Annotated in this window: 356 protein-coding genes, 3 tRNA genes, 1 rRNA gene, 1 other RNA gene and 1 pseudogene; 205 read left to right on the top strand and 157 right to left on the bottom strand. The window is 60.2% G+C overall.

From position 1 onward, the window contains the following. Positions 1–196 precede the first annotated feature (196 nt). From rrf to QLG12_RS21140, 7 genes are all read left to right on the top strand, one after another. Positions 197–312 (top strand): 5S ribosomal RNA (gene rrf, locus QLG12_RS21170). Positions 313–466: 154 nt separating this feature from the next. Beyond that, positions 467–3,919 carry an exodeoxyribonuclease V subunit gamma gene (gene recC, locus QLG12_RS21165; RefSeq protein WP_282475180.1) on the top strand — a complete coding sequence of 1,151 codons (3,453 nt, stop codon included), beginning with the start codon at positions 467–469 and terminating at the stop codon, positions 3,917–3,919. Continuing rightward, complete coding sequence (gene recB, locus QLG12_RS21160) at positions 3,916–7,605, top strand: exodeoxyribonuclease V subunit beta (protein WP_282475179.1); 3,690 nt, start codon at positions 3,916–3,918, stop codon at positions 7,603–7,605. The genes recC and recB overlap by 4 nt, the downstream gene beginning before the upstream one ends. Next, positions 7,602–9,710 carry an exodeoxyribonuclease V subunit alpha gene (gene recD / locus QLG12_RS21155; protein ID WP_282475178.1) on the top strand — a complete coding sequence of 703 codons (2,109 nt, stop codon included), beginning with the start codon at positions 7,602–7,604 and terminating at the stop codon, positions 9,708–9,710. Before recB ends, recD begins: the two co-directional genes overlap by 4 nt. Before the next feature lie 119 nt (positions 9,711–9,829). After that, the gene (locus tag QLG12_RS21150) at positions 9,830–10,405 is read left to right on the top strand and encodes a YfiR family protein (protein ID WP_197871463.1); all 576 of its coding nucleotides are present in this window, start codon (positions 9,830–9,832) and stop codon (positions 10,403–10,405) included. Continuing rightward, entirely contained in the window at positions 10,402–11,670 is a 1,269-nt protein-coding gene (locus tag QLG12_RS21145; protein ID WP_108559474.1) for a diguanylate cyclase, read from the top strand. Before QLG12_RS21150 ends, QLG12_RS21145 begins: the two co-directional genes overlap by 4 nt. Continuing rightward, on the top strand, positions 11,670–12,170 hold the full coding sequence (locus QLG12_RS21140) for an OmpA family protein (protein ID WP_197871461.1): 501 nt from the start codon (positions 11,670–11,672) through the stop codon (positions 12,168–12,170). The genes QLG12_RS21145 and QLG12_RS21140 overlap by 1 nt, the downstream gene beginning before the upstream one ends. Here the strand turns inward: QLG12_RS21140 and QLG12_RS21135 are convergent. Further along, on the bottom strand, positions 12,167–13,114 hold the full coding sequence (locus QLG12_RS21135; protein WP_197871459.1) for a LysR family transcriptional regulator: 948 nt from the start codon (positions 13,112–13,114) through the stop codon (positions 12,167–12,169). The two genes, QLG12_RS21140 and QLG12_RS21135, sit on opposite strands and share 4 nt — an antisense overlap. A gap of 149 nt (positions 13,115–13,263) precedes the next feature. Between QLG12_RS21135 and QLG12_RS21130 the strand changes: the two genes are divergently transcribed. Continuing rightward, positions 13,264–14,790, top strand: a complete 1,527-nt coding sequence (locus QLG12_RS21130; protein WP_230735262.1) for a CoA-acylating methylmalonate-semialdehyde dehydrogenase — start codon at positions 13,264–13,266, stop codon at positions 14,788–14,790. Between the two features lie 9 nt (positions 14,791–14,799). Next, a complete protein-coding gene (mmsB, locus tag QLG12_RS21125; protein WP_236193365.1) occupies positions 14,800–15,687 on the top strand; it encodes a 3-hydroxyisobutyrate dehydrogenase in 888 nt (295 codons plus the stop codon). Positions 15,688–15,781: 94 nt separating this feature from the next. On the opposite strand, the gene QLG12_RS21120 is transcribed toward mmsB, so the two are convergent. Continuing rightward, complete coding sequence (locus QLG12_RS21120) at positions 15,782–16,126, bottom strand: cupin domain-containing protein (RefSeq protein ID WP_039592382.1); 345 nt, start codon at positions 16,124–16,126, stop codon at positions 15,782–15,784. A gap of 522 nt (positions 16,127–16,648) precedes the next feature. Here QLG12_RS21120 and QLG12_RS21115 point away from each other — a divergent pair. The 11 genes from QLG12_RS21115 to QLG12_RS21065 all read left to right on the top strand — a co-directional run bounded on the left by QLG12_RS21115 (position 16,649) and on the right by QLG12_RS21065 (position 31,345). Next, the gene (locus tag QLG12_RS21115; protein ID WP_064382630.1) at positions 16,649–17,218 is read left to right on the top strand and encodes an acyl carrier protein; all 570 of its coding nucleotides are present in this window, start codon (positions 16,649–16,651) and stop codon (positions 17,216–17,218) included. Positions 17,219–17,226: 8 nt separating this feature from the next. Further along, positions 17,227–18,501 carry a beta-ketoacyl-[acyl-carrier-protein] synthase family protein gene (locus QLG12_RS21110; protein WP_197871455.1) on the top strand — a complete coding sequence of 425 codons (1,275 nt, stop codon included), beginning with the start codon at positions 17,227–17,229 and terminating at the stop codon, positions 18,499–18,501. 1 nt (position 18,502) lies between these two features. Next, positions 18,503–19,561 (top strand): beta-ketoacyl synthase, encoded by a 1,059-nt coding sequence (locus QLG12_RS21105; RefSeq protein WP_282475177.1) that lies wholly within the window; start codon positions 18,503–18,505, stop codon positions 19,559–19,561. Next, positions 19,558–20,853: a beta-ketoacyl-[acyl-carrier-protein] synthase family protein gene (locus tag QLG12_RS21100; protein ID WP_282475176.1), complete on the top strand. Its 1,296-nt coding sequence runs from the start codon at positions 19,558–19,560 to the stop codon at positions 20,851–20,853. Before QLG12_RS21105 ends, QLG12_RS21100 begins: the two co-directional genes overlap by 4 nt. Further along, positions 20,850–22,058 carry a beta-ketoacyl synthase N-terminal-like domain-containing protein gene (locus QLG12_RS21095; protein WP_282475175.1) on the top strand — a complete coding sequence of 403 codons (1,209 nt, stop codon included), beginning with the start codon at positions 20,850–20,852 and terminating at the stop codon, positions 22,056–22,058. The genes QLG12_RS21100 and QLG12_RS21095 overlap by 4 nt, the downstream gene beginning before the upstream one ends. A gap of 54 nt (positions 22,059–22,112) precedes the next feature. Next, positions 22,113–24,983: an aminotransferase class III-fold pyridoxal phosphate-dependent enzyme gene (locus QLG12_RS21090; RefSeq protein ID WP_236193355.1), complete on the top strand. Its 2,871-nt coding sequence runs from the start codon at positions 22,113–22,115 to the stop codon at positions 24,981–24,983. Between the two features lie 9 nt (positions 24,984–24,992). Continuing rightward, entirely contained in the window at positions 24,993–25,730 is a 738-nt protein-coding gene (locus tag QLG12_RS21085) for a 3-oxoacyl-ACP reductase family protein (RefSeq protein ID WP_282475174.1), read from the top strand. After that, complete coding sequence (locus QLG12_RS21080) at positions 25,727–26,491, top strand: SDR family NAD(P)-dependent oxidoreductase (RefSeq protein ID WP_197871445.1); 765 nt, start codon at positions 25,727–25,729, stop codon at positions 26,489–26,491. Before QLG12_RS21085 ends, QLG12_RS21080 begins: the two co-directional genes overlap by 4 nt. A gap of 35 nt (positions 26,492–26,526) precedes the next feature. Next, positions 26,527–27,789 carry a DUF1302 family protein gene (locus QLG12_RS21075; protein WP_282475181.1) on the top strand — a complete coding sequence of 421 codons (1,263 nt, stop codon included), beginning with the start codon at positions 26,527–26,529 and terminating at the stop codon, positions 27,787–27,789. A gap of 70 nt (positions 27,790–27,859) precedes the next feature. Next, positions 27,860–28,696 (top strand): outer membrane lipoprotein-sorting protein, encoded by an 837-nt coding sequence (locus QLG12_RS21070; protein WP_197871441.1) that lies wholly within the window; start codon positions 27,860–27,862, stop codon positions 28,694–28,696. A 33-nt stretch (positions 28,697–28,729) separates the two neighbouring features. Next, complete coding sequence (locus QLG12_RS21065; protein WP_282475173.1) at positions 28,730–31,345, top strand: MMPL family transporter; 2,616 nt, start codon at positions 28,730–28,732, stop codon at positions 31,343–31,345. A 66-nt stretch (positions 31,346–31,411) separates the two neighbouring features. Here the strand turns inward: QLG12_RS21065 and QLG12_RS21060 are convergent, their stop codons facing one another. From QLG12_RS21060 to QLG12_RS21050, 3 genes are all read right to left on the bottom strand, one after another. Continuing rightward, entirely contained in the window at positions 31,412–31,822 is a 411-nt protein-coding gene (locus QLG12_RS21060; RefSeq protein WP_197871437.1) for a MerR family transcriptional regulator, read from the bottom strand. A 199-nt stretch (positions 31,823–32,021) separates the two neighbouring features. Next, positions 32,022–32,597: an NAD(P)H-dependent oxidoreductase gene (locus QLG12_RS21055; RefSeq protein WP_064382618.1), complete on the bottom strand. Its 576-nt coding sequence runs from the start codon at positions 32,595–32,597 to the stop codon at positions 32,022–32,024. Between the two features lie 55 nt (positions 32,598–32,652). Continuing rightward, entirely contained in the window at positions 32,653–33,534 is an 882-nt protein-coding gene (locus tag QLG12_RS21050; RefSeq protein ID WP_282475172.1) for a LysR substrate-binding domain-containing protein, read from the bottom strand. Between the two features lie 82 nt (positions 33,535–33,616). Here QLG12_RS21050 and QLG12_RS21045 point away from each other — a divergent pair, with 82 nt between their 5' ends. Beyond that, positions 33,617–34,381: a sulfite exporter TauE/SafE family protein gene (locus QLG12_RS21045; RefSeq protein ID WP_282475171.1), complete on the top strand. Its 765-nt coding sequence runs from the start codon at positions 33,617–33,619 to the stop codon at positions 34,379–34,381. Here QLG12_RS21045 and QLG12_RS21040 read toward each other — a convergent pair. Next, positions 34,371–34,685, bottom strand: coding sequence for a putative quinol monooxygenase (locus tag QLG12_RS21040; RefSeq protein WP_129972410.1), 315 nt, complete (start codon positions 34,683–34,685; stop codon positions 34,371–34,373). The two genes, QLG12_RS21045 and QLG12_RS21040, sit on opposite strands and share 11 nt — an antisense overlap. Positions 34,686–34,888: 203 nt before the next feature. Between QLG12_RS21040 and QLG12_RS21035 the strand changes: the two genes are divergently transcribed. The 4 genes from QLG12_RS21035 to QLG12_RS21020 all read left to right on the top strand — a co-directional run bounded on the left by QLG12_RS21035 (position 34,889) and on the right by QLG12_RS21020 (position 38,207). Then, positions 34,889–35,479, top strand: a complete 591-nt coding sequence (locus QLG12_RS21035; RefSeq protein ID WP_108559494.1) for an NAD(P)H-dependent oxidoreductase — start codon at positions 34,889–34,891, stop codon at positions 35,477–35,479. Between the two features lie 60 nt (positions 35,480–35,539). Beyond that, positions 35,540–36,451 (top strand): LysR family transcriptional regulator, encoded by a 912-nt coding sequence (locus tag QLG12_RS21030; protein ID WP_282475170.1) that lies wholly within the window; start codon positions 35,540–35,542, stop codon positions 36,449–36,451. Between the two features lie 103 nt (positions 36,452–36,554). Continuing rightward, positions 36,555–37,448 carry an NAD-dependent epimerase/dehydratase family protein gene (locus QLG12_RS21025; protein WP_282475169.1) on the top strand — a complete coding sequence of 298 codons (894 nt, stop codon included), beginning with the start codon at positions 36,555–36,557 and terminating at the stop codon, positions 37,446–37,448. 141 nt (positions 37,449–37,589) lie between these two features. Then, entirely contained in the window at positions 37,590–38,207 is a 618-nt protein-coding gene (locus QLG12_RS21020; RefSeq protein ID WP_197871429.1) for a Fic family protein, read from the top strand. A 9-nt stretch (positions 38,208–38,216) separates the two neighbouring features. Here QLG12_RS21020 and QLG12_RS21015 read toward each other — a convergent pair whose 3' ends face one another. Next, positions 38,217–38,378, bottom strand: coding sequence for a hypothetical protein (locus QLG12_RS21015; RefSeq protein ID WP_170929807.1), 162 nt, complete (start codon positions 38,376–38,378; stop codon positions 38,217–38,219). 257 nt (positions 38,379–38,635) lie between these two features. Between QLG12_RS21015 and QLG12_RS21010 the strand changes: the two genes are divergently transcribed. The 4 genes from QLG12_RS21010 (at position 38,636) to QLG12_RS20995 (ending at position 42,806) form a co-directional block, all read left to right on the top strand. Then, entirely contained in the window at positions 38,636–39,985 is a 1,350-nt protein-coding gene (locus QLG12_RS21010) for a GntP family permease (RefSeq protein WP_282475168.1), read from the top strand. A 15-nt stretch (positions 39,986–40,000) separates the two neighbouring features. After that, positions 40,001–40,861, top strand: a complete 861-nt coding sequence (locus QLG12_RS21005) for a MurR/RpiR family transcriptional regulator (RefSeq protein ID WP_007953817.1) — start codon at positions 40,001–40,003, stop codon at positions 40,859–40,861. Position 40,862: 1 nt separating this feature from the next. Then, positions 40,863–42,320 carry a D-aminoacylase gene (locus QLG12_RS21000; RefSeq protein WP_282475167.1) on the top strand — a complete coding sequence of 486 codons (1,458 nt, stop codon included), beginning with the start codon at positions 40,863–40,865 and terminating at the stop codon, positions 42,318–42,320. A 117-nt stretch (positions 42,321–42,437) separates the two neighbouring features. Then, positions 42,438–42,806, top strand: coding sequence for a glyoxalase superfamily protein (locus QLG12_RS20995; RefSeq protein ID WP_007953815.1), 369 nt, complete (start codon positions 42,438–42,440; stop codon positions 42,804–42,806). Here the strand turns inward: QLG12_RS20995 and QLG12_RS20990 are convergent. Next, entirely contained in the window at positions 42,803–43,831 is a 1,029-nt protein-coding gene (locus QLG12_RS20990) for an AraC family transcriptional regulator (protein WP_282475166.1), read from the bottom strand. The two genes, QLG12_RS20995 and QLG12_RS20990, sit on opposite strands and share 4 nt — an antisense overlap. A 163-nt stretch (positions 43,832–43,994) precedes the next feature. Between QLG12_RS20990 and QLG12_RS20985 the strand changes: the two genes are divergently transcribed. Then, entirely contained in the window at positions 43,995–44,222 is a 228-nt protein-coding gene (locus QLG12_RS20985; RefSeq protein WP_236193328.1) for a plasmid stabilization protein, read from the top strand. Positions 44,223–44,317: 95 nt separating this feature from the next. On the opposite strand, the gene QLG12_RS20980 is transcribed toward QLG12_RS20985, so the two are convergent. Next, positions 44,318–46,237: a methyl-accepting chemotaxis protein gene (locus QLG12_RS20980; protein WP_282475165.1), complete on the bottom strand. Its 1,920-nt coding sequence runs from the start codon at positions 46,235–46,237 to the stop codon at positions 44,318–44,320. Positions 46,238–46,482: 245 nt separating this feature from the next. Here QLG12_RS20980 and QLG12_RS20975 point away from each other — a divergent pair, with 245 nt between their 5' ends. Then, on the top strand, positions 46,483–47,154 hold the full coding sequence (locus tag QLG12_RS20975) for a histidine phosphatase family protein (protein WP_282475164.1): 672 nt from the start codon (positions 46,483–46,485) through the stop codon (positions 47,152–47,154). Beyond that, positions 47,151–47,972 (top strand): phosphatase PAP2 family protein, encoded by an 822-nt coding sequence (locus QLG12_RS20970; RefSeq protein WP_282475163.1) that lies wholly within the window; start codon positions 47,151–47,153, stop codon positions 47,970–47,972. The genes QLG12_RS20975 and QLG12_RS20970 overlap by 4 nt, the downstream gene beginning before the upstream one ends. Positions 47,973–48,037: 65 nt before the next feature. On the opposite strand, the gene QLG12_RS20965 is transcribed toward QLG12_RS20970, so the two are convergent. The 4 genes from QLG12_RS20965 to QLG12_RS20950 form a co-directional block, all read right to left on the bottom strand. Further along, positions 48,038–49,471 (bottom strand): glycosyltransferase family 39 protein, encoded by a 1,434-nt coding sequence (locus QLG12_RS20965; RefSeq protein WP_282475162.1) that lies wholly within the window; start codon positions 49,469–49,471, stop codon positions 48,038–48,040. A 68-nt stretch (positions 49,472–49,539) separates the two neighbouring features. Then, positions 49,540–50,127, bottom strand: a complete 588-nt coding sequence (gene rimJ / locus QLG12_RS20960) for a ribosomal protein S5-alanine N-acetyltransferase (RefSeq protein WP_108559512.1) — start codon at positions 50,125–50,127, stop codon at positions 49,540–49,542. Between the two features lie 217 nt (positions 50,128–50,344). Beyond that, complete coding sequence (locus tag QLG12_RS20955) at positions 50,345–50,713, bottom strand: DUF6124 family protein (RefSeq protein WP_221615020.1); 369 nt, start codon at positions 50,711–50,713, stop codon at positions 50,345–50,347. A 342-nt stretch (positions 50,714–51,055) separates the two neighbouring features. Further along, entirely contained in the window at positions 51,056–51,847 is a 792-nt protein-coding gene (locus QLG12_RS20950; RefSeq protein ID WP_282475161.1) for a hypothetical protein, read from the bottom strand. Positions 51,848–52,196: 349 nt separating this feature from the next. Here QLG12_RS20950 and QLG12_RS20945 point away from each other — a divergent pair, with 349 nt between their 5' ends. From QLG12_RS20945 to QLG12_RS20930, 4 genes are read left to right on the top strand one after another with little or no spacing between them, the layout of a single operon-like run. Further along, positions 52,197–54,176 (top strand): class I SAM-dependent DNA methyltransferase, encoded by a 1,980-nt coding sequence (locus QLG12_RS20945; protein ID WP_282475160.1) that lies wholly within the window; start codon positions 52,197–52,199, stop codon positions 54,174–54,176. Further along, a complete protein-coding gene (locus tag QLG12_RS20940) occupies positions 54,173–55,558 on the top strand; it encodes a restriction endonuclease subunit S (protein WP_282475159.1) in 1,386 nt (461 codons plus the stop codon). The genes QLG12_RS20945 and QLG12_RS20940 overlap by 4 nt, the downstream gene beginning before the upstream one ends. Beyond that, the gene (locus tag QLG12_RS20935) at positions 55,558–58,758 is read left to right on the top strand and encodes a DEAD/DEAH box helicase family protein (protein WP_282475158.1); all 3,201 of its coding nucleotides are present in this window, start codon (positions 55,558–55,560) and stop codon (positions 58,756–58,758) included. The genes QLG12_RS20940 and QLG12_RS20935 overlap by 1 nt, the downstream gene beginning before the upstream one ends. A gap of 27 nt (positions 58,759–58,785) precedes the next feature. Beyond that, complete coding sequence (locus QLG12_RS20930) at positions 58,786–59,697, top strand: restriction endonuclease (RefSeq protein WP_282475157.1); 912 nt, start codon at positions 58,786–58,788, stop codon at positions 59,695–59,697. A gap of 298 nt (positions 59,698–59,995) precedes the next feature. Here the strand turns inward: QLG12_RS20930 and ssrA are convergent. The 7 genes from ssrA to QLG12_RS20895 all read right to left on the bottom strand — a co-directional run bounded on the left by ssrA (position 59,996) and on the right by QLG12_RS20895 (position 68,503). Continuing rightward, positions 59,996–60,385, bottom strand: a transfer-messenger RNA (tmRNA) gene (gene ssrA / locus QLG12_RS20925). Between the two features lie 98 nt (positions 60,386–60,483). After that, positions 60,484–60,762 (bottom strand): hypothetical protein, encoded by a 279-nt coding sequence (locus QLG12_RS20920; RefSeq protein WP_108559530.1) that lies wholly within the window; start codon positions 60,760–60,762, stop codon positions 60,484–60,486. 130 nt (positions 60,763–60,892) lie between these two features. Beyond that, positions 60,893–63,715, bottom strand: a complete 2,823-nt coding sequence (locus tag QLG12_RS20915; protein ID WP_282475156.1) for an FAD-binding and (Fe-S)-binding domain-containing protein — start codon at positions 63,713–63,715, stop codon at positions 60,893–60,895. After that, the gene (locus QLG12_RS20910) at positions 63,712–64,383 is read right to left on the bottom strand and encodes a lactate utilization protein C (RefSeq protein WP_011332385.1); all 672 of its coding nucleotides are present in this window, start codon (positions 64,381–64,383) and stop codon (positions 63,712–63,714) included. Before QLG12_RS20910 ends, QLG12_RS20915 begins: the two co-directional genes overlap by 4 nt. Next, positions 64,383–65,837, bottom strand: coding sequence for a LutB/LldF family L-lactate oxidation iron-sulfur protein (locus tag QLG12_RS20905; RefSeq protein ID WP_282475155.1), 1,455 nt, complete (start codon positions 65,835–65,837; stop codon positions 64,383–64,385). Before QLG12_RS20905 ends, QLG12_RS20910 begins: the two co-directional genes overlap by 1 nt. After that, positions 65,834–66,658, bottom strand: coding sequence for a (Fe-S)-binding protein (locus tag QLG12_RS20900; RefSeq protein ID WP_039769136.1), 825 nt, complete (start codon positions 66,656–66,658; stop codon positions 65,834–65,836). Before QLG12_RS20900 ends, QLG12_RS20905 begins: the two co-directional genes overlap by 4 nt. 150 nt (positions 66,659–66,808) lie before the next feature. Beyond that, positions 66,809–68,503: a lactate permease LctP family transporter gene (locus QLG12_RS20895; protein WP_282475154.1), complete on the bottom strand. Its 1,695-nt coding sequence runs from the start codon at positions 68,501–68,503 to the stop codon at positions 66,809–66,811. A 262-nt stretch (positions 68,504–68,765) separates the two neighbouring features. On the opposite strand from QLG12_RS20895, the gene QLG12_RS20890 reads away from it, so the two are divergent. Continuing rightward, a complete protein-coding gene (locus QLG12_RS20890) occupies positions 68,766–69,533 on the top strand; it encodes an FCD domain-containing protein (protein ID WP_039769141.1) in 768 nt (255 codons plus the stop codon). A gap of 50 nt (positions 69,534–69,583) precedes the next feature. Here QLG12_RS20890 and smpB read toward each other — a convergent pair whose 3' ends face one another. Beyond that, positions 69,584–70,066 carry an SsrA-binding protein SmpB gene (gene smpB, locus QLG12_RS20885; protein WP_282475153.1) on the bottom strand — a complete coding sequence of 161 codons (483 nt, stop codon included), beginning with the start codon at positions 70,064–70,066 and terminating at the stop codon, positions 69,584–69,586. A 119-nt stretch (positions 70,067–70,185) separates the two neighbouring features. On the opposite strand from smpB, the gene QLG12_RS20880 reads away from it, so the two are divergent. Genes QLG12_RS20880 through QLG12_RS20870 form a run of 3 tightly spaced genes read left to right on the top strand, consistent with a single transcriptional unit; the run spans position 70,186 to position 72,338 of the window. Then, a complete protein-coding gene (locus QLG12_RS20880; protein ID WP_282475152.1) occupies positions 70,186–71,589 on the top strand; it encodes a sodium-dependent transporter in 1,404 nt (467 codons plus the stop codon). Positions 71,590–71,596: 7 nt separating this feature from the next. After that, positions 71,597–72,031, top strand: coding sequence for a type II toxin-antitoxin system RatA family toxin (locus QLG12_RS20875; protein ID WP_003221509.1), 435 nt, complete (start codon positions 71,597–71,599; stop codon positions 72,029–72,031). After that, on the top strand, positions 72,024–72,338 hold the full coding sequence (locus tag QLG12_RS20870) for an RnfH family protein (protein ID WP_282475151.1): 315 nt from the start codon (positions 72,024–72,026) through the stop codon (positions 72,336–72,338). Before QLG12_RS20875 ends, QLG12_RS20870 begins: the two co-directional genes overlap by 8 nt. A 61-nt stretch (positions 72,339–72,399) precedes the next feature. Here QLG12_RS20870 and QLG12_RS20865 read toward each other — a convergent pair whose 3' ends face one another. Next, complete coding sequence (locus tag QLG12_RS20865) at positions 72,400–72,927, bottom strand: outer membrane protein assembly factor BamE (protein ID WP_064382594.1); 528 nt, start codon at positions 72,925–72,927, stop codon at positions 72,400–72,402. Positions 72,928–73,024: 97 nt separating this feature from the next. Between QLG12_RS20865 and fur the strand changes: the two genes are divergently transcribed. Beyond that, positions 73,025–73,429: a ferric iron uptake transcriptional regulator gene (gene fur, locus QLG12_RS20860; protein ID WP_064382593.1), complete on the top strand. Its 405-nt coding sequence runs from the start codon at positions 73,025–73,027 to the stop codon at positions 73,427–73,429. Between the two features lie 75 nt (positions 73,430–73,504). On the opposite strand, the gene recN is transcribed toward fur, so the two are convergent. After that, a complete protein-coding gene (gene recN, locus QLG12_RS20855) occupies positions 73,505–75,178 on the bottom strand; it encodes a DNA repair protein RecN (protein WP_197871329.1) in 1,674 nt (557 codons plus the stop codon). Positions 75,179–75,418: 240 nt separating this feature from the next. Here recN and grpE point away from each other — a divergent pair, with 240 nt between their 5' ends. From grpE to QLG12_RS20815, 8 genes are all read left to right on the top strand, one after another. Next, a complete protein-coding gene (grpE, locus tag QLG12_RS20850) occupies positions 75,419–75,988 on the top strand; it encodes a nucleotide exchange factor GrpE (protein ID WP_011332394.1) in 570 nt (189 codons plus the stop codon). Positions 75,989–76,090: 102 nt separating this feature from the next. Further along, complete coding sequence (gene dnaK, locus QLG12_RS20845) at positions 76,091–78,007, top strand: molecular chaperone DnaK (RefSeq protein WP_011332395.1); 1,917 nt, start codon at positions 76,091–76,093, stop codon at positions 78,005–78,007. 297 nt (positions 78,008–78,304) lie between these two features. Continuing rightward, on the top strand, positions 78,305–79,429 hold the full coding sequence (gene dnaJ, locus QLG12_RS20840) for a molecular chaperone DnaJ (protein WP_041475136.1): 1,125 nt from the start codon (positions 78,305–78,307) through the stop codon (positions 79,427–79,429). Between the two features lie 9 nt (positions 79,430–79,438). After that, complete coding sequence (dapB, locus tag QLG12_RS20835) at positions 79,439–80,245, top strand: 4-hydroxy-tetrahydrodipicolinate reductase (protein WP_064382591.1); 807 nt, start codon at positions 79,439–79,441, stop codon at positions 80,243–80,245. 256 nt (positions 80,246–80,501) lie between these two features. Next, positions 80,502–81,638: a glutamine-hydrolyzing carbamoyl-phosphate synthase small subunit gene (carA, locus tag QLG12_RS20830; protein WP_007953761.1), complete on the top strand. Its 1,137-nt coding sequence runs from the start codon at positions 80,502–80,504 to the stop codon at positions 81,636–81,638. A 125-nt stretch (positions 81,639–81,763) separates the two neighbouring features. Next, positions 81,764–84,985, top strand: coding sequence for a carbamoyl-phosphate synthase large subunit (gene carB / locus QLG12_RS20825; protein WP_039769162.1), 3,222 nt, complete (start codon positions 81,764–81,766; stop codon positions 84,983–84,985). Then, complete coding sequence (greA, locus tag QLG12_RS20820; RefSeq protein WP_007953757.1) at positions 84,982–85,458, top strand: transcription elongation factor GreA; 477 nt, start codon at positions 84,982–84,984, stop codon at positions 85,456–85,458. The genes carB and greA overlap by 4 nt, the downstream gene beginning before the upstream one ends. A 28-nt stretch (positions 85,459–85,486) precedes the next feature. After that, complete coding sequence (locus QLG12_RS20815) at positions 85,487–85,891, top strand: hypothetical protein (RefSeq protein ID WP_064382589.1); 405 nt, start codon at positions 85,487–85,489, stop codon at positions 85,889–85,891. Positions 85,892–85,900: 9 nt separating this feature from the next. On the opposite strand, the gene QLG12_RS20810 is transcribed toward QLG12_RS20815, so the two are convergent. Next, positions 85,901–86,209 carry a YhbY family RNA-binding protein gene (locus tag QLG12_RS20810; protein WP_011332401.1) on the bottom strand — a complete coding sequence of 103 codons (309 nt, stop codon included), beginning with the start codon at positions 86,207–86,209 and terminating at the stop codon, positions 85,901–85,903. Between the two features lie 101 nt (positions 86,210–86,310). Between QLG12_RS20810 and rlmE the strand changes: the two genes are divergently transcribed. The 17 genes from rlmE to QLG12_RS20725 all read left to right on the top strand — a co-directional run bounded on the left by rlmE (position 86,311) and on the right by QLG12_RS20725 (position 102,373). Next, complete coding sequence (gene rlmE / locus QLG12_RS20805) at positions 86,311–86,940, top strand: 23S rRNA (uridine(2552)-2'-O)-methyltransferase RlmE (RefSeq protein ID WP_064382587.1); 630 nt, start codon at positions 86,311–86,313, stop codon at positions 86,938–86,940. 202 nt (positions 86,941–87,142) lie between these two features. Then, on the top strand, positions 87,143–89,050 hold the full coding sequence (ftsH, locus tag QLG12_RS20800; RefSeq protein WP_011332403.1) for an ATP-dependent zinc metalloprotease FtsH: 1,908 nt from the start codon (positions 87,143–87,145) through the stop codon (positions 89,048–89,050). Between the two features lie 8 nt (positions 89,051–89,058). Beyond that, a complete protein-coding gene (folP, locus tag QLG12_RS20795; RefSeq protein ID WP_236193271.1) occupies positions 89,059–89,910 on the top strand; it encodes a dihydropteroate synthase in 852 nt (283 codons plus the stop codon). Positions 89,911–89,926: 16 nt separating this feature from the next. Beyond that, entirely contained in the window at positions 89,927–91,264 is a 1,338-nt protein-coding gene (glmM, locus tag QLG12_RS20790) for a phosphoglucosamine mutase (protein WP_236193270.1), read from the top strand. 65 nt (positions 91,265–91,329) lie between these two features. Beyond that, positions 91,330–92,085, top strand: a complete 756-nt coding sequence (gene tpiA / locus QLG12_RS20785; RefSeq protein WP_282475150.1) for a triose-phosphate isomerase — start codon at positions 91,330–91,332, stop codon at positions 92,083–92,085. Between the two features lie 4 nt (positions 92,086–92,089). After that, a complete protein-coding gene (gene secG / locus QLG12_RS20780; protein WP_011332406.1) occupies positions 92,090–92,473 on the top strand; it encodes a preprotein translocase subunit SecG in 384 nt (127 codons plus the stop codon). A 22-nt stretch (positions 92,474–92,495) separates the two neighbouring features. After that, a tRNA-Leu gene (locus tag QLG12_RS20775) sits at positions 92,496–92,581 on the top strand. A 97-nt stretch (positions 92,582–92,678) separates the two neighbouring features. Continuing rightward, a tRNA-Met gene (locus tag QLG12_RS20770) sits at positions 92,679–92,755 on the top strand. 138 nt (positions 92,756–92,893) lie between these two features. After that, complete coding sequence (gene rimP, locus QLG12_RS20765) at positions 92,894–93,352, top strand: ribosome maturation factor RimP (protein ID WP_064384139.1); 459 nt, start codon at positions 92,894–92,896, stop codon at positions 93,350–93,352. Positions 93,353–93,399: 47 nt separating this feature from the next. Beyond that, positions 93,400–94,881 carry a transcription termination factor NusA gene (gene nusA / locus QLG12_RS20760; RefSeq protein WP_039769175.1) on the top strand — a complete coding sequence of 494 codons (1,482 nt, stop codon included), beginning with the start codon at positions 93,400–93,402 and terminating at the stop codon, positions 94,879–94,881. 27 nt (positions 94,882–94,908) lie between these two features. Continuing rightward, positions 94,909–97,425, top strand: coding sequence for a translation initiation factor IF-2 (gene infB, locus QLG12_RS20755; RefSeq protein ID WP_007953742.1), 2,517 nt, complete (start codon positions 94,909–94,911; stop codon positions 97,423–97,425). Between the two features lie 159 nt (positions 97,426–97,584). Next, positions 97,585–97,986 carry a 30S ribosome-binding factor RbfA gene (gene rbfA, locus QLG12_RS20750; protein WP_007953741.1) on the top strand — a complete coding sequence of 134 codons (402 nt, stop codon included), beginning with the start codon at positions 97,585–97,587 and terminating at the stop codon, positions 97,984–97,986. Positions 97,987–97,990: 4 nt separating this feature from the next. Further along, positions 97,991–98,908 (top strand): tRNA pseudouridine(55) synthase TruB, encoded by a 918-nt coding sequence (truB, locus tag QLG12_RS20745; RefSeq protein WP_007953739.1) that lies wholly within the window; start codon positions 97,991–97,993, stop codon positions 98,906–98,908. A 141-nt stretch (positions 98,909–99,049) separates the two neighbouring features. Continuing rightward, positions 99,050–99,319, top strand: a complete 270-nt coding sequence (gene rpsO / locus QLG12_RS20740; RefSeq protein ID WP_011332409.1) for a 30S ribosomal protein S15 — start codon at positions 99,050–99,052, stop codon at positions 99,317–99,319. Positions 99,320–99,513: 194 nt separating this feature from the next. Continuing rightward, positions 99,514–101,619, top strand: a complete 2,106-nt coding sequence (gene pnp, locus QLG12_RS20735; RefSeq protein ID WP_011332410.1) for a polyribonucleotide nucleotidyltransferase — start codon at positions 99,514–99,516, stop codon at positions 101,617–101,619. Positions 101,620–101,749: 130 nt separating this feature from the next. Next, a tRNA-Thr gene (locus QLG12_RS20730) sits at positions 101,750–101,825 on the top strand. Between the two features lie 248 nt (positions 101,826–102,073). Then, the gene (locus QLG12_RS20725; protein WP_064384138.1) at positions 102,074–102,373 is read left to right on the top strand and encodes a DUF6388 family protein; all 300 of its coding nucleotides are present in this window, start codon (positions 102,074–102,076) and stop codon (positions 102,371–102,373) included. A gap of 95 nt (positions 102,374–102,468) precedes the next feature. On the opposite strand, the gene nadC is transcribed toward QLG12_RS20725, so the two are convergent. Continuing rightward, entirely contained in the window at positions 102,469–103,317 is an 849-nt protein-coding gene (gene nadC, locus QLG12_RS20720) for a carboxylating nicotinate-nucleotide diphosphorylase (RefSeq protein ID WP_011332412.1), read from the bottom strand. 254 nt (positions 103,318–103,571) lie between these two features. On the opposite strand from nadC, the gene QLG12_RS20715 reads away from it, so the two are divergent. From QLG12_RS20715 to QLG12_RS20695, 5 genes are all read left to right on the top strand, one after another. After that, positions 103,572–105,761, top strand: coding sequence for a DUF1631 domain-containing protein (locus QLG12_RS20715; RefSeq protein WP_282475149.1), 2,190 nt, complete (start codon positions 103,572–103,574; stop codon positions 105,759–105,761). A 64-nt stretch (positions 105,762–105,825) separates the two neighbouring features. After that, positions 105,826–106,386 carry a 1,6-anhydro-N-acetylmuramyl-L-alanine amidase AmpD gene (gene ampD, locus QLG12_RS20710; RefSeq protein ID WP_282475148.1) on the top strand — a complete coding sequence of 187 codons (561 nt, stop codon included), beginning with the start codon at positions 105,826–105,828 and terminating at the stop codon, positions 106,384–106,386. Then, positions 106,383–107,216: a regulatory signaling modulator protein AmpE gene (ampE, locus tag QLG12_RS20705; RefSeq protein ID WP_197871361.1), complete on the top strand. Its 834-nt coding sequence runs from the start codon at positions 106,383–106,385 to the stop codon at positions 107,214–107,216. Before ampD ends, ampE begins: the two co-directional genes overlap by 4 nt. Positions 107,217–107,376: 160 nt before the next feature. Beyond that, on the top strand, positions 107,377–109,407 hold the full coding sequence (locus tag QLG12_RS20700) for a methyl-accepting chemotaxis protein (protein ID WP_282475147.1): 2,031 nt from the start codon (positions 107,377–107,379) through the stop codon (positions 109,405–109,407). A 154-nt stretch (positions 109,408–109,561) separates the two neighbouring features. Then, on the top strand, positions 109,562–109,951 hold the full coding sequence (locus QLG12_RS20695; RefSeq protein ID WP_011332417.1) for a hypothetical protein: 390 nt from the start codon (positions 109,562–109,564) through the stop codon (positions 109,949–109,951). Here QLG12_RS20695 and QLG12_RS20690 read toward each other — a convergent pair whose 3' ends face one another. Together QLG12_RS20690 and cra are read right to left on the bottom strand one after the other, a co-directional pair. Beyond that, positions 109,952–110,728, bottom strand: a complete 777-nt coding sequence (locus QLG12_RS20690; protein WP_282475146.1) for a TatD family hydrolase — start codon at positions 110,726–110,728, stop codon at positions 109,952–109,954. It lies immediately after the preceding gene. Between the two features lie 3 nt (positions 110,729–110,731). Continuing rightward, a complete protein-coding gene (cra, locus tag QLG12_RS20685; RefSeq protein WP_197871367.1) occupies positions 110,732–111,727 on the bottom strand; it encodes a catabolite repressor/activator in 996 nt (331 codons plus the stop codon). A 306-nt stretch (positions 111,728–112,033) separates the two neighbouring features. Between cra and ptsP (QLG12_RS20680) the strand changes: the two genes are divergently transcribed. Genes ptsP (QLG12_RS20680) through QLG12_RS20665 form a run of 4 tightly spaced genes read left to right on the top strand, consistent with a single transcriptional unit; the run spans position 112,034 to position 119,182 of the window. Then, positions 112,034–114,895, top strand: a complete 2,862-nt coding sequence (ptsP, locus tag QLG12_RS20680; protein ID WP_282475145.1) for a phosphoenolpyruvate--protein phosphotransferase — start codon at positions 112,034–112,036, stop codon at positions 114,893–114,895. Continuing rightward, positions 114,895–115,836 carry a 1-phosphofructokinase gene (gene pfkB / locus QLG12_RS20675; protein WP_282475144.1) on the top strand — a complete coding sequence of 314 codons (942 nt, stop codon included), beginning with the start codon at positions 114,895–114,897 and terminating at the stop codon, positions 115,834–115,836. The genes ptsP (QLG12_RS20680) and pfkB overlap by 1 nt, the downstream gene beginning before the upstream one ends. An 11-nt stretch (positions 115,837–115,847) precedes the next feature. Next, positions 115,848–117,581, top strand: coding sequence for a PTS fructose-like transporter subunit IIB (locus QLG12_RS20670; RefSeq protein WP_282475143.1), 1,734 nt, complete (start codon positions 115,848–115,850; stop codon positions 117,579–117,581). 59 nt (positions 117,582–117,640) lie between these two features. Then, positions 117,641–119,182, top strand: coding sequence for an alkaline phosphatase D family protein (locus QLG12_RS20665; protein ID WP_197871375.1), 1,542 nt, complete (start codon positions 117,641–117,643; stop codon positions 119,180–119,182). 121 nt (positions 119,183–119,303) lie between these two features. Here QLG12_RS20665 and QLG12_RS20660 read toward each other — a convergent pair whose 3' ends face one another. Both QLG12_RS20660 and QLG12_RS20655 read right to left on the bottom strand, forming a co-directional pair. Next, complete coding sequence (locus QLG12_RS20660; RefSeq protein ID WP_282475142.1) at positions 119,304–121,832, bottom strand: sulfite reductase flavoprotein subunit alpha; 2,529 nt, start codon at positions 121,830–121,832, stop codon at positions 119,304–119,306. Between the two features lie 132 nt (positions 121,833–121,964). Further along, complete coding sequence (locus tag QLG12_RS20655; protein ID WP_236193254.1) at positions 121,965–124,286, bottom strand: TonB-dependent siderophore receptor; 2,322 nt, start codon at positions 124,284–124,286, stop codon at positions 121,965–121,967. 207 nt (positions 124,287–124,493) lie between these two features. Between QLG12_RS20655 and QLG12_RS20650 the strand changes: the two genes are divergently transcribed. The 4 genes from QLG12_RS20650 to QLG12_RS20635 all read left to right on the top strand — a co-directional run bounded on the left by QLG12_RS20650 (position 124,494) and on the right by QLG12_RS20635 (position 129,398). Further along, complete coding sequence (locus QLG12_RS20650; RefSeq protein WP_039769208.1) at positions 124,494–125,174, top strand: Fe2+-dependent dioxygenase; 681 nt, start codon at positions 124,494–124,496, stop codon at positions 125,172–125,174. 57 nt (positions 125,175–125,231) lie between these two features. Next, positions 125,232–125,930 (top strand): tetratricopeptide repeat protein, encoded by a 699-nt coding sequence (locus tag QLG12_RS20645; RefSeq protein WP_282475141.1) that lies wholly within the window; start codon positions 125,232–125,234, stop codon positions 125,928–125,930. A 192-nt stretch (positions 125,931–126,122) separates the two neighbouring features. Beyond that, the gene (locus tag QLG12_RS20640; protein WP_282475140.1) at positions 126,123–128,390 is read left to right on the top strand and encodes an alpha-xenorhabdolysin family binary toxin subunit A; all 2,268 of its coding nucleotides are present in this window, start codon (positions 126,123–126,125) and stop codon (positions 128,388–128,390) included. A 114-nt stretch (positions 128,391–128,504) separates the two neighbouring features. Beyond that, the gene (locus QLG12_RS20635; RefSeq protein ID WP_197871385.1) at positions 128,505–129,398 is read left to right on the top strand and encodes a hypothetical protein; all 894 of its coding nucleotides are present in this window, start codon (positions 128,505–128,507) and stop codon (positions 129,396–129,398) included. Positions 129,399–129,453: 55 nt separating this feature from the next. Here the strand turns inward: QLG12_RS20635 and QLG12_RS20630 are convergent, their stop codons facing one another. The 5 genes from QLG12_RS20630 to QLG12_RS20610 all read right to left on the bottom strand — a co-directional run bounded on the left by QLG12_RS20630 (position 129,454) and on the right by QLG12_RS20610 (position 134,622). Further along, positions 129,454–130,617, bottom strand: a complete 1,164-nt coding sequence (locus QLG12_RS20630; RefSeq protein WP_039769212.1) for a type III PLP-dependent enzyme — start codon at positions 130,615–130,617, stop codon at positions 129,454–129,456. Positions 130,618–131,200: 583 nt separating this feature from the next. Further along, the gene (locus QLG12_RS20625; RefSeq protein ID WP_039769215.1) at positions 131,201–132,355 is read right to left on the bottom strand and encodes an ABC transporter ATP-binding protein; all 1,155 of its coding nucleotides are present in this window, start codon (positions 132,353–132,355) and stop codon (positions 131,201–131,203) included. Continuing rightward, complete coding sequence (locus QLG12_RS20620) at positions 132,352–133,005, bottom strand: ABC transporter permease (RefSeq protein ID WP_064382567.1); 654 nt, start codon at positions 133,003–133,005, stop codon at positions 132,352–132,354. The genes QLG12_RS20625 and QLG12_RS20620 overlap by 4 nt, the downstream gene beginning before the upstream one ends. 13 nt (positions 133,006–133,018) lie before the next feature. Then, entirely contained in the window at positions 133,019–133,912 is an 894-nt protein-coding gene (locus QLG12_RS20615; protein ID WP_197871807.1) for a glycine betaine ABC transporter substrate-binding protein, read from the bottom strand. Between the two features lie 20 nt (positions 133,913–133,932). After that, a complete protein-coding gene (locus tag QLG12_RS20610; RefSeq protein WP_197871818.1) occupies positions 133,933–134,622 on the bottom strand; it encodes an ABC transporter permease in 690 nt (229 codons plus the stop codon). 356 nt (positions 134,623–134,978) lie between these two features. Between QLG12_RS20610 and QLG12_RS20605 the strand changes: the two genes are divergently transcribed. Then, positions 134,979–136,562, top strand: a complete 1,584-nt coding sequence (locus QLG12_RS20605) for a peptide chain release factor 3 (RefSeq protein WP_011332431.1) — start codon at positions 134,979–134,981, stop codon at positions 136,560–136,562. Positions 136,563–136,830: 268 nt separating this feature from the next. Beyond that, positions 136,831–137,091, top strand: a complete 261-nt coding sequence (locus QLG12_RS20600; protein WP_197871808.1) for a hypothetical protein — start codon at positions 136,831–136,833, stop codon at positions 137,089–137,091. Between the two features lie 96 nt (positions 137,092–137,187). On the opposite strand, the gene QLG12_RS20595 is transcribed toward QLG12_RS20600, so the two are convergent. From QLG12_RS20595 to QLG12_RS20550, 10 genes are all read right to left on the bottom strand, one after another. Next, complete coding sequence (locus tag QLG12_RS20595; RefSeq protein WP_197871809.1) at positions 137,188–138,267, bottom strand: F0F1 ATP synthase subunit beta; 1,080 nt, start codon at positions 138,265–138,267, stop codon at positions 137,188–137,190. Positions 138,268–138,614: 347 nt separating this feature from the next. Continuing rightward, the gene (locus QLG12_RS20590; RefSeq protein ID WP_007953682.1) at positions 138,615–139,595 is read right to left on the bottom strand and encodes a peptide ABC transporter ATP-binding protein; all 981 of its coding nucleotides are present in this window, start codon (positions 139,593–139,595) and stop codon (positions 138,615–138,617) included. After that, positions 139,595–140,563: an ABC transporter ATP-binding protein gene (locus tag QLG12_RS20585; protein ID WP_064382563.1), complete on the bottom strand. Its 969-nt coding sequence runs from the start codon at positions 140,561–140,563 to the stop codon at positions 139,595–139,597. The genes QLG12_RS20590 and QLG12_RS20585 overlap by 1 nt, the downstream gene beginning before the upstream one ends. 10 nt (positions 140,564–140,573) lie before the next feature. Then, a complete protein-coding gene (locus QLG12_RS20580) occupies positions 140,574–141,500 on the bottom strand; it encodes an ABC transporter permease subunit (protein WP_039769224.1) in 927 nt (308 codons plus the stop codon). A gap of 11 nt (positions 141,501–141,511) precedes the next feature. Beyond that, positions 141,512–142,522 (bottom strand): ABC transporter permease subunit, encoded by a 1,011-nt coding sequence (locus QLG12_RS20575; protein WP_007953665.1) that lies wholly within the window; start codon positions 142,520–142,522, stop codon positions 141,512–141,514. A 74-nt stretch (positions 142,523–142,596) separates the two neighbouring features. After that, positions 142,597–144,192: an ABC transporter substrate-binding protein gene (locus QLG12_RS20570; protein ID WP_085654606.1), complete on the bottom strand. Its 1,596-nt coding sequence runs from the start codon at positions 144,190–144,192 to the stop codon at positions 142,597–142,599. A gap of 78 nt (positions 144,193–144,270) precedes the next feature. After that, on the bottom strand, positions 144,271–145,686 hold the full coding sequence (locus QLG12_RS20565; protein WP_197871811.1) for an OprD family porin: 1,416 nt from the start codon (positions 145,684–145,686) through the stop codon (positions 144,271–144,273). A gap of 177 nt (positions 145,687–145,863) precedes the next feature. Beyond that, a complete protein-coding gene (locus QLG12_RS20560; protein ID WP_197871813.1) occupies positions 145,864–147,462 on the bottom strand; it encodes an ABC transporter substrate-binding protein in 1,599 nt (532 codons plus the stop codon). A gap of 292 nt (positions 147,463–147,754) precedes the next feature. Then, the gene (locus tag QLG12_RS20555; protein ID WP_197871814.1) at positions 147,755–149,380 is read right to left on the bottom strand and encodes an ABC transporter substrate-binding protein; all 1,626 of its coding nucleotides are present in this window, start codon (positions 149,378–149,380) and stop codon (positions 147,755–147,757) included. 260 nt (positions 149,381–149,640) lie between these two features. Next, positions 149,641–151,242, bottom strand: a complete 1,602-nt coding sequence (locus QLG12_RS20550) for an ABC transporter substrate-binding protein (RefSeq protein ID WP_282475139.1) — start codon at positions 151,240–151,242, stop codon at positions 149,641–149,643. Positions 151,243–152,204: 962 nt separating this feature from the next. Between QLG12_RS20550 and QLG12_RS20545 the strand changes: the two genes are divergently transcribed. After that, positions 152,205–152,564, top strand: a complete 360-nt coding sequence (locus tag QLG12_RS20545) for a DUF6124 family protein (protein ID WP_282475138.1) — start codon at positions 152,205–152,207, stop codon at positions 152,562–152,564. A 184-nt stretch (positions 152,565–152,748) separates the two neighbouring features. Here the strand turns inward: QLG12_RS20545 and QLG12_RS20540 are convergent, their stop codons facing one another. Further along, entirely contained in the window at positions 152,749–153,465 is a 717-nt protein-coding gene (locus tag QLG12_RS20540; protein WP_197869679.1) for an SIMPL domain-containing protein, read from the bottom strand. A 270-nt stretch (positions 153,466–153,735) separates the two neighbouring features. On the opposite strand from QLG12_RS20540, the gene QLG12_RS20535 reads away from it, so the two are divergent. From QLG12_RS20535 to QLG12_RS20520, 4 genes are all read left to right on the top strand, one after another. Continuing rightward, a complete protein-coding gene (locus QLG12_RS20535; RefSeq protein WP_007953651.1) occupies positions 153,736–154,998 on the top strand; it encodes an ATP-binding protein in 1,263 nt (420 codons plus the stop codon). Further along, complete coding sequence (locus QLG12_RS20530; protein ID WP_003221630.1) at positions 154,991–155,551, top strand: response regulator transcription factor; 561 nt, start codon at positions 154,991–154,993, stop codon at positions 155,549–155,551. The genes QLG12_RS20535 and QLG12_RS20530 overlap by 8 nt, the downstream gene beginning before the upstream one ends. Positions 155,552–155,647: 96 nt before the next feature. Further along, on the top strand, positions 155,648–157,375 hold the full coding sequence (locus QLG12_RS20525; RefSeq protein WP_282475137.1) for an ABC transporter ATP-binding protein/permease: 1,728 nt from the start codon (positions 155,648–155,650) through the stop codon (positions 157,373–157,375). Between the two features lie 131 nt (positions 157,376–157,506). Continuing rightward, positions 157,507–158,253: a FadR/GntR family transcriptional regulator gene (locus QLG12_RS20520; RefSeq protein ID WP_197869681.1), complete on the top strand. Its 747-nt coding sequence runs from the start codon at positions 157,507–157,509 to the stop codon at positions 158,251–158,253. 7 nt (positions 158,254–158,260) lie between these two features. Here the strand turns inward: QLG12_RS20520 and QLG12_RS20515 are convergent, their stop codons facing one another. The 4 genes from QLG12_RS20515 to QLG12_RS20500 form a co-directional block, all read right to left on the bottom strand. Next, positions 158,261–158,614 carry a hypothetical protein gene (locus tag QLG12_RS20515; protein ID WP_197869682.1) on the bottom strand — a complete coding sequence of 118 codons (354 nt, stop codon included), beginning with the start codon at positions 158,612–158,614 and terminating at the stop codon, positions 158,261–158,263. Between the two features lie 192 nt (positions 158,615–158,806). Beyond that, entirely contained in the window at positions 158,807–159,181 is a 375-nt protein-coding gene (locus tag QLG12_RS20510) for a hypothetical protein (protein ID WP_197869683.1), read from the bottom strand. A gap of 102 nt (positions 159,182–159,283) precedes the next feature. Beyond that, positions 159,284–159,475 (bottom strand): hypothetical protein, encoded by a 192-nt coding sequence (locus QLG12_RS20505; RefSeq protein WP_282475136.1) that lies wholly within the window; start codon positions 159,473–159,475, stop codon positions 159,284–159,286. Between the two features lie 11 nt (positions 159,476–159,486). Continuing rightward, a complete protein-coding gene (locus QLG12_RS20500) occupies positions 159,487–160,785 on the bottom strand; it encodes a phospholipase (protein WP_282475135.1) in 1,299 nt (432 codons plus the stop codon). A gap of 235 nt (positions 160,786–161,020) precedes the next feature. Between QLG12_RS20500 and kdgD the strand changes: the two genes are divergently transcribed. The 5 genes from kdgD (at position 161,021) to QLG12_RS20475 (ending at position 167,556) form a co-directional block, all read left to right on the top strand. Beyond that, entirely contained in the window at positions 161,021–161,932 is a 912-nt protein-coding gene (gene kdgD / locus QLG12_RS20495; protein ID WP_011332448.1) for a 5-dehydro-4-deoxyglucarate dehydratase, read from the top strand. A gap of 61 nt (positions 161,933–161,993) precedes the next feature. Further along, positions 161,994–163,433: an aldehyde dehydrogenase family protein gene (locus QLG12_RS20490; RefSeq protein ID WP_197869686.1), complete on the top strand. Its 1,440-nt coding sequence runs from the start codon at positions 161,994–161,996 to the stop codon at positions 163,431–163,433. A 154-nt stretch (positions 163,434–163,587) separates the two neighbouring features. After that, complete coding sequence (locus QLG12_RS20485; RefSeq protein ID WP_041475503.1) at positions 163,588–164,952, top strand: MFS transporter; 1,365 nt, start codon at positions 163,588–163,590, stop codon at positions 164,950–164,952. Positions 164,953–164,963: 11 nt separating this feature from the next. After that, positions 164,964–166,517, top strand: coding sequence for a galactarate dehydratase (gene garD, locus QLG12_RS20480; protein ID WP_064382551.1), 1,554 nt, complete (start codon positions 164,964–164,966; stop codon positions 166,515–166,517). A 97-nt stretch (positions 166,518–166,614) separates the two neighbouring features. Further along, the gene (locus QLG12_RS20475) at positions 166,615–167,556 is read left to right on the top strand and encodes an AEC family transporter (RefSeq protein WP_064382550.1); all 942 of its coding nucleotides are present in this window, start codon (positions 166,615–166,617) and stop codon (positions 167,554–167,556) included. A 9-nt stretch (positions 167,557–167,565) separates the two neighbouring features. Here the strand turns inward: QLG12_RS20475 and QLG12_RS20470 are convergent, their stop codons facing one another. From QLG12_RS20470 to gatC, 6 genes are all read right to left on the bottom strand, one after another. Next, positions 167,566–167,946, bottom strand: a complete 381-nt coding sequence (locus tag QLG12_RS20470; RefSeq protein WP_039769260.1) for a carboxymuconolactone decarboxylase family protein — start codon at positions 167,944–167,946, stop codon at positions 167,566–167,568. After that, positions 167,943–169,004, bottom strand: coding sequence for a calcium/sodium antiporter (locus QLG12_RS20465; RefSeq protein WP_282475134.1), 1,062 nt, complete (start codon positions 169,002–169,004; stop codon positions 167,943–167,945). The genes QLG12_RS20470 and QLG12_RS20465 overlap by 4 nt, the downstream gene beginning before the upstream one ends. 46 nt (positions 169,005–169,050) lie before the next feature. Beyond that, positions 169,051–169,425, bottom strand: a complete 375-nt coding sequence (locus QLG12_RS20460; protein WP_282475133.1) for a septal ring lytic transglycosylase RlpA family protein — start codon at positions 169,423–169,425, stop codon at positions 169,051–169,053. Between the two features lie 148 nt (positions 169,426–169,573). Continuing rightward, the gene (gene gatB / locus QLG12_RS20455; protein WP_064382547.1) at positions 169,574–171,019 is read right to left on the bottom strand and encodes an Asp-tRNA(Asn)/Glu-tRNA(Gln) amidotransferase subunit GatB; all 1,446 of its coding nucleotides are present in this window, start codon (positions 171,017–171,019) and stop codon (positions 169,574–169,576) included. A gap of 10 nt (positions 171,020–171,029) precedes the next feature. Further along, on the bottom strand, positions 171,030–172,481 hold the full coding sequence (gene gatA / locus QLG12_RS20450) for an Asp-tRNA(Asn)/Glu-tRNA(Gln) amidotransferase subunit GatA (protein WP_134334065.1): 1,452 nt from the start codon (positions 172,479–172,481) through the stop codon (positions 171,030–171,032). Positions 172,482–172,497: 16 nt separating this feature from the next. After that, entirely contained in the window at positions 172,498–172,785 is a 288-nt protein-coding gene (gene gatC, locus QLG12_RS20445) for an Asp-tRNA(Asn)/Glu-tRNA(Gln) amidotransferase subunit GatC (protein ID WP_007953612.1), read from the bottom strand. Between the two features lie 211 nt (positions 172,786–172,996). Between gatC and mreB the strand changes: the two genes are divergently transcribed. The 8 genes from mreB (at position 172,997) to tldD (ending at position 184,350) form a co-directional block, all read left to right on the top strand. Further along, positions 172,997–174,034: a rod shape-determining protein MreB gene (gene mreB, locus QLG12_RS20440; RefSeq protein WP_002555108.1), complete on the top strand. Its 1,038-nt coding sequence runs from the start codon at positions 172,997–172,999 to the stop codon at positions 174,032–174,034. A 140-nt stretch (positions 174,035–174,174) separates the two neighbouring features. Beyond that, positions 174,175–175,299, top strand: coding sequence for a rod shape-determining protein MreC (mreC, locus tag QLG12_RS20435; protein ID WP_197869812.1), 1,125 nt, complete (start codon positions 174,175–174,177; stop codon positions 175,297–175,299). Next, entirely contained in the window at positions 175,299–175,790 is a 492-nt protein-coding gene (gene mreD / locus QLG12_RS20430) for a rod shape-determining protein MreD (RefSeq protein ID WP_064382544.1), read from the top strand. The genes mreC and mreD overlap by 1 nt, the downstream gene beginning before the upstream one ends. Before the next feature lie 202 nt (positions 175,791–175,992). After that, entirely contained in the window at positions 175,993–176,589 is a 597-nt protein-coding gene (locus tag QLG12_RS20425; protein ID WP_197869689.1) for a Maf family protein, read from the top strand. A gap of 57 nt (positions 176,590–176,646) precedes the next feature. Beyond that, positions 176,647–178,104, top strand: a complete 1,458-nt coding sequence (gene rng / locus QLG12_RS20420) for a ribonuclease G (protein WP_064382542.1) — start codon at positions 176,647–176,649, stop codon at positions 178,102–178,104. Positions 178,105–178,179: 75 nt separating this feature from the next. Further along, on the top strand, positions 178,180–181,983 hold the full coding sequence (locus QLG12_RS20415) for a YhdP family protein (protein WP_282475132.1): 3,804 nt from the start codon (positions 178,180–178,182) through the stop codon (positions 181,981–181,983). 58 nt (positions 181,984–182,041) lie between these two features. Next, entirely contained in the window at positions 182,042–182,902 is an 861-nt protein-coding gene (locus tag QLG12_RS20410) for a carbon-nitrogen hydrolase family protein (RefSeq protein ID WP_197869691.1), read from the top strand. A gap of 5 nt (positions 182,903–182,907) precedes the next feature. After that, the gene (gene tldD / locus QLG12_RS20405; RefSeq protein WP_197869692.1) at positions 182,908–184,350 is read left to right on the top strand and encodes a metalloprotease TldD; all 1,443 of its coding nucleotides are present in this window, start codon (positions 182,908–182,910) and stop codon (positions 184,348–184,350) included. A gap of 51 nt (positions 184,351–184,401) precedes the next feature. On the opposite strand, the gene yjgA is transcribed toward tldD, so the two are convergent. Continuing rightward, positions 184,402–184,926 (bottom strand): ribosome biogenesis factor YjgA, encoded by a 525-nt coding sequence (gene yjgA, locus QLG12_RS20400; protein WP_007953598.1) that lies wholly within the window; start codon positions 184,924–184,926, stop codon positions 184,402–184,404. Positions 184,927–185,028: 102 nt separating this feature from the next. On the opposite strand from yjgA, the gene pmbA reads away from it, so the two are divergent. The 6 genes from pmbA to QLG12_RS20370 all read left to right on the top strand — a co-directional run bounded on the left by pmbA (position 185,029) and on the right by QLG12_RS20370 (position 190,312). After that, positions 185,029–186,381 (top strand): metalloprotease PmbA, encoded by a 1,353-nt coding sequence (gene pmbA / locus QLG12_RS20395; protein ID WP_282475131.1) that lies wholly within the window; start codon positions 185,029–185,031, stop codon positions 186,379–186,381. A 161-nt stretch (positions 186,382–186,542) separates the two neighbouring features. Next, positions 186,543–186,950 carry a FagA protein gene (locus tag QLG12_RS20390; protein WP_197869694.1) on the top strand — a complete coding sequence of 136 codons (408 nt, stop codon included), beginning with the start codon at positions 186,543–186,545 and terminating at the stop codon, positions 186,948–186,950. Next, complete coding sequence (locus QLG12_RS20385; protein WP_197869695.1) at positions 186,931–188,307, top strand: class II fumarate hydratase; 1,377 nt, start codon at positions 186,931–186,933, stop codon at positions 188,305–188,307. Before QLG12_RS20390 ends, QLG12_RS20385 begins: the two co-directional genes overlap by 20 nt. Positions 188,308–188,334: 27 nt before the next feature. Continuing rightward, positions 188,335–188,775: a hypothetical protein gene (locus QLG12_RS20380; protein ID WP_197869696.1), complete on the top strand. Its 441-nt coding sequence runs from the start codon at positions 188,335–188,337 to the stop codon at positions 188,773–188,775. 1 nt (position 188,776) lies between these two features. Then, the gene (locus QLG12_RS20375) at positions 188,777–189,388 is read left to right on the top strand and encodes a superoxide dismutase (protein ID WP_197869697.1); all 612 of its coding nucleotides are present in this window, start codon (positions 188,777–188,779) and stop codon (positions 189,386–189,388) included. Between the two features lie 30 nt (positions 189,389–189,418). Beyond that, positions 189,419–190,312, top strand: a complete 894-nt coding sequence (locus QLG12_RS20370; RefSeq protein ID WP_197869698.1) for a ZIP family metal transporter — start codon at positions 189,419–189,421, stop codon at positions 190,310–190,312. Positions 190,313–190,350: 38 nt separating this feature from the next. On the opposite strand, the gene QLG12_RS20365 is transcribed toward QLG12_RS20370, so the two are convergent. The 10 genes from QLG12_RS20365 to QLG12_RS20320 all read right to left on the bottom strand — a co-directional run bounded on the left by QLG12_RS20365 (position 190,351) and on the right by QLG12_RS20320 (position 197,377). After that, positions 190,351–190,626: an HPr family phosphocarrier protein gene (locus QLG12_RS20365; RefSeq protein ID WP_064382532.1), complete on the bottom strand. Its 276-nt coding sequence runs from the start codon at positions 190,624–190,626 to the stop codon at positions 190,351–190,353. 15 nt (positions 190,627–190,641) lie between these two features. Continuing rightward, positions 190,642–191,499, bottom strand: a complete 858-nt coding sequence (gene rapZ, locus QLG12_RS20360; RefSeq protein WP_064382531.1) for an RNase adapter RapZ — start codon at positions 191,497–191,499, stop codon at positions 190,642–190,644. 2 nt (positions 191,500–191,501) lie between these two features. Further along, the gene (gene ptsN / locus QLG12_RS20355; protein WP_064382530.1) at positions 191,502–191,966 is read right to left on the bottom strand and encodes a PTS IIA-like nitrogen regulatory protein PtsN; all 465 of its coding nucleotides are present in this window, start codon (positions 191,964–191,966) and stop codon (positions 191,502–191,504) included. 11 nt (positions 191,967–191,977) lie between these two features. After that, a complete protein-coding gene (gene raiA / locus QLG12_RS20350) occupies positions 191,978–192,286 on the bottom strand; it encodes a ribosome-associated translation inhibitor RaiA (RefSeq protein WP_011332471.1) in 309 nt (102 codons plus the stop codon). A gap of 73 nt (positions 192,287–192,359) precedes the next feature. After that, on the bottom strand, positions 192,360–193,853 hold the full coding sequence (locus QLG12_RS20345) for an RNA polymerase factor sigma-54 (protein ID WP_064382529.1): 1,494 nt from the start codon (positions 193,851–193,853) through the stop codon (positions 192,360–192,362). A gap of 186 nt (positions 193,854–194,039) precedes the next feature. After that, the gene (lptB, locus tag QLG12_RS20340) at positions 194,040–194,765 is read right to left on the bottom strand and encodes an LPS export ABC transporter ATP-binding protein (RefSeq protein ID WP_007953572.1); all 726 of its coding nucleotides are present in this window, start codon (positions 194,763–194,765) and stop codon (positions 194,040–194,042) included. Further along, on the bottom strand, positions 194,765–195,310 hold the full coding sequence (gene lptA, locus QLG12_RS20335; protein ID WP_197869699.1) for a lipopolysaccharide transport periplasmic protein LptA: 546 nt from the start codon (positions 195,308–195,310) through the stop codon (positions 194,765–194,767). The genes lptB and lptA overlap by 1 nt, the downstream gene beginning before the upstream one ends. Further along, positions 195,297–195,869, bottom strand: coding sequence for an LPS export ABC transporter periplasmic protein LptC (lptC, locus tag QLG12_RS20330; protein WP_007953568.1), 573 nt, complete (start codon positions 195,867–195,869; stop codon positions 195,297–195,299). Before lptC ends, lptA begins: the two co-directional genes overlap by 14 nt. Positions 195,870–195,877: 8 nt before the next feature. Further along, on the bottom strand, positions 195,878–196,402 hold the full coding sequence (locus QLG12_RS20325) for an HAD family hydrolase (RefSeq protein WP_039769294.1): 525 nt from the start codon (positions 196,400–196,402) through the stop codon (positions 195,878–195,880). Further along, positions 196,403–197,377, bottom strand: a complete 975-nt coding sequence (locus QLG12_RS20320; RefSeq protein WP_197869700.1) for a KpsF/GutQ family sugar-phosphate isomerase — start codon at positions 197,375–197,377, stop codon at positions 196,403–196,405. A gap of 275 nt (positions 197,378–197,652) precedes the next feature. Between QLG12_RS20320 and QLG12_RS20315 the strand changes: the two genes are divergently transcribed. The 10 genes from QLG12_RS20315 (at position 197,653) to hisC (ending at position 205,600) form a co-directional block, all read left to right on the top strand. Continuing rightward, positions 197,653–198,462: an ATP-binding cassette domain-containing protein gene (locus tag QLG12_RS20315; RefSeq protein ID WP_197869701.1), complete on the top strand. Its 810-nt coding sequence runs from the start codon at positions 197,653–197,655 to the stop codon at positions 198,460–198,462. Next, positions 198,462–199,259 (top strand): lipid asymmetry maintenance ABC transporter permease subunit MlaE, encoded by a 798-nt coding sequence (mlaE, locus tag QLG12_RS20310; protein WP_197869702.1) that lies wholly within the window; start codon positions 198,462–198,464, stop codon positions 199,257–199,259. The genes QLG12_RS20315 and mlaE overlap by 1 nt, the downstream gene beginning before the upstream one ends. Next, entirely contained in the window at positions 199,259–199,726 is a 468-nt protein-coding gene (gene mlaD, locus QLG12_RS20305) for an outer membrane lipid asymmetry maintenance protein MlaD (protein ID WP_007953559.1), read from the top strand. The genes mlaE and mlaD overlap by 1 nt, the downstream gene beginning before the upstream one ends. Before the next feature lie 11 nt (positions 199,727–199,737). After that, the gene (locus QLG12_RS20300) at positions 199,738–200,388 is read left to right on the top strand and encodes an ABC transporter substrate-binding protein (RefSeq protein ID WP_236193231.1); all 651 of its coding nucleotides are present in this window, start codon (positions 199,738–199,740) and stop codon (positions 200,386–200,388) included. Beyond that, positions 200,385–200,690 (top strand): STAS domain-containing protein, encoded by a 306-nt coding sequence (locus tag QLG12_RS20295; protein WP_064382524.1) that lies wholly within the window; start codon positions 200,385–200,387, stop codon positions 200,688–200,690. Before QLG12_RS20300 ends, QLG12_RS20295 begins: the two co-directional genes overlap by 4 nt. Positions 200,691–200,805: 115 nt before the next feature. Beyond that, complete coding sequence (locus QLG12_RS20290; RefSeq protein ID WP_007953556.1) at positions 200,806–201,045, top strand: BolA family protein; 240 nt, start codon at positions 200,806–200,808, stop codon at positions 201,043–201,045. Between the two features lie 22 nt (positions 201,046–201,067). After that, the gene (murA, locus tag QLG12_RS20285) at positions 201,068–202,333 is read left to right on the top strand and encodes a UDP-N-acetylglucosamine 1-carboxyvinyltransferase (RefSeq protein WP_064382523.1); all 1,266 of its coding nucleotides are present in this window, start codon (positions 201,068–201,070) and stop codon (positions 202,331–202,333) included. Positions 202,334–202,460: 127 nt separating this feature from the next. Next, on the top strand, positions 202,461–203,096 hold the full coding sequence (hisG, locus tag QLG12_RS20280) for an ATP phosphoribosyltransferase (protein WP_007953554.1): 636 nt from the start codon (positions 202,461–202,463) through the stop codon (positions 203,094–203,096). Positions 203,097–203,219: 123 nt separating this feature from the next. Next, complete coding sequence (hisD, locus tag QLG12_RS20275) at positions 203,220–204,545, top strand: histidinol dehydrogenase (RefSeq protein WP_236193230.1); 1,326 nt, start codon at positions 203,220–203,222, stop codon at positions 204,543–204,545. A 2-nt stretch (positions 204,546–204,547) separates the two neighbouring features. Next, entirely contained in the window at positions 204,548–205,600 is a 1,053-nt protein-coding gene (gene hisC, locus QLG12_RS20270; protein WP_197869705.1) for a histidinol-phosphate transaminase, read from the top strand. 48 nt (positions 205,601–205,648) lie between these two features. On the opposite strand, the gene QLG12_RS20265 is transcribed toward hisC, so the two are convergent. From QLG12_RS20265 to algW, 3 genes are all read right to left on the bottom strand, one after another. Then, positions 205,649–206,368, bottom strand: a complete 720-nt coding sequence (locus QLG12_RS20265) for a DUF4198 domain-containing protein (protein ID WP_085654632.1) — start codon at positions 206,366–206,368, stop codon at positions 205,649–205,651. A 12-nt stretch (positions 206,369–206,380) separates the two neighbouring features. Next, a complete protein-coding gene (locus QLG12_RS20260; protein ID WP_197869706.1) occupies positions 206,381–208,486 on the bottom strand; it encodes a TonB-dependent siderophore receptor in 2,106 nt (701 codons plus the stop codon). 87 nt (positions 208,487–208,573) lie between these two features. Next, the gene (gene algW, locus QLG12_RS20255; RefSeq protein WP_236193226.1) at positions 208,574–209,731 is read right to left on the bottom strand and encodes a Do family serine endopeptidase AlgW; all 1,158 of its coding nucleotides are present in this window, start codon (positions 209,729–209,731) and stop codon (positions 208,574–208,576) included. Positions 209,732–209,834: 103 nt separating this feature from the next. On the opposite strand from algW, the gene QLG12_RS20250 reads away from it, so the two are divergent. The 4 genes from QLG12_RS20250 to cysN all read left to right on the top strand — a co-directional run bounded on the left by QLG12_RS20250 (position 209,835) and on the right by cysN (position 214,044). Then, complete coding sequence (locus tag QLG12_RS20250) at positions 209,835–210,593, top strand: Nif3-like dinuclear metal center hexameric protein (protein ID WP_282475130.1); 759 nt, start codon at positions 209,835–209,837, stop codon at positions 210,591–210,593. A gap of 135 nt (positions 210,594–210,728) precedes the next feature. Then, positions 210,729–211,646 (top strand): sulfate adenylyltransferase subunit CysD, encoded by a 918-nt coding sequence (gene cysD, locus QLG12_RS20245; RefSeq protein ID WP_007912374.1) that lies wholly within the window; start codon positions 210,729–210,731, stop codon positions 211,644–211,646. A 104-nt stretch (positions 211,647–211,750) separates the two neighbouring features. After that, entirely contained in the window at positions 211,751–212,092 is a 342-nt protein-coding gene (locus QLG12_RS20240) for a four helix bundle protein (protein ID WP_039769318.1), read from the top strand. Between the two features lie 53 nt (positions 212,093–212,145). Continuing rightward, the gene (gene cysN / locus QLG12_RS20235) at positions 212,146–214,044 is read left to right on the top strand and encodes a sulfate adenylyltransferase subunit CysN (protein WP_236193224.1); all 1,899 of its coding nucleotides are present in this window, start codon (positions 212,146–212,148) and stop codon (positions 214,042–214,044) included. A gap of 89 nt (positions 214,045–214,133) precedes the next feature. Here cysN and QLG12_RS20230 read toward each other — a convergent pair whose 3' ends face one another. From QLG12_RS20230 to QLG12_RS20220, 3 genes are read right to left on the bottom strand one after another with little or no spacing between them, the layout of a single operon-like run. Beyond that, entirely contained in the window at positions 214,134–215,039 is a 906-nt protein-coding gene (locus QLG12_RS20230) for an acyltransferase (protein ID WP_282475129.1), read from the bottom strand. A 4-nt stretch (positions 215,040–215,043) separates the two neighbouring features. Next, entirely contained in the window at positions 215,044–217,143 is a 2,100-nt protein-coding gene (gene pta / locus QLG12_RS20225) for a phosphate acetyltransferase (protein ID WP_197869709.1), read from the bottom strand. A 60-nt stretch (positions 217,144–217,203) separates the two neighbouring features. Beyond that, positions 217,204–217,512, bottom strand: a complete 309-nt coding sequence (locus QLG12_RS20220) for a DUF3565 domain-containing protein (protein WP_197869813.1) — start codon at positions 217,510–217,512, stop codon at positions 217,204–217,206. On the opposite strand from QLG12_RS20220, the gene QLG12_RS20215 reads away from it, so the two are divergent. The 3 genes from QLG12_RS20215 (at position 217,511) to QLG12_RS20205 (ending at position 219,863) form a co-directional block, all read left to right on the top strand. Beyond that, positions 217,511–217,996, top strand: coding sequence for a peptidylprolyl isomerase (locus QLG12_RS20215; RefSeq protein WP_011332490.1), 486 nt, complete (start codon positions 217,511–217,513; stop codon positions 217,994–217,996). The genes QLG12_RS20220 and QLG12_RS20215 overlap by 2 nt on opposite strands. A gap of 123 nt (positions 217,997–218,119) precedes the next feature. Beyond that, a complete protein-coding gene (locus QLG12_RS20210) occupies positions 218,120–218,602 on the top strand; it encodes a glutathione peroxidase (RefSeq protein WP_007959082.1) in 483 nt (160 codons plus the stop codon). A gap of 157 nt (positions 218,603–218,759) precedes the next feature. Continuing rightward, positions 218,760–219,863: an NADH:flavin oxidoreductase gene (locus tag QLG12_RS20205; protein ID WP_197869710.1), complete on the top strand. Its 1,104-nt coding sequence runs from the start codon at positions 218,760–218,762 to the stop codon at positions 219,861–219,863. Here QLG12_RS20205 and QLG12_RS20200 read toward each other — a convergent pair. Further along, the gene (locus tag QLG12_RS20200; RefSeq protein WP_282475128.1) at positions 219,832–221,052 is read right to left on the bottom strand and encodes a glycosyltransferase family 1 protein; all 1,221 of its coding nucleotides are present in this window, start codon (positions 221,050–221,052) and stop codon (positions 219,832–219,834) included. The genes QLG12_RS20205 and QLG12_RS20200 overlap by 32 nt on opposite strands. Positions 221,053–221,094: 42 nt before the next feature. Next, positions 221,095–221,847 carry a sulfate transporter CysZ gene (gene cysZ / locus QLG12_RS20195; RefSeq protein ID WP_011332493.1) on the bottom strand — a complete coding sequence of 251 codons (753 nt, stop codon included), beginning with the start codon at positions 221,845–221,847 and terminating at the stop codon, positions 221,095–221,097. A gap of 310 nt (positions 221,848–222,157) precedes the next feature. On the opposite strand from cysZ, the gene trxB reads away from it, so the two are divergent. Continuing rightward, the gene (gene trxB / locus QLG12_RS20190; protein WP_039769336.1) at positions 222,158–223,120 is read left to right on the top strand and encodes a thioredoxin-disulfide reductase; all 963 of its coding nucleotides are present in this window, start codon (positions 222,158–222,160) and stop codon (positions 223,118–223,120) included. Between the two features lie 64 nt (positions 223,121–223,184). On the opposite strand, the gene QLG12_RS20185 is transcribed toward trxB, so the two are convergent. The 6 genes from QLG12_RS20185 to QLG12_RS20160 form a co-directional block, all read right to left on the bottom strand. Then, entirely contained in the window at positions 223,185–223,523 is a 339-nt protein-coding gene (locus QLG12_RS20185) for a HopJ type III effector protein (protein WP_011332495.1), read from the bottom strand. Further along, a complete protein-coding gene (locus tag QLG12_RS20180) occupies positions 223,516–223,812 on the bottom strand; it encodes a DUF1244 domain-containing protein (RefSeq protein ID WP_064593416.1) in 297 nt (98 codons plus the stop codon). Before QLG12_RS20180 ends, QLG12_RS20185 begins: the two co-directional genes overlap by 8 nt. Positions 223,813–223,880: 68 nt before the next feature. Continuing rightward, positions 223,881–224,252, bottom strand: coding sequence for a dihydroneopterin triphosphate 2'-epimerase (folX, locus tag QLG12_RS20175; RefSeq protein ID WP_007957207.1), 372 nt, complete (start codon positions 224,250–224,252; stop codon positions 223,881–223,883). Continuing rightward, entirely contained in the window at positions 224,253–224,813 is a 561-nt protein-coding gene (gene folE, locus QLG12_RS20170; protein ID WP_064382509.1) for a GTP cyclohydrolase I FolE, read from the bottom strand. A gap of 22 nt (positions 224,814–224,835) precedes the next feature. Then, positions 224,836–225,546, bottom strand: coding sequence for a dihydromonapterin reductase (folM, locus tag QLG12_RS20165; protein WP_236193213.1), 711 nt, complete (start codon positions 225,544–225,546; stop codon positions 224,836–224,838). Between the two features lie 56 nt (positions 225,547–225,602). Further along, on the bottom strand, positions 225,603–226,172 hold the full coding sequence (locus QLG12_RS20160) for an antibiotic biosynthesis monooxygenase (protein ID WP_011332499.1): 570 nt from the start codon (positions 226,170–226,172) through the stop codon (positions 225,603–225,605). A 211-nt stretch (positions 226,173–226,383) separates the two neighbouring features. Between QLG12_RS20160 and QLG12_RS20155 the strand changes: the two genes are divergently transcribed. Continuing rightward, a complete protein-coding gene (locus QLG12_RS20155; protein ID WP_197869714.1) occupies positions 226,384–227,343 on the top strand; it encodes a MerR family transcriptional regulator in 960 nt (319 codons plus the stop codon). A gap of 3 nt (positions 227,344–227,346) precedes the next feature. On the opposite strand, the gene QLG12_RS20150 is transcribed toward QLG12_RS20155, so the two are convergent. Both QLG12_RS20150 and QLG12_RS20145 read right to left on the bottom strand, forming a co-directional pair. Beyond that, entirely contained in the window at positions 227,347–227,952 is a 606-nt protein-coding gene (locus tag QLG12_RS20150) for a hypothetical protein (RefSeq protein ID WP_007957217.1), read from the bottom strand. Positions 227,953–228,006: 54 nt separating this feature from the next. Further along, complete coding sequence (locus QLG12_RS20145; RefSeq protein WP_197869715.1) at positions 228,007–228,483, bottom strand: PAS domain-containing protein; 477 nt, start codon at positions 228,481–228,483, stop codon at positions 228,007–228,009. Between the two features lie 153 nt (positions 228,484–228,636). Between QLG12_RS20145 and QLG12_RS20140 the strand changes: the two genes are divergently transcribed. Continuing rightward, positions 228,637–229,092, top strand: a complete 456-nt coding sequence (locus QLG12_RS20140) for a flavodoxin (protein WP_197869716.1) — start codon at positions 228,637–228,639, stop codon at positions 229,090–229,092. On the opposite strand, the gene QLG12_RS20135 is transcribed toward QLG12_RS20140, so the two are convergent. Further along, entirely contained in the window at positions 229,082–229,969 is an 888-nt protein-coding gene (locus QLG12_RS20135) for a LysR family transcriptional regulator (protein WP_197869717.1), read from the bottom strand. The two genes, QLG12_RS20140 and QLG12_RS20135, sit on opposite strands and share 11 nt — an antisense overlap. Before the next feature lie 95 nt (positions 229,970–230,064). On the opposite strand from QLG12_RS20135, the gene QLG12_RS20130 reads away from it, so the two are divergent. The 5 genes from QLG12_RS20130 to QLG12_RS20110 all read left to right on the top strand — a co-directional run bounded on the left by QLG12_RS20130 (position 230,065) and on the right by QLG12_RS20110 (position 234,007). Next, positions 230,065–230,451 (top strand): CidA/LrgA family protein, encoded by a 387-nt coding sequence (locus tag QLG12_RS20130; protein WP_197869718.1) that lies wholly within the window; start codon positions 230,065–230,067, stop codon positions 230,449–230,451. Further along, positions 230,441–231,127 (top strand): LrgB family protein, encoded by a 687-nt coding sequence (locus QLG12_RS20125; protein ID WP_282475127.1) that lies wholly within the window; start codon positions 230,441–230,443, stop codon positions 231,125–231,127. Before QLG12_RS20130 ends, QLG12_RS20125 begins: the two co-directional genes overlap by 11 nt. 132 nt (positions 231,128–231,259) lie before the next feature. Further along, positions 231,260–232,042: a class II aldolase/adducin family protein gene (locus QLG12_RS20120; RefSeq protein ID WP_039769359.1), complete on the top strand. Its 783-nt coding sequence runs from the start codon at positions 231,260–231,262 to the stop codon at positions 232,040–232,042. Further along, complete coding sequence (locus QLG12_RS20115) at positions 232,042–232,944, top strand: alpha/beta hydrolase (RefSeq protein WP_282475126.1); 903 nt, start codon at positions 232,042–232,044, stop codon at positions 232,942–232,944. Before QLG12_RS20120 ends, QLG12_RS20115 begins: the two co-directional genes overlap by 1 nt. Before the next feature lie 151 nt (positions 232,945–233,095). Further along, positions 233,096–234,007 (top strand): SDR family oxidoreductase, encoded by a 912-nt coding sequence (locus QLG12_RS20110; RefSeq protein WP_011332507.1) that lies wholly within the window; start codon positions 233,096–233,098, stop codon positions 234,005–234,007. A 44-nt stretch (positions 234,008–234,051) separates the two neighbouring features. On the opposite strand, the gene QLG12_RS20105 is transcribed toward QLG12_RS20110, so the two are convergent. Next, on the bottom strand, positions 234,052–234,309 hold the full coding sequence (locus QLG12_RS20105) for an immunity protein (protein WP_197869721.1): 258 nt from the start codon (positions 234,307–234,309) through the stop codon (positions 234,052–234,054). Continuing rightward, a complete protein-coding gene (locus QLG12_RS20100; protein ID WP_282475125.1) occupies positions 234,306–236,486 on the bottom strand; it encodes an S-type pyocin domain-containing protein in 2,181 nt (726 codons plus the stop codon). Before QLG12_RS20100 ends, QLG12_RS20105 begins: the two co-directional genes overlap by 4 nt. 715 nt (positions 236,487–237,201) lie before the next feature. Here QLG12_RS20100 and QLG12_RS20095 point away from each other — a divergent pair. From QLG12_RS20095 to QLG12_RS20085, 3 genes are all read left to right on the top strand, one after another. Continuing rightward, positions 237,202–238,995 carry a DUF1302 domain-containing protein gene (locus QLG12_RS20095; RefSeq protein WP_064382498.1) on the top strand — a complete coding sequence of 598 codons (1,794 nt, stop codon included), beginning with the start codon at positions 237,202–237,204 and terminating at the stop codon, positions 238,993–238,995. Between the two features lie 23 nt (positions 238,996–239,018). Then, a complete protein-coding gene (locus QLG12_RS20090) occupies positions 239,019–240,386 on the top strand; it encodes a DUF1329 domain-containing protein (protein ID WP_197869723.1) in 1,368 nt (455 codons plus the stop codon). A gap of 139 nt (positions 240,387–240,525) precedes the next feature. Further along, a complete protein-coding gene (locus QLG12_RS20085; protein WP_197869724.1) occupies positions 240,526–243,072 on the top strand; it encodes a LuxR C-terminal-related transcriptional regulator in 2,547 nt (848 codons plus the stop codon). A gap of 4 nt (positions 243,073–243,076) precedes the next feature. Here QLG12_RS20085 and QLG12_RS20080 read toward each other — a convergent pair whose 3' ends face one another. Further along, positions 243,077–243,859 carry an IclR family transcriptional regulator gene (locus QLG12_RS20080; protein WP_197869725.1) on the bottom strand — a complete coding sequence of 261 codons (783 nt, stop codon included), beginning with the start codon at positions 243,857–243,859 and terminating at the stop codon, positions 243,077–243,079. A 163-nt stretch (positions 243,860–244,022) separates the two neighbouring features. On the opposite strand from QLG12_RS20080, the gene hmgA reads away from it, so the two are divergent. The 4 genes from hmgA to QLG12_RS20060 all read left to right on the top strand — a co-directional run bounded on the left by hmgA (position 244,023) and on the right by QLG12_RS20060 (position 248,756). Further along, entirely contained in the window at positions 244,023–245,318 is a 1,296-nt protein-coding gene (hmgA, locus tag QLG12_RS20075) for a homogentisate 1,2-dioxygenase (RefSeq protein ID WP_282475124.1), read from the top strand. A gap of 3 nt (positions 245,319–245,321) precedes the next feature. Beyond that, complete coding sequence (gene fahA, locus QLG12_RS20070; RefSeq protein ID WP_282475123.1) at positions 245,322–246,626, top strand: fumarylacetoacetase; 1,305 nt, start codon at positions 245,322–245,324, stop codon at positions 246,624–246,626. Positions 246,627–246,638: 12 nt separating this feature from the next. After that, the gene (gene maiA, locus QLG12_RS20065; protein WP_282475122.1) at positions 246,639–247,277 is read left to right on the top strand and encodes a maleylacetoacetate isomerase; all 639 of its coding nucleotides are present in this window, start codon (positions 246,639–246,641) and stop codon (positions 247,275–247,277) included. A gap of 81 nt (positions 247,278–247,358) precedes the next feature. Further along, positions 247,359–248,756 carry an aromatic acid/H+ symport family MFS transporter gene (locus QLG12_RS20060; RefSeq protein WP_282475121.1) on the top strand — a complete coding sequence of 466 codons (1,398 nt, stop codon included), beginning with the start codon at positions 247,359–247,361 and terminating at the stop codon, positions 248,754–248,756. On the opposite strand, the gene QLG12_RS20055 is transcribed toward QLG12_RS20060, so the two are convergent. Beyond that, complete coding sequence (locus QLG12_RS20055; protein ID WP_236193203.1) at positions 248,680–249,483, bottom strand: transglutaminase family protein; 804 nt, start codon at positions 249,481–249,483, stop codon at positions 248,680–248,682. The genes QLG12_RS20060 and QLG12_RS20055 overlap by 77 nt on opposite strands. 184 nt (positions 249,484–249,667) lie before the next feature. Between QLG12_RS20055 and QLG12_RS20050 the strand changes: the two genes are divergently transcribed. Beyond that, on the top strand, positions 249,668–250,687 hold the full coding sequence (locus QLG12_RS20050) for a Glu/Leu/Phe/Val dehydrogenase dimerization domain-containing protein (protein ID WP_011332519.1): 1,020 nt from the start codon (positions 249,668–249,670) through the stop codon (positions 250,685–250,687). Positions 250,688–250,858: 171 nt separating this feature from the next. Here the strand turns inward: QLG12_RS20050 and QLG12_RS20045 are convergent. Further along, positions 250,859–251,098 (bottom strand): annotated as a pseudogene (locus tag QLG12_RS20045) (YebG family protein); the annotation flags it as partial. Positions 251,099–251,391: 293 nt separating this feature from the next. Between QLG12_RS20045 and QLG12_RS20040 the strand changes: the two are divergent. Then, positions 251,392–251,892, top strand: coding sequence for a phosphate-starvation-inducible PsiE family protein (locus QLG12_RS20040; protein WP_007957255.1), 501 nt, complete (start codon positions 251,392–251,394; stop codon positions 251,890–251,892). On the opposite strand, the gene QLG12_RS20035 is transcribed toward QLG12_RS20040, so the two are convergent. From QLG12_RS20035 to QLG12_RS20025, 3 genes are all read right to left on the bottom strand, one after another. Next, the gene (locus QLG12_RS20035) at positions 251,889–252,206 is read right to left on the bottom strand and encodes a DUF3509 domain-containing protein (RefSeq protein WP_197869732.1); all 318 of its coding nucleotides are present in this window, start codon (positions 252,204–252,206) and stop codon (positions 251,889–251,891) included. The two genes, QLG12_RS20040 and QLG12_RS20035, sit on opposite strands and share 4 nt — an antisense overlap. Before the next feature lie 199 nt (positions 252,207–252,405). Further along, positions 252,406–253,707 carry an HAAAP family serine/threonine permease gene (locus tag QLG12_RS20030; RefSeq protein WP_282475120.1) on the bottom strand — a complete coding sequence of 434 codons (1,302 nt, stop codon included), beginning with the start codon at positions 253,705–253,707 and terminating at the stop codon, positions 252,406–252,408. A gap of 63 nt (positions 253,708–253,770) precedes the next feature. Beyond that, positions 253,771–255,147, bottom strand: coding sequence for an L-serine ammonia-lyase (locus QLG12_RS20025; protein ID WP_236193200.1), 1,377 nt, complete (start codon positions 255,145–255,147; stop codon positions 253,771–253,773). A gap of 135 nt (positions 255,148–255,282) precedes the next feature. On the opposite strand from QLG12_RS20025, the gene QLG12_RS20020 reads away from it, so the two are divergent. Both QLG12_RS20020 and QLG12_RS20015 read left to right on the top strand, forming a co-directional pair. Beyond that, positions 255,283–256,230, top strand: a complete 948-nt coding sequence (locus QLG12_RS20020; RefSeq protein ID WP_011332523.1) for a LysR substrate-binding domain-containing protein — start codon at positions 255,283–255,285, stop codon at positions 256,228–256,230. A gap of 200 nt (positions 256,231–256,430) precedes the next feature. Continuing rightward, complete coding sequence (locus QLG12_RS20015; protein ID WP_011332524.1) at positions 256,431–256,838, top strand: HPF/RaiA family ribosome-associated protein; 408 nt, start codon at positions 256,431–256,433, stop codon at positions 256,836–256,838. A gap of 71 nt (positions 256,839–256,909) precedes the next feature. On the opposite strand, the gene fecA is transcribed toward QLG12_RS20015, so the two are convergent. The 3 genes from fecA to QLG12_RS20000 all read right to left on the bottom strand — a co-directional run bounded on the left by fecA (position 256,910) and on the right by QLG12_RS20000 (position 260,758). Further along, the gene (gene fecA, locus QLG12_RS20010; protein ID WP_197869735.1) at positions 256,910–259,243 is read right to left on the bottom strand and encodes a TonB-dependent Fe(3+) dicitrate receptor FecA; all 2,334 of its coding nucleotides are present in this window, start codon (positions 259,241–259,243) and stop codon (positions 256,910–256,912) included. Positions 259,244–259,343: 100 nt separating this feature from the next. After that, a complete protein-coding gene (locus QLG12_RS20005; protein ID WP_282475119.1) occupies positions 259,344–260,273 on the bottom strand; it encodes a DUF4880 domain-containing protein in 930 nt (309 codons plus the stop codon). Next, complete coding sequence (locus QLG12_RS20000; protein WP_236193396.1) at positions 260,270–260,758, bottom strand: sigma-70 family RNA polymerase sigma factor; 489 nt, start codon at positions 260,756–260,758, stop codon at positions 260,270–260,272. The genes QLG12_RS20005 and QLG12_RS20000 overlap by 4 nt, the downstream gene beginning before the upstream one ends. 175 nt (positions 260,759–260,933) lie before the next feature. On the opposite strand from QLG12_RS20000, the gene QLG12_RS19995 reads away from it, so the two are divergent. The 6 genes from QLG12_RS19995 to QLG12_RS19970 all read left to right on the top strand — a co-directional run bounded on the left by QLG12_RS19995 (position 260,934) and on the right by QLG12_RS19970 (position 267,240). Next, a complete protein-coding gene (locus QLG12_RS19995; RefSeq protein ID WP_039769401.1) occupies positions 260,934–261,239 on the top strand; it encodes a DUF3649 domain-containing protein in 306 nt (101 codons plus the stop codon). Beyond that, the gene (locus QLG12_RS19990) at positions 261,236–262,825 is read left to right on the top strand and encodes a PepSY-associated TM helix domain-containing protein (protein WP_197869737.1); all 1,590 of its coding nucleotides are present in this window, start codon (positions 261,236–261,238) and stop codon (positions 262,823–262,825) included. The genes QLG12_RS19995 and QLG12_RS19990 overlap by 4 nt, the downstream gene beginning before the upstream one ends. Further along, positions 262,826–263,152 (top strand): DUF3325 domain-containing protein, encoded by a 327-nt coding sequence (locus tag QLG12_RS19985; protein ID WP_197869738.1) that lies wholly within the window; start codon positions 262,826–262,828, stop codon positions 263,150–263,152. A 1-nt stretch (position 263,153) separates the two neighbouring features. After that, the gene (locus tag QLG12_RS19980; protein ID WP_197869739.1) at positions 263,154–263,720 is read left to right on the top strand and encodes an RNA polymerase sigma factor; all 567 of its coding nucleotides are present in this window, start codon (positions 263,154–263,156) and stop codon (positions 263,718–263,720) included. Beyond that, the gene (locus tag QLG12_RS19975) at positions 263,717–264,706 is read left to right on the top strand and encodes a FecR family protein (RefSeq protein ID WP_197869740.1); all 990 of its coding nucleotides are present in this window, start codon (positions 263,717–263,719) and stop codon (positions 264,704–264,706) included. The genes QLG12_RS19980 and QLG12_RS19975 overlap by 4 nt, the downstream gene beginning before the upstream one ends. A 104-nt stretch (positions 264,707–264,810) precedes the next feature. After that, positions 264,811–267,240 carry a TonB-dependent receptor gene (locus tag QLG12_RS19970; RefSeq protein WP_197869741.1) on the top strand — a complete coding sequence of 810 codons (2,430 nt, stop codon included), beginning with the start codon at positions 264,811–264,813 and terminating at the stop codon, positions 267,238–267,240. A 142-nt stretch (positions 267,241–267,382) separates the two neighbouring features. Here the strand turns inward: QLG12_RS19970 and QLG12_RS19965 are convergent, their stop codons facing one another. Next, positions 267,383–268,258, bottom strand: a complete 876-nt coding sequence (locus tag QLG12_RS19965) for an AraC family transcriptional regulator (RefSeq protein ID WP_064382478.1) — start codon at positions 268,256–268,258, stop codon at positions 267,383–267,385. Between the two features lie 139 nt (positions 268,259–268,397). On the opposite strand from QLG12_RS19965, the gene QLG12_RS19960 reads away from it, so the two are divergent. Next, a complete protein-coding gene (locus QLG12_RS19960) occupies positions 268,398–269,300 on the top strand; it encodes a DMT family transporter (RefSeq protein WP_236193194.1) in 903 nt (300 codons plus the stop codon). 28 nt (positions 269,301–269,328) lie between these two features. Here QLG12_RS19960 and QLG12_RS19955 read toward each other — a convergent pair whose 3' ends face one another. Then, positions 269,329–269,838, bottom strand: a complete 510-nt coding sequence (locus QLG12_RS19955; protein ID WP_197869743.1) for a DUF2165 domain-containing protein — start codon at positions 269,836–269,838, stop codon at positions 269,329–269,331. 149 nt (positions 269,839–269,987) lie between these two features. Continuing rightward, a complete protein-coding gene (locus tag QLG12_RS19950; protein WP_197869744.1) occupies positions 269,988–270,962 on the bottom strand; it encodes a D-glycerate dehydrogenase in 975 nt (324 codons plus the stop codon). Positions 270,963–271,301: 339 nt separating this feature from the next. On the opposite strand from QLG12_RS19950, the gene QLG12_RS19945 reads away from it, so the two are divergent. Beyond that, positions 271,302–271,763, top strand: a complete 462-nt coding sequence (locus QLG12_RS19945; RefSeq protein ID WP_197869745.1) for a hypothetical protein — start codon at positions 271,302–271,304, stop codon at positions 271,761–271,763. A gap of 281 nt (positions 271,764–272,044) precedes the next feature. Here QLG12_RS19945 and QLG12_RS19940 read toward each other — a convergent pair whose 3' ends face one another. Next, entirely contained in the window at positions 272,045–273,013 is a 969-nt protein-coding gene (locus QLG12_RS19940; protein WP_064382473.1) for a LysR family transcriptional regulator, read from the bottom strand. A 182-nt stretch (positions 273,014–273,195) separates the two neighbouring features. Between QLG12_RS19940 and QLG12_RS19935 the strand changes: the two genes are divergently transcribed. Genes QLG12_RS19935 through QLG12_RS19920 form a run of 4 tightly spaced genes read left to right on the top strand, consistent with a single transcriptional unit; the run spans position 273,196 to position 277,984 of the window. Continuing rightward, a complete protein-coding gene (locus tag QLG12_RS19935; RefSeq protein ID WP_282475118.1) occupies positions 273,196–274,707 on the top strand; it encodes an efflux transporter outer membrane subunit in 1,512 nt (503 codons plus the stop codon). Between the two features lie 10 nt (positions 274,708–274,717). Next, complete coding sequence (locus QLG12_RS19930) at positions 274,718–276,910, top strand: FUSC family protein (RefSeq protein ID WP_282475117.1); 2,193 nt, start codon at positions 274,718–274,720, stop codon at positions 276,908–276,910. Next, complete coding sequence (locus tag QLG12_RS19925) at positions 276,900–277,100, top strand: DUF1656 domain-containing protein (RefSeq protein ID WP_003221811.1); 201 nt, start codon at positions 276,900–276,902, stop codon at positions 277,098–277,100. Before QLG12_RS19930 ends, QLG12_RS19925 begins: the two co-directional genes overlap by 11 nt. A gap of 17 nt (positions 277,101–277,117) precedes the next feature. Next, positions 277,118–277,984 carry an HlyD family secretion protein gene (locus tag QLG12_RS19920; RefSeq protein ID WP_064382470.1) on the top strand — a complete coding sequence of 289 codons (867 nt, stop codon included), beginning with the start codon at positions 277,118–277,120 and terminating at the stop codon, positions 277,982–277,984. A gap of 123 nt (positions 277,985–278,107) precedes the next feature. On the opposite strand, the gene QLG12_RS19915 is transcribed toward QLG12_RS19920, so the two are convergent. Continuing rightward, complete coding sequence (locus QLG12_RS19915; RefSeq protein WP_197869747.1) at positions 278,108–278,932, bottom strand: SDR family oxidoreductase; 825 nt, start codon at positions 278,930–278,932, stop codon at positions 278,108–278,110. Between the two features lie 35 nt (positions 278,933–278,967). After that, positions 278,968–279,432 (bottom strand): hypothetical protein, encoded by a 465-nt coding sequence (locus QLG12_RS19910; RefSeq protein WP_064382468.1) that lies wholly within the window; start codon positions 279,430–279,432, stop codon positions 278,968–278,970. Positions 279,433–279,615: 183 nt separating this feature from the next. Here QLG12_RS19910 and QLG12_RS19905 point away from each other — a divergent pair, with 183 nt between their 5' ends. Then, entirely contained in the window at positions 279,616–282,333 is a 2,718-nt protein-coding gene (locus tag QLG12_RS19905; RefSeq protein ID WP_282475116.1) for an RHS repeat-associated core domain-containing protein, read from the top strand. A gap of 83 nt (positions 282,334–282,416) precedes the next feature. Here the strand turns inward: QLG12_RS19905 and QLG12_RS19900 are convergent, their stop codons facing one another. The 13 genes from QLG12_RS19900 to yaaA form a co-directional block, all read right to left on the bottom strand. Further along, complete coding sequence (locus QLG12_RS19900) at positions 282,417–283,868, bottom strand: mannose-1-phosphate guanylyltransferase/mannose-6-phosphate isomerase (RefSeq protein WP_064382465.1); 1,452 nt, start codon at positions 283,866–283,868, stop codon at positions 282,417–282,419. Positions 283,869–283,970: 102 nt separating this feature from the next. Next, entirely contained in the window at positions 283,971–284,627 is a 657-nt protein-coding gene (locus QLG12_RS19895) for an alginate O-acetyltransferase AlgF (protein ID WP_197869749.1), read from the bottom strand. Between the two features lie 15 nt (positions 284,628–284,642). Beyond that, a complete protein-coding gene (locus QLG12_RS19890; protein WP_197869750.1) occupies positions 284,643–285,815 on the bottom strand; it encodes an alginate O-acetyltransferase in 1,173 nt (390 codons plus the stop codon). A 10-nt stretch (positions 285,816–285,825) separates the two neighbouring features. Continuing rightward, positions 285,826–287,391, bottom strand: a complete 1,566-nt coding sequence (locus tag QLG12_RS19885) for an MBOAT family protein (RefSeq protein ID WP_282475115.1) — start codon at positions 287,389–287,391, stop codon at positions 285,826–285,828. A gap of 210 nt (positions 287,392–287,601) precedes the next feature. Next, positions 287,602–288,726 (bottom strand): mannuronate-specific alginate lyase, encoded by a 1,125-nt coding sequence (locus QLG12_RS19880; protein ID WP_282475114.1) that lies wholly within the window; start codon positions 288,724–288,726, stop codon positions 287,602–287,604. Positions 288,727–288,734: 8 nt separating this feature from the next. Beyond that, positions 288,735–290,186 (bottom strand): alginate O-acetyltransferase, encoded by a 1,452-nt coding sequence (locus tag QLG12_RS19875; protein WP_236193188.1) that lies wholly within the window; start codon positions 290,184–290,186, stop codon positions 288,735–288,737. Positions 290,187–290,196: 10 nt separating this feature from the next. Next, positions 290,197–291,768 (bottom strand): mannuronan 5-epimerase AlgG, encoded by a 1,572-nt coding sequence (algG, locus tag QLG12_RS19870; protein WP_282475113.1) that lies wholly within the window; start codon positions 291,766–291,768, stop codon positions 290,197–290,199. Positions 291,769–291,794: 26 nt separating this feature from the next. Next, positions 291,795–293,276 carry an alginate export family protein gene (locus QLG12_RS19865; protein ID WP_064382459.1) on the bottom strand — a complete coding sequence of 494 codons (1,482 nt, stop codon included), beginning with the start codon at positions 293,274–293,276 and terminating at the stop codon, positions 291,795–291,797. Next, entirely contained in the window at positions 293,273–294,679 is a 1,407-nt protein-coding gene (algK, locus tag QLG12_RS19860; protein ID WP_282475112.1) for an alginate biosynthesis TPR repeat lipoprotein AlgK, read from the bottom strand. Before algK ends, QLG12_RS19865 begins: the two co-directional genes overlap by 4 nt. A 9-nt stretch (positions 294,680–294,688) precedes the next feature. Continuing rightward, positions 294,689–295,858 (bottom strand): alginate biosynthesis protein Alg44, encoded by a 1,170-nt coding sequence (locus QLG12_RS19855; RefSeq protein ID WP_197869756.1) that lies wholly within the window; start codon positions 295,856–295,858, stop codon positions 294,689–294,691. Between the two features lie 35 nt (positions 295,859–295,893). Further along, positions 295,894–297,375, bottom strand: a complete 1,482-nt coding sequence (gene alg8, locus QLG12_RS19850; RefSeq protein ID WP_197869757.1) for a mannuronan synthase — start codon at positions 297,373–297,375, stop codon at positions 295,894–295,896. A gap of 106 nt (positions 297,376–297,481) precedes the next feature. Then, on the bottom strand, positions 297,482–298,798 hold the full coding sequence (locus QLG12_RS19845; protein ID WP_197869758.1) for a UDP-glucose/GDP-mannose dehydrogenase family protein: 1,317 nt from the start codon (positions 298,796–298,798) through the stop codon (positions 297,482–297,484). 810 nt (positions 298,799–299,608) lie between these two features. Next, on the bottom strand, positions 299,609–300,388 hold the full coding sequence (gene yaaA, locus QLG12_RS19840) for a peroxide stress protein YaaA (protein ID WP_236193186.1): 780 nt from the start codon (positions 300,386–300,388) through the stop codon (positions 299,609–299,611). 138 nt (positions 300,389–300,526) lie between these two features. Here yaaA and QLG12_RS19835 point away from each other — a divergent pair, with 138 nt between their 5' ends. The 6 genes from QLG12_RS19835 to QLG12_RS19810 all read left to right on the top strand — a co-directional run bounded on the left by QLG12_RS19835 (position 300,527) and on the right by QLG12_RS19810 (position 305,824). Further along, positions 300,527–301,651 (top strand): polysaccharide deacetylase family protein, encoded by a 1,125-nt coding sequence (locus QLG12_RS19835; RefSeq protein WP_282475111.1) that lies wholly within the window; start codon positions 300,527–300,529, stop codon positions 301,649–301,651. Between the two features lie 349 nt (positions 301,652–302,000). Continuing rightward, the gene (locus tag QLG12_RS19830; RefSeq protein WP_011332563.1) at positions 302,001–303,395 is read left to right on the top strand and encodes a PhoH family protein; all 1,395 of its coding nucleotides are present in this window, start codon (positions 302,001–302,003) and stop codon (positions 303,393–303,395) included. A gap of 185 nt (positions 303,396–303,580) precedes the next feature. Next, complete coding sequence (gene moaC / locus QLG12_RS19825) at positions 303,581–304,054, top strand: cyclic pyranopterin monophosphate synthase MoaC (protein WP_007957321.1); 474 nt, start codon at positions 303,581–303,583, stop codon at positions 304,052–304,054. Continuing rightward, positions 304,051–304,293: a molybdopterin converting factor subunit 1 gene (gene moaD / locus QLG12_RS19820; RefSeq protein WP_197869761.1), complete on the top strand. Its 243-nt coding sequence runs from the start codon at positions 304,051–304,053 to the stop codon at positions 304,291–304,293. The genes moaC and moaD overlap by 4 nt, the downstream gene beginning before the upstream one ends. Before the next feature lie 3 nt (positions 304,294–304,296). Beyond that, positions 304,297–304,749, top strand: a complete 453-nt coding sequence (gene moaE, locus QLG12_RS19815) for a molybdopterin synthase catalytic subunit MoaE (protein ID WP_064382452.1) — start codon at positions 304,297–304,299, stop codon at positions 304,747–304,749. Between the two features lie 298 nt (positions 304,750–305,047). After that, positions 305,048–305,824 carry an ABC transporter substrate-binding protein gene (locus tag QLG12_RS19810; protein WP_011332566.1) on the top strand — a complete coding sequence of 259 codons (777 nt, stop codon included), beginning with the start codon at positions 305,048–305,050 and terminating at the stop codon, positions 305,822–305,824. Between the two features lie 108 nt (positions 305,825–305,932). On the opposite strand, the gene QLG12_RS19805 is transcribed toward QLG12_RS19810, so the two are convergent. The 5 genes from QLG12_RS19805 to QLG12_RS19785 all read right to left on the bottom strand — a co-directional run bounded on the left by QLG12_RS19805 (position 305,933) and on the right by QLG12_RS19785 (position 311,110). Beyond that, positions 305,933–306,574 carry a PAS domain-containing protein gene (locus QLG12_RS19805; RefSeq protein WP_007957327.1) on the bottom strand — a complete coding sequence of 214 codons (642 nt, stop codon included), beginning with the start codon at positions 306,572–306,574 and terminating at the stop codon, positions 305,933–305,935. Between the two features lie 93 nt (positions 306,575–306,667). Then, entirely contained in the window at positions 306,668–307,795 is a 1,128-nt protein-coding gene (locus QLG12_RS19800; RefSeq protein WP_197869762.1) for an FAD-binding oxidoreductase, read from the bottom strand. A gap of 14 nt (positions 307,796–307,809) precedes the next feature. Next, positions 307,810–308,754, bottom strand: coding sequence for an ornithine cyclodeaminase family protein (locus tag QLG12_RS19795; RefSeq protein WP_282475110.1), 945 nt, complete (start codon positions 308,752–308,754; stop codon positions 307,810–307,812). Between the two features lie 124 nt (positions 308,755–308,878). Further along, positions 308,879–310,357, bottom strand: coding sequence for an ATP-dependent RNA helicase RhlB (rhlB, locus tag QLG12_RS19790; RefSeq protein WP_197869764.1), 1,479 nt, complete (start codon positions 310,355–310,357; stop codon positions 308,879–308,881). Positions 310,358–310,453: 96 nt separating this feature from the next. Next, positions 310,454–311,110 carry an alpha/beta fold hydrolase gene (locus QLG12_RS19785; RefSeq protein WP_197869765.1) on the bottom strand — a complete coding sequence of 219 codons (657 nt, stop codon included), beginning with the start codon at positions 311,108–311,110 and terminating at the stop codon, positions 310,454–310,456. Positions 311,111–311,577: 467 nt separating this feature from the next. Between QLG12_RS19785 and QLG12_RS19780 the strand changes: the two genes are divergently transcribed. The 4 genes from QLG12_RS19780 to QLG12_RS19765 all read left to right on the top strand — a co-directional run bounded on the left by QLG12_RS19780 (position 311,578) and on the right by QLG12_RS19765 (position 315,740). Beyond that, the gene (locus QLG12_RS19780) at positions 311,578–312,609 is read left to right on the top strand and encodes an amino acid ABC transporter substrate-binding protein (protein ID WP_064382445.1); all 1,032 of its coding nucleotides are present in this window, start codon (positions 311,578–311,580) and stop codon (positions 312,607–312,609) included. Positions 312,610–312,674: 65 nt separating this feature from the next. Further along, on the top strand, positions 312,675–313,856 hold the full coding sequence (locus QLG12_RS19775) for an amino acid ABC transporter permease (protein ID WP_236193180.1): 1,182 nt from the start codon (positions 312,675–312,677) through the stop codon (positions 313,854–313,856). Positions 313,857–313,866: 10 nt separating this feature from the next. Further along, on the top strand, positions 313,867–314,964 hold the full coding sequence (locus QLG12_RS19770) for an amino acid ABC transporter permease (RefSeq protein ID WP_011332573.1): 1,098 nt from the start codon (positions 313,867–313,869) through the stop codon (positions 314,962–314,964). An 11-nt stretch (positions 314,965–314,975) separates the two neighbouring features. Then, positions 314,976–315,740, top strand: a complete 765-nt coding sequence (locus tag QLG12_RS19765; protein WP_007957337.1) for an amino acid ABC transporter ATP-binding protein — start codon at positions 314,976–314,978, stop codon at positions 315,738–315,740. 52 nt (positions 315,741–315,792) lie between these two features. Here the strand turns inward: QLG12_RS19765 and QLG12_RS19760 are convergent, their stop codons facing one another. Both QLG12_RS19760 and QLG12_RS19755 read right to left on the bottom strand, forming a co-directional pair. Beyond that, positions 315,793–316,284: a type II TA system antitoxin MqsA family protein gene (locus QLG12_RS19760; RefSeq protein ID WP_197869766.1), complete on the bottom strand. Its 492-nt coding sequence runs from the start codon at positions 316,282–316,284 to the stop codon at positions 315,793–315,795. Continuing rightward, entirely contained in the window at positions 316,281–316,592 is a 312-nt protein-coding gene (locus tag QLG12_RS19755) for a type II toxin-antitoxin system MqsR family toxin (RefSeq protein WP_074691191.1), read from the bottom strand. Before QLG12_RS19755 ends, QLG12_RS19760 begins: the two co-directional genes overlap by 4 nt. Before the next feature lie 166 nt (positions 316,593–316,758). Between QLG12_RS19755 and QLG12_RS19750 the strand changes: the two genes are divergently transcribed. The 5 genes from QLG12_RS19750 to QLG12_RS19730 all read left to right on the top strand — a co-directional run bounded on the left by QLG12_RS19750 (position 316,759) and on the right by QLG12_RS19730 (position 321,290). Beyond that, entirely contained in the window at positions 316,759–317,418 is a 660-nt protein-coding gene (locus QLG12_RS19750) for a FadR/GntR family transcriptional regulator (RefSeq protein WP_197869767.1), read from the top strand. Next, positions 317,408–318,712 carry a CynX/NimT family MFS transporter gene (locus tag QLG12_RS19745; protein WP_282475109.1) on the top strand — a complete coding sequence of 435 codons (1,305 nt, stop codon included), beginning with the start codon at positions 317,408–317,410 and terminating at the stop codon, positions 318,710–318,712. The genes QLG12_RS19750 and QLG12_RS19745 overlap by 11 nt, the downstream gene beginning before the upstream one ends. Before the next feature lie 100 nt (positions 318,713–318,812). Beyond that, positions 318,813–319,286 (top strand): nuclear transport factor 2 family protein, encoded by a 474-nt coding sequence (locus tag QLG12_RS19740; RefSeq protein WP_064593559.1) that lies wholly within the window; start codon positions 318,813–318,815, stop codon positions 319,284–319,286. Positions 319,287–319,325: 39 nt separating this feature from the next. After that, a complete protein-coding gene (locus QLG12_RS19735) occupies positions 319,326–319,628 on the top strand; it encodes a GIY-YIG nuclease family protein (RefSeq protein ID WP_064382439.1) in 303 nt (100 codons plus the stop codon). Between the two features lie 726 nt (positions 319,629–320,354). Continuing rightward, positions 320,355–321,290 (top strand): glutathione S-transferase family protein, encoded by a 936-nt coding sequence (locus tag QLG12_RS19730; RefSeq protein ID WP_282475108.1) that lies wholly within the window; start codon positions 320,355–320,357, stop codon positions 321,288–321,290. 31 nt (positions 321,291–321,321) lie between these two features. Here the strand turns inward: QLG12_RS19730 and QLG12_RS19725 are convergent, their stop codons facing one another. Both QLG12_RS19725 and yejK read right to left on the bottom strand, forming a co-directional pair. Beyond that, complete coding sequence (locus QLG12_RS19725; RefSeq protein WP_236193177.1) at positions 321,322–321,672, bottom strand: glutaredoxin family protein; 351 nt, start codon at positions 321,670–321,672, stop codon at positions 321,322–321,324. After that, positions 321,672–322,676 (bottom strand): nucleoid-associated protein YejK, encoded by a 1,005-nt coding sequence (yejK, locus tag QLG12_RS19720; protein WP_039769496.1) that lies wholly within the window; start codon positions 322,674–322,676, stop codon positions 321,672–321,674. Before yejK ends, QLG12_RS19725 begins: the two co-directional genes overlap by 1 nt. Positions 322,677–323,072: 396 nt before the next feature. On the opposite strand from yejK, the gene QLG12_RS19715 reads away from it, so the two are divergent. Further along, positions 323,073–323,354, top strand: coding sequence for an HU family DNA-binding protein (locus QLG12_RS19715; RefSeq protein ID WP_064382436.1), 282 nt, complete (start codon positions 323,073–323,075; stop codon positions 323,352–323,354). Between the two features lie 122 nt (positions 323,355–323,476). Here the strand turns inward: QLG12_RS19715 and rlmF are convergent, their stop codons facing one another. The 5 genes from rlmF to QLG12_RS19690 all read right to left on the bottom strand — a co-directional run bounded on the left by rlmF (position 323,477) and on the right by QLG12_RS19690 (position 330,029). After that, positions 323,477–324,499, bottom strand: coding sequence for a 23S rRNA (adenine(1618)-N(6))-methyltransferase RlmF (gene rlmF, locus QLG12_RS19710; RefSeq protein ID WP_085747006.1), 1,023 nt, complete (start codon positions 324,497–324,499; stop codon positions 323,477–323,479). Positions 324,500–324,632: 133 nt separating this feature from the next. Then, positions 324,633–327,479, bottom strand: a complete 2,847-nt coding sequence (locus QLG12_RS19705; RefSeq protein ID WP_108559713.1) for a valine--tRNA ligase — start codon at positions 327,477–327,479, stop codon at positions 324,633–324,635. 151 nt (positions 327,480–327,630) lie between these two features. After that, the gene (locus tag QLG12_RS19700) at positions 327,631–328,041 is read right to left on the bottom strand and encodes a DNA polymerase III subunit chi (RefSeq protein WP_197869771.1); all 411 of its coding nucleotides are present in this window, start codon (positions 328,039–328,041) and stop codon (positions 327,631–327,633) included. 8 nt (positions 328,042–328,049) lie between these two features. Beyond that, a complete protein-coding gene (locus QLG12_RS19695; protein ID WP_282475107.1) occupies positions 328,050–328,478 on the bottom strand; it encodes a DNA polymerase III subunit chi in 429 nt (142 codons plus the stop codon). Positions 328,479–328,538: 60 nt separating this feature from the next. Next, on the bottom strand, positions 328,539–330,029 hold the full coding sequence (locus QLG12_RS19690; protein WP_007957362.1) for a leucyl aminopeptidase: 1,491 nt from the start codon (positions 330,027–330,029) through the stop codon (positions 328,539–328,541). 307 nt (positions 330,030–330,336) lie between these two features. Between QLG12_RS19690 and lptF the strand changes: the two genes are divergently transcribed. The 8 genes from lptF to pdxJ all read left to right on the top strand — a co-directional run bounded on the left by lptF (position 330,337) and on the right by pdxJ (position 338,751). Continuing rightward, on the top strand, positions 330,337–331,458 hold the full coding sequence (gene lptF, locus QLG12_RS19685; protein WP_197869773.1) for an LPS export ABC transporter permease LptF: 1,122 nt from the start codon (positions 330,337–330,339) through the stop codon (positions 331,456–331,458). Further along, on the top strand, positions 331,451–332,512 hold the full coding sequence (gene lptG, locus QLG12_RS19680) for an LPS export ABC transporter permease LptG (RefSeq protein ID WP_197869774.1): 1,062 nt from the start codon (positions 331,451–331,453) through the stop codon (positions 332,510–332,512). The genes lptF and lptG overlap by 8 nt, the downstream gene beginning before the upstream one ends. Positions 332,513–332,684: 172 nt before the next feature. Beyond that, positions 332,685–334,481 (top strand): translation elongation factor 4, encoded by a 1,797-nt coding sequence (lepA, locus tag QLG12_RS19675; protein ID WP_039769508.1) that lies wholly within the window; start codon positions 332,685–332,687, stop codon positions 334,479–334,481. Positions 334,482–334,490: 9 nt separating this feature from the next. Then, entirely contained in the window at positions 334,491–335,345 is an 855-nt protein-coding gene (gene lepB / locus QLG12_RS19670) for a signal peptidase I (RefSeq protein WP_064382430.1), read from the top strand. Positions 335,346–335,527: 182 nt separating this feature from the next. Beyond that, a complete protein-coding gene (gene rnc, locus QLG12_RS19665; RefSeq protein ID WP_011332589.1) occupies positions 335,528–336,217 on the top strand; it encodes a ribonuclease III in 690 nt (229 codons plus the stop codon). Continuing rightward, positions 336,210–337,112, top strand: coding sequence for a GTPase Era (era, locus tag QLG12_RS19660; RefSeq protein WP_197869775.1), 903 nt, complete (start codon positions 336,210–336,212; stop codon positions 337,110–337,112). The genes rnc and era overlap by 8 nt, the downstream gene beginning before the upstream one ends. 166 nt (positions 337,113–337,278) lie before the next feature. After that, a complete protein-coding gene (gene recO / locus QLG12_RS19655; RefSeq protein WP_085654693.1) occupies positions 337,279–337,968 on the top strand; it encodes a DNA repair protein RecO in 690 nt (229 codons plus the stop codon). A 39-nt stretch (positions 337,969–338,007) separates the two neighbouring features. Beyond that, the gene (gene pdxJ / locus QLG12_RS19650; RefSeq protein WP_197869776.1) at positions 338,008–338,751 is read left to right on the top strand and encodes a pyridoxine 5'-phosphate synthase; all 744 of its coding nucleotides are present in this window, start codon (positions 338,008–338,010) and stop codon (positions 338,749–338,751) included. Between the two features lie 53 nt (positions 338,752–338,804). Here the strand turns inward: pdxJ and mltF are convergent, their stop codons facing one another. Next, positions 338,805–340,265, bottom strand: coding sequence for a membrane-bound lytic murein transglycosylase MltF (gene mltF / locus QLG12_RS19645; protein ID WP_236193173.1), 1,461 nt, complete (start codon positions 340,263–340,265; stop codon positions 338,805–338,807). Between the two features lie 285 nt (positions 340,266–340,550). On the opposite strand from mltF, the gene purL reads away from it, so the two are divergent. Next, entirely contained in the window at positions 340,551–344,447 is a 3,897-nt protein-coding gene (purL, locus tag QLG12_RS19640; RefSeq protein WP_197869778.1) for a phosphoribosylformylglycinamidine synthase, read from the top strand. Between the two features lie 5 nt (positions 344,448–344,452). Then, on the top strand, positions 344,453–344,764 hold the full coding sequence (locus QLG12_RS19635; protein WP_197869779.1) for a YqfO family protein: 312 nt from the start codon (positions 344,453–344,455) through the stop codon (positions 344,762–344,764). Between the two features lie 68 nt (positions 344,765–344,832). On the opposite strand, the gene QLG12_RS19630 is transcribed toward QLG12_RS19635, so the two are convergent. The 8 genes from QLG12_RS19630 to QLG12_RS19595 form a co-directional block, all read right to left on the bottom strand. Then, positions 344,833–345,084 carry an EF-hand domain-containing protein gene (locus QLG12_RS19630; protein ID WP_197869780.1) on the bottom strand — a complete coding sequence of 84 codons (252 nt, stop codon included), beginning with the start codon at positions 345,082–345,084 and terminating at the stop codon, positions 344,833–344,835. Between the two features lie 166 nt (positions 345,085–345,250). Next, on the bottom strand, positions 345,251–346,966 hold the full coding sequence (gene nagE, locus QLG12_RS19625; protein WP_282475106.1) for an N-acetylglucosamine-specific PTS transporter subunit IIBC: 1,716 nt from the start codon (positions 346,964–346,966) through the stop codon (positions 345,251–345,253). A gap of 23 nt (positions 346,967–346,989) precedes the next feature. After that, positions 346,990–349,503: a phosphoenolpyruvate--protein phosphotransferase gene (gene ptsP / locus QLG12_RS19620; protein ID WP_282475105.1), complete on the bottom strand. Its 2,514-nt coding sequence runs from the start codon at positions 349,501–349,503 to the stop codon at positions 346,990–346,992. A gap of 35 nt (positions 349,504–349,538) precedes the next feature. Next, positions 349,539–350,561, bottom strand: coding sequence for an SIS domain-containing protein (locus QLG12_RS19615; RefSeq protein WP_282475104.1), 1,023 nt, complete (start codon positions 350,559–350,561; stop codon positions 349,539–349,541). After that, positions 350,542–351,648 (bottom strand): N-acetylglucosamine-6-phosphate deacetylase, encoded by a 1,107-nt coding sequence (gene nagA, locus QLG12_RS19610; protein WP_282475103.1) that lies wholly within the window; start codon positions 351,646–351,648, stop codon positions 350,542–350,544. The genes QLG12_RS19615 and nagA overlap by 20 nt, the downstream gene beginning before the upstream one ends. A 30-nt stretch (positions 351,649–351,678) precedes the next feature. Next, on the bottom strand, positions 351,679–352,410 hold the full coding sequence (locus QLG12_RS19605) for a GntR family transcriptional regulator (RefSeq protein WP_085654709.1): 732 nt from the start codon (positions 352,408–352,410) through the stop codon (positions 351,679–351,681). A 326-nt stretch (positions 352,411–352,736) separates the two neighbouring features. Next, entirely contained in the window at positions 352,737–353,252 is a 516-nt protein-coding gene (locus tag QLG12_RS19600; RefSeq protein WP_007954614.1) for a L,D-transpeptidase family protein, read from the bottom strand. A 102-nt stretch (positions 353,253–353,354) separates the two neighbouring features. Next, complete coding sequence (locus QLG12_RS19595) at positions 353,355–353,906, bottom strand: NUDIX hydrolase (RefSeq protein WP_197869785.1); 552 nt, start codon at positions 353,904–353,906, stop codon at positions 353,355–353,357. Between the two features lie 147 nt (positions 353,907–354,053). Between QLG12_RS19595 and QLG12_RS19590 the strand changes: the two genes are divergently transcribed. The 5 genes from QLG12_RS19590 (at position 354,054) to purT (ending at position 357,251) form a co-directional block, all read left to right on the top strand. After that, complete coding sequence (locus tag QLG12_RS19590; RefSeq protein ID WP_064382420.1) at positions 354,054–354,653, top strand: CoA pyrophosphatase; 600 nt, start codon at positions 354,054–354,056, stop codon at positions 354,651–354,653. A 47-nt stretch (positions 354,654–354,700) separates the two neighbouring features. Then, entirely contained in the window at positions 354,701–355,225 is a 525-nt protein-coding gene (locus tag QLG12_RS19585; RefSeq protein ID WP_236193166.1) for a gamma carbonic anhydrase family protein, read from the top strand. Further along, a complete protein-coding gene (locus tag QLG12_RS19580; RefSeq protein ID WP_197869786.1) occupies positions 355,222–355,437 on the top strand; it encodes a DUF1289 domain-containing protein in 216 nt (71 codons plus the stop codon). Before QLG12_RS19585 ends, QLG12_RS19580 begins: the two co-directional genes overlap by 4 nt. 64 nt (positions 355,438–355,501) lie before the next feature. Continuing rightward, a complete protein-coding gene (locus QLG12_RS19575; protein WP_011332607.1) occupies positions 355,502–355,969 on the top strand; it encodes a preQ0 transporter in 468 nt (155 codons plus the stop codon). Positions 355,970–356,069: 100 nt separating this feature from the next. After that, on the top strand, positions 356,070–357,251 hold the full coding sequence (purT, locus tag QLG12_RS19570; protein WP_064382418.1) for a formate-dependent phosphoribosylglycinamide formyltransferase: 1,182 nt from the start codon (positions 356,070–356,072) through the stop codon (positions 357,249–357,251). Positions 357,252–357,298: 47 nt separating this feature from the next. On the opposite strand, the gene QLG12_RS19565 is transcribed toward purT, so the two are convergent. The 3 genes from QLG12_RS19565 to ccsA all read right to left on the bottom strand — a co-directional run bounded on the left by QLG12_RS19565 (position 357,299) and on the right by ccsA (position 360,917). Beyond that, positions 357,299–358,615: an MFS transporter gene (locus QLG12_RS19565; protein WP_282475102.1), complete on the bottom strand. Its 1,317-nt coding sequence runs from the start codon at positions 358,613–358,615 to the stop codon at positions 357,299–357,301. 235 nt (positions 358,616–358,850) lie between these two features. Then, positions 358,851–360,092: a transporter associated domain-containing protein gene (locus QLG12_RS19560; protein WP_282475101.1), complete on the bottom strand. Its 1,242-nt coding sequence runs from the start codon at positions 360,090–360,092 to the stop codon at positions 358,851–358,853. A gap of 12 nt (positions 360,093–360,104) precedes the next feature. Further along, positions 360,105–360,917, bottom strand: coding sequence for a cytochrome c biogenesis protein CcsA (gene ccsA, locus QLG12_RS19555; RefSeq protein WP_039769548.1), 813 nt, complete (start codon positions 360,915–360,917; stop codon positions 360,105–360,107). 209 nt (positions 360,918–361,126) lie between these two features. Between ccsA and ffh the strand changes: the two genes are divergently transcribed. The 6 genes from ffh (at position 361,127) to QLG12_RS19525 (ending at position 365,363) form a co-directional block, all read left to right on the top strand. Beyond that, positions 361,127–362,503 (top strand): signal recognition particle protein, encoded by a 1,377-nt coding sequence (gene ffh / locus QLG12_RS19550; RefSeq protein WP_282475100.1) that lies wholly within the window; start codon positions 361,127–361,129, stop codon positions 362,501–362,503. A 410-nt stretch (positions 362,504–362,913) separates the two neighbouring features. Continuing rightward, positions 362,914–363,165: a 30S ribosomal protein S16 gene (rpsP, locus tag QLG12_RS19545; protein ID WP_003185073.1), complete on the top strand. Its 252-nt coding sequence runs from the start codon at positions 362,914–362,916 to the stop codon at positions 363,163–363,165. A 5-nt stretch (positions 363,166–363,170) separates the two neighbouring features. Next, a complete protein-coding gene (gene rimM / locus QLG12_RS19540; RefSeq protein WP_011332613.1) occupies positions 363,171–363,707 on the top strand; it encodes a ribosome maturation factor RimM in 537 nt (178 codons plus the stop codon). Positions 363,708–363,710: 3 nt separating this feature from the next. Next, positions 363,711–364,463, top strand: a complete 753-nt coding sequence (gene trmD / locus QLG12_RS19535; RefSeq protein ID WP_003221981.1) for a tRNA (guanosine(37)-N1)-methyltransferase TrmD — start codon at positions 363,711–363,713, stop codon at positions 364,461–364,463. A gap of 45 nt (positions 364,464–364,508) precedes the next feature. Further along, a complete protein-coding gene (rplS, locus tag QLG12_RS19530) occupies positions 364,509–364,859 on the top strand; it encodes a 50S ribosomal protein L19 (protein ID WP_003175895.1) in 351 nt (116 codons plus the stop codon). A gap of 90 nt (positions 364,860–364,949) precedes the next feature. Continuing rightward, the gene (locus QLG12_RS19525) at positions 364,950–365,363 is read left to right on the top strand and encodes an acyl-CoA thioesterase (protein ID WP_011332614.1); all 414 of its coding nucleotides are present in this window, start codon (positions 364,950–364,952) and stop codon (positions 365,361–365,363) included. Between the two features lie 117 nt (positions 365,364–365,480). On the opposite strand, the gene QLG12_RS19520 is transcribed toward QLG12_RS19525, so the two are convergent. After that, positions 365,481–367,289 carry a sodium:proton antiporter gene (locus QLG12_RS19520; RefSeq protein WP_282475099.1) on the bottom strand — a complete coding sequence of 603 codons (1,809 nt, stop codon included), beginning with the start codon at positions 367,287–367,289 and terminating at the stop codon, positions 365,481–365,483. A 107-nt stretch (positions 367,290–367,396) separates the two neighbouring features. Here QLG12_RS19520 and xerD point away from each other — a divergent pair, with 107 nt between their 5' ends. The 7 genes from xerD to QLG12_RS19485 all read left to right on the top strand — a co-directional run bounded on the left by xerD (position 367,397) and on the right by QLG12_RS19485 (position 374,587). Further along, positions 367,397–368,293 carry a site-specific tyrosine recombinase XerD gene (gene xerD, locus QLG12_RS19515; protein ID WP_282475098.1) on the top strand — a complete coding sequence of 299 codons (897 nt, stop codon included), beginning with the start codon at positions 367,397–367,399 and terminating at the stop codon, positions 368,291–368,293. A 143-nt stretch (positions 368,294–368,436) separates the two neighbouring features. Continuing rightward, entirely contained in the window at positions 368,437–369,168 is a 732-nt protein-coding gene (dsbC, locus tag QLG12_RS19510; protein WP_197869792.1) for a bifunctional protein-disulfide isomerase/oxidoreductase DsbC, read from the top strand. Between the two features lie 132 nt (positions 369,169–369,300). Continuing rightward, on the top strand, positions 369,301–370,605 hold the full coding sequence (locus QLG12_RS19505; protein ID WP_011332618.1) for a homoserine dehydrogenase: 1,305 nt from the start codon (positions 369,301–369,303) through the stop codon (positions 370,603–370,605). Between the two features lie 109 nt (positions 370,606–370,714). Further along, positions 370,715–372,124, top strand: a complete 1,410-nt coding sequence (thrC, locus tag QLG12_RS19500; protein ID WP_064382412.1) for a threonine synthase — start codon at positions 370,715–370,717, stop codon at positions 372,122–372,124. Between the two features lie 119 nt (positions 372,125–372,243). Continuing rightward, the gene (locus QLG12_RS19495; RefSeq protein WP_108559745.1) at positions 372,244–373,614 is read left to right on the top strand and encodes a transporter substrate-binding domain-containing protein; all 1,371 of its coding nucleotides are present in this window, start codon (positions 372,244–372,246) and stop codon (positions 373,612–373,614) included. A 118-nt stretch (positions 373,615–373,732) separates the two neighbouring features. Continuing rightward, positions 373,733–374,140: a DNA-binding protein gene (locus QLG12_RS19490; RefSeq protein WP_236193161.1), complete on the top strand. Its 408-nt coding sequence runs from the start codon at positions 373,733–373,735 to the stop codon at positions 374,138–374,140. A gap of 165 nt (positions 374,141–374,305) precedes the next feature. Further along, entirely contained in the window at positions 374,306–374,587 is a 282-nt protein-coding gene (locus QLG12_RS19485; RefSeq protein ID WP_197869794.1) for a DUF3509 domain-containing protein, read from the top strand. A gap of 174 nt (positions 374,588–374,761) precedes the next feature. Here the strand turns inward: QLG12_RS19485 and QLG12_RS19480 are convergent, their stop codons facing one another. Together QLG12_RS19480 and QLG12_RS19475 are read right to left on the bottom strand one after the other, a co-directional pair. After that, on the bottom strand, positions 374,762–375,655 hold the full coding sequence (locus tag QLG12_RS19480; protein ID WP_197869795.1) for a TIGR02285 family protein: 894 nt from the start codon (positions 375,653–375,655) through the stop codon (positions 374,762–374,764). Between the two features lie 13 nt (positions 375,656–375,668). Continuing rightward, a complete protein-coding gene (locus QLG12_RS19475) occupies positions 375,669–376,868 on the bottom strand; it encodes a CaiB/BaiF CoA-transferase family protein (protein WP_236193160.1) in 1,200 nt (399 codons plus the stop codon). Between the two features lie 146 nt (positions 376,869–377,014). Here QLG12_RS19475 and QLG12_RS19470 point away from each other — a divergent pair, with 146 nt between their 5' ends. The 4 genes from QLG12_RS19470 (at position 377,015) to QLG12_RS19455 (ending at position 381,284) form a co-directional block, all read left to right on the top strand. Continuing rightward, positions 377,015–377,557: a YaeQ family protein gene (locus tag QLG12_RS19470; RefSeq protein WP_197869797.1), complete on the top strand. Its 543-nt coding sequence runs from the start codon at positions 377,015–377,017 to the stop codon at positions 377,555–377,557. Positions 377,558–377,611: 54 nt separating this feature from the next. Next, positions 377,612–379,321: a single-stranded-DNA-specific exonuclease RecJ gene (gene recJ, locus QLG12_RS19465; protein WP_039769572.1), complete on the top strand. Its 1,710-nt coding sequence runs from the start codon at positions 377,612–377,614 to the stop codon at positions 379,319–379,321. A 231-nt stretch (positions 379,322–379,552) separates the two neighbouring features. Next, the gene (locus tag QLG12_RS19460; protein WP_197869798.1) at positions 379,553–380,659 is read left to right on the top strand and encodes an NADH:flavin oxidoreductase/NADH oxidase; all 1,107 of its coding nucleotides are present in this window, start codon (positions 379,553–379,555) and stop codon (positions 380,657–380,659) included. Positions 380,660–380,750: 91 nt separating this feature from the next. Continuing rightward, positions 380,751–381,284, top strand: a complete 534-nt coding sequence (locus QLG12_RS19455) for a GNAT family N-acetyltransferase (protein ID WP_197869799.1) — start codon at positions 380,751–380,753, stop codon at positions 381,282–381,284. Between the two features lie 121 nt (positions 381,285–381,405). Here QLG12_RS19455 and QLG12_RS19450 read toward each other — a convergent pair whose 3' ends face one another. After that, the gene (locus QLG12_RS19450; RefSeq protein ID WP_197869800.1) at positions 381,406–383,034 is read right to left on the bottom strand and encodes a glucan biosynthesis protein D; all 1,629 of its coding nucleotides are present in this window, start codon (positions 383,032–383,034) and stop codon (positions 381,406–381,408) included. A gap of 404 nt (positions 383,035–383,438) precedes the next feature. On the opposite strand from QLG12_RS19450, the gene QLG12_RS19445 reads away from it, so the two are divergent. Beyond that, complete coding sequence (locus QLG12_RS19445; RefSeq protein ID WP_007954656.1) at positions 383,439–383,624, top strand: hypothetical protein; 186 nt, start codon at positions 383,439–383,441, stop codon at positions 383,622–383,624. A gap of 10 nt (positions 383,625–383,634) precedes the next feature. On the opposite strand, the gene QLG12_RS19440 is transcribed toward QLG12_RS19445, so the two are convergent. The 10 genes from QLG12_RS19440 to QLG12_RS19395 all read right to left on the bottom strand — a co-directional run bounded on the left by QLG12_RS19440 (position 383,635) and on the right by QLG12_RS19395 (position 394,939). Continuing rightward, the gene (locus tag QLG12_RS19440) at positions 383,635–383,838 is read right to left on the bottom strand and encodes a hypothetical protein (protein WP_197869801.1); all 204 of its coding nucleotides are present in this window, start codon (positions 383,836–383,838) and stop codon (positions 383,635–383,637) included. 99 nt (positions 383,839–383,937) lie between these two features. Beyond that, complete coding sequence (locus QLG12_RS19435) at positions 383,938–384,444, bottom strand: Bro-N domain-containing protein (RefSeq protein WP_197869815.1); 507 nt, start codon at positions 384,442–384,444, stop codon at positions 383,938–383,940. Between the two features lie 409 nt (positions 384,445–384,853). Beyond that, positions 384,854–386,338: an amino acid permease gene (locus QLG12_RS19430; protein WP_197869802.1), complete on the bottom strand. Its 1,485-nt coding sequence runs from the start codon at positions 386,336–386,338 to the stop codon at positions 384,854–384,856. Between the two features lie 213 nt (positions 386,339–386,551). Then, positions 386,552–387,976, bottom strand: a complete 1,425-nt coding sequence (locus QLG12_RS19425) for a gamma-aminobutyraldehyde dehydrogenase (RefSeq protein WP_282475097.1) — start codon at positions 387,974–387,976, stop codon at positions 386,552–386,554. A gap of 164 nt (positions 387,977–388,140) precedes the next feature. Then, complete coding sequence (locus tag QLG12_RS19420; protein ID WP_007954663.1) at positions 388,141–388,950, bottom strand: ABC transporter permease; 810 nt, start codon at positions 388,948–388,950, stop codon at positions 388,141–388,143. Continuing rightward, the gene (locus QLG12_RS19415) at positions 388,940–389,875 is read right to left on the bottom strand and encodes an ABC transporter permease (RefSeq protein WP_282475096.1); all 936 of its coding nucleotides are present in this window, start codon (positions 389,873–389,875) and stop codon (positions 388,940–388,942) included. The genes QLG12_RS19420 and QLG12_RS19415 overlap by 11 nt, the downstream gene beginning before the upstream one ends. Before the next feature lies 1 nt (position 389,876). Beyond that, entirely contained in the window at positions 389,877–390,914 is a 1,038-nt protein-coding gene (locus QLG12_RS19410; RefSeq protein WP_282475095.1) for an ABC transporter ATP-binding protein, read from the bottom strand. Between the two features lie 289 nt (positions 390,915–391,203). After that, complete coding sequence (ydcS, locus tag QLG12_RS19405) at positions 391,204–392,355, bottom strand: putative ABC transporter substrate-binding protein YdcS (RefSeq protein ID WP_085609162.1); 1,152 nt, start codon at positions 392,353–392,355, stop codon at positions 391,204–391,206. A gap of 82 nt (positions 392,356–392,437) precedes the next feature. Further along, positions 392,438–393,925, bottom strand: a complete 1,488-nt coding sequence (locus QLG12_RS19400) for a gamma-aminobutyraldehyde dehydrogenase (protein ID WP_236193152.1) — start codon at positions 393,923–393,925, stop codon at positions 392,438–392,440. 99 nt (positions 393,926–394,024) lie between these two features. Next, positions 394,025–394,939: a LysR family transcriptional regulator gene (locus tag QLG12_RS19395; RefSeq protein WP_065259672.1), complete on the bottom strand. Its 915-nt coding sequence runs from the start codon at positions 394,937–394,939 to the stop codon at positions 394,025–394,027. 176 nt (positions 394,940–395,115) lie between these two features. Here QLG12_RS19395 and QLG12_RS19390 point away from each other — a divergent pair, with 176 nt between their 5' ends. After that, complete coding sequence (locus tag QLG12_RS19390; protein WP_282475094.1) at positions 395,116–395,838, top strand: tellurite resistance TerB family protein; 723 nt, start codon at positions 395,116–395,118, stop codon at positions 395,836–395,838. An 81-nt stretch (positions 395,839–395,919) separates the two neighbouring features. Continuing rightward, entirely contained in the window at positions 395,920–396,915 is a 996-nt protein-coding gene (locus QLG12_RS19385; protein WP_282475093.1) for an SUMF1/EgtB/PvdO family nonheme iron enzyme, read from the top strand. Positions 396,916–397,056: 141 nt separating this feature from the next. Here QLG12_RS19385 and QLG12_RS19380 read toward each other — a convergent pair whose 3' ends face one another. The 4 genes from QLG12_RS19380 to tssI all read right to left on the bottom strand — a co-directional run. Next, positions 397,057–398,154 carry a DUF6708 domain-containing protein gene (locus tag QLG12_RS19380; RefSeq protein WP_309295633.1) on the bottom strand — a complete coding sequence of 366 codons (1,098 nt, stop codon included), beginning with the start codon at positions 398,152–398,154 and terminating at the stop codon, positions 397,057–397,059. 4 nt (positions 398,155–398,158) lie between these two features. Next, complete coding sequence (locus QLG12_RS19375; protein WP_282475092.1) at positions 398,159–401,500, bottom strand: toxin VasX; 3,342 nt, start codon at positions 401,498–401,500, stop codon at positions 398,159–398,161. After that, complete coding sequence (locus QLG12_RS19370; protein WP_282475091.1) at positions 401,497–402,396, bottom strand: DUF4123 domain-containing protein; 900 nt, start codon at positions 402,394–402,396, stop codon at positions 401,497–401,499. The genes QLG12_RS19375 and QLG12_RS19370 overlap by 4 nt, the downstream gene beginning before the upstream one ends. Then, on the bottom strand, positions 402,389–404,010 hold a 1,622-nt coding region (gene tssI / locus QLG12_RS19365), incomplete at its 5' end, for a type VI secretion system tip protein TssI/VgrG (protein ID WP_282475090.1). The genes tssI and QLG12_RS19370, both read right to left, overlap by 8 nt.

Here is a 404,010-nt window from a genome sequence, read left to right as displayed (position 1 = left end):
TGAGCTAACCAATACTAATTGCCCGTGAGGCTTGACCATATAACACCCAAGCAATTTGAATACTCGAAAGAGCATCAGATTGCGGTGTGTGAAGACGCAATGAACCGAAAGTTCGATGCTCACAAGACACCGACAGCTGTCACATACCCAATTTGCTGAAGCGAGGCCATCCGGTCGCGAGTCAGTACCCGAATTTCTTGACGACCATAGAGCGTTGGAACCACCTGATCCCATCCCGAACTCAGAAGTGAAACGATGCATCGCCGATGGTAGTGTGGGGTTTCCCCATGTGAGAGTAGGTCATCGTCAAGATTAAATTCCGAAACCCCAATTGCGAAAGCAGTTGGGGTTTTGTTTTGCCCGCAGGAAAGTTCTTACAGCATTCTCAGCCGCCTTGCGGCTGTCCTCGCCGGCCGACAATGCTAAGGTTCAGCCCTAGCTTTTGTACTTTTCCAAGGAAGCCTTCATGCCGGACACCCAGTCCCTCAACGCTGCATTCATGGTCGTTCAGAGCAACAGCCTGGATGAACTGCGCAGCCTTGTGATCAGCATCATGCGGCGCTATCCGCTGGCACCCTTGGAGAATGAAATTGCGCTCGTGCAGAGTAACGGTATCGCTCAATGGCTCAAGCTGGCCCTGGCTGAAGATCCTCAAGCAGACGATTTAGGCGGTTGTGGCATCGCCGCTGCTATTGATGTGCAACTGCCGGGCAGTTTCATGTGGCAGCTTTACCGGATGGTGCTGGGTCGAGAGGAAATTCCGGCAAAGTCGTTGCTCGACAAGGCACCGTTGACATGGCGCCTGATGCGCCTGTTGCCACAGGTAATCAACCGTCCGCATTTCGAACCGCTACAACGCTTCCTCACCCATGACACCGATCTACGCAAACGCTACCAGTTATCCGAGCGTCTGGCAGACCTCTTCGACCAATACCAGGTTTACCGCGCTGATTGGCTTGAGGACTGGGCAGAGGGACATCATCAACTCCGCAATGTAAGAGGTGAAGCGAAGCCGCTCTCACCGACCAGTTGCTGGCAGGCAGAATTGTGGCGCGCTCTGCTGGACGATGTGGGCGAGCAAGGCATGGCCCAAAGCCGGGCAGGCGTGCACCAGCGATTCATGGAACGCATCAACAGTCTTGAAAGCGCACCGAACGGACTTCCCCAGCGAGTAATCGTTTTTGGAATTTCCTCGTTGCCCGCACAAGTACTTGAAGCGTTGGCCGGGCTTTCCCGTTTCAGCCAGGTTCTGCTGTGCGTCCATAACCCCTGTCGTTATCACTGGGCCGATATCGTTGCCGACAAGGATCTCTTGCGTCACCAGTACAAGCGGCAGTCCCGAAAAAGCGGCATGCCCGTGGTGCTGGATTCAGAATCGCTCCACCAACATGCTCACCCCCTTCTCGCTGCGTGGGGCAAGCAAGGTCGCGACTACATCAACCTTCTCGACAGCTATGACGAGCCCGATAGCTATCGCGCAGCATTTCGCAATGGACGTATCGATCTGTTCAGCGAAAACCAGCCGAAGAACATGCTCAATCAGTTACAGGACGACATTCTGGAACTGCGGCCGCTCAGCGAGACTCGAGCGCTCTGGCCGGCAGTCGATCTGACTCAAGACGATTCGATCCGCTTTCACATTGCCCATAGCGCCCAGCGCGAAGTGGAGATTCTCCACGACCAGCTCCTGGCCCGTTTCAGTGCCAACCCTCAATTACGTCCTCGCGATGTGATCGTGATGGTGCCTGACATCGATAGTTATGCGCCGCATATCCGCGCCGTATTTGGGCAACTGGATCGTCAGGACCCACGCTTCATTCCTTTCACCATGGCCGATCAGGGGCAGCGCGGACGGGATCCATTACTGATCGCTGTCGAGCATCTGCTCAAGCTGCCGGATAGTCGTTTCCCCGTCAGTGAAATCCTCGACTTGCTCGATGTTCCGGCGTTACGCGCCAGATTTGGTGTGCAGGAACGAGACTTGCCGACCCTGCATCGCTGGATTGAAGGTGCTGGCGTGCGTTGGGGAATCGATGCCGGGCAACGGGCCGAGCTGGGATTGCCCGACGAACTGGAGCAAAACAGTTGGCGCTTTGGCTTGCGCCGGATGCTGCTCGGTTATGCCGTCGGCAGTTCCGGGGCCTGTGGGGATATCGAGCCGTACGACGAAATCGGTGGTCTCGATGCCGCGCTGATCGGCCCGTTGGTAGCGTTGCTGGATGCACTGGAACTTTCGCATCAGCAACTGATGAAGCCCGCGCAACCATGGGAGTGGGGGGATCGGCTTCAGGCCCTGATGCTGCTGTTTTTCAAACCCGAAAATGAGCATGACGACTACTTGCTCGCTCAACTCGAAGAGCTACGGGAAACCTGGCTGGAAACCTGCGAAGCCGTCGGTCTGTTGGACGAGTTGCCACTGACCGTAGTCCGTGAGGCCTGGTTGGCGGGACTGGATCAGGGGCGCCTGTCGCAGCGTTTCCTGGCGGGAGCCGTGAACTTTTGCACGCTGATGCCGATGCGCGCGATCCCGTTCAGGCTGGTTTGCCTGCTGGGCATGAACGATGGCGATTATCCACGTGCTCAACCGCCACTGGACTTCGACCTCATGGGCAGCGACTACCGGCCGGGAGATCGCTCCCGTCGGGAGGATGATCGCTATCTTCTGCTTGAAGCGCTTTTGTCCGCCCGTCATCAGCTCTACATCAGCTGGGTCGGCCGCAGCATTCGCGACAACAGTGAGCGGCCCGCCTCTGTGTTGATCGGCCAGTTGCGCGATCATCTCGCCAATGGATGGCGATCGGTCGACGACAACGAAGATCTCCTGATTGCGATGACTCAGGAGCATCCGTTGCAGCCATTCAGTTCGCGCTACTTCCATGAGGAAGACAAGCTGTTCAGCTACGCCAGCGAATGGCAGGTGCTGCATCAACATCACGAACAGAACGACGCCGCAACAATGCTTGCCCCTCATGTCCAGGAGGAACCGTTGAGTCTGGAGCTGCTGCAAGACTTCCTGCGCAATCCGGTCCGACACTTTTTCACTCAGCGACTCAAGGTTTACTTCGAAGCGGCGCAGGTACCTCAGGCTGACGAGGAACCCTTTGTACTGGATGCGTTGCAGCGATACGTGCTCAGCGACAGCTTGCTCGGAGCAGCCTTGAGACACCCGGATAATGTTGATCAGGCACTCGAGTCTCAAGCCCGACGCCTGCAGAACAGCGGACTTTTGCCCATGGCCGGGTTCGGTGAATGCCTTCAACGAGAGCTGATCGAGCCTTTGCCAGACTTGTTGCAGCGATATCAACAGCTGCTGGCATTATGGCCGACACCCTTGACCAATGCCCTACCGATCAATTTCGAATGGCAGGAACTGCGCCTTGAAGGATGGTTGGGAGGTTTGCACCGGCGCGCCGATGGCGGCGTACTGTCGGTCACAACAATCCCCAACAGCATAGGCTCGATCAAGAGCCGCAAATGGCATCGCCTGACCAAGCCCTGGGTCAGCCATCTTGTCGCGTGCGCCAGTGGTCTTTCCCTGACGACAGCACTGGTGGCCAGTGATGACACGCTCCTGCTTGAACCTCTGGAACAGGCCCGGGCGGGCGGAATTCTCGAGGATCTGCTGATCGCCTGGCAGACGGGTATGCGCCAGCCACTTCCGGTCGCGGTAAAAACGGCTTTTGCATGGCTGGCTCAGACCGAACCGGTCAAGGCTGAAGCGGCCGCCCGCAAAGCCTATGAAGGCGATGGTCAGACCAGCGAAGGCGAGCGGCGCGAAAGCCCGGCTCTGTCCCGACAATTCGCCGACTTCGATGCACTGCAGGCGGATGAAACCTTCTCCGGTTGGTGTGATGCACTGTATCGCCCTTTGCTTGAAGCACCGTGGCGCTCATGGACCCACGAGGAGGCAGGCGCATGAGTAACCAGCCGCCACTCGCCCTGGCATTCCCGTTAAAGGGCAGCCAACTGATTGAAGCCAGTGCAGGCACTGGCAAGACGTTTACCATTTCGGCGTTGTATTTGCGGTTGATCCTTGGCCACGGAGGCGAGGCGAGTGGTTTCGGTCGTGAGCTGTTGCCCCCGCAAATTCTCGTGGTGACCTTCACCGACGCGGCCACCAAAGAGCTGCGCGAACGCATCCGTACGCGTTTGGCCGAAGCCGCCCGTTTCTTCCGCGACGAGACGCCTCCCCCTGATGCGTTGATCAATGAACTGCGTGCACAGTTCGATCCGCAACAATGGCCCGGTTGTGCCAACCGCCTGGACATCGCCGCGCAATGGATGGATGAAGCTGCGGTCTCGACGATCCACAGTTGGTGTCAGCGAATGCTGCGCGAGCATGCGTTCGACAGCGGCAGTCTGTTTACCCAGACCCTTGAAACCGATCACAGCGACTTGCTCGGCGAAGTGCTGCGCGATTATTGGCGGCTGTTCTGCTATCCGATGCAGGGCGATGCATTGAGCTGGGTTCGCAGTCACTGGGGAGGTCCGGCGGCTTTGTTGCCGCGTGTGCGTGGGCTGTTTGGCACCGAGCGCGAAGGGGACTCTGACAAGACCCCGTCTGAGCTGATCGAAGAGTGTCTGCAGGAGCGCCGTGCAGCGTTGATGGAGTTGAAGGAACCATGGCGGCAGTGGGCCGATGAGTTGCTCGCCATCTGCCATCAGGGCGTCGCCAACAAAACGGTGGACGGGCGCAAGATGCAGGCCCGCTATTTCGAACCCTGGTTCGAAAAGCTCAAGGCCTGGGCCGAGGACGAGACGCTCGAACATTTGGATATCGGCACCGGGTTCGCCCGGCTCACACCGGACGGCATGGCTGAAACCTGGAAAGGTGAGCCGCCGAGTCACCCGGGCCTGGATGCCATGCCTGTGCTCAAGTCGAGCCTCGACAATTTGCCGACGCCCGATGCGGCCGTGCTGCAGCATGCTGCTCAATGGGTCGGTGCCCGCTTTGAAGACGAGAAGCGCCGTCGAGCCGAAATGGGTTTCGACGACATGCTGTTGCGTCTTGATGCGGCCCTGCAATCCGACGGTGGGGAACGTCTCGCCACGCTCATCCGCGAGCAATTCCCGGTCGCCCTGATTGATGAGTTCCAGGACACGGATCCGGTGCAGTACCGGATCTTCGAAAGCATCTATCGCATTGAAGAGAATAACCCCGAGACCGGGTTGTTTCTGATCGGGGATCCAAAGCAGGCGATCTATGCCTTCCGTGGCGCGGACATCTACACCTATCTGCGAGCCCGGCAGGCCACAACCGGGCGCCTGCATACCCTTGGCACCAACTTCCGTTCCAGTCACGGGATGGTCTGTGCGGTCAACCATGTGTTCGAGCGTGCAGAGTCCCGTGAGCAAGGACGCGGAGCGTTTCTGTTCCGAGAGAAAAACGGCGATAACCCGGTGCCGTTCCAGCCAGTGGACGCTCAGGGGCGCAAAGAACATTTGCAGGTCTCCGGGCTGGATGTGCCGGCGCTGAACATCTGGCATTTATCCACCGACAATCCACTGTCCGGGGCGGTTTACCGCCAGCAGTTGGCGGCGGCCTGTGCCAGTCAGATCACCTCCCTGCTCAATGGCGGACAGACCGGTCGCGCCGGGTTTGCGCAGGAGGGCAAGGATTGGCGTGGGCTGCGGCCAGCGGACATTGCGATCCTGGTGCGCGATGGTAAAGAGGCGCAGGCGGTACGCGGTGAGCTCGCAGTGCGCGGAGTCCGCAGCGTTTATCTGTCGGACAAGGACTCGGTCTTTGCCGCTCAGGAAGCCCAGGATCTGCTGTCGTGGCTCAAGGCGTGCGCCGAGCCGGATGTCGAACGCTCCCTGAAAGCGGCGCTGGCGTGCATCACACTGAATCTGCCACTGGCTGAGCTGGAGCGTCTGAATCAGGACGAACTGGTCTGGGAAACCCGGGTCATGCAGTTCCGCGGTTATCGTGAGCTCTGGCGCAAGCAAGGGGTGCTGCCGATGTTGCGGCGCCTGCTGCACGACTTTCAACTGCCGCAGATGCTCATTGCCCGCAGCGATGGCGAGCGGGTGCTGACCAACCTGTTGCACCTGTCGGAGTTGTTGCAGCAGGCCGCGTCGGAGCTCGACGGCGAGCAGGCGCTGATCCGTCATCTGGCCGAGCATCTGGCGCTGTCCGGGCAGGCAGGCGAAGAGCAAATCCTGCGTCTTGAAAGCGACGAACAACTGGTCAAGGTCGTGACCATTCACAAGTCCAAGGGACTTGAATACCCGTTGGTGTTCCTGCCTTTCATCTGCTCGGCCAAACCCGTGGATGGCAGTCGATTGCCGCTGCATTACCACGATGAGTCCGGCAAGGCCCGCATCAGTCTGAAACCCGACGCCGAATTGATCGCCCTGGCGGACAACGAGCGCCTGGCGGAGGATCTGCGTTTGCTCTACGTCGCGCTGACCCGCGCACAACACGCGTGCTGGCTCGGAGTCACGGACCTCAAGCGCGGCAACCACAGCAGGTCGGTGCTGCATCTTTCTGCGCTGGGCTATCTGTTGGGCGGCGGCGCAACGTTGAATGAATCCAGCGGATTGGCTCGCTGGCTGGACGATCTGCAACAGGATTGCTCGGCGCTGAGCGTTGTTGAAATGCCGGAGGCTACCAGCGAGGTGTACCAGCCTCCGCGTAACGAGGCCAAGCTACGCGCCACACTATTGCCGAGCCGCAGGGCCAGCGAGAACTGGTGGATCGCTTCGTACAGTGCCTTGCGCATCAGTGACGTGCTGAGCGTCGGCAATGACGAAGCTCCCGATAGTCCGCAAGCGCAAAAACTGTTCGATGACGAACGCCTCGATCCCGAGGCTCAGCGCGAGATCATCACTGGCGGGGCAGACATTCACCGCTTTCCTCGCGGACCAAACCCTGGAACGTTTCTTCACGGTTTGCTGGAGTGGGCAGGTGAGGAGGGTTTCGCGGTCACCCGCGCTTCGTTGAATGATGCGATTGCCCGACGCTGCAACCGTCGGGGCTGGGAAGGCTGGATCACCACCCTCGGCGACTGGTTGCAACACTTGCTCAAACTGCCGCTGCCTGCAGGGCATGATCAACCGCCGGTCGTTCTCGAGCAATTGAAGCAGTATCGGGTCGAGATGGAGTTCTGGTTCGCAAGCCACAAAGTCGACGTCCTCAAGCTTGACGAACAGGTGCGTCAGTTCACCCACAACGGCGTTGCTCGGGTTGGCGCAGAAGCGGTGCAACTCAACGGCATGTTCAAAGGCTTTATCGACCTGACGTTCGAACACGAGGGTCGTTATTACGTGGCCGATTACAAATCCAACTGGCTGGGTGTCGATGACGCGGCGTACACCGAACGGGCCATGGAGCAATCGATCCTTGAGAACCGTTACGACCTGCAATACGTGCTGTACCTGTTGGCACTGCATCGTCAGCTCAAGGCGCGGCTCGCCGATTACGACTACGACCGGCATATCGGTGGCGCGTTGTATCTGTTCCTGCGCGGGACACGGTCCCCTGGAGGCGGCGTTTACTTCGCGAGGCCACCAAGGGAGCTGATCGAACGTCTGGATCTCATGTTCCAGGGCAAACCGCAACCCAAGGCCGAGCCCGCGTGGGAACAGGGAGAACTGCTATGAACCGGACATTCGCCGACCTGCTGCCAACGCCGCTGACCGCCGACAGCCTTGCTCAGCTGATACCTCTGACCCGTGCCGATGATCTGTTGCTGTTGCTGACCCAATGGGTCGAGCGTGGCTGGTTGCGGGCACTGGACAAGGCATTCGTGGCCTTTCTTCATGAGTTGGCACCCGATGTCGATCCGCTGGTGTTGCTAGCCGCCGCATTGACCAGTCACCAGCTTGGCCATGGTCATGTGTGCCTGGATCTGTTCGAAACCCTCAAGGCGCCGGATTTCGCTTTGTCCCTGCCGCCGGAGGGGGATGCACAACCCGGCGTGTTGCTGCTGCCATCGCAACTGCTTGAAACCCTCGACGGAGCACATTGGTGCAAGGTGCTGGCCGGCAGTTCGCTGGTGGCACTGGCCGCCGACGAAGGTGCGTCGGCTCGGGAGCGTCCGCTGGTGTTATCCGGTAAACGCTTGTACTTGCGGCGCTATTGGGCCTACGAGCGGCGTATCGACAGCGCATTGCATCAGCGACTCGCAGAGCAGGAAGCAACACCGTCCGATCTTGCTCGGCGGCTGGACGAGCTGTTCGATCCGGCGATGCGTGCGGATGTCATCGACTGGCAGAAACTGGCCTGCGCCCTGGCCACCCGAAGTGCCTTCAGCATCATCACGGGCGGCCCGGGCACTGGCAAAACGACAACGGTGGTTCGTTTGCTGGCATTGCTTCAGGCACCTGCGGTCGAGGCGCATCAGCCATTGCGCATTCGGCTCGCGGCGCCTACCGGTAAAGCGGCGGCGCGGCTGACCGAGTCCATCAGTCAGCAGGTGCAATCGCTGAGGGTCGCTGACAGCGTCCGGGAAAAAATCCCGACCGAGGTGACCACGGTGCATCGCCTGCTCGGCAGCCGTCCCGGTACCCGACACTTTCGCCACCATGCCGGTAACCGCTTGCGATTGGATGTATTGGTGGTCGATGAAGCCTCCATGATCGACCTGGAAATGATGGCCAATCTGCTCGATGCGTTGCCGCCTCATGCTCGACTGGTGTTGCTGGGCGACAAGGATCAACTGGCCTCCGTGGAGGCGGGCGCGGTGCTGGGGGATTTGTGCCGTGATGCCGAGGAGGGTTGGTACAGCCCGCAGACTCGCCAGTGGCTGGAAGCGGTGAGCGGCGAATCCCTGCGGGATAGTGGCTTGCGCGAAGGCACTGATGGGTCGCACCCGCTGGCCCAGCAGGTGGTGATGTTGCGTCACTCGCGGCGTTTCGGCGAGGGCAGCGGCATCGGTCAACTGGCGCGACGAGTGAATCGGCAGCTCCCTGATGAAGCTCGCCAGTTGCTGGACGGCAACACTCATGGCGATGTGTTTTCGTTGCCGCTTCAGAACGAGCACGACCGGAAACTTGAGCACCTGGTGCTGGATGGACACGGCGAAGGCCCACACGGTTATCGACATTATCTGACTGTCTTGCGCGATCGACGTCCGGCGAGCGGAACGCCGCTTGAGAACCCGGGTTGGGTCGATTGGGCGCGTGACGTCCTGCGGGCCTTCGATACCTTCCAGTTGTTGTGCGCAGTACGCAAAGGGCCGTGGGGTGTTGAGGGACTTAATCAACGCATCACCGATGCATTGCTCAAGGCGCGGCTGATCGAGAGCGACCAGCAGTGGTACGAAGGTCGGCCGGTGCTGATGACCCGAAACGACTATGGCCTCGGGCTGATGAACGGTGACATCGGTATCGCCCTGAGATTGCCCGAGCGCGATGGCCCGGATGCCGACAGGTCGGTGTTGCGGGTGGCGTTCCCACGTAACGACGGCCGCGGCGGGGTGCGCTTCGTGCTGCCGAGTCGACTCAACGATGTCGAAACCGTGTACGCGATGACTGTGCACAAGTCGCAGGGCTCGGAGTTTGCCCATACCGCGTTGATCCTGCCGGACGCCCTGAATCCCGTGTTGACCAAGGAGCTGATCTACACAGGAATTACTCGGGCCAAAGACTGGTTCACCTTGATCGAGCCTCGGGGGGGCGTGTTTGAGGAGGCGGTGCAGCGCAAGGTCAAGCGCTTGAGCGGACTGATGCTGGAGCTGGAGGAGGGGGCGCTGCCTCGAGGATGAAGGCGTGTTCGATTGACACCGTTAACTGACCAACCGGTCAGAGGTCGCTGTATCGCTGGCTTTCCAACGCTGTGCTATCGTTGCGGCATCATTTCGTAACGATCCAAGAGAATCCCTGCATGAAGGTGGCTGTCTGGGCGATAGAGCGCGTAGCTGGCTGCAAGCAGGCATTGCTTGCCGTTGTACTCTGTTTGCTCACGGGTGTGGCCGCTGCCCAGACTCCAGCCCCTGCGGGGATGGCCGAACAGCGGGCCAAATCCGTCACCCAGGTTGTTCTCGGTATCCTCAGTTACGCGCGCTGGCCGGTAGAGCCGGCGCAGTTACGCTTGTGCATCGTCGGCCCGACCGAATACACCGATGACCTGGTCAAGGGCACGACGCAGGCCACGGGCCGTCCGGTCATCGTGCGCCGACTGTTGGCCGACAATCCAGCCATCGTCAGCGAGTGCGACGCGGTCTATATCGGCAAACTCACCACAGACGAACGCAGCCGGCTGTTCGCGTCCCTGATCGGCCATCCGGTGCTGAGCATCAGCGAAGGCGGTGATCAATGCACGGTGGGCAGTCTGTTCTGCCTGCGGGTCGGCGATGAACAAGTGTCGTTCGAGGTCAATCTGGACTCCGTCGCCCGCAGCGGTGTGCGCATTCACCCCAGCGTGCTGCAGTTGTCGCGGCGCAAGCCGGCGGTGCCATGAGACGCGACAAATCCACAGGGCGCCCGACCCTGGGCTCGGTCATCGGCCGTGGCAACCTGATTGTGGCGCTGGTCGCCGTGGCAATGGCCAGTGTGTCGCTGACGCTGCTCGGGGTGCTGGCGCTGCGGGTCTATGCCGATCACAACCTGCACTTGATTGCCCGCTCGATCAGTTACACCGTGGAAGCCGCCGTGGTGTTCAATGACAAGGCTGCCGCGACCGAATCGCTGGCGTTGATCGCCTCAACCGAAGAAGTGGCCGATGCCCAGGTGTTGAACGCTCAGGGCCAGTTGCTCGCGCGCTGGCAGCGTCCGGAGAACGGCCTGTTTTCCGAACTGGAGATGCAGGTCGCGCGGGTCATTCTGGAAAAACCCATCAATCTGCCGATCCAGCATCAGGATCGCGAGATCGGGCGCATCTTGCTGATCGGCCACGGTGGCAGCCTGATGCGCTTTCTGTTGAGCGGTCTGGCGGGGATCATTCTCTGCACGGCGATCAGTGCCTGGGTCGCGCTGTACCTGGCGCAGCGTCAGTTGCGCAGGATCATAGGTCCGTTGCACAGCCTGGCGGCGGTGGCGCATGCGGCACGCAGCGAGCGGGCACTGGATCGACGGGTACCACGGGCGAAAATTGCCGAGCTGGACAACCTCGGCACCGACTTCAATGCCCTGCTCGATGAACTCGAATCCTGGCAAACCCATTTGCAAAGCGAGAACGAAACCCTCGCTCATCAGGCCAGCCATGACAGTCTCACCGGACTGCCGAACCGGGCCTTTTTCGAAGGCCGTCTGATTCGTGCTCTGCGCAATGCCCACAAGTTGAATGAGCAAGTGGCGGTGCTGTTTCTCGACAGCGACCGATTCAAGGACATCAACGACAGCTTCGGCCATGCCGCTGGCGATGCCGTGCTGGTAGCGGTGGCGAATCGGGTGCGGGCGCAGTTGCGTGAAGAAGATCTGGTGGCGCGTCTGGGCGGTGATGAGTTTGCCGTTCTGCTCACACCCTTGCACAAGACTGAAGACGCCGAGCGGATTGCCGAGAAGATCCTCGCCAGCATGGACACCCCGATTGCGCTGCCGGGCGACAGCAGTGTCGTGACGTCGCTCAGTATCGGCATCGCGGTTTACCCCGATCATGGCGTCACGCCCGGCACCTTGCTCGATGCGGCCGATGCCGCTATGTATCAAGCCAAGCGTTTGTCGCGCGGCGCCCAATTCACGGCCGGGACGGAGTACCCGGTCGATTCCGTTCAAACCAGGAGCTGATGCCCGTGTTCTCACTTTCCTTTCGACTGTTTTCCACCCTGTTGCTGACGGCCATGCTGGCCCTGACCGGTTGCCAGACCGCCCCGCAAAAAGGCCTGACGCCGGCCCAGGTCGCGGTCCTCAAGCAGCAAGGCTTCGAGCTCACCGATGACGGCTGGGAGTTCGGCCTGTCGGGCAAGGTATTGTTTGGCAGCGATGTCGAAAGCCTGAACCAGCAAAGTACCGAAATCGTCGAGCGTATCGGCAAGGCGTTGTTGGGTGTCGGCATCGAGCGCGTGCGCGTCGATGGCCACACCGACGCTTCGGGCAAGGAGGCCTACAACGAGCAGCTGTCACTGCGCCGCGCGAAAAGCGTCGGCAACGTGCTGACCTCGGTCGGCATGAAACAAGAGAACATTCAGCTGCAGGGCCTCGGCAGCCGCGAACCGGTCGCCTCCAACGACACCGCCGCCGGCCGTACCGAAAACCGCCGGGTGTCGATTGTGGTCAGCGCCGATTAATCGGCGAACTGCATGTCGCGGGTCTCGCCCATCAACAGACCCTGATTGCGCTCGGTCACTTCACGGATGTAATCCCACAACAGGGTGATCCGCTTGAGCTTGCGCAGGTCTTCGCGGCAGTACATCCAGAACTGCCGGGTGATATCGATTTCCTCCGGCAACACCGGCAACAGGCGCGGATCCTGGGCCGCGAGGAAGCACGGCAGAATTGCCAGCGAGCGTCCCTGCTGCGCCGCGACGAATTGCGCGATCACGCTGGTGCTGCGCAAATTGGCGCTGGCGCCGGGCAACACGTTCGCCAGATACAGCAACTCCGAGCTGAACGCCAAGTCATCCACGTAACTGATGAATTGATGCTTGCCCAGGTCGGCGGGGCGGCGGATCGGCGGGTGCTTGTCCAGGTATTCCTGGGTCGCGTAGAGCTGCAAGCGGTAGTCGCAGAGTTTGCAGCACACGTACGGGCCGTGTTCCGGGCGTTCGAGGGCGATGACGATGTCGGCCTCGCGTTTGGACAGGCTGATGAAGTGCGGCAGCGGCAGGATATCTACCGAAATCGCCGGGTAGGCGTCGACAAAGTGGCTCAGTTGCGGGGTGATGAAGAAGCTGCCGAAACCTTCGGTGCAGCCCATCCGGACATGCCCGGACAGCGCGACGCCGGAACCCGATACCTGCTCGCAAGCCATGTGCAGCGTGCTTTCGATCGACTCGGCATAACTCAGCAGGCGCTGGCCTTCGGCAGTCAGCACGAAACCGCTGGTGCGCGACTTTTCGAACAGCAAGGTGCCGAGCGCCGATTCCAGCGAACTGATCCGCCGCGACACGGTGGTGTAATCCACCGCCAGGCGTTTGGCCGCGGTGCTGGCCTTGCGGGTACGAGCGACTTCGAGGAAAAACTTGAGGTCGTCCCAGTTCAACGAGCCTAGAGAGGTGATGTTTTTTTGCATGATGGACGGGCTTATATGTGCGTTCTTATTAGAAGTTTGCACATCTATACTCCAAAAACAGTCCGACAACCAATTCGTGACACACGCCTCATCTCAAGGCGAACCTTTCGCCTTGGCTCCTACGATAAAAACAAGTTCTGGAGACCAGCATGAACGCATCGCTTACGCCCAACGAAACCACGATCCAGAAGGTCAAGCTGCTGATCGACGGCGAGTGGGTCGAGTCGCAGACCACCGAGTGGCACGACATCGTCAACCCGGCGACCCAGCAGGTTCTGGCCAAGGTTCCGTTCGCCACCGCCGCTGAAGTCGACGCCGCCGTCAGTGCCGCCCAGCGCGCCTTCCAGACCTGGAAGCTGACCCCGATCGGCGCGCGCATGCGCATCATGCTCAAGCTGCAGGCGTTGATCCGCGAACATTCCAAACGCATCGCCGTGGTACTGAGCGCCGAGCAGGGCAAGACCATTGCCGATGCCGAGGGCGATATTTTCCGGGGCCTGGAAGTGGTCGAGCACGCCTGCTCCATCGGCAGCCTGCAGATGGGCGAGTTCGCCGAAAACGTGGCCGGCGGCGTCGACACTTACACCCTGCGCCAGCCGATCGGCGTCTGCGCCGGCATCACCCCGTTCAACTTCCCGGCAATGATTCCGCTGTGGATGTTCCCGATGGCCATTGCCTGCGGCAATACCTTTGTACTCAAGCCGTCCGAACAGGATCCGCTGTCGACCATGCTGCTGGTGGAACTGGCCATCGAGGCCGGCATTCCGGCTGGCGTGCTCAACGTCGTCCATGGTGGCAAGGATGTGGTGGACGGCTTGTGCACCCACAAGGACATCAAGGCCGTTTCGTTCGTCGGTTCGACCGCCGTCGGCACCCACGTGTATGACCTGGCCGGTAAGCACGGCAAGCGCGTGCAATCGATGATGGGCGCGAAGAACCACGCGGTGGTGCTGCCGGATGCCAATCGTGAACAAGCGCTCAATGCGCTGGTCGGCGCCGGTTTCGGTGCGGCCGGTCAGCGTTGCATGGCCACCTCGGTGGTGGTGCTGGTGGGGGCGGCCAAACAGTGGCTGCCGGATCTGAAAGCGCTGGCGCAGAAACTCAAGGTCAACGCCGGCAACGAGCCGGGCACCGATGTCGGCCCGGTCATTTCGAAAAAGGCCAAGGCGCGGATTCTCGATCTGATCGAAAGCGGCATCAAGGAAGGCGCGAAACTCGAGCTGGACGGTCGCGACATCAGCGTGCCGGGCTACGAGAACGGCAACTTCGTCGGCCCGACGCTGTTCTCCGGGGTGACCACCGACATGCAGATCTACACCCAGGAAATCTTCGGCCCGGTGCTGGTGGTGCTGGAGGTCGACACCCTCGATCAGGCCATCGCGCTGGTCAACGCCAACCCGTTCGGCAACGGCACGGGCCTGTTCACCCAGAGCGGTGCGGCGGCGCGTAAGTTCCAGACTGAAATCGACGTCGGCCAGGTCGGCATCAACATTCCGATTCCGGTGCCGGTGCCGTTCTTCAGCTTCACCGGTTCGCGTGGTTCGAAACTCGGCGACCTCGGCCCGTACGGCAAGCAAGTGGTGCAGTTCTACACCCAGACCAAAACGGTCACGGCGCGCTGGTTCGATGACGACAGCGTCAACGACGGCGTGAATACCACCATCAACCTGCGCTGAGGAATGGCCATGAAAATCGCATTTATCGGTCTGGGCAACATGGGCGCGCCAATGGCGCGCAACCTGATCAAGGCCGGGCATTCGCTGAATCTGGTGGACCTGAACAAGACCGTGCTGGCGGAACTTGAGCAACTGGGCGGCACCATCCGCGCCTCGGCTCGCGAAGCCGCCGAAGATGCTGAACTGGTGATCACCATGCTGCCGGCGGCGGTGCATGTGCGCAGCGTCTGGCTCGGTAAAGACGGCGTACTGGCGGGGATCGGCAAAGGCGTGCCGGCGGTGGATTGCAGCACCATCGATCCGCAGACGGCGCGCGATGTGGCGGCGGCGGCCGCCAAGCAAGGCGTGGCCATGGCCGACGCACCGGTGTCCGGTGGTACCGGTGGTGCCACGGCCGGGACGCTGACCTTCATGGTCGGCGCCACTCCGGAACTGTTCGCCACCCTGCAACCGGTGCTGGCACAAATGGGCCGCAACATCGTGCATTGCGGTGAGGTCGGCACCGGGCAGATCGCCAAGATCTGCAACAACCTGTTGCTCGCCATTTCGATGGTCGGCGTCAGCGAGGCGATGGCGCTGGGCGATGCGCTGGGCATCGACACATCGGTGCTCGCCGGGATCATCAACAGCTCGACCGGGCGTTGCTGGAGTTCGGAAATGTACAACCCGTGGCCGGGCATCGTCGAAACGGCACCGGCCTCGCGCGGTTACACCGGTGGCTTCGGCGCGGAGCTGATGCTCAAGGATCTGGGGCTGGCCACCGAAGCAGCGCGTCAGGCCCATCAGCCCGTGGTGCTGGGCGCGGTGGCGCAGCAGTTGTATCAGGCGATGAGTCAGCGCGGGGAAGGGGGCAAGGACTTCTCGGCGATCATCAACAGCTATCGCAAGCCGCAGTAATCGTCGTCAGGCCTGTGCTCGTCACAGGTCTGCAATTCAGATGCAGTAGGTGTTGCCGGGAAATCACGTCGGGTGGTTTCCCGGCTTTTTTGTATCAGGCGAACACGAAATATTTGCGCACGGTCTCGACCACTTCCCAGGTGCCTTTCATGCCTGGCTCGACCACGAAGATGTCGCCGGCGCGCAGGTGGATCGGCTCCATGCCGTCCGGGGTAATCACGCAGTAGCCTTCCTGGAAATGGCAGTACTCCCACTTCACGTAGTCCACCCGCCACTTGCCCGGGGTGCAGATCCACGTGCCCATGATCTTGCTGCCGTCTTCGCTGGTGTAGGCGTTGAGATTGACGGTGTGCGGGTCGCCCTCGAGCTTTTCCCATTTGCAGGCGTCGAGTACGGGCAGGGGATGGGTGTCGCGCAAAACGGTGATAGGTGCGGTCATTGATGAGTTCCAGAATGGCTTCAAGCGGAAGCTGCACCCTATAGCGCCGGGTACTTTGCCAATTGTCTGGGCTCGACATTCAGTTGCTCATAAACGCAGCAGCCAATTGCACTGAACGGTTAGTCAATAACCCAGAAACTTTACTTGAAGGGATGTACTGATCTGGAACAAAGGTTATGAACTTATAACAAAATTACTTGATTTAATTTGTCAGGTGATACGTCGCGGTGTCATCGCTAAGTTGCTTTCAATACTTGACCCTGAGAGCGTCCGGCGCGCTCCAGCCTACGCAGACTTTGTTAAGTAAATATGTCGCTCCGACCAATCACTCGCACTAATCGAGTGCAGCATTTACGGGGCTTGTGCACGTCCGTCTCAGATCAATAAAAAACTTTGAATAGTTCGTTGACTCTCCCCTTAAGGGCAGAGTTTAGATTTCCGCCGCGTGAGAAGTTGCTGTAGGAAAAGTTACTTCTCGTATGCGGAAAATATGAGTCAGCCACGACATATAGGGAGATAGAAATGAACAATCCATTGGACTTGGAACAGGTCATAGGCAGCACCCGCGCCATTCTCGCGCAGTTATTGGTAATGAGCGCTGATGAAATCGATGAGCACAGCAGCATCGTCGAAGACCTGGGGGCGGATTCGCTGGACATCGTCGACCTCAGCTTCCAGCTGGGCCGTCAGTATGGCTGCACCTTGCCCAAGACCAGCGTGCTGGATCACGCGGTGGCTGTCTGCGGGGATGCCAGCGAGTTTCTGGCCAATGGCCGGATCACCGAAAACGGCAAGGCCCTGCTGGAGCAAAGCCTGAGCGCTTACGCACCGGACCAGCTCAAGGCCGGCATGCAGCCGGCGCAGGTGTTCGCGGCCACCACGGTTCTCAACTGGGCGCAGCAGTGCCGCAATCTGTTCAATTACCTGCCGTCGAGTTGCCCTGACTGCAACGCCCATCAAGCCGTGCTCAACGAACGTCAGCAAGTGGTCTGCGGTGCATGCAGCGCACGACTGGTGCCGGCCGATGGCGACGAAGTCTCCCGTCAACTGGTCGAGCAGTTTGTGGCCACTCACGTCAAAGAGACGGTGTAGGAGCTCACATGCGGGCACGAGAAGTCTATGTGAGCGGGTTCGGCCTGGTGGCGCCCATGGCGCTTGACGCTGCCACGTTGTTCGAGCGCATCTGCCGGAAACAATCCTGTGTCCGCGAACATCCCCGGTTCCAGGCACTGGGGTTTCGCAACAGTGCGGCCGGGTTTATCGATGACGCGCAGTGGCAGCGGATTGCCGCCGGATTCGGTGGTAATGCAGCGCTGCATCCGCGCCAGAGCGTGCTGGCGGAGTACGTCGCGCGTCAGGCATTGCAGCACGCCGGTCTGACACCGGCCGACTTTGCCCACAGCCGCAGCGGCCTGTTCCTGGGGGCCAATAAATACTGTGCCGACAGTCACGATTTGCAGCGGGTCAGTCGTTGCATGGATGACACGGGGCGAGTCGATCTGGATCGCCTGCTGGATCATCCGGCACCGTCGAGCGCTTCTTTCGCGCGTCGGGTCGATCAACAGACCCAACACCTGGCGGACTGGCTCGGTATACGCGACTGCATCTCGACCCACTCCGACGCCTGTGCCGCCGGCACCATGGCCATCGGCAGCGCTTACCGGGCGATCGAGCGCGGTGAAGTGGACCTGGCAATTTGCGGTGCCGTGGAACTGATGGCCAATGAGCTGCCGTATTACATGTTCAACAGCCTTGGCGCGCTATGCCAGGCCGACCTGCCGGCAGGCGAGCAGAGCCGCCCGTTCATGCCGGATCGCAGTGGTTTTGTGCTCAGCGAAGGCGCGGCGCTGGTGATTCTCGAATCCGCCGAGCATGCCCGGCGGCGCAAGGCCAGGCCACTGGGACGAGTGTTGGGCTACGCCAATGTCTGCGAAGCCCAGAAGATGACCTCCAGCAGCCGGGATGGCAGCAAGTACGAGGAATGCATGGACGCTGCAATCGAAGATGCCGGGCTGCTGCGCAGTGCCGTGCAACACGTCAATACCCACGGGACTTCCACCCAGGCCAACGACAGTTGCGAGGCCCTGGCCCTGCAACGGCTGTTTGGCGAATGCCAGGACTTCATGACCTTCACCGCCAACAAGTCGGCCATTGGGCACTCCCTGGCAGGCAGCGGCGCGATTGAAGCCGTGTTGTCGCTGATGACGTTGCGCGACGGTGTGCTGTTGCCGACCTTGAACTATGAGCCTGAGCGCGCCGAATACCCTTCATTGAAGTTCCTCAGCGAGCCTGTGCGCCAGCCGATCAGCGTGGTGATGTCCAACTCCTTCGGGTTCGGCGGCGTCAACAGCTCGCTGGTTCTGGGGAGGGCATGACATGAACAGAGCCCTCTACATCAATGCGGCTGCCGTGCTCAATGCGGCCGGCAGCGAATGCGCCGACCTGCTCGGCACACCGCCGGTGCCACAACCGCTGGCCTTCGACCCGCAACGCAAGGCCCTGGCTTTGCCCGCGCCGCGCCTGGCCAGCGATCTGTTTGATCGCAAGATCCAGCGCAGCGTCGAGCCCCAGGGGTTGCGTCTGCTGCATTGCGCCGCACGTCTGGCGCCCGCGCTCGCAGCGCTGCAACTGCCTGCTGCGCGCATTGCTCTGACCGCCGCCATTCCGGAGGTGGACGCGCCAAGCCCTTGCTGGGATGCAGTGCAAGCGATCCTCGAACAGCCGCAAAAACAATTGTCGCAACTGTTGGCCAACACCCCGCCATTGCATGCGTTGACGCTGCTCAACAGCAGTGTGATGGCTTACGTGGCCGAGGCGCTGAATTGCCATGGCCCGATGGGCGGCTTCTGCTCCCAGGACAATGCCGGGCTCGATGCGTTGATCGAGGCCTGTCAGCAAATTGCCGAACAACACGCCGATGCGGCGCTGGTGGTCAGCAGCAGTCCGAACCTGACACCGGCCCTGTACCTGCGCGAGCCTGCTCTGGCGGACGAGCCGGTTTACGGTGAAGGCGCCGCGGCGCTGTTGCTCAGTTCGACACCGCTGCAGGACGCCACGCAGATCTTGCGTGTGGCCGGGTTTGCCCGAGGCTACAGCGCCGATCCGCAGCGTACGCTGGTCGTCGGCAAACACGTGATCGAACGCGCCCTGAGCGAGGAAAAACTGTGTATGGGTGACGTTGCCAATGTGGTGGCCAATCCCGCCGACCGGCAACTGATGAGTCTGTTTGAATCGACGCCACAACACCTGCGCAATGCCAGTGCAATGACCGGCGAACTGGGCGCCAGCGGATTGCTGACCGAGGTCGCCATGGCTTTGCACCACAGCCGCGACGCAGGCGCCGTGCCCGGCTACACCTTGCTCGTCAGTCATGGTCGCGCCGGTCACTGGGGCGCATTGCTGTTGGCCAGTGAAACCCTGGAGAAGTACGCATGAGTGCGACACGGATTGTGATCACCGGAATGGGCGCGGTAACCGGATTCGGTTTCGAATGGCAGACCCTCTGGGAAAAAATGCTCGGCGCCGAACACTGCGTGCGCCCGTGGCAGCCGCAAGACCTGCAGGAAAATGAATTTCCGGTTCGCTACGCGGCGCCCGTGGACATGACGTTGTTACCCGGGCATTTGCAGAACCACCCGGCCTGGACGCGGCCCCTGGAAAAACGCAGTCGCTTTGGCTGGGTGGCTGTCACCCAGGCCGTCGCCGACAGCGGGTTGAACCCCGAGCAGTTGCGCGAGGCTGCCGTGCTGTGTGCCTCCGGGGCACCGCAACACATGCTCGCCGACATGCTCCTGACCCAGGCGCCGGACGGCAATGCACCGGATTGGCAACACCTGATGGCGCGGGCAACAGAAGTCAGCGCCGAGGGTTCCTTGCGTCAGGCCAACGACCGGCTGGCGCGAGTGATTGCCGACGACCTCGGTTGTGAGGGCCCGGTGATCAATATCAGCAGTGCCTGTGCCGGCGCATCCCAGGCGATCGGCAATGCGTTCCAGATGATTCGTCGCGGCGAAGTGAATGTTGCCGTGGCCGGTGGCGCCGACTCGGTGCTCAACCTCGACACCATGGCCGCTTTGTACCTGCTGGGCGCAGCCTCGGGCGAGCAGCGCTGGGGCGCCGATCTGTGCCGGCCGTTCGATCGTGACCGCAGCGGACTGATCGCCGGCGAGGGCGGCGGGTTTGTTGTATTGGAAAGTCTTGAGCATGCCCTGGCGCGGGGGGCGACCCCGTATGCCGAAGTGCTCGGTTACGGCAGCAGCCTGGATGCCTACAAGGTCACCGCACCGCAGCCAGAGGGCCGGGGCGCCGCGCTGGCAATGCAAGCGGCGCTGGACGATGCCGGGTTGCAGCCGCAGCAGATTGACCTGATCAATGCCCACGGCACCTCGACGCCCCTCAATGATGTTGCCGAGACCCTGGCCATCAAGCAGGTGTTCGCTCAGCACAAGCATTATCAGGCGCTGGCCGTCAGTGCCAACAAATCGCAATTCGGCCACCTGATCGCGGCGGCCGGGGCGCCGGAGTGCATTGTCACTGCGCTGGCCTGTCTGAACGATCTGGTCACACCCACCGTGAACCTGCACGAGGCCGATGAACGCTGCGATCTGGATTATTGCGCCGGTCAGGCCGTCAGCCGTCGTGTGGATTACGCCCTCAGCAACTCCTTTGGCTTCGGCGGCCTGAACACCTCGCTGGCCCTTGGCAAATATCGGGAGCACGGACAATGACTAGCGCCACTGCACGCATTGCCATCGCTGGCAGCGGTTGTGTGTTGCCCACGGGTTGGGGCGTCGAGGGTTTCTGGGCGGCGGCCCGGGAAGGTCGCAGTGCGATCGGACCGCTGCAAACGCCGCTGTTTCACAGTGAACGCATCGCCGCATTCGGACAGATCGATGACGCCACGCACCAGCGCAGTCGCCAGGACGTTGCGCAAAACCTGCAGCGTTACTGCCCGCCGGCGGTGATCTGGGGCGTCAGCGCGGTGCGTCAGGCGCTGGCCGAGGCCGGCGTCGAACCCGGTCAGGACGGTTTGCGTTATGGCCTCTATTGCTGTCAGGGCGGGTATACCCATCCGTCAGTGGCTTCCTATGGGGAACTGCTTCAGGAGTCCCGGACCGACGGCATAGCCGATATGAACCGCCTCGCCCGGCAAGTGTTGCAGGAGCGTGCGCTCGATCCGTTTCTGGTGCTCAAGAGTCTGAGCAACGGCTTGCTCGGTGTGGTGAGTCTGGCCTTGAAGCTGGAGTGCGAGTGCAACGCTTACATGCAGGGCGTGGCCGGCAATCTGGCGGCATTGCGTCAGGCGCACAGTGCCTTGCAGAGTGGACGCATCGACGTGGCCATCGTGGTCGGGGCCGGCAGTGAGCTCGACCCGCTGGCGCTGGCCGCGCTCGCCGAGGCAGGTGTGATCGGTACCGACGGTTCCCGGCAGATGCTCGCCTTTGACCGAAAGGGTTCGGGCGGCATTGCCGGCGAAGGCGCCGCTGCCCTGGTGCTGCGGCGGGCCGCGGATCTGCCGCCGGAACCGCAGACCTGCCTGACGGCGCTGTTCGCGCACCCGCATCTGGACGCTCTGAGCCTGCCGGACAAACAGGTCGATTTGCTGATCAGCAGTGCCACCGGCACTGCGCACAAGGACGCCGATCTGGCCCGCACGCTGGCCCGAACCGGCGCCGCACACATCACCAGCAGCACGGCGTTGACCGGCATCCTCAGCGGTGCGCCGAGTCTGGTCGACCTGGTCCTCGCCCGCCAGATGCTGCAGGCCCAAAGCATTGCGCCGATTGCCGGGCTGACGCAGCCGGTGGATACGCATCTGCCGTTTGTATCGGGCGAACCACGGGATGCCGTTCTGCACGATTGCCTGGTGATCAACCGCGACGACAACGGTTTCAGCGCCTGCTACCAACTCGACTTGCAGGCGGACGACTGACCGCTTCAAGGCAATACATCGCTTCTGAATTTTTACTCAAGGGATATGACTGTCATGGATTACCGCGATTACGTTCGACCAAAATTCGTTGAATTGATGCAGGCCCTGGGCCTGGAGTGCCAGTTCCATCGGGCGCAGGGCAGCAAACTGTTTTACCGCGACAAGCAGGGTGACGAAGTGACCGTCACTGATTTTCTCGGTGGCTACGGTGCCGCGCTGTACGGTCACAACGATCCGCAATTCGTCGATCAGCTGTGCGGCCTGCTGCGCGCCGATGTGCCGTTCAACGCGCAAATGTCGGTGCGTGGCGCGGCGGGGCAGTTGGGGCGCGAACTCAGCGAAGCGTTCAACCGTGAGCTGAACAACACCGAGCGCTACATTTCCACGTTCTCCAACAGTGGCGCCGAGTCGGTGGAAATCGCCGTCAAGCATGCCGAGTACCGTCGTCAGAAAAACCTGCAGAAGCAGTTCGACGAGCGTGATTTCGAACTGGCGAATCTGGTGGCCAGTGACAAGGCCTATGTCGAGCTGGAGATCGACGATCTCGACCTGCCTGCCGGCCTGTTGCCGCCGCACCTGACCTGCGTGACCGTGCGTCAGGTGGCCGAGGCGGTGCGTCAGCACAACCTTGCGCAACTGCATGTCGAGCCGGTCTTCCTCGCGGTGCGAGGCAGCTTCCATGGCAAACTGGTGAACACCGTTCAACTGACTTACGGCAAGCAATACCGCAAGCCATTTGCCCGTTTCGGGCTCAACGTCGAATTCATCGATCCGCATCAACCGCAGCAGTTGCAAGAGCTGCCGGCCCGCCACCAGCATCACTGGCTGAGCCTGGAGTGGAGCGGCGAAACCCTGCACGTGCGCCGTCAAGCGTTCAGCGCAATCACGGCCGTGCTGCTGGAGCCGATCCAGGGCGAGGGCGGGATCAACGAGTTTGCCAAAGAGTTCTATCTGGGCTTGCGTCGCCTGTGCAACGAGCAGCAATGCCCACTGGTCATCGACGAAGTGCAGTCGGGTTTCGGCCGCACCGGCACCTTGCTCGGCGCCACCCATTTCAACCTGCAGGGCGACTACTACTGCCTGTCCAAGGCGCTGGGCGGCGGCTTGATGAAAATCGCCGCTACCGTCATTCGCGCCAGTCATTACGAAAATGATTTCAGCTACATCCACAGCTCGACCTTCGCTGAAGACGATGCGTCGTGCCACATCGCGCTGTCGGCCCTGCGCCGGTTGTTCGAAAACGACAGCGCCATGCTCAAGGATGTGAACAAGAAGGGCGAGTACCTCAAGACTTCGCTGCTGGAACTCAAGGCGGCTTATCCGGACGTGATCGCCGATGTGCGCGGACGCGGCCTGCTGCTGGGGTTCGAACTGCATGACCTGACCGGCGCCAGTTCGCTGGTCCAGGCGTCGGCGCAGTACAACGATGCGCTGGGCTATATCATTGCCGGCTACCTGTTGCAGTTCGAGTCGTTGCGTGTGGCGCCGTCGGGCAGCAACGCCAATGTGATTCGCCTGGAACCACCGGTGTGCATCACTTTCCAGGAAATCGATGGCCTGATCGCTTCGCTGCAAAAAGTCTGCGACATGCTGCGTCGTCGCGACGCGTTCCCGCTGGCTGCCGGTGTGTGTGCCGACAGCATCCCCCAGGTGCCGGCACGCGATGTCAGCTTCACGGAGACCGAAAGCCTCCCAAAGCCTGACGAGAACGTGCGCGTGGTCGCACGCGTGGCGTTCATCAACCACCTGATCGATGCGGACATGCTCAGTGATGTCGACCCATCGCTGTCGACCCTGAGCCCGGAGCAGAAGCGCGAGTTCATCAAACGCATGGCCCCCGAGCGCCGCGCGGCGCCCATCGGGCCGGTGCAGATCCGCTCGAAACTCGGCACTGCGGTGGAGTTCACCCTCTATCCGCTATGCATGGATTCCGATGCGATGGCGGCTTACATCGCCAGCGGCGATCTGGAAACCATCCGCGAGGAAGTCGGCAATCGCATCAAGGATGCCCGCGCCGACGGCTATAGCGTGGCCGGCCTGGGCATGTACACCTCGATCGTCACCAACAACTGTCAGGCGCTGAAAATCCCTGATATGGCGCTGACCTCGGGCAACGCGCTGACCATCGGCATGGGGCTGGAAGCGATCGAGCAGGGCTGCAAACAGCAAGGTCTGGAACTGAGCCGGCAGACCGCTGCGGTGGTCGGTGCTGCCGGCAACATTGCTTCGACCTACGCTTCGCTGTTGTCGACCCGTGTCGAGCACCTGATCCTGATCGGCAGTGGTCGCGACGGCTCGCTGCGCCGCCTGGAGAAAACCGCTCACCAGATTTACGCCGAAGCCGCCCGGGCGATTCTCAAGGGTGTTGCCGAGCACGATCGTCTCGCCAGTCGCCTGCAGCAACTGCGGGGTATCGACGCCCTGCTGCAAGCCCATGGCAACAGTACCGATCTCGGGCTGCGAGTGGCGCAAATGGTCGACGAGCAACTGGGAAGCAACGCGTTCATCACCGTCAGCAACGACCTGGATGCCTTGAAGCAAGCGCGCATCGTGCTTTGTGCGGCGAATGCACCGCAGGCGTTTCTCGGTGCCGAACACTTTGCCGAGAACAGCGTGATCTGCGACATCGCCGTTCCGCTGAACGTGGACCAGAACCTCGCCGGTCAGCGCTCCGACGTGCTGTACATGCACGGCGGGATTGTCCAGACGCCGCTGGGCGATGGCCTGGCCCCCAACGTTCGCGCCTACCTCAAGCAAGGTCAGTTGTATGCCTGCATGGCGGAGTCGGTACTGATGGGGCTGTCGGGCATGAAACAGCACTACTCCTACGGCGACATCAGCCGTGAGCAAGTGCAGCAGATCCGCGCACTGGCGGCGACCCACGGGTTCAGCCTCGCGCAGTTCAAAACCGATAACTCGCTGTAAGGAACGGTCATGCCGAACAAAGTAGCAGTAGTGACCGGCGGCAGCCGTGGCATCGGCCGGGCCATCGTCCTGGCGCTGGCAGGTGCCGGTTATCAAGTGGCGTTCAGTTATGTGCGTGATGAAGTAGCGGCGATGGCCTTGCGTGATGAAGTGCAAGCGTCGGGCGTGGATTGCCTGGCACTGCAATGCGACATCAGCCGTGGCGGCAGCATCGAGTCATTCTTCAAGCGGGTCGAGGCGCATTTCCAGCGCGTCGATCTGCTGGTCAACAACGCCGGCATTACCCGTGACGGCTTGCTGGCGACGATGCCGGCCAGCGACATCCTGGAGGTGATCCAGACCAACCTGGTCGGCACCTTGCTCTGCTGTCAGCAGGTGCTGCCGGGCATGCTGCGCCAGCGCAGTGGCTGTATCGTCAATATCAGTTCGGTCGCCGCGCAAAAGCCCGGCAAGGGCCAGAGCAACTATGCCGCGGCCAAGGGCGGGGTCGAAGCCATGACCCGCGCGCTGGCGGTCGAGCTGGCGCCGCGCAATATCCGGGTCAATGCGGTGGCACCGGGGATCGTCAAGACCGAGATGAGCACCGCACTGATCGGCAGTCAGGAGGAGCAGATCCAGTCGCGGTTGCTGATCAAGCGTTACGCCGAGCCCGAGGAAATTGCCGAGGCGGTGCTGTACCTCGCCGACCGTGGCCTGTACCTGACCGGGGAGGTCCTGCCGGTGAACGGCGGGTTGAAAATGCCATGAGCCGCACCATTCTGATTACCGGTGCGGCCAAGGGCATCGGTCGCGCGGTGGCCGAGGACTTCGCGGCCAATGGCGACAATCACCTGATCCTGCTGGACCTGGACTTGCCGCAATTGCAGGGCTGGGTCGATGAGCAGCAGGAGCGGATCAACGCGCGGGTCGAGACCCACGCGGCGGACATCGCCGACCTGCCTGCCATGGAAGCGTTTTTCAAGCAGCTCGGCACCCGGATCAAGCAGGTCGACGTGCTGGTCAACAGTGCCGGTATCTGCAATGAAAACGAGCCCGAAGATCTGCACAACTGGCACAAGGTGATTTCGGTCAACCTCAACGGTACGTTTTACGTGACCTCGTTGTGCCTGGCGCTGATGCCGGATCGGGGACGCATCATCAACATGTCCTCGATCCTCGGGCGGGCCGGCAAGGTGCGCAACACCGCGTACTGCGCTTCCAAGCACGGCATCGTCGGCATGACCAAGGCTCTGGCACTGGACCTGGCGTCGCGGCAGATCACGGTCAACGCGATTCTGCCGGCCTGGATCGATACGCCGATGCTCCAGGGCGAACTGGCGACGCAAGCGGCGATCGCCGGTCTGACCCAGGAACAGATCGTGCGCAACGCGAAGAAAAAACTGCCGATGCGCCGCTTCATCCAGAGCGAAGAAGTGGCGGCGATGGTGCGTTACCTGGCCAGTCCTGAAGCCGGCGGGGTCACGGCCCAGAGCCTGGTGATCGATGGCGGCGTCGGGTTGGGAATGTAGCGATGCCAGGAACCAGCAACCGCATCGCCTGGGCGATGTGGGCCTGCGTGGCCGCTCCGGCGGCTGTCGCGGCCCTGGAAGTCGACGATCTGAAGCCCGATTACGCCGACGCTGAAATCGGCGTGGCCACGGCGCTGCGCCTGCACGGTGACGATCAGGTCACACAGAAGGCCGTGTATTTCAAAGCCAACCTGGAGGACAACTGGGACGGCGGCTATTACAAGGCCAAGGGCCGTGTGCGGTATGACGCCCGCTACGACGGCAACAACCCGTACAGCGAACGCGCCCGGGAAAAGTATCGCTTCGACGCTGATTGGCGGCATCTGTATGTCGGTCATTCGCTGGGCGACGGTGAAGTGACGGTCGGCTGGCAACAGGTGGTCTGGGGGCGTGCGGATGAGCTGCGTGTGCTGGACCAGATCAACCCGCTGGACTATCGCGATGGGCTGACCCCGTTGCTTGAAGACAGCCGCATCGCCGTACCGATGGTGCGTGTGACGCAGCCCGTAGGCGAGTGGGAACTGGAAGCGCTGTGGATCACCGACTTCGTCAAGAACCAGCCGCCGGTGGCGGGCAGCGAGTTCGCCGCGCCGCTGTTCGCGGCGCCCGATCCGGAGTATTTCCTGCTTGATTCCAAACCCGGCTATGACGGTGACAAGGGCTATGCCTATGGTCTGAGCGCCAATGGCCAGATCGGTGCGGTGGACACCAGTTTCGTGGCGCTGAGCGCACGTCAGCAGGACCCGGTGTATGCCGTCGAAGGTCTGGCCGATGACGGTCGTACGCGTCTTGAACGCCAGTTTCCCCGTTACACCATGGGCGGTGCAGGTCTGGCGATCGACGCCGGTCACAGCATCGTGGTGCGCAGCGAGATTGCCTGGTTCGACAACTGGCGCGTGACCAATCCGACCCGCGCCTACGGTGCCGACAGCACGTCGATGGTCAAGTCGCTGTTGGGTGTCGATTATCTGTGGCGCGACTGGCTGATTTCGGCGCAATGGCAGGAGCAGGTGCTGCTCGACTGGCAGTACGGGATGCTGCAGGACAAGCGCGAGCCGCTGTTCACGCTGTCGGCCGAAGGCACTCACTGGCAGGACCGGCTCAAGAGCCGACTGGTGGCCGCGGCCTCGCCGCCGCTCAAGGACAACGCTTTGTTGCAGGGCATCTTCACCTACAAACCGGTGGACTACATCAAGCTGGGACTGGAAGTGGACGTGTTCTTCGGCAAACCCGACAGGGCCTTCGGCGAGTACAGCAAGCGCGATCAAGTGCGGCTGTCCGCCGGCTATTTGTTTTAACCCCGTGACGCCTGCCTGCCGCCGGTGGCGCAGGCCCGCATGTACTCATCCGACGAAAAGGGAAATTCCGATGTTGCCGCTTTTGAAAAGTCTGACCGCCACCGCGTTGATCCTCAGTGGCGTCTGCGCCAGCGCTGCCGACGGCAGCAATGCCGATGAAATCATTCGCCAGGTGCGCGATCGCAATGACGGTAAAAGCTTCATGTCCCAGGTGTCGTTGATCCTCCACGACAAGAAGGGCAATACCCGGGTTCGTGAATTCACCTACCTGCAGAAGGACTACCCGGACAGCGACAAATTCAGCATGTATTTCTCGGCGCCGACCGATGTGCGCGACGTCGCGTTCCACATCGAAAACCCGCATGAGACTCTGGGGCTGGAAGACAGCCAGTGGATGTACCTGCCGGTCAGCCGCCAGACCCGCCGGATCTCCACCACCGACAAGCGCGGCTCGTTCATGGGCAGCGAATACTCCTATGCCGACCTGGACAAGATCCGGGTCAAGGATTACTCGCAGACATTGTTGGGAGAAGAGCAGATCAAGGGCCGCGACTGCTACGTGATCGAACGTGAACCGGCGTCCCCGGAAGTGCTGGCCAAGACCGGTTACAACAAACTCAAGGTGTGGATCGACAAGCAGAATTTCCTGGTCATGCGTCAGGACTTCTTCGACGTCAAAGGTGTGCTGATCAAGCAGATGCGCACCCAAAAGGTCGCGACCATCGACGGGATCGACAGCATCCTGCTCAGTGAAACCGAGCACTTCATCGACGGCACGCGCTCGGAAATGCGCTTCAACCAGTTGCAGTACAACGTTCCGCTGGAAGACCGACTGTTTACCCAGACCGCCATCAAGCGCGGGCTGAAAACCGGTGACCTGCCGGAATTTTCCGTGACTGCCCGCTAAGCGCCGCTCCCGACGACCCTGGAACACATGATCATGGAAAGATACCTGAACTTCGTCGAGCGCCATGCGCGGGCGATCGTTTTCCTGCTGGTGGCGATCACCGCGTATTTCACTTATACGCTGGGTGCGCTGATTTCGGACACCAACCCTTATCTGCTCAAGGACAGCCATCCGGCGCGCAAGACCATCATCGATTTGCAGGGTGAGTTCACCGGCACCTTCGACTCGGTGATGGTGGCGTTGAACAACCCGCAGACGGTCTTCAACAAACAGACGCTCAATGCGTTGTTTTCGATGTCGCAGTCGGTGCGCAAGATGATCCTGGCCAACGACGCCGACAAGGAGCAACTGACGCAAATCGTCGCCCGCTACCCGAATGACAGCCGCGCACAGTTATTGACCCGGGACATTCTGGGGGACGGTTTTTCCCAGAATGATTACGCTCAGGCCAAGGCCCTGCGCGATCATGCCCAGAGTCAGAACTGGGATGCTCATGATCAGTTGTTCCTGACCTTCCTCGCCGAGCGAATCAACCCGATTCGCGAAATGGCGTCGATGGGCGACCTGGAAAACATCGTGCTGACCGACGGTGGCGAGTTGTTGATCCACAAGACCCTCAATGCCTATGACATGGATCCGGCCGTGGTCGAGTCGCAGATCATGGGCAACGAACTGATGGTCGACGGGGTGGTGTCGAAGGACAAGAAAGTCGCGATGCTGGTGGCCGAGCTCGGCACCAAACAGGATGACGCCCAGGCGCAATTGCGCGCCTATCAGATCGTGCGGGGCATCGTCGCGAAGTATCAGGCAGAGCATCCGGAGTACAAGGACGAGATTTTCATTGCCGGCATGCCGATCTTCATCGCGGCCCAACAGGAAATCATCGACCATGACCTGGCGGTGCTGTTTCCGATCGTGTTTCTGCTGATCACCCTGCTGTTGATTTTTTTCTTCCGCAAACCGCTGGGCGTGTTGTTGCCGCTGTTCAACATTCTGTTCTGCACCATCTGGACGCTGGGTCTGATGGCGCTGCTGCGGGTGCCGTTCGACCTGTTGACCAGCGTATTGCCGGTGTTTCTGTTCACCATCTGCTGCTCGGACGCCATCCATGTGATGGCCGAATACTACGAGCAGAAAAACGCCGGCAAGAGCAACCGTGACGCCAACCGCGAAACCCAGCGCCTGATGGTCGTGCCGGTGGTGTTGACCACAGTGACGACCATCGCCACGTTCATGATTTCCACCACCAACAACATCGTCAGCATCCGCAATTTCGGTGTGTTCATGTCCATCGGCCTGACGGCAGCGCTGATCATTTCGTTGCTGCTGATTCCGGCCTGGATCTCCATCTGGGGCAAGGATCAACCGCCGCAGGCCAGGGTGGCCACGCACAAGGAATCGATCATCTCGCGTTATCTGGTGGCGTTCTGCGCCTGGATGATCCGCTTTCGCAAACCGATTCTCATGGTCATGCTGCCGTTGCTGGCGCTGGCCACCGTGTTCACCTTCCGCGTCGATATCGAAGATTCGGGCATCGCTTACTTCAAGCCTGAAAGCCATATCCGCGTCTCGGACCAGTTCATCAACCACGCCAAAGTGGCGGGTACGGCGCCGGGCTGGATTGCCATCGACAGCAAGGAACCACGCGGGGTGCTGACCACGGAGGTGGTGCAGTTCATCGACAAGCTCGACCACTTCATCAAGCAGCAGCCGAACGTGAGTTATGGCTACTCCCTGGCCACTTACGTCAAGCGCATGAACCTGGTGCTTAACGACATGAACCCCGATTACCTGCGCGTTCCCAACGCCATGGAAAAGGTGAGCTCAGTCAATGATGACGGGCAGGTCGAACAATTCGAAGTGCCAGGCAATTCGCTGATCGAGCAGCACGTGATGCTGTTCGAAAACGGTGGCGGCTCGGACTTGAACAACGTGCTCAACGCCGACTTCTCCAAGGCCTTGACGCTGTACACCATGACCTCGTCGGTCGCCAGCGATTATCAGGGCATGCTCGATCGCCTCGACGCCTGGCTGCTGGTGAACAAACCGGCCAATCTGGAGGTGACGCATGCCGGCACGCCGTTGATCTGGACCGGTGTGTTGCAGGAAATCACCCAGGGCCAGGTACTGAGTTTTTCCCTGGCGTTGCTGGTCGTCACGCTGATGATGATGTACTGGCTCAAATCGGTGCGGCTGGGCATCCTCGGCATGTTGACCCTGCTGACCACCTCGGTCACGGTCTACGGCTTCATGTTTCTGTTCAAGATCGAGCTGAACATTGGCACGACGCTGGTGACTTTCCTGGTGGTGGGCGTGGTCGATTACGCGGTGCACCTGTTGTCGCGCATCAAATGGCTGGTGCAGCAGGGCATTGAAGTCGACGCGGCGATTCTGCAGGCGATGCACAGCGTCGGTCGCTCGACGGTGATCAACGTGGTGATTTTCTCCGTGGGCTTCATGGCGCTGCTGTTTTCCGACTTCAAGCCGATTGTCGACCTGGGGGCGCTGGTGGCCATGGCGCTGTTTTCCAGCGGGGTCATGACCATCATTCTGGTGACGCTGGTTTCGCCGTGGTTCTTCGGCGCGATTGAGCCGGTTGTCCAGCCCGCTCAGGCGCAACGTATCGACGCAGAGGCAGTACCGGGCTGAAGCCCGAGCCGGTTCCGCCTGCCCTGATCCGACAGGCGAACCGGCCCATGCGCCGCAGAAGGGTTTTCAGTTCAGCGTAGCGCCCGGGGTTTTTTCCCCCTGCCGGGCAATGCGCTCGAACTGACACTCCTGTCGAGCCTCGTGGAGGTTGTTTTCAAACGCTTCAAGTCCATCGTACAACTGCTGCAAATCGCCGATCTGGGTCACCAGCTCGGCTTTTTTTTGGGCGATGGCATTCTGTGCCATGTCCCAGGGAAATTCGTCGCCGCGGTAGTTGTTCAGGATGACTTGCAACTCTTTGAGCTTGAAGCCCAGTTGCTGAGCGCATTTGATGAACGTCAGTACCTCGACGCTCTCCTGGCTGTAGATACGGTATTTGCCTTCACGCTTGGGCTCGGGCAACAGACCGATTTCTTCGTAATGGCGAATGCTTTTGACTGTGGTGCCCGACAGCTGGGCGGCTTTGCCGATATACATAAAGATCCATCTCGATGATAAAACGGGGCTTAGCGTGACCAGGCTCGAGGCCTGATCGGCGGGCGATTATAGGGTGAATACCATCGGCAGGTTGCAACTGTGCGTAAATGACGCGCACAGCTGACGGACGGGCTCGTGGGAGAACCCGTGGAAGGCTGACGGCGTCGGCGGCGCCGTCAGTTGAACAGTAGCGTCAGATTCAGAACGCGGCGCTGGCTCGCGCTTGTTGCAGCCACACATCGCGCTGCTCCGGTTTGGAGCCGAGCATGGGGCCGAACGTCAGGGTCTTGATCGGTTTGACCCCGCAGAACTCCAGCGTGGTCTTGCGGACCTGGTGCAGCCCCGGCATGCGGTAGAACCACTTGTAGTACCAGTACGGCGTGTCCATGGTCACTAGCAAATGGGCGGTGCGGCCTTTGAGCAGTTTGTCCGGGAAGGCCTTGCCCTCGCGGTACTTGAACGCGAAACCGGGCAGGAAGATGCGATCCAGAAAGCCTTTCATCAACGCCGGAATCCCGCCCCACCAGATCGGGTAGACGAAGGTCAGGTGCTCGGCCCAGGTGATGTCGGCCTGCGCCTGCAACAGATCGGGTTCCAACGGCTGAATCTTGTTGTAACCCTCGTGCAGGACCGGGTCGAAATCCAGCGCATCCAGGCGCATCAACCGCACCTCATGCCCGGCGTCCTTGGCCGCCTGAACGTAGGTTTCACTCAGTGCTCCGCAAAAACTGTCGGTGGAGGGGTGTCCCAGAATCACGAGCATTCGTTTGCTCATTGTGTGTACTCCTGAAAAGAAGCTCACAGGATAGAGTCTGCCCCTAGCGGTAGAGTCAAGGCGTCAGAGCATCAAGCAAGGCCTGGCTATAGGCCGGCAGATGAGCGAAATTTCGTGAACACAGATGCAGTGTCCGCCTGGCCCAGGCGTCGTCCAGCGACACGCAGGTAAATGAGTTCGTCCGGGGCCAGCGCTCAGCCGCCACTTTGGGCACGATTGCCAGCCCCGCGCCGTTCGCAACCATGCGCATGAGCCCATCGAAGCCATCGGCGCGGATGCGGATCGCCATGCGCTGGCCGATGTGCAGCGCCTGTTCTTCCAGATGAATCGCCAGGGCACTGTCGGCACCCAGCGCCACGTAGTCATGGGCCAGGGTTTCGGCAAAGGTCAGCGAGAGACGCTCTGCCAGCGCATGACCCGGCGGCACGAGCAGCACCAGCGGGTCGGCGCGAAAGACCCGGGTCTGCAAGTCGCGGGTGTCCACGGCGTCGGAAACGATGCCCAGGTCTGCCGCTCCCTGGCGCAAGGCGTGGGTGATGCGAGCGCTGGGCAGTTGCTGCAAGTCGATGTCGAGGTTGGGGTGTTCGCGCAGGAAATCCGCCAGCACTTCCGGCAGGTATTCGCTGATGGCTGTGGTGTTGCACAGCAAACGCACCTGGCCTTTGACACCCCGGGCGTATTCGTTCAAGTCCTGCTGCATGCGCTCGGCCTGTTGCAGCAGGAGTCGCGCATGTTGCGCCAGGGCCTTGCCGGCGGGTGTCGGTGTGACGCCACGGCGCCCGCGCTCAAGAAACTCTGTACCCAGCGAAGCTTCCATCGCCCGGATCCGCGCACTGGCCGCCGCCAGCGACAGATGACTGCGGGCGGCGCCGGCGGTGATGTTGCCGCTGTCGAGGATGTGCAGGTACAGGCGCAGGTCGGTGAGGTCGAAGTGCATGATGCGTGGCTCTTGCTGAAAGAGAGGCTGCCTCAGTGTATGACAGATTTTCAGTTCACCCGCGCAGGCGCAAAGTGTGGCCATGAACGCACTCGCAGATTTCTATCAAAACCTCGGTCTGGCCCTGTCATTGCTGGTGATTGCGACCTTCGTCGTCGCCGGCATGATCAAGGGCGTGATCGGTCTCGGCCTGCCCACCGTTGCAATGGGTTTGCTCGGTCTGGCTATGGCACCGTCGCAGGCTGCGGCGTTGTTGATCATTCCGGCGACCCTCACCAATGTCTGGCAACTGGCGTTCGGCGGGCATTTGCAGGGGCTGGTGAAACGCTTGTGGCCAATGCTGCTGGCGATCTTTCTCGGCACGGCCATTGGCACCTTGTGGATCGGCATGGCGGGCGGGCATTGGGTTGTGCGCGGACTTGGTGCGGCGTTGTTGCTTTATGCGCTGAGCGGATTGTTCCTGCCGACACTGAGTGTCACTCGCCGCCATGAACCATGGCTCGGCCCGCTCTGTGGTGTAATCACCGGCGTCATCACTTCGGCCACTGGTGTGTTCGTGATTCCCGCCGTTCCGTACATGCAGGCACTGGGGTTGAGCCGCGATGAACTGGTGCAGGCGCTGGGCCTGTCCTTCACCGTATCGACTCTGGCGCTGGCCGGTGGGTTGCTCTGGCGCGGCTCACTTGGCGGCGCAGAACTGAGCGCCTCACTGCTGGCGCTGATCCCGGCAGTGCTCGGCATGTGGCTTGGGCAATGGCTGCGACAGCGCATCAGCGCCGTGCTGTTCAGGAGGGTGTTCTTTATCGGTCTGGGCGCGCTCGGCGCCCATCTGCTGATCAGCGGTTAGCGGACGACGCGCTGAGCATTTCAATCGGGCGGATATCGAAATCACGCTCCAGATACTCCATGCGCTGCGCGAGAAACTGCTGCATGTGCGGCAGGTTCGAGTGCACGTCCAGATGCGCCTGGCTTTCCCAGATCTCGTAGAAAATGAACAGGCTCGGGTCTTCCTTGTCGCGCAGCATGTGGTACTCGATGCAGCCGGGTTCGGCGCGGCTCGGTTCGACGTAGGCGCGGAAAAACGCTTCGAAAGCCTCGGCTTTTTCCGGGCGGGTCTTGGCGTGCAGGATGAAACCCTGGCGTTCGCTCATCGCAAAAAACTCCATTCAGATTCAGATGGCGGCCAATCTTACGGCAACAATCGGCATTCGATTCGTGCGTTTTAATCAAATGAATTTTGCGCGACCGGTGCTTATTCCGCGCGAGGCGGATCGCTAATCTGCCGCCATTCCATTTTTCCCCTTTTCCATCCAGCGCTCTGCGCTGCGCATCGGAATCCGAACGAGGCTCTCCCATGAAAAAAGTGCTGTTGCTCAATGGCGGTAAAAAATTCGCCCACTCCGACGGTCGCTACAACACCACCCTGCACGAAGCTGCGCTGAGCGTGCTGGATCGCGGCGGTCTCGACGTCAAGACCACCTTCATCGACGAGGGTTACGACGTCGCCGAAGAAGTCGCCAAATTCCTCTGGGCCGACGTGATCATTTATCAGATGCCGGGCTGGTGGATGGGCGCACCGTGGACCGTGAAAAAGTACATCGACGAAGTCTTCACCGAGGGCCACGGCAGCCTCTACGCCAGTGACGGCCGTACCCGTTCCGACGCATCGCAGAAGTACGGCAGCGGCGGTCTGATCCAGGGCAAGCAATACATGCTGTCGCTGACCTGGAACGCACCGCAGCAGGCGTTCGATGATCCGACCGATTTCTTCGAAGCCAAAGGCGTGGACGCCGTGTACTTTCCGTTCCACAAGGCCAACCAGTTCCTCGGCATGACCGGCCTGCCGACCTTCCTCTGTGTGGACGTGATGAAACGCCCGAACATCGAAGCGGATGTGGCGCGTTACGAGCAGCATCTGACCGAGGTGTTTGGCCTCAAGGCCTGACGCTCGGCTACTATCGAAGGCCTGAGCTTGCGCAGCAGGCCTTTCGATTCGAGGACACCCGTGAAAGCCAGATCCGATGAGTTGCAGATTTTCGTCTGCGTGATCGAATGCGGTTCGATCTCCGCCGCCGCCGAGCAGGTCGGACAGACGCCGTCGGCGGTCAGCCGCACGCTGTCGCGGCTGGAAGCCAAGCTCGACACCACACTGATCAACCGCACCACACGGCGCATGGACCTGACCGAGGAGGGCAAGTATTTCTTCGAACAGGCCAAGCTGATCCTCGACCAGATGGATCAACTCGAGGAGCGCCTGTCTTCCCGTCAGCAGACGCCATCAGGACGGCTGCGGATCAACGCCGCATCGCCATTCATGCTCCACGCCATCGTGCCGTACATCGACGAATTCCGTCGGCTGTACCCGGACATCCAGCTCGAACTCAACAGCAATGACCTGATCATTGACCTGCTGGAACAAAGCACCGACGTCGCCATCCGCATCGGCACCCTCGCCGATTCGACGTTGCATGCTCGGTCGCTGGGTTGCAGTCCGCTGTTGATCGTCGCCAGTCCTGCGTATCTGGAAAGGCACGGCGCGCCGGTCGAAGTGGCTGGCCTCAGCGAACACACATTGCTCGGCTTCACCCAGAACGAAGGCCTCAACCAGTGGCCGCTGCGTTACGTGCACGGCGACCGTTGGCCGATCACTCCGGCGATCAGCGCCTCCAGCGGCGAGACGGTGCGCCATCTGGCGCTGGAAGGCCAGGGCATCGCCTGTCTTTCGCATTTCATGACCATCGACGACATTCGTGCCGGGCGGCTGAAGGTGTTGCTGGCGGAATTCAACAGCGGTTATCGCCAGCCGATCAACGCGGTGTACTACCGCAACTCGCAGCTGGCGCTGCGCATCCAGTGCTTCCTCGACTTCATCCAGAGCAAACTGGCGGCTTACGCCAGCGCCGATTTCAAAGGCTGATTCGTGATCCCTGCGCAACAGTGATTTGGTTGGGGGCAGGTTTTTCCACCGGGCTCGCCGGTCGATACTCGTTGCATCACTTACTCACGCAGGGAGTTTCTCCATGAACGTATTCGTCACCGGCGCAGCCGGTTTTATCGGCGGCTCCATCGCCACCGGTCTGGTCCAGGCCGGTCACACCGTCACCGGTCTGGTGCGCAGCGCCGAACAGGCCGATGAGTTGAAAGCACTGGGCATCACCCCGGTGATCGGCACCCTCGACGACAACGCATTGCTGGCCGAACAGGCCCGCGCCGCCGACGCCGTGATCAACGCCGCCAGCAGCGACCATCGCGGCGCCGTCGAAGCCTTGCTCGATGCCCTGCGCGGCTCGAACAAAGTGTTCCTGCACACCAGCGGTTCAAGCATCGTCGGCGATGCATCCGGCGGCAAATCCAGCGATGTCATCTACTTCGAAGACAACCTGCCGGAGCCGACCGTCGACAAGGCCGCACGGGTGGCCATCGACAACCTGATCCTCGCCGCAGCGAAGGACGGCGTGAACTCGGCCGTCATCTGCAACACCCTGATTTACGGCCACAGCCTGGGCGTCAATCGCGACAGCGTGCAGTTGCCGCGCCTGCTGAACCAGGCACGCAAAAGCGGCGTGGTCCGTCACGTCGGCACCGGCCAGAACATCTGGTCCAACGTGCACATCGAAGACGTGGTGGCGCTGTACCTGCTGGCCCTGAGCAACAACGTTCCGGGCACCTTCTACTTCGTCGAAAGCGGCGAAGCGTCGTTCATCGACATGACCACCGCCATGGCCGAAGCCCTGAATCTGGGCCAGCCACAAGACTGGCCACTGAAAGACGCCGAAGCCGAGTGGGGCTACGAAATGGCCAACTACGGCCTCGGCTCCAACAGCCGCGTCCGCGGCAAACACGCCCGCGAACGGCTGGGCTGGGCGCCGAAGCGCACGTCGGTGGTTGAATGGATTCGTAACGAAATGGTGTGAGGGCTGATTAAACCCGAGAGGGCTTTGCGACTAACCTTTGAACGGCTGCCTTTGGGCAGCCGTTTGTGTTTTTGGATTTGTCTTGGCATCGGGGCAAACCCCCGGCGCTTTTCAATGTTCAGTGGCATCAGGAGGAGCAGGATGGTTGATCGTTATGATGCCGAGGGCTCGCAAAGTTCTTATGAGCCAGGCTCCGACGAACAGGTACTGAGCAATAAATTAGGGATAACCGATCCTGAAGACATGGATGACGCAGAGCTCATCCTGTTGGAAAAGTTGTACCAGTTCGTGCTCATTGAGCATTTGCCAAATCGGCCATTAACCGTTCAGGACCTGAAAGAGTGGCACCGACACTGGTTGGGCAATCTCTATTCGTGGGCCGGCGATGTGCGTGCGGTGAATATGGGCAAGGACGGCTTTGTCTTTGCCGCAGCACCGCAGATTCCCCGACTGCTTGATGGTTTCGAGAGGGACTGTCTTGGCAAGTACACACCTTGCAAGCCTGATCTGGATGAAAACCTGATCCACGCCATCGCTGTCACGCACGTGGAGTTCATCCTGATTCATCCATTTCGCGAGGGTAATGGGCGTCTGTCGCGATTGTTGGCGGATGTCATGGCGGTGCAGGCGGGGTATGTACCGCTCGACTACAGCAGTTGGGAGCGAAACAAAGAGGCTTATTTTGCGGCAATCAACCAAGGGTTGAATTGCAATTACGAACCCATGGAGTATTGGGTTCGGCAGGCATTGTGGACTTGAGTGACGATCTCATTTGGCCAGAGAGAGATGCAGAAACTTGCTGTCCTTGAGCTTCAGCTTGCGTTCAATCGATTCAACGCTCTGACCCGTTTCGATGGCTGTCGAACTGGCAATCGCGCGTATCAACGCTTCGGCAGTGAGCTTTTTGGGGCGGCGGCGCGAAGCAGTCATGGCAGGAACTCGATAGAAAGCGTCTGCCGAGTATAGCGCCTGGACTGATGTTGAAAACCTTGTGGTCTGGGCGAAACCTTCAGCCGGGTCATGAAAATCCCACCCCGCGATTTTCATTATTCGCGACAAGGTATATCCAAAAACGACAACCCTTATCCCTCCACGAAAATTACTTTCACTGGGTTTGAAAACTCGATCTCGAAATGATTTATGAGTTTCACAACCCATTCGAACGTGACCCTTTCGAGGAGTACCGCATGACACCGTCCTTCGGTTATTGGCTGCTGGTGTACGCCGCCGTTGCCATCATCGCCCTGATCGTTCTGATCGCCCGTTACCGGCTCAATCCGTTCATTGTCATTACCCTGATTTCCATCGGCCTGGCGCTGGTGGCGGGGATGCCGCCGTCCGGGGTGGTGGGGGCATACGAGGCCGGGGTGGGCAAGACGCTGGGGCACATTGCGCTGGTGGTGGCGCTGGGGACGATGCTCGGCAAGATGATGGCCGAGTCCGGCGGCGCCGAGCAGATGGCGCGCACGTTGATCGAGCGCTTTGGCGAGAAGAACGCGCATTGGGCGATGGTGTGCATTGCGTTTCTGGTGGGGCTGCCGTTGTTTTTCGAAGTCGGTTTCGTGTTGCTGGTGCCGATTGCCTTTACCGTGGCGCGGCGGGTCGGCGTGTCGATTCTGATGGTCGGTTTGCCGATGGTCGCGGGGCTGTCGGTGGTGCATGCGCTGGTGCCGCCGCACCCGGCGGCGATGCTGGCGGTGCAGGCTTATCAGGCGTCGGTCGGGCAGACCTTGCTGTACGCGATTGCCATCGGCATTCCGACGGCGATCATTGCCGGCCCCCTGTACGCCAGATTCATCGTGCCGCGCATTCAGTTGCCGGCGGATAATCCGCTGGAAAAACAATTCCTCGAACGCGAACCCCGCGCCAGCCTGCCGGGTTTCGGCATCACCATGGCGACCATTCTGTTGCCGGTGGTGCTGATGCTGATCGGCGGCTGGGCCAACCTGATTTCCACGCCCGGCAGCGCTTTCAATCAGTTCCTGTTGTTTATCGGCAACTCGGTGATCGCGCTGTTGCTGGCGACGCTATTGAGCTTCTGGACGCTCGGCATTGCCCAGGGTTTCAACCGCGAATCGATCCTCAAATTCACCAACGAATGCCTGGCACCGACCGCCAGCATCACCTTGCTGGTGGGCGCTGGTGGCGGTCTCAACCGGATTCTGGTGGACGCCGGCGTCACCGATCAGATCGTCGGACTCGCTCACGAATTTCACCTGTCGCCGCTGATCATGGGCTGGCTGTTCGCCGCGTTGATGCGCATCGCCACCGGTTCGGCCACCGTCGCGATGACCACGGCTTCCGGCGTGGTGGCGCCAGTGGCCATTGGTCTGGGTTATCCACACCCGGAACTGCTGGTGCTGGCGACCGGCGCGGGCTCGGTTATCTTTTCCCACGTCAACGACGGCGGCTTCTGGTTGATCAAGGAATACTTCAACATGACCGTGGCCCAGACGTTCAAGACCTGGACGGTGCTGGAAACCCTGATCTCGGTTGTCGCTTTTGCCCTGACCGTCGGTCTTTCTTACCTGCTGTAGTCGGAGTTATCCGCCATGGACATCCTTTATCAGATCCGCGCCCGTCAGGATTCCTTCAGCGCCGGTGAAGGACGCATCGCCCGTCTGATGCTCGACGACGTAGGATTTGCCGCCTCCGCCAGCCTCGAAGAGCTGGCGCAGCGGGCCGAAGTCAGCACCGCCACGCTGTCGCGCTTCGCCCGCACCGTCGGTTGTCGTGACCTGCGCGACCTGCGCCTGCAACTGGCCCAGGCCAGCGGAGTCGGCAGCCGTTTTCTCGACCCGGCGGGCACGCCTGAGCAGTCAGCGTTTTACGGGCAGATCGTCGGCGATATCGAAACCACCCTTCGTCAGCATCTGGCGGCGTTCGATGAATCGCGCTTCGCCGATGCGGTGAAACTGCTGGGCCAGGCGCGGATGATCCACGCCTTCGGCATCGGCGGATGCTCGACCCTGTGCAGCGACGAATTGCAGGTGCGGCTGGTGCGCCTCGGCTACCCGATCGCGGTGTGCCACGACGCGGTGATGATGCGCGTCACCGCCGCCAGCCTCAGCGCCGAGCAGGTGGTGATCGTCTGTTCGCTGACCGGCATCACCCCGGAGTTGCTGGAGACCGTGGCGCTGGCGCGCAATTACGGCGCACGGATTCTCGCCATCACCCGCGCCGACTCGCCGCTGGCGGAACTGGCCGACATCGTCCTGCCGCTGCAAGGCGCCGAGACCTCGTTCATCTACAAACCGACGGCGGCGCGCTACGGCATGCTGCTCGCCATCGATGTGCTGGCCACTGAGCTGGCGCTGGCCAATCCTGAAGACAATCAAGAACGTCTGCGGCGGATCAAACTCGCCCTCGACGAATACCGTGGCGGCGACGATCACCTGCCGCTGGGAGACTGACATGCTGTACGACACCCTGATTCGCAACGCTCTGGTCATCGACGGCAGCAACCGCCCCGGTTATACCGCCGACGTGGCGATCCTCGATGGCCGCATCGCGCGCATCGGCGACTTGCGCGACGCCCGCGCCAGCGAGGAAATCGATGCTGCCGGCCGTGTGCTGGCGCCGGGTTTTATCGACGTGCACACCCACGACGACACCGTGGTGATCCGCCAGCCACAGATGCTGCCCAAGCTCAGCCAGGGCGTGACCACGGTAATTGTCGGCAACTGCGGCATCAGCGCGGCGCCGGTCAGTTTGCGCGGCGATCCGCCGGATCCGATGAACTTGCTCGGCTCGGCGGCAGCGTTCGTCTATCCGCGTTTCAGCGACTACCGCGCAGCGGTGGAAGCGGCCAATCCTACGTTGAACGTGGCGGCACTGGTTGGGCATACGGCGCTGCGCAGCAATCATCTTGATGATCTGTTTCGCACCGCGACTGACGCTGAAATCAGTGCGATGCGCGAGCAGTTGCGTGAAAGCCTGGAGGCGGGTGCCCTTGGGTTATCCACCGGGCTGGCGTATGCGAGTGCGTTCTCGGCATCCACTGATGAGGTCATGCAACTCACTGAAGAATTGAATGCATTTGGCGCGGTGTACACCACCCACCTGCGCAGTGAATTCGAACCGGTGCTGGAAGCAATGGACGAGGCCTTCCGCATCGGCCGCCATGCTCAATCGCCGGTAATCATTTCCCATCTCAAATGCGCCGGTGCCGGTAACTGGGGCCGCAGTCCGCAGTTGCTCGCTTCGCTGGAAGCCGCGGCGAAAACTCACCCGGTCGGTTGCGATTGCTATCCGTATGCGGCGAGTTCTTCGACCCTGGATTTGAAGCAGGTCACCGACGCCCACCGCATCACCATCACTTGGTCGACGCCGCATCCGGAAATGGGCGGTCGCGACCTGATGGACATCGCTGCCGAATGGAACCTGTCGTTGCTCGACGCCGCCAAACGCCTGCAACCGGCGGGCGCGGTGTATTACGGGATGGACGAGAACGATGTGCGCCGGATCCTTGCTCATCCGCTGTCGATGGTCGGTTCCGATGGTCTGCCGGAAGACCCGTTCCCGCATCCGCGCCTGTGGGGCGCTTTCCCGCGGGTGCTCGGCCATTTCAGTCGTGATGTCGGGCTGTTTCCGCTGCACACCGCGGTGCACAAGATGACCGGTCTGTCGGCGGCGCGTTTCGGCTTGAAGGAACGGGGCGAGATTCGTGAAGGACACTGGGCGGATCTGGTGCTGTTCGACCCGGTGACCGTGCGTGACGTAGCGGATTTCAACGAACCGCAACGCGCCGCCCTAGGCATCGAGGGGGTGTGGATCAATGGTGTTTTGAGTTACCGCGACGGTCAGGCCAATGGCCAGAGACCCGGGCGGTTCCTCGCGCGCCAGGGCGATCTGCGCGACGGCTTTCGTTGAATTTTGCTGACTACGTCACGGTGGTGGCACATTGCAATTAAAGAAAGCCATCACCAAGCCGAATTGCTGACATCCACCCCGGCTACACTGCGGGGCCAATCAGTCAGGGAGCACCCCATGAGCTTCGGCAAAACCACCCCGATCCTGCGGATTTTCGATGAAGCCAAAGCCGTGGAATTCTACGTCGACTTCCTCGGCTTCAAGATCGACTGGCAGCATCGTTTCGAACCTGGTTTCCCGTTGTACCTGCAAGTGTCGCGCGGCGAGTGTGTGCTGCATTTGTCCGAACACCACGGCGATGCGACACCGGGTTCGGCCCTGCGGATCGAGACCGATGAGCTGGAGGCCTTCCAGCAGCAGTTGGTCGCCAAGAACTACAAGTTCTCGCACCCGGGGATTCAAGCCATGCCGTGGGGCAGCCAGGACATGACCATCGCCGACCCGTTCGGCAATCGCCTGGTGTTCACCAACGCGATCAGCCTCTAACTGTCGTTCGATACCCGGTGAGTCTGCCGAAACTCACCAGGCGGTATCCCGCGCCGGCTCTTGAAGGTGCGGTGAAACGAGCGCGGTTCGGTGAAGCCCAGATACTGGGCGATGTCCTGAATCGGCAAAGTGCTGTTGAGCAAGTAATGCTCGGCCAGTTCCTGGCGCAGTTCATCGAGAATCTGCTGATACGACGTGCCGGCCTGATGCAGCTGACGTTGCAGCGTGCGCACCGACACGGCGAGATGTTCGGCCACCTGTTCCTTGCGCGGCAGGCCTTCCTTGAGCAACTGGCGCAGGATGCTTTTGACCCGCTGCTCCAGCGACGCATCCTCCAGCGTCGCCATCAAACTCTGCGCGTGTTCTTCCAGGGTGCGCAGCAAATGCGCATCGGCCTGGCGCAACGGCAACTGCAAATACGGCAGCGGCACGATCAGCGCGGAATACGCCTGATCGAACAGCACCGGGCATTCGAAAAACTGTTCGTACTGCGCCAGCGTCGTGCCCGCCGGGATTGAGTGTTCCAGCCACACGGCAGCCGGCGACAGTCGGGCATCGGCGATCCAGCGCGCGTATTGCAGCCAGGAGCCAAGCACGTTTTCCACCAGATGCCGGCGAATCCGCGGGCGTTCAAAGCGGCAACTCCAGATCAGGTGTACGTGGCTGTCGTATACCTCGGCGCGGCTGACACCCATGTCGCCCACCAGTTTTTCGAACGGCATGATGCGGTTCATGGCATCGCCCAATGTCGCGCAATTCATGGTGATGTAACCCAGCACGCTCCAGGAATTGGGCAGGACGAAATTCGCGGCGTTGAGGCCGAACAGCGGATCGCCCGAGTGCTCGCAAAAGTAATCGAGCAACCGCTCATGGGTTTCCCCCGGCAAGCGCAGACTGTTGTCGCTCAACTGCTGCGCCTGCAACCCGGCCGCCGCCAACGCAGGCTCGATGGCCAGGCCCAGATGTTCGGCATGGCGCAGGTACTTGAGCAGCGGTGGGACGGAGGTGAAGCCGAGCGATTGCATGACCGAATCCTCTTGATCGAGGCCGCCGGGGGCGGATGAGCGCTCTGAAAGGTAATTTGAATCCGCGAATAAAGTAAATGGTTGGCCTTGGGACCATGCAGAGATCTTCGAACTGGTTTGTTAGTCTGCGATCACTCATTTCAAAGATTGCAGGGGAAGCCTTATGACCAGCATCACTATTCGACTCGATGAGCAGGTGACAGAGCAATTGCGTATCGCTGCCGCCCAAAACTGTCATTCCATGGAAGACGAAGCGCGGCAGATTCTGGAGAACGTGTTGGCTACGGTTGATCGAGCCGGCGGATTAGGTACTCGGATACGCAATCGATTCGGCGCTATGGGTGGCGTCGAACTTGATCTGCCATCACGTTCAGAAAACCTCAGCGGTTGATAAACACCGCTCAAAAAAGCCCGCAATTTCCGGGCAAAAAAGAAGGGCAGCTTTTCAGCTGCCCTTCTTTGTACTTCGGTTTTCGTGTGCAGGGTTTACACGCGGAAATGGCTCACCATCTGCTGCAACTGCCCACCCAACCGCGCCAGTTCAACGCTGGACTTGGCCGTCTCATCACTCGCCGCTGCGGTCTGTTCCGACACGTCGCGGACGTTGATGATGCTGCGGCTGATTTCCTCGGCCACGGCGCTTTGCTGTTCGGCGGCTGCGGCGATCTGCTGGTTCATCGACTGGATGTTCGACACCGTGCGGGTGATGTTTTCCAGCGAGTCGCCAGCCTTGCGGGTCAGGGCGACGCTGCTGTCGGTCAGGGCGCGGCTGTTGTTCATCACGGCGGCCACTTGCTGCGTGCCGTTCTGCAGACCGGCCACCAGGCCTTCGATTTCCTCGGTGGATTTCTGCGTGCGCTGGGCCAGGCCACGGACTTCGTCGGCAACCACGGCAAACCCGCGACCGGCCTCACCGGCACGAGCGGCTTCGATGGCGGCGTTGAGGGCCAGCAGGTTGGTCTGTTCGGCCACGGCCTTGATCACGTCCATGACGCTGCCGATCTTGTCGCTTTCCTGTTGCAGCACGCTCATGGCTTCGGTGGAGCGCACCACTTCGCTGGCCAGACGCTCGATCTGGGCGATGGCTTCGTTCACGACTTTGTCGCCTTCGCGAGCTTCGCCGTCAGCGGCGGCTGCGGCTTGCGAGGCTTCTTCGGCATTGCGCGCGACTTCCTGCACGGTGGCAGTCATTTCGTGCATGGCGGTGGCGACCTGATCGGTCTCGACCTTCTGGCTGTTCACGCCGGCGCTGGTCTGTTCGGTGACGGCCGACAGTTCTTCGGCGGCGCTGGCGATCTGAGTCACGCCGTCGCGGATGCCGCTGATCAGGTCGCGCAGGGTCACGCCCATGCGGGCGATGCCTTGTTGCAACACGCCGAGTTCGTCGCGGCGGGTAACCACAACGTTGTGGCTCAGGTCGCCGCTGGCGATGCGGTCGACCACAGCCATGGTTTCCTGCAGCGGACGGGTGATCTGACGGGTGATGATGAAGGCAGCAATGATGCCGACCAGCAACGCCAGCAGGGTGCTGATCAGTTGCAGGGTGCGGGCCTGGGCGCTTTCCACGTCACGACGGTCAAGCTGGATCTGATACAGCTGCTCGCTCAGGGATACGATCAGATTGCCTTGGTCGGTCATTTCCTTGCGCGCCTGCACCGCCTCGGTGTTGGCGTTCTTGAAGGCCTGCAAGGCGCTGCGGTAGTTGGTCAGCGCGGTTTCCAGCTGACGCAGGGCGTCCTGTTGGGTGCTGGCGAAATGCATGTTCAGTGGCTTGAGGCTGGCGATGGCCGCATCCAGTTGGCCGACGGCTTTCTGCTCGGTCTCGGCGTTGGCTGTGGCGGTGTAGCCGCGCACTTCATAGCGCGCCAGGATGAACGCTTCCTTGGCGGCGGTGATGGCCTGGAACTGCTCGAAACGCTGTTCGCTCATCTCCATCTGCTGGACGCGAGTGCTGATCGACTGGATCAGGTTGTAGGCGGTCTCGGCATTGGCGCCCATGGTGTCGCGCGCCGTGTTGCCGGTGCGGTAGGCGTTACGCATTTTGTTCAGGGACGTCTGGTATTCGGCGATGGTCGCCGCCTGCTCCTTGAGCAGTTTGACGTTTTCCGGGCTCTTGAAGCTGCTGATCAGCTTCTGCTGTTGCGCGGCGAAACCGTCGAGGGTGGTCTGCACGTTCTGCGCGGCGGTTTCGTCGCCGTTGGTCAGCATGTATTGCAGGCGCACCACGCGCAGTTTGGTCAGGCCAGCGTTGAGCTGGGTGATGTCGCTCATCCAGTTGCTGCGGTCAATCAGGCCGCCCAGGCTGGTCCAGCCAGTGAGCGCAAGGATGCAGGTCAGGGCCAGGACGAGGCCGAATCCGAGCCCCAGTTTCAGGTTCACGCTGATGTTGCCGAACCAGCTATTCATCAAAAATCCTCCAGAAAAACGTTGTGCGTCTTGATCGTCGGTCAGGCTGGAAGATTGTTGTTTTTTTGCGCCAGCAAGGGTGTAAGCAGGACTGTATCGGCCGCAAATCCGAGAGCTGAAAGGATTTTGTCGGACAGAATTTGTAACAATGGATCCGAAGATTTTTTTCACATGGGTTTCACTGCCTGCCCACAGCCTCCTCTCTAACCTCGCCGCATCGAATGACACGTGATGGCGGCTTTTTTGTGGAATTGAGACTGAGTCTGTTCGGCGTCAAGCGCTCGATTGATCTGAGCGGTCTGGCCCGTTTTCGAAACACTTGGGTGGTATTGGCGGCCTCGGTGCTGGTGATCCCTTTGACCCTTTGGCTGCTGGCCCCGGCGGCCGTGCCTGACCTTGCCCATGGCAATGTGGCCGGGGCGCAGGCGCTGAAGGAGGGCTGGAGCAAAGGCGACATCATCGTGCTGGTGCGCCACGTCGAGCGCTGCGACCACTCGAAAGCGGCGTGCCTGAGCGGCCACGATGGCATCACCGATCGTTCGCGCAGTGTCGCGGTGAGCGTCGGCGCGCAGTTCGAGCAGTTGGGCCTGGACAAGGCCGACGTCTACAACAGCCCGATGATGCGCACCGTGCAGACCGCCGGCTACATGTTCAACAAGGTGACGGCCAGCGAAGACTGGCTGATCAGTTGCAAGGGCCGGATGTTGCAGGACGCGCTCGCGCACAAGGTGCCGGGACGCAACCTGATTCTGGTGACCCACAGCGAATGCATGGCGCAGCTGGAAAAAGACCTCAAGGTGCCGGCCTCGACCCTCGGGTACGGCGCATCGCTGTTTGTTTCCGCCGCCAGCACGGCGGCCCCTCGAATGCTCGGCTTCATTGAAGCCTCCGACTGGCGCACGGTGACCACCCAATGAAATCCCGCTTTTACGCTTATAACTTCGGCATCCCGCTGCTGTGTGCAGCCGTGGTTTTTCTGATGTTCGACATGACCAACATCGACATCGCTTTCAGCAATTTGTTGTTCGATCCACTGACCCACACGTTCCCGCTCGACAAGGTCCATTTCTTCGAAAAACTGACCCACAAGTGGGCGCGGATCATTCCGAACTGGACGGCGGAAATCGCCTTGATCGGCGCGATATTGTCGTTTGTCTGGCCACTGGTGAAACCGCAAAAGCATCCGCGTCTGGGCGGGTTTCTCGAGCGCAGTAAAGTCGCGCCGGTGCTGCGATTTGCCGCCGAGCACCGTAGGGATTTTCTGTTTGTGGTGGTGGCTTTCGCGGTCTGCACCGGGGTGATCCATTTCCTCAAGGCGCACACCAGCGTCTACTGCCCGATCGAGACCACGCTGTACGGCGGGAAGATGCCGCACATCGAGTGGTACAACAATTTCCAACTGTTCCACGACGCGGGTGAGGGGCGTTGCTGGCCGGGCGGCCATGCCTCGGGTGGTTTCACTATGCTGGCGCTGTATTTCGTGGCGAGTCGTTATCAGTGGCGTTTCTCCAGCGCATTGTTGTGGGGTTCGCTGCTGCTCGGTTTTGTCTACGGCACTACGCGGGTCCTACAGGGCTGGCACTACATGTCCCACACGTTTTGGGCCGGGATCTTCGTGTGGCTGGCGTGTTTGCTGACGGCGCTGGCGTTCTACGGACGGGCTCGTCTGGACCTGCCGGTGTTGAGCAAGCGTGAGCGGAAGGTGTTCGGCGCGCAGCCTGAGGTTTCTCTCTAAGGTCTCGCCGCTGAAATGAAAAACCCGCCATCAGCGGCGGGTTTTTCGTTTGTGCTGTGGTGGTTTCAATAGCCCACGAAGTAATACGCCTGGCGTCCGACCATCATGGTCTTGTGGACTTTCAGCGGGGCGGTGGGTTCGCTGTCTCCCGACATCACGGCGATGTTCGATGGCGATGCACTGAGAAAGTCCCGTAGCTGCGCATCGGTGTCCAGGCCCTTGAGGACGCTCTGGGTATAGAACACGCTGGCGCCGCCGACCCGTTCGTTGGCTTGAAACAACGCGACTTGATTGCCGCTCGCTTGCAGCGACTGGATGTGTTCGGTCAGCGGCAGGAACGACAGGTGTTTATCGGCGTTCGGCAGTGCCCATTGCGCGGCGCCTAAATAGCTGGCGATGACAACCGTCAGTATCCCCGCCGCCAGTGTCTGACGATGACGGGCGATTCGTCCGACAAAACCATTCCTTTGATCCTTCAACTTGTCGAACAGCACGCCCGCATATTCCGCCGCGATCACTGCCGCTGCGGGTGTCATCGACATCAGGTACACCGTACGTTTGCTCGAGGCCAGGGTCAGCAGGATGAACTGCGCGATGATCCACAGGCTGAAAAACAGCAGGTAACGGTTGGCCTTCAGCTCCTTGCGAAAATGCCAAAGGCCCAGGTACACCAGAATGTTCCAGGGCAGAAACGCTTCGGGCAGCTTGGCGAGGTAGTAGTAGAACGGCTCGTAGTGCCCGGCTTCGACGAACGATCCGCTGAAACGTCCCACGCTGTTGGTCAGCAGCACTTCGCTGACCGCCTGGACGCCGCCGCGCTGATAGAGCACGGCAAGCCAGATCATCAGCGGGATCAGACCGACAAGGGTCAGCAAGCCCGGACGCAGCCAGTCCGTCAGCTTGAAGCGCTTGTCCATCAGGTTGTCGGCCAGCAGAAAAGCGAAAATCACCACGCCCGGCATCGCCAGCCCGAGCACGCCTTTGCTCAGCGTGGCGATGGCAATCCCGACGGCAAACAGCAACGAATTGCCGAGGGTCGACGCTCGTTGCGCCTGAAAGAACGCCAACAGCGCCGTGGTCACGCCGAGGGCGAGCAACGCATCCTCGCCGACGCCGCGCACGTTGCTCCAGTAACTGGCCATGGTCGCCAGCAGAATCCCCGCCGTCCAGGCGATGGCCTTCGGACGTTCGAAGCGGCGCAACATGGCGTACAGCAGCATCACGCTGAGCAACCCGGCCACCGCCGACGCCAGTCGCACCGCCCAGGGCGAGACGCCGAAAACCCGCAGGGCGCCGGCGTCCAGCCACAGACTCAGGGGCGGTTTTTCCAGGAAGGGTTCGCCGAACAGACGCGGCGTCACCCAGTCGTTGTCCAGATGCATTTCCATCGCAATGCCCGCAACCCGGGCCTCGGTGGAACCTTGCAGTTGATGGTTGCCAAGGGCGAAAAAGAACAGCAGAGCGGCAAGCAGAAGCAGGGAAGAGGCGGCACGCGACATGGGTTCAGGCAACCGGAAGTGAGCGGAAACCCGAGCTTACGCGGCCAATCCTTAATAAATTGTGAACGTCACGACAGCGGCCGCGACCAGCGTTGCTCCGGCGTTTCGAAACGCGGATTGACCCGCGCCGTCAGCACATGATCCTGCCAGCGCCCGGCAATGTTCAGGTACGCCTTGGCATAGCCTTCACGCTCGAACCCGAGGCGCTCCAGCAACCGGGCGCTGCGCTCATTGCCGGGAATGTAGTTGGCCATGATCCGGTGCAGGTTCTGGGTCTCGAACATGTAGGCGATGGCCGCCTCCAGCGCTTCCTGCATCAACCCCTTGCCCTGATGTGCCTCGTCGATGTGATAACCCAGATAACACGCCTGAAACGCACCGCGAATGATCCCGCTGAAATTGCAGGCCCCGATCATCTGCTCGCCGTCCGGAGTCAGCAACGCCATATGCACCGCGAGTCCGGCTTCGAAGGCGCTGGCCTGTATTTCAAGGCGCCGGCGGATCTGCTCGGTGGAAAAGTAATCGGTGGTACGAATCGGCGACCACGGCGCGAGGTGACGTTGGTTGCGCTGGTAGAACGCGCTTTCCAGCGGCGCCTGATCCGGGTCGAGTACCGCGAGCGTCAGGCGTTGACAGGGCAGGGTCAGCAGCGGCATCGGGTGCTCCGGGTCTCGGGATTGATCACCAGAATTGCCCGGTGGGCAGGAAAACACAAATCGCCGCCAAATTGCGGGCGAAAAAAAGCCCGCAGGAGCGCGGGCGAACCGTAGTTTCTTGAATGAGCGAGGCCAATGTACACGGCCATCACCGCCGCCGGGGTGAAGAAAAGTTCATGTCGATGAACGACTTGCGTCATCGACGAACGGTCGTTTTTCAGTGCACGACAGGCGCCGTCGTACGGGGCACCAGATTCACCGGATCAAGGTTCTCCACGGCCCGATTGACCAGCATTTCGGTCATGATCGACAGCTGCCGGATCGCCAGCAACCGGCTGCGCTGAGAGCCCGTGAAATCATCGGCGATGTTCGCCGTCATCATGTTGAGCGCCGCCAGGGTTTCACAGGCATGCGTCAGCAGAGTGGCCGTATCCACGTCGGTGCGCACGGAAAAAATCTCGTTGAAAGGCAGGGTTCGACGCGGCTTTCTCACGTACTCCTGAGGCTGGGCGAGCACAGCCGGTTCTTTCGATTCAGACTCGTGAGACGGTGTTTGATCAGGCAGGCTTGGGGTGTCTTTTTTCATGACAAGGCTCCATGGTTTCAGGCTCCCGGCGAATCCCTTTGGTAAACCATCTGCCGGGTTACAGCGGAGCGCGAAGACTAGCGTTTGGAAGCATCTTGAACCAGTTCATGGAAGTCGACGCGGGTTGCGGGAAATTTCCTAGGACGGTGGTTGGAGGTGTTGTCCAGATGGGGAACTGCAGATGCGACAAGTCCCGCACTGGGCGGGGCTTGTCGTTGAGAAGGGGGTATTTGAACTGATTAGGGCAACCCCAATAAATATTGGCTCATACGTGGCTTTAAAGGGCTCGGAATACAGATGGGGATACACAAAGCATTTTGTTTGTCCTCATAAGCTCGCGCATCAGTTGGATTTCTTCGAAGCAGGTTCCTTCACTCGTAACTCTGTTTCACGGATGACCCGGCCTTTTACTCCATCTACTTTAAGTACCTTGGTGCCCATCAGGAGAAAGGTGGATTTGCTATCCGCAAGGATCAAGTAGCCAGTGAGCCTTTCGCCTTTATCTGTTATGACTGTATGAATGTCATCCAGTCCTTTAGGCACTTCCTGATGCGTATATTCAGCGAAGTCTTTCAAGCCCATCTCTGCGCCATTCTGAACACCTATACCAGGAGCAAAAGAAATGAGCAGTAACGAGAAACCGATCCAGCTCGATAAGCCAATGATGACGCCTTCCTTCAGTCGTTTTGTGATGAGTAATAGGAACAACGCAGATACGCAGATGTAAGCGGCAGCTAGTAGGCCTGGACCTAGCAAGGGCAATCGATGTGTGACGGACAAAGCGCCCGACAATATGTTTATGTATCCGTAAAGCAGTAGGGTAGGTGTGCCAAGGGTTAGCTCGTTCGTATCAATGCCAAACTGCTCGTAGTAACCGACCAGCAGCGAATATCCGATGATTAATAGAGCTGCCTGTGACACAACCGCCCCGTAAATCAAAAGCTTGAAAGCAAGCTCGGTGTTGACCTTCGGTTGATCCACCGGAGGCGCTGTTTCGGTCGCCACCGAGCAATCCCTCCCTAGGGGTAGCGTAAGGCTGACGGGTGACATCAACTCAACCTTGATCCTCTTTTCCTTGTTCCAGAACACGGCAAATCCTTTGTTATTGGCAGACTCGCGACGATACGCAGCCATTGGGATAGTTGCCAATGGTGAGGGCTACATTTTTGACCCGTGTACTCAGGCGAATTGAAGCGGTGTACAGGGTCGGAAAACCGCAAGGCTTTAGAAGTGAGACGCCTCTCAACTTGCTGAATTTCAATGTTGAAATTTTAAGAATCTGGAAGCAGGTATCTCAATGTAAGGAAACGGCTTTGCCGGTGTTCGTGGGGGCCGGTGCACGGGTGTATATGCTCGAGCGATTAAGTCCCAGCGTTTGACTCGGGTTGCGATCCACACGTCCTGATAGCTAAAGCACTCGCTCCGGATGAGCCTCCTCTGGTGATAGACTTGCGGTTTTGCCCGTACTCCGAGGAATTATTGCGTGAACACGGAAAATCATTCCCAGACGGCCGCGTTTCTATGGTCCATTGCCGATCTGCTGCGCGGTGACTTCAAGCAGTCCCAGTACGGTCGTATCATCCTGCCGTTCACCCTGCTACGCCGTATGGAATGCGTTCTGGCGCCGACCAAGGATGCCGTGATTCGCGAGTCCTACGCTCAGGAGGGTCGCCCGGATACCGTGCGCGAGATGTATATGCTGCGCGCCGCAGGCGGACTGCAGTTCTTCAATAGCTCCAAGCTAACTCTGCAAAGCCTGTCCGACACTCAGACTACCGCCGACCTGATGAGCTACGTGCAGGCGTTCAGCAAGGATGCCCGCGAGATCTTCGAGCACTTCCACTTTGAGGATTTCGTGCAACAGCTGGAAACCGCCAACCTGCTGTATCAGGTGGTGCAACGTTTCGCTGCCACTGATCTCAGTCCTGAGCGCATCAGCAACTTCGGTATGGGCATCATCTTCGAAGAGCTGATCCGCAAGTTTGCGGAGAGCTCCAACGAAACCGCCGGGGAACACTTCACCCCACGCGATATCGTGCACCTGACCACCTCGCTGGTGATCACCGATCAGGACCACAAGCTCGCGCCCAACAGCATCGTCACCATCTATGACCCAACCGCTGGCACCGGTGGCTTTTTGTCTGAGGGTGATGAATACATCCAGTCCATCAGCGGAAAGGTCAGCGTGTCGCTGCACGGCCAGGAGCTCAACCCAGAATCCTACGCCATCTGCAAGGCGGACATGCTGATCAAGGGCCAGGATGTGGCCAGCATCAAGCTCGGCAACACCCTGTCCAACGATCAACTAGCTGGCAAGCGCTTCGACTTTATGCTCAGCAACCCGCCGTTCGGCGTCGAATGGAAGAAGGTGCAAAAGCAGATCACCGACGAGCACACGGTAAAGGGCTTTGACGGCCGCTTCGGGCCGGGCCTACCGCGTGTGTCCGATGGCTCGCTGCTGTTCCTCCTGCACCTGGTCAGCAAGATGCGTGACCCGCGCGACGGTGGCTCGCGCATCGGCATCATCCTCAACGGCTCGCCGCTGTTTACCGGCGGCGCGGGCTCGGGTGAGTCGGAGATTCGCCGCTACCTGCTGCAGAACGATCTGGTCGAAGCCATCGTCGCGTTGCCGACCGACATGTTCTACAACACCGGCATCGCCACCTACGTGTGGATACTCAGCAACCACAAGACCGCTGCGCGCCAGGGTAAGGTGCAGTTGATCGACGGTAGCCAGCACTACGCCAAAATGCGCAAGTCGCTGGGCAGTAAGCGCCAGTACATCACCGAGGATCAAATCAGCGAGTTGGTGCGCTTGTATGGCAGCTTCGAGCAAGCCGCACAGAGCAAAATCTTTCCCATCGACGCCTTCGGCTACCGGCGCATCACCGTCGAACGCCCGCTGCGCCTGAACTTCCAAACCAGCGCCGAACGCATCGCCAAAGTGCTGGATGAAAAAGCCCTGCAGAAACTCGACAGCGCCGCTCAACAACAGTTACTGGCCGCCCTGCAAGGGATGGACGCCAGCGTGTTGCACCGCAACCGCGAGCAGTTCAGCAAGCTGCTAAAGAAGGCCCTCACCGCGCACAGCGTCAGCCTCAGCACGCCAGAGCTAAAAGCCCTGATGAGCTCCCTGAGCGAGCGCGACCCTGAGGCGGATATCTGCATGACCAAGGGTCAGCCGGACGCAGACGCCGGCCTCCGCGACAACGAGAACGTGCCGCTAGGGGAGTCGGTCTACGAGTATTTTGCGCGCGAGGTCATACCCCATGTGCCGGATGCCTGGATCGACGAAAGCAAGACCGATGCCCAAGACGGCGAGGTTGGCATCGTCGGCTTCGAGATTCCCTTTAACCGCCACTTCTATGTGTTCCAGCCGCCGCGCCCATTGGCCGAGATCGATAGCGACCTGCAAGCCTGCACCGACCGTATCAAGCAGATGATTGAGGGGCTGTCGGCATGACGTTTCCAGCGTATCCGGACTACAGGGATTCTGGGGTCGAGTGGCTAGGGGTTGTACCTGAACATTGGGGTGTTAAACCGCTCAGGTATCTCGGTCGCTTTAGAAAGGGGTTGACGATAACAAAGGCAGATTTAACTGATACAGGTATCCCTTGTCTGAACTATGGGGAGGTTCACTCCTTGTATCCCTTCGAGGTGAATCAGGACATACAGGCCCTGAAATGCGTGCCTGCGGAGTATCTGGAAACAGAGCCATCATCTTGTATTAGCTATGGCGATTTTGTGTTTGCCGATACCTCGGAGGACCTTGAAGGCGTCGGCAATTTCACTCATGTGTCAGGCTTGGAGCCTCTTTTCGCTGGCTATCACACGATTATCTACAGCTTGGATTCGGACGTAAGTTCACGGTTTCTTGCCTATTATCTAGAGTCATTCGCCTTCAGAACCCAGTTACGTATGGGCGTAAAAGGGGTCAAGGTATTCAGTGTTACTCAGGAAATTCTTCGCGGTGGTATTGCTTGCCTTCCTACAACAGCCGAGCAAACCCAAATCGCTCTCTTCCTCGACCACGAAACCGCCCGTATCGACGCGCTGATCGAAGACCAGCAGCGTCTGATCGAGCTGCTCAAGGAAAAGCGCCAGGTCGTGATCTCCAAAGCCGTCACCAAAGGCCTCGATCCGGCAGTTCCGATGAAAGACTCCGGTGTGGAGTGGTTAGGCGATGTGCCTGCGCATTGGGTGGTAAGCAAATTTGGGTATATTTCTTCTGTTGTCAGAGGAGGCTCACCACGACCAGCCGGTGACCCAGAACTATTCAATGGTGATTATTCGCCTTGGGTAACAGTTGCAGAAATAACTAAAGACGATGAAATCTATCTGGATGAAACAGAGACGTTTCTGACAAAGAAAGGCAGTGATCAATGCCGAGTTTTTTCAAAGGGCACTTTGCTGCTTTCAAATAGCGGAGCGACCTTGGGTGTTCCAAAAATACTGATGATCGACGCAAATGCTAATGACGGAGTTGTAGGCTTCGAAAACATCTCTCTGGATAAAGAGTATTCATATCTCTATCTGGCGACCCTGACCGAGGGGCTCAGGGATAGGGCTGCTGGCTCGGGGCAGCCGAACTTGAACACTGACATTGTCAAATCAATTTATGTGCCTATTCCCCCAAGCAACGAGGTGTCTGAGATTGTCGCCGCAGTAAAAAAGCTGAGAGCACAGTTTACTTTCTTGAGCAAAGAAGCTGTAGAGGGCATTAGGTTGCTCCAGGAACGCCGCTCCGCCCTAATCTCCGCCGCAGTCACCGGCAAAATCGACGTACGCGGCTGGCAGTCACCGGTCAGCGCGCCATCCCCCGAATTAGTAGAAGAGGCCGTGTAATGGCGGACAGCAAGGAAGCTCAGTTTCAACGCGACATTATCGACGCTCTGGCCGCCCAAGGCTGGCTAGTCGGCATAGCCAGCGGCTACGACCGGCGCACGGCGCTGTATACCGAGGATGTGCTGGGCTATTTCAAGGATGCCTGGCCAGAGCGTTGGGACAGGTTCGCCAAGGCCAACCCGAATGACCCGGATGGCGTGCTGGTGCAAAAGCTGGTGCGCGAGCTGGAGCAGAGCGGCACTCTGGATGTGCTGCGCCATGGTTTCAAGCTGCCGGCGGTGAAGGTGGAGCTGTGCAGCTTCCAGCCCGACCACGGCATGAACCCGGACACCCTCAAGCGTTACCAATGCAACCGCCTACGCGTGGTGCCGGAGTTGTCCTACTCGCCCCATGCCCGTGATGCGGCTAGCGGCGGGCAGAGCTACAACCCACGGCTGGATCTGGTGCTGTTCGTCAACGGCATCCCCACCGCCACGCTGGAGTTGAAAAGCGAGTTCAAGCAGTCGGTGGAAAACGCCAAGCGCCAGTACCGCCAAGACCGCCCGGTCAAAGACCCACTCACGCGCAAGCCCGAGCCGCTACTGACCTTCAAGCGCGGCGCGCTGGTGCACTTTGCCGTAGGCCAGAACGAGGTGGCGATGACCACGAAGCTGGCGGGTAAAGACACCTTCTTCCTACCGTTTAATCTCGGAAGCGAGGAAGGCGGCGCAGGCAATCCGATACCTGAGGACGACAGCCAATACTCCACTAGCTACTTATGGCAACGTCTGCTGCAGCCGGATGCGTGGCTCAAAGTGCTGGGTCGCTTTCTGCACTTGGACAAGAAAACCAGTGAAAGCCTCGATGGAACGCTGGTGACCAAGGAGACGGTGATCTTCCCGCGTTATCACCAATGGGAAGTGGTCAATAAGCTAATAGATACCACCCGCACCGAAGGGCCGGGCAAGCGCTATTTGATCCAGCACAGCGCCGGTTCAGGCAAGTCCAACTCCATCGCCTGGACGGCGCATCAACTGGCCTCGCTGTACGACGATGCCGGCCAACGCCTGTTCAACTCGGTGATTGTGATTACCGACCGCACCGTGTTGGATAAGCAGCTGCAGGACACCATCTACCAGTTCGAGCATGCCCAAGGCGTAGTCAAGCAGATCAATCGTGAAACCAGCAGCCAGAGCAAATCCGAACAACTGGCCGAAGCACTGGCCGAGCAGACGCGCATCATCATCGTCACCATTCAGACCTTCCCGGCGTTGTTCGATGCCCTGGATAAGTATCTCAAGTTGGCCAGCGGGCGCTACGCGGTAATCGCCGACGAGGCGCACTCCTCGCAAACTGGCTCATCGGCCAGCAAGCTGAAGCAGATTCTTGGCAGCGATGCCTTGGAAGGGGAAGAAGTCAGCGCCGAAGAGCTGCTCGACGCTGCCGTGCAGGCGCGCCAACCGAATGAGCGCATCAGCTACTACGCCTTTACCGCCACGCCCAAGGCCAAGACCCTGGAGCTGTTCGGGCGCCCGGCCGATCCTACGCTGCCAGCCAGCTCCAGCAACAAGCCCGAGGCGTTCCACCTGTATTCCATGCGTCAGGCTATCGAGGAGGGTTTTATCCTCGACGTGCTGCGTAACTACACCACCTACAGCATCGCCTGGAAGATCGCCCACCCGGATGGTGAAGACGACGAGGTGGACAGCAAGAAGGCGCGTATCAAGCTGGCCCGTTGGGTGCGCCTGCACCCGTACAACATCAGCCAAAAGGTCGAGGTGATCGTCGAGCACTTCCGCGCCAATATCCGTGGTCTGTTGGGGGGGCAGGCCAAGGCGATGGTGGTGACCAGTAGCCGCCAGGAGGCCGTGCGCTACCAGTTGGCGATGAAGGCTTACGTGCAGCAGATGGGTTACAGCGATGTGCACCCACTGGTGGCGTTCTCCGGCAGCGTGTTGCCGGATGAGGTGATCCCCGAAGAGGTGACGGAAAGCAGCGGGCTGCTCAACGCCGGCCTGAATGGCCGCGATTTGGCGGATGCCTTCGACACTCAAGACTTCAACGTGATGATCGCCGCTAGCAAGTACCAGACCGGCTTCGATCAGCCCAAGCTGTGCGCCATGTACGTGGACAAGAAGCTGCAAGGCGTGGACTGTGTGCAAACCTTGTCGCGGCTGAACCGCACTTTCGGTGATAGCAAGCAAACCTTCATCCTCGACTTCTTCAACGAGCCCCAGGACATTCTTGACGCCTTCTTGCCTTACTACACCAAGGCCGAACTGACCGATGTGACTGATCCGCAGATCATTTATGACCTGCAGAAGACACTGGATGCCGAGGGAATTTATCACTGGCAGGAGGTCGAAGCGTTCGCCATCGCCTTTTTCGACCCCAAGGCTGCTGCCAGCAAGCTCAGCTACTACTGCACCCCGGCTAAAGAGCGCTTTGCCAAGCGTTATGCCTTCTCGATCGAATCGCGCCAGCAGGCGCTGGATTACAAGCGCACCGCCGAAGCCAACGGCGACAGCGCCGGCCTGAAAAAAGCCGAGCACGCGCTGAAAGAGGCTGGCGAGCAGATTGATCAGCTCGACCTGTTCCGCAAGAACCTGCAGAGCTTTGTGCGCCTGTACGAGTTCCTCTCCCAGATCGTGCCTTATGAGGACCGCGAGCTAGAGCAGCTGTGTGTGTACGCCAAGCACCTACATCCGCTGCTGCGCGTGGATCGTCTCCAACAAGACGACGTTGATGTGGGCGAACTGCAACTCAGCCACTACCGCCTGAGCAAGCGCGCCGAGCACCAGCTGCGGCTGAGCGAAGAAAACGGCGAATACACCCTCAAGCCCGGCAGCGATGTAGGCAGCGGTAAGCCCCACGACCCGGAGAAAAAGCGCCTGTCGGAAATCATCGAGGCGCTGAACGATATCTTCGGTGCCGAGGTGGGTGACGACGACCAGCTGCAGTTCCTCACAGGCATCGCCCAGCGCATCAGCCGCCAAGAAGACGTGATGGCCCAAGTGAACAACCACTCGGTTGAGCAAGTGATGCACGGTCTGTTCCCCAAGCGCGTCCTCGATACAGTGTTGGATGCCATGACCGACCACGAGAAGCTGTCGTTGGAGGTGCTGGATAACGAGACCAAAAGCCGTGCGTTTGCTCTGGTGATTTTGAAGATGCTGAAGACGGCGGCCGGGCTCGATAAGAGCGACTCGCGTGGCATCTAAGCGGGCCAATAAAGTTAGGAAGTGATGATGGCAATTCCGGATTTTCAAAGCGTCATGCGACCGGTGTTGGCCACCGTGCAGAACGGTGCGCCGCTGCCGCTTAATGAGTTGCGTGAGCTGGTGGCCGATCAGTTCCAGCTGACTGAGGACGAGCGTAAGGAGCGGCTGCCCTCCGGCCATCAGACGGTGATCAACAACCGTGTGGGCTGGGCTCGTACCTATCTGAATAAAGCCGGGCTGCTGTGCATTCCCGCCAAGGGCATGGTGCAGATCACTGCGCGTGGCCGGGACGCTTTGGTCAGTGGCCCGGAGCGCATCACTGTGAGCTGGCTTAAGCAGTTTCCCGAGTTCGCGGACTTCCATACCGCCAAGCCGCAAACATCTGACGCACCTGTCGCGCTGGACATTGAGATTGCCGAAACCACGCCGGACGAGCAGTTGGCCGAGGCGCATCAGGCGCTTGTGCAGTCCCTCGCAGACGAGTTGCTGGCGCAAATCCGGGCAGCGACGCCCAGTTTTTTTGAGCAGTTGGTGGTCGATCTGATGATTGCCATGGGGTACGGCGGCTCGCGCAAGGAAGCCGGTAAGGCGACCCAGGCGACCAACGATGACGGCATCGACGGCATTATCAAGGAGGACAAGCTCGGCCTAGACGTTATCTACCTGCAAGCCAAACGCTGGACGAACACGGTACATCGGCCGGAGATCGACAAGTTTATCGGCGCCCTGACTCGTCAGCGGGCGCGGAAAGGCGTGTTTATCACTACCTCGGATTTTTCCGATGGTGCCCGTATTGCAGCGCAGGGGCTGGATATCAAAGTGGTGCTGATCGATGGTGTTGAGCTGGCGCGGTTGATGGTGGAGAACAACCTGGGCGTGAGCGTTAAGCAGGTTTACGAAGTGAAGCAGCTGGACAGTGATTACTTCGCGGAAGAGTGAGTCACAATCCAGGTGGCCGGCTAATCCAAATAGGTATGAACTCGGAGATCACTGTTGTTGTGGCAGTTTTTATCCCCGCCAAGGATAAGGGCTATACGAAACCGCGATTATGGTGCTAACCGCCGCGATAAGGGCGACTCCAACAAAATCAGGTGGGCACTGGAAAGGCTACAGCTGCGGATGGGCTTCGCGGGCAGATACGCTGTATAGAGCTGGCATAACACAGCCCAAACAGGCCCGAAAGGCACAAAAAAGGCACTGTAGCTATTCGCTAAGTGCCTAATTTTTAACGCTTATTTGGTGGAGCCGGGGGGATTTGAACCCCCGTCCGCCAGTACTCCGCTGTCGGTACTACATGCGTAGCCGTGTCTATTAAGTTAACCCTCAGCGACCCGACGGGCAGGGTGCTTTGGGCGAGTTGTGTAAGTTTTAGCCGCTTCGTCCACAACGTACTGCACGGCGATTCTGTTCTATATGACAATCATTTCGGGTTTACAGACATCCCCTGATGATTGCTGGACCCGAAGGTACCAGGAGTGCATGTCAGCTGCAATTAAGCAGCGAGAGCAGCACCGTATTGGTCGTCATTGGCAACTATAAGTAGTTGCAACAGTGGATTTACGACTTCTGTTACCAAGTCGGCATGCACCTAGAGTTTCGCAACCGGCGTCGAATCCTAAACGGCCCCGAACTCATTGCCTGGTAAATCTGATCAGGCAACAAGCGTGCACAGTGTACGTCAATCTGCCGACGAGGCCAACCCGCAGGTTGGCCCGTCAGCATCGATCAGTTGTTGGTGCCGCTGGCTTTTTGTATCTCCAGCTTGGTTTTCGAGGTTTCTGCCACACAGTCATCAATTTTGCCTTGAGCTTTGAGGGCTTGGGCCTTGCTCAGGCTGGTTTCAACCATCTGGGTTTTTTCCGGGGACGATGACAACTGCCCTTTGAGATTATTGATCTCCTGGATGTTGGCGTCGCACAAGTCAGCAGGCTTATCTGCGGCGAACGAAGTGGAAGCCATCATCGAGGCAGTAACGAACAGACCTAACAGTACAGAACGCTTCATGTGTATCTCCTTGAACTGAGGGATCCAGACTTCGCTGGCCGTCAGGACGGGCAACCGAATGGAGGACAAGCCCCGATTGTTCGGGGCCTGTTCTGTGGACTGCGGTCGCTCGCAAGGGTTCTATTTTTCTTCAGAGGGCGGTTGCGGGGGCTTTGGCTTGGGTCACCCGATCCACCAGATACACCAGACCGTGGTAGTCGATTCCACCATGTTGCGTCAGACCGATCTCACAGGTGCGGCTGGTGGAAATCCCCTCGCTGCAATGCTGCACCGCATCCTTGAGCGTTCGCAGTGAGTGGCTGTTGAGTTCCGGCGTGGTGAAACCCTTGTCACCAGCAAAACCGCAGCAGTGAATACCTTCCGGAATCACAACCGTCTTGCTGCATTTGCGCGCCAGTTCGATCAGCGCCTGGCTCTCCCCAAGATGCTGAGTGCTGCACGTTACGTGGACGGCAATCGGTGCTTCCTGCGGCGTGAAGTCGAGCCGGTCCAGCAGATGCGTACGTATGAATCGCACAGGGTCATACAGATCCAGGCGAACATTTCCCACGTCCTGTACCAGTCGCAAGGTGCAGGGGCTGGTGTCGCAATAGATCGGATCGAGGCCGCCGCGACTGGCCTGGAGCAATGCGCCGATCAGCTCCTGACGCTTGTGCTCGGCCTGTTCGGCATAGCCCTTGGACGCGAAGGGCTGGCCGCAGCAGAGGTTGTCCAGATTGTCCGGGAACACCACCTGATAACCGGCCTTCTCCAGCAGACCACGGGTTTTGTCGTACAGCGACATCTGCTCCTTGTCGCCCGCCGCCGGCCCCATCACACGCGAGACGCAGGCCGCCAGATACACGACGCGCGGGCGTTCGTCCGACACGGCCGGACTGAAGCGAATGGCTTTTTCCGGCTGCGGCATCGCGTTGGTCCACAGCGGCACCTGACCTTTGGACAGCCGCGTCAGGGTCGCTGAAAGCTTCGCCAGGCGCGGTGCCCCCAACAACATCCGCGCTCCGTTGGCCACATGCAGGGTGAAGCGCGCACCTTGCAGAGTGGTGGCGAAATTTCCTTCGATCAGGTTGGCGGTTTTCGTATGGGTGGCGTGACGGCTGCGCAGCTTTTTCACCAGCTCGCCGGTATTGATTCCCACGGGGCAGCGTTGCGCACACAAACCGGTCGCGGCGCAGGTATCAATGCCTTGGTACTCGTAGGCTTTTTCCAGTTCGGCGGTGTCGATCCCGGCGCGCTTTCGCGCCTGGATATCGCGCCAGATCACGATGCGCTGGCGCGGGCTCAGGGTCAGGCCTTTCGAGGGGCAGACCGGCTCACAGAAACCGCACTCGATGCATTTATCGACGATCTCGTCGGCCGCCGGCAGCGGTTTCAGGTGCTTGAGGTGGATCTGCGGATCTTCGCTGAGCACCACGTCCGGATTGAGAATGCCGTTGGGGTCGAGCAGGCGTTTGAGCTGCCACATCAATTGATAGGCGTCGCTGCCCCATTCCAGTTCGACGAAGGGCGCCATGTTGCGCCCGGTGCCGTGCTCCGCCTTCAGCGAACCGCCGAACTCCACGGCCACCAGTTGCGCCACATCGTCCATGAACGCCTGATAGCGTGCGACTTCTTCCGCGCTGTTGAAGCCTTGGGTGAAGACGAAGTGCAGATTGCCTTCCAGCGCGTGTCCGAAAAGGATCGCTTCGTCGTAGTGATGTTTGTCGAACAGCTCGATCAGACGGTTCACGCCGATGGCCAGTTGTTCCACCGGGAAGGTGACGTCTTCGATGATCACCGTAGTGCCGGTCTTGCGCACGGCGCCGACGGCGGGGAAGGTGTCTTTGCGGATCGCCCAGAGACGGGCGTTTTCGACCGGGTCTTCGGTGAAGTCGACCTGTTTTTCCACCGGGAAACCGCCGAGTGACGCCATGATCTGCGCCAGTTGTTCCTGCAGCAAAGTGGAAGACGCGGCGCGGGATTCGATCAACAGCGCGCAGGCATTGTTCGACAGCTGCTGTACGAAATCCGGCATGCCGGGTTTGTCCTGCACCGAACGCAGGCTGCGGCGGTCGAGCAGTTCCACGGCGGACACCGGTTGGCTTTTCAGCACGGTGACGGCGTTGCAGCAGGTTTCCACGTCCGGGAAAACGATCAGCGCCGACGCCTTGTTCGGGTGGTCGATCACCGTGTCGTAGGTCACTGCGCTGATGAAGCCAAGCGTGCCTTCGGAACCGACCAGCAAGTGGCTCAAGATATCCACAGGCTCATCGAAATCCACCAGGGCGTTGAGCGACAGGCCGGTGGTATTTTTCAGACGGTATTTGTGGCGGATTCGCGCGGCGAGCTCGGCATTGGCGCGGGTTTCGCGGCCCAATGTTGCCAAGCGTTCCAGTAGTTCGCGGTGGCTGACTCGAAACGCCTCGACGCTGGCGGCATCTTCGGTGTCGAGACGTGTGCCGTCGGCCAGCACCAGACGAATCCCGGCCAGCGTGTGATAGGTGTTTTGCGCGGTGCCGCAGCACATGCCGCTGGCGTTGTTGGCGACGATGCCGCCGATCTTGCAGGCGTTGATCGACGCCGGATCCGGACCGATCTTACGCCCGAATGGCGCCAGCCATGCATTGGCCTGGGCACCGATCACGCCCGGTTGCAGGCGGATTTGCGTGCCCTGGCCGCGAATTTCACGAGCGTTCCAGTTATCCCCAAGCACGATCAACACCGAATCACTGATCGCTTGGCCGGACAGGCTGGTGCCGGCGGCGCGGAAGGTCACCGGGACCTGATCGCGCTGGGCCAGTTTCAGCAGCGCCACCACTTCATCTTCCGATTCGACGCGGATCACCAGTTGCGGAATCAATCGGTAGAAACTGGCATCGGTGCCGAAGGCCAGGGTCGACAGCGGATCGTCGAAACGCCGTTCGGCAGGAATCAGCTGCTGCGCATCGCGCAGGAAAGTCGCCGGTAAGGTCATTGGTCCTCCAGGATCAACACCACCAGGTCTTTCGGGCCGTGGGCGCCGTAGGCCAGGACTTGTTCGATGTCGGCGGTCTTCGATGGGCCGGACACCAGCAATGCGTTGGTCGGCATGCCTTGGGCCCACTCGAATTCCTGCTGCACCTGATAGAAGTTGTCGCGAATTTGGCTGGCCTTGAGCAGGGCGAAATGCACCGGCGGCACCAGGCTCATCAGCCGTGGTTCTTCGCGGGTCGGCCACAGAATCAGGCTGCCGGTGGCGGCGATGGCGCCGAGGGTGCCGGTTAGGCTGGCCGGGGTGTCGTTGAACAACTCGGCTTTCCACTCTTCCATCGGGCGGTCGTAGGACTTCAGCGCCGGTAGATCAGGATTGTTCGCCCAGTGCTGTGTGATGCGCTGCCCGTGCGGCGTAGTCGGTGCGATCAACAGACTCGGCAACTGACGGTCGCGCAGCAATTGCGCCAGCAGCGCCGGCCAGCCATCAGCGGAAGTCAGGTGGATTTCGGTGTGCACCGCTTCCATCAGTTTGCGCAGTTGCGGGATCCGTTGTTCGGCGCTGTAGGTGTAAGGCTGGGTCACCAGATCGACGTCGAAGTTGTCGGCAATCGGCGTGGTGCCGGTCAGACTCTTCCGTAACTTGCCGAGGATGTTTTGTTTGGCGCTCATCAACGGTCTCCTCGTTTGGCCAGGTGTTCGCGAGCCATGTCATGCAGTGAGCGGGCGGCGGGTTTCGGTGCGCTGTGGTTCTGCGTCCACGGCCCGACATTGTTCGGCGCCAGCGCGCGCAGGCGCGTGGCGAAAAACGCAAACAGTCGATACAAAGTCGGCGAGCTGTTGAGCTTCGCCCAAGCGTTCCAGATGAAACGTTCCTTGCGCGAGTATTTGCTGCCCTGACCGCGCATCACCTGATGCGGTGCGTCCGGGGCTTTGACGTTTTCTTCGCGCAGGCGCCGCAGCAACGCGGGGATTGGAATCTTCACCGGGCACACTTCACCGCAGGCGCCGCACAACGAAGACGCGCTCGGGTGATCCGGGACTTTCGCCAGGCCGACCATGTGCGGGGTGATGATTTTGCCGATCGGGCCGGGGTAAACCTCGCCGTAGGTATGGCCGCCGACGCGGGTGTAAACCGGGCAATGGTTCATGCAGGCGCCGCAGCGGATGCAGTTCAACGTCTGGCGCAGTTCGCTGTCGGCGAAGGCCTGGCTGCGACCGTTGTCGAGCAATACCAGATGCACTTCCTGCGGGCCGTCGAGTTCATGTTCCTTGCGCGGGCCGGAGATCATGTTGACGTAAGTGGTGATCGGAATGCCCAGCGCCGAGCGGGTCAGTAATGACAGCAGCGGCACCACGTCGCGCAGGTTTTCCACGACTTTTTCGATGCCGGTGACGGCGATGTGCACCGGCGGCACGGTGGTGGTCATGCGGCCGTTGCCTTCGTTTTCCACCAGCAGCAGGGTGCCGGTTTCGGCCACGGCGAAGTTGACACCGGAGACGCCGATGTCCGCTTCGAAGAATTTCTGCCGCAGGACCCTGCGACCGATCTGAATGAGTTGGTCAACGTCCTTGGTGTATTCCACGCCAAGTTTGTCGTGGAACAAGGACGCGACCTGACCGGCATTCTTGTGGATTGCCGGCATGATTATGTGTGAAGGCTTCTCGTGGTCGAGCTGGACGATGTATTCCCCCATGTCGGACTCCAGGCATTCAACACCTTGAGCCTCGAGGAAATGGTTCATCTCCATCTCTTCGCTGACCATCGATTTGCCCTTGATCACTTGCCGCGCCTCGTGAGCGCGGATGATCGAAAGGACGATGCCATTGGCCTCGTCCACCGTTTCCGCCCAGTGCACTGTCACACCGTTGCGGGTCAGGTTCTGTTCCAGTTGCTCGAGCAGGTCGGGCAACTTGGAGAGCGCACGCGCCCTGATCGAGTTGCCCAGGGCGCGCAAGTGTTCTCTTTCGTGGGCATCGCTGAAAGCCGCTGCCCGCTTGGTCATCAGTGAATCCATCGCGGTGCGGAAGTTGTTCCGCAACTGCGAATCGCCCAGGGCGTTGTGTGCCCGGGTGCGGAAATCTTCTTCTACGGCAACCGTAGGAATAATCGTGGAAGTGCTCATCGCGCACCTCCGGTTCGTTGCCAAAGAAAGCTCGCCAGGTGTTGCCCGCGCAGTGCTTCCTGCTGTTTCTCCAGCGAGCCGTTGATGTTCATCAGGCAGCCGCAGTCGGCACTGAGTACCTGATGCGCGCCGGATTCCTTCAACGCCCGGGTCTTGTCGGCCACCATCGCGCCGGAAATGTCTGGCATACGGACGCTGAATGTCCCACCGAAGCCACAGCATTCGCTTTCATGGTCGTGATTGACCCGTTCCACGTTGCTCAACTGCGCCAACAACTCGCGGCCGTGCAGGTGGGTGTTCATTTCCCGTCGCGCCGAACACGAGGTGTGCAGCGCCACTTTCACCGGCTCGCCGCTGTCCTTGAGCTGCACCTTGCAGACGAACAGCAGGAACTCGGCCAACTCGTAGGTACGGGCCGCGAGGGCCTGAACCTGTTTCAACGTTTCCGGCTCGTCCTTGAACAAGTCGGCGTAATGCTCGCGGATCATCCCGGCGCACGAACCCGACGGCACCACCACCGGATAGTCCCCGGCAAACAGCGCCAGTTGCGAGCGCGCCACCGTCCGTGCCTGCTCGGTGTAACCCGAGGTGTAGGCCGGTTGTCCGCAGCAGCTCTGCCCTTGCGGGTAGTCGACCCGGATGCCTTCGCGCTCCAGCAAGTGGATCGCGTCCATCCCGGCTTCCGGGTAGAACAGGTCGACTACGCACGTGCCGAACAGGTAGACCCGCGACGGTTTCTCGCTGGGGTATTGCCGGGGTTCGGGCAGTGGCGGTGCGACGCGAGTAGCGTTGGGCACAGCATTGTAAAAAAGCTCGCTCATCAGGCGTGTCTCCGGGTGGGCCCGGTTATCCGTCTGTTGAGGCTGCCGAATATAGAGCGCGTTGCTTTCAGCAGCCTTACAGACCGGGTTGTGAATTGCTGACGCCGGAATCACGAACCGGCGTCGGTTATTTCCATGTTGCTTGTCGGCTTAATGCACCAGCATGCCAGTGAACCAGTAGGCCTGGGCCAAGGTGATCAGGCCGACAATCGTGGCAAAGAATAGGCTGTGCTTGAGGGTGAAGCGGAACAGATCGGATTCCTTGCCCACCAGCCCGGTCGCGGCGCAGGCCACGGCAATCGACTGTGGTGAAATCATCTTGCCGGTCACGCCGCCGCTGGTATTGGCCGCCACCAGCAAGGTGTCGTTGACCCCGATCTGGTGCGCGGTGGTTGCTTGCAACGAACTGAACAAGGCGTTGGACGAGGTATCGGAACCGGTCAGGAACACGCCGAGCCAGCCGAGGAACGGCGAGAAGAACGGGAATGCCGCGCCGGTTGCCGCCAGCACCAGGGCCATGGTCGAGGACATGCCGGAATAGTTGGTGACGAAGGCAAAAGCCAACACCATGCCGATCGACAGGATCGGCCAGCGCAGTTCGTAGAAGGTCTCTTTCAAAGTGGTCAGACCAGTTTTGATATTGATCCTCAGTACCAGCATCGAGATCAGCGCGGAGAAGAAAATCGCCGTGCCGGTCGCGGAAATCGGATCGAGTTTGAACACGGCCGGAATCGCGGTCGGGGCGGCCACGATCGGCGCAGTCTTGATTACCAGTTGATCCAGGTGCGGAATCGCGAAGTTGAACACCCAGGCGTACATCGAACCGCCGGCGGCGAACATGGCCTTGAAGGGCTTGAGCGTCCAGATGGTCACCAGCACGGTGAGGATCAGGAACGGCGACCATGCCTTGAAAATTTCCCCGAGGCTGTAAGGCGAAGCGACTGTGGTGCGCTTCTGGCCGAAACCGCCGACGCTGGCAGTCACCACCGAAGCGGACACGGCGCCGACGATGTGCTGGCCGGCGGCACGTTTCGGCTGCCAGACCTTCAGGAACAGTGTCAGCGAAATCAGGCTGGCCAGGGCCGACGTGATGTCCGGCAGTTCCGGGCCGATGAAATTCGAAGTGAAGTATTGGGTGACGGCAAAGCTCAGGCCTGCGACCAGCGCCGCCGGCCAGGTTTCACGTACACCGCGCAGGCCGTCCATCATGAACACCAGCCAGAACGGCACGAACAGCGACAGTAGCGGCAGCTGGCGGCCGGTCATGGCGCCGATCTTGAACGCGTCGATGCCGGTGACTTGCCCGGCCACGATGATCGGAATTCCCAGTGCGCCGAACGCTACCGGTGCGGTGTTGGCAATCAGGCACAGGCCGGCGGCGTACAGCGGGTTGAAGCCGAGTCCCACCAGCAGCGCAGCGGTAATCGCCACGGGTGCACCGAAACCGGCGGCACCTTCCAGGAATGCGCCGAAGCAGAAACCGATCAGCAGCACCTGCAGACGCTGGTCATCGGTGATCGACAGCACCGAGCTGCGGATGACCTCGAACTGACCGCTCTTGACCGTCAGTTTGTACAGGAACACCGCCGCCACAATGATCCAGGCAATTGGCCACAGACCATAGGCGAAGCCATATCCGGCGGCGGCGAACGCCATGTCGACCGGCATCTGGAACGCGAAGATCGCCACCGCGATAGCCAGGGCGAGCGTGATGCTGCCGGCCACATGACCCTTGAGGCGGAACACCGCCAAAGCGAGGAAGAAGAAAACGATGGGGATGACGGCCGCGAGTGCGGACACGCCGAGACTGCCGAGCGGGCTGTAGAGCTGTTGCCAGGTTTGCATATGGGGTGGCCCCTAATTGTTGTTGGTCAGGCACTTTCAGCGTTCTTGGTTAATTGGTAATACCAATTTACAATCGCTGCTGGCTAGGTTAAAAGCCTTGATGTCGGTGTGTCAATTTGCCGCCCTAAAACTTTTGTCGAATCACCGGTGCAGAGCTCGATCTGATCCGGTCGCCCAAATGTCATCTGGCAGGTGTCGGCGCAGCGTCGATAGGCCAGAATAGAGAGCCCGGCGAGCGGTCGGGATGGTGGAGAATTGAGTGATGGGGTTTGATCAGATACGTCAGCGCCGTTTGTCTGATGACATTGTCGAGCGACTGGAAGGGATGATTCTCGAGGGCACGCTGAAGTCCGGCGAGCGTCTGCCGGCCGAGCGGACTCTGGCGGAACAGTTCGGCGTTTCCCGGCCTTCGTTGCGCGAGGCGATTCAGAAGCTGGCGGCCAAGGGCTTGCTGGTCAGCAAGCAGGGCGGCGGCAACTATGTTGTGGAAAGCCTCGGTTCGACGTTCAGCGATCCGCTGCTGCAATTGCTGGAAAGCAATCCCGAGGCCCAGCGCGATCTGCTGGAATTTCGCCACACGCTGGAGGCATCGTGTGCCTATTACGCAGCATTGCGCGCCACAGATGTGGATCGGGAGCGGCTGACGGCGGCGTTTGAAGAGTTACAGGATTGCTATTCGCGTCATGACGAAGTGAGCCGGGCGGAAGAGGGCGCGGCGGATGCGAAATTCCACCTGGCGATTGCCGAGGCCAGTCACAACGCGGTGTTGCTGCACACCATTCGCGGCTTGTTCGATCTGCTCAAGCGCAACGTGGTGACCAACATCGGTGGCATGTACAAGCAGCGCACGGAAACCCGCGACATGCTGATAACCCAGCATCGGGAATTGTATCTGGCGATTATCGAAGGGCGCGCGGAGCAGGCGCGTGAGGTCTCCAGCCGACACATTCTGTATGTGCAGGAAGTGCTGGAAGAAGTGCGACAGGAAGTGCAGCGCATGGCTCGCGCCGAGCGACGCAAAGGGATGTAAAAAAGACCGCTCCCGTGCCAGGCGCGGGAACGGTCATTCAGGCAGAAAAATCAGTCTTCCTTGCCCTTGTTGCGCACCGCACGCTGCAACTCGCGACCGGCGTCGCGTTCGCGTTCGGTATCACGCTTGTCGTATTCCTTCTTGCCCTTGCCCAGAGCGATCTCGCACTTGACCATGTGCTTGCTCCAGTACCAGGACAGGCACACGCAGGCGTAACCCTTCTGCTGCACGGCGGCGGAGAGCTTGTCCAGTTCGCGGCGGTTGAGCAGCAGCTTGCGGGTACGCACCGGATCGGCAATGACGTGGGTGCTGGCGGTCATCAGAGGCGTGATGTGGCTGCCGAGCAACCAGGCCTCGCCATCCTTGAGCAGCACGTAACTGTCGACCAGTTGCAGCTTGCTTGCCCGCAGACTTTTTACTTCCCAGCCGGCCAGGACCAGACCAGCCTCGAACTTGTGCTCGATGAAGTAATCGTGTCGCGCCTTTTTGTTTTGCGCGATGGTCCCTGTTGGGTGTTTCTTCTGTTTAGCCATAGGGGCGGCATTATATGGAGATAAACGGCTGTCGGCTACGGTGATGCTGCGTGCTTGAGCAGGTTGAGTGAATCCCGGACAATGCGGCCTCTTTTTCTAACGCTTGGGCGTGATAAACGATGTCGACAGACAAGGTTTCTGTCCACGGCAGTTGGGCTAGCCGCTGGGTTTTCATATTCGCCGCGACCGGTTCGGCCGTGGGATTGGGCAGCATCTGGAAATTCCCCTACATGGTCGGGGTCTACGGTGGCGGCGCCTTCGTACTGATGTTTCTGGCGTGCATTGCGCTGATCGGCATCCCGGTGATGCTCGCTGAAACCCTGATCGGCCGCCGTGCCCGCCAGAGTCCGGCGAACGCCCTGAAGGTGCTGGCGCGGGAAGCCGGGCACTCGGGCAAATGGTCGTGGGGCGCCTTCGCCGGGATGATCACGGCGTTGCTGATCCTGTCTTTCTACAGTGTGGTCGGCGGCTGGTCGCTGGATTACATCATTGATATGGGGCGCGGAGATTTTCAGGGGGCTACGGCCGATCAGGTCGGGGCCTATTTTGGAAATGTCATCTCCGACCCCTGGCGCCTGACACTTTGGCACACGGTTTTCATGCTGCTGTCTGCGGTGGTGATCGCCAAAGGCGTCGTCGCGGGGCTTGAGCGCAGCCTGCGGATCATGATGCCGCTGCTGTTCGTGATGGTACTGGTGCTGCTGGGTTACAGCATGACCACCGGGCATTTCATGGAGGGCGTGCACTTCATGTTCGACTTCCACCCGGAAAAAGTCCTCGACGGCTTGCTGCCGGCCATGGGCCACGCGTTCTTCTCCCTGAGCGTTGGGGTGGGCTCGATCATGATCTACGGCGCCTACATGACCAAGGAAGCTTCGCTGTCCGGCACGGTCGTGGGTGTGGCGCTGCTCGATACCTTTGTTTCGCTGGTGGCCGGTCTGGCCTTGTTTCCGATTGTGTTTGCCGGTGGTTTGAATCCGAGTGAAGGCCCGGGGCTGATGTTCGTCAGTCTGCCATTTGCTTTCGGTAACGTGCTTTTCGGCCAGTTGATGGGCGTGGTGTTCTTTGTTCTGGTGGCAATCGCGGCCTGGAGCTCGGCCATTTCCCTGCTGGAGCCGATGGTCGCCTATCTGGTCGAGCGGACTAAAATCAGCCGTACGTGGGTGACATTCTGGCTGGCGTTCACCTGCTGGTTCGTCGGTCTGGGCACGGTGTTTTCCTTCAATATCTGGAAGGAAGCCAAATTTTTCGTGAACGATGGCGGGGTGTTTCATCTCTACCAATGGGGTGTGGCCGGTGGTCTGGATTTCTTTGGTGTGATCGACTTCTTCACCTCGCGGATCATGTTGCCGCTCGGCGGGCTGTGCTTCGTGCTGTTTGCCGGTTGGGTGATGGGGCGTGAAGCGGTGCGTGACGAATTGTCGATTCGCAGCCCGGCTCTGTTCGCCCTGTCTCTGTTTTTGATGCGCTATGTGGCGCCCATCGGCATCCTTGTAGTGTTTGCCGCCCAGCTCTGGAAGTGACGCTTACATGACGACACATATTCAACGATCGGCGCTGCTGCCTTATCCGGCGCAATTTCTTTATGACCTGGTCAATGACGTGGCGCGTTACCCGGAGTTTCTGCCGTGGTGCTCGTCTGCCGAAGTCCTGGAAAGCTCGCCTGAGCATATGCGCGCCAGTGTTGGCGTGGCCAAGGGTGGGCTTAGTCAGCACTTCGTGACGCGCAATACGCTGGTGCCGGGACAGTCGATCGAGATGAATCTTGAGGAAGGTCCATTCAATCAGTTGCACGGGGTCTGGGTGTTCAAGGCGTTGAACGAGAAAGCCTGCAAGATCAGTCTGGATCTGTCCTTCGACTATGCCGGGCCGCTGGTCCGCGCGACGCTCGGTCCTTTGTTCAATCAGGCGGCCAATACATTGGTGGATGCGTTCTGCCAGCGCGCCAAGCAGATGCATGGTTGAGTCGGTGATTGAAATCGAAGTGGTGTATGCCGCCGTTGATCGTCAGGTTTTGCGTGTGATCAGCGTCGCCGAGGGTACGACGGTGCGTGCGGCGCTCATGGCGTCCGGGATTGATGCTGAATTTCCGGAGCTGGATCTGAACAGTTGTCCCTTGGGGATCTTCGGCAAAGTGATCGCTGATCCGGATGCTCGACGGGTCCAGGAAGGCGATCGCATCGAGATCTATAGACCGCTGTTGGCTGATCCGAAAGAGGTGCGCCGTCTGCGCGCCGCGAAGGCTGCCGAGGCTAAAGCGCGAAACCAGTAGGCTGGCCAAACGGCAGGCAATAAAAAACCCGGAATTTCCGGGTTTTTTATTGCGTCGCAAATTACTGCGGCGAGGTGTCCAGCGGTTCTGGCGTTGGAACCGGAACGGTTTCCACGCCATCGACGTCCTTCTGGATCTGATCCAGCAAGGAGCCTGGCTTGGCCGGTTTTTCCGGTTTCGGCTGCTCGGCGTTTTCAGCAGGAGCGGTCACGCTGGTGCCGCTGTCTTTGCCGAGAATGGCTTCGTCACGGCTGACGCCCGGCATGAAATCACCGGACAGGCTGGCAAGGCGGTCATTCGAGTCGAAAATGACACTTACGCGTTCCTGCTGGCGTTCACCGCCCCCCGGTTGCAGGCTGTACAGGTAATCCCAGCGGTTGGCATGGAACGTGTCGGCAAGCAGAGGGTTGCCCATGATAAACCGTACTTGCGGCCGGGTCATTCCCGGGCGTAACTGGTCTATCATGTCCTGCGTGACGACATTGCCCTGCTGGATGTCGATTTTGTAAACCCCGGGGAATGAACAACCGGCGAGTGCGAGCAGTCCCACAAAGGTGAAACTGGTTAGCAAGAGCTTGGTGTTTTGCATCGGTGGGCGACTTCCACTATCTTGGCTGGGACAACGTAAACGCCGATCATACCCGCATTAAGAGAAGCTGCGAAGCAGCATCGCGAGAAAGCTGACCATGGTTGAAAATAGCGAACTACGCAAAGCCGGCCTCAAAGTGACCCTGCCACGGGTCAAGATCCTGCAAATGCTCGACTCTACCGAGCAGCGTCACATGAGTGCCGAGGACGTCTACAAGGCGTTGATGGAAGCTGGCGAGGATGTCGGTCTGGCCACGGTTTACCGTGTTCTGACCCAGTTCGAAGCGGCTGGCCTCGTGGTCCGTCACAACTTCGACGGCGGCCACGCGGTATTCGAATTGGCCGATGGTGGCCACCACGACCATATGGTTAACGTGGAGTCGGGCGAAGTCATCGAATTCTTCGACGAAGAAATCGAAAAACTTCAGAAGGCGATCGTCGAGAAGCACGGTTACGAGATGGTTGATCACAATCTCGTCCTGTACGTACGCAAGAAAAAGTAAGCATGTCGCGCGAATTTCAGGTTCGCGAAACGAACGAAGGCGACCCGAGGGTCGCCTTCGTGCTTTCTGCGGTTCTTAAACCTTTGCGGTTACGACCATCTTTTTCGCGTGCGCCAAGGACTCTTTGGTCAGATCGATGCCGCCCAACATCCGCGCGACTTCTTCTATGCGGTCATTCTTGCTCAGCTTCGAAACGGCCGTATGAGTCGCCTGCTCGCCACGTACCTTGTGCACGAACAGATGCTGATGCCCCTGAGCCGCAACTTGCGGCAAATGCGTGACCGTCAGAACCTGTCCGCGATCCCCGAGGCGGCGTAACAACTGGCCGACGATTTCCGCCGTCGGACCGCCAATCCCCACGTCCACTTCATCGAATACCAATGTCGGTACGCGAGAGGTCTGGGCTGTAATCACCTGGATGGCCAGGCTGATCCGTGACAACTCACCGCCGGACGCGACTTTGGCCAAGGCTTTCAAGGGTTGGCCCGGGTTGGCGCTCACCAGCAGCTCGACTTGTTCCAGGCCATTGGGTTGCAACTCGCCGCTATTGTTGGCGCGCAGTTCGATGGTGAAGCGACCGCCGGGCATGCCCAGGCGCTGAATCTCCTGCTCCACCGCGCTTGCCAGGCTGCCGGCCGCCTGATGGCGCAGCTCACTGAGTTCCCGAGCCTTTTCCTGATAGTGGCGGGCATAGGAAGCGAGTTCTTCGGCGAGGCGTTCGATGGATTCATCGTTGGCGTCCAGCGCTTCGATTTCGTCGAGCAGCTTCTGCTGCATCTCTGCCACTTCCGTCGGCTGAATGCGGTGTTTGCGTGCCAATGTGTAAATGGAGTCCAGGCGTTCCTCGAGATATTGCAGGCGCGCCGGATCAGCGTCGAAGTTGTCGAGAAAACGATTGAGCTCGCCGACGGCCTCTTCGACCTGGATCTGCGCACTGGTCAGCAGGCTGCTCGCTTCACCCAGCGCACCCACCGAGCTGTTCACGCTCGACAGTCGGTTGAGGCTGGCCGTCAAGGCATTCAGCACATTGCCGGAATCGCTTTCGCTGCATTGCTCGACCACTTGTCGGCAGATGCCGAGCAGCGTTTCGGCGTTGGTCAGGTTCTTGTGTTCCTGCTCCAGCTCTTCCAGCTCGTTTTCACCGAGGCCGAGGTTTTCCAGTTCTTCGAGTTGATAGCTGAGCAGTTGATGGCGTGCACGCTGTTCGTCGCCGGAGTTGGAAAGGCGTTCCAGCTCCTGGCGAGTCTGGCGCCAGCGCTGGGCGGCCAAGTGTACCTGGCGTGCCAGATCGGTGGCCCCGGCGTACTCGTCGAGCAGGCGCCGGTGGGTGTCGGTCTTGAGCAGGGATTGGTGTTCGTGCTGGCTGTGGATATCGATCAGCAGCTCGCCGAGTGCCTTGAGATCGCCAAGCGGGCAGGGCGTGCCATTTATATAGCCGCGTGACCGACCTTCGGACGTGATGACCCGGCGCAGGATGCACGGGCCGTCGATTTCCAGGTCGCGTTCCGCCAGCCAGGCGCTGGCCTCGGGGATGTCGGCCAGGTCGAAGGTCGCCAGGATATCGGCCTTGTCGGCGCCCGGTCGAACCACGCCGCTGTCGGCGCGATCACCGAGCGTCAGGCCCAGGGCGTCGAGCATGATCGACTTGCCGGCGCCGGTTTCCCCGGTAATCACGCTCATGCCGCGATCGAGTTCGAGATCGAGATGTTCAACGATGGCGTAGTTGTGTACGGACAGGTGCACCAGCATAAAGGCCGCTCCCAGGCTTCAGGTCTGGTTATTTATACAGTGTTTTGTTTCGGGCTGACAATGCCCTCGCTTGGATCGATGGGGATGATCCGATCAAATGCCTGTCGCGCCCGGGAATGCCAATGCAGCACTTTTTTGTAGGGTTAATCGTTGTCAGCCCTTGAAGCCTGATTTTGCGGCCCCATATACCGGGGCAGAAGCGCGAATCGAACTCGCGGACGATATTGAAAGGAGAATTCTATGGCTGACGAACAGACAGTAGATACGCAAAATCCAGAAGCCAATCAGGCGCCCGAGGCTTCGGGTGATGACCTGGCGACCCGTGTACAAGTGCTCGAAGAGCAATTGGCCGCCGCGCAGGATCAATCGCTGCGCGTAGCTGCCGATCTGCAGAACGTCCGCCGCCGTGCCGAGCAGGACGTCGAAAAGGCGCACAAGTTTGCGCTGGAAAAATTCGCCGGCGATCTGCTGCCGATCGTCGACAGCCTGGAGCGTGGTCTGGAGCTGTCGAGCCCGGATGACGAAAGCATCCGTCCGATGCGCGAAGGCATCGAGCTGACCCTGAAAATGTTTCACGACACCCTCACGCGCTATCAGCTTGTCGCTGTCAGCCCGCAGGAAGGCGAACCGTTCAATGCCGTGGAGCATCAGGCGATGGCCATGCAGGAAAGTGCTGACCTGGAGCCGAACAGCATTCTGAAGGTGTTCCAGAAGGGCTACCAGCTCAACGGTCGCCTGCTGCGTCCGGCGATGGTCGTGGTCAGCAAGGCGCCGGCGCCAGTTTCGCCTTCGATTGACGAGAAGGCTTGAAATTAGCCGCAAGGCCCCCATTTACAAGTCAAGCGTTTAAGTATTACCGCAGTCAGCCACCACTGCTGCGGCAAAAAAATCCAAAGTTTCGGGAGAGTGAACATGGGCAAAATTATCGGTATCGACCTGGGGACTACCAACTCCTGCGTCTCCGTGCTGGAAAACGGCAAAGCCAAAGTTATTGAGAACGCTGAAGGCGCGCGCACCACGCCGTCGATCATCGCTTACGCCAACGATGGCGAAATCCTGGTCGGTCAGTCGGCCAAGCGTCAGGCTGTGACCAACCCGCACAACACCCTTTTCGCAGTGAAGCGTCTGATTGGTCGCCGCTTCGAAGAAGAAGTTGTGCAGAAAGACATCAAGCTGGTGCCTTACAAGATCGTCAAGGCTAACAATGGTGACGCCTGGGTCGAGGCCTCCGGCAAGCAGATGGCTCCGCCGCAAATCAGCGCCGAAGTCCTGAAAAAGATGAAGAAGACCGCCGAAGACTATCTCGGTGAGGCTGTGACTGAAGCGGTGATCACCGTTCCGGCGTACTTCAACGACAGTCAGCGTCAGGCAACTAAAGATGCTGGCCGCATCGCCGGTCTGGACGTAAAACGTATCATCAACGAACCGACCGCAGCTGCTCTGGCTTACGGTATGGACAAGGCCAAGGGCGATCACACCGTGATCGTTTACGACCTCGGTGGTGGTACTTTCGACGTCTCCGTGATCGAGATCGCTGAAGTTGACGGCGAGCACCAGTTCGAAGTGCTGGCCACCAACGGTGACACCTTCCTGGGTGGCGAAGACTTCGACATGCGCCTGATCGACTACCTCGTCGACGAGTTCAAGAAAGAGTCCGGCATGGACCTGAAGAACGATCCTCTGGCCTTGCAGCGTCTGAAAGAAGCCGCTGAGAAAGCCAAGATCGAGCTGTCTTCCTCGCAGTCGACCGACGTCAACCTGCCGTACATTACTGCAGACGCGACCGGTCCGAAGCATCTGAATGTGAAGATCTCCCGTGCCAAGCTCGAATCGCTGGTTGAAGATCTGGTGACTCGTACCATCGAGCCATGCCGCATTGCTTTGAAAGACGCCGGCATCGACGCCAGCAAGATCGACGACGTGATCCTGGTCGGCGGTCAGACCCGTATGCCGATGGTGCAGAAAGCTGTTTCGGATTTCTTCGGTAAAGAAGCACGTAAAGACGTGAACCCGGACGAAGCTGTTGCCATGGGTGCTGCGATCCAGGGCGCCGTTCTGGCCGGTGACGTGAAAGACGTTCTGCTGCTCGACGTCAGCCCGCTGACCCTGGGTATCGAAACCATGGGTGGCGTGATGACCGCGCTGATCGAGAAAAACACCACGATTCCTACCAAGAAATCGCAAGTGTTCTCGACGGCCGACGACAACCAGGGCGCCGTGACCATTCACGTCTTGCAAGGCGAGCGCAAGCAAGCCGCACAGAACAAGTCCCTGGGCAAGTTCGACCTGGCCGACATTCCACCTGCTCCACGTGGTGTGCCGCAGATCGAAGTGACCTTCGACATCGACGCCAACGGCATCCTGCACGTAGGTGCGAAGGACAAGGCGACTGGCAAAGAGCAGAAGATCACCATCAAGGCCAACTCTGGTCTGTCGGATGAAGAAATCCAGAAGATGGTGCGCGACGCCGAGCTGAACGCCGAGGAAGACCGCAAGTTCGAAGAGCTGGCCGCTGCCCGTAACCAGGGTGACGCGCTGGTTCACTCGACCCGCAAGATGATCGCTGACGCTGGCGACAAAGTGACTGCAGAAGAGAAGACTGCAATCGAAGCGGCTGTGGTTGCCCTGGAAGCTGCCGTCAAGGGCGACGACAAGGCTGCCATCGACGCCAAGGTTGAAGAGCTGTCGAAAGTCTCTGCACCGGTTGCTCAGAAGATGTATGCCGAACAGGCTCAGCCTGCTGAAGGCGCGGCACCGCACGACGAGAAAGCTGAAAAGGCTGACGATGTTGTCGATGCCGAGTTCGAAGAAGTCAAAGACCACAAGTAAGTTGTTGGTCGCCCGGTTGACTGCCTTGCGGCGGTGACTGGTAGGATGTCGCCGCGCGGGAGCTTGCTCCCGCGTTGGCGTATCTGGAATACGCGAATTTTTACAGCATGCGACAAGCTTCGTGTGTTGGTGGTATGGCCGGGAATGCTCCTGCTTTTCGCGCCGCAAATACCGCATGAACCAAAGACCAGGATCGTTGAATTGACGTGAGTTGGGTCCGGGCCTGTATTGGGGCTCAACGAGTTTGGCGAAGCTCAGGAGGGGTTTGCCGAACGTCCTCAAGAGTATGAAGAACTTATGGCTAAGCGTGACTATTACGAAGTGTTGGGTGTTGAGCGCGGCTCAAGCGAAGCAGACCTGAAAAAGGCCTATCGCCGTCTGGCGATGAAGCACCACCCGGACCGTAATCCCGGTGACAAGGCGTCGGAAGATCTGTTCAAAGAGGCCAACGAAGCCTACGAAGTGCTGTCCGATTCCAGCAAGCGTGCAGCGTACGATCAGTATGGTCATGCCGGTGTCGACCCGAGCATGGGTGGCGGCGGTGCAGGCTTCGGCGGTCAGAACTTCTCCGACATCTTTGGTGATGTCTTCAGTGACTTCTTCGGTGGCGGTCGCGGCGGTTCCCGTGGCGGCGCTCAGCGCGGCAGCGATTTGCGTTACACCCTGGAGTTGAACCTGGAAGAAGCGGTACGCGGTACTACCGTGAATATCCGCGTTCCGACACTGGTCAATTGCAAACCATGTGATGGATCGGGTGCCAAGAAAGGCTCGTCGCCATCGACGTGCCCGACGTGCGGCGGCATCGGTCAGGTACGCATGCAGCAAGGCTTCTTTTCGGTGCAGCAGACCTGCCCACGTTGCCATGGTCAGGGCAAGATCATTTCCGATCCGTGCGACTCGTGCCACGGCGACGGTCGCGTCGAAGAATACAAAACCCTTTCCGTCAAAGTGCCGGCCGGTGTCGATACCGGTGACCGCATTCGTCTGTCCGGTGAAGGCGAGGCGGGCACTCAGGGTGGCCCGACCGGCGACCTGTACGTGGTGATCAATGTCCGCGAACACGACATCTTCCAGCGTGACGGCAAGCATCTGTTCTGCGAAGTGCCGATCAGCTTCGTCGACGCGGCCCTGGGCGGCGAGCTGGAAATTCCGACCCTCGACGGTCGCGTCAAGCTGAAGATTCCGGAAGGGACTCAGACCGGCAAGCAGTTCCGCGTACGCGGCAAAGGCGTGGCGCCAGTGCGTGGCGGTGGTGCGGGCGACCTGATGTGCCGCGTGGCCGTCGAGACGCCGGTCAACCTGACCCGTCGTCAGCGTGAACTGCTGGAAGAGTTCCGCAGCTCCCTGGCGGACGATAACAGTCATTCCCCGAAAACCACCGGTTGGTTCGACGGTGTGAAGCGCTTCTTCGGCGATCTGTAAGGAGTCGGCATGCGACGTATAGCTGTGATGGGCGCTGCCGGGCGCATGGGCAAGATTCTGGTCGAGGCCGTGCAGCAGCGCGCGCCGCTGACCGGTTTGACGGCCGCGATTGTTCGTCCTGGCAGTACGCTGATCGGTGTGGATGCCGGTGAGCTGGCTTCGCTGGGTCGAATCGGCGTGCCGCTGTCCGGAAATCTGGAATCGGTGGCGGAAGAGTTCGATGTCTTGATCGACTTCACCCTGCCGGAAGTGATGCTGAAAAACCTGGCCTTCTGCCGCAAGGCCGGCAAGGCGATGGTGATCGGCACGACCGGGCTGGACGCTGCGCAGAAGCAGTTGCTGGCCGAGGCGGGCAAGGATATTCCGATCGTCTTCGCCGCCAACTTCAGTGTCGGTGTCAACCTGTCGCTGAAGCTGCTCGACATGGCAGCGCGGGTATTGGCTGATGATGCGGACATCGAGATCATCGAAGCCCATCACCGCCACAAGATCGATGCGCCGTCGGGTACGGCCCTGCGCATGGGTGAAGTAATTGCCAATGCGCTTGATCGTGATCTGCAGAAAGTCGCGGTCTATGGTCGCGAAGGTCACACCGGTGCCCGTGAGCGTGAAACCATCGGTTTCGCCACTGTTCGCGGTGGTGATGTGGTGGGTGATCACACGGTGCTGTTTGCCTGCGAGGGCGAGCGTCTGGAGATCACGCACAAGGCTTCGAGCCGCATGACGTTCGCGAAGGGCGCGGTGCGTGCGGCGTTGTGGCTTGACGGTCGCGAGCCTGGTTTGTACGACATGCAGGACGTGCTCGACCTGCATTGAGATGTTCTGAAACCGGCGCAAACGCCCTGTTTGTGCCGGTTTTGCTCCGCCGGGCGACGCCCTGTCGCATTCTCAGGCCTTTAGGCCTCATTGGCGGTAGACCAAAAATCCCTTTTTCTGTAAGCTACAGCTTTAGTGTGTCCACTAAAAGCGCGCAGAATAATTCAGTGAAGAAGCGGGGTGACGTGTCCATACGTCACTCCGCTTTTTTACAACCTGCGATTGCCCTTTCATGCGTTATTTACGGGAGGTCTTCTTGACTAAGCCAGCCATACTCGCCCTTGCTGATGGCAGCATTTTTCGCGGCGAAGCCATTGGAGCCGACGGTCAGACCGTTGGTGAGGTGGTGTTCAACACCGCAATGACCGGCTATCAGGAAATCCTTACCGATCCTTCCTACGCCCAACAGATCGTTACCCTGACTTACCCGCACATCGGCAACACCGGTACCACGCCGGAAGACGCCGAGTCCGATCGCGTCTGGTCCGCTGGCCTGGTCATCCGTGACCTGCCGCTGGTAGCGAGCAACTGGCGTAACACGATGTCCCTGTCCGATTACCTTAAAGCCAACAACGTTGTGGCGATCGCCGGTATCGACACCCGCCGTCTGACCCGCATCCTGCGTGAAAAAGGCGCACAGAACGGCTGCATCATGGCCGGCGACAACATTTCCGAAGAAGCCGCGATTGCCGCTGCGCAAGGTTTCCCGGGTCTGAAGGGCATGGACCTGGCGAAAGTCGTCAGCACCAAGACCCAATACGAATGGCGCTCCACTGTCTGGGATCTGAAAACCGACAGCCACGCGACCATCGAAGCCTCCGAGCTGCCTTACCATGTGGTTGCCTACGACTACGGCGTCAAGGTCAACATCCTGCGGATGTTGGTCGAGCGCGGCTGCCGCGTCACTGTCGTTCCGGCACAGACCCCGGCGGCCGACGTGCTGGCCTTGAAGCCGGACGGCGTGTTCCTGTCCAACGGCCCTGGTGATCCGGAGCCTTGCGACTACGCGATCAAGGCCATCAAGGAAGTGCTGGAAACCGAAATTCCGGTCTTCGGTATCTGCCTCGGTCACCAGCTGCTGGCTCTGGCTTCCGGCGCCAAGACCCTGAAAATGGGCCACGGCCACCACGGTGCCAACCACCCGGTGCAGGATCTGGACACTGGCGTCGTGATGATCACCAGCCAGAACCACGGTTTCGCGGTTGACGAAGAGACCCTGCCAGCCAACGTCCGCGCGATCCATAAATCGCTGTTCGACGGCACCCTGCAAGGCATCGAGCGCACCGACAAGAGCGCGTTCAGCTTCCAGGGTCACCCTGAGGCGAGCCCGGGCCCGAACGATGTGGCCCCTCTGTTTGACCGCTTCATCAACGAGATGGCCAAGCGACGCTAAGCGCTCGCCTTGAGACTGTAGCGAGAAGCCCTTGAGGGCGGCCCCGAAACCGGCGGCCCCCTCGGGGCTTCAGAAATCGATCAAGACGGCTTGCCGACTGACCTGCGGATTTGAGTGACAAACCCATGCCAAAACGTACAGACATTAAAAGCATCCTGATTCTCGGCGCTGGCCCGATCGTTATCGGCCAGGCCTGCGAATTCGACTACTCCGGCGCCCAGGCTTGCAAAGCCCTGCGCGAAGAGGGTTACCGCGTCATTCTGGTGAACTCCAACCCGGCCACCATCATGACCGACCCGGACATGGCCGACGCCACCTACATCGAGCCGATCAAATGGCAGACCGTTGCCAAGATCATCGAGAAAGAGCGTCCGGATGCCGTGTTGCCAACCATGGGCGGCCAGACTGCTCTGAACTGCGCCCTGGACCTGGAGCGTGAAGGCGTTCTGGAGAAGTTCGGCGTAGAGATGATCGGCGCCAACGCCGACACCATCGACAAGGCTGAAGACCGTTCGCGTTTCGACAAGGCGATGAAAGCCATCGGCCTGGAATGCCCGCGTTCCGGTATCGCCCACAGCATGGAAGAAGCCAACGCGGTGCTCGAGCGCCTGGGCTTCCCGTGCATCATCCGTCCGTCCTTCACCATGGGCGGCACCGGTGGCGGTATCGCTTACAACCGTGAAGAGTTCGAAGAAATCTGCGCCCGTGGTCTGGACCTGTCGCCAACCAAGGAACTGCTGATCGACGAATCCCTGATCGGCTGGAAAGAATATGAAATGGAAGTTGTCCGCGACAAAAAGGACAACTGCATCATCGTCTGCTCGATCGAAAACTTCGACCCGATGGGCGTGCACACCGGTGACTCGATCACTGTTGCCCCGGCTCAGACCCTGACCGACAAGGAGTACCAGATCCTGCGTAACGCCTCGCTGGCGGTACTGCGCGAGATCGGCGTCGAGACCGGTGGTTCCAACGTCCAGTTCGGTATCTGCCCGGACACCGGCCGCATGGTCGTGATCGAAATGAACCCGCGTGTATCCCGCTCGTCGGCTCTGGCTTCGAAAGCCACCGGTTTCCCGATCGCCAAGATCGCGGCCAAGCTGGCGGTCGGTTACACCCTCGACGAACTGCAGAACGACATCACCGGCGGTCGTACCCCGGCGTCCTTCGAGCCATCCATCGACTACGTCGTGACCAAGCTGCCGCGCTTCGCTTTCGAGAAGTTCGCCAACGCTGACGCGCGCCTGACCACTCAGATGAAGTCGGTCGGTGAAGTCATGGCCATCGGCCGTACCTTCCAGGAATCCCTGCAGAAAGCCCTGCGCGGTCTGGAAGTGGGTGTTTGCGGCCTGGACGAGAAAGTCGACCTGAGCAACCCGGAAAGCATGAGCGTACTGAAGCGCGAACTGACGGTGCCGGGCGCCGAGCGTATCTGGTACGTGGCGGACGCTTTCCGCGCCGGCATGACCGTCGAAGAAATCTTCGGCATGAACATGATCGATCCTTGGTTCCTTGTGCAGATCGAAGACCTGATCAAGGACGAAGAGAAGGTCAAGACTCTCGGTCTGTCCGCTATCGACCGCGATCTGATGTACAAGCTCAAGCGCAAAGGTTTCTCCGACCAGCGTCTGGCCAAGCTGCTGGGCGTCACCGAGAAGAACCTGCGTACTCACCGCCACAAGCTGGAAGTGTTCCCGGTCTACAAGCGCGTCGACACCTGCGCGGCCGAGTTCGCCACCGACACTGCCTACCTGTACTCGACCTACGAGGAAGAGTGCGAAGCCGCGCCGTCCGGTCGCGACAAGATCATCATCCTCGGCGGTGGCCCGAACCGTATCGGTCAGGGCATCGAGTTCGACTACTGCTGCGTACACGCGGCACTGGCGCTGCGCGATGACGGTTACGAGACCATCATGGTCAACTGCAACCCGGAAACCGTTTCCACTGACTACGACACTTCCGACCGTCTGTACTTCGAACCGGTGACCCTGGAAGACGTGCTGGAAATCTGCCGCGTCGAGAAGCCGAAAGGCGTGATCGTCCAGTACGGCGGCCAGACGCCTCTGAAACTGGCTCGCGCCCTGGAAGCAGCCGGCGTGCCGATCATCGGCACCAGTCCTGACGCCATCGACCGCGCCGAAGACCGTGAGCGCTTCCAGCAAATGGTCGAGCGCCTGAACCTGCGTCAGCCGCCAAACGCCACCGTGCGCAGCGAAGACGAAGCCGTTCGCGCTGCCGCGAAGATCGGTTATCCGCTGGTGGTGCGTCCGTCCTACGTACTGGGCGGCCGGGCGATGGAAATCGTCTACAAGGAAGAAGAGCTCAAGCGTTACCTTCGTGACGCGGTGCAAGTGTCGAACGACAGTCCGGTGCTGCTCGACCACTTCCTCAACTGCGCCATCGAGATGGACGTGGATGCGGTCTGCGACGGCAAGGACGTAGTGATCGGCGCGATCATGCAGCACATCGAACAGGCGGGCGTTCACTCCGGTGACTCCGCGTGCTCGCTGCCGCCGTATTCGCTGCCGGCGCACATCCAGGACGAGATGCGCGAACAGGTCAAGAAAATGGCCCTGGAACTGGGCGTGGTCGGCCTGATGAACGTTCAGTTGGCGCTGCAAGGCGAAGACATCTACGTCATCGAAGTCAACCCGCGTGCTTCCCGTACCGTACCGTTCGTGTCGAAGTGCATCGGTATTTCCCTGGCAATGGTCGCGGCTCGCGTGATGGCCGGTAAAACCCTGAAGGAAATCGGCTTCACCAAGGAAATCATCCCGAACTTCTACAGCGTGAAAGAGGCGGTGTTCCCGTTCGCCAAATTCCCTGGCGTTGACCCGATCCTCGGCCCAGAGATGAAGTCCACCGGTGAAGTGATGGGCGTCGGCGACACCTTCGGCGAAGCCTTTGCCAAAGCCCAGATGGGCGCCAGCGAAGTGCTGCCGACCGGCGGTACCGCATTCATCAGCGTGCGCGATGATGACAAGCCACTGGTTGCAGGCGTGGCCCGTGATCTGATCAACTTGGGCTTCGAAGTCGTCGCCACTGCCGGCACTGCCAAGCTGATCGAAGCCGCAGGTCTGAAAGTGCGTCGCGTGAACAAGGTGACCGAGGGGCGTCCGCACGTGGTCGACATGATCAAGAATGACGAAGTCACCCTGATCATCAACACCACCGAAGGTCGCCAGTCGATCGCCGATTCCTATTCCATTCGCCGTAACGCCTTGCAGCACAAGATTTACTGCACCACCACCATTGCTGCTGGCGAAGCTATCTGTGAAGCGCTGAAGTTCGGTCCCGAGAAGACCGTGCGCCGCTTGCAGGATCTACACGCAGGATTGAAGGCATGAATAAATACCCAATGACCGTCCAGGGCTCCAAGGCCCTGGAAGAAGAGCACGCTCACCTGACCAAGGTCGTTCGTCCGAAGCTTAGCCAGGACATCGGTACGGCCCGCGAGTTGGGTGACTTGAAAGAAAACGCCGAATACCATGCCGCTCGCGAACAGCAAGGTATGGTCGAGGCTCGGATCCGTGATATCGAAGGTCGCCTGCAGAACGCGGTGATCATCGATGTGACGACCATTCCGCACACCGGCAAAGTGATTTTCGGCACCACCGTCGAAATCGCCAACGTCGAGACCGATGAAAGCGTCACTTACCAGATCGTGGGTGAGGATGAGGCGGACATCAAGCTCGGCAAGATTTCAGTCGGCTCGCCGATTGCTCGCGCCTTGATTGCCAAGGAAGAGGGCGATACGGTCGTCGTGAAAACGCCAGGTGGCGATATCGAGTACGAGATTGTCGAAGTCCGTCACATCTGAGGGTGGGCGCCTGCTGCATGCGGGCGCAATGCTCTGGCAACTGGCCCAGATGTTGTGGGTCGGTGGCCTGTGGCTGGTACATCTCGGTCTGCGCCCGGTGCTGGGTCAAATCGGCCTGGCACCGCTGTTGATCGATGAAGTTGCAAGTACGTTTGAAGTAGCGGTGGTGGGGTTTGCCGTCGCGTGCGTGATATTTCAGGCTTTGGTGCTGGTACAGGCCGAGGGCCTTGCCAGTCTATGGCGGGATTTTCGCGGGCAAGTGTTGCTGATGGCGTTGTATGCGTGTGCGATGTTTGTCGCAGTGCGTGGCGGCTGGCCGGATGCGCAGCGCTGGCAGGTGTTCAGCTTTCTCGTGTTGGGTTTTTCCGGGCTGGTGCTGGTGTTGCAACCCGTGCCGGGATGGAGTGGCAGGGTGCGCGAAGCACACCCTTGACCCTTGTCATCACTTGAAGCGATGGACGTTCGACAGCTGCTTGTTGACGCTGAAGTTCTTGCGGTAAATCAGTGCCATCTTGCCGATGACTTGAACCAGATCGGCCTTGCCGACCTTGCACAGCTCTGCAACGGACGCCAGGCGCGCCTCGCGATCGAGGATGTTGAGCTTGATCTTGATCAGCTCGTGATCTGCCAATGCGCGTTCGAGTTCGGCTAAAACACCCTCAGTCAAACCGTTGTCAGCCACAGTCAGAACCGGTTTCAGGTGGTGGCCAATGGATTTGTACTGTTTCTTCTGCTCTGGAGTGAGCGGCATAATCTGACCCTTTCGTCTGGATTCTGTAAAATGGCGGCCATTTTACCCGAGGGCTCGTGGATCCGCCCAATTAATCACGACCCTAATCAACGAGGTGCCCAATGGCGCGTTCCAAGACAAGCCTTGGTTGGCTGAAAAGACATGTCAATGACCCCTATGTGAAGCAGGCGCAGAAGGACGGTTACCGTTCGCGTGCAAGTTACAAGCTTCTGGAGGTCCAGGAAAAATACAAGCTGATCCGTCCGGGCATGAGCGTCGTTGACCTGGGTGCGGCGCCTGGCGGCTGGTCTCAAGTCACCAGTCGGCTGATCGGTGGCCAGGGGCGATTGATCGCCTCGGACATCCTGGAGATGGACAGTATTCCGGATGTGACCTTTATCCAGGGCGACTTCACTCAGGACGAAGTGCTCGCGCGGATCCTTGAAGCCGTAGGTAATTCACAGGTTGACCTTGTGATTTCCGATATGGCCCCCAATATGAGTGGTACGCCTGAAGTGGACATGCCCAAGGCCATGTTTCTTTGCGAGCTGGCGCTTGATCTGGCGGAGCGGATACTCAAGCCGGGCGGTAATTTCCTGATCAAGATTTTTCAGGGCGAAGGATTCGATACGTACCTGAAGGACGCTCGCAAGAAGTTCGACAAGATCCAGATGATCAAGCCGGATTCATCTCGTGGCAGCTCTCGTGAGCAATACATGCTGGCTTGGGGCTACCGCGGTCGTAGCGAGTAAAACGAGGTTTTTTGGCGGGGTGATAGGTTTTTCGTATTTCGCCCCGCGCGCATAAGCGCATATTGTGTAGAAAGTGTTTCACAAAGGGTTACAGACGGCGCCTGCCAGAGCTGTAGGTAATGTAGTAAGTTAGGCCGGTGAATATCATGCGAAGCGCGCGCCAGTAGCGGAGCTTGCTTCAGAGGGTAGTTAATTGAACGATATGGCAAAGAATCTGATCCTGTGGTTGATCATCGCGGCAGTCCTGGTGACGGTGATGAACAACTTCTCCAGCCCTAACGAGCCGCAGACCCTCAACTATTCCGACTTCATCCAGCAGGTCAAGGATGGCAAGGTCGAGCGCGTGGCCGTCGACGGCTACGTGATTACCGGCAAGCGCAACGACGGCGACAGCTTCAAGACCATTCGTCCGGCAATTCAGGACAATGGCCTGATCGGCGATCTGGTCGACAACCACGTTGTGGTCGAAGGCAAGCAGCCTGAGCAGCAAAGCATCTGGACCCAGCTTCTGGTGGCCAGCTTCCCGATCCTGGTGATCATCGCGGTGTTCATGTTCTTCATGCGCCAGATGCAGGGCGGTGCGGGCGGCAAGGGCGGGCCGATGAGCTTTGGCAAGAGCAAGGCGCGTCTGCTGTCCGAAGATCAGGTGAAAACCACCCTGGCTGACGTTGCCGGTTGCGACGAAGCCAAGGAAGAAGTGGGCGAGCTGGTCGAGTTTCTCCGTGATCCGGGCAAGTTCCAGCGCCTGGGCGGTCGCATTCCTCGCGGCGTGCTGATGGTGGGGCCACCGGGTACCGGTAAGACCTTGCTGGCCAAGGCGATTGCCGGTGAGGCCAAAGTGCCGTTCTTTACCATTTCCGGTTCCGACTTCGTCGAAATGTTCGTCGGTGTCGGTGCAAGCCGCGTTCGTGACATGTTCGAACAGGCCAAGAAACACGCTCCATGCATTATCTTCATCGACGAGATCGACGCCGTGGGTCGCCATCGTGGCGCCGGCATGGGCGGCGGTCACGATGAGCGCGAGCAGACTCTCAACCAGTTGCTGGTCGAGATGGACGGTTTCGAAATGAATGACGGCATCATCGTCATCGCCGCGACCAACCGCCCTGACGTGCTGGATCCTGCTCTGCTGCGTCCGGGCCGTTTCGACCGTCAGGTGGTGGTCGGCCTGCCGGATATCCGTGGTCGCGAACAGATCCTCAAAGTGCACATGCGTAAAGTGCCAATGGGTGACGACGTTGCTCCGGCTGTCATCGCGCGTGGTACGCCGGGCTTCTCCGGTGCCGACCTTGCGAACCTGGTGAACGAAGCGTCGTTGTTCGCTGCCCGCGCCGGCAAGCGTATCGTCGAGATGAAAGAGTTCGAACTGGCCAAAGACAAGATCATGATGGGTGCTGAGCGCAAATCCATGGTCATGTCCGAAAAAGAGAAGCAGAACACGGCTTATCACGAAGCCGGCCACGCCATTGTCGGTCGCGTCGTGCCTGAGCATGATCCGGTCTACAAGGTGTCGATCATCCCGCGCGGTCGTGCGCTGGGTGTGACCATGTTCCTGCCGGAAGAGGATCGCTACAGCCTGTCCAAGCGTGCGTTGATCAGTCAGATCTGCTCGCTGTACGGCGGCCGTATCGCTGAAGAAATGACCTTGGGCTTCGACGGTGTGACCACTGGTGCCTCTAATGACATCATGCGTGCGAGTCAGATCGCGCGGAACATGGTGACCAAATGGGGCTTGTCGGAAAAACTCGGCCCGTTGATGTATGCGGAAGAAGAGGGTGAGGTATTCCTCGGTCGTGGTGGTGGCGGTCAGAATGCCAGCTTCTCCGGTGAGACAGCCAAGCTGATCGACTCCGAAGTACGCAGCATCATCGATCAGTGCTACGGCACCGCCAAGCAGATCCTGACGGACAATCGCGACAAGCTCGATGCCATGGCGGATGCTCTGATGAAGTACGAGACGATCGATGCCGAGCAGATCGACGACATCATGGCCGGTCGTACACCTCGCGAGCCTCGCGACTGGTCGGGAGGTACCGGTACTGGCACGCCTCCTGTCATTCAGGGCGAGCGTCCGGAAACACCGATTGGCGGCCCGGCTGCCGACGTTTAAGGTTTGAAATGACTTCTGTACAGTCCCTGACCCGGTTGCCTTGCGGCAACCGGGTTCTTGATTTGGCCCGGACGCATGTCATGGGCATTCTCAATGTCACTCCCGATTCTTTTTCCGACGGTGGCCGATACAGCCAGCTCGATGCAGCCTTGCGTCATGCCGAAGCCATGGTTGCGGCGGGTGCAACGCTGATCGATGTGGGCGGCGAGTCGACCCGTCCAGGCGCGCGGGCGGTTTCTCCATTGGAGGAGCTGGAGCGTGTCGCTCCCGTCGTCGAGCTGATCAACCGCGAACTGGATGTGGTCATATCGGTCGATACATCCACTCCGGCGGTCATGCGCGAAACGGCGCGGTTGGGTGCCGGTTTGATCAACGACGTTCGTTCGCTAAGGCGCGATGGCGCGTTGGATGCTGCTGCTGCCACGGGATTGCCCGTGTGCCTGATGCATATGCTCGGTGAACCTGGCGATATGCAGGACGATCCGCGCTATCAGGATGTCACCCGGGAAGTGGGCGAATTTCTCGCCGAGCGCATGACTCAGTGTGAGTTGGCAGGTATTCCGGCCGAGCGGATCATTCTTGATCCGGGCTTCGGCTTCGCCAAAACCCTGCAGCACAATCTAAGCTTGTTCAAGCATATGGAAGCCCTGCATGCGCTGGGGCGGCCACTGTTGGTGGGCGTTTCGCGCAAAAGCATGATCGGTCATGCATTGAATCGTCCGGTGGGTGAGCGTCTATACGGTGGTTTGGCACTGGCTGCGCTGGCGTCGGTGAAAGGTGCGCGCATATTGCGCGTCCATGATGTGGCGGAAACGGTGGACGTGGTGCGAATGCTCGCGGCCGTGGAATCAGCCGAATAAGAATGATGGGGCACTTATGAGCAAGAAATACTTTGGTACTGACGGCATTCGTGGTCGTGTCGGGGAATACCCGATCACGCCGGACTTCATGCTCAAGCTCGGCTGGGCTGCCGGTATGGCCTTTCGCAAGATGGGCGCCTGCAAGGTGTTGGTCGGCAAGGACACGCGGATTTCCGGTTACATGTTCGAATCGGCGCTTGAAGCCGGCCTGACATCTGCCGGCGCCGATGTAATGCTGCTCGGCCCGATGCCGACTCCAGCTATTGCCTACCTGTCGCGGACCTTCCAGGCTGAGGCCGGGATCGTGATCAGTGCATCGCACAATCCGCATGACGATAACGGCATCAAGTTTTTCTCCGGCAAGGGCACCAAGTTGCCCGATGAGCTGGAGCTGATGATTGAAGAGCTGCTCGATACGCCAATGACCGTTGTCGAGTCGAGCAAGATTGGCAAGGTGTCGCGAATCAATGATGCGTCCGGCCGCTATATCGAGTTCTGCAAGAGCTCCGTGCCGACCGGTACCAGTTTCTCCGGCCTGAAGGTTGTCATCGACTGCGCACACGGTGCCACCTATAAAGTTGCGCCGAGTGTTTTCCGCGAGCTGGGCGCAGAGGTCGTCGTCTTGTCGGCTCAGCCCAACGGGTTGAACATCAATGATAACTGTGGCTCCACGCATATGGGGCAATTGCAGGCGGCGGTGTTGTCCGAACATGCGGATCTGGGTATCGCCTTCGATGGCGATGGCGACCGAGTTCTGATGGTCGACCACACCGGTGCGATAGTCGATGGTGACGAACTGATTTTCATCATTGCGCGCGATTTGCATGAACGAGGCAAATTGCAGGGCGGTGTTGTCGGTACGCTGATGAGTAACCTGGGTCTGGAGTTGGCTCTGGCGGATCTGGGGATTCCTTTTGTGCGTGCAAATGTCGGCGACCGATATGTAATTGCCGAGTTGCTGGAGCGTGATTGGTTGGTCGGGGGGGAGAACTCCGGACATGTCGTCTGCTTCAACCACACGACGACTGGCGATGCGATCATTGCGGCTTTGCAGGTGCTAATGGCGCTGAAGACGCGTAACGAGGGGCTTGCTCAAACTCGCCAGGCGCTACGCAAGTGCCCGCAGGTGCTGATCAACGTGCGTTTCGGTGGTGGCGATAGCCCGCTGGAGCATCCGGCTGTCAAGGAAGCCAGTGCGCGTGTAACTCAGGCCATGGCGGGGCGTGGTCGTGTACTTTTGCGCAAGTCCGGGACAGAGCCTTTGGTGCGTGTGATGGTTGAAGGTGAGGACGAAACCCAGGTTCGTGGGTATGCCGAAGAACTGGCAAAACTGGTAACTGAAGTTTCTGCCTGATTCGGCTTGCCAGCCATGATTGTGTTGGGTAACATCTGCGCCCACTTTGACCGACGAGGTACAGCATGCGTCGCCCTATGGTAGCTGGTAACTGGAAGATGCACGGTACCCGCGCCAGCGTCGCTGAGCTGATCAACGGCCTTCGTCATCTGGCCTTGCCAAGCGGTGTTGATGTCGCGGTATTCCCGCCTTGCTTGTATATCAATCAAGTGATTGATGGCTTGAAAGGTAAATCGATTTCGGTCGGTGCGCAGAACTCTGCGGTGGAATCCATGCAAGGTGCGTTGACGGGTGAGATTGCGCCGAGTCAGTTGGTGGATGCAGGTTGTTCCCTGGTGCTAGTCGGGCACTCCGAACGCCGCCAGATCATGGGCGAGCGAGACGGAATGCTGAATCGCAAGTTCGCGGCGGCACAGGCATGTGGCTTGATTCCGGTGTTGTGTGTGGGGGAGACCCTGGAGCAGCGTGAAGCCGGAAAAACTCTTGAGATTGTCGGGCGTCAGCTGGGCAGTATCATCGAGGAGCTGGGTGTCGGTGCTTTTGCCAACGCAGTGATCGCTTACGAGCCGGTCTGGGCGATTGGTACGGGGCTGACTGCAACGCCGCAACAGGCTCAGGATGTGCACAAAGCCATTCGCGAGCAGTTGGCGGCAGAGAATTCTGAAGTGGCACGAGGTGTGCGGCTTCTATACGGCGGCAGCGTGAAGGCGGCCAATGCGGTCGAACTGTTCGGCATGCCGGATATCGATGGGGGGCTCATTGGTGGAGCTTCCCTGAATGCAGATGAGTTCGGTGCGATTTGTCGCGCCGCGGGAAACTGAAAAAATGCTGGAAACAGTCGTAGTCGTTTTTCATCTGCTGGGTGCATTGGGCGTAGTAGCTCTGGTTTTGCTGCAGCAGGGTAAAGGTGCGGATGCTGGCGCGTCTTTCGGAGCAGGTGCTTCAAATACTGTGTTCGGAAGCCAAGGTTCCTCTACCTTTCTTAGTAAGTTTACTGCTATACTTGCCGCCGGTTTCTTCATAACCAGCTTGGGGTTAGGATACTTTGCTAAAGAGAAGGCTCATCAGCTGACTCAAGCAGGTTTGCCAAACCCGGCAGTGTTGGAAGTTCCAAAGCAACAACCGGCTTCTGATGATGTCCCGGTGCTTCAAGAGCAAAAGTCGGCTACTCCAGCGACTGACGTACCTCCGGCTCAAGAGCAGAAGTAAGAAGGGTTTCAAACGTAGTATTGCCGAGGTGGTGGAATTGGTAGACACGCAACCTTGAGGTGGTTGTGCCCATAGGGTGTAGGGGTTCGAGTCCCCTTCTCGGTACCAATTAGTCAGGAGAGCCCGCTGTTGCGGGCTTTCTTGCAGGTGGAAGGTTACATTGACCCTATGAGGGATCGGTCGTATACTTCCGCCCCAGCTTTGTCGCGGGGTGGAGCAGTCTGGTAGCTCGTCGGGCTCATAACCCGAAGGTCGTCGGTTCAAATCCGGCCCCCGCAACCAGTTTAAGGAGCCCCTTTTAAGGGGCTTTTTGTTAGCTGGACACTTTCAACGCCGCTGTTCGACGGCGTTTCAAGGATGGGCGTTTCGCCCATTTTTTTATTTTGCATAGCATGCACATACATGCACGAGGGGGTTCAGGTGTCGAGCAAGCTAGAAGAGTTGCAGGCCTTGCTGGCCCCGGTGGTCGTGGCCCTAGGCTATGAATGCTGGGGTATTGAGTTTTCGGCTCAAGGTCGTCACTCAATGTTGCGCGTTTATATCGATAAGGAAGGCGGCGTGCTGGTGGACGATTGTGCCATCGTCAGCCGTCAGATCAGCGGTGTGCTGGATGTTGAAGATCCGATCTCCGTTGAATACACCCTTGAAGTTTCCTCGCCAGGCATGGAACGCCCACTGTTCACTCTTGAGCAGTTTGCCAAATATGTCGGTGAACAAGTGAAGATCAAGCTGCGCTCGCCTTTTGAAGGTCGACGCAACTTTCAGGGCCTTCTGCGCGGTGTAGAAGAGCAGGATGTCGTGGTGCAGGTGGAAAACCATGAGTTCCTGTTGCCGATCGATATGATCGACAAGGCCAACATTATTCCCAGTTATGACTGAGACGCGGATCCCGCGGATCCAATGGCTTGCGAAAGGCGAGGCGTACGATGAGCAAAGAAGTACTGCTGGTTGTTGAGTCGGTATCCAATGAAAAGGGTGTACCGGCAAGCGTGATTTTTGAAGCGCTGGAGCTGGCTCTGGCCACTGCTACCAAAAAGCGTTTTGAAGACGAAGTTGATCTGCGTGTGGAAATCAACCGCCACACCGGTTCCTACGAAACATTCCGTCGCTGGACGGTCGTCGAAGAGAATGATCTCGATGATCCGGCCATCGAAACCTGGCCGAGCAAGGTTGCTGAAACGCACCCTGGTGCCAAGGTTGGCGACGTTGTTGAAGAAAAGATCGAGTCCATCGAGTTCGGCCGTATCGCTGCACAGACCGCCAAGCAGGTCATCGTGCAGAAAGTGCGCGAAGCCGAGCGCGCTCAAGTGGTTGACGCTTATCGCGAGCGCCTGGGAGAAATCATCTCCGGCACCGTGAAGAAAGTGACCCGCGACAACGTGATCGTCGACCTGGGTAATAACGCTGAAGCGTTGCTGGCCCGTGAAGACATCATTTCTCGCGAAACCTTCCGTGTTGGCGTGCGTCTGCGTGCGCTGCTCAAGGAAATCCGCACCGAGAACCGCGGTCCTCAGCTGATCCTGTCGCGTACCGCGCCGGAAATGCTGATCGAGCTGTTCCGTATCGAAGTGCCGGAAATTGCTGAAGGTCTGATCGAAGTCATGGCCGCATCCCGTGATCCGGGTTCGCGTGCCAAGATCGCTGTCCGCTCCAAGGACAAACGCATCGACCCGCAGGGCGCGTGCATCGGTATGCGCGGTTCGCGCGTCCAGGCCGTGTCGGGCGAGTTGGGTGGCGAGCGTGTCGACATCGTCCTGTGGGATGACAACCCGGCACAGTTCGTGATCAATGCCATGTCGCCGGCAGAAGTGGCGGCCATCATCGTTGACGAAGATGCCCATGCCATGGACATCGCCGTTGGCGCAGACAATCTGGCTCAGGCCATCGGTCGTGGTGGTCAGAACGTGCGTCTGGCGAGCCAGCTGACTGGCTGGACCCTGAACGTGATGACCGAATCGGACATCCAGGCTAAGCAGCAAGCGGAAACCGGCGACATCCTGCGCAACTTCATCGACGAGCTGGAAGTCGACGAAGAACTGGCTCAGGTGCTGGTAGACGAAGGCTTCACCAGCCTGGAAGAGATTGCCTACGTACCGTTGGAAGAAATGCTCAACATCGACGGCTTTGACGAAGACATCGTCAACGAGCTTCGCGCTCGTGCCAAGGATCGCTTGTTGACCAAAGCCATCGCTACTGAGGAAAAGCTGGCAGACGCCCATCCGGCCGAAGACCTGCTCTCGCTTGAGGGTATGGACAAGGATTTGGCGATGGAACTGGCGGTGCGCGGCGTAATTACCCGCGAAGACCTGGCCGAGCAGTCTATTGACGACCTGCTCGACATCGACGGCATTGACGAAGATCGTGCCGGCAAGTTGATCATGGCCGCCCGAGCCCACTGGTTCGAGTAATTAGGCGCGGCCTGAGGAGAGAAGTGCATGACGCAAGTCACGGTGAAACAACTGGCCGATGAGGTCAAAACACCGGTAGAGCGCCTGTTGCAGCAGATGCGTGAGGCAGGTCTGCCGCACACCGCCGCCGAAGAAAATGTGACTGACAGTGAGAAGCAATCCCTGCTGACCCACTTGAAAAGCAGCCACAAGGCGAAAGTGGAAGAACCACGCAAGATCACGCTGCAGCGTAAAACCACCAGCACCCTGCGTGTGGCTGGCAGCAAAAGCATCAGCGTTGAAGTCCGCAAGAAGAAAGTTTTCGTACAGCGTAGCCCGGAAGAAATCGAAGCCGAGCGCAAGCGTGAACTGGATGAACGTCGTGCAGTAGAAAATGCTGCCCGTCAGAAGGCTGAAGAAGAAGCCCGCGTTCGCGCCGAAGAAGAAGCGCGTCGCCAGCCTGCTGCGCCGTCCGCTCCTGCCGAAGCTGTCGCAGCACCTGCACCAGTGGCCGAACCTGTGCGCGAAGCCGCGCCGGTTGTGGCTGCTGCGCCAGCTGCCGACACTCGCAAGCGTGACGAGCAGCGCCGTCCGGACAAGCCGCGTGCCGACGACAACAACCGTCGTGGCGGTGGTGATGGCGAGCGCAAAAACGCTCCGCATCGCGCATCGGTCAAGGAAAAGGCTCCGGCTCCACGTGTGGCTCCACGCACGACCGACGAAGAAAGCGATGGCTTCCGTCGCGGCGGTCGCGGCAAGGCCAAGCTGAAAAAACGCAACGCCCACGGTTTCCAGAGCCCGACCGGCCCTGTCGTGCGTGAAGTGAAGATCGGCGAAACCATCACTGTTGGCGATCTCGCCCAGCAGATGTCGGTCAAGGCTGCCGAAATCATCAAGTTCATGTTCAAACTGGGTACTCCAGCGACCATCAACCAGGTGCTTGATCAGGAAACTGCTCAACTGGTAGCCGAAGAACTGGGCCACAAAGTGACCCTGGTCAGCGACACCGCCCTGGAAGATTCCCTGGCCGAGTCCCTGAAGTTCGAAGGTGAAGCAGTTCCTCGTGCGCCGGTCGTGACCGTAATGGGCCACGTTGACCACGGTAAGACCTCGCTGCTCGACTACATCCGTCGTGCCAAGGTAGCTGCTGGCGAAGCCGGCGGTATCACCCAGCACATCGGTGCCTACCACGTTGAAACCGAACGCGGCATGGTCACCTTCCTCGACACCCCGGGTCACGCCGCGTTTACCGCCATGCGTGCCCGTGGTGCCAAGGCGACCGACATCGTGATCCTGGTGGTTGCGGCGGACGACGGCGTGATGCCACAAACCATCGAAGCCGTTCAGCATGCTGTTGCTGCTGGCGTTCCGCTGGTGGTTGCGGTGAACAAGATCGACAAGCCGGGTGCCGACCTCGATCGCATCCGTAGCGAACTGTCGGCCCACGGCGTGACCTCTGAAGACTGGGGTGGCGACACTCCATTCGTCCCGGTCTCCGCGAAGATGGGTACCGGCGTCGACGAACTGCTCGAAGCTGTATTGCTGCAGGCTGAAGTTCTCGAACTGACCGCCACGCCTTCGGCTCCTGGCCGTGGTGTCGTGGTTGAATCGCGTCTCGACAAGGGCCGTGGCCCGGTGGCGACTGTTCTGGTTCAGGACGGTACGCTGCGTCAAGGCGACATGGTGCTGGTCGGCTCGAACTATGGCCGCGTGCGCGCCATGCTCGACGAGAACGGCAAGCCGATCAAGGAAGCGGGTCCGGCCATTCCGGTCGAGATCCTCGGCCTGGACGGTACGCCTGACGCTGGCGACGAGATGAGCGTGGTTGCCGACGAGAAGAAAGCCCGTGAAGTGGCTCTGTTCCGTCAAGGCAAGTTCCGCGAAGTCAAACTGGCTCGCGCTCACGCCGGCAAGCTGGAAAACATCTTCGAAAGCATGGGTCAGGAAGAGAAGAAGACGCTCAACATCGTCCTCAAATCCGACGTCCGTGGTTCGCTGGAAGCCTTGCAGGGCGCTTTGAACGGCCTGGGCAACGACGAAGTGCAAGTGCGCGTGGTCGGTGGCGGCGTCGGTGGTATCACCGAATCCGATGCCAACCTGGCACTGGCTTCCAACGCTGTACTGTTCGGCTTCAACGTGCGTGCCGATGCCGGCGCACGGAAGATCGTCGAGCAGGAAGGTCTGGACATGCGTTACTACAACGTGATCTACGACATCATCGAAGACGTCAAGAAAGCCCTGACCGGTATGCTTGGCAGCGACGTTCGCGAGAACATCCTCGGTGTGGCCGAAGTCCGTGACGTATTCCGTTCGCCTAAGTTCGGCGCCATCGCCGGCTGCATGGTGATCGAGGGTACTGTTCACCGTAACCGTCCGATCCGTGTACTGCGTGAAGACATCGTTATCTTCGAAGGCGAGCTGGAATCCCTGCGCCGCTTCAAGGATGACGCTTCCGAAGTACGTGCCGGCATGGAATGCGGTATCGGCGTGAAGAGCTACAACGACGTCAAAGTCGGTGACAAGATCGAAGTCTTCGAGAAGGTTCAGGTTGCTCGCAGCCTCTGACTCGCGCACTTCAAGGGCCACGTCGGGCCGCCGCATGCAAGTGCGCGGCGCGGCGTCAGGACTCTAAACGCAACGCCCGGTCTGGCTTTTGTCAGGCCGGGCGTTTGCCGCTTTCAGACCTTGCGGGTTTCACCGCAGGGCAGTAACAGGTAACAAATCATGGCAAAAGAATACAGCCGTACCCAACGTATCGGCGATCAGATGCAGCGTGAGCTGGCCCAGCTGATCCGTCGTGAAGTCAAAGACCCGCGCGTCGGCCTGGTCACCATTACCGCTGTGGAAGTCAGCCGTGACGTCGGTCACGCGAAGATCTTCATCACCGTGATGGGGCAGGACAACGCCGAAGACATCGCGCAAAGCATCAAAGTGCTCAACGCTGCCGCCGGCTTCCTGCGCATGCAGCTGGCCCGTGAAATGAAGCTGCGCAGCGTGCCGCAATTGCACTTCCACTACGACGAAAGCGTCGTACGGGGTGCGCACCTGTCGGCCCTGATCGAGCGCGCCGTGGCTGAGGACAATCAGCACGTGGCTGCGGCAGAACCCGAAGACACCAAGGAGTAACTCGGTGGCTCAGGTCAAACGTATCCGTCGTAACGTCAGCGGCATCATCCTGCTCGACAAGCCGCTGGGGTTCACCTCCAACGCAGCCTTGCAGAAGGTTCGCTGGTTGCTCAATGCCGAAAAGGCCGGTCACACCGGCAGTCTCGACCCTCTGGCCACCGGCGTTTTGCCGTTGTGCTTTGGCGAGGCGACCAAGTTCTCGCAGTACCTGCTCGATTCCGACAAGGGTTACGAAACCCTGGCGCAACTGGGCAAGACCACCACCACGGCAGACGCCGAAGGTGAGGTTTTGCAGGAACGTCCGGTGACCGTTGGTCAGGCCGACATTGAAGCGGTTCTGCCGAAATTTCGTGGGCAAATCAGTCAGATACCGCCGATGTACTCGGCTCTCAAGCGTGATGGCCAGCCGCTGTACAAGTTGGCCCGTGCAGGCGAAGTAGTGGAGCGTGAACCGCGTTCTGTTACTATTGCGCGCTTGGAATTGCTGGCCTTCGAAGGCGATACTGCGCGTCTTGCGGTGGATTGCAGCAAGGGCACCTATATTCGCACCCTGGTGGAGGATATCGGTGAGCAACTCGGTTGTGGTGCGTACGTCGCTGAACTGCGTCGTACCCAGGCCGGGCCTTTCACCCTGGCGCAGACTGTGACCCTCGAAGAGCTGGAAGCGGTACATGCCGAAGGCGGCAACGAAGCGGTCGACCGCTTCCTGATGCCATCGGACAGCGGCCTGCAGGATTGGCCGTTGCTGCAGTTCTCGGAAGCGAGCGCGTTCTACTGGCTCAACGGCCAGCCGGTACGTGCCCCGGATGCTCCGAAGTTCGGCATGGTGCGGGTACAGGATCACAACGGTCGCTTCATCGGTATCGGTGAAGTGAGCGAAGACGGGCGCATCGCGCCGCGTCGACTGATTCGGTCAGAATGACCGGAAACCGGTCTGTGTAACAGCAGGCCGGCGAGTGTGGCTGTCAACAGGCACGGTCACTACTCTTTTATAGATACAGGGATTTGTCCCTGGCCTGTTGAAACTGTTTTTGAAACAGTTTCCTGATAAAAGGATTGCCTCATGGCTCTCGACGTTCAAGAAAAAGCTCAAATCGTTGCCGACTACCAGCAAGCTGTTGGTGACACTGGTTCGCCAGAAGTGCAAGTTGCACTGCTGACCGCCAACATCAACAAACTGCAAGGTCACTTCAAGGCCAACGGTAAAGACCACCACTCCCGTCGTGGTCTGATCCGCATGGTTAACCAGCGTCGCAAGCTGCTGGACTACCTGAAAGGCAAGGACGTGAGCCGTTACAGCGCTCTGATCGCTCGCCTGGGTCTGCGTCGCTAATCAGCGATTGCGCTATGAGGTTGGTTGTCTGTCAGACGTCAGCGGGTTTCCGCCGGCGTCCGGCAGGCTCCCAGCCTCAAGTTTTATCTGGATACACGTTTTACCCTGGACAGGCGTCGGGCCGATTCCCGGCATTGCCCAAGAATTTCGCAAGAAACCAGTTCCCCCAAGAGCCACAAAGAAGGTAGGACACCGTGAACCCGGTAATCAAAAAATTCCAGTTCGGTCAGTCGACCGTTACCCTCGAGACTGGCCGTATCGCCCGTCAGGCCTCCGGCGCAGTATTGGTCACCGTTGACGACGACGTCAGCGTATTGGTGACCGTAGTCGGTGCCAAGCAAGCCGATCCGGGCAAGGGCTTCTTCCCTCTGTCCGTTCACTACCAGGAAAAGACTTACGCTGCCGGTAAGATCCCTGGCGGTTTCTTCAAGCGTGAAGGCCGTCCTTCCGAGAAAGAAACCCTGACTTCCCGACTGATCGACCGTCCGATCCGTCCGCTGTTCCCTGAAGGTTTCATGAACGAAGTGCAGGTTGTCTGCACCGTCGTTTCCACCAGCAAGAAGACCGATCCGGACATCGCTGCGATGATCGGTACCTCGGCAGCCCTGGCGATCTCCGGCATTCCGTTCGACGGCCCGATCGGCGCCGCTCGCGTGGCTTTCCACGAAAGCACCGGCTACCTGCTGAACCCGACTTACGAGCAGCAAGCTGCCTCGAGTCTGGACATGGTTGTTGCCGGTACTTCGGACGCCGTGCTGATGGTTGAATCGGAAGCCAAAGAGCTGACCGAAGACCAGATGCTGGGCGCAGTACTGTTTGCTCACGACGAGTTCCAGGTCGTGATCAACGCCGTTAAAGAACTGGCTGCCGAAGCGGCCAAGCCAACCTGGACCTGGGCGCCTGCTCCAGAAGCCACCGAGCTGCTGGCTGCTATCCGTTCCGAGTTCGGCGAAGCGATCTCCCAGGCTTACACCATCACCATCAAGGCCGACCGTTATGCGCGTCTGGGCGAGCTGCGTGACCAGGTTGTGGCCAAGCTGTCCGGTGAAGAAGGCCAGCCTTCGGCTGCCGACGTCAAAGCCGCTTTCGGTGAAATCGAATACCGCACCGTTCGCGAAAACATCGTCAACGGCAAGCCACGTATCGACGGTCGCGACACTCGCACCGTACGTCCGCTGAACATCGAAGTCGGCGTTCTGCCGAAGACTCACGGTTCGGCACTGTTCACCCGTGGCGAAACCCAGGCTCTGGTCGTCGCGACGCTGGGCACCGCCCGTGACGCACAACTGCTGGACACCCTGGAAGGCGAGAAAAAAGACCCGTTCATGCTGCACTACAACTTCCCTCCGTTCTCGGTGGGCGAGTGTGGTCGCATGGGTGGCGCCGGTCGTCGCGAAATCGGTCACGGCCGTCTGGCCCGTCGCTCGGTTTCGGCCATGCTGCCAGCCGCTGACGTGTTCCCGTACACCATCCGCGTGGTGTCGGAAATCACCGAATCCAACGGTTCGAGCTCGATGGCTTCCGTTTGCGGCGCTTCCCTGGCCCTGATGGACGCTGGTGTTCCGATGAAGGCACCGGTTGCCGGTATCGCCATGGGTCTGGTTAAAGAAGGCGAGAAATTCGCCGTCCTGACCGACATCCTGGGTGACGAAGACCACTTGGGCGACATGGACTTCAAAGTAGCCGGTACCGCCAAAGGTGTGACCGCGCTGCAGATGGACATCAAGATCAAGGGCATCACCGAAGAGATCATGGAAATCGCTCTGGGCCAAGCCCTGGAAGCGCGCCTGAACATCCTCGGCCAGATGAACCAGATCATCGGCCAGTCGCGTACCGAACTGTCGGCCAACGCTCCGACCATGATCGCGATGAAGATCGACACCGACAAGATCCGTGACGTCATCGGTAAAGGCGGCGCGACCATCCGTGCAATCTGCGAAGAGACCAAGGCTTCGATCGACATCGAAGACGACGGTTCGATCAAGATCTTCGGCGAAACCAAGGAAGCGGCTGAAGCAGCACGTCAGCGCGTTCTGGGTATCACCGCTGAGGCCGAGATCGGCAAGATCTACGTCGGCAAGGTTGAGCGCATCGTCGACTTCGGCGCATTCGTCAACATCCTGCCGGGCAAGGACGGTCTGGTTCACATCTCGATGCTGAGCGACGCTCGCGTAGAAAAAGTGACCGACATCCTGAAAGAAGGCCAGGAAGTGGAAGTGCTGGTACTGGACGTGGACAACCGCGGCCGTATCAAGCTGTCCATCAAAGACGTGGCAGCTGCCAAGGCTTCGGGCGTTTAATCACCCCGCAGCTCTAGCGCAATGAAAGATGCCCCGCCGTGAAAACGGCGGGGCATTTTTTTGTCCATGAAATATCGAGTCATTCGGCGAAGTTGCCGACCTGCAAGACCAGTGCTAGGTTTAGCCCACCGCCCGTGTAGCTCAGCCGGTAGAGCAGCGCACTCGTAACGCGAAGGTCGCAGGTTCGATTCCTGTCTCGGGCACCATTTCGCTTTTCCCTCTCCGTGCTCCGCCCTCGAAATCCGGTTTTATATTCCCCCGGTCAACTTTTTGTGGGAGAGATGTAAAGTCCCGTGTAATTCGCTCGCCAAACGTCCTATATTCGTTGTCTGCATGAGCATCGCTTAGCAGTTTTCAGATGATCCCGAATGGTTCCGAAGGCCGGACAGTCCGCGTCAGAGAGATCCTTGATGATCCAGATCCATCCTCCATTCCCATGATCAGCGAGAACGCCATGAACGAATTAACTCAAGAGCAACGTCACGAAGAAGCGCTTAGAAAATACATCCTGGATGTTCCGGATCTGAAGGAAGAGATCAAGGACCTGAGTCCCGATGATCAGAAAGACCAGATTCAGTGGGCGTTCGAAGATGAAGCCGAGGCCCAGGGCCTGCAGCCGTGGGAGTTGACCCTCAAGTACACCAGTACGCCTGAAGAGTTCGAGGCCAAGCGCCTGGAGCTGCACAAGGAAGCGGCTGAAGTGTTGGGCGTCGAGTGGGAAGAGTACTGCGAGATGAACAATCTCGTCGTATAACGACTAACGACAGCAGCGAGCTACGAGCCGCAAGCTACAAGTAAAAGCACAATCGCTTTGGCTTGCAGCTTGTAGCTCGCATCTTGCCGCTGCCCTTAAATGCTCAGTCGCATCGACAGGTCTACAGCCTTCACGTCCTTGGTCATCGCACCGATCGAGATGTAGTCCACCCCGGTCTGTGCGATCGGCAGCAGCGTGCTTTCGTTGATGCCGCCACTGGCTTCCAGTTTTGCCTTGCCGGCGTTCAGGCGCACGGCTTCGCGCATGTCATCAAGGCTCAGTTCGTCGAGCATGATGATGTCGGCTCCGGCGGCCAGCGCCTCTTTCAACTCTTCCAGACTTTCCACTTCGATTTCCACCGGCTTGCCCGGGGCAATCTTGTGCGCAGCGGCAATGGCTTGCGGGATGCCACCGCTGGCGGCGATGTGGTTTTCCTTGATCAGGAACGCGTCGTACAGGCCGATGCGATGGTTATGGCAACCGCCGCAGGTGACCGCGTATTTCTGCGCCAGCCGCAGGCCCGGCAGGGTCTTGCGGGTGTCGAGCAGTTTCACCGAAGTCTCGGCAACGAAATCCGCCAGGTACTGCGCGCGGGTCGCCACGCCCGACAGCAATTGCAGGAAGTTCAGGGCGCTGCGCTCACCGGTCAGCAGCGAACGGGCAGGGCCTTCCAGATGAAACAACGGCTGATTCGGCGAAACCCGTTCGCCATCGCGCACCTGCCAGTGCACCGCTACCCGTGGATCGAGCTGGCGGAACACCGCATCGACCCAGGCGGTGCCACTGATGACGGCGGCGTCGCGGGTGATGATGGTGGCTTTGGCCAGACGTTCGGCCGGGATCAGTTGCGCGGTGATGTCGCCGCTGCCGATGTCTTCGAGCAACGCACGGCGCACGTTGGCTTCGATTTCGGCGGTCAAATCGGCGAGACGTAGATTCGGCATAACGGGCTCCACAAACTAAGTGGCCCGATTATAGGGGCATGGCATCAGCCAACCCAAGGCGAGAACCGCTACGCAGCGCTGCATCCGGTCGATTTTCTTGAGCAATCCCCATTCCTTCGTGGTCACTGCAAGGTGTCGGCGCATAGGGGAAACCCTGACGGCTCTGGCGCCGGAGACATCTTTTGCAAGATAATCCGCCTTGCATTTGACGCCATGACTTTGACGTCGGCGAATTACCGTTTCAGGAGGCTTGGATGCACAACGACGGGAATGTAGTGCCTTTGCACAAGGTCACTGCCGATCAGGCGACTCACTCGCCGCTCGCCCGCCTGCCTGTGATTCTGCTTCAGGTTCGCGACAAAGCTGCCCAGCGCCTGCGCAACGGTTTGCAGGAGTTGTTCGATAACGCCGACGACACCCTGTTCGAAATGGCCGATCGGGCACGCAATGACGTCGAACAGAACATCTTTTTCGAGGCCATGCGCGACCTGCGCCTCAAGCGCAAGAACATCGAGCGCGGTTTTCTCGAGCAGTTCTTCGAGGCCTTTGTCGGCCTCACTCAATTCGATCCCGTCCCCACCGTCCTCTCTCATGCTTTGCAGCACGAGGACACGACAGCGCGCACCGATGACATGGAGCGCAACGTCGCGGTGGAAACCATGGTCGGCCGCGTACTGAATCGCGACGGTTTCGCCCTCGATCAACTGACCGCGCGATTCAATGCGCTGTTGGGCAAGACCCTGGACGATCAATACAACCCGCTGGGCCCGGCGATGCTTTGCGAATACTTCCTGCAAGCGGGGCGCAATCTGGGGGTGGAGATCAAGGTCAAACTGATCCTGCTCAAATTGTTCGAGCGCTATGTGCTGGCCGACACCGATCAACTCTATGCCGAAGCCAACCAACTGCTGATCGCCACGGGCGTGTTGCCCGAGCTCAAGCCGGCACCGGCCCGTCGTGCCATCGATCAGACCGTGGCCAGCGTCCAGAGTGAACTTGAGGGCGTCGACCCAACCCAGACCGATACGGGCGTGCAGGAGGTCTTCGCCGCGTTGCAGGAGTTGCTGCTGCATGTGCGCGGCAGCGTCGCACCGACCCTTGAGCCCAGCGCTCCCGCCCAACCGATTTCCACCCGCGACCTGCTGCGCCTGCTTTCGCACCTGCAGCAATACGTGCCGGCGCTGGCGGTGCAGGATGACTTCGATTTGCGCCATCAGCTTGAACAGTTGCTGACGCGGGTCAGCGTGCGCAGCGGCAAGTCGCGAATCGTCGGCGGGGCCGACGAGGACGTGATCAATCTGGTGGCCATGGTCTTCGACTGCATCCTAGATGATCGCAACCTGCCGGATTCGCTCAAGGCGCTGATTGCCCGGTTGCAGATCCCGATGTTGAAGGTCGCGGTGATCGACAAAAGCTTCTTCAGCCGCAGCAGCCACCCGGCGCGGCGCCTGCTCAATGAAATCGCCGAGGCGGCGATGGGCTGGGGCGAGTGCGACGTGAATGCGCGCGACAGCCTGTACCTGCGCATCGAGCAAGTGGTGCAGCGCCTGCTGACGGATTTCGTCGATGACCCGGCGATTTTTTCCGAGTTGCTGGCGGACTTCCTCGCCTTCACCAGTGACGAGCGCCGTCGCAGTGAATTGCTTGAACAGCGATTGCGCGATGCCGAAGAGGGCCGGGCGAAAACCGAACTGGCCCGCCAGCGGGTCGAGCAGGTGCTCAATCAGGCGTTGCTGGGCAAAGTTCTGCCACCGTCAGTAGTGACGTTCGTGCAGGAGGCCTGGAGCAAGGTGTTGCTGCTGACCTGCCTCAAGCACGGCGATCAGTCCGCCGAATGGCAGGCCGACGTGCAGACCATGGAGCAATTGATCTGGAGCGTGCAGCGCCACGACGACGCCGATGCTGGTCTGCGTCTGCTGGCGCTGGTGCCGGGGTTGCTCAAGTCATTGCGCGACGGCCTGAGCACTTCAGCTTTTGATCCGTTTGCCACCAGCGGCTTTTTCAGTGAATTGGAAGCGCTGCATGTGCGCCTGCTCGAGCCGTCCAGCGCACCGGATCAGTCCGTGCTGCCGGAAATGATCGAGGTGTCGCAGACGATTGTCTTGCAGATGGCCGACGACGGCCTCAAGCCACGCACGCCAGCGCGTTTGCCAGCCGACGATGCGGGTCTACGCCAGGTCGATCAGCTGCGTCTGGGCAGTTGGGTGGCGTTCGAGGAAGACGAAGAACACACCCTGCGCTGCAAACTGGCGGCGATCATCGAGGCGACCGACAAGTATGTATTCGTCGACCGTACCGGGATGAAAGTGCTGGAGCGTGACCGCACCGAACTGGCCCTGGCATTTCGTCGCGGCGCGGTGCGGACGCTGGACGACACCTTGCTGTTCGATCGGGCGCTGGAGTCGGTGCTCGGCAATCTGCGGCGGCTCAATCGCGGCAAGTGATCGCGCGCCGGGGGCCGATCACGGCATACTGGTCGCCAACACAGTCGGCGTTGAAGGAATCGGTATGCAGTTGGATCCCGCAAGCGGGTGGTGTCACGGGGTGCAGGTCTGCCCTTCGCCCAACTTCAATGAACGCCCGGCGGGCGAAGTTTCCCTGTTGGTCATCCACAACATCAGCCTGCCACCGGCGCAGTTCGCCACCGGCAAGGTCCAGGAATTTTTCCAGAATCGTCTGGATGTCACGGAACATCCCTACTTTGCCGGGATCGCCGACCTGCGCGTGTCTGCGCATTTTCTGATCGAACGTGACGGCAAGGTCACCCAGTTTGTCTCCTGTCTTGAGCGTGCCTGGCATGCCGGTGTTTCGGTGTTCGAAGGACGGGAAACCTGCAACGATTTTTCCGTGGGCATCGAGCTGGAAGGCACCGATGATCTGCCGTTCACCGATGCGCAGTACCAGGCGTTGATCGCGCTGACCCGGCAGATACAGGCGGCGTTCCCGGCGATCACGCTCGAGCGTATCTGCGGGCACAGCGACATCGCCCCCGGTCGCAAGACCGACCCCGGACCCGCATTCGACTGGGCACGCTACCGCGCTGCCCTGGCACAAGAGGAAGGACAATGAGTTTTCTGGTGTTACTGCTGGCGGTCTGGATCGAGAAGTTCTCGGCTCTGCGCCAACGGGTGCAACGCGATGGCGGATGGATCCGCGAACTGCACAAGCTTGAAACCGGCGGGCTGGCGAAACAGCCGTGGCTGGTGCTGACCGTCCTGGTGCTGTTGCCGGTGGCGCTGCTGGGCTTGCTGCTGGTGGTGCTGGAGCCGGTGGCCTACGGTCTGCTGGCGTTGCCGGTGCATTTGCTGGTGGTGATTTACAGCCTGGGGCGGGGTGACCTGCTGGGCGAGCTCGGGCCGTTCCGCGATGCCTGGCGCCGTGAGGATCTGCAGGCCGCCGCCCATGTGGCCAAGCGTGATCTGAACATCTGCGCCGAAAGCGGCGAACAATTGCTGGAGCAAGTGCAACGACATCTGTTGTGGCAGGCCTACCAGAGCTTTTTTGCGGTGATTTTCTGGTATTTCCTGCTCGGTCCGGTGGCGGCGCTGAGCTATCGCTTGCTGGCGCTGGCCGAAGAAAACGCCCAGAACCCGGCGGTGGCCGAACGGGCCGGGCAACTGCGTCATGCCTTCGACTGGGTGCCGGTGCGCCTGCTGGCCGCGAGCCTCGCCCTGGTCGGCAATTTCGTCGCGGTCAGCCGAGTAATGCTGCACGAACTGCTGAACTGGAACATCAGCGCCGCGCAACTGATCAACAAGGTCGGGCTGGCGGCCGGGGAAATCCCGCCGGCCGCTGTCGGTCCCGAAGGCATCAACACCCTCGACTGCCTGTGGGAACTGCTGCTGCGGGCGGCGGTGCTGTGGTATGCCGGCTTTGCCCTGTGGACGGTGCTGGCATAGGCCATTCAAGTGACGAGGGGGGCAATCCCCCTCGTTAACCTTAAGTTACAAAACCTCCCTTCGATTTGAGCTATACAGAGATGGCGCCCGATAGTGGCTATCTGCTGTCGCCTCGCGCCTGCCAATAAAAAAAACAAGAAAAAACCAAGGGAGACTTCCAGTGAAGAGCTTGCTCTATCCCGCCGTCTCGTTGATGAACCGCTTGAGCTTCGGCATGAAGTTCAGCCTGATCAGCGTGCTGTTCCTGGTGCCGATGCTGGTGACCAATTTCTATCTGGTGCGCGACTCCTATCGCGAATTCCAGGGCACCCGGGTGGAGCTGCAGAGCCTTGACCTGCTGGGCAGCAGCCTGACCCTGCGCCGGGATCTGGAAACCCTCAACAATCTGGTGCAGATCAACGTCACCCTCGGCCAGTCCGGCAAGGCCGGCAATGTCGAGGCGCAGATCACCAGCCTTGAGCAAAACGTCCTGGCGCGCCTGCAAGGGCTGACGCCGATGACCGAGGATCCGGAGCAGATCAAATTCTTCGAGGCCAAGCGCGATGAAATGATCGCCGCGTTCAAGGCCCAGCAAGCGGAAAACTCCCTGCAAAGCAAAAGTGCGCTGATCGGCAAGCTGCTGGGCAATGCGCAGGTTTTCAGCCAGATCGTGGCCAGTCAGGCGGGCTTGAGTCGCGACAACCAGAGCGACATTCGCCAGCTCAGCGAGCTGATCACCGCGATCACGCCGGCCGTTACCCAGGCCTTGGGCGAGGGGCGGGCGATGGGCTCGTATTCATTGGGTCAGGGCTTTCTCAACAGTTCGTCGAGCACCCGCTTTGACGAGTTGCTGGTGCAGATCGAAAAACTTCAGGCCGAGTACGGCCTGAAGTTGCAGGACGCGCTGGGCTCGAGCAAAGCCGCCCGTGACTCCCTGAGCACCCCGGCCGATGCCAGTAAGGCGTCGCTGAAACAGGCCGGCACCCTGATCGAAGAACAAGTCGTGATGGCCGAAACGCTCGACGCTCCATGGCAGGGGTTTTATGACCAGGTCACCGGGCTGATGGACCAGACCTATCAGCTCAACGACGCCACTCTGAAATTCATTGATACCCAGTTGCAGCAGCGCCTGGGGCAAAACCGCGCGCACATGGTGCTGCAAGCTGTGGCATTGTCGGTGGTGTTCGTGCTGATTTTCTATCTCTATGGCGGCTTCTACGCTTCCACCCGCGCCACCCTGAAAAACCTCGGCGCCATGATGGATAAAGTGGCGGCGGGCGACATGACGGTGAATTTCCGCGCCAACAGCCGTGATGAACTCGGCGAGTTGGGCGAAGTGTTCAACGGTACGGTGAAGAAAATCCATGACCTGATCGAACGGGTCGGCCACACCGTTGGCGAGGTCGAGCGACAGGCGGGGCAGGTGGAAAACGTCTCGGCGCAAAGCAATCAGGCGGTCGCCGGGCAACGCACGCAGATTGAGCAAGTGGCCACCGCGATGAACCAGATGTCGGCGACATCGCTGGAGGTGGCACGCAGTGCAGCGGCAGCGGTCAGCAGCGCCCACAGCGTGAACGACGAAACCATCAGCGGTCGCGGGTTGGTGGAATCGCAGCAGGGCAGCATTGCTGCTCTGGCGAGCGAAATCGATCAGTCGGTGCTGGTGATCAACCAATTGGCCAGCGACAGCCAGGCGATCAGTCGCGTGCTGGAAGTGATCAAGAGCATCGCCGAACAGACCAATCTGCTGGCGCTCAACGCCGCGATCGAGGCCGCGCGGGCCGGTGAGCAGGGCCGCGGTTTTGCCGTGGTCGCTGACGAAGTCCGCACGCTGGCCAAACGCACTCAGCAATCGACCGAAGAAATCGAGCAGATGATCGCCAAACTCCACGGCGGCGTCGGCGCGGCAGTGAAGGCCATGGGCGTCAGCCATCAGATGGCCAACGGCACGGTGGGGCAGTCGGAGAAAGTCCAGCAGGCGCTGGAAAACATCCTCGGCGCTGTCGGCATGATCGTCGACCAGAACCAGCAGATTGCCGCCGCCGTCGAGCAGCAGACCGCCGTCGCCCACGATATCGACCAGAACATCGTCGAGATCAACCGTGCCGGCGAGCGCACCGCAGAAGGCGCGCATCAGACCGAAGATGCCAGCCGCGCGTTGTCAGCGCAGGTGGTCGAGTTGAAACAGCTGATCAGCGCGTTCCGGGTTTGAAGCGACCTGCCTCCTGTGAGGCAGGTTTTTTCGGAATGGCTTGTAGTACTTTTTGGCTTACATCTGTAAGCAAAATCCTGTTTTCCTCCGGGGGCTGGTTTTTCGTCTTCAATGAACCAAGCTCAGTTCATTGACCACTTGGAGGAGATCGCACATGTCCGTCGCAACCCTGGGCGTCCAGGGCCGCTGTGCCCACTGCCAGACCACGCTGGTGCTCAAGCCCTGGCAGCTGAATGCCATTTCGATCCACGAAGCGTTCACCTGTGCCCATTGCCAGAAAAGCCTGGAATTGCGCTGCCCCAAGCAGATCAAACGTTTCCGTTCGCTCGATTCACTCGGCCTGCTGCGCGCCAGTGCGCTGGTGACGGTGTGCACCGCGCTGCTGGTGGCCCTGGTGATGGAGTGGGTGGGTCTGCTCAGCGTCACCGAGCAGCTGAACGGATCGCTGATCGCGATTTTCGTGTACTTCGCGGTGATTCGTTATGCCCGGCAGCGCCAGCACCTGACGCTGATTCTCGACGCGGCCAAGGCCCACGCCGACTGACTACCAGCCGAACACCTCGCAGCTGTTGGCGGTACTGGCGGCAGCGAGTTGTTGCGCACTGATGTTCATCAAAGTGGCCAGTGAGTCGCAGATCGCCGGCAGATGCGCTGGCGTATTGCGAATGCCGGGGTACATGGCGGGCGCCATGTCCGGTGAGTCGGTTTCCAGCACCACCGAATCCAGCGGCAAGTCGGCCAGCACCCGGTGCATGCGCAACGCCTGCGGCCAGGTCGGTGCTCCCCCGAGGCCAAGTTTGAAACCGAGCTTGATGTATTCCCGCGCTTCTTCACGGCTGCCGGCAAAGGCGTGGATGATGCCGGCGCGTTTGAGCTTGAACCGCTTGAGCGTGGCGATCACCGCCGCATGGCTGCGCCGTACGTGGATCAGCGCCGGTAATTCGAAATCCGCCGCCAGTTGCAGCTGCGCTTCGAACAGCGCTTGCTGGCGTACGCGGTCGAGGGTTTCGATGAAGTAATCCAGGCCGATTTCGCCGACCGCGCACAGCTGCCGATGACCCTTTAGCCGTGTCAGCCAATCGCCCAGTGCCAGCAGGTCTTCAGGCCGATGCTGATCGAGATAGACCGGGTGCAATCCGAACGCCGCATACAAATCGCTATCGCTCTGCACCAGATCCCACACCCGCTGCCAGTTGCCTTCGTAGACACCCAACACGACCATTCGCCGCACCCCGAGGGCGCGGCTTTCGGTGAGCAGTGCCGCGCGGTCGGCGTCGAAGTCGGGGAAGTCCAGATGGGTGTGGCTGTCGATCAGCTCCACGGCTCAGTCCCGGTGAATACGCTGCTTGAAGGTACGGGCGATGGCCTGCACGCCAGGCTGGTAGTCCGATTGTTCGACCGCCGCCAGCGCCAGTTCCAGCGCCTTGTCGGCGATCAACTGGTGCTGCTGGGCCATGGCGTTGACCGGCAGCGGCAGGAAGTCGAGCAACTGGGTGTCGCCGAATGTGCCGAGGCGCAGCGGGCGGTTTTTGAGCGGGAAGTCATGCAGCGCGTCGAACACGCCCTGCAGCAGCACGTAGGACGTGGTCACCAGCGCGTCCGGTAAATGCCCGAGGCGTTGCAGGAGTTCTTCCATCAACTGCTTGCCGCACTCGCGGCTGAAGGACTCGGCGTGTTCGATCAGCACTTCGCCCTTGAACCCGGCCAGGGCTTGCTTGAACCCGGCTTCACGTTCCTGGCTGATGCTCAGTTCCGGGCGGGCGCCCAGCAGCACGATCTGTTTCGGCTGCGGGTCGAGCAGGCTTTCGGTCAGGTGCAGGCTGGCTTCGCGGTCATCGCTGACCACCGAGCAGAAATGTTCGGCATCCATCACCCGGTCGATGGCAATGATCGGCAAACCCTTGGTCTGCAACTGGCGATAACTGTCGTCACCGGCCGGCAGGCAACTGGCGACGATCAACGCATCGCAGCGCCGGGCTCGGAACAGTTGCAGCAATTGCCGCTCGCTGTCTGGCGCATCGTCGGAGCTGGCGATCAGCAGCTGATAGCCGCGTGCCCGAGCGCCTTGCTCCAGCAGTTTGGCGATCCGCGCGTAACTGGGGTTTTCCAGATCCGGCAGGATAAAACCCAGGGTCCGGGTGTGCCGACTGCGCAACCCGGCCGCCTGTGGATTGGGGGTAAAGCCGTGCAGATCGACCACCGCCCGCACCCGCTCGACGGTGGCGTTGCTGATGCGTTGCTGTTCGGCCTTGCCGTTGATGACGTAGCTGGCGGTGGTCACGGACACTCCGGCCAACCGCGCGATATCACTGAGTTTCAACCCGGGATTTCCTTGTTTTTTCGAGCTTGCCGCGACATTTTCGCCAATCCTACCCGATTCAGGCAGGCGACCATTGTCTCAGCGCATCCGACAAGTTGGACTTCAAGGATGGGACATTATCGAGTAACGTGCCGATCAATCTAGATTAAACGTTTCAGCAAGCGTATTTTCTACGTTTTAGACGCCTTTGGCCGGTTCTGCCGTGAAACCGCCAAAACTGCCTCCTGAAAAGGATGGCCTACAGCGCCTAAGCTGCAACCATTCAAAACAATACCTGGCGTCACACGACGCCAAAAAGGAGATCGCATGCTCGAGCTCACTGTAGAGCAGATATCCATGGGCCAGTCGGCTGTGGATAAACCCGCCGCTTTGCAATTGCTGGCCAGTCATCTGGTCGCCGATGGACTTGTCGCCGACGGCTACCTCGCCGGCCTGCAGGCCCGGGAGGCTCAGGGCTCGACCTTCCTCGGCCAAGGCATTGCGATCCCCCACGGCACGCCCGAAACCCGTGATCAGGTGTTTGCCACCGGCGTGCGCCTGATGCAGTTTCCCGACGGCGTGGACTGGGGCGATGGCCAGATCGTGTATCTGGCCATCGGTATCGCTGCCAAATCCGACGAACACTTGCGCCTGCTGCAACTGCTGACCCGCGCCCTCGGCGAGACCGATCTGGGCCAGGCCCTGCGCCGCGCCAGTTCGCCCGAAGCGCTGCTGAAACTGCTGCAAGGCGCGCCGCAAGAGCTGGCGCTGGATGCGCAGATGATCGGCCTCGGCGTATCGGCCGACGATTTCGAAGAACTGGTCTGGCGCGGAGCACGCCTGCTGCGTCAGGCCGATTGCGTGAGCAACGGTTTCGCCGGCGTGTTACAGCAGGTCGAAGCGCTGCCGCTGGGCGATGGCCTGTGGTGGCTGCACAGCGAACAAACCGTGAAGCGTCCGGGCCTGGCCTTCGTCACGCCGGACAAACCGATGCGCTACCTCGGTCAGCCCCTCAGCGGTCTGTTCTGTCTGGCCAGTCTCGGTGAAGCGCATCAGGCGTTGCTCGAGCGGTTGTGCGCGTTGCTGATCGAAGGTCGCGGCCACGAATTGGGTCGCGCCACCAGTAGCCGCAAAGTCCTCGAAGTGCTCGGCGGCGAGTTGCCGGCCGACTGGCCTAGCGCACGTATCGCATTGGCCAACGCCCATGGTCTGCACGCGCGGCCGGCGAAGATCCTCGCGCAACTGGCGAAAAGTTTTGACGGCGAAATCCGTGTGCGCATCGTCGACGGTCAGGACAGCGCCGTATCGGTGAAAAGCCTGAGCAAATTGCTGAGCCTCGGCGCCCGTCGTGGCCAGGTGCTGGAAATCATCGCCGAACCGAGCATCGCCGCCGACGCCTTGCCGGCCTTGCTGGCCGCCATCGAAGAAGGCCTCGGCGAAGAAGTCGAACCGCTGCCGGCCGTCAGCCAACAACCCGAAGTGATCACCGACATAGCCGAAGTTATCATCGCCCCGGCCTCCGGCAGCTTGCTGCAAGCGATTCCCGCCGCCCCCGGCATCGCCATCGGCCCGGCGCACATTCAGGTCCAGCAAACCATCGATTACCCGTTGCGCGGCGAGTCCGCCGCCATTGAGCGCGAGCGTCTCAAGCAAGCGCTGGCCGACGTGCGTCAGGACATTCAAGGCCTGATCGAGCGCAGCAAGGCCAAGGCGATCCGCGAGATTTTCATCACCCACCAGGAAATGCTCGACGACCCGGAACTCACCGATGAAGTCGACACTCGCCTCAAGCAGGGCGAAAGCGCCGAAGCAGCCTGGATGGCCGTGATCGAGGCCGCTGCAAAACAACAGGAAGCGTTGCACGACGCGTTGCTCGCTGAGCGCGCCGCCGATCTGCGTGACATTGGTCGTCGGGTGCTGGCGCAACTGTGTGGCGTGCAGACGCCCGCCGAGCCTGAGCAACCGTACATTCTGGTGATGGACGAGGTCGGCCCGTCCGACGTGGCGCGTCTGGATCCGGCGCGGGTCGCGGGGATTCTTACCGCCCGTGGCGGCGCCACCGCTCACAGCGCCATCGTGGCTCGCGCGCTGGGAATTCCGGCGCTGGTCGGTGCGGGCGCAGCAGTGCTGCTGCTGAAACCGGGCACGCCGTTGCTGCTCGACGGCCAGCGCGGTCGCCTGCACGTGGACGCGGATGCCGCGACCCTGCAACGCGCCAGCGAGGAACGCGACACCCGCGAACAACGCCTGAAAGCCGCCGCCGAACAACGCCATCAACCGGCGCACACCACCGACGGCCACGCCGTGGAAGTGTTCGCCAACATCGGTGAAAGCGCTGGCGTCATCGGCGCGGTGGAGCAGGGCGCCGAAGGCATCGGCCTGCTGCGCACCGAACTGATTTTCATGGCCCATCCGCAAGCGCCGGACGAGGCGACTCAGGAAGCCGAATACCGCCGCGTCCTCGACGGCCTCGCCGGTCGGCCGCTGGTGGTGCGCACCCTCGATGTCGGCGGCGACAAACCGCTGCCGTATTGGCCGATCGCCAAGGAAGAAAACCCGTTCCTCGGCGTACGCGGGATTCGCCTGACCTTGCAGCGTCCGCAGATCATGGAGGCGCAGTTGCGCGCCTTGCTGCGTTCGGCGGACAACCGTCCGTTGCGGATCATGTTCCCGATGGTCGGCAGTGTCGAAGAGTGGCGTCAGGCCCGCGACATGACCGAGCGCCTGCGTCTGGAAATCCCGGTTGCCGATCTGCAACTGGGGATCATGATCGAAGTGCCGTCCGCCGCCTTGCTCGCGCCGGTGCTGGCCAAAGAAGTGGATTTCTTCAGCGTCGGCACCAACGATTTGACCCAATACACCCTGGCCATTGACCGGGGTCACCCGACCCTGTCCGCCCAGGCTGACGGCTTGCACCCGGCGGTGCTGCAACTGATCGACATCACCGTGCGCGCGGCCCATGCCCACGGCAAATGGGTCGGCGTCTGCGGCGAGCTGGCGGCGGATCCGCTGGCGGTGCCGGTGCTGGTCGGCCTCGGTGTGGATGAACTGAGCGTCTCCGGGCGCAGTATCGCCGAGGTCAAGGCACGCATCCGCGAACTCAGCCTGACCCAGACTCAAACCCTTGCTCAACAAGCCCTGGCCGTGGGCAGCGCCAACGAAGTGCGTGCATTAGTGGAGGCCCTGTAATGGCCAAGATTCTCACCCTGACCCTCAACCCGGCGCTGGACCTGACGGTGCAGTTGCCACGCCTTGAGGCCGGTCAGGTCAACCGCAGCGACGAGATGCACACCCACGCTGCCGGTAAAGGCGTGAACGTCGCTCAGGTGCTGGCCGATCTGGGGCATCAACTGACGGTCAGCGGCTTTCTCGGCGAAGACAATTTGCAGGCGTTCGAAAACCTGTTCGCCAAGCGCGGTTTCACCGATGCGTTTATCCGGGTGCCCGGCGAGACCCGCAGCAACATCAAGGTCGCGGAGCAGGACGGACGCATCACTGACATCAACGGCCCGGGCCCGGTTGTGGGCGTGGTGGCGCAACAGGCATTGCTGGAGCGACTGGTGCAGATCGCGCCGGGGCATGACGCGGTGGTGGTGGCCGGCAGTTTGCCGCGCGGCGTGACTGCACAGTGGCTGCGCGAGTTGGTCGAGCGTTTGAAGGCGTTGGGTTTGAAAGTCGCCCTGGACACCAGCGGCGAAGCTTTGCGCGCAGCGCTCAAGGCCGGTCCGTGGCTGATCAAGCCGAACACCGAAGAGCTGGCCGACGCGCTGGGCTGTGAAGTGGTATCCCACGCGTCTCAGGCCGAGGCAGCCAATCGGCTGCACGGCCAGGGCATCGAGCATGTGGTGATTTCCCACGGCGCCGACGGTGTGAACTGGTTCAGCGTCGGCTCGGCACTCCATGCGACGCCGCCGAAGGTCAGCGTCGCCAGCACGGTCGGTGCCGGCGATTCGTTGCTGGCCGGCATGCTCCACGGTCTGCTCAGCGCGGACACGCCGGAACAAACCCTGCGCACTGCTACGGCGATTGCGGCGCAGGCGGTAACTCAGATCGGTTTCGGCATTCACGATGTTGCGCAACTGGCGCGGCTCGAACAGGGCGTGCGCGTGCGCCCCCTGACAGAACAATAAGAGGGTTTGTCATGAAGTTAGCCATTGTCACGTCCTGCCCGAACGGCATGGTCACCAGTGTGCTGTGCGCCCGGTTGCTGGATGCCGCGGCCCAGCGTCAGGGCTGGAGCACCAGCGTCGAAGTGGTAGACGCCGCGCACCCGGAACGTGAATTGTCGGCGGCCACCATCGAGGCCGCCGAGTGGGTGTTGCTGGTGGCCACGGGACCGGTGGACATGACCCGGTTCATCGGCAAGAAAGTCTTTCGGATTGCACCGGCGCAAGCCCTGCAGGATGTCGAAGACGTGCTGCGACGTGGCGCAGTCGAGGCCGAGGTTTACGTCGCTGCCGAAACGCCGTCCACAGTTGCCAGCGCACAAGCGCCGCGACTGGTCGCGGTCACCGCGTGCCCGACCGGCGTCGCGCATACCTTCATGGCCGCCGAAGCCTTGCAGCAAGCCGCCAAGCGTCTGGGCTACGACCTGCAAGTCGAAACCCAGGGCTCGGTCGGCGCGCGCAATCCGCTGAGCGCAGCCGCGATTGCCGAGGCTGACGTGGTGCTGCTGGCGGCTGACATTGAAGTCGCCACCGAGCGTTTCGCTGGCAAGAAAATCTACCGCTGCGGCACCGGGATTGCGTTGAAGCAGTCCGAAGCCACGCTGAAAAAAGCCCTGGCCGACGGTGTCGTGGAAAACGCTGCCGGCGATGCAAAAGTCCCGGCCAAGCAAGAGAAAAGCGGCGTCTACAAACACCTGCTGACTGGCGTTTCTTTCATGCTGCCGATGGTGGTGGCGGGCGGTCTGATGATCGCCTTGTCGTTCGTCTTCGGCATCACCGCGTTCAAGGAAGAAGGCACGCTGGCGGCGGCGCTGATGCAGATCGGTGGCGAGACCGCGTTCAAATTGATGGTGCCTTTGCTGGCCGGTTACATCGCCTGGTCGATTGCCGACCGTCCCGGACTCGCGCCGGGCATGATCGGCGGTTTGCTGGCGAGCACTCTGGGCGCCGGCTTCATCGGCGGGATCGTTGCCGGGTTTATCGCAGGCTACGCGGCCAAGGCGATCAGTCGTTATGTGGCGCTGCCGCAAAGCCTGGAAGCGCTGAAACCGATCTTGATCATCCCGTTGTTCGCCAGTCTGTTCACCGGGCTGGTGATGATTTACGTGGTCGGCAAACCGGTGGCCGGGATGCTCGCGGCGCTGACCCATTTCCTCGACAGCATGGGCACCACCAACGCGATCCTGCTTGGTGTGCTGCTGGGCGGCATGATGTGCGTCGACCTCGGCGGGCCGATCAACAAGGCTGCCTATGCGTTCTCGGTGGGGCTGCTCGCCTCGCAGAGTTATGCACCGATGGCCGCGACCATGGCCGCCGGCATGGTGCCGCCGATTGGTCTGGGCATCGCCACGTTCATCGCCCGGCGCAAGTTCGCCCAGACTGAACGCGAGGCGGGTAAAGCGGCGCTGGTGCTGGGACTGTGCTTTATCTCTGAAGGGGCGATTCCGTTTGCGGCGAAAGACCCGTTGCGGGTGATCCCGGCGAGCATTGCCGGCGGTGCGTTGACCGGTGCGTTGTCGATGTACTTCGGCTGCAAGCTGATGGCGCCCCACGGTGGGCTGTTCGTGCTGGCGATTCCGAACGCGATCAACCATGCGCTGTTGTACCTGCTGGCGATTGTCGCGGGCAGCCTGCTGACGGCGGTGGTGTATGCGCTGGTCAAGCGGCCGGAGGCCGTGGAACTGGCGCTGGAGCCCGTGAAGGCGTGAGGTGTCACACCCCTTTCATCTAGCGGTGCTTAAGTTTTCCTTTTTTCAGGGAGAACACCATGAGCGATTTCAATCCCGGTCGCCGGCGCGTGATGCAAGCCGTCGGCGCCGGACTGCTGATGCCGGGGCTGGCGCCGGCCGTGATCGCGTCGGTCAAGGATCGACCGCAACTGACTGACGGCGTGCAATCCGGCGACTTGCAGGGCGACCGGGCGATGATCTGGAGCCGCGCCGACCGCCCGGCGCAGATGGTGGTGGAGTGGGACACCCGCAGTCAGTTCCGCCATCCGCGCCGCGTCATCTCCGCGCTGGCCGATGCCCGCAGCGATTTCACCGCCCGCGTCGAACTCACCGGGCTGCCCGCCGATCAGGCGATTTTCTATCGCGTGTATTTCAAGGACGCCCGCACCGGCGTTGCCAGCGAGCCGTGGCTCGGCCACTTGCGCAGTGCACCGACGGCGCGGCGCAATCTCCGTTTTGTCTGGAGCGGCGATACCGTCGGCCAGGGCTTCGGCATCAACCCCGATATCGGCGGCATGCGCATCTATGAAGCCATGCGCATGCGCCTGCCGGACTTCTTTATCCACAGCGGCGACACCATCTATGCCGACGGCCCGGTGCCGGCGCAACTGAGCACTGAAGGTGGCCGGATCTGGCGCAACCTCACCACCGAAGCCAAGAGCAAAGTCGCCCAGACCCTCGACGATTATCGCGGCAATTACCGCTACAACCTGATGGATGAAAACGTCCGTCGCTTCAATGCCGAAGTGCCACAGATCTGGCAGTGGGACGACCATGAAGTGGTCAACAACTGGTCGCCGGGCAAGCAGCTCGACGAGCGCTATCAGGAAAAAAATATCCACACCCTGGTCGGCCGTGCGCGTCAGGCCTGGCTCGAATATTCGCCGATGCGTTTGCAGGCGGCCGATGGCGGCGGGCGGATCTATCGCAAGCTGAGCTACGGGCCGATGCTCGATGTGTTCGTGCTCGACATGCGCAGTTATCGCGGCGCCAACGACGACAATCTCGGGGCGGAAAAACCGTTCCTCGGGCGTGAGCAATTGAACTGGCTCAAGCGCGGACTGAAGGCGTCGAAAGCCCAGTGGAAAGTCATCGCCGCCGATATGCCGATCGGTCTCGGCGTGCCGGATGGCGAGGTCAGCCCCGGTGTTGCTCGCTGGGAAGCGGTGGCCAACGGCGACCCCGGCCCGGCGCAGGGACGTGAGCTGGAAGTCGCCGAGCTGCTGGGCTTCTTGCGCGCGCAACAGGTGCGCAATTTCGTGTTCCTGACGGCGGACGTGCATTACTGCGCCGCGCATCACTACCACCCGGATCGCGCAGCATTCCAGGATTTCGAACCGTTCTGGGAGTTTGTAGCAGGACCGTTGAACGCCGGCAGTTTCGGACCCAATCCGCTGGACAAGACTTTTGGCCCGCAGGTGGTGTTCCAGAAAGCACCACCGACGCAGAACGCCTCGCCGTTTGCCGGGTTTCAGTTTTTCGGTGAGGTGAACATTGACGGGCAGAGCGGGGAGATGAGTGTGGTGCTGCGGGATCTGGAGGGGGTTGCGGTGTTCGAGCAGAAGCTGCAACCGACTTGAGTTCACCGCAAAAAAACTGTGGGAGCGAGCTTGCTCGCGATAGCGATATAACAGACAACGAATGAGTTGAATGTAAAACCGCTATCGCGAGCAAGCTCGCTCCCACATTTGTCATGTGTGGTCAGTAAACGTCGCGGCGATAGCGACCTTGCTCGATCAGGCGTTCGACTTCGGCTGCGCCCAGCACTTCATTGAGCACCTGATCCACGCCCGACGCCATGCCTTGAAGGCTGCCGCAGATGTAGATCACCGCACCGTCCGCCAGCCATTTCTTCAACTCGGCGGCCGATTCGCGCAGGCGATCCTGCACGTAAATCTTTTCGGCCTGATCCCGCGAGAACGCCAGATCCAGGCGTTCCAGATCGCCGTTGATCAACCACTCTTCCAGCTCCGCGCGACAGAGGAAATCGTGCTCGCGATTGCGTTCGCCGAACAGCAACCAGTGGCGCTGTTGACCATCGGCGATCCGTGCCTTGAGCAAGCTGCGCAGTCCGGCAAGGCCGGTGCCGTTGCCCAGCAGGATCATCGGCACCGGAGCGTTCGGCAGATGGAAACCGCTGTTGCGGCGGACCCGCAGGCTGATGCTGCCGCCGACCGGAGCATGCTCGGTCAGCCAGCCGGAGCCGATGCCGAGGCTGCCGTCGGCATGCTGTTCCTGACGCACGATCAGTTCCAGCACGCCGTCGGCGGCAATCGAGGCGATCGAGTATTCGCGCATGGCCAGCGGCACCATCGCATCGACCAGCGCCTGAGCGTGCAGGCCCACCAGATGGGCGCGGTGCTCGGGCAATTGGCGGCTGGCGAGGGCCACTTCCAGCGGCTCTTGCAGGCCGTTGACCTTGACGCTGGTTTCGCCACGGATGCCGAGGCCGTCGAGGAAATGCTCGATGGCCCACGGGCAGTTGCGCGGCAGCACTTCCACCAGGTCACCGGCCAGCCAGCTGCGAGAAGTCGGCGCGGTCAGGCCGAGCAGGAAAACAGGGGCGCCGCTGCTGTCCGGGTTCATCAGCTCGCGGCGCACCAGTGTCCAGTTCTCGTAGCTCGGCGCCTGCCAGGTGTCGACCGGCGCTTGCCCGGTGATCAGGCCGAGCTGGGTCTGCCAGTGACGCAGGGCGTAAGGATCGCCACTGTCGACTTCGACCGGGGCGAACAGGGTCTTGCCGCCGTGTTCGCCCAGCCATTGATGCAGGCGTCGGGCGAAACCGCAGAAGTGTTGATACTGCCGATCGCCAAGGCCGAGCACCGCGTAGTTGAGGCTGTCGAGGGTCGAGGCGTTGCTCAATACCTTGCGCTCGAAACCGCGAGCGCTGTCCGGTGCTTCGCCGTCGCCGAAGGTACTGACCACGAACAGCGCGTTGTTCGATTCGCGCAGATCCTGCTCGCTGACATTCGCCAGCGGCTGCACCTTCACCGGCAATCCGGCGGCTTGCAATTGACCGGCAGTCTGCCACGCCAGTTGCTCGGCAAAACCGCTCTGGCTGGCGAAACCGATCAGCCACGCCGGCGTATCGCCGGGCGGTTGATCGAGGCCTTTGCGCGCGTTCTTGATCTGCTTTTTCTTGCGCCGGCGATCCAGGTACAGCAGCCAGCCTGTGATGAAGAACAGCGGCATCAAGACGGCCGCGACAGTGACGATGATCCGTCCGACCAGACCGAAATAGCTGCCGACGTGCAGCGCGTAAATGCTGGTCAGCAATTGCGCCTTGAAGCTCTTGTCGGCGTAGCGGTCGACCCGTTTGACGACGCCGGTGGCCGGGTCGAGGGTGATCTGGTTCAGCGCGCGGTCATGGGGCGAGCTGTCGAGCAGGTAGAACACGGTCGCCGGTTGGCCGGCCACTGGCGGCATGCGGATGTTGTAGGCGGCGAGGCCTGGACCTGCGGAACTGTAGATGCTGACCCACATCGCGGCGTAATCGGCAGTCGGCGCCGGGCCTTCAGGGGCAGGGCCGCGTCCGCCGCGCACGCGTTCGTTTTGCGGCGCGTCGGAAAGCAATTTGGTCAGGCCCTTGTTGTACCACTCGTACGACCAGGACAGTCCGGTCAGTGCCAGCAGCAGGTAAACCAGCATGCACCAGGTGCCGAACACCGAGTGCAGATCCCAGTTGAAGCTGCGACCCTTTTTCTTCCAGTCGAGGGTCAACCACACGCGCCAGCTGTTCCACTGGCGCGGCCAGCGCAGGTACAGGCCGGACAGGCAGAAGAACAGCAGCATCAGGGTGCAGGCGCCGGTGATGTTGCGACCGGTATCGCCCATGGCGAGGAACCTGTGCAGTTGCAGCATCAGGCCGAAGAAGTCCTGGCCGGTGGCCTCGCCCTTGAACTCGGCGGTGTAGGGATCGAAGTAGCGCATCTCGCCCCGGCGCTCGCCTTTGGGCGGGGTGAACCAGACGCGTCCGGCGCTGCCGCTTTCGGTCTCGACCGAGAGCATCGAGACTTTCTTGCCCGAGGCTGCTTCGATCTGTGCCACCAGATCGGCGGGCGGCAGGACGCCGGCGACCTGTTTCTCGACCTGCAACACGGAGGGGTTGAGGGCTTTGAGAATTTCGTCCTGAAACGAATAGGCAGCGCCGGTGATGCCCATCAGGGCCAGCACCAGCCCGGCAGTGATGCCAAAAAACCAGTGCAACTGGAACAGGGTTTTCTTCAACACGTTGCTTGCCTTGTCCGTTCGGAGGTTGTGTTCACGGCGTGCATTATGCCGTGGCCTATCGAGAAACGTTCTTTATTACGCACAAAAGCCCCGCTCAAATGAATGAACGGGGCTCGGTACTTCCCTCTTCGATCAGAAGTGGAAGTTGGTGCTCAGCAATGCCGTACGGCCCGCCGCCTGGTTGGCGAAGTGAGTCGAGAAGGCCTTGTCGTAGTAGGTTTCGTTGGTCAGGTTCTGCACGTTCAGTTGCAGGTCGACGTTCTTGCTCAGCTTGTACGCCGCCATCGCGTCGTAGCGAACGTAGGAATCGACCATGGTGGTGTTGGCCACGCTGCCGAACACGTCATCCACGTAGAACGCACCGCCACCGAGGGTCAGCTTCGGCGTGACCTGGTAAGTGGTCCACAGGCTGGCGCTGTTTTTCGGCGTGTTAGGCAGCTCGTTGCCGTTGTTGGCCTTGTTGGCCGGCAGGTCGCCACCGTCAACCTGTTCGCTGTCCATGTAGGCATAACCGGCGAACACTTGCCACTTGTCGGTGATCTTGCCGCTGGCGGACAACTCGATACCTTGTACACGCGTCTTGCCGGCGTTTTCGTACGAGGTGGTATCAACCTGGACACGCGCGTTTTCTTTCTCGGTACGGAAGATGTCGGCGGTCAGCGACAGGCGATCGTTCAGCAGATCCCACTTGGTGCCGATTTCGTAGTTCTTGGTGGTTTCCGGCTCCATGTCGCTCTTGAGCAGGTTGCCATTGCGATCCGGGGTGCCGCCCAGCGGGTTGCCTTCCTGACCTTCACCCAGGGTGTTGCCCGGCGGTGTGGCGGAGGTGGCGTAGGACGCGTAGATGCTGCCGTTCTCTGCCGGCTTGTAGACGATGCCGAACTGACCGGTGACGAACTCGCTGGTGTCAGCACCCTTGGAGGTGGTGCGGCCAGCGTTGTTGTAAGTCTTGTAGCCGGTTTCGAAGTGGTCGTAACGCAGGCCCATGTTCACCAGCCATTGCTCGGACAGCTCCAGGGTGTCGAACACATACAGCGCGTAGGTATCGGACTGGGTGTCGGTGCCGGCGTAGTTGCGCGAGATCGCGCCGTTCCACGGATCGTTCGGGTTCGGGTTCGACAGCGAGGTGCAGTTGTAGCCGCTGGCGGCGCCGATCAGGCCCGGGTTGCAGTTGGTGGTCACGGCCGAGGTGCGCGGCGTGGTGTCGGTGTTGACGTTGTACGAGGATTTGCTGCTTTCCTCACGGGTGTATTCGACACCGGTGGAGAAGCTGTTCTTGAAACCGGCGACGTAGAAGTTGCCGAACAGATCGGTCTGGTTGGTGGTGGTCTCGGTGTTGCTCACGCGAGTGTTCGCACGACGCCAGACGCTGCCGTTGTTGACGTTGCCCTTGCTGTCGTCCGGCTGGGTCAGGATGTAATCCTGCATGCTGGTGCCGTGACGCAGGGTGTTCTTGATCGTCAGCGAGTCGCTCAGGTCATGTTCGATGGCGAAGGTCGCGGTGTCGGTGCGGCCCTTGCGGAAGTCGCGGTCCAGACCGTAGAAATTGCTGTGATCGCCGCCGGCGTACGGCTTGTCCGGGTTGGACTTGGTACGCGCCGCCGAGCCGCCGGCCGGAATGGTGTAAGGGATGCCCGAGTCCGGCGTGTCGTTGCTTTCGAGATGGTAGTAGTCGAGGTTGACGCGGGTGTCGGTGCCCAGGCCGAAGGCCAGGGACGGCGCGATGCCCCAACGGTCGTAGTCGACCTTGTCGCGACCGGCGACGTTGCTCTCGTGGCTCATCAGGTTCAGACGGCCGGCAGCGGTGTCGCTGAACTGGTAGTTGCCATCCATCGTGTAGCGCTGGGTCTGGTCGGAGCCCCAGGTGAAACCACCGTCGAACGAGTTGCCCAGGTGCGCTTTCTTGCTCACCAGGTTGATGCTGCCGCCCGCCGCGCCGCGACCGCCGATGGCGGAGTTCGGGCCCTTGCTGACTTCGATGTTTTCCACGGCGAAGATTTCGCGGCTCTGGGAGCCGGTGTCACGCACGCCGTCGAGGTAAGTGTCGCCCTGGGCGTCGAAACCACGGATGAACGGACGGTCGCCCTGCGGGTTACCGCCTTCACCGGCACCGAAAGTGATGCCCGGTACGGTGCGCAGTGCGTCCTGCATGTTCAGGGCGCCGGTGTCTTTGAGTACCTGTTGCGGAATGACGGTGACCGAGCGCGGCGTGTCGACCAGCGGCGCGGTGTACTTGGGCGAGGAGGCTTTCTCGACCTGGTAGGACGTCGAGTCCTGGGCTTCGCCGGTGATGGCGGTGGCGTCCAGGGCGATGGCATTGCCGGTGGCTTTACTGTCGGTTTTTTCGGCGGCGAACACCATGTGGCCTGCGGAGCCGGCGGTAATTGCCACGCCGATGGCGGAAGCGAGCAGACGCGGTGAACTGACCGGTAATTGTGCGGGTTGACGTGCCATTTTTATTCCCCTCCCCAAGGATTTGAGGCGGCGGAATATAGGGTAAACAGGTATTCGTATCAATTGCGAAACATTACTATTCGCGACAAATTTACATTCTTTACAATTTAACCTTACGGTTTTTGCCAGTTCATTCGTCCAGTGGGTTTTACACAGTCAATAAGAATCAATACCATTGGCATCCTTTTGCCATCTGGTGACATCGCCATGCTCCTGCACATTCCCGCGCTGTTCGAGAAAGACGAAGTGCAGCGCATCCGCGAGGCTCTGGAACAGGCCGACTGGGCCGATGGCAAGATCACCGCCGGCTATCAGTCGGCCAAGGCCAAGCACAATCTGCAACTCCCCGAGGGCCATCCGCTGGCCAAGGAAATCGGCGCGGCGATGCTTGAACGGCTGTGGAAAAATCCGCTGTTCATGTCCGCCGCTTTGCCGCACAAAGTATTTCCGCCGCTACTCAATTGCTACACGGCGGGCGGCAGTTTCGATTTCCACATCGACAACGCAGTGCGTCAGCCCAAGGGCAGCATCGAGCGCGTACGCACCGATCTGTCGGCCACGCTGTTCTTCAGTGAACCCGAGGACTACGACGGCGGCGAACTGGAAATCCAGGACACTTTCGGCACCCAACGGGTGAAACTGCCTGCCGGCGACATGGTGCTGTACCCCGGCACCAGCCTGCACAAGGTCAACGCGGTCACTCGCGGAGCGCGATATGCGTCGTTTTTCTGGACCCAGAGCCTGGTGCGTGAGGACAGCCAGCGGGCCTTGCTGTTCGAGATGGACGGTGCGATCCAGCAGCTCACGCAAGACATGCCCGATCACCCTTCGCTGATCCGCCTCACCGGCACTTACCACAACCTGCTGCGTCGCTGGGTCGAGGTGTAAGTGGCGGACTTTCGGTTACGTCGCGAAGAAGTCCTCGACGGCGCGCAACTGAGCGCCATGCTCGCCGAAAGCCCGGCCCGTGCCGCCCAAGCGATTCTGCTGGCGGCGGGAGATGGAGAGGTTGAGGCGCAGGCATTGCTGGGGCAGATTCTTCTGGACGGTCACGGGATTGCTCAGGATCAGCCGCTGGCCCTGCGCTGGTTTGAAATCGCCGCCGGACAAGGTCATTTAATGGCGCGCAACATGCTTGGGCGCTGCCATGAACAGGGTTGGGGTTGTACGGCAGATGCGACGATTGCCGCGCAGCACTATCGGATTGCGACGGATGCCGGGCTGGACTGGGCGATGTACAACCTCGCCAATCTGATGGCGACCGGGCGCGGGGTGGGTGTGGATCAACCGCAAGCTTTGGCGCTTTATCGTCGGGCCGCCGAGTTGGGACACGCCAAGTCGATGAACCTGCTCGGTCGCTATCTTGAAGAGGGCCGTCATTGTCGCGCGGACCCGGTCGCAGCCTTGGATTGGTATCGCCGCTCGGCGCAGAGCGGCGACTTCCGTGGCCAGTTCAGTTATGCCAGTGTTCTGGCCGAGCGCTCACAGATTAGCGAGGCGTTGAAATGGTACCGCCAGGCAATGAGCGGTGGGCATGCTGTGTTTCTCGATGTGGCTGCCAGGACCTTGGAAAGCGCATCACACCCTGCTATTCAAGCATTGGCTCAAGAGTACAAAGAGCGCGCAGAACGCATGGCGGTCTAGTCAAATAAAAGACTGTTTTAAGTTTTCGGGTTATGTGTCTGTTTGTTGGTATTCTTTATAAATAAATTGAAAGTTTGACGCGCTTCTTTAGGTTTATCTTTTGTGTTTAAGTTTGCTGGAAAGTTAAAAGCTTGCCTGCTTTAACTTTCTTGTTTGTCTAACTTAACTTAAAAAATGATTTAAGGAATGACCATGTCTTCTTACGCTTTATGGGGCGATGCCCTGAATAATGCCTCGCCTGAGCAAGTTCTGAAGATGGCGGCAGAGGCGCCCAAGTTACTCAGCGATCTATCGGTTTCCGCGGGTGACGATGTCGTGCGTGATCGCGGACTTCTGCTCACCAAAAAACAGATCATTGATTTGCGTAAATATGAAGCGGCCGGTCTGGCGCTTCCTCATACCCTCAAGGATGTCCAGGATTATCTGCGTTTCGGCGCGGGGCAGGACGGTGGCCCTGGTTTGAACCCGACTGATTTCCTCTCGACCTTTGTCAACACCCGCAATCATGCAAGACGTTGGTCGCCGTTGCGTGAACGCATCATGATGACCGGGCAAGGGCTGAAGAGTTTTGCCAGCAGCATGCTCAATTATGGCAAGGCGATACAGGAAGTCTTGAATGATGATGATTCAGTCGCCTTCCTCAAGGCAAACAAGATTAAAACACTCGCTCAGCTTAAAGCGCTGGAAATCGAACTGGGTGACAAGTTTCCGGATATTGAAGTTGACCCTGATACGGTCGCGACGTTGGGCTATTACCTGCAACGGATATTCGAGAGGATTAATAAAAACCTGAGCGATGTGCAGGGCATCAAGAATGATCTGGATATGTTTGGTTATGATCTGCGCGAGCATGTACTACCTAACATAAAACTTCGGGTCGGGCTGATTGACAGCAGTACGTTGGCAGCGGATATCAAAGCGTTGAAGAACACTATTGATGAGCGTGCTAAAGAAATTGATATCAAAAACACTGAGTACAAGGCGGCGGTTCAGGAGGCATTGAAGGCGGCATCCGGGATGAACATCGTGGGCCTGGCCATGGCGATCTACATGGGTGTAGGGGCCGAAAATATTCGTGCAGTACGCAACGAGTTGTACGCTGAACAGGAGCGGGATATCCAGATGCTGGCGAGCATGAACCAGACACTCGGTGCCCTGGCCCGCGTCAAGCATGACCTGCAAAGCCTGATGATCGTAGCGATTGATGCTGACATTGCCACGCAGAACCTGATGCATGTCTGGAAAAGCCTCTACCTGCACATCTCCAACTCGGTAGCGGCGATGGATCGAATCAACGACGCCTTGAGCCTGCGGATCTTCGGTACCGAATTCGAAGAAGTCGTGTTGCCATGGAAAGCCATCGAAACCGACTCGGACAAGCTTATCCAGGTCTTCAAAGAGGCCGATGAAGAATACGAGCGCAACTATTCGTTCAGCGCGCGCACCTTGCGTGTGGTCGGGCTCAACACGACAGTGAGCTATCCGCCTGTGGACGTTGCCACCCTGACATCCTCTATTGAACAGGTGCGTGAAGCCCGTACTCAGGCAGAAGTACTGAAAACCCGACTGGGTTATCTGCCGGATCTGTTTGACCGCTTCAAGCGGATCGTGATTGGCATGGGACAATGCCAAAGCCAATTGCAGGATTCGGCACAGTCGAGTCTGAATGATCTGCAAAACAGCCTGCGACGTCTGGCCCGCAACGAGAGGGACCGGTTAAAAGAAACCGATCCTGAGTTCATTGAAGAAATCGATGATGAGCGTAAGGACATTTTGCGTTCGATCTCCTCTGCCATGACCAGGCAGGCATCTTTGGTGGGAAGCGCCTTGCGCAACATTGATGCACGGTTTGATGTTCGCCTGACGCAGGCTTACATCGCTGATTTCCAGCGCGACGCGCTTGTGGCCAATGCTGAAATTGCCCAACTGGAAGGCAAGCTTGTAGCGCTTGCGGCTGAACGCAAGATCATCAATGACGGGGTCACTCTTCTGGAAAAAAGTGGCATCGAGAAACTCGGCAAGGATGTTGAACTGACCATCGCCAAGATTACCGAACTGGGCCTGGCTCCGCCGGAAATCAAATTGGTGATGGCGGCCATCGATCAACTGAAGCGAACCCTCATCGGCATCGGCGAATCTGTGCGCTTTCTGGACATGGTTCGCGAGAGCGACAAGCTGAAGCTGAAAGTCGATGGCGTGCAGGCTGATATCGAACGTGAGCGCTCGGTTATCCGTGATTCGCAAGGCAAGGTCGCATACCTGAAGGCCATTCATGTCATGGAAGACTGCCGCGCCGAATATGCCGCCACCTACCGTCCTGCCGTGATTGCTTTCGAGCAACTGCGCGATGCGATTGATGTCGAGCGGTCGGATGACTTTGATGCACTCAGTAACGCGTTGAAACAATATGCGCCACTGTTTATCGCGTTCGTTGATCCGCTGTCAGTACCGCAGCGCTGATTCTTCCGGCAGGCCGTGCTCTGCGTTTGTGGGTGATAGCAGAGTCCGGCGCAGGGTTGCCGATGGGTACGGTTCCATCGGCAATGTAAGTTCGATCAGACCAAGGAGAGGCTGATGCTTGAATATTTACTGGCAGAAAAAAACTTCGCTGCATTGAAGCAGTATGTGAAGTTTCTGCAGGATCTACCCCCTGCCTTACAGGAAATGACTGAGTTTAGTAAAAGCTTTGAACGACAAGGGCACACCATGCTGTCGCCACCGAATATTCAAAGCCTGAGGCAGGCGGCACAAACCAATGGAGCGTGTTGGCTGGCGATACAGCAAGCAACATCGCTGCTAGGCAGCAATTCCGCGCGGGTGTTACATGAGGTATTCGGTTTTATCGAAGAGTTTCAGGTCATTGTTTCAAATGCCGACAATCGCCGAGAGGCGATTAACACTATCGATCCACGGCAATTTTCATTGGTAAGGTCGCCTGTATGGGGCAATGCACCTGCAGCAAACATCATCGATGTGCTGCGGGAAATGGATCGACGACTGGAGCAATACCGCAGCACGGTGTTGAATTTCAAAAAACAGGTGAGCAGCCTGGCCGAATCGATCCACAGCATCTTCGTGCGTTTTATCGAGTGTCTGACGATGCCGATATGTTCCTGCGATAAACCCGTCGCCAAGATCGAAGTCTATTACGGCCTGGGCAAAATGGGATTACCCGGTACGACTTATGTGCCGGGCCGGGCGTATTCGCAAGAGGAGCGAGTCGCACTGTCCAAAGAGCACGTCGAGTTTCTGTTCAATCTGCGCCGACGCGCTGCCAGTGCGGCGAACAATCTCAGCGATTTCTGCTTTCGTATGACCTGGATGCTGGATGAAGCGCAACAGATGCTTAGAAGTCATTACCCGACGATGACGATGGCGCGGGCGAAATCTACCCTGCCGATGCTCAAGGGGCCGTTGAACGATGTGCAAGGCATGTCGGACCAACTGGTCAAAATGACCCGACTGTAAGGCATAAAAAAGCCCATGACAGGTCATGGGCTTTTCGCGTTACGGGTAATGTTTTTTACACGTAGAACGACTTCAGCGGCGGAAAGCCATTGAATTCTACGGCGCTGTAGCTGGTGGTGTACGCACCGGTCGACAGCCAGTACAGGCGATCACCGATCGCCAGGTTCAGCGGCAGGCCGTACTTGTAGTTTTCGTACATGATGTCGGCGCTGTCGCAGGTCGGGCCGGCGATCACGACTTCTTCCATCTCGCCTTTCTTCTCGGTCCAGATCGGGAACTTGATCGCTTCGTCCATGGTTTCGATCAGGCCGGAGAACTTGCCCACATCGGTATAAACCCAACGCTCGACGGCGGTGCGGGACTTGCGCGCGACCAGCACCACTTCACTGACCAGGATACCGGCGTTGGCGATCAGCGAACGGCCCGGCTCCAGAATGATTTCCGGCAGGTCATCACCGAAGTCTTCTTTCAGGAAGCGGATGATTTCTTCGGCGTAGGTTTCCAGGCTGTTGGTGCGGGTGATGTAGTTGGCCGGGAAGCCACCGCCCATGTTGATCAGCTTGAGGTGGATGCCGTCTTCTTCTTTCAGGCGTTCGAAGATCACTTTGACCTTGGCGATCGCGGCGTCCCAGACGCTGATGTCGCGCTGTTGCGAACCGACGTGGAACGAGATGCCGTACGGCACCAGGCCCAGGTCGCGGGCGAGGATCAGCAGATCCATGGCCATGTCGGTCTGGCAGCCGAATTTGCGCGACAGTGGCCAGTCGGCGGTGGTCGAGCCTTCAGTCAGGATGCGCACATAGACTTTGGCGCCCGGTGCAGCCTTGGCGATGTTGCGCAGGTCGGCTTCCGAGTCGGTGGCGAACAGACGCACGCCCTTCTCATAGAAGTAGCGAATGTCCTTGGACTTCTTGATGGTGTTGCCGTAGCTGATCTGGTCCGGGCTGACGCCACGGCTCAGCACTTTGTCCAGCTCATAGATCGAGGCGATGTCGAAGCTCGAGCCTTTCTCCTTGAGCAGGTCGATGATCTCGACGGCCGGGTTGGCCTTGACTGCGTAGTAGACCTTGGCGAATTCGAAACCGGCGCGCAGGTCATCGTAGGCCTGGGCGATCATCGCGGTGTCGATCACCACGAAAGGGGTTTCCTGTTTGTCGGCGAACGCCTTCATTTTCTGAAAGGTTTCGCGCGCGAAATAGTCTTCGACCTGGATCGACATACTTGGGAGCTCCTATGGGCAAACTCGTAAAAACAATGGGTGCAAATGAACGCCCTCCGTATCCCCACTTTGGTTCGCCTACTTCCCAAGGCATGTCGCCGAAAGCAAAAAGGCCATGGGTCGCTGCCCTTGGCCTTGCTGTCTCGTCGTCAGTACTTGAGCCGGATGGATCGTTTCCAGCATGGACGTTCGGCGCGAACTTTAGGGCGTGAGGGGCCTGAGATCAACTAAAAATGTCGCGTTTTTGCACGCTTCTGACGTACGTCGCGGATATCACTCTTTGTAGCCGACCGAGATGACGGTCAGATGTTCCGCAATAATTTTCAGGTGTTAAAAATACCTGCACGTTCGACGCTGATGCGAGCCAAGTCTCAGATAAGTGCGTTCACTTCAACATCGACGACGTTGGCGGCGAGAAGGGGATATGAGGGGGAATTTGCTGGTTAAGGCTGACATTCGCGGACGGGGTCAGCCTTCTCATGTGTTGATATTTCTTGCCGGCTCTTCGTTGGCAAAAACATCACGGCTTTCAGGTTCCGGTAGTCGAAAAAAAAGGGCTGTCGAACAGCCCTTTTGCTTTTGATCAGGCCACCGCTTCGGCTGGCGACACGATATTGGTCTTCATGCCGCGTGATCGACCCGAACTCAGGTACGCCGCAATCGACTCCTGGGTGACTTCGCCAAGGAATACCCGCTCGGCATCCATCACCGGCAGCCATGAGCGATTGAACTCGTACATGCGCGACAGCAGGATGCGCAAATGCTCGTCGTATGCCGCCGTGGCGTTGAATTCGCGCAGGAACTGCGCACAGGTGCCGGTCTGACGATGCAGATCTCGACGGCGCACATAACCCAGTGCCTTGTTCTCAGCGTCAGTGACGACGACATAGCGACGGTCATGTTCGTCCATCAACTCCAGCGCATCGGCCACCGGGGTTTCCGGGCTGACTGACGGCGCGTTGTCTGCTGCGTCTTCGGCTTTCACCAGCAGCAGGCGTTTGAGGGTGCTGTCCTGGCCAACGAAGTTGCTGACAAAGTCATCCGCCGGATGGGCGAGCAAGGTGTCCGGGTGGTCGATCTGCAACAGTTTGCCGGCGCGGAAGATCGCGATCTTGTCGCCGAGCTTGATCGCTTCGTCGATGTCGTGGCTGACCATGATCACGGTCTTGTTCAGCGCGCGCTGCATCTCGAAGAATTCGTTCTGGATCATCTCGCGGTTGATCGGGTCGACTGCGCCGAACGGTTCGTCCATCAGCAACAGCGGCGCATCCGCCGCCAGCGCACGGATCACGCCGATCCGTTGCTGCTGACCGCCGGACAGTTCACGCGGGTAACGATGCAGATATTGCTTGGGCTCAAGCTTGATCATGCTCATCAGTTCGCGGGCGCGGTCGTGGCATTTCTGTTTGTCCCAGCCGAGCAGTTTCGGCACCACCACGATGTTCTCCTCGATGGTCATGTTCGGGAACAGACCGATCTGCTGGATCACGTAGCCGATGTTGCGGCGCAGGGTCACTTCGTCGAGGTCGGTGGTGTCTTCGCCGTTGATCAGGATCTTGCCCGAGGTCGGCTTGATCAGGCGGTTGATCATTTTCAGCGTGGTGCTTTTGCCGCAGCCCGATGGCCCGAGGAACACACAGATTTCGCCTTCATTGACGGTCAGGCTTACCGAATCCACGGCTTTCACATCTTTGCCGTTGCTTTGGAAGGTCTTGCTGAGGTTTTGAAGTTCGATCATTTGAGGAGTCCTTTTGGAGTCAGCGAACGTTGCAGCCACTGCAAAATGAGGTCGGCGAAGATCGCCAGAAGACTGACCAGCAGCGCGCCGACGATGAGCATCGACATGTCACTGCGGCTGATGGAGGCGAGGATCAGCACGCCGAGACCGCCGGCGCCGATGGTCGCGGCGATGGTCATCACGCCGATGTTCATCACCACGGCGGTGCGCACGCCGGCGAGGATCACCGGCACGGCGATCGGCAACTCGACCATGCGCAGACGCTGGCCGAAGGTCATGCCGATGCCGCGTGCGGCTTCGCGGATGCCCGGTTCGACGCCGGTCAGGGCGAGGTAGGTGTTGCGCATGATCGGCAGCAGTGAATAAAGGAACACGGCGGTGATCGCCGGCATCGGGCCGAGGCCCTGGCCGAATTTCGAGTAGAACGGCAGCAACAGGCCGAACAGCGCAATCGACGGCACGGTCAGCAGCACTGTGGCGCTGGCCTGCAAGGGGCCGGCGAGGCTCGGGAAGCGCGTCATCAAAATGCCCAGTGGCACGCCGATGAAAATCGCCAGGCTGACGGCGATGCCGACCAGCGTGATGTGCTGCCAGGTCAGGTGCATCACCTGCTGCCAGTCGAGGTGGGAAAAGGCGTTCAAAAATTCCATGACTTTTCCTCCTTTAGTTCAGTGGATGCTGGCGCAGGAAATCGGCAGCGACTTTCGACGGGCTCTCGTGATCGACGTCGACCCGCGCGTTGAGCTGGCGCATGGTTTCGTCGTCGAACAGCTCGGCCAGCGGCTTGAGTTGCTCGGCGAGTTTCGGGTGCGCGTCGAGGTAGGCCTGACGCACCACGGGCGCTGCGGTGTAATCCGGGAAGTAATGCTTGTCGTCTTCCAAAAGCTTCAGGCCGAAAGCATTGAGGCGGCCGTCGGTGGTGTAGACCAGACCGGCGAACACCTGGCCGTTACGCAGCGCGGTGTAGACCAGGCCCGCGTCCATCTGCCGGATGTTCTTGCGGGTCAGGTTCATGTCGTAGAGCTTGACCATGCCGTCCAGACCGTCCGAACGGTTGGCGAACTCGGTGTCCAGCGCCACCAGATGATTGGTTTTGGCTTCAGCCTTCAACACGTCGTTCAACTGGCTGATGGTGTGGATCTGCGGATATTCCTCAGCCACTTTTTTCGGCAGGGCCAGGGCGTAGGTGTTGCTGAATTTCGACGGTGTCAGCCAGACCAGGCCTTTTTTCGCGTCGAGTTCTTTCACCCGGGCGTAGGACTGTGCGCTGTCGAGTTTTTCGGTGACATGGTTGTAGGCCACCAGCGACACGCCGGTGTATTCCCAGAGCATGTCCAGTTGTCCGGTTTCGTGGGCGCTGCGGGCCAGGTTGCTGCCCAGACCGCCGGTGATCTGCGCGTCGTAGCCTTTGCTGCGCAGGTATTGCGCGGTGATTTCCGCGAGCAGGGTCTGCTCGGTGAATACCCGGGCGCCGAGGCGAATCACCGGTTTGTCGGCGGCTTGGGCGATACCTGCGAAGAGCAGCACGCAGCCCAGAATCAAACTAAGTCTTTTCATAAATATTCCTTCGCAAAGCCTCAAGACGGGCGCAAACCGCGTTCCAGCCAGAGACGGCTGGCGAGGGTCACCACACCATCGAGCAGCAGGGCCAGCAGTGCGGTGCACGCGGCGCCGAGCAGCAGTTGCGGCTGATTGTTCAGGGCGATGCCGGGAAAGATCAGGCTGCCGAGGCTGTTGGCGCCGATCAGGAAGGCCAGCGGCGCCGTACCGACGTTGATCGCCAGCGCCACCCGCACACCGCCGACGATGATCGGCACGGCGTTGGGCAGCTCGACTTTCCACAGCACTTGACGCGGGGTCATGCCGATGCCGACGGCGGCTTCTTTCAGTGAGCCCTGGACGTTTTTCAGGCCTTCATAGGTGTTGCGCACAATCGGCAACAGCGAGGCGAGGAACAGAGCGAAGATCGCCGGACCGCTGCCGATGCCGAGAATCCCCAGGGCAATCGCGAGCACGGCCAGCGGCGGTACGGTGTTGCCGATGTTGAAGATCTGCATGAAGCGTTCGGCGCGGCCGACCATGTGCGGGCGGCTCAGGAAGATGCCGGCGGGAATGCCCACGACCAGGGCGGCCAGCATTGAAGCGAGGACGAGAATCAGATGAGCTTGCAGGTAAAACAACAAATCGTCGCGGTAGTGTTCGATCGTGTTGATGCCGATCCAGTGGACCAGCAGGGCCAGGAGCGCGATCACCACCGCACCTCCCATCAGCCCTTTGCCATAGCGGATAGCCACAGGCGGACTCCTTTTTTTAGTCGGCGAACGCAGTCCCGTGTGGCATGCCAAGCCTTGGCTGCCGGGAGAGTCGTTCGCGAGAAGCAGCTTTTTTTCAGCCCGGCAAAAGCGGTCTGAAAGCCAGCCATGAGCGCAGCCTCGTCAGGCTAACTTGCTGATTTTTCAGCCCCTGACGAAATGTCGTTACAGGGGATGGACGTCTCCGTGCTTTAAAAGGTTCCCATCCGAGGCAGCATTTGGCCACCCTTAATGTGCTCAACGGTTCGGTTATTGAATCGAGTTGGGCTATAATCGCCGCCCTTTTTTGAATCACCGCCAGGCGATTTCCCATGACCAGACAGGCCGCCGAAGTCGCGAAACGCCGCACTTTCGCCATTATTTCCCACCCCGATGCCGGTAAAACCACCATCACCGAAAAGCTCTTGCTGATGGGCAAGGCGATTGCCGTGGCCGGTACGGTGAAATCCCGTAAATCCGACCGCCACGCGACATCCGACTGGATGGAGATGGAAAAGCAGCGGGGCATCTCGATCACCACGTCGGTCATGCAGTTCCCGTATCGCGAACACATGATCAACCTGCTCGACACCCCGGGCCACGAAGACTTCTCCGAAGACACCTACCGCACCCTGACCGCGGTGGACTCGGCCCTGATGGTTCTCGACGGCGGTAAAGGTGTAGAGCCACGTACGATTGCCCTGATGGACGTCTGCCGTCTGCGTGACACGCCGATCGTCAGCTTCATCAACAAACTCGACCGCGACATCCGCGACCCGATCGAACTGCTCGACGAGATCGAAGCCGTCCTGAAGATCAAGGCTGCGCCGATCACCTGGCCGATCGGTTGCTACCGCGACTTCAAGGGCGTTTACCACCTGGCCGACGACTACATCATTGTCTACACCGCCGGTCACGGTCATGAACGCACCGAAACCAAGATCATCGAGAAGCTCGATTCCGACGAAGCCCGCGCACACCTGGGCGACGAGTACGAGCGTTTCCTCGAACAGCTGGAACTGGTGCAGGGCGCCTGCCACGAGTTCAATCAGCAGGAATTCCTCGACGGCCAACTGACCCCGGTGTTCTTCGGTACCGCACTGGGTAACTTCGGGGTCGATCACGTGCTCGACGCCGTGGTCGACTGGGCCCCGCGTCCACTGCCACGCGTGGCCAACGAGCGCACCGTGGAGCCGGTGGAAGAGAAGTTCTCGGGCTTCATCTTCAAGATCCAGGCGAACATGGACCCGAAACACCGCGACCGCATCGCCTTCATGCGTATCTGCTCCGGCAAGTACGAGAAAGGCATGAAGATGCGCCACGTGCGTACCGGCAAGGACGTGCGCATCGGCGACGCCCTGACGTTTTTCTCCTCCGAGCGTGAACAGCTGGAAGAAGCGTACGCCGGCGACATCATCGGTCTGCACAACCACGGCACGATCCAGATCGGCGACACCTTCAGCGAAGGCGAAACCCTGGGCTTCACCGGTATTCCGCACTTCGCCCCGGAACTGTTCCGCCGCGTACGCCTGCGCGACCCGCTGAAATCCAAGCAACTGCGCCAGGGCCTGCAACAGCTCGCCGAAGAAGGCGCGACCCAGGTGTTCTTCCCGGAGCGCAGCAACGACATCATCCTCGGCGCCGTCGGTGTGCTGCAGTTCGATGTGGTCGCCAGCCGCCTGAAAGAGGAATACAAGGTCGAGTGCTCCTACGAGCCTATCACCGTGTACTCCGCGCGCTGGATCGAATGCAGCGACAAGAAGAAGCTCGAGGAATTCTCCAACAAGGCCGTGGAAAACCTGGCACTGGACGGCGGCGGTCACCTGACCTACCTCGCGCCGACCCGGGTCAACCTGGCCCTGATGGAAGAACGCTGGCCGGACGTGAAATTCCGTGCGACGCGCGAGCATCACTAAGCGCTGAGTTACTCCATCCAAAGCCCCCGATGCGCAAGCCTCGGGGGCTTTTTGTTGGCTGCAGAATCATTTGCTCATCAAGTATTGGAGAGAATCGACCTCGCTTAGCCGATCCGGTTATGAACGTTATTCGAAAGTGGTCTGTCCAGGCACGGCATTTCCGGGCATGGGTTAGCGTCCTATCTGGTGAACCCGGCGGATCGGAACTAGATTTCAATCAGCGTCAGGTCAGCATGAATTTCTCACCTGGAACAGGATGGACTCGACCATGAAAAACAGGTTGCTACGGGTTTTGCTGCTGTTGAAAGTGATGGTGATGCTGTCCCTCGGCACCGCGACGGCCTGGGCCGAGTGCGAGGATCACGATACCCAGGCATCAAGCGGGCAGGTGGGGCACAGCGCTTTGATGCTGGCCAAGTCCGAGTCCGAGCCCGGCGATCAGGGCCAGGGCGGCAGCGCCGACGATGACGATCCGACCACCGATGAACCGGACAGTGATGATCCGGATGAAGGTGACAGCCAGACGTAGTGTGCAGGTAGTGCACATCTTTTGCTGAACCGGACTTCACGGCGGGTTGAGAAAAGGCGAAGCGTGGAGCTTCGCCTTTTTATTTTCTCGACGTGCTCAGCGTGGCTGGATTATGAGCGTTTCGGCTTTCTCGATCACTTCTTCGATGCCGCCGACCTTGTTGAACGCTTGTTCTGGCAGGTGGTCGTATTTACCGTTGAGAATGCCTTTGAAGCCAGCAATGGTGTTTTTCACACTCACGACCACGGTAAGTTCATCAATCGAGTAGAGCGGCTGCGACAGGAAGCCCCTGATCTTAAGCGCACGGCTAACCATCAGCTGGTCTTCAGCCGACGGTTCGTCCATACCCAGTACTGCAATGATGTCTTTGTATTGACTCAGCAAGTTCCGAACGTCAGTAGCGGTATTGTAGTGGTCCAAGCCGATCACGTCCGGGTCCAGCAGGTTCGAACCCGAATCCAGAGGGTCTACCGCCGGGTAGATACCCAGTTCAGAGAGGCTACGGGACAGAACGACGCGAGCGTCCAGGTGAGCGAAGGTGGTCGACTCTTGGTCGGTCAACTCGTCCACTGGCGTATTGATGGCTTGTACAGAAGTTATCGATCCCGCCCTTACTTGCATGCTGCGCATGGCTTCTTCAAGGTGCGGCCGGTAACGCACTGCCGAAGTTGTACGGCGGAGCAGTTCGGCGACATCGATCTCGGCCTGGAGAATTCCGAAGGAGCGTTCGATTACCAGCAGAACGTCGTGACCTAGGTTACGTAAATTTTTGGCCACCGTAACTGCGGTCTTTACTGCATTTAAGTGGGCTTCCTGTGAGGCGTTCTCTTCAGTCCGAACCACGCACAGATTGGGTGAAACCATGCTTTCACCATCAGCAGGATCCTCCGGCACGTACACTGCTACCGCCCCCGATTTTTCAACGTTATTGATCAGTGCTTGTATCAATAGCGTTTCTCCAAGCCCGGCCCCCCCGAATACACCGATGTTACCGCCCTTGGGGAAAGGGCAGAGCAGATCGATGGCCTTGACGCCGGTTTCCAGTATTTGCCTGTCGTTCGACTTGTCTTCGGATGTCGCTGCGATCGGTCCCTTTTCATCCAGCGGTTCACATTTTGCGTTAATCACCCGGCCGAGAACTTCAATGCCGTGTTTCGATTCTTGTTCATCGTTCATCGCCTGATACTCCAGATCCAACAATAGAAAGATTGAAAGCCGCGTCACGTGTCCTGAGTACGTGAAACCATAAGCCTGCCTCTCTCTATTGAGCACCTGTCATAAATGACAGGTGTTTAGACCATTGTGCGATAGCCCCGGATTTTTCGGTGATAGCGCCGAATATCCAACGGCATTGCGTCAGCACGATGCAAACGCCGGACAAAAGAAAACCCCTTCTGCCCCAATTGATGCGCAATCGGGGCAGAAGGGGTTTGGTCAACACTTCAATTCAGAGAACAACCCGATTCTGGCGGGAGCGAGCAAGCGCGCACCCGCCAGAATTCTGTATCGGTCTCCAAATCTGCTTAGGCCGCGCCGTCGAGGAACTGCTCGGCGTAGTGGCACGCAACCTGACGCGTGTCGAGCTGGCGCAGGGCCGGCTCCTCGCTGCTGCAACGCGCGGTGGCGTATGGGCAGCGCTTGTGGAACGCGCAGCCAGGTGGCGGGTTCAGCGGGTTGGGCAGCTCGCCGACGATCTTGATTTTCGGCTTGTCCGGATCCGGGTGGATGGTCGGGGTCGCGGACAGCAGCGCCTGGGTGTACGGGTGCAGAGGACGGGCATAGATGTCGTGCTTCGGACCGATTTCCACCGGGCGACCGAGGTACATCACCATCACGTCATCAGCCACGTGCTGCACCACCGCCAGGTTGTGCGAGATGAACACGTAACCGGTGTTGAACTCCTGCTGCATGTCCATGAACAGGTTCAGCACCTGCGCCTGGATCGACACGTCCAGCGCCGAGGTCGGTTCGTCCGCCACCAGCACTTTCGGTTGCAGCATCATGGCGCGAGCCAGCGCGATACGCTGACGCTGACCGCCGGAGAACATGTGCGGATAACGCTGGTAGTGCTCGGGACGCAAGCCGACCTGCTTCATCATCGCCTGGACTTTCTCGCGACGCTCGGCAGCCGACAGGTTGGTGTTGATCAGCAGCGGCTCGGCCAGTTGATCACCGATTTTCTGCCGTGGGTTCAACGACGCGTACGGGCTCTGGAACACCATCTGCACGTCTTTGCGCAGTTGCTTGCGCTGAGCCTTGTCGGCGCCGGCCACTTCCTGCCCGGCGATTTTCAGCGAGCCGGACGACGGCTCCTCGATCAGGGTCAGGGCGCGGGCGAGGGTGGATTTGCCGCAGCCGGATTCACCGACGACGGCGAGGGTCTTGCCGGCTTCCAGCTCAAACGACACGCCGTTGAGGGCGCGCACGGTGGCATGGCCCTTGAACAGGCCACGGGAGACTTCGTAGTGACGGGTCAGGTCGCGGGCGGTAAGTACGACGGCCATTACGCCACCTCCTGGTTCAACGGATAGAAGCAGCGGGCGAGGCTGTGGCTTTTCGGGTCAAGGGTCGGACGCTGCGCGCGGCAGCTGTCCTGCACGTACGGGCAGCGCGGCGACAGCAGGCAGCCTTGCGGGCGGTCGTAACGGCCGGGAACGATGCCCGGCAGAGTCGCCAGACGCTCGGCACCCTGACTGTGTTCCGGAATCGCCTTGAGCAGCGCTTCGCTGTACGGGTGCGCCGGGATGTCGAACAGTTGCGGCACCTGACCGACTTCAACGGCTTGACCGGCGTACATCACACAGACGCGCTGGGCGGTTTCGGCCACCACGGCGAGGTCGTGGGTGATCAGCACCAGGCCCATGTTCTGCTCTTTCTGCAATGCCAGCAGCAGGTCCATGATCTGCGCCTGAATCGTCACGTCGAGTGCGGTGGTCGGCTCGTCGGCGATCAGCAGTTTCGGTTCGCCGGCAATCGCCATGGCAATTGCCACACGCTGGCTCATGCCGCCGGACAGTTGGTGCGGGTAGGCGTCCATACGGCTCGCGGCGCCCGGGATTTCGACTTTTTCCAGCAGTTCGATCGCACGTTTGCGCGCTTGCTTGCCGGACATTTTCAGGTGCAGGCGCAGCACTTCTTCGATCTGGAAACCGACGGTGTAGCTCGGGTTCAGCGCCGTCATCGGGTCCTGGAACACCATCGCCAGGTCTTTGCCGACGATCTGCCGACGCTGGCGGTTGTTCAGCTTGAGCATGTTCTTGCCGTCGAAGCTCAGGGCGTCGGCGGTGACGATCCCCGGGTGCTCGATCAGGCCCATCAGCGCCATCATGGTCACGGACTTGCCGGAACCCGACTCGCCCACGATTGCCAGGACTTCGCCCTTGTCGACTTTCAGGTCGAGGCCGTCGACGACCGGGGTGGCGTTCTTGTCGCCGAAGCGAACGTTGAGATTCTTGATTTCTAACAGTGACATGGGAATCTCCTCAGGCGGCGTTCTTGAGTTTCGGGTCCAGCGCATCGCGCAGGCCGTCGCCCATCAAGTTGATTGCCAGCACGCTGAGCAAAATGGTCAAACCAGGCAGACTCACCACCCACCAGGCGCGTTCGATGTAGTCGCGGGCCGAAGCCAGCATGGTGCCCCACTCAGGGGTTGGCGGCTGGACGCCGAGGCCGAGGAAGCCCAGGGCGGCGGCATCGAGGATCGCCGAGGAGAAGCTCAAAGTCGCCTGAACGATCAGCGGTGCCATGCAGTTCGGCAGCACGGTGATGAACATCAGACGTGGCAGACCGGCACCGGCCAGGCGCGCGGCGGTCACGTAGTCGCGGTTCAGTTCACCCATCACGGCGGCACGGGTCAGACGCACGTAGGACGGCAAGGACACCACGGCAATCGCGATCACGGTGTTGATCAGGCCTGGGCCGAGGATGGCGACGATCGCCACGGCCAGCAGCAGCGATGGCAGGGCCAGCATGATGTCCATCAGACGCATGATGGTCGGGCCGACCACTTTCGGGAAGAAACCGGCGAACAGGCCCAGCAGGATCCCCGGGATCAGCGACATCACCACCGACGACAAACCGATCAGCAGCGACAGGCGCGAACCCTGGATCAGGCGCGACAGCAGGTCGCGACCCAGTTCATCGGTGCCGAGCAGGAATTGCATTTGCCCGCCTTCGAGCCACGCCGGCGGCGTCAGCAGGAAGTCGCGGTATTGCTCGCTCGGGTTATGCGGGGCGACCCACGGCGCGAAGATCGCGCAGAAAATCACCAGCAGCATGAACAGCAGGCCGGCAACGGCGCCCTTGTTCTTGGCGAAGGCCTGCCAGAACTCTTTGTACGGTGACGGGTACAGCAGACTTTGATCCACGGCGGTGGCGGCGGTGACTACTGAGGAAGTTGGAGTGCTCATGGGTATTGACCTCAGCGCTGATGACGGATGCGTGGGTTGGCAAAGCCGTAGAGGATGTCCACCACGAAGTTGACCAGAATCACCAGGCAGGCGATTAACAGGATGCCGTTTTGCACAACCGGGTAGTCCCGGGCGCCGATGGCTTCGATCAGCCATTTACCGATGCCGGGCCAGGAGAAGATGGTTTCGGTCAGGACCGCACCGGCCAGCAGGGTACCGACTTGCAGGCCGACCACGGTCAGTACCGGAATCAGCGCGTTGCGCAGGCCGTGCACGAACACTACGCGCGACGGCGACAGGCCTTTGGCCTTGGCGGTACGGATGTAGTCTTCACGCAATACTTCGAGCATCGAGGAACGGGTCATCCGCGCGATCACCGCCAGCGGAATGGTGCCCAGCACGATGGCCGGCAGGATCAGGTGGTGCAGGGCATCGAGGAAGGCGCCCATGTCATCGGCCAGCAGGGTGTCGATCAGCATGAAACCGGTGCGTGGCTCGATGTCGTAAAGCAGGTCGATCCGTCCGGACACCGGGGTCCAGCCCAGGCTTACCGAGAAGAACATGATGAGGATCAGGCCCCACCAGAAAATCGGCATCGAGTAACCCGCGAGGGAGATGCCCATCACCCCGTGGTCGAACAGGGATCCTCGCTTAAGGGCCGCGATCACCCCGGCCAGAAGGCCCAGGATGCCGGCGAACAGCAGGGCGGCCATGGACAGTTCCAGGGTCGCCGGGAAGAGGGAGGTGAACTCGGTCCATACGCTCTCACGGGTGCGCAGGGATTCACCGAGGTCGCCGTGGGCCAGTTTGCCAATGTAGTCCAGATACTGGGCATACAACGGTTTGTTCAGACCGAGGCGTTCCATTGCCTGAGCGTGCATTTCGGGGTCGACCCGACGTTCGCCCATCATCACTTCCACGGGGTCGCCGGGAATCATGCGAATCAACGCGAAAGTCAGCAAGGTGATGCCGAAAAACGTGGGGATCAATAACCCCAGTCGGCGGGCAATAAAACTAAACATCGTGTGTGGTACCTCATCAGCCGGTTAGGCGTGCCCGGTTTCCCTGGGGTCAGGGAAACCGGGAGTTTTCTTATCTACTTCACCTGGGTGGTGGCGAAGTTATTGGTTGTCAGAGGGCTGATGTGATAACCCTCTACGTTGTTGCGCATTGCGGTGAACATGCGGGTGTGGGCCATGCTGATCCACGGTTGGTCCTGATTGAACAGCACTTGAGCCTGTTCATACAGCCTGGCGCGTTCGGCCGGGTCTACTTTAGCCCGTGCTTCGTCGAGCAGGGCCTGGAATTTCTCGTTGCACCAGCGCGCGTAGTTTTCGCCGTTCTTGGCGGCTTCGCAACTGAGCATAGGCGTCAGGAAGTTATCCGGGTCGCCGTTGTCGCCCGCCCATCCGGCCGAGACCATGTCGTGCTCGCCGGCCTTGGCGCGTTTGAGCATCTCGCCCCATTCCATCACGCGGATGTCGATCTTGATCCCGACTTTCGCCAGGTCGGCCTGCATCATCTGCGCGCCGAGCATCGGGTTCGGGTTGGTCGGGCCGCCGCCGTTGCGGGTGAACAGGGTGAACGTGGTGCCTTCCGGTACACCGGCTTCCTTGAGCAGGGCACGAGCCTTGTCGAGGTCACGTGGCGGGTTTTTCAGCTCGTGGTTGTAGCCCAGCAGGGTCGGCGGGTACGGGTTGACCGCCACGCTGGCGTTGCCTTTGCCGAACAGGGCGTTGACGTAGGCTTCCTTGTCGAAGGCGATGTCGATCGCTTTGCGCACCCGCACGTCGCTGATGTACTTGTGCTGGGTGTTCATGGCGACGTAGGAGACGGTCATCGCATCCAGTTCGTCGACTTTCAGGTTGCTGTCTTTCTTGATGCTCGGGATGTCATCCGGTTTCGGGTACAGCGCGATCTGGCACTCGTTGGCCTTGAGTTTCTGCAAGCGCACGTTGTTGTCGGTGGCGATCGCCAGGATCAGCGCGTCAGCCGGCGGCTTGCCACGGAAATAGTCCGGGTTGGCCTTGAAGCGTACCTGGGCGTCTTTGTTATAGCGCTGGAAGATGAACGGCCCGGTGCCGACCGGCTTGTTGTTCAGATCGCCGGTCTTGTTGGCCTTGAGCAACTGGTCGGCGTATTCGGCCGGGTAGATCGAGGAGAACGCCATGGCGATGTCGGCCAGGAACGGCGCTTCGCGGCGGGTCAGGGTGAACTTGACGGTGTTGTCGTCGACTTTCTCGACGCTTTTGAGCAGTTCCTTGAAGCCCATGCTTTCAAAGTACGGGAAGCCCACGCTCGACAGCTTGTGCCACGGGTGATTCGGGTCCAGCTGACGCTGGAAACTCCAGACCACGTCGTCGGCGTTCATGTCGCGGGTCGGCTTGAAATATTCGGTGGTGTGAAACTTGACGCCTTTGCGCAGGTGGAACGTGTAGGTCAGGCCGTCTTCGCTGATGTCCCAGGACTCGGCCAGCGCCGGAATCACTTCGGTGGTGCCGGGCTTGAAGTCCGCCAGACGGTTGAAGATGGTTTCGGCCACCGCGTCGGCAGTGACTGCAGTCGTGTACTGGACCATATCGAAGCCTTCCGGACTGGCTTCGGTGCAGACCACCAAGGGTTTGGCCGAGACGCCGACAGCGACACTCAGCAACGCAGCCGCGATGGCCGCACGTAGGGGAAGCATTTTCATCAAGAACCCTCTGCAATCGGTTGAAGACAAAAAGCCGAACGGCCGACTCGTCACTGAGTCAGCCGTCGGCTGGCGTTTTTACAGGATGTTGAACGGAACGGTGGTCACCAGACGGAACTCGTTGATGCTGCCGTCAGCCTGGTTTTCGCTGGCGCGGTGCGCGGTGTAGGTCGCACGAACGGTAGTAGCTTTCAGAGGACCGCTCTGTACGGCATAAGAGGCGCCGATGCCGTATTCATAGTGGTGCTCGCCGTCCATCGACTGCACGCCGTCGTAGCCGCCACCCTTGTAGTGAGTGCCGTCGATGCCCCAGCCGCGGGCCTGGTAGATGTTGAACTTCAGGCCTGGCACGCCGTATTCGGCCATGTTCAGACCGTAGGCCACCTGGAAGGATTTCTCGTTCGGGCCGTTGAAGTCCGACAGCAGGGAGTTGGCCAGGTAGATGCCGTTGGTTTCGTGCAGGTAGTCGAAGTACTCGTTACCGTTCACTTCCTGGTAGGAGAAGGTCAGGGTATGCGCCTGGTGGGTCAGACCGAACGACAGGGAGTAGGTGTCGTTGTCGATTTCACCGAGTTTTTTCTTACCTTCGTCCACGGTCTTGTAGTAGTTCAGACCGGTGGTCAGAGCCAGAACCGAGCTGTCCCCCAGCACGTGGGTGGCGCCGAAGTAGTACTGGTTCCACAGGTCTTCGGCCTGGGTGCCCCACAGGCTGGTGGTCAGGCTGGCGAACGGCTGATACGAGATGCCGCCGGTGTGAACGTGGTCGGCTTCGGCATCGATCGCACCGTATTCGGAGCGGAATTTGCTCAGGCTTTCTTCGGTTCGCGGCGAAACGCGGTCGAACGAGGCAAGGTCGAAGGACAGGTTTTTCAGCTCTTCGCTGTGGATCGCGATACCTTCGAAGCTCGATGGCAGCGGACGGTTGCCGATCACATCAACCTGCGGGCTGCTGAAGTTCATGCGGCCGGCGGTCAGGGTGGTGTTGGAGATACGCGCCTTTACGTTGGCCAGGCCGACTTTGCTCCACTGGCCCTGGGCTTCGCCGCCTTCACGGGTCAGGGTACGGTTGTTGCCCGCGCCTGGACGGGTGCCTGGTGCGCCACCGTTGTTGGACGCCAGGTTTTCGCGGTCACGCTCCAGCGCGATGGCGTTGTACGCCGCCACTTCGGTGCTGAAACCGACGGTGCCTTCGGTGAAGCCCGAGTTGTACTTGACGATGGTGCCCTGCACCCAGTTGATACGGCGGTCGGTCGGAGTGGCCACGCCATCCTTGCGATAGGTGAACTTGCCGCCGCGTTTCAGTTGTTCGTTGGCGTACCAGTTACGGGTCGAGCCGCTGATCGACTGACCTTCGAGGAAGCCGGTGGCTTCAGCCTGGGCGCTCTTCTCGTTGACGGTCACCGGAGTGAACGCCTGGCTTTGGGTTTCCGCGTAAGCCGTGGCGGTGATGCTGCTGATGGCCAAGGCCAGTATCGCGGTATTGCTCAGTTTCATGGGTGAAGCTCCTTTACTTTCTTTTTATGCCGGCTTTTTTGGGTTGGCCGGTTATTGGTTTAGAACTCATTCACACATCGCAAACGTTTGCAAAAGGCCTGATTGGCGAATTTCGGCAAAGCGCTTGCGTGAGGGGGTAGACGGCCCCCTCAGCATTGCGGCTAATCGGTTGTTTGTTTAATCGATGCTCACACCCGAAAACACGTTGCGACCGAACGGGCTCACTTTGAACCCTTCGACTTTGGCGCTCAGTGGCTGGTTAACCGTCGAGTGAGCGACAGGCGTGATCGGCACTTGCTGCTTGAGCAGTTGCTGGGCCTGTTTGTAGAGCACGGTGCGCTGGTCACGGTCGGTGACAACCTTGGCCTGCTTGATCAGCTTGTCGTACGCCGGATCGCACCACATGGAGTAGTTGTTGCCGCCGATGGCGTCACAGCTGTACAGCGTGCCGAGCCAGTTGTCCGGATCCCCGTTGTCTCCGGTCCAGCCGATCAGGCTGATGTCGTGCTCGCCATTCTTGGTGCGCTTGATGTACTCGCCCCATTCGTAGCTGACGATCTTCACTTTCAGACCGATCTTCGCCCAGTCCGCCTGGAGCATCTCGGCCATCAGTTTGGCGTTCGGATTGTATGGACGTTGTACCGGCATCGCCCACAGGGTGATCTCGGTGCCTTCCTTGACGCCGGCAGCCTTGAGCAGCTCTTTGGCTTTTTCCGGGTTGTAGGCGGCGTCCTTGATGGTGTCGTCGTAGGACCATTGGGTCGGCGGCATGGCGTTGACGGCCAGTTGGCCGGCGCCTTGATAAACAGCGTTGAGAATCCCCTGTTTATTCACCGCCATGTCCAGTGCCTGACGCACTTCGAGCTGGTCGAACGGCTTGTGGCGCACGTTATAGGCGATGTAGCCGAGGTTGAAGCCTGGCTTCTCGATCAATTGCAGTTTTGGGTCGTTCTTCAGTGCCGGCACATCGGCCGGACGCGGGTGCAGGGTGATCTGGCATTCGCCGGCCTTGAGCTTCTGCACACGCACCGAAGCGTCGGTATTGATCGCGAAAATCAGGTTCTTCAGTTTCACCCGGCTCTGATCCCAGTAATGCGGGTTGCCGGTGTAGCGGATGTTCGAGTCTTTCTGATAGCTCTTGAACACGAACGGGCCAGTGCCGATCGGCTTCTGGTTGATGTCGCTCGGCTTGCCTTCGGCCAGCAGCTTGTCGGCGTATTCGGCAGACAGGATGGCGGCGAAGCTCATGGCGATGTTCTGGATGAACGCGGCGTCGACGCTGTTGAGCGTGAACTGCACGGTCAGCGGCCCGGTCTTCTCGACCTTGGCAATGTTCTTGTTGAGGCTCATCCCGTTGAAATACGGGAACTCGGTCGGATAAGCCTTACGGAAGGGCTGTTGCGGATCGAGCATGCGGTTAAACGTGAACAGCACGTCGTCGGCGTTGAAATCGCGCGTAGGTTTGAAGTACGGCGTTGTGTGAAATTTCACACCTTCACGCAGGTGAAAGGTGTACTTGAGGCCATCCTCGGAGATGTCCCAGCTGGTTGCCAGGCCCGGTACGACATTGGTCGCGCCTTTTTCGAACTCGGCCAGTCGGTTGTACAGCGGTTCGGCGGCGTCGTTATCGGTTGCCGTCGTGTACTGCGCGGTGTCGAAACCGGCCGGACTGCCTTCGGAGCAGAACACCAGACTGTTGCTGGCGGCGAAACTGGCGGACGTGGCGGCCAACAGGCCGGCGCCCAGCAATGCGGAAAAAACCAAGGTATGGCGCATGACGCTCCCTCTTTTTTAGTGTTTTTCAATGCGCCGCGATCCCGTCCAGGGACGTTGTGGCCGCATTGAGCTCAAACCAACAGCAAACCGATAGCCCACGCAGTCACTGGTCAGAACCCGACGGTAGGGGCCGTGGGTCTGGCAGTAAATGCGCTGAGTCCTAAAGACTCGTAGGAAAAGGCAACACGTCCTAACCCAACCTAGTAAGACTGGTTAGAAAAGGCTGTAGGCGAATTCCTGACTTCTCGGCAAAAAAACAGCGGCGACGCTGAAAACGTCGCCGCTGCCTCTTTTATTTGCTGACGCTGACGCCGTAGAAGGAGTTCAAGCCGAACGGGCTGATCTTGAAGTCCTGCACGTTGGCGCGCATGGGTTGATACACCGTCGAGTGAGCGATAGGTGTCATAGGGACTGCATCTTTGAGGACGTGCTGCGCCTCTTTGTAAAGTTCGGTGCGCTTGGCCTGGTCAGTGGTGCGCTTGGCTTCTTTCACGAGGCCGTCGAATTTCTTGTCGCACCATTTGGAGAAGTTGTTGCCACTCAGCGAGTCGCAACCAAACAACACGTTGAGCCAGTTGTCCGGATCACCATTGTCACCGCTCCAGCCAATGATCATGGCCTGGTTCTCGCCACCTTTGGAGCGTTTGATGTACTCGCCCCACTCGTAGCTGGTGATCTTCACGTTCAGACCGATCTTCTTCCAGTCGGACTGGAGCATTTCGGCCATCAGCTTGGCGTTCGGGTTGTACGGACGCTGAACCGGCATCGCCCACAGGACGATCTCGGTACCTTCCTTGACGCCGGCTTCCTTGAGCAGCTGCTTGGCTTTCTCAGGATCGTACTTGGCGTCCTTGATGGTGGTGTCGTAGGACCACTGGGTCGGCGGCATGGCGTTGACGGCCAGCTGGCCGGCGCCCTGGTAAACCGAGTCGATGATCTGTGGCTTGTTGACGGCCATGTCCAGCGCCTGGCGCACGCGCAGGTCGGCCAGCGGGTTCGGCTCGTTGCTGCCCTTGACCTTGTCCATCACGTTGTAGGCGATGTAGCCCAGGTTGAAGCCGGCCTGGTCAGGCATCTTCAGCGCCGGGTCGGCTTTCAGTGCCGCGAGGTCGGCCGGACGCGGGAACAGGGTGACCTGGCACTCGTTCTTTTTCAGCTTCTGGATACGTACCGACGGGTCGGTGGTGATGGCGAAGATCAGGTTGTCGATCTTCACGTCTTCAGGCTTCCAGTAATCCTTGTTGCCGGTGTAACGGATGTTGGAGTCTTTCTGGTAGCTCTTGAACACGAACGGGCCAGTGCCGATCGGCTTCTGGTTGATGTCGGCAGCCTTGCCTTCCTTCAGCAGCTGGGCTGCGTACTCGGCGGACTGGATCGACGCGAAGCTCATGGCCATGTTCTGGATGAACGCGGCGTCGACTTCTTTCAGGGTGAACTTGACGGTGTGGTCGTCGACTTTATCGATCTTGGTGATGTTGGTGTCCATCCCCATGTCGGTGAAGTACGGGAATTCGGTCGGGTACGCCTTACGGAACGGGTCATCCTTGTTAATCATGCGATTGAAGGTGAACAGCACGTCGTCGGCGTTGAACTCACGAGTCGGCTTGAAATACGGGGTGGTGTGGAACTTGACGCCTTCACGCAGGTGGAAGGTGTAAGTCAGGCCGTCATCGGAGATGTCCCACTTGGTCGCCAGACCAGGAATCACGGCGGTGCCGCCACGCTCGAACTGGGTCAGACGGTTGAACATGGTTTCGGCTGAGGCGTCGAAGTCGGTTCCGGTGGTGTACTGGCCTGGATCGAAACCGGCCGGGCTGCCTTCGGAGCAGAACACCAGGTTAGTCGCAGCGGTGGCGAAAGGTGCGGAGGCTAACAAGCCTGCGCCGACTAAAAACGGAATGACCGCGTGTTTAAGCATGTTGGCCTCATGATTTGTTGTCATTTTTTAGTAGTGAGGTACGACCTCGTGAGTCGTGCCTGCGGATACTTATGCAGGGCCCATACCCAATGCAAGATCCAGAGCGCTCGGCGGCGTCAAAGCGTGGCACGAACGTACCTTAATGTCGCATCCGTATAACTTCTGACGCATTTGACCGTTTGCGGGTGGTTTTTACGGTGCAAATGGAGCCCCAAAACGGTGCGCTGGTCGCACTGTGCGCGCCGGATTGGGGCCGGGTGTTACTTATTTATACCCACGCCATAGAACGGGGTTAGACCGAACGGGCTGATCTTGAAATCGGTGACTTCCTTGCGCAGCGGCTGGAACACCGTGGAGTTGGCGATCGGCGTGATCGGCACCTGCTGTTCAAGGATGAGTTGCGCCTGTTGATACAGTTTTACCCGTTGCGATTTATCGGTGGACACCTTGGCCTGCTGCACCAGCTTGTCGTAGGCCGGGTCGCACCATTTGGCGTAGTTGCTGCCTTTCACCGCCGCGCAGCTGTAAAGCACCCCCAGCCAGTTGTCCGGATCGCCGTTGTCACCGGTCCAGCCGTAGATCATCGCGTCGTGCTCGCCATTCTTGGCGCGCTTGATGTACTCGCCCCATTCATAGCTGACGATGTTGGCCTTGATACCGATCTTCTCCCAATCCTGCTGGATCATCTGAGCCGACATCCGCGCATTGGGGTTCGAGGCACGCTGCACGGTCATGGCCCAGAGATTGATGGTTGTACCGGGTGCAACCCCGGCTTCCTTGAGTAGCGCCCTGGCTTTTGCAGGGTCGTGCGGCGCGTCTTTTATGTTTGGATCGAACGACCATTGCGCTGGCGGCAAGGCGTTCTGCGCCAGTTGCCCGGCACTCTGGTAAACCGCTTTGATAATCGCCGGTTTGTCGATGGCCATGTCCAGCGCCTGGCGTACCTTCAACTGATCCAGCGGCGGGTGAGTGGTGTTGTAGGCGAGGAACCCGAGGTTGAAACCGGCCTGCTTCAACACCCGCAGATTCGGGTCTTTTTCCATCACTTCGATGTCGGCCGGACGCGGGTAGCCGCTGACCTGGCATTCGCCGGTCTTGAGCTTTTGCAGGCGGACGGCGGCGTCCGGGGTGATCGAGAACACCAGGTTGTCGAGCTTCACGTCCTCGGGTTTCCAGTAGTCCTTGTTCGCCGCGTAGCGGATCTGCGCGTCCTTCTGGTAGCGCTTGAACACGAACGGGCCGGTGCCGACCGGTTTCTGGTTGAGGTCGGCGGCTTTGCCTTCCTTCAGCAGCTGGGCGGCGTATTCGGCCGATTGCACCGAGGCGAAGCTCATGGCGAGGTTTTGCACGAACGCGGCGTCGACGTTGTTCAGGTTGAAGCGCACGGTGTTGTCGTCGAGTTTTTCCACGGATTTGATCGTGGTGTTCAGGCCCATGTCGGTGAAGTACGGGGACTCGGCAGGGTAGGCCTTGCGAAAGGCGTTCTCCGGGTCGAGCAGGCGCTGGAAGGTGAACAGCACGTCGTCGGCGTTGAAGGTTCGGGTCGGGGTGAAGTAGTCGGTGGTGTGGAATTTTACGTTTTGGCGCAGGTGGAAGGTGTATTGGAGGCCGTCCGGGCTTACGTCCCATTTGGTTGCGAGGCCGGGTTCGACTTCGGTGCCACCGCGTTTGAATTGGGTGAGGCGGTTGAAGACGGTTTCGGCGGAGGCATCGAAGTCGGTACCGCTGGTGTATTGGCTGGGGTCGAAGCCGGCGGGGCTGGCTTCTGAGCAGTAGACGAGGGTTGTTGCGGCGTTGGCGATTGGGGTTATGGCGGTCAGGGCCAAGGTTATTAGAAGTGGTTTGAAGGTGAGTCGATCCATGGAGTCCCCGGGTGCACTGGAGGTAGTTGTGGGGAGGAGGGTAGCCGGGGTTTCGGTGGGCGCGGAAATATCGTTTTTCTAGGTGAGGTGTCTATCTCGGTATATCTGGGGTGATTGTGTGCATATCCGATGCTGCGGTAACGGCTTCTTATGGTTCCGCCCTTACGGCGGGTCACTTTTTACAAACGCCTAAAAAGTAACCAAAAACGCTTGCTCCTACGTTCGGCCCCTCGCTGAGGCTCGGGGTTCCTTCGCTCCGGGATTCATCCGGGGGGCATCGCCTACGGTTTGCTTCGCTGCACCTCCTCTCGATGTGTTTGGCTTCGCCAAACGGTCGCTGCGCTCCCACCCCCGGACAAATCCCTCCACTCAGCCTTCCGACGTCGCCCGAAGATCAAAAGCGGTACTCGAGCTAACGCTCATCGTGTTGAGTGGTGGAAGCCAGAGTCAAAGCCAAAGCCAAAGCCAAAGCCAAAGCCAAAGCCAAAGCCAAAGCCAAAGCCGGAGTGGCGTTGTATGCGTTTTAAAAACCGAGTTCACCTCAGTACCTCACGTCGGCGTATTCCATTTAAACAACGCGGTCAGTCCCCTCTACCTCCGGGAGAGGGCTAGGGTGAGGGCAGCTTTTGAAGCTGTTTAAATATCAACAACAACCCAGGATCCTTCCCACAAGGTTTTCAGGTTGTCCGTCGGAAGCACGATCCCTAGTCTTTGGTTGTCGCAGAACAATCTGCGATCGGGAGGTGAGATTCCCGGTTACTGAATTTGGAAACCAGCGCAAGCCACCCCATAATCGCCGCCAGTTCATGCTGTCGGCAGTTCTTTATGGCGGCTATGTACGGGCGGACTTCGGTCCGGCCGGGTTGGTTTCCTTACCGGTAATCTCACTCCGTACATAGTTGCCACCTCATTTCACGAGTGAGATCGGAAATGAGTGGCGCAAATTCATAAGGAAATGCTCCATGAACAAGCCAGTACCCGACCCACCCCTCGAATCACCCACACCCCTCGAAGAAGCCATGCGCGCGGAAGACCTCGCCCGCAACCGCGAAGCCATCAAACGCGCCCTCGACTATTACCTGTGCCCCAATCCTTCCAAACCGCGTCCGAGCACGATGTACATGGTCACGCCCAACGTCGACACCGAAAGCCTGCTGGCCAATGCCTGCGAATCCCTGGCCTCGGCCAGTACCATCGCCAGCAATTTCGCCAACGAACTCAGCGGCCCGCAGCGCAGTACGGCGCTCGGTATCCAGCAGATCATCATGCTGGCCGAGCTCGCAGTGAACCGCGCGCTGGATCGGGTTGATCCGCGAGCTTGAGACCGCGTCATCGTTCATCGCGGGCAAGCCCGCTCCCACAGGGTCGTGCGCGATTTCAATAAATCCGTAGAACCGGTGGGAGCTGGCTTGCCAGCGATGACGGCAGAGCTGACAACTCAAATCCCGAGCATAAAAAAACCGGCGATCATCACTGATCGCCGGTTTTCATTCAGCCGTTACTCAATCACGGCATCAACACTTCAATCGAACCATCGGCCGTCAGGCTGACCTGGCTGGTGCCTGCTTCAACTTCAGGCGTGACGGGAGCCGAATCCATGCCGGCAGCTTTCATCATCATCGGGGCGCGCATGTACGGTTGCGGGAAGCCGTTGCTGTTGAGGTTCAGATTGACGATTTTGTAGCCCTTGCCGCCCAGGGCGTCGGTGGCCAGTTGGGCGCGGGCCTTGAAGGCGGTGACGGCTTCTTTGAGCAGTTGATCTTCGCTGGCCTTGCGGGTCGGGTCGGCGATGGCGAAGTCCATGCCGCCCATTTTCAGGTCGGTCAGCAGTTCGCCGGTGAGTTTGGACAGGGCAGCGAAGTCGGCGCTTTCCAGGCGCAGTTCGGCGCGTTCGCGCCAGCCGGTGATTTTCTGGCCCTTGGTGTCGTAGATCGGGTAGCTGTTGCGGCTGCCCTGGCGCAGGGTGATGTCTTTGACTTGCTTGGCCTGGGCGAGGGCCTTGTTCATGGTGGTGCTGACGTCGGCGGCGAGTTTGGCCGGGTCAGTGTTTTGCTCTTCGGTGTAGAGAGTCACGATCATCAGGTCGCGGGCCACTTCCTGGCTGACTTCGGCGCGCAGGGAAATCTGGTTGTAGTGCAGCTCATCGGCGGCCAGGGCCGGAAGGCTGGCGATGCTGCCGACGGTCAGGGCGAGAAGGGCGGCGCTGCGGCGAAATGTGTGCATGAAAGCTCCTTGATGAGGGCGCAGGTGATGGTTCGGGGGCCTGCGTGAAACCATCAGACTCTAGCGTTTATGATCCGGTTCGCCCAGTTACAACTTCTATACAGATGACAAGGCCAGCGACGAGATTCAGCCGCAAGCTTTTGCTCGTAGCTTGAAGCTCGCAACTTGCAACTGCTTTTGGGTGTGGTCGTTTGCCGCACTTTCGCCTCTCAAGCCCGCGCCTTGGTTATACTCCGTGCGATCCGCCTGGAGCGCTCATCAGGAGAGCTCATGCTCGCCCCCGTACAACTGACTTCCGCCACTCGCCAGAACCTCTGGCGGCTGACTTTCATCCGCACCCTGGTGCTCGCCGCGCAGGCCGGTTCCGTCGGTCTGGCCTACTGGCTGGAACTGTTGCCGTTGCCGTGGGTGCAACTGGTGATGACCCTCGGCTGTTCGATTCTGCTGTGTGTGTTCACCGCCGTGCGTTTGCGCACTTCGTGGCCGGTGACCGAGCTCGAATACGCGCTGCAACTGGCCTGCGATCTGGTTATCCACAGCGCCTTGCTGTATTTCTCCGGTGGTTCGACCAACCCGTTCGTTTCGTATTATCTGGTGCCGCTGACCATCGCTGCGGTGACGCTGCCGTGGCGTTATTCGGTGGTGCTGTCGGGCATTGCGCTGGCCCTGTACACCCTGATGCTGACGCATTTCTATCCGCTGGAAACCCTGCCGGTCGCCCGGGAGAACCTGCAGATCTACGGCATGTGGCTGAGTTTTGCCCTCGCGGCAGCAGTGATCACCTTCTTCGCCGCGCGCATGGCCGAAGAGCTGCGCCGTCAGGAAGAATTGCGCGCGATCCGCCGCGAAGAAGGCCTGCGCGATCAACAATTGCTGGCCGTAGCGACTCAGGCCGCCGGTGCCGCCCATGAACTGGGTACGCCGCTGGCGACCATGAGCGTGTTGCTCAATGAAATGCAGCAGGATCATCACGACCCGATGCTTCAGGAAGACCTGAAGGTGTTGAAGGATCAGGTGAAGCTCTGCAAGGAGACCCTGCAACAGCTGGTGCGTGCCGCCGAAGCCAATCGCCGGATGGCGGTGGAGATGCAGGACGTCACCGAGTGGCTCGACGAAGCGCTCAATCGCTGGCACCTGATGCGCCCGGAAGCCAGTTACCGCTTCCAGCGTCTGGGCCAGGGCCCGTTGCCGCGTGTGGCGCCGCCGCCGGATCTGACCCAGGCCTTGTTGAATCTGTTGAACAACGCCGCCGATGCTTGCCCGGAAAACCTTCAGGTGACCCTGGACTGGACCGCCGAAGACCTGACCATCAGCATCCGCGATCATGGCGCCGGTGTGCCGCTGGCCATCGCCGAGCAGATCGGCAAACCGTTTTTTACCACCAAGGGCAAAGGTTTCGGCCTGGGCCTGTTTTTGAGCAAGGCCAGCGTGACACGCGCCGGCGGCTCAGTGAAACTCTATAGTCATGAGGAAGGCGGCACGCTCACCGAGCTGCGCCTGCCCCACGGCGCCCGAGGAGAGCAACATGAGTGACGAAATCCAAGTCGAAGGCGAAGAACTGCCGCATTTGCTGCTGGTCGACGATGACGCGACCTTCACCCGGGTGATGGCCCGTGCCATGGCCCGCCGTGGTTTCCGCGTCAGCACCGCCGGTTCCGCTGAAGAGGGCCTGACCATCGCCCAGGCCGATCTGCCGGACTACGCCGCGCTGGACCTGAAAATGGACGGCGATTCCGGTCTGGTGCTGCTGCCGAAACTGCTGGAACTGGACCCGGAAATGCGCGTGGTGATCCTCACCGGTTACTCGAGCATCGCCACGGCGGTTGAAGCGATCAAGCGCGGCGCCTGCAATTACCTGTGCAAACCGGCGGATGCCGACGACGTGCTGGCAGCGTTGCTGTCCGAACACGCCGACCTCGACAGCCTGGTGCCGGAAAACCCGATGTCGGTGGATCGCCTGCAGTGGGAACACATCCAGCGAGTGCTGACCGAGCACGAAGGCAACATCTCCGCTACTGCCCGCGCCTTGGGTATGCACCGCCGCACCCTGCAGCGCAAACTGCAGAAGCGCCCGGTTCGTCGCTGAACCTGCGCTGAACGACCATCGCCAGCCCTCGCGATAAAGCGCACCGATCATCTATGATCGGTGCGTGTCTGTTCTTTTCTTTATCGAGCCTTTTTCATGAATCAGAACGCTGAATATTCCGCGGTCAACGATACTGTGCGCGGGCAGTTTTTTCGCAAGGTGTGGGCCATGATCACGCCTTACTGGCGCAGCGAAGAGAAGGGCAAGGCCTGGACGTTGCTGATCGCCGTGATCGCGCTGACGTTGTTCAGCGTGGCGATCTCGGTGTGGATCAACAGTTGGTACAAGGATTTCTACAACGCCCTGCAGAAGAAGGACGAGGCGGCGTTCTGGCAATTGATCCTGTATTTCTGCGGCATCGCAGCGGTGGCGATCCTCGGCGCGGTGTATCGCCTGTACCTGACGCAGATGCTGACCATCCGTTGGCGGGCCTGGCTCACCGAAAACCATTTCAAGCGCTGGCTCGGGCACAAGAATTACTACCAGCTGGAGCAGGGCGGCTACACCGACAACCCTGACCAGCGGATTTCCGAAGACCTCAACACCTTCACCAGTAACACCTTGAGTCTGGCCCTGGGCCTGATCCGCACGGTGGTCAGCCTGGTGTCGTTCTCGATCATTCTGTGGGGTGTGTCGGGCAGCATCGAGGTGTTCGGCATCGAGATTCCCGGCTACATGTTCTGGTGTGCGCTGCTGTATGCAGCGGTCGGCAGCTGGCTGACGCACTTGATCGGTCGACGCCTGATCGGCCTGAACAACCAACAACAACGCTTCGAAGCGGACCTGCGTTTCTCCATGGTGCGAGTACGTGAGAACGCCGAGAGTATTGCGTTGTACAACGGTGAGCCGAACGAGAATCGTCGTCTGAGCAACCGCTTCGGTCTGGTCTGGCACAACTTCTGGGACATCATGCGGGTGTCCAAACGCCTGACGTTCTTCACCTCGGGTTACGGCCAGATCGCAATCATCTTTCCGTTCATCGTCGCGGCCCCCCGTTACCTGACCGGCAAGATCGAGCTGGGTGAGCTGATGCAGATCAACTCGGCGTTCGGCAACGTGCAAGAGAACTTCAGCTGGTTCATCAACGCCTATGCGGACCTCGCCGCGTGGCGCGCCACCTGTGATCGTCTGCTGAGTTTCCGCCAGGCCATGACCGACAACGAAGAACGTGCACCGGCCATCGACGTGCAGAATCAGGGCGATGAGCTGAAGGTTCATAACCTGGGCCTCGATCTGGCCGATGGTCGTCATCTGCTCACCAGTGCCGACATGACCGTGGAGCAGGGCGACCGGGTGATGCTCAGTGGCCGTTCCGGCAGCGGTAAATCCACGCTGCTGCGGGCGATGGGCCATTTGTGGCCGGCCGGGCACGGCAGCATTCGCTTGCCGGCCTCGCGTTATCTGTTCCTGCCACAGAAACCGTATCTGCCGATCGGCACCCTGCGCGACGCCTTGAGTTATCCACAACCGGGCGACACCTACGCGCCCGAGCGTTATGCACAAGTGCTGGAAACCTGCCGCTTGCCACATCTGGTGGCTCGACTGGACGAAGCCAACCACTGGCAGCGCATGCTCTCGCCGGGTGAACAGCAACGGCTGGCCTTTGCCCGCGCGCTGCTCTATGCACCGCAATGGCTGTACATGGACGAAGCGACGTCGGCGATGGATGAGGAAGACGAAGCCACGTTGTATCAGGCGTTGATCGACCAGTTGCCGGGCCTGAGCATTGTCAGCGTCGGCCATCGCAGCAGCCTCAAGCGCTTTCATCCACGGCATGTGCGGATCGATGGCGGGCATCTGGTGGAACAGACCGTGACGGCCTGATGGATCCACACTCTCCTGTGGGAACCGGCTGGCGAGCTCCCACAGGATTTGTGTGGAAAACGGAAAGTGATCGTACAACCCGCTTGAGCTATGATGCCCACAAGCCGAACTTTCGAGACAAGATGCAGACCATGGAAAACCCGATCGACACCCCGCGCTTCCCCCGCAAGCGCCGCAGCCTGGCTCAGGAACTGGTGACGGTGCTGACCGAGCAGATCCGCGACGGTCTGCTCAAGCGTGGCGACAAGTTGCCGACCGAGTCGGCGATAATGGACGCCCATGGCGTCAGTCGCACCGTCGTGCGCGAGGCTATTTCCCGGCTGCAGGCGGCGGGGCAAGTCGAAACCCGCCACGGTATTGGCACCTTCGTGCTCGATACTCCGAGCCCGAGCGGTTTCCGGATCGACCCGGCCACCGTGGTCACCCTGCGTGACGTGCTGGCCATTCTCGAACTGCGTATCAGCCTCGAGGTCGAATCCGCCGGCCTTGCCGCGCAGCGCCGCAGCACCGAGCAACTTGCTGCGATGCGCGCGGCCCTTGATGCGCTGAATGACAGCGTGGCCCACGCCAGCGATGCAGTGGCGTCGGACTTCCAGTTCCATCTGCAAATTGCCCTGTCCACCGGCAACCGCTATTTCACCGACATCATGACCCACCTGGGCACCAGCATCATTCCGCGCACGCGGCTGAATTCGGCGCGCCTGGCCCATGACGATCAGCAGCACTACATGAATCGCCTGAGCCGCGAACACGAGGAAATCTACGACGCGATTGCCCGTCAGGATTCCGATGCCGCCCGCGCGGCCATGCGCCTGCACCTGACCAACAGCCGCGAACGGCTGCGTCAGGCGCATGAAGAGGCGCAGGCGCAGGGGTGATTGTTGCTTATCGTTCGAGTTGAACTGTCAGCAATGGGGATGACTCAGCATTACCGTTGTTTCTGGTGACGGTGTAATGCAGTTCGGCCTCGGCACCTGGAACAAGTTTTTTCTCAAAGACGTGTTTGGGGATGGCGAAGATCACTGGCTCTCCCACCTCGGCTGCGCTCAGTACATGTCTCCCTTCCCATTCGTTACCGGTCGAGGTCTCTACTTTCATGATAATCACGTCGCCAGCAGCGGCCTGCTGGTAAGGCGGTACACCACCGTGAGCGTCTCCTTTGAGTTTGCCAAGGAAGAGCACACCGTTCTCGGCTTCCTTGAGAGTCGGTGCCTCCAAGGCTTTGACTTGTGCAGTCATGATCAAACTCCTTTTCACATCCATTTGAACCGTTGTAAGAACGCAAACCATGGTGGTGCGTTGATGGAGCCGGTTCGTTAACTCCCAAATCAGTAGGCCCGAACACGCCAAGCGCTCGCACCTGTCAGAAATGACAGTTGCGATGAGCGGTAGTCGTTGGCTCGGTCTTGGGAAGGACTCGAAAGAGCGGGATCAGGACTCGATGTACAGCCTCAGCGGTTCCGAACAAGGTTCGAGACTGGACTCGTCGGCAAACTTGTAACGCAGTTCGACGACGCTGTTCAGGTACTTTTCCAGTTCGAATTTCGGGATGCTCAACTCGATTCCGGTCAGGCCGACCATGTCGTCGAGAGCGTCGTCCCAGACGCCGGTCGGTTCCGACAGACCCAGCCATTCAGGTTCTTCAGGATCATCGCCAAGGATTGGGTACACATCCCAGTTCGGCGGTGTGTTCTGGCCATCGGGTATACGAATGATCAGGTCGTCATCCAGCGTCGACAGCCGCAGAATGATCGAGTCGCTGGCGTGGTCGGGGAACTGCGGAAGGTGTGCAGCGGCAAACGTCATGGTTCGTTCTCCTTGAAAGATCTGCCGCGATCCTTCGCGGCAGTCGTCGCACTTTACCCGGCGAATTCGTGAGGCGCGCCGGGGCAATCTTGTCCGGGCATTTCAGCTTCCGGGCAGAATCGAACGATCCACCCTGACCGCCAGTTTGCCCGGGCCGGGCCTGACATCGAACGTCGCCTGGCCCTGAGCGTCCACCGACGCCCGGGCAATGGCAACGCCGTCGCGCAGTAATTGCAGCGGCGCACCTTTCAACGATTGGCCCGAGGCCAGTTCCAGTTTCAATTTGGTGCTCATCGAATCGCTCCTTAATTCGTGTTGCCGCTTGGGTGATAGTCCTTGAGCAGCAGGTAAGTGCTCCAGCCCCACCAGTCGTCGACGGTGGCGGTGTCGTTGAGATTGTTGACGTCCTTGCGCCGCAGGACTTTGTTGCCCTGGACGCTGAACAGGGGCGAGAAGTTGTTGGCCAGACTCATCACGAAAGTCAGATCCGGCAGCCGTTGCAGCGCGTTGAAAGTGGTCGGCACATTGCCGCTGGAATACGCGGCGTACACCTCGTCCGCCGAATCCTGTACCGCCTGATTCACCTGATTGCGGTTGTCGGTGTCGGCGGCTTCGAAGTAGCGTTTGTCACCGAACGCCCGCCATTGTTCGCCATATCCGTTGCGTACCTTGAGGCCAAACTTGCTGTCTTCGTCGTGCATAAAACGAGTGATGAGTGACCCCAGGTCGCTCGGCGTCACGGCGGCGGCCATGGCCTTGCGCGGTACCCGCAAATGTCCGGAGGAAAACAGGTCGGTGAGGTAGTGGTCGGCGAATGCGTTCATCGCGTAGGCCCGTTCCAGTTGCAGCTCATCCTGACTGGCGTGGGCGGCAGCGGCGGTTTGCAGGGCGGCGGTGTGCCCGGCGATGTAGGCCTGCCGTGCCCATTCGCCGAAATGGTCGGCATTGTTTGCCGCCAGTTTCAGGTAGCGACCGAGGGGGAACAGCGCCGAGACAAAACTGCCGCCGCCGGTGATTTTGTTCCACTCTTCCGACAACGTATCTCCCAGTGCGTCATACGCTTCGTGGGGTGTTTTGCCGTCCTTGATCGCCTGTTTAACCGCGTCGATCTCTTTTTGCATGATCGCAAGAATTTGCGTCGCCTCGGCCTTTGACGCCGGCAGCGCGGCCAGGGTGTCGAAGGCTGCCGTAAAGCGCTGAAGGCGATCTGCCGCAGAAGCGCCTTCGTTGATCGGCCGATCGACGACGCCATAGAAATCACCGCCCAGTGCCAGTACCTGGCCGTAGGTCAGCGCCAATCCGTTCGGCAGATGCAGCGGCACGTTTTGCGCCACTACCGGCGCGGCATTTTCAACGAAGCGCAGCAAGGTGTTATCGCCGATAGCCGTGTGTTCCGCACCTTCGAAGCGCAACTGCGGTTTGCCCTTCGAGGCGTGAGCGGGCAGGGTGGCGACGGGGGCGACATCGCTGTGCGAGTCGGCAATGTGGAGTAACAGATGCGGATTTTCAGCACTGAAAGCGATGCCACTGGGGGTAAAAAGATCATCGAAACGGGCGATGACCGGTGTGGTTTTTTCAACGCATGTGGTTTGAAGACCGGACATTTCTTTCTCCTTGATATGTCGTCGGTGGATTCTTATTTAACTGTATGTATATACAGTTAAATCGAGCCTAGTCGAGAAATCTCCTACGTCAAAAAGAAATTCTGTCCGACAAAAAAAGCCCCCAGCGATGAAATGCAGTTGACGGTTATATTTTAAGTTGTACGATGACCTACAACTTCGGCGAAGGCTGAACGGTCCACTCACAAAAAAACGTTGCTACCAGGGTGTTCGAATAATGAATCCACAAGAACTGAAGTCCATCCTCTCCGCCGGCCTGCTGTCGTTCCCGGTGACCGATTTCAATGCCCAGGGCGATTTCAATCGCGCTGGCTACATCAAACGCCTGGAATGGCTGGCCCCGTACGGTGCTTCAGCCCTGTTCGCCGCCGGTGGCACCGGTGAATTCTTCTCCCTGGCTGCCAGCGAATACTCGGAAATCATCAAGACTGCCGTCGACACCTGCGCCAGCAGCGTGCCGATCCTCGCCGGTGTCGGTGGTTCGACCCGCCAGGCCATCGAATACGCTCAGGAAGCCGAGCGTCTGGGCGCCAAAGGCCTGTTGTTGCTGCCGCACTACCTGACCGAAGCCAGCCAGGACGGCGTTGCCGCCCACGTTGAAGCCGTGTGCAAATCGGTAAACATCGGTGTGGTGGTGTACAACCGCAACGTCTGCCGCCTGACCGCTCCACTGCTGGAGCGCCTGGCCGAGCGCTGCCCGAACCTGATCGGTTACAAGGACGGTCTGGGCGATATCGAGCTGATGGTGTCGATCCGTCGTCGCCTCGGCGATCGCTTCAGCTACCTCGGCGGTCTGCCGACCGCCGAAGTCTACGCCGCTGCCTACAAGGCCCTGGGCGTGCCGGTTTACTCGTCGGCGGTGTTCAACTTCATCCCGAAAACCGCGATGGACTTCTACCACGCCATTGCCCGCGAAGATCACGCCACCGTCGGCAAGATCATCGACGACTTCTTCCTGCCGTACCTGGACATCCGTAACCGCAAGGCCGGTTACGCCGTGAGCATCGTCAAGGCTGGCGCCAAGATCGCCGGTTATGACGCAGGCCCGGTGCGGGCGCCGCTGACCGACCTGACCGGCGAAGAGTACGAAATGCTCGCTGCGCTGATCGACAAGCAAGGTGCTCAGTAACACACCTCTATAAACAAGGCCGCTGAGCAATCAGCGGCTTTTTGCGTCAGGAGAATGATTCGTGACCAAGCGCTATGACAACTACATCAACGGTGAATGGATCGCCGGTAACGATTACTCGGCGAACATCAACCCGTCCGAACTGAGCGATACCATCGGCGATTACGCCAAGGCTGACCTGGCTCAGGTCAACGCCGCCATCGACGCCGCTCGCGCCGCGTTCCCGGCGTGGTCGACTTCGGGCATTCAGGCCCGCCACGATTCGCTGGACAAAGTCGGCACCGAAATCCTCGCCCGCCGCGAAGAACTCGGCACTCTGCTGGCCCGGGAAGAGGGCAAGACCCTGCCGGAAGCCATCGGTGAGGTGACCCGCGCCGGCAACATCTTCAAGTTCTTCGCCGGCGAGTGCCTGCGTCTGTCCGGCGACTACGTGCCGTCGGTGCGTCCGGGCGTCAACGTTGAAGTGACCCGCGAAGCCCTGGGTGTGGTCGGCCTGATCACCCCTTGGAACTTCCCGATTGCCATCCCGTCGTGGAAAATCGCCCCGGCCCTGGCCTACGGCAACTGCGTGGTGTTGAAGCCGGCGGATCTGGTGCCGGGTTGCGCCTGGGCGCTGGCCGAAATCATCTCCCGCGCAGGCTTCCCGGCCGGCGTGTTCAACCTGGTGATGGGCAGCGGTCGCGTGGTCGGTGAAGCGCTGGTCAACAGCCCGAAAGTCGACGGCATCAGCTTCACCGGCTCCGTCGGTGTGGGTCGGCAGATCGCGGTCAATTGCGTGTCGCGCCAGGCCAAGGTTCAGCTGGAGATGGGCGGCAAGAACCCGCAGATCATTCTCGACGACGCCGACCTCAAGCAAGCGGTCGAGCTGTCGGTGCAGAGCGCGTTCTACTCCACCGGCCAGCGTTGCACGGCATCGAGCCGTCTGATCGTCACCGCCGGGATTCACGACAAGTTCGTCGAAGCCATGGCCGAGCGCATGAAGTCGATCAAGGTCGGTCACGCGCTGAAGGCCGGCACCGACATCGGTCCGGTGGTCTCGCAAGCGCAGCTTGAGCAGGACATGAAGTACATCGACATCGGTCAGTCCGAAGGTGCGCGTCTGGTCAGCGGCGGTGGTCTGGTGACGTGTGACACCGAGGGCTACTTCCTCGCGCCGACCCTGTTTGCCGACAGCGAAGCGTCGATGCGCATCAGCCGCGAAGAGATCTTCGGCCCGGTGGCCAACATTGTCCGCGTGGCCGATTACGAGGCTGCGCTGGCCATGGCCAACGACACCGAATTCGGTCTGTCGGCGGGCATCGCCACCACGTCGCTGAAGTACGCCAACCACTTCAAGCGTCATTCCCAGGCCGGGATGGTGATGGTCAACCTGCCGACCGCCGGTGTCGATTACCACGTTCCGTTCGGTGGCCGTAAGGGTTCATCCTATGGCTCACGTGAGCAAGGCCGCTATGCGCAAGAGTTCTACACGGTCGTGAAGACCAGCTACATCGGTTCCTGATCCACGCAATACCTGTGGGAGCTGGCTCGCCAGCGAAAGCATCACCGCGGAGTGACTGATACAACGAGTCGCCTGCATCGCTGGCAAGCCAGCTCCCACAAAGACCAAAGAAGATCCACCCGCGCATAAAAATAATCAGTGGGAGTACATCTACATGCAATCGTCCAAGCCGACTCACGTCCGCTATTTGATCCTGCTCATGCTGTTCCTGGTGACCACGATCAACTACGCCGACCGCGCCACCATCGCGATCGCCGGTTCCAGCTTGCAAAAAGACCTCGGCATCGACGCGGTCACCCTCGGCTACATCTTCTCTGCTTTCGGTTGGGCCTACGTGGCCGGGCAAATTCCCGGCGGCTGGTTGCTCGATCGCTTCGGCTCGAAAAAAGTCTATGCCCTGAGCATCTTCACCTGGTCGCTGTTCACCGTGCTGCAAGGCTTCGTCGGTGAGTTCGGCATGTCCACGGCCATCGTCGCGCTGTTCATGCTGCGCTTTTTGGTCGGTCTGGCCGAGGCGCCATCGTTCCCCGGCAACGCACGCATTGTGGCGGCCTGGTTCCCGACCGCCGAACGCGGTACCGCTTCGGCGATCTTCAACTCGGCGCAATACTTCGCCACCGTGTTGTTCGCGCCGCTGATGGGCTGGATCGTGTTCTCCTTTGGCTGGGAGCACGTGTTCATCGTCATGGGCCTGCTCGGCATCGTGTTCTCGCTGGTCTGGCTAAAGGTTATCCACAGCCCGCGCCAACACCCGATGGCCAACGAAGCGGAAGTGAAGTTCATCGCCGACAACGGCGGCATGGTCGACATGGACCAGAAACAAGGCAAAAAGGCAGACGGTCCGAAATGGGATTACATCCGCCAACTGCTGACCAACCGCATGATGCTCGGCGTTTACCTGGGCCAGTACTGCATCAACGGCATCACCTATTTCTTCCTGACCTGGTTCCCGGTGTACCTGGTGCAGGAACGCGGCATGACCATCCTCAAGGCTGGTTTTATCGCCTCGTTGCCGGCGATCTGCGGTTTTATCGGTGGTGTGCTCGGCGGGGTGATTTCCGATTACCTGCTGCGCAAGGGCCATTCGCTGACCTTCGCCCGCAAGGCGCCGATCATTGCCGGTCTGCTGGTTTCGAGCAGCATCGTGGCCTGCAACTATGTGGACGTTGAATGGATGGTGGTCGGTTTCATGGCCCTGGCCTTCTTCGGCAAAGGCGTGGGTGCACTGGGTTGGGCGGTGGTGTCCGACACCTCGCCGAAACAGATCGCCGGTCTGAGTGGCGGCCTGTTCAACACCTTCGGCAACATCGCGTCGATCACCACCCCGATCGTCATCGGCTACATCATCAGCTCCACCGGCTCGTTCAAATGGGCACTGGTGTTCGTCGGCGCCAACGCACTCGTGGCGGTGTTCAGCTACCTGGTGATCGTCGGCCCGATCAAACGTGTGGTACTTAAAGAGCCGCCAACCAATGGCGGTTCCGAAGCCACCGGCAAATTGTCTCAAGCGCATTCCTGAGGAGCGGCGTCATGCAGTTGATTGAACATTCCGACTCGCCGCGCTACATCCGCCTGCACGAGCGGGACAACGTAGTGGTAGTGGTCAACGACCAGGGTGTGCCGGCCGGCACCGCATTTGCAGATGGCCTGGTGACGGTGGATTTTGTGCCGCAGAGTCACAAGGTCAGCCTCGTGGATATCCCCGAGGGCGGCACGGTGATCCGCTACGGCCAGATCATTGGCTATGCGTTGCAGCCGATTCCCCGTGGCAGTTGGGTCAAGGAAGATCAACTGCGCATGCCAACCGCGCCACCGTTGGACAGCCTGCCGCTGTCCACCGAAGTGCCGGCCACCCAGGCGCCGCTGGAAGGCTTCACGTTCGAGGGTTATCGCAACGCCGACGGTACCGTCGGCACGCGCAACATCCTCGGGATCACCACTACCGTGCAATGCGTCACCGGGGTGCTGGATCACGCGGTCAAGCGGATCAAGGACGAACTGCTGCCCAAGTACCCGAACGTCGATGACGTGGTGGCGCTGACCCACAGTTACGGTTGTGGCGTGGCTATCACCGCCACCGACGCCTACATTCCGATCCGTACCGTACGCAATCTGGCGCGCAACCCGAACCTCGGTGGCGAGGCGCTGGTGATCAGCCTGGGCTGCGAAAAATTGCAGGCCGGGCAGGTGATGCATGAAGACGATGCCTCGGTGGATCTGAGCGAGCCTTGGCTGTATCGCTTGCAGGATTCCAGTCACGGTTTCACCGAGATGATCGAGCAGATCATGGAGCTGGCCGAAGTCCGTTTGAAGAAGCTCGACCAGCGCCGCCGGGAAACCGTGCCGGCGTCCGAGCTGATCCTCGGCATGCAGTGCGGCGGCAGCGATGCGTTTTCCGGCATCACCGCCAACCCGGCGCTGGGTTATGCCTCGGACTTGCTGCTGCGGGCGGGGGCGACGGTGATGTTTTCCGAAGTCACCGAAGTGCGTGATGCGATTTACCTGCTGACCTCACGGGCCCAGACCAAAACCGTTGCCGAGGAACTGGTGCGCGAGATGGACTGGTACGACCGTTACCTGGCCAAGGGTGAAGCGGATCGCAGCGCCAACACCACGCCGGGCAACAAGAAGGGCGGATTGTCGAACATCGTCGAGAAGTCGTTGGGCTCGATCGTGAAGTCCGGCAACAGTGCGATCAGTGGCGTGCTCGGCCCTGGGGAGCGTTTCAAGCAGAAGGGCTTGATTTTCTGTGCGACGCCAGCCAGTGACTTTGTCTGCGGCACCTTGCAACTGGCGGCGGGGATGAATCTGCACGTGTTCACTACCGGGCGTGGTACGCCTTATGGTCTGGCCATGGCGCCGGTGGTGAAGGTCTCGACCCGTACCGAACTGGCGCAACGCTGGCCGGATCTGATCGACATCGATGCCGGGCGGATTGCCACCGGGCGCGCAACCATCGAGGAGTTGGGCTGGGAGTTGTTCCACTACTACCTGGATGTGGCGAGCGGCAAGCAACAGACGTGGGCGGAGAAGCACAAGCTGCATAACGACATTACGTTGTTCAATCCGGCGCCTATTACCTGAGTATGTTGATCGTTCCCACGCATAGCGTGGGAACGAACGGGGTGAAAGTGGCTTATCATTAGCCCCCTAACGACGCTCACCTCCAAGGCTCCCCGGCATGCTGGCTATCTTCCTCGAAACCCTGAACATCACCGCGCCGGTGTTTGCCATGCTTTTTCTCGGTGTGCTGCTCAAGCGCATCGACTGGATCAACGACAACTTCATCCACACAGCCTCGTCGCTGGTGTTCAACGTCACCATGCCGGCGCTGCTGTTTCTCGGCATTCTGCACGCCGACCTGCACGCGGCACTGCAACCGGCGCTGCTGATCTATTTCGCTCTCGCGACGCTGGTCAGTTTTGCCGTGGCCTGGGGCTGGGCCATTTTCCGCTGCCCGCGTGAAGATCGCGGCATCTACACCCAAGGCGCCTTTCGCGGCAACAACGGGGTGATCGGCCTGGCGCTGGCGGCGAGCATGTACGGCGACTACGGGATTTCCCTTGGAGCGATTCTCGCGGCGCTGGTGATCCTGTTCTACAACACCCTGTCGACCATTGTGCTGGCGGTCTACAGCCCGGTGATCAAATCCGATCCGTGGAGCATCTGCAAAAGCGTGGTCAGCAATCCGCTGATCATCAGCGTGATCGCGGCGGCGCCGTTCGCTTATTTCAAGATCGGTCTGCCGGGGTGGCTGGAAACCTCCGGCCAGTATCTGGCGCAGACCACGCTGCCGCTGGCACTGATCTGCATTGGCGGCACGCTGTCGCTGGCGGCGCTGCGCAAGAGCGGCAAGATGGCGCTCAGTTCGAGTCTGGTGAAGATGGTCGGTCTGCCGGTGATCGCCACGCTGGGCGCGTGGCTCTGGGGCTTTCGCGGGGCGGAGCTGGGAATTCTGTTTCTGTACTTCGGCAGCCCGACTGCCGCCGCCAGTTTCGTCATGGCCCGTGCGGCGCAGGGCAACCATGAACTGGCGGCGGCGATCATCGTGCTGACCACATTGATGGCGGCGATCACCACCAATATCGGGATCTTCTTCCTGCAGTGGGGCGGGTGGATCTGAGGCCGGCGGTTACTCGGGCTTCTGGTAACTGTCGATCACTTCCTGCGCCGCACGAAACGCATCGATTGCCGCCGGCACCCCGGCGTACACCGCGCAATGCAGCAGCGCCTCGCGGATCTCTTCCACTGTGCAGCCATTGTTCAGCGCACCGCGCACGTGGCCCTTCAACTCTTGCGGGCACTTCAACGCGGTCAGCGCGGCGAGGGTGATCAGGCTGCGGGTTTTCAGCGGCAGACCTTCTCGATTCCACACGCCGCCCCAGGCGTGTTCGTTGACGAAATCCTGCAAGGGTTGAGTGAATTCGGTGGCATTGCCCAGCGCGCGGTCGACAAACGCGTCGCCCATTACCTGACGGCGGACTTCAACCCCGGATTTCTTCGATTCGGTCATGGCACATCCCTCCTGTGGTGTTGGCGGCGCCAGGCGCGTACGGACGTGAAAAACAGAAACGCCAGCAGCGTCGGCAGCACATAAAACAGCATCAATCGCTCGAGTTTGCCGGCCAGTGGCATGCCGGTGGTGAACGACACCACGTGCAGCCCGTACGCCAGGTACAAACCCAGCAGCAGCAGACCTTCGGCCCGGGTCACGCGGTAGCCGGAATAGAACACCGGCAGGCACAGCGCGGCGACGCCGAGCATCACCGGCAGGTCGAAATCCAGTGCGTTCGGCGAGACCGACAGCGGCGTCGGCGCGATCAGTGCGGTCAGGCCCAGCACCCCAAGCAGGTTGAACAGGTTGGCGCCGATCACGTTGCCCACGGCGATGTCCCGCTGACCGCGTAGCGCGGCGATCAGCGAAGTGGCGAGTTCCGGCAGCGAGGTACCGACCGCGACCACGGTCAGGCCGATTACCCGCTCGGAGAACCCCAGGTCGGTGGCCACGACCACGGCGGCGCCCAGCAGCAAGTGCCCGGCGAACACCAGCATGCCCAGACCACCGACAATCATCAGCAGGCTGGTGAACCACGGTGCCTGCGGATCGTGCGGTTGATCGGAGTGCGGGCGGGTCGAGTGCCGCGACTGGCGCAGCAATAATCTGAGATACAGGGCGAGGGCGCCGAGCAACAGAATGCCGTCGAAGCGCCCGAGCTCTTCATTCCATGCCAGCACGAACACCAGCAGGCTGGCACCGATCATCAGCGGAATGTCGAGGCGCACCAGTTGTCGCGATACCCGCAGCGGAATGATCAGTGCCGACAGGCCGAGGGTGACGAGAATGTTGAAAATGCTGCTGCCGATCACGCTGCTGACGGCGATGTCCGGCGTGTGCGCCTGCACGGCTTGCAGGCTGACGGCCATTTGCGGAGCGCTGCTGCCGAGGGCGACGATGGTCAGGCCGATAATCAGCGGCCGCAAATGCAGGCGCGCGGCCAGCCGCACGGCGGCGCGTACCATCAGTTCGGCGCCGACGATCAGCAGGAACAGCCCGCTGAGCAATTCGATCACGCTGATCAGGGGTAAGTCGGTCAGTCCGAAAATGGTGGGCGCTCCATCAGTCGTCGAGGGCCTGGACCCGAACGCGGGCGGTTCCACTGCGCAGCATACCGAGCTGTTCGGCCGCCGCACGTGAAACATCGATCAGGCGACCACGAGTGTGCGGGCCGCGGTCGTTGATGCGGACCACGACGGATTCATCGTTTTTCAGGTTGGTGACCTTCACCCGGGTGCCGAACGGCAACTGGCGGTGGGCGGCGGTCAGGGAATTCTGGTTGAACGCTTCGCCGCTGGCGGTGCGTTTACCGTGGTGCCTGGCACCGTAATAGGAGGCGACACCGGTCTGGTCGTAACCCTGCGGGTCGATGACATCGGTGCTGGCGCAACCGGCCAGCAAGGAGAGCAGGGCGCAGGCGCCGAGCAGACGTTTCATTCGAAAGCTCCCAAATAACAATGTGGGAGCGAACGTGCTGGCGAAGGCGATCTGTCAGTCACTTTTGCAGTGTCTGAAATTGCGCTATCGCGAGCATGCCCGCTCCCACAGGGAATGGAGCCAGGCTTTGGATCTGGCTCCATTGTGGTCAGCCTTCGAGCTTGCTTTTCAGCAGTTCGTTCACTTGCTGCGGGTTGGCCTTGCCTTTGGAGGCTTTCATGGCCTGGCCGACGAAGAAGCCGAACATCTTGCCGCGCTTGGCTTCGTCTGCCGCACGGTATTGCTCGACCTGCTCGGCGTTGGCCGCGAGCATTTCGTCCAGCACCGCCGAGATCGCGCCGCTGTCGGTAACCTGCTTCAGGCCGCGCTTTTCGATGATCTCGTCTGCGCTGCCTTCGCCGTTGGCCATCGCTTCGAACACCACCTTGGCGATCTTGCCGGAGATGGTGTTGTCTTTGATGCGCAGCAGCATGCCGCCCAGTTGCTCGGCCGAAACCGGTGAATCCTCGATGTCCAGGTTCTGCTTGTTGAGCAGGCTGCCCAACTCGACCATCACCCAGTTCGCCGCCAGTTTGGCGTCGCCGCCGATGGCTGCGACTTTCTCGAAGTAGTCCGCCTGCTCACGGCTGGTGGCCAGTACGTTGGCGTCGTAGGCCGACAGACCGAACGCGCTCTGGAAGCGCTCGCGTTTCTGCGGTGGCAGCTCCGGCAGGGTGGCGCGCACGTCATTGAGGAACGAGTCCTCGATGACCACCGGCAGCAGGTCCGGATCGGGGAAGTAACGGTAGTCGTTGGCTTCCTCTTTGCTGCGCATCGGACGGGTCTCGTCCTTGTTCGGATCGTACAGACGGGTCTGCTGTATCACTTTGCCGCCGTCTTCGATCAGGTCGATCTGACGCTGGATCTCGGAGTTGATCGCCTTCTCGATGAAGCGGAACGAGTTGACGTTCTTGATCTCGCAGCGGGTGCCGAACTCAACCTGGCCTTTCGGACGCACCGACACGTTGCAGTCGCAACGCAACGAACCCTCGGCCATGTTGCCGTCGCAGATGCCCAGGTAACGCACCAGCGCGTGGATCGCCTTGACGTAGGCCACGGCTTCCTTGGCGCTGCGCATGTCAGGCTCGGAAACGATTTCCAGCAGCGGTGTGCCGGCACGGTTCAGGTCGATGCCGGTGGCACCGCTGAATTCTTCGTGCAGGCTCTTGCCGGCGTCTTCTTCCAGGTGCGCGCGGGTGATGCCGACGCGTTTGACCGTGCCATCTTCCAGGGCGATGTCCAGGTGGCCCTTGCCGACGATCGGCAATTCCATCTGGCTGATCTGGTAGCCCTTCGGCAGGTCCGGGTAGAAATAGTTTTTACGGGCGAACACGTTGTGCTGACCGATCTCGGCGTCAATCGCCAGACCGAACATCACCGCCATGCGCACCGCTTCCTGGTTCAGCACCGGCAGCACGCCGGGCATGCCCAGGTCGATCAGGCTGGCCTGGGTGTTCGGCTCGGAACCGAACTGGGTGGAACTACCGGAAAAGATTTTCGACCGGGTGGTGAGCTGGGTGTGAATCTCCAGCCCGATCACGACTTCCCATTGCATGTGTGTCTCCTCAGAAGCCGGTTGGGGTGCGGGTGTGCCAGTCAGTGTTCAACTGATACTGGTGGGCAACGTTCAACAGGCGACCTTCCTGGAAATACGGCGCGAGCAGCTGTACGCCGACCGGCAGGCCGTCGACGAAACCGGCCGGCATCGACAGGCCCGGCAGGCCCGCGAGGTTGGCGGTGATGGTGTAGACGTCTTCGAGGTAGGCAGCGACCGGGTCGCTGTTCTTGGCACCGAGTTTCCAGGCCGGGTTTGGCGTGGTCGGGCCGAGGATGATGTCGACTTCATTAAAGGCAGTCATGAAGTCGTTCTTCACAAGGCGACGGATCTTTTGCGCTTTCAGGTAGTAGGCGTCGTAGTAACCGGCGGACAGTGCGTAGGCACCGACCATGATCCGGCGCTGCACTTCAGGCCCGAAGCCTTCGCCACGGGAGCGCTTGTACAGATCTTCCAGGTTCTTCGGGTCTGCGCAGCGATGGCCGAAGCGCACGCCGTCGAAACGCGACAGGTTGGAGGAAGCTTCTGCCGGGGCGATCACGTAGTACGCAGGGATCGCGTGCTGCATGTTCGGCAGGCTGATTTCCTTGATTACGGCACCGAGCTTCTGCAGCTCCTTGATGCTGTTCTGGATCAGATCGGCGATGCGCGGGTCGAGACCGGCACCGAAGTATTCCTTCGGCACGCCGATGCGCAGGCCTTGCAGCGAGCCATTCAGACCGGCGGCGTAGTCCGGCACCGGCTCATCGATGCTGGTGGAGTCGTTCGGATCGAAGCCGGCCATACCTTGCAACAAAATCGCGCAGTCTTCGGCGGTGCGAGCCAGCGGGCCGCCCTGATCAAGGCTGGAGGCGTAAGCGATCATGCCCCAGCGCGACACGCGACCGTAGGTCGGTTTCAGGCCGGTGAGGTTGGTGAACGCGGCCGGCTGACGGATCGAGCCGCCGGTGTCGGTGGCCGTCGCGGCAGGCAACAGACGAGCGGCAACTGCCGCCGCCGAACCACCGGACGAACCGCCCGGCACGTGTTCCAGGTTCCACGGGTTTTTCACCGCGCCGTACCAGCTCGACTCGTTGGCCGAACCCATGGCGAATTCGTCCATGTTGGTCTTGCCCAGAGTCACGGTGCCGGCGGCGGCCAGCTTCGACACCACGGTGGCGTCGTATGGAGCCTTGAAGTTGTCGAGCATCTTCGAGCCGCAACTGGTGCGGATACCCTGGGTGCAGAACAGATCCTTGTGGGCGATCGGTGCACCGAGCAGGGCGCCACTCTCACCATTGGCCCGGCGCACGTCGGCGGCTTTCGCCTGCTCGAGGGCCAGCTCTTCGGTGAGGCTGATGAAACTGTTGAGCTGCGGATCGAGCTGGGTGATACGCGCCAGCAAGACTTTGGTCAGCTCTTCGGAAGAAAACTTTTTATCGGCGAGACCGCGGGCGATCTCGGCCAGAGTCAATTGATGCATTGCAGGCTCTTTCCCTTTAGTCGATGACTTTCGGAACCAGGTACAGGCCGTTTTCGACCGCTGGTGCGATGGACTGATAAGCCTCGCGGTTATTGCTTTCGGTCACGACATCGGCGCGCAGGCGCTGACTGGCTTCCAGCGGGTGGGCCAGCGGTTCGATACCGTCGGTATTGACCGCCTGCATTTCGTCGACCAGCCCGAGAATGCTGTTGAGGGCCGAAGTGATGTGTGGAAGATCGGCGTCATTCAGGCCAAGGCTGGCCAGATGAGCGATTTTTTCCACGTCGGAGCGTTCTAGCGCCATCGGGTTTCTCCAGTGGAAAACAGGACGGACGGCGTCCGTGTGTTAGATTGTCGGAACACTACCGCACTTCTACGGTCATAAGGCCGCGATTGTGGGGCTTGGTGCACAGAAAAGCGGCCAATTTAACATATTGGCGCCTTGCCCAAAATCCCTGTCGTTGTTAGAGTTTGCCGCACTTTTTTACCCACGCGTTGCCTAGGGTCCCTTTCCCATGTTCAAGAAACTGCGTGGCATGTTTTCCAGCGATCTTTCCATTGACCTGGGCACTGCCAACACCCTTATTTACGTGCGCGAGCGCGGTATCGTCCTGAATGAGCCATCGGTTGTGGCCATTCGGACACACGGTAACCAGAAAAGTGTCGTCGCTGTCGGCACCGAGGCCAAGCGCATGCTCGGCCGTACGCCGGGCAACATTGCGGCCATTCGTCCGATGAAGGACGGCGTGATCGCCGACTTCAGCGTCTGCGAAAAGATGCTGCAATACTTTATCAACAAGGTTCACGAAAACAGCTTTCTGCAGCCCAGCCCTCGTGTGCTGATCTGCGTTCCATGCAAGTCCACCCAGGTTGAGCGTCGTGCCATCCGTGAATCGGCCCTTGGCGCCGGTGCCCGTGAAGTGTTCCTGATCGAAGAGCCGATGGCGGCAGCGATCGGTGCCGGCCTGCCGGTTGAAGAAGCTCGCGGTTCGATGGTCGTGGATATCGGTGGTGGTACCACCGAAATCGCGCTGATCTCCCTGAACGGTGTGGTCTATGCCGAATCCGTGCGTGTTGGCGGCGACCGCTTCGACGAAGCGATCATCACCTACGTGCGCCGCAACTACGGCAGCCTGATCGGCGAATCCACCGCCGAACGCATCAAGCAGGAAATCGGCACGGCCTACCCGGGCGGTGAAGTTCGCGAAGTCGACGTTCGTGGTCGCAACCTGGCCGAAGGCGTTCCACGTGCGTTCACCCTGAACTCCAACGAAGTGCTGGAAGCTCTGCAAGAGTCGCTGGCAACCATCGTTCAGGCAGTGAAAAGCGCTCTGGAGCAATCGCCGCCGGAACTGGCTTCCGACATCGCCGAGCGTGGCCTGGTGCTGACCGGTGGTGGCGCGCTGCTGCGTGACCTGGACAAGCTGTTGGCTCAGGAAACCGGTCTGCCGGTAATCGTTGCCGAAGATCCGCTGACCTGCGTCGCTCGCGGCGGTGGCCGTGCATTGGAAATGATGGACAAGCACACCATGGACCTGCTCTCCAGCGAATAATCGCCGGGTGCAATACGTGGGTGAGCGCACAGGCAGCACTTTGCAGTGCTGCCTGTTGGCGTTTATCTTCTGTCAGTCTTCATCCAGGCCGGTTTGATGCCGTATGAATAAACAGAACATTTGCCTGGGAGGAGCGGCTTATTAAACCGCTTTTCGCCAAGGGCCCCTCATTGGGCGTGCGCCTGTTGGTGCTGGCCGTGCTGTCGGTCGCGCTGATGGTCGTTGATGCGCGCTTCAGTCTGCTTAAACCCGTACGCAGCCAGGCCTCGCTGGTGCTGATGGACGCCTACTGGATTACTGACCTGCCCGGACGGTTGTGGGAAGGTATCGCCAGCCAGTTCGGCAGTCGCACCGAACTCGTCGCCGAAAATGAAAAACTCAAGTCGGAGAACCTGCTGTTGCAGGGTCGCATGCAGAAGCTTGCCGCCCTCACCGAGCAGAATGTCCGCCTGCGCGAGTTGCTCAATTCCTCCGCGCTGGTCAACGAGAAGGTCGAAGTGGCCGAGCTGATCGGCATGGACCCCAACCCTTTCACCCATCGCATCATCATCAATAAAGGTGAGCGTGATGGCGTGGTGCTCGGTCAGCCGGTGCTCGATGCTCGCGGCCTGATGGGGCAGGTGGTCGAACTGATGCCGTACACCTCACGTGTGCTGCTGCTGACCGACTCGACCCACAGCATTCCCGTGCAGGTGAACCGTAACGGTCTGCGGGCGATTGCCAGCGGCACCGGTAACCCTGAGCGTCTGGAACTGCGCCACGTGGCGGACACTGCCGATATCAAGGAAGGTGATCTGCTGGTCAGCTCCGGTCTCGGCCAGCGTTTCCCGGCCGGTTACCCGGTGGCGACGGTCAAGGAAGTCATCCACGATTCCGGCCAGCCTTTTGCCATTGTTCGCGCCGTGCCGACCGCTGCGCTGAACCGCAGCCGTTACCTGCTGCTGGTATTCAGCGACAACCGCACCGCCGAAGAGCGCGCCAACGATGCCGCGCAGGCTCAGGAAAACCTCGATGCCTTTGGTGGCGGTCCGGTGATTCCGTCCACGGTGCCGAAAATCGTCACCCCGCCAGCCGCAGCCGCAACGCCTGCCACGGCGACTCCGTCGGCTGCGCCTGCTGCCGGCACCACGCCGGCCAAACCTGCTGCAAGCAAACCGCCTGCAGCCACACCCGCGGCCAGCAAGCCACCGGCCAATCAGCCCGCTGCTCGACCAGCGGCCAAGCCGCCTGTCACTGCGCCGGCGACCACCGGGAGGCAAGAATAATGGTCGGAGCTACCGCATCGCGTAACGGCTGGATCGTCTGGCTGACGTTTATCGTCGGCATACTGCTCAGCGTGTCGCCACTGCCCATTTTCATGGAAATCCTGCGCCCGCTGTGGCTGGCCTTGCTCCTGACTTTCTGGGCTTTGTACCTGCCGCATACGGTCGGCATGGTCACGGCGTTCTGCCTGGGGCTGGCCGAAGACGTGCTGCAAGGCGATCTGCTCGGTCAGAATGCCTTGATCCTGACACTGATCACGTTCCTCGTGCTGTCGTTGCAACAACGCCTGCGAATGTTCCCGATGTGGCAGCAGTGCCTGGTGATCCTGGTGATCTTCGGCCTCGCCCAGCTCGTACAACTCTGGCTCAGTGCCTTGACCGGCAACCGTCAGCCGACCCTCGCACTGGTCCTGCCGGCACTGGTCAGTGCCTTGCTCTGGCCTTGGGTCAGCTTCGCTTTGCGTGGATTGCGTCGGCGCTACAAAATCAACTGATTCGGTCAGGCATTTGCCCGCACCAGTGCCTTGCCTCGCAAATGAAGTTCTTTTTGGGCGAGTGGCTGTTGTTGCCAGACAAGGCGCCGTGACGAGTCATAGCGTGCTATGGCGAGGAACGGCAACGCAGTATGGCAGCAACAGACGCCGACCAAAGGGAACAGCATTTGTGAGGCAGGGCACCAAACAGGGAGATGTCTTGATGAAAAAGCTTTACCTCGCCTCAGGATCGCCGCGTCGGCGTGAATTGCTCACGCAGATCGGCATCCCGTTTACCGCCATCAGCGCGGATATCGATGAAACCCCTCTCGCCAATGAATCCCCATCGGCCTACGTCGAGCGCCTGGCGCGCGGCAAGGCCGAGGCTGGGCGGCGTGCTGTCGTTTCCGACGTAGCCTTTTGCGTACTGGGTGCCGATACCGCGGTGGTGCTGGACGGCAAAATTCTTGGCAAACCGGTGGACGAAGCCGATGCATGCGCCATGCTGATGATGTTGTCCGGCAAGGAGCATGAAGTGCTGACGGCGATTGCCGTGCTCGACGGCGAGCGCATCGAGTCGCGGGTGGTGCGCAGTCTGGTGCGGTTCCGCTCGATCAGCCGCGAAGAAGCCGCCGCCTACTGGGCCAGCGGCGAACCCCGGGACAAGGCGGGTGGCTACGGCATTCAGGGGCTCGGTGCGGTGTTCGTCGCCGGCCTCAATGGCAGCTACTCGGCGGTCGTCGGCTTGCCGGTGTGCGAAAGCGCAGAACTGCTTGGCCATTTCGGCATACCCTGTTGGCAAAACCTGAACGCGCGATGAGCGTCGAACGGACAAGATGCGGCCATTATCGTGAACATGCCTGAACGAGACCCTGCCATGAGTGAAGAGATTCTGATCAACATCACGCCGATGGAATCGCGCGTGGCGGTGGTCGAAAACGGTGTGCTGCAAGAAGTGCACGTCGAGCGTACGCAAAAACGCGGGATCGTCGGCAACATCTATAAAGGCAAGGTGGTGCGAGTTCTGCCGGGCATGCAGGCGGCCTTCGTCGACATCGGCCTGGATCGTGCAGCCTTCATTCATGCCTCGGAAATTTCCCTGCGCGAAGGTCCAGCGGTGGAAAGCATCAGTGCGCTTGTACACGAAGGCCAGAGCCTGGTGGTGCAGGTCACCAAGGATCCGATCGGGTCCAAAGGCGCGCGGCTGACAACGCAGCTGTCGATCCCGTCGCGCTATCTGGTGTACATGCCGCGCACCGCCCACGTCGGCATTTCCCTGAAGATCGAAGACGAAGCCGAGCGCGAGCGCCTCAAGCAGGTGGTCAGCGATTGCGTGGCCAAAGAAGGCATCAAGGAGGCCGGCGGCTTCATTTTGCGTACCGCCGCCGAAGGTGCCGGGGCCGATGAGATCCTGATGGACATCCGCTACCTGCGCCGGCTGTGGGATCAGATCAACGAACAGATCAAGACCATCGGCGCACCGAGCGTGATCTATGAAGACCTTGGCCTGGCGTTGCGTACCCTGCGCGATCTGGTCAGCCCGAAGATCGAGAAGATCCGCATCGACTCCCGGGAAACCTTCCAGAAAACCACGCAGTTCGTGGCCGAACTGATGCCGGAAATCGCCGATCGTCTGGAACATTACCCGGGTGAACGACCGATCTTCGACCTGTACGGCGTCGAAGACGAAATCCAGAGAGCCCTGGAACGCAAGGTGCCGCTGAAGTCCGGTGGTTATCTGGTGATCGATCCGGCGGAAGCCATGACCACTATTGATGTGAACACCGGTGCTTTCGTCGGTCATCGCAACCTTGAAGAAACCATCTTCAAGACCAACCTCGAAGCCGCGACCGCGATTGCCCGGCAGATGCGCCTGCGCAATCTGGGCGGGATCATCATCATCGACTTCATCGACATGGAGGACGAAGAGCACCAGCGTCAGGTGCTGCGTACCCTGGAGAAACAGCTGGAGCGCGATCACGCCAAGACCAACATCATCGGCATTACCGAGCTGGGCCTGGTGCAGATGACGCGCAAGCGCACCCGTGAAAGCCTTGAACAAGTGTTGTGCGAACCGTGCAGCAGCTGTCAGGGCCGGGGCAAACTGAAAACTCCGGAAACCATTTGCTACGAGATTTTCCGCGAGATCCTGCGCGAAGCCCGGGCCTATCAGGCCGAGGGTTATCGGGTGCTGGCGAACCAGAAAGTCGTCGACCGGCTGCTCGATGAAGAGTCCGGTAACGTGGCCGAACTTGAAGGTTTCATCGGGCGCACCATACGCTTCCAGGTCGAAACCATGTATTCCCAGGAACAATATGACGTGGTGCTGCTCTGAACCCCTGCATCACCTTTTTCCTGAAACGGCTGGCCTCAGCTTTTTGCATTATTTTTGCCATGGGAGCCAACTGACATGGAACGTCTGACACGCATTTTGGCTGCGCTGACCCGCTGGGGTCTGAGCCTGTGCGCGTTGGTTCTGGTATTGATGGCGTTGTACGTCAGTCTCGGCCGGGAACTCACGCCACTGGTGGCCGAATACCGCGCCGATATCGAAGACAAGGCCAGTGCCGCCCTGGGCATGCCGCTGCAGATCGGCGAGCTGGAAGGCAACTGGAGCGGATTTGCCCCGATCCTGCTGGCCCACGACGTGATGGTCGGCAGCGGCGCCAACGCCTTGCGCCTGGATCGGGTGCGCGCGGTGCCGGATCTTTGGGCCAGTTTGCTGGCCCGGGAAGTGCGCATCGCCCATCTTGAACTCAACGGTCTGAAGATCAGCCTCAAGGAAGGCGAAGACGGAAAGTGGGCGCTGGAAGGCTTGCCGGTGCAGCAGGATCAGCCCATGGATCCCGAACAACTGTTCAACCGCATGCAAATGATTCAGCAACTGTCGGTGCTCGACAGTCAGGTGACGTTGCAGCCGCTGGAGCAGGCGCCGCTGACCCTCACTTATGTCGGCCTCAATCTAAAGACCGGTTCCAGCCGCCAACGCCTCGATGCGCGCCTGACCCTGCCCAACGGTCAGCCTGTGGCGCTGAGCCTGCGCACACGCCTTCGTCCGAATCAGTGGCAGAACAGCGAATTGGAAGGCTATGCCAGCCTGCCGCAGAGCGACTGGTCAAAATGGCTGCCCGAGCGGCTTACTCAACAGTGGAATTTCTCCGCGATCAAGGCCGGTGGCGAGTTGTGGGTCAACTGGCGCGAGGGGGCGTTGCAGAGTGCGGCGATCCGTCTCAATGCGCCGCAACTGACCGGCGCCTACGCTGAACGCAAGCCGATCCAGATCAACAATCTGGCGCTTAATGGCTATTTTCAGCGCGGCTCCGAAGGGACCACAATCACGCTTGATTCGTTGGCGATGAATGTCGGCGAAACCCGCTTCGAATCCCATGTCCAGATCAAACAGACGGCCGCCACCGACGAAGCGCAAGAGCTCTGGCATCTGCAGGCCGACCAGCTCGACCTGACGCCGATCACACCTTTGCTCAATGCCCTCGGCCCATTGCCCCAAGGTTTCGCCACCGTGGTCGAGCGCCTGAAAGTGACCGGTGGCATGCGTAACGTACTGCTGGATTTCCGGCCGAACGCCACCGACGACAGCAAATTCAGCTTCGCCGCCAACCTCGATCAAGTTGGCTTCGACGCCTACCACGGCGCGCCGGCGGCACGGAATGTCAGCGGCAGCCTTACCGGCAATCTCGGCGGCGGCGAGCTGCGCATGGACAGCAAGGACTTCGTCCTGCACCTCGATCCGATCTTCGCCAAGCCATGGCAGTACATTCAGGCCAATGCCCGGTTGACCTGGAAGCTCGATAAAGAAGGGTTCACCCTGATCGCGCCGTACCTCAAGGTGCTCGGCGAGGAGGGCAAGATCGCCGGCGACTTCCTGATCCGCCTGCACTTCGATCACAGCCAGGAAGACTACATGGACCTGCGGGTCGGTCTGGTGGATGGCGATGGACGCTACACCGCCAAGTACCTGCCGCAAGTCTTGAGCCCGGCCCTCGATGAATGGCTGCGCACGGCAATTCTCAAAGGCGCGGTGGATCAGGGCTTCTTCCAGTATCAGGGTTCGCTGAACAAGAACGCCGGAGAAGCGGATCGCAGCATCAGCCTATTCTTCAAGGTGCACGACGCCGAGCTGGCGTTCCAGCCGGGCTGGCCGCACGTGAGCAAGGTCAGCGGTGACGTGTTCATCGAAGACAGTGGCGTGCGTATTCTGGCCAACGAGGGTCAGTTGCTCGACACCCAGGTCAGCGATGTCTTCGTCAATATTCCCCATGTGCCGAGCGGCGAGCACAGCCATATGTTCCTCGACGGCAGCTTTGCCGGCGGGCTGGGCGATGGCCTGAAGATTCTTCAGGAGGCGCCGATCGGCACCGCCGATACTTTTGCCGGCTGGGAAGGCGAGGGTGACCTGCAAGGCAAGCTCAAACTCGATGTGCCGTTGGCCAAGGGTGATCAGCCGAAAATCCTCGTCGACTTCAAAACTGCCAATGCGCGCTTGAAGCTGGCCGAGCCGAAGCTGGAACTGAGCCAGCTCAAGGGTGATTTCCGCTTCGACAGCGACAAGGGCCTGAGCGGTCAGAACATCAGCGCCAGGGCCTTCGATAAACCGGTCTCGGCGCAGATCTTCGCCGACGGTGCTCCCGGCCAGCTCAAGACCCGAGTCGCGGCGTCAGGGCAGGTCGAGGTCAAGAAACTCACCGACTGGCTGGGCGTGACTCAACCATTGCCGGCGTCCGGGACGATTCCTTACCAGTTACAAGTGAATCTGTCCGGCGCCGACAGCCAATTGATGGTCAGTTCCAGCATGAAGGGTGTGGCGGTGGATCTGCCGGCGCCGTTCGGTATGGCCGCCGACGTGGGGCGTGACACGGTATTCCGCATGACCCTGCAAGGACAGGAGCGGCGTTTCTGGGTCAATTACGATCAACTGGCCAATTTCACCTTTGCCGCGCCACCGGGAAATTTTGCCGATGGTCGGGGCGAGTTGTTCCTCGGCGCCGGCGAAGCGGTGTTGCCGGGCAGCAAAGGTCTGCGAGTGCGCGGCGTACTGTCCGAGCTTGACGTCAAGCCCTGGCAGGACCTGCTGGACAAATACGCTGGCCAGGATCCGGGTGGCAACGCCAAGCAGTTGCTCAGCAGCGCGGATTTCAAGATCGGCAAACTCACGGCCTTCGGCACCACGCTGGATCAGGCAGCCGTGCAAGTGAATCGCAAGCCCGGTGCCTGGGCACTGGCCCTCGACAGCCAGCAGGCCAAAGGCACGGCGGGCATTCCTGACGCCAAGGGCGCGCCGATTGCGGTGAACCTGCAATACGTGCGGTTGCCGGCGCCGGACCCGACGGTCCAGGCCGACGAAAACGCGCCGGATCCACTGGCTTCGGTCGATCCGACCAAGATCCCGGCGCTGGATATCACCATCAATCAATTGTTCCAGGGCCAGGATCTGGTCGGTGGCTGGTCGCTCAAGATTCGGCCGACCGCCAAGGGCATCGCCCTGAACAATCTCGATCTGGGCCTCAAGGGCATTCTTTTGCAGGGCAGCGGCGGCTGGGAAGGCGCGCCCGGTGCTACGAGCAGTTGGTACAAGGGCCGGATCGGCGGCAAGAATCTCGCCGATGTGCTCAAGGGCTGGGGCTTTGCACCGAGCGTGACCAGCGAAGAATTCCACATGGATGTCGACGGCCGCTGGCCGGGCTCGCCGGCGTGGCTGGCGACCAAGCGCTTCTCCGGCACCCTCGATGCGTCCCTCAACAAAGGCCAGTTTGTTGAAGTGGAGGGCGGCGCCCAGGCATTGCGGGTATTCGGTCTGCTCAACTTCAACTCGATTGGCCGGCGTTTGCGCCTCGACTTCTCCGACCTGTTCGGCAAAGGCTTGAGCTATGACCGGGTCAAGGGATTGCTGGTGGCGACCAATGGCGTGTATGTGACGAAAGAGCCGATCAAGTTGACCGGGCCTTCGAGCAACCTGGAACTGGACGGCACGCTGGATCTGGTGGGCGATCAGGTTGATGCCAAATTGCTGGTGACCTTGCCGGTGACCAACAATCTGCCGATTGCCGCGCTGATTGTCGGCGCACCGGCGGTCGGCGGTGCATTGTTCCTGATCGACAAACTGATCGGCGATCGCGTGGCACGGTTCGCCAGCGTCAAATACACCGTCAAAGGCCCGTGGAAAGAGCCGAAAATCACCTTCGACAAGCCTTTTTGAACAGCCAGCCCCTGAACCGATGGAGTAGCATGGCCGCATACCTCTTGCGGAGTGCGCCATGTCTTTAGCGGTGATTCAAATGGTCAGCCAGAGCGATGTGCTGGCCAACTTGCGCGATGCCCGACGTTTGCTCGAACAGGCGGCCAATGCCGGTGCGAAGCTGGCCGTGCTCCCGGAAAACTTCGCGGCCATGGGCCGTCGCGACATCGCCGATATCGGCCGCGCCGAAGCACTTGGCGAAGGCCCGATCCTGCCGTGGTTGAAACAGACCGCCCGCGACCTCAAGTTATGGATTGTGGCCGGCACCTTGCCGTTGCCGCCGGTGGGGCAGCCTGAGGCCAAGTCCCATGCCTGCTCGCTGCTGGTGAATGATCAGGGCGAAATCGTCGCGCGCTATGACAAGTTGCACCTGTTCGATGTCGACGTGGCGGACAATCGCGGCCGTTACCGCGAATCCGATGACTATGCTTATGGCAGTGGCGTGGTGGTCGTGGACACCCCGGTCGGGCGACTGGGCCTGACGGTGTGCTACGACCTGCGTTTCCCGGAGCTGTATAGCGAATTGCGCGCAGCCGGGGCTGAACTGATTACCGCACCGTCGGCCTTCACCGCGGTGACCGGTGCGGCGCACTGGGACGTGTTGATCCGTGCTCGGGCCATTGAAACCCAGTGCTATGTGCTGGCGGCAGCCCAGGGCGGGATACATCCAGGGCCACGAGAGACCTTTGGCCACGGGGCGATTGTCGATCCGTGGGGCCGCGTGCTGGCGCAACAGGAGCAGGGCGAAGCGGTGTTGCTGGCCGAGCGCGACAGTCATGAACAGGCGTCCATCCGGGCGCGAATGCCGGTGACGGGTCATCGGCGGTTTTTTTCGCAGGGCGCACAGCGACCTGCTTCAGAACACGAATTTAAGGCGTAAAACCTATGAGCGAGTTGTTGTCCTCAGTCAGTGATCACCTGTTGGCGCCCGGCGGCGTGACGATCGAGAGCCTGCAAGGCGTGCTCGGTGATCTGGCGGGTCCAGGCATCGATGCGGCCGACCTGTATTTCCAGGGGCAGATTTCCGAGTCCTGGTCGCTGGAAGACGGCATCGTCAAGGAAGGCAGTTTCAACCTCGACCAGGGCGTCGGCGTGCGTGCGCAGTCCGGCGAAAAAACCGGTTTCGCCTACAGCAACGCGATCACCCTCGAAGCCCTCGGCGCGGCGGCCCGTGCGGCCCGTTCGATTTCCCGCGCCGGGCAGAACGGCACGGTGCAGGCGTTCAGCAGCCAGGACGTCGCCCAGTTGTACGCACCGGATAACCCGCTGGAAGTCCTGAGCCGCGCTGAAAAAGTCGAACTGCTCAAGCGCATCGACGTGGCGACCCGTGCCCTCGATCCGCGTATCCAGCAGGTCAGCGTAAGCATGGCCGGGGTCTGGGAGCGGATTCTGGTGGCCTCGACCGACGGTGGCCTGGCTGCCGATGTGCGTCCGCTGGTGCGTTTCAACGTCAGTGTGATCGTCGAACAGAACGGCCGTCGCGAACGCGGTGGTCATGGCGGCGGCGGGCGTACCGACTACCGTTATTTCCTCGCCGAAGACCGCGCCATGGGTTACGCGCGTGAAGCACTGCGCCAGGCACTGGTGAATCTGGAAGCGATTCCGGCACCGGCCGGCACCTTGCCGGTGGTTCTGGGTTCGGGCTGGTCGGGCGTGTTGCTGCACGAAGCGGTCGGTCACGGTCTGGAAGGCGACTTCAACCGCAAGGGCAGTTCGGCCTACAGCGGGCGCATGGGTGAGATGGTTGCTTCGAAGCTCTGCACTATCGTCGATGACGGTACGTTGGCCGGTCGTCGCGGCTCCCTGAGTGTCGACGACGAAGGCACGCCGACCGAGTGCACCACGCTGATCGAGAACGGCGTGCTCAAGGGTTATATGCAGGACAAGCTCAATGCGCGGCTGATGGGCGTGGCCCGCACCGGCAACGGTCGCCGTGAATCCTACGCGCACCTGCCGATGCCTCGGATGACCAACACCTACATGCTCGGCGGCCAAAGCGATCCGGCGGAAATCATCGCCTCGGTGAAGAAGGGCATCTACTGCGCCAATCTTGGCGGTGGTCAGGTCGACATCACCAGCGGCAAGTTCGTGTTCTCCACCAGCGAGGCGTATCTGATCGAGGACGGCAGGATCACCGCGCCGGTCAAGGGTGCGACGTTGATCGGCAACGGTCCGGAAGCGATGAGCCGGGTGTCGATGGTCGGTAACGATCTGGCGCTGGACAGCGGTGTGGGGACTTGCGGCAAGGACGGGCAGTCGGTGCCGGTAGGTGTCGGTCAGCCGACCCTGAAAATCGATGCGATTACCGTGGGTGGCACGGGCGCATAAGAAGGAATGGAGCTTCGGGTGGCGCGCAGTGCGGCCACCCGGTGGCGAATATCAACGCAGACCGCGTTGAGTCTCGTCCAGCTCACGGATGTATTTGAAGATTTTACGGCTCGAGGCAGGAGGCTTGTTTTGCGCAACCTCGTGCTGGGCCTGACGGATCAGGGAACGCAGTTGCTGGCGGTCGGCGTCCGGGTAATCGACGACGAATTTTTCCAGTACGGCATCGTCACCGGCGATCAGGCGGTCACGCCAGCGTTCGAGGTTGTGGAAACGCTCGTTGTACTGACGGGTTGAGGCATCGAGTTGATCGAGCAAGGTGAGAATCGCGTCAGTGTCCTGATCGCGCATCAGTTTGCCGATGAACTGCAAGTGCCGTTTACGCGCGATGTTCGCGGTGTGCTTGGGCGCATCGGCCAGGGCCCGGCGCAAAGCGTCGGTCAATGGCAGTTTTGCCTGCAGGTCCGGCTTGAGCGTTGTAAGGCGCTCGCCAAGGTCAACCAGAGCATGCAGCTCGCGTTTGACCTGGGATTTGCTTTTTTCTCCCGTATCGAGGGAGTCGTCGTAAGAATCAACCATGGTGGCAGTCCGCAAAGAAACGCCGCCATGATAACCAGTCGGGGGCCGCTTGTCCGGCCCGGTCGCTCGAAGGCCCCAGCCGAAAGCAGAATTTGAGTGGAGATGAGCATGAGTGCAGTTGAAAGCGTCGGCCCACAGGCATTGCCGGCACTGCAGGAACAGGTCGAGCAGATCATCGCCGAAGCCAGGCGCCAGGGGGCCAGTGCCTGTGAAGTAGCGGTCTCGCTGGAACAGGGCCTGTCGACGTCGGTGCGTCAGCGTGAAGTCGAAACGGTCGAATTCAACCGCGATCAGGGCTTTGGCATCACCTTGTATGTCGGTCAGCGCAAAGGCTCGGCCAGCACCTCCGCCACCGGGCCGGATGCGATTCGCGAGACCGTCGCTGCGGCGCTGGCGATTGCCAAGCACACCTCCGAAGACGAGGCCTCGGGGCTGGCTGATGCTGCGCTGATGGCCCGGGATATTCAGGATTTCGATCTGTTCCACCAATGGGACATCACCCCGGAGCAGGCCATTGAAAAGGCATTGCTCTGCGAAGCCGCCGCGTTCGACGCCGATGCGCGCATCAAGAATGCCGATGGCACCACGTTGAGCACTCATCAGGGCTGCCGCGTGTACGGCAACAGCCACGGTTTCATCGGCGGTTACGCCTCGACCCGGCATAGCCTGAGCTGCGTGATGATCGCCGAGGCCGAGGGCCAGATGCAGCGTGATTACTGGTACGACGTGAATCGCCAGGGCAGTTTGCTGGCGGATCCGGTGAGCATCGGCCAGCGTGCTGCGCAGCGGGCGGCGAGTCGCCTCGGTGCGCGTCCGGTGCCGACCTGCGAAGTGCCGGTTTTGTTTTCGGCAGAACTGGCGGGTGGGTTGTTCGGCAGCTTTCTGTCGGCGATTTCCGGCGGCAGTCTGTACCGAAAATCGTCGTTCCTTGAAGGCACCTTGGGGCAGAAGCTGTTCCCGGAATGGCTGACGATCGACGAACGCCCGCACCTGATGCGTGCCATGGGCAGTGCTTCCTACGATGGTGACGGCCTGGCGACCTATGCCAAACCGTTCGTCGAGAAGGGCGAGTTGGTGTCGTACATTCTTGGCACTTATTCCGGTCGCAAACTCGGCATGCCGAGTACCGCCAACGCGGGCGGTGTGCACAACCTGTTCGTCACTCATGGCGATGAAGATCAGGCCGCTTTGCTGCGACGCATGGGGCGTGGGTTGTTGGTCACCGAGTTGATGGGCCACGGTCTGAACATGGTGACCGGTGATTACTCGCGCGGTGCGGCAGGTTTCTGGGTCGAGAACGGTGAAATCCAGTTCGCGGTGCAGGAAGTGACCATCGCCGGCAACATGCGTGACATGTTCAAGCAGATCATCGCGGTCGGTAACGATCTGGAGCTGCGCAGCAACATTCGCACTGGTTCGGTGTTGATCGAGAAGATGACTGTCGCGGGCAGCTAAGCCGCAGGCAGGTACAAAAAAGGCGCGCCACCCGATTGGGAGGCGCGCCTTTTTTTGTGTCTGCAAATTTTTCGAGCTGATGAGGGCAGCAAAAAGCGGCTCTTGTTTTGGTTCTCATTATCATCTAATAATAAATCTCATTATCGGATGAGCCCAGGATCATGAGTTCTGCCTTGCACGAGCAGCCGTACCTCGAAAGCTGGCGCTGGATGAGTCGCCAGATCCGTTGCGCGATGGATTCCGACGAACCACGACTGATCGAACATTACCTGGCCGAAGGCCGGTATCTGGCCTGCTGCACGGCGACCTCGCCCTGGATGATCGCTGAAACCTCCTTCCGTCTGCTGCTCGACACGGCCACCGACATCGCGCTGCCGTGGCATTGGCGCAGCCTGTGTCTCGATCAAGCCTGGCGGCCCTTGCGTGAAATGGAGCGCCTCTTGCTGTGCAAGTGCCGGCTCAAACGCTGGCAAAGCTACACCTGGCAATTGGCGACCTGCGAGTTGCTTCCCTCGATTCCTCTCATAGAACTGGTGCAAGGATTTTCAGATGACCAAGACACGTATTGAGCGCGACAGCATGGGCGAACTGCAGGTGCCGGTGGACGCTCTCTACGGCGCGCAGACCCAGCGCGCAGTGGATAACTTCCCGATCAGCGGCAAGCCGATGCCGACCCAGTTCATTCGCGCTTTGATTCTGGCGAAAGCCGCTGCCGCCCGGGCCAACGTTGAACTCAACCAGATCAGTGCCGCGCAAGGCAAAGCCATCAGCGATGCCGCCCAAGGGTTGCTGGAGGGCGACTTCATGCGGCATTTCCCGGTGGATATCTTCCAGACCGGCTCCGGCACCAGCTCCAACATGAACGCCAACGAGGTGATCGCCACGCTGGCCAGTCGTTTGCTCGAGGAGCCAATAAACGCCAATGATCATGTGAACTGCGGGCAAAGCAGCAACGACATTATTCCAACCACTATCCACGTCAGCGCCGCGCTGGCCCTGCACGAACAACTGCTGCCGGCGCTGTTGCATCTGGTGCAAGTGATCGAACTCAAGTCCGAACAAGTCCATCATCACGTCAAGACTGGCCGCACCCACTTGATGGACGCCATGCCGGTGCGCATGAGCCAGGTGCTCAACGGTTGGGCGCAGCAGCTCAAAGCCAATATCGGTCACCTGCAGGACTTGCTGCCAAGCCTGCAATCCCTGGCACAGGGTGGCACAGCGGTCGGTACCGGGATCAATGCGCATCCGGAATTTGCTGCGCGGTTCAGCCGCCAGCTCAGCCAGTTGACCAATGTCCAGTTCACCCCTGGCAAGAATCTGTTCGCCCTGATCGGCTCGCAGGACACCGCTGTGGCCGTATCGGGTCAGCTCAAGGCCACCGCCGTTTCACTGATGAAAATTGCCAATGACCTGCGCTGGATGAACTCCGGCCCGCTCGCCGGCCTCGGTGAAATCGAACTCGAAGGCCTGCAACCGGGCTCGTCGATCATGCCGGGCAAGGTCAATCCGGTGATTCCGGAAGCCACTGCCATGGTGGCCGCGCAAGTGATCGGCAATGACTCGGTAATCACCATCGCCGGTCAGTCAGGCAATTTCGAGCTGAACGTGATGCTGCCGATCATCGCCCAGAACCTGCTGAGCAGCATCGAGTTGCTGGCCAACTCCAGCCGTCTGCTGGCTGACAAGGCCATCGCCAGCTTCAAGGTCAACGAGTCGCGACTCAAGGAAGCGCTGTCGCGCAACCCGATTCTGGTCACTGCGCTCAACCCGATCATCGGTTACCAGAAAGCTGCCGAAATCGCCAAGCAGGCCTACAAACAGGGCCGTCCGGTGATCGACGTTGCGCTGGAGCACACCGATCTGTCGCGCAGCCAGCTGGAAGCGTTGCTCAATCCCGAGAAGCTCACCGCCGGCGGCGTGTAAGCACCGCAACCGCTTTGGAGGTTCACCATGGAGCACTGGAAACGCACGATCGAACGGGCCAATCGCTGCTTCATGCTGGGCGAGCTGATCGACGCCCGCGAGGTTTATCTGCAAGCCCTGGCTTTGGCGCAGGTGCTGTTCGAGCGCTGGGCCGATGCCGACGAAGCGGTGGCGGCCTGTGTCATCTCCCATCACAACCTGGCGGATCTGCATCTGCGCCTGAATCAGCCGGAGGAGAGCGCCGAGTACCTGTGCGCGATCCATCAACGGCTGTTGCAGACCATGCAGGACGAGCGCCTGCGCCCGGCGCTGCGTGAAGCGGCCCTGCGCCAGAGCAGCAAGACCTACGTCGAGCTGCTCAATTTCATCAGCGAACACGGCGAATACCCGCGCACCCAGCGTTTGCTGCACCCGGATACCGGCAATGCGCGTCGCGCACCCGCCTCACATCACCATGGAGTCCACTGAAATGGCTTTTACCCTGCCAGCCTTGCCTTACGCCTACGACGCACTGGAGCCGCATATCGATGCGCAAACCATGGAGATCCACTACACCAAGCATCACCAGACCTACATCAACAATCTGAACGCTGCGGTCGAGGGCACCGAATTCGCGGAATGGCCGGTGGAAAAACTGGTCGCCAGCGTTCAGCAACTACCGGAAAAGCTTCGTGCGGCGGTGATCAATCAGGGCGGCGGGCATGCCAACCATTCGTTGTTCTGGGAAGTGATGGTGCCCAACGGCGGTGGCAAACCGGACGGTGCGCTGGCCAAGGCGATCGATGAGCAACTGGGTGGCCTCGACAGCTTCAAGGAGGCCTTCACCAAGGCTGCGCTGACCCGCTTCGGCAGTGGCTGGGCGTGGCTCAGCGTGATGCCGGACAAGCAACTGGTGGTGGAAAGCAGCGGCAATCAGGACAGCCCGCTGATGAACGGCAACACGCCGATTCTCGGGCTCGACGTGTGGGAGCACGCTTACTACCTCCGTTATCAGAACCGTCGGCCGGAATACATCAGCGCGTTCTACAACGTGATCAACTGGCCAGAAGTCGCTGCGCGTTATCAGGCCGCGCTGGTTTGAGTCTCCTATAAGAACAATTCAAGGCTGACTATGGGCACTGAAACACTGGCGGTCGGAAGTGGACGTATGTTTCGTTACGCAATCGGATCGCTGCTGCTATTGGCGGGCATGACCCTGCTGGTCGCCCACGGACTCGAATGGCTGAATCTGGAGCCGAGATTGTCCCGGGCATTGCAGGGCGGGGCGATTTGCGCCCTTGGCACCGCACTCGGGGCTGTTCCGGTGCTGGTGATTCGCAACATGCCTCAGGCATTGGGGGATACGCTGTTGGGTTTTGGCGCCGGCGTGATGCTGGCGGCAACCGCGTTTTCGCTGATCGTGCCGGCAATCGCCGCCGCCGAAGGTCTGGGGTTGAGCCCTTGGGGCGCAAGCGGCCTGATCTGCTTTGGCATCATGCTCGGGGCGTTTGGCCTTTATCTGGTTGATCGCCGGGTCTCGGGCGCCTCGCCGGAAATGCTCATCGGCACTGTCGAGCATCCGGTGATTCCGCCGCGGATCTGGTTGTTCGTGTTCGCCATCATTGCCCATAACATCCCGGAAGGCATGGCGGTCGGTGTCTCGGCGGGTGGTGGAATGCCGGACGCAGACAGTCTGGCCATGGGCATTGCCTTGCAGGATGTGCCGGAAGGGCTGGTGATTGCACTGGTACTGGCCGGTGCCGGGATGTCGCGGGTCAAGGCATTCTTGATTGGCGCAGCGTCAGGTCTGGTCGAGCCGGTGTTCGCGCTGCTCTGTGCCTGGCTGGTCAGTCTTGCCGAGTTATTGCTGCCATTGGGCTTGGCGTTGGCGGCGGGTGCCATGCTGCTGGTGGTGACTCACGAGGTCATTCCGGAGTCGCGACGCAATGGTCATGAGAAGCTGGCGAGCCTGGGCTTGTTGACCGGATTCTGTCTGATGATGGTGATGGACACGGCATTGGGCTGAAACGCAGGAGGGAGCTGGCTCCCTCGCTTCAAGCGTTTTCAGCCACCTTCATCGAAGTAGTTGTTGATCAGCGCAACCAGCGCATCCATGGCTTCCTGTTCCTGGTGGCCTTCGGTACTCAGGTGGATTTTGGTGCCCTTACCCGCAGCGAGCATCATCATCGCCATGATGCTTTTACCGTCAACCGTGGTTTCCGGGGTACGGCCGACTCTGATCGTGCAATCGGGAAACTGGCCCGCCACGCCGACGAATTTTGCCGATGCGCGAGCATGCAGGCCCAGTTTGTTGATGATTTCTATTTCCCGAGCAGGCATCGCGGTGTGAATCCTTTAGCTGAGGTCGCGGTGGCGGACCTGGACGTTCTTCAGGGTCTTCTGCAGCGCCTGGCCAAGACGTTCGGTCAGGTAAACGGAGCGGTGATGCCCGCCGGTGCAGCCGATGGCAATGGTGACGTAAGCGCGGTTGCTCGCGGCGAAGCGCGGCAGCCATTTGTGCAGGTACGTGTAAATATCCTGGTACATCTCCTCGACCTCGGGCTGAGCGGCCAGATACTCCGCGACCGGCTGATCGAGACCGGATTGCGCGCGCAGTTCCGGCTTCCAATACGGGTTCGGCAGGCAGCGTACATCGAACACCAGATCCGCATCCACCGGCATGCCGCGTTTGAAACCGAACGACTCCACCAGAAACGCCGTGCCCGGCTCCGGCTGGTTCAACAGGCGCAGTTTGATGGTGTCGCGTAGCTGGTACAGGTTGAGATGGGTGGTGTTGATCTTCAGATCGGCGAGATCGGCAATCGGGCCGAGCAGGGCGCTTTCATCCTGAATGGCTTCTGCCAGCGAACGATTGGCGTTGCTCAGCGGGTGGCGGCGGCGAGTTTCGGAGAAACGCTTGAGCAGGGTTTCTTCGTCGGCATCCAGATACAGGACATCGCATTGAATATGCTTGGCGCGTACGTCCTCGAGCAATTCCGGAAATCGACTCAGATGGCTCGGCAGATTGCGTGCGTCGATCGATACCGCCACCAGTGGCTGCGCCAGTTCGGTGTGAATCAGGGCACGTTCGGCCAGCTCCGGCAGCAGGCCGGCCGGCAGGTTATCAATGCAGTAGTAACCGTTGTCCTCAAGGACATCCAGGGCAGTACTTTTACCCGAGCCGGAACGGCCGCTGACAATGATCAAGCGCATGATTACGGCCTGTTCTGCTCTTCCAGTACAACCTGGTACAGGGCTTCGTTGCTTGGCGCGCTGCGCAGTCTGTCGCGCACGTCCTTGCGGTCGAGCATGCTGGCGATCTGGCGTAAAAGCTCCAGGTGCGCATCGGTGGCAGCTTGCGGCACCAGAAGGACGAACAGCAGATCCACAGGCGCGCCGTCGATAGCGTCGAAATCGATAGGGGCATCAAGGTGCATCAGCGCACTGATCGGCGCTTCGCAGCCCTTGAGGCGGCAGTGAGGAATGGCGATGCCGTTGCCAAAACCGGTTGAACCCAGTTTTTCACGGGCAATCAATGCCTCGAAGACATCTTGCATCTCCAGATCCGGGACTTCCCGGGCGATCAGGTTGGCAATTTGTTCGAGGGCTTTCTTTTTACTGCCGCCCGGCACGTTCACCAGGGAACGGCCGGGGGTCAGGATACTTTCAAGTCGGATCATGGGGTTGGGGGTTATCGACCGGTAGCGCCCTGAAGCAGGCTCTGGGTCTTTTCCTTATGCTTTTTGAGTTGTTTATCAAGCTTGTCGGTCAACGCGTCGATCGCAGCGTACATATCGGTATGTTCCGCGTTTGCGACGACCTCATTGCCGGGAATATGCAGCGTGGCTTCGATTTTCTGCTTCAGCTTTTCGACGCACATCGTGACCTGTACGTTGGTGATCTTGTCGAAATGCCCTTCGAGCTTCTTGAGCTTGAGCTCGATGTACTCGCGCAGAGGCTGGGTAACTTCCAGTTGGTGTCCACTGATGTTGACTTGCATACAGCTTCTCCTTCGTTGCCAGTGCATAAAGCGGCAGGCCGAAAAGCCTGCCACTGGAACGCTGTAACGTGGCTTACATCAACCGCTTGCGTTCGCTCGAAGGCGCGATCCCGAGGGATTCGCGGTACTTGGCGACGGTGCGGCGAGCCACCTGAATGCCTTGTGCCTCCAGTAAACCAGCGATCTTGCTGTCACTCAACGGCTTTTTCTGATTTTCCGCGGCAACCAGTTTCTTGATGATCGCGCGGATCGCCGTGGACGAGCATTCACCGCCTTCTGAGGTGCTCACATGGCTGGAGAAAAAGTATTTCAGTTCATATATGCCCCGCGGGGTATGCATGAACTTTTGCGTGGTCACGCGGGAAATCGTCGACTCGTGCATGCCCACCGCTTCAGCGATGTCATGCAGGACCAGCGGCTTCATCGCTTCGTCGCCGTACTCCAGAAAGCCGCGCTGGTGCTCGACGATCTGGGTGGCCACTTTCATCAGGGTTTCGTTGCGGCTCTGCAGACTCTTGATGAACCAGCGGGCTTCCTGCAACTGATTGCGCATGAAGGTGTTGTCGGCACTGGTATCGGCGCGCCGCACGAACCCGGCGTACTGGGCATTGACTCGCAGGCGCGGCACCGACTCCTGGTTCAGTTCGACCAGCCAGCGCTCGTTGTCCTTGCGCACGATGACGTCAGGTACCACGTATTCGGCTTCGGTGGACTCGATCTGCGAACCGGGGCGCGGGTTGAGGCTCTGCACCAGTTCGATGACCTGGCGCAGTTCGTCTTCCTTGAGTTTCATGCGGCGCATCAGCTGGCTGTAGTCGCGGCTGCCGAGGAGGTCGATGTAATCGGTGACCAGACGCTTGGCCTCTGCCAGCCAGGGGGTCTTGGCCGACAGCTGGCGCAATTGCAGCAGCAGACATTCGCCCAGGTTGCGTGCGCCGATGCCGGCCGGTTCGAATTGCTGGATGCGGTGCAGGACGGCTTCGATCTCGTCCAGCTCGATGTCGAGTTCCGGGTCGAAGGCGTCGAGGATTTCTTCGAGGGTTTCGTCCAGGTAGCCCTGATTGTTGATGCAATCGATCAGGGTCACAGCGATCAGGCGATCGGTGTCGGACATCGGTGCCAGGTTCAGCTGCCACAGCAGATGGCTTTGCAGGCTCTCGCCGGCGGAGGTGCGGGTTGTGAAGTCCCACTCGTCATCGTCGCTGCTCGGCAGGCTGCTGGCGCTGGTCTGGTAGACGTCTTCCCAGGCGGTGTCTACCGGCAGTTCGTTGGGGATTCGCTCGTTCCATTCGCCGTCTTCGAGGTTGTCGACTGTCGGCGCGGCCTCCTGATAGGAAGGTTCCTGGATCTCGGTGTTGGGCTTCTGTTCGGCGTTGTCGGCCATGGGATCGGAGTTGTCGAAGTCGTCGCCGTCTTCCTGGCGTTCGAGCATCGGATTGGATTCCAGCGCCTCCTGGATTTCCTGTTGCAGATCCAGGGTCGACAATTGGAGCAGGCGGATGGCCTGTTGCAGCTGCGGTGTCATCGTCAGCTGCTGGCCCATTCTCAAGACTAGCGATGGTTTCATGGCAGGGGCTTAACACCTTATTCGCCGGCGCTATGCGCCATCCACTACAGGGCGCCGAAGCGCCAAACTTAAGCAAATTATATGCCTGAAACTGTCGTGTTTGCCTAGAGCGCTGTAACAATAAAAGCGTAGAAAAATGCGCTTCAACGTTACAGCATCCGGACGGCAGGTCGAATGCTCTCACGCTTACAGGCGGAACTCGTGACCCAGATACACTTCCTTGACCAGATCGTTGGCGAGGATGGTCGCGGAGTCGCCTTCGGCGATCAACTGGCCGTCATTGACGATGTAGGCGGTTTCGCAGATATCCAGCGTCTCACGGACGTTGTGGTCGGTGATCAATACACCGATACCCTTGGCCTTGAGGTGGTGGATGATCTGCTTGATGTCGCCGACCGAGATCGGATCGACACCGGCGAACGGTTCGTCGAGCAGGATGAACTTCGGTGCCGTAGCCAGTGCGCGGGCGATCTCCACGCGGCGGCGTTCGCCACCGGACAGGCTCATGCCGAGGTTGTCGCGGATGTGGCTGATGTGGAATTCCTGCAGCAGGCTTTCCAGCTCCTTGCGACGACCGGCCTTGTCGAGCTCCTGACGGGTCTCGAGGATGGCCATGATGTTGTCGGCTACCGACAGTTTGCGGAAGATCGATGCTTCTTGCGGCAGATAGCCAATACCGGCCTTGGCGCGGCCGTGCATCGGCTGGTGGCTGACGTCCAGGTCGTCGATCAGCACGCGACCCTGATCGGCCTGCACCAGGCCGACGATCATGTAGAAGCACGTGGTCTTGCCGGCGCCGTTCGGGCCGAGCAGGCCGACGATCTGACCGCTGTCGATCGACAGGCTGACATCGCGCACGACCTGGCGGCTTTTATAGGCCTTGGCCAGGTGCTGAGCTTTCAGAGTTGCCATTACTGGGTTTTCTCGTCGGTTTTCTTCTTCGGCTGGATCACCATGTCGATGCGCGGACGCGCTTCGGTGACCTTGTTGCCGGTTGCGCGACCGGCGCTGGCCAGTTTCTTCACCGTGTCATAGACGATTTTCTCGCCCTGAGTGGTGTTGTTGTCCTTGTCGACGACTTTCGCCTTGTCGATCAGCACAACGCGGTTTTGCGCGGCGTGGTACTGAATGGTCACGCCCCAGCCCTGTACGGGCTTGGTGTCGCCGGCCGTCTGCAACTGCTCGAAGTAGGCAAGGTTGCCCACCGAGGTCACGACGTCGATGTCGCCGGTCGGGGTGCGGGTGATGGTCACGGTGTTGCCTTTGACGATCATCGAACCCTGAGTGATGATCACGTCACCTTTATAGGTGGCAACGCCATTCTTGTCGTCCAGCTGGGCATCGTCGGCCTGAATGCGGATTGGCTGCTCTTGATCGTTCGGCAGAGCCCAGGCGCTCACGCTTCCCAGTGCTGCGCCCAGACTGAGCAAAATAGGGAGGGTTTTAACGAGCCTCATACTGTCCTCTTACGTTCGATAGCAGGTGTATCCTGCTTTCCTTCAAATACGCTTTCATTCCTACGCCAGTCGATACACCGCCAGCGCCGTCGATTCTAACGGGTTGCTGGGTCTGCGCATATTGCTGCTGAGGGAACACCGTCATGCGTGTGCTGGTAATCAGGGTGTCGCGGTTCTTTTCGTCGGTGCGCTTGACCCGAACCGAGTCGATCAGCTCGACCTCGGTGCCACCGGAGTTCACTTCGCCGCGTTCACTGGTCACGTGCCATGGAAAATCGGTGCCACGGAACATGTTCAGATCGGGTTTGGTGACCAATGTAATGTCGGTCGCCTTGACGTGCTCGGCCTTGTCGGACGTCATTTCGTACTGCACTTTGCCGTCTTCGAGGTACTGGATCGTGTGCGTATTGGTTGCATACCAGTCGATCGGGCTTTCCTCTGCCGAAACCGGCGGTTTGTCGAGGAAACGTTCCGGGCTGATGTTCCAGTAGCCGACAGCGCCGAATATCGCTGCGATACAACCGAACAACAAGATGTTGCGAAACTTTTTGCTAAACATGGTTGGACTCACAGGTACGCATTGTTGGCGGCGTCGAGGCTACCTTGGGCGCGCAGGATCAGTTCGCAGAATTCACGGGCGGCACCTTCGCCACCACGGGCCTGGGTGACGCCATGTGCGTGTTCGCGAACAAAAGGGGCGGCGTTGGCAACGGCCATGCCCAGCCCTACGCGGCGGATCACGGGCAGGTCGGGCAAATCGTCGCCGAGGTAAGCCACTTGTTCATAGCTTAGGCCCAGTTGCTCCAGAAGACCGTCGAGAACCACCAGTTTGTCTTCGCGACCCTGAAACAGGTGCGGGATGCCCAGGTTCTTTGCCCGACGCTCGACCACCGGAGTCTTGCGACCGCTGATGATGGCGGTCTGTACGCCGGCGTTCATCAGCATCTTGATGCCCTGACCATCGAGCGTGTTGAAAGTCTTGAACTCGCTGCCATCTTCAAGGAAGTACAGTCGCCCGTCGGTGAGAACACCGTCGACGTCGAAAACCGCCAGTTTGATGGCTTTGCCGCGTTGCAGCAGATCGGTGCTCATTTACATCACTCCTGCGCGCAGCAGATCGGAGAGGTTGAAGGCGCCGATCGGGCGATCCTCTTCATCCACGACAACCAGCGCGTTGATTCGGTGGTCTTCCATGATTTTCAGGGCTTCGGCGGCGAGCATCTCGGCGCGGGCGGTCTTGCCGTGAACGGTCATCACCTGGTCGATGGTGGCGCTGTGGATATCAATGCTGCGATCCAGAGTGCGGCGCAGGTCGCCGTCAGTGAAGATCCCGGCCAGTTTGCCGTCAGCTTCAAGAATCACAGTCATGCCCAGACCCTTGCGGGTCATTTCCATCAGCGCGTCCTTGAGCAGCGTGCCTCGTTGAACCTGAGGCAGTTCCTGCCCGGCGTGCATGACATTTTCCACTTTCAGCAGCAGGCGTCGGCCCAGTGCGCCGCCGGGGTGGGAAAAGGCAAAGTCTTCAGCGGTGAAGCCGCGCGCTTCCAGCAGTGCCACGGCCAGGGCGTCGCCCATGACCAGTGCCGCGGTGGTCGAAGAGGTTGGCGCGAGGTTGAGCGGACAAGCTTCATGTTCGACGTGAACGTTGAGATTGACCTCGGCGGCCTTGGCCAGCGGCGATTGCGGGTTGCCGGTGACGCTGATCAACTCGATGCCCAGGCGCTTGATCAGTGGCAGCAGGGTGACGATTTCGTTGGTGGAACCGGAGTTCGACAGGGCCAGAATCACATCGTCACGAGTGATCATGCCCATGTCGCCATGGCTGGCTTCGGCCGGGTGCACGAAAAACGCCGGGGTGCCGGTGCTGGCCAGGGTGGCGGCAATCTTGTTGCCGATGTGCCCGGACTTGCCCATGCCGACCACGACAACACGGCCCTTGCTGGCCAGAATCATCTCGCAAGCGCGTACGAAATCGGCGTCGATATGGGGCAACAAGCCTTGTACGGCTTCCACTTCGAGGCGGATGGTGCGTTGTGCCGATTGAATCAGGTCGCTGGTTTGGCTCATGTCAGAAATCGTATAGCCCGATGAAAAGGCGGCGATTATAGCGGTTATGTTGAAAAGCCTCACGCAAGTTCGTCGCGCATTGTCATTCCTCGTTACCAAAACTCTGCAAATAAGGCTTTGAGCCCTTCAACTCGCAGAATGCGGACCGGTGCAGGCCTTGGGCGCTTGCCCTTTGCAGTGATATAGTTCGCCGCCAGTTCGGCCTGCCCGGGATGTAGGGGCTTTCTCAAGAAAGCCAGGCGTCCGAGTGAGAGGCTGCATCGCAAGGAGTTTAGATGAGTGCCGATAACGCCTACGCGGTCGAGCTGAAGGGAGTCTCCTTCAAGCGCGGTGCGCGGAGCATTTTCAATAACGTCGATATCCGCATCCCGCGCGGCAAGGTCACCGGCATCATGGGGCCTTCCGGGTGTGGCAAGACCACGCTGTTGCGCCTGATGGGCGCCCAGTTGCGGCCATCCAAAGGCGAGGTCTGGGTCAACGGCCAGAACCTGCCGAAGCTGTCGCGCAGCGATCTGTTCGATGCGCGCAAGCACATGGGCGTGCTGTTTCAGAGCGGCGCGCTGTTCACCGATCTCGATGTATTCGAGAACGTCGCCTTTCCGCTGCGCGTTCATACCGAACTGCCGGACGAGATGATCCGCGACATCGTGCTGCTCAAGTTGCAGGCAGTAGGACTGCGCGGTGCGATCGAGCTGATGCCTGACGAGCTGTCCGGCGGCATGAAGCGTCGTGTTGCCCTGGCCCGGGCGATTGCCCTCGATCCGCAGATCCTCATGTACGACGAACCGTTCGTCGGCCAGGATCCGATCGCCATGGGCGTGCTGGTTCGCCTGATCCGTCTGCTCAACGATGCACTGGGGATCACCAGTATCGTGGTTTCCCACGATCTGGCGGAAACCGCGAGCATCGCCGACTACATCTATGTCGTAGGTGATGGACAAGTGCTGGGGCAGGGTACGCCGGACGAGTTGATGAACTCGGATGAGCCGCGTATTCGTCAGTTCATGACCGGCAACCCCGATGGCCCGGTCCCGTATCACTTTCCAGCGACGGATTACCGCGCAGATCTTCTGGGGAAGCGCTGATGCGCAGAATTTCATTAATAGAACGCGTGCGTCGATTCGGCGAAGCAGCCATCGACGCTGTCGCGGTATTCGGCCGGGCGACCCTGTTCCTGTTTCATGCCCTGCTGGGGCGTGGCGGCATCAGCGGCGGTTTCGGCCTGTTGGTCAAGCAGTTGCATTCCGTTGGCGTGATGTCGCTGGTGATCATCGTGGTTTCCGGGATCTTCATCGGCATGGTGCTGGCGCTGCAAGGCTTCAGTATTCTGTCGAGCTATGGTTCGGAGCAGGCTGTTGGGCAGATGGTTGCCTTGACCCTGCTGCGGGAGCTGGGTCCGGTGGTGACTGCGCTGCTGTTCGCTGGTCGTGCCGGTTCGGCGCTGACGGCGGAAATCGGCAACATGAAGTCCACCGAGCAGTTGTCCAGCCTGGAAATGATCGGCGTGGATCCGCTCAAGTACATCATTGCCCCGCGTCTGTGGGCCGGCTTCATTTCCCTGCCGGTGCTGGCGATGATCTTCAGCGTGGTCGGCATCTGGGGCGGTTCCTGGGTCGCGGTCGACTGGCTGGGCGTCTATGAAGGCTCCTACTGGGCGAACATGCAGAACAGCGTGAACTTCTCCAGCGATGTGCTCAATGGCGTGATCAAAAGTATCGTTTTCGCCTTTGTCGTGACCTGGATCGCCGTATTCCAAGGCTATGACTGTGAGCCCACTTCCGAGGGCATCAGTCGTGCCACCACCAAGACCGTTGTGTTTGCCTCGCTGGCAGTGCTCGGCCTGGACTTTATTCTGACCGCTTTGATGTTTGGAGATTTCTGATGCAAAACCGCACCCTGGAAATCGGTGTCGGCCTGTTCCTGCTGGCAGGGATCCTGGCCTTGTTGCTGCTGGCCCTGCGGGTCAGTGGCCTGTCTCCGACTTCGACCACCGATACCTACAAGCTTTACGCCTATTTCGACAATATCGCCGGTTTGACGGTCAGAGCCAAAGTGACCATGGCGGGTGTGACCATCGGCAAGGTCACCGCGATCGATCTGGACCGCGACAGCTTCACCGGTCGGGTGACCCTGCAAGTGGATAAAAGCGTCGACAATCTGCCGACCGACTCCACAGCATCTATCCTGACAGCGGGTCTGCTGGGCGAGAAATACATCGGTATCAGCGTGGGCGGGGAAGACACCCGCCTGAAGGATGGTGGAACCATCCACGACACGCAGTCGTCTCTGGTACTGGAAGACCTGATCGGTAAATTCCTGCTCAATACCGTTAGCAAAGACGCCAAATGAGGAGCTTTTGAATGATCTCTACCTTGCGACGTGGCCTGTTGGTGTTGCTTGCGACGCTGCCGTTGATGGCTAACGCCGTGGCGGCACAGTCGGCGCACGATCTGGTTCAGGACACTACAAACCGGATGCTCGCCGATCTGTCGGCCAATAAAGAGAAGTACAAGCAGGATCCGCAGGATTTCTACACGGCGCTGAACACCATCGTCGGCCCTGTGGTAGATGCCGAAGGCATTTCCAAGAGCATCATGACGGTCAAGTATTCGCGCAAGGCAACCCCGGCGCAGATGAAGACCTTCGAGGAAAACTTCAAGCGCGGCCTGTTCCAGTTCTACGGCAACGCCTTGCTCGAGTACAACAACCAGGGCATCACCGTCGATGCGCCCAAGGATGAATCGGGCGACCGCACCAGCGTCGGCATGACCGTCAAAGGCAACAACGGCGCGATCTACCCTGTGCAGTACACCCTGGAGAAGATCAACGGCGAGTGGAAACTGCGCAACGTGATCATCAACGGCATCAACATCGGCAAGCTGTTCCGTGACCAGTTCGCCGACGCGATGCAGCGCAATGGCAACGACCTGGACAAAACCATCAACGGCTGGGCCGGGGAGGTCGCCAAGGCCAAGCAGTCGGCCGAGCAGAACGAGAAACCTGCCCAATGACCGAGTCGGCCATTCGTCTGGACGAAGCCAGTCAGCTGCAGCTCAGCGGTGTGCTGGATTACCGCACCGGCCCTGACCTGCGGGAGCAGGGCCGGGCGCTGATCAAATCGTGCAATGCCCCGGCATTGGTGATTGATTGCTCGGCGGTGGAGAAGTCCAGCAGTGTCGGTCTGTCGCTGCTGCTGTGCTTCATTCGCGACGCAAAGGCCGCCGGCAAGGCGGTCAGCATTCGCGGGATGCCCGAAGACATGCGCGAAATTGCTCAGGTCAGCGAACTGACCGAGCTGTTGGCGCAACCCTGAACCCGCATCAATAGAGAAGCCCCCCGTCAGAGTCCTGCGCAGCGGGGTTCGCAGGCGCGGGGCTTTTTTGTATGATGTCCGACCCGTGCGCACAGGGCGCCGATTGAGGTTGAGCATGCAGGCCGTAGAAGTGAAGAGCTTCCTTGAAGGAAAGCTGCCAGGAACGCAGGTGGAAGTTGAAGGCGAAGGCTGCAACTTCCAGCTGAACGTGATTAGTGATGAACTGGCGGCGTTGAGCCCGGTCAAGCGTCAGCAAAGCATCTATGCCCATTTGAACCCTTGGATTGCCGATGGCAGCATCCACGCGGTCACTATGAAATTTTTCAGCAGCGCGGCCTGGGCCGAGCGCACCTGAGCCCTAGGGCGTCGAGATTCTTATGGATAAATTGATTATTACCGGTGGCGCTCGTCTTGATGGCGAGATCCGCATCTCCGGGGCGAAGAACTCCGCCCTGCCGATTCTGGCCGCCACCCTGCTGTGCGATGGCCCGGTGACTGTTGGCAACCTGCCGCACCTGCACGACATTACCACCATGATCGAGCTGTTCGGTCGCATGGGCATCGAGCCTGTGATCGACGAAAAGCTCAGCGTCGAAATCGACCCGCGCACCATCAAGACCCTGATCGCCCCGTACGAACTGGTGAAAACCATGCGTGCCTCGATCCTGGTGCTGGGCCCGATGGTTGCGCGTTTCGGTGAAGCCGAAGTCGCTCTGCCTGGTGGTTGCGCCATCGGTTCGCGTCCGGTCGACCTGCACATCCGTGGCCTGGAAGCCATGGGCGCGGTCATCGACGTCGAGGGTGGCTACATCAAGGCCAAGGCCCCTGAAGGCGGTCTGCGCGGTGCGCACTTCTTCTTCGATACCGTCAGCGTGACCGGTACCGAGAACATCATGATGGCTGCCGCTCTGGCCAAGGGCCGCAGCGTGTTGCAGAACGCCGCCCGCGAGCCTGAAGTGGTCGACCTGGCGAACTTCCTCAACGCCATGGGCGCCAAGGTCTCCGGTGCCGGCACCGACACCATCACCATCGACGGCGTCGAGCGTCTGGGTTCGACTTTCTACAAAGTCATGCCTGACCGTATCGAGACCGGCACCTATCTGGTAGCCGCTGCGGTCACCGGTGGCCGCGTGAAGGTCAAGGACACCGATCCGACGATTCTCGAAGCGGTTCTGGAAAAGCTGCGTGAAGCCGGCGCCGAAATCACCAGCGGCGAAGACTGGATCGAGTTGAACATGCACGGCAAGCGCCCGAAAGCAGTCAACGTGCGCACCGCACCGTACCCGGCATTCCCGACCGACATGCAGGCGCAATTCATCTCGCTCAACGCCATTGCCGAAGGCACCGGTGCCGTGATCGAGACGATCTTCGAAAACCGTTTCATGCACGTTTACGAACTGCACCGCATGGGCGCCAAGATCCAGGTCGAAGGCAACACTGCCATCGTGACCGGTACTGAAATCCTCAAGGGCGCGCCAGTGATGGCAACCGACCTGCGGGCCTCGGCCAGTCTGGTGATCTCGGCCCTGATGGCCGAAGGCGATACCCTGATCGACCGCATCTACCACATCGACCGTGGTTACGAGTGCATCGAGGAAAAACTGCAGATGCTGGGCGCCAGGATCCGTCGCGTTCCGGGCTAGTCGCTGCATCTGGACACAGGGAAGTGTCCGTTGAATTCGTTTTGATCGGGGGTGGTAATGCCCTCGATGTATGTCCGGCGCCGTTTGCGACCGGACATGAGTACCTTGATAAGGACTGACGTTTCCCATGTTGACCATCGCACTGTCCAAGGGCCGCATCCTTGACGACACCCTGCCGCTTCTCGCCGAAGCGGGCATCGTGCCGACCGAGAATCCGGACAAGAGCCGCAAGCTGATCATCCCCACGACCCAGGAAGACGTTCGCCTGTTGATCGTGCGGGCCACCGACGTGCCGACCTATGTCGAGCATGGCGCGGCCGACCTCGGCGTTGCCGGTAAAGACGTGCTGATGGAATACACCGGCCAGGGCCTGTACGAGCCGCTGGATCTGCAGATTGCCCAGTGCAAGCTGATGACCGCCGGCAAGGTCGGCGCGGTCGAGCCCAAGGGCCGCCTGCGCGTCGCCACCAAATTCGTCAATGTCGCCAAGCGTTACTACGCCGAGCAGGGCCGTCAGGTCGACATCATCAAGCTCTACGGCTCGATGGAGCTGGCGCCACTGATCGGCCTGGCCGACAAGATCATCGACGTGGTCGACACCGGTAACACCCTGCGCGCCAATGGCCTGGAACCCCAGGAACTGATCGCCACGATCAGCTCGCGTCTGGTGGTCAACAAGGCTTCGATGAAAATGCAACACGCCCGTATCCAGGCGTTGATCGACACCCTGCGCAAGGCAGTGGAGTCTCGACACCGCGGCTGATTTACCTGCGCGACGTCAAGTTGCGCCGTCTATCCGCCTCATAGCCAGAATCTCAGGTGCCCAAGCGGATCGAATGGTAGTTTCGGGCGCCTGAGTTTTTGCCATTCCTATGAGGCTCTCGCTATGACCGCACCGACTGCAATTCGCCGACTCAACGCTGCTGACCCGGATTTCGCGCATCATCTGGATCATCTGCTGAGCTGGGAAAGTGTGTCTGACGACTCGGTCAATCAGCGGGTGCTGGACATCATCAAGGCTGTGCGCGAGCGCGGTGACGCGGCGCTGGTCGAGTTCACCCAGAAATTTGACGGCCTTGAAGTCGCCTCGATGGCGGACCTGATCCTGCCGCGCGAGCGCCTGGAACTGGCCCTGACCCGCATCACTGTCCCACAACGCGAAGCGCTGGAAAAAGCCGCCGCCCGCGTGCGCAGCTATCACGAGAAACAGAAGCAGGACTCCTGGAGCTACACCGAAGCCGACGGCACCGTGCTGGGTCAGAAGGTCACGCCACTGGATCGCGCCGGTCTGTACGTGCCGGGCGGCAAGGCGTCGTACCCGTCGTCGGTGTTGATGAACGCGATTCCGGCCAAGGTTGCCGGTGTCACTGAAGTGGTGATGGTGGTGCCGACTCCGCGTGGCGAGGTCAACGAACTGGTGCTGGCAGCGGCGTGCATCGCCGGCGTCGACCGGGTGTTCACCATCGGTGGTGCACAAGCCGTTGCCGCATTGGCCTATGGCACCGAGAGCGTGCCGCAGGTGGACAAGGTCGTCGGCCCGGGCAACATCTATGTCGCCACTGCCAAGCGTCACGTGTTCGGTCAGGTCGGCATCGACATGATTGCCGGCCCGTCTGAAATCCTCGTGGTGTGCGATGGCCAGACCGATCCGGACTGGATCGCCATGGACCTGTTCTCCCAGGCCGAGCACGACGAAGACGCCCAGGCGATTCTGGTCAGCCCGGACGCCGAGTTCCTCGACAAGGTCGCCGCGAGCATCGACAAACTGCTGCCGACCATGGATCGCGCAACCATCATCGAAACCTCGATCAACGGTCGTGGCGCCCTGATCCACGTGCGCGACATGGCCCAGGCCATCGAAGTCGCCAACCGCATCGCCCCGGAACACCTTGAACTGTCTGTCGCCGACCCGCAGGCCTGGCTGCCGCAGATCCGGCACGCCGGTGCGATCTTCATGGGTCGCCACACCTCCGAGGCGCTGGGCGACTACTGCGCAGGCCCGAACCACGTGCTGCCGACCTCCGGCACCGCGCGTTTCTCCTCGCCGCTGGGCGTGTATGACTTCCAGAAACGTTCGTCGATCATCTTCTGCTCCGAAGAAGGTGCTTCGGAACTTGGCAAGACTGCATCGATTCTGGCCCGTGGCGAATCGCTGAGCGCCCACGCGCGCAGCGCCGAATACCGCATCAAAGACGAAGTGAAGGGGAACTGAACATGAGTAAATTCTGGAGCCCGTTCGTCAAGGATCTGGTGCCTTACGTACCCGGTGAGCAGCCGAAGCTGACTCGTCTGGTCAAACTCAACACCAACGAAAACCCGTACGGCCCGTCGCCAAAAGCCCTGGCGGCGATGCAAGCCGAACTCAACGACAACCTGCGTCTGTATCCGGATCCGAACAGCGACCTGTTGAAAAATGCCGTCGCCAAGTACTACGGCGTACAGAACAATCAGGTGTTCCTCGGCAATGGCTCGGATGAAGTGCTGGCGCACATCTTCCACGGTCTGCTGCAACACGATCAGCCGATCCTGTTCCCGGACATCAGCTACAGCTTCTATCCGGTCTACTGCGGCCTTTACGGCATCACGTTCGATGCAGTGCCGCTGGATGCCCAGTTCCGGATCAACCCGGCTGACTACGCCAAGCCGAACGGCGGGATCATTTTCCCCAACCCGAACGCACCGACCGGTTGCCTGCTGGCGCTGGAAGCGGTCGAGCAGATTCTCAAGGCCAGCCCGGATTCGGTAGTGGTGGTCGACGAGGCCTACATCGACTTCGGCGGCGAAACCGCGATCAGCCTGGTGGACCGTTATCCGAACCTGCTGGTGACTCAGACCCTGTCCAAGTCCCGTTCGCTGGCGGGCCTGCGGGTCGGTCTGGCGGTCGGCCACCCGGACCTGATCGAGGCGCTGGAGCGGATCAAGAACAGCTTCAACTCCTACCCGATCGATCGCATGGCGAATGTCGGTGCGGCAGCGGCGTTCGAGGATCGCGAATACTTCGACAAGACCTGCGCACTGGTCATCGATAGTCGCGAGTGGGTGGTTGCGCAGTTGCAGGCCAAGGGCTTTGAAGTGCTGCCGTCAGCGGCGAACTTCATCTTCGCCCGGCATCCGCAACACGATGCGGCAGGGCTGGCAGCCAAACTGCGTGAACAGGGCGTGATCGTGCGCCACTTCAAGCAGGAGCGGATTGCCCAGTTCCTGCGGATCTCGATCGGCACGCCGGAACAGAATCAGGCGTTGATCGACGGTCTGGGCGAACTCTGAAACGACGCTGATCCCTGTGGGTTTCGTCCCACAGGGATCAGCGTTGGTTCATTCATGATGCGGTTCGCCCAGGAACGTCAACGAACTGAACAACCCCCGACTGCTCACCTCTGCATTGTCCTTCACCGGCACCTCCACCTGCGCCGCAATCACATTCAATCCCTCGTTACGCACCAGCACCTGAGCGCGGCCGTCCTTGTCGGTTTCAGTGCTCAAGGTATTCGGCGCGCTGCGGTAGTCACCGATCAACTTCACGCCCGCTGCCGGTTTGCCATCCAGCAACACCCGCACCGGCAATGATTTCCCCGGGCCGACGGTCAGCGGATCGACCTCCGGCAAAATCAGCAATTTGATCTGATTGAGTTTGGGCAGCTTCGCTCCCGGCTGATAAATCGCCAGGCTGTACTTGAGGGTCTCGGTCGACTCGATGGCGCCCGGTACCTTGCTGCGTCCCTCATTGATCCATTTCTTGTCGGCGGTTTGGGACCACATGCCATTGTTCAGGGCCACGGCCATTACCGCCGGCGGTTTCAGCGGTTGCAGTCGCGCATGATCGGTCAGGCGCTGCACGTTGACCGGAATCATCTTGCCGCTGACGTCATATGCCCATGCACCGCTGATTTTCTGCGCTTTGAACGCGTTGTCTTCTGCGCCGTGGCCGTAGATCACTTCGATATTGCCGCGTCGTTGTTCGGTCCACAGACCATGCGCTGATGCTTGGCCAGCGAACAGCGCAGCGATGATCAATAAGAGTTTGCCGTAATGCATGGTGACGTCCTTTTACAGGTTGAATGTCAGGCTGACTGTGAAATTGCGCGGCTCGCCTGGGTTGACCCAGTAGTTGCTGTACGAGCGCTCGTAGTACTTTTCGTCGAACAGGTTGTTCAGGTTCAGGCCGAGAGTGACGGTGTCGCTGGCCTTGTAATGGGCCAGCAGGTCGACGGTGTGATAGGCCGGCAGCTCGAAATCGCTGCCGGACTCACCTGAGCGGTCACCGACGTAGGTGAATGCCGCGCCGATATCCGAGCCGCGTAAGCGGCCGTCCTGAAACTCGTAGACACCCAGCAGGCTGCCGCTGCGTTTGGCCACCCCGAGGATGCGGCTACCGGCGGGGATCGCGGCATCCCCCTTGGTCACTTCGGCGTCGATCCAGGCGAAGGCGCCGATCACCCTGACGGCGTCGGTGACTTGCCCGGTGACCTGCAGATCGAAACCCCGGCTGCGGGCCTTGCCCATGGCGCGGCTGGTGTCGGTGCCCGGGTCGAGGGCGAGGACGTTTTCCTTGTCGATATGGAAGAAGGCGAGGGTGCTGCTTAACCGTTCGTCGAACAGCTCGTTCTTGATGCCGATTTCGTAACCCACGCCTTCTTCCGGATCGAATGATTTGCCAGCCGCATCAAGGCCGTTGTTCGGTTTGAATGAGGTCGAGGCGTTGGCGAACAGGCCGGTGTCCGGTGTCAGTTGATAGAGCAGGCCGGCACGTTGGGTGAGCGCGTCGTGGGTCTGACGGCTGGTGGTGTTGCGGCTGTGGTCATCGATGGTTTGCTCGAAGTGCTCGAATCGCGCCCCGATCATCCCGCGCAGTTTTTCGCTGAAGACGATTTGATCCTGCAGGTTCAGCGCATGGCTTTCGACGTGTTCGAAGAAGTCTGTACCGGAGCGTGCGCCGTTGGGTTTGGGCTGGCCGTACACCGGGTTATAGATATTGATGGCGTAAGGCCCGCCGGCGATGGTGGTGACGCGCTCGTTCTTGCGGAAGTTTTCGTACTCACTGCCGATCAGCAGTTCGTGCTGCCAGGTGCCGAGGTCGAACAGACCGCGCAGTTCCAGCTGGGTGATGCTGTCGTGCCAGTTGGTATCGCGTTCGCGATAGCGGCGGTTGACGGTGTGGCCATCGGCATTCAAGGCACGGTTTTCGGAGGCGAAACCCCAGAGTTTGCCTTCCTTGTAATGGCTGGCCAGGCGCAGTTTCCAGGCATCGTTGAGGTGGTGCTCAAGCGTGGCTTGCAGTCTGTTGTTGTGGTTGTCGATGTTGCCGTCGTTCGGCTCACCCAGGAATGTCGAGCGCGAGACGCCGCTCCATTTATTGTTAGGCGCAACGATGCCGCGGTCGAAGGTCGAGCCATGACGCACGAATTCGCTCTCCACCAGCAGGCTGGTGTCCGGGTTCAACTGCCAACTGAAAGAGGGGGCAACGAATACACGTTTACTGTCGACGTGGTCGCGAAAGCTATTGTTGTCCTCGACCGCGAGATTGATTCGCGACAGCACATCACCCTGATCATCCAGCGGCGTGTTGACGTCCAGCGCGGTGCGATAGCGATCCCAACTGCCGGCGCTGGTTTGCAGGGTGGTGAAGGCCGCTGGCTGCGGTTTTTTGGTGACAATGTTTACCGTGCCACCCGGATCACCTCGGCCATACAGGCTGGCGGCCGGTCCTTTTAGCACTTCGATGCGCTCGATGTTGGCTGCGTCCGGTGTGCTCGGATAACCACGGTTGGCGCTGAAGCCGTCCTGGTAAAACTCAGAGGTGGTGAAGCCGCGCACGCTGTATTCGTAAAGCGTCAGGCCGCCGAAGTTGTTTTGCTTCGACACGCCACCAGCGAAATCCAGCGCGCGTTCTACGCTGGTGCTGCCCAGATCCTTGAGCACGCTGGCGGGCACCACGCTGATGGCCTGCGGAATATCGCGGATCGCGGTGTCGGTTTTGGTGGCGCTGGACGAGCGGGTAGCGCGATAGCCTTTGACCGGACCGGCAGGGGATTCGTAATCGGAGATGACGCTGATGGCGTCGAGTTCAAGCGTTTGCGGTTCATCGGCAAACGCGGGATCGCCCAGCAGGCCAAGGGTCAGGCCGAGGAGGGAGGCCTTTTTTCGAGACGACATGTTATGTTGTTCCAATGTGCTAATTGAAACAATATAACATGCCTGTTGAGAATGTCTGTTATTCGCGTCGGTGACGCGAACAAAGTCTTACTCTTCTTTTTCCTTCATCGGCGCCGGCGGTGGACGCAGACCGATTTCAGCGGTCAGCTTCAACTCCTTGCCGTTGCGCATTACCTGAATCGTGACCTTGTCGGTCGGCTTGATCCGCGCCACCTGATTCATCGACTTGCGGCCATCACCGGCCGGTTCGCCGTCGATGCTCAGGATCACGTCACCCAGTTGCAGGCCGGCCTTCTGGGCCGGGCCATCGCGGAAAATCCCCGCCACTACAATTCCCGGACGCCCGGACAGGCCAAACGACTCGGCCAGTTCCTGGGTCAGCGGTTGCACTTCAATGCCCAGCCAGCCGCGAATCACCTGGCCGTGCTCGATAATCGACTTCATCACTTCCATCGCCAGTTTCACCGGGATCGCGAAGCCGATGCCTTGCGAGCCGCCGGACTTGGAGAAAATCGCAGTGTTGATGCCAGTCAGGTTGCCGTTGGCGTCGACCAGTGCACCACCGGAGTTGCCCGGGTTGATTGCCGCGTCGGTCTGGATGAAGTCTTCGTAGTTGTTCAGGCCCAGCTGATTGCGGCCGGTGGCGCTGATGATGCCCATGGTCACGGTCTGGCCGACCCCGAACGGGTTGCCGATGGCCAGTGCGACGTCGCCAATGCGGATATTGTCGGAGCGTCCGACGGTGATCGCCGGCAGGTTCTTCAGGTCGATCTTCAGGACGGCGAGGTCGGTTTCCGGGTCGCTGCCGATTACCCGGGCCAGGGTTTCGCGACCGTCCTTGAGCGCCACGACGATCTGGTCGGCGCCGCTGGTGACGTGGTTGTTGGTCAGGATGTAGCCTTCCGGGCTCATGATCACGCCGGAGCCGAGGCTTGATTCCATGCGCTTCTGCTTCGGCGAATTGTCACCGAAGAAGCGGCGGAACTGCGGATCCTCGAACAGCGGATGGCTCGGCTTGTTGATGACTTTGGTGGTGTAGAGGTTGACCACCGACGGCGCAGCGATGGTCACCGCGTCCGCATAGGACACTGGCCCCTGCTGCACGCTGGTGGTCTGCGGGGCCTGTTGCAGGTTGACGTCGAGGCTCGGAAGCCCGACCCACTGCGGGTAACGCTGAATAATCAACAGAGCGATAAGCACACCGGCCAACAGCGGCCAGCCGAAAAAACGCAGCGCCTTGAGCATTAAGCACGTCCTGGAAAAGTTGCAGGCGGGGGCAGACCGCCCATAATGTCGCGCATTATACGAGGCCGCGCGCGCCTCTGAACGGGATATTTAGGAGTCTTTCATGGCCGTCGCCCTGAGCACCCTGGTCGAAGAAGCCGACCGTTACCTCGGCAGTGCGAAAATTGCCGATTATTGCCCCAACGGCCTGCAGGTCGAGGGCCGTCCGCAGGTGATGCGCATCGTCAGCGGCGTCACCGCCAGCCAGGCGCTGCTGGATGCCGCCGTCGAGGCCGAAGCCGATCTGGTGCTGGTGCATCACGGTTATTTCTGGAAGGGCGAGAACCCGTGCATCATCGGCATGAAGCAGCGCCGTCTGAAGACGCTGCTCAAGCACGACATCAGCCTGCTCGGTTATCACCTGCCGCTGGATCTGCACCCGGACGTCGGCAATAACGTGCAGCTGGCCCGGCAGCTGGACATCACCGTCGAAGGGCCGCTGGACCCGGACAATCTGAAGATCGTCGGTCTGGTCGGTTCGCTGAGCGAGCCGATGACCCCGCGCGACTTCGCCCGCAAAGTGCAGGAAGTCATGGGCCGCGAGCCGCTGCTGGTCGAAGGCAGCGCGATGATCCGTCGAGTCGGCTGGTGTACTGGCGGCGGCCAGGGTTACATCGACAATGCGATTGCGGCCGGCGTCGATCTGTTCCTCAGCGGTGAAGCTTCCGAGCAGACATTCCACAGCGCCCGGGAAAACGACATCAGCTTCATCGCCGCCGGCCACCACGCCACCGAACGCTACGGCGTGCAGGCGCTGGGCGACTATCTGGCGAAGCGCTTTGCCCTGGAGCACATCTTTATCGACTGCCCGAATCCGATCTGAGCGCCCGAACGGGCAGGCATATTCATATACCCTTTCGATCTAGTCGGCGTCCTGATTAGAAGAGGTCGCTGTGCTAGGATTCCTCGCTCGAACACGGCCCGCTGGCCGTTCATAAGAAAGCTTTCGTGAGTAGCCATGGTCGACAAACTGACGCATCTGAAACAGCTGGAGGCGGAAAGCATCCACATCATCCGCGAGGTGGCCGCCGAGTTCGACAACCCGGTGATGCTGTACTCCATCGGTAAAGACTCCGCCGTGATGCTGCATCTGGCGCGCAAGGCGTTCTTCCCGGGCAAACTGCCGTTTCCGGTGATGCACGTCGACACCCGCTGGAAATTCCAGGAAATGTACAAGTTCCGCGACAAGATGGTCGAAGAGCTTGGCCTGGACCTCATCACTCACATCAACCCCGACGGCGTGGCGCAGAACATCAACCCGTTCACCCACGGCAGCGCCAAGCACACCGACATCATGAAGACCGAGGGCCTGAAGCAGGCACTCGACAAGCATGGTTTCGACGCAGCCTTTGGCGGTGCCCGTCGCGATGAAGAGAAGTCCCGCGCCAAGGAGCGCGTCTACTCGTTCCGCGACAGCAAACACCGCTGGGACCCGAAGAACCAGCGTCCGGAGCTGTGGAACGTCTACAACGGCAAGGTCAACAAGGGCGAATCCATTCGCGTGTTCCCGTTGTCGAACTGGACCGAGCTGGACATCTGGCAGTACATCTACCTCGAAGGCATCCCGATCGTACCGCTGTACTTCGCCGCCGAACGCGAAGTGATCGAGAAGAACGGCACGCTGATCATGATCGACGACGAGCGCATCCTCGAGCACCTGTCCGATGAGGACAAGGCGCGCATCGTCAAAAAGAAAGTGCGTTTCCGTACCCTTGGCTGCTACCCGTTGACGGGCGCGGTGGAGTCCGAGGCCGAAAGCCTGACGGACATCATTCAGGAAATGCTCCTGACGCGAACTTCCGAGCGCCAGGGCCGGGTCATCGACCACGATGGCGCAGGCTCGATGGAAGACAAGAAACGTCAGGGGTACTTTTAAGCTTCGAGTTACAAGCCGCAAGCTGCAAGTTAAAGGCGGTATGCGTAACTTTGCAGTTTGGTGCTTGCAGACGGTTGCTGTGAGCCGGAATCGGATGGCTCGTAATGGATTTCGAGAAGCTGGTTGTTTGGCAGCGAAGCAAGTGTCTGGCAGTGGGGATCTACAGAGAGTTCGCACGATGTGGGGATTTTGGATTCAAGGACCAAATCACCCGCTCAGCACTTTCAGTGCCTTCCAATATCGCCGAGGGCATGGAGCGTCGTAGTACCAGAGAAAAAATTCATTTTCTTTGGGTTGCGAAAGGCTCTTGTGGGGAGTTGCGAACCCAGGTCCTTATTGCTCGAGACATTGCATACATCGCAGACCCGCTGGCTGAAAACTGGATTATGGAAACTCGCGAGCTTTCTCGAATGCTGGGCGGGTTGATTAACAAAATTTCTGACTAGCTGTACGCCGACAAGCTTGCCGCTTGAAGCTTACAGCTCGGAGCTTGAATGCAATGAGCCACGCATCTGATTTGATCAGCGAGGACATCCTCGCCTACCTGGGCCAGCACGAACGTAAAGAGCTGCTGCGCTTTTTGACCTGCGGTAACGTCGATGACGGCAAGAGCACCCTGATCGGGCGCCTGCTGCACGACTCGAAGATGATCTACGAAGATCACCTGGAAGCCATCACCCGCGATTCGAAGAAAGTCGGCACCACCGGTGACGACATCGACCTGGCATTGCTGGTCGACGGCCTGCAGGCCGAGCGCGAGCAGGGCATCACCATCGATGTCGCCTATCGCTATTTCTCTACCGCCAAGCGCAAATTCATCATCGCCGACACCCCCGGCCATGAGCAGTACACCCGCAACATGGCCACCGGTGCGTCCACCTGTGACCTGGCGATCATCCTGGTCGACGCCCGTTACGGCGTGCAGACCCAGACCCGCCGCCACAGCTTCATCGCCTCGTTGCTGGGCATCAAGCACATTGTTGTCGCCATCAACAAGATGGACCTCAAGGGCTTTGATGAAGGCGTGTTCGAGTCGATCAAGGCCGACTACCTGAAGTTCGCCGAAGGCTTGAAGATGAAGCCGACGAGCATGCACTTCGTGCCGATGTCCGCTCTCAAGGGCGACAACGTGGTGAACAAGTCCGAGCGCTCGCCGTGGTACACCGGCCAGTCGCTGATGGAAATCCTCGAGAGCGTGGAAGTGGCGGGCGATCGCAACTTCACCGATCTGCGTTTCCCGGTGCAGTACGTCAACCGTCCGAACCTGAACTTCCGCGGTTTCGCCGGCACTTTGGCCAGCGGCATCGTCAAGAAGGGCGACGAAGTCGTGGTCCTGCCGTCGGGCAAGAGCAGCCGAGTGAAATCCATCGTCACTTTCGAAGGTGAGCTGGAACACGCAGGTCCTGGCCAGGCGGTAACGCTGACCATGGAAGACGAAATCGACATCTCCCGTGGCGACCTGCTGGTCCACGCCGACAACGTTCCGCCGGTGACCGACAGTTTCGAAGCGATGCTGGTGTGGATGGCTGAAGAGCCGATGCTGCCGGGCAAGAAATACGACATCAAGCGTGCCACCAGTTACGTGCCGGGCTCCATCGCCAGCATCGTCAACAAGGTCGACGTCAACACCCTCGAAGAAGGCCCGGCGAGCGCGTTGCAGCTCAATGAAATCGGCAAGGTGAAGATCGCGCTCGACGCGCCGATCGCCCTCGACGGTTACGACAGCAACCGCACCACCGGCGCGTTCATCGTCATCGACCGTTTGACCAACGGCACTGTAGGCGCCGGTATGATCGTCGCTCAGCCGGTGACCCATGGCACGGCTACGCACCACGGCAAACTGGCCCATGTAGCGACCGAAGAGCGCGCCCAGCGTTTCGGCCAGCAACCGGCCACCGTGCTGTTCAGCGGTCTGTCGGGCGCGGGCAAGAGCACGCTGGCCTATGCCGTCGAGCGCAAACTGTTCGATATGGGCCGTGCGGTGTTTGTGCTGGATGGTCAGAACCTGCGTCACGACCTCAACAAAGGTCTGCCGCAGGATCGCGCCGGTCGCACCGAGAACTGGCGTCGTGCCGCACACGTGGCGCGCCAGTTCAACGAAGCGGGTCTGCTGACGCTTGCGGCTTTCGTGGCGCCGAGTGCCGAAGGTCGTGAGCAGGCGAAGGATCTGATTGGCAGGGAGCGTCTGCTGACGGTTTATGTCCAGGCCTCGCCGACTGTGTGCGCCGAGCGTGATCCGCAAGGTTTGTATGCTGCGGGTGGCGATAACATTCCGGGTGAGTCGTTCCCGTATGACGTGCCGCTGGATGCTGATCTGGTGATCGACACCCAGTCGTTGTCGCTGGATGAAAGCGTCAAGCAAGTGCTGGATCTGCTGCGCAAGCGTGGCGCGATTTAAGCCAGAAAAACAGCTACAAGCTTCGAGCTTCAAGCTGCAAGAAAAAGCCCGTCGACGAGCAATCATCGGCGGGCTTTTTATTTGGCTGATCAGCGTTGGTTTGGATACTCGCGATGCATCTGCGCAAGCAGCGCATCCTTGTCTTGCCACAGCTGATTGATCCAGCCCTGGAATTGCAGGCGGTACTCGCCGTCCTGGTCATAGTTCCTGCCGATGAACTGCGGCGGGATCTTCAGCTCTTCAAAGTGCACCACTACGTCTCGGACGTTGCCGCACAGCAGGTCCCAAAAGCCAGGGCGTCCACCCGGGTAGTGGATGGTCACGTTGACGATCGATTCCAGCTGTTCACCCATCGCATCCAGCACGAACGCGATGCCGCCGGCCTTGGGCTTGAGCAGGTATTTGAACGGTGATTGCTGCTGCGCGTGTTTGCCTTCGGTAAAGCGCGTGCCCTCGACGAAGTTGAAGATGCCCACCGGGTTGTCGCGGAATTTCGCGCAGGTCTTGCGGGTGGTTTCCAGGTCTTTGCCTTTCTTTTCCGGGTGCTTCTCCAGATAGGCTTTCGAATAGCGCTTCATGAACGGGAAGCCGAGTGTCCACCACGCCAGGCCGATGACCGGGACCCAGATCAGTTCCTGCTTGAGAAAGAACTTCAGCGGCTGGATGCGTCGGTTGAGCACGTATTGCAGCACCAGAATATCGACCCAGCTCTGGTGGTTGCTGGTGATCAGGTACGAGTGTTGGTAGTCCAGACCTTGCAGACCGCTGAGGTGCCAGCGGGTGCGGCGGACCAGGTTCATCCAGCCTTTGTTGTTGCTGATCCAGGCTTCGTGGGTGTGGCTCATCAGCCAGCGCGAAGCGCGGCGTGCGAGGTCGAACGGCAGCACTTTGATCAGCGCCACGAGAAACAGGAACGAGCACAGCAGAATCGTATTCAGCGCCAGCAGCAGCGCGGCAATCACGCCGCGCAGGGTGGCAGGGAGAAAAGCCAGCATCGGGTCAGATATCCAGAGGTCGGTTGGCAGCCTGAATCGCGGTCAGGGCGATGGTGTAGACGATGTCGTCGACCTGCGCGCCGCGCGGCAGATCGTTCACCGGTTTGCGCAGGCCTTGCAGCATCGGGCCGAGGCTGACGCAATCGGCGCTGCGCTGCACGGCTTTGTGAGTGGTGTTGCCGGTGTTCAAGTCGGGGAACACGAACACCGTGGCGCGACCGGCCACCTGGCTGTTCGGCGCCAGTTGCCGGGCCACGGATTCGTTGGCGGCGGCGTCGTACTGCAACGGGCCGTCGATCAGCAAAGAGTGCTGTTGTTCGTGGGCGAGCAGGGTGGCTTCGCGGACTTTTTCGACTTCCTCGCCGGTGGCCGATTCACCGCTGGAGTAGCTGATCATCGCCACGCGCGGGGTGATGCCGAACGCGGCGGCCGAGTCGGCGCTTTGCAGGGCGATTTCGGCCAGTTCGCTGGCGCTCGGGTGTGGATTCATCACGCAGTCGCCGTAGACCAGCACTTCCTCGGGGAACAGCATGAAGAACACCGACGACACCAGCGTGCAGCCCGGCGCGGTCTTGATCAGTTGAAGCGCCGGGCGGATGGTGTTGGCGGTGGTGTTGATGATGCCGGAGACCAGGCCGTCGACCTCATCCAGCGCCAGCATCATGGTGCCGATCACCACGGTGTCTTCGAGTTGCTGCTCGGCCATCGGCGCGTTGAGGCTTTTGCTCTTGCGCAGGGCGACCATCGGTTCGACGTAGCGCTCGCGGATCAGATCCGGATCGAGGATTTCCAGCCCCGGCGGCAGCGTGATGCCCTGGGCACGGGCGACGGCGTCGACGTCTGCCGGTTTGGCCAGCAGCACGCAACGGGCAATCCCGCGCTCCTGACAAATGGCCGCCGCCTGCACGGTGAGCGGTTCGCTGCCTTCGGGCAGGACGATGCGTTTGTTGGCCGCCTGGGCACGTTGAATCAACTGATAACGGAACACCGCCGGCGACAGGCGCATTTCCCGTGGCGTGCCGCAGCGCTGGTGCAGCCAGTTGGCATCCAGATGGCTGGCGACGAAATCGGTGATGATCTCCGCACGTTCGCGGTCATCGACCGGGATTTCCTTGTTCAGGCCGTTGAGCAGGTTGGCCGTGTCGTAGGAGCCGGTGCTCACCGACAGCACCGGCAAACCGGCCTGCAATGCGCCACGGCACAGGTCCATGATGCGCGGGTCGGGCAGGGTGTCGCTGGTCAGCAGCAGGCCGGCCAGCGGCACGCCGTTGATCGCGGCGAGGCTGACGGCGAGGATGATGTCGTCACGATCGCCGGGGGTCACCACCAGCACGCCGGGCTTGAGCAGATCGACGGTGTTGCGCATGGTGCGTGCGCAAATGATGGTCTTGGTCATGCGCCGGGTTTCGTAGTCGCCGGCGTTGAGCACTTGGGCGCCCATCAGGTCGGCCACATCACGGGTGCGCGGGGCGTTGAGTTCGGGCTGGAACGGAATGCAGCCGAGCAGTCGGAAATCCCCCGTGCGCAGCAAGGGCGAATGCTCTTTCAGACGCGCGGCGAAGGCGTCCATGCTCTCGTCGGTCTTGACCTTGTTGAGGATCACGCCGAGGACTTTCGGGTCTTTCGGCCCGCCGAACAACTGCGCCTGCAATTCGACGCGGCCCGACAGCTCGGTCAGCACTTCGTTTTCCGGGGCCGAGACCAGAATCACCTCGGCATCCAGGCTCTTGGCCAGGTGCAGGTTGACCCGCGCGGCGTAGCTGGCGCTACGGGTCGGCACCATGCCTTCGACGACCAGCACGTCTTTGCCGATGGCGGCCTGCTGGTAGAGGGTGATGATTTCTTCGAGCAATTCGTCGAGCTGACCGTCGCCGAGCATCCGCTCGACATGGGCCAGGCCCAGTGGCTGCGGCGGTTTCAGGCCGTGGGTGCGGGCCACCAGCTCGGTGGAGCGCTCAGGGCCGGTGTCGCCCGGATGCGGCTGGGCAATCGGTTTGAAGAAGCCGACTTTCAGCCCGGCTCGTTCCAGCGTACGCACCAGCCCGAGGCTGATGGAGGTCAGACCCACACCAAAGTCGGTGGGCGCGATAAAAAAAGTTTGCATGCGGATTCTCTAAGGGTGCATGGCAATGGCGATCGTCTCTGTGTGCCGATCTGCCGCAATTCAGTCGCCAAGGTTATCGCTAACCGAGCCTTGTGCGCACCAACCGCAAGCAAAGGGTTGGCCTATTTTTTCAATACGTTGCGCGGCGTCCAGGACCCATGCCCTGGACTGCCAGGGCGGGAGGTGGCGCAGGTGCTGGGTGTGGCCGCAGGACAACTCGGCGACCCAGTGGCCATCCTCGTCCTGATGGAATCCGGTGACGGTCACGGGCGTCAATCCGTCCCGTCTGTCCGGGTTCTGTTCGCTTTCGGGCAAATCCTTGTTTAGACTTGTCCGTTCTTCATTCTTATGCAAAAGGTCTCGCCCCATGCTGATCGCCGCCAATAAGGCTGTCTCCATCGACTATACCCTGACCAACGACGCTGGTGAGGTCATCGACAGCTCCGCCGGCGGCGCTCCGCTGGTCTACCTGCATGGCGCAGGCAACATCATCCCGGGCCTGGAAAAAGCCCTGGAAGGTAAAGAAGTCGGCAACGATCTGGAAGTTTCCGTCGAGCCGGAAGATGCCTACGGCGAATACGCCGCTGAACTGGTCAGCACCCTGAGCCGCAGCATGTTCGAAGGCGTTGACGAGCTGGAAGTCGGCATGCAGTTCCACGCTTCGGCGCCGGACGGCCAGATGCAGATCGTCACCATTCGTGATCTGGACGGCGACGACGTCACTGTCGACGGCAACCACCCGCTGGCCGGTCAGCGCCTGAACTTCAAAGTGAAGGTCGTTGCCATCCGTGACGCCAGCCAGGAAGAAATCGCTCATGGTCACGTCCATGGCGAAGGTGGCCATCACCACTGATTTTCTGCGCTAAGCTTTCGAGTACTGGAGAGGCGCCCGAGGGCGCCTTTTTAGTCCGCGGCTGTCCTTGGTGGCCTCGCCAAGTGGCTGTTTCGAGTAGAACACGGGAATCTGGAGTTCGTCATGAGTGCTTTTCACGACCTTAAGTTGACAGCCCTGGATGGTCAGGAGCTACCGCTGGCACCCTTCAAGGGCCAAGTCGTGCTGGTGGTCAACGTCGCCTCCAAATGCGGCTTGACCCCACAGTACGCGGCCCTGGAAAACCTTTATCAGCAATACAAAGGCAAAGGCTTCAGTGTGCTGGGCCTGCCGTGCAACCAGTTTGCCGGCCAGGAACCGGGCAGTGAGCAGGAGATCCAGGAATTCTGCAGCCTCAACTATGGCGTGAGTTTTCCGTTGTCGAAAAAGCTCGAAGTCAACGGCCACGACCGTCATCAGCTGTACCGTCTGCTGGCGGGCGAGGGCGCGGAGTTTCCCGGTGACATCACCTGGAATTTCGAGAAATTCCTGCTTGGAAAGGACGGCCGGGTATTGGCCCGGTTCTCGCCACGCACGGCGCCGGATGATCCTTCGGTGATTACCGCGATTGAAAAAGCCCTGAGCTGAAACACCAAAATCGCAGCCCTCGAGCTGCGATTTTTTTCGCCTGCCTTTTGACCCTTAATCATTCAGATCAATAGTGCTATCGGCTAGTTGAAACTGCACATATTATCGCCGTCATATGAATCGCATGCCCGTCGATCAATTTTTCGTGGAGCCTCCCATGCCCGTGCAAGCCCTGTTCAAACCGTTCCAGCTCGGTGCCCTCGAACTGCCGACCCGCGTGGTCATGGCGCCGATGACCCGTTCGTTTTCCCCGGGCGGCGTACCCAATTCCAAAGTGATCGAATACTACCGTCGCCGCGCAGCGGCCGGTGTCGGCCTGATCATCACCGAGGGCACCACCGTCGGCCACCAGGCGTCCAACGGTTATCCGAACGTGCCGCACTTCTACGGTGAAGCGGCGTTGGCCGGCTGGAAGAAAGTCGTCGACGCGGTACACGCCGAAGGCGGCAAGATCGTTCCGCAGCTGTGGCACGTCGGCAATGTGCGCCGTCTGGGCACCGAGCCGGACGCGAGCGTGCCGGGTTACGGCCCGTCGGAAAAACTCAAGGACGGTCAGGTCGTGGTGCACGGCATGACCAAACAGGACATCCAGGATGTAATCGCCGCGTTCGCCCAAGCCGCCAAAGATGCCCAAAGCATCGGCATGGACGGCGTGGAAATCCACGGCGCCCACGGTTACCTGATCGACCAGTTCTTCTGGGAAGGCAGCAACCAGCGCACTGACGAATACGGTGGCAGCCTGGCCAACCGTTCACGTTTCGCCATCGAGCTGATCCAGGCCGTACGCGCGGCTGTTGGCGAAGGCTTCCCGATCATCTTCCGCTTCTCGCAGTGGAAACAGCAGGACTACACCGCGCGTCTGGTGCAAACCGCCGAAGCCCTGGGCGAGTTCCTCAAGCCGTTGTCCGACGCCGGCGTGGACATTTTCCACTGCTCGACGCGCCGTTTCTGGGAGCCGGAGTTCGACGGTTCCGACCTGAACCTGGCTGGCTGGACACGCAAGCTGACCGGCAAACCGACCATCACCGTCGGCAGCGTCGGCCTCGACGGTGAGTTCCTGCAGTTCATGGTCAACACCGATAAAGTCGCGCAACCGGCCAGTCTGGAAAAACTGCTGGAGCGTCTGAACAACGAAGAATTCGATCTGGTGGCGGTGGGGCGTGCGCTGCTGGTCGATCCGGACTGGGCGCAGAAAGTGCGTGAAGGCCGCGAGCAGGACATTCTGCCGTTCAGCCGTGAGGCGTTGATGACGCTGGTGTGATCGTCGTGGGAGGCTTGTCGCGCAGGTCGCGGCAAGCCCCCAGCAAATGGTTTTCAAATTGTTCGACGATGGCTGCCCAGCCCTGACGGCTGGCGTGTTGGCGTGCGTTCAGGCGCACGCAGCGCAACCTTTCGTCTTCCTCCAGCAGCCACGCCGCTGCCTCGCAGAACGCTTCTTCATCCCCGGGCATCGCCAGCACGCCGTTGTAGCCATGGCGAATATGCTGGGCTGCCGCAGCCTGATCGTAAGCCACCACCCCGAGGCCCGAGGCCAGCGCTTCCAGCACGACGTTGCCGAAGGTCTCGGTCAGGCTCGGGAACAGAAACACATCCCCCGAGGCATAGTGCGCCGCCAGTGCTTCGCCACGTTGCGAGCCGCAGAAAACTGCCTCGGGCAGTTCATTTTCCAGTGCCATTCGTTGCGGCCCGTCGCCGACCACGATCAGCTTCAGCTTTAGCTGTGGATAAGTGCTGGCCAGTTTCTCGAAGCTGCGCTTGAGCAGACCGAGGTTTTTCTCCGGCGCCAGGCGTCCTATGTGAATGACAGCAATATCCTGCTCGCCGAGACCCCATTGCTCACGCAAGGCATTCAGGCGTTTGGCCGGGTGAAACAACTGGCTGTCTACGCCCCGCGACATTAGCGACAGGCGTTCGAAGTGCCGACGCTCCAGTTCCAGGCGCTGACTGACGCTCGGCACCAGCGTCAACGCCGAACGATTGTGAAACCAGCGCAGATAATGGGTGAGCAAACGCGTCAGCAATCCCAGCCCGTATTGGTGGGTGTATTGCTGGAAGTTGGTGTGAAAACCGCTGACCACGGCAATCCCCAGACGCCGTGCCGCGCGCAATGCCGACAGCCCGAGCGGACCTTCGGTGGCGATATAGAGCACATCCGGGCGCTGGCGGGTCCAGCGCCGCAACAGTTTGTGCATCGACGACTGACCCCATTGCAACCCCGGATAACCCGGCAACGGCCAGCCCCGGCACAGCAGCAACGAGTCGTCTTCAGTGCGCTGCGGGTCGTCAGCCTGACGCGGTCGCACCAGCTCCACCCGATGCCCGCGTGCGCGCAAACCGTCGCACAAACGGCCAAGGGTATTGGCCACGCCGTTGATTTCCGGTGGGAAGGTTTCGCTGATGAGGGTGATATTTAGAGCTGTCGTCATGACCTCAGTGTCGGCTGAGGCCATGTCGTGGTTGTGACGTTCGGATGATGGATTTGTGACGCGGCCTCAGCGTTGCGTCACCAGATTCTCGGCCCCGCGTTCGCGGACCCAGAACAATGTAGCCCCGGCCACCGCGGCCGGCATCATCAGGATGTTGACCACCGGAATCAGCAACACCAGATAAACGATCCCGCCGAAGCTCATGCTCTGCCAGCGCTTCTGACGAAGCCAGGCGAGCATTTCGTTCCAGCCCAGCTTGTGGTTGTCCGCCGGGTAGTCGATGTACTGGATCGCCATCATCCACACCCCGAACAGCAGCCACAGCGGCGCGGCGACGATGTTGACCACCGGGATGAACGAGAGGATGAACAGGCCGATCGCCCGTGGCAGGAAATAACCGAGCTTGCGCATTTCCCGGGCCAGGGTGCGCGGGATCATGGCGATCAGTTCACCCCAGCTGAAGGCCGGGAAGTCGTCGGTGCCGCGCACTACGACTTCGACTTTTTCCGCGAGGAAGCCGTTGAAGGGGGCAGCGATCACGTTGGCCAGCATGGTGAAGGTGAAGAACACCATCAATGCCACCAGTACCACGAACAGTGGCCACAGGATGTAACTGAGAAAGCTCAGCCATTCGGGCAGCGACGGCATCAGCGTGTCGACCCACAGGCTGAACTGGTGGCCGGCCAGATAGATCAATCCGACGAACAGCACCAGGTTGATGGCCAGCGGCAGCAGCACGAACAGGCGCAGGCCAGGGCTCAAGACCAGTTTGAGGCCCTCGCGCAGGTATTGCGGGCCGGACAGAACAGGGGCGGGCATAAGGTGCTCCGAGCAAGGGAAAACGCGCCGACCTTACCGACTTTGCAGAACCTGTGAAAGCGCGGCGGCGAGATCGACATTCACTGTAACAAAGACGTCCATCTCGTCAGTGTGTCGGCATAGAGACCACCTATGAGCTGGATTGTTAAACCGTATTTCCTTAATCTTGCCCCCCTCGATACGCTGCACCCAACTTTTTACAGGACTGTCGAGCTCACGCCTTCCCCAAGGTTATCCACAGTCCTTTTTTATTCCCGCCGGCAGTCCGGCGTCCGGCCGGGTGTCTTGGCCGGTCAACAGGAGCAGGTTCATGTCTGAAGTCCGTCATTCGCGAGTGATCATCCTCGGTTCCGGCCCTGCCGGTTACAGCGCTGCCGTCTACGCTGCCCGTGCCAACCTCAAGCCGCTGCTGATCACCGGCATGCAGGCCGGCGGTCAACTGACCACCACCACCGAAGTCGACAACTGGCCGGGCGACGTCCATGGTCTGACCGGTCCGGTGCTGATGGAGCGCATGCGCGAGCACGCCGAGCGTTTTGAAACCGAGATCGTGTTCGATCACATCAATGCTGTGGACTTCGCTTCCAAGCCATACAGCCTGACCGGCGACAGCGGCACCTACACCTGTGACGCGCTGATCATCGCCACCGGCGCCAGCGCTCGTTACCTGGGCCTGCCGTCGGAAGAAGCGTTCATGGGCAAAGGCGTTTCGGCCTGCGCGACCTGCGACGGTTTCTTCTATCGCAACAAGCCGGTGGCCGTGGTCGGTGGCGGCAACACCGCTGTCGAAGAAGCCCTGTACCTGGCCAACATCGCCAGCAAGGTCACCCTGATCCACCGTCGCGAAACCTTCCGCGCCGAGAAGATCCTGATCGACAAGCTCAACGCCCGCGTGGCCGAAGGCAAGATCGAGCTGAAACTCAACGCGACCCTGGACGAAGTGCTGGGCGACAACATGGGCGTGACCGGTGCCCGCCTGAAGAACAACGACGGCAGCTTCGATGAAATCAAGGTGGATGGCGTGTTCATCGCGATCGGCCACACCCCGAACACCTCGCTGTTCGAAGGTCAACTGGAGCTGAAGGACGGCTATCTCGTCGTTCAGGGTGGCCGTGAAGGTAACGCCACTGCGACCAGCGTCGAAGGCATCTTCGCTGCCGGCGACGTGGCCGACCACGTTTACCGTCAGGCCATCACCTCGGCCGGCGCCGGCTGCATGGCGGCACTGGACACCGAGCGTTACCTGGACGGTTTGCAGAACGCTTCGTTCTAAGATCGCAGAAACGAAAAAACCGGCCAATTGGCCGGTTTTTTCATGCTCGCGATTCGCTCGGGAATCAGCGGCGGGTCAGCGGTTGCGCTTCGAATTTCACGCCCGCCAGACCGTGCTGGATCAGCGCACGGATATTGCCGTGATCGCTGCCTTCAGGCGTTGCCACGACCGAGCGGTAGTGCTCGCCGAACGCCAGCAGTGCTTCTTCATCGCTCAAGCCTTCCAGCAACGCCAGACCCAGGGTCTTGCACGAACCTTCGTTCTGCCCGGCGGCGTTTTCCACGCCGCCGTTGTTGAACGCCTGCGGCTGGTAGTCGTAACCGGCGGCGATGAACGACAGGGTGTCGGCAAAAACGTGTTCGCCGCTCTTGAGGCTGGCGCGCAGGGTGTTCAGATCACTCATGGGGTTTTCCTTTGGCGAACGCCGCTTGTTGTTCGGCGCTGGCTTCTTGCTGATATTGGGCTTTCCAGTCGGCGTACGGCATGCCGTAAACCACTTCACGGGCATCGTCGAGGCTGACCTCGATCCGGCGCTCGTCGGCCTCGGCCTTGTACCACTTGGACAGGCAGTTGCGGCAGAACCCGGCAAGGTTCATCAGGTCGATGTTCTGCACGTCCTTGCGGCTGTCCAGGTGGGCAACCAGTCGGCGGAAGGCGGCGGCTTCGAGTTCGAGGCGTTGTTGCTCGGTCATGATGGGCTCTGTGCAGTCAAATCGTGGCGCGGATGATAAAAGTCTGACGCCCGGAGCGCCAGACACGTTCAGCGGCTGGCGGCGAGCGTGATCGACACCGACTCGGCAAAACGCAAGGCATGCGGCTTGTCGACTTCGACTTCGGCGTACAGCACCGATTCGTTGGCCATTACCAGATCCAGCAGCTCCTGGGTCAGGCGTTCGAGCAGCGCGAAGCGATTGCCTTCCACGTGGGCGATGATCGCCTTGGTGATGGTGCGGTAGTTCAGCGCGTGGTCGATGTCGTTGTCACGCACCGCTTCCTGTGCGGCGTACAGAATGGTCAGGTTGATCAGCACATCCTGCTTGTTGAGGATTTCGTCCTCGTTGATCCCGATAAAGGTGCGCAGGCGCAGATCCTTGACCCGGATCCGCGCCATTCCCGGTTGAAGTTGTGGCATTTACTTGCTCCGTCCAATCAATTGCAGGAACTCCTGGCGGGTGTTGCTCGACTCGCGGAAGGCGCCGAGCATGACCGAGGTGTTCATGGTCGAATTCTGTTTCTCGACACCGCGCATCATCATGCACATGTGCCGGGCTTCGATGACCACCGCGACACCGGCGGCATCGGTGACTTGCCGGACCGCCTCGGCGATCTGGCGGGTTAGGTTTTCCTGGATCTGCAGGCGGCGGGCGAACATGTCCACCAGCCGCGCGATCTTCGACAGCCCCAGCACCTTGCCCGTCGGAATATAAGCCACATGGGCCTTGCCGATGAAGGGCAGCAGGTGATGTTCGCACAACGAATAGAGCTCGATGTCGGCGACGATGATCATCTCGTCGCTGTCGGAGGCAAACAGCGCGCCATTGACGATCTCATCGACGCTCTGTTCGTAGCCGTGACACAGATACTGCATGGCCTTGGCCGCCCGCACCGGCGTGTCGAGCAGCCCTTCGCGGTCGGGGTTTTCACCGAGACCGATCAGGATCTCGCGGTAATTCTCGGGCAGGGAACGGGTCATGGAGCATCCTCGCAGGGGCGTATTACTTGACGTGCCGCCCGCCGTTGACGGTCAGGGTCGTGCCGGTGACATACGGGTTGTCGAGCAGATAACGCAGGCTCTGATAAATCACTTCGCTGCCGGGTTCGATGCCCAGCGCGGACTTGGCCAGCGCCTTGGCACGGTACGCCGCGTCGTCGTCGGGATTGAACAATAGCAGGGCCGGTGCGATGCCGTTGACCTTGATTGACGGCGCGTAGCGCGCGGCGAAGGACAGCGTGAGACTGTCGAGCCCGGCCTTGCTGGCGCAATAGCCGATGTGTTTGCTGCTGCCCTTGCGGGTGACGTCATCGCTGATGTGGATGATGTCGGCAGGACTCGAACGTTGCAGCAATTCAGCGCAATGCAGATTGATCAGGTACGGCGCCAGCATGTGGATGTTGAACATGCGGCTGAAGGCTTCGGCTTCGCCGTCACCGGTTTCCGCCAGCCACTCCGAGGCGTTGTGCACGATCGCGCGCAGGCTGTCGGTGTGTGACTTCAGCTCGGTGATGAAGGCGAGGATCGAAGCTTCGCTGGAAAAGTCCGCGTGCAGCCCTAGGGCGCCCAGATCCCGCAAGGTCTTCACACCCGGCCGTTCGCTGCGGTAAGTGAAGATCACCCGATGACCATCTTCCAGCAGACGCTGCGCACAATGCAGGCCGACTCGCTGGCCGGCGCCGGTGATGAGGATGGGAGCGGTGGGATAAGTCATGTACGGCTCGCGTCGAAGTCAGAGCAAAAACTATAACAGCGACGCGAGCGACGGTTTCAGCGATTTTGCGTGGAGGGTGCGGCAGGCAGCGGGCGTGCAGGCGCCGGGTTGAGCCAGCCGGCCAGCAGGCGGGTCGACAGCGGAATGAAGAAATAGACCATCAACGGGGTCAGGCACAGCGTGCTGATGAAGACTCTCGGCAACAGGCTCATTTCAGCGAGCAGCGGGCCCAGCACGAAATTGAACAGCAGCGACACCGGGAAGAACGCGAGCCAGATCGCCACGGCCTGTTTCCAGCGCGGCGGGCGATGCCCGGCGGCTCCGAACCAGCCTTCGATCCCGCTGACCCGATGTTCGGTCGGGTGGGCGAACAGATCGCTGCCGCGGGCCAACCATGCAGTGCGCGATGCCGAATGTTCCCAGGCGTGCAGGGTCTGTTCGTCGACGAAGCGGAAAATGATCTGGAATTCATCGTCGCCGGGAGGCGGGGCCAGTACGCCGGAGCCGAGATAACCGGGGAAGTCGGTGGCCAGTTGCTCGCCTTCTCGCAACCAGGCGATCAGATCCTGATAACGGCCATTGGCGACACGACGCGCGACCATCAGCGTGACGGGGGAAGTAGACATTGTGTATCTCCGTATTGCGTGTGCGTCGTTCCGGGTAAGAACTTCGCCTGACGCAGCGCCGGGGTAGAGGGCTGCGTTTTTTGACAAGCAAGGATTATTCCTTATTTCCATGACGAACCCGAGACTTTCGTTCCATTTGATCGCTTGAACCTTCATGGGGCATCAGGAGTAGAATGGATCCAACTTTGCCAACAAGGACGTGTCCGCACCAATGCCTGTGATCACAGACGTTCGCCCTGCTTCGCAGGAATCTGTTGCGCTGGAGCGCGAGGATCTTTTCCCTATACGTGAAGTGGCGCGCCTGACCGGCGTGAACCCGGTGACGTTGCGCGCCTGGGAGCGGCGATACGGATTGATCCAGCCAACGCGCACCGAGAGTGGGCATCGCCTGTATTCGATGACCGATATCGAGCGTGTTCGCAGCATCGTCGACTGGATCGACCGGGGTGTTGCCGTGAGCAAGGTGGGCAAGATCCTGGCCAAGACCGAGCCGATGAAGGTGCTGGCTCATCTGATTCCCGATGACCTGGTGCAAGCGGACTATATCCAGTGGCAGGAGCAGGTTCAGCAGGCGGTCAGCTCTTTCGACGATCAGTTGCTTGATCGGGTCTACGGTCAGATTTTCTCTTCCTATGCCTTGCCTGTGGTGTTTCAGGACATCCTGATGCCGCTGTGGCTGCAAATGCTGCAGCGTCAGGATGCATTCGGGCAAACCAGTGAGTGGTTGTTCTTCGATGGTTTTCTGAGAGCCAAGGTGCTGCAGCGCATTGTCGTGCTGCGGGGCTCGCAACCGCGCAAGGTGATTGTCAGCGCGCTGGCCGGTCAATGTCGCGAGCTCGAATTGCTGGTGGCGGCGCTGTTCCTCAGTGGCAATGACGCGGGCGTTCGTGTGCTCACGACCGGTCAGCCGTTCGATGAGCTGACGCTGGTGTGCGAAAAGATCAAACCTCAAGCCCTGGTGCTGTTTTCCAATCACGCACCGACTGCCGAACTTCCACGGCGGCTGAACCGGTTGGCGCTGAGTCTGGATTGTCAGTTGCTGCTGGCGGGCGATGCGGCCGATCTGGCCCAGGACAGCCTGGCGGGATCATCGGTCGGCTGTCTGGGCAATGAAGGTTCGACCATGCGCCAGCGCATGAATCAGTTTCTGGCGGGGACGCTGGATACCTGAGTATCAGGTGTGCAGGGCAGGGTGGGTCAGACGATGCTGTTGCAGAATGAACTGGCGCAGACGCTCGGTTTCGTCAGCATCGCTCTGGCTCAGCTCGTAAGCGTAAAAGCCGCTTTCGGTTTCCCGCTCGAACGTCCCGCGCAGGGAGATCCGCTCGTAGCCCGAGGGGCTGAACCACAGGGCAAAATGCTTCGGCGGTTTGGTCTTGTTGCGCACTTCCAGCAGCACACCCTTGTGCGAAACCTCGTGCACCCACAGCGTACCTGGCTGGCCCTTGGCATTTTCCAGTGCCACTGGCTCTTCCAGGGTCAGGCGCCATGGACGCACCATCGGCCCGTCTTCATAGATGCTCGGTACACCCAGGCGCAGGTGCAGGGCGTGAAATTCGTCTTCCACCAGATGCAGCGGGAACGTCATCTGCTGATTTTCGAAGTTGGCCTGGATGGTGACTTGCTCATGGGCCGCCAGACGCGTGAGCAGGTCACGGATCTGCGAACCACCATTGACCAGCAGGCTCGACGTCGCATCCCGCACATTGAGTTGCGGGTTGTGTTGCATGGTCTGGATGAAATCCAGCTCATCCTGAGTGAGGAGGGCGTCGCGCTGCATGGTTAACTCGAAATGAATAATTACAAAGTCATTGGTGATTGTAGTTACTGACACTTAGTTCGCAGTTTTGTTTGCGCCGTTCGTCGCTTTCAAGGCAGCAAGTTCTGCTTCCAGTGCCGCCACCTGGGCTTCCAGTTGCGCAACCCGCTGCTGAGCCTTGACCTGAACGGTGACGTCCTTTTGCACGCCGACGAAGTAGGTCTGCCCGTCGTCCACATTTTTAACCGTTGAAAGAGACAGCTCGTTCCAGAACGGCGTGCCGTCCTTGCGGTAGTTACGCAGAATTTCCCGGCACGAGCCGTTGTTGCGCAGCGCATCGCGAATCTGGGCCAGGTTCTCCTGATCGCGATCGCCCGACTGCAGGAAACGGCAATCCTGATAAAGGATTTCTTCGCTGGTGTAGCCGGTCAGGCGTTCGAAGGCCGGGTTCACGTAAATCAGGATGTTGTCGTCCTTACCCTCCCGTTCGGCCACCACGATTCCATCGTTCGACGCGTTGATCACCATTTGCATGAGACTGGCATTGATCATCTTTGAATCCTTTCAAGGTTATCGACCGAAGGCATTCTAGAAGATCGCCCGCCGCTGTCTACTGGCCATCAGCGCTTATCGAGAGCCAATCGCAACATGACGTCGCCGGCTGTTACTATCGGCGCTCTTTTTTTCAGTTTCAGGATCAGATTGATGAAAGTCGCCATCCTCTCCGGCTCGGTGTACGGCACGGCCGAAGAAGTCGCTCGCCACGCTCAGAGCCTGTTGAACGCCGCCGGTTTTGAAACCTTCTACAACTCGCGCGCCAGCCTTGCCGATCTCCAGGCTTTTGGCCCTGAAGCCCTGCTGGGCGTGACCTCGACCACCGGCATGGGGGAGCTTCCGGATAACCTGCAACCGTTGTATTCGGCCATTCGCGATCAGTTACCAGCGGCCTGGCGGGGCTTGCCCGGCGCGGTAATCGCCTTGGGTGACGCCAGCTACGGCGACACTTTCTGCGGCGGCGGCGAACAACTGCGCGAGTTGTTCGGCGAACTGGGCGTACGCGAGGTGCAGGACATGCTGCGCATCGACGCCAGCGAAAGCGTCACCCCGGAAACCGACGCCGAACCTTGGCTGGAACAGTTGATCGCCACGCTCAGAGGCTGATCCCGCGTTCACGCAACAGCGCCAGCCAGGCCTGGGCAGCCTTCGACAGATAGGCGCCTCGGCGCCAGATGAAAGCGATATCCCAGCGCAGGTAGTCCGGCGCGTTCAAGGTCAGGCGCACCACGCCTGGCCGCACCAGACCGCGCGCCACCACGCTGGGCAGCAACACCACGCCTTGCCCGGCCGCGACCAGCGCCGCGAGAAAATCCGCCTGACCACTGCGCCCGCCTTCCTTCGGCGTGAAGCCCATCTGCTGGCATGCCTGAAGCAAACGATCGTTGAGCACGAAACTGCGCTGATACAAAAGAAACGGCGTATCGGCCAATTCCTCCAGCCCGATTTCACCTTTTGCCGCCAGCGGGTGATCCACCGGCAATAGCGCATCCAGCGGTTCATCGCAGAACGGCTGGAAGTCGAACTGCGGATCTTTCGGCAGCAGGCTGCCACCCAACTCCAATTCCCCGCTGAGCACGGCCTGTTCGATATTACGGCTGCCGCCTTCAAGCAATTGCACATTGATGTTCGGGTAACGCCGACGGTACTCGGCGAACAACCCGGCAAACAATGCATCGCTGCCCAGCAATGGCAACCCGAGACGTAACTCGCCCCGTGCCAGTTGGCTGAGGTCATCCAGTTCGCTGAGCAATTCATTGCGCAAGCGCAGCATGCCTTCGGCCCGATGCAACACCACACTGCCGGCGGCGGTCAGGCGAATCTGCGAGCCGAGCCGTTCGAGAAGCGGGGTGCCGAGACTCTGTTCGAGCTGGGCGATCTGCTTGCTCACAGCGGACTGACTGATGTGCAGGGTCTTCGCGGCTTGGGTGAAGCCACCCTGATGCATGACTTCGACAAAGCTTTTGAGTTGTTTGAATTCCATGGCCTGATTCCAGATTGGAATGGCTTTGAGTCTAACAATTCGCTTCGGAGATGGCAGGCGGTTTCGTAAAATAGGCACCCGAAAGGAGCCCACCGATGAAAGCCTCGACCGTTAAATACTTCTCTCGCCTGTTGGCCGAACTGGCCGTGCTACTCGCTCTCTACCTGCTCGGCTGCCAGATCGCCGCGTGGCTGACCTGGCCGATCCCCGGCGGTGTGATCGGTATGGCGCTGTTGCTGCTGGGTTTTGCGTTCGGCTGGATCAAACCGGCGGCGCTGCAAATGGGCGCCGGCTTGTTGATGGCCGAGATGCTGCTGTTCTTTATTCCCGCGCTGATGAGCCTGCTGGATTACGGCGTGTTGTTGCGTGACGACGGCTGGCGGATTCTGCTGGTGATCGCCGCCAGTACGTTGATGGTGATGCTGGTGACCGCGTTCACCGTGGAAATGGCCGTGCGCCTGAGGCGGTCCCATGAAGCGTGAGCTGATGCCGATGTTCTGGCTGGCGTTCACGTTGCTGGCCTACCTGTTCAGTCGCTGGCTGTATCGCCGGACCGGGCGTTACGTGCTGTCGCCACTGATTCTGGTACCCGCGTTGCTGCTGGCGCTTGCCGTACCGCTGCACACCGCTTACGCCGAATACGCGAGCAACACCCATTGGCTGATGCTGGTGCTTGGCCCGGTCACCGTGGCTTTCGCGGTGCCGATCTGGCAACAGCGGCGTTTGCTGGTGCGGCATTGGTCAGCGTTGCTGCTGGGCATGTTGGCTGGCAGTGCGGCGTCGATCGCCACCTCGTTCGGCCTCGCGAAAGCGCTGGCGCTGGACAGTTCGGTGACGCTGTCGCTGGTACCGCGCTCGATCACCACGCCGTTCGCCATGCCGCTGGCGCAGGACCTGGGTGGCGTGCCTGAGCTGACAGCGGTGTTCGTGATGTTCACCGGTGTGTTCGGCGCGATGCTCGGTGGTGTGCTGCTCAAGTGGCTGCCGTTGCGCAGCGCCCTGGCGCGCGGTGCATTGTTCGGCGTCGGTGCGCACGGTGCCGGGGTCAGCCGGGCCCATGAAGTGGGCGGCGAAGAAGGTTCGGTGGCAGGGTTGGTGATGGTGCTGACGGGGCTGCTCAATCTGTTCGCTGCCCCTTTGTTGGCGTCGTTGCTATGACGTGGATCCAAGCGGTTTGCGTCGCTGACTCGCTCAGTCATCAAGCTGGCTGCCAATGCAACTACGCGATCATCCGGGGCTGACTAGACTGCTGACACACGCAAAAACAATAAGAACGCAGAGGTGCATACAGTGAGCGTAGCCCCCGTCCCTTCATCCGTGAATGTCAAAGATCAGGTCAGTGCCGCGGAATGGCAGACCCGGGTCGATCTGGCCGCCTGTTATCGTCTGGTCGCGCTGCATGGCTGGGACGATCTGATCTTCACCCACATTTCCGCCAAGGTGCCCGGCACCGAAGATTTCCTGATCAACCCGTTCGGCCTGATGTTCCATGAGATCACCGCGTCCAGTCTGGTGAAGGTCGACCAGGCCGGCAACAAACTCATGGACAGCCCCTACGAGATTAATCCCGCCGGCTACACCATCCACAGCGCCGTGCACGAAGTGCGGCACGACGTGGCCTGCGTGCTGCACACCCACACCGCTTCGGGTGTCGCGGTGTCGGCGCAGAAGCAGGGCGTGCTGCCGATCAGTCAGCAATCGCTGTTCGTGCTGTCGAGCCTGGCCTTTCACGCCTATGAAGGGGTGGCCCTGAATCATGAAGAGAAAGCGCGGTTGCAGGCGGACCTGGGTGACAACAATTTCCTGATGCTGCACAACCACGGTCTGCTGACCTGTGGCGGCACCATCGCCGACACGTTCCTGATGATGTTCACCTTCCAGCGTGCCTGCGACATACAGGTCATGGCACAGACCGGCGGGGCCGAACTGATCGCCATCGAACCGCAGATACTGGCGGGTGCCAAGGCAATGATTGCCGGCGTCACCAAAAGTGCTCAAGGCATGGGCGGCGCGCTGGCCTGGCCGGCGCTGCTGCGCAAACTCGATAAACAAGACCCGGGGTACAGACTCTAATGCCTCTCGCCGAGATCCCTCTGAGTGTCTGGCGCAAGCGCAGCCAGACGTTTGTCTTTCGTGGTCAGCCGATCCGCTACTGGACGGCCGGGCAGGGCGAACCGTTGCTGCTGATCCATGGCTTTCCGACGGCCAGCTGGGACTGGCATTACCTGTGGCAGCCGCTGTCCCAGCGCTACCGGGTGATTGCCTGCGACATGCTCGGCTTTGGCGACTCGGCCAAACCGCTGAATCACACCTACAGCCTGCTGGAGCAGGCCGATCTGCAACAGGCCTTGCTGGCGCATCTGCAGGTCGAACAACCGGTGCACATTCTGGCCCACGACTACGGCGACAGTGTTGCCCAGGAACTGCTGGCCCGGCATTACGAAGATCGGATCGAGGTCGTCAGTTGCGTATTCCTCAACGGTGGTCTGTTCCCGGAAACCCATCGGCCGCTGCTGGCGCAAAAGCTGCTGCTAAGCCCTTTGGGCTGGATGATCGGCCGGGCATTCACCCGCGATGCGCTGGTGAAAAGTTTCCAGCAGATTTTCGGCCCGGACACCCGGCCCAGTGAAAGCGAGATGGATGATTTCTGGAGCCTGATCGAATGCAATCGCGGGCAACGGGTCATGCACAAGCTGATTCACTACATTCCCGAACGTCGGGTTCAACGTGATCGCTGGGTCGCGGCGATGCAGCGCGGCGAAGTGCCGTTGCGGGTGATCGATGGCGAAGTCGATCCGATTTCCGGGGCGCACATGGTCGAGCGCTATCGTGCGCTGATCCCCGACGCCGACACCGTGCCGTTGCCGGGCATCGGTCACTACCCGCAAATAGAAGCGCCGGTGCAGGTGCTCAGGCACTACCTCGAATTTCGTGATCACTTCGTGCTGCCGCCGCGCAAGGTGGCGTGTTCCTGAGTTCGTGCCGCAGGCGCCTGGCGCCTCGGCACGTTTTCATCATCCTTCAGCCTTATCGCGCACCATTCAGCCTCAGCCGTTTTCGTTGTGACCGTACGCTCTGTGCCTGACACTCGCAAACACTGTCCTCAGGTCTGCTGGAGTTGCCCCGATGAATGAGTCTGTGCGTTTCGAAGATAAAGTCGTGATCGTCACCGGAGCCGGTGGTGGCCTGGGACGCGCTCACGCTTTGCTGTTCGCCAAACAGGGCGCCAAAGTGCTGGTCAACGACCTCGGCGGCTCGACTCAGGGCGAAGGCGCCAATGCTTCGGCCGCCGACCGCGTGGTGGCGGAAATCCGCGAGGCCGGCGGCATCGCCGAAGCCAACCACGATTCGGTTACCGACGGCGACAAACTGGTACAGAACGCGCTTGATGTGTTCGGTCGCGTCGATGTCGTGGTCAACAACGCCGGGATCCTGCGCGACAAGACCTTCCATAAAATGGAAGACGCCGACTGGGATCTGGTCTATCGGGTCCACGTCGAAGGCGCCTATAAAGTGACCCGCGCCGCCTGGCCCCATCTGCGCGAGCAGAACTACGGCCGGGTGATCTTCACCGCTTCGACCTCGGGCATCTACGGCAACTTCGGCCAGTCCAACTACGGCATGGCCAAACTCGGTCTCTACGGCCTGACCCGCACCCTGGCCATCGAAGGTCGCAAGAACAACATCCTGGTCAACGCCATCGCCCCCACCGGCGGCACCCGCATGACCGAAGGCCTGATTCCGCCGCAGGTGTTCGAACAACTCAAGCCTGAACTGGTCAGCCCGCTGGTGGTGTACCTGGCCAGTGAACAGTGCCAGGAAACCTCGGGCCTGTTCGAAGTCGGCGGCGGCTGGATGGGCAAGGTGCGCTGGGAGCGCAGCCTGGGCGCCGGCTTCGATCCGCGCGTCGGGTTTTCCCCGGAAGACGTCGCGGCGCACTGGCAGCAGATCTGTGATTTCGAAGGCGCGGCGCATCCGAAGGACAACATCGAGGCGCTGAAGGAAATGATGGGGAATCTGCAGAAGTATTCGTTGTAACCCGAAGTGGCCACCAGGTGAGAGCCTGGTGGCCGACTTGCCGATCAGGTGTATCTGTTTTCGATCATGAATTTTGGTGGGGACCAGTTCGGGCCTTTGATCGCTATTGGTCCATCACCGTAGGCGAGCACACCCTCCTCAAAAAGCCTCGCATAGGTTTTCAAAAGCTCACCGTTCCGTATGACTTCATATCGATAGCGGCCAAACATCCTGTCTAACGAGGGAATGGCGGAGCCAAGTGCGAAAACAGTCAGCACATCTTCTACCGTTTCATTTTTGACGATCTGTTCGACGATGCTCACTGTTTGCCTCCTTTTAACAAGTTTTTGAAAAATACTTCGTCTTGTTTATCTGCGGCCTCTATCGCGTCCTTCGTGTAGAGCAAGGCCTCATTATCTTCCAGCTTGAAATCCTCCAATGTTGCAGTGTGCGCGTTGTTCCACATTGGAGATTCTTTGTCAGGTCGGAATACATCACTTAAGCCCAGCGCTCGAAACCGTTCAAGCTCCCTGATCTCATGAGTGTAATAGCGTAGATCCGTATCCGTGGATGCCAGCCGTCCGCTGAGAATTTCTTCTAATCGCTGGATCATAACGTCATTGGCATCTGATTGATCGAGGCGTGCGATATGCAGCTTCACTGCATCGATTCCGGCGCGATTTATGACCGCACTTTGCCAGTCCAGATCAAGTATGGGCCCGCCCGATTTGTTCGGATTGAAAACACGTCCACTGTATTTGCCTCTTAAGAAAGCGCCATCGTAGGGACTGCTGAACACCACAAGCAGCGGCGGCAATCCGGACTCAATCGGAAAGACCGTGATAAACCCGCCAAACCCATACCGATCCAGCTCGGGAAACGGATCGATTCGTCCCTCGTCTGGAACAACTTCAGCACCGTCGTAGACCGGTGGATCGTTATCGGCCAGCGGCAGGTTGGTCGAGGTATCTTGTGGCTGTACCAACGGCGTCCAGGTCAGCGTGGGACCGCTGGTGTCGCTGGCGGTGGAAACGAAGACGTTTTTACTGGCGTCGAAGCGAGCGGCTCTCACGGGAACATGGGCGGGGACTGTCACTCCGTCCGTCGTGACTACGGCGAATTCGACTTTGTCGCCCATCGTCGACGAGCCCAGCCTGACCGGCAGATCGACTGTTCCACCGACGGCCGCCAAGTGTTGAAGATCTGCGTTCAGATCCGGTACGAGGTCTGACAACGGAACGCTGGCCGAATACAGGTCGCTGTTCCCCAGTCTTGAAGGGGCGAGCAACGCCGCGAACCCGACGATCAGCGGTGCGGCAGCGGTGGAGATAGCGGTCAGCGCCAGGGACACCGCGGTTTGAAGCGATGTCCTGAGCGCCAGAGTTGTTGCCAGGTTGTTGCCAAAAACGCCGAGCGGGCCGGTAAAGGTGGGACCCAAAGAGGCCATTGAACCGGCATTGGCAAAGATCGGAGGTTGTCCGGTTTTGGCGTTTTCGGCTTGCCGTTGCGCCTGCTCCCTGGCGATCTTGCGTGCTTTTTTGCGCTGTCTTTTTTGTGCTTTTCGCAACGCCTTCTGCTGTTTTTCCTGACGGGTTTTTTCAGCCAGCTGGAGGCGCTCTTCATTTCGGCGCTGGATATCGGCTTGCGCTTGCTGGCGTGCCTGCTCGGCAGCAATCTGCTGCGCGGCGGCTTGGGCGGCGATTTGTGCCTGCTCGGCTGCCAGCCGTTGCGCTTCAGCCAGCGCAGTCAGGCGCGCTTGCTCACGGGCTTGGATTTCCTGCTGCTCTTTTTGCCGACGCGCAGTTTCTGCCAGTGCTGCGAGTCGTGCCTGTTCATTGATGCGCGCCAGTTCGGCAGCGGCCCTTTGCGCCTCCTGTTGCGCAGCGATGCGTGCCTGATCGCTGGCCTGCACCGAGGCCAGCCAATTGAGCACATTCACATGCTGCTGGTTGAGCATCTGGATCGATTGCGCAAGCAGCCTCGCGTCGTGGGCGGCTCTGTACGACGCCGTCCAGGCCTGCATGGCCAGTCCGCCGGGCATGACTCGCGCTTCCATCGTCGAAGCTTTCCGGTAGAAATCAAGCAGGCTTCGATTGAACGGGTCACCGCCATAAAACAGGTTGGCCAACGCCGTTTTCTGATGCAGCTCGGCGGACTTCCTGAGTATCAGAGTGTTGCGAACGCCCAGCTCCCGAATGATTGCTTCGGCCGGTGGCAACGGATGGGTGGAGCCTTCCAGTCGGGTGGTGGCCAATTCATGTTCGAGGGTCTGAGCCAGCTGGCTGGCACGGGATTGATATTCCTGGGCGTAGGATCTTTTGGTGGCGTCGATCGTGTTCGAGTTGATGATGACGATGTTTTGCGGGCCGAAATCGTGCGGGCCAAACATGCCACTGGGCGGAAGGGTGGCACCGGTCGCCGAGGCAACCGGGATGTGCAACGGCGCTACGGCTGTCGTGTGGACGGCTTCGGTCAACTCCCATGTCGGGGGCTTTTGCATATTCATATCCTTTTGAATGTGCTTGTTCTGAATTTAAACGGGGGGGCATGGAGTCTACGTTTCGCCATTTAAAGTTACATTGGAAATGGCGGACGCGAGTCTGAGATGGGTGTAAGTCATTACATAGGGATGTGAGTGAAGTTTCTCTTCAATGAGAGAACTCTTATTTAAGCTATTCAGCCTGAGAGAAACGTCCTATGCGAACTTGGGAAACGTCTGATTTCAGGAAGTTTAAAAATGCAGGGCACGGGCATTCAGCAACTTTCGATCGCCCATAAAAAAGGCCGCTGCAAACGCAGCGGCCAAGGTAAGACGTTGGATCAAGGAGCTACAAATCAACGTCAGTGAACACCGGGCGATGGACCGAAAAACGCTTCGCTCCATCAGAAATCATTGCCGACGACTCGGTCGCGGGATTCGTGCTTTCCGGCGGTCTGCCGTGAAAGCCCGCTCAGAATAAGGGCTGGCCCCTCGGGGAAAAATAGCGATTCCGGACATGCACTGTTACGGAGCATGTAACAGTGCGGTGCACCGCTTCGTCACTATCCGTTGCGTTGATGGTGGTGCATCCAGCCTGTTCATGGCGCTCGCGAAGCCTTGTCGCAGGCGGGTATTCATCCTTTCGAGCGACAGCATGAATACCTCCTTGGTGCGCTTATCCTCAACGTGGCGCGGCAGTAGGGTGGGGCCTTCTGTCACTCACCGGGGAAGACGCATGACAAAAACAACAATGCGCGCCATCTTCACTCCGCAGGCGCTTGCCGCTGCGGTGGCTTTGGGTTGCTGTGCCCAGGCGCACGCGGTCGCTTTCAATATCGGGGAAATCGAAGGCACGTTCGACTCGTCGCTGTCGGTCGGTGCGAGTTGGGGCATGCGCGATGCCGACAAGTCGCTGGTCGGTACGGTCAACGGCGGGACGGGCCAGTCTTCCACCGGTGATGACGGGCGTTTGAACTTCAAGAAGGGCGAGACCTTTTCCAAGATATTCAAAGGCATCCATGACCTCGAACTGAAGTACGGCGACACCGGTGTGTTCGTGCGCGGCAAGTACTGGTACGACTTCGAACTCAAGGACGAAGACCGCGAGTTCAAACCGATCAGCGACAAGGGCCGCAAGGAGGGCGCGAAGTCTTCGGGCGCGCAGATTCTCGATGCGTTCGTCTATCACAACTATTCCATCGCCGATCTGCCGGGCACGGTTCGCGCCGGCAAACAGGTGGTGAGCTGGGGCGAAAGTACCTTCATCGGCAACTCGATCAACAGCATCAACCCGATCGACGTCTCGGCCTTTCGCCGGCCGGGTGCGGAGATCAAGGAGGGGCTGATTCCGGTGAACATGTTGTTCGCCTCCCAGGGGCTCACCGATCAACTGACGGTCGAGGGCTTCTATCAACTGGAATGGGATCAGACCGTTCTCGACAACTGCGGCACCTTCTTCGGTGTCGACGTGGCGGCGGACGGTTGCAACAACGGCTACACCGTCGGCAGCCCGGCGATCGCTCCGTTGGCGCCGCTGACGGCAGCCTTCGGTCAGCCGATCCAGGTCACCCGCGAAGGTGTGATCGTGCCCCGTGGCGGCGACCGCGATGCGCGGGATTCCGGACAATGGGGTACGGCACTGCGCTGGCTCGGCGATGACACCGAGTACGGCCTCTACTTCATGAACTACCACAGCCGCACGCCGACGGTTGGCACCAGCACCGCTGGCCTGTCGACCCTCGCGGCGCTGCCGGGCATGGTCGGGATCGCCAACCGTCTGGCCCCCGGCAGCGGTTCGGGACTGGCGCAAAGCGTGATGCTCGGGCGCGGTCAGTACTACCTCGAGTACCCGGAAGACATCCGTCTGTACGGTGCAAGTTTCTCCACCACATTGCCAACCGGCACCGCCTGGACCGGCGAGATCAGCTATCGCCCTAACGCGCCGGTGCAGGTCAACACCAACGATTTGACTCTGGCGCTGCTCAATCCGATTGCCGGCGGTGCTGCATCGCCGCTGGTCACCTCGCCCGGTGCCGATAACAAGGGCTACCGGCGCAAGGAAGTGACGCAGATCCAGAGCACGCTGACGCACTTTATCGATCAGGTCTGGGGGGCGCAGCGCCTGACCCTGGTCGGCGAAGCGGCGGTGGTGCGGGTTGGCGGCCTGGAGTCGCGCAGCAAGCTGCGTTACGGCCGCGATTCGGTCTATGGCCAGTACGGTTTCGGCGGTGACACCGACGGTTTTGTCACCTCCACCTCCTGGGGCTATCGCGCCCGGGCGATCCTCGATTACGCCAACGTGATCGGCGGGATCAACCTCAAGCCCAACCTGTCCTGGTCCCACGATGTCGCCGGTTATGGCCCCAACGGTCTGTTCAACGAAGGCGCCAAGGCTGTCAGCGTCGGGGTCGATGCCGACTATCGCAACACCTATACCGCGAGCCTGAGTTACACCGATTTTTTCGGCGGTGACTACAACACCCTTGAAGACCGTGACTTCGTGGCCCTGAGCTTCGGTGTGAACTTCTGATCTGCCCGAGAAGGATGAGTGCAATGCGCAAGATGATTCTGCAATGCGGTGTCCTGGCCCTGAGCCTGCTGGCCGCCAACGTGATCGCGGCGGTGTCGCCGGACGAAGCCAACAAACTCGGCACCAGCCTGACACCGCTGGGGGCCGAGAAGGCCGGCAATGCCGACGGGTCGATTCCGGCCTGGACCGGCGGTATCCCGAAAAACGCCGGGGCGGTCGACAGCAAAGGCTTTCTGGCTGACCCGTTCGCCAGCGAAAAACCGCTGTTCACCATCACCCCCGCCAACGTCGACAAGTACAAGGACAAGCTGTCCGACGGTCAGGTGGCGATGTTCAAGCGCTACCCCGAAACCTACAAGATCCCGGTCTACCCGACCCATCGCACCGTGGCCGTGCCGCCGGAAATCTACGAGTCGGCCAAGCGCAGTGCGCTCAACGTCACCACGATCAACGACGGCAACGGTCTGGCCAATTTCACCGGCAATCGCTACTACGCCTTCCCGATTCCGAAGAATGGCGTTGAGGTTCTGTGGAATCACATCACCCGCTATCACGGCGGCAATCTGCGACGGATCATCACTCAGGTGACCCCGCAGACCAACGGCAGCTACACGCCGATCCGCTTCGAAGAAGAGATCGCGGTGCCGCAACTGATGAAGGATCTCGATCCGGAAAAGGCCGCCAACGTCCTGACCTTTTTCAAACAGTCGGTAACAGCCCCCGCGCGTCTGGCCGGCAACGTGCTGCTGGTGCACGAGACCCTCGATCAGGTGAAAGAGCCGCGACTGGCGTGGATCTACAACGCTGGCCAGCGCCGGGTGCGCCGTGCGCCGCAGGTTGCCTATGACGGGCCGGGCACCGCTGCCGACGGCCTGCGCACCTCCGACAACTTCGACATGTTCTCCGGCGCACCGGATCGCTACGACTGGAAACTGATCGGCAAGAAGGAAATGTACATTCCGTACAACAGCTACAAGCTCGACTCGCCGAGCCTCAAGTACGACGACATCGTCAAGGCCGGGCACATCAACCAGGACCTGACGCGCTATGAACTGCACCGGGTCTGGGAAGTGGTCGGCACAGTCAAACCGAACGAGCGGCACATCTACGCCAAACGGCACATGTACATCGACGAGGACAGCTGGCAGGTGGCGCTGGCCGATCACTACGACGGTCGTGGACAGCTGTGGCGAGTGGCCGAGGGCCATGCTCAGTACTACTACGATCACCAGACCCAGGCCTACACCCTCGAAGCGCTCTACGACATCATCGCCGGCCGGTACATTGCCCTGGGGATGAAGAACGAAGAGAAGCACAGCTTCGAATTCGGCTTTGAAGCCAAAGCCGCCGATTACACTCCGTCAGCCCTGCGCTCGGAGGGCGTTCGGTAAGGGTTTCGATACACAGACTCGGGAAAAGGCGACCGCACGGTCGCCTTTTTTATGGCTGCCAATCAGCGTACTGAATACTCGTCAACAAGCGTCGGTGACAGGGCTAGGGTGAGCGTACAACGATAAGAAGGCGTACCCGATGACCGCCATGACTCACGCTCCGGATCGTCCGGGATTCCTGCCCAGACTTTCAGCTCATCATCTTCCGCGTCCACGTCTGACGGCATCATTGCTTGAGTCTTCGGCACGGGTCAGGCTGATCTGCGCACCGGCCGGCAGCGGCAAGAGCACGCTCTTGAGCGAATGCCTGTTGCAGGCGCCCGCCGAATGTACGGTGTGCTGGCTGCCGCTGGCAGGTCTGTCAATGAGTGTCGCGGCATTTTGCGAGCGGCTGGCGCAGTCCCTGGGAGGGGCGACGGCGGATGAGTCGTCGCTGCTGAACGAGCTGGCGCGCCGATCCTCACCGGTGTGGGTTTTTCTCGACGATTACTGCCGTGTTGAAGAGCCTGCACTGGATGCGCTGCTCGACCGGATGCTGGCGCTCGCCAGTCCCGCCGTCACCTGGTGGATCGGCACCCGTCGACGCCCGCAATGCAACTGGCCGCGCCTGCTGCTCGATGACGCCTTGTACGAGTGTGAAAGCGCGGCGCTGGCGTTGAGTCGCGGCGAGATCGCGCAACTGTTGCGGCACCTGCCGCCAGCCCGGGTCGACGACGTGGCCGGGCGGATCCTCCAGCGCAGCGGGGGGTGGTGCGCCGGGGTGCGGATACTGTTGATGCAAAAATGCGACTGGTTGCAAAAGACCTTGCCGCAGCAACGCATGGACACCTTGCTGGACTACCTGCAACACGAACTGTTCAATGGTTTGAGCCCGGAGCTGGCCGAGGCCTGGCGGGTGTTGGCGCATTTGCCGCGGTTCAACGCCAGCCTGTGCGATCACTTGTTCGGTGCCGGCGAAGGGGCGCAGTGGATGCGCACGCTGCAAACCCTCGGGTGTTTTATCGAACCCTGGCAAGGGTCGCCGGACTGGTTGCAGGTGTGCGCTCCGCTGTCGCGTTTGATGCGTGGTGAACCCTGGTCGGCTGGACGTTCCTGGCATCGCCGGGCCTGTCAGTGGTTTGCCGCCGGACAGCATTGGAAATGCGCCTTCGAACAGGCGTTGCTGGCTGAAGAGTACGAAGTCGCGGTCAGTCTGCTGCAACACTTCAGCTTCGAGCATTTGTTCGAGGAGCAGACGGTCGTGCTGTTGTTGCGTCTCTACGAGCAGCACGGCGAGGAGCTGCTGCTGGGGTCGGCGCAACTGGTCGGCCTGATCACGGCAGCGCTGTTGTTTGCCGGACGCTTTGCTCAAGCGGCGGATTGCATCGGGCAACTGGCGCGTTTTCTACCGCCCCGGTCGGCGGAACAGCAACGGCAACTGATCGCCCGCTGGCAGGCTCAGCAAGGCTGGCTGCTGCATTTGCAAGGGCACATGGACGAGGCGCGCGAGCATTTCGAGCAAGCCTTGAACGAGCTGTCGCCGCAGGCCTGGACGGCGCGCCTGCTGTGTTTGTCGGGCCGCACTCAGCAGGCGTTGTTATGCGGTGAGCTGGACATCGCTCATTCGATCAATCGTGAAGCGCTGTGCCTGGCCCGGGCTGAGGGTTCATTGCTGTTCGAAGCGTTGCTGGAACTTGATCACGCCCAACTGCTGGAGCAACGGGGCGTGTCGGCTCGCGCCGAAGAGTTGCTGGCCAATCTTTGCGAAATGCTCGCGTCCTCCGTCGAGCGACCGACGCCGTTGCTGGGGCGTATCGCCCTGCGGCGCGGGCGGCTGGCATTGAGTATGGGGCAACAAGGCCGGGCGGCTGAATTCTTCCAGCAAGGGCTCGACGACTGCCTGCGCAGCTTTGACAAGCGAGTGCTTTATGGCTTTCTCGGTCAGGCGCAACTGGCCGCCGATCAGGGTGATTATTCTCAGGCATTCATGCGCCTGCGGGATGCCGAACGCTTGATGCAACAGCGGCAGATTCCGGATACGGTTTATCGCGGTGTTCTGTTGCAGGTCAGCAGTGAGTTCTGGTTGCAGCAAGGACGACCCGAACTGGCTCGCGAGGCGCTGAGCCGTGTGCTCAGGCACTATCGCGGCCCATGCGCACGGCAGGCGCCGCCGGCGACATTGGAGCTGATTCCGCGCATCGAGTGTTTGCTGATTCTGGCCGAGATGCGATTGGGTCAGACACAGCAACCGATGACGCATCTGCAGCGTTTGCTCGAGCACGCTCATGCCAATCGGATGGTCGTGCTTGAAGCCGAGTTGCTGTTGGTCATGAGCGAGGTGGCCTGGAAGCTCGATGATCTGGAGTCTGCCCGGGGCTACTTCGACAACGGACGAACGTTGGCCGATCATTTCAACTTGCAGCGTTTGTCGATGAAGTTTGATCAGAAGGCGCTGAACCTATGGCCCGGTTCAACGCTTGCCGCTTCACTCGCTGATGACGGGGACAACGAAGGTTCACTGAGTTTGCGAGAGTCGCAGGTGCTTGGATTGATTGCGTCTGGAAGCTCCAATCAGCAAATTGCGGACACGTTGTTCATCTCGTTGCACACGGTCAAAACGCATGTCCGGCGTATTCACGCAAAACTGGGTGTCGAGCGCAGGACTCACGCCGTAGCGCGGGCGAGAATGCTCGGTTTATGCCGATGAACATTCACGCTGGCTGAAACCCCATCCGCCAACTCACGGCCCGCGTCGCCGCCAGCAATCGCTGCGCCGCCGGGCCGTTTTCGTCGGCGTGGAACAGCGAGGTCGGGCCGACGATGGTCAATACCGCAGCGACCTGTCCGAGGGCGTTGAACACCGGGGCCGACAGGGCATCGACGCCGGGCATCAGCAAGCCGTGGACATGATGCAGACCGCGTGCGCGGATCTGTTCGCACAACGCCGCATAAGCTTTTTCGTCCGCCAGCGGATGGCCGCCGACGGCGATTTCCTGTTCACGCAATTCCTCGGTTTCCCGCTGCGGCAGGTACGCGCCGAAGACCAGGCCGGTGGAGGAACTGAGCAACGGCAATACCGAGCCCAGTTGCGTCACTACCGTCACCGCACGCACCGCCGGCTCGATGTGCACCACGGTCGCGCCCTGATTGCCCCACACCGCGAGGAAACAGGTTTCGTTGAGTTCGTCGCGCAACTCGGCCAACGGCAGGGCGGCGACTTTCAGCACGTCCATACTGTTGAGTGCGGCCAGGCCCACGCGCAGCGCTTCGCGGCCGAGGCCGTAATGGTTGGTGGCGGTGTTCTGTTCGGCGAAACCGCTGGCGATCAACGCCTGCAGATAACGGTGCACCTTGCTCGCCGGCATCTGCACGTGTTCGGCCAGACGCGACAGCGAAGTGGACGGCGACAACTCGGCCAGGGCCTTGAGGATGTCGGTGCCGACTTCGGCGGAGCGGACTTTCTGTTTGCCGTTGCTGTCGCTGGTTTTTTCCATGGTGCTGCCGTGTCCCGGAACGAATGGGCGTCTTTATAGCTTGACGCTGGATAGCGAGCAAATTACGTTATGCGTAATTGAATTACGATAAAAATAACCCCGGCGTGCCAAGACCTCTGATCCAGAGCGTCGGGCCATGCCGACGCCCTGTTCAGGAGGCTCCATGAACCTCGATTCAGCCCTGGCTTACCAGTCCGGTTTCGGCAACGAATTCAGCTCCGAAGCGTTGCCCGGCGCACTGCCCGTAGGCCAGAACTCCCCGCAGAAAGCCCCGTACGGGCTGTACACCGAACTGTTCTCCGGCACCGCGTTCACCATGACCCGCAGTGAAGCGCGGCGTACGTGGATGTACCGGATCCAGCCGTCGGCCAATCACCCGGCGTTCGTCAAACTGGAGCGGCAACTGGCGGGCGGCCTGTTGGGTGAAGTGACCCCCAATCGCTTGCGCTGGAACCCGCTGGACCTCCCGACCGAACCGACCGATTTCGTCGACGGTCTGGTCAGCATGGCGGCCAACTCCTCCGCCGAAAAACCGGCCGGCATCAGCATCTATCACTATGGCGCCAACCGTTCGATGGAGCGCGTTTTCTTCAACGCCGACGGCGAACTGCTGCTGGTGCCGCAACTGGGGCGTTTGCGTATTGCCACCGAACTGGGTGTGCTGGAAGTGGCGCCGCTGGAAATCGCCGTGCTGCCACGGGGCCTGAAATTCCGGGTCGAACTGCTCGACCCGCAGGCACGCGGCTACGTCGCCGAGAACCATGGCGCACCCCTGCGCCTGCCGGACCTGGGGCCGATCGGCAGCAACGGCCTGGCCAATCCACGGGACTTCCTGACCCCGGTCGCCGCCTACGAAAACCTGCAACAACCGACCACCCTGGTGCAGAAATTCCTCGGCCAGTTGTGGGGCACCGAACTCAATCACTCGCCGCTGAACGTGGTCGCCTGGCATGGCAACAACGTGCCGTACAAATATGACCTGCGCCGCTTCAACACCATCGGCACCGTCAGTTTCGACCACCCGGACCCGTCGATCTTCACCGTGCTGACCTCGCCGACCAGCGTCCACGGTCTGGCCAACCTCGATTTCGTGATCTTCCCGCCGCGCTGGATGGTGGCCGAGAACACCTTCCGTCCGCCGTGGTTCCACCGCAACCTGATGAATGAATTCATGGGCCTGATCCAGGGCGAATACGACGCCAAGGCCGAAGGTTTCGTGCCCGGCGGCGCGTCCCTGCACAGCTGCATGAGCGCCCACGGCCCGGACGGCGAGACCTGCACCAAAGCCATCAACGCGGACCTCAAACCGGCGAAGATCGACAACACCATGGCCTTCATGTTCGAGACCAGCCAGGTGCTGCGCCCAAGCCGCTTCGCCCTCGACTGCCCGCAACTGCAATCCACTTACGACGCTTGCTGGGCCACGCTGCCCGCCACGTTCGACCCGACCCGGAGATAACCCATGACGCAGAATTCCATCACCCGCAGTTGGGTCGCTTCGGCCAACGGCCACGCGGATTTTCCTTTGCAGAACCTGCCGCTGGGCGTGTTCAGCACCAACGGCTCGGCACCGCGCGCCGGCGTGGCGATTGGCGAACACATCTTCGATCTGCAAGTGGCGTTGGAGTCCGGTCTGTTCGACGGCGCCGCGCGCAGTGCAGTCGAAGCCATGCACGGCGGTCAGTTGAACGCCTTCTTCGAACTCGGCCGCAACGCTCGTGTTGCCTTGCGTGAACGTCTGCTGGAACTGTTCAGCGAAGGCAGCACTCACCGCGGCAACATTGAAGCCCAAGGCGCAAAACTGCTGCCACTGGCCGCCGATTGCCAGTTGCACCTGCCGGCGCGCATCAGTGACTACACGGACTTCTACGTCGGCATCGAACACGCGCAGAACGTCGGCAAACTGTTCCGTCCGGACAACCCGTTGCTGCCGAACTACAAACACGTGCCGATCGGCTACCACGGTCGCGCGTCCACTGTGCGCGCTTCCGGTGCCGACGTGCGCCGTCCGAAAGGCCAGACCCTGCCGGCCGGTGCAAGCGAGCCGACCTTCGGCCCGTGCGCACGGCTGGACTATGAGCTGGAACTGGGGATCTGGATCGGTCAGGGCAACGAGATGGGCGAGCCGATCGCCATCGGTGACGCCGCTGAACACATCGCCGGTTTCTGCCTGCTCAACGACTGGTCGGCCCGTGACATCCAGGCCTGGGAATACCAGCCGCTCGGCCCGTTCCTGTCCAAGAGCTTTATCACCAGCGTTTCGCCATGGGTGGTGACCGCCGAAGCGCTGGCGCCGTTCCGCATCGCGCAACCGGCGCGTCCGCAGGGCGATCCGCAGCCGCTGCCGTACCTGCTCGACAAGCGCGATCAGGAGGGTGGTGGTTTCGACATCGAGCTGGAAGTGCTGCTGCTTACCGAGAAAATGCGCGAGCAGAACCTGCCGGCCCATCGCCTGACCCTGAGCAACACCCGCTACATGTACTGGACCGTTGCGCAAATGGTTGCGCACCACAGCGTCAACGGTTGCCAGTTGCAGGCCGGTGACCTGTTCGGTTCGGGCACCTTGTCCGGGCCGGAAAACGGTCAGTTCGGCAGCCTGCTGGAAATCACAGAGGGCGGCAAAAAGCCGATCGAACTGGCTTCCGGCGAAGTGCGCAAATTCCTTGAGGACGGCGACGAAATCATCCTGCGCGCCCGCTGCGCCCGCGAAGGTTTTGCCTCGATCGGTTTCGGCGAATGCCGTGGCACCGTGCTGGCGGCACGCTGACAGGAGCGGCTCATGGATCTCTACACCTATTACCGTTCCACCTCGTCGTACCGGGTGCGGATCGCGCTGGCGCTCAAGGGCCTCGACTATCAGGCGTTGCCGGTCAACCTGATTGCACCGCCCGGTGGCGAGCATCGGCAACCGGCGTTCCTGGCGGTCAATCCCCAGGGCCGGGTGCCGGCGCTGCGCACTGACGAAGGCAAGTTGCTGATTCAGTCGCCGGCGATCATCGAGTATCTGGAGGAACGTTATCCACAGGTGCCGTTGCTCCCCGAAGACCTCGTTGCCCGCGCCCAGGTGCGCGGTGTGGCGGCGGTGATCGGCTGCGACGTGCATCCGCTGCACAACGTCAGTGTGCTCAATCGCCTGCGCGGTCTGGGGCATGACGAGCCGCAGGTCAACGAGTGGATCGGCCACTGGATCAGCCAGGGGCTGGCGACGGTGGAGCAGTTGATCGGCGACAGCGGCTTCTGCTTTGGCGAGTGGCCGTGTGTGGCGGACGTGTACCTGATTCCGCAGTTGTACGCGGCCGAGCGTTTCAATGTTTCGCTGGAGGCGTATCCACGGATTCGTCGGGTGGCTGCGCTGGCCGCTGAACATCCAGCGTTCATTGCGGCGCATCCGGCGAACCAGCCGGACACGCCGAAGTAGCATTTGATGGCTCCTGTGCAGCGCACGGGAGCCATTCCGGTTACCCGCAAAAAATCATAAAAACAAAACAGGTACTTTGCGATGCACAACCAGATTGCCAGCTTTCGGGCGGCACTCGACGCCCGTCCTGTGTCCCGCTTTCAGTGGTTGCTCCTGATTCTTCTCGCCTTGCTGCTGGTCACCGACGGCTATGACGCCCAGGTACTCGGTTACGTAGTGCCGGCGCTGGCGCAGGACTGGGGCCTGGAAAAATCCGCATTCGGTCCGGTATTCAGCGCCAACCTTCTGGGCCTGACCCTCGGCTCGCTCGCTGTGACGCCGCTGGCCGACCGCTTCGGCGTTCGACGGATTCTGCTCGCCTGCGTGCTGATCTACGCCAGCCTCACCGTGCTGATGGTGTTCGCCGATTCCCTGAATACCCTGATGATCGCGCGTTTCATCTGCGGCATCGGCATGGGCGGCGCAATGCCCAGCGCCATGGCGTTGATGTCGGAATATTCACCGCCACGCCTGCGCACGCTGATGGTGACGCTGGCGGCCTGCGGCTTCTCTTTCGGCGGTGCGGCGGGTGGTTTTGTTGCGGCCGGTTTCATCGACCGGTTCGGTTGGCAAGCAGTGTTCCTCGCCGGCGGTGTCACGCCGTTGCTGTTGTTCCCGTTTCTCTGGTGGATGCTTCCGGAATCCTTGCCACGTCTGCTGCGTGACGCGCCGCCGTATGCGCGCCTGCGCAAGGTTACCGCGCGGATGCTGCCGGACTGGCAACCACCCGCCGCGTCGGTCGAGCAGAACGCGCGCGAGCAGGGCAGCAAACTGACCGTGGTGGAGTTGTTCCGCAATGGTTACGCACGTCCGACCTTGCTGATCTGGGCGACGTTCTTCGTCAGCCTGATCCTGCTGTATTTCATGATCAGTTGGCTGCCGTCGTTGCTGCTCGAAAGCGGGCTGAAACTCAATGAAGCGAACCTGGTGACGTCGATGTTCCTGTTCGCCGGCACGCTCGGCGCGATCTGCATGGCGTGGTTCGCCGACCGCTTGAAAAGCAAGGTGCGACTGCTGTCCGGCGTGTTGGCCGGCGCGGCGGTGTGCACGATCCTGCTGGGCCTGAATCACGACAACCCGCGTTATCTGGTGGCCTGTGTGTTTGCGGCGGGCTTCTGCATCATTGGCGGGCAACTGACGCTCAACGCGTTCGCCAGCAATTTCTATCCGGCGCACGTGCGTGCCACCGGCACCGGCTGGGCGTTGGGAGTAGGGCGGTTCGGCTCGATTCTCGGGCCGTTGTTCGGCAGCCTGTTGCTGGCGATGCACATTCCGGTGGAGCAGATTTTCTTCTTCTGCGCGATTCCGGCGGTGATTGCGGCGTTGCTGATCATTCAGGTGCGTTCGCCAGTGACTGCGCCGCTCAGTGGACAACCGCGTTCGGTGGCAGATGGCCCAGCCGTTCCGTCAGGCGAAGTCGCTGAATCGGGTCGTCGCTGAGTAATAGCGCGTGCTCCAGATCGAAACGCTCGGCGTTCGGGCAATCGAGACGCTGGTACAGACTGGCCCGCGCCAGGTAGTCGGCGGCGCTGGCGTTGCCCAGCTCGAGCACGCGCTCGGCATCGATCAGCGCGGCGATGAAGTCGTCGTGGGTCAGGTGCAACTGGCGCAGGTTGCGTGACAGGCGCTGAAGCATCTGCACCGGTTCGGCAGTCAGCAGGTGATCGGCGCTGAGTTTCATCTGGTGGCCGTACTGGCGATGCAGCAGTTCGCGGCAATCGTTCGGATACAGACGCCGCCCACCGCATGGATCGAGCAGGTGATCGGCCCCGGGAACCTTGAGCAGGAAATGCCCGGGGAAGTTGACGCCCACCAATGGAATCTCCAGACCACGGGCCAGTTCCAGAGCGATCAGTGCCAGCGCCAGCGGCTGGCCGCGTTTGGTCTGTATGACTTTGTGCACCATCGCCGCCTGCGGACGCAGCGGTACGAAATCATCCTGGGCAAACCCCAGATCGGCCATGCGTCGCAGCAGCGGTTGCGCCAGCTCGCTGACCGGCAGCAACGGCAAGCCATAGCTGACCCGCTGTTGCAGTTCCTTGAAGTCCTGCAACAGCGCTTCGGGATCGGCTTGTTTGTCGTGTTCGGCGGCCATCCACAACGCCGCTTCGAACAGCGCGGGCGGTGAGCGGTGCAGACAATCGAAGAAACGTTGGCGCGGACTCATCTCAATCTCCGGGGTATGCCTCGTTTTAGCCCCGTCTTTGCCATTCGTCCAGTGCCGGGCCGCGCTGCCATCGGGTTATGCCGCAACGCATGGGTCGCTGTCGGGGCTTATTCCCGTGCGCTTCAGCAATTTTCGGGCGCAAGCCTATACTGGCGTCTACCAGAAGTGATTCGGGAGCCTGCCGATGTTCGCTCTCATGCAAAGCACTCGCCTGGAATCGCTGCACCTTAGCGTTGATCCGGTGTCCGGATTGAAGGCGGTCATTGCCATCCATAACAGTCGCCTCGGGCCAGCCCTGGGCGGGTGTCGTTATCTTGCCTACCCGAACGATGAATCCGCAGTCGAGGACGCCATACGCCTGGCCCAGGGCATGAGCTACAAGGCCGCATTGGCCGGCCTCGCCCAAGGCGGCGGGGTGGCCGTGATCGTGCGGCCGGCCCACGTGGAAAACCGCGCCGCACTGTTCGAGGCCTTTGGGCGTTGCATCGATCAGCTCGACGGGCGCTACATCACCGCCATCGACAGCGGCACTTCGGTGGCGGACATGGATTGCATCGCCCAGCAGACCCAGCATGTCACCAGTACCACCTCGGCCGGCGACCCGGCGCCTCACGCGGCGATGGGTGTGTTCACCGGCATTCGCGCCACTGCGATGGCACGGCTCGGTAGCGACAACCTCGAAGGCTTGCGCGTGGCGATTCAGGGGTTGGGCAATGTTGGTTATGCCTTGGCCGAACAGTTGCACGCCGCCGGCGCCGAACTGCTGGTCAGCGACATCGACCACGGCAAGGTGCAACTGGCGATGGAACAACTCAACGCCCATCCGATCGCCAACGACGCGCTGCTCAGCACGCCATGCGACATTCTCGCGCCGTGCGGTTTGGGCGGTGTGCTCAACAGCCACACGGTCACCCAGTTGCGCTGCTCGGCGGTGGCGGGCTCGGCCAACAATCAGCTGACCCATCTGGACGTTGCCGATCAACTGGAACGGCGCGGCATCCTGTATGCGCCGGATTACGTGATCAATGCCGGCGGGCTGATCTACGTTTCCCTCAAGCATCGGGGCGAAGAGCTGACGACCATCACTGCGCATCTGTCGAAGATCAGCTCGCGCCTGACCGAAGTGTTTGCTCACGCCCAGGCGGAAAAACGATCACCCGCGCGGGTGGCGGATGAGCTGGCAGAGAAAGTCTTGTACCGCTGAGGTTTGTCGGGGCATGAAAAAGCCTCTGAGTCTTTCAACTCAGGGGCTATTCAATTCAAGTGTCGCTTACTTCGCAGCCTTCGCCGCTTTTGCAGGTTTGGCTGGCGCTTCTGCCGGTTCTGCCACTTCGGCCACTTCGGTTGCCACAACCGGTGCAGCCGGTGCGTTGATCAGTTCCGACAGGGCATCGGGCTGGCTCTTGAACGCCCGGGCAAACACATCGCGGTTCTTCGCCATGAAGATCCCGACTTCTTCCACTTGCTGCTCGCTCAACGATGGAACGGCTTTTTCCAGCACTTCGGCCAACAGTTCGGCCAGTTCGAGCATTTTGTCATGACGGTCAGCTTCGGCTTTATCCATGAACAAGCGCTCCAGATCTCGGCTGCTGCGGTATACCACTTCGACGGCCATTCACCACCTCACATGCCTTCACATTAAGTTGTCTTTGCGACTACTGTATTTATATACAGCGAAAAGGATAAGCGAATCCCTGCGCTTTGGGTAGTGGCTTTTCAATGTAGACCGGATTCGGATTTTGTCAGCCCGACGCCTGCGCACAGGTGCGACCAAACGCCACGGCGCGGGTTTCGCGGCGGCTCGCCATGATGGCGTGGCCTCTTTTCTGCATGCATCTGCGTACGTGCGCAATAACCGTCACGTCCAGCAAGCAACATCCGCTCGAACCGGGCTAAGGAACCTTCATCGTGAAAATCAACTGGGCCGAGAAACTGCGGCAAAACGTGCATCAACTGGCCGAGTCCCTGGGCAACCTGTTCGTCGAGACCTTCCATTACCTGGCGCTGTTCGCCATTGGTGCGGTAACCGCCTGGGCGGCGGTGATGGAATTTCTCGGGATGCTCGAGGAAGGGCACATCAAGATCGATGACATTCTGTTGCTGTTCATCTATCTGGAACTGGGGGCGATGGTCGGGATTTATTTCAAGACCAACCATATGCCGGTGCGCTTCCTGATCTACGTGGCGATCACGGCACTGACGCGCCTGCTGATCTCCAACGTCTCGCACCACAATCCGCCGGATATGGGCATCATTTACCTGTGCGGCGGGATTCTGCTGCTGGCGTTCTCGATCCTGGTGGTGCGTTACGCCTCGTCGCAATTCCCTTCGGTGAAAATCGAGAACCCGCACCGCAAGATCGGCACGGGCTCCAGTGAACATCCGGAAGTGGAGAAGGGCGAACTCTAAAGACCGGCGGTTGGCCGGGCCTGGTGCTTGACCTGGCGCGGTGGCGGAGTGATTGCGTCACCGCGTGTCATGGCGTCCAGTACCGCCATGGCGCTGTGGCCCTGCTCGATGGCGATGCCGAACTGAATGCTTTGCACCAGGCGCTTGAGGCGCTTGGGGTCGTTGCGCTGTTCGGCGCTGATCATCCGTTTGGCGACGATCCGCCCGCTTTTGGAGAGGGTCAGCATGATGCTGCCGTCGAGCCCCTGAATGCTCAGGTTGATCTGATAGTCCGGCGCGAAGGCATCGGTAATGATCTGAAAAGGATTGTCCATGATGCGTCACCGCCTGATTGAACGTGCAGTTGTTGACCGGCCTTGATCGGGTTGGTTCGCCAAACCTGACCATCGGCCTTTCCGTGGTCCTGTCTCCTTCAGTGATGTAGCAAGGGACATGCCGGGAATATTGTCGAACAATGAAACCGGCCAAAAAGAAGGCGAGCACCTGGCTCGCCTTCTTCGTTTGCGGCCCGTTTCAGGGCAGAACCGAGTAGATGATCGCTGACAGTGCAATCAGGCCGATCAGCACCACGAACACGTTCGACACCTGGCCCGAATACTGGCGCAAGGCCGGCACGCGGCGGATCGCGTACATCGGCATCAGGAACAACAGGCAGGCAATCACCGGCCCGCCGAGGGTTTCGATCATGCCGAGGATGCTCGGATTGAAGGTTGCCACGGCCCAGCAGCTGAGGATCATGAACAGCGCGGTCGCACGGTTCAGCCAGCTCGCCGACATCACCCGGCCACGGCTGCGCAGGCTTTTGACGATCATGCCCTGGAAGCCTTCGCTGGCGCCGATGTAGTGGCCGAGGAAGGATTTGGTGATCGCCACCAGCGCAATCAATGGCGCGGCGTAAGCGATGACCGGGGTCTGGAAGTGGTTGGCCAGGTACGACAGGATCGAAATGTTCTGCGCCTTGGCCGTTGCCAGGTCCGCCGGCGACAGCGCCAGCACGCAGCTGAAGCAGAAGAACATCACCGTGACGACCATCATGCCGTGGGCCATGGCGAGGATGCCGCTGCTCTTGCGTTCGGCCTGCTCGCCGTAGCGCTGTTTCTGCTCGACGGCGAACGCAGAGATGATTGGCGAATGGTTGAACGAGAACACCATCACCGGGATCGCCAGCCACAGGGTCTTGAGGAACACCGACATTTCCATCGGTTCTTGAGCGCTGGCGAAGAATGCGCCGTTCCAGTTCGGAATCAGGCTGATGCCGAGCAACAGCAACGCGGCGACGAACGGATACACCAGCACACTCATGGCTTTGACGATCACGCTCTGGCCGCAACGGACGATGGCCATCAGACCGAGGATCAGCGCCAGCGACAGCACCGCGCGCGGTGGCGGGGCGATGTGCAACTGGTGTTCGAGGAAGCTGCCGAGGGTGTTGGTCAGCGCCACGCTGTACACCAGCAGGATCGGGAAGATTGCGAAGAAATACAGCAGCGTAATCAGTTTGCCGGCGCCGATGCCGAAGTGTTCCTCCACCACTTCGGTGATGTCACCGGAGCGGCCCGAGAGCACGAAGCGGGTGAGGCCACGGTGCGCGAAGAAGGTCATCGGGAAAGCCAGCAACGCCAGGATCAGCAACGGCCAGAAGCCGCCGACACCGGCGTTGATCGGCAGGAACAGGGTGCCGGCGCCAATGGCGGTGCCATACAGGCCGAGCATCCAGGTGGTGTCGAATTTGCTCCAGCCCTTGTGGGCGGTTTCGTTATTGCGTGTGCGGTCTACAGCGGGATTTTCGGCAGCAGGTGTGCGTACATCGGTCATCGTTTTTGCCTCGTTATTATTCTTGCTCGGGCTCACGTGTTACGGGCGGTCAGGGAGCGCTCCTCAGCACTCCACCCAGCTCACGGCCAGGCCGCCCCGTGAAGTCTCTTTGTATTTGTCATGCATGTCGGCGCCGGTATCGCGCATGGTGCGGATCACCCGGTCGAGGGAAATGAAGTGTTTGCCGTCGCCGCGCAGGGCCATTTGCGTGGCGTTGATCGCCTTCACCGCAGCGATGGCATTGCGCTCGATGCACGGCACCTGCACCAGTCCGCCGACCGGGTCGCAGGTCAGGCCGAGGTTGTGTTCCAGGCCGATTTCGGCGGCGTTTTCCAGTTGCTCCGGGGTGGCGCCGAGCACATCTGCGAGACCCGCAGCGGCCATCGCACAGGCAGAGCCGACTTCGCCCTGGCAGCCGACTTCGGCGCCGGAGATCGAGGCGTTTTTCTTGCACAGTATGCCGACCGCTGCAGCGCCCAGAAAGAACGCGACCACGTCGTCGTCGGACGCGTCCGGATTGAATTTCATGTAGTAGTGCAGAACGGCGGGAATGATCCCGGCAGCGCCGTTGGTCGGCGCGGTGACCATGCGCCCGCCGGCAGCGTTTTCTTCGTTGACGGCGAGGGCGAACAGGTTGACCCACTCCATCGCCGACAGGGTCGAGCTGATGACATTCGGCTTGCCGATTTCCAGCAGGCTGCGGTGCAATTTCGCCGCGCGACGCGGAACGTTCAGACCGCCGGGCAGAATGCCTTCGTGACGCAGGCCTTGCTCGACACACTCGCGCATTACCGACCAGATGTGCAGCAGGCCCTGACGGATCTCGGCGTCGCTGCGCCAGGCCCGTTCGTTGGCCATCATCAGTTCGGAAACCCGCAGGTTGTGCTGCTTGCACAGCGCCAGCAGCTCGACGGCACTGGAGAATTCGTAAGGCAACTCGACGTCGCCGGCCGGCGCTGCACCGGATTCGGCTTCGGCCGCTTCGATGATGAAACCGCCGCCGACCGAGTAGTACGTCTGCTCGAACAGTTGGCCGGACGCGCCAAAGGCTGTCAGCGACATGGCGTTGGGGTGGTAGGGCAGGCTCTCGTCCAGCAGCAGGAGATCGTGCTGCCAGTTGAAGGCAATTGAACGTTTACCGGCCAGAGACAGTTGGCCGGTTTCGCGCAGTTGCTGGATACGAGGCTCGATGGTCGATGGATCGATGCTGTCCGGCCATTCGCCCATCAGGCCCATGACCGTTGCGCGGTCAGTGGCATGGCCGACGCCGGTGGCCGAAAGCGAGCCGTACAAACGGACTTCCACCCGTTGCACATCGTTCAGCAAATGCTGGTCGATCAGCGCCTGGGCGAAGGTCGCGGCGGCGCGCATCGGGCCGACGGTGTGGGAACTGGACGGGCCGATGCCGACTTTGAATAGATCGAAAACACTGATAGCCATGCTAAACCCTTACAAGCAATGGAGTAGGAATCGCTGCCATTTTTTGTAGGACAAGCGCAATGTCGGCGATACTGCCTACCTCGCTTCAACGTGACTAACGAAACTTCCTAAGTAAGCCTTTAGCAGGACTAAACCATGAGTCGTCAATTGCATGCCCAGACTTACGTCTGGCTGCAGGTGTTTTCCTGTGCCGCGCGGCACCTGTCATTCACCCGTTGTGCCGAAGAACTGCACATCACGCCGGGGGCGGTCAGCCAACAAATCCGACAACTGGAAGAGCGCCTGGGTTTTCGCCTGTTTCACCGCCGTGCCCGGGGCGTGGAGTTGAGCGCGGAAGGGCAGCGACTGGCGATCACGGTCAACGAGGCTTACGGCAGCATCGACGCGGAATTGCGTCGGCTCGATGCGGGGATGATCAGCGGGATTCTGCGAGTGCGCTCGATTCCGTCGTTCCTCAGCAAGTGGCTGACCCCGCGCTTGCCACGCCTGCAACAGCGTTACCCGGACATCCAGCTGCGGCTGGTGGCCGAGGACAGCAGCGTGCCGTTGCATGAAGGGGATTTCGACCTGGCCATCGACCTGAACGACGGCAGTTATCCGGGACTGTTATCCACAGCCTTGCTTGATGAGCAGATTTTCCCGGTGTGCGCGCCGGGCCTGTTGCGTGGGCGACCGCCGCTGCACGGGCCGGCGGATCTGGTGCATTTTCCGCTGTTGCACGACATCACCGCCTGGCGCGGCAGTTATGAATACGCGGAATGGGAGTTTTATCTGAATGCCATCGGTTTCGAAGGCGCCGATGTGCGGCGCGGGCACACGTTCAATCGCAACCATCTGACCATCGAAGCGGCGATTGCCGGCATGGGCGTGGCGATTGCAAGGCGCACGTTGCTCAACGACGAGCTGGAGCGAGGGACATTGATCGTGCCGTTCGGGATTTCGGTGCCCAATCACAAGCGTTATGTCTTGCTTTATGCGCCGGGGGCTTTGAGCCATCCGGGTGTGCGGGCGGTGCATGACTGGCTGGTGGAAGAGGCGGGGATTTTCCGCAGCCTGCACCCGTTGGGTGATGGCCAATTGTGAGCAGATTTTTCGGGGTGCCGGGGCGACCCAACTCCCGACCTTACCAGCGCTTTACTCGGTTGTCCGGCTTTTTTTGCGAATGAATATTTATCTTTTTTCAGGGGTTGAAATGTTCGTCCGGCGGGCCGATTGTTGTAATCAAGAGGTCACGAAATCCTGTTCCAGGCCTCTTGCGAGCTAGCTGAAATAAGGGATGAACTATGCAAATCCAAGTCAACAGCGATAACCATATTCAAAGCAGCAAACGACTGGAGGAGTGGGTACGAACCACCATTGAGAGCACGCTCGACCGTTATGAGGAAGACCTGACCCGTGTCGAAGTCCATCTGAGCGACGAGAACGGTGACAAACCAGGTCCTCATGATTTGCGCTGTCAGCTGGAAGCGCGGCCAAAAGGCCATCAACCGATTTCCGTCACCCACAAAGCCGATTCGCTGGAACAGGCGATCGATGGCGCAGCCGAAAAACTGGAGCACGCGCTGGAGCACCTGTTCGGCAAACTGCGCGGCAAACCGCGAGCCGCTGTGGTGCCTTTCACCAGCAAGGCCAACGACAAGCTGTTGGCGGAAGAGTTTGACGAGAACGAACAGGCAGCGATCAACAGTTGATGCGCTGATTTTCCAAGCCACCCAATGAGAAAGGGCCTGCAATTGCAGGCCCTTTCTGTTTTCAGCGGGAATCAGAAAGCAACGGAAGTCTGCACGTACACCGTGCGCGGCTCGCCGACATACTTGCCCTTGTTGTTGTCATCGAACGAACGGGTGAAGTACTGGGTGTTGAAGATGTTCTTCACCCCCACCGCCACATTCAGGTCCGACAACTGTGGGCCGAAGTCATAACCGGCGCGGCTGCTGAACAGCATGTAGCCGGGGATCCTGCCGGTGCTGCCGTCGGCGCTTTCTTTGGAGGTGTTGGCGTTGTCGGCGAACTGGTCGCTCTGGAAGCTGCTGTCCAGGTTGAGCTTCCACGGGCCTTCGGTGTAGCCGACGCCGATCGTGCCTTTGTGTTTCGACGAGAACGGCACACGATTGCCCTTGTTCGGCCCGTCTTCGCGAATGGTCGCGTCGACATAGGCGTAAGTCGCGTAGACGTCGAAGCCGGTCAGCGCCGGGCTCAAGTCGTCGAGGGCGTAGTTGACGCTGGTTTCGATGCCCTGATGGCGGGTTTCGCCACGGGCGATCACCGAATCATTGGTTTGGTTGCTTTCGTACTGGTTGTCGAAGTTGATCAGGAACGCACCGATTTCCGCTCGCAGAGCGCCGTTATCGTAACGGGTGCCGACTTCCCAGGTGCGGGCCTTCTCCGGTTTCACTTCGCCACTGCTGACGCGGTTGGGCATCTGGCTGTATTGCACGCTGCCGAAAGAGCCTTCGGTGTTGGCGTACAGGTTCCAGCTGTCGGTCAGGTGATACAGCACGTTCAGCGCCGGCAGCGCGGTGTTGTAGTCGCCCTTGTATTTGACGTTGGTCAGGTTGTTGGTCTGCTGCGATTCGATCATCTCGTAGCGCACGCCCGGGGTGATCGTCCACTTGCCGATGTCGATCCGGTCATCGACGAAGAACGCATTGGCTTCGGTGCCGCCACGGGTGTCTCGATCATTGCGGCTGTTGGTGGTCGGGTACTCATTGCTGCTGATCGGCGTGCGGTAGCGCAGTTCGTGACCGGCCTCGTTGATATAGCGATAGCCGACGCCGACTTCATGACTGGTGGCGCCGAGGTCGAAGCCTTGAGCGAAGCGAGTTTCCAGACCGCGAACCCAATACTCGCGCGGCGACAGCGAGAGGAAGGTGCCCTGGTCCAGATAACCGCTGCGCAGGGTCTTGGTGAAGAAGGTATTGGCGGTGAATTCGCGGCGGTCTTCCTGATAGCGGTATCCGACATTGAACATCGTGCGACGGCCCCAGAACTGGTCTTTCGGTCGGGTCGACTGATACGGATCGGCATCGTAGTCGGCCACATTCAGGCCGCCGGGCATGTCGGCCTTGCCTTCGTAATACTGGGCCATGGCGTTGAAACTGTTGGCCTCGTCGAGCTGGTATTTGCCCTTGAGGATCAGGTCGTCGATTTCCGTGTCGCTGTGTTCGCGCCAGTCGCCACCGCGCGTGCCGGAGTACAGCAGCGCGCCGCCCAGACCGTTGGCGTTGGTGCCGCCGGCCAGCAGGTTGGCGCTGGTCTTGAAGCCGTCGTGGCTGGACGATGGACTGGTTTCAGTCTGGAAACCGCCTTTCACGGTCGGCTCGTCCGGAATCGCCCGGGTCACGAAGTTGACCACGCCGCCGACGTTCTGCGGGCCGTAACGCACGGCGCCGCCCCCACGCACCACGTCCACTGCATCCATGTTGCCCATGCTGATCGGCGCGAACGACAACTGCGGCTGGCCGTAAGGTGCGAACGGCACCGGAATGCCGTCCATCAACACCGTCGAACGCGCGGCCAGGCGCGGGTTGAGGCCGCGAATGCCGAAGTTCAGCGCCATGTCGTGGCTACCGGTGCCGTTGTTTTCCGGCGCGTTGACCCCGGGAATGCGGTTGAGCACATCGCGGGCCTGAGTCGCGCCCTGGCGTTCGAATTCTTCGCGGCGGATCACGTCACGGGCACCGGGATGTTCGAAGACGTTGACCTGCGCCGCTTCACCCAGCCAGTCGCCGACCACTTTCGAGGTGCCCAGCTCCAGGGCGCCGTCGTTCGACGGTTGCAGGCTGAAGGCATTGCCACCTTCGGCACGGGCTTGCAGACCGGTGCCTTCGAGCAGCGCGTTCAGGCCTTGTTCCGCCGTGTAGCTGCCTTCCAGTCCACGGCTTTGCACACCACTGGTGACCTGCGAGCCGAACGAAATCAGCACACCGGCTTCACGGCCGAACTGGTTGAGGGCATTTTCCAGCGTCGACGGGGCGATGTGATAAGCCTTGGTTTCGGCAGCCTGCGCAAGGGGCAGGGCGCTGAAGCTCAGGCTGGCGCCGAGGACAAGATTGCGCAGGGTTCGGGCCAACGGCGTGAGGCGGGTGGGGTGCATGGAGGACGGTCCTGAGAAGGTTGAATCAAGGGGGCTTTCCTTCTCTGTCACGCCAGATCTGAAAAACGGCTCATTTATTTTTTACAGGGGCGCGGAGCGATCAGGCTCTGGCTTCGACCGTCACCCAATAGCGAGTAAAACGCTTCACTTTCACCGGAAGGCTGATTTCCAGCAGGTCGAGAATCCGCTCGCTGTCGTCCAGTGGATAAGTCCCGGAGATCAGTAAATCAGCGACTTTCGCATCGCAATGGAGCTGCCCGCGACGGTAGCGACCAAGTTCGTCGAGGAAGTCGCCCAGGCGCATGTGCGCGGCCACCAGCATGCCGTCCGCCCACGCACCGCTGTTGGCGTCCAGTGGTTTGGCCGCGCTGACGCCGGTGCTGCTGAAACTCAGTTGTCGGGCGACCGGCAGCAGCAGCGGCGCGCGACCTTGCGCGTTCAATTCGACCCGGCCTTCAAACAGTGCGATCTGCGTGCGGTCGGCAAACTGCCGCAGGTTGATCCGTGCGCTCTGGGTTTTCAGCAGGCCTTGGGCGGTTTGCACTTCGAAAGACCGGGTGGCGGTGAGCAGCATTTCGCCTTCGAGCAGGCGGATCAAACCATCGCCCCGAACATCCGCCGCGCTGGCGGTGTTGAGCTGCAATTGGCCGCCGGCGCCGAGCGAGATCTTGCGCCGCTCACCGACCGGGCTACGGTAATCGGCCAGCAGCGATGGCAATGGATTGTGCTCGCGCATTCCCCAGGTGACTGCCGAGCCGGCGCCGAGAATCAGCAACAACTTCAGCGCCTGACGACGGCTGCCGGACTTCGGCGCATTCAACGCGGCGTGGGCCAGTGGCGACGACAATCCGCGCAACCGCGAATTGACTCGCTGAATGTGTTCCCAGGCGCGGCGGTGTTCGCTGTGGGCGTCGATCCATTGCTGCCAGGCTTGTTGCTGACGCGGGTTCAACGGGCCCTGCTGCATTTCCAGCAGCCAGTGCACCGCCTGTTCGGCGACCTGCGCGGAAAAATCCATCGGCGGGTTCACAGGGCGAAGTAGCAGCGCATCGCCGCTTTATTCAGATGGCGTTTGACCGTGGCCACGGAAATGCCCAGTTCGGCGGCGATCTGCGGATAGGTCAGGCCATCGACCTGCGCCAGCAGAAATGCGCGTTTGACGGCGCGCGGAAGACCATCGAGCAACTGATCCAGCTCCATCAGGGTTTGCAGGATGATCGCTTTCTCTTCTTCCGAAGGCGCAACCATTTCCGGCATCTGCGCGAGGGTGTCGAGGTAGGCGCGCTCCAGGTCCTGGCGGCGGTAATGGTTGAACAGCACGCGCTTGGCCAGGGTGGTGAGGAAAGCGCGCGGCTCGATGATCACCGCCGGCTCGCGGGCGGTCAGCAGCCGAATGAAGGTGTCCTGGGCCAGGTCAGCGGCGCTGTCCGGGCAGCCGAGTCTGCGCCGCAGCCAGCCGGTGAGCCAGCTGTGGTGGGCCTGATAGAGCGATTCGACAGGATGGGCGGACGACAACGGCATCACTCCGGGCGCATGCGGGATGCGTTAGAGAACAAGAATGGTTCGCATTGTAGGGTTGTCGGCGATGTCCGGCAATCAGACTCTTTTGCGTATGAGAATATTTATCATTAATATTGTTCGCCTGTCGTCCGGCGTGTTGGCCGGACGTTAACCGTTTCAGGGTCGAAACATGAAAGCCAAACTCGCCACACTTCCCCTGTCCTATCGTCTGGCAGTCACTTCGCGGGTGCTTGCGGCGGTGTTTGGCGGCTATCTGGTCGCGGCGCTGGCGAGTGTCACGCTGACGCTGTGGCTACCGCTGAACCGCGCAGAAGCGGTGGTGACCGGCATGACCGTTTCGTTTCTGGTTTATCTGGTGGCGGTGCTCTGGTGTTTCGCCTGTCGCACGGCGTGGTCGGCGTGGGTCGGTCTGCTGGTGCCGAGCGTGATTCTGGCGACTGTTTCCGGGGCTGCCCGCGGTCTGGGTCTGGCATGAAAGAGGGCTTCCGGCAGGCGATGGCCTGGCTGCACACCTGGGCCGGGCTGGTCTTTGGCTGGCTGTTGTTCGCGATTTTCCTGACTGGAACCCTGGCCTATTTCACGGACGAAATCAGTCACTGGATGCAGCCGGAAATCCCCGCCCGCCCGTTGAATGCCGAGGCCAGCCTGACCCTGGCACAAACCTACCTGCAACAGCACGCGGCCGGTGCTTCACGCTGGTTGATCGACCTGCCTGATGCCCGCGATCCTGGCCTGGGTGTGCGTTGGCAACCGGCCCCGGCCAGGCCCGGCGAGCGCGGCCAGTTCATCAGCAAGACTCTCGACGCGCAGACCGGTGCCGAAGTGCAGGCCCGGGAAAGCCTGGGCGGCGAGTTCTTCTACCGCTTCCATTTCCAGCTGCAAATGCCCTATCCGTGGGGGCGCTGGCTCTCCACGATTGCCGCCATGGTGATGTTCGTCGCGCTGATCACCGGGATCATCACTCACAAGAAAATCTTCAAGGACTTCTTCACCTTCCGCCCCCGCAAGGGCCAGCGTTCGTGGCTCGACGGGCACAACGCGGTGGGTGTGCTGGTGCTGCCGTTTCATCTGATGATCACCTACAGCAGTCTGGTGATCTTCATGTCTATGGTGATGCCAGCGAGCATTCTGGCTTCGTACGGCAACAATGTCCGGGCGTTTTACGACGAGGTGTTTCCCGCCGCCAACGTTCCCGAGCCTGCCGGTCAACCGGCGACACTGGCACCGCTGGCGCCACTGTTGCGGTCGGCCAGCGAGCAATGGTCGGGTGGACATGTCGGGCGTATCAGCGTGAACAATCCGGGCGATGCCAACGCCTCGGTGGTGATGTCCCGTGCGGGTTCCGACCGGGTGGTGAACGATGCCGGCAGCGCGGTGACCTTCAATGGCGTCAGCGGGCAAATCATCGGCACCCCCTCTCAACAGCCGATGGCGATGGCAGTGGCCGGCAGTTTCTACGGTTTGCACATGGGGCACTTTGCCGGGCCGGTGTTGCGTTGGCTGTATTTCATCTGTGGTCTGGCCGGCACGGCGATGATCGGCACCGGGTTGGTGATCTGGCTCGGCAAGCGTCAGCTCAAACACGCCAAAAGCGGTGTGATGCCGTTCGAGTTGCGGCTGGTGCAAGTACTGAACATTGCCAGCATGGCCGGACTGATGACAGCAGTGGCGGTGTTCTTCTGGGCCAATCGTCTGCTGCCGGTGAATCTGGCCGGGCGTGCCGACTGGGAAGTGAACGCGTTCTTCATCGCCTGGGGCTTGAGCGTGGTGCATGCGATGTTGCGCCCGGGGCGCAAGGCCTGGGTCGAACAGCTATCGCTCGGAGCCGCACTGTTTTTCGCGGTGCCGGCTCTCAATGGATTGACCTCCTCGTATCACCTCGCCGTGACAGTGCCTGCGGGCGATTGGGTTTTGGCCGGTTTCGACCTGACGTGTCTGGGCAGTGGTCTGTTCCTCGCCTGGGCCGCGCGGAAAATGCAGCGCGCCGGACACACCGTCAACGTAAAGAAACCAGCGCGCGAAACGGACCGGCCGATCGCCCTTGAGCAGGGGGCGAACTGAATGCTACTGCCGCTGTTGCTCTGTTATAGCGCTTTTACGGCGCTGTGCCTGGCGATGCCCCGGCATCACGAAGAGCTGCTGGGTCACAAACCTTCGGCTCGCCGTCGGCAATATTTGAAACTCGCAGGCTGGCTGTTGCTGGGGCTGTCGCTGTGGGCGGCGGTTGCCAGCAAGGGCTGGAGTTTTGGCCTGGTCGACTGGTGCGCCGTGTTGATGTTCAGCGCGCTGACGCTGGTGCTGTTGTTGCCCTATCGCCCACGCCTGGCCTTGACCATGGCCGGATTGAGTCTGCTCGCCAGCCCGGTCGCTGCATGGGCCTTGAACTGACATGTTGATCGGCCATCCCCCCGAGCACCGCGACGACGAACCCCATGGTGCCCGTGCGCATTTTCTTCAGGTGTTCCTGTCCCAGCGTTCGCAGATGGAAGCGCTGGTGAGCCGGCGCGTCGGTTGCCGGGCGACGGCGGCGGATCTGGTGCAGGACCTGTTCCTGCGTTTCTGGCGTCGGCCGCTGGTGCAGGTCGAAGAACTCAGCACTTATCTGTTGCGCTGCGCCGGCAATATCGCCATCGATCATTTGCGCAGCGAAGGCACGCGGGTGCGAGTCAACGAAGGCTGGCAGCCGGATGAGCCGGACAGCAGCGCCAGCGAACCGCAGGCGGCGCTCGAAGCAGGCAACGATTTACGTCATGTTGAAGCGGCCTTGCGCGCGCTGCCCGAGCGCACGCGGCAGATCTTTTTGCTCAATCGCATCCATGGGCGCAAGTACGCCGAGATCGCCAAGGCCATGGGCCTGTCCCAAAGCGCCGTGGAAAAACATATGATGCGCGCCCTCGAGGCCTGCAAGGCCAGCCTGCGCGAACCCGCGCCACGCATGCCAGGGAAAGCACCGTGAATCACATCGAACGCGTCATTCCGACGCCTGCTCAGGAACAGGCCGCTTTCGCGTGGTTGAGCCTGTTGCACGACCGCCCCAGCACTGGCGATCAACTGACGTTCAGTCAATGGCTGCATGCCGATCCGGCTCACGCCGAGGCCTACGCCCAGGCGCAAGTGGTGTGGGAGTTGAGCGAAGGGCCGGCGCGCACTCTGGCCGATGAAGACGCGTTGGCGTTGCAGGGTTTGCTCAATGTGATGGACCGGCCGCGTCGTCCGCAGGTCCGGCGTTGGTCCGGCGCGCTGGCCATGGCGGCCTGCCTGTTGTTGATGATCAGCCTCGGCACAGGTTGGCAGCCGCAGCGCTGGATCGATGATCTGGGCGCCGATTACGTGTCGGCACCGGGCGAGATCCGCACCGTGATCCTCGCCGATCAATCGCAGGTGACGCTGGACGCCGACAGCGCTATCGCCGTGGATTTCAGTCACGGCGAGCGGCATGTGCAACTGCGCCGGGGCGCCGGATTTTTCAGCGTGACTCACACGGGCGATCCTTTTGTGGTCGAGGCCGAGAAGGGGCAGGCGCGAGTGTTGGGCACGCAGTTCGAAGTGCGCCTGCAACCGCAAGGTGCCCAAGTGACAGTGCTGTCCGGACGCGTCGGCGTGACGCCATCCCGCGATGGCCAACAGCAGGTTCTGACCGCTGGCCAGCAAGTGGCGTACGGCGCAGGCACCGCGGAAAAACTCCACGCCGTGGACAGCGAAGCGCAACTGGCGTGGCGCCAGGGCTGGCTGACTTACTACAAATCGACACTGGCCGATGTGGTGCAGGATCTGCGGCGTTATTACCCCGGACGGATCGTGTTGCTCAACGACGATCTGGGCGCGCGCAAGGTCAGCGGCAGCTTTCCGAGCAAGGATCCGCAAGCGGTACTGAATTCGCTGCAAGGGGTGTTGGGATTCGAGCAGCATCAGGTGTTGGGCAAGCTGATCATCCTGCGCTGAAAATATTTTCAAAATTGTGGTGAGGTAAATCCGGATGCCATCCGTGTAGTGACTGAAACTGCGAGTCATTCGCATCCGTTGCGGTTCTACACAGGTCATGAGCAATGAAGTCCAGGGCAAAATCGGGTTCGGTCAAACAGTGGTTAGGCGTTTCGGCATTGAGTTTTTCGGCGTTGGCGCTGTTGCCGCTGAGCGCGGCGCTGGCCGCTGAATCCGTCAGCAGTCAGCCGCAAAAGCAATTCAGTTTTTCTCTGGCTGCCAAACCGCTGCCGCAAGCCCTGAGCGACTTCAGTCGCGTGACCGGGCAGAGCGTGGTCTACACCGATGAAGCCCCTTACGGCCTGACCGCACCGGCGATCAACGGCCAGATGAGTGCTGAACAGGCGCTGCAACGTCTGCTCACCGGCTCCGGCCTGACCTTCCGCCGCACCGACAGCCATACCCTGGCGCTCGAACCGCAACCGACCGCAGGCGCATTGAACCTCGGTGCGACCACCATCACCTCGGTGCTCGACCAGCCGATGAGCTACCAGCCACCGGAAACCAGTTCGGTGATGCGCTCCTCCGCTTCGCTTCAGGAAATCCCTCAGACCGTCAACGTGATTGCGGCCCAGGTCATTCGCGATCAGGCACCGCGCAATCTCGATGACGCACTGGCCAACGTCAGCGGCATCACCCAAGGCAACACCTTGGGCAGCACCCAGGATTCGGTGATGACTCGCGGCTTCGGCGACAACCGCAACGGCTCGATCATGCGCGACGGCATGCCGGTGGTGCAGGGCCGTGGCATGAACGCGACTGTGGATCGCGTCGAAGTGCTCAAGGGCCCGGCGTCGCTGCTGTACGGGATTCAGGACCCGGGCGGCGTGGTCAACATGGTTAGCAAGAAGCCCGAACTGACCCAGTACAACGCGCTGACCCTGCGCGGCTCGACCTACGGTGACGGCAAGAATGGCAGCGGCGGTTCCTTCGACAGCACTGGTGCGCTGGGGGATTCCGGCCTCGCGTATCGCATGGTGCTGGATCACGAAGACGAAGATTACTGGCGCAACTTCGGCACTCACCGCGAAACCCTGATCGCACCGTCGCTGGCCTGGTACGGCGAGCGCACCAAGCTGCTGTTCGCCTACGAGCACCGTGAATTCCTGACCCCATTCGATCGCGGCACCCTGATCGACCCACGCACCAACCATCCGCTGGATATCTCGCGCAACGAGCGGCTCGACGAGAAATTCAACGACATGGAAGGGCGTTCGGATCTGTATCACTTCGAGGCCGACCACGAACTCAACGACGACTGGAAAGCCCATTTCGGCTACAGCTGGAACCGCGAAACCTACGACGCCAGCCAGGTCCGTGTAACCGCGATCGACACCAAAAAAGGCACCCTGACCCGCAGCATGGACGGCACCCAGGGCGCGATCAGCACCGACCGTTTCACCACCGCCAGCCTCGAAGGCAAGGTCAACGTGCTGGGCATGCAGCATGACCTGGTGTTCGGCGTCGACGACGAGTACCGCAAGATCTACCGCGCCGACCTGATCCGCCAGAAAAGCCTGAGCACCTTCAGCTACGTCAATCCGGTCTACGGCCGCGAAGTCGAAGGCACCACCGTCAGCCCGGCGGACAGTGCGCAAACCGATCTGTTGCGCAGTGATTCGGTGTTCCTGCAGGACTCGATTCACCTCAACGATCAGTGGATTCTGGTGGCCGGCGGGCGCTTCCAGGAGTACGACCAGTACGCCGGCAAAGGCGTGCCGTTCAAGGCCAACACCGACAGCAACGGCCAGAAATGGGTGCCGCGCGCCGGCCTCGTGTATCGCTACACCGACGCGTTGTCGTTCTACGGCAGCTACACCGAGTCATTCAAACCGAATTCGACCATCGCCCCGCTCAGCGGCAGCAGCACCGTGCTCGACGGCAGCATCGCACCGGAAGAAGCCAAGTCCTGGGAGCTGGGCGCACGTCTGGACATGCCGGGTCGCATCACCGGCAACATCGCGCTGTTCGACATCAAGAAACGCAACGTGTTGGTGGCCAATTCCGAAGGCCCGACGACGATTTACAGCGCCGCCGGCGAAGTGCGTTCCCGGGGCCTGGAAGTGGACCTGACCGGCCAGCTCAGCGACCGCTGGAGCATGATCGGCAGCTACGCCTATACCGACGCCGAGGTTACGGAAGATCCGGACTACAAAGGCAACAAGCTGCAAAACGTGGCGAAGAATACCGGCTCGTTGTCGGCGGTCTATGACTTCGGCAGCGTCATCGGTGGCGATCAACTTCGGGTCGGCGCGGGGGCGCGTTATGTCGGAGAGCGAGCGGGTAATGCGGTGAATGATTTCGATCTGCCGAGCTACACCGTGGCCGATGCGTTCGCCACTTACGACACCAAGGTTGAGGGGCAGAAGGTCAAGTTCCAGCTCAACGTGAAGAACCTGTTCGACCGCACCTACTACACCTCGGCGGCCAGTCGCTTCTTCGTGTCGATGGGCGATTCGCGGCAGATTTCGTTGTCGAGCACGCTGGAGTTCTGATCCAGAACCGCGTCATCGTTCATCGCCGGCAAGCCAGCTCCCACAGGTTTTCGGTCGACCACACCTATCGGGAACGAGGCAGAACCTTGTGGGAGCGGGCTTGCCCGCGATGAGGCCCTGACTGGCAGTAAAAATCCTGGGACTAGCGCAAAAACGCCTGGCGATACTCGCCGGGTGTTCCACCCAGCACCTGGCGAAAGCGGTTGGTGAAGTGGCTGGCACTGGCAAATCCGCAGGCCAGGGCAATCTCCCCCAGCGGCAACGCCGTCCCGCGCAACAACTCCCGCGCCCGACTCAAACGCCGCGCCAGCACATACTGATGCGGCGGCAGGCCGAAGCTCACCCGGAACATCCGCGCGAAGTGGTATTCCGACAACGCACACAAGCCTGCCAGTTGCCCGAGGCTGATCGGTTCGGCCAGTTGGCTGTCGATGAACTCCACCAGTTGCCGACGCTGATGCGGCGCCAGTCCACCCTTGAGGCGCAAGCCATGGCGTACGCCGACCTGGCTCAACAAAGTATGGCTGATCAGTTCGTGGGCCAGGCTGCTGGTCAGCAGACGCTCGCCGGGCTCGTCCCAATTCAGAGTGAGTAACTGGCGAAACCGTCGGGCCTGTTGCGGATCTTCCAGAAAAGTCTGTTCGCGCAGCTGCATTTCCCGAGGCTCGCGATCCAGCAGCGTGACGCAACCCAGAGCAAATTGTTCGGCGCTGAAATACAGGTGGGCCAAGCGGATGTCGCCATTGATCACCCAGCCCGATTCATGGTCGGCCGGCAGGATGCACAGCTTGTCCGGGCCGCCCTTGTGGCCCGGATCGCCACGACGGAAGGTGCCGGTGCCGCCGGCGATGTAACAGGAGAGGGTGTGATGGCTCGGCGCTTCGTATTCCTGGGCGTCGTGATGATTGGTCCACAAGGCTGCGGACAGCCCGTCACCCAACTCGGCGCTGTGCACAAGGCGTGCATTGGGCGAGTTGTTGAGGGCTTGAAAGACTTGCAGGGTATCGATGGCGGCCATGGTCGGTTCTCTTCAACGCCTTGCATCCTACTCCTTGGATTTCGCGCTGCCAGCCTGCGCGCCGACAAAAGCGCAAGTTTATGCAAGCGAGGGTCGAGGGGGTGGGCGGACACTGAAAACCAATCAAGGAGTGTCTGCCATGAACCTGTCGTTGTATTTGTTGACCGTGCTGATCTGGGGCACCACCTGGATTGCCCTGAAGTGGCAGCTGGGCGTGGTGGCGATTCCGGTGTCGATCGTCTATCGCTTCGGTCTCGCGGCGCTGGTGTTGTTTGCGTTGTTGCTGCTCAGCCGTCGTCTGCAACCGATGAACCGGCGCGGGCATCTGATCTGCGTCGCGCAGGGCTTGTGCCTGTTCTGCGTCAACTTCATGTGTTTCCTGACCGCCAGCCAATGGATTCCCAGCGGTCTGGTGGCGGTGGTGTTCTCCACCGCGACCTTGTGGAATGCGCTGAATGCGCGGGTGTTCTTCGGCCAGCGTATCGCGCGCAATGTGCTGATGGGTGGGGCGCTGGGGCTGTCTGGCCTGGGCCTGTTGTTCTGGCCTGAGCTGGCGGGGCATCACGCCAGTCCGCAAACCCTGCTCGGCCTCGGTCTGGCGCTCTGCGGCACCCTGTGTTTCTCGGCGGGCAACATGTTGTCCAGCCTGCAACAGAAGTCCGGTCTCAAACCGTTGACCACCAATGCCTGGGGCATGGCCTACGGCGCGGCGATGCTCTCGGTGTGGTGTCTGGTCAAAGGCATTCCGTTCGAGATGGAGTGGACCTCACGCTACATCGGTGCACTGCTGTATCTGGTGATCCCGGGGTCGGTGATCGGTTTCACCGCTTACCTGACGCTGGTCGGCCGGATGGGCCCGGAGCGCGCGGCTTACTGCACGGTGCTGTTCCCGGTGGTCGCGCTGAACGTTTCGGCATTTGCCGAGGGCTATCAGTGGACGGCGCCGGCATTGGCGGGGCTGGTACTGGTGATGCTGGGGAATGTACTGGTATTTCGTAAACCCCCGATTGCCGTTGTTTCCACGCATGGAAAATTGGCCTGATATTGATTGAATCTTGAGCGTTGATTATTCAGCGCTCGTTTTTCAACGTTATGAAAATCAGTACCGGCAATATGAAGTCGACAATGTGCCGTGCCCAGTCTTTCGCGTTCCATGCTTGCGAAGTGTCCATGTCGAACCATTCAACACCGATACTTTGCAGGCAGACGTAATAGATGAAGATGGCGATCAATAAACCAGTGATCGAATATTTCTTTGCCTCGTGAAACTCTGCGGCGGAGTCGTTGATGCTGCGATAGAGATGATAAGTGCCAACCAGGCAATAGGCGGTATAGATTGACTCCATGGTAATGATGAACCAATAGATCCGGTGGTGCATCATGGGCGATTCGATCGCTCTGTAACGTATGTTCTCGTTGATCTGAGTCGTGTCCATACTCAGGATGTGTCCGACGTACTCATAGTTTGATGCGTAGTCTGTCAAGTTTGAGTACATCACCAGTAGTCCAAAAAAACTGATGTAGGCCATCAGGCAGACTTTGCTGTAACGGATTAGTTGATCGGTATTGTAAGTTCTCAAGGTGGCTATTCTCCGGAGTGTTTATTGTTGTGTTTAAACGTCCGGAAAGTTTATAGCGCGATGATGTTTTTCGTTGATATGTTGATTTTCAAAGTATGTATTGGAGCGCGATTGAACGGGCAAGCACCTCGCAGTACTTGCCCGTTTTTTTATCCGCGCCAGACCTGCGGATTCACCAGATCCTGCGGGCGCTCGCCAAGCAGGGCGCTACGCAGGTTAGTCAGGGCACGATTGGCCATCGCTTCGCGGGTTTCGTGGGTGGCCGATCCGATGTGTGGCAGAGTCACGGCGTTTTTGAGCTGAAACAGCGGTGATTCGGCCAGCGGTTCTTTTTCGTAGACATCCAGACCAGCACCGCGAATCCGGTTGTTCTGCAGGGCCTCGATCAATGCCGGTTCATCCACTACCGGACCACGAGAGATGTTCACCAGAATTGCATCCGGCTTCATCAGCGCCAGTTCGCGGCGGCTGATCAGGTGGCGGGTCTTGTCGCTGAGCGGCACCACCAGACAAACGAAGTCGGCCTCGGCCAGCAGTTGGTCAAGACTGCGAAATTGTGCGCCGAGTTCCTGTTCCAGTCCGGTCTTGCGGCTGTTGCCGCTGTAGAGGATCGGCATGTTGAAGCCGAGGCGTCCGCGACGGGCGACGGCGGCGCCGATGTTGCCCATGCCGACGATACCCAGGGTCTTGCCGTGTACGTCGCAACCGAACAGTGGTGCGCCGACACTGGCCTGCCATTGGCCGGCCTTGGTCCAGGCGTCCAGTTCGGCGACACGGCGGGCGCTGCTCATGATCAGGGCGAAGGCCAGGTCCGCGGTGCTTTCGGTGAGGACGTCCGGGGTGTTGGTGAGCATGATCCCGCGTTCGTTGAAGTAGGCGAGGTCGTAGTTGTCGTAGCCGACGGAGACGCTGGAGACCACTTCGAGTTTGGCGGCGTTTTCCAGTTGGGCCTTGCCGAGTTTGCGACCGACGCCGATCAGGCCGTGGGCGTGGGGCAGGGCTTCGTTGAACTGGGCGTTGATGTCACCGTTCTTCGGGGTGGGGACGATGACGTCGAACTCCTGTTGCAGGCGTTCGATCATGAGGGGCGTGATGCGGCTGAAGGCCAGGACTGTTTTTTTCATTGGCATTGGGCTCGGCTTTGGGCTTGATGCCAAGCAAGCTAACATTTCTGGCTCCGGGTTGTCTTGGCGGCTTGTGCGCCGAACAGCCTCTTGGGTTTTTGGGTGAATAAGCGGTTTTTCGAGAGCGGCTCCGTGTTCATCTTGAGTCTCTTCCAGTGTTGCTGTTCTAAACTGCGCTGAACTTTTGATGGTTTTGCTTATAACAAAAAGAATCGCCGATAAAGGCTTTTATTGCGAATAGGTCTCTAAGGCTGTCAGTTCTGACAGGTGCGGAAAATAATAATAATGGCAGTCTTTTATTTCGCATTTCCCGCGACAGTCAAAATGAAAGGACTTCCCATGAAAAATGAATTTTTTCTGTTTTCAAACCAACAAAAAAATGTGAGCGGTACAGCCAATGTTCTCATTGATGGTCTTGTACCATTCAACGGCGTGGTTGATATCTTTGTAACGGATGATGAGGAAGTTTACGTCAGTGCACGTCAGCAGTTTGATGACAAGCGATCAGGGTCTTTGGCGTTCAGCTTTAAAGCTGATATCACTGATGGTATGCATGATTATGAGGCAGATTTAGGGATGTATATTAGTTATGCTTTGTTCGAAGAGGTCGCAGGGGGGACAAAAATCACGCCGTTCCCGGCTGTTTACGGTAGTGGAACTGTAAATGTTACTTTCGACTTTGATAAAGGTACATTGGAAGTCGTGTTTAACTTGGAAGTTCAAAACAGTCCTACTGAGCCAAGGTTAAAAGCGATTGGTGCATTCAGAGATGTTTCAGGTCTTGAGCATGTGAAGAAGTAGCACGGCTCTATTTTGATCGTTCCCACGCTCGGCTTGGGAATGCAGCCCGGGATCCTCTGTGTCCCATCCGAGCTGCCAGCGAATGCAGTTATCGCTGGCAGGTCGGTTTGGTCAGAGCGGTTTAGCTGTGTGCGGGATGACGTTGTACTTCGACGTTATCCAGACCCGACCGCTGATGCGTCAGCGACCCTCAAAAGCCTATCCACCTCGTTTCCGAGGGACAACCGACGCGACTTGTCGGAAACGTCCCCGCAAATCACTCCGTCTGTAGGACGGTAAACTCAGTTCGCCAGCCTGGCTCCACCCAGACTCCCACTCATCTCATAAGCCGCCAACTCCGCCTGATGCCCCGCCAATATCTCCGGCAGCGACCCACGCAGGTACTCGACCCAAGTCTTGATCTTCGCATCCAGGTACTGCCGCGACGGGTAGATTGCGTACAGATTCAGTTCCTGCGAGCGGTAGTTCGGCATCACCCGTACCAGCGAGCCATTGCGCAAGCCTTCGATTGCGGCGTACACCGGCAATACACCGACCCCCATCCCGCTGGTGATCGCGGTTTTCATCGCGTCGGCGGAGTTCACCAAAAAGGGTGAGCTGTTGATGGTGACCATTTCCTGGCCTTCAGGGCCGTCGAAAGCCCATTTTTCCAGGGGGATTACCGGGCTCACCAGGCGCAGGCAAGCGTGGTTCAGCAGGTCGCTGGGCTTTTGTGCGCAGCCGTTGGCTTTCACGTAGGCCGGCGAGGCGCAGACGATGCTGTAGGTGATGCCCAGGCGTTGCGAGACGAAGCCCGAGTCCGGCAGTTCGCGAGCGAGGACGATGGACACGTCGTAGCCTTCGTCGAGCAGATCCGGCACGCGATTGGCCATGGTCAGGTCGAAGGTCACGTCCGGGTGGGTCTTGCGATAGCGGGCGATGGCGTCGATCACGAAGTGCTGGCCGATGCCGGTCATGGTGTGGACTTTCAGCTGCCCGGCCGGGCGGGCGTGGGCCTCGCTGGCTTCGGCTTCGGCCTCTTCGACGTAGGCGAGGATCTGCTCGCAGCGCAGCAGGTAGCGCTTGCCGGCTTCGGTGAGCGCGATGCGCCGGGTCGTGCGGTTGAGCAGGCGGGTTTGCAGGTGGGCCTCAAGGTTGGAGACCGCGCGCGAAACGTTGGCGGTGGTGGTGTCGAGCTGCACGGCGGCGGCGGTGAAGCTGCCCGCTTCGGCCACACAACTGAAGGCGCGCATGTTTTGCAAAGTGTCCATGGGGTGCTCTCAAGGGAGATGGCAAATTGTGACACGAAGTTTCAGGGGCTGAGACCCCCGACCAAGGGATTATCTCGTTAACCGTAACAAAGATTCGCAGAAAACCCAGCTTATCGCCGTTCAGGGCGCCCCCTAGAATTGCGCCCACCTCGAAACATCTCCCACCTCAGGAATTCGCAGCAGTGCCGCGTCGCATCAACAGAGCGCTTTTGCCGCTCAGTGTTCTGGCTTTTTCGTTAGGTCTCGGCGGCTGCATTGGAACCGGAGGAATTGCCCCGCAGGGCAAGGCTCTGGAGGCTAATGAACTGGCCACCGACGAGGCCATCGCCCACGCCGCCCGTGACGCAAACTGGCCCACCGCCCAATGGTGGCAAGCCTACGGTGACCCGCAACTCAATCGCTGGATCGACCTTGCCGTGCAAGGCAGCCCGACCCTGGCCATGGCCGCCGCGCGAGTGCGTCAGGCCCGGTCCCTGGCCGGTGTCGCCGAAGCCGCCGAGTCGTTGCAGATCAATGGCGAGTCGACCCTCAAGCGCCACAACTGGCCGACCGATCAGTTCTACGGCCCCGGTGAGTTGGCCAACAGCACCACCTGGGACAACAACGCCGCGCTGGGTTTCAGTTACGCCCTCGACCTCTGGGGGCGTGAAAGCAACAGCACCGAGCGTGCGGTGGATCTTGCGCACATGAGCGCTGCCGAGGCGCGTCAGGCGCAGCTCGAATTGCAGAACAACATCGTGCGCGCCTACATCGAACTGTCACTGCACTACGCCCAGCGCGACATCGTCGCGGCGACGCTCAAGCAGCAACAGCAGATTCTTGAGCTGGCGCAGAAACGCCTGGACGGCGGGATCGGCACCCACTTCGAAGTCAGCCAGGCCGAAACCCCGCTGCCGGAAACCCATCGGCAACTGGATGCGCTGGACGAAGAAATCGCCCTGAGCCGCAACCAGATCGCGGCACTGGCCGGTAAAGGCCCGGGCGCCGGCGCGCAATTGCAGCGTCCGACCCTATCCCTCGGCGCGGCGCTGAAACTGCCGTCGGCATTGCCCGCCGAACTGCTCGGCCAGCGTCCGGACGTGGTCGCCAGTCGCTGGCAAGTGGCGGCGCAGGCGCGCGGGATCGATGTCGCGCATGCCGGGTTCTACCCCAACGTCGATCTGGTCGGCAGCCTCGGCTACATGGCCACCGGCGGCGGGGCGCTGGAGTTCCTGACCGGCAAGAAGCTCAACTACAACGTCGGACCGGCGATCTCGCTGCCGATCTTCGACGGCGGGCGACTGCGTGCCGAACTCGGTGAAGCGTCGGCGGGTTATGACATCGCCGTCGCGCATTACAACCAGACCCTGGTCAATGCGCTGAAGAACATCTCCGATCAACTGATCCGCCGCGAGTCGATGGACAAGCAGCAGACATTCGCCGCCGAGTCCGTGGCCACGGCGCAGAAGACCTACGACATCGCGATGATCGCCTACCAGCGCGGGCTCACCGACTACCTCAACGTGCTCAATGCCCAGACCCTGCTGTTCAAACAGCAGCAGGTTCAACAGCAGGTGCAGGCGGCGCGTTTGAGTGCTCATGCGGAACTGGTGACGGCATTGGGCGGTGGCCTTGGTGCGGGTAACGACGTGCCGACTTTTGAGCAGACCGCCGCCCCGAAAACCCCGGCCCTTCTTCAAGCCCTCGACCACTGAGCAAGCCTTAATGACTCCCTTGCCCGCACCTTTGCGCTGGCTCTACTCCCTGGAATGGCGCCGGGGTTTCTTCGAATGGGCGCGCAGCGACGGCGTGACCTGGGTCTACATCTTCAAGGTGTTGATTGCCGCATTCCTGACCCTTTGGCTGGCGATGCGCCTGGAACTGCCGCAACCGCGCACGGCGATGATCACCGTGTTCATCGTCATGCAGCCGCAGAGCGGCCAGGTGTTCGCCAAGAGCTTCTATCGCTTCCTCGGCACCCTGGCCGGGTCGGCGATGATGGTCACGCTGATTTCGCTGTTCGCCCAGAACACCGAACTGTTCCTCGGATCGCTGGCGATCTGGGTCGGCATCTGCTCGGCCGGCGCCGCCCGTTGCCGCAACTTCCGCGCCTACGGTTTTGTGCTGGCCGGCTACACGGCGGCGATGGTCGGTTTGCCGGCGCTCGCCCATCCCGACGGTGCGTTCATGGCGGCGGTGTGGCGGGTGCTGGAAATCTCGCTGGGGATCCTCTGCTCGACCCTGGTCAGCGCCGCGATCCTGCCGCAGACCGCCAGTGCCGCGATGCGCAACGCCTTGTATCAGCGCTTCGGTGTGTTCGCGTTGTTCGTCACCGACGGCTTGCGCGGGCGCAGCAGACCGGAGGCGTTCGAGGCCAGCAACGTGCGCTTCATCGCCGAAGCGGTGGGGCTGGAAGGGCTGCGCAGCGTGACCGTGTTCGAAGACCCGCACATGCGCCGGCGCAACGGTCGCCTCAGTCGCCTGAACAGCGAATTCATGGGCATCACCACGCGTTTCAACGCCTTGCACCAGTTGCTCGAACGCTTGCGCCGCAACGGTGCCGATCACGTGGAAGCGGCGATCAAGCCGGGCCTGCAGGATCTGGCCGAAGTACTCGACGGCTTCAGCGGCCGCGCCCTGACCAGCCCGGACGCGGCGCGTCTGGTACAGGCGCTCGCTGTCTACAAGGAAGCCTTGCCGGCGCGGGTGCGCAGCCTGCGGGCGATCTTTCAGGAGAGCGAGCCGAGCGACGCCGAGCAACTGGATTTCCACACCGCGTATGAGCTGCTCTATCGCTTCGTCGATGACCTGCACAGTTATGCACAGACTCACGCGTCGCTGGCCGATCACCGCCACGAACGCGAGCGCTGGGACGAGCCGTTCACCCCGCAAACCAGTTGGTGGGCCGCAGCGGCTTCAGGGATTCGCGCGTCATTCATCCTGATCGTGCTCGGCAGTTACTGGGTCGCCACCGCGTGGCCGAGCGGCGCGACCATGACCCTGATCGCCGCCGCCACCGTGGGCTTGTCGGCGGCGACGCCTAACCCGAAACGCATGGCGTTCCAGATGGCCTGCGGCACGTTCCTCGGAGCGCTGATCGGCTTCGTCGAGATGTTTTTCATCTTCCCGTGGATCGACGGTTTTCCACTGTTGTGCGTGATGCTCGCGCCGGTGATCGTGCTCGGCTCGTTCCTCACCTCGCGGCCGCAATACGCCGGTGTCGGCCTCGGCCTGCTGATCTTTTTCAGCACCGGTTCGGTGCCGGACAACCTGACGATCTACAACCCCTACACCTTCATCAACGACTACATCGCCATGGTCATGGGCATGCTGGTCTGCGCGGCGGCGGGGGCGATCATTCTGCCGCCGAACAGCCGCTGGTTGTGGCAGCGCCTGGAGCAGGACCTGCGCGGACAAGTGGTGTACGCCATCAGCGGCAAACTCAAGGGGCTGGCGTCGAGTTTCGAAAGCCGCACGCGCGATCTGATGCATCAGGCTTACGGCCTCGCGGCCGGTCAGCCGTTGGTGCAGAAGAACCTGCTGCGCTGGATGTTCGTGGTGCTTGAAGTCGGCCACGCGATCATCGAGTTGCGCAAGGAACAGGCGATCCTGCCGGTGCACCCGGCGTATGCCGAGTCGCAACCGTGGCGGCAGGCAATCCGGGTCATGGGGCGCTCGCTGGTGCGGCTGTTCCTGCAACCGAATTCAAGCAATCTGGAACGCGCACTGGTCGCGGTGGATCACGCGATCAGCCGGGTCGCCGCCACTGACGAACCGTTCGCCCCGCACTTCGATACCTCGGCGCTGCGGCGGGTGAAAAGCTACCTGCACTTCATCCGCACCTCGTTGCTCGACCCGCAATCGCCCCTTGCTGCCTACGCCATCGCCAAGCCCGAAGGACTTGCCCATGCCTCGTGAAATCGCCTTCCACGGCGTGTACATGCCGACCATGACCCTGATGTTTTTCGTCGCCGCGGCATTGGCCTGGGCGCTGGACCGGTTCCTGTCGGGCTTTGATCTGTACCGCTTCTTCTGGCACCCGGCGCTGCTGCGCCTGAGCCTGTTTACCTGTCTGTTCGGCGCGATGGCGCTGACTGTCTACCGTTGAGTCTGAGAATTGTCCCGATGAAAAAGTTTTTCAGCCTGCTCGCGACCCTGCTGGTGCTGGCCCTGGCGCTGTGGATCGGCCGCACGTTGTGGGAGCACTACATGAACACCCCGTGGACCCGCGACGGCCGGGTGCGCGCCGACATCATCAACGTCGCCGCCGACGTCACCGGTGAAGTGGTGGACGTGCCGGTACGTGACAACCAGTTGGTGAAAAAAGGTGATCTGCTGATGCAGATCGACCCCGAGCACTATCGCCTGGCGGTGAAACAGGCGCAGTCGCTGGTCGCTTCGCGCAAGGCCACGTGGGAGATGCGCAAGGTCAACGCCCATCGCCGCGCCGACCTCGACAACCTGGTGATCTCCAAGGAAAACCGCGACGACGCCAGCAACATCGCCGACTCCGCACTGGCCGATTACCAACAGGCCCAGGCGCAACTGGAAGCCGCCGAACTCAACCTCAAACGCACCGAAGTGCGGGCGGCGGTGGACGGCTACGTGACCAACCTCAACGTCCATCGCGGCGACTACGCCCGTATTGGCGAAGCGAAAATGGCCGTGGTCGACATGAACTCTTTCTGGGTCTATGGCTTCTTCGAAGAAACCAAACTGCCTCACGTGCGGGTCGGCGATAAAGCGGATATGCAACTGATGAGCGGCGAAGTCCTCAAGGGCCATGTGGAAAGTATTTCCCGCGGCATCTACGACCGCGACAACCCGGAAAGCCGCGAGCTGATCGCCGATGTGAACCCGACCTTCAACTGGGTGCGCCTGGCTCAGCGAGTGCCGGTGCGGATTCACATTGATGAAGTGCCGGAAGGGGTGCTGCTGGCGGCGGGGATTACCTGCACCGTTGTGGTGAAGCAGGACGTTGTGGATAACTGACAGACCGCGTCGTAGCCGTTCGCGAGCAAGCTCGCCACACAGGCTTTTGTGTCGCACTGAATATCTGAGTGCACCGCTAAACCTGTGGGAGCGTGGCTTGCCCGCGACGGGGCTGACGCGATCTCAGAGCTGCCCGCGCAAGCCGAAGCGCTTCATCAACGTCGATTCCAGCAAGCCTTTGGGTAACAGCGTTGCCAGCAGCGGCAGCGCCCGACTGCCATTGCCGATGCGGATCAGTCGCGGTGGCTTGCTCTGCTGCACAGCCTTGAGCAATTCGGCGGCAAATTCGCTGGCTGGCGTCGGTTTGTCCTGGGACGCTTTGGCCCGCGCCCGGATGCCTTCGCGCAACGGAAACCACGGCGATTGTTCGTTGATCAATTGTTCGGCCTCATGCCCGGCATTCTTGGCGAAACTGGACTGAATCGCCCCCGGCTGCACTTCCATCACGCGAATTCCGAACGGCGCCAGCTCCATGCGCAACGCATCGCTCAACGCATGCACCGCCGCTTTCGAGGCGCAATAGGCGCCGGCAAATGGCGTGACCAGCACCCCGGAAACACTGCCGACATTCACCACCAGGCCTTTGGCCCGGCGCAGCACCGGGAACAGCGCACGGGTCACGCCGACAATCGAAAACACGTTGGTTTCGAACTGGCGCTGCATGGCTGAAACACCGCCGTCGAGCAGCGGCCCCATGGCGCCGTAACCGGCATTGTTGATCAGCACATCGAGGCCGCCGTGTTGCTGGTTGATTCGCTCGGCCAGTTGTTCCAGCGCGGCATTGTCATTGACGTCGAGCTGCACGGCAGTAAATCCGGCAGCGCCGAGTGTCGCGACATCTTCAGCCTTGCGCGCACTGGCCCAGACCTCGTAGCCGGCACTTTTGAAGGCATCGGCGAGGGCGCGGCCGATGCCGCTGGAACAACCGGTAATCAACGCAACGGGCATGGCGCATTCCTTGTGCAAAACAGTGGGAGGGGGGATCAGTCGGAGAAACTACCCTGCAAGCGCTCGGCGCGAAACTCCAGGGTTTGCGGGCGATAACCGGGGCGCAACGGCGGCATCGGCAGGCAGTCTTCCCAGTTGCCGCCGGCCTGCAATTCGCCCGGGCCGCGATAGCGTGGGGCGGCGTATTGATTGTCGGCCAGGTTCACGGTATCGCCCGGCGCGTACGCGGCAATGCGCCAGCGCAGTTCGGTCAGCGGCACGTCGTTGCCATTGTTCAACTTGAGCAACAGCGGACGGTCGGCCGGGCAGTGTTCGGGGGCATAAACGATGCGCAGTTCAAGGCGCGCCAGTTGCTTGACCTCGCGGTTGTCCAGCCACACCACCCACATCGCCACCAGCCCCAGGCCGACAGCGGCGGCCATCGACACCGGCAAGGCCTTGGCCGGGTAGCGCAACAGCAGGATCAGCCAAGTGATGACCAGCAAGACGCCGATGAACATGTTCTAACACTCCTTGAACTCGTGATGACCATCCTACCGAAGGGGCGCAGGAATGGACATTCGCGGATCGATCGAGGGCGCCATTGGTCGGGACTGTAATTTCTGACAGTAGCCGAAACAGCGTTGTGCTTGTTCAGATGCCAGAGGTACAGAAAACGCCGGTCGCGCGAGGACGCACGGTTAATGAGCTTGCACATCAATACGCCGAGATTGTCTGTGGTCGACCCGCGCGGCTTGTTGGTCCGCACGGTCGACTATTGTCGAACCGTCGAGGGCGCCCCTGTCGAGCCTAGGATCAACCGCACGCTTCACGATCCGGCAGGGCATGCGGTGAAACAGTGGGATCCGCGACTTTGGCTGTCGCAAGCCGACGACCCGCTGACGCCGGCCAATCTGAAGCGGGTGTTTGCTCTGGACGCCGCGGTGATTCGTTCGGACAGCGTCGATGCCGGCACGCAAATCGAGTTGAAGGGGCTCGCCGCGCAAACGCTGTTCAGTTGGGACAGCCGTCAGACGCAGCGTGAGATTGAGCACGACAATTTGCTGCGCCCCGTCGCGATATTCGAACAGGGGGCAGGCGTGCCTCGGCGTTGTGTCGAGCGCCTGACCTACGGTCATCCCGGCAGCGGGGATCAGTCGCAAAACCAGTTCGGACAGCTGATTCGTCATGATCATCCGGCGGGCAGCGTGCTGTTCAACGCGTTTGCAATCAGCGGCCCTTGCACCGAAGACATCCGCCACTTCACGCTGGAACCGCTGGCACCTGACTGGCCGGAGCGGGAGGCGGATCGGTCAGCCTTGCTTGAACCCGGAGCGGGGGCGACGACCCGACGGCGCTTCGGTGCACAGGGCGATGTGCTGGAACAGACCGACCCCAGGGACAACCGGCATGTTTTCGCGCTGACGGTCGATGGTCGCTTGCATGAGCGTCGGTTGCAGTTGAAGGGCCAGCGCGAGCAGACGCTGGTCAGTGACATCCGCTACGGCGCGGATGGCAGCATCGAGCGGGAAACGGCCGGCAACGGAGTGGTGGCCACGCTGACGTATCGTCCGCAGGACGGTCGCCTGACGGCCCGCCGTGATGAAGATGCCGCCAGCCGAGTACTGCAACACCGGATTTATAGCTATGACCGGATGGGCAATGTCTTGAGCATCGAAGACAAGGCGCTGCCGATCCGCTATTTCGCCAATCAGCGGATAGAGCCGGTCAGCCGGTTTGTCTACGACAGCCTGTCTCAGTTGATCATCGCGTTCGGTTGGGAGGCTGGCAGTGTCAGTCAGGGCCCGCAATCGATAGGACGCGTCGATCCGGCGGCGGTCAGCAACTATCGGCAGACTTACAAATATGACGCCAGCGGCAATCTGTGCGAATTGATTCACTTTGGCCCACAAGGCCATGGACGCAACCTGAAGCCAGCGCGGTACAGCAACCGCAGTCTCCCGTATGACGTCACGCCACCCACCGAGGAGCAAATCAAGGCGGCATTCGATCACAGGGGAAATTTGCTGCAGTTGGAGCCTGGTCAATTGCTGAGCTGGAACCTGAGCAATCAACTGCAATCGGTGAGCCCGGTGGAGCGTGCCTCCGGTGAGAGTGACCAGGAGGTTTATCTCTACGGCGATGACGGCCAGCGAGTGCGCAAGATCCGCTCATTAAAGACCAACGCACGCACCGAGGTTGCCGAAGTGCGCTATTTACCGGGATTGGAGTTGCGCAGCGATAACGGAACAGGCGAGCGGTTGCAGGTCATCACCGTCGAGGGCGAGCTCAACAGTGTTCGAGTACTGCACTGGGACAGTGCGCCACCCGCGAGCGTCAACGATCGGTATCGATACGGATGTGCCGATCATTTGGGGTCCATCAGCCTGGAAACCGCCGACGACGGCGCGATCATCAGTCAGGAGCGTTTCCACCCTTTCGGTACAACCGCCTGGCAGGACGGCGAACACAGTTACAAATTCGTGCGTTACTCGGGCAAGGAGCGTGACGCGACCAGGCTGTGCTACTACGGTTATCGCTATTACGTACCCTGGCTGCAGCGCTGGGCCAGTCCGGATCCGGCGGGCATAAAGGCCGATGGCCCTAACCTTTTCCGGATGGTGCGCAATAACCCTATGACGTTTTTTGACGAGCAGGGAGAGGAGTCGAATTCCAAATCGGCAGTGCGTACGGCAATCGAGATATTTGAATCGTACAAGGACAATTACAGCGACACGGACAGAGTGAAGCCCTACACCATGATGAACGAAATTACCGAGGGCAAGCTCAAGTTCAAAACTACAAAGGCAACACCTGCGGTGCTCGAAAAGACCAAAGACTTGAAGTTTACCCTGCGTCATTACTCATACAACTTCGCGACGAAGGGCGCGGCACCGGCACATATGGACATCAAGTCAAACTTTTCTCTGGTCAACGGCAAATTGAAGGCGTTGGGTGGAAAAGGTGGCAATACCAGCGAAAAGGATTGGACCAAGGCTGGGAATATGGGGTTCACCTTCTTTCTTTTATCCATCAACGGAGAAGTGAACGAGCGCAGATTTCTAGCGGGCATGACGCATTTCGCAGAGTATGACCTTGAGGACGACAATGCACTCAGGAGCGCCTTTGGTGACAGCTACGACAGCCTGGAGTTTTTTGCTTCCCCGGATGTGCTTGATCCGAAGCACTCATCCGACTTGAGCGCAGTTCCCATGATCAGAGGCCGATTGAAAGAGTTGAAGGCATTGCTGATAGGCAATTCGGGAATCAGTCCGGTGCAGGTGGGAAGAATGGATGCACGGACAATGCTGGACAGTCTCGACAAGTCATTCCACGGAACACTTGAAATCAAAATTCCCGGATCGGTAACCGTCAGTACATGGCACAAAAAAGTTAAGGCCGGTACCTCCAGCGCTTTATGAGCGTCAGTAAAAAGCCCCCGCCCAACCCACTGTGGATAGGGGACGCAGCGGGTTGGACGGGGGCTTCTTGTTTTACGGAACGCTTACTGCGCGATGGTTTTCACCGACACGCCACGTTCGACCGGAGTCGAGCGACCGTAGATATCTTCGAAGCGTTCGATGTCGTCTTCACCCAGGTACGAGCCCGACTGGACTTCGATGATTTCCAGCGGGATCTTGCCCGGGTTGCGCAGGCGATGCACCGAGGCGATCGGGATGTAGGTCGACTGGTTTTCAGTGAGCAGGAATACGTTCTCGTCACAGGTCACTTCGGCGGTGCCGCTGACCACGATCCAGTGTTCGGCGCGGTGGTGGTGCATCTGCAGCGACAGGCACGCGCCCGGCTTGACCGAGATGTGCTTGACCTGGAAGCGGCCACCCATGTCCACCGAGTCGTACGAGCCCCACGGACGGTACACCTCGCAGTGGTTCTGGGTTTCGCTGCGGCCCTGAGCGTTGAGGGTGTTGACCATCTGCTTGACGCCCTGAACCTTGTCCTTGTGGGCGATCATCATGGCGTCCTTGGTTTCGACCACCACGATGTTTTCCAGACCGATCACCGACACCAGTTTGCCGTTGCCGTGGATCATGCAGTTCTTGCTGTCCTGGATGACCACGTCGCCCTTGCTGACGTTGCCGTTGGCGTCCTTCTCGTTGACCTCCCACAGCGACGACCAGCAGCCGACATCGCTCCAGCCGGCGGTCAGCGGTACCACGCAGGCGCGCTGGGTTTTTTCCATCACGGAATAGTCGATGGAGTTGTCCGGGCAGCAGGCGAAGGTGGCTTCGTCCAGGGTGACGGTGTCGGCATCCTGCTGGCTGCGCTCGAGGGTCAGCAGGCAGGTGTCATAGATGTCCGGATCATGTTTTTTCAGTTCTTCGAGGAAACGGCTGGCGCGGAACAGGAACATGCCGCTGTTCCAGTAGTAACCGCCGGACTCAACGTACTCGGTGGCGCGTTTGACGTCGGGTTTTTCCACGAAGTGCGAGACGCGGCTGACGCCTTCCGGCAGCAGCGAATCACCGGTGGACTTGATGTAGCCGTAACCGGTTTCCGGTTTGGTGGCCGGTACGCCGAACAGCACCATCTCGCCGTTTTCAGCAGCGACGGTGGCCAGGGCCAGGGCGCGTTGCAGGGCTTTCTGGTCTTCGAGAACGTGGTCGGCCGGCAGCACCAGCATCAGTTCGTCGCGACCTTCATTGACCAGCATCATCGCGGTCAGGGCCACGGCCGGCGCGGTGTTGCGGCCGAACGGCTCCATCAGGATGCGTTGGCATTCCAGGTTGCGGCTGGCCAACTGCTCGTTGACGATGAAGCGGTGATCCTTGTTGCAGACCACGATCGGGGTGTCCATGCCTTCGAACACCAGACGCTCGAGGGTTTGCTGGAACAGTGTGTGTTCGCCGGTCAGGGCGAGGAACTGCTTGGGAAACTGCTTGCGCGAAAGCGGCCAAAGACGTGAGCCGCTACCACCTGACAAGATCACCGGAATCATATTGTTTACTCCTAAAAATGCAGTTGGGAGCTGCAAGCTGCAAGTGGCGAGTTAGAAGCACTTCACTTGCAGCTTGAGGCTTGTAGCTGATAGCTCGAGCGATTAGCGAGTCGACACCGGGCGTTTTACCCAGACTGGCGACAGGTTGCTGCCGTTGCCGGTGACGTACAGCACCGCTGCCTCACCGCGCTCCAGGGCGACCGGTTTTACGTCGCCGACTTTCTTGTCGCCTTCGTACAGCGCCAGGCTGACTTTCACCGGGTTGATTTCACGCTCGCCACGGCCCTTGGCGGCCACGTTCGGCACCACCTCGGTCTTGCCGTCGGCGGTCTTCAGGGTCAGCGGTTTGTCGCTGAGGTTCTGCACGCGCACCAGGGATTTCTGCTTGTTCTTGAACGGCGGTTCTTCGATCAGTTGCGGCGCGCCGGAAGCGTTGTTGACCAGGGTGTAGTAGTGGTCACTGGCGAGTTTCACCGGCAGGGTCTGGCTGCCGACCTTGGCGCTGTAGTCACCGCCCGGCATGAAGCTGAAGTCGCTGCTGGCCAGTGGCGCAACGTCGCTCAGATTGGTGCTGCCGACGGTGGCGCTGACTTCAGCGTTGCTGGCGTTGTAGACCCGTACGAAGGTCGAGCCTTTCGGAGCGGTCGGGCCGTACAGCGCGGCGTCGCCACCGGCGAAGGCCTGGACCGACAGCACGCTCAGACCCGCAACCAGAGCGAAGCGTTTGGCGAGACGACGAGGAGTAGTAGTGAAAGTCATGGTGTTACCTCTCTTTCAGTTTTGCGCCCGATCGGGCGTCTCGGATTTAGTGTTGATGGCTACGTTTTGTTGGCGAGCGCCGGCTTGTTTGAGCTCTGCGACCCACTGCGGGTCGGCGTCGCCGATTTCGTTGTTCACAGGCAGATATCGTTCAGGAAACTCCCAGATCAGCACCTGTGGCGGGCTGTTCTTGAAGTCGTCGCTTTTCAGGTAGCTGAGCATCGGCAGGATCGGGCCGTGGCCGTCTTCGGCGTAATTGACCACGTCGCTGTGCAGCGCTTGCTTGAGCGCACCGACAAAGTTCCAGTTCGGGTTGGCGCTGTAGCTGGTGCCGATCAGGGCCACCGGCACTTCGCTGTTGGCGAACAGCGCGTCGTCCCCGGCAGGTTGCTCGACGGCCACGGTGTTGCGCTTTTGCAGCGGTTCCTTGGCCGGCATCAGGTTTTCGAACAGCGGATCCAGCGGCAGGAACAGACGCAGGTCGCCCTTGTGCGTGACTTTCTCCGCCGGTGTGGTGACAAAGTTTTGCGGCTCGCCGCTGAGCGGGAACTTGTCGGAGATGGTCTTGGCCAGGGTGTTGGCGGCGATTTCCGCGCCTTCAGGTGTCCAGTGGGTGTCGGTGCGCAGGAACACTTGCTGACCGTTCTGCTTGGCCTTTTGCAGCGGGCCGAGCAGGTCGGGGGCGAGGATCTTGTCCGCCGCGACACGGGCGTGGAAATCCTGATAGAGATTGGCGTGGATGCTCGCCGGTTTCACTTCACCCAGGTGTTCCGGGTACAGGCGAGCCTTGGCCGGCACGATCGCCATCACCAGTTTCACGCCTTTCTCTTTCAGGGTCTGGCGCACGCCTTCGACCAGCGCGTAGTTGCCTTGCAGGTTCAGCTCTTCGTTGACGATCGGGTTGAATTCCTCATCGCTGTACAACCATTGATCGCGACCGAGCACCACGCCCGGACGACCTTCGTTGAACAGTTTGAAATCCAGCGCGGCCCAAAGGTTGGTGCCCAGGCGCTTGATCGGGAATTCATCGTCGTAGTGGGTTTCCACGGCTTTGGTCCAGCGGCCGTTGAGCACTGTCGCATCGGCGTTGGTGCTGAAGCCGAAGAAGCTGCGCACCGACCACAGACCGAGCACCAGCAGGGTCACCAGAAACAGCGCGATGTAGAAAATGCGTAATGAGCGGGTCATGTCAGATCCCTCAGAACTGGAAGTAAAGGAACGGCGAGAAGCTTTGCGCCGAGAGTTTGAGAATCGAGGCGATGAACAGCAGCAGGATCAGCCCGCGCATCACGTAGCGCGACCAGTCCGCGGTCCAGTAGGCCGGTTGCACCTGGGCTTCGACGCCGACGGTGTAGCCAGGCTCATGGATGCTCGCCGGGTTTTCGCCCGGGGCTGCCTTGATCATTCCCGGCGTCGCCGTGGCCGGGCCGTTGGCCTCGACGTTGACTTCAGGTTTGCTCTTGGCTGGCGGCTGGTTGGTGTACAGATCGCGCAGGCCGAAGAACGCCAGGGTCACGTAAGCCACCACCAGAGTTGCCACTTGCAGGCCGGTGAGGCTGGCCTGGTTGAGTTCCGACAGCGACCAGTCGCCGAAGCTGAACATCGCGCCGTACATGCGGCCGGCAACGTGCAGGTTTTCCGCGCGGAAGATCACCCAGCCCATGACCACCAGCAGGAAGGTCAGCGCCCAGCGGATCGGGTTGAGGCGGCGCGGCGCAGTGTTCAGGCCGAGCATTTTTTCGATCGCCAGCCACATGCCGTGCCACGCACCCCAGACGATGTAGGTGATGTTCGCGCCGTGCCACAGACCACCGAGCAGCATGGTCAGGAACAGGTTGCGATAGGTCATCAGCGTGCCTTTGCGGTTACCGCCAAGCGTGATGTACAGGTAGTCACGCAGCCAGGTCGACAGGCTGATGTGCCAGCGGCGCCAGAACTCGGTGATCGACTGGCTGATGTACGGCTGCTTGAAGTTTTCCATGAAGCGGAAACCCATCATCAGGCCCAGGCCGATGGCCATGTCGCTGTAACCGGAGAAGTCGAAATACAGCTGTGCGGTGTAGGCCAGCGCGCCAAGCCAGGCATCGCCCGTGGTCGGGTTTTGCAGGGCGAAGCAATGGTCGGCCACCACGGCGAGGGTGTCGGCGATGAATACCTTCTTGATGAAACCCTGCATGAACCGGGTGCAGCCCTCGGAGAACTTGTCGAGGGTGTGGGTGCGGTTGTTGAACTGGTCGGCCAGGTCACGGAAACGCAGCACGGGACCTGCGATCAGGTGCGGGAAGATCGCCACGAACGCCGCGAAGTCGATCAGGTTGCGGGTGGCCGGGGTGTCGCCGCGGTAGACGTCGATGATGTAGCTGATCGATTCGAAGATGTAGAACGAGATACCGATCGGCAACAGCACGTGGGTCAGGATGAACGGCTCGAGCCCCATCGAGGTCATGATCGCGTTGATGCTCTCGACGCCGAAGTTGGCGTACTTGAAGTAGCCGAGGATGCACAGGTCCACCGCCACGCCGAGCAACAGCCAGCGCTGGGCCGGTTTGCTGCGCACGCCGGCGGCGCCGACTTTCAGGCCGATCCAGTAGTTCCACAGGGTGACGCCGGCGAACAGGGCCAGGAAGTCCACCCGCCACCACGCGTAGAACACGTAGCTGGCGATCAGCAGCAGCAGGTTGCGATAGCGTTGCCCGCTCAGGTAGTACAAGCCGAGAAAGATCGGCAAGAACAGAAACAGGAACACGTTGGATGAAAATACCATCCCGATCTCTCCATGTTTGAACCAACAGTCAAGGGCCAAAGCCCCCCCAAACCCCCCATGAAAAGTCCGGGGGATGTATTGCATCCAGATTCACCACAACTTTTGTGGGAGCTGGCTTGCCAGCGATAGCGTCGGGTCAGTCGACATCAGTGTTGAATGTCGGATTGCAATCGCTGGCAAGCCAGCTCCCACAGGGTTTTGTGTTCTGCCTTACGATCCCTTGTTGCCCTTTTCATGGGACGGGTCGTAGACCTTGGTCAGGTCGCCGCCGAGGCGGAAGGTCTTGAACGGCTGCATGCCGTGCTTCTTCTCGATCACATCCGGCGAACAGGTGTAGAGGGTGCAGAACGGTTCGAGCCAGGCGAATTTCATGTCCTGTTTCAGGTCGGTCATGTCCTGCTCTTTGCCGTTCTTCTTCTCGAACTGCTCCGGGTCTTTCACCCCGGCCAGCACCCGGTCACCCAGACGTTTCAGCGCACCGTTGTTTTCCTGACGCAGATCCACGCCATTGACCTGGGCAAAACTGGCGATCATCGCCAGCGGCGGCAGGGCGTAGTTGTGGTAGGCGAGGGCGCGTTGCTGGCGCTTGAGTTCGTTCGGCAGGAAACCGTCGGCATCGATTTGATTGACGCCGACCTTGTATTCCTTGACCGCCCAATCGAACAGGTCGCGGCGGTTGGTGGCGACCGACGTCGCCATCACCGACCAGGCTGCCCAGTACGAGTGGTTGTTGGTTTTCTCCAGCGGCAGGTTGTCCCAGTCGCTGACCACCTGATCGGCCATTTTGCTGAACCAGGCTTCGATCACCTGGGCTTCCTGTTGGTGCTGGGCCAGCGGATGGGAGTCGGAGAACTTCAGGCGAATGTACGAAGAGGCCATGCTGCCCAGCGCCCATTTGCGCATCGATTTGCCGGTGTGGTTGAAATCCTTCGACATCAACGCATCGGCCTTGGCCCAGGCGGTGAGCCAGTTGAGCGTGCAATCGAGCTGCTCCGGGCGACCGTCGCGCATGAATTGCATCACCCGCTTGGCAGTGCCGCGCTCAAGTGTGGTGATGTCTTTGGTGGTGTCGCGAAAGGCTTTTTCCGACTGCACGTTCAGCGTCGCGCGGGCCTTGTCCGAGCCTTCGTATTTGCTGCGAAATTGCAGTGGCCCGGTGTAGGGCGTCGGCATTGCATCGCAGCCTTCGCTCTTGTCGCCGGTCTTGAATTTATCCACCGGCGCAAAATAGCCCTGTGGCGGACGCAGTGGTGCGGCGGCCTGCGCGGTGCCGGCGAAGATCGCCAGCCCGAGCAGTGTCGGCGCCAAAAGAGTTTTCAGTTTCGGATTTCGCATAGCAGACCTCATTGCCCGACCTGAGCGGTTTGTTGCCCAGCGCCCGGGAATACGTTGCGTTTGCAGATTTTCGCTTCGACTTTCTGTGGCGCGGTGCCCGCTTCCGGACCCTGGACTTCGACGGCCAGCAGGTTTTGCGAGGCCCAGTCTTCGTCCGTGCGCAGCTCAAAGGCGAAACGACCGTCGGTGTCGGAGGTTTCCGGTTTCTCGATCTTGATGTCCTCGTGGCGACCGTTCATGTACCAGAGGGTGGCTTGCAGGGTTTTCACCGAGGTGTCGGCGAAGCGGATGTCGACCTGATGGCTGCTGTTCTGCAGGTTCAGGTTCTTGCTGTTGACCAGCAGTTCTTGTTTGCCGCCCGGCTTGAGCGTGGTGCTGGCGGACATTTGCGCCTCTTTGCCTTCGCAGCCGTTGTCGAGCAGCGCCATCATCTGGCGATAGATGGTTTCCTGGTCGAGGCGGTACAGCGGCGAGAATTCCCAGATAAGGATTTTCGGCGGCGTCTTCTGGAATTCGTCGCTGCCCAGGTACTGCAGCATCGAACCTTCCAGACCGCCGCCGGGGAACGCGACGTTGAGAATATCGGCGCCGATGGCTTCTTCGAGGAAGCCGGCGAAGTTGTAGTTCTTGCCGCTGTGCGAAGTGCCGACCAGGGTGATTTGCGGATTGCCGGAATCACCGAACAGATCGCCGTCACCGGCTTCGCCTTTCGGCTCGGTAGTGAACTGGTCCATGTACTGGATCGCGTAACTGGTGCCGCACAGTTGCCCGGCCATGTTGTGCAGGGTGCCGGTCTTGCCCATGCGCCCGGAGCGTTTGGTTTCGAACTCGCGCTTGGGAATGTCGGCGAAGGCCGGAATCTGCTTGACCTTCTCTGCGACGATTTTCGCCGTGCGCTGGGCGCCGTACGGCGTCCAGTGCTGGTCACCGCGGAAATAGAAATCGTGGGCGGGCAGGGTCTCCGGTAGCGATTCGTTGGTCAGCGGCGACAGGTCCGGCACCACGTAACCCATCTTGGCGAAACGGCCAAGCATGGTCTTGTAGTTGCCCAGCGCTTTCTCGTAATCGAACGCGGCTTTCTCCGCCGGGTTGAGCTTGTTGCGGTTCACCAAGCCACGGGTCGGCTGGTAGACGATCACCAGTTCGACGCCTTTGGCCTTGAACGCATCGTGCAGCTGTTGCAGGCGTTTGTAGCCGGCCGGGGTGGTGTTGAACTCGGTGCGCAAATCTTCCTGGGTCCGGAACAACCAGTCGCCCTGCGCCTGCACCAGGGTGGTGAAGTTCTGCTGGTAGCGGGTGGTGTAGTTCTTCGCGTCGTGGGCCGCCGGGCACAGGCTGCAGCACGGTTCGGCGGTGAACGTCGGCGCTTTCACGTCGTCCGCGCGGGCGCCGTTGCTGGCCGCCAGAATGCCTACGGTCAGGGCCGACAGGCTGAGTAATTTGATCAAGTGTGGGTGCATAAAATTATCCTCAGTCCTGCAATTCGGTCTGGCGTTCGACAGGGTCGATCAGCACGGCTTTCTGCTGGCGCACCAGCAGGTCGAGAATTTCATCCTGGCGCTCGCCGAGGATGCCGTTGAAGCTGATGCCGCTGGATTTGGTCGGCGCCAGCATCGACACGCGATACAGCTCGACACTCAGGGGCGAATCGATAGCCATCGGGCCGCTGCCGTTGGCCGCCAGTTCACCGCCGACCACGATCAGCGAGACCTGGGCGTCGAACGGGTCGAGCTTGATGTCACGGTCGGTGTCGGTCAGGTCCTTGATGTGCCCGTAGACGCCGGTCAGGCCGTTGGCCATGGCGACGTTCTCGTAGAGGCGAATGTTCACGCTGTTACGAATACGGATGCCGTGGCGCTTGTTGCTGATGACCTTGTTGCCCCACAGCAGGTTGTCGGCAGACTCGTAGAGGGTGATGCCGTCGGTGTGGTTCTTGTAGATCTCGTTGTAGGCAATGATGTTGTTGACGCTGTTACGGTCGATCACCAGCCCCGAGAGGTGGTTGTCGTAGCTTTTGTTGTTGAAGATGAAGCTGTCGTTCACCTCACGGGAAATGATGATCCCGTGCTTCTTCTTCGTGCCGTACACCGTGTTCTCGGCAATGATCAGACCGTGGGAACGGTCGTGCGGGTCGATGCCGTAGACGATGTTGTCCTTGTAGGTGTTGCCCTTGACCACGAAGTCGCGGGTCTCGTAGCAGTAGAAGCCGTACCACATGTCCGAGAACTCGGAACCGACGATCCAGCCGGTCGGCTCGGGACGCTTGAGCACCTTGGCCATGTTCGGCGTGTACTGGGAAATACTCACCCCGTAGGACTTACTGTTGGCGTAGCCGAAGCTGGCCATCTTGCTGTTGACGATGTAGGTCTCGGTGCCGCCCCAGGCCAGCAGGAACGGACGGAATTCCTTCGGCGAACGGAACGTCGCCGGGCCGTTTTCCTTCTCGCGCCAGCCGGTGACCTTGGTGTCACGCACGAACAGCTGACCGTCGTTGACCAGGAACGAACCAGCCTCTTGCGAGAGACGCAGCTCCTGGGTCTGGCCGTCGATTTCGAGGATGCCTTTGCGGCCGACCACGATCGGCAACTTGGCCAGGTAGACGCCCGGCGAGGTTTCGCTGAAGTACTGCTTGGGCAGTTTCTGCGCCAGTTCTTTCAGGTTCATGTAGCCGTCGTCAACGAAGATCGCCTGCGGGATGCCGTGCTGACGCACCACCCATTCGGCCATCTTGTTGTCGCCGCCGATGAAGTCTTTCAGGGCGTCTTCCTGCATCATCCGGCGCACGCTGATCTTGCCCGGTTTGCTGCGCACGATTTTCGCGGCGGCGGCTTCGGCGGTGTAGCCGGAGAGGTCGGGCAATGTCGGCTTGGCCAGTTCCAGCGCTTCGGTCGGCGCGCTGCTGACGGTGTAGGTCTTGGCCTGTTGCAGCTCCTTGGCGGTGGTCACGGGTTTGGCCGGTTCCACACTGGCGAAGGCGCCGGCCGAGGCCAGCAGCATCGCGCCGGCCAGCAGGCTGAGTGAGCCTTTGCGGGCACTGTTCATGTCGGGCACTCCCTTGGCGGTCAGCATCAGAAGCGCCAGATCACGTCGATGAACGCGCGGTGCATGTACGAATCGACCTGGCTGCCGTAGGCATCACCCGGCTTGAACACACCGCCACGGAAACGCACCAGCGCCGAAGGCTCGTCGATCGACTGGCTCAGCGCCGCCGGCAGCAAGCCTTGCTTGAAGTACTTGGTGACTACCAGATCCATTTCCTGGCCCAGATCCTTGTTGCCGTCCTGCAGTGGCAGCGAGGTGCTGGAGAGGATTGCGCCGGTGACGTCGTCGGTGTTGTTTTCCACGGCATTGATGCCGTTGCTGCCCACCGGCTTGTTGCCGTCCACGCGCCAGAACTTGTGGTAGATCAGGCTGGCGTCGTACTGGTCGTTGAGCATCCACGAACCGAACAGGGTGGCGGTCTGCATGTTGTTCATTTCGCCACGGAAGGCCTCGCCGAAACGGTGAACCCGCGAGCGAGTGCCGGTGTAGTTCGAGCGGTTGCTTTCCAGGCCGTTCTGTTCGTAATCGGCGCTGGCACGGGCATACGCCGCACCGACCTGCCACTGCGGATCGAGGCGCAGACGCACACCGATGTCGGTGGCCCAGCCGTCGACGTTGTCGCTGCGCTTGGCCTGTGCCGGGCGGGTGCCATCGGCGTTGAGGGCGTTGACCGTGTCGCGGTCGCCGCTCATACCGGTGATGCTGCCCCAGTAGTTGACGGTGTTGGTGTTGCGCCAGTTGTAGGCGTCGCTGTCAGCGGTCAGGCCGAGCCAGCTGATGTCGCCGTTCTGGGTTTTATCCAGCGAATCACGTGGTACGCCGGGTTCGGCGTAGTCGAGCTTGCCGTCGTCATGGGTGTGGTGGCCGCGAATGCCGACCCAGTTGCCCGGTGTCCACTGATAAGCGGCATCGGCGTAGGCGTGCAGGCGATCCTTGTCTTTCGGCGCCAGCTCTTTCAAGTCGGTGCGGTATTCGCTGAAGCGTTCGGCGACACCGGCGTTGGCCCGCAGCAGGGTGGTGTCGAAAGTCCAGTTCAAGGCTTCGATGTTGGTGTCGCGCCACTGGCCGTCGTCGTTGCGCAGGCGCTGGCGACCGAACTTGAGGATCTCGCCGGGGTAGGGCGTCAGGCCGCTGTAGCCGACCCAGAACTCGCGCATCGCCAGGTAGTTTTTCTTGGTCTTGCGGTCGCCGTTGTCGGTGGTTTGTTCACCGTCGGACTGCTGCAGGGTGTCGGTCTCGATGATGTCGGTCGAGGTCACGGCCTGGCCCATTGCGTAGGCGCTCCACGCGCCGCTTTCGCCGTAGACCCACGGACGCAGATCGAGGCCGAGGCCATTGACATCGCCGCCGCTGGCGGTGCCGAGGTCGCGGTCGTCTTCGGACTGGCCGGTGATTTTCACTTCGAGGCCGAAGTTCTTCGATTCCGTCATCGCGGCCAGGGTCGGGCAAGACCAGATCAGCGCGAACGTGAGGCCAATGCCGGCCTTCACAAAGGGATTCAATTTCATAATTTTTCCTCGCCGTCTTCTTCTTGCAGGGCGTGCAGTTGCAGCGTGTTCTGGTTCAGGGCGCCACGGGTTGCCTGTTCCTGTTGCAGCAGGCGCTGGGCTTCGGCCAGGCGCTCGGGCGGCAGTTGCGCGGCGAGGGTGGTCGCCAGCTCATCCGCTTGCGGGGTGTTTTGCGCCTTGGCCAACTGACTGAACACGTAGGCGTTGACCGGGTCGGGCTGGGTGCCCTTGCCTTGGGAAAACAGCTGGGCGATGGCGAAGTCGGCGCTGTTCTGGCCGTTGCGCGCAGCGGTCAGCAGATGGTCGAGGGCCTTCTGCGGATAGACCTTGCCCAGGTAGCCACGGCGGTAGATCTGGCCGAGGTAGTAGTCGGCAGCGACTTCGCGGCCGACGGCTTTCTGGAAATGTTCCTCGGCGACTTTCGCGTCGGCCGGGACCAGTTTGCCTTCGTAGTAGAGCTTGCCCAGCAGCAGTTCGGCGCGCGGCTGATCGGCGGCGCGGCCGTTGTCCAGGTACTTCATCATCTGGTCGACGTCGCCCAGTTCCGGGAAATCGTAGAGCAGTTGTGCGAGGGTGACCCACGACGCCGGGTAGCCCGGAGCGATCAGTTCGAGCAGCAACTGCGCGGTTTTTTCGTCGGTCTTGCCCAGGGTCGAATCGGCCAGCACACGGGCCACCGAATCCACCCGCTGAGCACTGACGGTGCCGCGGCTGTAACCGGCCTGCATTTGTTTGATCAGCTCGGCCTGCTGGTCCGGCGCGCCACGTTTCTGATAGACCGTGGCCAGCTCGACGTAGCAGATGTCGGTGGTATTGAGCGCGGCCTTGCAGATCTTTTCCACGTCATCCAGATGTTGGTCGTAAGTGCCCTGAGTGCGATACAGCAGCACCTGGGCGAGGCCGGCTTCCGGGTAACCGGATTTGCGCCATTGATCGATCTGCTGCTGGGCATTGATGTTCGGGAAGCTGTGCGGGAATTGCAGGTACAGCATCGCGAGCGGGATCAGCGTGTTGCCTTCGCCACTGGCGGCGGCTTTCTTCAGCAGGCTTTCGGCTTCCTGATGCTCGGCTTCGGTGGAGCCGGGCTTGGCCACCAGCAGACGACCGAGTCGGGCCTGGGCACGGGGCGAAACACTGGCGGCGGCGCGGTAGGTGGCTTCGGCCTGTTTCATTTGTTCGGGGTCACGGCTGTCGACCTGGATGTCGGCAAGGCCCACCTGGGCTTCGCTGTAACCCAGATCCGCCAGCGCACGGTAGTTCTGCGCGGCGGTCGCGGTGTCACCGCGCTTGAGCGCTTCGTTGGCCAGACGCTGGTCGGGCAGGCCGGCGCAACCGGCCAGGGCGATTGCCATGGCCAGGGTCAGCGGGACCGGCAGGATTCTGATAGGGCTCGTCACGGGCATGTCCTCGACTTAAAGACCGGCAGCCATGGCTTTGTCGATCAGCCAGTTCAGGTTCGGACCACGGTCGCTGTTCACCTCCACCGGGCGGCCGGCGAAGCGGCTGTCCAGCGGCTCGTCAGGCTGGATCTGCACGCGGATGTCGGATGACAGGTCAGCGCTTTTCAGGCTGGTGCTGCTGACGATCTTGCCGGTACGGGTCTTGTCTTCGCCGGCGATCTGGAAGCTCACCGGAGTGCCCGGACGCACGTCGCCGAACTGGCGATAGGAGAAGCGCGCATCGACGGTGGCCTGGGTGTTGCGCGGCACCAGTTGGAAGATCACGTCGCCCTTGCTCGCGTACTGACCGTCGGCCACCAGTTGCTGGGCCACGGTGCAATCGCAGGGCGAGGTCAGGGTGCCGGTCATTTGCTTGCCGAACAGTTCTTCAACCTTGGCCGGAGACAGTTGATCTTCTTCCAGGTGACCTTTGAGTACGTCGAGCATGCTGGTACTGAAGGTTGCCAGTGGAGCGCCTTTGGCGGCGACGCCGTCGGACTTCACCAGGCTTTGTACGGTGCCGTCGCGCGGCATGGTGATGTTCATTCCCGGCACGCTGACCAGACCGGCCTGTGCATGGCTGACGAAATACATGCTGTACACCGATTTGAAAATGAAACCCGCCGCCACCAGGCCGACCGCGAAGATACCGGCGCTGAAGGTCACCGCTTTCAGACGCCCGAACGGGGTCATGCCGGAGTCGCTGTCCTTGACCTTGCGGGCCTTGGTGAAGTTGTCGCGCTGCAGGGTTGCCAGCACTTCGCCGATGCTGACGATGTCGCCGGCCAGGTGCGAAGTGATCAGGTGACGCAGGGTCGAAATGTCCTGCGGCTCGAGGTTCTGGAACTGGCAGCCAGCACGACCCGTCTGGCGGTCGTAGGAGCGCACTTGCAGTTCAACGTCCATGGCCAGGCCGAGGTTGTCGATGACGAACTGCAGACGCGCCTTGTACACCTCGCCGACGGTCAGCGGCAGTTGTCCGGCGTTGAACGCCAGACCACCGGCGGACAGGTCGAGGACCCGCGCTTCAACCGGAGTCCGGTCGGGGCCGAAGAAACGCAGCTTGGCCGGGATTTTCACACGGGCGTGCTGACGCTGGGCTTCGGATTCATGCACTACGTTGACGTTGACGGCGGTATTCATGGGGGCGATTTCCTTGTTAATTCAATAGGGGCAGGTCAGACCATCATCAGCAGCACGGCGACGAAAATGCTGCCGGCGGAGAAGGTCATGGTCCGAGACGACCAGGTGTTGAACCAACGTTGAAAGCTGGCGAGATCACGGGTCAGGGAAGTGGGTTGGCGAGTCCAGGATTGTTGGTCGAGGCGGAAGAACACGTAGATCTTCACCAGCGCACCGACGATCTGGTTGTAATAGAGAATCGCCGGGTAGGCCGGACCGATCCGGTGGCCTGAGCAGGACAGCAGCAGCGTCAGGATCAGACGGGTGATGCCGATCCACAGCAGGTAAACCAGGATGAACGCGGTGCCGTACTTGAAGCTGGCGATGATTGCCACGGTCAGGCCGAGCAAGGATGTCCACATCGAAACGCGCTGGTCGAACAGCACCACCGAGGTGAAGACGCCGAGGCGTTTCACACCCAGGCCCAGCGCTCGCGAGTTCTGCCGCAGGTTGTTGCCGTACCAGCGGAACATCAGTTTGCGGCTGGCCTTGATGAAGCTCTTTTCCGGCGGGTGTTCAACGGTGTTGATCGCGGCGTCCGGCACGTAAAAGGTGTCGTAGCCCAGACGCATCAGGCTGAACCAGCTCGATTTGTCGTCGCCGGTCAGGAACTTGAACCGGCCCAGACGCCAGTGTTGCAGCGAGTCACTTTCGACGTCGGCGATGAATTCCGGGTTGGTGACCACGGTGGCGCGGAACACCGACATGCGCCCGGTCATGGTCAGCACGCGCTTGGACAGGGCCATCGAGCACATGTTGATGTGGCGCTGGGCGAAACGCAGCTTGTGCCACTCGCTCATGATGTAGCCGCCACGCACTTCGCAAAATTCGTTGGTGGTCAAGCCGCCGACGTTGCCGAACATCTGGAACCACGGCACGGTTTTACGCACTACGCCTTCGCCGAGCACGGTGTCGCCATCGATCACGGCCACCACGGCGCGGTCGTCCGGCAGGTGACGGGAGATCGCGCGGAAACCATAGGCCAGGCCATCGCGTTTGCCGGTGCCGGGAATGCGTACGAAGTCGAGTTTCACGCGGTCTGGCGGATTCATCCGCGCCCACAGTGCCTTGACCAGCAGCTCATCGGACATTTCCACGATGGAGCAGACCACGGTGGTCGGCAGTTCGCAGTCGATGGCTTCGCGGATCACCGAGCTGTAAACCTGCGCGGTGGTCAACGCGTCGATGCGGAAACTGGTGACCATCAGAAACACATGGGACGGATCCGCCGCCTTACCCAGCTTGCGAACCTTGCGGCGCAGGTGCGGGTAGACGATGTAGAGAAAAATCATGCCGCGTACAAAGTGCGTGGCACCCATCGAATAGCGCCAGATACCCACGGCGCCAATCAGGAAAATGAAGTCCTTCGACTCGGAGTCGAATGTGGACGTGGGCAGCATCAGGGCCAGGCCCATCAGCAGGCTCAGAAACAAAAGCCAGCCGGCAGATTGCAGAAAAAAATGTTTGAGCTTGGACATGACCGTCATCCGAAGGTGATGGGAGCTTTAAGCGACAAGCTTCAAGCTTCGAGCTGCAAGTGAAACGCTTTGGCTTGCAGCTCGAGGCTTGTCGCTTAGGGCCGAGTTACCAGCAGATGCCTTCGGTGCGGCTACCGGCGCTGGTGGCCTTGGACATGAAGCCCACCAGGTCGATCACCTGCTTGCCCTGCGGCGCTTCTTCGGCGAGGGCGCGGAACTTCTCGTCGCGGTTGCCGAGGATGATCACGTCGGAGTTGTCGATCACCGAATCGAAGTCCGCGTTGAGCAGGGACGATACGTGGGGGATCTTCGACTCGATGTAGTCCTTGTTCGCGCCGTGGACACGGGCGTACTGGACGTTGCTGTCGTAGATGCTCAGGTCGTAACCCTTGCCGATCAGCATCTCGGCCAGTTCCACCAGCGGACTTTCGCGCAGGTCGTCGGTGCCGGCCTTGAAGCTCAGGCCGAGCAGGGCGACTTTGCGTTTGTCGTGGCTTTCAACGATGTCGAAGGCGTTCTGCACTTGCGATTCGTTGCTGCGCATCAGCGAGTTGAGCAGCGGCGCTTCGACGTCCAGGGAACCGGCGCGGTAGGTCAGGGCGCGCACGTCTTTTGGCAGGCACGAACCGCCGAAGGCGAAGCCCGGGCGCATGTAGTACTGGGACAGGTTGAGGGTCTTGTCCTGGCAGACCACGTCCATCACTTCGCGGCCATCGACGCCCACGGCTTTGGCGATGTTGCCGATCTCGTTGGCGAAGGTCACTTTGGTCGCGTGCCAGACGTTGCAGGTGTACTTGATCATCTCGGCGACGGCGATGTCCTTGCGGATGATCGGTGCGTCGAGTTCTTCGTACAGCGACTGCAGAACGTCGCCCGACGCCTTGTCGAGTTCGCCGATGACGGTCATCGGTGGCTGGTCGTAGTCGGCGATCGCGGTGGATTCGCGCAGGAACTCAGGGTTCACGGCAACACCGAAATCAACGCCGGCTTTCTTGCCCGAGCAGTCTTCGAGAATCGGGATGACAACGTTTGCGACAGTGCCCGGCAGAACGGTGCTGCGCACGACGATGGTGTGACGGGTGGACTTTTCACGCAGGACAAAACCGATCTCGCGGCACACCGCTTCGATGTAGTTCAGTTCCAGGTCGCCGTTCTTCTTGCTCGGTGTACCGACGCAAATCATCGACAGGTCGGTGTCGCGAATCGCCTCGGCGAAGTTGGTTGTACCGCGCAGACGGCCGGTCTGGATACCTTGTGCCAACAGCTCACCCAGGCCCGGTTCAACAATGGGAGATTTGCCAGCGTTGATCATGTCGATCTTGTCTTTGGCAACATCGACGCCCACCACGTCGTGGCCCCGAGCAGACAGGCAACCGGCACATACTGCGCCAACGTAACCCAAACCAAATATGCTGATGCGCATCGCAATTACCTCTGTATATATCAGGCCTTAGAGGGCCGGAGTTAATGGTGTTCAGCGTTCATTAGTGCACTCGAAAGTGCGGCATACAGGCGCCACAATGCCGTGTGCAGGCATACTAAGTTTCGAGTGTCTAAATAAGTGCACTCAAGATGTGCGTAACCAGGCCTTGTTGTTATGACGTGCCCTGTTATGCAGCCGATCTTCTTTGGAGAAGACTCTTGTGCAATCGTCTTGCGCGCTCGATGTCAGGATGAAAGTCCCGTAAATCAAGCGGTTGGGTGCTCAGGCGAGCACGTTTATAAGGGCGCGGCCATGGCCTTTGTAGGGGATATTAATGGTGCTTATCTCCTGTCCATCGTCTGTTTTGAGACTAGTTAGTCATCTAGGCAAGTTGCTGTGACAACTTGGTTACATGGCTATCTGCTCCGCGTAAGTTATCTCGTACAAACTCGGCGAGAATCGTTACCGGTGGTATGAGCTATGCATTCGGACGAAGTTCCTGTCCGCTCATCGCGAAATCTGAAATTTCTTGAAATATTGTCAGAGATGGCACCAGTATCAATTTGATAGCAGTTTCGTTTTCGACCTTTAATAACAGGCGAAAAATCACGTTAGATAGTTTTGTGCCACTACGGTGAAAAAATTTAGGTGCCACTACTGAAAAAAATGATCAGTGTCGAGTGAAACTAATCTTAGAAAAGACAGGGAGGTTTTTTTGGCGCCAGTAAAATGGCGAAATGTGGCGAGGGTTTTTTGACATCGTGCGAGCTGCACGACTCTCCATATAAAGAGTCGTGCATTAGGCATGCTTTATTCGGGGGCGTGATCGCGTAGAAACACCAGATTATCCGGTTTCGATTGCTCGGCGCTGTAGCGATAACCCTGCACATCGAACTGCTTGAGCAGGGCCGGATCGTTGATTTTTTGCTGGATCACGAAGCGGCTCATCAGGCCCCGGGCTTTCTTGGCGTAGAAGCTGATGATCTTGTACTGGCCGTTTTTCAGGTCCTTGAATTCGGTGTTGATGATCCGCGCGTTCAACGCTGTGCGTTTGACCGCCGAGAAGTATTCGTTGGACGCCAGGTTCAGCAGCACGTCATCGCCCTGGTCGGCCAGCGCTTCATTCAGCCATTCGCTGATGCGCGTGCCCCAGAAGGCGTACAAGTCCTTGCCTCGGGCGTTGGCCAGTTTGGTGCCCATTTCCAGGCGATACGGCTGCATCAGGTCGAGCGGCCGCAGCAGGCCGTAAAGGCCGGAGAGCATGCGCAGGTGCTGTTGCGCGTAGTCGAAATCGGCTTCGCTGAAGCTCTGGGCGTCGAGCCCGGTGTAGACGTCGCCCTTGAAGGCCAGCAGTGCCTGTTTGGCGTTTTCCGGGGTGAACGCCGGTGTCCAGCTGCCGAAACGCGCGGCGTTGAGGCCGCCGATCTTGTCGGACACGTGCATCAGTTCGCTGATCTGCGCCGGGCTCAGCTCGCGCAGTTGCTGGATCAGTTCCTGGGAATGGTCGAGGTATTGCGGCTGGGTGAAGCGCTGGGTCGCCGGCGGTGTTTCGTAATCGAGGGTCTTGGCGGGGGAAATCACCATCAGCATGAAGTCGTCTCCTTTAATCGTGGGGGCGATTCTAGGGGCTTGGGACGGATGACTCCAGCTATCAAGTCCATAGGTGATCGGCGGTTTACCAGCCGGATCGGCTATAGTGCCGCGCGGGTTTTGTTATGGAGACGCCCTTTGCGCATTGTTCTTTTCTTCACCGCGTGGCTGTTGAGCGTCGGTGCCGTTGCGGCGCCGGGCGATATCGCGACGCTGGATCGCAGCACCTGGCCGGAAAAGCTCGACAATCCGACCCTGTTCGACGTCGCCTCGCGGGCGGAAATCCTGATGTTCGCCCGGAGTCTGCTCGGCACCGAAGCGCTGGACGAAGCGGCGCTGGCCCAGCGCCTGGGGCTGCGCACGGTCAATCTGGATGCGATCAACAGTCTGCGCGAACGCCTGTGGCAGCGTCTGCTCGCCAACTACAACTTCGCCCAGCAAAGCTGCGATCAGGATGCCTCGTTCTGCTTCCTCGTCGAAGACCTGCCGACCCTGCGCGAGCAGGCTGCCAAATTCGTGGTCAGCGATGAAAGCTATTACACCAAATGGGCCGAACCGAGCCGGATCTTCCACCTGCAATACCTTGATGAGCTGATGCGCAAGGCTGCGCTCTCGCCGCAGACCAGCAGCGAACTCGATCATTTCGGAGACTACGAGCGCAACGGCGACGACATGCACGACCGCCTGTTTCTGCTGAGTTTCGACAGCGCTGCCAACCTGCAACCGGACAACACCGACTGGCTCACCGAGTACCTGCGCAAGTCGAACCTGAGCGGCACCTTTTTCATGCTGGGCAAGGATGTCCAGGCGCGGCTGGCCGACCGTTCCGTCAGCAGCCTGCAAGCGGCGTTTTCGCAGCAGTGCGTCGGCGTGCAGGGCTGGGAGTTCCGCTCCCACAGCCACTGGCAGGACTGGCAGGATTCGGTGCGGCGCAGTGCCGATCTGGTCCGCAACAAGCTGCCGGAAAACTACGTGCCGCTGTTCCGTCCGCCGGAAGGGCAACGTCGAAGCGATGCCCGTGGTTTCTTCAACAGTCAGGGCCTGCAAGTGGCGTTGTGGGACATCGATGCCCAGGACGGCGCCGGCAAGCTCAAGGGCGCTCCGAGCGCGCAGCGGGTGCTGACCCTGATGCTGTTGTGGCGGCACGGGGTGATCAATTTCAACATGAAGCAGGATGCGGTGAAGACCGCGTTGCCGTGGCTGATCACGCAAACCGCGCAAAGCGGTATCGGCTGGGAAGACTGTCAGGACGCGTTTCGCTGAAAAACGGCAAGAGCCCGGAAACATTGGGCCTGGGGTGATTTTTTTGCGGAATTTGATGCGGGCGGACTTCCGACTCTAACGGGGGCAGGGCGGTCCGCCAAGGGCTTTTCGTCACTTTGCAAAATAAACTTCAAAAAAGCGTCAAAGTGCTTTTTTCTGTCACGGGTTTTGGAGTATTACGAAGTCAGACCGCCGAAACCTGCAACACAGGTGGCGTCTTCCAAGACCCATTTTGTGTGCGGTTCACCTGCTATCCCGACAAAAGCTGTGCAGGTGGATTCGGCAGTCACTTCGAGGCGCAGCACCGCCGAGGTATTGCGTCGAATGGCTCCCACAAAGGTGACCGAGTATGGATGATCACGGACGTAGCCCTTCCTCCAACCAGCCAATCCTTTATGTACTCGATACCAACGTACTGATTCACGATCCGAACGCCCTGCTGAATTTCGAAGAACACCACGTCGCGATCCCGATGACCGTGCTTGAAGAGCTGGACAAGCTCAAGAGCGGGCATCACAGCGTGGCCGCCGAGTGCCGTCAGGCGATCCGGCTGATCGACAAGACCTTGGGCGATGCCTCACCCGATGACGTCGAACAGGGCGTGCCGATCCAGCGCGGCAAGGGCGGCCCGAAGGGCTTGCTGTCGATTCTGATGAGCAAACAGGCCGAATCGAACCTGATTCTGCCCGAGCATCTGAACGACAACAAAATCATCAACCAGCTGATCGACCTGCACACCCGCGAACCGAGCAAACCGGTGGTGCTGGTCACCAAAGACATCAACATGCGCCTCAAGGCGCGCGCCTGCGGGATCGACGCCGAGGACTACAGCACCGACCAACTGGTAGACGACGTGTCCCTGCTGCCCAACGGCTATCACAACATGACCGGCTCTTTCTGGGACCGCGTGAGCAAGGTCGAAACCCGTCAGGACCACGGCCGCACCTGGCATCAGGTACAGCTGATCGACAACCTGCCTGCCGTGCACATCAACGAGTTCATCATCGATGAGCAGGGCTTCGTCGGCTGGATCAAGGAGATCGAAGAGGACAAGCTGCTGATCCTCGACCTGCACCAGGAACCGCTGCTGCACCAGGAAGCCTGGGGCCTCAAGCCACGGGACATCTATCAGAGCCTGGCGCTGTACGCGCTGCTGGATCCGGACATTCACCTGGTCAACCTGTCCGGCGCCGCCGGCTCGGGTAAAACCATTCTGGCGCTGGCCGCTGCGATCGAGCAGACCATGGTCAGCAAGCGTTATCGCCGCATCATCGCCACCCGCAGCGTGCAGGGCCTGGACCAGGAAATCGGCTTCCTGCCCGGCACCGAAGCGGAAAAAATGGAGCCGTGGCTGGGCGCCATCACCGACAACCTTGAAGCCTTGCACATGGATGACGAAAACACCCATGGCAGCGTCGACTACATCCTCAGCAAAGTGCCGTTGCAGTTCAAATCGCTCAACTACATTCGCGGTCGCAGCTTCCAGCAGAGCCTGATCCTGATCGACGAATGCCAGAACCTCACGCCGCACCAGATGAAAACCATCATCACCCGGGCCGGCGCCGGTTCCAAAGTGGTGTGCCTGGGCAACCTGGCACAGATCGACACCCCTTATCTGTCCGCGACCAGCTCCGGGCTGACTTACCTGACCGAACGCTTCAAGGATTTCCCCAACGGGGTGCACATCACCCTGCAAGGGGTGCCTCGCTCGATTCTGGCCGAATACGCCGAATCCCACCTCTAAAAGCAGCCAGGAGCCACAAGCTACAAGCGGCAAGTTGCAAGCGCAGGGAGTGTTTCTCTCTTGCCTTGTAGCTTGCCGCTTGGCGCTTGCAACTGCTTAAATGCAGCCATTCCATACCTACAGACTACTGCGCTTTTCACTTGCCGCTCGTAGCTTGCCGCTCGCAGCTGCCTCAAGGAGGCCCCGTGCTGACTCATCTCGATTCCCAAGGTCGCGCCAACATGGTCGACGTCACCGAAAAAGCCGTGACGTTCCGTGAAGCGACGGCCCAAGCGCTGGTGCGCATGCTGCCCGACACCCTGCAGATGATCGTCAGCGGCGGCCATCCCAAGGGCGACGTGTTCGCCGTGGCGCGCATTGCCGGCATTCAGGCCGCGAAGAAAACCAGTGACCTGATTCCCCTGTGCCATCCGTTGATGCTGACCGGCGTCAAGGTCGAACTCAGTGCCGAAGGCGACGACGCGGTGCGCATCGTGGCTCGCTGCAAATTGTCCGGGCAGACCGGTGTCGAGATGGAAGCACTGACCGCCGCCAGCGTCGCCGCCCTGACCATCTACGACATGTGCAAGGCCGTGGATCGTGGCATGACCATCGAAAGTGTGCGTCTGCTGGAAAAGGTTGGCGGCAAGAGCGGGCATTTCCAGGCGGAGCAGCCATGAACCTGACCGTGAAGTTTTTTGCCCGTTACCGTGAGGCGCTGGGCGTGGATTCGGTGACGGTCGAGGGTGATTTCGCCACCGTCGATGATGTTCGTGCGTTGCTGGCGCAGCGTGAGGGCGCCGCCGTGCTCAGCGAGCAGAACCTGATGTGCGCGCGCAACGAAGACCTCTGCCAGCTCGATGAGCCGGTGGTCGATGGCGACGAAGTGGCGTTTTTCCCCACTGTGACCGGAGGCTGAGCCATGCGCATTCGGGTGCAGTCCGAACCGTTCGATCCGGGCGCTGAAGTCAACGCGATGCATGCGGCCAATGTCGGCGTCGGCGCGGTGGTGAGTTTTGTCGGCTACGTGCGCGACTTCAACGATGGCCTCGATGTCGCCGGGATGTTCCTCGAACACTATCCGGGAATGACCGAAAAGGCCCTCGGCAAGATCGCCTTGGAGGCCGAGCAGCGCTGGCCGCTGTTGAAACTGGAAGTGCTGCACCGCATCGGCGCGCTGGAACCGGGCGAACCGATCGTGTTTGTCGCTGCTGCCAGCGCCCACCGCCAGGCCGCGTTCGATGCCTGCGCCTTCGTCATGGATTACCTGAAAACCCGCGCGCCGTTCTGGAAGAAAGAGAACACCAGCGACGGCCCGCGCTGGGTCGAAGGCCGTGACAGCGATCATGCGGCGGCGGATCGCTGGAAGCAGTAAACCCCGCGGTGCCCCTCACTCCGTCATCGCCAGCAGGCTGGCTCCCGCTTTGGAATGCGTTCCCCGGTGGGAACGAGCCTGCTCGCGATGGCTTCATCCGCAACGCTGCTATTTCCCGTCCTTCCTCCCGACCACCGGCCGGATGCAATGCCATTAGCCTGATTGACGATTTGTACATGAAAGTCCAATATGGATTTACAAGTACAAAAACAGCCTCATGCTTGAAGCTACAGGCTTGCCGCTTGCAGTTGCTCTTCTTCGTCTTGCCAAACCAACAACAACCCGCGAGAGAACGAACATGAAGAAATTTCCCCTCATTACCGGTCTGGCGCTGAGCCTGTTGGCGTGCAGCAGCGCGTTCGCCGCCGAGAAAACCCTGCGCATCGGTATCGAAGCGGCGTATCCGCCCTTCGCCTCGAAAACCGACAAGGGTGAAATCGTCGGTTTCGACTACGACATCGGCAATGCCCTGTGCGCGCAAATGCAGGTCAAGTGCGTGTGGGTCGAGGGTGAGTTCGACGGTCTGATTCCTTCCCTGAAAGTGAAGAAAATCGACATGGCGCTGTCGTCCATGACCATCAATGAAGACCGCAAGAAGTCGGTGGACTTCACCCACAAGTACTATTTCACCTCGTCGCGGCTGGTGATGAAGGAAGGCGCGAGCGTCGATGACCAGTACGCCAGCCTCAAGGGCAAGACCGTCGGCGTGCAGCGTGCAACCACCACCGATCGTTACGCCACCGAGGTGTTCGAGCCCAAGGGCATCAACGTCAAGCGTTACGGCAACAACGAAGAAATCTACATGGACCTGGCGGCCGGGCGTCTCGATGCGATTTTCGCCGACACCATTCCGCTGACTGACTTCCTGTCGATGCCGCGCGGCAAGGGTTACGCCTTTGTCGGGCCTGAGCTGAAGGATCCGAAGTACGTGGGCGAGGGTGCGGGGATTGCGGTGCGCAAGGGCAACACCGAACTGGTCAGCCAGTTGAACACTGCCATCGATGGCATTCGCGCCAGTGGCGAGTACCAGAAGATTTCCGAGAAGTATTTCAAGTCGGACATCTACGGCGACTGATCGTCCGCCATCGCTGGCAAGCCAGGTCCCACAGAGATTTTCGGTGTACACAAAACCTGTGGGAGCTGGCTTGCCAGCGATGAGGCCGTCAGATTCACCGCAAAATCTTCAGCCCTTCAATTCCTTCAAATGCTTGTACACCGTGGCCCGCCCCATGTTCAGCACATTGGCCACATAGTTCGAGGCGCTCTTGCCCTTGAACGCCCCTTCGGCGTGCAGCGCCAGCACCAGTTCGCGTTTGTGATCGCGGGTCAGCAGATTCAGGCTCAGTTGTCGTTCGCGCAGCCAGGCGTGCAGGAATGTGTTGATCCGTTCCTGCCAGTCATCGCGAAACAGCGAGTCCGGTTGCGGGATCAGTTTGCTCGGCGAGAGAAACAGATCCAGCGCAGCCTTGGCATTCTCGAACAGTGAAATATTCAGGTTGATGCACAGCACCGCCAGCGGATGACCTTCGCTGTCGCGCAGCACGGTGCTCAGGCTGCGAATCTTCTGGCCGTCCCAGTTGAGCTTTTCGTACGGACCGATGTTCCGTTCGCTGACGTCGTCGCTGAGCATGTCTTCCAGCGACGATTCATCGCCGATCACCCGTTTCGACAGGTTGTTGGCGATGTAGTCGACCTTCTGCGTGCGCAGGTCGTGCAGCACCACTTCGGCGTGGGGAAAGAACAGCGTGGCGATGGCGTCGGCTATGGCGTGGTAGTTGTCCAGCGCGGCGTCATGCAGCTCGGGCGTGTGTTCGGGGGCGGTCATAACTGTGGAGCTCCAGGCAACGTCAACGCCCCCTTGATCCGGGGGCGTTGCGAGTGTGCCGCAATCCGTCGGGCGCGTCATCCGGGTGGTCGGTCAGGCCAGGCGGGCAGGGGCGAGCATGGCGGCTGTCAGGCCGAATTGCTTGAGGTGTTCGGGCAGCGATTCGCCACGCACCAGCGCTGCGCTGGCCATGCCCATCGCCGGTGAGGTCTGGATACCGTAACCGCCCTGGGCCGCGACCCAGAACAGCCCCGGCACCTGCGGATCGAACCCGGACAGCAAATCGCCATCGGCGACGAAACTGCGCAGCCCGGCCCAGGTGCGGGTCGGGCGGCGGATGGTCACGGTCGTCGCTTCCTCGATCTGGTAAATGCCCATGGCGATGTCCAGTTCTTCCGGCTGCACGTCGTGCGGTTCGACCGGGTCGGCATTGGCCGGTGAGCCGAGGAACATGCCGGCGTCGGGCTTCATATAGAAGGATTCGTCGAGGCTGACCAGCATCGGCCAGTGATGAATGTCCACGCCTTCGGGGCCGGCGAAGATGAACGCCGCGCGACGTTTCGGTTGCAGGCCCAGCGGCCGGGCGCCGGCCAGCGCACCGATCTTGTCGGCCCAGGCGCCTGCTGCGTTGATCACGATGGGCGCGCTGAAGGTCTGGCCGTTGGTCTGCACTTGCCAGATGCCGTCGGCATCGCGGCTCAGTCCGATCACTTCGCAATCGGTCTGCACCTGACCGTTGTTGCGACGGATGCCGCGCAGATAGCCCTGATGCAGCGCATCGGTATCGATGTCGCTGGCGGTCGGGTCGTAGATCGCGCCATGGACTTTCTCCCGGCGCAGGATCGGCAGCCGCGCGCAGGCTTCATCCGCGCTGAGAAGCTGCATTTCCGGCACCGTGGCTTTGGCGCTGAGGTACTGATTGTTCAGCTCGGCGGCGTCACCCGTGAAGTCGACAGTCATTTCTCCGCGTGGAGTCAGCAGCGGGTGCTCGCAGAAGCCGCTGGGCGGATGGTCGAAGAATTCGCGGCTGGCTTGGGTCAGCGCCCGGACCTGCGCTGTGCCATAAGCAGCGGTGAACAGCGCAGCCGAGCGCCCGGTCGAGTGATAAGCCGGGTGCGACTCGCGCTCCAGCACCACGACCTTGCCGTGTTGCGACAGCCAGAAACCGGTGGAAGCGCCGGCAATCCCGCCGCCGATGATGATGAAATCTGCATGACTCATGAAAATCTCCGGTGTCAGCGCTGCAATTGATAGACGGCGTTGGCCAGGGCAATGTCTTCCAGACCCAGACCGATGGAGCGGAAAAACACGTGGCGGTGGTAATCGGGGCGCTGCACTTTTTCGCTGAGCAGATCCGCCAAGTCACCGATGATCGCGCCGCTGTCCCAGCCATGTTGTTCGCGGGCGATCAGCATCTCGCCGGCCGAGCCCGGGGTGGTCAGACGATAGTCGCAGAACACCTGCATGTCGTTGAGGCTCTGTGGCGGCACTTCATGGGCGCGCGGTGCGTTGGTGCTGATCGAGGTGATCAGCGCCGGTTTGCTCAAGGTTGCCGGGTCGATCACGGGGCCCGCGGACGAGGTGCAGAGCATGATCACATCTGCGTCGGCGATGGCGGCTTCGCGGCTTTCGGCGATGCTCACCCGTGGATCGAGGGCTTGCAGTTGGCGGGCGGTTGCCGGGGCTTCGCTCAAGGTGGGCGAGTACACGTTGATGCTCTGCCAGTCGCGCAACATCCTGACGTAATGCAGGTGCGCCTGGGCGACCTTGCCGCTACCAATGATTGCCAGCCGCGTGGCTTTCAACGAGGCGAGGGCATCGACCGCCACGGCGGTGGTCGCAGCAGTACGGGCGGTGGTCAGTTCGCCGGCATCGCAGAGCAGCAACGGTTGACCGGTCTGCATCGACATCAGCAGTGTCCACGCCGTCACCAGCGGGCCTTGTTCGCGAACGATGTACGGCGAGGTCTTGACCCCGTACACGCCGTCTTCGGCCAGCACGCCCAGATAGTTGATGAAGTCCCCAGCGCCCTGGGGCAATTCCACCAGTTGCTGCGCCGGTTGCACGGCGTGCCCGGCCGCCAGATTACGGAACAGCTTGCGCAGGATCTGCGGCACATCGATCCGGGCCAGCAGCTCGCGGGCCTGGGTTTGGTCGATCACGTAAGGCGTACTGGACATGCCGGACTCCGAAGACTGTTTATAAACTAATTTGTCTATTATGGACTTTTAGTTTTGTTGAACAATATCCGGGCGAAAAAAAAGCGCAGTCCGTTGCCGGCTGCGCTTCTCGTTTTGGCGGCGCTTACTGTGGACGCTTGCGCTCAACTGCCCGCAATAGATGCGTCGGGGGCGTTTCACAGCTGATCTTGCGACCGAGTTTTTCTTCGATGGACGGCAACTGATAGGAGTCGTCTTCACCGGCGAAGCTGATCGACACGCCATCGGCGCCGGCCCGACCGGTACGGCCGATGCGGTGCACGTAGTCGTCCGGAACTTCCGGCAGGGTGAAGTTGATCACGTGGCTGATGCCGTCGATGTGGATGCCGCGACCGGCCACGTCGGTGGCGACCAGTACCCGGATCTTGCCTTCGCGGAAGCCTTCGAGCGTCTTGATTCGCTTGTGCTGCGGCACGTCGCCGGACAGTTGCGCGGCGTTGATGCCGTCGCGCACCAGGCGTTCTTCGATACGGCGCACTTCGTCCTTGCGGTTGGCGAACACGATGACCCGCTCCCAGCCGTTATCGTTGACCAGGTTGAAGAGCAGTTTGTATTTGTCGGCACCCGCCACCGCGTAGATGTGCTGTTCGACGTTTTCGTTGGCCACGTTGGTGACTTCGATTTCGACGATCGCAGGATCGGTGGTCCACTGCTTGGCGAGGTTCATCACGTCATCGGTGAAGGTCGCGGAGAACAGCAGGGTCTGGCGTTCGCTTTTCGGCGGGGTCTGGCGAATGATCTGCCGGACCTGCGGGATGAAGCCCATGTCGAGCATGCGGTCGGCTTCGTCCAGCACCATCACTTCGACCATGTCCAGGTGCACGTCGCCGCGCTGGTTGAAGTCGAGCAGGCGGCCCGGGGTCGCGACGAGGATGTCGCAATGGCGCGCTTCGAGGTGCTTGAGCTGTTTATCGAAGTCCATCCCGCCGACGAACGTCATGACGTTGAGGCCGGTGTACTTGGTCAGGTCGGCGGCGTCCTTGGCGATCTGCACCACCAGCTCGCGGGTCGGCGCGATGATCAGCGCCCGGGGCTCGCCCATGTAGCGCTCTTTCGGCGGCGGGGTCTGCAGCAGCTGGGTGATGATCGAGATCAGGAACGCGGCGGTCTTGCCGGTGCCGGTCTGCGCGCGGCCGATGGCGTCTTTGCCGGCGAGGGTATAACCCAGCACCTGGGCCTGGATCGGCGTGCAATACGGGAAACCCAGGTCGTGGATGGCGTGCATCAGTTCCGGGGCGAGCTTGAAATCGTGGAAGCGGGTCTTGCCTTCCTGCGGCTCAACGACGAAGTCTTCGAGTTTCCAGGGAATCACCGGCGCCTTGGGCTTGGGTTCGCGACGTGGTCTGGCCGGTTTCGGTGTTTCGCTGCGGGCCGGCTCGGTGGCGGGCGCGGCAGCTGGAGCGGGTTTCGGTTCTTGCTTTGGGGGCGTGGCGGGCGTCTGGCGGTCGGCCTGGCTGGCATCTTTGCGATGACCGGGGGCGTGCGACGGCGCAGTGGAGACTGGCGCGAGCTGCTCAGCCTCGCTTTTACCGAACATTTTCTTGAGTGCTTTGAGCACGGTCATCTCATCAATTGGTTAAGGAATGTACGCCGGCCAGTGTAATGCAAGAAACGGGCGCGGCGTAGTGGGATGATCAAAGGGCGAGCCTTGTCGCAATTGTCAGCGCAGGCGTTCGCTCAACCATGTGCCGATGTCGCGAATTTCTTCGGGTAACACTTCGTGCTCCATTGGGTATTCCTGCCATGTCACGGTGACACCATGGGCCTTGAGGTACTCATAAGCCGTGCGTCCCATCGAGTTCTGCACCACGTTGTCGAACTGGCCGTGCAGCGCCAGCACCGGAATCCGCTGCTGGCTGGCGGACAGCTCCAGTTCATCGCTGAAGGTCGGCGCGTATGTCGATAATGCCAGCACCCCGCCCAACGGCCCCTGCCATTTCAGAAACGCGGTGTGATAGACCACGGCGCCGCCCTGGGAAAAACCGGCGAGGAAAATCCGCGAAGCGTCTATTCCGCTGCTTCGCTGTTGTTCGATCAAGTCGATGATGCGGTCGGCGGATGCTTCCAGCTCATCGCGGTCGATCGCCCGGGCCGGGCTCATCGCCTTGATGTCGTACCAGCTCGGCATGGCATATCCGCCATTTATCGTCACCGGACGCGTCGGCGCCTGGGGCAGGACGAAACGCGTGCTCAGCAGGCTTTCCTGAAGCGCTTCGGCCACCGGCAGGAAGTCGTAGCGGTCGGCGCCGAGGCCGTGCAGCCAGATCACGCAGGCGTCTGCGGGCTTAACAGGCTGAAGAATCAAGGGCTCGGTCATGGCTGCTCCAATTGTGTGCGGGCGCTCTCATTGAGTGCGTGATTTGCGTGCGCGCCCGGTTGATCCGTTAAGAAGATGTCGCAAGGCTGCAAGTTTTGCTATTGACCTGTCACTCAATCGCTTCAGCAGCCGGTGTGGTACGGGCTTTGCTATGAGGTAGTCGTGCAATCGATCTCGCGCCTGGCGGTAACACTATCAGTGAACGCCTGGCGACGGGATAGCAAAGAATCCGGTGATGGATGTTCGCCAATGGCCGCAACGGGCTTAGCGAACGTGAAAGGGCTACCGCCCGTTCGGCCGACTGGTGAGAAGTGAGTTGTCCATGATGTGGATTGTCTCCTACTAGACTCATAGCGAAGGTCCTGCGTCGGTTGACCCCAAAAAAAGCCAACACGGGTCAACAACGCCTCAAAAGGGTGCGACTGGACTCAAGCTCCGACACAACAAGAGCAAAACTGGAGGTTTGAATGAAGATGTTGAAATCCACGCTGGCGATCGTGACTGCTGCTGCAGTACTGGGTGTCAGCGGGTTCGCTCAGGCGGGTGCAACCCTGGATGCAGTGAAGAAGAAAGGATTCGTGCAGTGCGGCGTCAGCGATGGCTTGCCAGGCTTCTCGGTTCCGGATTCCACCGGCAAGATCGTGGGTATCGATGCTGACGTCTGCCGCGCCGTGGCCGCTGCCGTGTTCGGCGACGCGACCAAGGTCAAGTTCAGTCAGCTGAACGCCAAGGAGCGTTTCACTGCGCTGCAGTCGGGCGAGATCGACATCCTGTCCCGAAACACCACCATGACCAGCTCCCGTGACGCGGGCATGGGCCTGAAATTCCCGGGCTTTATTACCTACTACGACGGCATCGGCTTCCTGGTAAACAACAAGCTGGGCGTGAAGAGTGCCAAAGAGCTGGACGGTGCAACCATCTGCATCCAGGCCGGTACCACCACCGAGTTGAACGTTTCCGACTACTTCCGCGGCAACGGTCTGAAATACACCCCGATCACTTTCGACACCTCCGATGAAAGCGCCAAGTCGCTGGAATCCGGTCGTTGCGACGTGCTGACTTCCGACAAGTCCCAGCTGTTCGCCCAGCGCAGCAAGCTGGCTTCGCCGAAGGACTATGTAGTTCTGCCGGAAACCATTTCCAAGGAACCACTGGGCCCGGTCGTGCGTAACGGCGACGACGAGTGGCTGGCCATCGTGCGTTGGGTTGGCTACGCGCTGCTGAACACCGAAGAAGCAGGCATCACTTCGAAGAACGTCGAAGCTGAAGCCAAGGCGACCAAGAACCCGGATGTCGCTCGTATGCTCGGCGCAGACGGCGAATACGGCAAAGACCTGAAACTGCCGAAGGACTGGGTCGTACAGATCGTCAAGCAAGTCGGCAACTACGGCGAAATCTTCGAGAAAAACCTCGGCAAGAGCACTCCGCTGGAAATCGACCGCGGCCTGAACGCGCTGTGGAACAACGGCGGCATTCAATACGCACCACCAGTGCGCTGATGGTTCTGTCACCCGGCAGGCCAACTGCCGGGTGACGTTCTGTTCCATTATTTCCGGGGCACTTCATGCAAAATTCAATCGGCGCACCAAAGCAGAGGCTCAGCCTCAGCGATCCACGAGTGCGTGCGTGGGTATTTCAGATCATCACCATCGTGGCGGTGGTCTCCCTGGGCTGGTATCTGTTCGATAACACCCAGACCAACCTGCAACACCGGGGTATCACTTCGGGGTTCGACTTTCTCGAGCGCAGTGCCGGGTTCGGCATCGCTCAACACCTGATCTCCTACACCGAAGCGGACAGTTATGCCCGGGTGTTCGTCATCGGCCTGCTCAACACGCTGCTGGTGACCTTCATCGGTGTGATCCTGGCCACGATCCTCGGCTTCATCGTCGGCGTGGCACGTCTGTCGAAGAACTGGATCATTTCCAAACTGGCAACGGTGTACGTGGAGGTTTTCCGTAACATCCCGCCACTGCTGCAGATCCTGTTCTGGTACTTCGCGGTGTTCCTGACCATGCCGGGGCCGCGCAACAGCCACAACTTCGGCGACACCTTCTTCGTCAGCAGCCGTGGCCTGAACATGCCGGCCGCGCAAATGGCCGACGGCTTCTGGGCGTTCGTGGTCAGCATCGTGGTGGCCATCGTCGCCATCGTGCTGATGAGCCGCTGGGCCAACAAGCGCTTTGAGGCCACTGGCGAGCCATTCCACAAGTTCTGGGCAGGCCTGGCGTTGTTCCTGGTGATCCCGGCGCTGTGCGTGCTGATCTTCGGTGCACCTGTGCACTGGGAAATGCCGAAGCTGCAAGGCTTCAACTTTGTCGGTGGCTGGGTGCTGATTCCGGAACTGCTGGCCTTGACCCTGGCGTTGACGGTGTACACCGCAGCGTTCATCGCCGAGATCGTGCGTTCGGGCATCAAGTCGGTCAGCCATGGCCAGACCGAGGCAGCGCATTCGCTCGGCCTGCGCAACGGCCCGACCCTGCGCAAGGTGATCATTCCGCAAGCGCTGCGGGTCATCATCCCGCCGCTGACCAGCCAATACCTGAACCTGGCGAAGAACTCCTCGCTGGCGGCCGGTATCGGTTATCCGGAAATGGTTTCGCTGTTCGCCGGCACCGTGTTGAACCAGACAGGTCAGGCGATCGAAGTCATTGCCATCACCATGAGCGTGTACCTGGCGATCAGTATCAGCATTTCCCTGCTGATGAACTGGTACAACAAGCGCATCGCGCTGATCGAGCGGTAAGGAATAGCGCATGAGTACTCATACTTTCAAACCCGATATGCCACCGCCGGCCAAGGTCTTCGGCCCGATGGCGTGGATCCGCGCGAACATGTTCTCCAGCTGGCTCAATACCCTGCTGACCCTGTTTGCGTTCTACCTGATCTACCTGGTGGTACCGCCGATCCTCAGCTGGGCGATCCTCGATGCCAACTGGGTCGGCACCACCCGCGCCGACTGCACCAAGGAAGGCGCTTGCTGGGTCTTCATTCAGCAGCGTTTCGGCCAGTTCATGTACGGCTACTACCCGCCGGAACTGCGCTGGCGCGTGGACCTGACCGTGTGGCTGGCGGTCATCGGCGTGGCGCCACTGTTCATCAAGCGCGTGGCGCACAAGGCGGTGTACGGCCTGAGCTTCCTGGTGGTCTACCCCATCGTTGCCTGGTGCCTGCTGCATGGCGGCGTCTTCGGCCTCGACACCGTGGCGACCAGCCAATGGGGCGGTCTGATGCTGACCTTGGTGATCGCCACTGTCGGCATCGCCGGTGCGTTGCCGCTGGGGATTGTCCTGGCGCTGGGCCGGCGTTCGAACATGCCGGCGATTCGTGTGGTCTGCGTGACCTTCATCGAGTTCTGGCGCGGCGTGCCGTTGATCACGGTGCTGTTCATGTCCTCGGTGATGCTGCCGCTGTTCCTGCCCGAAGGCATGAACTTCGACAAGCTGCTGCGGGCGCTGATCGGCGTGATCCTGTTCCAGTCGGCGTACGTCGCCGAAGTGGTGCGCGGCGGTCTGCAAGCGATCCCCAAAGGCCAGTACGAAGCCGCGGCCGCGATGGGCCTCGGTTACTGGCGCGCCATGGGCCTGGTGATTCTGCCGCAAGCCCTGAAGCTGGTGATTCCCGGCATCGTCAACACCTTCATCGCGCTGTTCAAGGACACCAGCCTGGTGATCATCATCGGCCTCTTTGACCTGCTCAACAGTGTCAAGCAAGCCGCTGCCGATCCGAAATGGCTGGGCATGGCCACCGAAGGCTACGTGTTCGCCGCCCTGGTGTTCTGGATTTTCTGTTTTGGCATGTCGCGCTATTCCATGCACCTGGAACGCAAGCTCGACACTGGCCACAAGCGTTAGGAGTTTTTTCGATGAGCGAAGCAATCAAAAAGCCAGTGGGCCCTGAAGGCATCATTCAGATGCAGGGCGTGAACAAATGGTACGGCCAGTTCCACGTGCTGAAAGACATCAACCTCAACGTACGTCAGGGCGAGCGTATCGTGCTGTGCGGTCCGTCGGGTTCCGGCAAGTCCACCACCATCCGCTGCCTCAACCGTCTGGAAGAGCACCAGCAGGGCCGCATCGTGGTCGATGGCGTGGAACTGACCAACGACCTCAAGCAGATCGAAGCGATCCGTCGGGAAGTCGGCATGGTGTTCCAGCACTTCAACCTGTTCCCGCACCTGACCATCCTGCAGAACTGCACCCTGGCGCCGATGTGGGTGCGCAAGATGCCCAAGCGCAAGGCCGAGGAAATCGCCATGCATTACCTGGAGCGCGTACGCATTCCGGAGCAGGCGCACAAGTATCCGGGGCAGCTGTCCGGCGGTCAGCAGCAGCGTGTGGCGATCGCTCGCGCGCTGTGCATGAAGCCGAAAATCATGCTGTTCGACGAACCGACCTCGGCACTCGACCCGGAGATGGTGAAAGAGGTGCTCGACACCATGATCGGCCTCGCCGAAGACGGCATGACCATGCTCTGCGTAACCCACGAAATGGGCTTCGCCCGCACCGTGGCCAACCGCGTGATCTTCATGGACAAGGGCGAAATCGTTGAGCAGGCGGCACCGAACGACTTCTTCGACAATCCTCAGAATGATCGTACGAAGCTGTTCCTGAGTCAGATCCTGCATTGAGATCTGATGAATAAAACCAACCCGGCCTTGTGCCGGGTTTGTTTTTTGGGAGTCAGGAAACGGTGAGAGCTTCTTGTTCTTTGTGCTCGGTGAACTTGAAGGCGTTCCTCAGATCCGCCCCTTCACCCAGGGCTTTCGCATCGGCGAGCAAGTGCGGATAGCGATCGAGCAGGCGCATCAGCAGCATCAACGCCTTCGGCGGAAGCACTTCGCCGCGCTCATAGCGGGAAAATGCGTTGTGTCCGCCACCAGAAAGCAGTCGCACCGTTTCTTTTTGCGTCAGGTGCAATTTGCGCCGGATGCGCTTCATCTCGTTACCGATCATTTGTCGGGCAGCAATCACCAGATCATCACCGGCTTGCGTGTAGCGTTCTGCACTATCGGTATCGGCGTCCCACTCGACCTCACCGCATTTGCGACATTCCCAGCCAGCAAGGTCATCGATACGACGTTCCATGCCTTTGACACTGATGGTTTCGCCGCGGCCCTCGAAATGTGTCATTCCCTCACGTGCACCGCAGCTGAAACATTGCCGGGTCTTCATTGGTTTTTCTCCTTGAAGGAGATTACCGGTGGGCCACCTTCGGGGCGGTATGTCACCTTGATGTAAATCTCCAGATCGTGTGAGTGCGTGTGATAAACGTCTTGCCAGACTCGATGATCGTCATAGGTGGTCATCGACTTGTACAACATCCTGTTCTGCAGTTCGAAAACGATTTCTTGCATCTCTATGATGCTGAAGCCGAGATCCAGTCCGGTTTTTTCTGCGCTCTTGGTGAATGCCTGTCTTCCCCGTCGCCTGACCTCAGCCTTGATCACCACCAAGTCGTAATGGGGTGTGTTCTTTTCCATAAGAAACCAAAACCCTGTCCCTGAAATTACCCTTAAAGGGTAATTTTGACCAATCGAAAATCCCGCTCCATTTGCCCCTCTCTGACCCTAGGTGGTTGCCGTCCTACACGGAGCTGACTAACATGTCAGAAAATACATCCCATGATTGGATGAAAGGGCGAATCCTATGTCAGACATTTCTCCACTCATTAAGCGATCGCTGGTCGACCAAGCCCTGGATCAGTTGCGCCAGCGCATTACCGACGGCAGTTGGCAGGTCGGTCAGCGATTGCCGACCGAGCCCGAGCTGTGCGCCGAGCTCGGCATCAGCCGCAACACCGTGCGCGAGGCGATGCGGGTGCTGGCGTTTTCCGGGTTGATCGAAATTCGTCAGGGTGACGGCAGTTACCTGCGGGCAGTGGTCGATCCGATGGACACGCTCAAGGCGCTGTCCAAATGCTCGCTGGATCAGGCCCGGGAAACCCGGCACATCCTTGAAGTCGAGGCCATTGGCCTGGCGGCCTTGCGCCGGACCGACGAAGACCTCGTCGCGTTGCGCGAGGCACTGGGGCACGCCGGCAGTCACTACCATGGCGACCTCGACAGCTACATCGCCTGCGATCTGGTTTTCCACCGCCGTCTGGTGGACGCCGCGCACAACCCGACCCTCAGCGAGCTGTATCGCTATTTTTCCAGCATCGTCGGCGCGCAATTGCGCCAGACCCTGAACATCGTCCCCCGTCGACAGGAAGTCTTCGATTTGCACGTCGCCTTGCTTGAGGCCGTCGAGCGGCGCGATCCGGAGCGGGCCAAAGCCCTGTCGAGGCAGTTGATCAATGAACCTTGAAACCGAGAAAACCATGTCCCGCCCAGAAGTCTCCACAGCCCCCGTTCGCAAGGCCGAGCTTGAAGAGTTGTTGATCGACGCCGAAGCCGATGACGATCAGGTGCAGCAAAGCCATCCGCTGGTGCGGCGCCCGTGGCTGTTGCTGCTGGGGCTGATCCTGGTGGCGTTGAACCTGCGTCCGGCGCTGTCGAGCATGGCGCCGTTGCTCGGTGAAGTGTCGAAAAGTCTCGGTTTGTCCGCTGCTCAAGCGGGATTGCTGACGACGCTGCCAGTGCTCTGCCTTGGGTTGTTCGCACCTCTGGCCCCATTGCTCGCACGGCGTTTCGGTGCCGAACGGGTGGTATTGGGGATTCTTCTGACACTGGCCGGCGGCATCATCCTGCGTAGCAATTTCGGTGAGACTGGTCTGTTCGCCGGCAGCGTGCTGGGTGGCGCGAGCATCGGCATCATCGGCGTGTTGCTGCCGGGCATCGTCAAACGCGACTTCGCCAAACACGCCGGCACCATGACCGGCGTCTACACCATGGCCCTGTGCCTGGGCGCGGCATTGGCGGCGGGATCGACCGTGCCATTGAGCGAACACTTTGACCACAGCTGGGCCATGGGCCTGGGTTTCTGGGTGATTCCGGCGCTGGTGGCGGCGGTGTTCTGGCTGCCGCAAATCGGCCAGAAGCATGGTGCACACAACGTTGCCTACCGGGTGCGCGGTCTGCTGCGGGATCCGCTGGCCTGGCAAGTGACCTTGTACATGGGCCTGCAATCGTCGCTGGCCTACATCGTGTTCGGCTGGCTGCCGTCGATCCTTATCGGTCGCGGGCTGACGCCGACCCAGGCCGGGCTGGTGCTGTCCGGATCGGTGATCATCCAGCTCGCCAGCTCCCTGGCGGCACCGTGGCTGGCCACGCGTGGCAAAGATCAGCGGCTGGCGATCGTGGTGGTGATGGCGTTGACCCTGGGCGGCCTGTTCGGTTGCCTCTTCGCGCCGATCGAAGGCCTGTGGGGCTGGGCGATCCTGCTGGGCCTGGGGCAGGGCGGCACGTTCAGCCTGGCGCTGACCCTGATCGTGCTGCGCTCGCGGGATTCCCATGTCGCGGCCAACCTGTCGAGCATGTCCCAGGGCTTTGGCTACACCCTCGCGTCGATGGGGCCGTTCGCGGTCGGCGTGGTGCACGACTGGACCGGCGGCTGGAATGCCGTGGGCTGGATTTTCGGCATCATTGGTGCCGGGGCGATCCTCGCCGGCCTCGGTGCCGGTCGCGCGCTGTACGTGCAGGTGGTTAGCGAAAAGGTCTGATACGCACACACTGTCGGTATTCGAAATGCGAATGCCGATAGTGTTTCAGGCGTTTGCGGATTATCGTGCTGGCAATCTGTACCTTTCCTGGAGATTGCCCATGAGTGAAGAAGCCCACAGCGCCCTGATCACCCGTTTCTACCAGGCCTTCCAGCGCCTCGACGCCGAGGCCATGGCCGCCTGCTACACCGACGACGTGGTGTTCAGCGATCCGGCCTTCGGCGAGCTGCGCGGTCGTGATGCCGGTGACATGTGGCGCATGCTCACCACTCGCGCCAAGGACTTCTCCCTGACCTTCGACAACGTCCGCGCCGACGAGCGCAGCGGCGGCGCCCACTGGGTGGCGACCTACCTGTTCAGCCAGACCGGCAATGTCGTGATCAACGATATCCAGGCACGCTTCGTCTTTCGCGACGGCAAGATCTGCGAACACCACGACCACTTCGACCTGTGGCGCTGGTCGCGTCAGGCGCTGGGTTTCAAGGGGTTGTTGTTGGGCTGGACGCCTCTGGTGCGCAACGCTGTCCGTGCTCAGGCGCTGAAAGGGCTGAAGGCATTTCAGGCGAGTCGCTGATAAGATCGCCACCTGTTTTCCTTACGCCTGAATTGTCCCGTGAACAGCCTCAGCGAAAATCCTCTCGATGCCGACGTTCCGGTGAGCAAATCCTGGTTCGTCTACCTCGTACGCGCCGCCAACGGTTCGCTGTACTGCGGGATCAGCGATGATCCCGTACGCCGTTTCGCAAAGCATCAGAGCGGCAAGGGCGCACGGTTCTTTCTTTCAAGCCCGGCGATGGCGCTGGTCTACACCGAGCGTTGCCGCGACAAGGGTGATGCGTTGCGTCAGGAGCGGTTGATCAAGAAGCTCAGGAAGAGTGCGAAGGAGTGTCTGGTGGCGTCTTATCGGCCTGATTGATCGGGTGCGAGCGGTAGAAATGCCTGCTCGTCGGAGCAGTGTCCTCAGACAAACGGCAGGCGAAAAAAAACCGCCTTTGCGGGGCGGCTTTTTCTGTAAACCTCGGTTTGCGGCCGGGTTTACTGCGTCTCACTGGACACACTAGCGTGGACGAAGATTATTCGTCTTTATGCCATCGAGCAAGTCTAAAAGCACTTGTTCAGAAAAATGCGGTTTTTGATTCATTTGTTTAAGCAGCGTGTCAGAAACCCGATTACGATCTGTCCGCTCGCATGACAGTGCAACTAATGAGGTCTGGCCGATTGGCGTAACGGTTTCATGCCCTCTGACACGGAGTTGCTCCCGTGCCGGAATGATATTTCAGAGGGTGTCACAACCGGCCGCCTCACTGGACACACTAGCGTGTATTCCGAAGGCGTACGTGGTCCGGTAAGCGCGCTGGAGGTTTGGCCCCCAACCGGAGGCCAAAACGTATGAAGCTTGTGCTACGTACTCTGAGCCTCGTATGGAGGTCGTTCAAAGCGTTTCGCTTTTACGAGTTCCTGCGAGATCACTTCGATGACCTGATGTAAGGTCATTGAAGTGGGAAGCCGTCTCGGCCTTGGCTGAGGCGGTTTTTTAGTGCCTTATCAACCTGACTGATCAGTTCCCATCAGCCGGATCCGTAGGCTGCGAACGAATTGCGCGCTAAGCTGCTGGTTCACTTTCTGTGCGGCGGAGCCGAGCATGTCCGAGTTGATTCTGCATCATTACCCGACCTCTCCATTCGCCGAAAAGGCCCGGCTGCTGTTGGGTTTCAAGGGCTTGTCCTGGCGCTCGGTGCACATCTCGCCGGTGATGCCGAAACCGGACCTGACTGCCCTGACCGGGGGCTACCGCAAGACGCCAGTGCTACAGATCGGCGCCGACATCTATTGCGACACTGCGCTGATCGCCCGACGCCTCGAGCAGGAAAAGGCCCAGCCTTCGTTCTTCCCGGAAGGTCAGGAAATGATCGCCGCCAGTTTTGCCGCCTGGGCCGATTCGGTGGTGTTCCAGCATGCGGTGAGCCTGGTGTTTCAGCCGGAATCGGTGGCGGTACGTTTCGGCAAGTTGCCGCCGGAAGCGATCAAGGCGTTTCTCGCCGATCGTGCCGGACTGTTCAGCGGTGGCAGCGCAACCAGGCTGTCAGCGGAGCAGGCCAAGCACAATTGGCCGACCCTCATGGCGCGTCTGGAGCAACAGTTGCAGCGTGAAGACGGCGACTTCCTGTTCGGTGAACCGTCGATTGCCGACTTCGCCATGGCCCATCCACTGTGGTTCCTCAAGGCCACGCACGTGACGGCGCCGTTGGTGGATGCTTATCCGGCAGTGTCGGCGTGGCTGGGTCGCGTGCTCGGTTTCGGCCACGGCGCGGCCAGCGAGATGAGCTCGGAGCAGGCACTGGAAATTGCGCGCAGTTCGACGCCGGCGGCGTTGCCGGACGAGGAATTCACTGATCCGAACGGGTTCGTGGCAGGTCAGCAGGTGCTGATCGCCGCGACAGACTACGGCGTTGATCCGGTTGCCGGTGAGCTGGTGTTTGCCGGTCGAGAGGAGTTGATCCTGCGCCGTGAAGACGAACGTGGCGGGTTGGTGCATGTGCACTTCCCGCGTTTCGGTTTCCGAATCGAGAAACGCTGAAAAAAATGAGGGAGCCCTTGGGCTCCCTCGTTCATTTCAGTGCAGCGAGAATTTCGTCCGGGTCAAACCCGCGTATCAACGTGCCATTGACGTCGATCAGCGGGATCCCGCGTCCGCCCAGCGCTTCATACGCCTTGCGTGCCTCGGCATCTTTCTCGATATCGAATTCCTTGAACGCAATGCCTTTCTGATCGAGAAAGCGTTTGGTCTGCTTGCAGTAGCCGCACCAGTCCGTCGCGTACAGCACCACATTGGCGTTGGCGCGGACCTGCTCCGACGCCATCTGCGACGGGTTGAACACCCGCTCGATCTTGCCCCAGTTCTGATAGACCACAACCACCAGCAGAACCAGTGCAACCTTTTTCAGCACATTGCCGAGCATCAGTTGCGACGCTTCAGCTGATCGGTGAGCGAGGTCGGCAGGCCTTTGATGACCAAAGTCCCGGCTTCTTCGTCGTATTCGATCTTCGAGCCCAGCAGGTGCGCTTCGAAGCTGATCGACAGGCCTTCGGCGCGGCCGGTGAAGCGGCGGAACTGGTTGAGCGTGCGCTTATCCGCCGGAATCTCCGGCGACAGGCCGTAATCCTTGTTGCGGATATGATCGTAGAAGGCCTTCGGGCGCTCTTCGTCGATCAGCTCAGACAGTTCTTCCAGGCCCATCGGTTCGCCGAGCTTGGCCTGGCTGCTGGCGTAATCGACCAGGGTCTTGGTCTTCTCGCGGGCGGAATCTTCCGGCAGGTCTTCGCTCTCGACGAAGTCGCTGAAGGCCTTGAGCAGGGTGCGGGTCTCGCCCGGGCCATCGACGCCTTCCTGGCAGCCGATGAAGTCGCGGAAGTACTCCGAGACCTTCTTGCCGTTCTTGCCCTTGATGAACGAAATGTACTGCTTGGACTGCTTGTTGTTCTGCCACTCGGAAACGTTGATCCGCGCCGCCAGGTGCAGTTGGCCGAGGTCGAGGTGGCGCGACGGGGTCACGTCCAGTTCATCGGTCACCGCCACGCCTTCGCTGTGGTGCAGCAGGGCGATGGCCAGGTAGTCCGTCATGCCTTGCTGGTAGTGGGCGAACAGCACGTGGCCGCCGACCGACAGGTTCGATTCTTCCATCAGCTTTTGCAGGTGCTCGACCGCGACTTTGCTGAACGCAGTGAAGTCCTTGCCGCCTTCCATGTATTCCTTCAGCCAGCCGCTGAACGGGAACGCACCGGACTCCGGATGGAACAAGCCCCAGGCTTTGCCCTGTTTGGCGTTATAGCTCTCGTTGAGGTCGGCGAGCATGTTCTCGATGGCTGCGGACTCAGCCAGTTCGGAGTCACGGGCGTGCAGGACTGCGGGTGTGCCGTCGGGTTTTTTGTCGATCAAATGGACGATGCAATGACGGATCGGCATAGGCTTCTCGGCTGGTGGAAGGGAGGAGGGCGGGCTCCCCCGAAAAAGCGCCCAGTGTACCGCAACCACTGGATTTGGCGCGGGGTGAAGGGCAAATCCGGGTCACCCGACCGCCCTTATGCATTTATTTACCGATTTAGCGCAATAAACCTGACCATTTGGCTAGCTAGAGGCGGATATTTCCTTGTCTCTGTGCTAGTTTTGCCCGGTCTTGTGCGAAGTCACCGCGACAAGCATGCATTCAGCTTTTGTCAGGTCGAACCAAACCTTGATTTCGGCATCTATAACCCCGACTCGTCGTGGTTATCGCCGAGGGTGCCAGATCCAGAAGATCGGGCTCGATGGCTGACACTGCACTCTGCAATCCATATGAATTTGATAGGGAAGGAACACTACATGGCTCTTACTAAAGACCAACTGATCGCCGACATCGCTGAAGCTATCGACGCGCCGAAAACCACCGCGCGTGCCGCTCTGGACCAACTGGGTCAAATCGTTGCCGATCAGCTGGAAAATGGTGCCGAAATCACTTTGCCAGGTATCGGCAAGCTGAAAGTGACCGAGCGTCCTGCCCGCACTGGCCGTAACCCGTCGACTGGCGCTGCCATCGAAATCCCTGCCAAGAAAGTGATCAAGCTGGTTGTGGCCAAAAGCCTGACCGACGCTGTGAACAAGTAAGACGCAGCGATACAAAAAAACCGTGCACCGGAGCGATCCGGGCACGGTTTTTTTATGTCTGCTGTTGGTGTTTCAGCAGTAGCGGCGGCTTTGCGATCAAGCGCCGCCCCGATTGAAGTGTATTACTTGCGAACCCAGCGTTCGCGCCGCCAGATCTGCTGCTCGGACTTGGTCTGGAAGGTCCAGGCCACGAAGCGGCTCTGCTTCTGCCCCTGGGACATTTCCACCACCTGGCTTTCCAGCGCACCGGCCTTCTTCAGCGCGGTTTCGATGGCAGGCAGGTTCGAAGCTTTCGAAACCAGGGTGCTGAACCACAGCACCTTGTGCGCAAAGTTCGCACTTTCGGCGATCAGTTGCGTCACGAAGCGCGCTTCACCGCCTTCACACCAAAGTTCGGCCGATTGACCGCCAAAGTTCAGTACCGGCAGTTTGCGTTTCGGATCGGCCTTGCCCAGTGCCCGCCACTTACGCTCGCTGCCCTTGGTGGCCTCCTCCATCGAAGCGTGAAACGGCGGGTTGCACATGGTCAGGTCAAAGCGCTCGCCGGGCTCCAGCAGGCCGATCAGGATGTGCTTGCGGTTTTCCTGCTGGCGCAGCTGGATGACCTTGTTCAGGTCGTTGGACTGGACGATGGCCCTGGCGGCGGCCACGGCGGTCGGATCGATCTCCGAGCCGAGGAAGTGCCAGCGATATTCGCTGTTACCGATCAGCGGATAAACGCAGTTGGCGCCCATGCCGATATCCAGCACATTGACGATGGCGCCGCGCGGAACCACGCCGTCGTTGTTGCTGGCCAGCAGGTCTGCCAGGAAGTGGATGTAGTCGGCACGGCCCGGCACCGGCGGGCACAGATAATCGGCCGGGATGTCCCAATGCTGGATGCCGTAGAACGACTTGAGCAGCGCCCGGTTGAACACACGCACTGCATCGGGACTGGCGAAGTCGATGCTTTCCTTGCCGTACGGGTTGGTGATCACGAACTTCGCCAGTTCCGGCGTGGTCTTGATCAGCGCCGGGAAGTCGTAGCGACCCTGATGGCGATTGCGCGGGTGAAGGCTGGCTTCTTTACGCGGCGCCACGGGCTTGGCCGGGGTGGCGGAGTCAGGCTTCTTGCGCGCAGGTTTTGGTGTACGTGGGGCGTTCATGGGCGTGGTCGATTCGGGTAGGGCTGAAAGTGGCGGCCATTGTCCCACAGGGAGCCGTATTGTTGGCCGGAAAAGTGCCGGGCACAAAAAAGGGAGGCCGTTGCGGGCCTCCCTTTTTCAGTGCGATTTGCCGTTACAGGCTGGCAATCCGCGCGTGCTGCTCGGCCAGCTTGGCCAGAGCCTGTTCGGCTTCGGCCAGTTTGGCGCGTTCCTTCTCGATGACTTCGGCCGGGGCCTTGTCAACGAAACCGGCGTTGGACAGCTTGCCGCCAACGCGCTGGACTTCGCCCTGCAGACGCAGGATTTCCTTGTCCAGGCGCGCCAGCTCGGCGCCCTTGTCGATCAGACCGGCCATCGGCACCAGCACTTCCATCTCGCCAACCAGCGCGGTCGCGGACAGCGGCGCTTCTTCGCCGGCGGCCAGTACGGTGATCGACTCCAGACGCGCCAGCTTCTTCAGCAGCGCTTCGTTCTCGGTCAGACGGCGCTGGTCTTCAGCGCTGACGTTCTTCAGGTAGATCGGCAGCGGTTTGCCCGGGCCGATGTTCATTTCGCCACGGATGTTGCGCGTGCCGAGCATCAGGCCCTTGAGCCATTCGATGTCGTCTTCGGCCGCCGGATCGATGCGCTCTTCGTTGGCCACCGGCCATGGTTGCAGCATGATCGTCTTGCCTTGAATACCGGCCAGCGGCGCGATGCGCTGCCAAATTTCTTCAGTGATGAACGGCATGAACGGATGCGCCAGGCGCAGCGCCACTTCCAGTACCCGAACCAGCGTGCGGCGAGTGCCGCGCTGACGCTCGACCGGCGCGTTTTCGTCCCACAGTACTGGCTTGGACAGTTCCAGGTACCAGTCGCAGTACTGGTTCCAGATGAACTCGTACAGCGCTTGCGCCGCCAGGTCGAAACGGAACTGATCCAGTTGACGGGTCACTTCGGCTTCGGTGCGTTGCAGTTGCGAGATGATCCAGCGATCCGCCAGCGACAGCTCGTAGGCTTCGCCGTTCTGGCCGCAGTCTTCGCCCTTGTCCAAAACATAACGCGCGGCGTTCCAGATCTTGTTGCAGAAGTTGCGATAGCCTTCGACGCGGCCCATGTCGAACTTGATGTCGCGACCGGTGGACGCCAGCGAGCAGAAAGTGAAGCGCAGGGCGTCGGTGCCGTAGCTGGCGATGCCGTCGGCGAATTCGTCGCGGGTCTGCTTCTCGATCTTCTTCGCCAGTTTTGGCTGCATCAGACCGGAAGTGCGTTTCTGCACCAGGGTTTCGAGCTCGATGCCGTCGATGATGTCCAGCGGGTCCAGGACGTTGCCCTTGGACTTGGACATCTTCTGGCCCTGGCCATCACGCACCAGACCGTGTACGTAAACGGTCTTGAACGGAACCTGCGGCGTGCCGTCCTCGTTCTTGATCAGGTGCATCGTCAGCATGATCATCCGGGCAACCCAGAAGAAAATGATGTCGAAACCGGTGACCAGCACGTCGGTGGAGTGGAATTTCTTCAGGAACTCGGTCTTTTCTGGCCAGCCCAGAGTGGAGAAGGTCCACAGGCCCGAACTGAACCAGGTGTCGAGAACGTCGTTGTCCTGTTGCAGCGCAACGTCCGGGCCGAGATTGTGCTTGGCGCGCACTTCGGCTTCGTCGCGACCGACGTAGACCTTGCCCGACTCGTCGTACCAGGCGGGAATCCGGTGGCCCCACCACAGCTGACGGCTGATGCACCAGTCCTGGATATCACGCATCCACGAGAAGTACATGTTTTCGTACTGCTTCGGCACGAACTGGATGCGACCGTCTTCAACGGCGGCAATCGCAGGCTCGGCCAGCGGCTTGGTGGACACGTACCACTGGTCGGTCAGCCACGGCTCGATGACGGTGCCGGAGCGGTCGCCTTTCGGCACTTTCAGGTTGTGGTCGTCGACGCTGACCAGCAGGCCGGCGGCGTCGAACGCGGCAACGATCTGCTTGCGCGCTTCGAAACGCTCGAGGCCGGCGTACTCGGCCGGAATCTTGCCGTCGATGCTGTCGTTCAGCGTGCCGTCGAGGTTGAACACTTGCGCTGCCGGCAGCACGTTGGCGTTCTTGTCGAAGATGTTCAGCAGCGGCAGGTTGTGACGCTTGCCGACTTCGTAGTCGTTGAAATCGTGGGCCGGGGTGATCTTCACGCAGCCGGTGCCGAATTCAGGATCGCAGTAATCGTCGGCGATGATCGGGATGCGGCGGCCGACCAGCGGCAGCTCGACAAACTTGCCGATCAGGGCTTTGTAGCGCTCGTCGTTCGGGTTCACTGCGACGGCGGAGTCGCCGAGCATGGTTTCCGGACGAGTAGTCGCGACGATCAGGAAATCGTTGCCTTCAGCGGTTTTCGCGCCGTCGGCCAGCGGGTATTTCAGGTTCCACAGGAAGCCTTTCTCGTCGTGGTTTTCCACTTCGAGGTCGGAAATCGCCGTGTGCAGTTTGGTGTCCCAGTTGACCAGACGCTTGCCGCGATAGATCAGACCGTCTTCGTGCAGGCGCACGAACGCTTCCTTGACGGCTTCCGAGAGGCCGTCATCCATGGTGAAGCGCTCGCGGCTCCAGTCAACGGACGAGCCGAGGCGACGGATCTGACGGCTGATGTTGCCGCCGGACTGATCCTTCCATTCCCAGACTTTCTCGAGGAATTTTTCCCGGCCCAGATCATGGCGGTTCTGGCCCTGGGCTTCGAGTTGACGCTCCACCAGCATTTGCGTGGCGATACCGGCGTGGTCGGTGCCCGGCTGCCACAGGGTGTTGCGACCCTGCATGCGGCGGAAACGGATCAGGGCGTCCATGATCGCGTTGTTGAAACCGTGACCCATGTGCAGGCTGCCGGTGACGTTCGGCGGCGGGATCATGATGGTGTAGGAGTCGCCCGCGCCTTGCGGGGCGAAGTAGTTCTCGGACTCCCAGGTGTTGTACCAGGAAGTTTCAATGGCGTGCGGCTGGTAGGTCTTATCCATGCGCGGCGGGACCCTATTGGCATTTATTCAGGAAAAGCCGGGAAGTATAGCTGGGGGGGCAGCGGCAGGCTACAAGCTGCGAGCCGCAAGCTATTGTCTGCGGACTCAGGCAGCTGTGGATTTCAGAAGGTATGCGGCTTTTGCTCGCCGCTTAAAGCTTGCCGCTCGAAGCTGCGGCGAGAAGCCGTTCCATCCGCGCCTCGAGGCGGCGTTTGATTTCGGTTTCGATGTGCGGCGCGAAGTCGTCGATCACGTCCTGCATGATCAATTGTGCGGCGGCGCGCAGTTCGCTGTCCAGGTGCAGGAGGGCGTCGGGGCCTTTATCCACAGGCGCAGCGGCAGGCTGCGCGGCTGGCGTCGGTGTGGGTGTGGGTGCAGCCTCGACAGCTTGCGGTGTGTTGTCGACCGAGTCGAACAGCATCGGAATCTGTTCCTGTTCGCCATCATCGACTGTGTCGGTCAACAGCGGCGGTTGCAGGTTGTCATCGCCCAGCAACTGGCGGATCGACTCAAGGTCATCCAGCAGGTGCGCGGGTTTTTGCAGCGGTTTTGGAGTGTCCATCGGCGTACTCAGAGTCGCTGTAAACGGTGGTCTTGCAGAGGATAGCCCTGTTCGCGGTAGAAACGGAAACTCTCCCGCGCCGCAGTGCGGATCGCCGGATCTTCCACTACCACCTCGGCAACGCGGGCGAATTTATTGGCGAAAACCGGGACTTTCAGGTCGAGGTTGACCAGCAAGTCCGCGTGCTGGCCGCAGTCATCGCCCAGACCCAACACGATCAGTCCTTCCGGTTCGCTTTCAGCCGGGCCGTGAGGCACGAAGGTTTCGCCCTTGAACGCCCACAGTCGCGCATCGAGATCATCACGCTGGGCGGCATCGCGGCAATGCAGGTAGATGCGATGGCCCATGCGCCAGGCTTTATCGGTGAGCTTGCAGGCAAAATCCAGGCGAGCCGAAGGGTCGGCGCTGGGCAGGATATAAAAGTCGACTTTGGTCATTGCGGTTCCTGAGCCTTGAACGGCGCCGCCCGAAGGCAGCGCCGCCCAGGTTCATCGGTTTCAGGCCTTGGCGCGGTCCAGCAGGTATTGGGTCAGCAGCGGAACCGGACGCCCGGTGGCGCCCTTGTCCTTGCCGCCGCTGGTCCAGGCGGTGCCGGCGATGTCCAGGTGCGCCCAGTTCAGGTTCTTGGTGAAGCGCGACAGGAAGCAGGCGGCGGTGATGGTGCCGGCTTTCGGACCGCCGATGTTGGCGATGTCGGCGAACGGGCTGTCCAGTTGCTCCTGGTATTCGTCGAACAGCGGCAGTTGCCAGGCGCGGTCGTCGGCAGCCTTGCCCGCGCTCAGCAGTTGCTCGATCAGTTCGTCGTTGTTGCCCAGCAGGCCCGACGTGTGGGCGCCCAGCGCGACGACGCAGGCACCGGTCAGGGTCGCGATGTCGATCACCGCTTGCGGCTTGAAGCGCTCGGAGTAGGTCAGTGCATCGCACAGCACCAGACGACCTTCGGCGTCGGTGTTGAGGATTTCCACGGTCTGGCCGCTCATGGTGGTGACGATGTCGCCCGGACGCGAAGCAGTGCCGCTCGGCATGTTCTCGGCGCAGGCCAGGATGCACACCAGGTTGATCGGCAGCTTCAGTTCCAGAACGGCGCGCAGAGTGCCGAACACACTGGCGGCACCACCCATGTCGTACTTCATCTCGTCCATGCCGGCGCCCGGTTTCAGGCTGATGCCGCCAGTGTCGAAGGTGATGCCTTTACCGACCAGTGCGTACGGCTTCTCGGATTTCTTGCCGCCGTTGTATTGCATGACGATCAGGCGCGGCGGCTGGGCGCTGCCCTGGCCGACGGCGTAGAACGAACCCATGCCCAGCGACTTGATCTTCTTCTCGTCGAGGACTTCGACTTTCAGATCCTTGAACTCTTTGCCGAGGTTCTTGGCCTGTTCGCCCAGGAAAGTCGGGTGGCAGATGTTCGGCGGCAGGTTGCCCAGGTTGCGAGTGAAGGCCATGCCGTTGGCGATCGCGGTGGCGTGATTCACGGCGCGTTGCACTTCGGCCTGAGCGGCCTTGATGGTCAGCAGGGTGATTTTCTTCAGCGCGCGCGGTTCGGCTTTCTGGCTCTTGAACTGGTCGAAGGTGTATTCGCCGTCGACCAGGGTTTCGGCCAGCAGACGGGTCTTGCCGTAGCTGTCACGGTTCTTGACGATGATTTCATCGAGTGCCAGTACGGCGTCGCTGCCGCCCAGGCCTTTGAGGGTGTTGAGGATACCAGCGACGATCTTGCGGAACGGACGGTCGCCCAGTTCTTCATCCTTGCCCACGCCCACCAGCAGCACGCGTTCGGCTTTCAGGTTCGGCAGGCTGTGCAGCAACAGGCTCTGGCCGACCTTGCCGGCCAGGTCGCCACGCTTGAGCACGGCGCTGATGGCGCCGCCGCTCAGTTCGTCGACCTGTTTGGCGGCGACGCCGAGTTTGCGGCCTTCGCCGACGGCAACCACCAGGGTGGCGGTTTTCAACGTTTCTGGGCTAACGCTTTTTACAACCAGTTCCATGTCCGGATCCCTGAATGAATGGTCAACACACAGGCGTTCGACGTGTCCGCCGTCGCCTGCTTATAGAGAGAAGAGGCGCAGGCCAGTGCCTGCGACAGAGGCGGCAGTTTGAACCTCGCTCACCGCGCCTGACAACCCTCGGTTGTACGATCTTCAACCGATTGCACGCTTGCGTGAGTGTGCGCAGTGACAGGCGCCCTCAATCACAGGATAATGCCGCATCTTTTTTCGACGGCTCTGCCTTGCGGGCCCGTCGAGACGTTTGCTTGTTTGGCCGCCTTAGCCTGACAACCCTGGAGTGTCTGGTTTGATCGTCTTCCGTTATCTGTCCCGCGAAGTCCTGTTGACCCTGAGTGCGGTAAGCGCCGTGCTGCTGGTCATCATCATGAGCGGTCGCTTCATCAAATACCTCGCCCAGGCCGCCGCAGGCCAGCTCGATCCGGGATCGCTGTTCCTGATCATGGGCTATCGCCTGCCGGGCTTCATGCAGTTGATCCTGCCGCTGGGGCTGTTCCTCGGGATTCTGCTGGCGTACGGCCGGCTGTACCTCGAAAGCGAGATGACCGTGCTTTCGGCCACCGGCATGAGTCAGCAGCGGTTGTTCCGCATGACCCTGTTTCCGGCCACTCTGGTGGCACTGGTGGTGGCGTGGCTGAGCCTGAGCCTGGCACCGCAAGGCGCCAATCAGTTCCAGCTGCTGCTGAACAAACAGGACGCCCTGACCGAATTCGACACTCTCGAGCCCGGCCGCTTCCAGGCCCTGCGTGACGGTACGCGGGTGACCTACACCGAAACCCTGAGCGACGACCGGGTCAATCTCGGCAGCGTATTCATCTCGCAGAAGAACCTTGGCGCCAACCAGAAGGAACGCGGGATTTCCGTGCTGGTAGCTGAAAAGGGTCGCCAGGAAGTGCGTCCCGACGGCAATCGCTACCTGATTCTGGACAACGGCTACCGTTATGACGGCAGCCCGGGTCAGGCCAACTATCGCGCCATCCACTACGAAACTTACGGCGTGCTGCTGCCCAAGCCCGATGTCAGCGAGGAGGTCACCGACCGTGACGCCATGCCGACCTCGTCCCTGCTCGGCAGCGACGACATTCGCTCGAAAACGGAACTGCAATGGCGCCTGTCGCTGCCGTTGCTGGTGTTCATCGTGACCCTGTTGGCGGTGCCGCTGTCGCGGGTCAATCCGCGCCAGGGGCGTTTCCTCAAGCTGCTGCCGGCGATTCTTCTTTATATGGCTTACCTGACCATCCTGATTGCCGCCCGCGGCGCCCTCGAGAAAGGCAAGATCCCACCGGCGCTCGGCTTGTGGTGGGTGCATGCGATCTTCCTGGTCATCGGTCTCGGCCTGCTGTACTGGGAACCTCTGCGCCTGAAACTGGCCAGCCGTCGCAGCGCAGCGCTGGAGGTGGCCCGTGGTTAAACTCGACCGCTACATCGGCAGCAGCGTGTTCATCGCGATCATCGCGGTGCTGGCGATCATTCTCGGCCTGGCTACCTTGTTTGCGTTCATCGACGAGATGGGCGATGTCAGTGACACCTACACCCTGGTCGATGTCCTGAGTTTCGTGCTCCTGACCGCACCGCGCCGCATGTACGACATGCTGCCGATGGCGGCGCTGATCGGCTGCCTGATCGGCCTCGGCAGTCTGGCGAGCAGCAGTGAGTTGACCGTAATGCGCGCTGCCGGTGTCTCCATCGGGCGCATCGTCTGGGCGGTGATGAAGCCGATGCTGGTGCTGATGCTGGCCGGTGTGCTGATCGGCGAATACGTGGCCCCAGCCACCGAAAGCATGGCCCAGGCCAACCGTTCGCTGGCGCAAGGCAGCGGCGACGCGCAAAGCGCCAAGCACGGCATGTGGCACCGCCAGGGTGACGAGTTCATTCACATCAACTCCGTCCAGCCCAATGGTCGTCTGTATGGTGTGACCCGCTATCACTTCGACAAAGAGCGCCATCTGCTCAGTTCGAGCTTCGCCAAGCGCGCCGAGTTCGACACCGATCACTGGCAACTGACCGACGTGACCACCACCAAATTCCACGAGCGCAGCACCGAAGTGGTCAATACGCCGGTCGAGCGCTGGGATGTCTCGCTGAGCCCACAATTGCTGAGCACTGTAGTGATGGCGCCGGAATCGCTGTCGATCACCGGTCTGTGGGGTTACATCCACTATCTGGCCGATCAGGGGCTGAGCAACGGTCGTTACTGGCTGGCATTTTGGGTCAAGGTGTTGCAGCCGCTGGTGACCGCTGCGCTGGTGCTGATGGCGATTTCCTTTATCTTCGGTCCGCTGCGTTCGGTGACCCTCGGTCAGCGGGTGTTCACCGGTGTGCTGGTGGGCTTCACCTTCCGCATCGTTCAGGATCTGCTGGGCCCATCCAGTCTGGTGTTCGGCTTCTCGCCGCTGTTCGCGGTGCTGGTGCCGGCTGGCGTGTGTGCGCTGGCGGGTGTCTGGCTGTTGCGTCGAGCCGGTTGATGAACCAGGTTTCACCCACGCTTTAGCCTTGAAAACGCCTCGGTCGCCAGACCGGGGCGTTTTTGCATGCAATCCGGGTGACAGGCGAACGTGACGCTTGCGCCGTGTATCAGGTACAATTCCCGGCTATTTTTCGGCGGGCCAAGCCTGCAGCCTTTTTGAGTGTTGATCCGTGAGTGATTTGAGTCATATCCGCAATTTCTCCATCATCGCCCACATTGACCATGGCAAGTCGACGCTGGCTGACCGTTTCATCCAGATGTGCGGCGGCCTGGCCGAGCGTGAAATGGAAGCCCAGGTACTGGATTCCATGGATCTGGAGCGCGAACGCGGGATCACCATCAAGGCCCACAGCGTCACCCTCTATTACAAGGCCAAAGACGGCGTCACCTACCAGCTGAACTTCATTGACACCCCGGGTCACGTCGACTTCACGTACGAAGTCAGCCGTTCCCTGGCGGCCTGTGAAGGTGCGTTGCTGGTGGTCGATGCGGGGCAGGGTGTTGAAGCCCAGTCCGTGGCCAACTGCTACACCGCTATCGAGCAGGGCCTTGAGGTCATGCCGGTACTGAACAAGATCGACCTGCCACAGGCCGAGCCCGATCGCGTCAAGGACGAGATCGAGAAGATCATCGGCATCGACGCCACCGACGCCGTCACCTGCAGCGCCAAGACCGGCCTGGGTGTCGACGAGGTGCTTGAGCGTCTGGTCGCTACCATTCCTGCGCCGACCGGCAACATCGAAGATCCGCTGCAGGCGTTGATCATCGACTCGTGGTTCGACAACTATCTGGGCGTAGTCTCCCTGGTACGCGTGCGTCACGGCCGGGTGAAGAAGGGCGACAAGATCCTGGTGAAGTCCACCGGCAAAGTGCATCTGGTCGACAGTGTTGGCGTATTCAACCCGAAACACACCGCCACCGCTGACCTGAAGGCTGGCGAAGTGGGCTTCATCATCGCCAGCATCAAGGACATTCACGGTGCGCCAGTCGGTGACACCCTGACCCTGAGCTCGACGCCGGACGTTCCGGTGCTGCCAGGTTTCAAACGCATCCAGCCGCAGGTTTACGCCGGTCTGTTCCCGGTCAGCTCCGACGACTTCGAAGACTTCCGCGAAGCGCTGCAGAAACTGACCCTGAACGACTCGTCGCTGCAATACACCCCGGAAAGCTCCGACGCACTGGGCTTCGGCTTCCGTTGTGGCTTCCTCGGCATGCTGCACATGGAGATCATCCAGGAGCGCCTGGAGCGCGAGTACGACCTGGACCTGATCACCACGGCGCCGACGGTAATCTTTGAACTGGTGCTGAAAACCGGTGAAACGATTTACGTCGACAACCCGTCGAAGCTGCCGGACGTCTCGTCGATCGAAGACATGCGCGAGCCAATCGTGCGCGCCAACATCCTGGTACCGCAGGAACACCTGGGCAACGTCATCACCCTGTGCATCGAGAAACGCGGTGTGCAGGTCGACATGCTGTTCCTCGGCAATCAGGTCCAGGTGACCTACGACCTGCCGATGAACGAAGTGGTCCTCGACTTCTTCGACCGTCTGAAATCCACCAGCCGCGGCTATGCTTCGCTGGACTACCATTTCGATCGTTACCAATCGGCTAATCTGGTGAAACTGGACGTGCTGATCAACGGCGACAAGGTCGACGCTCTGGCGCTGATCGTGCACCGTGACAATTCGCACTTCAAAGGTCGCCAGTTGACCGAGAAGATGAAAGAACTGATTCCTCGTCAGATGTTCGACGTGGCCATCCAGGCTGCCATTGGCGGTCAGATCGTCGCCCGGACAACCGTCAAGGCTCTCAGAAAGAACGTATTGGCCAAGTGCTACGGCGGCGACGTCAGCCGTAAGAAAAAACTGCTTGAGAAGCAGAAGGCCGGTAAGAAACGCATGAAACAGGTCGGCAACGTGGAAATCCCGCAAGAAGCCTTCCTCGCCGTGCTCAGGTTGGAATAGTCAGGTCCTATGTCACTAAATTTCCCGCTGTTGCTGGTCATTGCCGTGTTCGTCTGCGGTCTGTTGGCGTTGCTCGATCTGTTGATCCTGGCACCGCGTCGGCGTGCTGCCATCGCGTCCTATCAGGGCAGCGTCAGCCAGCCTGACGTGGTGGTGGTCGAGAAGCTGAACAAGGAACCGCTGCTGGTCGAGTACGGCAAGTCGTTCTTCCCGGTGCTGTTCATCGTGCTGGTGCTGCGTTCGTTCCTGGTGGAACCGTTCCAGATTCCGTCCGGCTCGATGAAACCGACTCTGGACGTCGGCGACTTCATTCTGGTGAACAAGTTTTCCTACGGGATCCGTTTGCCGGTGATCGACAAGAAGATCATCGAAGTCGGTGACCCGCAGCGCGGCGATGTGATGGTGTTCCGTTACCCGAGCGACCCGAACGTCAACTACATCAAGCGTGTGGTCGGCCTGCCGGGCGATACGGTGAGGTACACCGCCGACAAGCGCCTGTTCGTCAACGGCGAGTCGATTGCCGAACAACTGGTCGGCTCCGAGCCGGGCACGCTCGGCAGCGCGGAGCTCTACAAGGAAAAACTCGGCGCCGCCGAGCACCTGATCCGCAAGGAAATGAGCCGCTACCGCGCCACGCCGGACCATACCTGGACCGTGCCGGCCGGGCACTATTTCATGATGGGCGACAATCGCGACAACTCGAACGACAGTCGCTACTGGGATGATCCGAACATTCCCAAGGATCTGCTGGGCATGGTTCCCGACCAGAACATTGTCGGCAAGGCCTTCGCGGTCTGGATGAGCTGGCCGGAACCGAAACTCAGCCACCTGCCGAACTTCTCGCGGGTCGGCCTGATCAAGTAAACAAACACGGCGCTGTTGACCACAGCGCCGAATGCATTTCTGGCGTCGGCACAACCGGCTCCGGGGCATGAAGCCACGATATTCAGGACGTCATTTTTGAACACAGCGTTAATTGTCCCAGGCCTGCGCCGTATCCCGGCGATGGCAGTGGAATCCAGCCACGAACTCAGCGTGGGTAAACCGTGAGCGTTTCTCTAAGCCGTCTCGAGCGTCAGCTCGGTTACACCTTCAAGGACCAGGAACTGATGGTCCTGGCCCTTACGCACCGCAGCTTTGCCGGACGCAACAACGAGCGTCTGGAATTCCTCGGCGATGCGATCCTCAATTTTGTGGCCGGCGAAGCCTTGTTCGACCGTTTTCCGCTGGCTCGCGAAGGCCAGTTGTCGCGTCTGCGCGCACGGCTGGTAAAAGGTGAGACGCTGGCGGTGCTGGCCCGCGGTTTCGATCTGGGCGATTACCTGCGTCTGGGGTCCGGCGAATTGAAGAGCGGCGGTTTCCGTCGTGAGTCGATCCTGGCCGACGCCCTTGAAGCACTGATCGGTGCGATCTACCTCGACGCCGGCATGGAAGTCGCCCGCGAACGCGTACTGGCCTGGCTGGCCGGCGAGTTCGAAGGCCTGACGCTGGTCGATACCAACAAGGATCCGAAGACCCGCCTGCAGGAATTCCTGCAATCGCGCGGCTGCGAACTGCCGCGTTATGAAGTGGTGGACATCCAGGGCGAGCCGCACTGCCGTACCTTCTTCGTCGAGTGCGAAGTTGTCCTATTGAATGAAAAAAGCCGGGGTCAGGGTGTGAGCCGTCGCATTGCCGAACAGGTAGCGGCCGCCGCAGCACTGATTGCCCTGGGTGTGGAGAATGGCAATGACTGATACAACCGCAACGCGCTGTGGCTATGTTGCCATCGTCGGCCGTCCCAACGTGGGCAAGTCCACGCTGTTGAACCACATCCTCGGCCAGAAGCTGGCGATCACTTCGCGCAAGCCGCAGACAACTCGTCACAACATGCTCGGGATCAAGACCGAGGGCGATGTGCAGGCGATCTACGTCGACACCCCCGGCATGCACAAGGGTGGTGAAAAGGCCCTGAACCGCTACATGAACAAGACTGCTTCGGCGGCGTTGAAAGACGTCGACGTGGTGATCTTCGTGGTCGATCGCACCAAGTGGACCGAAGAAGACCAGATGGTGCTGGAGCGCGTGCAGTACGTGACCGGCCCGCTGATCGTCGCGCTGAACAAGACTGACCGCATCGAAGACAAGGCCGAGCTGATGCCGCACCTGTCGTGGTTGCAGGAACAGCTGCCGAACGCGCAGATCATTCCAATCTCGGCGCAGCAGGGGCATAACCTCGACGCGCTGGAAAAGGTTATCGCCGATCATCTGCCGGAGAACGATCACTTCTTCCCGGAAGACCAGATCACCGACCGCAGCAGCCGCTTCCTCGCCGCCGAACTGGTGCGCGAGAAGATCATGCGCCAGCTCGGCGCCGAGCTGCCGTACCAGATCACCGTGGAAATCGAAGAGTTCAAGCAGCAGGGTGCGACGCTGCACATCCATGCGCTGATCCTCGTCGAGCGTGACGGCCAGAAGAAAATCATCATTGGCGACAAGGGCGAGCGCATCAAGCGCATCGGCACCGAGGCGCGCAAGGACATGGAGCTGCTGTTCGACTCCAAGATCATGCTCAACCTGTGGGTCAAGGTGAAGGGCGGCTGGTCCGACGACGAGCGTGCGCTGCGTTCGCTGGGTTACGGCGACCTGTAAGAAATCCGGTTCCAGCCAAAAAGAGAACCCTGTGGGAGCGGGCTTGCCCGCGATGAGGATGTAATGTTCGGCAGAGATGTTGAATGTGAATCCGCCATCGCGGGCAAGCCCGCTCCCACATTTGGTTTATGTTGATCTCAAGCCTGCATTCCTCCAGCGAGACACCATGTCCTCAACCCCACCTCCCGCCCAACCCGCCTACGTCCTCCATTCACGCGCCTACCGCGAAACCAGCGCGCTGGTGGACTTCCTCACGCCGCAAGGTCGGCTGCGGGCGGTGTTGCGCAGTGCGCGGGGCAAGGCCGGGACGCTGGCGCGGCCATTCGTGCCGCTGGAAGTGGAGTTTCGCGGCAAGGGTGAGTTGAAGAATGTCGGGCGAATGGAAAGCGTCGGCAACGCGACCTGGATGGTCGGCGAGGCGCTGTTCAGCGGCCTGTATCTCAATGAGCTGCTGATTCGCCTGTTGCCCGCCGAAGACCCGCATCCTGCGGTGTTCGATCATTACGCTGCCACGTTGCTGGCATTGGCCGAGGGGCGGCCACTGGAGCCGCTGCTGCGTTCCTTCGAATGGCGGCTGCTCGACGATCTCGGTTACGGTTTTTCCCTGAATACCGATATCAACGAGGATCCCATCGCTGCGGATGGCCTCTACCGTTTGCAGGTGGATGCCGGGCTCGAGCGGGTCTACCTGTTGCAACCCGGTCTGTTCAACGGCACCGAACTGCTGGCCATGGCCGAAGCCGACTGGTCGGCTCCCGGCGCGTTGTCCGCCGCCAAGCGACTGATGCGCCAAGCCTTGGCGGTGCATCTGGGCGGTCGTCCCCTCGTCAGTCGAGAGCTGTTTCGCAAGCCCTGATATGCTGTGCGCCGAATCTTTCCCTTCAGGAGCGCATCCGTGACCACCAGCAATCGCATTCTTCTTGGCGTGAACATCGACCACGTCGCCACCCTGCGTCAGGCCCGTGGTACGCGCTATCCGGATCCGGTCAAGGCTGCGCTGGACGCGGAAGAGGCGGGCGCCGACGGCATCACCGTGCACCTGCGCGAGGACCGTCGGCACATTCAGGAACGCGACGTGCTGCTGCTCAAGGATGTGCTGCAGACCCGCATGAACTTCGAAATGGGCGTCACCGAAGAAATGATGGCGTTCGCCGAGCGCATTCGTCCGGCGCACATCTGTCTGGTGCCGGAAACCCGTCAGGAACTGACCACCGAAGGCGGTCTGGATGTGGCGGGGCAGGAGGAGCGAATCAGAGCGGCGGTCGAACGTCTGTCGAAGATCGGCAGCGAAGTGTCGCTGTTCATCGACGCCGACGAGCGGCAGATTGCTGCGTCGAAGCGCGTCGGCGCACCGGCCATCGAATTGCACACCGGGCGTTACGCCGATGCCGAAACGCCGAGCGAAGTGGCGCAAGAGCTCAAGCGTGTGGCGGACGGCGTGGCCTTCGGTCTGGCTCAGGGCCTGATCGTCAATGCCGGCCATGGCCTGCACTATCACAACGTCGAGGCGGTTGCCGCGATCAAGGGGATCAATGAGCTGAACATCGGTCATGCGCTGGTGGCGCATGCGTTGTTCGTAGGTTTCAAGTCGGCGGTGTCGGAGATGAAGACGCTGATTCTGGCGGCTGCCAAACACTAAGTATCAACATCCTGTGGGAGCAAACTTGCTCCCACATTTGTTTTGGGGATGGGTTAAAGCGGGGCGGGCTCTTGAGCGGGTTTCGACTTGTCGATCCCCGGCACATGCAGGTTGCCCTCGGCCACCTGATCGCCTTCAAGCTGCGGCTGGGTCACCCAGGTCAGGATGTCGTAGTAGCGACGGATGTTCGCCACGAAATGCACCGGTTCGCCGCCCCTGGCATAGCCGTAGCGGGTCTTGCTGTACCACTGCTTCTGCGACAGGCGCGGCAACATCTTCTTCACGTCCAGCCACTTGTCCGGGTTCAAGCCTTCCTTGGCCGCCAGTTTGCGCGCGTCATCCAGATGACCGCTGCCGACGTTGTAGGCCGCCAGGGCGAACCAGGTGCGATCCGGTTCCTGGATCGACTCGTCGAGCTGATCCTTCATGTAGGCCAGGTACTTGGCGCCGCCCATGATGCTTTGCTTCGGATCGAGGCGGTTGGACACGCCCATGGCCTGGGCGGTGTTCTGGGTCAGCATCATCAGCCCGCGCACGCCGGTCTTCGACGTCACCGCCGGTTGCCACAGCGACTCCTGATAGCCGATGGCCGCCAGCAGGCGCCAGTCGACTTTCTCTTTCTTGGCGTAGGTCTTGAAGTGCTGTTCATATTTGGGCAGTCGCTGCTGCAAGTGCTGGGCGAAGGTGGTGGCGCCCATGTAGCCAAGAACGTCGACGTGGCCGTAGTAGCGGTCCTTCAGGCGTTGCAGGGTGCCGTTCTTCTGCACCTTGTCCAGGTAACTGTTGATCTCGTTGAGCAGGCTGTTGTCTTCGCCGGCGGCCACGGCCCAGCTCTGGCTGCGGGCGTCGCCGAGGTCGAAGGCGACGCGGATGTTGGTGAAGTACACCTGGTTCATCGCCACTTCGTTGGAATCGACCAGGGTCAGATCGATCTGGCCTTCATCGACCATGCGCAGCAGGTCGACCACTTCAACGGCGTCGGACTCCTCGTACTGGATGCCAGGGTATTTCTGTTTCAGCTCCGCCAGTTGTTCGGCATGGGTGCTGCCCTTGAGCACCATGATCTTTTTGCCCACCAGATCGCCGGCGTCGGTGGGGCGCGACTGGCCGTTGCGATAGATGACCTGCGGGGTGACTTCGAGGTAGGAGCGCGAGAAGCGCACCTGCTTCTTGCGCTGTTCACTGCTGACCAGGCCGGCGGCCGCCAGTACCGGACCGTTCGGCTTGCCGACCTGATTGAACAAGTCGTCGAGGTTGTCGGCGGTTTCGATCTTCAGCTCGACCCCCAAATCGTCGGCGAAACGCTTCACCAGCTCGTATTCGAAGCCGGTTTCACCGCTGCGATCCTGAAAGTAGGTGGCGGGGCTGTTTCGGGTGACCACCCGCAGCACGCCATCCTCCTTTACGCGCTCGAGTGTGTTGGGTTTATCAACACAGCCACTGAGCATCAGGAAGAGTCCGGTAGCGATCAGCCACTTGGCGTACCGCGGACGCAAAGCCGTTGGGGAAAACATGTGCGCAGTATACGCAAAGGACAACGGGCGCCATATCTCGACAGTGGCGGGGTTGTCTGCTAGGCATCACAAAACCGCGCGAAACCCCGCAGAAACGGGCCCGAAAGGCATTTTGTGACATAAAAAATAACCCGCGTTCCAGCACCCCACAAATTTGACCCTCAAGGCAGGAACACCACTCGACATCCGGGTGCAACCGTGCGTAGCGTTTCGGGTGATGTTGAGGGCGGTTTAGGCTAGAATGCACGGCCTCAAAGCACACCCCTTCCCGAGGCTGTCCCGAAGATGTTGATCCTGCGCGGCGCTCCTGCCCTTTCTGCCTTTCGCCACAGCAAACTCCTTGAGCAACTGAGCCAGAAGGTTCCGGCTGTCAGTGGCTTGTATGCTGAATTCGCTCACTTCGCCGAAGTCACCGGCGTCCTGACCGGCGACGAACAGCAGGTGCTTGCGCGCCTTCTGAAGTACGGTCCAAGCGTTCCGGTTCAAGAGCCGACCGGTCGTCTGTTCCTGGTGTTGCCGCGTTTCGGCACCATCTCGCCATGGTCGAGCAAGGCCAGCGACATCGCCCGCAACTGCGGCCTGAGCAAGATCCAGCGTCTGGAGCGCGGCATCGCGTTCTACGTCGCCGGCCAGTTCAGCGAAACCGAAGCGCAACTGATTGCAGACATACTGCATGACCGCATGACCCAGATCGTTCTGGCCAACCTCGAGCAGGCCGCCGGTCTGTTCAGCCACGCCGAACCGAAGCCGCTGACTGCCATCGACATTCTCGGCGGCGGTCGCGCCGCGCTGGAAAAAGCCAACGTCGAACTGGGCCTGGCCCTGGCCGAAGACGAGATCGATTACCTGGTCAACGCCTTCAACGGTCTCAAGCGCAACCCCCACGACATCGAACTGATGATGTTCGCCCAGGCCAACTCCGAGCACTGCCGCCACAAGATCTTCAACGCCAGTTGGGATATTGACGGCGAGAGCCAGGAAAAAAGCCTGTTCGGCATGATCAAGAACACCTATCAGATGCACAGCGAAGGCGTGCTGTCCGCTTACAAGGACAACGCTTCGGTGATCGTCGGCAACGTCGCCGGCCGCTTCTTCCCGGATCCGGAAACCCGCCAGTACGGTGCGGTGCAGGAGCCGGTGCACATCCTGATGAAGGTTGAAACCCACAACCACCCGACCGCGATCGCTCCGTTCCCGGGCGCGTCCACCGGTTCCGGTGGCGAGATCCGCGACGAAGGTGCAACCGGTCGTGGCGCCAAGCCGAAAGCCGGCCTGACCGGTTTCACCGTGTCGAACCTGCAGATCCCTGGCTTCGAACAGCCGTGGGAAGTGCCGTACGGCAAGCCTGAGCGCATCGTCAACGCGCTGGACATCATGATCGAAGGCCCGCTGGGCGGCGCCGCGTTCAACAACGAATTCGGTCGTCCGGCCCTGACCGGCTACTTCCGTACCTTCGAACAATCGATCACCACCCCGCACGGCGACGAAGTTCGCGGTTACCACAAGCCGATCATGCTCGCTGGCGGCATGGGCAACATCCGTGAAGAACACGTCAAGAAAGGCGAGATCGTTGTCGGCTCCAAGCTGATCGTCCTCGGCGGCCCGGCGATGCTGATCGGTCTGGGTGGCGGTGCTGCTTCCTCCATGGCCACCGGCACCAGCTCGGCGGATCTGGACTTCGCTTCGGTTCAGCGTGAAAACCCTGAAATGGAGCGTCGCTGCCAGGAAGTCATCGACCGTTGCTGGCAGCTGGGTGACAAGAACCCGATCAGCTTCATCCACGACGTGGGGGCGGGCGGTCTGTCCAACGCCTTCCCGGAACTGGTCAACGACGGCGACCGCGGTGGCCGTTTCGAACTGCGCAACATTCCAAACGACGAGCCGGGCATGGCCCCGCACGAAATCTGGTCCAACGAATCCCAGGAACGTTACGTTCTGGCAGTCGGCCCGGCCGACTTCGAGCGCTTCAAGGCGATCTGCGAACGTGAGCGTTGCCCGTTTGCCGTTGTCGGTGAAGCCACTTCCGAACCACAACTGACCGTGACCGACAGCCACTTCGGCAACAACCCGGTGGACATGCCACTGGAAGTGTTGCTGGGCAAGGCCCCGCGCATGCACCGTTCGGTGGTTCGCGAAGCCGAGCTGGGCGATGACTTCGATCCGTCGAACCTCGACATCGGCGAAAGCATCGAACGCGTCCTGCACCACCCGGCCGTGGCGAGCAAAAGCTTCCTGATCACCATCGGCGACCGCACCATCACCGGCCTCGTGGCCCGTGACCAGATGGTCGGCCCCTGGCAGGTTCCGGTGGCCGACGTGGCCGTCACCGCCACCAGCTTCGACGTCTACACCGGTGAAGCGATGGCGATGGGCGAGCGCACTCCGCTGGCGCTGCTGGACGCTCCGGCGTCGGGCCGCATGGCCATCGGCGAAACCATCACCAACATTGCCGCCTCGCGCATCAACAAGCTCTCCGACATCAAACTGTCGGCGAACTGGATGTCCGCTGCCGGCCACCCGGGCGAAGACGCGCGTCTGTACGACACCGTGAAAGCGGTCGGCATGGAACTGTGCCCCGAGCTGGGCATCACCATCCCGGTCGGCAAGGACTCGATGTCCATGGCCACCCGTTGGAACGACAACGGCGAAGACAAGACCGTCACCTCGCCAATGTCCCTGATCGTGACCGGTTTCGCGCCAGTGGCTGACATCCGTCAGACCCTGACCCCGGAACTGCGCATGGACAAGGGCACCACCGACCTGATCCTGATCGACCTCGGTCGCGGCCAGAACCGCATGGGCGCCTCGATCCTCGCGCAGGTTCACGGCAAGCTCGGCAAGCAGGCGCCGGACGTCGACGACGCCGAAGACCTGAAAGCCTTCTTCGCAGTGATCCAGGGCCTCAACGCCGACGGCCACCTGCTGGCCTACCACGACCGTTCCGACGGCGGTCTGCTGACCTCCGTGGTGGAAATGGCCTTCGCCGGCCACTGCGGTCTGAGCCTGAACCTGGACAGCGTTGCTGAATCCTCGGCGGAAATCGCCGCCATCCTGTTCAACGAAGAACTGGGTGCCGTTATCCAGGTTCGCCAGGACGCCACCCCGGACATCCTCGCCCAATTCAGCGCTGCCGGTCTGGGCGACTGCGTTTCGGTGATCGGTCAGCCGATCAACAATGGCCAGATCAACATCACCTTCAACGGTGACACCGTGTTCGAAGGCCAGCGTCGTCTGCTGCAACGTCAATGGGCCGAGACCAGCTACCAGATCCAGCGTCTGCGCGACAACGCCGACTGCGCCGAGCAAGAGTTCGATGCGCTGCTGGAAGAAGACAACCCGGGCCTGAGCGTCAAACTGAGCTACGACGTCAACCAGGACATCGCCGCGCCTTACATCAAGAAAGGCATCCGCCCACAGGTCGCCGTACTGCGTGAGCAGGGCGTCAACGGTCAGGTGGAGATGGCGGCTGCGTTCGATCGCGCCGGTTTCAACGCGATCGACGTGCACATGAGCGACATTCTGGCCGGCCGCGTCGACCTGAACGAGTTCAAGGGTCTGGTGGCCTGCGGTGGTTTCTCCTACGGCGACGTTCTCGGCGCCGGTGAAGGCTGGGCCAAGTCCGCACTGTTCAACAGCCGTGCCCGCGATGCGTTCCAGGGTTTCTTCGAGCGTAACGACAGCTTCACCCTCGGCGTGTGCAACGGTTGCCAGATGATGTCCAACCTGCACGAGCTGATCCCGGGCAGCGAGTTCTGGCCGCACTTCGTGCGCAACCGCTCCGAGCAGTTCGAAGCGCGCGTGGCGATGGTTCAGGTTCAGGAATCGAACTCGATCTTCCTGCAGGGCATGGCCGGTTCGCGCATGCCGATCGCCATCGCTCACGGTGAAGGCCATGCCGAATTCGAAAGCGAAGAGGCACTGCTCGAAGCCGATCTGTCCGGTTGCGTGGCGATGCGTTTCGTCGACAACCACGGCAAGGTCACCGAAGCCTACCCGGCCAACCCGAACGGTTCGCCGCGCGGGATCACCGGCCTCACCAGCCGCGACGGTCGCGTGACGATCATGATGCCGCACCCGGAGCGCGTGTTCCGCGCCGTGCAGAACTCGTGGCGTTCGGAAGACTGGAACGAAGACGCTCCCTGGATGCGTATGTTCCGTAATGCTCGTGTGTGGGTGAACTAAGCGCTGTGTACAAGCTCGCTTTTTTTGTTCCCGACAGTCATGTCGAGGTGGTCAAGGAGGCTGTATTCGCTGCCGGTGGTGGGCGGATCGGTGACTATGACCACTGTGCCTGGCAGGTGCTTGGATCTGGTCAGTTTCGGCCTTTGGACGGGAGTCAGCCGTTCATGGGTGAGGCGGGGCAGGTTGAGCGGGTCGAGGAGTGGAAGGTTGAGCTTGTTGTGGGTGATGAGTTGATTCGTGGGGTGGTGGCGGCTTTGAAGGCTAGCCATCCTTACGAGACACCGGCTTATGAGGTTTGGCGGTTGGAGGATTTTTGATTCGGCAGCCGCAAGAAAAAACCGCTGACCTTGACGGGGCAGCGGTTTTTTTTTGCTCAGTATCCGGACTACAGATCTTTGACATAGTCGGCAAGAAACTCCGTCCAGCTGATTTTGCCATCGGCGTTGGGGTTCACTTCTTTCATCAGGGCATCGAGGTCTTCTGGCGTCAGAAAGCGCTCCAGGGCTTTTCGAAATTCGGTGGTACTCAATGTGCCGTCACCGTTGGTGTCGTAACGTTCGAAGTCTTTCCTCGCGCGCTCCAGTTGTGCTGCAGTCAACTGCGCTTCAAGCGATTTGGTTTTGGCTGACTTTCCCATGGCTACCTCGTCCTGTTTCGTTTCAATGATGAATCGAGAAGGCGACGGCTACGTTCAAAGTACTGCCCTTCCGGGGTGAAACTAAATGCAGGTGGATTGACCGTCAACTGTCAGACCTGACAGTTGACGGCACATGCATTTTTGGGAATGTGGGGGCGGCTACCGTTCAGACCTTCGCACTCACCTCACTCCGATTAACCAACCCCTCAAGCGCCGCACTCAGACTCTGCGCCCGATCCCCCACCAGCAAGTGCCACACGCCATCTTCCAGCGCGCTCACGCCCAAACATCCAAGTTCTTTCAATCGGCTTTCCGACAGCGCTTTGCCATCGGCCAGTTGCAGGCGGATCCGGCTCATGGCGATGCAGTCGAGTTGCAGCACGTTGTCGCTGCCGCCCACGGCGGTCAGCCATTGTTGGGCCTGGGGTGCGGAGACTGCGACAGGCTCGCTGGTTTCGACGACGGCGACAGGAGTAGACGCTGCGGCTCGACCCAATGCGGGCATCGCCAGGCGGATTTCGTCGGCAATGCTGTCGGCCATCGGCCCGACGACTACCTGCAGACTGCCGCCCTTGCCCGGACGTACCACGGCCATTGCGCCCAGTGCTTTCAAGTCCGCATCGGAGGCTTTGTTGCGATCGACCATTTCCAGTCGCAGCCGCGTGGTGCATGCGCCGACGGTGAGCAGATTTTCCGCGCCGCCGAGTGCCTTGATGTACGCGCCGGCGCGCTCGTTTTCTGTCAGCACGGATTTCTCGGCAGTGGCGACGTCTTCACGTCCCGGGGTTTTCAGATTGAAACGGCGGATACAGAAGTCGAACACCGCGTAATAGATGACGGCATAAACCAGTCCCACCGGCACCACCAGCCAGCCGTTGGTCGAGCGTCCCCAGCCCAGCACCATGTCGATGAAGCCGCCGGAGAAGGTGAAGCCCAAGTGGATGTTCAGTGCGTTGGTGATTGCCATCGACAACCCGGTCAGCAGCGCGTGCAGCAAAAACAGCAGCGGTGCGAGGAACATGAAGGCGAATTCGATCGGTTCGGTGACGCCGGTGAGGAATGCGGTCAGGGCCATCGACAGGAAGATCCCGCCCATGACTTTGCGGCGCTCCGGCAGGGCGTTGCGGTACATCGCCAGGCAGGCGGCGGGGAGGCCGAAGATCATGACCGGGAACATGCCGGTCATGAACTGCCCGCCCTTCGGGTCGCCGGCGAAGTAGCGGGACAGGTCACCGGTCACCAGCGCGCCAGTGGTCGGGTCGGTGAAGTTGCCGAACACGAACCACGCCATGTTGTTGAGGATGTGGTGCAGGCCGGTGACGATCAGCAGGCGGTTGAACACGCCGAACACGAAGGCGCCGAAGCTGCCGCTTTCCATCAGCAGGGTGCCGAAGCTGTTGATGCCATGCTGGATCGGCGGCCAGATGTAGCCGAACAGCACGCCCAGGCCGACCGCGCTGAAACCGGTGACGATGGGCACGAAGCGCCGGCCACCGAAGAATGCCAGGTACTCCGGCAGCTTGATGTCCTTGAAGCGGTTGTACAGCGCACCCGCCATCAGGCCGCTGACGATCCCGGCGAGCATGCCCATGTTGATGCTCGCGTCGAGCACCTTGAGGGTTGAGATCATCACCAGGTAACCGATCACCCCGGCGAGGCCGGCGGTGCCGTTGTTGTCCCGGGCGAAGCCGACGGCGATGCCGATGGCGAAGATCATCGCCAGGTTGGCGAAGATCACCTGACCGGCGTCGTGGATGATCGCGATGTTCAGCAGGTCAGTGTCGCCCAGGCGCAGCAGCAGGCCGGCGATCGGCAGGATCGCGATCGGCAGCATCAGCGCGCGGCCGAGGCGTTGCAGGCCTTCGATGAAGAGTTGGTACATGGCGTTTGTCCTTGTTGTTTTTGTTAGCGCAGAGGCCAATGTTGATGACAGGCATGACGCACCGCGGCGGCGCTGCTCAGCTTGAGCAGGTCGCGGGCGAGGCGTTGGCATTCGGCTTCGTGCAACTGGCGCACGCGGTCCTTGATTTCGCCGATCTGTACCGGGCTCACCGACAACTCGGTCACGCCCAGGCCGATCAGCACCGGCGTCGCCAGCGGATCGGAAGCCAGGGCGCCGCACACGCCGACCCAGCGTTTATGTACCGCCGCGCCTTCGCAGGTCATGGCGATCAGTCGCAGCAGCGCCGGGTGCAAGGCATCGACCCGTGCGGCGAGGCCGGCGTGATCGCGGTCCATGGCCAGGGTGTATTGCGACAGGTCGTTGGTGCCGATGGACAGGAAGTCGGCGTGCTCGGCCAGTTGTTCAGCCTGCAATGCAGCGGCCGGGACTTCGATCATCACGCCGATTTCCGGACGTTGATTGATGCCCAGTTCCAGGCACAGCGCATCGACCCGCTGGCGGATGTGCAGCAGTTCGTCGACCTCGGTGACCATCGGCAGCAGGATCCGGCAGCGCTGCAGCGGGCTGACTTGCAGCAGGGCGCGCAGTTGCTGGTCGAGGATTTCCGGGCGGGCCTGGGCCAGGCGAATGCCGCGCAGGCCGAGCACCGGGTTGGCTTCCACGGGCAGCGGCAGATAGTCGAGTTGTTTGTCGCCACCGACGTCGATGGTGCGGATGATCACCGATTTTTCGCCCATGGCATCGATCACGCCTTGATAAGCGGCGCGTTGTTCTTCGACGTCCGGCGCAGTGTGGCGATCGACGAACAGAAACTCGGTGCGCAGCAGGCCGACGCCGTCAGCGCCGTTGGCAAACGCATCCGCCGCTTCATGGCTGGAGGCGACGTTGGCGACCACTTCGATGGCCACGCCGTTGCGGGTTTCGGCCGGCAGATGGGCCTGGGCTTGCTGGGCATCGCGCCGTTGTTGGCGGTCGATCTGCGCCTGGCGGACTTCGGCCAGACGCTCGGCATTCGGCGTCAGTTCGAGGCGACCGCTGTCGGCATCGAGGACCACCGATTGGCCTTGCGTCTGATCGAGCAGCGCCGAACCCAGTGCGACCATGCACGGCAGGCCTTTGCCCCGGGCCAGAATCGCCACGTGGGACGTTGCGCCCCCTTCGGCCATGCACAATCCGGCGACGCCTTGCGCGCTCAGTTGCAGCAAATCCGAAGGCGTCAGTTCGTGAGCGGCGACGATGGCGCCGGCCGGCACGTCGTAATGCCAGGCTTCGCCGAGCAGGGCGCGCAGTACCCGTTGCTTGAGGTCACGCAGATCGTTGGCGCGCTCGGCCAGCAGGGGGCTGCCGGTGTTTTGCAGCACTTGGCATTGCGCGTCGATGGACTGGCTCCAGGCGTGGGTCGCCGCCGTGCCGGTTTCTATCGATTGCCGGGCGGCGTCGAGCAGGGCCGGGTCTTCCAGCAAGGCCAGATGCGCGGCGAAGATGGCTTCTTCTTCGACATTGCGCTGTTTTTTCGCCTGGGCGAGGGTGCCGTCGATTTCGCTGCGGACCTGATCCAGCGCCGTGTCGAGAATCTGCAATTGCTGCTCGGGCTGATGATTGCCGTTGTCCGCCGGCAGGCTGATCGCGTTCAGGCGAAACAGCGGCCCGCCAACCAGACCCGGTGCGGCGCACACACCGTGCAACACGCCGGCCTCGGCCGGACGATTGCGTGGAGTGGCGGCTAGCGGTGCAGCGGCGTGATGATCCTCCGGCAGGGCGGTGGCCAGTGCGGTGAGCAAGGCTTGCAACGCAGCCTGTGCGTCCGGCCCCTGGCAACTGACCTGCACTTCGTCCTGTTCGCCAATCGCCAGACCCATCAAACCGATGAGGCTGTTGCAAGGTGCCGATTTGCCGGCGAAATGCAGCTGCGACCGGCTTTTGAACCCTTGCGCGGTCTGGCGGATCAACGCCGCCGGGCGCGCATGCAGACCGCCGCGATGGGCGACCTGCACGTGACCGTGAACTTGCGGGCCGCCGAGTTCTTCTGTGTTCGCCGCTGCGCTATGACGAGCGACGATGTGCAGCAGCGGCTCGCCCACCTTCACCGTTTTCAGGGTGATGGGGCGCGCCTGGAAATCCTGGCTGTTGGTCAGGATCAGCAGGCTGACCAGGCTTTTGCACTGGCGGCCGACCTTGTCCAGGTCATAGCGCAGCAGCGGCTGGCCATTGCTGACCCGCGCGCCTTCCTTGACCAGCATCGAGAACCCTTCGCCCTGCAACTCCACCGTGTCCAGACCGAGGTGGAGCAACAGCTCGGCGCCGTTGTCGGCGCGCACCGTCAGTGCATGGCCGGTGCGGGCGACGTGGATCACCACCCCGGCGCAGGGCGAATACAGGGTGTCGTTCAGCGGATCGATGGCAATGCCGTCGCCCATCGCGCCGCTGGCGAACACCGCGTCCGGGACTTTGGCGAGCGTGAGCACCGGGCCGCTGAGCGGGGCGCTTAAAGTCAGCTCTTTATTGTTGTTGTGCATGGCTCGGTCTCATCAGGAAAACGTTCGGTTCGGACTCAGTGCGTACGAGTGACTTTGCTCAGGTGTCGCGGCTGATCCGGGTCCATGCCACGGGCCACGGCCAGACCAGCCGCCATCACGTAGAAACTCTGGATCGCCAGGATCGGATCGAGGGCCGGGTGCTCGGCACGGCTGAGGGTCAGGTCGCGTTCGCTGACGTCATCCGGCGCGGCCAGCAGCACGCGGGCACCGCGCTGACGCATTTCGGCTGCCAGGCTCAGCAGGCCGGCTTGTTCGGCACCGCGTGGGGCGAACACCAGCAATGGGTAGTGTTCGTCGATCAGGGCCATCGGGCCGTGGCGGACTTCGGCGCTGCTGAAGGCTTCGGCCTGGATCGCCGAGGTTTCCTTGAATTTCAGTGCGGCTTCCTGGGCGATGGCAAAACCGGCGCCACGGCCGATCACCATCAACCGCTCGCAATCGCGCAGGGCGTCGATGGCCGGGCTCCAGTCCTGTTGCGCAGCTTCGCGCAGGCCTTCGGGTAGGGCGTTGTGCGCTTCCAGCAATTCGCTGTCTTCTTTCCAGTGCGCGATCAGACGGGCGCTGGCGCTGAGGGTGGCGATGAAACTCTTGGTCGCGGCGACGCTGCTTTCGGTGCCGGCCAGCAACGGCAGGCTGAATTCGCACGCAGCTTCCAGCGGCGAATCGGCGGCGTTGACCATCGACACGCTCAGGGCGCCGCGCTTGCGCAGCAGGCGCAGGCTGTTGACCAGATCCGGGCTCTGCCCCGACTGCGAGAAGGCGAACGCGACCTGACCGCTGACCTTCAACGGCGCCTGTTGCATGGTCACCACCGACATCGGCAACGACGCCACCGGTACGCCGAGTTGCTGCATGGTCAGGTAGGCAAAGTAACTCGCGGCATGGTCGGAGCTGCCACGGGCAACGGTCATCGCCACTTGCGGCGGCTGACGGCGCAGGCGCCCGGCGATCTCGATCATTGAGCCATCGAGCTGTTGCAGTTGGGCTTGCACGGCCTCGAACGAGGACAGCGCCTCCTCAAGCATTTTTGAAGTCAATGTCTTCTCCTTCGACCATGACGGCGGTCAGTGTGAGTGAGCGATCCAGCCGCACGCAGTCGGCCCAGGCGCCGGGTTGCAGGCGCCCGCGTTCGGTGATGCCGAGGTAGTCGGCGGGGAATTGCGAAAGACGTTGCGAGGCCTCGGCGATCGGCAGACCGATCTTCACCAGGTTGCGCAGGGCCTGATCCATGGTCAGGGTGCTGCCGGCCAGGGTGCCGTCGGGCAGGCGCACGCCGCCCAGGCATTTGGTGACGGTGTGGCTGCCGAGCTTGTATTCGCCGTCGGGCATGCCGGCGGCGGCGGTCGAGTCGGTGACGCAATACAGGCACGGGATCGAGCGCAGAGCCACGCGGATCGCGCCGGGGTGTACGTGCAGCAAGTCCGGAATCAGTTCCGCGAATTTGGCGTGGGCCAGTGCTGCACCGACGATGCCCGGCTCGCGGTGATGCAGCGGGCTCATGGCGTTGTACAAATGCGTGAAGCTGGTGGCGCCGGCTTCGAGGGCGGCGACGCCTTCCTCGTAACTGCCGAGGGTGTGGCCGATCTGCATGCGGATGCCACGGCTGCTCAACTCACGAATCAAACCGTCATGGCCGGCGATTTCCGGCGCGATGGTGATCACCCGGATCGGCGCCAGTGCCAGATAGTCTTCAACTTCGGCCATCAACGCGGTGTGGGCAAAGTTCGGCTGGGCGCCGAGTTTGCCGGGATTGATGTACGGACCTTCGAGGTGCACGCCGAGGACTCGGGCAGCACCTTTCGGACGCTGCTCGCAGAACTCGCCGACCTCCTTGAGCACGCTGGCAATCTCGGCACTCGGCGCGGTCATGGTGGTGGCCAGCAGCGAGGTGGTGCCGAAGCGCACGTGGGTCTTGGTGATGGTCTCGAAGGCGCTGGCGCCTTCCATGATGTCCTTGCCGCCACCGCCGTGAACGTGCAGGTCGATGAAACCCGGCAGCAGGTAAGGCAGGTCGTTGTCCGCCGGATCGCAAGGCACGCCTTCGATCGACACGACTCTGCCGTGTTCGTGGATCAGCCGGCCGCGAATCCAGCCGTCAGCGGTGAGGATGTTGTCTTCGGACATTTCGCTTCTCTCGTTTGGCCTGGCTGCTGATCAGCGGCGAAGCTCTGCAACAAAGTCGTAGTAGTCGTTGCGGCAATAGGTGTCGGTGACTTCGATCGGCGTGTTGTCTTCCAGGTAGCCGACCCGGGTCATCAGCAGCATCGCGGTGCCGGGGGCGATGCCGACGAGTGCGGCGAACTCGTCCGAGGCGTTGATCGCCTGGATGTGCTGCAAGGCGCGCACGATCGGTTTGCCGATGCTGTCGAGGTGTTCGTAGAGGGAGTCGCCCACCACCTGTGGCTTGGGCATGATCGAGGCGGGCAGGGTGCTCATCTCGATGGCCATCACGGTGTCGTCGGCCTTGCGCAGGCGTTTCATGCGCGCGACTTTGTCGTTCGGCGACAGGCCGAGGCGGATCAGTTCTTCGTGGGTCGGCAGGGTGATTTCCCGCTCCAGCCATTGCGAGCCGGGCACGAAGCCCTTGAGGCGCAGCATCTCGCTGAAGCCCGACAGGCGCGACAGCGGTTGTTCGAGGCGTGGAGTGATGAAGGTGCCGGAACCTTGCAGGCGGCGGATCAAACCTTGATCGAGCAGGACTTCCAGCGCTTTGCGCGCGGTGACCCGGGAAATCCCCAGCATCTCGCTGAGATTGCGCTCCGAGGGCATCGCCTGTTCGGCTTTCCACTGGCCGGCATGGATCGCCGCTTCCAGGTTGCGCGCCAGTTGCAGGTACAGCGGCGTTGGCTGGGAGTCGTCAGGGCGCAGGGCGTGGAGATCGTTCATGCAGGCACTTCCGGAGCTGATATTGGAATGTTGTCGCTCGCTGTTTCGGCGAAAACTAATACCACTTGCATACCATGTCAACGCGTCGGAAATGCCTGTAGGCCAATGGCTCAGAAGGTTTCAAGGTGGGTGGTTTCAAGTGGTATTAGAGGTGCGCTGTAAAACGCAAAAAATCGCAGTCTGCGGCAGTTCTGGCGAGTGAAAGTGGTATCACCGTTCAGACGTTGCCGCAGGCGGCGATCTTTTGAATTTATTTTTGCGGGCGACCAATGGTCAGGAGAAAGGGCCGCTTCGCGGCCCATTGCAACAACTGCCTGGCTACGGAATCAGGGGCGGATTTCGATCATCGTGCCATCCGGCACCAGATTCCAGACTTCGCGCATGTCGACGTTGCGCATGGCGATGCAGCCGTCGGTCCAGTCCAGCGTGTGGAACAGTTGTTCGGGGTTGTCCTCGGAGTCCGGCGTGCCGTGGATCATGATCATTCCGCCAGGCTCGACGCCTTCGCGGCGGGCGCGGGCGGAGTCGCTGATGTTCGGGTAGGAAATGTGCATCGACAGGTTGAATTTGTCGCTGGTCTTGCGCCAGTCGATCCAATAGAAACCTTCCGGTGTGCGTTTGTCGCCTTCAATCAGTTTCGGGCCTTTTTTCGCGCCTTTGCCCAGGGAAATGCGATAGCTCTTGAGGGGCTTGCCGTCGGCGATCAACTGCAGTTGATGGGCCGACTTGAGCACCAATACTTTTTCGATGAGCGGGGTGTTCGAAGGCGTCACGGTGGTCACGAATGACGCTTGGGAGACGGTGACGAACGACAGGCAGAACAGGGCAAGCAACCAACGCATTGAAACGATTCCCCAGAAATGAAGCAGATACTTTATTTATAGATAGTGTGCAGGCGCTGTCGCGGTCTGCGTCAGCCGGTTATCGGCCGGCCGCCGTCGAAATCAAGTGATGGCCGGTTGAGCGAGCGGCGGGATCGATTCGGAGCGAACCGGATAGACCTCGACGCGCCGGTCCGCAAAGAAACACTCCAGGGTACGGCCCACCGTGCGGAAAGCCAGTTCGTCCCAGGGAATGTCGGCTTCGTCGAACAGTTGCACTTCCAGGCTTTCGGGGCCGGCGGCGAAGTCCAGATCCGCCAGCTCGGCGCGGAAGAACACATGCACCTGACTGATGTGCGGCACGTCGATCAAGGTATAGATGCTCAGGTTGCGCACCCGGGCGCAGGCTTCCTCGGCGGTTTCGCGGATGGCCGCCTGCTCGATGGTCTCGCCGTTCTCCATGAACCCGGCGGGCAGCGTCCAGTAACCGAGGCGTGGCTCGATGGCGCGGCGACACAGCAGGACTTTGTTGCCCCAGGTCGGTACACAACCGGCCACGATATTGGGGTTCTGGTAGTGAATCGTCTGACAGCTGTCGCAGACGAATCGCAGCCGCGAGTCGCCTTCGGGAATGCGCTGGGTCACCGGGTTGCCGCAGTGGCTGCAAAATTTCATGCTGGGGTTCCTGAATGCTGCGCCTATCTTGGCGTGCAGCGGTGTCAGTCGGCAAGTTGTCGTTTCGCGACATGACGCCCGTTCGGGGCTTGGGCGGTCGCAATGATTGGTGCATGATGCAGGGTAAGGCACCGATCGAGAACACTTATGCTGGACGAGCTACTGCACCGGGTAAGCAATCACACGCCGCGCACGCTGGAGACCGACACGCGTTTCCCCGAGGCCGCTGTCCTGGTGCCGATTACTCGCAGTGACGAACCCGAACTCGTCCTCACCCTGCGCGCCAGCGGGCTCTCGACCCACGGCGGCGAAGTCGCCTTCCCCGGTGGACGACGGGATCCCGAGGACCCGGATCTGGTGTTTACCGCCCTGCGTGAAGCCGAAGAGGAAATCGGCCTGCCGCCGGGACTGGTCGAAGTGATCGGTCCGCTCAGTCCGCTGATTTCCCTGCATGGCATCAAGGTCACGCCGTATGTCGGGGTGATTCCGGATTTTGTCGAATACCAGGCCAATGATGCCGAGATTGCTGCGGTGTTCAGTGTGCCGCTGGAGTTCTTCCGCAAGGATCCGCGCGAGCACACCCACCGCATCGACTATCAGGGTCGCAGCTGGTACGTGCCGAGCTATCGTTACGGCGAATACAAGATCTGGGGGCTGACGGCGATCATGATCGTCGAGTTGATCAACCTGCTCTATGACGCCAAAATCAGCCTGCATCAGCCGCCTAAAAGCTTTATCAATACCTGAAGCCATCGCTCGAATGGCCAGCCATCGTGAGCCCTGAGGAAAACAAGATGAAATACCGCCTGGGCGACGCCCGTGTCGAAACCCATCCGCAGAGCTGGGTCGCCCCCAGCGCCGTGCTGGTGGGCAAGGTCCGACTGGAGGAGGGTGCCAACGTCTGGTTCAACGCCGTGTTGCGCGGCGACAATGAACTGATCCTGATCGGCAAGAACAGCAACGTGCAGGATGGCACGGTGATGCACACCGACATGGGCTATCCGCTGACCATCGGCACCGGCGTGACCATCGGCCACAACGCCATGCTCCACGGCTGCACGGTCGGCGACTACAGCCTGATCGGCATCAACGCGGTCATCCTCAATGGCGCAAAGATTGGCAAGAACTGCATCATCGGCGCCAATTCGCTGATCGGCGAAGGCAAGGAAATTCCTGACGGCTCGCTGGTGATGGGCTCGCCGGGCAAGGTCGTGCGCGAACTGACCGAGCCGCAGAAGAAGATGCTCGAAGCCAGTGCCGCGCACTATGTGCATAACTCCCAGCGCTATGCGCGCGATCTGGTCGAGCAGGAAGAATGAATACGGTTGAGCGGCCGGTGGCCTCGCCCTGCGTGAATATTTGCGCGCTGGATGACGATGACATTTGCACCGGTTGCCAGCGCACGGTCGAAGAAATCACCCGCTGGAGCCGCATGACCAATGATGAGCGTCGGGTTGTGCTTGGGCTGTGTCATGAACGGGCGAAGGCCAGTGGGCTGGTCTGGATGATCGGCAAAACGCCAGGGCAATAACCGATTTGATTGGCGTCATCGAAGGGCTGAAGTAACCTGTGCGCCAAATTGACAGGTCACGCCCATGATTTTTCTCATCGCCTACATCAGCAGTGTCGTGCTGATCAACTTCGCCTTCTCCACCGCGCCGCACCTGGACATCATCTGGTCGGCCTGGGGCGGGCTGGTGTTCGTGTTGCGCGACATGGTGCAGATCCGTTTCGGCCACGGTGCGATCGTGGCGATGCTGGCGGCGCTGGTGCTGTCTTATGTCACGTCCGATCCGTCGATTGCGCTGGCCAGTGCCACGGCATTCGCGGTCTCCGAGTGCATCGACTGGCTGGTGTTCACCATCACCAGGCGCCCGCTGCGCGACCGGTTGTGGATCAGTTCGGCGCTGAGCATTCCCCTCGATACCTTCATCTTCTTCGGCATGATCGACCTGCTGACGCCGCCAGTGCTTATCACCGCGCTGGCCTCGAAGTTCGCCGGCGTGACTGCGGTCTGGCTGATCATGGCCTGGCGCGAACGCAAACAGGCTGTCGCCGGCTGAAGCCAAACCCTCAGGTTCATGTAAAATGCCGCGCTTTCTCCCCATGGAAAGCGCGTCTGGCGTTGCTTTCCTCGATGATCCGCTTCTTTGAGGACCTGAGATGACCCGTATCGGAACTCCATTGTCGCCGACCGCGACCCGCGTATTGCTGTGTGGCTGTGGTGAGTTGGGCAAGGAAGTGGTGATCGAGCTGCAACGCCTGGGCGTTGAAGTGATCGCCGTTGACCGTTACGCCAACGCGCCGGCCATGCAGGTTGCTCATCGCAGCCACGTGATCAACATGCTTGATGGTGCCGCCCTTCGTGCAGTGATCGAAGCCGAGAAGCCGCACTTCATCGTGCCGGAAATCGAAGCCATCGCCACTGCCACGCTGGTCGAACTGGAAGCCGAAGGCTTCACCGTGATCCCGACCGCTCGCGCCGCGCAACTGACCATGAACCGCGAAGGCATCCGTCGTCTGGCTGCCGAAGAGCTGGACCTGCCGACTTCGCCGTACCACTTCGCCGATACCTTCGAGGACTACAGCAAAGCCGTTGAAGACCTGGGTTTCCCGTGCGTCGTCAAACCGGTGATGAGTTCGTCGGGCAAGGGCCAGAGCCTGCTGCGCAGCGTCGATGACGTGCAGAAAGCCTGGGATTACGCCCAAGAGGGCGGTCGCGCCGGCAAAGGTCGCGTGATCATCGAAGGCTTCATCGATTTCGACTACGAAATCACTCTGCTGACCGTGCGTCACGTCGGCGGCACCACGTTCTGTGCGCCGGTCGGCCATCGTCAGGAGAAGGGCGACTATCAGGAATCCTGGCAGCCACAGGCCATGAGCCCGGTGGCGCTGGCCGAGTCCGAGCGCGTTGCCAAAGCCGTGACCGAAGCATTGGGCGGGCGTGGTCTGTTCGGCGTCGAGCTGTTCATCAAAGGCGATCAGGTGTGGTTCAGTGAAGTGTCGCCACGTCCACACGACACCGGTCTGGTAACCCTGATTTCCCAGGACCTGTCGCAGTTCGCCCTGCATGCCCGAGCCATCCTCGGCCTGCCGGTGCCACTGATCCGTCAGTTCGGCCCATCGGCTTCGGCGGTGATTCTGGTTGAAGGCCAGTCGACCCAGACTGCATTCGCCAACCTCGGCGCTGCACTGAGCGAACCGGATACCGCGCTGCGTCTGTTCGGCAAGCCTGAAGTCAACGGCCAGCGCCGCATGGGTGTGGCACTGGCCCGTGACGAGTCGATCGAGGCCGCTCGTGCCAAGGCGACGCGTGCTTCTCAGGCTGTCGTTGTAGAGCTGTAATCTCGCAACCTGATCGCTCCCGTATCGGGCGGGAGCGATCAGGGTACTTACGACACCTGATTCAAATCGTTATTGCGTGTTTCCTTCAGGCACAGCACAGCGATCAGGCTGAGCACCGCGGCCGCAGACACATACCCGCCGACGTAACTCAAACCACCCATCGCCACCAGTTTCTGCGCGAAAAACGGCGCCGCCGAGGCCCCGACAATCCCGCCGAGGTTGTAGGCTGCCGATGCGCCGGTATACCGCACGTGTGTGGGAAACAGCTCCGGCAGCAGCGCGCCCATTGGGGCGAATGTCACGCCCATCAAAAACAGCTCAATGCACAGGAACAACGCCACGCCCCAGGTCGATCCCTGAGTCAGCAACGGCTCCATCAGAAACCCGGAGAGAATCGCCAGCACACCGCCGACGATCAGCACCGGCTTGCGCCCGTAACGATCGCTGGCCCACGCCGACAAAGGCGTGGCGGCCGCCATGAACAGCACCGCGAAGCACAGCAGCCCGAGGAACGTCTCACGGCTGTAGCCCAATGTGGATACGCCGTAGCTCAGGGAAAAAACCGTCGAGATGTAGAACAGTGCGTAGCACACCACCATGGCAGCGGCGCCCAACAACATCGGTGCCCAGTATTGGCTGAACAGCTCGACCAGCGGCACTTTCACACGCTCCTGACGGGCGATGGCGTTGGCGAACACCGGGGTCTCGTGCAGCTTGAGGCGCACGTACAGCCCGACCATCACCAGCACGGCGCTGAGCAGGAACGGAATCCGCCAGCCCCAACTGCGGAATTGATCGTCACTCAGGCTCATGGCCAGCGTCAGGAACAGGCCGTTGGCGGCCAGAAAGCCAATCGACGGGCCGAGTTGCGGGAACATGCCGAACCACGCCCGTTTGCCTTTCGGCGCGTTTTCGGTCGCCAGCAGCGCCGCGCCGCCCCATTCACCACCCAATCCCAGACCCTGGCCGAAGCGCAGCACGCAAAGCAGGATCGGCGCCCACGCCCCGATGCTGTCGTAGCCCGGCAGCACGCCGATCAGCGTGGTACAGACACCCATCAGCAGCAGCGAAGCGACCAAAGTCGATTTGCGCCCGATTCGGTCGCCGAAGTGGCCGAACAGCGCCGAACCCAAAGGTCGGGCGAGGAAGGCGATACCGAAGGTAAGGAAGGCGGAGAGCATCTGCGCCGTGCCGGAGGTCTGTGGGAAGAACACCGGCCCGATCACCAGCGCAGCGGCGGTGGCGTAGACGTAGAAATCGTAGAACTCGATGGCCGTGCCGATGAAGCTTGCCGTGGCCACGCGGGTGGCGGAGTTGGTCGGTTGGGCAGGCGTGGTGTCGCTGTAAGCGGTACTGGTCGTCATGCGGTGATCCCTGACAGTCATGAGCTCCGTTGGAGCGAATTATTATGGTCGAACACCCAGGGATGTGGGATGAGGCGCGATCGCTGCTTCAGGTAGGAACAGTCGTCGGTGTGATGCGGATATTGCCGATGAACCGGCCGGAACTTGTCGGGTGCGGGGTAAGCACACGGTTCGGCGGGGCTTGGGTAAGCACCGCGATTATAGGAAGGTGGCTAACGATTGAACAAGGGGCTGTCTAGCGGGTCGTGGCCAGCGTCGGGGCCGAAGTGGTGTGCCAGATCAGGACCTTGCTGACCCGGTTCTCTTCGGTTTCGAGAATCTCCAGCCGGTAGCGGCCGATCTTCAGGCAGACCGCGCTTTCCGGGATGGTTTCCAGCGCTTCGGTCACCAGGCCATTGAGGGTTCGGGGGCCGTCGCTGGGCAGGTGCCAGCCCAGGCATTTGTTCAGTTCGCGGATTGACGCCGCGCCATCGATCACCATGCGGCCATCGGCCTGCGGGTGGATGTGCGGATTGTCGAGGCTGTGCTCGCTTTCGAATTCGCCGACGATTTCTTCGAGAATGTCTTCCAGGGTGACGATGCCGAGCACTTCGCCGTATTCGTCCACCACCATGCCCAGACGCCGTTGCTGCTTGTGGAAGTTCAGCAGTTGCAGTTGCAGCGGGGTGCTTTCAGGGACGAAATACGGCTCGTAACTGGCCGCCAGCAAGGCTTCGCGGGTCAGGCTGCCGTTGTCGAGCAGGTGACGAATCTGCCGGGTATTGAGCACCGCTTCGACCTGATTGATATCGCTGTGGAAGACCGGCAGGCGAGTGCGTTGGTTCTTGCGTAATTGTTCGGTGATTTCTTCGATCGGATCGTCGAGGTTGATGCCGTCGACATCGCTGCGCGGCACCAGAATGTCGTTGACCGTGATGTTGTCCAGCGCATGGATGCCTGAAACCGGGTGCGGGCGCACCGGATGATCCGGGTCGTCATGACGCTCCGCCGGCACATCGTCTTCGCTCTGTTGCACCACCTGGGCCTTGCGGATGAACGGTCGCATCAGCAAGTCACTGGTGCGGCTGAGTAGCCAGGCAAGCGGGTAAACGACCTTCAGCGGGACCGCCAGCAGCGTATTACCGAACGACAACACTGCATCCGGATAACGCTGGGCGAGGGCGCGGGGGAAATAGTCGGCGAAAACCAGCAGCAGGGCGCCGGCGCCGAGGCAGGCGGCCCAGGGGCCATTTTCTTCACAGAGAAAGATTGCCAGCAGGGTGGCCAGAATAACGGCGAGGGCGCGGCACAGGGTGTTGCAGAGGATCAGGCTGTCGAGCGGGAAGCTGAGCTTCGCCAGCGGCTTGTCGCTGGCGCGGGTTGCGGTGCGTTGCGCGAGCAGGTGCTGTTGCGCCGCTTCGACGGCGGTAAACAGCCCTGACCAGAGAATCAGCAGGACAAATACCGCGAGCATAGGCCCTATGGGCAAACCGTCCATTTATGCCGCCCGTCAGATGTGCAGGATGTATTCACGAACCAGTTTGCTGCCGAAATACGCGAGCATCAGCAGGCAGAAACCGGCGAGGGTCCAGCGGATTGCCTTGTGGCCGCGCCAGCCGAGGCGGTTACGGCCCCACAGCAGGACGCTGAACACGATCCAGGCCAGGCAGGCCAGCAGGGTTTTATGCACCAGGTGCTGGGCAAACAGGTTCTCGACGAACAGCCAGCCGGAAATCAGCGACAGCGACAGCAGCGTCCAGCCGGCCCAAAGGAAGCCGAACAGCAGGCTTTCCATGGTTTGCAGTGGCGGGAAGTTCTTGATCAGCCCGGACGGGTGCTTGTGCTTGAGCTGATGATCCTGCACCAGCAGCAACAAGGCCTGGAACACCGCGATGGTGAACATGCCGTAGGCGAGGATCGACAACAGGATGTGCGCGAGGATGCCCGGTTCTTCATCGATGATCTGCACCGTGCCGGCCGGCGCGAATTGCGCCAGCAGTACGGTGATCGCACCCAGCGGGAACAGCAGCACCAGCAAGTTTTCCACCGGGATCCGCGAGCAGGCCAGCAGGGTCAGGGCGATGACGGCCGCAGCAATCAGGCTCGAGGCGCTGAAGAAATCCAGGCCCAGACCGATCGGCGTCAATAAATGAGTGAGCAGGCTGGCGCTGTGGGCCAGCACGGCGAGGACGCCGAGCGAGACCAGCAGGCGCTTGTTGGCCTTGGCGCCGGTGGCCAGGCGGGTGCCCTGATAGAGAGTCGCAGCGGCGTAAAGAAGGGCGGCGGCGAGGGTGGTCAGCAAACTCGGTGACAAGGGGAGCATAAATCCTGTTAGGCAAGCCCGAAAGGCGCTGAGTTTGGCATAGAACCGCCGTTGCACGAAAGACCGGCAAGCTGACAGCGAGGTGTCCGCCAGTCGCAGTCTTCGCTATAATCCGCGACCTGCCCACGCCGCAGGCTCGCCGAGCACATGTTGATTCCGGTCTGGGCCGCCATTATCCCGGTCTACACAGGGCCTGAAAGGATCGCGCAATGTTTGAAAACTTAACCGACCGTCTCTCGCAGACGCTGCGCCATGTCACCGGCAAGGCGAAACTCACCGAGGACAACATCAAAGACACCCTGCGCGAAGTGCGCATGGCGTTGCTCGAAGCCGACGTGGCCCTGCCTGTGGTCAAGGACTTCGTCAATTCGGTCAAGGAGCGTGCTGTCGGCACCGAGGTGTCGCGTAGCCTGACGCCGGGCCAGGCGTTCGTGAAGATCGTCCAGGCCGAGCTCGAAAGCCTGATGGGCGCGGCCAACGAAGACTTGAACCTGAGCGCCGTGCCGCCTGCCGTCATTCTGATGGCCGGTCTGCAGGGCGCGGGTAAAACCACCACCGCCGGCAAACTGGCGCGCTTCCTTAAAGAGCGCAAGAAGAAGTCGGTCATGGTCGTGTCGGCGGACATCTACCGCCCTGCTGCTATTAAACAGCTGGAGACCCTGGCCAACGACATCGGCGTGACGTTCTTCCCGTCCGACCTGAGCCAGAAGCCGGTCGACATCGCCAACGCGGCTATTAAAGAAGCAAAACTGAAATTCATCGACGTGGTCATCGTCGACACCGCCGGTCGTCTGCACATCGACGAAGATATGATGGGCGAGATCAAGGCGCTGCACGCCGCGATCAACCCGGTCGAAACCCTGTTCGTGGTCGATGCCATGACCGGTCAGGACGCGGCCAACACGGCCAAGGCCTTCGGTGATGCGCTGCCGCTGACCGGTGTGATCCTGACCAAGGTCGACGGTGATGCCCGTGGCGGTGCCGCGCTCTCCGTTCGTGCGATTACCGGCAAGCCGATCAAGTTCATCGGTATGGGCGAGAAGAGCGAAGCGCTCGATCCGTTCCATCCTGAGCGGATCGCTTCGCGTATCCTCGGCATGGGCGACGTGCTCAGCCTGATCGAACAGGCTGAAGCGACTCTCGATAAGGAAAAGGCCGACAAACTGGCCAAGAAGCTGAAGAAGGGCAAGGGCTTCGACCTCGAAGACTTCCGCGATCAGCTGCAACAGATGAAGAACATGGGCGGCCTCGGCGGGCTCATGGACAAACTGCCGAGCATCGGCGGCGTCAATCTCTCGCAAATGGGCAACGCTCAGAACGCTGCAGAGAAGCAGTTCAAACAGATGGAAGCCATCATCAACTCCATGACCCCGGCCGAGCGCCGCGATCCTGAGCTGATCAGCGGTTCGCGCAAGCGCCGGATCGCCATGGGTTCCGGCACCCAGGTGCAGGACATCGGTCGCTTGATCAAGCAGCACAAGCAGATGCAGAAGATGATGAAGAAATTCTCCGCCAAGGGCGGAATGGCGAAAATGATGCGCGGCATGGGCGGAATGTTGCCCGGCGGCGGCATGCCAAAGATGTAAGGTGTCCCGTCTCACCCATTCTGCTCACTTATGGCGGCGTCTGATGCCCTCATGCTGCGTTGCCGCTCCTCGCCATAGCGGGCTATGACTCGTCGCGGCGCCTTGCTTGAGGGCATCAGCCATTCGCCATAAGTGAGCGAAATGGATGAGACGGGACACTGGAATCTCGCCGGTCGTCGCACCGGCGCAGACCCCGCAAGGAAGCGGGATCCACAGCAAACCCGCACTCGGCGGGAGCTGACCGGCCGTGTTAAACGACGGCCCCATATGCAAATCTGCACGGCATGCCACAGGCGCCGGAAAAAGTCATTTGCAAAAGTCCGGATATTCCTTAGAATATGCGGCCTTTCGGGCACCCATGCCCGCTGTGCATTTAGATTTGCAGCACCGACTACAGGAACGATGTTCACATGCTAACAATCCGTCTTGCCCTTGGCGGCTCCAAAAAGCGCCCGTTTTACCACCTGACCGTAACCGACTCCCGCAACCCGCGTGACGGTTCCCACAAAGAACAGGTTGGTTTCTTCAACCCTGTTGCCCGTGGTCAGGAAATCCGTCTGTCCGTGAACCAAGAGCGCGTTGCCTACTGGCTGAGCGTTGGTGCACAGCCTTCTGAGCGTGTTGCTCAGTTGCTGAAGGAATCTGCCAAGGCTGCAGCCTGAGCAGTATGAGCGCGACGCCAGAAAAAGCTGATGACCTGATCGTTGTCGGCAAGATTTTTTCGGTTCACGGCGTTCGCGGCGAGGTGAAGGTCTTTTCCTTTACCGATCCGATTGAAAACCTGTTGGGCTATCGCAACTGGACGCTTCGGCGCGAAGGCGTGGTGAAACAGGTCGAGCTGGTCAGCGGCCGATCCACTCAAAAGGATCTGGTTGTAAAGCTCAAAGGCCTCGACGATCGCGATGAAGCCCGTCTTCTGAGCGGTTACGAGATTTGCATCCCGCGAAGCCTTTTGCCCGACCTGACCGCCGACGAGTACTACTGGTACCAGTTGGAAGGTCTGAGCGTCATCAACCAGGACGAACAATTGTTCGGCAAGGTTGATCACCTGTTGGAGACCGGCGCGAACGATGTATTGGTGGTCAAGCCCTGCGTTGGCAGCCTGGATGATCGCGAGCGGTTGTTGCCCTATACGGAGCAATGCGTGCTGGCAATCGACCTGGAAGCAGGCGTGATGAGGGTGGAATGGGACGCGGACTTCTAAGCAATGGCCAGCCTGCGCGTAGACGTCATTACGCTGTTCCCCGAGATGTTCTCGGCCATCAGTGAGTACGGCATTACCAGTCGTGCGGTCAAACAGGGGCTCTTGCAGCTGACCTGTTGGAATCCGCGGGATTACACGACGGATCGACATCACACTGTGGACGATCGCCCGTTTGGCGGTGGTCCGGGCATGGTGATGAAGATCAAGCCCCTGGAAGATGCTCTGGTTCAGGCCAAGGCAGCAGCCGGGGAGGCGGCGAAGGTGATTTACCTGTCCCCCCAAGGCCGTCAACTGACTCAGTCGGCGGTACGCGAACTGGCGAAATCGGATGCATTGATCCTGATTGCCGGTCGCTATGAAGGCATTGACGAGCGCTTTATTGAGGCTCATGTCGATGAAGAGTGGTCGATTGGTGACTATGTGTTGTCTGGCGGCGAGCTGCCGGCCATGGTCATGATCGATGCGGTTACACGACTGCTGCCCGGAGCTTTAGGGCATGCGGATTCCGCTGAGGAAGATTCCTTTACGGATGGTCTGCTGGATTGCCCGCACTACACCCGACCTGAGGTGTATGCGGATCAGCGTGTTCCCGACGTGTTGCTGAGTGGCAATCACGCGCATATCCGGCGTTGGCGTTTACAGCAGTCCCTTGGTCGGACCTATGAACGACGCGCCGATCTTCTGGAAAGCCGCTCGCTTTCTGGAGAAGAGAAGAAGCTGCTCGAGGAATACATCCGCGAGCGGGACGATAGTTAACAACGTATCGATGGTAGATCAGACGATTTACCTTAGGAGCACAGCATGACCAACAAAATCATCCTTGCACTCGAAGCAGAGCAGATGACCAAAGAAATCCCTACCTTTGCCCCAGGCGACACCATCGTCGTTCAGGTGAAAGTGAAGGAAGGCGATCGTTCCCGTCTGCAAGCGTTCGAAGGCGTTGTAATCGCCAAGCGTAACCGCGGCGTGAACAGTGCGTTCACCGTTCGTAAAATCTCCAACGGTGTTGGCGTAGAACGTACTTTCCAGACCTACTCCCCGCAGATCGACAGCATGGCTGTCAAACGTCGCGGTGACGTACGTAAAGCCAAGCTGTACTACCTGCGCGACCTGTCGGGTAAAGCAGCTCGCATCAAGGAAAAACTGGCTTAAGTCCAGCTTCCGATGCAGAAAAAAGCAGCCTACGGGCTGCTTTTTTGTTGCCCGCAATTTATCCACAGTATTCCGTTTCAGGCCTGACCCATGACCCCTCGCGAGCAAGAAATCGAACGCCGCACCGAACTCTCGGTGACCCGCGTGACCAAGGCGGTTTTCCCGCCGACCACCAACCACCACAACACCTTGTTCGGCGGCACTGCGCTGGCCTGGATGGACGAAGTGTCGTTCATCACCGCCACACGGTTTTGCCGTTTGCCGCTGGTGACCGTGTCCACCGATCGCATCGACTTCAATCACGCGATCCCGGCAGGTTCCATCGTCGAACTGGTCGGGCGAGTGATCAAGGTCGGCAACACCAGCCTCAAGGTCGAGGTGGAAGTGTTCGTTGAAAGCATGAGCTGCGATGGGCGTGAGAAAGCCATTCACGGGCAGTTCAGCTTTGTAGCGATTGATGATGACAAGCGCCCGGTGCCGGTGCTGCCGGGGTTTGCGGCCTGATCCAGCACTGAGTCGCGGCATTCGCGAGCAAGCCCGCTCCCACAGATTTTGTGTTGTCCGCTGCTGTTGTGTTCGACACGGACACTGTGGAAGCGGGCTTGCCCGCGATTTGATCTGTCAGGCGCTGACGCTCTCAGGCTGAATCAGCGCCAGCAACGTCCATCCCGAGCCCGGTTTCAGCGTGGTCTCCGGCGTCACCACGTGCACCCAACCACTGTCATCGCGCATGAACAGCAGCGTCGCGCGGTTGCCATGCAGCGCCCGGTAATCGTCCCAGCCAAACCCCTCCGTCAGAGTCGTGCTGTACAGCTCGGCGCCCTGGCCCAGTTGGCTGGCCAGTCTGGCGTAAGTCAGCGCCTCGCTCCCCAGTTGATTGCCGCGATGTTCGAGGCTGGCGCGGTGCTTGTCGCTGCGCCGGCTTTCCTGACCACTGGCCAGGCCGAACAGGCGTTGATGGCCGAAGTCATGACGAAAGCGCATGGCGGCCAGCGTGTTGAGTTCGCCGGACGGTGACAGCGCCAGCAGATGCCCCAGTCCGACCAGGTCCAGATGCGCATCGGCGTGCTGCGACGCCGGGTTGCCGAAGTAGGTCGGCAAGCCATCCATGCGCGCCGCGCGGATGTTTTCCCAGCTTGAATCCGTCAGCAGCACCCGGCTGCCCAGCTGTTGCAGCGACTTGCCGAGCAGGCGCGCAGGCCCGTTCGCACCGACGATCAGGAAGCCGCTCGGCGCTGGTTCCGCAACCTTCAACAGACGCGCCAGAGGCCGGGCAGTCGCACTTTGCAGCACGACGGTGCCGATGATCACCGCGAAAGTCAGCGTCACCAGCAACAGCGCGCCTTCATGGCCCGCTTCATCCAGGCGAATCGCAAAGATCGCCGAGACCGCCGCCGCGACAATCCCGCGCGGGGCAATCCAGCACAACAGTGCACGCTCACGCCAACTCAGGCTCGAACCGGCGGTACTCAATACCACGTTCAGCGGTCGGGCGATCAACTGGATTACCAGCAATAGAATCAGCACCAGCGGTCCGAGGCCGATCAACGCGTTCAGATCCAGTCGCGCCGCCAGCAAAATGAACAACCCGGAAATCAGCAGCACGCTGAGGTTTTCCTTGAAGTGCAGGATGTGCCGCACATCCACGTTTTTCATGTTCGCCAGCCACATGCCCATCAGCGTCACCGCCAGCAGACCGGATTCGTGCATGACCTGGTTGGCGGCAATGAATATCCCCAGCACTGCGGCGAGCGATGCCAGGTTGTGTAGATACTCCGGCAACCATTGGCGCCGAATGATCGTACCGAGCAGCCAGCCGCCGGCAACGCCGAACGCACTGCCGCAGGCAATCACCCCGCCGAACGTCAGCAGGCTCTGTTCCAGGCCATTTCCTTCGGCCCGAGCAATGATGAAGCTGTAGACCACCACCGCCAGCAGCGCGCCGATCGGGTCGATCACAATCCCTTCCCAGCGCAGGATATTGGCGATCGAAGCTTTCGGCCGCACCACGCGCAGCATTGGCACGATCACGGTCGGGCCAGTAACCAGGGTCAGGCTGCCGAACAGGATGGCGAGCAGCCAGTCGAAGCCCAGCAGCCAGTGGGTCGCGACCGCAATCACTATCCAGGTCGAGAGCGCTCCGATGGTGACCAGCCGATGCACGACGCTGCCGATCTCGCGCCATTCCGACAAATGCAGGGTCAGGCTGCCTTCAAACAGAATCAGCGCCACTGCCAGCGACACCAATGGCATCAGCAGCGGGCCGAACATTTCCTGCGGGTCGAGCCAGCCCAGCACGGGGCCCGCCAGAATCCCGGTCAGCAGCAGGAACAGAATCGCCGGCAGCTTCAGGCGCCAGGCAAGCCATTGGCAGCCCAGCGCGGCGGCACCGATACCACCGAAAGCCAACAGAATTTGCTGCTCGTTCATTGAAGCTCCCTGTTCCTTGAAATAGCGGGCTATGAAAGACTAGCGGCCATTTCAACCGTTCACTCTTTATTTGCGCGCAGTGACAAGCCTGCGTGTCTTGAGCGCCCATGCCTGCCATCGACCACCCACTGATCGACCAGTTTCTCGACGCCCTCTGGCTGGAAAAAGGTCTCTCCGACAACACTCGCGACGCCTATCGCAGTGATCTCGCGCTGTTCAACGGCTGGTTGCAAGAGAAAGGTCTCGAACTGATCAATGCCGGTCGTGAACTGATCCTTGACCACCTGGCCTGGCGTCTGGAACAGAACTACAAACCCCGTTCCACCGCGCGATTTCTCTCCGGTGTACGTGGCTTTTATCGCTATCTGCTGCGGGAAAAACTGATTTCGGTCGATCCGACCTTACGCGTGGATATGCCGCAGCTCGGTCGGCCATTGCCCAAATCCCTGTCGGAAGCCGACGTCGAAGCGCTGCTGAAGGCGCCAGACCTGAGCGAAGCCATCGGCCAGCGTGACCGCGCCATGCTCGAAGTCTTGTATGCCTGCGGTCTTCGTGTCACCGAGCTGATCAGCCTGACGCTGGAACAGGTCAATCTGCGTCAGGGGGTGTTGCGGGTGATGGGCAAGGGCAGCAAGGAGCGGCTGGTGCCGATGGGCGAGGAGGCGATTGTCTGGGTCGAGCGCTACCTGCGCGACGGTCGCGGCGAGCTGCTGGGCGGGCGCCCGAGCGATGTGTTGTTTCCCAGTCAGCGCGGCGAGCAGATGACTCGGCAGACCTTCTGGCACCGCATCAAGCACCAGGCCAAGGTCGCTGGCATCAGTAAATCGCTGTCGCCGCACACCTTGCGTCACGCGTTTGCCACCCACTTGCTCAACCATGGCGCCGACTTGCGGGTGGTGCAGATGCTGTTGGGCCACAGCGACCTGTCGACCACGCAGATCTACACCCACGTCGCCCGCGCACGGTTGCAGGATCTGCATGCCAAACATCACCCCCGTGGCTGAGCCCGTTTTGTCTTGCGACAGGCGCATTCGGCCACGCCAGCCTTATGTGGTAGGCTTTGCCGGTTTGCACGATGGGCGGTTATGACCCGGTGTTCCGGCACGGGCGTTCTGATCGTTCCATTTGTCCGCCTTCAGGAGTTCTCATGCGTCTGACCCAGATTTTCGCCGCCGCAGCCATTGCGTTGGTCAGCACCTTTGCCGCCGCCGATGACGCGGCCGACAAAGCCATTCGTCAAAGCCTGGAAAAACTCGAACTCGAGGTTCCGGTAGAAAGCATCAGCGCCAGCCCGTTGCCGGGCATGTATGAAGTCAAGCTCAAGGGCAGCCGTGTGCTGTACGCCAGCGCCGACGGCCAATACATCGTTCAGGGTTACCTGTTCCAGCTCAAGGACGGAAAACCGGTCAACCTGACCGAGAAGACCGAACGCCTGGGCATTTCCAAACTGATCAATGCGATCCCGGTGGCCGAGACTGTGGTTTACCCGGCCGTGGGCGAAACCAAGTCGCACATCACCGTTTTCACCGACACCACCTGCCCGTACTGCCACAAGCTGCACGCCGAAGTGCCGGAGCTGAACAAACGCGGCATCGAAGTGCGTTACGTGGCGTTCCCGCGTCAGGGCCTCGGCTCGCCGGGTGACGAGCAGCTGCAAGCCGTGTGGTGCTCGAAAGACAAGAAAGCGGCCATGGACAAAATGGTCGATGGCAAGGAAATCAAGGCCGCCAAGTGCGAGAACCCGGTTTCCAAACAGTTCGCCCTCGGTCAGTCGATCGGCGTGAACGGCACACCGGCCATCGTTTTGGCTGACGGACAAGTCATTCCGGGCTACCAGCCTGCGCCACAAGTCGCCAAACTGGCGCTGGGCGCGAAGTAATTCGCATCGTCACGCTCAGGTGTTGACGAGCGTGGTCCGGCGGCAGGATTGCCGGGCCATCAACAGAGAGCCGCGAACCTGCGGTTGTTTTCACGGCCGGCCTCGCGTCGGCCGTTTTATGGGGAGTTCACAGTGAAACCGGTCAAAGTAGGCATCTGTGGGTTAGGGACCGTCGGTGGCGGAACCTTCAACGTACTTCAGCGCAACGCCGAGGAAATTGCTCGTCGTGCCGGGCGTGGAATCGAAGTGGCACAAATTGCCATGCGCACGCCAAAGCCTCAGTTCCAGACGACCGGTATTGCGATTACCAACGATGTCTTCGAAGTGGCCACGAACCCTGAGATCGACATCGTCATAGAGCTGATGGGCGGCTATACCGTTGCCCGCGAGCTGGTACTCAAGGCCATCGAGAATGGCAAGCATGTGGTCACCGCGAACAAGGCTCTGATTGCCGTTCACGGTAATGAAATTTTCGCCAAGGCGCGCGAGAAAGGCGTGATCGTGGCGTTCGAAGCGGCGGTAGCCGGTGGCATTCCAGTGATCAAGGCGATCCGTGAAGGCCTGTCCGCCAACCGTATCAACTGGGTCGCCGGGATCATCAACGGCACCGGTAACTTCATCCTCACCGAAATGCGCGAGAAGGGTCGCACCTTCGAAGACGTGCTGGCCGAGGCGCAAGCGCTGGGCTACGCCGAAGCCGATCCGACCTTCGACGTCGAAGGCATCGACGCGGCGCACAAGCTGACGATCCTGGCCTCGATCGCATTCGGTGTTCCGCTGCAGTTCGACAAGGCTTACACCGAAGGCATCACCAAGCTGACCACCGCCGACGTGAATTACGCCGAAGCGCTGGGCTACCGCATCAAGCACCTGGGCGTGGCACGCAGCACCGCCGCCGGTATCGAGCTGCGCGTACACCCGACGCTGATCCCGGCCGATCGCCTGATCGCCAACGTCAACGGTGTGATGAACGCGGTGATGGTCAACGGTGACGCGGCCGGTTCGACCCTGTTCTACGGCGCCGGCGCCGGCATGGAGCCGACCGCTTCGTCGGTGATCGCCGATCTGGTGGACGTGGTTCGCGCCATGACCTCCGACCCGGAAAACCGCGTGCCGCACCTGGCCTTCCAGCCGGACTCGCTGTCGGCCCATCCGATCCTGCCGATCGAAGCCTGCGAAAGCGCCTACTACCTGCGCATTCAGGCCAAGGACCATCCGGGCGTATTGGCTCAGGTGGCAAGCATCCTCTCGGAGCGCGGCATCAACATCGAGTCGATCATGCAGAAGGAAGTCGAGGAACACGACGGCCTGGTGCCGATGATCCTGCTGACCCACCGCGTGCTGGAGCAGCACATCAACGACGCGATCGCCGCCCTCGAAGCGCTGGCGGGCGTGGTCGGTCCGGTTGTGCGGATCCGTGTCGAGCACTTGAACTAAACAGAAACAGCTGCAAGCTTCGAGCTGCAAGCGACAAGAGAAAAGCAGTCCGGCTTTTACTTGAGGCTTGTCACTCGTAGCTTGGAGCTCAAACCGAAGGTTTGCCCCTATGCGTTACATCAGTACCCGCGGCCAGGCACCGGCCCTGAATTTCGAAGACGTCCTGCTGGCCGGTCTCGCCACCGACGGCGGTCTGTACGTCCCGGAAAACCTGCCACGCTTCACCCAGGAAGAAATCGCTTCCTGGGCCGGCCTGCCGTATCACGAGCTGGCTTTCCGCGTGATGCGCCCGTTCGTCACCGGCAGCATTCCGGACGCCGATTTCAAAAAGATTCTTGAAGAAACCTACGGGGTGTTCGCCCACAACGCCGTTGCGCCGCTGCGTCAGCTGAACGGCAACGAATGGGTGCTGGAGCTGTTCCACGGCCCGACCCTGGCGTTCAAGGACTTCGCCCTGCAACTGCTCGGTCGCCTGCTCGACTACGTGCTGGAAAAGCGCGGCGAGCGCGTGGTGATCGTCGGCGCCACTTCCGGTGACACCGGTTCGGCCGCCATCGAAGGCTGCAAGCATTGCGAAAACGTCGACATCTTTATCCTGCACCCGCACAACCGTGTGTCCGAAGTGCAGCGTCGGCAGATGACCACCATCCTCGGTGAGAACATCCACAACATCGCCATCGAAGGCAACTTCGATGACTGCCAGGAAATGGTCAAGGCCAGCTTCGCCGACCAGAGCTTCCTCAAGGGCACCCGCCTGGTTGCAGTGAATTCGATCAACTGGGCGCGGATCATGGCCCAGATCGTCTACTACTTCCACGCGGCCCTGCAATTGGGTGGCCCGGCGCGTTCGGTGTCGTTCTCGGTGCCGACCGGTAACTTCGGCGACATCTTCGCCGGTTACCTGGCACGCAACATGGGCCTGCCGATCAACCAGTTGATCGTCGCCACCAACCGCAATGACATCCTGCACCGCTTCATGAGCGGCAACCAGTACGTCAAGGAAACCCTGCACGCCACGCTGTCGCCGTCGATGGACATCATGGTCTCGTCGAACTTCGAACGCCTGCTGTTCGACCTGCACGGTCGCAACGGCGCGGCGATCGCCGGCCTGATGGATTCGTTCAAGCAGGGCGGCGGTTTCAGCGTCGAACAGGAACGCTGGACCGAGGCGCGCAAGCTGTTCGATTCGCTGGCCGTGGACGATGCGCAAACCTGCGAAACCATCGCCGAAGTCTACGAACAGACCGGTGAAGTACTGGATCCGCACACCGCGATTGGCGTGAAAGCCGCTCGCGAATGCCGTCGCAGCCTGGACATTCCGATGGTGATTCTGGGCACGGCGCATCCGGTCAAGTTCCCGGACGCGGTGGAGAAAGCTGGTGTAGGAAAAGCTCTCGAACTGCCTGCACATCTTTCTGATTTGTTTGAGAGAGAAGAGCGCTGCACTGTGCTGCCGAATGAGCTCAAAGCCGTGCAGGCCTTTGTCAGTCAGCATGGCAACCGCGGCAAGCCTCTTTAAGCGCGCAAAGCTGTCACATTTTGAAGCCCGTCTCCTGACGGGCTTTCTTGTTTTTGCATGCCACACTGCGCGCGTTTCGCCCACGAAGGACGGGCGAGTCGATGACGAAGGATGTGGCAATGCGGTTTTTTTCAGGATTGAAACCAGGGCTGTGCTGGTTGTTTTTATTGGGGGGCTTCGGGCTGTCGCAGTGGAGCGAATCAGCCCATCTGGCGAAGCATGCCGATGCGGTGGAGGCTGTTAAGCCCATCGAGCTGGATGAGCGTGAGCGTCAGTGGATTCGAGATAACCCCCGGGTGACTGTGGCGTCGGTGCAATACCCGCTGTATCTGTTTCAGGATGAACATGGCCAATGGAGCGGTTTGAACAACGATGTGCTCAAACACATCAGCGCCATGACCGGACTGCAGTTCGTCCATCAGGAGTCGTTCTCCACCGATCACATGCTCGAACGGCTTCAAAGTGGTGTCGCGGACATCAGCACGACACTGGCGATGAACGAAGAGCGCCGGGCATTTCTGGACTTCAGTCATGCGTTCGGGGGGGCGGGGTGGGTGTTTGTCGGGCATGCGGGCGAACCTGCTATTCAGTCGCTTGAAACCCTGGCCAAGCGTGTTCTGGTGCTGCCGGCCAGGCATGCGCTGGAGGAAGGTATTCGGCGCGACTACCCGTCGATTGAAATCCGCTCCGTCAAGACCTATGCCGAAGCGCGCGCGCTGGTCGAGAGTGGAGAGGCCTACGCCACCATTGAAAACGAGATAGGTGCTCAGCTGTTTCCCTCCGGCCTGCTCAAGGTCGGTGGTCTGGTGGAGGGCAAGTGGGAGGCTGATCATCTGGCCGTGCGCAAGGGAATGCCAGAGCTTCTGAGCATCCTCAACAAGGCTTTGGGCGCTTTCTCGGTGGCAGAGCTGCGGTCCATGCGTCTGAAATGGCTGGCAGGCGTTTCCCCTGTGCCCGCCCCCTCGATCGGCGCACGAATGATCGAGTGGGGCTGCTGGGCAATGGGCGTTCTGGGCCTGTTTGGCCTGCTGTCGATAGTGTGGAACCGTCGACTGGCGGCCCAAGTGAAGCAGCGACGTGAGGCGGAAAAGGACCTGGGCGATCAACTGGCCTTTCAGCACGCATTGATCGATGCGATGCCCGACCCGGTGTTCGTTCGTGACCTGCAGGGCCGATTGCTCATGTGCAACCGAAGTTATGAGGATGCGCTTTCGGTCCGGCAGGAGCAGGTGCTGGGACGCATGCTGTTCGAGTTTGATGCACTGCCACAGGCTACCGCATTGATGCTGCATGACGAGTTCATGTTGCAAATGCATACGCGCAAGACGCGCTTCTGCAAGCGGCATTTATTGTTCAAGGGGGGGCTGCGACAGATCTACCAATGGACGGTGCCCTTTTACAGTGCTGACGGAAAGCTGCGCGGTCTGCTGGGCGGTTGGACGGATATCACCCAGCGGCGGAAGGAAAACGGTTGTCGATGTCCGCATTGAAGTTGGGAAAAGTCCTATAAAACCTGATTACTTTTCCGATGGGAGGCTTAGGACGACTGCCCTAGAGTGACAGGCCACTGCGGCGAGAATCCGCCCTTGTCGCTTCAGAGGTCGTCCCATGCGCTCGCTCAAAATACTGCTGCTTGAACCCGATCCGTTCCAGTTGATGGCGTTGCACCAGATGCTCAACGCCATCGGCATCTACGATGTATTGACCGCCCCTACGCTGGATTCGGCAAAGCGTTCACTTGAACGACGCGGCGCGGTCGATATCGCCATATGCAATCCCCAGCTCAAAAGCGGTGACGGACTGGCCCTGATCACCCATCTGGTCGTTCGACAAAGGGCACGAGCATTGATTTTGCTGGGGACGGTAGCCCCCAGCCTGCTGGCCGATCTGGAGAGCCTCGTGGAGGACGACGGGGTGAGGCTTCTGGGCAAGCTGCCTACGCCGGTTTCGGCGGTGCTGATGCGCAAGTTGCTGGACACCTACCTGTCGCCACCCCGACATCCGCTCAGTGCATGAGGCGGACGGTTGTTTTTCTGTCATCTTCAGCCTGCATGCTTCGTCAGGCCGGGTGACGCTCCGGGAGAGGCCGGTGACCGGCAGAACTTTCCTCTCGGGCCGGTGGTCATTTACAGTGAACACGCCCCAGACACTGTGTTTTCGGACTATTGAGTGGAGATCGAGATGGAAAGTATCAGTCTATTGCTCGGTGAGGCTCTGAGCCCGTATCAGGTGACGTTGACCCCTCGGGGGCGCCACGGCGAATGCCTGGTGACCTTGAAGAATGGCAGCGGCGCGATCGTGGTGGAGCGAGAATTCAATCAGGCGCAACTGAGCGACAAGCGCCAGCTGATGGATGTTGTTGACGGCCTGCACCGTGACATCCTGATTGCCGAAGGCCGGCTGGAACCCTGTGTGATCGCCGCGTTGCGAAACGCAGCCCTCGACAAGCACCCGGCCCTCTGAAACTGATTATTCATTTGTGGGAACCTTCCTGCATCCAGATCAGTCAGACCCCGTAACAGCAGGAGCAAGCATTGTGCTCCGGTGTTTGTCGCTTGCTGCTACGGGTCTTTGATACAGACCACGTTTAACCCCGAGTCGTCTCCCCACTTCTCGGGGTTTCTTTTTGCCCGGATTTCACTGCGCGGCTTGTTGCTGAAAGAAAATCCGAGCCTGTTCCAGATAGTCCTGACGCCTCTCGGGGTCAAGCCAGTCGGCGTAGAGCCGGTCAAGATGCTCGTGGGGCAGGGTGCGCAACAGTTGATTGATCTCGGTAATCGCCTGTCGACCCGCCGTAGTGTCGGTACAGCCGACATGGCCTGACAGGTACTTGTCTGTGCCGCGAATTGCAAAGAACAGCAATTCTTCCTCGGCTATCTCGGCCTGTCGCGCCTGATAACGGATTTCCGGCCAGTAACCCAAAACCACCTGCAAACGCCCCAGGCGCTGCATCGACAACAGGCTGGCGAGTGCGTCGTTACCGTAATGGGGTGTCAACGCGCCGTTCGGCGCCTGGCGCAGCAGTGCATCGATGTACTCGCCATAGCTGCGCTCGGCTACCACGCCGACTTTTCGCTCGCCGTTGGCCAGAAATGCCGACAGGTCGACTTCATCGTCGACCAGAAACGGCTCCAGCACTTCGCGATCTTTCCGACGCACCACAAGCCCATTGCTGACAGCGCGAAACGCGGGGATGGAGAAGGCGATCCATTGCGCCCGTTCCTTGTTCCAGATCAGCGACGGATCGCAGGCGAAGGGATGTTCATGCAGCATTTGAGTGCCACGGGCGCGATTGACCCGCATCAAGGTGTGTTCGTATTGCGGCATGCCGGCAATCAGCATCGGCATCAATTGATCGATAACGCCCTGGCCCTTTTTCGGACCCTCGAAGATCGTCAGCGGCGGCAGGTCGCGCAGCAGCCAGATCAGCGTTGGCTTGGCCTGCGCCCACGCCGGCAGCACCAGCAGGAATAGCAGGCCGAACAACCGCCAGGTCCACCAATGGTGGGCGCGGTTCGAGGCCGAGGGCATCAGGTGATTCAGCTCAGATGGCTCCGTCTTCGCGCAGCCGGGCGATCTGCTTCTCGTCGTAGCCAAGATCGTGGAGTACCTGCGCATTGTGTTCACCGAGCTGCGGTCCGACCCATTCGGACGAGCCGGGTGTCTCAGAGAGTTTCGGCACGATGCCTGGCATCTTGAAGGGTTTGCCATCCGGCAGTTTGGCCTGCAGGAACATTTCCCGGGCCAGGTACTGCGGATCGTTGAACATGTCTTCGGCGCTGAAGATCCGGCTGGCGGGCACTTCGGCCTGATTCAGCAGATCCAGTACGGTTTGCAGCGGCAGTGAGTTGACCCAGCGATCGATCACCCCGTACAGCTCGTCACGGCGGCTGTCGCGCCCGTCATTGCTGGCCAGCGCCGGGTCGTTTGCCAGATCTTCACGGCCGATGATCAGCATGAAGCGCTTGAAGATCGCATCGCCGTTGGCGCCGATCTGAACGTGTTTGCCGTCGGCGCTGGTGTGGATCGAGGAGGGTGTGATGCCCGGCATGATGTTGCCGGTGCGCTCGCGAATGAAGCCGAACACATCGAACTCCGGGACCATGCTTTCCATCATGGCGAAGATCGCTTCGTACAGCGCCACATCGACCACTTGGCCGAGGCCGCCGTTGACCTCGCGATGACGCAAGGCCATCAACGCGCCGATCACGCCCCACAAAGCCGCAATCGAATCGCCGATGGAAATCCCGGTGCGCACCGGTGGCCGGTCTTCGAAACCGGTGATGTAGCGCAGGCCGCCCATGGATTCGCCGACCGCGCCGAAACCTGGCTGGTCCTTCATCGGCCCGGTCTGGCCGAAACCGGACAGGCGCACCATCACCAGTTTAGGGTTCAGCGCATGCAGGGTTTCCCAGCTCAGGCCGAGTTTTTCCAGCACGCCGGGGCGGAAGTTCTCGATCAGAATGTCGGCTTCACCGAGCAGTTTTTTCAGAATCGCCAGGCCCTCAGGGTGTTTCAGGTTCAGCGTCAGGGACTTTTTGTTGCGGGCCTGGACGAACCACCACAGCGATGTGCCTTCGTACAATTTGCGCCATTTGCGCAATGGATCACCGCCATCCGGCGACTCGATCTTGATCACTTCGGCGCCGAACTCGCCGCAGATGCGCGAAGCAAACGGCCCGGCAATCAAAGTACCCAATTCAATGACTTTCAGACCGCTGAGCGGTTTGTTGGCGAACGGCATGCGAAATCCTGTAGGACAAGGCTGAGCAGATACAGCGTTTTAACATAGCCGGCTGTCAGTCGCGCAAGGTTGATCGCCATCAATTCGTGGATTGCCTACAGCATCGGTTAGACTTGCCGACTTTCCTCGTATCAAGAAGCCCGTTCATGGCCCAGCCGTCCACTACCTACAAATTCGAACTGAACCTCACCGATCTCGACCGCAGCGTCTACGAGAACGTGAAGCAGACTATCGCCCGCCATCCTTCGGAAACCGAAGAACGCATGACCGTGCGGCTGTTGGCCTACGTGCTCTGGTACAACGAGCAACTGTCGTTCGGTCGTGGTCTTTCGGACGTGGATGAACCTGCGCTGTGGGAAAAGAGCCTGGACGATCGTGTCCTGCACTGGATCGAAGTCGGACAGCCAGACGCTGATCGTCTGACCTGGTGCTCCCGTCGCACCGAGCGCACCAGCCTGCTGGCCTACGGCAGCCTGCGCGTCTGGGAAGGCAAGGTGATTCCGGCAATCAAGAACCTGAAGAACGTCAACATTGCCGCCGTCCCGCAGGAAGTGCTGGAAACCCTGGCCAAGGACATGCCCCGCGTCATCAAGTGGGACGTGATGATCAGCGAAGGCACGATCTTCGTTACCGATGACCGTGGTCAGCACGAAGTCCAGCTCAGCTGGCTGCAAGGTGAGCGCGGTTAAGTCCGCACTACTCCCGAAAAATCCCACGTATTCAAGAGAAGCTCCTGTCACCCCATGCGTATCGATCCTCGCCCGTTGCCCGCCACTCTGCCGTTTCTCGGTGAACTGCCACCCCTGCTGACCCGCCTGTATGCGGCGCGGGGCGTGCAGTCCGAGGCGGAGCTGGACAAGAGCCTGGCGCGGCTGATTCCGTTCCAGCAGCTCAAAGGGATCGATGCGGCGGTTGACCTGCTGGTGACAGCGCTGGAGCAGCGGCAGCGAATCCTGATCGTCGGCGATTTCGACGCCGACGGCGCGACGGCCAGCACCGTGGGCGTGCTCGGTTTGCGCCTGCTGGGCGCGGCGCACGTCGATTATCTGGTGCCGAACCGCTTCGAATACGGCTACGGCCTGACCCCGGAAATCGTCGAAGTCGCGATGACCCGCGAGCCGCAGTTGCTGATCACCGTCGACAACGGTATTTCCAGCGTTGAAGGTGTCGCGGCCGCGAAGCGCCATGGCCTGAAGGTCTTGATTACTGACCACCACTTGCCCGGCGATGAACTGCCGCAGGCCGATGCACTGGTCAATCCGAACCAGCCCGGCTGCGAGTTCCCGAGCAAGGCGCTGGCCGGGGTCGGGGTGATTTTCTACGTGTTGATGGCTTTGCGTGCACGTCTGCGCAGCCTTGGCTGGTACGAGAGCAAGCCGCAACCGAACATCGGCGAACTGCTGGATCTGGTGGCGCTGGGCAGCGTCGCCGATGTGGTGCCACTGGATGCCAACAACCGGATTCTGGTGCACCAGGGGCTGGAGCGGATTCGCGCCGGGCGTGCGCGGCCGGGGATCAAGGCGATCCTTGAAGTGGCCAAGCGTGAGGCTTCGCGCATTACCTCCACTGACCTCGGTTTTATCGTCGGCCCGCGTCTGAACGCGGCGGGGCGTCTGGATGACATGAGCCTCGGGATCGAGTGCCTGCTGACCCACGACCCTGCGCTGGCCCGGGAAATGGCCGCGCAACTGGACGGCATGAACCAGGATCGCAAGTCCATCGAACAGGGCATGCAGCGTGAGGCGCTGGCCCAGCTCAAGGACTTGCCGGTCGAGTCGATGCCGTTTGGTCTTTGTCTGTTCGATCCTGAATGGCATCAGGGCGTGATCGGTATTCTGGCGTCGCGGATGAAAGAGCGGTATTTCCGCCCGACCATCGCTTTCGCCGATGCCGGTGACGGCCTGCTCAAGGGCTCGGGGCGTTCGGTACAGGGCTTTCATATTCGCGATGCGTTGAGCGTGGTGGCAGCGCAGCATCCAGACCTGATCAGCAAGTACGGCGGCCACGCGATGGCGGCTGGTCTGACCTTGCCCCAGGAGAATTTTCCGTTGTTCGCCGAGGCCTTCGACGCCGAAGTGCGCAGGCAACTTCGAGAGGAAGACCTGACCGGGCGCCTGCTGTCGGACGGCACGCTGGCGGTCGAGGAGTTTCATCTGGAACTGGCTCGTGCCCTGCGCCACGCCGGGCCATGGGGCCAGCATTTTCCGGAGCCGCTGTTTCACGGGGTGTTCCAGTTGGTCGAGCAGCGGGTTGTGGGTGAGCGGCACCTGAAAGTGGTGCTGAAAACCGAATGCGGTTCGGTGAAGCTCGATGGCATCGCGTTCGGGATTGATCGCGATATCTGGCCGAACCCCACGATCAAATGGGTCGAACTGGCCTACAAGCTCGATCTGAACGAGTTTCGCGGTAATGAAACCGTGCAGTTGATGATTGCCCACATCGAACCGCGCTAAAGATCATTGCGCCCTTTACTGAAGGGCGCAGGCATCTTCAATTGTGCTGTTTCATTTCGGAACCCTCCCTCATCCCCGGATGTCGACTAGGCTCTAAGCACTGCTTGATTGGCCTTGTGACGTCTTGTCGAATTTTTTGCCCGCGGGGGCGGGTGCTGCACCTTTTTCCTGTCACTCGTCGACTTTTCAAACAGAACCCTGGAGCCTGCCCACTGATTTGAGAGGTGCCCCATGAGTCTGCTGCTTGAACCCTTTACCCTCCGCCAACTGACCCTGTCCAACCGCATCGCCGTGTCGCCCATGTGCCAGTACTCCAGCGTCGATGGCCTGGCCAACGACTGGCATCTGGTGCACCTCGGCAGCCGTGCCGTGGGGGGCGCTGGCCTGGTGTTTACCGAAGCCACGGCAATCACGGCCGACGGGCGGATCACCGCCGAAGACCTGGGCCTGTGGAACGACGAACAGATCGCACCGCTGCAACGCATCACCCGTTTCATCAACGCGCAGGGCGCAGTGGCCGGCATTCAATTGGCTCACGCCGGGCGCAAGGCCAGCACCCATCGGCCGTGGATCGGCAAACATGGCAGCGTCAAACCGGAGGACGGTGGCTGGACGCCGGTCGGGCCGTCGCCGATTGCCTTTGACCCGCAACACACTCAACCGAAACAGCTGGATGAGAGTCAGATCGCCCAGGTCATTCAGGACTTCGTGGCAGCGGCCAAACGTGCGCTGACCGCCGGTTTCAGTGTGGTTGAGGTGCATGCGGCGCATGGTTATCTGTTGCACCAGTTTCTTTCGCCACTGAGTAATCAGCGCCGCGATCAGTACGGCGGTTCGTTCGAAAACCGTATTCGTCTGGTGCTGCAAGTGACCGAGGCGGTACGCGCGGTGTGGCCGGAAGAACTGCCGGTGTTCGTACGCCTTTCGGCTACCGATTGGGTGGAAGACGGCTGGAATCCCGATGAAACCGTGGAGCTGGCGCGACGCCTGAAAGCCTTGGGGGCTGATCTGATCGATGTGTCATCGGGCGGCACGGCAGCCAACGCCGAAATCCCCGTGGGTCCGGGATATCAGACGCGCTTCGCCGAACGGGTGCGCAAGGAGTCAGGCATCGCCACCGGGACCGTGGGAATGATTACCGAGCCGGCCCAGGCCGAGCACATTCTGCGGACCTGTCAGGCCGACATCATCTTCCTTGCTCGTGAGCTGCTGCGTGATCCGTACTGGCCACTGCATGCCGACGATGACCTGGGCGGGCGCAAAGCGGTGTGGCCGGCGCAGTATCAGCGTGCGACCCATCGGGATCAGCCAATTCACGAGTCTGATCTGCGGGATTGATTCCGAACCGCCGCAAAGCCTATAAAACCCGCCATTGAACCGGCGGGTTTTTTCTTGCCTGCCGTCCGGAATTGCAAAGGAATGGACCGCAATGTTGATCGAACGTGAGCTGACTGAATCAGACTTGCCGCTGCTGGCGCTGATCGACCGCAGCGAGTTGGTCGAAGAATGCTATCGCGTGGAAAACGGTGAGTTGATTCTGTATCCGGCGCGTTTCGACATGCACGGCTGGCCCGAAGGAGAGGCGGAGGACAATGCGCGGGTATTGGAAAAATGCTGGCGCAGCGGCGGATGGCTACACGGGATTTTCGATGGCGAGACGCTGGTGGCGGCAGTGGTTGTGGATAACCGGGTTATTCACAATCAGGGCCTGAACATGCGGCAGTTGAAGTTTCTGCACATCAGCCGTGACTGGCGCGGGCAGGGACTGGGCGGGCGGTTGTTTGCACTGGCTTGTGAGCATGGTCGGGAGGTCGGGGCTGAGGCGCTGTACGTCTCGGCGACCGAGTCGCGCAATACCGTGGAGTTCTATCAACGCCAAGGCTGCCGGTTGCTGGAACAACCGGATCCCGAACTGTTTGCACTCGAACCTCACGATATCCACTTTTACTGTCGCCTGGAGTGACGCCATCGCGAGCAAGCTCGCTCTCACAGGTTTTCGGTTGTACACAAACTCTGTGATCAATCGATATCCATGTGGGAGCTGGCTTGCCAGCGATGAGGCCCGATCCGACGTCAGAGAATCATCAAGGGTATTTGCGCTTGTCCGGCGCCGGTGGGAAGTACTGGTACAGCCAGGTCTCGCTCAGCGTGCGGTCGTTGGTGCGGATGAACAGCCGCAGTTCCACCGGCTCCACGCTGTCATTGGTCGGGTACCAGTCGAACAGGATCCGGTAACCCTTGATGTCATCCAGCACCAGCACGCTGAAATCCTGCACCTTGCCGTTGGAGCAGGTGACCACCGGTTCGATCCCGGTGCCCTGAGGCAGGCGATCCAGCCCACCGCCCGTGAAGTCCACGGCAAAACGACGGGCCCAGACCGGCGGGTAATGCTCGCCCGGTGCCCAGCCTTCGACAAATCCACCCATGCCCGAACGGGTCGCATGTACCCGCGCCAGTGGGGTGCCGACCGGTGGCAGGGCGCTCCAGTAGAGCTTGTAGCCGTAGTTCAGCGAATCCCCGGCGGCCACCGGTTTCTTCGGCGTCCAGAACGCGACGATGTTGTCGAGGGTTTCGCCGGTCGTAGGAATTTCCAGGAGATCGATGGAGCCTTCGCCCCACGCGGTCGTAGGTTCTACCCACAGGCTCGGACGCTTGCTGTACCAGTCGACGGTGTCCTGGTAGTTGGCGAATTCGTGGTCTGTCTGCACCAGACCGAAACCTTTCGGATCTGTGTCGGCGAAGGCGTTGAATTGCAGGGTTGCCGGGTTGTTCAGCGGGCGGCAGATCCACTCGCCGTTGCCGCGCCACATGGCCAGACGATCCGAGTCATGGATTTGCGGGTGGATGGTGTCGCACATCCGGCGCTCGTGGGTGCCGCAACTGAACATGCTGGTCATCGGTGCGATGCCCAGTTGTTCGATGGCGGTGCGGGCATTGATGTGGGCGTCGATTTCCATCACCACACGCTCGGCCTGACAGTCGATGTCGAAGCGATAGGCACCGGTCGCGCTTGGCGAGTCGAGCAGGGCGTAGACCACAAAGCGGGTCGCGTTCTGATCCGGGGTCTCGAACCAGAACTTGGTGAAGTCAGGGAATTCTTCGCGTTTCCTGGCGTAGGTGTCGACGGCCAGGCCACGGGCGGAGAGGCCATATTGGCCAGTGGCATCCACCGCGCGGAAGTAGCTGGCGCCGAGGAACGACACCACGTCATGCCGATCCAGTTCCGGCGCCTTGAACAGCTTGAAGCCGGCAAAACCCAAGTCACCCTTGAGCTGCTGGGTGTCGACCGAGGTGTTTTCGTAGTTGAACAGCTGAGGGCGGAAATGCACCTCGCGGGCCGTGCGGGTCTTGGGATCGACGCTGTACATGCGCACCGGCTGACGGAAACCCATGCCGACGTGGAAGAACTGCACGTCGAGCTGACCCTTGTTCTCTTTCCACAGCGAATGCTCGCCGTCGTAGCGGATCGCGTTGAAGTTTTGCGGGGTCATGGTCGCCAGGGTCGGCGGCAGCACCTGTTTGGTGTCCTGGTAGGCGCTGCCGGCCAGTTGTTTGGCCTGGCGCTTCAGCGTTTCGAAGTCGAAGGCCTGGGCTTCACCGTCGGCGGCACCGCCAGAGGCGGCCCAGGCGCGTGCGGCGAGCAGGCCGGAGGCGGAAAGGCCGGTGTAGGCCGCAATGGCCATGGACGCTTTGAGCAAATTCCTGCGGTGCATAAATACAACCTGTCGTGGACAATCCCGCGCCGTTCCTGGCACGTACTGGATCAGAAATTACGGTTCGGACAAGCCTTCGGCCAAACGCTACGGACTAGTAACAGATGCCCGCTAGCTTAATCGGTTCGCCGATTTTGCAAAATTCATTGATATCACGGCGACAGCGTCTCAATGAAACAAGACGTTACGGTTACTTATCCCACAGTCTTTTCTGATTTATAGGGCATATCTGCTTTTTTCGACTAATTACTCTAAAAACCACTTTTCAGCGCCGATTTAATTTCTATTCTATGGGCATCGCCGGTCACGACCCATTCGACCGGCAGGGCTCAAATCGCTGCTTAAAGGAGCAGGGCGATGCGGTTTTCGAGAAATTTCTGACGTACTGGAAAAGGACATCGTCCATGACAAAAGGACAAGGCATCACCGAAATGTTGGGCATCTTTCCCTGCCTCACCAACGTCCGGCGAAGACGCCGGCTCAGTCCTGACGAACTGAAACTGGTGGAGCGTTACCGCGAGTTGTCGGAAAGCGACCGGATTGCGATGCGGTATCTGGTGGATGCGATGAGGAGTGTTTCGCGGTTTTGAAACAGGAGGTTCACCGTGAAAGCCATTTGGCTTTCACGGTGGCCAGATCAATCAACTTACCCGCGTCAGCGTCGGCGATGCCGACATGGATTGCGTGCAGATGCTCGGCGACCGCGCATTGTTTGACGAATTTTTGCAGGTAGTCTTCAGCAAAATTCTCGTCGCTCGGGATGATTTCGAGAATGGGCGGAAGTGCGGGGATGGCGTTGCGCATCAGTTAGGGACTCGCTCAGAAATGTGTCGAGGTTGATGGTGAACATTGAAGGGGCGGACTCTGGAGTCCGCCCCTTTTTCATTAGCCCAAGTGAGGCCGTCAGCTACATGTCCCCGATACCTGATAGGGCTGCTGACCGAGCACCAATTCAGGCATATCACGCCATTTCACCCAAGCCTGTTGTTGCCAATGCAACAGCGGCACGGTGACGCCTGCCCAATGCACCGAGCTCAGGCTCGGGCAGTTTTCCGCTGTTACTGAGTTGGTTTCCCGCAGGATGGGGATCACCTCATTACTCAGCCATTGCCGCAGATTGCGGTTTTCCGGAATGAAATGATGGACGAGCAGCGCGTACATGCCGGATTCGCTGACCATCGGTGTCTCGACAACTTTGCCGTACTTGCGCAGCCGAACGGTGCGGCGTTGGTCGGGGTCGAGTTTGAGCGTGACGCGTGGGTTCAAGGGATGGCCCATCATGCGGCCCAGATCTTGAGCGCAGAACCAGGCTTGATGATCAAGCAGGAGGGCGTGGAGGAAGCGGTTGTGGCGGGTGAAAACCGTAGGGATAAAGTGCCTCTGGGTCTCTGGTGAATTTGGCGCGTGCATAGTCAATTTCTACTCCATGTTGAAATGAGAGCCGCCACTAATCCTTCGACAGATTTGGGTGGCGAACCGTGCGGCGTTCGAAGTCGGAACATTCTCGATCAACATGGAAGCCGAGAGGCCCGCGCCACACGGTCCGCCATAACGCGAATCCGAAAGGCAAAAAAGCCTCGGTTTCTATGGAGGACGCAGTTGCGCCATGTTGATGATGTACCGGCTTCGACCCCGGGCCGCTGATTGGGCAGCGACGGGGTAAAGCCTATCGGTCAGGCGCTAGCGGCGCCAAGTCTACTCTGCCGACGCCACTCGTAGGAAAGGGGACTGAATGCTGAGGGTTCGGTCTGTAGGAAGCGAGTAACTGACGCTGAAAGAAATCAGCCCCGAAATTGTGATAAATCTGGGGCTGTTTTTCTTAGCGACTAACTTTCCAGGCATCCCCAGCCGGCGCCTTCCCATGGTCATACGGCTTGCCAATCCACATGTAAATCAACCCCAGCCCAATCACGATCGCGGTGCTCAGCACCATCGCGTAGTTGATGTACCACGCTGCATCCGGTGTGCGGGGCCAGGCCATGTTGATGATTGCGCCGACGCCGTACACCAGCGCGCCGATGTTCACCGGCCAGCCCCAGGCGCCGAGGGTGAATTTGCCGCTCGGTTTCCAGCCTTTGCTGCGGGCGTACAGGGCGGCGAGGACGATCATCTGGAATGCGAGGTAGATGCCGATGGCGGCGAAGCTGACGATGGTGGCCACGGCGTCTTGCAGGAAGAAGCCGAGGGCGATGATCAGGCCGGGCAGGACGCCGGACACGAAGAGCGCGGCAACCGGAACCTGGGTCGTAGGAGAAATCTTTTTCAGCAGTCGGCTGCCGATGACCATTTCATCGCGAGCGTAGGAATACAGCAGACGACTCGCCGCAGCCTGCAGGCTGATGACGCAGGAGATGAAGGAAATCATCACCACGCCCATCACCACTTTCGAGCCTATCGGGCCGAAGGCGTTGTTGAGGATGGTGGTGACCGGATCCTTGTCGGTGCCGTTGATCACCGCTTGCATGTCCGGTACGGCGAGGATCAGCGCCAGGCAAGCGAACATTGCCGCGATGCCGCCGATGTAGATGGTCATGCGCATGGCTACCGGAATTTTTGCGCTCGGGTTCGGGGTTTCTTCGGCGACGTCGCCGCAGGCTTCGAAGCCGTAGTAGAGGAACATCCCCGCCAGCGAAGCGGTGAGGAACGCCGGCAGATAGGAGCCGTCGACGCTGATGTCGAAGGTGTTGAACAGCACGCTGATCGGCTGGTGACGCTCGAAAATCAGCAGGTACACGCCGACGATGACCGCGCCCACCAGTTCGCAGAGGAAGCCGAACATGGCGATCCGCGCCAGCACTTTGGTGCCGCTGAGGTTGACCAGTGTGGCGAACAGCGTCAGCACCAGGGCGATGACGATGTTGGTGTTGTTGCTCGGCTCAAAACCGAGCATGGCGGCGAGGTACGGGCCGGCGCCGACCGCAACGGCGGCGATGGTCACGCACAGGGCGATGGAATAGATCCAGCCGACCATCCACGCCCATTTCTTGCCCACCAAACGCCGCGCCCACGGGTAGACACCGCCGGAAATCGGGAACTGCGACACCACTTCGCCGAAGATCAGGCACACCAGCAACTGACCGCAGCCGACCAGCAAATAGGCCCAGAACATCGGTGGCCCGCCAGCGGCCAGACACAGGCCGAACAGGGTATAAACCCCTACGACCGGTGAAAGATACGTGAAGCCCAGTGCGAAGTTTTCCCACAGGCTCATGCTGCGGTTGAAGTTGGAGGTGTAGCCCAGTTTGCGCAGTTGTTCGGCATCGCTGTCGGCAACGGCGGCTGAGAGTTCGGGTGATGCACTCATGTGTGTTTGCTCCGTGAAATCGGCAGATTTCGGATGGCCGAATCCGTGGCGGGGCCTGGTGAGCGCCGCCCGGATCGGTAGTTATTGTTTTGAATGCCTGGTGGTGCGTAATGCCGGTTTCCTTCCTGAAACCGGAGTGACGCCATCGCTGGCAAGCCAGCTCCCACAAGAGCTGCACTGAACCCTGTGGGAGCTGGCTTGCCAGCGATGCTTTTAGTGCTTGAACATCACATGCCGAACCGTGGTGTAGTCCTCCAGCCCGTACATGGACATGTCCTTGCCGTAGCCGGACAGTTTCTGACCGCCATGAGGCATTTCGCTGACAAGCATGAAGTGGGTATTCACCCAGGTGCAGCCGTACTGCAACCGCGCGGACAGGCGATGGGCGCGTCCTACATCCGCCGTCCACACCGAGGACGCCAGGCCGTAGTCCGAATCGTTGGCCCACTCCAGCGCCTGGGCTTCATCGGTGAACTTGGTCACTGACACCACTGGCCCAAACACTTCGCGGCGGACGATTTCGTCGTCCTGCTGCGCGTCGGCCAGCACCGTCGGTTCGAAGAAGAAACCGTTGCCGTCCACAGCCTTGCCGCCAGTGATCAAGCGAATGTGCGGTTGCGCCACGGCGCGTTCGACAAACCCGGCCACGCGGTCGCGATGTTGCGCGGTGATCAGCGGCCCCAGCTCGGTCGAAGGATCATCCTGCAAGCCGTACTTGATGCTGCTGACCGCCGCGCCGAGCTTCTCGACGAACTTGTCGTAGATGCCTTGCTGGGCGTAGATCCGGCACGCGGCGGTGCAATCCTGGCCGGCGTTATAGAAGCCGAACGTGCGAATGCCTTCGACCGCAGCATCAATGTCGGCGTCGTCGAAGATGATCACCGGGGCTTTGCCGCCCAGTTCCATGTGCATGCGTTTGACGCTGTCGGCGGTGTTGGAAATGATGTTCGAACCGGTGGCGATGGAGCCGGTCAGCGACACCATGCGCACTTTCGGATGGGTCACCAGCGGACTGCCCACGCTCGGCCCACGCCCGAACACCAGATTGAGTACACCGGCCGGGAAAATGTCCGACGCGAGTTCGGCCAGACGCAACGCGGTCAGCGGGGTTTGTTCCGACGGCTTGAGCACCACGGTATTACCGGCGGCGAGGGCCGGGGCGATTTTCCAGGCGACCATCATCAGCGGGTAGTTCCACGGCGCGATGGAGGCGATCACGCCCACCGGGTCGCGGCGGATCATCGAGGTGTGGCCGGGCAGGTATTCGCCACCGGCCGAACCGCTCATGCAACGGCTGGCACCGGCGAAGAAACGGAACACATCGGCAATCGCCGGAATCTCGTCATTCAGCGCGGCGCTGTAGGGTTTGCCGCAGTTGTCCGATTCCAGTTTGGCCAGTTCGTCACCGTGGGCTTCGATGGCGTCGGCGAGTTTGAGCAGCAGCAGCGAACGGTCTTTCGGCGTGGTCTGCGACCATTCGGCGAAGGCACTGTCGGCGGCGCGCACCGCGGCATCGACCTGGGCTTCGGTGGCCTCGTTGATTTCCACCAGCACTTCGCCACGCGCCGGGTTGAGCACCAGTTGCGCCGGGCCTTCGCCGTTGACCAGTTGGCCGTTGATCAAGAGTTTGGTTTGCATGTTGTTGTCCTCACTAGCACTTTTATTTTTCTGGCCGAATCGAGAATCCTGTGGGAGCGGGCTTGCCCGCGATGAGGCCATCCCGTTCAAAATTGATGGCGGCTGACACACCGTCATCGCTGGCAAGCCAGCTCCCACAGGGCGTTGTGGTGTTTGTTAGATATTCATTTACCGCCGCTGCCGGCCACGCTCTCGCCACCCCGGGTCAGGTAGTAGGCGCCGAGGATCGGCAGCATGGTCACCAGCATCACCAGCATCGCCACGACGTTGGTCACCGGCACGTCCCGTGGGCGGCTCAACTGGTTGAGCAACCACAGCGGCAAGGTGCGTTCATGACCGGCGGTGAAGGTGGTGACGATGATTTCGTCGAACGACAGCGCAAACGCGAGCATGCCGCCGGCGAGCAGCGCCGAGCCGAGGTTCGGCAGGATGATGTAGCGGAAGGTCTGCCAGCCGTCGGCGCCGAGATCCATCGATGCCTCGATCAGGCTGTGGGAAGTGCGGCGCAAACGGGCGATGACGTTGTTGTAGACGATCACCACGCAGAAGGTCGCGTGACCGACGATGATGGTGAACATCCCCGGCTCGATGCCCAGCGTCTTGAAGGTCGCCAGCAGCGCGATCCCGGTAATGATCCCCGGCAATGCAATCGGCAGGATCAGCATCAGTGAAATGCCCTGTTTGCCGAAGAAATCCCGGCGGTACAACGCAGCGGAAGCGAGGGTGCCGAGCACCATCGCGATCAGCGTGGCGATGGCCGCTATCTGCAACGACAGCTTGATCGCTTCCAGCACGTCCGGCCGGGAAAACGCCACGCTGAACCAGTGCAGCGTGAAGCCTTTCGGTGGAAAACTGAACGCCGCGTCTTCGGTATTGAAGGCGTAGAGGAAGATGATCAGGATCGGGAAGTGCAGAAACACCAGCCCGCCCCAGGCTGCAATGCGCAAGCCTATTGAAGCCTTTTCAGAGTGCATCGAAGGCCCCCAGACGTTTGACGATGGACAGGTAAATGGCGATCAGCACGATAGGCACCAGCGTGAACGCTGCGGCCATCGGCATGTTGCCGATTGCGCCCTGTTGCGCGTAGACCATGCTGCCGACGAAGTAGCCCGGCGGGCCCACCAGTTGCGGCACGATGAAGTCGCCCAGGGTCAGCGAAAACGTGAAGATCGAACCGGCCGCGATGCCCGGCACCGACAGCGGCAGAATCACCTGCATGAAGGTCTGACGCGGCTTGGCCCCGAGGTCGGCGGAGGCTTGCAGCAACGACGGCGGCAGGCGTTCCAGCGAGGCCTGGATCGGCAGGATCATGAACGGCAGCCAGATGTAGACGAACACCATGAACCGGCCCAGATGCGAGGTCGACAAGGTGCTGCCGCCGACCCCGGGAATCCCCAGAATGAACTGCAGAACCGGCTCCAGCCCAAGGTGCTGAACGAACCACTGCGCCACGCCGCCCTTGGCCAGCAGCAGCGTCCAGGCGTAGGCCTTGACGATGTAACTGGCCCACATCGGCATCATCACCGCGATGTAGAAAAACGCCTTGGTCTTGCCGGTGGTGTAGCGCGCCATGTAGTAGGCAATCGGGAACGCGACGATGGCGCTGGCGATCGACACCACGACGGCCATGCTCAGGGTGCGCAGGATGATGTCGAAATTCGACGGCTGGAACAGCGCCGCGAAATTGGCCAGGGTCAGGTCCGGGGTGACCGCCATGGTGAAGTCGTCGAAGGTGTAGAAACCTTGCCACAACAGCACCAGCAGCGAGCCCAGATAGATCGCGCCGAACCACAACAGCGGCGGCACCAGCAGCATCGACAGATACAGATTCGGCTTGCGATAGAGCAGGTTGGAAAACTTGCGCAACGGCGCCGATTGAGGGAGGGCGAGGGCGGTCATGTCACACCCCGCTCGCAACGGTGTCGTGCAACGGAATCATCGCTTCCCGCGCCCAGCGAGCGCTGATGCGCTGACCGGTCTGGTGTTGCGCGCTGCTGTCGATCCACTGATTGTTGGCCTGGCTGATGCTCAGGGTCTGGCCGTTTTCCAGCTTCAGTTCATAGCGCGTGGCGCTGCCCTGATACTGGATGTCGTGGAGCAGACCACTGACTTCGATCTCGTGGCTGGCCAGCGGGCCTTCGGCGAAACGCACGTGTTCCGGGCGGATCGAAAACGGCTGCGGATGACCGCTGAGCTGGCGCGCCAGATCGCCGCGAATCACGTTCGAAGTGCCGACGAATTCGGCGACGAAGGTGGTGGTGGGTTTCATGTACAGATTGCGCGGGGTGTCGACCTGCTCGATGCGGCCCTTGTTGAACACGGCCACGCGGTCGGACATCGACAGCGCTTCGGTCTGGTCGTGAGTAACGAAGATGAAGGTGATGCCGAGCTGGCGTTGCAGCTTCTTCAGTTCGCTTTGCATCTGTTCGCGCAGCTTCAGGTCGAGAGCGCCCAACGGCTCGTCGAGCAAAAGCACGCGCGGACGATTGACCAAAGCGCGGGCGAGGGCAACACGCTGGCGCTGACCGCCGGACAACTGCACCGGTTTACGCGCGCCGTAGCCGCCGAGGGCGACCATGTCCAAGGCTTCTTCGGCGCGTTTGTGGCGCTCGGTCTTGCTCACGCCTTTGACCTTCAAACCGTAGGCGACGTTGTCCAGCACGTTCATGTGCGGGAACAGCGCGTAATCCTGAAACACCGTGTTGACGTCGCGTTGATAGGGCGGCAGACCGGCGGCTTCGGCGCCGTGAATGCGGATCGAGCCGGCGCTCGGTTGCTCGAACCCGGCGATCAGGCGCAGGCAAGTGGTCTTGCCCGAACCTGAGGGGCCGAGCATGGAAAAGAACTCGCCGTCCTGGATATCGATGGAAACCCGGTCAACGGCCTTCACCTCGCCGAACTGCCGGGAAACGTTGGTGAACTGGACTGCAAGCGTCATGGTGCGGTGCTCCGAAAAGGCGAGGGCCGTCGCAGCGGCCCTGCCTGGACTTCTGAAAAAACTGGATCGTTAGGCGGTGTATGCGATGGCTTTGTGGCTAACTGATCTGGTCGATACGCCGCGATCTGCTTTTAGCGCCCTCTCCCTCCGGGAGAGGGCGGGGGGTGAGGGCAGCTATTCCAACGATTGCTCCAATTTCAAAAGCAAAGTCAAAAGCCACCCCCTCACCCCAACCCTCTCCCCCAAGGGGGCGAGGGGGAAAGGGAGCTCGACCGAGGTGAAGTCGGGATCAGCGACCGCCCATAATCGCAATGTAGTCCTGCGTCCACCGGCTATACGGCACAAACTTCCCACCCTCAGCCTGCGGGGTTTTCCAGAAAGCGATCTTGTCGAACTGATCAAACCCGTTGGTCTTGCACCCCTCGGCACCCAGCAGCTCGCTACCCTGGCAAGCCGCCGGAACCGCCGGCAACGAACCGAACCACGCCGCCACATCACCCTGGACTTTCGGCTGCAGCGACCAGTCCATCCACTTGTAGGCGCAGTTCGGGTGCTTGGCCTCGGCGTGCAGCATGGTGGTGTCGGCCCAGCCGGTGGCGCCTTCTTTCGGCACGGTCGACGCGATCGGCTGTTTCTCGTTGATCAGGCCGTTGACCTGGTACGGCCAGGCGCTGGACGCGACCACGCCTTCGTTCTTGAAGTCGCTCATCTGCACGGTGGTGTCGTGCCAGTAGCGGTGGATCAGCTTCTGCTGGGCGCGCAACAGTTCCAGCACGGCTTTGTATTGATCTTCAGTGAGTTGGTATGGATCCTTGATCCCCAGCTCAGGCTTGGTGGATTTCAGGTACAGAGCGGCATCGGCGATGTAGATCGGGCCGTCGTAAGCCTGCACGCGGCCCTTGTTCGGCTTGCCGTCAGGCAGGTTCTGCGCGTCGAACACCACGTTCCAGCTGGTCGGCGCGGTCTTGAACACGTTGGTGTTGTACATCAGCACGTTCGGGCCCCACTGGTACGGGGTGCCGTAGGTCTGGTTGTTGACCACGTACCACGGCGCGTCTTTCAGGCGTGGGTCGAGGGATTTCCAGTTCGGGATCAACGCGGTGTTGATCGGTTGTACGCGCTTGCCGACGATCAACCGCAGCGAGGCATCGCCCGACGCCGTCACCAGGTCGTAACCGCCCTTGGCCATCAGGCTGACCATTTCGTCGGAGGTGGCGGCGGTTTTCACATTGACCTTGCAGCCGGTTTCCTTCTCGAAACCGGTCACCCAGTCGTAGGCCTTGTCGCTTTCACCGCGTTCGATGTAGCCGGGCCAGGCGACGATATCCAGCTGGCCTTCGCCGGCGCCGACGGCTTTCAGCGGCTCGGCGGCCTGCAGGCTGGCGCTGGCCAGCAGGGCCGTGGTGATTGCACTGAGCAGTGCGGTCTTGTGCACGAACATGGTGAACCCTCTTCTTTAAATTATGGTCGGGGCAGTTGTGAACGCGGTGAAGCATGCCGTGGTCGGCTTGTTATTAGCGTAGTCAGAGATGCTGGCCGTGGCGGGCCATGATGTGCCGCACCACGCTGTAGTCCTGCAGCGAATCGCTGGATAAGTCTTTGCCGTAACCGGAGCGTTTCAGCCCGCCGTGGGGCATTTCGCTGACCAGCATGAAATGGCTGTTGATCCAGGTGCAGCCGTATTGCAGGCGTGCGGCGACCTGCATTGCCTTGTCCAGGTTCTGCGTCCAGACCGACGAAGCGAGGCCGTATTCCGAGTCGTTGGCCCAGTCCACCGCTTGCGCCAGTTCGTCGAAGCGGGTCACGGTCACTACCGGGCCGAACACTTCGCGCTGGACGATTTCATCGCTCTGTTTGCAACCGGCCAGCAGGGTCGGCTGATAGAAGAAACCGGCGCCTGAATGCACTGCCGCACCGGTCACCCGCTCAATGTGCGGCTGACCGAGGGCGCGCTCGACGAAACTGGCCACGCGGTCGCGCTGACGAGTGCTGATCAGCGGCCCGATTTCGTTGTCGGCATCGCGTTTACCGGCGAAACGCAGGCTGCTGACCGCCGCACCGAGTTCAGCCACCAATTTGTCGTGAATCCCGGCCTGAGCGTAGATCCGGCAAGCCGCCGTGCAATCCTGCCCGGCGTTGTAATAGCCATAAGTGCGCACGCCTTCGACCACGGCTTTCAGATCGGCATCGTTGCAGACGATCACCGGGGCCTTGCCGCCGAGTTCGAGGTGGGTGCGCTTGAGGGTTTTGGCGGCGGCCTGGAGGATTTTCTGGCCGGTGACGATATCGCCGGTCAGCGACACCATTCGCACTTTCGGGTGGCCGACCAAGTGACTGCCAACGCCTTCACCGCCACCGCAGACGATGTTGATCACCCCGCGCGGCAGGATTTCGGCCAGTGCCGGAGCCAGGGCCAGAATCGACAGCGGCGTGTGCTCGGACGGCTTGAACACCAGCGTATTGCCGGCAGCGAGGGCCGGGGCGATCTTCCATGCGGCCATCATGATCGGGTAGTTCCACGGCGCAATCGACGCGACGACGCCAATCGGATCGCGGCGCACCATGCTGGTGTAGCCCGGCACGTATTCGCCGCTGAGCTGACCGGTCTGGCAGCGCACGGCGCCGGCGAAAAAGCGAAACACATCGACGGTCGCGGTCAAATCATCCTGCCGTGCCAGATGTAGCGGCTTGCCGCAGTTCAGTGCTTCGAGACGGGCGAGGTGATCGGCGTGTTTTTCGACGGCGTTGGCGATTTCCAGCAGAAGGTTCGAACGTTGTTGCGGGGTGGTGCGCGACCACTCGGCAAAGGCGCTGTGAGCGGCGAGGATGGCGGCTTCGACTTGCTCGGTGCTGGCCTCGGCGATGTGGGTGAGGACTTCGCCGGTGGCCGGGTTGAGGATCGGTTCGACAAATCCTTGCCCAGCGATCAATTCGCCGTCGATCAGCAACGCGGTGTGCATGTGGGTCTGCGCGCCAGCCATTTTCCGTGATCTCTTTTCTTGTATGGCCATGTTGCTCCCTGTTCCGGGAGCCGACCGTCTTATCGATGCAGCAAGACTAGTGCGCGGCTCCGGGGTCGACAAATTCTAAATACTGAAGGTGGCATTCGATTAAATAGATGGCTTGCGTCCGCCGTGAGGCTGCTCGCGAGCAACGGTCAGGAAGGGATCGACTAAAGCGGGGCGGGCGGTGCCGCGACGCCAGGCCAGACCGACGTCGAGGGTCTGGCTGAGGTCGGCAATCGGTCGCGCTTCGATGATGTCCCCTTCCAGCGACCATGGGCGGTAGGTCATGTCCGGCTGGATCGACACGCCGAGACCTGCAGCCACCAGACTTCGCACCGCCTCTGTGGACGCAGTTCTGAGGGTGATCTTCGGTTGCAGCCCGGCGCCGCGCCAAAGGCGTTGGGCGTTGCGATCCATCTCGTCGACGTTCAGTTGAATCAACGGCTCCCGGGCGACATCGGCGAGGTTGATGCTGTCGTGTTCCAGCAACGGATGCTGGGCCGGCAGCCACAAACGGTGCGGCGAGTGAGTCAGCACTTCAGTCTGCAAGGCGTGGCGGTCTTCAAGGTTGGAGAGGATCAGCACCCCTACATCGATCTCGCCGCTGACCAGCAAATGCTCGATGTACGGCCGCTCGTCCTCCATCACCCGGATCTCGACATTGGGATAGGCGCGCTGGAAACGGGTCAACAAATCCGCCAGGTAATAACCGGCTACCAGACTGGTCACGCCGACGATCAATTGTCCGGCGACCTGATCGGTGCTTTGTTGCAGGCTGCGTTTGGCGTTGTCCACAGTCGCCAGAATCAGGTGCGCCTGGCGCAGGAACTGGTGACCCTGATGGGTGAGCGTCATGCCCTTGGCGTGGCGGTTGAACAGGCTGACACCGATCTCTTCCTCCAGTTGCTGGATGGCCAGGGTCAGGGTCGATTGGGAAATGAACGCGGTTTGCGCAGCGGCGGAGATCGAGCCGGTCTCGGCCACGGCGATGAAATGGCGGATCTGACGCAAGGTCATCATGGAAGGTTTACCCGGTGGGCGGTTTTTATAGATTGCCCCGAGTGTATATCTATTTTCGCGAAGGGCTGCTGCGAGCCAGGCAACATCTGGAAGCACACTCGCAGGCAAACGACGGGCACTTTCGAACTAGGCTGAGGGCCTTATTGATCCGGATAACCCCTGTTTGGAGACGGAACATGAACACCCGTGGATTGCTCGATCAACTCCTCAAGTCCGGCCAGGATCTGCTGCAGAACAAGGCGGGCGGGGCGCAGAACAAGCCGGCTGCCGGTGGTTTGGGCGGCTTGCTGGGCGGATCTTCCAGCAATGGCGCACTCGGCGGCTTGCTGTCAGGCGCAGGCGGCGGTGCTCTGGCGGCCGGCGCCATGGGTCTGTTGCTGGGCAGTAAAAAGGCCCGCAAGGTCGGCGGTAAAGTCGCCCTCTACGGCGGCCTCGCCGCACTGGGCGTGATCGCCTACAAAGCCTACGGCAACTGGAACGCCCAGAAAGGCACCGCCCCACAAAGCGAACCGCAAACCCTCGATCGTCTGCCTCCCGCGCAAGTCGAACAACACAGCCAGGCCATCCTCAAGGCCTTGGTCGCCGCCGCCAAGGCAGACGGCCACATCGACGACCGCGAACGCCAACTGATCGAAGGCGAACTCACCAAACTCGACAACGATCAGGAACTCAAACACTGGCTCCACGCCGAACTCAACAAACCCCTCGACCCCACCGACGTCGCCCGCGCGGCAAGCACACCGGAGATGGCGGCCGAGATGTACGTGGCGAGCGTGATGATGGTGGATGAGGAGAACTTCATGGAGAAGAGCTATCTGGATGAGCTGGCGCGGCAACTGAAGCTGGAGCCGGGGTTGAAAGTGGAGCTGGAAAGGCAGGTTAGGGTGGCTTTGGTGTAAGCGGAGGAATTCAGGTTTTTATGAGACAGGGCAGGGGATGTTAAGGTTTGGCCTTTGACGCACCTTATAAGGAAATTGCCCGTGTTACGTCAGTTTGTGCTCGCCCTCCCGGCCATATTTTTTCTGGCCGGTTGCGGGGGCGAGTCCGGCTCATTGCCCGTCAGCAAGAGCCTGACACCGGAAAAAGTCGCGTCGATTGCGGAAACTATTAAAACCAAGTATCCGAACCTGTCCAGCGAGATGCGCGAAAAGGTCCTCAACACCGTAGTTCAGTCGATTGACAACATGGTGTTTGTCGAAGGTGGCCAGTTTGATATGGGCGACTTTGGCTGGGCTTGCGAATACGACGAAACGGATGTTTGCACTTGGCCTTGCGGACAGGATCCGGACCAGCTTTGTCATATCAGCAGTAATGGCGATGATGATTTTGTTCACCCGGTCAAGTTGAATTCCTATTATTTTTCAAAGTTTCAAGTCTCGCTGGGTGATTTCGATTTGTTCTTTATTGCGAACGGAAAACCTCTGTTTGATGTTGAGAAACGCGAGCGTGAGGATTTGAAGTTTCGCTATCAGCGTGATTTGCCTGCATTTACCAAAACTTGGCAGGAGTCCAAGAACTATTGTCACTGGATTGCCAACCTTAGTGGTTATTCTGTGGATTTGCCTACCGAGGCGCAGTGGGAATTTGCTGCTCGTAATCGCGGGCAACATATTCTTTTTCCTACTGATACTGGTAGTTTGAGTTTTGGGGAAAACTATCCTGTGGAAGGAGGGGGTAGAACGTTTTCAATTGCTAAATTTCCACCCAGTCCACTGGGTATCTACAGTCTTGCAGGTAACGCGACTGACTGGGTTAATGATTGGTATGGTGAGGATTACTACCGTCAGTCACCAGTGGTAAACCCTCAAGGACCGGAAAAAGGTACTTATAAGGTTAAGCGAGGCTCCTACTATCCAGAAGGCCCAATGTCCGCCGCCTCTGTAGTTAGACGCTGGCCGGATAAACCAGAACAGGAAGCCTATTACCCTGGTACTGGTTTTCGCTGCGCTATTCAATCAGGGGAGCGTCTGCAATAACTACTTCTTTCAATGATTTTTTGCATTGGTAAAAATGTCTAAGGCGAAACAAGAAAAGGAACAAAAAAGGTGACAGATTTATTTTCCACAAAGTACATCTGTCACCCTGTCATCTTTTACTCTCTTGGCTCCTACGCCTCTTCAATTATGCTGTGCTTCCTGTTCGGTCGATGAGCGCTCTAGATCTATTTTGAAGTAACTCATGAAATCCTGACCACGAGCAAAAGCTTTTTCGATTTTTGCTGACTGTTCTTTCAATGCTGGGCTCGGTTGTGCCCACTGTTCGGGTGGGAGCTCTTCAGACCATCTTTCAACCGACTCGGGGAATCCTTTCATGCTGTAGCGGTAATCCCATTCCGCTATCCAGTACGGAAGACGCCACCACGTAATCAAATGAGTCAAATACCACCATGCCACACCCGGTGCAGAGCGCTCCTTGTGTCGGTATTCCTCTCGCATGTCATCGCGTTCTTTATTGAAACTATGACTACCCTCAAAAGGGGCCTTGCCGGGGCAGAATTGAGTGCCCTTTTCCATGTAGATGCGGATGGCTTCCCATTTTCCTAACCCATGAGTAGGTGTCATTACCTCTTGATTCAGAAAGTGTACCGTATCAGCTTTGGGGTTATCGATGGCCATGCCAAAGGTATAATTTCTCATTACACCTACTCCCGTAACACCCGTACTTATTGAAAGCCAGGCGACAGTATCTTCCCAAGGTTGGATTATCGGTTCATCAGAGCCGTCAGGGAAAAAACATACTTCACGCCGTTGGCGATTAAAGCGAATTGGACGAGCCCTCGATTTTTTGAGGGTACTGCTAATTACTACATAGCTACCAAGGATTGCCACTCCTCCAGCGCACCAGATAGATAGTCGCAGGCCAAACTCAAAAAAATCGCTAAAGTACCACCAGAAACTGCGACCAAAGGGATTATTGATTCCAGCGAGACCTGCAAGCGTTGGAACGATTAATAAACATGATATGAGTACGAGCATTACACTTGCGATCATCACTCTCGCTTGGAATGCCTTGTTCACATTACTGCTGCCTACATCAAGAAACGTATCGTTTACTTCAATGAAGCTTCCTCCCAAATCCATGGGCGTTTGCCCTGTCGGAATTGGTTTCGGTGACAAAAAAATGGCTTCACCTGTAGCGAAGCGCCGGCGTTCTCCCGCAAAAGGCCGGTTTTGTTTGAAATCAAACTCATCGTTTTTCTTAAGGTTCGAATACATGCTTTCAACCTGTAAGGTTTGGAGAACTCAAGGCTTCACTGTTGATTACTAACCATGGAGCATCGGATGCTCGAGTTCGTAGTACTGAAACTGGTGAAAACGGCTTGCCACTTTGGGCGTTAAGCGTAACAGACTCGAAGCGTTTTTCTCGAAATGTTTCGTCGCCTGCCACAGGGTGGTAGCGCAGAGCAATAGCCATGCCATGTTGCGCATTGGTTTCATTCTGAAAAATCTCAATGCCAAGTTTGAGTGGTGCGTCCAGAGCACTCAACAGATTGAGTTGATAGAGCATAGGTTCACTCCACGGCTCCCAGTCATTGCGTTGGTGGTTAGTAAGCCAGTAGGCACTCAATCCCAAGCCCACCTCATCCAGTTCTCGAATAGTCAATCCTGGGAACTGTAATACCACCATAGGTTTGTTGTTAATTTGCTGTAACGCTACTTGCGGCACGGAACTGATATCGGCTAGTAAAAGACGTTCCTCAATCATGCTGCGGTTGGCGTTACTTTTACCCCAAGGGCCTTTTTGTAACCATTTGTCCAGTTCGCTTTTATTATTTCGGTTATATATCCACTCTCCACCAAGCTGTAAGCCAGTCAACGCAAGTCCAATCAGGTTTGCTCGAGCAGCAACGCTAAGCAGCCTTCCTCCAGCCGTTACCCATGCTAAGGAACGCGCCTGATTAGTAGTGGTGACAACATCCATAAGGTGTTTGCCACTGCGGGCAAATGCCCAGCCATTGACGAGCAGTTGTCCCGAGTCGCCAGCCAGAGTCATACTGGCACCGGCAAGCTTGGCTCCATCACCTGAGCGAAGAGCTTCAGTCCATCTTGCCGCAGAGCCTTTTTCGCCGTAAATACCAGTGCCAGCTGCAATAGTGCTAAAAACATATGCAAAGGGGCTTAAAGCACCTGTGATTCGCCCCAGTCTAGCTGCCAGTTTTATTTTTCCAGCAGCACTGGAGTAGTTTTCTATTGCAACAGACAGGCTAGTGATAGCGATGCCTTGGACGGCAGCGAATGTGCCTCCTGCCATAGAAAAGAAGGAATTGAATAAAGCTAATTTGTCTGAAGCGTCCGCTTCTTTTTTGAGAGAGTATTCACTAGAAACTCTAACAAAACTGATTATTTGCATCACTGCCGCTGCCGAAGCGAACAAATCCCCGCCAGCTGACTTAAATACTTCTCGACTTAATCCTTTAAGCGGTTTTTTGAGGCGGTAGTCGTCAACCATTCGTTCGAACTCTAAGACCTGTGCATTGGTCAGGCCTTTAATTTTGAACGCTGCCTTTCCTGGTCCTTCGCCAACTGGGCTCATCGCACGGGCCACTCTGGTTTCTAATGGGCCGACCGTTTGTTGCAACGATTTTCGACGCGCTATTAGGCTCTTGTGAGTGCCTTTGGCCGTTACTCCCTTTCGCTCATTGGCAAGTGTTTGACGAATCTGATTTTTCAATGCGCTCATCTGTCGACGCAGATCAGTCAGCTTTTCCATGTCAGCGTTAAAGGTGTCAATCTGGCTGGCGGAGGCAAACTCTAGTGTAATGCCTCCTTTGCCAAAGGCTCGCAGTACATCTACCCATGCTGAATTGGGGATGTTACGCAACAGTTTGGCTGGATCCACAGGTTGCCCGCTTCGCAGTGCCTTGATGGATTCGTCCATTGCATCTGCTAGGCGAAGTTGCTTAGCCGGCTCATAGGCTGTATTTCGCATTTGATCAAAAGTAATACCGTTTTCACTCAAATGCATGGAGGCAGCGAGATGTTGTGTTAATAGGTTGCCAAATTTTCCGCTGAGCTCCTGAGCACCCTCGTAATCTTTTGCCGCCATTTTAGTATCGCGTACTGACTTGATTGCCGAAGCAATTTTTGCGTCCAAGTCCTTTTGGTCGGTTAAGCTAAGGGTGAAGTAGGTCGGGACTGTGAAGCCCGGTTGTTTATTAATAAGGTCTGCTAGTTTTTCAGTCGCTTTTTCTGTGCGGCAAATATCTTTTATACATGCGTATTCGGTTGCCAGCGAGGCTTCCAACTGTATGCCGATTTTTGGGTCGAAGTACCAGCCTGCACGATGGAATCGTTGCTCACTTATCAAGCCGATTCGATCATTGGTAATTAAATCCAGGCGCTTGTTCCAGCGATTGAGCTGAGCTCTTTGATGTTTCAGGAATGACTCCATGGCGGGTCGATCAATAAGATCGTTGATTCCCTCCTGACCCATTTTGGCGCCATTTAGTGCGTCGTCAGCATTTTCTTCGATGGTTTCGATCAAATCTTCATACTTTGGGTACAAAGGGCCAAGACTGGTGCGCATGCGCATTTTGGAAGCCGATATTGCTCCGCGCTGGCTGCCTGCTCCGGACCACTGAGTCTGATTTTTCGTATTGACATAGTCCACGATCGATTGGCGTTGCTCAGGACTTGTTTCATCGCTGAGTTTGCTGAAACGCGGATCCCCTTGCGCGGCGCTAAGTAGCGTATCGCCCGTTACGGTGTAAAGCGTCTCGATATAGGAACCAAACACATATTTCTTTTGGTTCGTTTCAGCTTCACTCCAGTCACTAAGCCAGCCGCTGACTAAATCCTGATGTTCTGCTAAATCGCGCAGCACTCCCAAGTCATCCTGCACGATCAGATATAAATGGTCGCGCTCATATTCTGATTTGACCTGTTTCTTTACTAAGCCGAGTTGAGTTTTTTTGAAGCATGGCGTCTGCTCCCACGAGTAATCTTTACTTTCTTCAGGCTTCGCACCAGCAATAGCTGGATCTTTGCTCGGTTCCTCAGCAACTTCCGCAATCCATTTTTCAGCTTGGCTTTCGGTTAGTAGATCGGTCGTACCTTTTTCGGGGTCGGCGTTAGTCAGGTCAATCTTCTGCATGAAATATTCACGCTCAGATCTATGCTTAATGACTTGTGCACATTTGGCGGCAGTCCATTGCACTTCTGAGTAGTTCACGTAGAGCTTGCTTAATCGAGGAAAAACTAAAGTGGCTTCGCCCACATTACTTTCGCGTTTGTTGGCTTTGATCTCGCCTTTTTCCCAAAGCAGTTGGGTCACGATACCGTTTTGCACACGGTATTCATGAAGGATCGCTTCAGGCTTTTTTTCAACGATGACATAAAGCCATCCGTCGCGGATCAAACGAATACCCAGCGGGCGCGACTCCAATTTGTACGGCATAGCCAGCGCACTCGATGGATCTAGCCTTTCCACAATTCCGTAACGTAAAGGAATGAGCTGGATCTTGGCTTTCATCAGCGAACAGCCGCCCAAAGCGCATTTGCCATCGTCCCGGCTTTTCGCAGCGTTGTTCGGGTTTTTTGCTGCCGATGTTGGCGTTGTCATCCTTGGCTCCTGTTCAGGGTTGCAGCCCGCTCCTGGGCCATATCAGCGACCCGTTCGAGTCGTTGTGCAGGTGTTTGTTCCGACGGTGTCTTGAGGATGGCGTCGAGGTCTGGGTGTTCTTCCAGTGCTCGTTCACCAAGGAACCCGTGAATATTGGCGTAGAGGGTGATGTCGAGTTCGGTGTTGAAGCCGCGATCATAGGATGTCGAGGCCAGTGCGTGCAGGTGTTCCCAGCGTTGCGGTGGCGTCGATTGGGCCTGATAGCTCGGGAAGTATTCGAGCATGTGTTCGTCGAGACGCATGACCACATTTCGAAAATTCACTTCATCCAGTTGGCTCAGTTGCTCTTCGCTCAGGCGATAGCGTTTGCTGTGGTTCGGCTCGGAGGTGATGCCCTGACGCCGATTGATATGCCAGCAGCCGAGTGCGGCATCCGCAGTGACAACTTGTGTGCAAGGCCCGAAGAGGGTCGGGTCTTTGATGGTTTCGGCGTGGGAGAGCAGTGCGTGAGTCACGGCGGGATCGGCGACGCGTAGCAGGACTTCTTCGCCTTGCGGGTGCATCACGCTGGTGAGCCAGCGAAAGTGCGCGACCAGTTGGTCCCATGGCTGATCACTGAATACCAGGTGACCCCATTCCTGACGCGAGGCGTTCAGGAATTTGGCCAGGATTGGATCGTTCTGGGCTTTTATGCGTACAAGGCAAGGGGAAATATCGCCCAGTTCCGCCCAGCGTGTTCCGAGGTAGAGCGGTTCGAATTCTGGATTATCGGTCCACTGGTACAAGTGCTGGGGAAGCTTTTCGACACTGACACCGTCTAGCAGCAAGCCTACCGTGGCATTCCACGGCAGACCTTGTGGAAGACCGTTTTCCAGCGGCCATTCAGGATTAAGCATTCTGGGCCTCCAATTTGGCCTTCTCACAAACCGCACAAATCGGCTTCTTCTGCATCAACGCCTGCCGCTGCGCCGGCACCAACAACTTCCCGGCTTTATCCGTATCCGCCTGCTTCAACGGCCCCGGCATCAACGGCGCGGCGCCGGTGCCACTCCCCGGTCCACCACCCGAGTTGATATTGATCGCCGGCCCGCTCATGGTCACGCCGCCACCATCAATCTTGATGAAGCTGCCACCGCCGACCAGCGTCAGTTCGGCCCCGGCCTCCAGCACCACCTTCATCCCGCTGCTCAGGTGAATTTCCTGCCCCGCGTCGATGAATTGCCCGGTGCCGATCTTGATGTGCTGGTTCACGCCCACGGTCAGGTGATCGTTGGCCCGTGCTTCGACTTTGCGGTCTTCATAAACCGTGTGGTGTTCTTCGGCCTTGAATTCCGTGTAGCTGTTCTTTTCCACGACGTCGTGGCGTTCGTTGCCGACGCGGATTTTCTGGTCGTGTTCGATGTTTTCGTCCCAGTCGCGCTGGGCGTGCAGGAAGATCTGTTCCTGGCCTTTCTTGTCTTCGATGCGCAGTTCGTTGAAGCCGCCGCCACCCGTCGAACTCAGGGTTTTGAAGGTGGTGCGCGTCTTGTTCGCCGGCAGGGCGTAGGGAACGGTGTTTTCCTTGTGGTACAGGCAGCCGCTGATCAGCGGCTGGTCGGGGTCGCCTTCGAGGAAGGTGACCAGCACTTCCATGCCGATGCGCGGGATGGCGATGCCGCCGTACTGGGCGCCGGCCCAGGCGCTGGAGACGCGCAGCCAGCAGCTGGTTTTGTCGTCGGCCTGACCTTCACGGTCCCAGTGGAACTGGACTTTCACCCGGCCGTATTCGTCGCAGTGGATTTCTTCGCCTTTAGGGCCGGTGACCACGGCGCTCTGACTGCCGAGAATGCGCGGTTTCGGATGGCGCAGGGGCGGGCGGTTTGGCACGTCCCACGGAGTGGCCTGGAAGCGGTTGCGGTAGCCCTGATGGAAATCGTCTTTCAGGGCGGTGGTGTCACTGGTGACCGACTCTTCCAGCACCTGCGGCTGCTTGCCTTCGTGGTGGACTTCGGTGAGTAGCCACAGGTCGTTCCACTTGGCTTTCGGGTGTTCTTTCAGCGCGAGGAAATGGCCGCTGACCAGCAATGGCTGGTCGCTCTTGCCTTCGGCGAGCTGGAAGTCGCTGCGATGGCGTTCGAGGGCGCGTTTGGCCAGGTGTTTGCCGCGCTCGCGGTCGATGAAACGGCCCGGGTAATCGTAGTCCTCGAGGTCGGGCAGGGCATCGCCACGGTTTTCGCTTTCCAGCGTCAGGCGCGGTTTTTCGAAGTCGTAGTCGCGGCGGGTGGTGCGGCTGGTGCGGGTTTCCAGGCGCAGGTCGAAGCGCTTGATCACCGGGTTGCTGGCGACCATGCCGGAGTCTTGCTGATAGGCTACCGGCGCCAGTTTCTTGAACACCGTCTGGTCATCGCCGAACACCAGTTTGTGGCCCGTGGCGCTGTGCTGGAAGTGGTAGTGAATACCTTCTTCTTCGCACAGACGCTGGATGAAATGCAGGTCCGATTCGTCGTACTGCACGCAGTAAATGCGATCGG

Origin of the sequence: Pseudomonas sp. V88_4 (genome assembly GCF_029967985.1) — a bacterium.
In the GTDB taxonomy this organism is placed as follows: domain Bacteria; phylum Pseudomonadota; class Gammaproteobacteria; order Pseudomonadales; family Pseudomonadaceae; genus Aquipseudomonas; species Aquipseudomonas glycinae.
This window is presented reverse-complemented; position numbering and strand designations above follow the sequence as displayed.

Coding starts and splice junctions, on each gene's coding strand:
- recC (WP_282475180.1), top strand. CDS start 467: ATGCCGGACACCCAGTCCCTCAACGCTGCATTCATGGTCGTTCAGAGC.
- recB (WP_282475179.1), top strand. CDS start 3,916: ATGAGTAACCAGCCGCCACTCGCCCTGGCATTCCCGTTAAAGGGCAGC.
- recD (WP_282475178.1), top strand. CDS start 7,602: ATGAACCGGACATTCGCCGACCTGCTGCCAACGCCGCTGACCGCCGAC.
- QLG12_RS21150 (WP_197871463.1), top strand. CDS start 9,830: ATGAAGGTGGCTGTCTGGGCGATAGAGCGCGTAGCTGGCTGCAAGCAG.
- QLG12_RS21145 (WP_108559474.1), top strand. CDS start 10,402: ATGAGACGCGACAAATCCACAGGGCGCCCGACCCTGGGCTCGGTCATC.
- QLG12_RS21140 (WP_197871461.1), top strand. CDS start 11,670: ATGCCCGTGTTCTCACTTTCCTTTCGACTGTTTTCCACCCTGTTGCTG.
- QLG12_RS21135 (WP_197871459.1), bottom strand. CDS start 13,114: ATGCAAAAAAACATCACCTCTCTAGGCTCGTTGAACTGGGACGACCTC.
- QLG12_RS21130 (WP_230735262.1), top strand. CDS start 13,264: ATGAACGCATCGCTTACGCCCAACGAAACCACGATCCAGAAGGTCAAG.
- mmsB (WP_236193365.1), top strand. CDS start 14,800: ATGAAAATCGCATTTATCGGTCTGGGCAACATGGGCGCGCCAATGGCG.
- QLG12_RS21120 (WP_039592382.1), bottom strand. CDS start 16,126: ATGACCGCACCTATCACCGTTTTGCGCGACACCCATCCCCTGCCCGTA.
- QLG12_RS21115 (WP_064382630.1), top strand. CDS start 16,649: ATGAACAATCCATTGGACTTGGAACAGGTCATAGGCAGCACCCGCGCC.
- QLG12_RS21110 (WP_197871455.1), top strand. CDS start 17,227: ATGCGGGCACGAGAAGTCTATGTGAGCGGGTTCGGCCTGGTGGCGCCC.
- QLG12_RS21105 (WP_282475177.1), top strand. CDS start 18,503: ATGAACAGAGCCCTCTACATCAATGCGGCTGCCGTGCTCAATGCGGCC.
- QLG12_RS21100 (WP_282475176.1), top strand. CDS start 19,558: ATGAGTGCGACACGGATTGTGATCACCGGAATGGGCGCGGTAACCGGA.
- QLG12_RS21095 (WP_282475175.1), top strand. CDS start 20,850: ATGACTAGCGCCACTGCACGCATTGCCATCGCTGGCAGCGGTTGTGTG.
- QLG12_RS21090 (WP_236193355.1), top strand. CDS start 22,113: ATGGATTACCGCGATTACGTTCGACCAAAATTCGTTGAATTGATGCAG.
- QLG12_RS21085 (WP_282475174.1), top strand. CDS start 24,993: ATGCCGAACAAAGTAGCAGTAGTGACCGGCGGCAGCCGTGGCATCGGC.
- QLG12_RS21080 (WP_197871445.1), top strand. CDS start 25,727: ATGAGCCGCACCATTCTGATTACCGGTGCGGCCAAGGGCATCGGTCGC.
- QLG12_RS21075 (WP_282475181.1), top strand. CDS start 26,527: ATGTGGGCCTGCGTGGCCGCTCCGGCGGCTGTCGCGGCCCTGGAAGTC.
- QLG12_RS21070 (WP_197871441.1), top strand. CDS start 27,860: ATGTTGCCGCTTTTGAAAAGTCTGACCGCCACCGCGTTGATCCTCAGT.
- QLG12_RS21065 (WP_282475173.1), top strand. CDS start 28,730: ATGGAAAGATACCTGAACTTCGTCGAGCGCCATGCGCGGGCGATCGTT.
- QLG12_RS21060 (WP_197871437.1), bottom strand. CDS start 31,822: ATGTATATCGGCAAAGCCGCCCAGCTGTCGGGCACCACAGTCAAAAGC.
- QLG12_RS21055 (WP_064382618.1), bottom strand. CDS start 32,597: ATGAGCAAACGAATGCTCGTGATTCTGGGACACCCCTCCACCGACAGT.
- QLG12_RS21050 (WP_282475172.1), bottom strand. CDS start 33,534: ATGCACTTCGACCTCACCGACCTGCGCCTGTACCTGCACATCCTCGAC.
- QLG12_RS21045 (WP_282475171.1), top strand. CDS start 33,617: ATGAACGCACTCGCAGATTTCTATCAAAACCTCGGTCTGGCCCTGTCA.
- QLG12_RS21040 (WP_129972410.1), bottom strand. CDS start 34,685: ATGAGCGAACGCCAGGGTTTCATCCTGCACGCCAAGACCCGCCCGGAA.
- QLG12_RS21035 (WP_108559494.1), top strand. CDS start 34,889: ATGAAAAAAGTGCTGTTGCTCAATGGCGGTAAAAAATTCGCCCACTCC.
- QLG12_RS21025 (WP_282475169.1), top strand. CDS start 36,555: ATGAACGTATTCGTCACCGGCGCAGCCGGTTTTATCGGCGGCTCCATC.
- QLG12_RS21020 (WP_197871429.1), top strand. CDS start 37,590: ATGGTTGATCGTTATGATGCCGAGGGCTCGCAAAGTTCTTATGAGCCA.
- QLG12_RS21015 (WP_170929807.1), bottom strand. CDS start 38,378: ATGACTGCTTCGCGCCGCCGCCCCAAAAAGCTCACTGCCGAAGCGTTG.
- QLG12_RS21010 (WP_282475168.1), top strand. CDS start 38,636: ATGACACCGTCCTTCGGTTATTGGCTGCTGGTGTACGCCGCCGTTGCC.
- QLG12_RS21005 (WP_007953817.1), top strand. CDS start 40,001: ATGGACATCCTTTATCAGATCCGCGCCCGTCAGGATTCCTTCAGCGCC.
- QLG12_RS21000 (WP_282475167.1), top strand. CDS start 40,863: ATGCTGTACGACACCCTGATTCGCAACGCTCTGGTCATCGACGGCAGC.
- QLG12_RS20995 (WP_007953815.1), top strand. CDS start 42,438: ATGAGCTTCGGCAAAACCACCCCGATCCTGCGGATTTTCGATGAAGCC.
- QLG12_RS20990 (WP_282475166.1), bottom strand. CDS start 43,831: ATGCAATCGCTCGGCTTCACCTCCGTCCCACCGCTGCTCAAGTACCTG.
- QLG12_RS20985 (WP_236193328.1), top strand. CDS start 43,995: ATGACCAGCATCACTATTCGACTCGATGAGCAGGTGACAGAGCAATTG.
- QLG12_RS20980 (WP_282475165.1), bottom strand. CDS start 46,237: ATGAATAGCTGGTTCGGCAACATCAGCGTGAACCTGAAACTGGGGCTC.
- QLG12_RS20970 (WP_282475163.1), top strand. CDS start 47,151: ATGAAATCCCGCTTTTACGCTTATAACTTCGGCATCCCGCTGCTGTGT.
- QLG12_RS20965 (WP_282475162.1), bottom strand. CDS start 49,471: ATGTCGCGTGCCGCCTCTTCCCTGCTTCTGCTTGCCGCTCTGCTGTTC.
- rimJ (WP_108559512.1), bottom strand. CDS start 50,127: ATGCCGCTGCTGACCCTGCCCTGTCAACGCCTGACGCTCGCGGTACTC.
- QLG12_RS20955 (WP_221615020.1), bottom strand. CDS start 50,713: ATGAAAAAAGACACCCCAAGCCTGCCTGATCAAACACCGTCTCACGAG.
- QLG12_RS20950 (WP_282475161.1), bottom strand. CDS start 51,847: ATGGCTGCGTATCGTCGCGAGTCTGCCAATAACAAAGGATTTGCCGTG.
- QLG12_RS20940 (WP_282475159.1), top strand. CDS start 54,173: ATGACGTTTCCAGCGTATCCGGACTACAGGGATTCTGGGGTCGAGTGG.
- QLG12_RS20935 (WP_282475158.1), top strand. CDS start 55,558: ATGGCGGACAGCAAGGAAGCTCAGTTTCAACGCGACATTATCGACGCT.
- QLG12_RS20930 (WP_282475157.1), top strand. CDS start 58,786: ATGGCAATTCCGGATTTTCAAAGCGTCATGCGACCGGTGTTGGCCACC.
- QLG12_RS20920 (WP_108559530.1), bottom strand. CDS start 60,762: ATGAAGCGTTCTGTACTGTTAGGTCTGTTCGTTACTGCCTCGATGATG.
- QLG12_RS20915 (WP_282475156.1), bottom strand. CDS start 63,715: ATGACCTTACCGGCGACTTTCCTGCGCGATGCGCAGCAGCTGATTCCT.
- QLG12_RS20910 (WP_011332385.1), bottom strand. CDS start 64,383: ATGAGCGCCAAACAAAACATCCTCGGCAAGTTACGGAAGAGTCTGACC.
- QLG12_RS20905 (WP_282475155.1), bottom strand. CDS start 65,837: ATGAGCACTTCCACGATTATTCCTACGGTTGCCGTAGAAGAAGATTTC.
- QLG12_RS20900 (WP_039769136.1), bottom strand. CDS start 66,658: ATGAGCGAGCTTTTTTACAATGCTGTGCCCAACGCTACTCGCGTCGCA.
- QLG12_RS20895 (WP_282475154.1), bottom strand. CDS start 68,503: ATGCAAACCTGGCAACAGCTCTACAGCCCGCTCGGCAGTCTCGGCGTG.
- QLG12_RS20890 (WP_039769141.1), top strand. CDS start 68,766: ATGGGGTTTGATCAGATACGTCAGCGCCGTTTGTCTGATGACATTGTC.
- smpB (WP_282475153.1), bottom strand. CDS start 70,066: ATGGCTAAACAGAAGAAACACCCAACAGGGACCATCGCGCAAAACAAA.
- QLG12_RS20880 (WP_282475152.1), top strand. CDS start 70,186: ATGTCGACAGACAAGGTTTCTGTCCACGGCAGTTGGGCTAGCCGCTGG.
- QLG12_RS20875 (WP_003221509.1), top strand. CDS start 71,597: ATGACGACACATATTCAACGATCGGCGCTGCTGCCTTATCCGGCGCAA.
- QLG12_RS20870 (WP_282475151.1), top strand. CDS start 72,024: ATGGTTGAGTCGGTGATTGAAATCGAAGTGGTGTATGCCGCCGTTGAT.
- QLG12_RS20865 (WP_064382594.1), bottom strand. CDS start 72,927: ATGCAAAACACCAAGCTCTTGCTAACCAGTTTCACCTTTGTGGGACTG.
- fur (WP_064382593.1), top strand. CDS start 73,025: ATGGTTGAAAATAGCGAACTACGCAAAGCCGGCCTCAAAGTGACCCTG.
- recN (WP_197871329.1), bottom strand. CDS start 75,178: ATGCTGGTGCACCTGTCCGTACACAACTACGCCATCGTTGAACATCTC.
- grpE (WP_011332394.1), top strand. CDS start 75,419: ATGGCTGACGAACAGACAGTAGATACGCAAAATCCAGAAGCCAATCAG.
- dnaK (WP_011332395.1), top strand. CDS start 76,091: ATGGGCAAAATTATCGGTATCGACCTGGGGACTACCAACTCCTGCGTC.
- dnaJ (WP_041475136.1), top strand. CDS start 78,305: ATGGCTAAGCGTGACTATTACGAAGTGTTGGGTGTTGAGCGCGGCTCA.
- dapB (WP_064382591.1), top strand. CDS start 79,439: ATGCGACGTATAGCTGTGATGGGCGCTGCCGGGCGCATGGGCAAGATT.
- carB (WP_039769162.1), top strand. CDS start 81,764: ATGCCAAAACGTACAGACATTAAAAGCATCCTGATTCTCGGCGCTGGC.
- greA (WP_007953757.1), top strand. CDS start 84,982: ATGAATAAATACCCAATGACCGTCCAGGGCTCCAAGGCCCTGGAAGAA.
- QLG12_RS20815 (WP_064382589.1), top strand. CDS start 85,487: ATGCTCTGGCAACTGGCCCAGATGTTGTGGGTCGGTGGCCTGTGGCTG.
- QLG12_RS20810 (WP_011332401.1), bottom strand. CDS start 86,209: ATGCCGCTCACTCCAGAGCAGAAGAAACAGTACAAATCCATTGGCCAC.
- rlmE (WP_064382587.1), top strand. CDS start 86,311: ATGGCGCGTTCCAAGACAAGCCTTGGTTGGCTGAAAAGACATGTCAAT.
- ftsH (WP_011332403.1), top strand. CDS start 87,143: ATGGCAAAGAATCTGATCCTGTGGTTGATCATCGCGGCAGTCCTGGTG.
- folP (WP_236193271.1), top strand. CDS start 89,059: ATGACTTCTGTACAGTCCCTGACCCGGTTGCCTTGCGGCAACCGGGTT.
- glmM (WP_236193270.1), top strand. CDS start 89,927: ATGAGCAAGAAATACTTTGGTACTGACGGCATTCGTGGTCGTGTCGGG.
- tpiA (WP_282475150.1), top strand. CDS start 91,330: ATGCGTCGCCCTATGGTAGCTGGTAACTGGAAGATGCACGGTACCCGC.
- secG (WP_011332406.1), top strand. CDS start 92,090: ATGCTGGAAACAGTCGTAGTCGTTTTTCATCTGCTGGGTGCATTGGGC.
- nusA (WP_039769175.1), top strand. CDS start 93,400: ATGAGCAAAGAAGTACTGCTGGTTGTTGAGTCGGTATCCAATGAAAAG.
- infB (WP_007953742.1), top strand. CDS start 94,909: ATGACGCAAGTCACGGTGAAACAACTGGCCGATGAGGTCAAAACACCG.
- rbfA (WP_007953741.1), top strand. CDS start 97,585: ATGGCAAAAGAATACAGCCGTACCCAACGTATCGGCGATCAGATGCAG.
- rpsO (WP_011332409.1), top strand. CDS start 99,050: ATGGCTCTCGACGTTCAAGAAAAAGCTCAAATCGTTGCCGACTACCAG.
- QLG12_RS20725 (WP_064384138.1), top strand. CDS start 102,074: ATGAACGAATTAACTCAAGAGCAACGTCACGAAGAAGCGCTTAGAAAA.
- nadC (WP_011332412.1), bottom strand. CDS start 103,317: ATGCCGAATCTACGTCTCGCCGATTTGACCGCCGAAATCGAAGCCAAC.
- QLG12_RS20715 (WP_282475149.1), top strand. CDS start 103,572: ATGCACAACGACGGGAATGTAGTGCCTTTGCACAAGGTCACTGCCGAT.
- ampD (WP_282475148.1), top strand. CDS start 105,826: ATGCAGTTGGATCCCGCAAGCGGGTGGTGTCACGGGGTGCAGGTCTGC.
- ampE (WP_197871361.1), top strand. CDS start 106,383: ATGAGTTTTCTGGTGTTACTGCTGGCGGTCTGGATCGAGAAGTTCTCG.
- QLG12_RS20695 (WP_011332417.1), top strand. CDS start 109,562: ATGTCCGTCGCAACCCTGGGCGTCCAGGGCCGCTGTGCCCACTGCCAG.
- ptsP (WP_282475145.1), top strand. CDS start 112,034: ATGCTCGAGCTCACTGTAGAGCAGATATCCATGGGCCAGTCGGCTGTG.
- pfkB (WP_282475144.1), top strand. CDS start 114,895: ATGGCCAAGATTCTCACCCTGACCCTCAACCCGGCGCTGGACCTGACG.
- QLG12_RS20670 (WP_282475143.1), top strand. CDS start 115,848: ATGAAGTTAGCCATTGTCACGTCCTGCCCGAACGGCATGGTCACCAGT.
- QLG12_RS20665 (WP_197871375.1), top strand. CDS start 117,641: ATGAGCGATTTCAATCCCGGTCGCCGGCGCGTGATGCAAGCCGTCGGC.
- QLG12_RS20655 (WP_236193254.1), bottom strand. CDS start 124,286: ATGGCACGTCAACCCGCACAATTACCGGTCAGTTCACCGCGTCTGCTC.
- QLG12_RS20650 (WP_039769208.1), top strand. CDS start 124,494: ATGCTCCTGCACATTCCCGCGCTGTTCGAGAAAGACGAAGTGCAGCGC.
- QLG12_RS20645 (WP_282475141.1), top strand. CDS start 125,232: ATGCTCGCCGAAAGCCCGGCCCGTGCCGCCCAAGCGATTCTGCTGGCG.
- QLG12_RS20640 (WP_282475140.1), top strand. CDS start 126,123: ATGTCTTCTTACGCTTTATGGGGCGATGCCCTGAATAATGCCTCGCCT.
- QLG12_RS20635 (WP_197871385.1), top strand. CDS start 128,505: ATGCTTGAATATTTACTGGCAGAAAAAAACTTCGCTGCATTGAAGCAG.
- QLG12_RS20630 (WP_039769212.1), bottom strand. CDS start 130,617: ATGTCGATCCAGGTCGAAGACTATTTCGCGCGCGAAACCTTTCAGAAA.
- QLG12_RS20625 (WP_039769215.1), bottom strand. CDS start 132,355: ATGATCGAACTTCAAAACCTCAGCAAGACCTTCCAAAGCAACGGCAAA.
- QLG12_RS20620 (WP_064382567.1), bottom strand. CDS start 133,005: ATGGAATTTTTGAACGCCTTTTCCCACCTCGACTGGCAGCAGGTGATG.
- QLG12_RS20615 (WP_197871807.1), bottom strand. CDS start 133,912: ATGAAAAGACTTAGTTTGATTCTGGGCTGCGTGCTGCTCTTCGCAGGT.
- QLG12_RS20610 (WP_197871818.1), bottom strand. CDS start 134,622: ATGGGAGGTGCGGTGGTGATCGCGCTCCTGGCCCTGCTGGTCCACTGG.
- QLG12_RS20605 (WP_011332431.1), top strand. CDS start 134,979: ATGACCAGACAGGCCGCCGAAGTCGCGAAACGCCGCACTTTCGCCATT.
- QLG12_RS20600 (WP_197871808.1), top strand. CDS start 136,831: ATGAAAAACAGGTTGCTACGGGTTTTGCTGCTGTTGAAAGTGATGGTG.
- QLG12_RS20595 (WP_197871809.1), bottom strand. CDS start 138,267: ATGAACGATGAACAAGAATCGAAACACGGCATTGAAGTTCTCGGCCGG.
- QLG12_RS20590 (WP_007953682.1), bottom strand. CDS start 139,595: ATGGCCGTCGTACTTACCGCCCGCGACCTGACCCGTCACTACGAAGTC.
- QLG12_RS20585 (WP_064382563.1), bottom strand. CDS start 140,563: ATGTCACTGTTAGAAATCAAGAATCTCAACGTTCGCTTCGGCGACAAG.
- QLG12_RS20580 (WP_039769224.1), bottom strand. CDS start 141,500: ATGAGCACTCCAACTTCCTCAGTAGTCACCGCCGCCACCGCCGTGGAT.
- QLG12_RS20575 (WP_007953665.1), bottom strand. CDS start 142,522: ATGTTTAGTTTTATTGCCCGCCGACTGGGGTTATTGATCCCCACGTTT.
- QLG12_RS20570 (WP_085654606.1), bottom strand. CDS start 144,192: ATGAAAATGCTTCCCCTACGTGCGGCCATCGCGGCTGCGTTGCTGAGT.
- QLG12_RS20565 (WP_197871811.1), bottom strand. CDS start 145,686: ATGAAACTGAGCAATACCGCGATACTGGCCTTGGCCATCAGCAGCATC.
- QLG12_RS20560 (WP_197871813.1), bottom strand. CDS start 147,462: ATGCGCCATACCTTGGTTTTTTCCGCATTGCTGGGCGCCGGCCTGTTG.
- QLG12_RS20555 (WP_197871814.1), bottom strand. CDS start 149,380: ATGCTTAAACACGCGGTCATTCCGTTTTTAGTCGGCGCAGGCTTGTTA.
- QLG12_RS20550 (WP_282475139.1), bottom strand. CDS start 151,242: ATGGATCGACTCACCTTCAAACCACTTCTAATAACCTTGGCCCTGACC.
- QLG12_RS20545 (WP_282475138.1), top strand. CDS start 152,205: ATGAACAAGCCAGTACCCGACCCACCCCTCGAATCACCCACACCCCTC.
- QLG12_RS20540 (WP_197869679.1), bottom strand. CDS start 153,465: ATGCACACATTTCGCCGCAGCGCCGCCCTTCTCGCCCTGACCGTCGGC.
- QLG12_RS20535 (WP_007953651.1), top strand. CDS start 153,736: ATGCTCGCCCCCGTACAACTGACTTCCGCCACTCGCCAGAACCTCTGG.
- QLG12_RS20530 (WP_003221630.1), top strand. CDS start 154,991: ATGAGTGACGAAATCCAAGTCGAAGGCGAAGAACTGCCGCATTTGCTG.
- QLG12_RS20525 (WP_282475137.1), top strand. CDS start 155,648: ATGAATCAGAACGCTGAATATTCCGCGGTCAACGATACTGTGCGCGGG.
- QLG12_RS20520 (WP_197869681.1), top strand. CDS start 157,507: ATGGAAAACCCGATCGACACCCCGCGCTTCCCCCGCAAGCGCCGCAGC.
- QLG12_RS20515 (WP_197869682.1), bottom strand. CDS start 158,614: ATGACTGCACAAGTCAAAGCCTTGGAGGCACCGACTCTCAAGGAAGCC.
- QLG12_RS20510 (WP_197869683.1), bottom strand. CDS start 159,181: ATGACGTTTGCCGCTGCACACCTTCCGCAGTTCCCCGACCACGCCAGC.
- QLG12_RS20505 (WP_282475136.1), bottom strand. CDS start 159,475: ATGAGCACCAAATTGAAACTGGAACTGGCCTCGGGCCAATCGTTGAAA.
- QLG12_RS20500 (WP_282475135.1), bottom strand. CDS start 160,785: ATGTCCGGTCTTCAAACCACATGCGTTGAAAAAACCACACCGGTCATC.
- kdgD (WP_011332448.1), top strand. CDS start 161,021: ATGAATCCACAAGAACTGAAGTCCATCCTCTCCGCCGGCCTGCTGTCG.
- QLG12_RS20485 (WP_041475503.1), top strand. CDS start 163,588: ATGCAATCGTCCAAGCCGACTCACGTCCGCTATTTGATCCTGCTCATG.
- garD (WP_064382551.1), top strand. CDS start 164,964: ATGCAGTTGATTGAACATTCCGACTCGCCGCGCTACATCCGCCTGCAC.
- QLG12_RS20475 (WP_064382550.1), top strand. CDS start 166,615: ATGCTGGCTATCTTCCTCGAAACCCTGAACATCACCGCGCCGGTGTTT.
- QLG12_RS20470 (WP_039769260.1), bottom strand. CDS start 167,946: ATGACCGAATCGAAGAAATCCGGGGTTGAAGTCCGCCGTCAGGTAATG.
- QLG12_RS20460 (WP_282475133.1), bottom strand. CDS start 169,425: ATGAAACGTCTGCTCGGCGCCTGCGCCCTGCTCTCCTTGCTGGCCGGT.
- gatB (WP_064382547.1), bottom strand. CDS start 171,019: ATGCAATGGGAAGTCGTGATCGGGCTGGAGATTCACACCCAGCTCACC.
- gatA (WP_134334065.1), bottom strand. CDS start 172,481: ATGCATCAATTGACTCTGGCCGAGATCGCCCGCGGTCTCGCCGATAAA.
- gatC (WP_007953612.1), bottom strand. CDS start 172,785: ATGGCGCTAGAACGCTCCGACGTGGAAAAAATCGCTCATCTGGCCAGC.
- mreB (WP_002555108.1), top strand. CDS start 172,997: ATGTTCAAGAAACTGCGTGGCATGTTTTCCAGCGATCTTTCCATTGAC.
- mreD (WP_064382544.1), top strand. CDS start 175,299: ATGGTCGGAGCTACCGCATCGCGTAACGGCTGGATCGTCTGGCTGACG.
- QLG12_RS20425 (WP_197869689.1), top strand. CDS start 175,993: ATGAAAAAGCTTTACCTCGCCTCAGGATCGCCGCGTCGGCGTGAATTG.
- rng (WP_064382542.1), top strand. CDS start 176,647: ATGAGTGAAGAGATTCTGATCAACATCACGCCGATGGAATCGCGCGTG.
- QLG12_RS20415 (WP_282475132.1), top strand. CDS start 178,180: ATGGAACGTCTGACACGCATTTTGGCTGCGCTGACCCGCTGGGGTCTG.
- QLG12_RS20410 (WP_197869691.1), top strand. CDS start 182,042: ATGTCTTTAGCGGTGATTCAAATGGTCAGCCAGAGCGATGTGCTGGCC.
- tldD (WP_197869692.1), top strand. CDS start 182,908: ATGAGCGAGTTGTTGTCCTCAGTCAGTGATCACCTGTTGGCGCCCGGC.
- yjgA (WP_007953598.1), bottom strand. CDS start 184,926: ATGGTTGATTCTTACGACGACTCCCTCGATACGGGAGAAAAAAGCAAA.
- pmbA (WP_282475131.1), top strand. CDS start 185,029: ATGAGCATGAGTGCAGTTGAAAGCGTCGGCCCACAGGCATTGCCGGCA.
- QLG12_RS20390 (WP_197869694.1), top strand. CDS start 186,543: ATGAGTTCTGCCTTGCACGAGCAGCCGTACCTCGAAAGCTGGCGCTGG.
- QLG12_RS20385 (WP_197869695.1), top strand. CDS start 186,931: ATGACCAAGACACGTATTGAGCGCGACAGCATGGGCGAACTGCAGGTG.
- QLG12_RS20380 (WP_197869696.1), top strand. CDS start 188,335: ATGGAGCACTGGAAACGCACGATCGAACGGGCCAATCGCTGCTTCATG.
- QLG12_RS20375 (WP_197869697.1), top strand. CDS start 188,777: ATGGCTTTTACCCTGCCAGCCTTGCCTTACGCCTACGACGCACTGGAG.
- QLG12_RS20370 (WP_197869698.1), top strand. CDS start 189,419: ATGGGCACTGAAACACTGGCGGTCGGAAGTGGACGTATGTTTCGTTAC.
- QLG12_RS20365 (WP_064382532.1), bottom strand. CDS start 190,626: ATGCCTGCTCGGGAAATAGAAATCATCAACAAACTGGGCCTGCATGCT.
- rapZ (WP_064382531.1), bottom strand. CDS start 191,499: ATGCGCTTGATCATTGTCAGCGGCCGTTCCGGCTCGGGTAAAAGTACT.
- ptsN (WP_064382530.1), bottom strand. CDS start 191,966: ATGATCCGACTTGAAAGTATCCTGACCCCCGGCCGTTCCCTGGTGAAC.
- raiA (WP_011332471.1), bottom strand. CDS start 192,286: ATGCAAGTCAACATCAGTGGACACCAACTGGAAGTTACCCAGCCTCTG.
- QLG12_RS20345 (WP_064382529.1), bottom strand. CDS start 193,853: ATGAAACCATCGCTAGTCTTGAGAATGGGCCAGCAGCTGACGATGACA.
- lptB (WP_007953572.1), bottom strand. CDS start 194,765: ATGGCAACTCTGAAAGCTCAGCACCTGGCCAAGGCCTATAAAAGCCGC.
- lptA (WP_197869699.1), bottom strand. CDS start 195,310: ATGAGGCTCGTTAAAACCCTCCCTATTTTGCTCAGTCTGGGCGCAGCA.
- lptC (WP_007953568.1), bottom strand. CDS start 195,869: ATGTTTAGCAAAAAGTTTCGCAACATCTTGTTGTTCGGTTGTATCGCA.
- QLG12_RS20325 (WP_039769294.1), bottom strand. CDS start 196,402: ATGAGCACCGATCTGCTGCAACGCGGCAAAGCCATCAAACTGGCGGTT.
- QLG12_RS20320 (WP_197869700.1), bottom strand. CDS start 197,377: ATGAGCCAAACCAGCGACCTGATTCAATCGGCACAACGCACCATCCGC.
- QLG12_RS20315 (WP_197869701.1), top strand. CDS start 197,653: ATGAGTGCCGATAACGCCTACGCGGTCGAGCTGAAGGGAGTCTCCTTC.
- mlaE (WP_197869702.1), top strand. CDS start 198,462: ATGCGCAGAATTTCATTAATAGAACGCGTGCGTCGATTCGGCGAAGCA.
- mlaD (WP_007953559.1), top strand. CDS start 199,259: ATGCAAAACCGCACCCTGGAAATCGGTGTCGGCCTGTTCCTGCTGGCA.
- QLG12_RS20300 (WP_236193231.1), top strand. CDS start 199,738: ATGATCTCTACCTTGCGACGTGGCCTGTTGGTGTTGCTTGCGACGCTG.
- QLG12_RS20295 (WP_064382524.1), top strand. CDS start 200,385: ATGACCGAGTCGGCCATTCGTCTGGACGAAGCCAGTCAGCTGCAGCTC.
- QLG12_RS20290 (WP_007953556.1), top strand. CDS start 200,806: ATGCAGGCCGTAGAAGTGAAGAGCTTCCTTGAAGGAAAGCTGCCAGGA.
- murA (WP_064382523.1), top strand. CDS start 201,068: ATGGATAAATTGATTATTACCGGTGGCGCTCGTCTTGATGGCGAGATC.
- hisG (WP_007953554.1), top strand. CDS start 202,461: ATGTTGACCATCGCACTGTCCAAGGGCCGCATCCTTGACGACACCCTG.
- hisD (WP_236193230.1), top strand. CDS start 203,220: ATGACCGCACCGACTGCAATTCGCCGACTCAACGCTGCTGACCCGGAT.
- hisC (WP_197869705.1), top strand. CDS start 204,548: ATGAGTAAATTCTGGAGCCCGTTCGTCAAGGATCTGGTGCCTTACGTA.
- QLG12_RS20265 (WP_085654632.1), bottom strand. CDS start 206,368: ATGCATTACGGCAAACTCTTATTGATCATCGCTGCGCTGTTCGCTGGC.
- QLG12_RS20260 (WP_197869706.1), bottom strand. CDS start 208,486: ATGTCGTCTCGAAAAAAGGCCTCCCTCCTCGGCCTGACCCTTGGCCTG.
- algW (WP_236193226.1), bottom strand. CDS start 209,731: ATGCTCAAGGCGCTGCGTTTTTTCGGCTGGCCGCTGTTGGCCGGTGTG.
- QLG12_RS20250 (WP_282475130.1), top strand. CDS start 209,835: ATGGCCGTCGCCCTGAGCACCCTGGTCGAAGAAGCCGACCGTTACCTC.
- cysD (WP_007912374.1), top strand. CDS start 210,729: ATGGTCGACAAACTGACGCATCTGAAACAGCTGGAGGCGGAAAGCATC.
- QLG12_RS20240 (WP_039769318.1), top strand. CDS start 211,751: ATGGATTTCGAGAAGCTGGTTGTTTGGCAGCGAAGCAAGTGTCTGGCA.
- cysN (WP_236193224.1), top strand. CDS start 212,146: ATGAGCCACGCATCTGATTTGATCAGCGAGGACATCCTCGCCTACCTG.
- QLG12_RS20230 (WP_282475129.1), bottom strand. CDS start 215,039: ATGCTGGCTTTTCTCCCTGCCACCCTGCGCGGCGTGATTGCCGCGCTG.
- pta (WP_197869709.1), bottom strand. CDS start 217,143: ATGCAAACTTTTTTTATCGCGCCCACCGACTTTGGTGTGGGTCTGACC.
- QLG12_RS20215 (WP_011332490.1), top strand. CDS start 217,511: ATGCTGATCGCCGCCAATAAGGCTGTCTCCATCGACTATACCCTGACC.
- QLG12_RS20220 (WP_197869813.1), bottom strand. CDS start 217,512: ATGGGGCGAGACCTTTTGCATAAGAATGAAGAACGGACAAGTCTAAAC.
- QLG12_RS20210 (WP_007959082.1), top strand. CDS start 218,120: ATGAGTGCTTTTCACGACCTTAAGTTGACAGCCCTGGATGGTCAGGAG.
- QLG12_RS20205 (WP_197869710.1), top strand. CDS start 218,760: ATGCCCGTGCAAGCCCTGTTCAAACCGTTCCAGCTCGGTGCCCTCGAA.
- QLG12_RS20200 (WP_282475128.1), bottom strand. CDS start 221,052: ATGGCCTCAGCCGACACTGAGGTCATGACGACAGCTCTAAATATCACC.
- cysZ (WP_011332493.1), bottom strand. CDS start 221,847: ATGCCCGCCCCTGTTCTGTCCGGCCCGCAATACCTGCGCGAGGGCCTC.
- trxB (WP_039769336.1), top strand. CDS start 222,158: ATGTCTGAAGTCCGTCATTCGCGAGTGATCATCCTCGGTTCCGGCCCT.
- QLG12_RS20185 (WP_011332495.1), bottom strand. CDS start 223,523: ATGAGTGATCTGAACACCCTGCGCGCCAGCCTCAAGAGCGGCGAACAC.
- QLG12_RS20180 (WP_064593416.1), bottom strand. CDS start 223,812: ATGACCGAGCAACAACGCCTCGAACTCGAAGCCGCCGCCTTCCGCCGA.
- folX (WP_007957207.1), bottom strand. CDS start 224,252: ATGCCACAACTTCAACCGGGAATGGCGCGGATCCGGGTCAAGGATCTG.
- folE (WP_064382509.1), bottom strand. CDS start 224,813: ATGACCCGTTCCCTGCCCGAGAATTACCGCGAGATCCTGATCGGTCTC.
- folM (WP_236193213.1), bottom strand. CDS start 225,546: ATGACTTATCCCACCGCTCCCATCCTCATCACCGGCGCCGGCCAGCGA.
- QLG12_RS20160 (WP_011332499.1), bottom strand. CDS start 226,172: ATGTCTACTTCCCCCGTCACGCTGATGGTCGCGCGTCGTGTCGCCAAT.
- QLG12_RS20155 (WP_197869714.1), top strand. CDS start 226,384: ATGCCTGTGATCACAGACGTTCGCCCTGCTTCGCAGGAATCTGTTGCG.
- QLG12_RS20150 (WP_007957217.1), bottom strand. CDS start 227,952: ATGCAGCGCGACGCCCTCCTCACTCAGGATGAGCTGGATTTCATCCAG.
- QLG12_RS20145 (WP_197869715.1), bottom strand. CDS start 228,483: ATGATCAATGCCAGTCTCATGCAAATGGTGATCAACGCGTCGAACGAT.
- QLG12_RS20140 (WP_197869716.1), top strand. CDS start 228,637: ATGAAAGTCGCCATCCTCTCCGGCTCGGTGTACGGCACGGCCGAAGAA.
- QLG12_RS20135 (WP_197869717.1), bottom strand. CDS start 229,969: ATGGAATTCAAACAACTCAAAAGCTTTGTCGAAGTCATGCATCAGGGT.
- QLG12_RS20130 (WP_197869718.1), top strand. CDS start 230,065: ATGAAAGCCTCGACCGTTAAATACTTCTCTCGCCTGTTGGCCGAACTG.
- QLG12_RS20125 (WP_282475127.1), top strand. CDS start 230,441: ATGAAGCGTGAGCTGATGCCGATGTTCTGGCTGGCGTTCACGTTGCTG.
- QLG12_RS20115 (WP_282475126.1), top strand. CDS start 232,042: ATGCCTCTCGCCGAGATCCCTCTGAGTGTCTGGCGCAAGCGCAGCCAG.
- QLG12_RS20110 (WP_011332507.1), top strand. CDS start 233,096: ATGAATGAGTCTGTGCGTTTCGAAGATAAAGTCGTGATCGTCACCGGA.
- QLG12_RS20100 (WP_282475125.1), bottom strand. CDS start 236,486: ATGCAAAAGCCCCCGACATGGGAGTTGACCGAAGCCGTCCACACGACA.
- QLG12_RS20095 (WP_064382498.1), top strand. CDS start 237,202: ATGACAAAAACAACAATGCGCGCCATCTTCACTCCGCAGGCGCTTGCC.
- QLG12_RS20090 (WP_197869723.1), top strand. CDS start 239,019: ATGCGCAAGATGATTCTGCAATGCGGTGTCCTGGCCCTGAGCCTGCTG.
- QLG12_RS20085 (WP_197869724.1), top strand. CDS start 240,526: ATGACCGCCATGACTCACGCTCCGGATCGTCCGGGATTCCTGCCCAGA.
- QLG12_RS20080 (WP_197869725.1), bottom strand. CDS start 243,859: ATGGAAAAAACCAGCGACAGCAACGGCAAACAGAAAGTCCGCTCCGCC.
- hmgA (WP_282475124.1), top strand. CDS start 244,023: ATGAACCTCGATTCAGCCCTGGCTTACCAGTCCGGTTTCGGCAACGAA.
- fahA (WP_282475123.1), top strand. CDS start 245,322: ATGACGCAGAATTCCATCACCCGCAGTTGGGTCGCTTCGGCCAACGGC.
- maiA (WP_282475122.1), top strand. CDS start 246,639: ATGGATCTCTACACCTATTACCGTTCCACCTCGTCGTACCGGGTGCGG.
- QLG12_RS20060 (WP_282475121.1), top strand. CDS start 247,359: ATGCACAACCAGATTGCCAGCTTTCGGGCGGCACTCGACGCCCGTCCT.
- QLG12_RS20055 (WP_236193203.1), bottom strand. CDS start 249,483: ATGAGTCCGCGCCAACGTTTCTTCGATTGTCTGCACCGCTCACCGCCC.
- QLG12_RS20050 (WP_011332519.1), top strand. CDS start 249,668: ATGTTCGCTCTCATGCAAAGCACTCGCCTGGAATCGCTGCACCTTAGC.
- QLG12_RS20035 (WP_197869732.1), bottom strand. CDS start 252,206: ATGGACAATCCTTTTCAGATCATTACCGATGCCTTCGCGCCGGACTAT.
- QLG12_RS20030 (WP_282475120.1), bottom strand. CDS start 253,707: ATGACCGATGTACGCACACCTGCTGCCGAAAATCCCGCTGTAGACCGC.
- QLG12_RS20025 (WP_236193200.1), bottom strand. CDS start 255,147: ATGGCTATCAGTGTTTTCGATCTATTCAAAGTCGGCATCGGCCCGTCC.
- QLG12_RS20020 (WP_011332523.1), top strand. CDS start 255,283: ATGAGTCGTCAATTGCATGCCCAGACTTACGTCTGGCTGCAGGTGTTT.
- QLG12_RS20015 (WP_011332524.1), top strand. CDS start 256,431: ATGCAAATCCAAGTCAACAGCGATAACCATATTCAAAGCAGCAAACGA.
- fecA (WP_197869735.1), bottom strand. CDS start 259,243: ATGCACCCCACCCGCCTCACGCCGTTGGCCCGAACCCTGCGCAATCTT.
- QLG12_RS19995 (WP_039769401.1), top strand. CDS start 260,934: ATGAAAGCCAAACTCGCCACACTTCCCCTGTCCTATCGTCTGGCAGTC.
- QLG12_RS19990 (WP_197869737.1), top strand. CDS start 261,236: ATGAAAGAGGGCTTCCGGCAGGCGATGGCCTGGCTGCACACCTGGGCC.
- QLG12_RS19985 (WP_197869738.1), top strand. CDS start 262,826: ATGCTACTGCCGCTGTTGCTCTGTTATAGCGCTTTTACGGCGCTGTGC.
- QLG12_RS19980 (WP_197869739.1), top strand. CDS start 263,154: ATGTTGATCGGCCATCCCCCCGAGCACCGCGACGACGAACCCCATGGT.
- QLG12_RS19970 (WP_197869741.1), top strand. CDS start 264,811: ATGAAGTCCAGGGCAAAATCGGGTTCGGTCAAACAGTGGTTAGGCGTT.
- QLG12_RS19965 (WP_064382478.1), bottom strand. CDS start 268,258: ATGGCCGCCATCGATACCCTGCAAGTCTTTCAAGCCCTCAACAACTCG.
- QLG12_RS19960 (WP_236193194.1), top strand. CDS start 268,398: ATGAACCTGTCGTTGTATTTGTTGACCGTGCTGATCTGGGGCACCACC.
- QLG12_RS19950 (WP_197869744.1), bottom strand. CDS start 270,962: ATGAAAAAAACAGTCCTGGCCTTCAGCCGCATCACGCCCCTCATGATC.
- QLG12_RS19945 (WP_197869745.1), top strand. CDS start 271,302: ATGAAAAATGAATTTTTTCTGTTTTCAAACCAACAAAAAAATGTGAGC.
- QLG12_RS19940 (WP_064382473.1), bottom strand. CDS start 273,013: ATGGACACTTTGCAAAACATGCGCGCCTTCAGTTGTGTGGCCGAAGCG.
- QLG12_RS19930 (WP_282475117.1), top strand. CDS start 274,718: ATGACTCCCTTGCCCGCACCTTTGCGCTGGCTCTACTCCCTGGAATGG.
- QLG12_RS19925 (WP_003221811.1), top strand. CDS start 276,900: ATGCCTCGTGAAATCGCCTTCCACGGCGTGTACATGCCGACCATGACC.
- QLG12_RS19920 (WP_064382470.1), top strand. CDS start 277,118: ATGAAAAAGTTTTTCAGCCTGCTCGCGACCCTGCTGGTGCTGGCCCTG.
- QLG12_RS19915 (WP_197869747.1), bottom strand. CDS start 278,932: ATGCCCGTTGCGTTGATTACCGGTTGTTCCAGCGGCATCGGCCGCGCC.
- QLG12_RS19910 (WP_064382468.1), bottom strand. CDS start 279,432: ATGTTCATCGGCGTCTTGCTGGTCATCACTTGGCTGATCCTGCTGTTG.
- QLG12_RS19905 (WP_282475116.1), top strand. CDS start 279,616: ATGAGCTTGCACATCAATACGCCGAGATTGTCTGTGGTCGACCCGCGC.
- QLG12_RS19900 (WP_064382465.1), bottom strand. CDS start 283,868: ATGATTCCGGTGATCTTGTCAGGTGGTAGCGGCTCACGTCTTTGGCCG.
- QLG12_RS19895 (WP_197869749.1), bottom strand. CDS start 284,627: ATGACTTTCACTACTACTCCTCGTCGTCTCGCCAAACGCTTCGCTCTG.
- QLG12_RS19890 (WP_197869750.1), bottom strand. CDS start 285,815: ATGACCCGCTCATTACGCATTTTCTACATCGCGCTGTTTCTGGTGACC.
- QLG12_RS19885 (WP_282475115.1), bottom strand. CDS start 287,391: ATGGTATTTTCATCCAACGTGTTCCTGTTTCTGTTCTTGCCGATCTTT.
- QLG12_RS19880 (WP_282475114.1), bottom strand. CDS start 288,726: ATGCGAAATCCGAAACTGAAAACTCTTTTGGCGCCGACACTGCTCGGG.
- QLG12_RS19875 (WP_236193188.1), bottom strand. CDS start 290,186: ATGCACCCACACTTGATCAAATTACTCAGCCTGTCGGCCCTGACCGTA.
- algG (WP_282475113.1), bottom strand. CDS start 291,768: ATGAACAGTGCCCGCAAAGGCTCACTCAGCCTGCTGGCCGGCGCGATG.
- QLG12_RS19865 (WP_064382459.1), bottom strand. CDS start 293,276: ATGAAATTGAATCCCTTTGTGAAGGCCGGCATTGGCCTCACGTTCGCG.
- algK (WP_282475112.1), bottom strand. CDS start 294,679: ATGCCCGTGACGAGCCCTATCAGAATCCTGCCGGTCCCGCTGACCCTG.
- QLG12_RS19855 (WP_197869756.1), bottom strand. CDS start 295,858: ATGAATACCGCCGTCAACGTCAACGTAGTGCATGAATCCGAAGCCCAG.
- alg8 (WP_197869757.1), bottom strand. CDS start 297,375: ATGTCCAAGCTCAAACATTTTTTTCTGCAATCTGCCGGCTGGCTTTTG.
- QLG12_RS19845 (WP_197869758.1), bottom strand. CDS start 298,798: ATGCGCATCAGCATATTTGGTTTGGGTTACGTTGGCGCAGTATGTGCC.
- yaaA (WP_236193186.1), bottom strand. CDS start 300,388: ATGCTGATGGTGATTTCCCCCGCCAAGACCCTCGATTACGAAACACCG.
- QLG12_RS19830 (WP_011332563.1), top strand. CDS start 302,001: ATGGATGATCACGGACGTAGCCCTTCCTCCAACCAGCCAATCCTTTAT.
- moaD (WP_197869761.1), top strand. CDS start 304,051: ATGAACCTGACCGTGAAGTTTTTTGCCCGTTACCGTGAGGCGCTGGGC.
- moaE (WP_064382452.1), top strand. CDS start 304,297: ATGCGCATTCGGGTGCAGTCCGAACCGTTCGATCCGGGCGCTGAAGTC.
- QLG12_RS19810 (WP_011332566.1), top strand. CDS start 305,048: ATGAAGAAATTTCCCCTCATTACCGGTCTGGCGCTGAGCCTGTTGGCG.
- QLG12_RS19805 (WP_007957327.1), bottom strand. CDS start 306,574: ATGACCGCCCCCGAACACACGCCCGAGCTGCATGACGCCGCGCTGGAC.
- QLG12_RS19800 (WP_197869762.1), bottom strand. CDS start 307,795: ATGAGTCATGCAGATTTCATCATCATCGGCGGCGGGATTGCCGGCGCT.
- QLG12_RS19795 (WP_282475110.1), bottom strand. CDS start 308,754: ATGTCCAGTACGCCTTACGTGATCGACCAAACCCAGGCCCGCGAGCTG.
- rhlB (WP_197869764.1), bottom strand. CDS start 310,357: ATGACCGTGCTCAAAGCACTCAAGAAAATGTTCGGTAAAAGCGAGGCT.
- QLG12_RS19785 (WP_197869765.1), bottom strand. CDS start 311,110: ATGACCGAGCCCTTGATTCTTCAGCCTGTTAAGCCCGCAGACGCCTGC.
- QLG12_RS19780 (WP_064382445.1), top strand. CDS start 311,578: ATGAAGATGTTGAAATCCACGCTGGCGATCGTGACTGCTGCTGCAGTA.
- QLG12_RS19775 (WP_236193180.1), top strand. CDS start 312,675: ATGCAAAATTCAATCGGCGCACCAAAGCAGAGGCTCAGCCTCAGCGAT.
- QLG12_RS19770 (WP_011332573.1), top strand. CDS start 313,867: ATGAGTACTCATACTTTCAAACCCGATATGCCACCGCCGGCCAAGGTC.
- QLG12_RS19765 (WP_007957337.1), top strand. CDS start 314,976: ATGAGCGAAGCAATCAAAAAGCCAGTGGGCCCTGAAGGCATCATTCAG.
- QLG12_RS19760 (WP_197869766.1), bottom strand. CDS start 316,284: ATGAAGACCCGGCAATGTTTCAGCTGCGGTGCACGTGAGGGAATGACA.
- QLG12_RS19755 (WP_074691191.1), bottom strand. CDS start 316,592: ATGGAAAAGAACACACCCCATTACGACTTGGTGGTGATCAAGGCTGAG.
- QLG12_RS19750 (WP_197869767.1), top strand. CDS start 316,759: ATGTCAGACATTTCTCCACTCATTAAGCGATCGCTGGTCGACCAAGCC.
- QLG12_RS19745 (WP_282475109.1), top strand. CDS start 317,408: ATGAACCTTGAAACCGAGAAAACCATGTCCCGCCCAGAAGTCTCCACA.
- QLG12_RS19740 (WP_064593559.1), top strand. CDS start 318,813: ATGAGTGAAGAAGCCCACAGCGCCCTGATCACCCGTTTCTACCAGGCC.
- QLG12_RS19730 (WP_282475108.1), top strand. CDS start 320,355: ATGTCCGAGTTGATTCTGCATCATTACCCGACCTCTCCATTCGCCGAA.
- QLG12_RS19725 (WP_236193177.1), bottom strand. CDS start 321,672: ATGCTCGGCAATGTGCTGAAAAAGGTTGCACTGGTTCTGCTGGTGGTT.
- yejK (WP_039769496.1), bottom strand. CDS start 322,676: ATGCCGATCCGTCATTGCATCGTCCATTTGATCGACAAAAAACCCGAC.
- QLG12_RS19715 (WP_064382436.1), top strand. CDS start 323,073: ATGGCTCTTACTAAAGACCAACTGATCGCCGACATCGCTGAAGCTATC.
- rlmF (WP_085747006.1), bottom strand. CDS start 324,499: ATGAACGCCCCACGTACACCAAAACCTGCGCGCAAGAAGCCTGACTCC.
- QLG12_RS19705 (WP_108559713.1), bottom strand. CDS start 327,479: ATGGATAAGACCTACCAGCCGCACGCCATTGAAACTTCCTGGTACAAC.
- QLG12_RS19700 (WP_197869771.1), bottom strand. CDS start 328,041: ATGGACACTCCAAAACCGCTGCAAAAACCCGCGCACCTGCTGGATGAC.
- QLG12_RS19695 (WP_282475107.1), bottom strand. CDS start 328,478: ATGACCAAAGTCGACTTTTATATCCTGCCCAGCGCCGACCCTTCGGCT.
- QLG12_RS19690 (WP_007957362.1), bottom strand. CDS start 330,029: ATGGAACTGGTTGTAAAAAGCGTTAGCCCAGAAACGTTGAAAACCGCC.
- lepB (WP_064382430.1), top strand. CDS start 334,491: ATGTCACTAAATTTCCCGCTGTTGCTGGTCATTGCCGTGTTCGTCTGC.
- era (WP_197869775.1), top strand. CDS start 336,210: ATGACTGATACAACCGCAACGCGCTGTGGCTATGTTGCCATCGTCGGC.
- recO (WP_085654693.1), top strand. CDS start 337,279: ATGTCCTCAACCCCACCTCCCGCCCAACCCGCCTACGTCCTCCATTCA.
- mltF (WP_236193173.1), bottom strand. CDS start 340,265: ATGTTTTCCCCAACGGCTTTGCGTCCGCGGTACGCCAAGTGGCTGATC.
- purL (WP_197869778.1), top strand. CDS start 340,551: ATGTTGATCCTGCGCGGCGCTCCTGCCCTTTCTGCCTTTCGCCACAGC.
- QLG12_RS19630 (WP_197869780.1), bottom strand. CDS start 345,084: ATGGGAAAGTCAGCCAAAACCAAATCGCTTGAAGCGCAGTTGACTGCA.
- nagE (WP_282475106.1), bottom strand. CDS start 346,966: ATGTACCAACTCTTCATCGAAGGCCTGCAACGCCTCGGCCGCGCGCTG.
- ptsP (WP_282475105.1), bottom strand. CDS start 349,503: ATGCACAACAACAATAAAGAGCTGACTTTAAGCGCCCCGCTCAGCGGC.
- nagA (WP_282475103.1), bottom strand. CDS start 351,648: ATGTCCGAAGACAACATCCTCACCGCTGACGGCTGGATTCGCGGCCGG.
- QLG12_RS19605 (WP_085654709.1), bottom strand. CDS start 352,410: ATGAACGATCTCCACGCCCTGCGCCCTGACGACTCCCAGCCAACGCCG.
- QLG12_RS19600 (WP_007954614.1), bottom strand. CDS start 353,252: ATGCGTTGGTTGCTTGCCCTGTTCTGCCTGTCGTTCGTCACCGTCTCC.
- QLG12_RS19595 (WP_197869785.1), bottom strand. CDS start 353,906: ATGAAATTTTGCAGCCACTGCGGCAACCCGGTGACCCAGCGCATTCCC.
- QLG12_RS19590 (WP_064382420.1), top strand. CDS start 354,054: ATGCTGGACGAGCTACTGCACCGGGTAAGCAATCACACGCCGCGCACG.
- QLG12_RS19585 (WP_236193166.1), top strand. CDS start 354,701: ATGAAATACCGCCTGGGCGACGCCCGTGTCGAAACCCATCCGCAGAGC.
- QLG12_RS19580 (WP_197869786.1), top strand. CDS start 355,222: ATGAATACGGTTGAGCGGCCGGTGGCCTCGCCCTGCGTGAATATTTGC.
- QLG12_RS19575 (WP_011332607.1), top strand. CDS start 355,502: ATGATTTTTCTCATCGCCTACATCAGCAGTGTCGTGCTGATCAACTTC.
- purT (WP_064382418.1), top strand. CDS start 356,070: ATGACCCGTATCGGAACTCCATTGTCGCCGACCGCGACCCGCGTATTG.
- QLG12_RS19565 (WP_282475102.1), bottom strand. CDS start 358,615: ATGACGACCAGTACCGCTTACAGCGACACCACGCCTGCCCAACCGACC.
- QLG12_RS19560 (WP_282475101.1), bottom strand. CDS start 360,092: ATGGACGGTTTGCCCATAGGGCCTATGCTCGCGGTATTTGTCCTGCTG.
- ccsA (WP_039769548.1), bottom strand. CDS start 360,917: ATGCTCCCCTTGTCACCGAGTTTGCTGACCACCCTCGCCGCCGCCCTT.
- ffh (WP_282475100.1), top strand. CDS start 361,127: ATGTTTGAAAACTTAACCGACCGTCTCTCGCAGACGCTGCGCCATGTC.
- rpsP (WP_003185073.1), top strand. CDS start 362,914: ATGCTAACAATCCGTCTTGCCCTTGGCGGCTCCAAAAAGCGCCCGTTT.
- rimM (WP_011332613.1), top strand. CDS start 363,171: ATGAGCGCGACGCCAGAAAAAGCTGATGACCTGATCGTTGTCGGCAAG.
- trmD (WP_003221981.1), top strand. CDS start 363,711: ATGGCCAGCCTGCGCGTAGACGTCATTACGCTGTTCCCCGAGATGTTC.
- rplS (WP_003175895.1), top strand. CDS start 364,509: ATGACCAACAAAATCATCCTTGCACTCGAAGCAGAGCAGATGACCAAA.
- QLG12_RS19525 (WP_011332614.1), top strand. CDS start 364,950: ATGACCCCTCGCGAGCAAGAAATCGAACGCCGCACCGAACTCTCGGTG.
- QLG12_RS19520 (WP_282475099.1), bottom strand. CDS start 367,289: ATGAACGAGCAGCAAATTCTGTTGGCTTTCGGTGGTATCGGTGCCGCC.
- xerD (WP_282475098.1), top strand. CDS start 367,397: ATGCCTGCCATCGACCACCCACTGATCGACCAGTTTCTCGACGCCCTC.
- dsbC (WP_197869792.1), top strand. CDS start 368,437: ATGCGTCTGACCCAGATTTTCGCCGCCGCAGCCATTGCGTTGGTCAGC.
- thrC (WP_064382412.1), top strand. CDS start 370,715: ATGCGTTACATCAGTACCCGCGGCCAGGCACCGGCCCTGAATTTCGAA.
- QLG12_RS19495 (WP_108559745.1), top strand. CDS start 372,244: ATGCGGTTTTTTTCAGGATTGAAACCAGGGCTGTGCTGGTTGTTTTTA.
- QLG12_RS19490 (WP_236193161.1), top strand. CDS start 373,733: ATGCGCTCGCTCAAAATACTGCTGCTTGAACCCGATCCGTTCCAGTTG.
- QLG12_RS19485 (WP_197869794.1), top strand. CDS start 374,306: ATGGAAAGTATCAGTCTATTGCTCGGTGAGGCTCTGAGCCCGTATCAG.
- QLG12_RS19480 (WP_197869795.1), bottom strand. CDS start 375,655: ATGCCCTCGGCCTCGAACCGCGCCCACCATTGGTGGACCTGGCGGTTG.
- QLG12_RS19475 (WP_236193160.1), bottom strand. CDS start 376,868: ATGCCGTTCGCCAACAAACCGCTCAGCGGTCTGAAAGTCATTGAATTG.
- QLG12_RS19470 (WP_197869797.1), top strand. CDS start 377,015: ATGGCCCAGCCGTCCACTACCTACAAATTCGAACTGAACCTCACCGAT.
- recJ (WP_039769572.1), top strand. CDS start 377,612: ATGCGTATCGATCCTCGCCCGTTGCCCGCCACTCTGCCGTTTCTCGGT.
- QLG12_RS19460 (WP_197869798.1), top strand. CDS start 379,553: ATGAGTCTGCTGCTTGAACCCTTTACCCTCCGCCAACTGACCCTGTCC.
- QLG12_RS19455 (WP_197869799.1), top strand. CDS start 380,751: ATGTTGATCGAACGTGAGCTGACTGAATCAGACTTGCCGCTGCTGGCG.
- QLG12_RS19450 (WP_197869800.1), bottom strand. CDS start 383,034: ATGCACCGCAGGAATTTGCTCAAAGCGTCCATGGCCATTGCGGCCTAC.
- QLG12_RS19445 (WP_007954656.1), top strand. CDS start 383,439: ATGACAAAAGGACAAGGCATCACCGAAATGTTGGGCATCTTTCCCTGC.
- QLG12_RS19440 (WP_197869801.1), bottom strand. CDS start 383,838: ATGCGCAACGCCATCCCCGCACTTCCGCCCATTCTCGAAATCATCCCG.
- QLG12_RS19435 (WP_197869815.1), bottom strand. CDS start 384,444: ATGCACGCGCCAAATTCACCAGAGACCCAGAGGCACTTTATCCCTACG.
- QLG12_RS19430 (WP_197869802.1), bottom strand. CDS start 386,338: ATGAGTGCATCACCCGAACTCTCAGCCGCCGTTGCCGACAGCGATGCC.
- QLG12_RS19425 (WP_282475097.1), bottom strand. CDS start 387,976: ATGCAAACCAAACTCTTGATCAACGGCCAACTGGTCAACGGCGAAGGC.
- QLG12_RS19420 (WP_007954663.1), bottom strand. CDS start 388,950: ATGCACTCTGAAAAGGCTTCAATAGGCTTGCGCATTGCAGCCTGGGGC.
- QLG12_RS19415 (WP_282475096.1), bottom strand. CDS start 389,875: ATGACCGCCCTCGCCCTCCCTCAATCGGCGCCGTTGCGCAAGTTTTCC.
- QLG12_RS19410 (WP_282475095.1), bottom strand. CDS start 390,914: ATGACGCTTGCAGTCCAGTTCACCAACGTTTCCCGGCAGTTCGGCGAG.
- ydcS (WP_085609162.1), bottom strand. CDS start 392,355: ATGTTCGTGCACAAGACCGCACTGCTCAGTGCAATCACCACGGCCCTG.
- QLG12_RS19400 (WP_236193152.1), bottom strand. CDS start 393,925: ATGGCCATACAAGAAAAGAGATCACGGAAAATGGCTGGCGCGCAGACC.
- QLG12_RS19395 (WP_065259672.1), bottom strand. CDS start 394,939: ATGATGACCTTGCGTCAGATCCGCCATTTCATCGCCGTGGCCGAGACC.
- QLG12_RS19390 (WP_282475094.1), top strand. CDS start 395,116: ATGAACACCCGTGGATTGCTCGATCAACTCCTCAAGTCCGGCCAGGAT.
- QLG12_RS19380 (WP_309295633.1), bottom strand. CDS start 398,154: ATGTATTCGAACCTTAAGAAAAACGATGAGTTTGATTTCAAACAAAAC.
- QLG12_RS19375 (WP_282475092.1), bottom strand. CDS start 401,500: ATGACAACGCCAACATCGGCAGCAAAAAACCCGAACAACGCTGCGAAA.
- QLG12_RS19370 (WP_282475091.1), bottom strand. CDS start 402,396: ATGCTTAATCCTGAATGGCCGCTGGAAAACGGTCTTCCACAAGGTCTG.